The following is a 452,296-nucleotide window of genomic DNA, read 5'->3' as shown; positions in this document are numbered from 1 at the left end:
TTTGCGGCCTTCTTCGGCTTCGAGCCGGCCCAGTACGCCGTGGCGCGCACGCACATGGTGCCGCTCATCGAGGAATTGGCAGCGGTGCTCGAACCCAACGGCCCGGACGCCAGGATCTATGTCACCGGGCATTCTCTCGGCGGCGGGCTGGCTCAGCAGACCGGCTACCTGTCGAAGAGCGTGAAGGAGGTGTTCACCTTCAACACCACGCCGGTGACGAACTGGTCGCAGCTGCGCTTGCTGAAACTGGTGAAGAACGCGTACCCGATCTTCCATCGGGTCTACCACGGCGGCGAGTTCCTGGAGAAGGTCCGCTTTGTCGCCACCACAGCCACTGACGCGCGCTTTGGCCGGCACGATCTCGGTCTGCAACTGAAGACACGCTCGAACTTTGCCGGGCATTCGATTCAGATCATCGCCTGCGGCTTCGCCGAACTGGTCAGTGGTCAAGGCGACCTCGCGGCAGCTGACCATCACTATCCGGTCGAGTACATCCGGAACACGCTGCTCAATGAAAAGCGGACCGACCAGCCTTGCTCCAAGGAGATGGCCGGCGCGTAGCCCGCGCGGAAATGCACGCCGTTCCCGGCCTTGTTGGGCGTTTACCGAAGCTCCCCCCTTCGTAAACTGATAAAACATGCAGTCCGCCGCCCTGAACGCGGCGTTGGGCCGGCGACTCGCCCAAAGTCGGACCGCCGTGCCTGCCTGCGTGCCACGCATTCCAGAACCGTTGACATCTTCAGGGGGCAAGCATGGCGATTTCGAGCGAAGAGCGCGGCCATCTCATCAAGCTGATCGTCGGCATGTTCAATGCCTCGCCGGGTGCCGCCTACCTCGCCGATCTGACCGCCGCCTACGAAGGCAACGGCCGCAGCCTCCAGCAACTGGCCCGCACGCTTGCGGACCATCCGCTCTTCCTGGCGCTTTCGCCGTCCTCGCACACGGCCGGCGAGTTTGCTTCCTTCCTTCTGTCGCCTCTGGGCCTGCAGCGTGACACCGGTGCCCTGGACTTCGTCATCAGCCGGTTCAGTGCCGGCATGAGCAGGGGGCAGATCATTTTCGAAGGTCTGCTGGCGCTCGAGGAAACCACGGGCGCCGAGTATCGGGATGCTCGGGCCGTCCTGAACAACAAGACCGCCGTGGCCTTCTACCACTCGGTGACGAAGGAGCAGAGCGCTGTGAATGTGGCGGAGCTCCAGCGTGTCTTGCTGCTGGTGAGCCAGGATGCCTCCACGATCCCGGCCGCCGAGGCCGCGCTGGATACGCCCGCACCGCCGCCCGCACCCGCACCCGCACCCGCACCCGCACCCGCACCCGCACCCGCACCCGCACCCGCACCCGCACCCGCACCCGCACCCGCGGCGCCCAGCACGCCCGACCTGGCCGCGGCCAGCGACAGCGGCAGCTCCGGCACGGACAACATCACCAGCGTCACGACGGGCACCTTCACCGGCACGGCCGAGGCGGGTTCGACGGTCACGTTGTTCGACACCGACGGCACGACGGTACGGGGCACGGCGACGGCGACCGGGGGCAACTGGTCGATCACCAGCAGTGCGCTCGGCGAAGGCACGCACACGCTGACCGCCAAGGCCACCAGCGCGGCGGGCACGAGCACAGCCTCCGCGGGCCTGAGCGTGACGGTGGATACCACGGCACCGACGACGACGGTTGCGACGCTGGCGTTCTCGGACGACACGGGCGCATCGAGCACGGACTTCAATACGAAGACGGCGTTGCAGACGATCTCCGGCACGACGAGCGCGAACCTGGTTGCCGGCGAGCGCGTTGAAGTGTCGATCGACAACGGCAGCACCTGGACGACGGCGACCACCAGCGTGGGCGCCCACACCTGGTCACTCGCGGGCGTGACGCTGACGGCGAGCGACACGATCAAGGTGCGGGTGACCGACGCGGCGGGCAACAGCGGCACGGTGGCAGCCCAAGCCTATGTGCTGGACCAGGCGGCGCCCGCCGCGCCCCCCACGCCCGACCTGGCCGCGACCAGCGACAACGGCAGTGCCAGCACGGACAACATCACCCGCGTCACCACGGGGACCTACACCGGCACCGCCGAAGCGGGTTCGACGGTCACGCTGCTCGACACCGACGGCACGACGGCGCTGGGCACGGCAGCCGCCACCGGCGGCAACTGGTCGATCACCAGCAGCGCGCTCAGCGAGGGCGCGCACACGCTGACCGCCAAGGCCACCGACCTGGCAGGCAATGTGAGCGGCGCCTCCACGGGCCTGAGCGTGACGGTGGACACCACGGCACCGACGACCAGCATCGCGACGATGGCGTTCTCCGACGACGACGGCTCGTCGAGCACCGACTTCATCACCACGGCGGCGGCGCAGACCCTTTCCGGCACGACCAGCGCGAACATGGGGGTCGGCGACATCGTGGAAGTGTCGATCGACAACGGCAGCAACTGGACGACCGCGACCACCAGCGTCGGCGCCAACACCTGGGCACTCGCGGGCGTGACGCTGACGGGCAGCGACACGCTGAAAGTGCGGGTGACGGACACGGCGGGCAACAGCGGCACGGTGGCGGCCCAAGCCTATGTGCTGGATCCCTCCGTGCCCCAGACCTTCACGCTGACCGCCGGCAACGACACCGTGGCAGGCGGCAGCAAGGACGACACGATCAACGGCACGGTGACGGGCGCCTTTGGCGGGACCGACTCCATCGATGGCGGCGGCGGCAAGGACACGCTCACCGTGACGGACACGGCCAACCTGTCGACCGCGGGCACGACGGTGGTCCACGTCGAGAGCGCTTCGCTGATCTCCTCCGGGACGGTCCATGCCGTCACCACCGGCTGGACCGACCTGTCCACGCTGACCCTGTCCGCGGTGGGCGCGGTCACGGTGGACAGCGGCGCCACCGCCATCAGCATCACCGAAACCGATGCCGGCCAGCTCACCGGCGACATCGTGGCCAATGGCGGCAGCACGGTGAGCGTGGCGTCCATCCACCAGGGTGCCGGCCTCATCAGCATCGGCGGCACGACGGCGCCCACCGGTGCCGTGACCGTGACCTCCAGCGTCGACGCGGGCCAGACCGGCGGCGCCATCACGGTCAGCGGGGGCACCACGGTCTCGGTGACGCAGACCGCCGCGCATGCCACCGGAACCACGGTCACGGGCGAGAGCGCCGTGACGGTCAACGGCTCAGCGGCCACCACGACGGTGACGGTGTCGCAGGCGCCGGTGGTGGCTGCCGCCAACGCGGTGGCTGCCGTCACGGGCGTGAGCGCGATCAACGCGGTGACCGCCGCGCCGGGCACGCAGCCGGTGACGGCGCGCACGGCGGTGACGGCGGTCGCCGCGGTGACCGCTGCCGCGGGCATCGCCGCCAACGGCACGGTGACGATCACCGATGCCCAATACAACACGGCGACCGCCAACACCATCGCCACCGTGAGCCTGTCCAGCTACGGCGCGGGCTCGTCGATCAAGAGCAACGCGCTGACGGCGCTGTCGCTGTCGGGCACGGCCGGCACGCTGGCCATCACCAATGCCACCAACGGCGCGGGGGCGGTGCCGACTGCCAACACGATCCTGGCGCTGAGCGTCAACGGCCTGAGCGGCGTCAGCAACACCCTCACCGACACCAACAACGAGATCACCACGCTGAACGTGACGGCCACCGGCGCCAATTCCACGCTCGCGGCCTTTTCCGACACCGGCCTGACCACGCTGACCGTGGCCGGCGATGCGGTGTTCCGGCTCAACGTGATCAACAGCTCGCTGACCTCGATCACCGTCTCCGGCGCCGCCGGCTTCAACGACGGCGGCACGACGGCCGCCGGCGGCTTTGCCGCCCGCGGCGCGGCCGCGACGCTGACCACGACGTCGAGCGGTCCGATCAACGTATCGATCGATGCCACCATGCAGAGTTTCGTCGGGTCCACCGGCGTCGACACCATCCGCATCTCGTCCCGGGTCGACGCGACCCAGACGGTGACCGGCGGCTCATCCACTGCCGACGAGCTGATCCTGGAAGGCGGCTCCTACGCGCTGACCGCGGCCACCGGCCTGAAAGTCACGGGCTTTGAAACCCTGGGCATATCGGCCAATGTGACCGGCACCATCGACATGTCGAACCTGGCGGCGGGCTTCACCAAGTTCCACATCCTGGGCAACAGCACGGTGGCGTTCACGAAGGTGTCGAACAACGCCAGCCTGCAGATCGACAAGGCCTCGACCCAGGTGACCATCGTGGCGGCCGATACCACCGGTCCGGCCGACACCGTCAACGTGTCGCTGGGCACGGCCACCACCGACAGCGTCAACTTCGGCACGCTGATCTTCAAGGACTCCGCCGCCGTCGGGATCGGCACCGTCAACATCGTGAGCAATGGCGTGGACATCACGCCGGGCGATGCCGTGGCCAATTTCAACACCGTCATCGTCACCGACAACGGCCTGTCCAACCTCAACGTCAGCGGCACGCAGGGCCTGCGCTTCACCACCCTCAACCAGACCACGACGCAGGCCACGACGATTACGCTGACCAACACCAACACCAGCTCGTTCGGCGTGACCATCGGCCAGCTGACCGACACCAAGCTGAACACGCTGAATTTCGCCGGCACGGGCCAGTCGACGATCACCAACCTGACCGCCGCCCTGACCACCTCGCTGGCGATCGACAACGCCGGCTCGCAGATGGCGACGGTCCGCGCCATGACGTCCAGCGCCAACCTCCAGACGCTGACCCTGACCGGCAACGTCCAGATCGGCGACGGCCTGGCGGGCGGCACGGGCATGACGCTCACCAATACAAACGGGTTGACGATCTCCGGCGCCACCGATCCCGCCCACGTCAAGCTCACCCTGGCCGGCGCCGGGTCGACCAAGACGGACAACATCACGCTGGGCGACGGCAACAACGTCGTCACCAACGTGTCCATCGCCGGCACCGTCAACCTGACGCTGGGCACCGGTTCGAACTACGTCACGCTGGGCGGTGCAACCACCAACACCACGGGTCTCTACAACCTCACGCTGGGCGCGGGCTCGGCGCCGGACTACATCACGGTGGGCACGGGCGGCACGGCCTATGCCACGACGCCCAACTACGTGATCACCGGCGCCCAGACCGGCGACCGCATCGTCTTCAACGCCGACATCGCATCGTCGGCCAATGCGCTGACGGCAACGCCTGCGGGCGCCTCGGTGGCGCAGACCATCGCTGCCATCGAAGCGGCGGCGGCCGCACTCGGCGCCCATGGCGTGGCCTATGCGGTCTTCGGCGGCAATACCTACGTGGCCCAGTCGGCGTCGGGCGTCCTGGGGCCGACCGACACCACCATCATCGAACTGATGGGAACGCACGACTTCATCGCTTCGACGGGCTACCTGACGCTGGGATCGTGATCAGTCCGGGCGCCGGCCATTCGGGTCCCACGGACTTCAGCGTCGCAACGCGGCCCCGACAAGCGACCTTCACTCAATGACTTCGTCAGCGCGCACCAGCAGGGCCGCGGGGATGCGCACGCCGAACTCGCGTGCCACCCTCTGGTTGATGACGAAGGGGAAGCGCGACAAGTGCTCGACCGGCAGATCGGCTGGCGTCGCCGTTCCGCGAAGGATGCGCGCCACGTAGTCCGCAGCGCGTATGAAGGCCTCCTTGAAGTCGGTCGTGTAGGTCAGCATCAGTCCCGCGATCGTGTATCCGTGGCCGTTGGCAATGGCCGGGAGCCGGTGCTTGGTCGCCAGTTGCGCGATGAGTGGGTGGTTGACCGCGGTGAACGGCGCGTGCATGACCACCAGGCCCGACGCCTTCTGCTGCACGATGCGCTCGAAGACGGCTGGCAGTTCCTCGCTGCGCTCGACTTCGAAGACCTGCACCCGGGTGCCCGGGAACTCCGGCCACCCTTCCATCGCACGCTGGCGTTGCGCCTCGGTGCGACGCACGTCCAGCACCGCCAGCAGCGTGGGCTTGCCGAGGGCCTCGACCAGGATCTGCGCCCGCTTGGCGTCCAGCGTGGGGAAGGTCGCCGTGCCGGTGAGATTGCCGCCAGGACGCGGCAGGCTGGCCACCAGTCCGGCACGCACCGGGTCGCCCACCGCCTCGAAGACGATCGGGATGGTCCGCGTGGCCCTCTGCGCGGCCCGGGCGCCGACCGTGCCCGCCACCGTGAAGATCACGTCGGGCTTGAGTGCCACGAGCTCTGCGGCCGCCGCGTCGGCCCGCGTGAAGTCGCGTTCGGTATAGCGGCGGTCGATCACCAGGTTTCGTCCTTCGACGAAGCCGTGCCGCTCGAGTTCGTCCTTGAAGAAGCTGGGCATCCCAGGTACCCCCGGGGGAGGGGGGGCACCCCCCAGCAGCATGCCCAGCCGGTACTGGCGCTGCGGCTGGGCAGGAGCGCAGGTTGCGACCAGCAGCCCTGCGCCGAGGCACCAGGCGATGTGGTGACGTCGCTGCATTTCGCTCACCTCCAGCGCCGATGATGCGCCCGTCACCAGAACCTGACCTTCACTCCGGCGAAGAACGAGCGCCCGAACACATCGTAGTAGCCGGGTACCGTGTCCCCCGTGCCGACAGTGCCGGACGCGAACAACGGTGGTGTCCTGTCACCGACGTTGGTGATGCCGAAGAAGACCTCGCCGCCCTTGGCGAACGCGACGCCGGCGCGCACGTTGTGGTAGACCATCGCAGGGATGCGCGGGAACCCTTGCGCCGTCGTGCCGACCGCCATGTCGGCGTCGCCGATGTAGCGGATGTTCCAGTGGGCTCTGAAGTTGCCGACCTTCCAGCCGACGTTGGCCGCTGCGGTCTTCCGGATCCAGCCGTTCGGCGCGCCGCCGGCCGGGCCGAGCAGATCGACCGGCGTGCTGCCCGCGATCGGAACCAGGATCGCCTGGTCGTAGTGCGTGAACAGCACGCCGGCATCGAGTTGGCCGAAGTCGGTCTTCCAGCGAACTCGGATGTCGACATCGACGCCGGCGATGCTCTGCATCGCGATGTTCTCCACGCGCTGGTTGACGCCGACCAGCACGTACGTCGCGCCGGGCACCAGCGGGTGCGATCCGCGCACGATCGACCCGCAGAACTGCCGCTCGGCGGTGTCGTAGCACCTGTCGACGGCGATCTGGCGAGCCAACGGCGCGATGACGCCCTGGACGTCGATCTTGAAACGGTCGACTGCAACGATCAGGCCCTCGATCTGCGCAGGCTGCCAGACCAGGCCCAGCGTCAGCGTGGTCGCGACTTCGGGCGCCAGGTCCGGGTTGGAAGGGAACCGGCCGGTCACGCCCTGCTGGACCCCGGCCGGTGGCGCGTAGTTCGCAGGCACGCCGTCGGCAGCGCAATTCGTGGCGCGGATCGGGCTCGCGTTGCGGCGCGCGGCGGTGCAAGGGTCGTTGATGAGCGCCGCGGGAATCGCGCCGCCGCCGGACAGGTCCCGGGGTTCGGGCGCACGAACAGCGCGTGCGCGCATCGCACGCAAGCGCAGGCCGGGGGCCGGCTCCCAGTCGCCGCCGATCTTCCAGGTGTCGTAGCCCGATCGGTCGGCTTCGGAGCGCCGGAAAGCGGCTTCGAGGTTCAGCGACCGGATGCCGGGCCGGTCGGCGAGCACCGGAACCAGTGCCTCGACGAATGCCTCGCGGGTGGTGATCGTCGACTTGTCGGTGTCGGCGATCGGAGTGCCCGTCGCCAGCGCCTGGTTGCTCACCGACGCGATGTCGAGGAAACCGCTGATCCTGCGCCGCTCCAGGCCGGCCGCAGCACGCAGCGATCCCGCCGGCAGTTCGGCCAGCGTGCCGCTCACGGTCCCGACCGTGTTGCTGAGCCGGCCTGTTCCGGTGGAGATCGCGTCGACGCGCAACGCCTCCTGCATTTCGGCGGTGTAGTCGGCGAACGGGTTGATCGGCACGCAGCCGGCGGCCCGGGCAGCGGCGTCAACGCAGCGCCAGCGGCCAGCCGGGGCGGGGTCCGGCTCGACCCGCAGGCCGTGGTACAGGTTCGAGGTGCTGACCAGGCCATTGGCACGCAGCGTGGTGTCCGTGCGCCCGTCGACGTGGTACAGATCCCAGCGCCACGGCTGGTCGAACAGCGTCGAGTCGCCTTTCACGCCGAGCGCGATGCGCGTGGTCTCGCGCTCGTTGGTCGCGCCGCGCGGGCCGCCGACGGTGTTCAAGCGCTGCCACCAGGTCAGCGCCGCGATTCGCTGCGCCGGCTGCGCGTTGGCGTTGAAGGCGTTCACTGCCGCGAGCAGCGGTGCGGGAATGAACGGGTTGCCGACCGGAATCGTCGCCTGCAGCGTGCCGAACATGCTGCCCTGGGCCTGCGACTGGAACCCGATGCTCTCGAGGTGCGCGGTGGTCTCGGTCTTGCCGTAGTTCAGCTCGCCGTAGGCGCGTATCGACGGCGTGATCACGAACTCTGCGTCGAGCGCGCCCATCGTGCGCCGGGTCGGAATCGCGAGGTCGCGCTCGGGGTTTCGGTTGTAGCCGTCGATCGCCAGCGAGAACGGAATCAACTGGCCGCCGGCGACGAAGCTGTCGTTGCGGCGGGTGTAGCTGTTCGATCCAACGAAGAACCGGCCGCCGACACCGACATCGGAATACGCCGGCGGCCCGCGAAGCGGGTTGGCGGGTGTTCCCCAGAAGAAGTCCTCGGAGCACAGCTCGCGATCGCGGCAGCTCACCTGCCCTTGCCGGTCGAGCTGCAGCGTGGCCAGCACGCGGCCCGAATTGCCGAAGCTGCGCCCCCACATCACATGGCCGGTCGGGTTCCGGTTGTCGCCTCGCTGCGCCTGGCCGTATCCGGCGCCGACTTCGAAGCCGTCGAAGTTCTTCTTCGTGATGATGTTGATCACGCCGGCCACCGCGTCGGAGCCGTACACTGCCGAAGCGCCGCCGGTGATGATGTCGATGCGCTCGATGTTGGAGGTCGGCATCGTGTTGAAGTCGACCGCCGTCGTCGTCGATGTGCCGCCGACCGTGCGGCGCCCATTGATCAACACCAGGGCGCGCGCAAAACCGAGGTTGCGCAGATTCACCAGGTTGAGACCGGAAGACATCGGGCTGGAGGTGGCCGACTGCGTTCGCGATGCACCGAACCCCGCCGCGAACTGCGGCAGTTGCGTCGCCATGTCAGCAAAGTTCTCGAAGCCGAGGTTGCCGAGCGTCTCGAGATCGACCGCGATCGCCGGTGTATTGCCGCTCAGCTCGGGACGAAGGATTCGCGAGCCGGTCACCTCGACGATTTGCGGTGGCTGCGCGAATACGGCGGGCGGGGCACTCGTCAACGCACCGCTCAGCGCGAGCAAGGTGCACGTGCCGATCCGGCGGTCGCAGAAAATGCTCTCGGAGACCGCGCCCATGTTCGCCTCCCGTGGCTCGTAACACCCGCGGGCAGTGTCAGGCTTCGAAGCCAGGCGCGCAACAGCACCTGCACGGCGAAGGCCTTGCCTAAGCGCCGCCACCCCGCGCCATTCGCGCCACCAGCTTCAGCAAGGTCGGGACGCGTCGTTTGCCGTGCATCGCGCGAATTCGCGCCTTGGCCGCCCCGAGGTCAAGACCCACGCAGGTCACGATGACCGGGCGGGCTTCTTCCTCCCGAAATACCTCGAACTGCGCCGGCAGGCCCGGCATTGATTTCGTAGAGACGCCGATGATCGTGGTGCGGCCACCGAGCGCGTCGTACAGCCTTCGGCCCAGCCCCGGCGTGTCTGCAGCGTCCAGATGGACGGCCCCGTCGATCACGATCACGTCGGGTTCGAGCGCATGCTCGCGCAGCAATTGCAAAAGACAGGGCAGGGCGCGCAGATCGAGCTCGCCGCGCGCCGGTTTCTCCACGGTGGCGATGCGCGACAGGTACGTCCGGACCGGTTCCAGCGCATCCCATTCGTCGAACGCCACGGCGGCGGCCCAGGCACCATCGCCGTGGTCGTGAACCCCAACAGCCAGTTTCATCGCGATTCCTGTGCGAGTGGCCCACCGAGCGGGCCGGCGCATTGTCGACCGGAGCCGCGAGACAATGCCCCGCACAACGGCGCGCGACATGGATCCGCGCCGCCAGCCCTTCGATCCCTTGGCCTCCACCCCCTTCTCGCTGCGGCGCATTGCCGTATCCGCGTTCGGCCCCTCGCTGCTGTTCGGCCTCGGCGAAGGCGCCATCCTGCCCGTGATCCCGCTCAGCGCGCGCGAACTCGGGTCATCGGTGCCGGAGGCCGCGTTCATCGTCACCTTGATCGGCGTCGGCTCGCTGGTCAGCAACATTCCGGCCTCGCTGATCACGATGCATCGCGGCGAGCGCTGGGCGATCGTCGCGGCGGCCGTGTGGTGCGCGCTGGCGATGGCGCTCTGCGCGTGGACCGGTCATCTCGGCGTGTTTGCACTCGGCGCCTTCATGATCGGCATGTCGCAGGCCGTCTTCAACCTCGCGCGGCAGAGCTACCTCACCGAAGCCGTGCCGGTGGAATACCGGGCACGCGCGCTGTCGACGCTGGGCGGCGTGATGCGCATCGGCATGTTCATGGGCCCGTTCGTCGCGGCGGCCGCGATCCACTTCCACGGCATTGCGGCGGCCTACGGCGTGGGCATCGCGGCGCTGGCGCTGGCCGCGATCATTGCCGCGCGCATGCCCGATCTCGCGGTAGAGGCCACGATCGGCGATGCCGCGCCTGACGCGCCGCCCGCTGCGGCGCCGACCTGGCGCTCGATCCTCGGCAACCACCGCCATGTCTTCGTCACGCTCGGCATCGGCGTGATGCTGGTCAGCGCGGTGCGTGCGTCGCGCCAGGCCATCATCCCGCTGTGGGCCGACCATCTGATGCTCGGACCGTCGGTCGCGTCGCTGATCTACGGCCTGGCGGGCGGCATCGACATGCTGGTGTTCTACCCCGCCGGCAAGGTCATGGACCAGAAGGGCCGCCGCTGGGTGGCCGTGCCGTCGATGATCATCATGGGCGCGGCCCTGCTGCTCATGCCGCTGACGCAGGGCGCCACCAGCCTGATGCTTGCCGCCGGGGTGGTCGGCTTCGGCAACGGCATCGGCTCGGGCATGGTGATGACGCTCGGCGCCGACCATTCGCCGCGCGCGGGGCGCGCCCACTTTCTCGGCGTGTGGCGGCTGATGGCGGACATCGGGTCTTCGTGCGGGCCGGCGCTGCTGTCGTTCCTGGCCGCCACGCTATCGCTCGGGGCGGGGATTGCGGTCACCGGGGTGCTTGCGTTTGCCGCGGCGGGGCAGCTGGCCTACTGGATTCCGCGCGCGGGTGGCCGGCGGCTCAGCTGAACCGCGGCGCTTCTTCACTCGATCAGCGGTAGACCAGCCCCGACAACTGCCAGGCCAGCCGGCGGCGCACCAGCGGCAGCCGCGCCAGCGTCGACAGCAGCAGGTTGCGGACACCGCGCCAGCGCGGGCGGGCGTTGGCCAGCCGCGTGAGCCGGTCGGCGAGGCTGACCACCTGCCGGGCGATCGGGCGGCGTTCGGCGCCGTAGGCATCGAGGGCCGCCGCGTCGCCGGCCAGCGCCTTTACCAGCGCATCGGCCAGGCTCATCGCGTCGAGGATGCCGGCGTTCATGCCCTGGCCGCCGGCGGGGCTGTGCACGTGCGCGGCATCCCCGGCCAGCAGCACGCGGCCGGCGCGGTAGTTGTCGGCGATGCGGTGGTGCACACGGAAGCGCGAGCCCCACAGCAACTCGTGCACCTGCGCCGGATCGCGCTGTGCGCCGCGCGCATCCAGCAGCGCTTGCACGAACGCGGCGCTCGGGTGCTCGGGCGCCTGGTCGACCGTCGCGACGATGCGGTGCACGCCGCCGGGCAGGGGCGCCACCACCACCATGCCGGCGGGCGAGAAGTACAGGATCACCTCGTCGTGCGGCACGCCGCCGGTCAGGCGCACGTCGGCCAGCACGAACGATTCGCCGTAGCTGCCGCCGGAAAAGCCGATGCCGGCCTGCTCGCGCACGGCGCTGTGCATGCCGTCGGCGCCGACCAGGTAGCGTGCGTGCACGCGGCTGCCGTCGTCCAGCGTCGCGGTCACGCCGGCGTCGTCCTGCACCAGAGCGACCAGCGTGTGCGGCCGCAGCACCTGAGCGCCGAGCTCGCCCAGGCGCGCCAGCAGCACCGCCTCGGTGACCGCCTGCGACACCATCAGCGTGTACGGGTAGCGGCTGGGCAGGTCCGAGAAGCCGATCGGCACCAGCACGCGGTCCCGATCGCGGATCGTGAAGCGCTGCGCCTGCAAGCCGGCCGCCTCCAGACGTTGCGCGACGCCGAGCCGCTCCAGCACCTCCAGCGTGCGGGCATGGACCACCGCGGCACGCGAGGTATTGGCGCCCTCGGCCAGGCGGTCGATCACGGTGGCGCGTACGCCGCGCGCGGCCAGCGCCGTCGCCAGCGTGAGTCCGGTGGGACCGGCGCCGACGATCAGCACGTCGGTGTCGGTTGCGCCGGCGTGGTCGCCGGGGGCAGGGGTCTGCAACATCGTTCGCTCCTTCAAGGTCAACAAGTGTTGGTCAACAATTGTTGACAAATCTAGGCGATGCAACGCAGAAAGTCAACAAGCGTTGGCCTACACTTGTCATATGGCTGAAACTCCCCCGCGACGATCGGATGCGACGAAGGCGGCGATCCTGGCCGCCGCCCGCGAGCAGTTCGCCGCCGCCGGCTACCAGGCGGCGACGATTCGCGCCATCGCCGCGGTCGCCGGCATCGACCCGGCGATGGTGATGCGCTACTTCGGCAGCAAGGAGCTGCTGTTCGCCGCCGCGGCCGAGTTCGACCTGCAGCTGCCGGACCTCACGGCGCTGCCGCGCAGTGCCGTGGGCGCGGCGATGGTGTCGCACTTCCTCGACCGCTGGGAAGGCGACGAGACGCTGATGGCGCTGCTGCGCACCGCCGTGACCAACGACGCGGCGGCCGAGCGCCTGCGCGCGATCTTCGCGACGCAGGTGGCGCCGGTGATCGCGCGGCTCTGCGGCGAGCCGCGCGCCGCGGTGGCCGCGCGCGCCGGGCTGGTCGCCTCGCAGATCCTGGGTTTGGCGCTGTGCCGCTACGTGCTGAAGCTGCCGCCGGTGGTCGGCCTGTCGCGCGCAGAGATCGTGCGCCGCGTCGGACCGACGCTGCAGGCCTACCTGTTCCAGACATGACCTTCCGCTGCTGACCGCCGTGCGCGTCGACGTCTACAACCAGAACAAGGCCTGAAGACACCGCTGGCTCTAGCGCCTCAAAGGCGCGTCAGCGCGCGACGTGCCGCCGCCGCGAAACGGGTATCGCCCGCAGCGCCCGATCCCACGGCGCCTCCCCGCCGCCGAAGCGCTCGGCCAGGAAATCGAGCATCACGCGCAACAAGCGCGGCGGGTGCTGCCGCGACAGGTAGATCGCGTGGATGCCGAGCACCTCGGGCTCCCAGCCCGGCAGCACCGGCACCAGCTCGCCGCGCACGACCAGCGCGCTGACCAGGTAGGTCGGCAGCATCGCGATGCCGGCGCCGGCCAGCACCGCCTGCAGCAGCACGGCGGAGTCGTCGCATTGCAGCGGGCCGGTGATCGGCACGCGTTGCGTCTGGCCGTCGCGCGTCAGGCGGTATTCGGTGCGGCCGACGCGCACGTGCGTCAGGCACGGCCGCTGGCGCAGCTCGTCGGGTGACGCCGGCGCGCCATGCCGCTTCAGCCAGGCCGGCGCGGCGCACAGCAGCGAGCGGCAATCGCCGAGCCGGCGCGAGACGAGGCCGTCGTCCAGGCGCGCGGCGATGCGCACCGCGATGTCGATGCGCTCTTCCACCAGGTTCGCCGCGCGGTCCATCGCGATCAGCTCGATCTGCGTGCGCGGGTGGCGCGCGAGAAAGTCCGCCGCCGCCGCCGCCAGGTGCGCCTGCGCGAACGATGGCGCCGTGGTGATGCGCAGCCGGCCGCTCGGCTCGCTGCCGCGCGTGGCGGCCACGGCCTGCACCTCGCCGGCCAGCTCCAGCGCCTGGCGGCAGCGTTCCAGCGCCTCGGCGCCGGCGTCGGTCAGGCTGACGCGCCGCGTCGTGCGGTGCAGCAGCCGCAGGCCGAGCCACGACTCCAGGCCTTCGAGGTAGCGCGAGACCATCGCGCGCGACATCTCCAACTGCGCCGCGGCGGCGGTCAGGCTGCCGCGGTCGGCGATCTCGACGAAGACCTGCATCGCGGTCAGGCGGTCCATGGGTGTTGCTCTATTCGATCGGAATGGTTGACAAACTGTCGACGAGTCTACGGTTTATCTCTGGATCATGGATCAATACAGTGACGACATTCCACTCACCGAGAACACGCATGCACGCACTGAAGACCCTCGTTCGCCTGATCGCGCCGGCCGCGCTGACGCTGGGCATGATCGCCACCGAGGCCGCGGCGCAGACGGCGCCGCTCAACCTGCAGGTCTACAACGCCGATGCCGGCAGCTTCCACGTCAATGCGGTGCTGGTGTCCGGCAAGACGGATGCGGTGCTGCTCGACACCGGCTTCACCCGTGCCGATGCACTGCGCATCGCGGCGATGGTGCTGGACAGCAAGAAGGTGCTGAAGACGATCTACATCAGCCAGGCCGATCCGGACTTCTACTTCGGCACCGAGCTGCTGAAGCAGGTCTTCCCCGAGGCGCGTGTCGTCGCCACCGCGCCGACGCGCAAGAAGATCGAGGCCACGCTGGCGAACAAGCTGCAGGTCTGGGGCCCGCGGCTGGGCGCCAACGCGCCGAAGGCGGTGCCGCTGCCCGAGGTGCTGAGCGGCAACACGATCGAGCTCGAAGGCCAGGCGCTCGAGATCCGCGGCCTCGACGATGCGCTGCCGCACCGCAGCTACGTGTGGATCCCGTCGATCCGCACGGTCGCCGGCGGCGTCAACGTCTTCGCCGGCCTGCACCTGTGGACCGCTGACACGCAAAGTACGCAGGAACGGGCCGACTGGCGCCGCAAGCTCGATGCCATCGGCGCGCTGCAGCCGGTGCGGGTGGTGCCCGGCCACAGCTTGCCGGCCCAGGCGCAGGATGCGACGACGCTGGCCTGGAGCCAGGCCTACCTGGCGCGCTTCGAGGCCGAGCTGCCGAAGGCCGCCAGCGGCGCCGCGTTGATCGAGACGATGAAGAAGGCCTACCCGGAGGCCGGCCTCGGCATCGCGCTGGACATCGGCGCCAAGGTCAACAAGGGCGAGATGAAGTGGTGAGTGCGATCGGGCTCGACTGAAGCGCGCCTGAAACGAGCCATACGATTCAAACGCGGTTGCGACACGCCTTGGGGCCGGCACGTGATGCTCGGTGCCGCAGCGCTGCGCATCGGGCGACGCATGACCTTCGGTCCGCGGCTGGCGAATGGCAATCACTCGCTGGCGATCGTCGCCGACGACAATTTCCCGACCGCCGATTCGGCGACCGACCGCAACCAGGTGCTGGTGTTCGAGGTCTTGCGCTGAGCCGTTCGCGCCGCGGGCCGGGCGCCGCCCGGCCCGGGGGTGCTCAGTACGGCTCGGGCACCACCATCGACGCCGACACCGGCTGGCGGAAGTAGTCGGCATGGCGTTCGCGGGCCGGCAGCTCGATCGGCGGCCGCTCCAATTCGTGGTAATCGAATTGCCCGAGCAGGTGGCTGATGCAGTTCAGGCGTGCCCGCTTCTTGTCGTCGGCCTGAACCACCCACCACGGCGCTTCGGGCGTGTGCGTGCGCTCGAGCATCGCCTCCTTGGCCTTGGTGTAGGCCTCCCAGCGGCGGCGCGAGACTCCAGGTCCATCGGGCTCAGCTTCCACTGCTTCAGCGGGTCGTGGATGCGGCCGAGAAAGCGCGTGTGCTGTTCGTCGTCGGTGATCGAGAACCAGTACTTGAGCAGCCGCGTGCCTGAGCGGACCAGCATGCGCTCGAACTCCGGCACCGAGCGGAAGAACTCCTCGACCTCGTGCTCGGTGCAGAAGTCCATCACGCGCTCGACGCCGGCGCGGTTGTACCAGCTGCGGTCGAACAGCACGATCTCGCCGGAGGCCGGCAGGTGGGCGATGTAGCGCTGGAAGTACCACTGCGTGCGCTCGCGGTCGTTCGGCGCCGGCAAGGCCACGACACGGCAGACGCGCGGGTTCAGCCGCTGCGTGATGCGCTTGATCACGCCGCCCTTGCCGGCGGCATCGCGGCCCTCGAACAGGATCAGCGGGGCTACCGGGAGAACCCGGGTCGCAGACCGCTCTCGCATGTCACGGCGCAGTCACCTGACTTTGAGCGATCCGCGGCCCGCCCATGCCGCGGCGGCGTTGTTCATTGCGTCGCTGAGGCAACGACGCAACTGGCGCGCAGCGGCAGGACGCTCGTCCGCGGGGAAGGACTCATTCAAACAGAGGATGTCGGTCGCGGTACCCCTCGATACCCTTGCTCCGCGCTCATGACCGGGCGCTTGTGGGGCGGGAGGTTATCGATGGACCGGTTCGAGTCTCGTTGCGCCGCTGTGGCGCGAATCACCTCGGCGCTGCTGCGCCGCCTGCGCGGCGCCTGCATCGCGCTGGTCGGCGGCCTGCTGCTGCTGGGCGCCGCGCCGTCGTTCGGCGCGATCGTGCTGTACGAGCTCACCGCGCTCGGCGGCAACGATTGGCGCTACGACTACACGCTGAAGAACGACGGCACGCCGGCCGCGATCGAGGAGTTCACGATCTACTTCGATCACGCGCTGTATTCGAATCTCGCGCTGGCCGGATCACCGCCCGATTGGGATTCGATCGTCGTGCAGCCCGACCCCGGCATCCCTGCCGACGGCTTCTTCGACAGCCTCGCGCTCGGCGGTGCGCTGCTGCCGGGCGACGGTCCGCTCGGTGGCTTCTCGGTCACCTTCACCTATGCCGGCGCCGGCACGCCCGGCGCTCAGGTGTTCGAGATCGTCGACCCGCTGACCTTCGACGTGATCGCCCGCGGCACCACGAGCCCCGCTCCCACGGGCGTGCCGGAACCGGCGACGTGGGCGCTGCTGCTGCTCGCCGGCATGGCCGGTGGGTTCGCGCGGCACGGCCGGCGGCTGCTCGGCATCGCCGGCATCGGCGCGGCGCTCGCGCTCACCGGCTGCGGCGGCGGCTCGAAGGGCGATGGGCAGCAGCAGGGCGAATCGGCGCGCATGCGCGCGTTGGCGGTCGGCAGCGTCGGTGCCGGCAGTGTCGCGAACGTCGGCGTCGATGCGCTGGTGCTGGTGGCCGAGCGGCGCATCTCGCGCACGGTCTACGAATACGACTACCGGCTGCGCCTGGCCAATGGCGGTGCCGCGCTCGACGGCGTGCTCGTCGAGCTCACCGGTGCCGGCAGCGGCACGCAGATCGTCGACGGCAGCGTGTTCGCCGGCACGCTGGCGGGCAGTGCGCAGACGACACCGGCCGACACGATCACGGTCCGGCACGACCGTCTGCAGTCGTTCCAGCTCGCCGCCTTGCGCTGGAACATCACGCAGGGGCCGCTGCTGCGCGGCACCGCGGCGGTCGGCGCCGCGCTCGCCAACGCGAACGTGACGGTCACCGACGCCGCGAACACGCCGGCGTGCCACGAATCGCCGATCGTCACCAACGGCATCGGCAGCTTCACCTGCACCGTCAAGCCGGGCAAGCTGGCGCCGCTGCTGATCGTCGTCGCCGAGCCCTTCGGCGCCTATCCGCCGATGGTCAGCATCGCCGACACGGTGCCGCCGGCCGGCAGCGCGCTGGTCGCCAACGCGACGCCGCTGACGACGGCGATCGTCGGGCAGCTGGCGCCCAGCGGCAACGCGCTCGCCGTCGTCGCCAATCCGTCGCTGATCGACCTGCAGAAGCTCGCGACGATCAAGGCCAACGTGATGGCGCAGCTGCACGACGTGCTGGCCGCGCTCGGGGCACCGGCGGGCTACGACCCGTTCACGTCGCCGATCGTCGCCGCCACGCCGGCACAGAGCGGCAACACCGCCGACCTCATCATCGAGATGCTGCGCTTCAGCAACGTCAACGGCGTCGCCCGCATCGGCACGATCGACAACCCGGGCGGCGTGCCGCTGGCCGGCGTGGCAGCGGGGCCGATGCTGCCTGCGCCGAGCGGCGGCGCCGTGGCACTCGGCAGCACGATGCAGATGATGGCCAATGCGCTGCGCAACTGCTTCGCGCTGACAGTGGCCCAGCGCGTGCTGGCCACCGACACGACTATTCCCGTGAACCAGGGCGGTCCCGCGGTGACGAGCCTCGGCGCGGGCTGCCAGAACATCTGGCACGCCAACTATCGGCACGCGGGTTACGCCGCCGGCCAGCGCTTCTACGGGCTGCTGCGCGACAACACGATGGTCGGCGCCGCGTTCTCGCTGCCCGAGATCATGCTGTTCCGCGACGACACGAGCGCCGTGGACAACGACGTCGCGGTGCTGAACTTCCGCTATGTCGACGCCAACGGCATCGCCGCCAATACGATCGAGGTCGCGCGCAAGTTTCCCGGCAGTGCCACGGCCGCGCATCCGAGCGACTGGTGGCTGCACGGCAACCAGGCGGTCGTCGATTCGACGATCCGCCCGTTCATCCGGCGCAGCGAGCAGCTGGCGCCGAACCCCGGCACGCCGCCGTTCGCGAGTATCGGCACCAGCCGCTACGACACCGGCCTGGAGCTGTACGTCAACAAGGACGGCCCCGGCAGCGCCGGTCTGCGCGCCGCGCGCGTCCGCGGGCCGGGGCTGCCGCCACCGGGCATCGTGCTGACGCGGCTGAATCCGGCGTTCATCTCCGAGCAGACCTGGATGAACATCCGGCGCAAGGACGGCAACACCGATCCGGCCGCGGCAACGTTCGCGAGCGATCCGAACATCTTCTTCCTGCAGCGCACGGTGGGGCTGGCGGGTGCGGAAGCCACCACCGTGCGGCCGAATCCGAACGCCGGCAATTCGAACAACACCGCGTTCCAGGGCTGGGCCCATCCGCTGGACTACGGCCTGCCGCCCGGCACGCCGAACTTCATCGACTTCACGCAGCTGCGCGCCGGCAACGAATACACCTTCGAGTTCTTCTACGACGGCGAGACCGCGCCGCGCCATGTCGAGACGCGGACCACGCTGGCCCCGGTGACGCCGGCGACCTTCGCGGTGAACCTGCAGTGGATCGACATCACGGCGGCGACGCGGCGCTACCTCGATCCGCTCGACCCGCTGGGGCAGGCGCTGGCGACGATGAACCTGGCCTGGACCGCGAACCCGCTGTCCGAGACGGTCAACTCGGCAGGCGTGTACACGTTCAACGGCAGCACGGTTGTCAACGACGGCATCGTCCCGGTCGCCCGCGGCGCCACCACCGGCACGGCCATCGCGCCGCAGAACGCCAGCTTCCAGGCGCTGACGAATACCGGCACCAGCGGTCGCACGATCCAGCTGCGCTATCGCATGCTGGACGGGAGCTACAAGGACTCGGTCGTGCGGTACAACTGAGCAGTACGCGGGCGCCGGCGCGCTGCGGGGCGCCGGCGCAGCGCAGCGCCACTCACGCTCCCAGCCACCGACCCTCGAGCCATGCACCTTCGTCGATGGCGGTCTTCGCGCACTGAACCAGCAACTCGACGGCACGCCGCACGTGCTGGCCGACGCTGCGATTGGCGGGAAGTGCCAGCACGATCGTCCGCGTGATCTTCGGGTCGCTGAGCGGTGCGGCGGTCAAGCGCTTGCGCTGCAGATCGTCTGCGAAAGCAATCGGCGGCAGGATCGTCAGGCCATGGCCGCCCAGTACCAGGTTCTTCTGGATGCTCATCGCATTGGTCTCGACCGCGATGGTGAGCTCGATGTTCGACACCGCGCACGCGTGGTCGACGAGCGTGCGGATGCCATGCGGCCCGCTCGGCAGGATCATCGGCTGGCCGACCAGGCTGGCCAAGGGCACGGGCTTGTTCCTGCGCAGCGCAGCGGATGCCGGGCCGACGATCCACAGCGGCTCTTCGAGCAGCGGCGTCGCTTGAATGGTCGGCATCCGCTCGACGCCGTACAGCAGCGCCGCATCGATGTCGCCGCTCTCCAGCCACTGCTGCAAGGTGCCGGCGTACCCCATCGCGATCCGCATGTGGATGCCCGGGTAGGTGGCCGCGACTGAGCTCACCAGCGGACTCGAGAGCAGATCGCAGGTGCTGGGCAGCAAGCCCACGGTCACCAGGCCGCCGATGCCGTTGACGGCGCCGCCGATCTCGGCCCGGGCGCGATCGAGCTCCAGCATCACGCGGCGCGCATAAACGAGCAGGGCCTTGCCGGCGTCGGTGAGCGCCATGCCGTGGCGCTCGCGCTCGAAGAGCTCCGTGCCGATGTCCTCTTCCAGCAGCCGAAGCTGCCTCGACACCGCCGGCTGCACGAGATTGAGCAACTCCGCGGCGCGGGTCACGTTGCCCGTGTCCGCGACGGTCAGAAATGCGCGCAGCTGCTTGAAGTCCATGCGAAGCCTTCCGGGATCACAAAAGCTGATGGTGACATCATGAAGTTCTATTTCATTCTGATATCAATCACATTCTATGATTTCTACATCAGAAACTCTTCCGCCACAACGACTGGACTGCGATGGATCACACCCCGACCGCACCTGCCTGGCAGCAGGACATCTTCAAGGTTCTCAAGGAAGGTGACGTGCGCCAGATCGCCTACGTGCCGGACGCGGGTCATTCCCACGTCATCCGCGCCGCGATCGCGGACCCGGAGATCCAGGACGTCGTGCTGACCACCGAGGAAGAAGGGGTCGCGGTCGTCAGCGGCGCCTGGCTCGGCGGCCAGCGGGCCGTGCTGCTGATGCAGAGCAGCGGCGTCGGCAACTGCGTCAACATGTTCTCGCTGCTGGCCAGCGCGAACTTCCCCTTCTTCACGCTGGTGACGATGCGCGGCGAGTACGCCGACTTCAACCCCTGGCAAGGGCCGATGGGCCGCGCGACCCAGGGCGCGCTCGAGCTGATGGGCATCACCGTGCTGCGCGTGTCGGACCCGGATCAGGTCGAGGAGATCGTCCGGGCCGGATTCGATGCCGCCTTCGAAGCCGGCGACCGCGTCGCCGTGCTGCTCGGACAGAACCTGATCGGTCGCAAGAAGTGGGAGCGCAAGTGATGAGCATGCAGAACCTGAAACGCGCCGATCGGCGCGAATTCGTGGCCAAGCTGGTGGGTGCGCTGCCGGATGCGCTGGTGGTCACCGGCCTGGGGTCCGCTTCGTACGACGTCTTCGCCGCCGGTGATCGCGACAAGAACTACTACCTCTGGGGTGCGATGGGCGGCGCGACCTCCGTGGCGTTGGGGCTGGCGCTCGCGCAGCCCGACAAGGCCGTGGTCGTGATCACCGGTGACGGCGAACAGTTGATGGGCATCGGCAGCCTGGCGACCGTCGGCGCCAAGCAGCCGCGCAACCTGACGATCGTCGTGCTCGACAACGGGCATTTCGGCGAGACCGGCATGCAGCGCAGCCACACCAGCCTGGGCACCGACCTGGTGGCGGTGGCCAAGGGCTGCGGCATCGCCGACGCGCGCACCGTCGACAGCATCGAGCTCTGCGCCGACATCGCCCGTCGTGCGGCCAGCCGCGAGGGCACCAGCTTCGTCCGCGTGCTGATCGAGGCGAACGAGCCGCCCCGGGCGCTGCCCCCGCGTGATGGCGTCTACATCAAGAATCGCTTCCGCGCCGCGCTCGGCTTCCAGCCGTTCTGAGCGTCAGGAGACCTTCGATGAAAGCACTCGTCTGGCGGGCCGTGGGCCTGCTCGCGCTCGCCGCCATGCCCGCGCTCGGATCGGCACAGGCCTATCCCGACAAGCCGATCAAGCTGATCGTCACCTGGCCGCCGGGCGGCTCGGCCGATGCCATCGGCCGGCTGGTGGCCGGCGCGCTGACGGCCGGGCTCGGCCAGACGGTCTACGTCGAGAACGCCGCCGGCGCGTCCGGCAACATCGGCACGCAGCAGTTCACGCGCGCCCAGCCCGATGGCCACACGCTGCTGCTGGCGACCAGCACGACGAATGCCGCCAGTCCCGCGCTGTTCACGAAGATCGGCTTTCATCCGGTCGACGACTTCGTGCCGATCTCGCCCGTCGCGCTGGCGCCGAGCATCTTGATCGTCCCCGCGAATTCGGCCTACAAGTCGCCCAAGGACATCGTCGCCGCTGCCAAGGCGCAGCCGGCGAAGCTGACCTACGGCTCCGGCGGCAACGGCAACTCGGGTCACCTGAGCGCCGAGCTGTTCAGGTCGGTGGTGAAGATCGAAGCCCAGCACGTGCCTTACAAGGGCAACTCGCCAGCGATGGTGGACCTGATCGGCGGCCAGATCGATTTCATGTTCGACAACGGCGCGGTGTCGATGATCCTGGGCGGCAAAGTACGCGGCCTGTCGGTGGCCGGCGAGCGGCGCCTGGCGGCCGTGCCGGACATCCCGACCTTCGCCGAGCTGGGCTGGCCGGGCGTGCAGCTGAGCACCTGGTTCGGTCTGGCGGCACCCAAGGGCACGCCCGCCGCGGTCGTCAACAAGCTCAACGCCGCGGTCACCACCGCGCTGCAAAAGCCCGATGTCGCGAAGCGGCTGCAGGACATGGGCGCCGAGGTGAAGACGTCGACACCCGCCGCCTTTGCCACCTTCTGGAAGTCGGAGATCGACCGCTATCGCGAGCTCGTCAAGCTCAGCGGCGCCAAGATCGAGTGAGAGCCAGCATGAAGCGCTATCAACTTCGCATCGACGGCCAGTCGGTCGATCCGGCCGGTGGGCTGTGGTTCGAGACCCAGAACCCGTACACCGGCGAGACCTGGGCTGAAATCCCGCGCTCGGATGCACGTGACGTCGACCGCGCGGTGCAGGCGGCCCACCGCGCGCTGACCGTCGGCGCTTGGGGCCAGATGTCGGCCAGCCAGCGCGGCATGTTGCTGCACAGGCTGGGCGACCTGATTGCGCGCGACGCCGCGAAGCTGGCGGCCACCGAGGTGCGCGACAACGGCAAGCTGCTGGCGGAGATGCAGGGCCAGCTGAACTACATCCCGCAGTGGTACTACTACTACGGCGGTCTGGCCGACAAGATCCAGGGCAGCACCTTGCCGCTGGACAAGAAGGGCTACTTCGCCTTCACGCGCAACGAGCCGCTGGGCGTCGTGGCCGCGATCACGCCGTGGAACTCGCCGCTGATGCTGGCGAGCTGGAAGATCGCGCCGGCGCTGGCGGCCGGCTGCACGATCGTCGTCAAGCCGTCGGAATTCACGTCCGCATCCACGCTCGAGTTCGCCGCACTGTTCGACGAGGCGGGATTCCCGCCGGGCGTCATCAACGTCGTCACCGGCTTCGGCGCGGAAGTGGGCACGCCGCTGGTCGAGCATCCGCTGGTACGCAAGATCAGCTTCACCGGCTCCGACACCACCGGGCGCATCATCAACGAGAAGGCGGCGCGGCACTTCAAGCACACCGCGATGGAGCTGGGCGGCAAGTCGCCGAACATCGTGTTCGCCGATGCCGACCTCGAGCAGGCCGCGTTCGGTGCCGTGTCCGGCATCTTCGCGGCCACCGGGCAGACCTGCATCGCGGGTTCGCGCCTGCTGGTGCAGGACAGCATCTACGAGCGCTTCGTCGAGCAGCTGCTCGCCGTCGCCCGGACGGCGCGCATGGGCGACCCGATGGACGCCGCGACGCAGGTCGGCCCGGTGACGACGCCGCCGCAGTTCAACAAGGTGCTCGAGTACATCGACATTGCCCGCAGCGAAGGCGCAACGCTGCTGCTCGGCGGCCAGCGCGGCCGCGCGCCCGAGTGCGGCAACGGATGGTTCGTCGAGCCGACCATCTTCGGCGACGTGCGCAATGACATGCGCATTGCGCAGGAAGAGGTCTTCGGCCCGGTGCTGTCGATCCTGCGTTTCAAGGACGAGGCAGAAGCCCTAGCCATCGCCAACGACGTGCGCTTCGGCCTGGCGGCCGCCGTCTGGACCAGCGACATCGCGCGTGCCTTGCGCATGTCCGAGCGGCTGCAGGCCGGCACCGTGTGGGTCAACACCTACCGCGCCATCAGCTACCTGGCGCCGTTCGGCGGATACAAGGATTCCGGCCTCGGCCGCGAGAACGGCATCGATGCGATCCGCGAGTACCTGCAGGTCAAGAGCGTGTGGATCAACAGCGGCGCCGTCGCGGGCAATCCCTTCGTGATGCGCTGAAGCGAAAGACGAGTCATGGCATTGGACATCGACCACCTGAAGCAATGGATCGGCCGCACCGAGTCGCGCGATGACATCGCCGCGGCCACGCCCGTGCAGGCCCTGTCCGCCACGCTGGACCGCGACGACCCGGTGCCGCAGCCCGGCGATCCGGTGCCGCCGTGCTGGCACTGGCTGTACTTCCTGCCGCTGCACCGGCAATCGGAGATCGGCGCCGACGGGCACCCGAAGCGCGGCGGCTTTCTGCCCCCCGTGCTCTTGCCGCGCCGCATGTGGGCCGGCAGCCGGATGGCGTTCCACCGTCCGCTGTGCATCGGCAGCCCGATCACGCGGGTCTCGCGCATCGCGGACGTCAGCGGCAAGCAAGGCCGCTCCGGTTCGCTGATATTCGTGCGCGTGCGCCACGAGGTCAGCGACGACGGCGGACTGGTGCTGACCGACGAGCACGACATCGTCTACCGCGACAATCCGAAGCCGGGCGATCCGCTGCCGCCGGCGCAGGCCGCGCCTGCCGAGCACGAGTGGATCCGGACGATCCAGCCCGACGACGTGCTGCTGTTCCGCTACTCGGCGCTGACCTTCAACGGGCACCGCATCCACTACGACCGGCGCTACGTCACCGAGGTCGAAGGCTACCCGGGCCTCGTGGTGCACGGCCCGCTGCTCGCGACCTTGCTGCTCGACCTGCTACGCCGCAACCTGCCCGAGGCCACTGTCGCACGCTTCGCCTTCCGCGCGCTGAAGCCGACCTTCGACACCCAGGCGTTCGACGTCTGCGGCCGCCGCGCCGACGACGGCAAGACCATCCACCTCTGGGCCCGGCACGAAGACGGGGCGCTCGCGATGGACGCGACCGCCCACCTGGCCTGATCAAGGAGACATTCGATGATGAATCAAGCCGACGAGCATCAGGAGATCCGTGATGCCGTGCGCCACCTGTGCAGCCAGTTCCCCGACGAGTACTTCCGCAAGGTCGACGAGCAGCGGGCCTATCCGGAGACATTCGTCGATGCCTTGATGGAGGCGGGCTGGCTGGCCGCGATGATCCCCGAGCAATACGGCGGCACCGGCCTCGGGCTGACGGCGGCCAGCGTGATCATGGAAGAGATCAACCGCTCGGGCGGCAACTCCGGCGCCGTGCACGGCCAGATGTACAACATGAGCACGCTGCTGCGCAACGGCAGCCCGGCGCAGAAGGACAAGTACCTGCCGCGCATCGCCGCGGGCAAGCTGCGCATCCAGTCGATGGCCGTGACCGAGCCGACGACCGGCACCGACACGACGAAGATCAAGACGACGGCGGTGAAGAAGGACGGCCGCTACGTCGTCAACGGCCAGAAGGTCTGGATCTCGCGCGTGCAGCACTCCGACCTGATGATCCTGCTGGCGCGCACCACGCCGCTGGCGGAGGTGAAGAAGAAGTCCGAGGGCATGTCGGTTTTCATCGTGAACCTGCACGATTCGATCGGCAAGGGCCTGACCGTGCGGCCGATCCCGAACCTCGTCAACCACGAGACCAACGAGCTCTTCTTCGACAACCTCGAGATTCCCGAGGAGAACCTGATCGGCGAAGAAGGCAAGGGCTTCAAGTACATCCTCGACGGCCTGAATGCCGAGCGCACGCTGATCGCCGCCGAATGCATCGGCGACGGTTACTGGTTCATCGACCGGGCGACCAAGTACGCCAATGAGCGCATCGTGTTCGACCGGCCGATCGGCAAGAACCAGGGCGTGCAGTTCCCGATCGCGGATGCCTATATCGAGATCGAAGCGGCCAACCTGATGCGCTTCAAGGCTGCCGAGCTGTTCGATGCCAACCAGCCCTGCGGCGCGCAGGCCAACATGGCCAAGTACCTGGCCGCGAAGGCCTCGTGGGAGGCGGCCAACGTGTGCATGCAGACGCACGGCGGCTTCGGCTTCGCCAACGAGTACGACATCGAGCGCAAGTTCCGCGAGACGCGGCTGTACCAGGTGGCGCCGATCTCGACCAACCTGATCTTCTCGTACGTCGCCGAGCACCTGCTCGGCCTGCCGCGCTCGTTCTGAGCCAAAGATTCAAGGAGCGCATCGTGCGTCCTCTCGAAGGCATCACCGTCGTCACGCTGGAACATGCGATCGCGGCGCCGTTCTGCACCCGCCAGCTGGCCGACCTGGGCGCCCGCGTCATCAAGGTCGAGCGGCCCGGCAGCGGCGACTTCGCGCGCGCCTACGACGAGCGCGTCAAAGGCATGGCCTCGCACTTCGTGTGGAGCAACCGCTCGAAGGAAAGCCTGACGCTCGACGTCAAGCATGCCAAAGCGCAGCAGGTGCTGGCCCAGCTGGTCGAGAAGGCCGATGTGCTGGTGCAGAACCTGGCGCCCGGCGCGGCGGCGCGGCTCGGGCTGTCGCACGAGGCGCTGCGCGACACGCATCCGGGCCTGATCGTCTGCGACATCTCCGGCTACGGCGACGATCGCCGGCAGCCGGGGCCCTACCGCGACAAGAAGGCCTACGACCTGCTGATCCAGAGTGAATCGGGCTTCCTGTCGATCACCGGCTCGCCTGACGAGCCGGCCAAGGCCGGCTGCTCGATCGCCGACATCGCCGCCGGCATGTACGCCTACACCAACATCCTGTCGGCGCTGATCCAGCGCGGGCGCACAGGGCAGGGTTGCCGCATCGATGTCTCGATGCTCGAGAGCATGGTCGAGTGGATGAGCTACCCGCTGTATTACGCCTTCGACGGCGCGACGCCGCCGCCGCGCGCCGGCGCCGCGCACGCCACGATCTATCCGTACGGCCCGTTCCCCGCGGGCGATGGCAAGACCGTGATGCTCGGGCTGCAGAACGAGCGTGAATGGGGGGCCTTCTGCGAGCAGGTGCTGCGCCGCCCGGCGCTGGCCACCGACGAGCGCTTCGCATCGAATTCGCGCCGCACGGCCGAGCGGCAGGCGCTGCGCTCGATCATCGTCGAGAGCTTCGCGGCGCTGACGGCCGAGCAGGTGATCGAGCGCCTCGACGCCGCGCAGATCGCCAATGCCCGCATGAACGACATGCACGACGTCTGGCAGCACCCGCAGCTGAAGGCACGGCGCCGCTGGACCGAGGTCGACACGCCGAGCGGGCCGATTCCGGCGCTGCTGCCGCCCGGCGACTGCGATGCTTTCGCGCCGCGCATGGATGCGGTGCCGGCGCTCGGGCAACACACCGAGACCATCCTGGCGGAGCTGGGATGGTCCGCGTCGGACATCGATGCGATGCGCCAGGCCGGCGCCATCTGACCTGAAGGACCCCACCATGAAGACCTCGTTCGCCGCCACGGTGCTGCTCGCTGCGTTCGCCACGCCAGCCGCTCATGCGCAGAGTTATCCCGCCAAGCCGATCACGCTGGTCGTGCCGTTTGCAGCCGGTGGACCGACCGACGTCGTCGCGCGCACGCTGGGCGCGGCGATGGGTCGCACGCTGAATCAGACGGTGGTGATCGAGAACAAGACCGGCGCCGGCGGCACGCTGGCCGCCGCGCACACCGCACGCGCCACGCCGGACGGCTACACCTTCCTGATCCACCACAACGGCATGGCCACGGCCCCGGCGCTGTACCGCAAGCTGCCGTACAACCCGCTCACCGATTTCGAGTACGTCAGCCAGGTGATCGACGTGCCGATGACGCTGCTCGGCCGCAAGGATCTGCCGGCCAAGGACTTCACCGAGCTGCGGGCTTATCTCAAGGCGCAGGGCGACAAGGTCAACCTGGCGCACGCCGGGCTCGGCGCCGTTTCGCACCTGTGCGGCGTGCTGTTCCGCCAGGCGATCGGCGCCGACGTGACGACGGTGCCCTACCAGGGCACCGGGCCGGCGATGAACGCGTTGCTCGCCGGCCAGGTCGACCTGCTGTGCGACCAGACCACCTCGACCACGCAGCACATCAAGGCGGGCTCGGTCAAGCTGTACGGCGTCACGACGGCGGCGCGGCTGAAGACCTTGCCGGCCGCGCCGACCTTGGCGGAGCAGGGGCTCAAGGGCTTCGAGGTGGTCGTCTGGCACGGCATCTACGCGCCCAAGGGCACGCCGAAGGAGGCCATCGACAAGTTCGGCGCCGCACTGAGAGCGGCGCTGAAGGATCCGGTCGTGGCACAGCGGCTGGACGAGCTGGGCGCGGTGGTGGTGCCCGAGGCCAAGCAGACGCCCGAGGGCCTGCGCACTTGGCTGGCCGAGGAAACCGCGCGTTATGCCCCGGTCATCAAGGCGGCCGGCCAGTTCGCCGATTGAAGGGGCGCAGATGCTGGTCGAGGGCCCCGTGGGGGCGATCGAGGTCCGGATCGATGCGCCCGCTGCCGCCCCGTGCGGCATCGCCGTGGTGGCGCATCCGCAGCCGCTGCTCGGCGGCAGTGCGATGCACAAGGTCCCGCATCTGCTGGCGCGTGCGCTGTGCGCTGCCGGCTGGCTCGCGGCGCGTCCCAACTTCCGCGGCGTGGGTGACAGCGAAGGGACGCATGACGCGGGCGTCGGTGAGACGGACGACCTGCTCGCGGTGACAGCGCGCCTGCGGGCAGACCATCCCGCTGCGCCGCTGGCCCTGATCGGTTTCTCGTTCGGTGCCTTCGTGCAGTCGCGCGTGGCACGTGCGCTCGCCGATCGCGGCGAGCCGGCGCACCGCGTCTTCCTGGCCGGACTGCCGGTCGGCGAGGTCGAAGGCCAGCGCACGTACTCCCCGGCCGTGGGGCTGGCCAACACATTGATCGTGCACGGCGAGCACGACGACCGGGTCGCCCTGAGTGCCGTGCTCGCGTGGGCGAGACCGCAGTCGCAGCCGATCGTCGTCATCCCGGGCGCCGATCACTTCTTCACCGGCGGGCTCCCGATCCTGCGGGAGCTGATGTTGTCGCACATTGAATGAAAGCCATGACCATGACCTCCCGTCTTGCTGCCGCGCGCAGCTTGCTGTTCGTGCCGGGCAACCGCCCCGATCGTTTCGAGAAGGCCTTGGCCAGTGGTGCCGATGCCGTGATCCTGGACCTCGAAGACAGCGTCCCGCCGCCGGACAAGGCCGCCGCCAGGCAGGCGATCAGCGCGCAGTGGCCGGCGTTGCTTCCCCTGAACGTGCCGCTGCTCGTGCGCATCAACGCCGCCAGCAGCGCCGCCTGGTCGGACGACCTCGCGGCCATCGCCGGGCTGAGCGGGCTGGCCGGCGTGATGGTGTCGAAGGCCGAATCTCCAGCGACGCTGGGCGAGTTGACGGCGCTGCTCGACGGCGTGCCCTTGCTGCCGCTGGTCGAGACGGTGGCCGGCTTCGATGCCGTCAGGGCCTTGGCGGCTGCGCCGGGGGTGCTTCGGCTGGCGGTCGGCCACATCGACTTCATGGCGGACGCCGGCATGTCGTGCGACGAGCGCGAGTCCGAGCTCGTGCCCTTGCGATTTGCGGTGGCCATGGCGACGCGGGCGAGCAGCCTGGCGCCGGCGATCGACGGTGTCACGGTCCAGACGTCGGACGAGCAGCGATTGCGCGCCGATACGCTGCGCGCCCTGCGCTTCGGCTTCGGCGCCAAGCTCTGCATCCACCCGCGCCAGGTGGCCGGGGTCCACGAGGCCCTGGCCCCGACCGAGCAGGAGCTGGCGTGGGCGCGGCGGGTGATCGCGGCCGATCAAGCATCGGGCGGCGCGGCGGTGCAACTGGACGGCCGCATGGTGGACCTGCCGGTGGTGCTGCAGGCGCGCAACACGCTGGCGCGCGCCGCCGCGCCGGTGCCCAAGTCATGAGTGCCTGCTCCACTCTTCACACTCGACTCTCAAGGAGCGTTCTCGTGCGACTGAAGCTTGCTGTCGAGCGACCGGGCCGTGGCCATGATCCTCGACGACATCCAGCTCGCGAGCCTGATTGCCACGAGCCGCACGCCCGGCGACTACAAGATCCTCGGTGAGCGCCTCCGAACCGCCAGTGCCTGTGGTCGGCTTGATTCAGTCGAGGCTGATGCCGGACTTCTTGACCAGCTTCGCAGAACGCTCCTGCTCGGATTTGAAGAACTGCAGCGCGGCCTCCGGCGTGGAGGGGTGGATGATGTTTTCCTGCTTCGCCATCGTGGCCTTCACCTCGGGGTCGTTGAAGGCGGTGGTGACCGCGTCGTGCAGCCGCTTGACCTGCGCCGCGGGCAGCTTCGCCGGCGCGACGACGGCGAACCAGCCGGCGACATCCACCTCCGGGAAGCCCTGTTCGGCGATCGTCGGCAGGTCCGGCAGCGAGGCCACGCGTTGCCTGCCCATCACGCCGATGGCGCGCAGCGCGCCGCTCTTCAGATGGCCCTGCACGGCCGGCAGGGCGACCGCGCCGAGCTCGACCTGGCCGCCGATCAGGTCTGCCACCATCGGGCCCACGCCCTTGTACGGGATGTGTTTGACGTCGACCCCCGCGGCATCGATGAACATCTCGCCGGCCAGGTGGATGATGGTGCCGTTGCCCGACGACGCGTAGTTGTACCCGCCCGGCCTGGCCTGCAGAAAGGCCTGCAGCTCCTTCGCGTTCTTCGCCGCCACCTTCGACGGGTTGATCACCAGCACGAACGGCGTTTCGCCGATCACGCTGATCTGCCCGCCCAGCGCCTTCGACAGCGCGCTCTGCGCGGCGCGCATGATGGTGTCGACGCCCGAGCCGGCGCCCACCGGCAGGATCACGCGCAGCGGTCCGCTCTGGGCGACGGCCACGGAAGAAGCGCCGGTGGCCAGCGCCGCGGCAGCCGTGGCGACGAGGGCGCGGCGAAGGGTGCTGATGGACATGCTTGTCTCCTGGAGGAATTCGAATCGGAAAGGGCGCTCAGGCCTTGGTGGCCAGCCGGCCGAGGATCTCGTCGGTGTGTTCGCCGATCTTCGGCAAGGCCTGGCGCACGCCCGGGCGGCGGCCGCCCATCAGCAGCGGCAGCAGCACCACCTGCGTCGTGCCGCCGTCCTCGGTGGTCATCGGCACCAGGCCGCCGCTCTGCTTCAGGTGCGGGTCGTCGACCAGCTGGTCCGGTCGCACGATCGGCGCGTAAGGGATGCCCGCCGCTTCGAGCTTCGGCATCAGCTCGGCGGCCTGGTGGTGGTGCAGCGTGTCGCCCAGCCACTTCAGCAGCTCGGGCCGCAGCGCCACGCGCTGGGCGTTGGTCGCCAGCGCTTCGTCCTCCGCCAGGTCCAGGCGATCGATGACGCGGCACAGGGTCTGGAACTGCTTGTCGCTGACAGCGCCGATGAAGAGCTGCTCGTCGCCGGCCAGCGTGAACACGTCGTACACGCTCCAGGCCGACACGCGCGAGGGCATCGGCGGCGCCGCTTCGCCGGTCATCTGGAACTGCTGCATGTGCTGCGCGGCAAGCAGGCAGCAGTTCTCGAACAGCGCGCTCTGCACCTCCTGGCCGCGGCCCGAGCGCTGGCGCTCCTGCAGCGCGGCCAGCACGCCGATCGCGCCGAACATGCCGCCCATGATGTCGTTGACCGACGAGCCGGCGCGCAGCGGCCGGCCCTTCGGACCGGTCATGTAGGTCAGCCCGGCCATGTTCTGCACCACCTCGTCGAGCGCCAGGCGGTTCTCGTACGGGCCGGGCAGGAAGCCCTTGTGCGAGGCATAGATCAGCCGCGGAAACTTCTGCGACAGCGCGGCGTACGACAGCCCCAGCTTGTTCATCAGCCCGGGGCGAAAGTTCTCCAGCAGCACGTCGCACTCGCCGATCAGCTCCAGCGCGGTGGTCATGCCTTCGGCGCTGTGGATGTCGAGCACCACGCTCTTCTTGTTGCGGTTGAACGAGCGGAAGAAGCCGATGCCCAGGCCCGGCAGCGTGCGCGTCTTGTCGCCGCCGGGCGGCTCGATCTTGATGACCTCGGCGCCCAGGTCGGCGAGGATCATTCCGCAGGTCGGGCCCATCACCATGTGGGTGAACTCGATGACGCGGATGCCTTCGAGCGGCAGGCCGGTGGGGGTGTTGTCTGAGGGGGTCATGGGCATTCCGTTGTCGGGAGTCACTGCGCAGCGCTGGCCGCGAACGTCTTGGGCAAGCCGGCGCGCCACAACGCACCATGGGTCTGCTCGCCCTCGAGCCAGCCGGCCACCTGTGCGCGCAGCGCCAGCAGCTTCGGCAGGTGAATGCCGCTGTCGACCTTCATCGACGACAGCATGAAGGCCAGGTCCTCGGTCGAGGTGTTTCCGCTGGCCCCGGGTGCGTGCGGGCAGCCGCCGATGCCGGCCAGCGAGGCGTCGAAGCGGGTCACGCCCAGCTGCAGCGCGGCGAACGAATTGGCGAGTGCCAGGCCGCGGGTGTCGTGGAAATGGCCGCAGCAGAAACGGTCGCCGGCGAGCTTCAGCGCCTGCTCGAAGAGCGTGCTGACGGCGTACGGATCGGCGTAGCCGACGGTATCGGCCAGGCTCACCCGGTCGGCGCCGGCGTCCAGCAGCGCCTGCATCAGGCGCAGCACTTCGGAGGTCTTCACCTCACCCTGGATCGTGCAGCCGAACGCCGTGCCGACGCCGCCTTCGATCAGCGTCTTGCGGCCCGAGGCATCACGCGCCGCGCGGATGCGGCCGAGCTCCGCGACCACCTCGTCGGGCGTCTTGCGCAGGTTCGCGAGGCTGTGCGCGTGGCTGGCCGACAGCGGCAGCAGCATCAGGTCGGCATCGCCTTCGAGCGCGCGCTCGGCGCCCTTCAGGTTCGGCACCAGCACCGAAGCCGACAGGCCCGGCAGCGTCTTCGCATAAGCCAGCAGCTCGGCGGTGTCGGCCAGCTGCGGCATCAGCTTCGGCGGCACGAAGGAGCCGACCTCGATCTCGGTCTGGCCGGCAGCCACGGCATCGCGCAGCCACTGCTTCTTGCGCTCGGTCGGCAGCACCGTGGTGATGCTCTGCAGGCCGTCACGCAGACCGACCTCGCGAATGATCGCGCGCGGGGGAAGGCGGACCGCCATGCTTGTCTCCTGTCGTGGTGGCCGCTACTCTAGGAGTTCTGATCGAGATACCGCAGTGGTATTTCGGACGCCTCGAGATTCCCATCTGGAACCCCTGAAATGCGCGACCTCGATTTGAAGTCGATGCGCCTGCTGGTGGCGGTGTGCGAACACCAGAACATCAAGAAGGCCGCGGCCGAGGAGCACATCGAGCCGTCGGCGATCAGCAAGCGCATCGCGCAGCTCGAGCAAGCCGTCGGCACGCCGCTGCTGCTGCGCGGCCGGCGCGGCGTGCACCCGACGCCGGCAGGGCAGGCGCTGCTGGAGCACGCGCGCACGCTGCTGCACACGGTGCAGCGCATCGAGTCCGACATCGCCGCCTTCCAGGGCGGCATGCGCGGCCATGTGCGCATCGTCGCCAGCATCTCGGCCATTGCCGAATCGCTGCTCGACGACATCGCGCGCTTCATGGGCGAGCCCGCGCACCGCGACATCAAGGTCGACATCGAGGAGCGCATCTCGAGCGAGCTGGTGCGCTCGGTGCGCGACGGCCGCGCGACGCTCGGCGTGTGCTGGGACCACACGCCGATGGAAGGCCTGCAGACGCTGCCCTACCGGCGCGACGAACTGGCGCTGGCCGTGCATGCGGGCCATCCGCTGGCGGACAAGAGCTCGGTGCGCTTTGCGCAGACGCTGGACTACCAGCACGTCGGCCTGCCGCCCAACACCGCCGTGTACGCGATGCTGCAGCGCGCGGCGGCGCGGCTGAACCGCTCGATCGACTACCGCGTGGTCGTCTCCAGTTTCGACGCGGCGTTCCGCGTCGTCGCAGCGCACCTCGGCATCAGCATCGTGCCGCGTCAATTGAGCGCTATCTATGCCTCGGCCGGGCAGGTGCGGATCATCCCGCTGGCCGACAGCTGGGCCGAGCGGCAATTCGCGATCTGCTTTCCGCAGTTGGACAACCTGCCCGCGCCGGCGCGGCGGATGGTGGAGTTCCTGGCGGCGCGGGCTCGGCCGGAGCAGCCCTGAACGACCGCCGGCGTGTCCGTGACGACCGCAGGTACGCGTTTTGCCGCGCTGCAGGCACCGTTGACGGCCCGCGTTGGGCGTGCCGTGCCACGCGGTCGATAGATCCAGGAGCACAGTATGAACAGACGAATCTCCGGCCTGACGGCCAGCGCTTGCGCTTGCGTCCTTTCCCTGGCGATGCTGGGCTGCGCGCAGAAACGCACGCAGACGGCGGACATCTCCAGCACCACGACGACGAGCAGCACCACCACGACGGTGGTGCCGAGCGAGACCACGGTGAGCAGCAGCACCTACGTCGCCCCGGCGACCACCGCAGCGCCGGTGCCGACCGAAAGCGCGACCGCGACGACCAGCGCCAGCACCTACAGCGCCCCGCCGGCCGCCTCACCGACGACGACCTACGACGCATCGATGCCGCCGCCGCGCGCCGACCGCAATTGAGCCCGATGCGCCGTGCCCGGTCCGCATGACGGGGCACGGCGCTTGCCGCGCGGTGGCTTTTGCCGGCCTCGGCCCGGCCGTCTTGCTGAACGGGTGCCCCGTGCACCCGGCCGAAAGGAGCACCCCATGCGCACGCCAGCCAACATTGCGGGCTATCCGATCCATCCGATGCTGGTCGCCATTCCGATCGGCCTGTGGGTCTTTTCCCTCGTCTGCGATTTCATTGCGATGCGCTCGGGCACGCCCGAGCTGTGGACCGGCATCGCGTACTGGACGCTGATCGGCGGCATCGTCGGCGCATTGGCGGCGGCGCTACCGGGGCTGATCGACTTGCTGTCGCTCGAGGACCCGGCGATCAAGAAGACGGCGTTGACCCACATGGGCATCAACCTCGCCGTGGTCGCGCTCTACGTGCTGAACGGCGTGCTGCGCTACCGCGATCCGCAAGGCATCGGCGGGGTGCCGTTCGCGCTGTCGGTGCTGGCGATCCTGATGCTGCTGGTCTCCGGATGGCTGGGCGGCAAGATGGTCTACCTTGCCCGCGTCGGCGTGACCGACGCGCCGGAAAGCACGGTTCGGGCGAAGGCGCCGGAATTCAGGAATCGATAGGCGGCATGCGCGTGCGAAGTCTGGTCCTGGGTGCCCTGATGGCGGCCGGCCTCGCCGGCCTGGCCGGGGCCGCGGATCCGAACCACGAGCGCGAGCAGCAGCGGCGCCGCCATGAGCAGCGCCAGCAGGAATATCAGCGCCAGCAGGAGATCGAGCGCCAGCGCCTGAAGCAGCAGCAGGAACTGCAATATCGGCGCGACCAGGCGGCCAAGGGCGACGTGGAGCAGCGCCAGCGCCAGATGGGCGAGCGTGACCGGGCCATCGCGCAGCGGGCCAGCGCGCGCCAGCGCGCGCAAGCCGATGTCGAGCGCTGGCGCAGCCTGGAGCAACAGGCGCAGGCCTTGGAGCACCAGGCCCGCGACCGGGCCGCCGCGACGGCGGACTCGCAGCGCAAGCAGCTCTATCGCGAGCAGGAGCAGCAGGCCCGCGCGTCGAAGGAATCGCACCGGCAGCGGCGCAGGCAGGCGGAGGCGGAGCTGCGGCGCTGGCAATAGCGGGTCGGTGCGCGAGGACCCCGGCATTCGCTTCAAGAACTGAAGTCGTCTGGTGTCGACGGGCTTGGTCTTCGCCCAGGGAAGTCCGGGATTTCCTTCTCCATGTGATTCATCAAATTAACTATCATGGCGTCACTACAGAAATGCAGGAGACGTCGCAGTGCCCCGGTTTCCCACGACCTCGGTTTGGTCCCTTCTGCTGTTTTTCCTGCTCGCTGCCGGCATGCCGGCCCATGCCGGCGACAAGGGCGTCACGCCCACGGAGATCAAGCTCGGCGCCTCCGCTGTCCTGAGCGGCCCGCTGGGGGCGCAGACCAACGAATACGGTGCCGGTGCACGCCTGTACTTCGACGCGGTCAACGCGGCGGGTGGCGTGCACGGCCGCAAGATCAGCTACGTCACGCTCGACGACGGTTTCGATGTCAAGCGCGCCGTGGCGAACACCCGCAAGCTGATCGACGAGCAGGGCGTGTTCATGATCTTCAACAACACCGGCACCGCGCAGACCGCGGCGATCCTGCCGATCGTCGAAGAGAGCAGGACCATCGTGTTCGGGCCGGTCACCGGTGCCTCGGCGTTCCGCGACAAATACAACCGCTACGTGTTCCACGTGCGCGCCGGCTATGCGGCCGAGGCCCGGCGCATCGTCTCGCAATTGAAGCTGATCGGCATGGCGCGCGTCGCCGTCTTCTACCAGGACGACGGACTCGGCAAGACGCTGCTCGCCGAACTGCGCAAGGCGGCGGCCGCCGAGGGGCTTGCGCTGCTGACGGAGATCAGGCTCGATCCGCAGCAACCGGACTTCGAGGCGGCCGCAGACGCGACGCAGAAGGCGCAACCCCAGGCGGTGATCCTGGCCACCGCGGGCGCCACGTTCACGAACTATGTGGGCGCCGTGCTGAAGACGCCGGCCCGTCCCGGCTTCTACGGCTTCTCGGTCGCCGGCCACGATGTCATCAAGCGCGAGCTCAAGGACAAGGCCCGCGGGACCGTGCTCGCGCAGATCATGCCGTCGCTGCGCAATCCGAGCACCCCCGTGGTGGCGGACTACCTCAATCTGCTGCGCGAGCGCTCGCCCGCTGCCGCCCCGTCGACATCGCAGTTCGAGGGCTTCATCCACGCCAGGCTGCTGGTCGTGGGCCTGCGCCGGGCCGGACGCAACTTGACGACCGACTCGTTCATCACCGCGATGGAAAGCGCCGGCGACATTGCGTTCGGGCGCTTCATCGCGAAGTACACGCCGCAGACCCACATCGGCTCGGCGTATGTCGAGCTGGCGATCATGGACGAAGCGGGAGAGCTGCGGTACTGACGGGGGTCCGCGCCACACCGGGGCAAACCGAAGTCGCCCCTGTCGCCGAGTTGCAGCACGCGATCAGCGTGCTGCTACCGGATGCGGAACTCAGGCGGCCTGGCGGCGCGACCCGCGCAACGCGAGGCCGGCCAGCGCCAACCCAACGAGTGCCAGCGTCGTCGGCTCCGGAACGCCATTCGTCGGCGTCGCGGTGACCGTTCCCGCGCGATCCAGGAACTGGTTCGGGGCGCCACAGCCCCCGTTGCCTTGGTACAGGACCATGTCGTTGCCCGTGCAGCCGTTGGCGCGGATCAGCAGGTAGTCCGTCGGGCTGATCTGACCCACGACGAAGTTGATGCTCGGCCCCTGGTCAATCAGAAGCGTGTCGGTATGGAACGCGAAAACCTGCGCGTCCGCAACGCTGGTGTAGGTCTTCAGCAGTGCACTGGCCGGGTCGAAGAAGTTGATCGTGAAGGCCGTCAAGTCGGCCTGAGTGATCAGGTTGTCGCCGCCGACGCTGGCGGTGTCGTACGTGAAGGAGCCCGTCATCGAGTACCCGCCGGCCCCGACCCAATCGAGGTCATGGCTGACGAGCGCGGCCGAGGCCGCCAGCGACGCACCCGCCAGAGCTAATGCCACGGCGGCGCGTCTCATCATTTCTTTCATGTCGTCTCTCCCAGAGCGGCTTTGACAAAAGTGTCGGCTGGTTACAAGCAGATTCCGGGCCGGGCAGAAATTGTTGTCAGGTGACAATAACTTACGAGTGGAGTGGTGGGTGCCGCTCTCTTAGGCTGTCAGCTTTCCCGACAGCTCGAACATCCCTCGGGCAACCGTCCGCTTCGAGGCCGCTCAACCAGTTGGCGCCTGCACCAGGCCCAGGCCGCGCTGATGCGCCTGCACCTCGGGCGCGAAGACATCGGCACGCGCCGCGGCCTTCATGCGCGCCCACACAGCGTCGGCGCTGACGGCGGCTTGTGCCGGCGCCTGCGTGCGCAGCATCTCCCACCACAGCGCCGCGGTGCCCGCCGCCACCGCGCAGGACACCGACGTGCCGCTCACGTCGCTGAAACCACCACCAACCTTCGCCGCCGGCACCTGGTGCCCCGGCGCCGTGAGGGTGGCGCCGACGTTGGAGTAGTCGGCGACCGCGAGTGTGCCGCCGCGCTCCTCGAGCGCGCCCACCGAGATCACGCCACGTGCCATGGCGGTGGGCGAGTTGACGTGCAGCTCGACGCCACTGCCGCTGTCGTTGCCTGCCGCCGAGAAGATCAGCGCTCCCTTGCCGCTGACGGCGGCGGCGTTGATGATGCCCTCCGTCGTGCGGTAAGTCTGTGCGAAGCGCACCAGCGTGCGGGATGCGGTGGCGCGGCCACCGTCGCCGGCGCGCAGTTCCTGCTGGAGTTCCCGCACCGTCGACTGGCCGAAGCCGAGACACACGATGTCGACGCTGCCGCCTTCGAAGGCCAGCGCCCAATCCAGCGCCACCGGCAGCGTTTCCATGCGCCCGGTGCCCGTATCACTGATGAACTTGATGACGACCAGACGCGAGACGCCCGGCGCCACGCCGACGCGCCTGCCCTGATGCGATCGGCCGCACAGGATGCTGGCCATCATCGTGCCGTGGCCGAACGGATCGTCGCCATTGCCCTCGCCGGTGAAGTCTTTGCGCACGAGCTCGAGGCCCGCAAACGCCGGGTGCCGCGGATCGACCCCGGAACCGATGAACGCCACCGTCACGCCGGCGCCCGTGTGGGGCTGGGCATCGGCGCCCACGCGCTTGACGGCCCAGCTCGCTTGCGCCGCCGCCGCCGGCATCGCGGCTGGGGGCGAGCGCAGCGTCTCGACCGCGGAGCTCGGAACGTCGGCCGAGCGCCACGCCTGTTCATCGCGCGTCAGGTCACGCAGCCTGGCCAGCTCGCGCTGCTTGTCGGCCAGCGCCTGCTGCGCCGACTCCGCTTTCGACCGAGCCGCCAGCGAGCGCCGTTCGGCATGGAATGCCACGTAGCCCGCGCCCCCGGCGCCGAGCGCGAACACCGAGGTGCCTGCAATGCCCAGCAGCGTGCGCCGCGCCACGGTCTTCACCGCCACTTCGCGCTCGTCCAGCGCCTGCGCGCGCGCCACCTGCGCGGTGGCCATGTCGTTCAGGCGCACGCGCTCCTGGTCGGTGCGGCGCCGTTCGGCTTCTTCGCTGGCGAGCATGAACGCCAGGTGCAGCTCGGTCGGCGCCGGCGCCTCCTTGGGCCGCTCGGCCGCCCAGCGGCGCGCGGCCTCGATGTCGGCACCGCGAAGCAGCCGGTTCTCGGTGCGCCCGGCGAGATCCCACTCGGCCGCGCGCGCCGCCAGCCGGGTGTGTTCGCGCAGCCATTCGATGTCGGTATCGAGCGCACGCTCCAGCCCGCGCAGCGCGCTGACGAACGATCGCGGCCGGCCGTCGTCGAGCGGATCGAAGCGCACGTAGTTGAGGGCGGCCAGACGCTCCGGCACTGTCGCCTGCCCAGTGGGCGACATCAGCACCGGAATCAGACGCTTGGACAGGCGCGCCGCTTCTTCCACTTCCCAGCCGCAGATCTCGGAGCGGGCCGAGTGCGTCGACAACAGGAAGACCACCGTGTCCGCATCGGCGATCAAGGCGCCCAGGCGCCGGCGCCAGTCTTCGCCCTCGACGATCGAGGCGCGATCGATGGTCACCCCATAGCCCATCCATTCCAGGGCCTGCACCAGCTCGTCGGCGAATGCGCTGTCGGCGCGCGAGTACGACACGAAAACCTTCAGCTTCTTGTCGGCGGCCATGGCGGGCAAGCTCGGTCGAGCGCAACGGGGAGGCTGCGACTATGCGCTCGCGAGGTGCGGTCGGGAAACGTGGTGCCACCATTGGCCGGTTGGAATGCACCACGACGAGGACGCGAATTTCCTCCGAGGCAGGTTCACGCCACGGCGTGAACCTGGAGCCGGAATCCTTCTGCCTCCTCTGGCGGCTCGAAGAACGACGAGACGTAGGTGAAGTCCGCCTCGGTGAGCTGATACGACCCTTCGGGGCGCTCGCCGTTGCGCTTGGCGATGCGTTGCAGGCAGGTCGGGTCGGGCACGTCGAGGTAATGCAGGACGTGATCGGCGCCCGCGGCCTCGTGCAGCGAGCGAAACCAGGCCCGCGAGACGCGGGTGTTGGCGGGTAGTCCAGCACGACGTTCTGGCCCGCGGCGAGCAGATCGATCACCAGCGGACCGACCACGGTCCGGGCGCGCTGGGAGTAGACGCGGTAGTCGTCGAAGGTCTTGATCTGGTCCCCGAAGAGCCGGGTGAGCCAGATGTCCTCGGAGATGAGGATCGCGCGATGGGTCTGCGCGAGCACCGTGGCGAGCGTGCTCTTGCCGGCGCCGGCCTTGCCGCAGAGCAGGTGGAGGCAGGCGGGAGAGCTGGACATTCGAGGTCGGCGTGGTGGGAGATCAGTGTAGGTGCGGAGCAGCCAATTCGTGGGCCCAGTGCTTGTCGATTCAGTCAACTCGACTCTGCGCGCTCTGGAAAGGACTCGCGATGTCGGCTGCTCTCGCATGGGCAATCCTCAGCGTCGCGAGTGACCCGATAGATGGAGACTCTCTTGGGATCTGCGACGATGGCCCAGTCGCCGGCCACGTCCATGCCGCCCAGGGGGCCAGTGAAGGTGCCGGCCACTCGCACAGCGCCCTCTTCACCAAGATCGAGAACCAGGATCGAGCCGTCCGCCATTGTCGCCAGCGCGATGGGCGCTTCCGCGAAGCCGGGCACGGCCACGAGCGATCTGATTCCGGGGAGATTCCATCTCCGGGCGAGCTCATCCCGCGGCAAGGGCTGAGGATTGAGGGCCACCACCTCGCTCCTCCTCTCAGCTTGCGCCGGGTCGCAGCCGGATTCCTGTGGAGAAGCGGTTTCGCGCTTCAATAACATCGGCGCGCCGAGTGATCCGATTTCGTGTACGTCGACATGATTCCCGAACTCGGTCGTCAACACGGCTGTGCCGTCAATGGCGGCCAAACGGTGTTGCGTTCCCGCCGGGAGGCTCGCCTGGTCCATGAAGATGGCTGTACGCACGGCGAAGTGATCGGCGATATTGCGCCGATTCACGCGGATGAGACTGGCCTGTATCTGGTCGGTGGCGGCCGGCAAGAATACGGGCACCAAAGCTCGACCGTTGCGATCCGCCGTGACATCCACGGAATGGTCGTGCGACCGGAATTGAATCAATTCGCCCGGTTCCAGCGCCGACAGGGTCACGAGTTGAACGTCAATGCCATGATGCCTGCCGATGAATGTTCTCCAGTCGGGGCGTTCCATCGGTGGATTGACGACGGACTGGTCCAGCAGGCCGCCACCCCTGGCCCATCGAATGCCGTGCTCGACGTTGATGGACAAGCAGTTGGGCAGGTGAGTGGTCTGCGCATTGATGACCTCGCCCGCGGCGTTGAGCTGGACGGGCGGGGGTGTGCCCAGATCGACGAGCCGAACGCCGCGGGCGGTCCGGACGAGGAGGCGAACGGGCTCGACAATCCCGAGGGCCACGGCAGAAGGAATCGCGATCATGACCTCGGGGGTGTCGCCCGCCCGGTTGATGTACGGCTCGATCCATTGGCCCGGCGACACAACTTCGATTCCGCAGAATGCGCCGTATCCTTCGAGCCACACGCGGCCGTGGGTCTTTACCTCGCTGAGCAACACCGTCTTGTTCGGGTCGCCGCTACCGCGTCTGGCCAAGCTTCGGCAACTGGTGCGGCGCAAAGGCAACCCGAACTGGGTGACCACGGGTTGCAGCGTGTCCGTGCCGAGATCGAGCGGCAGGCGCACCAGTCCACCAATCGTCATGCCCGCAGGCGAGGCGACAGCGCTGGCGTAGCCGAACCGAGCGCCACCGAAGACGACCTCGGGCAAGGGGCTGTCGATGGCAAAAGCATGGTCGCCAACCGGCGTCCCGCCGAACGTAGCCGGGTCCATGGCATCTGCAATCGCTGCCTGTACGGCGTTGTCGATGAACCCCGGAACAAGGTCGCCGAGGTCGACGTGAAGCGACCAGTGCACCGTGGTGCGCAAAGACTTGGTGATCGTGGGGGTGAGGGATAAATCGCAACCCATCGTTCCATCAAGATCCCCGGCGAATGGATCGGGAACCTGTGCCTTGCCGGCGTAGTCGATATCGACGTGGGGCGCAGTGCCCTCCGGTCGCCAGTGAGCCTGCAGTGTCATCGAGGTGATCCGCGATCCCAGATTGACGGGCACTCGCGACGTGGCGAGGCGCTCGACCGCGGCGCCATCGAGAAACAGCCCCCACTCCTGGCCAGGGAACAAGTGTTCGAAGGCGCTGCCCGTGGGCTCGAACCGGATCGTGACGATGTTGCCAACGAGCTCCACTCGCGAGGAACTGGGCTCAGGCATTCCGAGATCGCCGAGCGCTGTGGCGAGGTTCACTGTCATGGGTGAACCCACAGCCTCGACGATGGCGGCCTTCACCGCCGGCGCGACAGGTTCCAACACTTCCCCAAGTTGGCCAAGGTCGGCGTCGATGCATTTGGCCGATAGAACGGGGCCGCTCGTGGCGATCTCCATGAGCAGGAGAACACGTCCGGCCGGGACTGTGGCTCCGGCTGGAACAGCGTTCGGCGCCGCGAGGATGTCCTCGCGACGCGCGATGAACACGTCGAGCGGGACGCGGAGTTGAACCGCGGTATTCACGGCGATGACCGCGACCGGCGGGGTCGCCACATCGGCGTGATCGACGTAGACCGAGGCGATGGGGGCAAAGCAGGTCGTGCGAAGTCGTGCCTGCACCGCGCGGGCAGTGATCGTTCCGAGTACGGAAGACAGAATCTGCAATTCAATGCTCATGAAGTTCCTTCTGGACAGGGTTCAGGAATCCGGCGGTGCTCCGCGATCGTTCACAACTTGCGCAGGTACGCCAGCAAGGCGGGGATCTCGTCGTCGGTGAACGGTCGGTCGATCACCGGCGGCGTCACGCCCGGCTGGGTGGTGAGCAACGGCGCGCCCGGGTTCTGCACCGCCACGCGCTTGAAGAACTGCTTGTAGTGCTCGAGCACCTCCTCCAGCGTGGCCGCGGTGTTGTTGTGGAAATACGGCGCCGTGCGGGCAATGCCGCGCACGCTCGGTGTGTCGAAGTGCTGGATGTCGCCCGGCCCACCGGGTTGTGGAAAGCCCGTCAGCAGCAGCCGGCCAGGGTCCGATGTCGTCAGCCGCGTCACGCAGGGTGGCTGCGGTGCCGGGCCGCCACACGCAGTGCCGCTGGGCGGCGTGCCGCTGTTCGTGATCTGGTAGGTGCGCACGTTCTTCATCTGGCTCGGCGTGCACGGCGTGAAGCTGAAGCGCGGCGGCGTGACGGTGTCCACCGGCCTCGGGCAGGTGGTCAGGATGTCGTGGTAGCGGACGATGTTGGTCGGCGTGCCAAGCGGCCCCAGCAGCAGCGGGACGCTGCCGCTCGGGTGATTACCCTGGTTGCCGTGGCACTGCCCGCAGGCCCGGTTGAAGACCGCCTTGCCCACGGTTTCCAGACTGTTCAACACGGGGTCTGGATCGGGCAGCGGGAGGACGGTGGCCGCCATCGCGTCGGCCAGCGCCTTCACGCTGGCCGAAGAGAACATCGCGTTCTGAAAGCTCGCCAGGTCGTCCAGAAAGCCCGCCGGCGGTTCGGTGGTGATGCCGGCATGGCTGCGCAGCGCGGCCAGCGCCTGGTTCTGCAGCGTGTCGATGCGGCCGTCGAGCTGGAACCCGCCGCGCAGGTTTGGCCCGCGCGTCCAGGCTGGCGCCTGGCCGTCGGGGCCGGTGATCCTGACGTCCAAAATCGATGGCGTGGCGCGCCAGATGTCGGCTTCGGTTTCGGCGGTCGGCCGTGCCGTTATCGGGCACGGCACGGCGGCCCCGCAGTCGAGCAACTTCACGTTGTCCGGCAGCGGGATCGTCACCCGAACCAGCGCGTTGGTGGTCAGGTTCGTGAAGTCGCGCGCTGCGCTGCCGTTGATCCGGAAGTCGTCGGCGTCGATGGCGCGAAACAGCGGGTCGTCTACGCCCGTGGCGTTCATCGCTGCAAACCGGGCGCGCACCGCTTCTGGCGTGAGCTGAAAGCGCTCGCCGGCCATGTGGCAGTCGACGCAGGCGCGACCATTTCCGCCCAGGCCGCTGAGCTTTCGGTCGTGGAAGTTGGCCTTGCCGCGGCAGAACGCGCTGTCTTGTGACGTCAGCACGACGTTGGTGCGGCAGCCGTCTGCGTCCAGCGCCACCGGCCCCTCGGCTTCGCCGCTGCCGCCGCAGGCAACGATCAGCAGGCCCGCGACCAGCACCAGCGCAGCGGTCAGGAGGCCCTTGCGGGAGTTCGGAGTCATGGCGTTTCCTAGCAGTGACGAGGGGCGGGTCGCGTGCTGCAACCCAGGCAGGCACAATGAAACCGAAGCCCCGCGCTGTCCCTTAGCCGCCCATGAACCTTTTCTGAAAGAAGCCTGAATCGGGACCGTGCCCATGGGTGAACGCTATGAATTCGAAGGCTTCGTGCTCGAGCGTTCGCAACAGCGCGTGCTGCGCGCCGATGGCAGCGAACTGAGCCTGACGCCGCGCCACTTCGCCGCGCTGCTGCTGTTCGTCGAGAACGCCGGCGTGTTGCTCGAGAAGGACACGCTGATGCGCGCGCTGTGGCCGGGACTCGTGGTCGAAGACAACAACCTGAACCAGACCGTTTCGGGCCTGCGCCGCGCGTTGGGCGAGGAGCCGCCCGGCAGCCGCTTCATCCAGACCGTCGCCCGCCGGGGCTTCAGGTTCATAGCCCCGGTGCAGGTGTTCGACGACGCCGAGGCGCCGAGCTTGCGCAGCCTGCCGCCGACCACGGCGTCGCCGACACCGAGCGCGGAGACGACCACGCCCACCCAGCCGCCGGGCGCGCACGACACCGACAGGCGACGCTGGTTGCGCCGCGCCGCCGCCGGCGGCGTGGTGGCGGGGGTCGGTGCGGTCGGTGCACTGGGTTGGGTATGGCAGCGCAGGCCCGTACCCGAGGCCGGCCCGGCCGCTGCGCGCGCCACGTTGGCCGTGCTGCCGTTCAAGCCGCTAACGGCCGATAGCCGCGATGAGTTGCTCGAGATCGGCATGGCCGACAGCCTGATCACGCGCCTGTCGATCGTGCCCGGGCTGGTCGTGCGCTCCGTTGGCTCGGTGCGGCGCTATGCCGGCGCCGAACAGGATCCGGTTCGCGCAGCCCAGGAGCTCGATGTCGACTGGATCGTCGACGGCTCGCTGCAACGGCGTGCCGATCAACTGCGCGTCAGCGCTCGCCTGCTGCGCGCCAGCGATGGCGCGGCCGCCTGGAGCGACCGTTTCGACGAGAAGTTCACCGGTGTATTCGACGTGCAGGACTTGATCTCGGCCCGCGTGATGCAGGCCCTGGCAGCCCGCCTGCAAGCCAGTGCCGGCGTGGCCGCCGGCCTGCCGCAGACCAACCTGGGCGGGACGCGCGACACCGATGCCTACCAGCTGTACCTGGCCGCGTCGTGGCACACCCAGCCGCGGCGCGCCGATGGCCTGCGCAAGAGCATCGCGCTGTTCAAGCAGGCGCTGGTGGTGGACCCTGGTTATGCCCTGGCCCATGTCGGGTTGGCCCAGGCGCACCGGGAAACCCTGCTCGGTGCGGACGCCTCGCCGGCCGGCGTGGTCGGTCCGGTGCGGCAGGCGCTGCAGCGCGCGCTGGCGCTGGCCCCGAACCTGGCCGAAGCCCTGGCCGAACAGGGTTTCAGCCGCTACTACTTCGACTTCGACTGGGCCGGCGCCGAGCGCGAATTCCGCCGTGCGCTGGCTGCCAACCCGAATGTAGCGATGGCGCACTACGGGCTGGCCCAACTGCTGCTCAACCAGGACCGGCCCGACGAGGGCTTCGTGCACCTGCGCCTGGCGCGCGAGCTCGACCCGATGTCGCCCTTTCTCAATACGATCGAAGCCAGTTACCTTTCGGCCAGCGGCCGGCAGGTCGAAGCCCGGGCCCGGCTGCAGCGCGCCTTCGACATCGCGCCGGACTTCTACCTCGCCCACCGCACCCAGGCCGTGCTGCACCGAGTCGATCAACGGCTTGATCTGGCCATCGCGTCGCTGCGCCGCGCCGTCGCCCAGGCCGACGGCAACAGCCGACCGGCCGCGCTACTGGGCATGTTCCTGGCACGCGCCGGCCAGCGCGACGAAGCGCGCGCGATCCTGAACCAGATGCTCGAACGCGATCGCACCGGCTTCGTGCCACCCGTCTCGCTGGCCGTCCTGCACGCCGCGCTGGGTGAAACTGCGCTGGCGCTGGACGCACTCGACAAGGCCCTCGCCATCCGCGACCCGCAACTGGTCTTCCTGAAGGACGACTCGCGCTGGTCGGGCCTGCGACATGAGCCCCGCTTCGCGGCGCTGTTGATGACTCTCCAGCTCGACCGCTTCGGGCCGGGCCTTGCACCGAGCTGAGCGGCCGTGCGATCAGCGCGCCGCGCCCGCTGTAGCCTAACCGAGGAACTGCCATCGTTTGGACACCGGTCTGCCTCTTGAGCGGCGGATGGAGAATCCAATCGAGAGCGGACAACGACGGCGAAAGCCGATTCGTCCCGGTCAGGCGTGCGTCGGCGCGATCAGGATCTTGCCCCGGGCGCTCGCACGACAGGCGGCAGGTTCACGCCGTGGCGTGAACCTGGATCCGGCATCCTTCTGCTGGATCGGGCGCCTCGAAGAAGGACGAGACGTGATTGAAGTCCGCCTCGGTGAGCTGATACGACCCTTCGGGGCGCTCGCCGTTGCGCTTGGCGATGCGTTGCAGGCAGGTCGGGTCGGGCACGTCGAGGTAATGCAGGACGTGATCGGCGCCGGCGGCCTCGTGCAGCGAGCGAAACCAGGCCCGTGAGACGCGGGTGTTGGCGGGGTAGTCCAGCACGACGTTCTGGCCCGCTGCGAGCAGATCGACGACCAGCGGCCCGACCACGGTCCGGGCGCGCTGGGAGTAGACCCGGTAGTCGTCGAAGGTCTTGATCTGGTCCCCGAAGAGACGCGTGAGCCAGATGTCCTCGGAGATGAGGATCGCGCGATGGGTCTGCGCGAGCACTGTGGCGAGCGTGCTCTTGCCGGCGCCGGCCTTGCCGCAGAGCAGGTGGAGGCAGGCGGGAGAGCTGGACATTCGAGGTCGGCGTGGTGGGAGACCAGTGTAGGTGCGGAGCAGGGCGCATCGGCGGTCGCCGCGCAGGCAGGGCGCCGGGCGCCTCGATGGTCAAATCGACTGCCAGGAGGCGCGCGACGCGCACGACAGCCCATGCGACTACATCGCCATGGGCAGCGGCGACGGCTGGTGGCCCGACGAAACCGACCCCGGCGTGCGCGTCATCGACCAGTTCATCGCCGAGCCGGATTTGCTGAACCGCGGGCTCGGCACGGCGCTGGTGAAGGCGCTCTGGCCACGCTGGAATACCCGAACACATGGGTCTCCACGATTCCCAGACGGTTCGTGGCGGAATCGCAGGCACCCCGACCGCCGCATTGAAGAACTGCTGCAGCACCGTTGGCACAAGCCCTACGCCTGATCGCTGGCCGGTCGGCCGGCGCGTCGTCGCCTTGCCAGTCGGCGACACCGACCCGGACATGGTCTGCCAACCCGATGCGTCCACGGTGCGCATCGTTCCCTGGGCCGAGGAACCCGTGGCCGTGGTCATCCATGACTGCGAAGAATGGGACGGCCGGCCGGTACAGCTGTCGCCCCGCGCGGTGCTGCGCCGCGTTCTCGCGCTGTACGAAAGCCGGGGCTGGCGTCCCATCGTGGCTCCCGAGATGGAGTTCTACCTGGTTGCACGGCAGCAGAATCCGCATGAGCCATTGCAGCCGCCGTTGGGGCGAACCGGAAAGCCCGAAGTCGGCAGACAGAGCTATTCGATCGACGCCGTCAACGATTTCGACCCGTTCTTTCAGGAGCTTTCGACCTTCTGCGAGCGCCACGAATTGGGCGTGGAGACGCTGATCCACGAGGCCGGCCCCGGGCAAATGGAAATCAACTTCAGCCATGGCGATCCGCTGAACCTCGCCGATCGGGTCTTTCTCTTCAAGCGCGCGGTGCGCGAGACGGCATTGCGCCACGGTGTCTTCGCCACCTTCATGGCCAAGCCGATGGAAGGTGAGCCAGGTAGTGCGATGCATATCCATCAGAGCATCGTCGAGAGGGACACGGGGCAGAACATCTTCAGCCGCCCGGACGGCCAGTGCTCGGACCTCTTCCATCAGTTCATCGCCGGCCAGCAGGTCTATATCCCGCAGGTGATGCCGGTGTTGGCGCCGTACGTCAATTCCTACCGGCGCTTGTCGCCTTACATGTCGGCGCCGATCAATGTGCGCTGGGGTCATGACAATCGCACGTGCGGCATTCGAGTTCCGAAGTCGGGGCCGGATGCGCGCCGGGTGGAGAACCGCGTGCCCGGGGTCGACACCAATCCCTACCTTGCGATGGCCGCCACGCTGGCCTGCGGTTGGCTCGGCATGCAAAGGCAGCTGCAGCCCAGCGAGCCCACCCTGCAAAGCGCCTGGAGCGTGAGCCGCGAGTTGCCCCTTCACCTGGAGGATGCCCTGGCGTCGATGCGGGCCTGCGACGACCTGCGTGAGGTGCTGGGCGACCTGTTCGTCGACGCCTTCTGTGCCGTCAAGGAGCTGGAGTACGCCGGCTACAACAGAGTGATCAGCAGCTGGGAGCGTGAGCACCTGATGCTGCTCGTCTGAGCAGGTCGCCGCTACATCGTCGCAACCCTGTCACTTTCGCATCCACATCGAATCACCATGAGCGCGAGCCCGCACCAAGACCGTTCGTCCAATGGCATCGCCCCTGCGAAAGTGCGCGCCTTGCTCGAACGAGAACGCGAGCGCTACACGGTCGCTAGCCCGCGCTCGCGGGTGTCGGCATTCAAGGCACGCGAGCACATGATGTTCGGTGTGCCATTGCACTGGATGAGCGACTGGAGCACTCCGTTTGCACTGCAGGTCGCGTGGGCACGCGGTGCGGAGTTGGGCGACGCGGACGGTCACACGCTGGTGGACTTTTGCCTTGGGGACAGCGGGGCCCTGTTCGGTCACTCACCGACTGCAGTGGCCGAAGCACTCCAGGCGCAGGCAGTCAATGGGCTGACCACCATGCTGCCCGGGGAAGACGCCGCTGAGGTGGCCCGGTTGCTGGCCGAGCGCTTCGGTCTTCCGCAGTGGCAGTTCGCGATGACGGCCACCGATGCCAACCGCTTCGTGTTGCGCTGGATGCGCGCGGTCACGGACCGGCGCGTACTGCTGGTCTTCAATGGTTGCTACCACGGCACGGTGGACGACGTGTTCGTCGACCTGGTCGATGGCCGGCCCGTGCAGCGGCCCAGCCTGCTGGGCCAGGTGCATGACCTCACCACCACGACTCGGGTGATCGAGTTCAATGACCTGGCGGCGTTGGAAGCGGCCCTGTCGCCGGGCGACGTGGCGTGCGTGCTGGCCGAGCCGGTGATGACCAATATCGGCATGGTATTGCCCGACCCGGGATTCTGGGAGAAAGCGACCAGCTTGATCCGGCACTACGGCAGCTTGCTGGTGATGGATGAGACCCACACGCTCAGCAGCGGCCCTGGTGGCTATGCGCGGGCGCATGGCATTGCAGCTGATGCAGTGGTGGTGGGCAAGGCACTGGGCGGCGGAATGCCATGCGCCGCCTACGGCTTCAGCGCCGACCTGGCCGCGCGTGCAGAGGCGGCCAAGCGTGCAGCTGCGCCGGGTCATTCCGGCATCGGCACCACGCTCACGGCCAACCTTTTGGCGATGGCAGCCATGCGCGCCACACTCAGTACTTACTTGCGACCGGAGGTGTTTGCGCCTATGCATTTGCGTGCCGAAAGCCTGGCGCTGGGACTGCGCGCACTGATTCACCGCTATCGTCTGCCCTGGTGCATTACCCAGGTGGGTGCGCGCACAGAGTTCCAGTTCTGCGCCCAACCACCGCGCAACGGCACTGAAGCCGCCGCAGCGATGAACACCGAGCTCGAACACGCGTTGCACTTGTATCTGCTGAACCAAGGCGTCTTGATCACACCATTTCACAACATGATGCTCATCTGCCCGGACACCACCGACGCCCATGTTGAATGCTTGCTCAGCGCCATGGATGGCGTGCTGCAGGAGCTCACCGGTGATTGAATGCCGCCTGTTGGTCAACAACGCCGGCATGGAGGCTCGGACTGCACTGCATACGCCGATCGGGCCCGCCGGCACACCGACTGAAACGGCCACCGCCATCGCTTTCCTGGCCATGCCGGGCGCGAGCTATGTCACCGGTCAGCTGGTCGTCGTCGATGGCGGAAACTGCCTGCAGGAGCGCAAGGGATGAGCGCGTCCGATCCGCCAGGAGAAGCCAGCAGCACCCAACAAGACGATGTCTATGTCCGTTTGCGGCAGTGGGTGACCGTTGGACGCTTCCTTCCCGGCCAGCGATTGAAGATCCGCGACGTGGCGGCCGAATTGGGCGTGGGGCACATGCCGGTACGTGCGGCGTTGCAGCGGCTGGCCGCCGAAGGCGCCCTGGTCAACATACCCAATGCTGGTGTGGCCGTACCGCGCATGGCCGCAGCGGAGCTCGAAGACCTGGTGCAGATGCGCATGCTGCTGGAGGGCGAGGCCGCCGAGCGCGGCGCCGCCATGCTCGACGGTCCCCAACGCGCGGCCATGCGACGCCTTTGCAAGCAGATGAGCGCCGCACTGACGGGCGGCGACTTCGTCGCCTACCTGGCGCTCAATGAGGACTTCCATGTCATGCTGTATCGCGCGGCCGGCTCGCCGCTGTTGTACGGTCTGATCGACACACTGTGGCTCAAGGCCGGCCCCGTTTCCAATCAACTGTTCGATGCGCCCGAGGCTGCGGCCGTGCTCAACGATGCTCACGAGGATCTGATCAAGGCCTTGGCACGCGGTGACAGCGCCGGCGTACGGCGGGCAGTTGAAAAAGACATCTTCGTGGCCGGCCAGTTTCTTCGGCGGCAACTGAAGACTGCGGGACGGGCATAGCGTCGAAGTCGGGAACAGAGCGCGGTTGGCATCGGCCCTGATGACGCCAGCGTCGATTGCGGAGGCTTCGCCGGCCAGCATGCCTTCGAGGGCAAGAACCATCGAGGGTAGGACGCCCGGGTTGCGTTCTCTACGCAGCATCAGCGGCGGCTCCGGACACGCTGCGAAGCGGCCGCTCGTTGGCGCGAGTCGTAGGACCGCCATGGTTGGACGACGACGCCGACAACCCGACCGCATGGCGCGGCGTCGGTGAAAGAACTCGCGCGCGCCGTGGCACAGAACACCGCAGGTCGTTGATGCTCCAGCGGTCATTCACTCGCGCGAGCATCGTCCTGCGTCACGCGTGCGTCGGCGCAATCAAGATCTTGCCCTGCCGCTCGCCCGCGGCGGCGGCGGCAATGGCTTCCTTGATCTGCCCCACCTCATACGTCGCTTGAATCGGCGTACTGAGCTTGCCCGCCGCGATCAGCCCGGCCAGCTCGGTCAGCAGCGCCATTTGTTTTGCCTGCGGCGTGATGCCGAACCAGCGCGCCAGCCAGAACCCCTTGAGTGTGACGTCCCGGAACACCAGCTCGCGCGGCGACACGCTGCACGGCTCCCCGCTCAGCGCCCCGTAGTTGACGATGGTCGCGCCTTCGGCCAGGCAGGCCGCGAGCCGCATCGTGGCCGCGCCGCCGACGGCATCGACACCCAGCTTGATCGCCGCGCCGCCGGTCGCGGCCTTCACGCGCTCGGCCAGGTCATCCCCGTCGACCAGCACCACGTCCCCGCCCTGTGCCTGCACACCCGCCACCGCCGATTCGCGGCGCACGATGTTGACGGTCTTCAACCCCCGCAGCTTGGCCAGCTGCACCAGGTAGCTGCCGACACCCGAGTTGGCGCCGTTCTGCATCACCCAGTCGCCCGGCTGCAGGTCCACGAAGTCGCTGAGCAGCAGCGATGCGGTGGGCGGGTTCACCGTCAGCATGGCCAGCTGCTTCGGGTCGGCGTCGTTGGGCAGCGGGACCAGGCGCGCCGCGGGCACGAGCACGTGCGTGGCCCAGGTGCCGGCGCCGACCGGCAACAGCACCGTCTGGCCGACGGCCGGGCCCTTCGTGTCCGGACCCAGCTCGATGACGCGGCCCACGCCTTCGCTGCCACCCACCGCCGGCAGCGGCGGCAGCATGCCGTATTGGCCGGTGAGCATCAGCACGTCGCTGGGGTTGATCGGCGCGGCCAGCACCGCCACCAGGGCCTGGCCCGGCGCCGGCACGGGGCGGTCGAAGGGCAGGGCCTCGATCACGGCTTGCGGCACCGGGCCGCGTTCCGAGTACTGGGCTTTGAGCATCGTGGTCATGGTGGTTTTCCTCTGCGCCGTCGCCGGCTGGTCTTGCGATGGCGGAATGTTAGGGATTCATCGCTCAAGACGGAATCCGTCGTATTCGTCAAAATCTTTTGTCTTGATGGCAACAATCGGCTGGACGGCGGCCCGCGATGGACAAGCTGCGCGCACTGCAATACCTGCTGAAAGTGGCGGACACGCTGAGCTTCTCGCGCGCCGCGAAGGCCTTCGGCGTGCCGGCCTCGTCGATCTCGCGCCGCATTTCGGACCTGGAGCAGTCGCTCGGCGTGGAGCTGCTGCACCGCACGACGCGCACGGTGCGGCTGACCGAGATCGGCGCGCTCTACCTGGAGCAGGTGCGCCCGGGCATGGCCCAGCTGGACGATGCGCAAGAGCTGGTCGGACAGCGCAGCAGCACGCCCAGCGGCACGCTGCGCATCAGCACGATGCCCGGTTATGGCCAGCTGCTGCTGATGCCGGCGCTGCATGACTTCAGCGATCGTTACCCGGACATCGTGCTCGACGTGCACCTGAGCGACGCGCTGGTCGACCTCGGCCGTGACCAGGTCGACATCGCGATCCGCGGCGGTCGCCAGCCGCAGGACCGCGTGGTGGCGCGCAAGCTCGACCCCAATCGCTTCGTGCTCGCCGCGTCGCCGCAGTACCTGGCGGACATGGGCACGCCGCGCACGCTGGACGACCTGGCCAGTCATCGCGCGCTGCTGTACCGAGGCCCGAACACGGTGATCAAGTGGCAGGGGCGGGACGCCGACGGCTGGCGCGAGCTGCCCGTCACGCCGGCCTTCATCAGCAACGACGGCGCCAGCCTGCTCGCGATGGCCTGCAAGCACCGTGGCCTGGTGCTGCTGTCGGAATGGGCCTTGAAGGGCCCGCTGAGCCGCGGCGAGCTGGTGCAGGTCACGCTCGACCAGCCGGTGTCGGTCGGGCGCGGCGGGGAGGCGGGCATCTACCTGCTGTACCTGCAGACGCGCTACCGTATTCCGAAGGTGCGGGTGGCGGTGGAATTCCTGGTGGAGCGGCTCGGGGACGGGGTGCGCGGGGACGATTGAACGCATGAAGTGCTATACGTCGAGGGAATGAAACGCGCCCACGATCGGCTCGAACTGCTGGACACCTTCGTCAAGATCGGCGAGACCGGATCGCTGAGCAAGGCCGCGCGCGTGCTCGAGACGACGCAGCCCACCGTCAGCCGCCGGCTCGTGGATCTGGAGCGCATGCTCGGCTGCCGGCTCGCGACGCGGACCACGACCCGCTTCACGTTGACCGACGAAGGCCGCTCGCTGCTGGCGCAGGCGCGCGAGCTGACGGAGCGCTGGTCCGGGCTGGCCGAGCGCATCACGGGTGCTCAGAGCCGGCCGGAGGGCACCTTGCGCGTGATCGGCCCCTCGGGCTGGGGCGTGTCCTTCCTCACCGACGCGATCACCGACCTGCGTGCGCAATACCCGGCGCTGCGCATCGAGCTCACGCTGACCGACCGCGCCGTCGACCTGCTCGGTTCGGGCGCGGAGTGCTGGCTGTTCGTCGGGCCGGTGCTCGATCCGGGGCTGGTGGTCCGGCGCCTCGGATCGATGGAGCGCATGCTCATTGCCGCGCCCGAGCTGCTCACGCGCATCGGGCCGGTGACGATCTCCACGCTGGCGCGTGCGCCCTTCGTCGGCCTGCTGCCGCACGTGTTGGGCGATATCCGCCTGTTCGACCGGGCAGGGCGGCTGCGCACGGTGAGCGTGGATGCGCCGCTGCAGACCGACAACCTGCTGGCGAGCTACCGCGCCATCCTGAACGGCGCGGGCATCGGCGCTGCATCGCCGTGGCTGTGCCATGCCGACCTGGCCGCGGGGCGGCTGAAGCGCGTGCTGCCGGCGTGGTGGCTGGAATCGATTCCGGTGCAGGTGGCGATGCCGCCGGGCGTCTACCGCCCGGCGCGGGTGAAGGCCTTCGTCGCGGCGCTGCTGCAGCGCTTGAGCGCCATGCCGGGCTTTCAGCCGGCCGACGAGCGCGGCATCGTCTTGCGCACCAGGTAGTTGCGCAACAAGGTGCTCATGTCGTTGCGGTAGCCGTCGTGCGACAGGCTGCCGCAGAACGTGATCGAGCCAACCGTGAACACCGATCCGCCCCAGGCCGTGTCACGGTAGGTGATCTCGGCGCGAATCGACGGTTCGACCGCGCCCCGATCTCGCGTCATCGTGTGCGACAGCACGGCGTCCAGCGCGGGCCCGAAGCCGGGTCCGTGGCCTTCGGACCGCGCCAGCACCTGCGTGCCGGCGGGGGTGCCGTCGGCGGCACTGGTGGCGTCGAGCTCGAAGCCGGCGGCACCACCGCCGGACAAGCCGTAGCCGCCGATCGGCCCGGACGCGACACCTTCGAGCAGCCAGCCGGCGCGGCCGTTTCGTGCCGCGTCATTCACGCGATAGACGGCGCCTTCGAATGGCCCCTGCGACACGAAGCCGACGCCCGTCAGCTGCTGCGGCGTGCGGCCGCTGCTGCGCCACAGCCCACCCAGCTCGCCGTCGAGCGCATGCACGTTCTCGCCGGCGCATGGCGCCCAGGCGCGGGTGCCGCCACCGGCGCGGCGCACTTCCAGCACGCCGGGCACGGTCTGCGACAGCCCCACCCGCCAATAGAACCCGTTGCCGCCGAGGTAGGCCAGGTTGCCGCCGCTGCGCAGGTAGCCCTGCAGCGCATCGAGCGTGCGCGTGCTGTGGTACTCCGGATGCGTGCCGGTCAGCACGACGGCATAGGGCTCGAGCACCGCGCTGCCATGGCGTTCGAGCTCGTCGTCGGTCCAGACGTCGAAGGCCATGCCCTCGTGTTCGAGCCAGTCGAGCAGGTGGCTGTCGGCGGTGTAGTGGCGCACGCCGGAACCGCGCGGATCGTCGAAGGTGAGGAAGCCAGGCCGCATCGTCAGCAGCGGCCGCCAGCGCGACGAGAAGCACACGCCGCTGCCGTCGGGGTGCAGGTTGTAGGTCGAGCGTCCGACCTCCGGATGCTCGTCGGGGTTGTGCGGATAGGCCTGCCAGTCGGCGACCCGGCGCCGCAGCGCGGCGTCGAAGTTGCCGCGCGCATAGTTGGCGTAGGCGACGTAGGTGTAGGTCGGCGCGACGAAGGCGATGCGCGCGCCGCTCGATGTACCCGGCGCCGGCGTGACGTAGAACGGCAGCCAGTCGCGCTGGCCCTCGGCTTCGAGCAGCATCGCGTAGGCGCCGCTCTTCAGCGTTTGCGGCACCGTGAACTGAAACCCGGTCGTCCAGCCGGCGTCGTGCAGGTCGTCGTCGTGGAAGTGGATCGCGGCGTACTGCTCGGGGGCGTGGCGCCAGCAGTGCTCGCGGCCGGTCCAGCGGCTGCCCGCGACGGCCCGCGTCGGCAGGTTGATCAGCCGCCCGTGCCGCTGATGCGGGCCGGTGTCGACGATGTCTGCCGTATCGATGCCACGCGCAAAGTCCCAGGCCGCCATGATCCTCGACGGGTGATGCGCCTGCGCCGCGGCGCTGATCGTGGGCGCTTCGATGCGGCCATTGAAGTGGCAGCGCGGCACACCGTCATCGCCCAGGCAGGCGCCGATCAGCAGGTCGGCATCCGCTGCCAAGTTGGGCTGCGGCGGCACACGCCAGCGCGCCGTGCTCGCCAGGCGAAGCGCGCCTTCGGCCATTGTGTCGACATCGCTAACCTGCAAGGTCAGCGTGCCGACCACCGGATCGGCGCTGAGCTGCAGTTCGAGCCAGCGCGCGGGCAGCGGCAGGTCGCAGCGCAGCTGCACGGGGGCCGGCGCGCCAGCGATCGTGAACAACACACCGGCGCCGTCGATGGCCAGACGCCAGCCGCCCGACGCGGGGTCGCCATGCGACAGCACGCACTGTTCACCCCGCGACGGCGCCGTCGGCATGATGCGCACGCTGACCGACAGGCCGCCGCCCAGGCCCACCAGCGGCATCCGCGCCACGCGGCCGCAGGAGCCGGAACGCAGCGGCTGCGCGACCGAGGGCCGCTCCGTCGCGAAGACCTCGGCCAGGGGCTCGACCTTGAAGCCGGGACCGGCCGGGTTCGGATCCGCGTGGGCGATGCGCACCAGCTTCGCGCGGTAGGGCCGTGACGACAGGCTCGAGACCTTGAAGGCGATGGATTCGCCGGCGCAAGCCGACAGGCGATCGCTGTATCCGGTGATGAAGATCATCGGCCGACGATAGACAGGCAGGAGCCGCGCCGGTAGATCCGCCGAGCGCGGTAGCGATATACGCGCCGCGCATGAACGGCGGCGCGAACGGCCCGCTCATACGGTGCACGCATGGCCGATCATCGGCCGGTGCATCTACCGCGCGCCGGGCCGCGCTTCCACACTGGCCGTTGACGCCGGTCAAGGCGCCGCCCACCGAGGACTCCCGTGATTCATCGTCGCCTGCTGCTCGCTTCCCTCGCCACCTCGACGTTCGTGCTGGCGGCGCCCGCGCTGCAGGCGCAGGGCGCGACACGCCAGGAGCCGCTGAAGCTGATCGTCGGCTATCCGGCCGGCGGGTCGGCCGATGCGGTGGCCCGCATGCTCGCGGACAAACTGAAGGATGAGCTGAACACGACGGTCATCGTCGACAACCGGCCGGGGGCCGGTGGCGCGATCGCCGCGGAGCATGTCAAGAACGCGCCGGCCGACGGCCGCACGCTGCTGATCGCCAACACGCACATGATGGTGATGATTCCGCTGACCTTCAAAGTGGTGCGGTATGACCCGGTGAAGGACTTCCAGCCGGTCGGCCGCGTCAGCAGCTTCTACGAGGCGATCGCCGTGCCGTCGGCGATGCCGGCCACGACCGTCGCGCAATGGATCGACCTGGCGCGTGCGAACCGCAAGGACGGCAGCTTCGGCGTGCCGGCACCCGGCAGCATCTCGCAGTTCATCGGCTATCGACTCGGCAAGGACGCGAATGCCGACATGCTGCCGGTGCCCTACCGCGGCGGCGCGCCGCTGGTGCAGGACCTGCTGGGCGGCCAGATCGCGGCGGGCATCCTGCCGATCGCCGACGTCGCCGCGCACCACCAGGCCGGCAAGTTGCGCGTGCTGGCAGTCAACGGCGCGCGCCGCTCGGAGCTGCTGCCGGGCGTACCGACGCTGGCCGAGATGGGCCTGCGCCAGTTCGACACGCTCGAGTGGGTGGGTCTGTTCGCGCCGCCCGCCACGCCGCGCGCCGCGCTGCAGCCGCTGCAGACAGCCCTCGCCCGCGTGCTGGCGATGAACGACATCAAGGCGGGGCTGGCGAAGATCGGCATGCACAGCGACCCGGCCACGCCGGACGAGCTGGGCAGGCTCATCGCCGACGAGCTGGCCAAGTGGGGCCCGGTGATCAAGGCCTCGGGTTTCCTGGTGGATTGAACGATGAGCCTCGAGACCGAAGCGCCGCTGCTGCGCGAGCTCTCCGACGACGGCGTGCTGACCCTGACGCTGAACCGGCCGCGCAAGCTGAACGCGATCACGGCCACGCTGGCGCAGGACCTGTGGCGCGCGCTCGAGCACGCCGATGCCGATGCTGCCGTCAAGGCCGTGCTGCTGCGGGGCGCGGGCCGCGCCTTCTGCGCCGGTCGCGATGTCAGTGCAGCACCCACCGAGGCGGAGCTCGAGGGTGTGCAACGCGTGGCCGCGGCCATCGTCGGCTGTCGCAAGCCGGTGGTTGCCGCCGTGCACGGCTGGGTGCTCGGGGCGGGGCTCGAATGGATGCTCGACGCCGACATCGTGATCGCCGCGCGCAGCGCTCGCTTGAAGTTGCCCGAAGCCTCGCTCGGTGTCTTCGTCACCGGCGGCCTGGTCGCCACCTTGCCGGCGGCCGCCGGCCTGGCCCGCGCCAAGGCCCTGATGCTGCTCGGCGAGGAGTTCTCTGCGGAGCAGGCGCTGGGTTGGGGCCTGGTGTGGAAGCTGGTCGACGATGACACGCTGGGCACGGCATCGCGAGCCATCGCGCAGCGTCTCGCCGCCCTGGATGCGGACGTGGCCGCGCGCTACAAGCGCGTGCTCAATCAGATCGGGCTGGCGAGCTTCGAGGAAGCGCTGCGGCGCGAGAGCGCCGAACAGCGGGCGCTCACGCAGCGCACAAGCTGATCACGCGTCGGCGCGGCCCGGCGCCTTCTCCAGCCGATACGCCAGCTGCGCCCGCGTCAGCCCGAGCTGCCGCGCCGCGGCCGCCAGGTTGCCGTCGGCCGCGGCCACGGCCTCGCGCAGCAGGCGGGCTTCCAGCTCGCCCAGCGCCAGCGTGTCGGCGCCCAGCGTCTGCTGCAGGTGCTGCAGCAGGTTGGGCACGCGGCCCGGGTCGTGGCTGGGCATCAGCGCGCCGCTGGCGCCGATCGCCAGCAGCGTCTCGTCCGACAGCTGCTCGCGGCGGAACAGGTGGCGCACGTCGATCGGCGCGCCGTCGTCGGCCGAGATCACGCCGCGCTCGATCAGGTTCTGCAGCTCGCGGATGTTGCCGGGGTAGGCGTAGTGCAGCAGCGCGCGCACCGCACGCGGCGTGAAGCCGGTGGGCGAGCGGCCGTGGCGCGCCGACTCGCGGCGCAGGAAATGGTTCATCAGCAGCGGCACGTCGTCGCGCCGCTCGCGCAGCGGCGGCAGGTGCATCGGGTAGACGTTCAGGCGGTAGTAGAGGTCCTCGCGAAAGCGCCCGGCACGCACCTCGGCCTGCAGGTCGACGTTGGTCGCGGCGACGACGCGCACATCCACCGTCAGCGTGCGCGTGCCGCCCACACGCTCGACCTCGCCCTCCTGCAGCACGCGCAGCAGCTTGCCCTGGCCGGGCAGCGACAGCGTGCCGACCTCGTCGAGGAACAGCGTGCCGCCGTCGGCGCGTTCGAAGCGGCCCGGGCGCGAGCTGCTGGCGCCGGTGAAGGCGCCGCGCTCGACGCCGAACAGCTCCGACTCGATCAGCGTCTCCGGAATCGCCGCGCAGTTGACGGCGACGAAGGGTTTGTCGGCGCGCGCGCTGATGCGGTGCAGCCTTCGCGCGAAGGCCTCCTTGCCGACGCCCGACTCGCCGGTGAAGAGCACCGTTGCCTGCGTGCGCGCGACGCGGTCGAGCTGGTGGCAGGCCGAGTTGAAGGCCGACGACGCGCCGACGATCTCGTGCCGCGCGCCGCTCACTTCAGGCGTTGGGTCGAGCACCGGCGTGGCGACCGCCGCGTGCGCCGCCGGCGCCTCGGCAAGGCTGCGGAAGTCGCGCGCCTGCAGGTAGCGCAGGTCCTCGCTGACGTCGCCCCAGGCCGCGGCATGGCGGCCGATCACGCGGCAGACGCTGGCGCCCATCGAGCGGCACTCGACTTCGCGGAAGACGACGAGCTGGCCGAACAGGCTGGTCACGTAGCCGGTGGCGTAGCCCACCTGCGACCAGCACGCGGCTTCGGTGCCGATGCCGTAGGCGGCGATGTGCTCGTCGTCCTCGCTCGAGTGCTCCCACAGGAACTCGCCTTCGTAGGTGCCGCGGTCGATGTCGAAGTCGAAGGCCAGCGGCGTGACCTTGACGACGCCTTCGAGCGCATGCAGCCGCGTGCCGGCCATGAAGACGCTCGCGGCGTCGCCGTCGGGCCAGCGCTCGCGCACCAGTTGCGCGTCGCGCGCGCCGGAGACGTAGCCGGCGCGCGTCAGCAGGCCGCGTGCACGCTCCAGGCCCAGCGTGTCGATCAGCTCGCGCCGCAGGTGACCCATCGCCGAGCAGTGCCACAGCAGCATGCGTTGGTCGTTGAGCCAGATGCGGCCGTCGCCGGGCGAGAAGAACAGCGATTCGGTCAGGTCGGCCAGGCTCGGCGGCAGGCCGTCGCGGTAGTGCGCGCTGTCGCCGCGGCGCAGCATCGCGCCGGTCTGGCGGGCCACCTCGGCGAGCGAGATGCGGGAGTCGGCCTTGGTCATGAGTTTCTGATTTGATGAATCGATCGCCGAGCGGCGGGCGATTTTGTTCTCAGTTGATGAACGCCAAGCCTTCGGGTGAACCCGAAGCTGCAGCGCAGCAATCGACCCCCGGGAAAGTCCGGAGTCGGTGGGTGTCTTTCCCTCGGTGACGGCGCGTGGTGGTTGGCCCTCAACCGCAGCCCGGCACGGCGCCGCGGCACGGGCGTTGCGCAAGGCAGGCCAGACCAACCCCGAGACCGCCGATGAGCACACCTCCGTTTCTCGACCACGCGCTGTGGCGCGACAACCTCTTCAGCAACGGCTGGCGCGCCGCCTCGCAAGCCGCCGATGTGATCGAGCCGGCGACCGGCCAGGTGCTGGCGCGCACCGGCCGTGCGGTGGCGGCCGATGTCGCGACCGCCGCGGCTGCAGCCGCCGCCGCGCAGCCCGCGTGGGCCGCGCTCGGTCCGCGCGAGCGTGCGGCGGTGTTCCAGCGCGCCGCGGCGCTGTTCCAGCAGCACTTCGACGAGCTGGCGCTGTACGTGACGCGCGAAACCGGCGCGATCCTGCCGAAGGGCCAGCACGAGCTGCGCGAGGCCGTGATGTTCTGCCAGCTGGCCGCCGCGATGCCGATGCAGGCGCAGGGCCAGGTGCTGCCCAGCGGGCCGGGCCGGATGTCGATCGCGCGCCGCGTGCCCTTGGGCGTGGTTGGCGTGATCTCGCCGTTCAACTTCCCGCTGATCCTGACCTTGCGCGTCGTCGCGCCGGCGCTGGCCACCGGCAACGCGGTGATCATCAAGCCCGACCCGCGCACGCCGGTGAGCGGCGGCCTGCTGATCGCGCGCATCTTCGAACAGGCCGGGCTGCCGGCTGGTCTGCTGCACGTGCTGCCCGGCGGCGCCGATGTCGGCGAGGCGCTGGTCGGCGATGCGAACGTCGCGATGATCTCCTTCACCGGCTCGGCCGGTGTCGGCCGGCGCATCGGCGAGCTGGCCGGCAGGCACCTGAAGAAGGTCTCGCTCGAGCTCGGCGGCAGCAATGCGCTGATCGTGCTCGACGACATGGCCAGCGACGCCGACCTCGATCTCGCGGCGTCGAACGTCGCCTGGGGCGCCTGGCTGCACCAGGGCCAGATCTGCATGGCGTCGAACCGCGTGCTGGTGCACGAGGCGATCGCGCCGGCGCTGATCCAGCGGCTGGTCGCCAAGGCGGATCGTCTGCCGGTCGGCGATGGCGCCACCGGCCAGGTCGCGCTCGGGCCGCTGATCGATCAACGCCAGCGCGACCGCGTGCATGCCACCGTGATGGCCAGCGTGATGGCCGGCGCCACGCTGCTGGCCGGCGGCAGCTACGAGGGGCTCTTCTACAAGCCCACCGTGCTCACCGGCGTGAAGCCCGGCATGCCGAGCTTCGACGACGAGACCTTCGGCCCGGTGGTCAACCTCGCGACCTTCAGCACCGACGACGAGGCGGTGGCGATCGCCAACCACGGCCATGGCGGCCTGGCCGCGGCGGTGATCTCGAAGTCGGTCGGCCGCGCGCTGGCGATCGGCAACCGGCTCAAGGCCGGCATGGTGCACATCAACGACCAGACGGTGAACGACGACGCCGTCAATCCCTTCGGCGGCCCCGGCATCGCCGGCAACGGCCACTCGCACGGCGGCCCCGGCGACTGGGAGTGCTTCACGGCCTGGCAGTGGCTGACCGTGAAGGACACGCCGCCGCAATTCCCGTTCTGACGGCCACCGCACAGGAGATTCCATGAATCGCCCATTCACCCGCCTGGCCGCCGCGCTGGCCCTCATCGCCGCCGCCGGCGGCGCGCAGGCCGACATCACGATCGGCGTCAACCTGTCGCTGACCGGCCCGCTGTCGTCGCTGGGGCTGCCGCAGAAGGCATCGCTCGCGCTGTGGCCCGAGCGCATCGGCGGCGAGAAGGTCCGGCTGGTCGTGCTCGACGATGCGTCGGACCCGACGGCCGCGACACGCAACGCGCGCCGCTTCGTCACCGAGCATCAGGTCGATGTGCTGCTCGGGCCCTCAGGCGTGCCGCAGGGCCTGGCGGTGGCGCAGGTCGCGACCGAGGCGAAGACGGTGCAGCTCGCGTTCGCGCCGCTGCCGCTGGCCGCGGGCCCGGACAGCTGGACCTTCGCGCTCGCGCAGCCGGTGTCGCTGATGTCCGATGCATTGGCGCGCCGCATGGTCGCCGATAAGGTGCGCAAGGTCGCCTTCCTCGGCTGGAACGAGGGTTACGGCGAGATGTGGCTGCAGGCCTTCGGCGCGTCGGCCAAGGCGGCCGGGCTGACGGTCGTGGCCACCGAGCGTTTCGCGCCGATCGACACCTCGATCACGGCGCAGGCGCTGAAGGTGGTCGCCGCAAAGCCCGACGCGGTGCTGATCGTCGGCGCCGGCTCGGCCGCGGCGATGCCGCAGATCACGCTGCGCGAACGCGGCTGGAGCGGGCCGATCTACCAGACGCACGGCGCAGCGTCGCCGGACCTGGTGCGCGTCGGCGGCCCGCGCATGAACGGCACGGTGCTGCCGGCCGGGCCGATGCTCGTTGCCGAGCAGCTGCCGGCGGCGAGCCCGGTGCGGCCCGTTGCGCTGACTTACGTCAGCGGCTTCGAGAAGCAGCACGGCGCGAACACGCGCACGCAGTTCGGCGCCCACGCCTGGGATGCGCTGCTGCTGCTGCAGCGCGCGCTGCCGCCGGCGCTGAAGGGCTCCGCGCCCGGCACCGCGGCGTTCCGGCGCGCGCTGCGTGATGCGCTGGAGAGCGAGAAGGAGATCGCGCTCGCGCACGGCGTCGTCAATTTCTCGCCCACCGACCACAGCGGCTTCGACGGCCGCGGCGTCGTGATGCTGCGCATCGCCGATGGCCGCTTCGAGCTGCTGCCCTGAATTTTTCAATAACTCCGGAGATCCCCATGAGCCTGCAAGGCAAGACCATCGTCATCACCGGCGTCAGCTCGGGCATCGGCGCCGAGACCGCGCGGCTGCTGCGCTTCCAGGGCGCGCGCGTGATCGGCGTCGACCGCAACGAGCCGATGCTGACGCTCGACGGCTTCGTCAAGGCCGACCTGTCGGAGCAGGCGGCGATCGACGCCGCCGTGCGCCAGCTGCCCGAGCGCATCGATGCGCTGTGCAACATCGCCGGCGTGCCGGGCACCGCGAACGCCGACTCAGTCGCCCGCGTCAACTACCTCGGCCTGCGCCACCTCTGCCAGAAGCTGCTGGAACGGATGCCCGCCGGCGGCAGCATCGTCAACATCGCGTCGATCCTCGGCGCCGAATGGCCGCAGCGCGTCGATACGCACAAGGCGCTCGCCGAGACGCCGCACTTCGAGGCCGGGCTGGCCTGGCTGGCCAAGCACCCGGTGCCGCAGGACACCTGCTACCAGTACTTCAAGGAAGCGCTGATCGTCTGGTCGGTCACGCAGTCGCAGCGCTGGTTCCTGGAGCGTGGCGTGCGCATGAACTGCGTCGCGCCGGGGCCGGTGTTCACGCCGATCCTCGGTGACTTCGTGACGATGCTCGGCGCCGGCCGCGTCGAGCGCGACGCGCACCGCATGAAGCGCCCGGCGCTGGCCGACGAGGTGGCGCCGGTGATCGCCTTCCTCTGCTCCGACGCCGCGCGCTGGGTCAGCGGCGTCAACCTGCCCGTCGACGGCGGGCTGGCGTCGACCTACCTCTGATCCCTTCCGACTCACAACAAACAGGAGACAAACCGATGGACCACCGCCGCAGCCTGCTGGCGGCGGCGGCAGCGCTCGCGCTGCCCGCCGCCCAGGCCTTCGACATCGATTCGGGCAACCCCGATCTGAAAATCCGCGCCGACCTGACGCCGAAATACAGCGCAGCCTATCGCCTGAAGAACGCGTCACCGGCATTGACGCGGCTCGACGTCGCGAACGACCCGGGCATCTCGAACGAGGACGATGGTGACCACAACTTCAACAAGGGCCTGGTCTCGAACCGCTGGGACCTGCTGGGCGAGCTGGACGTGACGACGAAGTCGTTCGGCGGCCGCCTGAGCGGCACCGCCTGGCGCGACAGCGCCTATCTCGGCCGCAGCGACTACGCCGGCACGCCGCTGCTGGCCGGCGGCATGCCGCTGGGGCCGACGGTGTCGACCTCGAACAACTTTCCCGGCCAGGCCTCGAACGAGTTCCTGCCGGCCACGCGACGCCAGCACGGCCGCGGCGGTGAGCTGCTCGATGCCTTCGTGTATCTCAAGGGCGAGCTCGGCGCGATGAAGGGCACGCTGCGCGTGGGCAAGCACACGCTGCAGTGGGGCGAAAGCCTGTTCTTCGGCCAGAACGGCATCGCCCACGCGCAGGGCCCGGTCGACATCGCCAAGATCGTCTCGGTGCCGGGCTGGCAGTTCAAGGAGGTGCTGCTGCCGGTCGAGCAGCTCTCCGGCTCGCTGCAGTTGGCCGAAGGCCTGTCGCTCGGTGCGTACTACCAGCTCAAGTGGCGGCCGAGCAAGATCCCCGGCGTCGGCAGCTACTTCTCGAACCAGGACTACGTGGGCACCGGCACCGTCGGCTTCGGCAATGCGCCGGATGGCACGCCGATCGTGCTGGCCTATGACCAGCGCCACGACCTGCGCCCGAAGGACAGCGGGCAGGGCGGCGTGCAGCTGCGCTGGAGCCCCACCGGCAGCGATTTCGAGTTCGGCGTCTACGCCGCGCAGTACCACGACAAGACGCCGGCGGCGCCGGTGTTCGACTTCGTCGGCGGCAACGTGCACCTGGCCTACGCGAGCAACATCCGCACCGTCGGCGCCAGCGTCACCTCGTCGGTCGGCCAGCTGAACTGGGCCGTCGAAGGCTCGGTGCGCAGCAACGCGCCGCTCAACAGCGACCCCGCGGTGCTCGGCCTCGGCCCGATCCTGTCGTGCGGCGGCTCCAGCGGCGATCCGTGTTATGCCGTCGGCCGCACCGGCCACCTGCAGGTCTCCGGCATCTACGTGCTGCAGCCCGGCCCGCTGTGGGGCGGCGGCGCGCTGCTGGCCGAGCTGGCCTACAACCGGCGGCTCGCGATCACGAAGGACATCTTCGCGATCGGCCCCGGCGGCCGCAGCGCCGGCTTGGGCGGTCTGGATCCGAACACGACCAAGGGCGCCTTCGCGCTGCGGCTGCTGTTCGAGCCGCAGTACTTCCAGGTGCTGCCGGCGCTGGACCTCTCGCTGCCGATCGGCCTGGGCTGGAACTTCGGCGGCCGTTCGTCGGCGATCGGCAACTTCGCCGGCGGTGCCTCGAAGGCCGGCGACTACAGCATCGGCGTGAAGGGCAAGTACCAGAACGCCTGGAACGTCGCACTGACCTTCAACGGCTTCTTCGGCGCCGAGAAGACCTTCACCGAGACGCTGGTGACGGGCGCCGGCTCGCCGCGCCAGCTGAGCTTCGCGCAAACGATGAGGGACCGTGCCCACGTCGCCTTCAACGCATCGCGCACTTTCTGACATTCGGAGACCCCAGATGCTGAACAAGCCCCTGCGGGCCGCGCTGGCCCTGGCCTGCGCCGCCCCGTTCATCGCCCCCTTGAGCACCCACGCGGCCGTCGGCGCCGACGAGGCCGCCAAGCTGAAGACCACGCTGACACCGCTCGGCGCCGAACGCGCCGCCAACAAGGACGGCAGCATTCCGGCGTGGGACGGTGGCCTGACCAGGGCACCCGCCGGCTACAAGAGCGGCGACCCGCGGCCCGACCCGTACGCCGCCGAGAAGCCGCTGTTCTCGATCGACGCGAAGAGCATGGACCAGCACGCCGCGAAGTTGAGCGACGGCGTGAAGGCGCTGATGAAGAAGTACCCCGACTTCCGCATCGACGTCTATCCGACGCACCGCAGCGCCGCGGCGCCGCAGTGGGTCTACGACAACACGCTGCGCAATGCGACGCGCGCCAAGCTCGTCGACGGCGGCCACGGCACCGAGAACGCGTACGGCGGCACGCCGTTCCCGATCCCGAAGGACGGCGGCGAGCTGCTGCAGAACCATCGCCTGGCCTGGACCGGCAGCAACGTGCAGGCGCCGGTGCGGGTGTGGGTCGTCACGGCAGACGGCCGGCGCGCGCTGGCCTCGGGCGGCGTGCAGAGCCTGCGCAAGCCGTACTACGACCCCGACGGCTCGATCGAGAAGTTCGACGGCTACTACCAGCTCGGCAAGTTCGCGGTCACCGAGCCGGGCTCGAAGGCCGGCGAGGCGATCCTCGCGCACGACAACCTGAACGCCAGCCAGCCGCGCGGGCTGTGGCAGTACCTGGTCGGCCAGCGCCGCGTGCGCAAGGCGCCGTCGGTGGCCTATGACACGCCGGACTCGGTGACCTCGGGCATCGGTCTGTTCGACGAAGCGTTCATGCTGTTCGGGCCGATCGACAAGCACCAGCTGAAGCTGGTCGGCAAACGCGAGCTCTACATCCCCTACAACAACAACCGCGCCGCCAGCGCGAAGGTGGCCGACCTGGTGACGCCGAAGACGCTGAACCCGGCGCTGGTGCGCTGGGAGCTGCACCGCGTCTGGGAGGTCGAGGCGACGCTGGCCGACGGCAAGCGCCACGTCGTGCCCAAGCGCAAGTACTACCTCGACGAAGACACCTGGCAGATCGTGATGTTCGACGGCTGGGACGCGAAGGGCGAGCTCTGGCGCACGAACTACACGCTGATGCTGCTGGCACCGGACATCCCGGCCGTCGTCGGCAACATGATGTGGGGCGGCTACGACCTGCACACCGGCGCCTACTACCTGAACATGGCGTCGAACGAGCTGCCGGTGCAGTACAAGCCGGTGGCGCCGATTCCGCGCGCCTTCTTCAGCGCCGAGGAGCTGGCCAACGAGGGCACGAGATAGTGAGGCCCCCACGCTCCCTACCGGTCGCTGCCCCCCGAGGGGGCTTCGGCAGCGGCCCGGCAGAGCCGGATCCGCGCCGAGCCTTGGCCAAGACCGTCTTGCGCACTCTCTTGTTCGCGGCAGCCGCGGCTGCGTGCGGTGTCGCAGCTGCGCCGCCTGAAGTGCTGCAACAGGCTTCGATTCAGACACCGAAAGCCGCGGGTGCCGCGATGCTCACCGTCGCGCGCGCCGGGCGGCGGCTGGTCGCCGCCGGCGAACGTGGCATCGTGCTCTTGTCGGACGACGACGGCCAGCGCTGGCGGCAGGCGGCTGTGCCGGTGCAGGCCACGCTGACCGCGCTGCGCTTCGTCGACGAGCGCACCGGCTGGGCCGTCGGCCACCTCGGCGTGATTCTGAAGACGGAAGACGGCGGCGAACGCTGGGTGCGCCAGCTCGACGGCATCAGCGCGGCCGCGCGCATCGCCGACGCCGCGCGCTCCGGCGACGAGCGCGCGCAGAAGCTGGCCGCGCACTTCGTCGACGAGGGCCCGGACAAGCCGTTCTTCGACGTCGACTTCGCCGATGCGCAGAACGGCGTCGCGGTCGGCGCCTACGGCATCGCCTTCGCCACCAGCGACGGCGGCGCGCACTGGACGCCGCTGGTCGGCCGGCTGCCGAACCCGAAGAGCCTGCACCTGTACGCGGTGCGCTGGGCCGGCGGCCAGTGGGTGATCGCCGGTGAGCAGGGGCTGCTGCTGAAGTCGGCGGACGCCGGCGGGACTTTCAGCGCGCTGGCCTCGCCGTACAAGGGCAGCTGGTTCGGCCTCGTCGCCGCGCGCTCCGGCACGCTGGTCGCGTACGGCCTGCGTGGCCGCGTCTTCCGCTCCGCCGACGGCGGCGCGAGCTGGCAGGCCATCGACAGCGGCGTGCCGGTGTCGATCAGCGCCGGCGTCGAGGTCGCGCCCGGCACGCTGGCGCTGCTCGGCCAGAGCGGCGACCTGCTGATCAGCCGCGACGACGGCCTGCAGTTCCACAAGCAGCCGGCCGCCGCCGCCTTGCCGGCCACCGGCCTCGCCGTCACCGGCGACGGCCACCTCGTGCTCAGCAGCCTGCGCGGCCTGCGCCGCCAGAGCGCGCCCTCAACGCCTCCGAGCGCTCGCTGAACACCCCCGAACGCTCCTCACCACCCGCCACGATGCACGCCTCCTCCACGCTCGACGACCAGCCCGTCGTCGCCCGCCTCGAAGACTTCGATGCCGCCTCGGGCTCGCCCGCCGAGCGGCTGCTGTTCAACCACCGGCCGTGGGTGCTGGCGCTGTGCCTGGTGCTGAGCGCGCTGTTCGGCTGGCAGGCGACGAAGCTGCAGCTCAACGCGAGCTTCGAGAAGACCATTCCCGTCCAGCACGCGTACATCGCGAACTATCTGGCGAACCAGGGGAATCTGGCGGGGCAGGGCAATGCCTTGCGCATCGCCGTCGAGACGACGGGCGAGTCGATCTTCGACAAGGACTACCTGCGCACGCTGCAGCAGCTGAGCGACGAGCTCTACCTGCTGCCGGGCGTCGACCGGCCGTTCATGAAGTCGCTGTGGACCAGCAACACCCGCTGGGTCGCGGTGACCGAGGAAGGGCTCGAGGGCAATACGGTGATGGGCGACAGCTACGACGGATCGGCCCGCGCCCTCACCGAGGTGCGCGCCAACGTCGAGCGCTCGGGTGAGATCGGCCAGCTGATTGCCGGCGACTTCAAGTCGAGCATCGTCTTCGTGCCGCTGCTCGACAAGCACCCGAAGACCGGGGAGGCGCTCGACTATGGCGAGCTCGGCCGCCAGATCGAAGCCCTGCGCGCGAAGTACGAGAGCGACCGCGTGCGCATCCACGTCACCGGCTTTGCGAAGGTGATGGGCGACCTGATCGACGGCATGCGCCAGGTGCTGGCCTTCTTCGCCGCCGCGCTGGTGATCTGCACGGCGGTGCTGTTCGGCTACACGCGCTGCGCGCGCTCGACGCTGCTGGTCGTCGCCTGCTCGCTGGTCGCGGTGGTCTGGCAGTTCGGCCTGCTCGCGCTCAGCGGCTATGCGCTCGACCCGTACTCGGTGCTGGTGCCGTTCCTGGTGTTCGCGATCGGCATGAGCCATGGCGCGCAGAAGATGAACGGCATCATGCAGGACGTCGGCCGCGGCACGCACCGCGTGGTCGCCGCGCGCTACACGTTCCGGCGCCTGTTCGTGGCCGGCCTGACTGCCCTGCTGTGCGATGCGGTCGGCTTCGCGGTGCTGGCGCTGATCCGCATCGAGGCGATCCAGGACCTGGCCGCGGTTGCCAGCATCGGCGTCGCGGTGCTGGTGTTCACGAACCTGGTGCTGCTGCCGGTGCTGCTGTCGTACCTGGGCGTCGGCCGGCGCGCCGCGGAACGCAGCCTGCGCGCCGAAGCGGCCGGCGCGGCGCCGACCGGGCTGTGGCGCCAGCTCGATCGCTTCACGCAGCGCGGGCCGGCGCTCGCCGCGATCGCGGCCGGCGCGCTGCTGGCCGGCGCCGGCTACGTCGCCAGCCTGCAGCTGCAGGTCGGCGACCTCGACCCCGGCGCGCCCGAGCTGCGCGCCGACTCGCGCTACAACCGCGACAACGACTACCTGACGCGCCACTACGCGGCCAGCGCCGACATCCTGGTGGTGATGGTCGCGACGCCCGAGGACCAGTGCACGCGCTACGACACGCTGGCGCAGGTCGACCGGCTGGCCTGGCGGCTCGAGCAGCTGCCGGGGGTCGAGGCGACGCACTCGATGGCCGCGCTGTCGAAGCTGGCGATGGTCGGCTACAACGAGGGCAACCTGAAGTGGTTCGAGCTGATCCCCAATGCGGCGGCGCTCGGCGGCGTGCAGACGCGCGCGCCGCGTGAGCTGTTCAACCAGGGCTGCTCGTTCCTGTCGCTCTACGTCTACCTGAAGGATCACAAGGCCGAGACGCTGGCGCGGGTGGTCGGCGAGGCGGAGGCGTTCATAACGTCTGAAAAACGTGGCGATACGCGCTTCATGCTGGCCGCCGGATCGGCCGGCATCGCCGCGGCGACGAACATCGTCGTGCAGCAGGCGATGCGCGAGATGCTGCTGTGGGTCTACGGGGCCGTCGTCGTGCTGTGCTTCGTGACCTTCCGCTCGTGGCGCGCGGTGGCCTGCGCGGTGCTGCCGCTGGTGCTGACCTCGATCCTGTGCGAGGCGCTGATGGTGGCCTTGAGCATGGGCGTCAAGGTCGCGACGCTGCCGGTGATCGCGCTCGGCGTCGGCATCGGCGTCGACTACGCGCTGTACGTGCTGAGCGTGATGCTGGCGCGGTTGCGCGCCGGCGACTCGCTGTCCGCCGCCTACCTGCACGCGCTGCAGTTCACCGGGCGCGTCGTGCTGCTGACCGGCATCACGCTCGCGCTGGCCGTCGGCACCTGGGCCTTCTCGCCCATCAAGTTCCAGGCCGACATGGGCATCCTGCTCGCCTTCATGTTCGTCTGGAACATGGTCGGCGCGCTGGTGCTGCTGCCGGCGCTGGCGCATTTCCTGTTGCGGCCGATGGCCGAACCCGCCGCGGCGCTGCAGCCCGCCGGCGCCTGAAACTTCCCGAAGGAGATCTCCCATGCTCGACCTGCAACTCGCCGCGATGATGAAGGCGGCCCACGCCGCCGGCATGCCCGACCTGTGCGACCTGCCGCTGCCGGCCAGCCGCGACCTCTATCGCCAGATCTGTGCGGCCGCCGACCGCCCACCGGCCGACGTCGGCGTTGCCGACCATGCGGTGCCGGCGGCCGGCGCGCTGCCGGCGATCCCGCTGCGCGTGTACACGCCCCGCGCTGCCGGCCCGCACGGCATCGTCGTCTACTACCACGGCGGCGGCTACATGCTCGGCGACATCGCGGCCTACGACAACGTATGCCGCCAGCTCTGCGAAGACAGCGGCGCGGTGGTGGTCTCGGTCGAGTACCGGCTGGCGCCCGAGCATGCCTTCCCGGCGGCGGCCGACGACGCCTGGGCCGCGCTCGGCTGGGCGGCCGAACATGCGCGCTCGCTCGGCGCCGACCCGGCGCGGCTGGCGGTGGCCGGCGACAGCGCGGGCGCGGTGCTGGCGAGCACGGTCGCGCTGCTGGCGCGCGATGCGGGGTTTCCGGCGATTCGCTTGCAGGCGCTGCTGTACCCGCCGGCCGCGGGCGGGCACGACGGCGACTACCCGTCGCGCGCGCGGCACGCGGCCGGCCCGACGCTGACCCTGCGCACGATGGCGCACTTCAGCGCCCATGCGTTCGGTGCGAGCGGCCGCGCCGCCGATTTCCGCGGCGCGCCGCTGCTGGCGCGCTCGCTCGCCGGCCTGCCGCCGACGCTGCTGGTGCTGGCCGGGCACGACCCGCTGCGCGACGAAGGCGTGGCATTCGCCGATGCGCTGCTCGCTGCTGGCACTCCTGTGCAACTGGTCGAGTGGCACGGCCTGGCCCATGGCTTCATCGTGATGGCCGGTGGCATCACCGCCGCGCGCCAGGCGCAGCGCCAGTTCGGGCTGGCCGTGCGCGACGCGCTGGCACTGCCAGGCGTCTAACTTGCTATTAGAGCGGCCTCGCCTCAGTTCTTGTCGGACTCGGCCGTCTCGGCATCGGCCGCCGGCTGACCCTGCAGCTGCGCGGCATGGAAGCCGATGAATTCGCTCACCGCCTGCGAGCGGAAATCGAGCGCCAGGCCGCGCAGGTGCTGCGCGAACGCAGCGAAGCGCGGATCGGCCTGCTCGAGGTCCTGCGCTTGTTCGCGGATCTGGCGCATGTCGCCGATGCGCGCCAGCCCTTGCAGGCGCTCCAGCTCTTCGAGCGGCGGCACGGTCCACTGCTGCGCTGCGGACTGTGCCTGCGCCGGCGCCAGCGGCTCGCGCGGCGCTGCGGTCTCGCGCGCCGCTGCGGCAGCCGTCTCCGGCGGATCGCAGCGCATGAGCTCCAGCTCGAACCAGAACCGGCTGCCGACGCCGAGCCGGCTGTCGACCTGGATGTCGCCGCCCATCAGGCGCACCAGCTGCCGGCTGATTGCCAGCCCGAGCCCCGCGCCGCCCTGGCGGCGGCGGTCTTCGGCGACCTGCTCGAAGGGCTGGAACAGCTTGGCCAGCTGCAAGCCCGACATGCCGATGCCGGTGTCCTCGACCTCGAAGCGCAGGCGCGCGCCGTTGCGCGGCTGGCGCGTTCCGGCCAGACCCACGCGCAGCGTGACCTGCCCCGAGTCGCTGAACTTCACCGCGTTGGACAGCAGGTTCAGCAGCACCTGGCGCAGGCGCAGATCGTCCAGTCGCAGCGCCGGCGGCAGGTCCGGCGCCAGCACACGCTCGAGCTGCAGCCCCTTCTGCTCGGCCTTGACGGCGATCATCTCGCTGACTTCGTGCAGGTACTCGGTCAGCCGCACCGGCGTCGGGCTCAGCTCGAGCCGGCCGGCGTCGATGCGCGACATGTCGAGCAGGTCGTTGATCAGGTTCAGCAGGTGCTGACCGCTCTGCTGGATGATGCGAACGCAGCGCTCCTGCCGCTCGGTCAGCACCGACTCGGCGGTCAGCATCTCGGCGAAACCGAGGATGCCCGACAGCGGCGTGCGCAGCTCGTGGCTCATCTGCGCCAGGAAGTCGCTGCGCAGCTGCGCCAGGCGCTCGGCCTCGGCCAGCGCGACCTCGCGCGCCGCTTCGGTCGCCTTGCGCTCACTGATGTCCTGCGCCACGCCGACGGTGCCGAGCAGGCTGCCGTCCTCGTCGTTGACCGGTGCCTTGAAGACCTCCATCCAGCGCGTGCCCTGCGCATCGTCGAAGGCCTGCTCGATCACCGTGCGCTCGCCCGAGGCCATCACCTGCGCATCGTCGAGCAGCGACGCTTCGGCCGCGGCACCGGGCTGCAGCTCGACGTCGGTGCGGCCGACGACGGCGTCGACCTCGAGCCGCTGCGCCTGCGCGTGCGCGCGGTTGGTCACCAGGTAGCGGCTCTTCGTGTCCTTGAACCAGGCCCACATCGGCAGCATGTCGATCAGCGTGCGCAGGTAGCGCGCCTGCTGCCGCAGCGCCGCGGTGCGGTCGCTGACGCGCTGCTCGAGCTCGGCGTTCAGCACGCGCACCGCGTTCTCCGACGACTGCAGCTGCGCGTTCAGGCGCTGCAGCTGGCGATGCGCCTGCCGCGAGCGGTGCACGACCACGGCCGTGCCGACCAGCGCCAGGCCCACGGCGACCAGCAGCGTGCCGAGCCAGCGCTGCTGCAGGTCGTGCTGCAGCAGCTGGGCCTGCTGCTGCTCGGTCTGGCGCGTCAGCCGGTCGATCGCGCGCTGCTTGCTCTCGCTCTCGTAGCGCTGCGTCAGCTGCAGCATGCGCGCGCCGGCCTTGTCGTGCACCGACTTGCGGGTCATCTCGGCGGCCTCGACGGCCAGCTCGTAGGCGCGGCGGTGGTCGCCGCTCGCGGCGGCGATCGACGACAGCCGCGTTGCGCTGCCGCTCAGGTAGATCGGATGGTTCACGCGTTTGGCCTGAGCGTGGGCCTGTTGCGCATCGATGCGGGCGCGGGCCATGTCGCCGAGCTTCTGGTAGACGCTGCTGCGGGCATTCAGCGAGAACCACAGCCCGATCGGGTTCGGATGACGCGCGTAGATGGCGATCGATTCGTCGAGCGGCGGCAGCGCCTGCGCATGCCGGCCGGCGGCGGTCAGCGCGTTGGCCACGCCGTACAGGCCGAAGCTGATCGCGAACGGCGCGCCGACCTCGCGATGCATCGCCAGCGCCTGGCGCGCCAGCTGCTCGGCCCGCGCGTGTTCGCCCTTGTTGGCCAGGTCGCCGCCCATGCCGGCGATGGCGAAGGCCTCGAGCATGCGCGAGGGCACGCGGCGCGCCTGGGCGGCCACCTGCTCCAGATGCTCGAGCGCTTCCGTCTGCCGCCCGCTCTGCCCGAAGGCCAGCGCCAGGCCCTGGTGCGCATAGGCCAGCGCCAGCGGGTGGCCGGAGCGGCGCGCGATCTCCATCGCCTGCACGGCGACCTGCACTGATTCGTCCATCTGCTCGAAGCGGCGGTACATCACCGTCAGCCGCAGCATCGCCTCGGCGAGCAAATCCGGCCGGTCGGTGCCTTCGAGGGTGACGACCGCACGCTGCGTCGCCTTGACCAGCTCGTCGAGCCGGCCCTGGTTGACCGAGTTCAGCACCATGCTCAAGTCCGACTCGGCCTGGCCGATGCGGTCGTCGTGCCGCGAGGCCAGCGCGAAGGCCTCGGCCGCATGCTGCTCGGCCGGTTCGGTCAGGCCCATGTAGGTCTCGGCGCGCGTCAGCACGTTGAGCGCGCGAACGCGATCGGCCGGGGTCGCCGTCGGCGGCAGCGTCGCCTGCAGCCGCCTCGCTTCGTCGAGGGCGCGCGGCACGTCGTTGTCGGCCAGCAGGCGCACGCGGGCGGCCTCGGCGCGCCAGTCCTCGAGCGGCCCGGCCGACGCGCCGGGGCCTGCGGCGGCACCGGCCAGCGCCAGCAGCGCCGGGGCGAATCGACACCACCAGCGTTGCTTCATAACTGCAATGTGACGCGGGCGCCGAGCTGGCGGTCGTTGAGCAGGCTGGCCTGGGGGCGCGTCGGCACGCCGAAATACGCGTCGCGCCGCGTGCGCAGCAGGTTGGTGCCTTCGAGCGCGACGCTCACTTTGTCGGTCAGACGCAGCCCGATCGACGCGTCGAGCCAGCCGTAACCCTGGGTGGTGTTCGCCAGCACGCCGAGGCCGACGACGCTGGTCGTGCCGCTGACGAAGCTGCTGCGCCGGTTCCATGCCAGCCGCGCCGACCAGGGCCCATGCTCGTACAGGCCGATCAGGTTCGCGCTGCGGCGCGACAGGTTCTGCAGCGGCACGCCGGTGCCGAGCAGGCGGTCGTTGGTGCGGCTGTCGATCCACGTGACGTTGGCCTGCACGCCGAGGCCGCGCCAGGCGCCCGGCAGACGATCGAAGAAGTGCTGGCCGCCGAGCTCGAGGCCATCGATGCGGGCGGCGTCGCTGTTGCGCGGGCGGCTGACCTGGTAGGTCTCGCCGTCGTGGGTTTCCGGCGCGCTGTGGGTCGCCGGAAAGCCGTCGACGCGCTTGGCGAACAGCGTCGCGTGCAGCGCGCTCGACGGCCCGGCGTAGTGCTCGATGGCCAGGTCGAGGTTCTTCGAGCGCATCGGCCGCAGCTCGGGGTTGCCGGCCATGCCCTGGTTCAGCGACGGCGTGATCGGATTGCGCAGCAGCGACAGCGAGGGCGACAGCTGGTCGAAGCCCGGTCGCGTCAGCGTGCGCGACGCCGCCAGCCGCAGCAGCAGCTCGGGCCGCCAGGCCCAGCGCAGGTTCAGGCTCGGCAGCAGATCGGTCGTGCGGTGCTCGAGCTGCAGCGGCTCGATGCGGCCGCTGGGCTGCACGGTGCGGCTGCCGGACACGCTGCTGCGCGTGTGCAGCAGGCGCAGCCCGAGCTGGCCGTCGAGCGTGTCGGCGCTGAAGCGGCCCATCACGTAGCCGGCATCGCCGTGCTCGCGGATCTGCCACAGGCTCAGCGCCGCGGCGCTGGTCGGCAGCGGCGTCGTGATGCCGAAGGCCTCGCGCAGCGCCTGCGCATCACGCGCGCCGTCGAGCCGGCCGGTCAGGTAGCGGCCGATGCTGGTCGAGCCGGGCATGAAGTCGTCGTAAGGGTTCGGCTGCACCCGCGCCGGCGTGGCGGCGGCGGCCGGGCCGTTCAGGGGGGCGTCGGCAAAGATCAGCCCGGGCGTGTTGCCGGCTTCGCGGCGCGCGCTGCGCAGGCCGGCACTGAAACGCTGCCACCAGGCGTCGGGACGCTGCCAGGCCAGGTCGACCCGCGCCGCATCGAGCGTGCCCTCGAACACCCGCGTGCGGTAGGCGAGCAGCGTGTAGCGCAGCGCGTTCGGGTCGAGCAGGTCGGTGCCGCTGATGCGGGTCGCCGGCACGCTGCCCGACAGGTCGTGCGTGAAGCGCGCCGCCCGGCCGCCGAAACCGGGGCCGCTGAAGTAGAGGCTGTTGAAGCTGCGCGTGTGGCTGACATCGGCGCTCCAGCTCAAGACGGGGCCGCTGTGCCGCACGCCGATCGCCGCCTGCTGCAGGCGGTCGACCGTGTCGCGCGCGAAGCTGAGGACCGACACCGGCGCGTCGAGCCAGGTGATGCGGCGCACGTCGCTGCTGCCGTCGAACAGCTGCACGCTGCCGGGCTCGACTCCGGTGCCGGCGGCGACGTTGATCTGCTGCGAGTCCTGCCGCGTGTGGAACTCGACCAGGTGGGCCTCGGCCTGCAGCTCCAGGCCCTCGGGCAGCCGCCATTGCGCGATCAGCGTGCCGGCGCCGCGGCGGCGCGTGCCGACGCTGCTGGTCTCGCTGGTCGAGCCCGGCACGGTCACCGCGCGGTCCGGCAGCAGGTCGCGCCGCAGCTGCGGCGCGCCGGTGCCCTTGCTGTCCTCGCGGAACGCGCGCTCCTGCAGCGAGCCGTTGAACAGCAGTCCGAGCTGGTGCCCGCCGCCGAGCGGCCAGCGCCGGCTGACCAGCACCGAGCCTTGGGCCTCGCCACGCTGCACCAGGTCGCCGTGGATGGCGCGCGCCGACAGCACCGTGGCCGCGCCAGGGAAGTCGAACGGCCGCCGCGTGCGCAGGTCGACCAGCCCGCCGATGCCGCCTTCGAGCTGCTCGGCCGAGGCCGACTTGAAGACCGTGGCCGAGGCGATCATCTCGGCCGGCAGGTCGGCGAAGTCGAGCGTGCGGCCGGTGCCGGCGGTGAAGATCTCGCGCCCGTTCAGCGTGGTCTCGACCTGCGTCAGCCCGCGCACCGTCAGACCGAACCCTTCGCCGCGGTCGCGCGTGGCCTGCACGCCGGTGATGCGCTGCAGGGCCTCGGTCAGGTTGAAGTCCGGCAGCTTGCCGATCTCGTCGGCGACGATGGCATCGCTGACCTCGTCGCGCTGGCGCTTGAGCGCCAGGCCCGCGGAGAGGCTCTCGCGCTTGCCGATCACGACGACGCTGGCGGCCGGTTCCTGCGTCTTGCCGTCCGGTGCGACGGCGGCCAGCGCCAGCGCCGGCAGCAGCCGGTAGCGGCGCCGGCGCGGCGACGGCCACCGCCTCATGCCGCCACCGGCGCGAGGTCGACCTCGAAGGCGAAGCGGTTGCCGCCGCCTTCACGCGCAGACGCGCGCAGCTCGCCGCCCATCAGCCGCACCAGCTGGCGCGAGATCACCAGCCCGAGCCCGGTGCCCTGGCAGCGCTGCAGGCGCTCGCCGACCTGTTCGAAGGGCTGGAACAGGCGCGCGCGCTGCTCGTCGGTCAGGCCGGGGCCGGTGTCGTCGACCTCGCAGCACAGGCGACCCGGTGTCGCGGCGCGCAGGCGCAAGGTCACGGCGCCGGCCTCGGTGAACTTGACCGCGTTGTCCAGCAGGTTCAACAGCACCTGGCGCAGCCGTTGGTCGTCGCCGTGCATCTGGCGCGGCAGCTCCGGCGCGAGCTCGACCTGCAGCGCCAGGCCCGGCTTCTGCGCCGCCTTGACGCGCGCGATGCTGGTGACGATCTGCACCAGCGGCTCGAGCTCGAACGGTCGCGGATCGAGCTCCAGCCGGCCGGCCTCGTCCTTGGCCAGGTCGAGGATGTCGTTGATCAGCCGCAGCAAGTGCTCGCCGCTGTTCCTGATCAGCCCGGCGGAGCGGCGATGCCGGTCGCTCAGCGTGTCGTCCAGCTGCATCAGCTGGGCGAAGCCGAGGATGCCGTTCAGCGGTGCGCGCAGCTCGTGGCTGATGCCGGCGAGGAAGCGGCTCTTCGCATGGTCGGCCTGCGCGCGGCCGATCGCGCGGCGGATCGTGCGCGCCAGCGCCGGTGCATCGATCTGGCCCTTGACCAGGTAGTCCTGCGCGCCCGCTTGCAGCGCCTGCAGTGCGAGCTCCTCGTCGCCCTGGCCGCTGAAGATCACCAGCGCGGCGCGGCACGGGCCGTCGGCCAGCAGCCGGTGCAAGGTCGGCAGGCCGTTGCTGCCCGGCAGGCCCAGGTCGAGCAGCACGACGTCGACCTCGTTGGCGTCGAGCCGCTGCCGGCCCGACTCCAGCGTTTCGCTCCAGACCAGCTCGCAATCCAGGCCCTCGGCGCCCATGTCGCCGACCATCTCGGCCAGCAGCCGGGCGTCGGCCGGGTTGTCCTCGATCATCAGCACGCGGATCGGAGCGGACATGGGGCCTCCTTTCAGGGGGACGACGACGGCGGCAATCGCACGACGGTGAACCAGAAGTCCTCGATCGCCTGCACGATGCGGATGAACTGCTCGAGGTCGACCGGCTTGGTGACGTAGCAGTTGGCGTTCAGGTGGTAGGCCCGCAGCACGTCTTCCTCGGCCTGCGAGGTCGTCAGCACGACGACCGGGATGATGCGCAGCGCCTCGTCGGCCTTGATGTGCGCCAGCACCTCGCGCCCGTCCATGCGCGGCAGGTTCAGGTCGAGCAGGATGATGTCCGGGCGCGGCGCGTCGTCGAACGGCGGCCGGCGGTGCAGGAAATCCAGCGCCGCGAGCCCGTCCTCGACGACGTGCAGCCGGTTCCAGACGCGGCCGTCCTTGAACGCCTCGCGCGTCAGGCGCACGTCGCCCGGGTTGTCCTCGACCATCAGAATCTCGATGGCGCGCATGTTCTCGAACCCCGGCATGTGCGTGCTCCCAGGCGCAGGCAGCGCCTCGAAGCAACTATAGGACGGCCCTTGAGCGCACCGGGATAGGGCAACGACCAGCCCCCCGCGTGTCGGTGCCGAGGTTGCGTTGGCCAGAGATCGCCGCTTGTTCGTTGACATGATCAATAGAGCATGTATTTGATCATAATTCTAGTCTTTGATCAGATCTGATTCAATGGATCATTTTGCAGTCGAGCCGGACGTTGTTGTTCGGGCCGGCCTTCCGGTGCGGGTTGCGACCGCCGCCCGGGGGGAATGACTGCGGCCGCACTGAAGGAGATCCCTGATGGTTAGGACGATGACGGTGCGCATGCAGCTCGGGCTGGCGTTCGGCGCGCTGACGGCGCTGATGGTGCTGGTGTCGCTGCTGTGCCTGCGCGCTCTGGGCGAGGCCAACGCCGACTTCAGCCACTTCGTGCACGAGCAGGTGGAACAGGATGGGCTGGCGACCGAGGTGCGCCTGGCGGCGAACCGGCGCGCGATCGCGATCCGCAACGTGCTGCTGGCCGACGAGCCGGCCGAGCGCGCCGCCGACGTCAAGTCGGTCGGCGCAGCCCAGGAGGACCTGCAGAAGGCGCTGAACAAGCTGGGCCAGCGCGTGCGCGCCGGGCAGGACAGCGACTCGCGCCCGCGCGACATGGTGACCGAGATGGAGCGCATCGAAACCGCCTACGCGCCGGTGGCGCGCGCGGTCGTCGAGCAGGCAAGCGCCGGCAACCGCGATGCGGCGTACGCGCAGCTCAAGCGCCAGGGCTTGCCGCTGCTGGAAACCTTGCGCAAGGTGACGAACGACTTCGGCGAGCACATCGAGCAGCAGGCGAAGAAGGAGGTGCAGGGCGCCGAGGCGCACTACGCCGCCAACCGCTGGATGCTGCTGCTGGTCTGCGCGCTCGCCGCCGGCGGCTCGGCGCTGCTGGGCGTGCTGATCACGCGCGGCCTGGCCGGTGCGCTGGGCGCCGAGCCGGCCGAGCTGAGCGCCGCCGCGCAGCAGGTCGCCGCCGGCGACCTGAGCCCGGTGCCGGGGGCCGACCGCGCCCGCGCCGGCTGCGTGCTGGCGTCGATGGGACAGATGCAGCGCAACCTCGTCACGCTGATCGGCCAGGTGCGGCGCAGCGCCGATTGCATCGCCACCGCGTCGGCGCAGATCGCCACTGGCAATGCCGACCTGTCGGGCCGCACCGAGCAGCAGGCCAGCGCGCTGCAGGAGACCGCCGCGTCGATGCAGCAGATGACCGCGACCGTGCGCACCAATGCCGACAGCGCGCGCCAGGCCAACCAGCTGGCCAGCGCGGCGGCCGCGGTGGCCGGCCGCGGCGGCGCGGTGGTCCAGGAAGTGGTGGCGACGATGAAGCAGATCAGCGACGCCAGCACGCAGATCGCCGACATCATCGGCGTGATCGACGGCATCGCGTTCCAGACCAACATCCTGGCCTTGAACGCCGCGGTGGAGGCGGCACGCGCCGGCGAGCAGGGCCGCGGCTTCGCCGTCGTCGCCGGCGAGGTGCGCACGCTGGCGCAGCGCAGCGCACAGGCGGCGCGCGAGATCAAGGTGCTGATCGGCAACTCGGTCGAGAAGGTGCACGGCGGCAGCGCGCTGGTCGACCAGGCCGGCGCGACGATGGCCGAGATCGTGCAGCAGGTCGGCCGCGTCACCGACCTGATCAGCGAGATCGATGCCGCGACCACCGAGCAGAGCACCGGCATCACGCAGGTCAACCAGGCGGTCGTCTCGCTCGACAACGGCACGCAGCAGAACGCCGCGCTGGTCGAGGAGAGCGCCGCGGCCGCCGAGAGCCTGCGCCAGCAGGCCGAGGGGCTGACCCGCGTGATCGGCGCCTTCCGCCTGCAGGAGCCGGTGCATGTGGGCGGCTGACGAGACCGAGGCCCAGGTGATGCGGCGCATCGTGGCGCGGCTGGCGATCGTCGCGGTGCAGGGTGAACAACTGCAGATGATGTGCGACGAGCTCGAGCCGCTGCTGCGCCTGCTGCGCCAGGAGCCGCGCCTGCAGCCGACCGCCGCGCTGCTGGAGGCGACGGTCGAGACGGTGTCCGGCGTCGCGCGAGACATCGCGGTGGTGACCGAGACACTCGGCAGCGGCCTGCAGCCGACGCGGCCGCCACGGCGGCCGGTGTCCGGCGGAGACGCCTCATGAGCGATCTGGTGAACGTCGCCGAGGCGGTGCTGCGCAGCTCGCCGGACTTGATCGTGCGCTTCGACCTGGAGCTGCGGCGCGTCTACGCCAATCCGCGCTTCGAGGAACTGACGGGGCTGAAGCCGGAGCACTACCTGGGCCGGCGCCCGAGCGAAGCCTCGCCGATCGGCGCGCTTGCACTGCCGCTCGAGCAGTGCCTGCGCGCCGCGCTGGCGACCGGCCGGCTGCAGGAGCTCGACATCGAGTGGCGCGCCGCCGACGGCCGCGCGCTGTGGCACGGCGTGCGCGTGGCGGTCGAGCGCGACGCCGCCGGCCTGCCGCGCGGGCTGCTGATGGTGGCCACCGACATCACCGCGCGCAAGCGGGCCGAAAGCGCGCTGGCGGCGCGCGAGCGCGAGTTCCGCTCGCTCGCCGAGTGCTCGCCCGACACGATCGTGCTGTTCGATGCCGACGCCCGGCTGGTCTACGCCAACCCGGTGCTGACGCGGCGGCTGAACGCGCCGGTCGACAAGCTGCTCGGCCGGCTGCCGCAGCAGCTGCTGCCGCCCGGCAACGAGGCGGCGCTGGCGGCCTACGAGTGCGTCGTGCTGCGCGTGCTCGAGCGCGGCAAGCCCGACGAGATGGAGCTGCGGCTGCGCGGCGAATCCGGCCGCTTCGAGGTGCACCAGGCGCGCATCGTGCCGGTGCGCACCGACGACGGCCGCGTCGAAGGCGCGTTATCGATCAGCCGTGACATCACGTTGGGCGTCGAGCAGCGCGAGCGCATTCGCGCGCTGGCGCTGACGGACCCGCTGACGCGGCTGCACAACCGCCAGGCCTTGTACGAATCGGTGCCGGAGATGATCCACCAGGCGCTCGCCGCCGGGCGCGGGCTCGGCGTGCTGATCCTCGACCTCGACCGCTTCAAGGACGTCAACGATTCGCTCGGCCATGCCGCCGGCGACGAGCTGCTGCGCGCGCTGGCGCAGCGCTTCGTGCAGTGCGTGCGCGCGGGCGACCTGCTGGTGCGGCTGGGCGGCGACGAGTTCGCGGTGATCGTCGGCAACGTCGAGCATCCGTCGGCGCTGGCGGCGGTGGCGGGCAAGCTGCTCGAGGCGGTGCGCCAGCCGGTGCCGCTCGGCGGCCGCACGGTGGTGCCCGGCGGCAGCATCGGCATCGCGCTGTGTCCGGCCGACGGCACGACGCTGGACGCGCTGCTGGCGCATGCCGACATCGCGATGTACCAGGCCAAGCGCGGCGGCGGCCTGCGCCATGCGTTCTACCGTGCCGAATTCAGCCTGCGCGCGCACGAGCGCCTCGCGCTGGCGCAGGCGCTGGCCGAGGCGCAGCACGGCGCCGGGCTGGAGCTGATGTACCAGCCGGTGGTCAGCCTGAGCGAAGGCCGGATCGTCGGCGCCGAGGCGCTGCTGCGCTGGCGCCATCCCGAGCTCGGCCTGCTGGCGCCCGAACGCTTCGTGCCGCTGGCCGAGGAGACCGGGCTGATCGTGCCGATCGGCCGCTGGGTGCTGGAGCAGGTGGCCTTGGCCGCGCGGCGCTGGAACGCAGGGCGAGCCGAGCCGCTGCGCGTGACGCTCAACGTCTCGACGCGGCAGTTCCTCGACGACGACCTGCCCTCGCTGGTCGAGTACACGCTGGCGTCCAGCGGCTGCCGCGGCGAGTGGCTGGGCATCGAGGTCACCGAGAGCCTGCTGCTCGAGGACAGCGACCGCGTGCAGCACGCGCTGGCGGCGCTGCGCGCACTCGGCCTGCAGGTGGCGATCGACGACTTCGGCACCGGCTACTCGGCGCTCGGCTACCTGGCGAGCTTCGACGTCGACCGGCTGAAGTTCGACCGCTGCTTCATCAGCCGCATCGATGCCGATCCGCGCCAGGCCGAGCTGGTCAAGGCCTTCGTCGCGGTCGCGCGGGCACTGCGGCTGGAGGTCGTCGCCGAGGGGGTGGAGACCACGGCGCAGGCGCGCCAGCTGCTCGCGCTGGGCTGCACGCTGGCGCAGGGCTTCCTGTTCCAGGCGCCGGTGCCGGCGACGCAGCTCGAGGTCTGGCTGCACGAATGCCACGACGAGGCGGCGCCGAGCTTCGCCTGACGCGTCAAATGGCCGTCAGCGTGCCGCGGAACGCGTAGCCGACGCGCGGCTCGACGTGCAGCGGCACGCTGGCCGGCGTCGCGCGTTCGATGCGGCGGCGCAGGCGATAGATGGCGGCGTGCAGCAGGTTGTCGGCCTCCTGCGCCGCGTCGCGGCCGAGGCGCTCGCACAGCATCGCGTGCGTCACGGTCGCGCCGTTGGCATCGACGAAGCACTCGATCACCGCCAGGTTGTTGTCGCTCAACTCGATGCGCGTGCCCTCGGGCGCGATCAGCTGGCGCGCCTTGCGGTCCAGCCGCCACGCACCGGCCTGCGCGCGACCGCCCTCGATGCGGCGCTGCACCGCCTCGATCGCCAGCGCCACCTGTTCCATGCGCACCGGCTTCATCAGGTGCATGTCGGCGCCGGTGCGCATCACCGATTCGAAGACGTCGGCATCCATGCGGCCCGAGACGACGACGATGCCGGCATTGCCGCGCCGCCGCACCAGGCGGATCAGGTCGACGCCGTCGATGCCCGGCAGCATCAGGTCGATGACGTAGAAATCGAATTCGAACGCGGCCGGCGAGGTCAGGAACTCGTCGCTGTCGTGGAACACGGTGACCGCGACGCCGCGCTGCTCGAGGAACTGCGCCAGGTAGGCCGCGTGGTCGGCGTCGTCGTCGATGATCGCCAGGGTGGCGGGAAGGGCCATCGTGAGGGTCAGATGCCTTGCGGAATGTGCACCCGCACGATCGTACCGTGCGGCACGTTGGCATCGATCGTGATGCTGCCGCGGTGCATCTGCACCACCTGCCGCACGATGTACAGCCCGAGCCCAGCACCGGTGCCGGGGCGCGCGCGCGGCCCGCGCGTGCCGCGCTCGAACACCGTCGGCAGCAGGGCGGCCTCGATGCCGGCGCCTGCGTCGGCGACCTCGAAGCACAGCGCCGGCGGATCGTCGCCGTCGGCGATGCGCAGCTGCACCGGCGCGGCCGGGGGCGAGTACTTCAGCGCGTTGACCAGCAGGTTGCACAGTGCCAGCCGCATCAGCATCGGCTGCAGCTGCGCGGTGCGCAGCTCGCTGTGGTTGGCGACGACGATGCGCGCGCGGTCCTCCGGGCCGATGTCGCCGAGCACCAGCGCGATGAGCGTGTCGAGGTCGGTGTCGGTCGGCTCGCCGTGGCCGCCGCTGGTCAGCAGCAGCGCGGCGGCCAGCGCGTTGTTCAGCGTGCCGATCACGTGCGTCATCACCTGCTGCGCGTGTTCCAGCGGGGCTCGCACGCCCGGCGGCACCGCGGCGCTCGGCCCGGCGAGGGTGTTGAGCGCGCTCTGCAGCGCCGCGGCGGCGTTGTGCAGCGGCTGGCGCACCTCGTGCGCGAGCAGCCGCAGCAGCTGCTCGCGCTCGTCGAGCAGGCGGCGCAGGCTTTCCGATTCACCTTCGGCGCGGCGGCGGATCGCGCGCTCGTCGGCCAGCTCGCGCGAGCGCTCGAGCTCGTTCTTCAGCACTTCCTCGGCCTGGTGGCGGCCGATCGCATAGCGGATCGTGCGCGCCAGCGCGCTCGGCTCGACGCGGCCCTTGACCAGGTAGTCCTGCGCGCCGGCCTGCAGCGCCTGCACGGCGACGTCCTCGTCGTTCAGGCCGCTCAGCACGACCAGCGGCGGCAGCCGCGGCACTGCCGTGCGCAGGCGTTGCACGGTCTCGAGGCCGCTGCTTTCGGGCAGGCCGAGATCGAGCAGCACCAGGTCGACGCCGCCGGCGCGCAGCCGCTCGACGCCGGCGGCCAGCGTCTGAACCGCCTCCAGCGCGGCCACCAGGCCAAACGCCGCCGCGTCCTGCAGCAGCGCGCCGAGCAGGCGTGCGTCGCCGGGGTTGTCCTCGATCAGCAGCAGGTGGGAGCGCAGCGCGGGCATCGAGACCTCAGTACCGCCCGGCCGTCCCGAAGGGACTGAGCGCCCCCTCGGGGGGCAGCGAACGAAGTGAGCGTGGGGGCTTCATCTCAGCGTGCATCGGCGGGCCCGGGCGCGGGCGCGGGGCGCGGCAGCGTGAACTTGAAGACCGCGCCGCCGCCCTCGGCCGGCTCGACCCACAGCCGCCCGCCATGGCGTTCGACGATGCGCTTGCACAGCGCCAGCCCGATGCCGGTGCCCGGGTAGGCGCTGCGCGGATGCAGGCGCTGGAACATCACGAAGATGCGCTCGGCGAATTCCGGCGCGATGCCGATGCCGTTGTCCTGCACCGAGAAGCACCAGGCGTCGGGCTCGCTGCGGCAGGCGATGGTGATGCGCGGCGGCGCGCTGCCGCGGAACTTGATCGCGTTGGACACCAGGTTCTGCAGCAGCTGCACCAGCTGCGCCGCGTCGCCGTGCACCCGTGGCAGCGCGCCGACCGTGATCTCGGCGCCCGCTTCCTCGATCGCCAGCCGCAGGTGCCCGCGGACGATGCGCACGACCTCGGCGGCCTCGACCGGCGCCGGCGCCCGGCCCTTGGTGCCGACCCGCGAATAGGCCAGCATGTCGTTGATCAGCGCCTGCATGCGCTTGGCGCCGTCGACCGCGTAGCCGATGAATTCGCGGCCGTCGTCGTCCAGGTGCTCGCTGTAGCGGCGCTCGACCAGCTGCAGGTAGCTGGCGATCATGCGCAGCGGCTCCTGCATGTCGTGCGACGCGGCATAGGCCAGCTGCTCGAGCTCGGCGTTCGAGCGCTGCAGCGCGGCCTGGACCGCTTCGCGCTGGGCGACCTCGCGCTGCAGCTGCTGGTTCTGCATCGCGAGCTGGCGGCGCAGCGTCGCCATCGCCAGGTGGGTCTCGACGCGCGCCAGCAGCTCGGCGCTGTCGACCGGCTTGGTCACGTAGTCGACCGCGCCGGTCGAGAAGCCGGACAGCTTGTCGCCGATCTCGGCGCGCGCACTCATGAAGACCACCGGGATGTCGCGCAGCTCGTCGTGCGCCTTCATGCGGCGGCAGGTCTCGAAGCCGTCGATGCCCGGCATCATCACGTCGAGCAGGATGAGCGACGGCCGCACCAGCAGCGCACGCTCGACCGCCTCGTCGCCGGCCTGCGCGACGACCACGCGATAGCCCCGCTGCTCCAGGCTGCTCGCCACCAGCTCGAGGTTCGCCGGCAGGTCGTCGACGACGAGGATGGTCGCATCGCTGGAGGGGTCGGTCGCGGTCGGCACGGCACGAAGTGCGGGGGGGCTGCGATGCGGGTCAGTCTAGCCGGTGGCCTGCAGCGACGTGAGCAGCTCGACGATCGCGGCCGACTCGAAGTCGTCGGTCAGCCGGCACAAGCGCGCGGCGAGCGGGCGATACACCGCATCGGCCGTCGCCAGCTGCTCGGCATGGGCGCGGATGCTGCGCATGTTGCCGATGTGGGCCAGGCGCAACAGGGCCTCGAGCGCCTGCGGCGGCGGCGCCACCAGCGGCCCCGCCGCGCCGTTGTCACCGGCCGCTGCTTCGACGACGGCCCGCTGCCACGTCAGGCCGAGCAGGCGTTCGATCTCCGATAGCAGGCGGCCGAAGTCGATCGGCTTGGGCAGGAAGCCGTTGGCCCCGAGGGCCAGGCTTTCCTGCTGGTCGGCCATCGATGCATTGGCCGACACGACCAGGATCGGCAAATCGCGCAAGCCCGGCATGCGGCGCAGCCGGCGGATGGCCTCAGCGCCATCCATCACCGGCATCACCCGGTCCATCAGCACCAGGTCGGGCAGGGCCGCCTGCACGCGGCGCAGGGCGACCTCGCCGTTCTCGGCCTCGAGCGTCTCGAAGCCGAGGCGGCCGAGGAACTGCACGATCGGTGCGCGGTTGGCATCGATGTCGTCGACGATCAGCACCTTGCGCCGCGGTCCTTCGTAGCCCGCGATGCCGGCGAGGGCCGACAGCGGCGGCTGCAGCCGCTGCGTCGCCAGCGGCAGGTCGAGGTCGAACCAGAACCGGCTGCCGCTGCCGACACGGCTTTCGACGTGAATCTCGCTGCCCATCAGCGCCACCAGCTGCCCGCTGATCGCGAGCCCGAGACCGGCGCCGCCGAAGCGCCGCTGCACATCGGCCGCCTGCTCGAACGGGCGAAAGATGCGTTCGAGCTGTTCGGCGTCGATGCCGATGCCGGTGTCCTCGACCGCGAAGCGCAAGCGCACGCGCTGCGCATCGGCGTCGAGCACGGTGACGCGCAGGCCGACGCGGCCGCGCTGGGTGAACTTGACCGCGTTGTTCAGCAGGTTCAGCAGCACCTGGCGCAGGCGCTTCTCGTCGGCGCGCAGCGCGGCCGGCAGCTCGCCGATGACCTCGCGGTCGAGGTGCAGCTCCTTGCGCTGGACCTCGATGCCGGCGATGTCGGTGACCGTGCGCAGCAGGTTGCGCAGATCCATGTCGTCGACGAACAGCTCGACCTTGCCGGCTTCGATGCGCGCCAGGTCGAGCATGTCGTTGATCAGCAGCAGCAGGTGCTCGCCGCTGCGCTGGATCGTGTCGAGCCCGGCGGCATGGCGCTCGTCCAGATCGGCGGTGCTGCGCAGGATCTGCGAGTAACCGAGGATCGCGTTCAGCGGCGTGCGCAGCTCATGGCTCATGTTGGCGAGGAAGCCGCTCTTCGCGCGGCTCGCCGACTCCGCGGCGGTCTTGGCTTGCTGCGCTTCGGCGTAGGCGGACTCCAGGTTTCCGATCGTCTCGGCCAGGCGCGCGGTCATCGTGTTGAAGCTCGCCGAGAGCATGCCGATCTCGTCGTGCGCCTCGGCGCGGGCGCGCGCGGCCAGGTCGCCGCCGGCGATCCGGCCGGCGACGTGGGTCAGGCGCTGCACCGGCCCGACGATGCTGCGCCGGAGCAGGAACGCCATCGCCACGCCGAAGGCGATCGCCACCAGGCCGCCGGCGACCGTCTGCGCGCGCGAGCGGCCCAGGCTGTCGCGGGCGCGTGCCAGGCCGGCCTGCAGATCGAGCTGCTGCTTCGCGGTGATCTGCTGCAGCAGGTCGAGCAGCGCCCGGGCTTGCGGTACGAGCTCGGTGCGGTACAGGTACAGATCTTCGTAGGCCCGCTCGCCGTCGAGGATGGCGCGCACCTGCAGCGCGAGCTCGGTCAGCTCGGCGCGCGCCGCGGCGATGCTGTCCAGCTGCTGGCGCTGCGCTGCGGTGAGCGCGGGCCGCCGCGCACCGAGCGCATTCCAGTCCGAGGCATTGGCCACCAGCTGCGGCGCGTAGTTGAGCTTGAAGTTGCTCTCGCCCGATGCGCCGAACGCCATCACGTTGGTGGCCAGCGCGTCGAAGGAGCTCTGGAACGAGAGCATGGCCGCCAAGGTCTCGCGATTGACCGCATCGCCGGGGCGCGCCTTCTGCAGTTCGATCATCGCCTCGGTTTCGGCCAGCGCACGCACGCGCCGCGCCTGCACGTCGATGCGCGACAGCTTCAGCGCCGGCCGGTTGCGCAGCGTGTCCTCGTGCAGCGCGAACAGCTTCGGCGGCAGCAGCTTCCAGCGCGCATAACCGTCGGTCAGCGCCTGCACGCGGCTGCGTTCATCCTGCTGCCAGCCGTCGGTCAGGCGCTGCAGGGAGGCCAGTGCCTTTTCGAACGCCTGGCGCGCCGCGTCGTACTGCTCGATGTCGCTGGCATCCGAAAGCACCAGGTAGCCGCGCAGGTGAAGCTGCATGCGCAGCAGCGCCTCCTGCGCCTGGGCCGATGCCAGCGAGGCCGGGGCGCGCACCGCCTCGCTCGATTCGATGTCGCGCGTTGCGTCGCGGCCGGCCACGAAGGCGAGCGCCACGACCAGCAGCGTCAGCCCGACCAGGATGCCGAAGCCGATGGTCAGCCTGGTGCCGATGCCCGGCTGCGCAGCTCGAAAGAAGCGGCGCATGAGCCGTCTTCTAAAAGCCCAGCGACGTCCGATAGGCCTCGCGTTGCCGCTCGCGGCCGAGCCGGATCGTGATCTCCTCGAAATCGACCACGGCGGCTTTCAGCGCCGCCGCCGGACTCAACTGCCCGCTGGCCGCCTCGACGAGGTGCAGGTCCAGCGCCAGCCAGTAGCTGTAGGCGCCCGGTATGCGCAGATAGGGGAATTGCTGCTTGTCGCTGAAGGTGCGCTGGAACGCGCCGAGGTAGTCGCGGATGTCGGCGGCGTCCCAGCCGGCGCGCAGGTAGGGCTCGGTGGTGCCGGTGCCTTCGGGCGGCAGGAAGTGAAAGCGCCGTCCCGGGTCGATGCCGTCGGAGCCGCGCGCGGCATACACCTGCGACTTCTCCTTCGCCGCCAGCAGCGACAACAGGAAGTAGGTGGCTTCAGGGGCCTTCGAGTATTTGGAGATCACGCCGGCCCAGGACGCGCCGGTCGTATTGCCGACCCGGTTGATGGCGTCGGTCTTCACCCACTTGCCCTGCACCAGGTCGTAGTACTCGTGGGTGCCGGGGATCTGGGCGGCGCCGGTCTTGCCTTTGACCTTGCTGCCGGTCTGCTGCGCCAGCGCGCCCAGGTCGCCCCAGGTCAGCGCGAAGGCCGCGCGGCCGGCAAGGAAGTGGTCCCAGCCGCGGCCGTGGTCCCAGGTCAGCATCTCGCGCGGCCCGAACTTCACCAGGTCGACGAACACCTCGAGCGCCCGCACGTGGCCGGGGCTCTCGATCAGCGGCTTCATCGTCTGCGGATCAAACCAGTACAGCCGTGCGTTGGTGGGGCCGATGACGAACGAGGCCGACAGCGACATGTAGTTGAACATGCCCTGGCTGCCGGGCTTGAGCGCCAGCACGATGCCGTGGTCCGGCACGCCGTCGCCGTTCAGGTCCTGACCCGTGAAGTACTCGGCCGCATCGCGGAACTGCGCCCAGGTCTGCGGCACGGCCAGCGCGTAGCCGTACTTCTGCCGGAAGGCCGCCTGGTGCCGGGCATCGGCGAGCAGGTCGCGGCGGAAGTACATCACCTGGCCGTCGTGGTCGTAGGCGACCATGTACTTCTTGCCGCCGTAGGACAGCAGGTTGCGCGGGCCGGGCAGCACGTCGTCGACGCTCCACTTCGGGAAGCGCGGGTCGTCGTACCACTGGTCGTAGGACAGCAGGTGCCCGCCGGCGACCATGTCGCCGATCCACCAGCCGCCGGCGATCGACGCGTCGTACTTGCCGATGCGGTTGGTCATGTCGGAGATGATGGTCGGGAAGTGCTCGATACCGGGCATGCGAACGATGTCGAGCTCGGCCCCGGTGGCCGCCTCGAATTCCTCCTCCACCTCGAGCAGTGCGATGCTGATCGCGCTCTTGGTGGCGATCACAGTCACCTTCTGGCCCGCAAACAGGCACTTGCCCGGGGCGCAGGGCGGCAAGACGCGCGGCACCGGCACGTCGCTGGGCTGAACCACGGTGACGGTGGTGCTCTCGGGCCGAGGTGGGGCTTTCGCGTCAGGCGGGTCGGCGGCGAATGCCGGCGGGACGCCGGCGACCATCAGCACCACGCACGTGCGGACGAAGCTGCTGAGCATCATGGCGGCCTCCTTCGTGACCGAGAGGGTCGGGCACCGATTCTGTGCGCTCCGGGTCCGGCGGAGAAGGGCAGGCGGATCGCCTTACCCCTTCGCCGCCGCGCGCGGCAGGGTAAACCTGAACGTCGAGCCGCGTCCCGGTGCCGACTCGACCCAGATGTGCCCGCCGTGGCGCTCGACGATGCGCTTGCACAGCGCCAGGCCGATGCCGGTGCCCGGATACTGGTTGCGCCCGTGCAGGCGCTGGAACAGCACGAAGATGCGCTCGAAGTGCTCGGGCGCGATGCCGATGCCGTTGTCGCTGACCGAGAAGTGCCAGCCTTCTTCGGTGGCCTGAGCACCCACGTGCACCTGCGGCGCCAGCTCGCCGCGGAACTTGATCGCGTTGGCGATCAGGTTCTGGAACAGCTGCAGCAGCTGCGTCGGATCACCCTGCACGATCGGCAGCGTGTCCGTGGTGATCGTGGCGCCGCTTTCCGCGATCGCGACCTGCAGCTGGATCCGGGCGGTCGAGACACACTTCGCGCAGTCGGTCGGCGCGAACGGCCGGGCCTTGGTGCTGACGCGCGACAGCGTCAGCAGGTCGTTGATCATCGCCTGCATCCGCTTGGCGCCGTCGACCGCGTAGCCGATGAACTCATGGCCATCCGCATCGAGCCGGTCGCCATAACGCTGGGCCACCAGCTGCAGGTAGCTGGCGACCATGCGCAGGGGTTCCTGCATGTCGTGCGAGGCCACGTAGGCGAGCTGCTCGAGCTCGGCATTCGATCGGCGTAGCGCCGCGGTGAGCTGCTGCAGCTCGGCGTTCGAGGATTGCAGTTGCTGCCGCAGCGCATCCAGCGTCAGGTGCGTGGCCACGCGGGCCACCACTTCGTCGGCATTCAGCGGCTTGGTCACGTAGTCCACCGCACCGACACGAAAGCCCTCGACCTTGTCGTCGGTGGCGGTGAGCGCCGTCATGAAGATCACCGGGATGTCGCGCGTCACGGCGCGCTGCTTCAGGCGCCGGCAGGTTTCGAAGCCGTCCAGGCCCGGCATCACCACGTCCAGCAGGATCAGGTCGGGATGCGTGAGCTCGGCGCGCTGGATCGCCTCGAGGCCGCTGCGCGCCACCAGCACGACGTAGCCGCGCGCTTCCAGCTGGCGCGTGATGACCTGCAGGTTGGCCGACACGTCGTCGACGATCAGGATGGACTGCGCCGGCCTGTGCTCGGCGCTCTGCGCGTTTGCCGCCATCGACTGCTTCACCGCTCGGGCTGGGTTTGAAAGCAGTCTACGCGTGCCAGGGAGTGCCGGGCACCGGTTCGCGATCGGACCGGGACACGGGTTTGACCTGATGGCGGCTCCGTGGGTAGTTCTTAAAGTATGCACAAAATTCGGTCTGTGCATCACTAGGAGAGCACCCCCATGAGTACCATCAACACGATGAAAGCAGCCCGCCTGCACCGAGTCGGCGAACCGATGCGGATCGAGCAGCTGCCGATTCCCGAGCCCGGGCAGAACGACGTGCTGGTGCGGGTGCGCGCCTGCGGCATCGTGCCCAACCTGGGCAACATCCTGGCCAACTGGACCACCTGGTTCCCGGAGCTGCCGCTGCCGCCGCTGCCGGCGGTGTTCGGCCTCGACCCGGCGGGCGAGATCGTCAAGGTCGGCTCGCACGTGCACTGCTGGTCGCCCGGCGACCGCGTCTACGTGAACCCGGGCCTGTACTGCGGCGGTTGCCGCGCCTGCCGCGCGGGCGACCTGATCAACTGCACGCACTACGCGTTCAGCGGCTACTTCGGCTTCTCGCAGAACTCGCTGAAGCTGTACAAGAACTATCCCGGCGGCGGGCTGGCGGAGTACATGGTGGCACCGCAGTACGCGCTGGTGAAGCTGCCCGATCGCGTCAGCTTCAACCAGGCCGCCCGCTTCGGCTACCTGGGCACGATGTATTCGGCGATGCGCAAGGCGGGCCTCGGGCCGGGCAAGACGATGCTGGTCAACGGCATCAGCGGCACGCTGGGCATCGGGGGCGCGCTGTTCGGCCTGGCGATGGGCGTGCCGAAGATCCTCGGCACCGGGCGCGACAAGAAGCTGCTCGAGCGCGTGAAGGCGCTGGCGCCCGATCGCATCGAGGTCTTCTCGATCACCGACAAGGAGCCGCTGGACGTGTGGGCGAAGCAGCACACCGCGGGCCTCGGCGTCGACGTGTTCATCGACGCGCTGGGCCCCGGCGCGCAGCACGAAACGCTGCAGCAGGGCGTGCGTGCGCTCAAGCGCGGCGGCCGCGCGGTCAACATCGGCGCGATCATGGGCCTGGTCGGCATGGACCTGCACACGATGATGGACGATCAGCAGAGCATCGAAGGCTCGGCCTGGTTCACCGCCGCCGAAGGCCAGACCATGGCCGACATGGCCGAGTCCGGCACGCTGGACCTTTCCGTCTTCGAGCACGTGTGCACGCCGCTGGACCAGGTCAACGAAGCGATCTCGGGCATCGCCCAGCGCAACGGCGGCTTCAGCAACTTCGTCATCAACCCCTGAACGAGAAGGAGCCGGCCATGCAGGTCAGGCGAGTGGTCACCGGCGTCGGCCCCGAAGGGCGCGGCGGCGTGGTTTCCGATGGGCCGGCGCCGCGCAGCGCCGTGTACGACAGCGTGCCCGGCTTCGCGTCGGCATTGATCTGGTCCACCGCGGCGGAGGGCCGCGTCGGCGCGGGCACACCGAAGGACGATACGCCGCAGGTCTCGTTCGTGCCCGGGCCGGGCCAGACGCGGCTGATGTTCGTCACCTTCCCGCCGGATGCGGTGATGATGCGGCCCGAGTTCGACGGCGCCGCCTTCGGCGCCGAGTTCGCGAAGAACGCGCCGGGGCTGGCCGAGACTTTCGAGATGGAGCACCCGGGCATGCACACCACCGACAGCATCGACTACGACGTCGTGCTCGACGGCGAGATCGTGCTCGAGCTCGACGATGGCCGCGAGGTGATCCTGCGGCGCCACGACGTGGTGGTGCAGCACGGCACGCGCCACGCCTGGCGCAACCGCAGCGCCCGGCCGGCGACGATGCTGTTCGTGTTGATGGGGACGCGGCGAGGATGAACGCTGCCGCGGGGTCGGCCGTTGGACATCGCGCCTTCTGTGCATAGAATTGCCGCTACGCAGGAAAGGATTCCATGATGTCCGAGCATGCCCCGCCCCTGGTCGACCAGGCGTTCCAGCGCCTGCGCAAGGACGTGCTGACCGGCGCCTTCGCCGCCGGCGTCAAGCTCAAGGTCGAGGAGCTGCAGTCCGCCTACGGCTTTTCCAGCAGCCCGCTGCGCGAGGCGCTGAGCCGGCTGTCGCAGGAAGGGCTGGTGCGCGCCGACGAGCGCCGCGGCTTCCGCGTCGCGGCGCTGACGCCCGACGACCTGCACGACATCACGCGCATGCGGCTGATGCTCGACGTGCCAGCGCTGCGCGAAGCCATCGAGCACGGCGACGACGCCTGGGAAGCGGCGATCGTCGCCGCCTACTACCGGCTCGAGAAGGTGGAATCGCGCCTGCCCGACGGCCCGGTCATCCTGGACGACGAATGGAGCGGCCTGCACCGCGATTTCCATTCCGCGCTGGTGGCCGCCTGCCCGTCGCAGCGCCAGCTGGCCTGGAGCGCGAGCCTGTTTGACCAGGCCGAGCGCTACCGGCGTTTCTCGGCGCGTTTTCGCAAGGCCGCGCGCCGCAAGTCCACAGAGCACAAGAAGCTGATGGACGCCACGCTGCGCCGCGATGGCGACACCGCCTGCGCGTTGCTCACCGAGCACATCCGCGGCACGCTGCGCAACGTGCAGTCGGCGTTCGACGCCGCGGCCGCCGAGGCGGCCTGACTCCCAACTCAGGAAGTGATCGGGCGCGCGCTTCGCGTGCGCGCGGTCAGCTCGACCAAGGCCCGCATCTGGTCGCCGATGAAGCGGCGTGTCGTCTCGTCGACGAGCCGGCCGTCGGCGTTCACCTTCGTCGCCGCGTGCGCGATGAAGATCTCGGGCTTCTGCAGCACCTCGGCATCCAGGAATTGCAGCACCCGGCGCAGGTCGTACTGCATGCGCGCGGTGCCCACCGGACCGGTGGCGGCGCCCATGATGGCCACCGGCTTGCCCTTGAAGGGCTGCTCCGGCAGGCGCGACAACCAGTCGAGCGCGTTCTTCAGCCCGCCCGGGATGCTGAAGTTGTATTCGGGGCTGGCGATCAGCACCGCGTCGGCGTGGCGCACGGCATCGCCCAGCGCCAGCACGGCCGCCGGCCAGCCGGCGGCCTGGTGGTCGGCGTTGTAGACCGGCACGTCGCTGAAGTCGCCGATGGCGAGGATGGCGCTTTCGGGCATCAGCTCGCCGGCGGCGTCGAGCGCCGCGCGGTTATAGGAGCGCTCGCGCAGGCTGCCGCAGAGGCCGAGCACGCGACGGATGTCGGTCATCAAAAGCCCTCCTGAAAACTCTGCTGCAGCCGCGCGATCAGGGTCAGCGCTTCGTCGAGCGACGCGGCGGTGCCGTAGACGCAGTGGTCGGGACGGACCAGCGCGAAGCGGCGTTCCAGCTTCGCGAGCCACGGCGCCATCACCGGCACGTCTTCGGCCGCGTGGATCACCGGCACGCCATCGGCGGGCACGTCGGCGCTCATTTCATTAGTTAGAACGACCAGCGTGCCGCCCAACGGCGCGAGCGCCTGCCGGGCCGCGCGGACCTCGTCGGGCCGCAGCGCCTCGATCGCCACCAGCCGCACGCCGCGCCCGCTCACGTCGTCCAGGCGCACGAAACGTTCGCCGTCGCGCACCAGCGGCTGCGGCACGATGCTGCCGGCGCCCGGCGTGGCGGTTTCGATCAGGCCGTCGGCGATGCCGGGGATCATGTCCTGCCGGAAGCGCGTGCTGACCTGGCCGCCTTGTTCGGCCAGCAGCCGCGCATCGCGCTCGCGGGCCCGCTCGGGGTCGCGTTCGCAGATCACGCGGCCCAGCTCCATCGCGACGCGGGTGGTCGCGACCACCTGCGGGCGGCGTTCGGCCTGGTAGCTGTCGAGCAGCCGGTGCGAGGCGCGGCCGCGGTGCACGTCGTCGAGCTTCCAGGCCAGGTTCAGCGCATCGCGCATGCCCTGCACCATGCCCTGGGCCATGAAGGGCGGCGTCATGTGCGCCGCATCGCCGGCCAGCAGGATGCGGTCGCGCCGCCACTGGTTGGCGACCAGCCCGTGGAAGCGGTAGGCCGCGGCGCGCCAGATCTGCGCCTCGCCGGGCTTGAGCCAGCGCTCGAGCAGCGGCCACAGCTGCTCGTCCGGAAAGTCCGATGACAGGCTGTCGCCCGGCAGCAGCATGATCTCCCAGCGCCGGTGCCGGCCCACGCCGACCACGTAGGTGCAGGGGCGCTCGGCCTCGCAGTACTGCACCTGCGTCTGCGGCAGCTCGGCGAGCTTGGCCTCGGAGACGATGGCGTCCACCACCAGCCAGGGTTCGTCGAAGCCGAGGTCTTCCAGCGTCAGCCCCAGGCGCTTGCGCACCGGGCTGGAGCCGCCGTCGCAGGCGATGAGCCAGCGCGCGACATGGCGCGTCGGTTCGGCGTCGCCGGGCAACACCACGTCGGCCCACGCGTGCTGGTCGTCCTGGCCCACCTCGCGCACCTCGGCGCTGGTGGCGACGTGCACGTTCGGCAGCTCGGCCAGCCGCGCGCGCAGGATGCGCTCGAACGCCGGCTGCTCGAAGACGTAGTTGGGCGCCCAGCCCAGCCGGTGCGGCGGCGGCGCGGCATCCAGCCGCTTGATCAGCTGGCCCTGCATGCCGCGGTACTCGCTGGGCCGATAAGGCGCGATGTGGGCGGCCAGGCGGTCGGCCACCTGCAGCTCCTGCGCGATGCGCATCACCTCGTGGTCGAGGCCGGCCGCGCGCGGCAGCGGAAACAGGTCGGGCAGGCGGTCGAACACGGTCACGCTCAGGCCGCGCTGGCCGAGCAGGCCGGCCAGCGTGGCGCCGGTGGGGCCGAGGCCCACGATGATGACGTCGGTTTCTTTCATGGGCGTCTCGAATGTCAGGCCGGGCGCGGGCCGAACGTGGCGCGGCGCCACTCGTCGGCCGGGGCGAAGCTCGGATCGGCGCGGCAGGCGCGTTCGGTCTCGGCCCAGATCTCTTCGTCCGGACGGTCCAGGTCCAGCGCATCGCCGTGCGGCTGCGTCACGTACCAGGGCGTGTCGAGGTAGACCTCGACGGTGTTGTCCTCGGGGTCGCTGAAGTAGATCGACAGCGCATTGCCATGGTTCAGCCCGCGCAGCTTCATCGCGCCGTGCGCCAGCGCGCGGCGACGCGCCTCGCGCAGCTGGTCGAGCGTGTCGACCTTGAACGACAGCTGCATGACGGTGCTCGGGCCGTCGGCCGCGCGGCCCGAGGCCAGCGCCAGCTGGTGGTGCTGCTCGGGGCTGCTGCTGAGGAACACCAGGTCCATGCGGAAGGTGATGCCCTGGCCGCGGTCGGTCTCGACCATGCCGAACACCTGGCGGTAGAAGGCCGCCTGCGCGTCGATGTCGCGGCAGAACATGCCGAAGTGGGACAGGCGTGGGGCGAAGGAAGCGGTCATGGGGAATCGCCTAGGGTTGGAGCACGATCTTGCCGAGCGTGCCGCCGCTGTCCAGCAGCTCGTGCACGCGGCGCGCCTCGGCCAGCTTGAAGCGCGTGGCCTTCGGCGCGCGCACGCGGCCGCTGGCGAGCAGCGCGATCGCGCTGTCCATCAGACCGCGGCGTTGCACCGGGTCGGCGTCGATCGCATGGATCGAGAAGGTGCGGATGGCCAGGCTGCGGCCGAGCAGCTGGCGCATCTCGGCGAAGACGTCGCCCTCGGGCGGACCGCCGAGGATGTTGTAGGACACCGCCATGCCGCAGGGCGCCAGCGCGCGCAGGCAGGCGATGAAGAGCGCGCCGCCGACGTGGTCGAACGCCAGGTCGACGCCGCGGCCGCCGGTCAGCCGCATGACCTCTGAAGTGAGCGTGCGCGGGTCGCCGTCGATCACCTCGTGCGCGCCGTTCTCCAGCGCGAAGTTGCGCTTGGCGGCGCTGGATGCCGTGCCGATCACGCGCAGGCCGCGCTCGCGCGCGACCTGGATCAGCGCCGTGGCCACGCCGCCGGCGGCGCCGGGCACCAGGATGGCTTGCGCCGGCAACTGGCCGTTGCTGGCCAGCAGCGCCAGCGCGAGCTGGAAGTTGCCCAGGCTCACCGCATCGTCGAAGCCGATGCTGTCGGGCAGCACGAAGGGCGCGCCCTCGGGCACGCAGATCGCCTCGGCATAGCAGCCGCCGCGCTGCGGCAGCTCGCGCGCGCTGACCAGCACGCGCTGGCCCGGCTGCAGGCGCGTCACGCCGGCGCCGACGGCATCGACGATGCCGGCCATCTCGTTGCCGGGCACCGCGGGCAGCGGCGGCATCCACTTGTAGCTGCCGTTGCGGATCAGCACGTCCGGGCCGCCGGCGCCGATGGCGCGCGCGCTCACCCGCACCTCGCCCGGCCCGGGCTCCGGCAGCGGGCGCTCGACCAGCGTGAGCACCTCGGGGCCGCCGGGCGCGTCGAGTTGGATCTGCTTCATCGTGTTGCTCCGCTTCAGCGCTGGCCGTCATGCACCGAGACCTGGTCCTTCGTCAGGCCGCCCAGGCGCGAATGGATGCGGCCGCCGTCGGCCATCACCAGCGCAAACAGGATCTCGTCGGGCCGCGGCGCATCCTGGATGCCGACCTCGAAGCTGTTGAAGTGGCTGCGCACGTAGGCGGCGTGGATGTAGTGCAGCGGCACCATCAGCCGGTAGCCGGTGTGGGCGACGGCCTTGGCCGCCGGCACGATGGCCTTGGGCTCGCCCAGCACCTGGCGCATGGCCCAGCCGCCGGCTTCATGCCACACGGCGCCGTGCTCGAGCTCGCCGCTGGTGCCGACGATCGCGGCCTTGCTGTAGGCCTGCACGCGGTCGGCGCCGCCGAGCGCGGCCACCACTTCCTCGGCGAGCAAGGTGCCCAGACCCCGCAGCTCGGCCATGAACGGCAGCAGGTCGGGCTCGTAGCGGCCGGCATACGGGTTGCGCACGACGGCGCAGGCGGCGGCCAGGCGCAGCGGCTGCGCCGGCGGCGGGCCGCCCTCGTGGTAGACGGTCTCGATCGTCAGGCTGCGCTTGCGGATCTGGATCAGGCTCATGGCGTTCTCACAACTTGGGGATGCCGGCGTCGCGCGCCAGCTGCGTCCACTTTCGCAGCTCCTGCGCGACGAGTGTGTGCATGTCGTCGGGCGTGCCGGCTTGGGCCTCGCCGCCCATCTGCCGCAGGCGGCCGCGCACATCAGGTGATAGCAGCGCCAGCCGCGTGGCCTCGTTCAGGCGCTGGACCACCGACTTCGGCGCGCCGGCGGGCAGCAGCCAGCCGGCCCAGGAACGGACGTCGTAGCCGGCCACGCCCTGTTGCGCCACGGTCGGCACTTCGGGCATGCCGAGCCAGCGCTGCGCGCCGGTGACGGCCAGCGCGCGCAGCTTGCCGGCGCGCACGTGCGCCTCCACCGCGGTGGCCGGGGCGATGATGAACGGCACCTCGCCGCCGAGCAGCGCGGTGGTGGCCATCGCGTCGCCGCGGTAGGGCACGTGCAGCAGCTTGAGCCCCGCGGACTTCGCCAGCAGCTCGCCGGCCAGGTGGTGCGTGGTGCCGACGCCCGCGCTGCCCCAGGCCACGCCCTCGGCGGCGTGGCGCGCGGCCGGCAGCAGGTCGGCCAGGCTGCGCCACGGCGAGTCGGCCCGCACGACGATCAGGAAGGGGAAGAAGGTGATGGTCGACACCGCCTGGAAGCTGGCCACGGTGTCGTAGGGCAGCTTCGACTGCAGCGCGCCGGCCACCGAGTGGCCGCCGGTGGCCAGCAGCAGCGTGTAGCCATCGGGCGCGGCGCGGGCCACCTCGCCGGCGGCCTTGGTGCCGCCGGCGCCGGCGAGCGATTCGACGACGATCGGCTGGCCGAGCACCTTGCTCATTTCCGCGCCGACCAGCCGGGCGATGGCATCGGCGTTGCCGCCGACCGCGAAACCCTGCAGCGCGCGGATCGGCCGATTCGGATAGACGGCCTGTGCGAAGACAGAGGGCGCGGCCAGTGCCGCGCCGGACGCCAGCGCGCCGGCGAGCAGCGTGCGGCGCTGCAGCGCCGGCGGATGCCCATGAGCACCCCGGGACGCGGCGGCCTTCATCACGCCTGCGCCACGACCGGGTTGCGCAGCACGCCGATGGCCTCGATCTCGACCTCGACCACGTCGCCCGGCTTCATGTACAGCGGCGGCTTGCGGCCGAAGCCGACGCCGGCGGGCGTGCCGGTGACGATGACGTCGCCCGGCGACAGCGTGACCATCGTCGAGGCGTAGTTGATCAGCCGCGGGATCGAGAAGATCAGGTGGCTGGTGTCGCTGGACTGCACCACCTCGCCGTTCAGGCGCGTCTGCAGCTTGAGCGTGCGGCCGGGCGCGATCTCGTCGGCGGTGACCATCCACGGGCCGAACGGGCCGGTGTCCTGGAAGTTCTTGCCGGCGGCGATCTGCTTGGCGTGGAACTGCCACTCGCGCACGCTGACGTCGTTGTAGATGCTGTAGCCGGCAATGTGCTGCCAGGCATCGGCCGCCGCGATGTCGCGCCCGCCGGTGCCGATGATCACGGCCAGCTCGCCTTCCCAGTCCAGCGTCTCGGACACGCGCGGCCGCACGACCGGCTGGTTGTGGCCGACCTGCGTGCGCCAGACGCGAAAGAAGATCGGCGGAAAGTCCGACAGCTCGCGCTGCAGGCCGGAGGCCAGCGCCTCGTTGTGGTGATCGAGGTAGTTGCGCACCGCGCAGACGATCTTCTCGGGCTGCGGGATCACCGGCAGGTACTCGATCTCCGACAGTTTCGCGGCGATCGGCAGGCCTTCGACATGCTGGGCGGCTTCGCGCCAGCCGCCGCAGGCGATGTAGTCGCGCAGCGTGGCTACGCCATCGCGCCAGGGCGAGAGGTCGACCACGCCGTCTCCGACGACGGCTCCGAAGGTTTCGCGGCCGGCATGGCGGTAGGTGAGCAGTTTCATGGGGTGGGCTCCGTGAGGGCAGCAGCCGGCGGCTGCCGGTGCAATGGGTTGAGTGTACGCACTAAAATGATTTTGTGCATAAAAAGACCTAGTCGCCGCCGAGGTAGGCGCGCTGCACGGCGCGGTCTTCGCGCAGGTCCTGGGCCGTGCCCGCGCCGACGATGCGGCCGGTGGCCAGCACGTAGCCGCGGTCGGCGATGGCGAGGCTGGCGTGCGCGTTCTGCTCCGCGAGCAGGATGCCCACGCCCAGCGTCTTGACCTGGCGCACCGCGGCGAAGAGCTCCTGCGCCATCAGCGGGCTCAGGCCCAGCGTCGGTTCGTCGAGCAGCAGCACGCGCGGATCGGACATCAACGCGCGGCCCAGCGCCACCATCTGCTGCTCGCCGCCGCTCATCGTGCCGACGGCCTGCTTCAGCCGTTCGGCCAGGCGCGGGAACAGGCTGAGCAGGCGCTCGAAGTTGCGCCGCTCGCCGGCGCGCGCCCGCGGCGGCAGGGCGCCCAGGCGCAGGTTGTCCTGCACGCTCAGGTCGGGAAAGAGGCCGCGTCCTTCGGGCACCAGCGCAACGCCGGCCTCGACCAGGCGGTGCGGCGGCAGCGCCAGCAGGTCGTGCCCGTCGAGCGTGGCGCGCGCGCCCGGTGCCGGCTTCAACATGCCGCCCAGCGCGCGCAGCAGCGTCGACTTGCCGGCGCCGTTGGCGCCCAGCATCACCACCAGCTCCGCCGGGCGCAGCGCGAGGGCCACCGCATCGAGCGCGCGGTGCTTGCCGTAGTGCACGGTCAGTCCGCTGACGTCAAGCATGAGCGCGCCCCAGGTAGACGTCGACCACCGCCGGGTCGGCCAGCACCTCGGCCGTGCGGCCGACGGCCAGGCGCAGGCCCGCGCTCATCACGACGCAGCGGTCGCACAGCGCGCGCACGGCCTCCATCACGTGCTCGACCAGCACGATGGTCAGGCCGTCGCGGCGCAAGGCCTCGATCAGCCCGATGCCCTGGCGCAGCTCGGTGGGGTTCAGGCCTGCCAGCCACTCGTCCAGCAGCAGCAGGCGCGGCCGCAGCGCCAGTGCGCGGGCCAGCTCCAGGCGCTTCTGGTCGATGTAGGTCAGCTCGCCAGCCGGCAACTGCGCGCGCGGGGCCAGGCCCACGCGCTCGAGCAGCGCCATCGCCTCGTCGCGGGCGGCGGCACCGAATGCCGGCGCCGTGCGGAAGGCCATGCCGACCTGCACGTTGTCCAGCGCCGTCATGCCGGGCAGCACGCGCACCAGCTGGAAGGTGCGCGCGACGCCGGCCCGCGCGATGTGGTGCGGCGCCTGGCCATCGATGCGACGGCCGTCGAAGTGAATGCGCCCGCCGCTGGCGGCCAGTGCGCCGGAGACGAGGTTCAGCGCCGTGGTCTTGCCCGAGCCGTTGGGACCGAGCAGGCCCAGCACCTCGCCACGCTGCACGCTGAAGCTCAAGCCCCCGACGGCGCGCAGGCCGCCGAAGGACTTCTGCAGATCCTCGACCTCGAGCAGGGCGGTCGTCATCATGGACGGGATTCCTTCAGCGACGGGGTGGCCGCGGGCCGGCGCCAGCGTTGCGGCCAGCGCCCCGCCAGCGCCACGATGCCGCCGGGCACCAGGAACACGATGGCCAGGAAGGTGGCCCCCAGCAGCACCGCGAAGTAGTTCGGAAAGTTCACCGACAGCAGCTCGAACAGCAGCACCAGCGGCACCACGCCGGCCAGCGGCCCGAGCCAGTGGCCGGCGCCGCCCAGCAGCGCCATGATCAGCACCTGGAACGAGACGTTGGCGTTGAAGACGATGCCGGGGTCGATGTAGGTCCAGCGCGGCGCGATCACCGCGCCGGTCAGGCTCATGAAGCCCGCGCTCAGCACGAACAGCAGCACCTTGGTGCGCGTGGTGTCGATGCCGAGGTGGCGCGCCGCGGTTTCGTCCTCGCCGATGACGCGCAGCGCCAGCCCCAGCCGCGAGCGGCGGATCAGCCAGCCGGTGGCCAGCGCCAGCGCCAGCAGCGCCAGCAGCTGCCAGTAGATGGCTTGCTGCGGGATGTCCAGGAACACGTAGCGGCCGCTGCTCTTGCTGATGTTGACCTCGAACCAGGTGACGAGCTGCTTGACCAGCTCGGCCAGGCCGAAGGTGAAGATCACGAAGTACACGCCCGACAGCCGCAGCGTGGCCAGCCCGACGCCCAGCGCGATCAGCGAGCCGATGCCCAGCGCCGTGGCCAGCACCAGCGGCCACGGCAGCAACTCGCCGAGCACGGCCACCGTGTAGGCGCCGATGCCGTAGAACGCCGTGGTGGCCAGCGAGATGTAGCGCGTCGGGCCGGAGAACAGCGCCCAGGCGGTGGCCAGCGTGGCGAACTGCAGCAGGTTGATGCCGAAGGACAGCAGGTAGTCGTTGCGCAGCAGCAGCGGCAGCGCCGCCATCACGAGCAGGCCGGCGGCCACCGCCAGCGCGGGTTTGTCGAGGGTGCGGGTCATGTTTTGGCGCTCCCGCCGAAGAGCCCGCGCGGCCGCAGCAGCAGCGCGAGCAGGAAGATCCCGAAGGTGGCTGCCAGCGTCAGCCCGGGGTCGATGAAGCGCGCCACCAGCGTCTCGACGAAGGCCAGCAGCAGCGCCGCGGCCAGGCAGCCCATCACGTTGCCCACGCCGCCGAGGATGACGATGACCAGCGCCTTCATCGTGAACACCACGCCCTGCGAGGCGCTGAAGGGCAGGAACATGCTGACCAGCACGCCCGCGCCGATCACCAGCGCGCCGCCGAGCGCGAAGGCCAGCGCGGCCATCGACTTCGGGTCGATGCCCACCAGGTGCGCGAAGCGCGGCGCATTGGCCATCGCGCGCATCGCCGTGCCCCAGCGCGACCGCGCCAGCGTGGCGTACACGGCCACGCACAGCGCCGCGGCGATGCCGGCCGCCAGCAGCCGGTTGGCCGCCACCGCGGTGCCGCCCAGGCTGACGCCCTGCGCCAGGTAGCCGTAGCTCTGGTAGCCGCCGCCGAACAGCACCAGCAGCACGCCCTCGATCACGAACAGCAGGCCGAAGGTGGCGAGGATGCTGTCGACCTCCAGCGCCGCGGGCGTGGCGGCGCGCCGCACCAGCGGTGCCAGCAGCCCGCGGTACAGCAGCCACTGCAGCGCAAAGCCCACCGGCAGCGCCAGCGCGAAGGCGGCCAGCGGGTTCAGCACGCCGGCGCCGAACAGCGCATAGGTGGCAAAGGACGCGGCCACCATCACCTCGCCGTGGGCCAGGTTCATGATGCGGGCCACGCCGTACTGCAGCGTGAGGCCGAGCGCGATCAGCGCGTAGATGCCGCCCAGCGTCAGCGCGCCGGCGAGAACTTCGACGATCAGCATGGCGTGCTCCAGGGCGCGCGCGGCGCCGTCACTGCCAGGCCGGCTTCGGGATCAGCGGCGGCTTGGCGCCCGGCTTGCTCTCGGGGGCGATGCCCTGGAACACGCCGTTCTGCCACTGGCCGATCATGAAGGTCGCGCCGTTGAGCACCGGGTTGCCGAGCCGGATCGTGCCGAGCACGGTGTCGAAGCTGCCGCTCCTGATGTCCTTCAGCACGGCCTCGCGGTCCAGCGTGCCGACCCGCTCGATCGCCTGCTGCAGCACCTGCAGCGAGGCGTAGGTGACCGGGCTGGCCCAGTTCTCCGCGTCCTTGCCGTTGGCGGCCTTGAAGCGGGCGAGGTAGTCCTTCATGCGCGGGGAATCGCCGTCGATGCCGCCGAAGCCCATCTGCCCTTCGGCGCCGGCACCGTACTTCGCGCGGAAGAACGGGAACTGCGTGCCGATGCCGGTGAAGAAGACCTTCGTGTTCAGGCCGGCGACGCGCGCCTGGTCGCTCAGCAGCACGGTGTCCGGCGGGTAAGAGAAGGCGATGAAGACGTCGGGTGCCTGGGCCTTGATCTCGTTGAGCAGCGGCGACAGGTCCTGCGAGCCGGGCGGGTAGCTCTTGTCGACGACGAGCTTGAAGCCGTGCTCCAGCGCCTGCTTGCGCGCGGCCGAGGCGTTCTCGACACCGAAGGCGTCGGCCACGTGGATCATCGCCACCTTGTCGCCGATGCGGCCGGCCTTGCGCGCGGCCTCCAGCAGGTTCATCAGCGCGTCGGCATAACGCCGGTTGTCGCCGAGCAGGAAGAACAGGTTGGGCCAGCGCTTGGAAAGCTCGGGCGCGCGTTCGGTCTGCACCGTGGTGCCCAGCAGCGGCAGGCCGTGCTTGGCGAAGGTGGGGGCGGCCGCGATGTTGGCCGCGGTGCCGGCGGGCGGCAGCACGAAGTGAACCTTGTCCTGCGTGATCAGCCGCTCCAGCGCGCGCACCGTTTCCTCGGTGTTCGAGCGGTCGTCGTACTCCACCACCTCGATCGGCACGCGCTTGCCGTGGGCCTTGAGCATCAGGCCGCCGGCGGCGTTGACCTCCTTGACCCACATGTCGTAGTTCGGGCGGATCGTGACGTCGGTCAGTGCCGCATTGGGGCCGCTCTTGGCGAGCGACCAGCCGATGCGCACGCTCGTGGGCACTTCCTGCGCCGTCGCCAGCGAGGCGGCGACCGCGGTGGCCAGTGCGGCGAATGCGACAGCGGCCGCATGGGGTAGACGGGGCCAGGGCTTGGTGCTCATGCGTGTCTCCGGTGGTAGGGCGCCGAATCGTTCGGGCGCTCCTTGCAAATGCATGAACAATACTTTATGCACAAACACAGGATAAAGCATAGGTGGAAGCCCGCATGCCAGGTGCGGCCTGCAGACTGGCAGCGGCCTCGCGGCGGTGCCGGCGGCCGGCTACGCGGCCGTGTACGCCGTCTTCACCGTGGTGAAGAACTCCACCGCCTGCCGCCCCTGCTCGCGCGGCCCGTGGCTCGATGCCTTGCGGCCGCCGAAGGGCACGTGGTAGTCCACGCCGGCGGTGGGCACGTTGACCATCACCATGCCCGCCTGCGCGTAACGCTTGAAGTGCGTGGCATGTTTGAGCGACGTGGTGCAGATGCCGGCGGTGAGCCCGAACTCGCTGTCATTGGCCAGCGCCAGTGCATGCGCGTAGTCGTCGGCGGCGATGACGCAGGCCACCGGCCCGAAGATCTCCTCGCGCGCGAGGCGCATGCCAGGGTCGGCCTCGGTGAAGAGCGCCGGCGCCAGGTAGTACCCCTCGCGCTCCCGGCGCAGCCTCTGGCCGCCGCAGACCAGCTTCGCGCCCTCGCTGCGGCCGATGTCGATGTAGGCCAGGTCGGTCTCCAGCTGCGCGGCATCGGCCACCGGGCCGATCTGCGTGCCGGCGCTGCGCGCATCGTCGACCACCAGCGCCTCGATCCGCTCGCGCAGCGCCGCGGTGAAGCGCGGCAGGATGGCCTTGTGCACGATCAGCCGGCTGGTGGCCGTGCAGCGCTGCCCGGTGGAGAAGTACGCGCCCTGCACCGCGCAGTCGAGCGCGGTGGCCAGGTCGGCATCGTCGAGCACCACCAGCGGGTTCTTGCCGCCCATCTCCAGCTGCACCCTGGCGCGGCGGGCGCTGGCGCCGGCGAGCACGCGCGCGCCGGTGGCCGACGAGCCGGTGAAGCTGATCGCATCCACCGCCGGGTGGTCGATGAAGACCTGGCCGACCCGGCTGCCGCGGCCCATCACCAGGTTGAACACGCCCGGCCCGAAGCCGGCGCGGTGGATGACTTCGGCCAGCGCCCAGGCCGAGCCCGGCACGCCGTCGGCGGGCTTGAAGACGACGCAGTTGCCCCAGGCCAGGGCCGGCGCGATCTTCCAGGCGGGAATGGCGATCGGAAAATTCCAGGGCGTGATCAGCGCCACCACGCCGACTGGCTCGCGCGTGACCTCCACATCGACGCCGGGCCGCACCGACGGCAGGCGGTCACCGGCCTGGCGCAGCGCCTCGCCGGCGAAGAAGCGGAAGATCTGGCCGGCGCGCACCACCTCGGCCACGGCCTCCGGCAGCGTCTTGCCTTCCTCCCGCGCGAGCAGGTCGCCCAGCTCGGCGCGGCGCGCCAGCAGCTCGGCGGCCACCTGCTCCAGCGCATCGGCGCGCGCCTGCGGGCCGGACAGCGCCCAGGCCGGGGCCGCCGCGGCCGCGGCCGCAACGGCCGCCGCGGCCTGGGCCTCGTCCGCCTCGGCATAGTGGCCGATGACGTCGCTCAGGTCCGACGGGTTGATGTTCGGGCGGGCGCGCGGGCCGTCCACCCAACGGCCGCCGATGAGGTTCGGGCGCATGCTGTCTCCAGGAAGTGGGATAGCGCCCAAGTTTATGCACAAAAACGGTTTAAGGCATATTATTTGAACCTTGACGTGAAGGAACCCCGTGCTCTTCTACGAGGACATGAATCCGGGCGAAAGCCTCGTCAGCCCGCCGCAGGCGATCGATCGTGACGAGTTGATTCACTTCGCCCGTCGCTGGGATCCGATGCCTTTTCACATCGACGACGAGGCCGGCGTCGAGGCCTTCGGCAGCATCACCGCGCCGGGCCTGTACATGCTGGCGGTCAAGCAGCGGCTGGTGCACGGCCTGCCGCAGCGGCAGGCCGTGATCGCCTCGCTCGGCTACGATGAGGTTCGCTTCCTCGCGCCCCTGCGTCCGGGGGACTCGGTGGTCCTGAAGCTGGAGTGGCTCAGCCGGCGCCTGTCGAGCTCCAAGCCCGACCGCGGCATCGTGACAATCCGCTTTTCGCTCATCAACCAGACCGGCGTCACCGTCATGACCCACCTCGATACCGTGTTGGTCCGGCTGCGCCATCCACTCCAGAACGGAACGCCATGACCGATAACGCTGATCCCGCTTCGCTTCTCCAGGGCTCCTGCCACTGCGGCGCCGTGCGGCTCACGCTGCCCGCTGTGCCCGAGAAGGCGACGAGCTGCAACTGCTCGCTCTGCCGGCGCCTGGGCGGGCTGTGGGTCTACTACGAGTTCGGCACGGTCGAGGTCACGGGGCATCCCGGCGAGACACAGGAGTACATGTGGGGCGACAAGACCCTGCGCACCGTGCGCTGCCGGCACTGCGGCTGCGCGACCCACTGGGAGCCGCTGAACCCGGAACCCGGCGGCAAGCACGGCGTGAACCTGCTGAACTTTCCGCCCGAGCTGCGCAGGTCGGTGACGGTGCGCCATCTCGATGGCGCGGACACCTGGACCTTCCTCGACTGAGCGTCGGAGCGGTTCGCATGCGGATGCTCGGCCCGCTTCCTTGAAGCGACACGGCCTTCCTGCGCTCAAGGCAAGGGCGTGAACTTCAGCTCCGTCAACGGCACGACCTTGTCTTCGCGGACCATCTTGAACTCGGTGTTCGGCCCCAGCCACTTGGCCCAGATCTGATTGATCTCGCCGGCCTTGTCCATCGCCAGCAGGGTCTCGTTGATCTTGGCCAGCAACGCCGGTTCGTCCTTCTTCATGCCCACGCCGATCGGCTGGAAGGCCATCGGTTCGGGAATCATCTTCAGCTCGATGCCGCCCGCCTTGGACTGGTTGACGAGCTTGGTGATCGTCATCGTGTTGGCCACCATGCCCAGCGCCTTGTTCTGCTGCACGGCCATGTACGCGGAGCCGGTGTCCTGGAAGGTCACCGGCTCGGAGCCGTTCATCTTGATCGACAGCTCCGAGGTCGAGCCCTTGGTCGATGCCAGCCGCTTGCCCTTGTAGTCGGCCTTGCTGTTCGACGGGTCGCTGGCCTTGACGGCGAGCATCTCCTTGGCCAGGTAGTACGGATCGCTGAACTGGATCTGCTCGGCCCGCCCGAGGGTGTAGGCGAGGTTGGCGACGGTGATGTCGACGCGGCCCATCTTGACCTCGGGCACGCGCGCTTCGACCGATAGCGGCGTGATCTTCGCGGCGACACCGAGGCGCTTGGCGATCGCCTGGCACATGTCGACGTCGAAGCCGACCATCTCGCGCGTCTTCGGGTCCGGCGCGGCGAAGGGCGGCACGTCGGCAAACGTGCCGCAACGCAGCTCCTTGCGCTGCTGGATGTCCTGCAGCTGGTCGGCGTTGGCCGCGACGCTGGCCAGTCCCATGCACAGCGCGGGAACGGCGATGGAGAAGAGGGAACGTTGGATCGACATCACGGACTCCTTGGGGGCAGGGCGCGTTCAGTGCGAACGCAGATCGGACAGGAAGCGCTGCGCGCGCGGGTGCTGCGGCTTGAGAAAGAAGGTCTCGGGATCGGCCGACTCGAGGATGCAGCCGGCGTCCATGAACCAGACGCGGTCGGCCACCTCGCGCGCGAAGCCCATCTCGTGGGTCACGCACATCATCGTCATGCCGTCGCTGGCCAGGCTGCGCATGACGGCCAGCACCTCGCCGACCATCTCCGGGTCGAGCGCGCTGGTCGGCTCGTCGAACAGCATCGCCGGCGGCTCCATGGCCAGCGCGCGGGCGATTGCCACGCGCTGCTGCTGGCCACCGGACAGTTGCGCGGGGAACGACAGCGCCTTGGCCGCGAGGCCGACACGCTCGAGCAGCTGCATCGCCTTGTCGCGCGCCTCGGCGCGCTTGACGCCGTTGACGTGCATCGGCGAGAGCATCACGTTGTCGAGTGCCGACAGGTGCGGGAACAGATTGAAGCTCTGGAAGACGAAGCCGATGCGGCTGCGCAGGCGATTGAGCTGCGCGCTGCCCATCGGCGCGTGCATGTCCTTGCCGTCGACCGTGATATGACCGGACCGAATCTCCTCGAGCCGGTTCACGGTGCGGATCAGCGTCGACTTGCCGGAGCCCGACGGCCCGCAGACCACCACCACCTGGCCCTTGGCGACCTCGGCATTGATGTCGGTGAGGGCCCGGTAGTCGCCGTACCACTTGTTGACGTTGCTGAAGCTGATCATGGGGTGCCTCGAATGACTTCAGGGTTCGGCGGCCAGCGGCTCGACCGGCACGGGCTTCGCAGCGGTCTTGCGCGTGCCGCCGGCGCCGGCGCGCTTGGCCTCGATGCGGCGCTCCAGCCAGGTGGCGGCCCAGGTCAGGCTCCAGCAGACGACGAAGTAGATGACGGCCAGGATGAAGAACACCTGGAACGGCTTGGTCAGCAGCTGGTTGTTGATCTGGTTCGCGGCGAAGGTCAGCTCGGGCACGTTGATCACATAGCCCAGCGTCGTCTCCTTGATCGTCGAGACGAACTGGCTGAGCATGCTGGGCAGCATGTTGAACAGCGCCTGCGGCAGGATCACCAGCCGCATCGCGCCGAGGTGGCTGTGGCCCAGCGCCCGCGCGGCTTCCATCTGGCCCTTGGGCAGCGCCTCGATGCCGGCGCGCACCACCTCGGCCAGGTAGCAGCCCTCGTAGAGCACCAGCGTCACCAGCATCGTCACGAAGCCGGAGACGTTGTGGCCGATCAGCAGCGGCACCAGGAAGTAGACCCACAGGATGATCATCAGCAGCGGCACGCCGCGCGCCACGTAGATCAGCGCCGTGGCCGGCCAGTTGAGCCAGCGCCAGCGCGAGATGCGCGCCAGCGCCAGCGCGACGCTGAGCGGGAACGCCAGCGCGATGCCGAGCACCGACAGGATCAGCGTGCAGGCGATGCCGCCCAGCGGGCCGTTGGGGTACTGGCCGACCAGCAGCAGCAGCCAGTTGTCGCGCAGGATCTCGAACACGGCGCCCATCGCTCACCTCGCCTGCGCGATGCGCGCGCGGCGCGCCAGCATCGCGCCGGCGACCATGATCAGCAGCGAGAAGCCCAGGTACATCACCGAGGCCAGCAGGTAGGTCTCGAAGGTGCGGAAGCTCTGGTTCTCGATCTCCTTGACCGCATGGGTCAGCTCGGCAACACCGATCGCCATCGCCAGGCTGCTGTTCTTGAACAGCGAGACGCTGTGGTTCACCAGCGCGGGAATGGCGTTGCGCACGGCCTGGGGCATGAGCACGTGGCGCATCGCGCCGATGAAGCTGTGGCCGAGCGCGCGCGCGGCCTCGGCCTGGCCGGGCGGCACCGCGCGCAGGCCGGAGCGCAGGTCTTCGCTGAAGTACGCGGCCTGGCACAGCCCGAGGCCGATGATCGCGAACACCGCTTCGGCGCTGTGCTCGGACAACCAGGCCTGCAGCGGGCCCGGCAGCAGGCTGGCGATGCCGAAGTACCACAGCATCAACTGCACCAGCGTCGGCACGTTGCGGTGGTACGAGACGTAGGCCATCACGCCGCGCTGCGCGATGCGGCTGGGCGCCAGGCGCAGCGCCAGCAGGATCAGCGCCAGCGTCATCGCGAGCAGCCACGACGCCAGCGCGACGACCAGCGTCAACTTCACGCCGTGCAGCAGCATCGCCCCGAACTCGGGGTTCGAGAGGATCGCCCACAGGTCGAAGCCTTTCATGCGACGTGCTCCGTGCCGGCTGCGCCCGGGTGTCTCAGGCCTGCGCCGCAGCCGGGCGCGTGGTCTGCAGTCCGCCGGGCACCTGCAGAGTCGGCGTGATCTCGATGTGGCCGATGTTCACCGCCACCGGGGCCGCGATGGCGAAGGCGATGGCGTTGGCGATGTCGGCGGCCTGCGGCAGCTCGAAGCCCTTGACGAAGCGCTCGTAGGTGTCGGCCGAGTCGCCGTGCACATGCGCGAAGATGTCGGTGGCCACGCGGCCGGGGCAGATCTCGGTCACCCGCACGCGCTTGCCGAAGGCATCGATGCGCAGCTGGCGCGACAGCATGCTGACTGCCGCCTTGGTGGCGTGGTAGGTCGAGTTGCCGCCGAAGTTGTAGGCCCCGGCGATCGAGCTGATGTTCACCACATGACCGCGGTCGCGCGCCACCATGCCCGGCACCACCAGCCGGCACAGGTGCAGCACCGCGCGCAGGTTCACGTCGACCAGCAGGTCGATGTCCTCGGCGTCGGCATGGAGGAACGACTTGGGCCGATCGACACCGGCGTTGTTGACGAGCACGTCGAACGGCACCTGCTGCGTCAGGCGGGTGATGCCGGCCAGGTCGGTCACGTCGAGCGTGTGCGCGATGCAGCCGGTGCGTTCGGACAGCGCCGCCAGCGACTTCGCATTGCGCGCCAGCGCATGCACCTGCAGGCCTTCGCTGCACAGGCGCTCGACGACGGCTGCGCCGATGCCCGACGAGGCGCCGGTGACGAGAGCGGTCTTGTAGTCGGAGAAGGGCATGTGAGTCCTCGGGTTGGATTCAAATCTATCGATCGCGGGCTCGGCGCGCCAAGACGGAATGGGTGTGGTGCGATAGGCAGCACTTATGTCTGGGCGGCCCCTTGTTCGGCCAGCTGCTGCGAGATCGGCACGATGCGTCCGCCGGCCCCTTCGATCTCGCTGCGCAAGCTGCGCGCCAGCGCCAGCGCGCCCGGCGTGTCGCCATGAACCAGGATCGAGCGCGGCCGCATCGCGATCAGCTTGCCGCTCCAGGTGGTGACCGTGCCGTCGGCGAGCAGCTGGCGCACGCGCGCCAGCACCGCGGCTTCGTCGTGGATCACCGAATTCGGCACGCGGCGCGGCACCAGCAGGCCCGCGTCGTCGCAGGCGCGGTCGGCCAAGAAGGCGGTGGCGACACGCAGGCCGTTCTCCGCCGCGGCGCCCTCGATCGCCAAGCTGCTCGACGAGCTGATGATCAGCGCCGGGTCGTAGGCCGCCACCGCGCGCACCAGCACCGCGGCCAAGGCGGCATCGGCCGCGACCAGGTTGCCCAGCGCGCCATGGAAGCTCATGTGCGTCATGCGCTGGCCGGCCGCGCGTGCCATGCCGCCGAGCGCGCCGAGCTGGTAGGTGACCATCGCGGCCAGCTCGCCGGCGTCGATCTGCATCACGCGCCGGCCGAAGCCCTGGCGGTCGGGGAAGCCGACATGCGCGCCGATGTCGACGCCGCGCGCGCCGGCGATGCGGATCGTGCGCTCCATGATCACCGGGTCGCCGGCATGGAAGCCGCAGGCCACGTTGGCCGAGGACACCACGCCGAGCAGCGCCTCGTCGTCGCCCATGCGCCAGGGACCGAAGCCCTCGCCGAGGTCCGCGTTGAGATCGATGTCCATCGTCGGGGTCCTCCAGGGGTCAGGCCGGCGTGTCGAGCTGCAAGACCATCAGCGGCGTGCCGTAGCCCACGACCGCACCGTCGTCGGCCAGCAGTTCGATCACGCATGCGTCGGCAGGTGCCGCCACCGGCAGCAGCAGCGGTCCGATCTGCAGCAGTCCCAGCACCTGGCCGGCCTGCACGGCGCTGCCGGCAGCGGCCAGGGCTTCGGCGCGCAGCGGGTGGCGGTGCAGGAAGACGCCGAGCGAGGGCGCGCTGACCGTCAGCGGGTCCGGCGCCGCAGGCACGTCGATCGGCGCCTCGTCGCCGGGCGTGATGCGCTCGACCGCAGCACCGTCGTGACGCAGCAGCAGCGTGTGGCCGGGGCCGCGCAGCTCGAGCAGCGCGATGTCGGTGGCCGCCAGCCAGCCGGCGATCTGTTGGATCTGGTCGGGGCGCATGCCGCTCACTGCCTCGTGTGCTGCAGGCGCTGCAGCCCGACCAGGCGGCGCGCCTCGTCGAGCCAGCGCCGGGTCTCGGCCAGCGCGGCCAGTGCGCCGTCCCAGTCGCATTCGATGAAGCGCACGCGGCTGCCGACGGGGGCCTGGCCCAGGCGCCACAGGTCGGCCTCGATCACGGTGCCCAGCTTCGGGTAGCCGCCCGACGGCTGCGCGTCGCGCATCTGCACGATCGGCTGGCCGCCCGGCGGCACCTGGATCACGCCCGGCACGATGCCGTGCGAGCGCATCTCGATCGCCGCTACCGCTTCGAGTGGGCGGCCCTCGAGTCGGTAGCCGTAACGATCGCTTTGCGCGGTGATCTTCCAGGGCTCGGCCCAGAACGCGGCGCGCGAGGCCGCGGTGTAGTGGTGGTATTCCGCCGCCGGCAGCACCCGCATCGCGGGCAGGCCGTCGACCTGCAGCGGCAGGCTCAAGGCCGGCGGCAGGAGCCCGAGGCCCTCGACCGGCGGCTCGCCGCTCGCGCGGCCCGCGCGCAGTGTGTCGGCCGCGCGCAGCGCACGCCCGTCGAGGCCGCCGAAGGCCCCGCGCATCTGCGTGCTGCGCGAGCCCAGCACCGGCGGCACGTCGATGCCGCCGGCCAGGCACACGTAGGCGCGGCTCGCGGGCCAGTGGCCGCCGCGGCGTGGCAGCCCGAGCTGCAGCACCTGCCCGGCGCGGGCTCGCACGGCACTCCAGGGCAGCAGCGGCCGGTCGTCCAGGCGCGCATCGACATCGGCGCCGGTGACCGCGAACGCGCCATCGGCGTCGAAGCGCAGCCGCAGCGGAAAGACGGGAACCTCGATGCCGGCCGCGCCGTCGTCGTTGCCGAGCAGGATGTTGCCGGCGGCCAGCGCCAGCGGATCCATCGCCCCCGAGCTGCCGACGCCCCAGCGCAAGGCGCCTTCCCGGCCGAGGTCCTGCACCGTCGCCAGCGCGCCCGTCGACAGGATCTGGATCATCGGATCACCTGCTCGACACGGAAGCGGATGCTGTCACCGGGCTGCAGCAGCGCGGGCGGGTCGCGCGTCGGGTCGAAGAAGGCCATCGACGTGCAGCCGATGGTGTTCCAGCCGCTCGGCCCGTCGGATGCCGAGACGCCGGTCTGCGCGCCGCCGATCGACACCGCGCCGCCGGGAATGCGCAGCACCGGCACCTTGCGGCGCGGTGTCGCCAGGCTCGGGTCCATGCCGCCGAGGTAGCAGTAGCCCGGGTGGCTGCCGAGCGCGTAGACCGGGTAGAGCGGCGCGCTGTGGCGCTCGACGATCTCGTCGATGCCGAGACCGGTGTGCTCGATAACGTCGTTCATGTGCGGCCCACTGTCACCGCCGTATCGCACCGGCAGCTCGACGATGCGCCCGCGCAGCGCCAGCGGCTCGATCGTCTGCCACGCGCTGTGCAGCCGTGCTTCGAGTGCGTGCGGCGTCAGCGGCGGCCGCGCGAAGCTGAGCATCAGGTTGTTCATGCCGGGAATGGCTTCGCGCACCTCGGGCCAGGTCTCGGCCTCGCGGGCGAGCGCCCAGATGCGCTGCTGCGTCGGCAGCGTGGTGTCGCCCGGGGCCTCGAACAGCAGGGCACTCGTGCCCAGCAGGCTGACCGATGCTGCATCGACGCGGCTCATGCGGCACTCCGTTGCAGCCAGCGCTCGAGGTGGTGGATGTCGACGCCACCATCGACGAAGCCGCGCTCGTCGACGATGCGCCGGTGCAAGGGCAGGTTGGTCGCGATGCCGCCGACCTGCATCTCGTCCAGCGCCAGTCGCAGCCGCGACAGCGCGTCCTCGCGCGTGGCGCCGTGCACGATCAGCTTGGCGATCATCGAGTCGTAGTACGGCGGCACGCGGTAGCCGGCCGAGGCATGGCTGTCCACGCGCACGCCGAAGCCGCCGGGCAGCACCCACTCGGTGATGCGCCCGGGCGCTGGCGCGAAGGTCTCGGGATGCTCGGCATTGATGCGGCACTCGAAGGCGTGGCCGTCGCAGCGGATGTCGGCCTGGCTCAGGGCCAGGCGCTCGCCGCGCGCGACGCGGATCTGCTGCTGCACGATGTCGATGCCGGTGATCATCTCGGTCACCGGGTGCTCGACCTGCAGCCGCGTATTCATCTCGATGAAGAAGAACGCGCCGTTCTCGTACAGGAACTCGAAGGTGCCGACGCCGCAGTAGCCGATCTGCCGGCAGGCCTCGGCGCAGCGTTCGCCGACGGCGGCGATCGCGGCCGGGGCGATGCCGGGCGCCGGCGCTTCCTCCAGCACCTTCTGGTGGCGGCGCTGCAGCGAGCAATCGCGGCTGCCGAGCCACAGCGCGTGGCCGTGGCGGTCCGCCAGCACCTGGATCTCGACATGCCGCGGGTGCAGCAGGAACTTCTCGATGTAGACCTCGGGGTTGCCGAAGGCGCGCCGCGCTTCCTCGCGCGTCAGCGCCAGCGCATCGGACAGGGCCGCCTCGTCGTGCACCACGCGCATGCCGCGCCCGCCGCCGCCGCCGGCGGCCTTGACGATCACCGGGTAGCCGATCTCGCGCGCCAGGGCCTGCACCGCCGCCGGGTCGTCGGGCAGGCCGGTGTCGGGGCCCGGCACGCAGGGCACGCCGGCGGCGCGCATCGCGCGTTTGGCGGACACCTTGTCGCCCATCGTGCGGATGCAGGCAGCGCTGGGGCCGATGAAGGTCAGGCCGGCCTGCTCGACGCGGGCGACGAACTCGCCGTTCTCGGACAGGAAGCCGTAGCCCGGATGGATGGCCTGCGCGCCGCTGATCACGGCCGCCGACAGGATCGCGGCCTGGTTCAGATAACTCGCAACCGGCGCGGCCGGTCCGATGCACAAGGCCTGGTCGGCGTGGCGCACATGCGGCGCGTCGCGGTCGGCTTCGGAATGCACCGCCACGGTCCGCAGCCCGAGGCCGCGGCAGGCGCGCTGGATGCGCAAGGCGATTTCGCCGCGGTTGGCGATCAGCACGGTGTCGAACATCGCTGTCCTTCAGCGCAGGCGCAGCAGCGGCTGGCCGGCGTCGACTTCCTGGCCCGAGCGGACCAGCACGGCGTCGACCACGGCGTCGGCCTCGGCGCGCACTTCGTTGAAGACCTTCATCGCCTCGATCACGCACAGCGTCTGGCCCGCCCGCACCGCCTGGCCCGCGGCCACGTAGGGCGGCTCGCCGGGCCCGGCCTGCAGGTGCACGACGCCGAACAGCGGTGCCAGCAGCTCGGGTGCCGACGCCGGCGCGGCGGCGGGTGGAAGCGGCTTGCGCGGGCCGCTCGCGGACCGTGCGGGCGCAGCGGCCGGGGCCGCTGCCACCGGCGTCGCCGCATCGGCAGACCGGCGCACCAGCCGCAGCGTCCAGCCATCCTGGCTGAAGCTCATCTCGGCCAGGTCCGACGACGCCATCGCGTCGATGAAGGCCTTGATCTGCTGCGCTTCCATGGCCGCAAAGGTATCTGCGAACCCTCCCGGCGACCAAGACGGAATGGCTGTGCCCCGATAAGGGCGGCTTATGACACGGACAGGCGGGTGTCGTCTCCGGCGATCAGGCTGCCGGGCAGGGCGGCCACCAGCTCGAGCAGGATCTCCTTGATGGCCTGCGCCGGCTCAGTGAGCGGCAGGTGATCGGACTGGCACAGCGCGAGCGGTGCCTCGATCACCGGCTCGATGATGCGGCACTGCCAGGCCTTGCAGGCACCTACCACGGTGCGGGCCATCGATTCGGGCAGGATCGTCGCCCCCAGCCCGTCGGCGATGACCGCCGTCAGCGTGCTGGCCGATTCGATCTCGGCGACCACGCGCGGCGCGAGGCCGATGCCGGCAAAAGCCTCGTCGACCATCTTGCGCACCACGTTGTAGGGCCGCGCCAGGTACAGGTCCATCTCGCCGAGCAGGCGCAGCGGCACGTGCTCCGGCGGCGCCGGCAGGCTGGCGGGCCCGACGACGAAGAGCTGCTCCTTCAGCAGCGGCAGGAACTGCAGCCCGTGCACGGCGACACGGCCGCCGTACAGCACGGCCAGGTCCATGCGGCCGTTCATCACCAGCTCCGACAGTGTGCTGCCGTAGGTCTCGTTCAGGTACAGCAGCACGCCCGGGTGCCGTGCGCGCACGGTGCGCAGCAGCGGCAGCGCCAGGCCCGCCGCGGCGGTGCCCGGCGCCAGGCCGACGGCCACCGCGCCGGACAGCCCGCGCCCGGCCGCGTCCATGTCGACCCGCGCCTGGTCGCACTGGCGCAGGATCAGCTGCGCATGGCCGTACAGGACCTTGCCGGCCTCGGTGGGGGTGACGCCGCGCTTGGTGCGCACCAGCAGCTGCTGGCGGACCTCGCCCTCCAGCGTGGCCAGCTGCTGGCTCAGCGCCGGCTGGGCGATGTGCAGCACATCGGCAGCCTGGGTCATGCTGCCGATGTCGACGACCTTGACGAAGTACTTCAGGCGCCTGAGGTTCAACCGCGTTCCTCCTGTGCGATCAGTCTACGCCGAGGTCATAAGTGTTGCCTATCAAGGCAGAGCGATCTCGTCTTGGCCTTTGCGCGGCGCCGGCCCTACCGTTACGGCAATCCCGCCGCCAAGGAAGACCGTGACCACCTCCCGCATTGCCGAGCGCGTCAGGCGCATCAAGCCTTCGCCCAGCACCTCGGCCGCCGATCGGGCGAACGAGCTGCGCCGGCAGGGCAAGGCGATCGTCAACCTCGTGGTTGGCGAGCCGGACTTCGACACGCCGGCGCACATCCGCCAGGCCGCCGCGGCGGCGATCGAGAACGGCGCCACCCGCTACACGCTGATGGCCGGCACGGTCGAGCTGCGCCAGGCGATCGCCGCCAAGCTCGAGCGCGAGAACGGCCTGAGCTACGCGCTGAACGAGATCATCGCCACCAGCGGCGCGAAGAGCGCGATCTTCAGCGCGCTGTCGATCACCCTCGAACCCGGCGACGAGGTGATCATTCCCGCGCCCTACTGGGTCTCCTATCCCGACATGGTGCTGGCGAGCGACGGCGTGCCCGTCACCGTGGCCTGCCCCGAGGCCGACGGCTTCAAGCTGACCCCGGCCAAGCTGGAAGCCGCGATCACCGCGCGCACGCGCTGGCTGCTGCTGAACTCGCCGAGCAATCCCACCGGGGCGAGCTACACCGGCGCCGAGTACCGCGCGCTGGCCGACGTGCTGGCGCGGCACCCGCAGGTGCTGGTGATGACCGATGACATCTACGAGCACATCCGCTTCGACGACCAGCGCACGCCGCACCTGCTGAACGTGGCGCCCGAGTTGCGTGATCGCACGCTGGCGATCAACGGCGTGTCGAAGACCTATGCGATGACCGGCTGGCGCATCGGCTGGTTGGCCGGCCCGCGCGACCTGGTGCAGGCGCTCGACACGCTGCTGTCGCAGTCCACCGGCAACTGCTGCTCGGTGAGCCAGGCGGCCGCCGCAGCGGCGCTGAACGGCCCCCAGCATTTCGTCGCCGAAAGCGTGTTGATCTACAAGCAGCGGCGCGACCGCACGCTGCAGCAGATCAATGCGATCCCCGGCCTGTCCTGCCGCGCGCCCGACGGGGCCTTCTATCTCTACGTCAACTGCGCCGGCCTGATCGGCAAGACCACGCCCGACGGCCAGCGGCTCGACGCCGACGGTGACGTCGTGATGTACCTGCTCGACAGCGTGGGCGTCGCCGTCGTCGCCGGCACGGCCTACGGCCTGTCGCCGTACTTCCGGCTCTCGATCGCCACCTCGATCGACAACCTCGACCAGGGCTGCAGCCGCATCGCGCAGGCCGTGGCCGCCCTTCACTGAGGACCCCTCGATGAGCACCTACAAGGCGCTGCGCAAGAACCCGTCGGCCCCGCAGGTCGACGAGACCGTGATCGCCGCGCTGCGCGAGCTGCCGCTCGCCGCGCTGAGCGACAACATGCACCGCAACATCGGCACCGTCGGCCTGCAGCCCTGGCAACGGCCGGGCGAGAAGACGATGTCGGGCACGGCAGTCACCGCCCGTTCACGCGGCGGCGACAACCTGACCTACCTGCGCGCGCTGGAGTTCTGCCGCCCGGGCGACGTGCTGGTCATCGACGCCGGCGGCGACCTGGCCAACGCCGTGGTCGGCGGCATCCTCACGTTCTATGCCGACCGCATCGGCCTGGCCGGCGTGGTCATCGACGGCGCGATCCGCGATGTCGCCGAGATCCGCAGCCGCGACTTCCCGGTCTACGCGCGCGGCGTCACGCACCGCGGGCCGTACAAGGACGGCCCCGGCGAGATCAACGTGCCGATCTCGGTCGGCGGCATGGTCGTCAACCCCGGCGACATCGTGGTCGGCGACCAGGACGGGCTGCTCGCCATCGCGCCGCAGGACGCGCCCGAGCTGATCGTCAAGGCGCGCGGCGTGCTGGAAGCCGAAGCGAAGACGATGCAGGCCATGCGCGAAGGGCGCTGGGATCGTTCGTTCATCGATGCGCTCGAAGCGCGCTGCAACAACTGAGTGCAACGAGAGTCATGTCCACCGCCGTCCTCGCCACCCGCGCCACCTTTGCTGACGTGCTCGACCGACTGCGCGAGCACTTCGTCGTCGAGCACAACCCCACCGATGCCGTCTGGAGCCCCGCCGAGCTGATCCGTCGGCTGCAGGGCAAGCACGGCGTGATGAGCACCGGCAGCGAGCGTTTCGACGCCGCCGTGCTCGACGCCTGCCCGCAGCTGAGGGCCGTCTGCAACGTCGGCGTCGGCTACAACAACATCGATGTCGAGGCTTGCAGCGCGCGCGGCGTGATCGTGACCAACACGCCCGACGTGCTGACCGAGACGACCGCCGACTTCGGCTTCGCGCTGATGATGGCCACCGCCCGCCGTATCACCGAATCGGAGCGTGCGGTGCGCCGCGGCGAGTGGACGCGCACCGGCATCCACGACCACTTTGCCGGCAGCGACGTGCATGGCGCGACGCTGGGCATCCTGGGCATGGGCCGCATCGGCCAGGCGATCGCGCGCCGCGGCTCGGCCGGTTTCGGCATGCGCGTGATCTACCACAACCGGACGCGGCTGGCACCCGCGCTGGAAGCCGCGGCCGGCGCGAGCTACGTCGACAAGGCCACGCTGCTGCGCCAGGCCGACCACCTGGTGCTGGTGCTGCCCTACACCCCGGCCTCGCACCATGCGATCGGCGCCGCCGAGCTGGCGCTGATGAAGCAAAGCGCGACGCTGACCAACATCGCGCGCGGCGGCATCGTCGACGACGCGGCGCTCGCCGCTGCGCTGCGCGCGGGCACCATCGCGGCGGCGGGGCTGGACGTGTTCGAAGGCGAGCCGGCGATCCACCCGGCGCTGCTCGATCTGCCCAACGTCGTGATCACGCCGCACATCGGCAGCGCGACGCTGCGCACGCGGCGCGCGATGGCTGCGCTGGCGGCCGACAACCTGGTGGCCGCGCTCGGCCGCGGGCCGGATGCCGGCCACCCGCCGACGCCGGTGAACCCCGGCGTGGAGCGGCGCTGAGATGTACGCCACCACCAAGGTCCTGGTGATGGGCGTCGCGGGCAGCGGCAAGTCCACGCTCGCCGCCGCGCTGGCGCGCGCGCTGCGCGCCACCCTCATCGAAGGCGACGACCATCACCTGCCGCAAAGCCAGCACAAGATGCGCAGTGGCGTCCCCTTGCAGGACGCCGACCGCGAGCCCTGGCTCGGCCGCCTGGGCGACCTGCTCGCGGCGGAACTGGGCCCGGCGGTGCTGACCTGCTCGGCGCTCAAGCGGCGCTACCGCGAGCGGCTGCGCACGGCCGTGCCGGCGCTGCGCACCGTGTACATCGACATCGCGCCGGACGCGTCGCGCGCTCGCGTCGCGGCGCGGCCGGGGCATGTCTTCCCGGCCGGCCTTGTCACGAGCCAGTTCGACACGCTGGAAGTGCCCACCGACGAGCCGCACGTGCTGCATCTGCCCGCGCAACAAACCCCGTCCGACCAGGTGCAGGCGGTGCTGCAGTGGCTGGCCGCACCCCTGAACCAGCGAGACGCCCCATGACCCCGGCCCTGAAACTCTTCGACCTGTCCGGCCGCACCGCGCTCATCACCGGGTCGGGTTCCGGCATCGGCTACGCGCTGGCCGGCGGACTGGCCGGCGCCGGTGCGCGCGTGGTGCTCAATGGCCGCGACGAATCCAAGTTAGGCACCGCCGCCGAGCGGTTGCGCGCCGATGGCGCCGACGTGCTGACCGCGGCCTTCGACGTGACCGACGCGGCTGCCGTCACCGCGGCCGTGGCGCGTTTCGAGGCCGAGCACGGCCCTATTGACATTCTCGTCAACAACGCGGGCCTGCAGCGCCGTGCGCCGCTCGAGGACTTCGACCATGCCGTGTGGCACGAGCTGATGCGGACCAACGTCGACAGCGTGTTCTACGTCGGGCAGGCGGTCGCGCGCCACATGATCGGGCGCCGCCGCGGCAAGATCATCAACATCTGCTCGGTGCAGAGCGAGCTCGGCCGGCCGAACATCGCGCCCTACACCGCCAGCAAGGGCGCAGTGAAGATGCTGACCAAGGGCATGGCGATCGACTGGGGGCAGCACGGCCTGCAGGTCAACGGCCTGGGGCCCGGCTACTTCAGGACCGAGTTGACGCAGGCCCTGGTGGACAACGCCGAGTTCAGCCAGTGGCTGATCGGCCGCACGCCGTCGCGCCGCTGGGGCGACGTGGCCGATCTGGTCGGCGCGGCGGTGTTCCTCGCCAGCGACGCCTCCAACTTCGTCAATGGCCACATCCTGTACGTCGACGGTGGTGTCACCGCGACGCTGTAAGAACCCACACCACGGACTCGCGATGGACGCTCTCGTCATTCATTCCGCCGGCGACCTGCGCGTCGAAGACGTGCCGACGCCGCCGGTGCTCACCAACCAGCTGCGCGTGCGCGTGCGCTTCGGCGGCATCTGCGGATCGGACCTGCACTACTTTCAGCACGGCGGCTTCGGTACCGTGCGCGTCACCGAGCCGATGGTGCTGGGTCACGAAGTGGCCGGGGTGGTCGAGGAGGTCGGTCCGGGCGCCGCGGGCTTTGCCGTCGGCGACCGCATCGCGATCAGCCCCAGCCGGCCCTGCGGCCTGTGCCGCTTCTGCCAATTGGGGCTGCAGAACCATTGCCTGGACATGCGCTACTACGGCAGCGCCATGCGCACGCCGCACGTGCAGGGCGCGTTCCGGCGCGAGATCGTCGTCGAGACGCACCAGGCCCATCGCCTGGCCGATGGCTTGAGCGACCGCGAAGGCGCGATGGCCGAGCCGCTGTCGGTGGCGCTGCACGCGGTGCAGCGTGCGGGTCCGCTGCTGGGGCGCAAAGTGCTCGTCACCGGTTGCGGGCCGATCGGCGCGCTGGTCGTCATCGCCGCGCGCCGCGCCGGGGCGACGCAGATCGTCGTCACCGATGTCGGCGGATTCGCGCTGCGCACCGCCCTCAAGGTGGGCGCAGACCAGGCGATCAACGTCGCCGAGGCGCCGCAGGCGCTGGCCGCCTTCGCCGCCGACAAGGGCCAGTTCGACGTGCTGTTCGAGGCCAGCGGCAACCCGGCGGCGCTCCGCGGCGCGCTGGACGTGCTGCGGCCGCGCGGTGTGATCGTGCAGGTCGGCCTCGGCGGCGAGACGACGCTGCCGCTGAACACCATCGTCGCCAAGGAGTTCGACCTGCGCGGCGCCTTTCGCTTCCACGAGGAGTTCGGCATCGCCGTCGACCTGCTCAACCAGGGCCTGGTCGACGTCAAGCCGCTGATCTCGGCGACCGTGCCCTACCGCGACGCGGGACGCGCGTTCGCCCTCGCGGCGGACCGCTCGCAAGCGATGAAGGTGCTGCTCGACTTCGAGTGAGTCACCGTCGAGAAGCCGCCCTACTTGCGGAAGACCTCGTAGACCGCGCCGTTGGTCAGCGAGACCACGAACAGGTTGCCGTTGGGCCCCGTGCGCACATCGGCTCCGACGCCGAAGTCGCGGCCGAAGAGCAGGCTCTCGCTTTCGGTGATGTCGTGCTTGTCCAGGTTGTCGGCCACCTTGTCGCGCAGGCGCGGATCGTCGAAGCGCAGCGAACGCCGATCGCGCGACAGCTGCAGGCGGAACAGCTGCCCGCTCACGACCTGGGCGCCCGGCACCGTGGACGGAGGCACGCCCACCCGCGCCGCGCCGAGGAACAGGTTGCCCTCGTACTCGCGTCCCAGGCCACGCCCGCGCAGGAAGCCGATGCCCGCCGGCGGCAGCTCGTACTTCCAGGACAACTCCGGATCGTTGTAGTGCGAGCCCGGCAGCTTGTACAGGCGCTGGCGCGCTTCGGCGGCCGTTTCGGCGATCTGCGTCGGCGGCCAGCGCAGCTGCTGCAGCGCACCGCCGAACTGCGTGGTCTCGATCTCCCTGTACTGCTCGATGCGGCTCAGCGGGCCCATCACCTGGATCCAGCCGCCGTTGTGGCCGGGCTGGACACGGTTGATCTCGGTGAAGGTGTCGTCGCCGTTTTCCTGTGTCCACAGCTCGCCGGTCTCGGGATCGAAGTCCATGCCGAAGCTGTTGCGAAAACCGTAGGCGAAGAGCTTCTGCACGTTGTCGCCGAACTCGCCCGGGATGCGCCGGCCGACGTTGTAGAACGGGTTGTCGCGCGGGGCGCTGCCGTCGTCGTTGAGCCCAGCACGACACCGCTCAGGTGCGCATCGTCGGGCTCCGGTCCGCCGAACTGATCGTCGGGCACGGGCCCCTGGCGGTTGTTCTGCATGAAGCCGCGGCGGCCCAGGTCGCCGACGATCACGAACAGCTTGGCGCCGTCGTCTCCCCGGTGCTTGCCGCGCGGCGAGAACTTGATGACGCCGCCATCGTGGTTGCCGCGCAGCGGCTGCCCGGCGTCGGCCTGGAACGCGCGCAGCCGGATGATGTTGCGGTCGAAGACCAGCGTGTTCCCGGTCCAGGTGAAGCGGTCGACCCGATTGCCCAGCAAGGGCACTTCCGCGAGCTCGGTCGAGTCCTGACCGGTGGAGCTCTCGGACCAGTACAGGTACACCCCGGGATTGCGCGGAAAGTCGGGATGCAAGGCGATGCTGAGCAGGCCGCGTTCGGAGGCTGAGTTCACCGCCAGGTCGAGCACCGTCGAATGCACCGCGCCGGAGACGATCCGTTTCACCTGGCCCGTGGCCTTCTCGAGCACCAGGAAATCGTCGGCCGACAGGAAGGCCATGTGGATCGGCAGCTCCAGTCCCGACACCACCGTGCGCACGCCGAGCGCAGGATCGACGAGGCTGGGCGGCGGGACCTGGGCAGGGGCGAGCGATGCGGCGCCGCACAGGACGAGCGACGCGGCGGTGGCCAGGGAATGGCGCAAGAATGTCTGCATGGCAACTCCTTATCCATTGGTTGTCGGGCCCGAGCGCCGGCAGCGACCACGGCAGTCGCGACGGCCTGACCTGCATACGATCGACCGGGGCGCAGATTCCCCCCGTTCTGTAGCTCCGGGCAGTCCAAGGTTGCGATACGTTGCGCAGCTATTGACGCTGGTCACGCTGTTCGGTGCGCGAGCCGTGATGGCCGCGCCGCCCCATGCCCACCAGCACGGCGCGGTCACGCTCGCCGTGGCGATCGACGGCGAGCAGCTGAGCATCGCGATGGAAGCGCCGCTGGACAGCCTGCTCGGCTTCGAGCGTGCCCCGCGCAGCGAGGCCGAGCGCCGCGCGGCGAGCGAGTTGCTGGCGCGGCTGCGCAATGGCGGCGCCGCGCTGTTCAAGCCCGACGCCGCCGCCCGGTGCACGCTGGTGACAGCGCAAGTGCGGGCCGACGTACTCGAGCCGGCCGCCCAGCCGGCGCCGAAGGACGGCGAGCACGCCGACATCGACGCGGACTATGCGTTCAAGTGCACGTCGCCGAACTTGCTGCGCAGCGTCGACGTGGGCCTGCTCGACGCCTTCAAGCGCATCCGGCGCATCGAGGTCCAGGTGGTGGGCCCGAAGGGGCAGCACAAGGCCACGCTCGAGCGGCCTGCGCGCACCATCCCGATGCAGCGCTAACGTGAATTGCGAGCGGCAGCTGGCGGCTGGTTCAGGTGCTGCGGCGCGCCTCGATCAGCTTCCACCCGTTGCCCGACGGGTCGCGAAAGCCCGCGTCGACGCTGCCGTAGCGGTCCACCGGCTCCTGCGTGAACTCGACCCCGCGTGCGCTCATCCGGTCGTGGGCCGCGCGGCAGTTGTCGACGACCAGCACCAGCGGCGGCATCGCGCCCTTGGCGACGAGCGCGCGCAGCGCCTGCGCCGTCGCCTCGTCGTGCACCGGCGGGCCGGGCAGGAACAGGCCGAGCTGGAACGACGGCTGGTCCGGGTGCTGCACCGTGAGCCAGCGATAACCTCCATTGCCCACGTCCGTGTGCACGCGGAAGCCCAGTTTCTCGACGTAGAACGCGAGCGCTTCATCCTGGTCTCGCACGTACAGACCGACCACTTCGACACCTTGGTTCATGGGATCTCCTTTTCGACGGACGCGTTTATATCGCCCGCCTCCCGGCGCCGCTTCTCCGAAACTGCGATCGTGAGATCGGGCCGGTGGGCGGCGCTCAAGATGCAGGCGGGCACGCGGGCGAGCTCGGGCGCCAGGGCGGCCTCCCTCGCACGTTCGCGGATCGCGCCCGGGCTGTCGCCGGTGATGTCGCGAAACGTGCGTCCGAAGGTGCCCAGGCTGCCCCATCCGGTCTGGAAGGCGATCTCGGTGATGGGCAGGTCGGTGTCGCGCAGCAGCGCGGTGGCGCGCTCGATGCGCCGCGTCAGCAGGTAGCGGTGCGGCGGCAGGCCGAAGGCCTGCTTGAACGATCGCGCGAAGTGGGCCTCGGAGACGCTGCTGACGCTGGCCAGCCGGCGCACCGGCCAGTCCTCGTGCGAGGCGGCGTCCATGCGGTCTTTCGCCCGCAGCAGGCGGCGCAGCAGCTCGGGATCCTGGAGGTCGGGCATGGCAGCGGTGACCTTATCACCCCGCTCCGGCCGGCCATCCCCAAATCGTGGGCCGGGCGCGCCGCGGCCGACGCGACAATCGCTGCCTGATCTCAACAGGGAGGGACCCTATGCAAACAATGAACTGGCGCCGCTGGGCCGCAGTGGTCTTGCTGACCCCGCTGATCGTGTCCTGCAAGGACATCGGCGATGGCGAAGGCGGCCAATGCGAGCCGTGCCGATCGAGCTCGCCGCAATGCGACAGCGGCATGAGCTGTGCGACCTTCGACGGCCCGTTCGGCAAGGATCACCAGCTCTGCGCCAAGCCGGACACCCGGTCCTGCCCGGTGTCCTGACGCGGGGCCCGGTCAGGCGCGCAATGCCGCCGGCAGGTTGTCGCTGCCGAAGCCGACCATGCCGGTCTTGCCCTTGCTCGCCAGCATCTGCTTGAGCTTTTTCTCGTTGACGGCCATCAGGCCGGCGTGGTGCGCGAGCCCGGGGATCCAGAAGCGGTGGGCGGTGATCACGCGCCGCGCCTGCTCGCGCAGCGCACCCAGGTGGCGGCGCACGGCGGTCTCGACCTGGTCCTGCCAGCCCACTTCGCCGAAGCGCTCGTCGAAGATGGCGTTGCACATCACGCTGGTCGGTGCGCAGCAGATCAGGTAGGCGCCGACGACCGGGCAGGTCTCGAAGATCTTGCGGTCCACGCGGGTGCGCATCGCCGTGTTGGCGGCGTTGCGCTCGCGCACGTCACGCTCGATCACGCGCACGATGTTCATCAGGCGGATGACGCTCGCCGCCAAGCCGACGGCGGCGTTGGTCGCGGTGCCGCCATCGGCCAGCACGCCGGCGAGCTTGCCGCCGAATTCGCCGAGGCTCACCGACACCGCGAACACGTCGTTGGTGTGCTCGCGCTGCAGCAGCCGTATCAGTGCCTCGAGCGCCGCCGCGGGATTGCCCTGGGCCAGGCTGCCGTGCACATGGTCCTTGGCCGATTCGACGCGCCACGCTGATCGCAGTGCGTTCTTCGCGGCCCAGGCGGTGCCGCCGGCCGACGTCAACACGCCGAGGAAGGGCACCAGCGACGCCGCGAGCTGCGTCATGAACGCCGGCATCAGGCTGGCGAGCGCGCGCATCACGTCCTGCAGGTTCTCCGGTGACACGACGCTGCGCACCAGGTCTTCGGCGATGGCCATCGCCTGGCCGGTGTTGCCGCCCACCGCGCCGCCGGTGCCGCCGATGCGCACGCCGCTCAGCTCGCGCGTATTGATGAGCACGCTGGCGCTGGCCGATGCGAGGCCGGTCTTCTGCTCGCCGAGCTTGGCCTTGAAGGTATTGCGCCACTCCAGCCGCTGGCCGCGGAACAGCTGCTGCAGGATGGCCTGCGACTCGTCGCGCACATGCGCCAGGCCAACACGTTCTTCGCCGCTCAGATTCGGCCCGCCGAGGCCGGTGACCTGCGCGTAGAGCGTCTCGACGGCGCGGTTCTTGTTGCGCACGCTGGTCTTCCAGGCCGCGCCCTTGGACTGCATCCACTTCAGCAGCGCCGCCGCCAGCCTGTCCTTGCGCGCCTGCACGGGGTTGTCGTGGTAGTACTTCAAGGCCGTATCGATGGCCTTCAGCTCGCTGCTGCGGATCGACGTGAAGCCACCGTCCGTCAGGTTCATCCACTGCGCAAACGACATCACTGCACTCATCCCTGCCTCCGGTAACGATTTGTTGGGGCCGGAGGATAGGGCAGCGCGGCGCGCGCGGCGGCACGTGCGACCACCCGATCGCGGGGACGGGCGCACAAAGCTGATCGTTTCGGCCAATCCGACACGCTTTGCCGGCCATTGCCGCGCCTCGGACCGCGGCATTCAATCGCTGCAGCCACGACAACAACCCCCCGGAGACGACGCCATGAAGACAGCGCAGCACGCCCGTCGCGCCTTGATCGCTTGCGCCGGCGCGCTGATCGCCGCAGCGAGCGCCCCGGCCTTCGCGCAGAACTACCCGAGCCAGCCGATCCGCATCGTCGTGCCGTACCCCGCCGGCGGCGCCACCGACACGCTGGCGCGGCTGATCGCCACGCGGGTGCAGGAGACCTGGGGCCAGACGGTGATCGTCGACAACAAGCCCGGTGCGTCCGGCATGCTGGGCAACGACTTCGTCGCCAAGGCCGCGCCCGACGGCCACACCGTGCTGCTGGCCATCACCGCGATCGTGCAGCTGCCGGCGTTGAAGCCGAAGATGCCCTACGACGTGCTGAAGGACCTGCAGCCGCTGACGATGGTGGCCAGCACGAATTCGATCTTCGCGGTGCCGGCGAGCACGCCGGCGCAGACGCTGAAGGACTTCGTCGCGCTCGCCAAGGCGCAGCCGGGCAAGCTGAACTACGGCTCCTACGGCGTCGGCACCTCGTCGCACATCCAGGGCTCGCTGCTGAACCTGCAGGCGGGGCTCGACCTGACGCACGTGCCCTACAAGGGCGCGGCGCCGCTGCTGCAGGACCTGAAGGGCGGGCAGCTGTCGTCGGCCTTCATCGACATGGCGACGGCGCGGCCGCATCTCGACTCGCTGAAGGTGCTCGCCGCCACCGGCACGCAGCGCAACAAGGTGCTGCCGAACGTGCCGACCTTCGCCGAGCTCGGCTTCCATTCGTTCGAGCCGATCGGCTGGTTCGGACTCTTCATGCCCGCGGGCGTGCCGGCACCGATCGCGAAGAAGTTCGCCGCCGAGGCGCAACGCATCGTGCAGTTGCCCGAGGTCGCGTCGCGCATCGAAGCGCTCGGCATGACGCCGGGCCATCTCAGCACCGAGGAGTTCGCGCGCACCGTGCGTGCGGACGCGCAGGTCTACGCCAGGATCATCAAGGATGCCAACATTCAGATCGACTGAACCCGGGCCGCGCGCAGCACGGCCTCCCGAGCCTCAGGGCGCGCCGCTGGCCGGCGTGCGCATCCTCGACCTGACGCGGCTGCTGCCGGGCCCGGTGTGCACGCAGCACCTGGCCGACCTGGGCGCCGATGTCGTGAAGATCGAGGACCTGGGCGCCGGCGACGCGGTGCCGCCGAAGCTGCGCGCGCTGCTCCACCGCAACAAGCGCGGCATCCGGCTCGACCTGAAGCACGCCGACGGTGCCGCCGCGCTGCTGCAGCTCGCCCGCACGGCCGACGTGCTGATCGAAGGCTTCCGCCCCGGCGTGATGGCCCGCCTCGGGCTGGACCATGCGGCGGTGTCCGCGGTGAACCCGCGCCTCGTCTACTGCAGCATCACCGGCTACGGCCAGCACGGCCCCGACCGCGACCGCCCGGGCCACGACCTGAACTACTGCGCCGAAGCCGGTGTCGCCGACCAGATCGGCACGGTGCACGGGCCGGCGCTGTCGAACGTGCCGATCGCCGACTTGATCGGCGGTGCGCTCGGCGCGGCGATGGGCATCCTCGCGGCGCTGGTCGACGCGCAGCGCAGCGGCCGCGGCCGGCACGTCGACATCGCGATGGCCGACGGTGCACTGGCGCACGCGGTGATGCCGCTCGCGGCACTGGCCACCAGCGGCCGCACGCGCCGCGCCGGCACCGACACGCTGACCGGCGGCCTCGCGTGTTACGCCACCTACCGCACGGCCGACGATCGCTGGCTGGCGGTCGGTGCGCTCGAGCGCAAGTTCTGGGACGCGCTGTGCGATGCGGTGAAGCGGCCGGACTGGAAGCCGCTGCACCGCAGCGGTCGCCGCGAGACCGAGGAGCTGCTGCGCGGCGAGCTGGCCGCGCTGTTCGCCAGCCGGACGCTCGCCGAATGGGACGTGCAGCTGCGCCACGCGGGCTGCTGCGTCTCTCCGCTGCGCACGCTCGAAGAAGCGCTGGCCGATGCGCAGTTCCGCGCGCGCGAGATGGTCTTCGAGAGCGTGCACCCGAGCTATGGGCCGGTCACGCAGGTGGCGCTACCGGTCAGGATGAGCGGCCATCAATTCGCGATCCACCGCCATGCGCCGCGGCCCGGCGAGCACACCGCCGAAGTCTTGCGTGAAGCCGGCTACGACGACGCCGCGATCGATGCGCTGATGACCCGCGGCGCGGCCGCCGCGGCAAGCTGACGCTGCCACCCGCGTAGCATGCCGGCGTGGCCGAGCACACCGTATCGATCCATCACGTCGAGCTGGCTTTGCAGGGCGCGCGGCGCCGCGGCCTGCGCGTGGAGCCGCTGCTCGAACGCGCCGGCATCGCGCCTGCGCTGCTCGACGCGCCGCTCGCGCGCATTTCGCAGGCGCAGTACGGCGCGGTGCTGCGGCTGTTGCGGCGCAGGCTGCGCGACGACCTGTGGGGCCTGCTCGCGCAGCCCGTGCCGCTGGGCACCTTCGAGCAATGCTGCCGGCTGCTGGTGCAGGCGCCGACGCTCGGCGATGCGCTGCGCACGGGGCTGCGCCACTACCACGGCCGCATGCAAGAGTTCACGCCGCGGCTGCAGCGCGCCGACGGCCTGGCCTGCATCGTCATCGTGCCGCGCGCGGATGCGGCGCCGAGCCCGTTCGCGGCCGAATACGCGCAGCGCGCCTTCCTGTTCCTGACCTTCGGCGTCGCCTCGTGGCTGGCGGCGCGGCGCATTCCACTGGTCGCGGTCGACTACCGCGGCCAGGCGCCGGCGTACGGCTCGGAGATCGCGCGGCTGTTCCAGGCCAAGGTACGCTACGGCTGCCCGCAGTACCGGCTGTGGTTCGACGAGCGCTGGCTGCTGCTGCCGCAGGTGCAGAACACGCAGAGCCTGCGCGAATTCCTGCAGCAGGCCCCCGGCAACCTGATCGTCAAGTACCGCGACCGCACGCGCGTCAGCGACCGCATCCGGCGCCTGCTGCGCAGCCGGCTGCGCGACGAGCTGCCCTCGCTCGAGGCGGTGGCGCAGACGCTGGGCATGACGCCGCAGACGCTGGCGCGCCGGCTGCGCGAGGAGGGCCGCGGCTTCCAGGCGCTGAAGGACGACGTGCGCCGCGACACGGCCATCGAGCTGCTGCAGCGGCCGGACCTGACGCTGCTGGACATCGGCGCGCAACTCGGCTTCTCCGAGGCCAGCACCTTTCACCGCGCGTTCAAGAAGTGGACCGGCGTTGCGCCGGGGGAATATCGGCAGCGCGAACGCTGATCCTTTTCGCCAATCCCGATGGCGACCGCGGTCATTGCCGCTGCGCAGCACGAAGCGCATCCTTTGCTCCGAGCCACACATCAGGAGCGAACAGCGTGAACCGTCATGTGCATGTCGTCGGGGTCGGCATGATCCCCTTCACGAAACCCGGGGCGAGCGAGCCGTACACGGTGATGGGCGCGCGCGCCGCGCAGGCCGCATTGCAGGACGCGGGCCTGGACTACCCGTTGGTGCAGCAGGCCTATGTCGGCTACGTCTACGGCGACTCGACCGCCGGCCAGGCGGCGCTGTACGGCGTGGGCCTGTCCGGCATCCCGGTCTTCAACGTCAACAACAACTGCTCGACCGGATCGAGCGCGCTGTTTCTCGCGCGCCAGGCGGTCGAGAGCGGCATGGTCGAATGTGCGCTGGCACTCGGCTTCGAGCAGATGCAGCCGGGGGCGCTGAAGTCCACGTGGACCGACCGGCCGTCGCCGATGGAGCGCTTCGGCGACACGATGATCGCGCTGCAGGGCTGGGACGACGGCGCGCCGCGCGCGGCGCAGCTCTTCGGCGGTGCCGGGCGCGCGTACATGGAACGCCATGGCATCGGCCGCGAAGTCTTCGCGCGCATCTCGGTCAAGGCGCGCCAGCATGCGGCACGCAATCCGCTGGCGGTGTTCCGCAACACGGTGACCTTGGACGAGGTGCTCGCCGCGCCGGTCGTGTTCGATCCGCTGACGCGGCTGCAGTGCTGCCCGCCGACCTGCGGCGCCGCGGCGGCGATCGTCTGCTCGGCCGACTTCGCGCGCCGCCACGGTCTCGACCTGCGGGTGCGCATCGCCGCGCAATCGATGACCACCGACACGCCGAGCAGCTTCGATGCGGGCGACATGCGCCGCGTCGTCGGCTACGACATGAGCCAGGCCGCGGCGCAGCAGGTCTACGCGAGCGCCGGCATCGGCCCCGAGGACCTGGACGTCGTCGAGCTGCACGACTGCTTCACCGCCAACGAGCTGATCACCTACGAAGCGCTCGGCCTGACGCCCGAGGGCACGGCCGAGAAATTCATCGTCGACGGCGACAACACCTATGGCGGCCGGATCGTGACGAACCCGTCCGGCGGCCTGCTGTCGAAGGGGCATCCGCTCGGTGCGACCGGGCTCGCGCAATGCGCCGAGCTGGTCTGGCAGCTGCGCGGCGAGGCCGACCAGCGCCAGGTCGAAGGCGCACGGCTTGCGCTGCAGCACAACCTCGGATTGGGTGGCGCCTGCGTCGTCACGCTGTACGAGAAGGTTGACGCGCAGTGATCGACCGCCGCCACATCGGCCACGCGCTGCCGGTCTTCACGGTGCCGGTCGAAGCCGGCCGGCTGCGCTTCTTCGCCAAGGCCTGCGGCCAGGCCGACCCGGTCTACACCGACGAGGCGGCGGCGCGCGACGCCGGCCATCCGAACCTGCCGGTGCCGCCGACCTTCTTCTTCTGCCTCGAGATGGACGCGCCCGATCCGGCCGCGATGCGCACGCTGCTGGCCATCGACTACCGCCGCATCCTGCATGGCGAGCAGCATTTCCGCTACCACGCGATGGCGCACGCCGGCGACAGGCTGCGCTTCGAGCCGCGCATCGCCGACATCAGCGACAAGAAGGGCGGTGCGCTCGAATTCGTGCGCCGCGAAACACGCGTGAGCAACCAGCACGGCGTGCTGGTCGCCGAGCTGACATGCGTGACGGTGGTGCGCAATGGCTGACGTTCGTTATCACGACATCACGGTGGGCCAGGAGCTGCCGCCGCTCGATGCCGAGCCGATCAGCCGGCTGACGCTGGCGCTGTATTGCGGTGCCTCGGGTGACCACAACCCCATCCACGTCGACATCGACTTCGCACGCTCGGCCGGCATGGAGGACGTGTTCGCGCACGGCATGCTGCCGATGGCCTACCTGGCGCGCCAGCTGACCGGCTGGGTGCCGCAGCGGCGGCTGAAGCGCCTGCAGGCGCGCTTCGTGTCGATCACGCATGTGGGAGACCGCTTAAGCTGCCGCGCGACGGTGGTCGAGAAGCTGGCGGGCAACGAGGTCCGGCTGGCCCTGACGGTCGCCGACCAGAGCGCCATCCCCAAGATCACCGGCGAAGCCGTGGTGGAGCTGGCATGACCGACAGCCGCCCCGCATGGATGAGCGACGACGTCGCGCTGTTCCAGGACCAGGTGCGCCGCATCTTCGAGCGTGAGTTTGCTCCGCACGAAGAACGCTGGCGCCGAGAGCACCTGGCCGATCGCAGCATCTGGCGCCAGGCCGGCGAGATGGGCCTGCTGTGCACCAGCATTCCGGAAGCCTACGGCGGCGCCGGGGGCACGTTCGCGCACGAGGCGGTGATCGCCGCCGAACAGGCGCGCGCGCTCGTCAACAGCTTCAGCATCAACGTGCACAGCGGCATCGTCGCGCACTACCTGCTGGCCTACGGCAGCGAGGAACAGAAGCTGCGCTGGCTGCCGAAGATGGCGCGCGGCGAGCTGGTCAGCGCGATCGCGATGACCGAGCCGGGTGCCGGCACCGACCTGCAGGCGGTGCGCACCAGCGCGCGCCGCGACGGCGACCACTACGTGCTGAACGGCACGAAGACCTTCATCACCAACGGCCACCATGCCGATCTGGTCTGCGTCGTCGTCAAGACCGATGCGGCCCGCGGCGCGAAAGGCGTTTCGCTGCTGATGGTCGAGGTGGCCGACTGCCCGGGCTTTCGCCGCGGCCGGCTGCTCGAGAAGATCGGCCAGCATGGCCAGGACACGGCGGAGCTGTTCTTCGACGAGGTGCGGGTGCCGGTGGAAAACCTGCTCGGCGGCGAAGAGGGGCAGGGCTTTCGGCAACTGATGCAGCAATTGCCGCGTGAACGGCTGCTGATCGCGATCGGTGCGGTCGCGACGATGCAGCGCGCGGTGGCGGAGACACTCGCCTACGTGCGCGAGCGGCGCATCTTCGGCGAGCCCTTGCTGGCGATGCAGAACACGCGCTTCAAGCTCGCCGAGTGCCGCACCGAAGTGGCGTTTTCCGAGGCCTTCGTCGACCAATGCATCCAGCGCCAGCTCGCGGGCACGCTCGACGTGCCGACCGCGGCGATGGCCAAGTGGTCGACGACGCAGCGCCTCGGCCAGGTGATCGACGAATGCCTGCAATTGCACGGCGGCTACGGCTACATGGCCGAGTACCCGATCGCCCGCATGTATGTCGATGCGCGCGTGCTGCGCATCCTGGGCGGGGCGAACGAGGTGATGAAGGAGCTGATTGCGCGCGACATGGAGAAGGCGGCATGAATGGAAATGGACGCGCCTTTTGGCCGGCAGGATTGAGCGAGGCTCCGGCCGCACCAACCCGCAGCCTGTGGCAACTGCTGCTCGCGTCGGCCCAGCAGTCGCCGGCGAAGACCGCGCTGGTCTTCGGCGACCAGTCGCTGAGCTACGCCGAGCTGGTGCGCCGCGCCGAGGGGATTGCCGGCTGGCTGCAGCAGCACGCCGGCCTGCAGCGTGGCGAGCGCGTGCTGTTGTGGTCGCAGAACAGCCTCGAGTTCGTCATCGCCAGCTATGCGGTGCTGCGCGCCGACGCGGTGATCGTGCCGATCAACGCGATGTGGACCGGCGACGAGGTCGCGCTGGTCGCGCAGGACAGCGGCGCGCGGATGGCGATCGTCGCCGACGAGTTCCTGCCGCGCCTGCAGCCGCTGATCGACGACGGCCTGCTGCGCGAGACCGTGTGCATCGGCGCGGCGCTGACGCGTGGCAGTACGGGCCGCGTCGTGCCATGGGCCGCCGTGCTCGACGCCGGCGTGTGGCCACGCCCGCACCGTGCCGGCCCGCAGGACCTGGCGGTGCTGCCGTACACGTCCGGCACCACCGGCCGGCCGAAAGGCTGCGTGCACACGCATGCGACGGTGCAGGCCGCGAACCGTGCCGCCGCCGCGTGGCGATCCCAGGGGTCGGGCGATGTGTTCCTGGCCGTCGCGCCGCTCTTCCACGCGCTCGGCATGCAGAACGGCATGCACCTGCCGCTGATGCTCGGTGCCGGCGTCGTGATGCTGCCGCGCTGGAACCGCGACGCGGCGCTGGCGCTGATCGAGCGCCACCGTGTGACGACCTGGGCCGCGCCGCCGGCGATGCTGCAGGACTTCTTTGCCAACCCCGACGTGACGCCGCAGCGCGTGCGCAGCCTGAAGCTGGTGACCGGCGGCAGCTCGCCGATGCCGCCGGCGCTGGCCGAGCGGATGCGCGCGGAATTCGGCATCGCCTACCAGGAGGGCTACGGCATGACCGAGACCGCGTCGTTCCTGATCGGCAACCCGCCGCAGCGGCCGAAGCTGGGTTCGCTCGGCATGCCCGGGCCCGGCGTCGAGCTGCGCGCCATCGATCCGGACACGCTGCGCGAATTGCCGGCCGGTGAGGTCGGCGAGATCGTCGTCGCCGGCGCGCAGGTCACGCCGGGCTACTGGCAGCAGCCGGAAGCCAGCGCGGCGGCCTTCATTCACATCGATGGCCGGCGCTTCCTGCGCACCGGCGACCTCGGCCATGTCGACGCCGAGGGTTACTGGTTCATGACCGATCGGCTCAAACGCATGATCAGCGTCTCGGGCTACAAGGTCTGGCCGGCCGAGGTCGAGGGCAAGCTGCTGACGCATCCCGCCGTGCGCGAGGCCTGCGTGATCGGCACGCCCGATGCGCGCAGCGGCGAAGCGGTCAAGGCCTTGATCGTGTGCGCGCCCGACGCGCCGATCGACGAGGCGCAGTTGATCGCCTGGTGCCGCAACACGATGGCGGTCTACAAGGCGCCGCGGCTGATCCAGTTCGTGCCCGCGCTGCCGAAGTCGAACACCGGCAAGGTGCTGTGGCGCGAGTTGCAACTGAAGGAGCGGTCATCGTGAACACCCTGGAATTCACCGTTGCCGATGGCGTCGCGACGCTGACGTTCAACCGCCCGGCGCAGCGCAACGCGATCGACCTGGTGATGCGCGGCGAGCTGGCGCAATGTTTCGCCAACGTGCAAAAGGACCGGACGATCCGCGCGCTGGTGCTGACCGGCGCCGGCGGTGCGTTCTGCGCCGGCGGCGACCTGCGCAGCATGCAGTCGTCCGGGAACGACGGCGCCGGCTGGCGTGCGCGCATGCAGGATGCGCATCAGTGGGTGGGCGCGCTGATCGAGCTCGACCGCCCGGTGATTGCGGCGGTCGACGGGCCGGCCTATGGCGCCGGCTTCAGCCTGGTGCTTGCTGCGGACTTCGTGATCGCGACGCCCGCGGCGCGCTTTTGCATGCCCTTCCTGAAGCTCGGGCTGGTGCCGGACTTCGGCGCGCTGCACACGCTGCCGCGGGTGGTCGGCATGCAGCGCGCGAAGGAGCTGATGCTGTCGGCGCGCGAGGTCGCGGCCGACGAGGCGCTGCGACTCGGCATCGTTGGCGAGATCGTTCCGGCCGACCGGCTGCCGGCCCGCGCGCAGGCGCTGGCCGCGAGCTTCACCGGCGCGTCGCCATTGGCGATCAGCCTGATGAAGCGCGCGCTCGCCGCCGAGCCGGCGAACCTGGCGGCGACGCTCGAATTCGAGGCCGATGCCCAGGCCTTGTGCTTCACCAGCGCGCAGCACCGCGAGGCGGTCGCGCGCTTCCTCGACAAACAACCGGCCGCATTCGTCTGGCCGACAGGAGAGCAGTCATGAGCAAGATGATGGAAGGCCGCGTCGCGATCGTCACCGGCGCGGGGGGTGGCATCGGGCGCGACATCGCACTGGCGATGGCACGCGAGGGCGCCAAGGTCGTGGTGAACGACCTGGGCGCATCGATGACCGGCGAGGGCGCCGATGCCGGCCCCGCGCAACAGGTCGTCAACGAGATCCGCGCCTTCGGCGGCGAAGCGGTGGCCAACACCGACAGCGTCGCTGATCCGGCGGCTGCCAACCGCATCGTGATGACGGCACTCGAAAGCTTCGGCCGCCTCGATGCGGTGGTCAACAACGCCGGCATCCTGCGCGACCGCTTCTTCCACAAGATGAGCGTCGAGGAATTCGACGCGGTCATCAAGGTGCACCTGTACGGCAGCTACTTCGTCAGCCGCGCGGCGGCGACGCACTTCAAGGAGCAGAACTCGGGCAGCTTCGTGCACATGACCTCGACCTCCGGGCTGATCGGCAACTACGGCCAGGCCAACTACGCCGCGGCCAAGCTCGGCATCATGGCGCTGTCGAAGTCGATCGCGCTCGACATGCAGAAGTTCGGCGTGCGCTCGAACTGCATCGCCCCGTTCGCGTGGAGCCGGATGATCGGCTCGATCCCGACCGAGACCGAGGCCGAGAAGGCGCGCGTCGATCGCATGAAGCAGATGACGCCGGCCAAGATCGCGCCGCTGGCGGTCGCGCTGGCCAGCGACGCCGGCGCAATGGCCACGGGCCAGGTGTTCGCGGTGCGCAACAACGAGATCTTCCTGATGAGCCAGCCGCGGCCGATCCGCTCGGTGCACCGCGGCGAGGGCTGGACGCCGGAATCGGTGGCCAACCATGCGCTGCCCGCGTTGCAGGGTTCGTTCTACGCGCTCGACCGCTCGTCGGACGTGTTCACCTGGGATCCCGTCTGATGGCCGCTCACATCAGGCGTGCAGCGATCGTCGCGCCGGCGCGCACAGCCGTCGGCAGCTACGGCGGCAGCTTGCGGCCGGTGCCGGTCGAGCAGTTGGCGGCTGCGGTGCTGCAAGCGGTGCTGCAACGCAGCGGTCTGGACGGCGCACGCATCGACGACGTCGTATTCGCGCAGTCGTATGCCAACGGCGAAACCCCCTGCGTCGGTCGTTGGGCTGCCCTGCAGGCCGGCCTGCCAATCACCGTGCCGGGCCTGCAGCTCGACCGCCGCTGCGGCGGCGGCCTGCAGGCCGTCGTGACGGCCGCGATGATGGTCCAGAGCGGCGCCGCCGATGTCGTGGTCGCCGGCGGTGTCGAGAGCATGAGCAACATCGAGTACTACTCGACCGACATGCGCTGGGGCGCGCGCTCCGGCTCGGTGACGCTGCACGACCGGCTCGAACGCGGGCGTGAACGCTCGCAGCCGGTCGAGCGCTTCGGCCGCATCAGCGGAATGATCGAGACGGCCGAGAACCTGGCGCGCGAGTACCGGATCTCGCGCGACGAGGCCGATGCCTACGCGGCGCGCAGCCACCAGCGCGCGGCGGCGGCGTGGGAAGCGGGCCGCTTCAACGACGAGCTGGTGCCGATCAGCGTGCCGCAGCGCAAAGGCGAAGCGCTGGTGTTCCAACGCGACGAAGGCGTGCGACCGGACACGACAGCAGCGTCGCTCGCGAAGCTGAAGCCGCTGCTGAAGGACGGCGTCGTCACCGCCGGCAATGCCAGCCAGCAGAACGATGCGGCCGCCGCCTGCCTGGTCGTCGCCGAGGACAAGCTGAAGGAACTGAAGCTCGAGCCGATGGCCTGGCTGGTCGACTGGACGGCGACCGGCTGCGAGCCGGCGACGATGGGCATCGGCCCGGTGGGGGCGGTGCGCAAGCTCTTCGCGCGCACGGGCCTCGGCTTCGACGACATCGACCTGGTCGAGCTGAACGAGGCCTTCGCAGCCCAGGTGCTTGCCGTCCTCCAGGGCTGGCAGTGGAACGACCCGGAGCGCCTGAACGTCAACGGCTCGGGCATCTCGCTCGGCCATCCGATCGCCGCCACCGGCGTGCGCATCCTGGCATCGATGCTGCACGAATTGCAGCGCCGCCGCGGCCGCTATGGCCTGGAGACGATGTGCGTCGGCGGCGGTCAGGGCATGGCCGCGCTGTTCGAGCGCGCCTGAAGGAATCCCCATGATCCGCGACAACGACGTGATGAACGCCCTGCTCGACAGCGTGCGCCGCTTCGTGCGTGAACGCCTGGTGCCGGCCGAGGACATCGTCGCCGAAACCGATGCCATTCCCGAGGACATCGTGCGCGACATGAAGACGCTGGGCCTCTTCGGCCTGACGGTGCCCGAGTCCTACGGCGGCCTCGGGCTGACGATGGAGGAAGAGGCGCTGGTGATGATCGAGCTGTGCAAGACCGCACCGGCCTTCCGCTCGCTGATCGGCACCACGGTGGGCATCGGCTCGCAGGGCATCCTGATCGACGGCACGCCGGAGCAGAAGGACCGCTGGCTGCCGGCGCTGGCGCGCGGCGAGCTGATTGCCTCGTTTGCGCTGACCGAGCCCGAGTCGGGGTCGGACGCCGCGTCGATCCGAACACGCGCCCGCCGCGACGGCGACCACTACGTCATCGACGGCAGCAAGCGCTTCATCACCAACGCGCCGCAGGCCGGCATCTTCACGCTGATGGCGCGCACCAACCCCGACGACAAGGGTGCCGGCGGCATCAGCGCCTTCATCGTCGACGCGCACTCGCCCGGCATCACGCTCGGCCCCATCGACCGCAAGATGGGGCAGAAGGGCGCGCACACCTGCGACGTGCACTTCGATGGCGTGCGCGTGCCGGCGGCCAACGTGATCGGCGGCGTCGAAGGCCGCGGCTTCAAGACCGCGATGAAGGTGCTCGACAAGGGCCGCATCCACATTGCCGCGGTCTGCGTCGGCGTGGCCGAGCGCCTGCTCGACGACACGTTGCGTTATGCGATGGAGCGCCAGCAGTTCGGCCAGCCGATCTGCGAATTCCAGCTGGTGCAGGCGATGCTGGCCGACAGCCGCACCGAGCTGTATGCCGCGCGCACGATGGTGCTCGATGCGGCGCGGCGGCGCGATGCCGGCGAGGACGTCGCGACCGAGGCGGCCTGCTGCAAGTACTACGCCTCCGAGATGGTCGGCCGCGTCGCCGACCGCGCGGTGCAGATCCACGGCGGCTCCGGCTACGTGGCGGACAACGGGATCGAGCGCTTTTACCGCGACGTGCGGCTGTTCCGCATCTACGAGGGAACGAGCCAGATCCAGCAGATCGTCATTGCGCGCGGCATGGTGCGTGCCGCGCAGGCGATGGCATGACCAGGAGTGCAACGATGAACACCTCCGATCCGTTCGACTTCCGCGACCGCCATGTCTTCGTTTCCGGCGGCTCCAGTGGCATCAACCTCGGCATTGCCGACGCGTTCGCGCGCCGCGGCGCGAAGCTCTCGATCCTGAGCCGCTCGCAGTCGCGCATCGACGGCGCGCTCGAGCAGCTGCGACGCCACGGCGGTGAGGCCGAAGGCCACAGCGCCGACGTGCGCGACACCGGCGCGGTGACCGCGGCGCTCGGCGCGGCGCAGCAGCGGTTCGGTGCGATCGACGTGCTGGTTTCGGGCGCGGCGGGCAACTTCCTCGCGCCGGCGCTCGGCATGTCGAGCAACGGTTTCAAGACGGTGGTCGACATCGATCTGCTCGGCAGCTTCAACGTGCTGCGCGCGGCGCACGAATTCCTGCGCAAGCCGGGCGCCTGCGTGATCAGCATCTCGGCCTCGCAGGCCTTCGTGCCGACGCCGTACCAGGCGCATGTCTGCGCCGCGAAGGCGGGAGTCGACATGCTCACGCGCGTGCTGGCGATGGAGTGGGGGGCCGACGGCATCCGCATCAATTCGATCGTGCCCGGGCCGATCGAGGGCACCGAGGGCGTGCGGCGGCTGGCGCCGAACGAGGCCGAGCAGCAGCGCATCACCGAGCGCGTGCCGCTCGGCCGCTACGGCACGCTGGACGACATCGCCGGCATCGCGATGGTGCTGGCATCGCCGCTGGGCGGCTACATCACCGGTGTCGTGCTGCCGGTCGACGGCGGCATCTCGCTGTCGGGTCCGCGCGACTTCAGCGCCGCGTGGGCGGCGACACGGCGCGACGCCTGAAGGGGACGCGATTCATGTACCTGACCCAAGGACTGCAGCGTGCGCTGCAGCGCCACCCGAGCAAGCTCGCGCTGCGCCACCTCGGCGCCGGCGCGGACCGTGCGCACTCGTTCGCGCAGATGGCCGCGTCGATCGCGCGTCAGGCCGCTGCGCTGGCCGCGCACGGCGTGCGCGCCGGCGACCGCGTGGCGATGCTGTCGCCGAACAACGATGCGCTGATCGTGCAGCTCTTCGCCTGCTGGTGGCTGGGGGCAGTGGCCTGCCCGCTGAACCTGCGCTGGAGCGTGCCCGAGCTGCGCCATGCGCTCGCCGACTGCGGTGCGCGGCTGCTGCTGGCCGATGCGTCGCAGGCCGCCGCGGCGGCCGAGCTGCGCGCGGCCTGCGAGGTCTGGTCGGCCGACGAGCTGGCGGCGCGCGCCGCGGCGCTGGAACCGATCGCCGACACGCGCACCGGCGGCGATGCGCTCGCTTGCATCCTCTACACCGGCGGCACCACCGGCCGCGCCAAGGGCGTGATGCTGACGCACGCCAACTTCTGGTCCGCGTCGATGACGCGCGGCGCCGAGCTGAACAACTCGCCGGAGCACGTGACGCTGCTGGTCGCGCCGCTGTTCCATGTCGCGGGCTTGGGGCGCCTGATCGGCCAGAGCATCGTCGGCGGCAGCTGCCTGACGCTGCCGCAGTTCCGGCCCGAGACGGTGCTCGACGCGATCGAGGCCAACGGCATCAACGACCTGATCGTCGTGCCGAGCATGCTGCAGTCGCTGCTCGAAACGCCGGGGTTCCGGCCCGAGCGCGTGAAGAGCCTGCGCCGCATCGCCTTCGGCGCCGCGCCGATGCCGCCGGACCTGCTGGCGCGCGCGCTCGCCGCCTGCCCGCAGGCCGAGTTCTTCCAGGCCTACGGCCTGACCGAGACCGCCGGCGCGGTGTGCATCAATCTGCCGGAGAACCACCGGCTGCCAGCCCATGCTGCCGGGCGGCTCGCATCGGTCGGCCGCGCCGGGCTCGGCGCCGAGATCCGCATCGTCGACGAGCACGGCGTCGACGTGCCGCGCGGGCAGGTCGGCGAGATCATCGTGCGCGGGCCGATGGTGATGCCGGGCTACTGGAACCAGCCCGCGGCGAGCGCCGAAGCGCTGCGCGACGGCTGGTTCCACACCGGCGACGGCGGGCGCATGGACGCCGAGGGGTACCTCTTCATCGCCGACCGGCTGAAGGACATGATCATCTCGGGCGGCGAGAACGTCTACCCGGCCGAGGTCGAGGCCGCCCTGCGCAGCCACCCGGCCGTGGCCGACGCGGCGGTGATCGGCGTGCCCGACGTGCGCTGGGGCGAGGCGGTGCATGCGGTCATCGTGCTGCGCGGTCCGGCGTCCGATGGCGCTGCACCGGCATTGCACGAGGCCCTGGTCATGCACTGCCGCGAGCGGCTGGCCGGCTACAAGTGCCCGCGCGGCATCAGCGTCGTCGATGCGCTGCCGCTGTCGGCCGCCGGCAAGGTGCTGAAAGCGCAGCTGCGCCAGGCCTTCAACACATGACGCTGCCTTTTTCCGCCGTGCCGTTCACGCGGCTGATCGGCCTCGAGCGCGAGTTCTCCGAGGCTGGCCGCTCACGTTTCGTGCTGGCACCGAAAGCGGAGCTGCAGAACATGGTGCAGACGACGCACGGCGGCGTCGTCGCGACGCTGCTCGACGTGGCGATGGCCAGTGCGGCCGTGTCGCACGTGAATTTCTCGATGACCGCGGTGACCTTGGACATGAACTGCCAGTTCCTGCAGCCGGGCCGCGGCACGCTTCACGTCGACGGCGAGCTGATCGGCGTCGACGAGGGCATCGCGCTGTGCCGTGCCCGTGTGTTCGACGCGCAGGACGCGCTCGTCGCGCAGGCGCACGGCACCTTCAAGTACCTGCCGCATCGCTGATGCGGCGCCCTTCAGGAGACACTCGCATGAAGACGATCAAGCCAAGCTCACCACGTTCGGTCGATGCCGCGCGCCGCCTCGCGCTGCTGGGCTGCGGCGCCGGCCTCGCCGCGCTCGCGCTGCCCCGCCTTGCCCGCGCGCAGGGCTTTCCGAGCAAGCCGATCACGCTGGTGCTGCCGTTCCCGCCCGGCGGCTCGTTCGACCCGATCCTGCGCGCCTTGAGCCATGCCGCCGCGAAGGAGCTCGGCCAGCCGATCGTGCTGCTGCACAAGCCGGGCGGCGGTGGCGTCACCGGCACCGCGAGCATCGCGACCGGCACCGAGGCCGACGGCCACACGATCGCGCTGATGCACAACTCGGTGATCCGCCAGCCGCTGCTGATGAAGACGGCGTGGGATCCAATCGCCGACTTCAGCTACCTGATCGGGCTGGCCGGCCTGACCACCGGCATCGTCGTCGCCGCCGACGCGCCGTGGAAGACGCTGGCCGAGTTGCTGGCCGATGCGAAGGCGCGGCCGGGGCAGATCAGCTGGGGCAACGTCGGCGCGATCAGCGTCAACCGGATCTTCGGCGAGCGGCTGGCGAAATCGGCCGGCGTCGGCTTCAACATGATCCCGTTCAAGGGCGGCAGCGAGGCCTTCCAGGCGCTGCTCGGCCGCCACCTCGACGTCTACGGCGATCCGGGTTTCGGCGCGATGGCCACGTCGGGCAAGGTGCGGCTGCTGGCCAGCTTCACCGAGCAGCGCCTGAAGCGCTGGCCGCAGGTGCCGACGCTGCGCGAGCTGGGCCACGACCTGGTGATCGAGTCGCCGATCGGGCTGGTGGCGCCGAAGGGGCTCGATGCCGCAGTCGCCGCGCGGCTGCACGCGGCCTTCGCGAAGGCCGCCGGTGATGCCGAGTACCAGCGCATGCTCGACGAATTCGACTACGTGTCGAAGCCGATGACCGGCGCCGCCTACCGCGCCTATGCCGTGGCCCAGCAGGCGCGTGAGCGCATCCTGCTGGCCGAGAGCGGGTTCAAGGCCGAATGAGCGCGACGACGACGACGGTGCCGCCGGCCGGCGAGCGCCACGTACCCTTCCTGGTGCTGCTCGGCGCACGCCGGCAGCATGCCGAGGGCGGCGAGGCGGAGGTGGTGATCGAGCTGAAGCCGGAGCTGCTGAACAACCACGGCGGCGGCCACGGCGGCGTCGTGATGACGCTGCTCGACAACGCGATGGCCAATGCGGCGCTGAGCCGCATCGGCTTCACGCGCGAGGTCGTCACGATCGACATGCACGTGGCCTTCATGCGGGCGGCGACCGGGCAGATCAGTGCCCGCGCCCGCACCAGCGGTGGTGGCAAGTCGGTCTGTTTCTGCGAGGCCGAGGCGCGCGACGCGGATGGCGAGCTCGTCGCGCGGGCCATGGGGACGTTTCGCTACCGGAGTCCTTGAGAACTTGCCGGGCGTGGTGCAATGCGGGTCTTGCCCGTGGGCGAACGGCTGCCGTTCAGGGCAGAGTTCGTTTCCACAGGAGGTCTTGCCATGCACGCACGCGGTCTTCAGAGTGCGTCCGCCCTGCCCGAACGCCGCAAACCCTTGAAGCGCCCGGCGCAGGCGCGCGCCAAGTTCACGGTGCAGGCGATCTACGACGCGTTCGTCCGGCTCTGGCAGCGTGACGGCTGGTCCCGCGTGACGACGCGTGCGGTGGCCCTGGAGACCGGCATTTCCGTGGGCACGCTTTACGAGTACTTCCCGAACAAGCACGCGCTGCTCGCGGGTTACGTGCGCCATGCGATCGAGAGCCTGCTCATCGCGTTGAACCAGCGGCCGATGACCGTCGAGCGCGCGGTGCGCCTGCTGTGCGACCCGCGCGCCGAAGGCCTGCCGGGCTTCGACGCCGAGATGATCGACATGGAGCACGAGATCGTGGTGCGCAAGGACCACCGCCGCGTCTACGACGTGATGCTGGCAGCCTGGCGCAACGCGCTCGCCAGCGCCGGCTGCCGGGCCGACGACGCACGCATCGAGACGCTGTTCGTCGCCGCCTGGGGCGGCCGGCGCTATCTCCTGCGCGCGCAGCCGGTGTTCGCGGCCGAGCGCTGGATCGCGCAGATGCAGGCCATCTGCGCGACCGCGCTCACTGAACCGCCGCCGCCCGCGCTGCCGTCTTGACGCTGCGCTTGACGGCAGTGCGCGCCGCGCGGCGGGCTTTCGGCAGCGGCGCCATCGCGACGCTCAGCGCGGCCGCCGCCGAGGCCTGGCTTTCCACCAGCGCCAGCAGCTTGCGCTGCTCGTCGACGATGTAGTCGGCCAGGTCGGCGACATCGGGCATCGCGCGGCGGCAGGCGGTGAGGCCGACCTCGAGCGCGCCGTTGTAGCTCTGCACCGTCATGTTCAGCGCGATGCCGTGCGTCGGGATCGACACGGGATAGTAGGCCGCGACCCGCGCGCCGGCGATGTACAGCGGCACCTGCGGCCCCGGCACGTTGGAGATCGCGACATTGGCCAGCGGCGGCAGGCGGTTCGCCAGGCCCGAGCGGCCGTACAGCAGCGCGAAGCCGCCCATCAGCCACGGCACGCCCGGCGACGGAAAGTCGGTCGGGATCGCGGCACGGATGCGGCCGGTGAACTGCTTGGCCGACTTGGCCGACGCGTTGATGGCCGCCAGGCGGGCGACCGGATCGTCGATGTCGGTGGCCAGGCCGACGCGCATCATCGACACTTGGTTGTTCGGGTCGGTGTTGCCGGCCTCGCGCAGCGACACCGGCACCGCGGCCACCAGCGGCTGCTGCGGCGTGAAGCGGTAGTCGGCGAAATAACGCTTCAAGGCCCCGGCGCCGAGCGCCAGCACGACATCGTTGACGCTGCTGCCGCTGGCTCGGGCGATGCGCTTGATGTCGTCCAGCGGCATCGAGCGCGCGGCGAACGAACGCTGGTTGGTGATCGCCACGTTGAGCGGCGTCCTGCCGATGCGGCGCCAGCCCTTCGGCCACCTGAACAGCCGCTTGCCGCTGTCGTCGGGCTGCGGCAGCAGCAGGCTGCCAAGTGCCTTGGCGCCGGCCGGCAGCGCCTTGAAGAGCTTGCCGTACTGCAGCGCGGTGTTGACCACCGCCGCGGCCGCCAGCTCGGCGATGCCGAGCTGGTACTGGTTGGTGCGCGGCCGCGGGCGCGGCGGCTTGATCGGCGCCGGCACCGCGCTGGTGCCGAGCAGTGCCTTGATCACCGCGACGCCGGCCGCGCCGTCGATCGTCGAGTGGTGCATCTTGTTGTACAGCGCCACCTGGCCGGTGTGCAGGCCCTCGATGACGTAGATCTCCCACAGCGGCCGGCTGCGGTCGAGCAGGCTCGAATGCAGCCGCGCGACGTACTTCTCCAGCTGCTCCCAGGTGCCCGGGCGCGGCAGGATCACGTGGCGCACGTGGTAGTCGAGGTCGACGTCCTCGTCGTCGACCCAGACCGGGTTGGCCAGCTCGAAGGGCATCAGCGCCAGCTTGCGCTGGAACACCTCGGCCAGGTGCATGCGCTCGGCCATGTAGCGCTTGACGTCCTCGTAGTAGTCGCCGTCATGCCCTTCGGGCAGGTCCAGGATCTGCAGGCTGCCGACATGCATCGGCATCTCGGGCGTCTCGAGGTGCAGGAAGGACGCATCCATGCCGCTGAGGTGTTTCATCGCGGTGCTCCTTCAGGCCTTGGCAGCGGCCAGACTCACGGACGGCACGGCCGGGGCGGCCAGCGGCGCCGCGTTGCCGCCGGCACGCGCGGCGTCCCGCACGAAGCTGCGCGCAGCGAACCACAGCGCGATGCCGGTGATGGCGATGGCGATCGGCACCACCACGCTCATCGACGACTGCAGGCCGATCGCACGGAAGGCATCGCTCATCTGCGTGGCGCCGGCGGCGTTCATCGCCTGCTTGCCGTAGAAGTCCGACAGCGCGCCGGTCACCACGGTGCCGAAGCCGGCGCCGAGCACGTACTGGAAGAAGAAGTACACGGCCATCGCGGTGGCACGCAGGCGCGGCTCGACGACGTCCTGCACCGAGGCGTAGACGGTGACGAAGTACATGAAGTACAGCAGCCAGCCCGCCGACAGCAGCACGGTGGTGTTGAGCACGTCGCCGGCCGGGCGCGTCAGGCCCATGAACAGCAGCGGGGCGGCCAGCAGCAGGCACACCGCACCCATCATCAGGCGGCCACGCGGGAACAGGGCGTGGATCTTGTCGGCGAGCCAGCCGCCGACGGTCAGGCCGAGCAGGCCGGTGACGCCGAGCACCACCGCCGCCACCAGGCCGGCCTGCGCCACGTTGACGTGGTGATAACGAATCATCAGCGCGGGCAGGAAGTTGCCCATCGCGTAGGCGGCGAAGTTGACGGCGGCACCCGACAGGATGATCCACCACAGCGTCGGGATCGCCATCACGCGGCGATACGGGCGGTCGATCGGCGTCTGCGTGTCGATGGCATAGCTCTCCTGCGAGCCGCGCACCGGCTCACGCAGCGTCAGCGCCAGCACGGCGATGATCAGGCCGGGCACGGCGGCGACGATGAAGGGCACGCGCCAGCCGTGGTTCTGCGCCAGCCAGCCGACGAGCGCGAAGCAGGCCAGGCTGCCCAGCGGCAGGCCGAGCATGAACAGGCCCAGTGCGCGGGCGCGCTGCTTCGACGGGTACATGTCGCCGATCATCGAGTTGGCGGCCGGCGCGCAGCTCGCCTCGCCGATGCCCACGCCGAGGCGGATCAGGAAGAACGAGACGAAGTTCCAGGCCATGCCCGACGCGGCGGTGAAAACGCTCCAGACGAAGACGCCGGCGCCGAGGATGCGCGTGCGCTTGAACCGATCCGACAGGCGCCCCAGCGGCAGCCCGGCCAGCGCATAGACCAGCGTGAACGCGGTGCCCAGCAGGCCGAGCATCGTGTCGGTCAGGCCGAACTCCAGGCGCAGCGGCTCGAGCACGACCGCAGGAATCGTGCGGTCGAAGAAGTTCAGGAAGTTGATCAGAAACAGCATCAGCAGCGTGTAGCGCACGCCGGTCCGGGTACTTGCGTTCATGGCTTGTCTTGTCTCGGTGACGGGAAGTTGGAGAGCGCAGCGCGAGCTCTTCTTGTCATCGGACGACGAGCATTGCGCAGGAATCTTCTGGTGAAGAAGTGCGCTCAATGTAGGTGGGCTGCCGGTGCAGCGGGTTCGGTTTGCGCGGCAGCGCGTTGCCGTTGCCAGGCCCCGGCGTCAGGGCCAAGCGACGGGCCGCGCACGGGGCAAATGGCGTCGAGCTGTTCGGATATGGCCGGATCTAGGCCATCTGGCCTAAATTTCGAGCGCCGTACCGGTGAACCGGCCTTTCGTCAGCCGGCCTGGTCCAGGCCGGTGCGCCACGATGGCGCCGACGCGGTGCCGATGCCGATCCTGCCCGGACTAGCGACGAACCCGCCCGTCCGCTGTCAGGATGACCAGCTCGACAAACTTCGAACCGGCATGCTTTTGCGGACCAAAGTCGAGAAAGAAGCCGCCCAGGTTGAATTCACGCAGCGATTCCAGGCCGTTGATCAAGCCTTCCGGCGTGGGGGTGTTGCCGGCACGACGCAGGCCCTCGACCACGGCCTTGGCAGCCACGTAACCCTCGATGCTGCTGTAGTTGGGCTGGAACGTGTCGCCTTCCGCGGCCTTGCCCGCGGCCAGGTATTCGTCGGCCAGCGGCGTGGATGCGGTGAAGGCAAACGGCATCACCTGGCTGACCACGACACCCCGCGCATCGGTCCCCAGTTCCTTGGCCAGCGCCAGCGTGCCCACGAACGAGACGTTGTAAAACGTTCCGCCGAAACCCGCCTTGCGGGCCGCTCGGATGAAGGCCGCGCACGACCGGTAGGCGCTGATCTGGACGATGGCGTCGGGCCGGCCGGCGAGGATGGTTTTCACTGCGGCGTCGACGTCCACCGTGTTGCGTTCGACGGTGCCCAGGCCGGCGGGTGCGTGCCCGAGGGGCGCGAGCGCCCGGGTCACGCCTTCCAGCCCGGCTTTGCCGTAGCTGTCGTTCTGGTAGAAGACGCCGATGCGTTTGACACCCACGGAAGTGAGCTGTTTGACGATTTCCGCCGTTTCGTCGAAGTACGAAGCGCGCATGTGCAGCGCATAGCGGTTGAACGGCGAGCGCAGCGCCTCGGCGCCGGTGAACGGCGCGAGGAACGGCACCTTGGCCGCCGTGGCCAGCGGCAGGGCCGCCAGGCTGGTGGGGGTGCCGATATAGCCGAACAGCGCGAAGACGCCGCTGTCGATCAGCTGGCGGGTGTTGGCGGCACAGCGGTCCGGCTCGTAGCCATCGTCGAGGCTCTTCAGCTCGATCGCCCTCCCGCCGACCCCGCCGCGCGCGTTGACCCGGTCGAACAGCAGGTGGGCGCCCTTGCGGAACTGCTCGCCCAGGGCGGTGGCCGGGCCGGAGAAGGCCGCGGATTGGCCGAGCACGATGCGGGGGGCGTTGGCCCAAGCCGGCAGCGCAAATGCTGCGGCAGCGGCACCCACATGCGCAATCGCGTCACGACGTTTCATGGCGAACCTTCAGCTAGTTGCGGCGGACGACCTTTTATCGGTTGTTCGCGCCGCGGCATGAGCCGGGCGACCCGATTCCGCGGCGGGTTTGTCAGGTTCTGCGCAGTCTGCGAAGCGCCGTGTGCGCTAGGCCAATTGGCCTAACTATCGAACGCTTCTAGCTTTTCTTGCCCAGCCAACGCCACCCATGATCGGTCCTGTCCCCTCCAATCCAACCAACCGCTCAGGAGTTTCACCATGACCCCCCAAACCTTCACCACCGTCGCCATCCATGTCGTCGGCCAGTACAACCAGGTCGGCAAGCAGCTGGTGCACGCCTACCGCACGGGCACCGCGCGCGTCGTGGCCGGCGTGAACCAGCGTTTCGCCGACGTGGTCAACGCCCGTTCGCTGCCGCTGTTCAATGGCGCCGCCAAGGCCAGCCTGATCGATGCGCAGCAGCGCCTGACCGGCTTCGTGGCCAACGGCGTCGCGCTCGGCACGACCGGTGCCGACATCGCGATCGACCGCCTCGCGGACGGCGTCAAGGGCGGCATCGAGCGTGTCTCGGGCACCACCGCCGGCATCGAGTCGGCGCTGAACACGTCGGTGCTCGGCACCGTCGGCACGCTGGCGCTGCCGGTGGCCCACGTCTCGCTCGAGATCGCCAACCGCCTGGTGCAGGGCAGCAAGCGCCTGTCGGAAACCGTCGCCGGTGACACCGACGTCGCCGTCGCCGCCCCGGCCAAGACGGCCAAGAAGCGCGTTCAGCGCAGCGCCCGCCGCGCCGCATAATCCGGCGCTCCCTGGCCGGCTCCGCGGCACCGCGGGGCCGGTTCCTCGATGCGGTGTGCGAAAGGTGATCGGCATGGCAAGCAAAGCGAACAAGGCCAAGCCGCCCAGCGCCGGCAAGGAAGAAGCCGTCGGCGGCGCCAAGGGCCTGCTGCGCGCCGGCCTGAAGGCGCTGGGCGACGTGCGCGACGACGTCGTGCTGCGCCAGAGCCGGGTCTTCGAAGCGCTGCTCGGCATCGATGCCTCGCATGCGGTGATCAACGGCGTCGAGAAGCTGAGGCCCGAGAGTCGCGAAGCGCTCGGGCTGCACAAGTTCGAGGCCGTCTTCGACCAGCGTGTCGCACGCTCGCTCGAGCGCCTGGGCGTCCCGTCGCCCGAGGCACTGGCCAACCTGGTGCGGCAGCTGGAAGCGATCAACCAGCACCTGCAGCGCATCGAGGCGCCCGCAGCGGCGACTACGGCGCCGGCCAAGAAGAAACGCGCCCCGCGCCGCAGCACGCCGAAGGCCTGAAATGTCAGCCCCCAGCTCACTTCGTTCGCGGCCCCCGAGGGGCGCTCAGTCGGCTTGGGAACGGCCCGGCGCCGACTGACCGCCGCCAAGCAGCGTGACCGCCCCGAAGACGCGCGACCGCATCCTCGACGCCAGCCTCGACCTCTTCAACCGGGAGGGCCTGGCCAGCGTGTCGACGCACCGCATCGCCGCCGAGCTCGGCATGAGCCCGGGCAACCTGCACTACCACTTCCGCACCAAGCAGCTGATCGTCACGTGGCTGTTCCGCCGCTTCGAGGAACGCTTCGCGCCGTGCATCGATGCCAGTGCCACGGTCACCGCGCTTGACGACCTGTGGCTGTCGCTGCACCTGACCTTCGAGGCGATCGCCGAGTACCGCTTCATCTACCGCGACATCGAGGTGCTGCTGAACGAGTTTCCCGAGCTCGAGACGGCGACGCAGGCCCTGACCGCGCGCAACCTGCTGGCCGCGCGCAGCCTGTGCGCGGGGCTGGCCGAAGCCGGCGTGATCGCGGCGACCGCCGAGGATGTCGAGATGCTCGCGTTGCAGATCGTCTTCTCGACCTCGTGCTGGTTCTCGTTCGCACGCATGACGCCGCGGCAGCCGGCGCAGGCCTACAGCGAATCGGCGCTCGCCGCGTACTACACGCTGACGCTGCTGTCGCCGTACGTCGTCGGCGAGTCCAAGGACTACCTGAACTACCTGCGCGCCAAGTACCTGAAATGAAGTGACACCATGACCGAAGACCCCACCTCGTCCGCTCCGCCGAAGCTGATCTACCTCCTGCTCGAAGCCCGCGCCGGCGCCGAGCTGGCGGCCTCGCTCGCCGCCTGGCCCTGGCTTCAATTCGGGCCGCGCGGCGATGGCCATCCGGTGCTGGTGCTGCCGGGCCTGCTGGCCAGCGATCGTTCATCGCTGCTGCTGCGCCGCTACCTCGCTTCGCGCGGGCACGACGTGCACGGCTGGGGGCTCGGCCGCAACTTCGGCGCCCGCGGGAACGTCCGCAACGCGCTGCTCGAACGGCTCGACGAGCTGCACGCGCGCAGCGGACGCAAGGTGAGCCTGGTGGGCTGGAGCCTGGGCGGCATGTTCGCCCGCTTCCTCGCCAAGGAGCGGCCCGACGCGGTGCGCCAGGTGATCACGCTGGGCAGCCCGATCGCCGGCGACCCGCGCGCCAACCGCGCGTGGCGCGTGTACCAGCTGGTCAGCGGCCGCCGCGCCGACGACAAGCCGCTGCGCGCGCGCATCATCGCCGAGCCGACCGTGCCGACGACCTCGATCTACAGCCGCTCCGACGGCATCGTCGCGTGGCGCTGCAGCGTGCAGCGCGAGAGCGCGATCACCGAGAACATCGAGGTGGTCAGCAGTCACGTCGGCCTGGGCATGCATCCGGTCGTGTTGCACGCCTTGGCCGACCGGCTGGCGCAGCCCGAAGGCGCGTGGCAGCCGTTCGAACGGCGGGGCTTGCGCGCGCTGGTGTATCCGCGCGCGGCCGCTTTTCAGTCGCGGTAGCGGATCACCAGGAACGTGGCCGCATGGCGCGTCAGCGGCACGGCCGGGGCCAGCCCCAGCGCGGGGCCGCGATTTGCCTCGGTGGCCGCGCCGGTGCCGAGCACGTGGTAGCCCGCGAACTGCGACTCGCGGCTCAGCTGCACCAGGGCCGTGCCGCCGACTTCGCGCGCCGCCTTCACCACGCGTTCCTGCCAGCGCAGCATCGGCAGCACGCCGCTCGAGCGCTGGTCGTCGATGCGGCCGACCACCTCGTAGCGCCGCGGCGGCCCGTCGCTGTCCCAGATCTCCATGCCGTCGACGACGACGTGCGTGCCGCCCTTGCCCTGCACGAGCTCGCGGCGACCATCGGCCGGACGGAAATCGGTCGTCGCGCAAGCGGCGCAAAGCGCGGCGAGGGCGAGCAGCAGCGGGCGCGTCGAGCGCCGCAGGGCAGGGGACGAGATCGGCATGGGGCGATCGTACGCGCGCGCCGATCGCGCGGCGCGCGCTGCCGCCCCTCACGCCGCAGGCGGCGCGGCCTTCAGGCGGTGCTCGCGCTCCGCCGCCGGGTCCGCGTCAATGCCGCCGCGGCGAGCGCCAGGCCGAGCAGGGCGTAGACCGGCGGCTCGGGCAGGACGATCCGGCACTGGCCGGTGCCCACCGCCACGCAGGCGGTGCCGATCAGCAGGTCGAGCGTCTGCGCATCCAGGCCCACGAAGTTACGGTCGAAGTCGAGGTCGGGTCCGAGCGTGAAGGTCGTGACCCCGTCGGTCATCCCCTGCAGCGTGAAGCGGAAGAGCAGGAAGCTGTCCGGCTGATTCGCCGCCAGGTCCGCATCCGTGTCGAGCGAATTCAGGAAGAACCCGAGGTCGCCCTGAACGACGTTGTCGAATCCGGAGATCGCCGAGAAATTCACGTTGAACGGTGAAATGAACTGCGTGATCACCTGCCAGTTCAGCAGCGCCGGGTCGTACGTGAAATTCAGGTCGTAGGCCGACAGGATCTCGGCCCCGAGCCCGCTGACGGTGGCGTCGATCGTCACCGAATCGCCGACGTTGATGTGCGTGCTCGAGGGCGTGAAGCTCAGAACCGGCACCGCCCCGGCCGGCGCAGCGCTGAGGAGGGTGCCCAGGACGAACCCACATGACGCGATGAGTTTTTTCATGATGAGCCTTCCGTTACTCAGCCGATGGATTGAGGGTCTTACTGGCCGCAACCGGCACGGGTGCACACCAGCGTACAGGCACGCACGTCGTTGATCGTGATCTTGCCGTCGGCGTTGGCGTCACGCGGGTCGTTTGCCGTGGGCGCCTGGCCGATCGCGGCGCGGATCAGGTTCAGGTCGGCGCTGTCGACATCGGTGTCTCCGTCGACGTCGCACACCGTGACGAGGCTGTTGACCGTCAGGTCGAACAGGATCGGCGAGTCCCGGTTGGTGTTGGCGTTCAGCCGCGTCTGGATCTGGATGAAGCGTCCGCTGGCCGCGAACTGCACGTTCTTGCTGACCGGCTGGTAGGTCATGCCCGACAACGCGGCCTGCGTGTCGGCCGTGCGGGCTTCGACCTGCACCGAGGCACCGGCCGGCACCGCATCGGTCCAGTTGATCTTGCCCCACGGCGTCGCTGCGGCGCCGCCGTCGAACACCACGGTCCAGGTGCCGGTCGGGTTGGTCTGCGTGCGCTGGCTCAGGCCGGTGGCGTCGCTGTAGGTGTAGGGGTGATTGCCGACCGGGAAGACGCCCAGCGGCAGGCCATCGGTGCCGCGGTACTTCATCACCACGTTGCCGGTGCGCGAGACCTGCCAGACGTCGTTGTTCGAATCGACGATCACGCCGCGTGTCTCGGTGCCGCCGATCTGGCTCGGCCGCGTCCAGATCACGTTGCCGTTGAGCGCCGGGTCGGTGCTCCAGCGGAACTTGGTGACGCCGCCGCTGCCGAACGGGCCGCTGACGATGTCGCCGGTCGCATCGACCGATATCCCGGTCGCCGCGAACGACATATCGGCCGGGAAGATGAAGGCATTCGTGGCCGGGTTGAACTCGGTGTAGCTGGCGCCGCTGATCAGGCCCAGGAACACCCGGTCGTGCCCGAGCGCGATGCCGTAGTTCTGGCCGCCGTGGATGAAGGACGACACGACGTGCCCTGCATTCAGGTGCGTATTGGTGATCTTGCCCAGCACGTTGGCGAGCGATGCGCTCCACAAGACGTTGTTGCCGTCGACCAGGCAGCCGTACGGGGTCCAGTTCACGGCGATCGGACCGGCCAGCACGCTGCCGTCGACCGAGCTGATCTTCCAGTACTGCTGCGCGTTGTACAGCCCGACCCACAGGTGGCCGTCAGTGCCGATGCACAGCGACCGGCCGAGACCGTTGTTGGGTCCCACCGACACCGCCCAGGCGATGCGCTCGTCCTGCAGCTCGGCGACGTCGATGCGGTTGTTGGCCGGCGCGTTGTCGGCCATCGGCTTCATTTCGGCAAGGCTGATCTGGCCGTTGTTGTCGGTGTCGGTCGAGGTGTCGACCACGCCGTTGCCGTTGCGGTCGATGCTGCCTTCGGCCAGGATCTTCAGCACCCAGGCCTGGCGGTCGCCCTGGAACCAGCGGTTGGCCACGTAGGCGTTGCCGTCGAGGTCGACCGCCGTGCGCGACGGCGCGGGTCCGGCGAACGGGTTGTTCACGTGGCTGACGAAGCCGGGCTGCCCGGAGGGACCGAACCAGGTCCGGTAGCGACCGATCTCCTTGTTGAGATTGGTGTCGATCTTGCTGAGCGTGTCCTCGCCGCCGTTGGCGATCCACATGACCGGGAAGGTCGTGCCGACCGCGCTGATCTGCAGCTGGTTGTTGTTCGGTGCGTTGTGGTTGACGCCCGACAGCACACCGAGGTCGAAGTCGGCATCGAGGGTATACGTCTTGCCGGCGGCACCGGCCAGGGTCGACGCGATCGCCAGCGCGATGGCGGTGACCGACCAGCGGAAGTTCGTCGGGAAGCGGGCGGCATGGCGATGTGTCATGGCTTGCCTTTCGCCTGGGTTGAAGTGGGTTCGGTCGGGGGCTGCAGCGCGGCCGTCTGCAGGGGCGCGCGGCCGCGCAGGAAATGCGGTTGCGGATCGAGGTCGAAGGCCTTGCCGCGTGACAACAGCTGGCGGTCGCTGCCATCGCTGCGCACCGACAGGATCTGCGAACTGCCCCACGGGACGGCGACATAAAAGAGCCGCCGGCCATCGTCGGACCAGGCCGGGCCCATGTTCTCGATTTCCGGCTCGCCGGCGACGTTGCGGGGCTGGCTGCCGTCGGCGTTCATCACGAAGAGGTTCGCGCGCGTGCCCTCGGGATGGTCGCGCGTGCTGAGGAAGGCGATGCGCCGGCCGTCGGGCGACCAATGCGCCTGCGTGTTCAGGAAGCTCTTCGAATTCGTCAGGTTGACGAGGTCGTCACCATCGGCGGCGACGGTGACGATGTCCGACACCGTGTCGCCCATGAAGCGGGTGAAGACCAGCCGCTTTCCATCCGGCGACCAGCTGACGCCGCTGTTGGACGGCTTCGACGCCGCGGTTAGGTTGATCAGCCGGCTGCCATCGACCTGCACGACCATCACATCGGCCTTGCGATTGCTGACGGCCAGGAATGCGAGCCGCGTACCGTCGGGCGACCACTGCACGCCCGCCTGTTCGCCGGGGGTCGGCGCCAGCGCGCGCGGTTCGCCGCCGTCGGCGTTCATCACCCACACCTGCGGCAGCTTGCTGCGCGTGGAGATGAATGCGATGCGCCGGCCATCGGGCGACCAGGCCGGCCCGGCATCGAGCGCCGGGTGGCGCGTCAGCGGCCGCTGGTTCGACCCATCGGCCTCCATCAGGTAGATCTCGGGATTGCCGTCTCGGTAGGACACGAAGGCCACCTGGCGTGCATCCGGCGACCAGCGCGGATGGTCGTTGCCGCCGGCGGTGCGGGTCAGCTGCAGCGGCTCGCCGCCCTCCGGCCGGCCGAGGAAGATCTGCATGCCGTCGTTGCGGATCGACGTGAACAGGAATGGCGCCGCGTCGGGCGCGGCAGCGCTCAGGCCGTGCGCCAGCAGCAGGGCCGCAGCGACGGCCTCGGCAAATCGCCGCAGCGCCGTGCCGGCGTGCGCGCGAGCGGGACCGAAGGCCCTCACTGCGACCTCACGGCGTCGCGTGCACGTTGACGCTGATCAGGACCTTGCCGGCGCTGTTGAGCACCCGGAGCGTGTGGGCGCCCGGGACCGCGGGATAAAGGGTGTAGCGGACCGTGCCTTGCGCATCGGCGACGGTGCTGTAGTGCGCCTCCGGCGCGCCGGGCGCGATCACGGCAACGGACAAGGCACTGTTCGGGGCGAAGCCGCTGCCGGTGAAGGGTGTCGCCTGCGCCACGCGCGAGGTCGATGGGCCCGACAGGGCGGGCGCCGCCTGGATCGACGAGGCTGCCACCAGGATCAGCGCGGTGAACGCCGCGGACAGGGGCTTGCGGGACGCGGCGGCCGGGGTCGTCGCGGAAGTGGCTGACTTCATTGCCTGACCTCCACACAGGAACCGACCCGCCGCCCGTGCGGCGTGCCGTGTCAGGAATCTTCGACGGAGCGTGAAGATCCGTATCACCTGTGCTACGCAGTGTCCAGCGATTCGCTGGAGCAGACATCCCCCGGTCGCGGGGGAGATGACGCGCGTTACACGCTGGCCGGCGGCCCGTCGGCGACGATGCGGCCCTGCGCCATGCGCACGATGCGATCGGAGACGTTGCGCGCGAAGGCCATCTCGTGCGTCACGAGGATCATCGTGCGGCCTTCCTCGGCCAGCGTGCGCACGACGGCCAGCACCTCGTCGACCAGCGACGGGTCGAGCGCCGAGGTGATCTCGTCGAGCAGCAGCAGCTTGGGCGCCATGGCCACCGCGCGCGCGATGCCGACGCGCTGCTGCTGTCCGCCCGACAGCTGCGACGGCAGGTGCCGCAGCCGGTCGCCCAGGCCCACGCGCTCGAGCCAGCCGGCCGCCAGCGCCTCGGCCTGCGGGCGCGGCATGCGGCGCACCTTGACCAGCCCGAGCATCACGTTCTGCAGAGCGCTCAGGTGCGGGAACAGGTTGAACATCTGGAACACCATGCCGGTCTCGGCGCGGATCGGTGCCAGCTCGCGCTCGCTGCGGCGCACGCGCCGATTGCCTTCGTCGCGGTAGCCGACCTCGACACCGTCGATCGTGATGCTGCCTGCGTCGTAGGTCTCGAGCAGGTTGATGCAGCGCAGCAGCGTGGTCTTGCCCGAGCCCGACGGGCCGATGATCGTGACCACCTGGCCACGCTGCACCGCCAGGCCGACCTCGTGCAGCACCGGCACGTCGCCGAAGGACTTGCACAAGCCGCGGATCGAGACGAGCGGCGGGTCGCCAGCCATCACTCGCGGGCCTGGTAGTACGACAGCCGCCGCTCGCAATGGCGGCTCGCCAGCGACAGGCCGTAGTTGATCGCGAAGTAGATCGCGCCGCCGAGCAGGTACAGCGGCAGCGCCTGGTAGGTGCGGCCGATCACCTGCTGGATCGCCAGCATCAGGTCGACGACGCCGATCAGCGAGACCAGCGCGCTGCCCTTGACGGCATCGGCGACGCTGTTGACCCAGCCGGGCAGGAAGCGGCGCGCGGCCTGCGGCAGGATCACCGCCGTCATGCGCTGGCCGAAGCGCAGGCCGATGGCCTTGGCCGCTTCGTTCTGGCCCGGGTGGATCGACTGCAGCGCACCGCGTGCGAGCTCGGTCACCTGCGCGGTCGAGAAGATCGCCAGCGCCAGCACGCCGGCGCTGAAGCTGCTGAAGTGCAGGCCGGCGGCGGGCAGGCCGTAGAACACGAAGAAGATCAGCACCAGCACCGGAATGCCGCGCACGATGTCGCTGCAGGCCTGGATCGCCGCCTGCAGGGGCGGTGTGCCGTAGACGCGCAAGAGGCCGAGCATGATGCCTGTTAGCAGCGACAGCACGACGACCAGTGCCGACACCGCCAGCGTGACCAGCAGGCCGCGCCACAGAAAGGGCAGCGCCTGCAGCATCGCGTCGAGCGCTGGGCTCATCATCGATCCACCGCGAAGCGCCGCTCGAGCAGCCGCATCAACCGCAGCATCGCGTAGCCGGTGCCGAGGTACATCAGCGTGATGACGAGGAAGACCTCGACGACCCGAAAGCTGTTGAGCTGGATCCATTGCGCGCCGAAGGTCAGCTCGGGCACCGCGATCACCGCCGCCACCGCGGTGTCCTTGAACAGCGAGACGAAGGTATTGCCCAGCGCCGGCAGGCAGATGCGCAACATCGTCGGCAGGCGCACGTGCAGCAGCCGCTGCCACGGCGTCAGGCCGATCGCCTTGCCGGCTTCGATCAGCCCAGCGGGCACGGCGGCCAGGCCGGCGCGGAAGACCTCGACCAGGTAGGCGCCGGCGTAGATCGCCAGCGTCGCGACGAAGGACGCGGTGGCGCCGTAGCGCAGGTCGAGCTGCGTCGGGATGCCGTAGAAAACCAGGTAGACGAGCAGCAGCAGCGGTACGTTGCGCAGGATCTCGACATAGGCCTGGATCGCCGCGCGCGTCGCGCGGCCGCCCGACACGTGCGCCACCGCCAGCGCCAGCCCGATCGTCACGCCGATCGCGATCGCCAGCGCCGCCATGCCGAGGCTCAGCGCGAGCCCGGACAACAGCCGGTCGAAGTGCTGCCAGACGTAGCCGAAATGAAGGTGGTACGGCAAACCGGTTCAACCGCCGCCGAGCCGCCTCAAGGCGGCTGAGCGCCCCCTTGGGGGGCAGGAGCGAAGCGACGTGGGGGCCGACATCAGATCGGCGGGAAGCCGGGTACGCGCGCCGGCAGGTCGACGCCGAAGAATTCCTTGAAGGCCTTGTCGTAGACCGCGGTGTCGTTGCCGTGCATCGCCACGTTGAAGGTGGTGTTCACGAAGTTCAGCCAGTCCGGATCCCCCTGCCGCAAGGCCGCGCTGTAGAGCTGGCTCTGCCAGTGCTTGCCAGCGTCGACGTAGACATCGGGCTTGCTGCGCACCAGCCAGGCCATGTTCGACAGGTCCACCGCGGCCGCGTCGGCGCGCTTGGCATCGAGCGCCTGGATCACGTTGGCCTGGGTGTCGATCTGCAGCACCTGGGCCTGCGGCAGCACCATCTTGATGTTCTTCTCGGCGTCGGCGTTCTGCAGGATCGAGACCTTGGTGTCGGCGCCGGCCTTCAGCATCTGATCGAAGCTCTTGCGCGCGGCGTCCTTGCGCGACAGCAACGCGATGCCCTCGACGTAGTACGGGCGCGAGAACGCGGCCAGCTGCGCGCGCTGCGCGGTGACCGTCATGAACTGGATCGTGATGTCGACCTTGCCGCTGGCGATGTTCGGGATGCGTGCGGCCGCATCCTGCAGCACGAACTCGACCTTGTTCTCGTCGTCGAACAAGCCCTTCGCCAGGATGCGCGCCATCGCGATGTCCATGCCGGTGAGCTTGCCGCTGGCGTCCTCGAAGTGCCAGGGCGCATTGGTGCTGCCGGTGCCGACGAGCAGCTTGCCGCGATCGAGCACGGTGCGCAACTGGCTCTTGGCGGCGGGTGAGGCGGGTGCGGCGGTGGGGGTGCCGCCGCCCTGTGCGCCAACGAGCCGCGTTCCGGCCAGCGCGATGGCCGCGCCGCCGACACTCGCGGCTCCCAGGCGCAGCCAGTCGCGGCGCTGGGCATCGGTTCCGTTTGCCATGCTCTTCCTCCGTTGAATCAATCGGGCCAGCGCAGCCGCTGCGCGATCTGGCGCCGGCGGCGTTCGGCCAGCGGCGTCGCCGGCCGGCGCTCGCTGCGCGCGCGCTCGAGTGCGGTGGTCAGGGCCTGCAGCACCAGGCGCTCCTGGCCCGGATGCAGGTTGCAGGGGTCGAGGTCGAAGTAGCCGAGCTCGGCCTCGTGGTCACGCGCGATCACCGGCGGCTCGCCGGCGGCGAGTGCGTCGACGAAGTCCCATGCGGTGATGTGCGCGCTGCGCGCATCGATGTGGATGCGCAGGCGCTCGAGCGGATTGCCGGTCGGGTCGGGCTCGATCACCGCGCGCACGCCGGGCTGCCCGGCCAGGCCATCGCGCCAGAGATAGAGGCAGGCGCGCTCGGATTCGCGCACGGCGGCGTGGTCGCGCGCGCCCCAGGCCTGCAGCGCGGCGATGCTGCCGTAGATGCCTTCCTTGCCGACCTTCATGCCACGGCCGATGCCGTGGTTCTGCAGATAGGCCGCGCGCACCAGCGCCTTGCGGCCGGCGACGATTCCGGCAGTCGGCCCACCGAGGAACTTGTGCGCCGAGTACAGCGCGATGTCGGCGCCCCGGCTGATGAAGCCGCGCAGGTCGTACTCCGATGCGGCGTCGACGATCACCGGCACGCCGCGCGCATGCGCGACCTCGATCACCGTCACCAGCGGGATCTGCGCGTACGACACCGTGTGGTGCGAGACCACGTGCAATACCGCGGTGGTGGATGGGCCGATGGCGCCTTCGAGCTGGTAGCCGTGCGCCTCGGTCGCCTGGCCCACCGGCACGACGCGGGCGCCCGCGAGTCGCACGGCCTGGTCGATCGGCGCGCCGTAGTTGACGAGGTGGCCGGCCTGCATCACGACCGCATGCTTCAGGCCGCTGCAGTCGGGCAGGCGTTCGATGGCCGCGAGGTCGTCTCCGGTCATCGTGCCGGCCACCGCCAGCGTGATGCCGGCGGCGCACGATGCGGTGATGAAGCCGGCCTCGGACCCGCAGGCGCGGGCGATCGCCGCGCTGGCGCAGCGCTGCAGGTCGGCGATCTCGACGAACTGCGGCAGGATCGCCGCGGCCGCCTCGACGGCCGCCGGCACCGCGATCGACGCGCCCAGCGATGTCATCGTGCCCGACACGTTGATGACGGGGCGCAAACCAAGCTGCGTGCGCAGGTCCATGGCAGGCCGATCGAGGGTGGAGGACGACGAGGTCGGACGCGGAGGCGATTACACAGTTATGGAATAGCTACTTGAATTACGGAATATCTTAGCGTAGGCTCGCGGCAAGTCAAGGCGGCTGAACGGCCGCCGCAGGAGCTGTCCCGAGATGCCCACGAAAGGCGGCCCCGCGCCGCAGCCCCGCAGCCGCGTCAGCGCGCTCGACCGCGCCTTGCAAGTGCTCGACCAGTTGCAGGCGACCGGCGCACCGATGACCGCGTACGACATCGCGCGCACCGCCGGCGCGCCGCTGTCGACCATGTATTCGATCATCGACGACCTGGTCGAGCGCGGCCTGCTGATGCGCGCCGACGACCGGCGCGTCTGGCTCGGCCCGCGGCTCTATGGCTACGGTCTGCTCTACGCCAGCTCGCTCGACCTGCTCGCCGTCGCCGGCGAGGAGATGCAGCGCCTGAGCCGCGAGGTCGAGGAGACGGTGCAGATCTGCGGCCGCGACGAGGGCATGATGGTCGTGCTGCTGATGGCCGAGGGGCCGGGGCACTTTCGCGTCACCTCGCGCGTCGGCTCGCGCGTGCCGTCGAACTGGACCGCGTCGGGCCGGCTGCTGGTCGGCCACCTGCCGCCGGCGAAGCGGGCCGCGTACTTTGCGAAGCATGCCAAGGCCTCGCCCACCGGCCGTGCCGAGACCGATGCGCGCAAGCTGGCGCAGGCCTCGGCGGCGGCGCTGGAGCAGCGGCTGAGCATGCAGGTCGGCGAATCGGATGCGTCGGTGGCCTGCCTGGCCGCGCCGGTGGTCAACGAGCGCGGCGAATGCCAGATCACGATCTCGATCGTGTTGCCCGAAGCCAAGGCCGCGCAGCATGAGCGTTATGCGCGTGCGGTGCAGGCCGCTGCCGAGCGCATCGAGCAGCGCCTGGGCTGGCGCACGGTGGCCGAGCCGCGGGCCGCCTGATGGACCGCTACCAGCGGCTGCACGCACGCGGCCTGGTGCTGCCGGCGGCGCCGCGGCCGGTGGCCAGCTACCGCAGCCACGTGCGCGAAGGTGGCCTGATCTACCTGTCCGGCCAGGGGCCGCTGACGGCCGACGGGCGGTTGTGCACCGGCAAGGTCGGCCGCGACGTCAGCCTCGACGAAGCGTATGCCCACGCGCGGCTCGCCGGCATGAACCTGCTGGCGGTGCTGCACGAGGTGCTGGGCGACCTGGCGCGCGTCAAGCGCATCGTCAAGCTGCTCGGCATGGTCAACGCCGCGCCCGATTTCAACGACCACCCGCTGGTCATCAACGGCTGCTCCGACCTGTTCCTCGATGTCTTCGGCCCGGAGGACGGCAGCCATGCGCGCTCGGCGGTCGGCATGGGCTCGCTGCCGGGCAACATCACGGTGGAGATCGAGGCGATCGTCGCGGCGCACGCGCCCGACGCTTGATCGCGGGGTCCGGCAAGGGATTCTGACGACAGCCAAAAAGGAGATGCGGGTCGCGAACGACCCGCATCGCTTGCGGTAGGTGGCAGCGGCACTGCCGCTGGGGTCACCAACCGCGCCCGTCAGGCAGACCCTCGCCGGGACGCCCTCGGGGCTTGAAGCCCGCCGCACTCGCGTTGATCGGCGACTGCGGCGGGCCGGGGACAGGTGTCAGCCGTACGTCCGGTGCAGCTGTCCGCCGTCGTAGCGCACGCGGTCGCCGACGCGCAGATCGTCGATGCGCTGGAAGTCGAAGTGGCGGCGTTCGCCGTTGTCGAAGCGCACGCTGACGCGATAGACGTCATCGGCATTACGCTTCTGGATCTGGTGGCCGATGATCGCGCCGCCCACCGCGCCGATGCCCGTGGCGGCAGCACGGCCGCTGCCCGAGCCGACCTGGTTGCCGAGCACGCCGCCGATCACGGCGCCGAGCACCGCGCCGGCACCCGGGCCGCGTTGCTCGGAACCGACGACGTCGATGCCTTGCACGGTACCCGTGGACACGCTGTACGACGAGCCGTAGGTGATCGGCGCGTCAGGAACGGAAGAAGTCGAACCGCAACCGCCGAGGACGGCGGCGGAAGCGAGGAACACGGCGGCAGGCCAACGACGATTCATGGTTTTGCTCCAACAGGTGGATGGTGTGCATGAACCTTAGGGCCGCACGGGGCCGACCGATGCCGGTCATCCATCACTTGCAACGTCGGACGCGCCGCGCCGCGGCTGTCGGAGAGTCCCTACGGCGTCAGCCGCGCGGCGTGCGCGCAGGGCGGCGCGCCGGGGGCGGTGCGGCGGGCGCCTCGCCATCGGCGGGCGCCACGGGCTTGCGGATGCGCACCGGCTTGCGCTCGCGCGGGACGTCGGCCGGCGGCGGCGCGTCGGCCTGGGCGATCGCGCCGGCCAGCGCGTCGGCGACGATGTCCGATGCCGGCGCCGCGGCCGGCGCATGCTCCGCGCCCGGCTCGTCGGCCTTGATGACGCGCGTATACGGCGCCAGCAGCGTGACCAGCTGCGCGTAGACCTTCGGATTGCCGGCGACCAGTTCGCGCTGGTACAGGTAGTCGGCCTCGCCGGTGAAGTTGCCGACCAGGCCGCCGGCCTCGGTGATCATCAGCGAGCCGGCCGCCATGTCCCACGGATTGAGCCCGGTCTCGAAGAAGCCGTCGTACCAGCCGGCGGCGACATAACACAGATCCAGAGCGGCCGCGCCGGGCCGGCGCACGCCGGCGCAGGCCTGCATCACGGTCTCGAACATCTTGACGTAGCGCTGGAAGCTGTCGCCCTTGCGGAACGGGAAGCCGGTGCCGATCAAGGAGTCGGAAAGACGGATGCGCTTGCTGACGCGCAGGCGGCGGTCGTTGAGGAAGGCGCCGCGCCCGCGCGAGGCGTAGAAGAGGTCGTTGCGGGTCGGGTCGTAGACGACGGCCTGCTGCACCACGCCGCGGTGCGCGAGCGCGATCGACACCGCGTAGACCGGGAAGCCGTGCAGGAAGTTGGTGGTGCCGTCGAGCGGATCGATGATCCAGACGAATTCGCTGTTCTTCGCACCGTGCTCCCGGCCGGACTCTTCGGCCAGGATGCCGTGGCCGGGATAGGCCGTCAGCAGCGTTTCGATGATCGCGTTCTCGGCCGCCTGGTCGACTTCGCTGACGAAGTCGTTCGGGCCCTTGTGCGTGATCTTCAGGATGTCCAGGTCCTGTGAACCGCGGTTGATGATCGCCCCGGCGGCGCGTGCGGCCTTGATGGCGATGTTGAGCATCGGGTGCAGCTGTTGCTGTTGCGTCATGGGACGTCCTGGATTCCTGGAGAGGGGGGCGGTGCGGCGGCGAAGGGAAAGAGCGCGGGCGAACGACAATGGCCGTCGATGCCGAAGCCCGCGATTTTAGCCGCCGTGACCCCACCGTGACAGAACCCCCGCCGCCGCCCGACCCGACGCGTTTCGTGCTGATGCGCACGAGCCACCGCGGCAACGTCGGCGCGGCAGCGCGCGCGATCAAGGTGATGGGCTTTGCCGAGCTGGTGCTGGTGCAGCCGCGTTTTGCCGACGTGCTGAGCCACGAGGAGACCGTGGCGATGGCCAGCGGCGCGGCCGACGTGCTGACGCGCGCGCGCATCGTCGACACGCTGGCCGAGGCGCTGGAGGGCATCCACATCGCCTGCGCCACGGCGATGACGCCGCGCGATTTCGGGCCGCCGACGTTTGCGCCGCGGGACCACTTCCCGGCGCTGGCCGCCGACGGCCGGCGCATCGCCTTCGTCTTCGGCAGCGAGCGCTTCGGGCTGGCCAACGAGGACGTCTGGCGCTGCCAGGCCTGCCTGAGCATCCCGACGCATCCGGACTACGGCTCGCTGAACCTGGCGCAGGCGGTGCAGCTGATCGCCTACGAGTGGCGCCAGGCGCGCGGCGGCTTCGCGGTGGTGCCGCGCACGCCGCGGGTCGAGCACGCCAGCCTGCCCGAGGTGATCGGCGCGCTCGAGCATTGGCGGGAGACGCTGGAGCAGATCGGCTTTCTCGACCCGGCGGCGCCGAAGCGGCTGCTGCCGCGGCTGCAGCAGCTCTTGAACCGCGCGCAGCTGACGCGCGAGGAGCTGCACATCCTGCGCGGCATCGCCCGCGCGGTGCAGCAGACAAGTCGCCCGCCGGCAGGGAAATAGCGGCCCGCATACACTGGCCGCGCCTTTGACCCGGGACCTCAGAGATGTTCAGCCGCCTGCGTGAAGACATTGCCTGCATCCGTGAGCGCGACCCCGCCGCGCGCTCGACCTGGGAGGTCATCACCTGTTATCCCGGCCTGCACGCGCTGATCTGGCACCGCCTCGCGCACCGCGCCTGGAAAGCCGGCTTCACGGTGACCGGCCGCTTCCTGTCGCACCTGGGCCGCTTCTTCAGCGGCATCGAGATCCACCCGGGCGCGACGATCGGCCGCCGCGTCTTCATCGACCACGGCATGGGCATCGTCATCGGCGAGACCGCCGAGGTCGGCGACGAATGCACGATCTACCAGGGCGTGACCTTGGGCGGCACCTCGCTGACCAAGGGCGCGAAGCGCCATCCGACACTCGGCCGCGGCGTGATCGTCAGCGCCGGCGCGAAGGTGCTCGGCGGCTTCACGGTCGGCGACGGCGCGCGGATCGGCTCCAACGCGGTGCTGCTGCAGCCGGTGCCAGCGGGCGCGACGGCGGTCGGCATCCCGGCGCGCATCGTGCAGAAGTCGGCCGATGCGCAGCGCGAGGAAGCGGCGGCCAAGATGGGCTTCTCGGCCTACGGCGTGACGCTGGGCGACGACCCGGTGGCGCAGGCGATGAAGGGGCTGATCGACAACGCGTCGAGCCACGAGCACCAGATCGCCCTGCTGTGGCAGGCGATCGAGAAGCTCTCGTCGGGCGCGCGCGAGCTGCCGGCGGCCGAATGCGTGCCGCAGGATGCGCACACCACCGAAAACTTCGATGCCGAGGGGCTGAACCGGCTCGTCAAGTAGTCGGCCGGATGGCCGACTTGGGCCGGAACGCCTTGCAGACCGCCTCGTCGGTCTCGAGGTAGGGCCCGCCGATCAGGTCGATGCAGTAGGGCACCGCGGCGAAGATGCCCGGCACGCCCTGCTCGGGCAGGCCTTGCAGCGTTTCGGCGATCGACTTCGGCTGGCCCGGCAGGTTGATGATCAGCGCACGGCCGCGGATCACCGCGACCTGGCGCGACAGGATCGCCGTCGGCACGAAGCGCAGGCTGATCTGCCGCATCTGTTCGCCGAAGCCGGGCATTTCCTTGTCGGCGACCGCCAGCGTCGCCTCGGGCGTCACGTCGCGCGGCGCCGGGCCGGTGCCGCCTGTTGTCAGCACCAGGTCGCAGCGCGCGCCGTCGACCAGCTCGCGCAGCGCCTCGCTGATGGTGTCCAGCTCGTCGGGGATCAGCCGCGTCTGCCACTCGATCGGGTTGCGCAGCGCGCGGGCCAGCCAGTCCTGCAGCGCCGGGATGCCCTTGTCCTCGTAGACGCCGGCCGACGCGCGGTCGCTGACCGAGATCACGCCGATGCGCAGCGGGTCGAAGTCACTCATCGGATTTACTCCCGTCCTCGGCATCGGTGGCCAGCCACGGCTTGATGAACTGGAACAGCTCGCGGTAGCCGCGGCCGCTGCGCTGCTCGGGCTGCGCGGCGGCATCCTTGCGCGCGGTGCGGATCAGGCTGCGCAGGCGCTGCAGGTCGGACTGCGGATAGGTCGCGGCCCAACGCGTCGACGCGTCGTCGCCGGCGATCAGCTCGTCGCGCCAGCGCTCGGCCTCGTGCAGCATCAGCGTGTCCTTCGCCGAGCCGAGCTTGAACGAGGCCACCGCCTCGCGCAGCGGCTCCTCGTCGGCCGCGCGCATCTGCTTGCCGACGTACTGCAGCTGGCGGCGCCGCCCTTCATGCGACTTGGTGCGGCGGTAGGTCAGGATCGCTTCGCGCAGCGCCTCGGGCATCGGCGTCGCGGCGAAGCGGTCGTCGGGCAGCTCGGCCAGCTCGGCACCGAGCGCCTGCAGCGCATGGCTGTGCTGCTTGAGCTGGGTCTTGCTCGGGCGCTCGGCGGCGCTGTCGTCTTGGTCTTCGGGATCGGGGCGCATGGGGCCACAAGGGGCGTGAAGGGCGTGAAGGGCGTGAAGGGCGTGAAGGGGCGTGGCTATGATTGTCGCCCAGCCCAAAACAAGAGAGCGCACCCCATGTCCACCACCTCCCAGGGCTTCGCCTTTCAACGCGAGCAGTTCCAGCAGATCATCGAGGACACGCTGGACATTGCGCGCACGCTCGGCGCCAGCGACGCCGGCGCCGAGGTTTCCGAGGGCGCGGGCCTGTCGGTCTCGGTGCGCAAGGGCGAGCTCGAGAACGTCGAGCGCAACCGTGACAAGTCGCTCGGCGTCACCGTCTACCTCGGCCAGCGGCGCGGCAACGCGAGCACGTCCGACTTCTCGCGCCAGGCGATCGAGCAGACGGTGCGCGCGGCCTATGACATCGCGCGCTTCACCGCCGAGGATCCGGCCGCCGGCCTGCCCGAGGCCGACGACCTGGCCGGCGCCGACGAGGCCGCCCGCGACCTCGACCTGTTCTATCCGTGGGACCTGAATGCCGACACCGCCGCCGAGCTGGCGCGGCGCTGCGAGGACGCCGCTTTCGCCACCGACCGGCGCATCGGCAACAGCGAAGGCGCCGGTACCTCGGCGCAGCAATCGCACTTCTGGGCCGGCAACAGCCGCGGCTTCCGCGGCGGTTACTCGAGCTCGCGCCATTCGATCTCGGTGGCGCCGATCGCGGTGCAGCCGTCGCGCAGCCGCCGCGGCGAGCCCGACATGCAGCGCGATGCCTGGTACAGCTCGATGCGCGATGCGATGGACCTCGCCTCGCCCGAGGCGGTTGGGCGTTATGCCGCCGAACGCGCGCTGTCGCGGCTGGCGGCGCGCAAGATCGCCACCTGCGAGGTGCCGATCCTGTTCGAGTCCTCGCTCGCCGCCGGCATGCTCGGCGCCTACGTGCAGGCCACCAGCGGCGGTGCGCTGTACCGGCGCGCCACGTTCCTGCTCGACTGCATCGGCCAACCGGTGCTCGCCGACCACCTCGACATCGACGAGGACCCGCACCAGCGCAAGGGCAAGGCCAGCGCGCCGTTCGACGACGAAGGCGTGCGCACGCGCAAGCGTCGCGTCGTCGATGCGGGTGTCGTGCAGGGCTATTTCCTGTCGAGCTATTCGGCGCGCAAGCTCGGCCTGAAGACCACCGGGCACGCCGGCGGCTCGCAGAACCTGTCGCTGACCAGCCGCCACACGCAGCCGGGCGACCATCTCGACCAGATGCTGCGCAAGCTGCACCGCGGCTTCTTCGTCACCGAGCTGATGGGGCAGGGCGTCAACTACGTGACCGGCGACTACTCGCGCGGCGCCGCCGGCTACTGGGTCGAGCAGGGCCGCATCGTGCATCCGGTGCACGAGGTGACGATCGCCGGCAACCTGCGCGACATGCTGCGCGGCATCGTCGCGCTGGGCGCCGACCGCTACACGCTCGGCGGCAAGACGGTCGGCTCGATGCTGATGGACCGCATGAAGGTGGCCGGCGCGTGAAGCGGATTCAGCGGGTCAGCGGCAGCGGAAAGCTCGCCAGGCTGGCGTGCCCGTCGCGATCGACGGCCTGCACGCCGAAGATCAGGTTGTCCTTCGACAGGCCGCTCATCACGATCCGCGTGACGTTGCCGACGTCGCGCCGGTGCTGCCAGACGGGCGAGCCGGTCTCGCGCCAGACGATGCGGTAGCCGGCCAGGTCGGGCTCGTTGTTCGCATCCCAGCGCAGCGCGGTGTCGTTGGTCAGCTCCAGCACTTCGACGCGGGCGTTCTTCGGCGGCGCCGGTGCCAGCGCCAGCGTGGCCAGGCCCGCGGTGTTGATGCGCGCGACATCGGCCACGTAGCCGAAGTCGACGAACTCCGGCAGGTCGCCGTAACGCACGCCGTTCTCGGTGCGCACGTTCTGGTGCTGGTGGCGGAAGTTCTCGAACGGCTCGGTGAAGCGCACCGCGGCATACCCGCGCGCCAGGAAGGGCAGGTGGTCGCCGCCGCGCAGGTAGCGGTCGGGGCGCTGGATCAGGTTGACCTGGAAGCCGCTCAGGTGGCGTTCGGCGGCTTCCTTCAGGTGGCGGCCGAGCTGGTGCGTCGGGAAGTCGGCGCTGCCGCCGGCGCGCGCGAAGTCGTCGACCTGCTGCCGCACCGCCGCCTGTGCCGCGGCGTCCTCGGTGCTCTGGTTGGCCGGCGCGCGCAGCGCCAGCCGCAGCAGCGGCGTCAGGCCGTCGGCGAACAGGCGCACCTGGCGCGCATCGCGCTGGCCGAAATCGCCGACCGGGCTGCCGATGATGTCGTTGGTGACCATCGCCTCGACCTGCAGGCCCTGGCGCCGTGCCTGTGCCGCCCAGTTCGTCGCGCCGAGCAGGCCTTGTTCCTCGCCGGCCACCGCCATGAACACCAGCGTGGCGTCGAAGCGCCGGCGGGCCATCACGCAGGCCATCTCCATCACCGCGGCGGTGCCGGAGGCGTCGTCGTTGGCGCCGGGGGCGACCGAGTGCGCGTCCATCACGTCGCTGGCGCGCGAGTCGTAGTGGCCGCTGACGACGAGCAGCCGATCGCGCGACGACGGCTGCGTGCCGGGCAGCGTCGCGACCACGTTGACGATCGGCGTCGCGCTCGGCACGCGCGCGCCGGCGGGTTCGAGGTGCTCGTCGAAGGCGACCTGCAGGCGCCCGCCGGCTTCCCGCGAGCAGGCCTCCAGCTCGGCCTTGATCCAGCGCCGCGCGGCGCCGATGCCGCGGGTCGGCGAATCGGTCTCCGACAAGGTGTGGCGGGTCTCGAAGGCCGCCAGCGTGCGGATGCGCGCTTCGATGCGCTGCGGCGAGATCTCGGCGAGCAGCGCGGCGATCGCCGGATCGCGGTGCGGTTCGGCAGGAGGGGCTGGCGGCGTTGCGCAGGCGCTGAGCAGCACGGCGGCACCGAGGCCGGCAAGACGATGAGGCATCGCCGAAGTGTCGCCCTCCGGATGCGCCGCGGCCTGGGACTTTCCCGAATTTCAGGGAGTTTCAAGCTCGCGGCCCTAGTCTGCGCAGCGGCCGTGCAAAGCATCGAATCCGGCGCCTGCGTTGACCGGGTTTCACCCCGGCCTGCGCGGGGGACCGACTTCTAGAATGCCGCGCACTTCACTGCAAAATTGCTTAGGAGATCTGCATGGAACGTCGTTCCTTCGTTCGTAGCGCCGGCTTGGCCGGCGTTCTGGCTGCGGGCGTCGCCCCGGCGGTGCACGCGCAAGCCGCGATCCGCTGGCGCCTGGCGTCGAGCTTCCCGAAATCGCTCGACACCATCTTCGGCGCGGCCGAGGTCTTCGCGAAGAAGGTCAGCGAGATGTCCGGCGGCAAGTTCACGATCACCACCCATGCGGGCGGCGAGCTGATGCCCCCGTTCGGGGTCGTCGACGGCGTGCAGAACGGCACCGTCGAAGTCGCGCACACCGCGCCCTACTACTTCTTCGGCAAGGACGAGACCTTCGCGCTCGGCTGCGCGATCCCGTTCGGCCTCAATTCGCGCCAGATGACCGCGTGGATGATCGAAGGCAACGGCCTGAAGCTGATGCGCGAGTTCTACAAGCAGTTCAACATCGTCAACTTCCTCGGCGGCAACACCGGCGCGCAGATGGGCGGCTGGTACCGCAAGGAAATCAAGTCGATTGCCGATGTCAAGGGCATGAAGATGCGCATCGGCGGCTTCGCCGGCAAGGTCTTCGAAAAGCTCGGCGGCGTGCCGCAGAACATCCCCGGCGGCGAAATCTACCAGTCGCTCGAGAAGGGCACGATCGACGCCGCCGAATGGGTCGGCCCGTACGACGACCAGAAGCTCGGCTTCAACAAGGTGGCGCCGTTCTACTACTACCCCGGCTGGTGGGAAGGTGGTCCGCAGCTGGACTTCTACATCAACAGCAAGGCCTACGAGGGCTTGTCGGCCGAGAACAAGGCGATCGTCGAATGCGCGGCCGCCGTGGCGCACACCGACATGCAGGCCAAGTACGACGCCAAGAACCCGGGCGCGCTGAAGCAGCTGGTCGCCGGCGGCACCAAGCTGTTCCGCTTCCCGAAGGACGTGCTCGACGCGGCGTTCAAGGAGTCGATGGCGCTGTACAGCGACATTTCGGGCAAGAATCCGAACTGGAAGAAGATCTACGAGGACTACGCCGCCTTCCGCCGCGATCAGAACCTGTGGTTCCGCTTCGCCGAAGCCGGCTTCGACGACTACATGCAGTCGCAGAAGCTGTGATCGGTGGCGGGCGCAACGCCCGCCCCGTCGGATCTTGACCACCGGCCTGCCGCGCCCGACCAGGGCGTCGCAGGCCGCTAACGTTTCAGGGACGCGGCCAAGCGCGCTCGGCGACGCCCGGCACACATATCATGCTGCCGCGACCGGTGACGGCCAGGCCGATGCCCTGTTTCATGCGGTTTCACCGGGAATTGCTTCCAGTCGACAATGTCAGCTTTGCCACCCGGCAGCTGCAGTGAGCCACGAACCGCGCGCGACCCTCCCGCACCGGTGGTCTCCCGTCGCTCGACCGCTCGATTCAACCCTGGAATGACATGAAGCTACGCACGCTATTCACCCTCGCCATCGCTGCCGGCGCCGCCGCCGGTTGCGGCGGGGGATCCGATCACGACCAAGGTCCGCAGCAGGGCCGTCAACGCATCGCGCGCGCCGTCGAGGCCCTGGCCGCACCGGCCGCCACCAGCAGCCAGGCCGCGGCCGCGGTGGACCCGGCGCTCGAGGCGACGCAGCTGTTCAACTTCGCCGAGGCGAACTACCCGCAGCTCTTCCCCTCGCATCGGCCCGACATGGCCACCGAGAATTGGCGTTATCGCTTCTACCCCGAGACCGGCATCTTCCTGGTGGTGTCCGATGGGCGGATCTTCGTGCTCGGCGGGTCTTTCGGTGAGCAGGTGAAGTACATCGGCCTGGCGGCGGACGTGCTGAACCCGCCGCCCAACGTGGTCGCCAAGGTGGTCACCCCTGCGGTCGGCAAGATCGGCTGGAACCTCGCGGTGACGGCGCAGTTCACGCTGACCGACACCTTGGGCATGGCCGTCCCCGGCCCCTACACCTGCAGCAGCGACGCCCCGGTCGCCATCGAGGTCGCGAGCGACTGCACGGCCGTCACCGGCCGCCGGCTGGGCACGCACACCATCAGCGTGGCGAAGGATGGTGTCGTCGGCAAGGCGTCGGTCAAGGTCATCCCGCAGGCGCAGCCCATCGGCACCGGACCCTTCGCGAAGTACAACCTGCTCGCGACGCCGGACGGCCGGGCACTCGTCTGGGGCGCTGCGGATGCGCCACTGGGGCAGGGAACGTGGACGGGATCGTCGATCGGCGCCTTCCTGCCGATGCCGGTGAAGGCCCCCACCGGTGACGGCCTGCTGAGCGGCGTCGTGGCCGTCGCAGCCGGCGAATACCAGGCCTTTGCGCTCACCGAGGATGGCGAGCTCTACTCCTGGGGCCGCAGCACCGCGCTGGGGCGCCCGAACACGAGCGGCGACAGCCGCGCGGGCAAGGTGACCGACCCGGCCGGCGTCCAAGCCCTGAAGGGCATCGTCGCGGTTTCCAGCGGCGGCGCCAATTCGCTCGCCCTCGCCGACGACGGCACGGTCTATGCCTGGGGCGATGCCACCAGCCTGGCCGGCCCCGACCCGAAGAAGCTGCCCGGCGTGGTTCCCGGCGGCAAGGCGGTGGCCATCGCTTCGGGCTTTTCGTGGAACGCGGCGCTGCTGGCGGACGGTCGGGTGGTCACCTGGGGCAAGAACACCGACGGCGCCCTGGGCCAGGGGAGCACGTCGACCAACGAGCTGAAACCGGCGCTGGTGGTCGACGACGGGACAAACGCCCCGATCACCGGCATCGTGGCGATCTCCGCCGGTCATCAGCACGGGTTCGCGTTGACCGCCACGGGTCGGGCGTATGCCTGGGGCAAGAACACGTCGGGCCAACTGGGCCATGGCGACCTGGGCAACCGCTACACCAAGGCGGTGCTGGTGAGCGCGCCGACCGGCACCGGAATCTGGAGCGGCCTGCGCATGGTCGTTGCCGGAGGCAATCACTCGCTGGCCATCGACAACACGGGCAAGGCGTACAGCTGGGGCCTCGGGCTGTCCGGCGAGCTGGGTGACGGAGCGGGCAGTCCGCGTGGCAACGAATCCGCGCTGCCGGCCGAAGTGGTGTCGATAGCCGGTACCGGCCAGTTGGTCGACGTGGTGAGCCTGGGTGCCGGCTACGGCCATTCGCTCGCGCTGGCGTCGGACGGTCGCCTGCTGGTCTGGGGCACCGGCTTCGGCGGCATCCTGGGCCAGGGCGGCAGCAGCACCGCCAGGAGCACTGTCCCGTTGCAGGTCAAGAACGAAGTCGGCACCGCACCGCTGAACCTCGGCCCGGTGTCGTACTGGCCGAACCTCGAGCGCAGGGTGCTGCCCTGACGTGAGCGGGCCGGAAACGGCCCGCAGAACTGACACGAGCGGGCGGAAACGGCCCGCAAAAAGGACAAGGGCCTGCAAGCGTCACCGCTTGCAGGCCCTTGATTTTCTTGGTGCCGGTGAGAAGAGTCGAACTCCCGACCTTCGCATTACGAATGCGCTGCTCTACCAACTGAGCTACACCGGCACGGTGAACCGCGGAGTATAGGCGAAGTTTCTGGTCGTTCCGCCGGGGCTCCGTTCAGAACTCGAAATTCAGTCGGCCGCGAGGTGGTAGTCGGTCACGCGCTGCACCTCGTTCTTCGAGCCCAGCACGACGCTGACGCGCTCGTGCAGCTTCTCGGGCACCAGGTCGAGAATGCGCTGGCGGCCGTTGGTCGCGGCGCCGCCGGCCTGCTCGACGATGAAGGCCATCGGGTTGGCCTCGTACATCAGCCGCAGCTTGCCGGGCTTGTCGGGCTCGCGCTGGTCCCAGGGGTAGAGGAAGACGCCGCCGCGCGTCAGGATGCGGTGCACGTCGGCGACCATGCTCGCAACCCATCGCATGTTGAAGTCCTTGCCCCGCACGCCTTCCTTGCCGGCCAGGCATTCATCGATATAACGCCGAACCGGAGCGGCCCAGTGGCGCATGTTGGACATGTTGATCGCGAACTCTTTCGTGTCGTCCGGGATCGTGACCTCGCTCTGCGTCAAGACCCACGAGCCCGTCTCGCGGTCGAGCGTGAACATCGCGACGCCGGAGCCGACCGTCAGCACCAGCACCGTCTGCGGCCCGTAGACGCAGTAGCCGGCCGCGGCCTGCTGCTTGCCCGGCTGCAGGAAGTCTTCCTCGGCGACGCCGCGCGTGTGGCCGACCTTGCGCAGCACCGAGAAGATGGTGCCGATCGAGACGTTGACGTCGATGTTCGACGAGCCGTCGAGCGGGTCGAACAGCAGCAGGTATTCGCCCTGCGGATAGCGGTTCGGCACGACGTGGATCGAGTCCATCTCCTCGCTGGCCATCGCCGCCAGGTGGCCGCCCCATTCGTTGGCCTCGATCAGCACCTCGTTGGAGATGACGTCGAGCTTCTTCTGCACCTCGCCCTGCACGTTCTGCGTGCCGGCGGTACCCAGCACCTCGCCGAGCGCGCCCTTGTTGACCGAGATCGCGATGCTCTTGCAGGCGCGGGCGACGATCTCGAGCAGCAGCCGCAGCTGGCTCGGGATGTGGCCGTGCTCGCGCTGCTGCTCGACCAGGTACTGCGTCAGGCTGATGCGTTTCATGCGGCGGCGGCGAGCGGGTCGGGGGACGATTCGAGCGCCTTGGTGATGATCTCGCGCACATCCGGGCTCAGCTCGGGCTTGGCCGCGACGCGCTTGATCGCTTCGCGCGCGGCGCTGCGCAGCGGCTCGGCCAGGTGGTTCCAGCGGTCCATCGCCCGGGCGATGCGCGAGGCGATCTGCGGATTGATCGCATCGAGCTCGAGCACGCGGTCGGCCCAGTAGATGTAGCCCGCGGCATCGGCGCGGTGGAAGGCGGCCGGGTTGCCGTGGCAGAAACCGCCGATCAGGCTGCGCGCGCGGTTCGGGTTCTTCAGCGTGAAGTCCGGATGCTGCATCAGCGCCTTGACGCGGCGCAGCACCTGGCCGGCACCTTCGCCGATCGGCTCCGGCGCCATCGCCTGCAGCGAGAACCACTTGTCGATCACCAGCGCATCGTCGGCGAAGAGGGCGTGGAAGTGCGCCAGCGCGGGCTCGGCGAGCTGGGCATGCGCACCGACCAGTGCCTCGAGCGCGCCGAAGCGGTCGGTCATCTGGGCCGCGTCCTTCACGCGTTGGTAGGCGCGGCCCTGCCACACCGGATCGGCCGTCTCGACCGCATGCAGCACCAGGTTGCGCAGCGCCAGGTTGGCCAGCGCGCGGCGGCCCGATTGCTGCGCGTCGGGCCGGTAGCCTTCGCGCACCTGGTGCTGTTCCCAGGCCCAGATCCAGTCCGCGTGCAGCCGCGCGGCGAGCTGCCGGCGCATCAGCTCGCGCACGACGTGGATGCGCTGCGGATCGACGCTCGCGCATTGCTCGGCGACGTAACTTTCGCTCGGCAGCGTCAGCACGAGCTCCTTGAACGCGGCGTCGAGCGTCGGATGGCGCAGCACGGCGCGCATCGCGGCGACGAAGGCCTCGTCGAGCACCGCTTCGGCGGCGCGGTGCTCCACCGCCTGCAGCATGCGGTTCAGCGCCAGGCGCTGGCCGGCTTCCCAGCGGTTGAACGGATCGTGGTCGTGGTTCAGCAACTGCAGCAGCGCCGCGTCGTCGAGGCCGTCGCGCAGGTGCACCGGCGCCGACAGCCCGCGCAGCAGCGAGGGCACCACCTCGGCATCGATGTTGACGAAGCGGAAGGCCTGCACGCCGTCGGTCAGCACCAGCACGCGCTCGGTGCCGGTGGGTGCGTCTTCTTCCTCGAGCTGCAGCGGCAACGCGCGGCCTTCAGCGTCGACCAGGCCCATCGCGACCGGGATCACGTAGGGGTGCTTTTCGGCCTGTCCGGGCGACGGCGCGCAGGTCTGGCGCAGGGTCAGCGTGAAGGTCTGCGTCGGCGCGTCGTAGATGCCCTCGGCGTGCAGCGTCGGCGTGCCGGCCTGGGCATACCAGCGCTTGAATTGCGCCAGGTTGGCGCTGAGCGCGCTGCCTGGGTTGGCATCGGCGATCGCCTGCGCGAAGTCGTCGCAGGTCACGGCCTGGCCGTCGTGGCGCTGGAAGTACAGGTCCATGCCGCGGCGGAAGCCATCGCGGCCGACCAGCGTGGCCATCATCCGCACCACTTCGGCGCCTTTTTCGTAGACGGTGGCGGTGTAGAAGTTGTTGATCTCGACGTAGCTGTCGGGCCGCACCGGGTGGGCCATCGCGCCGGCGTCTTCGGGGAACTGCGCGGCACGCAAGCCGCGCACGTCGTCGATGCGGCGCACCGCGCGCGCCGACGGCGTGCCGGCCATGTCGGCCGAGAACTCCTGGTCGCGGTAGACCGTCAGGCCTTCCTTCAGCGACAGCTGGAACCAGTCGCGGCAGGTGATGCGGTTGCCGGTCCAGTTGTGGAAATACTCGTGGCCGACGACGCTCTCGATGCCGAAGAAATCTTGGTCGGTGGCGGTCGCCGGGCTGGCCAGAACGTACTTCGTGTTGAAGATGTTCAGGCCCTTGTTCTCCATCGCGCCCATGTTGAAGTCGCCGACGGCGACGATCATGAAGCGCTCGAGGTCGAGCGACAGGCCGAAGCGCGCTTCGTCCCAGGCCACCGAGGCCATCAGCGAGTTCATCGCATGCTCGGTCTTGTCCAAGTCGCCGCGGCGCACGTAGACCTGCAGCAGGTGATCCTTGCCGGCGCGCGTGCGGATGCGCTGCTCGCGCGCGACCAGGTCGGCGCCGACCAGCGCGAACAGGTAGCTCGGCTTCGGGAACGGGTCGTGCCACTTGGCGCAGTGGCGGCCGTGGTCGAGCTCGGTCTGCTCGACGAGGTTGCCGTTGCACAGCAGCACCGGGTACTTGTGCTTGTCGGCGCGCAGCGTCACCGTGAAGACCGCCATCACGTCGGGGCGGTCGAGGAAGTAGGTGATGCGGCGGAAGCCCTCGGCCTCGCACTGCGTGAAGAAGCCGCCGCCCGAGGTGTACAGCCCCGACAGCGCGCTGTTCTTCTCGGGCGCTATGGCGTTGCGGATCTCGAGCGTGAAGCTGTCGGGGGCCGGCGGGTTGTCGATCACCAGCTGGCCGGGCTCGTGGCGGAACGAGACGCTGTCGCCGTCGGCCAGCACGCGCAGCAGCGTGAGCTCTTCGCCGTCGAGCTTGAGCGCCTGGCCTTGCGGCGCGTTCGGGTTGCGCTCGATGCGCAGCTTGCTGGTGACGATGGTCTTCGCCGGATCGAGGTCGAACGTCAGGTCGACCGTGCGGATCCAGAACGCCGGGGCCTGGTAGTCCTCGCGGCGGATCACGGTGGCGGGTCCTTCACGCATGGGTTGGTCTCCAGTTTTTTTCTTACAGGCCTTGCTTCAGGCTGGCCTGGATGAAGGGATCGAGATCGCCGTCCAGCACTTTCTGCGTATTCGAGATCTCGACGTTGGTGCGCAGATCCTTGATGCGGCTCTGGTCGAGCACGTAGCTGCGGATCTGGTGGCCCCAGCCGACGTCGGTCTTCGAGTCCTCGAGCTTCTGCTGCTCGGCCATCTGCTTGCGCATCTCGTGCTCATAGAGCCGTGAGCGCAGCATCTGCCAGGCCTCGTCGCGGTTGCGGTGCTGCGAACGGTCGTTCTGGCACTGCACGACGATGCCGGTGGGGATGTGCGTCAGCCGCACCGCCGAATCGGTCTTGTTGATGTGCTGGCCGCCGGCGCCCGAGGCGCGGAAGGTGTCGGTGCGCACGTCGGCCGGGTTGATCTCGATCTCGATCGAGTCGTCGACCTCGGGGTAGACGAACAGGCTGGCGAACGAGGTGTGCCGGCCGCCCGACGAATCGAACGGGCTCTTGCGCACCAGGCGGTGCACGCCGGTCTCGGTGCGCAGGTGGCCGAAGGCGTAGTCGCCCTCGACCTTCAGCGTCGCCGAGCGGATGCCGGCGACGTCGCCCTCGGTCTCTTCCATCACCTCGGCCTTGAAGCCCTTGCGCTCGCAGTACTTCAGGTACTGGCGCAGCAGCATGCTGGCCCAGTCGCAGGCTTCGGTGCCGCCGGCGCCGGCCTGGATGTCGATGAAGCAGTTCGACGGATCGGCCGGGTTGCTGAACATGCGGCGGAACTCGAGCTGCTCGACGGTTTCTCGCAGCTTGTTGGCCTCGTCCTCGATCGCCTTCAGCCCGTCGAAGTCCTCGTCGGCCTTCGACATCTCGTACAGCTCGGTGTTGTCGGACAGGTTGCTGGCCAGGTGGTCGATGGTCTCGACCACGGTCTCCAGCGTCTTCTTCTCGCGGCCCAGTTCCTGGGCCCGCTTGGGTTCGTTCCAGACGCTCGGGTTCTCGAGCGCGGCATTGACTTCGTTCAACCGCAGGGATTTGCGATCGTAGTCAAAGATACCCCCGGAGCTGCTCGGTACGGGCGCTCAGATCGGCGAGCAGCGAGCCGATGGCGTTGACACGTTCGATGTCCATGATGGTCTTGTCGGAGAAAGCGGGCATTTTGGCATGGGGCCCACGCCTGTCCTGCGGGGCCGCCGCGGGCCTCGCTGCGACTCTCGCTGCGGCCTCGCCGCGTTAGGCATCTAGGGTTTGTCCGGGGCGGCTTTGTTGCCCTCGCGGGTCAGGATCGTCAGACCGGTGTAAGCCACCGGCGACGAAAGTTCGACCCTGGACACCGATGGGCAAGACCATACTCATTGCCGACGACGAGCCCAGCATCGTCGTCTCGCTCGAGTACTTGCTCGAACAGGCGGGCTATCAGGTCAGGATTGCGCGGGACGGACAGGAAGCGCTGACGGCGGCGCAAACCCATCGCCCGGACCTCATGCTGCTCGACGTGATGCTGCCGCTGATGAACGGCTTCGACGTGTGCCGCGAGATCCGCGGCACGCCGGCATTGCAGGGCACGCGCATCGTGATGCTGACGGCGAAAGGACGCGACATCGAGATCAACAAAGGCTTGGCGCTCGGCGCCGATGCCTACGTCACCAAGCCGTTCTCGACGCGTGAGCTGATGGCCACGATCGCCAGGCTGCTGGAAGGGTAAGAACGCAGGAGAGTCTCCATCGTCTCGATCGGACCGGCGGCCCGTCGCTCGCCGACAAACCTGAGGAGAGGTTGCATGTCTAACGGAACGGCCAGAACGGCCACCGCGGTGGGCACACCGCAGCAACAGGGCATGACCAAGGACGAGCGACGCGTGATCTTCGCGTCGTCGCTCGGCACCGTCTTCGAGTGGTACGACTTCTACCTGTACGGCTCGCTGGCGCCGATCATCAGCAAGCAGTTCTTCGCCGGCGTCAACGAGACCACCGCGTTCATCTTCGCGCTGCTGGCCTTTGCGGCCGGCTTTGCGGTGCGGCCCTTCGGCGCGATCATCTTCGGCCGCCTCGGCGACATGATCGGCCGCAAGTACACCTTCCTGATCACGATCCTGATCATGGGCGTGTCCACCGCGATCGTCGGCATGCTGCCGGCCTACGCGGCCATCGGCGTCGCCGCGCCGATCATCCTGATCGTGCTGCGGCTGTTGCAGGGCCTGGCGCTCGGCGGCGAGTACGGCGGCGCCGCCACCTACGTGGCCGAGCACGCACCACAGGGCAAGCGGGGCTACTACACCAGCTACATCCAGACCACGGCGACGCTCGGGCTCTTCCTGTCGCTGCTGGTGATCCTGGGCTGTCGCCTCGCGATGGGGCCGGCCTTCGACGACTGGGGCTGGCGCATCCCGTTCCTGCTGTCGATCCTGCTGCTGGCGATCTCGGTCTACATCCGTCTGCAGCTCAACGAGTCGCCGGTGTTCAAGAAAATGAAGGAAGAGGGCAAGGCCTCGCGCGCGCCGCTGACCGAATCGTTCCTGCGCTGGCCGAACCTGAAGATCGTGATCCTGATCCTGCTCGGCGGCACGGCCGGCCAGGCGGTGGTCTGGTACACGGGCCAGTTCTACGCGCTGTTCTTCATGCTGCAGACCCTGAAGGTCGACGGCACGACCGCCAACCTGCTGATCGCCGGCTCGCTGGCCATCGGCACGCCGTTCTTCCTGGTCTTCGGCTGGCTGTCCGACAAGATCGGCCGCAAGCCGATCATCATGCTCGGCTGCCTGATCGCCGCGGCAACCTACTTCCCGATCTTCAAGGCGCTGACGCAGTACGCCAACCCGGCGATCTTCGAGGCGCAGGCGAAGAATCCGGTCACCATCGTCGCCGACCCGGCACAGTGCTCGTTCCAGTTCGACCCGGTCGGCAAGGCCAGATTCACCAGCTCCTGCGACATCGCCAAGAGCGCGATGGCCAAGCGCGCGATCAACTACACCAACGAGGTGGCGCCGGCCGGCACGGCGGCGACGATCAAGATCGGCCCGACGATCATCCCGGCCTTCGAGGGCACCAGCCTGCCGCCGGCCGATTTCAAGACGCAGTTCGCCACCTTCGACAAGACGGTGACCGAGGCCGTCAAGACCGCCGGCTACCCGACCAAGGCCGATCCGGCGAAGATCAACATTCCGATGGTGCTGCTGCTGCTGACGATCCTCGTCATCTACGTGACGATGGTCTACGGCCCGATCGCCGCCTGGCTGGTCGAACTGTTCCCGACGCGCATCCGCTACACCTCGATGTCGCTGCCGTATCACATCGGCAACGGCTGGTTCGGCGGTTTCCTGCCGACGACGGCCTTCGCGATGGTGGCGGCCACCGGCGACATCTACTATGGCCTGTGGTACCCGATCGTGGTGGCGCTGATGACGGCGGTGCTGGGCACCTTCTTCCTGCCCGAGACCAAGGACCGCGACATTCACGCCTGAGCGGCACTGACAGCGCGGCGGGCTGCGCGCATGATGATCCCCTGCGACCTTCGGCCGCAGGGGATCGATGCCTTCATGAAGCTGGCCCTTTTCGCGGACATCCACAGCAACCTCGAGGCGCTCAGCGCCTGCCTGGACCATGCCCGGCAGCAGGGCGCCGATCGGCATGCCTTCCTGGGCGACCTGGTCGGCTACGGCGCGGATCCCGGCGCGGTGCTCGAGCTGGTCGAGCAGCACGTGGCGCAGGGCGCGGTGGCGGTGCTCGGCAACCATGACGCGGCGGTGCTCGGCCGGCCGGTCGAACCGATGACCGCCAGTGCGCAGGCGGCGATCGAATGGACGCGCGCGGTCTTGAGCGCGCGCCAGCGCAGCTTCCTCGACGGCCTGCCGATGATCGTGCGCGAGGACCCGATCACCTTCGTGCATGCCAGCGCCGTCGCGCCCGAGCAGTGGGACTACGTCAGCAGCCCGCTGCAGGCCCAGGCCAGCATGCGTGCGGCCGGCACCACTTACCTCTTCTGCGGCCATGTGCACGAGCCGGTGCTGTACTACATCGGTGCCGGCGGGCGGCCGATGCCGTTCCAGCCGGTGCCCGGCAGCGCCATCCCGATCGGGCCGCATCGCCAGTGGCTGGCGATCGTCGGCTCGGCGGGGCAGCCGCGCGATGGCAACTACGAGGCCTGCTACGCGCTGCTCGACCTGCCGCGCGCCCGGCTGACCTTCTTCCGCGTTCCGTACGACGTCGCTACCGCCGCCGCGAAGGTGCGCGCGGCCGGCCTGCCCGAGCGGCTGGCGCTGCGGCTCGAGAACGGTGGCTAACACCGTGCTGGCGCGGCCCAAGGCCGGCGACGAGATCGACGGCTTCCGCCTCGGCGAGAAGATCCATACCGGCGGCATGGCGGTGATCCACCGGCTGGTCGGCCCCCACGGGCCGCTGCCGCTGGTCATCAAGATCCCGCGGCTGGGCATCGGCGAGTCGGCGACGAACGTCATCAGCTTCGAGGTCGAGCGTCTGGTGCTGGGCGTGCTGTCCGGCCCGCACGTGCCGCGGCTGATCTGCACCGGCGATGTCGAGACCTGCCCGTACCTGGTGATGGAGTACCTGGACGGCCCATCGCTGGAGGACTGGATCGCGCGCACGCCGCTGCCGCCGCAGGAGGTGGCGCGGCTGGGCGCGGCGGTGGCGCTGGCGCTGTACGAGCTGCACCAGCAGGACGTCGTGCACCTGGATCTCAAGCCGGCCAACGTGATGTACCGGGCCGACGGCAGCGCGGTGCTGATCGATCTGGGCCTCGCCCACCACAGCCGCTTCCCCGACCTGCTGGCCGAGGAGTTCCGCTTCCCCGTCGGCAACCGGCCCTACATGTCGCCGGAACAGATCCTCGGCGTGCGCTGCGATCCGCGCAGCGACATCTTCGCGCTCGGCGTGATGCTCTACGAGCTGACGACCGGCCGCCTGCCGTTCGGCATGCCGACGACGACGTCGGCGCTGCGCCAGCGCCTGTACCGCGACCCGACGCCGCCGCGGGCGCTGCTGCGCGAGACGCCGCCGTGGCTGCAGGAGATCGTGCTGCGCTGCCTGGAGGTCGAAGCGGCGCAGCGTTACGCGTCGGCCGCCCAGGTGGCCTTCGACCTGTCGAATCACGACCAGGTGGCGATCACCGAGCGCGGCGAGCGGCTGCAGCGCGCCGGTTGGCGCCGCCGCCTGCGCCGCTGGCTGTGGGCGACGGGCTTCGAGCCCGGGCCGTGCCCGCCGGCATCGGTGCAGGTCAACGTCGCACCGATCGTCGTCGTGGCGATCGCCACCTGGCTGACCAACGAAGCGCTGTTCGAGGCACTGCGCGACGCCGTGCGCCGGCTGATCGCGGCGCAGAACCAGTGCCGCATCGCCTGCGTCACCGTGACGCCGCCGGAACCGGCGCTCGGCGCCGAGCGCCCCGAGAACTCGGCCACCGGCCTGCACATCAAGCACCTGGTGCAGCTGCGCCACTGGGCCAAGCCGCTGCAGCTGCCGGAGGAGCGGGTGACCTTTCACGTCATCGAGTCCGGCAACCCGGCCGCGGCGCTGATCGAGTACGCACGCGCCAACAAGGTCGACCAGATCCTCGTCGGTGCGCCCGCGCGTGGCCTGGTGCGGCTGCGTGGCGGCGTTGCAGCGCAGGTCTTCAGCGAAGCACCGTGCAGTGTCACCGTCGTGCGCGTGCGGCCGGCGGACGAGAGCCCGGTGGAGTGAGCGTGGCGACGGGACAATGACTCAGGGTTAGCCCGGCTGGCCTCGCGCCGGGGCTCGCCCGCAAGCTCGCGCCCACTGGAGACCTTCAAGCCCATGCCCGTCGCCGACAAGCCCCGCACCTACTGGTCCAGGAACCTGCGCATCATCGGCATCCTGCTGGCGATCTGGTTCTTCGTGACCTTCGTGTTCGGCTACTTCGCGGGCGAGCTGAACTTCAGCTTCTTCGGCTGGCCGTTCAGCTTCTGGGTCGCGTCGCAGGGGGCGCTGATCGTCTACTGCCTGATCATCTGGTACTACGCCAGCTACATGAGCAAGCTGGACAAGGAATACGGCGTCGCCGAGGACGACTAGATGAGCACCCACCGGCTGATCAAGGCGCAGCGGCTGGTGGCCTTGTTCGTGTTCGGCTGCCTGATGTTCAGCTACCCGCTGCTGTCGCTGTTCAACGTCGGCGGCACGGTGCTCGGCATCCCGCTGCTGTACGCCTACCTGTTCGCCGTCTGGGCGCTGCTGATCGTCTTGATGATCCTCGCCGTCGAGCGCGGCAGCTGAGCCGGAAACCAGGACATGCTGCTCGGTGGCGTGATCCTGCTGATCTCGTTCGCCTACCTCGGCGTGCTGTTCGCGATCGCCTACTACGGCGACAAGCGCGCCGACTCAGGCCGCTCGATCATCGCCAACCCGACGATCTACGCGCTGTCGATGGCCGTCTACGCCACGTCGTGGACCTTCTACGGCAGCGTCGGGCGGGCCGCGGCCAACGGCGTCGGTTTCCTGCCGATCTACCTCGGGCCGACCTTGATGGCCGCGCTGTTCTGGCTGGTGCTGCGCAAGATGATCCGCATCAGCAAGGTGCACCGCATCACGTCGATCGCCGACTTCATCGCCGCGCGCTACGGCAAGAGCAGCCTGCTCGGCGGGCTGGTCACGGTGATCGCGGTGGTCGGCATCATTCCGTACATCGCGCTGCAGCTGAAGGCGGTGTCGACGAGCTTCCTGATCCTGCTGCAGTACCCGGCGGTGGTGATGCCGGCCAAGGGCCAGGCGGTCGGCATCCTGGCCGACACCGCGCTCTACGTCGCGCTGCTGCTGGGCGCCTTCACGCTGCTGTTCGGCACCCGCCACCTCGACGCCACCGAGCGCCACGAGGGCATGGTCGCGGCGATCGCCTTCGAATCGGTGGTCAAGCTGTGCGCCTTCCTCGCCGTCGGCCTGTTCGTCACCTTCGGCCTCTACGACGGCTTCGCCGACCTGTTCGCGCGCGCGGCGCAATTGCCGCAGGCCGAACAGCTGCTGCGGCTGTCGGGCTCGGCCGGCAGCTACGGCTCGTGGGCCTCGCTGGTCTTCCTGTCGATGTTGTCGATCCTGTTCCTGCCGCGCCAATTCCAGATCAGCGTGGTCGAGAACGTCAACGAGAACCACCTGACGAAGGCGATCTGGCTCTTCCCCGCCTACCTGCTGGCGATCAACATCTTCGTGCTGCCGATCACCTTCGCCGGCCTGATGCACTTTCCGCCCGGCTTAGTCGATGCCGACACCTTCGTGCTGACCCTGCCGATGGCGCACGGCCGCGAGGCCTTGACGCTGCTGGTCTTCATCGGCGGGCTGTCGGCGGCCACCGGCATGGTGATCGTCGAGACGATCGCGCTGTCGACGATGATCTGCAACGACCTGGTGATGCCGGTGCTGCTGCGCTGGAAGGCGCTGGCGCTGTCGAAGCAGCGCGACCTGTCGGGGCTGCTGCTGGCGATCCGCCGCGGCGCGATCGTGCTGCTGATGATGCTCGGCTACGTCTACTACCGCGCCGCCGGCGAAGCCTATGCGCTGGTGTCGATCGGCCTGGTGTCCTTCGCCGCGGTGGCGCAGTTCGCGCCGGCGCTGCTGGGCGGCATGTACTGGAAGCAGGGCACGCATGCCGGTGCGCTGACCGGGCTGACGGCGGGCTTCGCGCTGTGGGCCTACACGCTGCTGCTGCCCTCGTTCGCGAAATCCGACTGGCTGCCGATCTCCTTCATCGAACAAGGCCCGTTCGGCATCGCGCTGCTGAAGCCCACCGCGCTGTTCGGCCTCGCCGGGCTCGACGACATCAGCCACGCGCTGTTCTGGAGCATGCTGGCCAACGTCGGCGGTTATGTCGCGGTGTCGCTGCTCGGCCGCCAGAGCATCCGCGACCATGCGCAGGCGCTGCTGTTCGTCGATGTCTTCAAGGTCGCCGGCCGCGGCTCGAGCCTGTGGCGCGGCAGCGCATCGATCGAGGAGGTCATCACGCTGGTCGGCCGCTTCATCGGCCCCGAGCGCGCCGAGGCCGACTTCGCCGACTACGCGCAGCGGCGCGGCCGCAAGTCTGCGCGCGACCTGGTGCCCGATGCCGACCTGGTGCACTTCGCGCAGAACCTGCTCGCCGGCGCGATCGGCGCCGCGTCGGCGCGCGTGATGCTGGCTTCGGTGGTGCAGGAAGAGCCGCTGTCGATGGACGAGGTGCTCGACATCCTCGACGAGGCCTCGCAGGTGATGGCCTACAGCCGCCAGGTCGAGCAGCAGGCGCGCGAGCTGCAGGCGGCCAGCGCCGAGCTGCGGGCCGCCAACGCGCGGCTGCAGGAGCTCGACCGCATGAAGGACGACTTCATCTCGACCGTCACGCACGAGCTGCGCACGCCGCTGACCTCGATCCGCGCCTTCTCCGAGATCCTGCACAACGACCCGCGGCTGGAGCTCGAGAAGCGGCGCCAGTTCATCGCCATCATCGTGCGCGAAAGCGAGCGCCTGACGCGCATGATCAACCAGGTGCTCGACCTGGCGAAGCTCGAAGCCGGCCAGGCCGAATGGCACCCGGCCGAGGTCGACCTGAAGGAGGTGATCGAGGACGCGGCGTCGACGACCAGCCAGCTGCTCGAGGAGCAGCGCGTCGAGCTGCAGCTCGATCTGCCCGCCGAGGTGCCGCGCGTGCATGCCGACCGCGACCGGCTGCTGCAGGTGATGCTGAACCTGCTGTCCAACGCGGCGAAGTTCTGCGACCGCGCGGCCGGCCGCGTCGCCATCCGGCTGCAGGTGCTGCCGCAGGCGCTGCAGGTCGACGTGGTCGACAACGGCGCCGGCATCGCCGGTGCCGACCAGGACACGATCTTCGAGAAGTTCCGCCAGGTCGGCGACACCTTGACCGGCAAGCCACAAGGCACCGGGCTGGGCCTGCCGATCAGCCGCCAGATCGTCGAGCACTTCGGCGGCCGGCTGTGGGTCGCCAGCACGCCCGGCGCGGGCTCGACGTTCAGCTTCACGGTGCCGCGCGAGCGGCCCGGCGGCGAGGTGGCGGCGGAGGGTGCGGCGTAGGACGGCGGCGCGTCAGGCGCGCCAGAACTTCTCGATCACCGCGGCGAGCGCTTCAGGCTGGTCGTGGTGCAGCATGTGGCCGGCGTCGTCGATCACCGCGCGCTCGAGCGTCGGCACGACAGCCAGGCGGGCATCGAACTCGGCGCGCGGATAGCGGCCGGCCCAGGCACTCGCGATCCGCGTCTCGCGGCCTTCGACCCACAGCACCGGCGCGGCGATGCGCCGCCACATCGCCACGGCTTCGGCCGCGCGGTAGGGCACGGGATTGATGCGCTTGTGCGCCGCGTCGGCGCGCAGCTGCCAGCGGCCATCGGCGGCGGGCGCGGCCCAGTGCGTCGCGAGCCACTCGGCATGTTCGGGTGACAGCCGCGGATTGCTCTTGCGCAGGCGCTCGGCGACCGCCGCGGCGCTGTCGTAGTCGCGCAGCATCGCCGGAGCCTTCAATTCGTCGAGCCAGCGCACGAGCCGCGCCGGTGCGTCGTCGGCCGGCACATCGGGCAGGCCGAAACCTTCGAGGTTGATCAGCCGCCGCACGCGCTGCGGGCGCACGCCGGCATAGGCCATCACGACGTTGCCGCCCATGCTGTGGCCGAGCAGGTCGACCGGCAGCTCGGGCGACACCGCGTCGAGCAGCGCGTCGAGGTCGCCGAGATAGTCGGGAAACCAGTAGGCGTCGGCGGCGGGCGCTGCGGTCTGGCCGAAGCCGCGCCAGTCGGCCGCCAGCACCGGCCGCACCGGATCGAGCCCGTCGACGACGAACTGGAACGAGGCGCCCAGGTCCATCCAGCCGTGCATCAGCACGCGCAGCGGACGATCGGGCGTCACCTGCTGCAGATCGCCCCACAGCAACGCGTGATGGCGCAGGCCGCGCAGAGGAAACCAGAGGCTGCGCGCGGCGCGCTTCGGCAAGTAGGGCGAGGTCATCGGGCGACTCTAGCGAATGTGGCCCCCACGTCGCTGCGCTCCTGCCCCCCGAGGGGGCGCAGCCGCCTTGGGGCGGGCCGGCGGCGGCGCCCGCCGGAACTGCGCTGGCACGGTGCCAGAATGCCCGCATGGCTTCCTTTTCTCTGCGTGCGGCGCTGCCGCAGGACGTGCCGGCGATCGTCGGCCTGATCACCGAGCTCGCCGAATTCGAGCACCTGACGCACCTGCTGCAGGTGACGCCCGAGTCGCTCGAGCCGCACCTGTTCGGCCACAAGCCGGCGGCCGAAGCGTGGGTCGCGACCGTCGGTGACACGGTGATCGGCTTCGCGCTGTGCTTCACCAATTTCTCGACCTTCCTCGCCAAGCCCGGGCTGTACCTCGAGGACTTGTACATTCAACCGGCCTACCGCAACCTCGGGATCGGCCGCGCGCTGCTGTCGATGCTCGCCGCGGTGGCGGTCGGGCGCGGTTATGGCCGCTTCGAGTGGTGCGTGCTCGACTGGAACGAGAACGCGATCCGCTTTTACGAGAAGCTGGGCGCGACGCTGCTGCCCGATTGGCGCCTGTGCCGCGTCACCGGCGACGCGCTGCTGAACTTTGGCGACGCCACGCCACCATGACGGTCGACGATCGCTACGCTGAGCTGCACGCCGGCTTTCGCTGGCAGGTGCCGGCGCAGTTCAACATCGCCGAGGCCTGCTGCACACGCTGGGCGCGTTCGCAGCCCGATGCGATCGCCATCCGCTGGCAGCACGAGGACGGCGCGACTGCCAGCCACAGCTACCGCGCGCTGCACGAGGCCGCCGACCGGCTGGCCGCGGGCTTGCGCCGGCTCGGCGTCGCGCGCGGCGACCGAGTGGCGATCGTGATGCCGCAGCGCTTCGAGACGGCGGCCGCCCACATGGCCGTCTATCGGCTGGGGGCGGTCGCGATGCCGCTGTCGATGCTGTTCGGGCCCGATGCGCTGGCCTACCGGCTGCAGCACAGCGAGGCCAAGGTCGCGCTGGTCGACGAGAGCGGCATCGAATCACTGCTTGCCGCGCGCGAATCGTGCCCGACGCTGCAGCACGTGGTCGCCGCCGGCGCCGCGGCCGGGCGGGGAAACATCGACTGGGCCACGCTGCTCGCCGAGTCCGGCGGCGCGTTCGACGCCGTCACGACCAGCGCCGACGACCCCGCCGTGCTGATCTACACCAGCGGCACCACCGGCCCGCCGAAGGGCGCGCTGATCCCCCACCGCGCGCTGATCGGCAACCTGAGCGGCTTCGTCTGCAGCCACAACTGGTTCCCCTCGGTCGAGCCTCCGGCAAGCGAGGCCGTGTTCTGGAGCCCGGCGGACTGGGCCTGGACCGGCGGCTTGATGGATGCGCTGCTGCCGTCGCTCTACTTCGGCCGCACCATCGTCGCCTACCAGGGCCGCTTCCTGCCCGACACCGCCTACGCGCTGATGGCGCGTTATCACGTCACGCACACCTTCCTGTTCCCGACCGCGCTGAAGGCGATGATGAAGGCGGTGCCGGAACCGCGCGCGCAGTACGCACTGTCGTTGCAGTCGATCATGAGCGCCGGCGAGGCGGTCGGCGACGCGGTGTTCGCCTACTGTCGCGACCAGCTCGGCATCACCGTCAACGAGATGTTCGGCCAGACCGAGATCAACTACGTGGTCGGCAATTGCGGCCGCTCGCTCGATGCCCGCGGCCGCCCCACTGCCGGCTGGCCGGCGCGTCCCGGCAGCATGGGCCGCGCCTATCCCGGCCACCGCATCGCGGTGCTCGACGACGACGGCCAAGAGTGCCCACGCGGCACGCCGGGCGACGTGGCGGTGCATCGGCGCGATAGCCATGGCGACCTCGACCCGGTGTTCTTCCTCGGCTACTGGAAGAATGCCGACGCGACGCGCGCGAAGTTCACCGGCGACCCGGACAACAGCTGGTGCCGCACCGGCGACACCGCGATCATGGACGACGGCGGCTACCTCTGGTACCAGGGCCGCAGCGACGACATCTTCAAGGCCGCCGGCTACCGCATCGGTCCCAGCGAGGTCGAGAACTGCCTCGTCAAGCACCCGGCGGTGGCCAATGCCGCGGTGGTGCCCAAGCCCGATGCCGCGCGCGGCGCGGTGGTCAAGGCCTATGTCGTGCTGGCGCCCGGATTCAGCGGCGATGCCGCGCTGATCGATGCGCTGCAGCAGCACGTCAAGGGCCGGCTCGCGCCCTACGAGTACCCGAAGGACATCGAGTTCATCGAGGCCTTGCCGATGACCACCACCGGCAAGGTGCAGCGGCGCGTGCTGCGGCTGCAGGAAGAGCAGCGCGCGCGTGACGCCGCGCAGATCCCGAACCCCAACTGACTGCCGGAGCCGACCGAATGAGCCCGCTGATCTCCGCCGCCGAACTGAAGGCGCTGCTGGCGACGTCCCCCGACGTGCTGGTCTGCGACTGCAGCTTCGACCTGACCGAGCCGCAAGCCGGCGCGCGCGCCTTCGCGGCGGCCCATGTGCCGGGCGCCGTGTACGTGCACGTCGACAAGGATCTGTCGGCGGCGAAAACGGGTCTCAACGGCCGCCATCCGCTGCCCGAGCGGGCGTGGTTCGCCGCGCGCATGGCCGAGCTCGGCGTCAACCAAAGCACATGGGTGATCGCCTGCGACAACGCGGGCGGCATGTACGCCGCGCGGCTGTGGTGGATGCTGCGCTGGATCGGCCATGCCGGGGTGCGCGTGCTCGATGGCGGCGTGCCCGCCTGGCGCGCGGCCGGCGGCGAGATGGAGAGTGGCGCGGCGGTGGCGCGCCCGGCCGGCGACCTGGCACTGCGGCCCTCGCTGGTCGAGATGGTCGACTTCGCCGAGCTGCGCTCGACGCTCGGCCGCGGCCGGCGGCTGATCGTCGATGCGCGCGCGGCCGATCGTTTCCGCGGCGAGAACGAGACGCTCGACCCGGTTGCCGGTCACATTCCCGGCGCGGCCAACCGCTTCTTCCGCGACAACCTGGGCGCCGACGGCGCCTTCAAGCCGGCCGCGCAGCTGCGCGCGGAATGGCTGGAGGTGATGGCCGGCCGCGCGCCGACCGACCTGGTGCAGCACTGCGGGTCCGGTGTCACCGGCTGCCACAACCTGCTGGCGATGGAGGCGGCGGGCTTGAGTGGCGCGCGGCTCTATCCCGGCTCGTGGAGCGAGTGGTGCGCGCAGCCTGGGGCGCCGGTGGCCATCGGGAGCTGATTCGGCAGCGGGTCGCTCAGCAGCGATCGATCAGGCGCGGCGTGGGCCGCGCACCTTGGCTCATAGGATCCAGTTCGGCATTGCGCGCCGGCCGGGCGATCACGCAATCGCGGCCGCGCCTGAACGTGCGGCTGCCGTCGGGCAGGGCGCTCTCGTGCAGCGTCTGGTCGGTGCCGAGCGCGCGTGCCAAACGCTCATCACTGCTGACCGGGGCGTGGATGCGCGCATCGTCGCGCGCGAGGGCGGCCGGTGTGCGGCTGCTGCCCGGCCGCCAGCGCAGATCCAATGGGGCCGAAGCGGGCGCCGAGGCGGGCTGCGCGGCCGCGACGGTGGGTTCGGCCGGCAGCGTGATCGCCTCCGGCGCGGTGTGCGCCGCTGCCGGAAAGGCCGGGGCTTGCGGCGGACGCCCGGATTCCCGCGCGCGCGCTGTGTTCGGTCGCGTCGGCGCCGGTGGGGGTGCAGGGTCCGGCAGCAGGCGCAGCCACACGGCCGCCGCCGCGATGACGGACGCGCCGCGCTGCTGCGGCTTCGTCGCCTCGAACACGAACCAGCCGAGCGCCAGGTGCAAAGCCAATACCAGACCCATCAGCCGGCGCGCCGGCCGTCGTGACAACGCGGACCTCATACCTCGTCGTCGCCGGGCCGGTATTCGAGCAGGTCACCGGGCTGGCACTGCAGCACCTCGCAGATGCGGGCCAGCGTCTCGAAGCGCACGCCGCGCACCTTGCCGCTCTTCAGCAGCGAGATGTTCTGCTCGGTGATGCCGACGGCTTCGGCCAGCTCACGCGAGCGCATCTTGCGCCGCGCCAGCATCAGGTCGAGGTTGACGATGATCGGCATCTGCGCGGCCCGCTCAGACGAAGCTTTCGTTCTCTTCGGCCAGCCGCACCGCATCGGCCATCACCGCGGCGATCGCCAGCAGCACCGCGCCGCACAGGATCGCGATGTAGTCGTTCCACGACAGCGTCAGCACCAGCATGCGCTGGCCGGGTGGGTTGCCCAACGTCAGCGCGACGCCGACGGCCGCGCGCAGCAAGGGCGCCAGCAGCGCCGAAGCGAGCATCACGGCCGCGAAGCCACGCAGGTGGCGCTGCGCGTCGAGCCCGAACACGCGGCCGGCCTTGTACTCGCCGAACAGCCGCCACAGGTGCCACAGCCCGTACAGGCCGAGCAGCACCGACGGCAGGCTGACCGTGGCGCCGATCAGCAGCGCGCGCTCGTCGATGACCATCGGGTGGTCGCCGATGCCGGACATCACCGGCGCCGCGGCGCGCACCCAGTCCGGCGTCAGCCAGAACATCGCCGGCACCAGCACCAAGGCCACGCCGCCCAGCACCGCGAGCAGGCGCACGAAACCGATCAGGAAACGCAGGCCCCGTGTCGGGAGATGATTGTTTTGCGGCATGAATTTAATGTAAAACAGTAAACATTTGCCGTCAACCGATCAGTCAACCCTCGGCGCCGTTGCATCACACGGCGCTGGCACACTCGCCGCTTCGGCCTTTCATCGACGAGCGGAGGACAGACAGCGTGATCGACAGCATCGAACTGGGTGGCAGCGGTTTGCGGGTGGGCAAGGTCTGCCTGGGCACGATGACCTTCGGCGAGCAGGTCGACGAGCCGACCGCGTTCGCCATCCTCGACCGCGCGCTCGAGCGCGGGGTCGACTTCATCGACACCGCGGAGATGTATTCGGTGCCGGCGCGGCGCGAGACCTTCGGCGCGACCGAGACCATCATCGGCCGCTGGTTCGCGGCGCGCCCGGGTGCACGACAGAAGATCGTGCTGGCGACCAAGATCGCGGGCCCGGCGCGCGGCATGGACTGGATCCGCGGCGGCAGCCCGGACCTGACGCCCGAGCACATCGTGCAGGCCTGCAACGACAGCCTGAAGCGCCTGCAGACGGAAGCCATCGACCTCTACCAGCTCCACTGGCCGGCGCGCAACGTGCCGATGTTCGGCGGGCTGTATTTCGACCCGGCGAACGAGCGCAGCGTCACCGGCATCCTCGAGCAGTTGCAGCCCTTCGATGGCTTGATCCGCGCCGGCAAGGTGCGCGCGATCGGGCTGTCGAACGAGACGCCGTGGGGCGTCACCGAGTTCGTGCGCATCGCCGAGGCCAACGGCCTGCCGCGCATCGCGACGGTGCAGAACCCGTACGCGCTGGTCAACCGCGTCGTCGACAACGGGCTCGACGAGGTGCTGTTCCGCAGCGGCGTCGGCTTGCTCGCCTATTCGCCGCTCGGCTTCGGCAGCCTGACCGGCAAGTACGACGACGGCGGACCCGATCCCGCGCAGCCCGCGCTCGGCCGCCTGGCGCGCTTCGACAGCATGCGGCGCCAGCGCTGGGCGCGGCCGGAGACGTTGAATGCCGCGCGCCGCTACAACGCGCTGGCGCGCGAGCACGGGCTCACGCCGACGCAGCTGGCGCTCGCCTTCTGCTACCGCAGCTGGCGCGTTGCCAGCACGATCCTCGGCGTCACCAGCGTCGCGCAGCTCGACGAGGACCTGGACGCGTGGAGCGTGCAGCTGGCGCCGGAAGTGCTCACCGCGATCGACCGCATCCGCTGGGAGATCCGCGACCCGGCGCAGTGACTTCCTGATGGCCAAGAAAGACAAACACGTCAGCGAAACCCCGGCGACGCAGGCGCTGCGCCGCGCCGGCGTCGAATTCACCGAGCACGTCTACGACTACGTCGAGCACGGCGGCACGGCCGAGTCGGCGCGCCAGCTCGGCGTGCCGGAGAACGAGGTGGTCAAGACGCTGGTGATGCAGAACGAGCGCGCCGAGCCGCTGATCGTGCTGATGCACGGCGACAAGCAGGTCAGCACGAAGAACCTGGCGCGAGCGATCGGCGCGAAGAGCGTGGAGCCGTGCAAGCCCGAGGTCGCGCAGCGCCACAGCGGTTACCTGGTCGGCGGCACCTCGCCGTTCGGCACGCGCAAGGCGATGCCGGTGTATGTCGAGGCCAGCGTGCTCGAGTTGCCGCGCATCCTGATCAACGGCGGCCGGCGCGGATTCCTGATCGGCATCGCGCCACTTGTCTTGACAAGTACCCTCGGCGCGCTATCGGTGCACTGCGCGCTGTGATTCAATCCCCCCAGGGAGACGAGCGCACGCAGCCACAGGAGGTGCGATGTCTGTCCGCGACCGCCACGACGATGCGCTGCACGTGCTGGCGCGCGAGAACCAGACCCTGCTCGACACCGTGCTGGTCGGCATCGTCTTCGTGCGCGAGCGCATCATGCTGCGCTGCAATCGGCGCTTCGAGGAGATCTTCGGCTACGCGCCGAACGAGCTCGACGGCCGCTCGACACGCGTGCTGTATCCCGACGACGAAGGCTTCGACTACGGCGGCTCGCCCTACGGTGCGCTGGCCAAGGGCCTGACGCACCAGCGTGAGCAGATCCTCGCGCGCAAGGACGGCAGTACCTTCTGGTGCCGGCTCTACGGCCGCGCGATGGATGCCGCGCAGCCGCAGCTCGGCTCGGTGTGGCTGTTCGAGGATGTCTCCGAGCGCAAGGCCGAGGAGCTCGCGGTGCGCGGCCTGTTGCTCGAGCAGCAGGCGATCCTCGACAACGCATCGGCCGGCATCGTGTTCCTGAAGGACCGCGTGGTGCAGCGCTGCAACCGGCGCTTCGCCGAGATGCTGGGCTACACGCCCGAGGAGCTGCTGCAGTGCGGCACGCGCTTCATGTACCCGTCGGACGCGGCCTGGCGCGAGGCCGCGCACGTCTACCCGGTGCTGGCGCGCGGCGAATCGCATGCGCGCGAGGAGCCGCTGCTGCACCGCGACGGCACGCAGCTGTGGTGCCGCCTGACCGGCCGCGCCGTCGACCGCGCGCACCCCGAGCTCGAATCGGTGTGGCTGATCGAGGACGTCACCGAGCAGCGTGCCGCGCGCGAGGACCTGGAGCTGCGCGTGCGCGAGCGCACCGCCGAGCTGGCGCACACCAACCAGCGGCTGCTCGCCGAGATGGCCGAGCGCGAACAGGTCGAGAACCGGGTCCGGCATCTCGCGAACCACGATGAGCTGACCGGCCTGCCGAACCGCCGCCTGCTGCTGGACCGGCTGGCGCAGGCGCTGGCACTGGCGCGCCGCGCCAACGAACAGCTGGCGGTGATGTTCCTCGACCTCGACCGCTTCAAGACGATCAACGATTCGCTCGGCCACCCGGTCGGCGATGCGCTGCTGCGCGGCGTCGCGCAGCGCATCGTCGGCATCGTGCGCGAGGGCGACACGGTGTCGCGCATCGGCGGCGACGAGTTCGTGATCCTGCTGCCGCGCATCGAGTCGGAGACGCAGGCGGCCTTCGTCGCCGGCAAGGTGATGGAAACGCTGGCGCAGCCGCTGCGCCTCGAAGGGCACGAGCTGCACGTCACCGCGAGCATCGGCATCGCGCTGTTCCCGAGCGATGGCGAGACGCCCGAGACGCTGCTGCGCAACGCCGACTCGGCGATGTACCACGCCAAGGACGCCGGGCGCGACAACCACCAGTTCTTCGCGGCGCAGATGAACGTCACCGCGCAGCAGCGGCTGGAGCTGGAGAACGACCTGCACCATGCGCTGCAGCGCGCCGAGCTGTTCCTGCACTACCAGCCGCGCATCGACCTCGCCCGCGGCCGCATGGTCGGCGTCGAGGCGCTGCTGCGCTGGCTGCATCCGCGGCGCGGCGTGATCCATCCCGGCGGCTTCATCGCGCTGGCCGAGGAGACCGGCCTGATCGTGCGCCTGGGCGAATGGGTGCTGCGCGAGGTCTGCCGCCAGATCCTGGAATGGCAGCGCCAGGGGCTGCCGGCGTTCCCGGTGGCGGTGAACCTGTCGCCGCGCCAGTTCGGCCAGCGCCACATTGCCGAGCGCATCGGCGAGATCCTGCTCGAGACCGGCGTGTCCTCGTCGCTGATCGAGCTGGAGATCACCGAGACCTCGCTGATGCAGCACACCGAGCAGACGCTGGGCACGCTGTCGCGGCTGCACAAGATGGGCCTGCGGCTGGCGATCGACGACTTCGGCATCGGCTACTCGAGTCTGAGCTACCTGAAGCGCTTTCCGGTCGACCAGCTGAAGATCGACCAGTCCTTCGTGCGCGACATCGGCGTCGACCCGACCAATGCGGCGATCGTCGCGGCGATCGCGACGCTGGCGCACAACCTGAAGCTCGCGGTGGTGGCCGAAGGTGTCGAGACGCACGAGCAGCTCGATGCGGTGCGCACGGCCGGCTGCGGCCAGGCGCAGGGCTTCCTGTTCAGCCGGCCGGTTGGAGCCGAGCACGTGCCGGCGCTCGCGCTGCGGCGCTGGAGCGCCGACGCGCGCTGAAGCAGTCTTCAGTGGCTCCAGTGCCGGCGCAGCCGGTGCACGAACCAGGTCACCGCGGCCACCACCGGCACCACCGACAGGCCGACCACCGCATCGGTCGGCAGGTGCAGCGCCTCGAAGGCCGGCAGCGTCTTCGCACCCTTGGCCAGGTAACCGATCAGCCCGAGCGCGTAGTAGCTGATCGCCACCACCGACAGGCCCTCGACCGTCTGCTGCAGCTGCAGCTGCTGCTTCTGGCGCTGCGCCAGCGCGCGCAGCAGCTCCTGGTTGCCCTCTTCGCGCCGCACCTCGATGCGGATCCGGGCCAGGCTGGTGGCGCGGTTGATGCGCTCGCCCAGGTCGGTGAGCCGGCCGTCGGTGCTCTCGCACAGCGCCATCGCCGGCGCGAAGCGGCGCGACAGGAAGCCCGACAGCGTCTGCACGCCGCTGATGCGCTGCTCGCGCAGGTCGGACAGCCGGCGCTCGACGATCGCGTGGTAGGCGCGCGTGGCCGAGAAGCGGTAGCGCGTGCGCGCGGTGCCGTGCTCGACCTCGGCCGCCAGCTTGGTCAGCGTCTCGAAGGCCTGCGCATCGTCGTGGCTGACGTCGTTGGCCATCGCGTCGACGGTGCCCTGCAGCGTGCGCTCCAGCTCCGCCAGCAGCGCCGACTCGCGCTGCGCGACCGGGAAGCCCTGCATCGCCAGCATCCGGTAGGCCTCGATCTCGCACAGCCGCTGCGCCTCGCGCGCGGCCTGGTCGTGCGGCAGGCCGAAGTCGAGCACGATGAAGCGGGTGAAGCCGTCGCGGCCCAGGCGCAGGTGCGTCAGCAGCGCGCCGCGCCGCGCATCGCCGATGAACGCGCCCATCAGCGGCGCCGCGTCGTCACTGCCGGCGGGGCCGGCCTGCGCGGCCAGCAGCGCCTGGCAGCGCCGCAGCATGTCGTCGCTGTCGTGGGCCTGCAGCATCACGACGTGCGCCGCAGCCAGCATGTGGCCACCGTCTGGCGCGGTGAGCTGCGCGACGAAGGCATCGGGCAGCTCGGTCAGCGCGCTGGCCTCCTGCATCAGCGTGCGCAGCGTCTGGTCGTCGGTGGCCTCGGGCAGGCCGACCAGCGGCCGGTTGACCTGCCAGCTGACGAATTCGCCGTGGCGCTCGAACTTCAGCGTGTAGGGCGGCGCCTGCACCACCTGATGGCGCACGCCCGGTGCCGGTGCGGGCAGCCCGAGGCTCAGGCACAGCGCGCTCAGGGCGCCGTCGGCGCGTTCGGGCGCCATCTCCGTGTGCACCCAGTACGAGACCACGCACGGCGGCCGCGCTGCCAGCGCCGGGCGGGCATGCAGCTCCTGGTGCAGTTCGAGGTCGGTGCGGGCGGGGAAGGGCAGGCCGGTGTGGTGCGTCGGGTCCATCGGGTGGTCTGAATGCGGCAGCGCGGATTGTGCGTTGCTGCAATGACCGGGCCGGGGCGGGCTCAGAACCCGAGTCGGAGCGTCACGCGCAGCGTGCGCGGTTCCGCCGGATGGACGTGCCGGTCGGCGACGGCTTCGGCCTCGCCCGGCAATCGCGACTCATAGAAGTACTGGATGTCGTCGACGCGGCGGTCGGCGAGGTTGAAGACGTCCAGCGTCAGCGCGCTGTCCTTGCCGAGTGATGCGGGCAGTTGATAGGCGATGCGCAGGTTCGTCGTCAGCGACGACAACGAGCGCACGCTGTTGTCCTCGACCAGCGCGCCGGGGCCGAGATAGCGCCACTGCAGGCTGGCCGACCAGGACCCGAGCTCGCGCACGGTCATCGCGATGGATGCCACGCGGTCGACGGCATGCGGAATCCGGTCGCCGTTGGCGAAACGTGCATGGGTCCAGGCGAAATCGGCATCGATCAGGCCGTGGCGGCCGATCGCCCAGCGGTTGTTCCACTCGACGCCGCGGCGCCGGCTCGCGCCGCTGGCCTCGGTGGCGCCGGCATCGCCGACGTAGACGAGCTCGGAGTCGACGTCGAGCTTCCACAGCGCGAGCGAGCTCTGCAGCCCCGGCAGTGCCTCGCTGCGCAGGCCGAGCTCGACGCCGCGCGAGGCCGCCAGCCCCGGCACGCGTTCGACCGGCGCGCCGGACTTCGGATCGAAACGTGCGGTGGTGCCGCGTGCGTCGTTGCTGTGGAAGCCGCGACCGGCGTTGAAGAAGACCTCGGTCTTCGCGAACGGCCCGGCGATCAGCGCGAGCTTCGGCGACAGCTGCCGGTCGCGCGCCGCGCCCGAGTTGTCGGCGAGGATCAGGCTGTCGACCCGCGTGCGCAGCGCATCGGCGCGCAGGCCGAAAACGCCGCGCAGCCACGGCGTGAATTCGAGCGCGCTCTGGCCGTAGGCGCCGGCCAGCGTCTCGCGCAGGTCGTCCTCGCGCGTGACGCCGAAAACTTCGCGCCGCGCGGTGTCGAACAGACCGACGCGCGCCCGGTCGTGGCGCAGCTGCAGGCCGATCTCGCTGCGGGCGGGCAGTGGGCCGAGCTGGTGCGCGAAGGCGTGGCTCGCGCTGAAGCCGGCGACCGTGCGGCGGTCCTGCTGTGAGAACTGGTCGCCGGTGTCGGGGCGTTCGAGCGCATAACTGAAGTTGGAGTACAGCGCCAGCCGATAGCGCATCAGGTACGCGGCCACGCGGGTCAGCCTGCCGTCGCCGTTACGGTGCCATTCGCCCGACAGGCTGCTGCGCGAGGTGCGCCCGCCGGTCGAATCGTCGAGCGAATCGAAGCGGCCGAATCCGCGGCCGTCGATCCTGCCGGCGTCGATCAGCCGCTGCGGCACCTGGTCGGTGCCGGTCCAATGCGCGCTGTAACCCATCGCGCTGGCTGACCAGCCGTTCGCGGCGTCACCGCCGCTCAACGTGAGCACGGCGTTTCGCTTGCGCAGGCCCTCGGGCACGGTCCACGGGCCGTCGTTGCCCATCAGCTCGACCGCGCCGAGCAGCGCCAGCCCGTTGCCGATCATCGTCGAGCCGCCGGCGACGGCGCGGCGGTGCGCGTGCTCGCCGAGCGTGAGCTGCGCGAACGGTGCATCGAAGCGCTGGCGGTAGGCGATGTCCGCGGCGCCGGCCGAGGCGAAGTCGCCGCTCTTCGCGAAATACGGCCCCTTGCGGTACTCGATGCGCTGCACCAGCTCGGGCATCAGGAAGTTCAGGTCGGTGTAGCCCTGGCCGTGGCCGTGGCTCGGCAGGTTGACCGGCATGCCGTTGACCGAGGTCGCGAAGTCGGTGCCGTGGTCGAGGTTGAAGCCGCGCAGGAAATACTGGTTCGCCTTGCCGTCGCCGGAGTGCTGCGTGACGATCAACCCGGGCACGAACTCCAGCACCTCGCCCGGCCGCTGCGCCGGCCGGCTCTTCAGCAGCTCGGCGCGGATCACGCCCTGCGAGGCGGCATCACTGGAGCCGATGGCGTTGTCGTAGTGGCGGCCGGTGACTTCGACGCTTTGCGGCAGGTGCGCGACGATGGTCTGGGCGTGGGCAGTGCCGAAGAGGGTGCTGAGCAACGGTGCGAGCGTACGAAGACAAAAACAGGGCATCGGTTCCTCTGAAGCCACGGGGCCGCTGCGGGCGGCGACTTCGGGAACTACGCGGAAGTGATCACACCGGATGCGGCGGCCAGGCGTGCCAGGCCAAGGCCGGCGACGCCGAAACTCAAGAGCACGACCGCGGCACCCATCAGCTGCGACGCACGCAGCGCGAAGCCGTCTGCGCGCTGCAGCAGCCGGTGCACCCACCAGCCGTTCAACGCGTCGGTGGCCAGCATGCCGGCGGTGAACAGCAGCGCCAGCGCGAGTGCCGCCGCAGGCCCGCCGAGGGCCGGCGAGGCGAGCGCGAACAGGGCCGCCTGGCTCAGCGTGTCGAAGGACAGCGCGAACAGCGCACCGGTGGCCGCTGCCGTCCAAGGTGAGCGGCCAGCGATCCAGCGACCGAGCAGGCGAGCGCGCAGGCCGACCGGCTTCGGTGCTTCACCGGGCCGTGCGCTGAACAGCGCGCGCAGGTTGGCGATGCCGAGCACCAGCAGCACGGCGATCGAGATGCTCGCGCCGGTCGTCTGCAGCCACTCGGGCGGCGCCCAGGGCCGGCTCGCCGCGGCCAGCGCACCGGCCGCGGCGATCACCACCGCGCCATGACCGAGCGAGAACAGCGCCCCGCACCAGCGCGCGACACGCCGGCCTTCGCGCTGCTGCAGCCGCGTCATGCCGTCGATCGTCGCCAGGTGGTCGGCGTCGAGCCCGTGCTTCAGGCCAAAGAGCAGCGCCAGCGCGGCGAGCGCCGCGAAATCGGTGGGCAGGTCGGACATCGGCGCGGCGCCGGCCTGCGGCGCTGTGAGGAAGAAGGTGCCGATCGATCTTACAAGCAGCCGGCCCACGCGGAGCGCTGCGAAGCCGCTTGCCCGTGCTCAGCGCTGCGTCACGATGTCGCGGTGCATCGGCGCCAGCTTCGCGAGCAGGCGGTTCTGCTCGGCAAAGGGCACGCCGCGTGCGTCCATGGCCTGCTGCAGCAGCTCGACCAGCGCGTTGAAGTGGCGGCGGCCGATCTCCAGGTCCTGGTGCGAGCTCTTCATGTCCGCACCCTCGTAGCGGCAGGGGCCGCCGAGCAGCTCGCAGAACTGCTCCACCAGTTGCGCCTTGACGTGGGCCTGGTTCACCGGGCGAAAGAACGGCGCCGTGCGCTCGTCGGCCAGCAGGCGCTGCATGAAGTCGTCCATCAGCGCGACGAGGCCGGGCTTCTCGCCGAAGGCACGGAAGCTCGCGGTGGTTTGGGCGTAAACGGGGGCGGCGACGAGCATCGCTGCCAGCAGCGCGGCGATGAGAGAAGCGCGTGTGTTCATGACCACCTCAATACGCGAGCTGCAGCGACAGGTACGCACCCGTCTGGCGCCGGGCCTGCACCGCGGGCACGATGCGCCCGAGGTCGAGGTAGGCGGCCGTCAACGACACATGCTTGGCCGGCGCCCAGGCGACGAAGACGTCCCACCAGTCGTCCTCCTTCAGCCCGGCGCCGAGCAGCGACGGGTTCAGGTTGTCGGGCTTGCGCCGGTATTCGGCACCGACCGCGAGCCGGCGGTTGATCAGCCAGGCGAGCGACAGCTCGGGCATCAGCTTCACCTGGTCGTGCGCCGTGCCGCCGAAGCCGAGCAGGCCGTTCTGGTTGGCCTGGGTCGCGCGCAGCGTGCCGTTGAGCAGCAGGCCTTGCGCGATCAGCAGCTTGGTCGCGCTGACGTACAGCTCGACGCCGTCACGCCGCGCGCCGAGCGCGTCGAGCGTCGGCGCCAGGCCGCCCGCATTCACCCGCTTGGCCAGCACGCCGAGCGCGATCTGCGGCATCCAGGTGTCGCTGTCGAGGATCGCGTCGCCCGCGACGCGCCATTTCGCGCCGGCGATGTCCTGGCGCAACTTCAGTCCCGGTACGCCGAGGGCAGGGCCGGTGGCGCCGGTGTCGAAGACCTGGCGTGCCAGCGACAGCTCGAAGCGGTCGTCGATGCCGACCGCGACGCCGGCGACGGTGAGCCGGTAGTCGCGTGTCTTCGCGGCGCTGGCAAACGCCGTCGCGCCCCACTGGCCGGCACTGGCGTTGCTGCCGATCACGCCCCAAGGCGTCAGGCCGCCGCCGGCGGCGCCGTCGATGGTGCTGACGCCGCCGGTGAGCAGCAGCTTGTCGGTGGCGGCGGCCGCGGGCAGCGCGAGCAGCAGGGCACAGCAGGCCAGCAGGTGCTTGTGATTCATCGGTGGTGCTACGCGGCCGATCGCATCCTGGATGCAGCCGCGTTGTTGGCTGCTCGATTCTGTCAGGGCGTCCAGGTGCCCTGTGCGAGCGCCTTCACCGGCGCCTTCAGCTCCAGCGTCTCGCGCTTGCCGTCCTTGCCTTCGATCACCAGCGTCAGCGGCACCGTGTCGCCGGCCTTCAGCGGCGCCTTCAGTCCCATCAGCATCAGGTGGTAGCCGCCCGGCTTGAGCTCGACGGTCTTGCCGGCCGGCAGCTCGATCATCGGCACCTGGCGCATGCGCATCGTCGTGCCGTCCATCGCCATCTCGTGGATCTCGGTCTGGCCGGCGGCGGGCGACCGGGCCTCGATCAGCTTGCCGCCGGCGGGCGACTTCAGCTGCACGTAGGCGCCGGTCGATTGCTGCTGCGCGACGGTGCCGCGCACCCAGGGATTGCTGGCGACGGTCTGCGCCGAGGCGCTGGCGACGAGCAGCGAAGCGATCAGCGCCGCGGCGAGGGGGGTGGGCTTCATGGCGGGGTCCTTCGGGAAAGAGTCAGTGATGATGCGCCGCCGGCGCGGGCGCGGGTTGCACCTGCAGCGGCGCCGTCCATTCGTGCTCGCCGCGTTCGCACAGCTGCAGCACCTTGAACGCGAGCGCGCCGGGTGCCGTTGGCAGCGTCGTGCGCAGCACGAACTCGTCGACATGCGCGTCGTCCAGCCAGGCCTCGCGGCTCGTCGCGCGCCAGCTGATCTCGGCCACCTCGTCGCTGATGCGGCGGCCGTGGCTCTCATACGGCTGAGGCAGGGGTTCACGACGGAGGGTGATCGTCCAGCCGGGTTTGGGCATCGGCTTCGTGCCACGCAGGCCGGCCGGCAGCCTGACGCGCAAAGTGTGCGTCGGCGTGCCGTCGCAGCCGTGGCCGACGCGCAGCGCGGCCTTGTAGGCGCTGCCGGCTGCTGCCTGCGGCTGGTCGAGCACGACGTGCGCGTGGGCGGCGCCGGCGAGCAGCGCGGCGGCCAGGGACAGGGTCTTCTTCATCGGGGGCCTCACAAGTCGAACTTCACTTCGGCATTGACGCTGCGCTGCGGATAGGGGTGGAAATTCCAGTAGCGGTCATTGTTCAGGTTGTCGATGCCGACGGCCGCGCTCCAGTGGCGATCGAAGCGCCACAGCAGCCGCAGGTCGGCCGTCAAGTAGCGGCTCGCGCCCGTGTAAGCCTCGCCGTTCGGATCGCCGTTGTCGAGCGCGCTGAACTGCCGGCCGCTGTAGCGCGCGCCGGCGCTCAGGCTCACGCGCTCGTTGGCGCGCCAGGTCGCCTGCAGCGTCGCGCGCCAGCGCGGCACGCGCGGCTGCCACTTGCCGATCGTGTCGCCGGGCTTCAGCAGGTAGCCGGCATTGGCGACGATGCGCGAGTCGGCGTAGGTCAGGCTGCCGCTCCAGTCGAACGCGCCGCGCTGCGCCGACGCCGCGAGCTCGAGGCCGGTGGTGCGCACCTGGTCGACGTTCTGCACCGTGTTGGCATTCGTCGCCGGGTTCAGCTGCGAATACAGCGCATCGCGCGTGTCCTCGTGGAAAAGCGTCGCGCGGGCGCGTGCGGCAGGGGTCGTCCACTCGACGCTGAGCTCGCCGGTCCAGCTGCGCTCAGGTCTAAGGTCCGGGTCGTTGTTGATTGCTTCGCCGCGGGCATTGAAGCCGCCCTGGTAGAGCTCGCTGACCGTGGGGTAGCGGATCGCGCGGCCGCTGCTGGCCTTCAGCGCCCAGGCGTCGCCCAGGTCGAGCAGCAGCGCGAGTTTTGGCGACAGATGCTGCAGCCGGCGCTCGGGATGCACCAGCCGGGCGCTGCCGGCTTCGGTCAGCCCGCGCGAAGCGCTCCACCACTCGGCGCGCAGGCCGAGCACGGTGGTCCAGGCCGGCGCGAAGCGCCAGCTGTCCTGCACGAAGGCGCTGTCGACGTGCGTATCACCCTCGAAGCGCGAGGCCGGCGCGGCACCGCTGGCGCTGACCCAGTCGCTGGTCGTGGAGAGCGTGCTGCGCAGTTGGTGGTGCTGGCGGCCGAGGCCGGCGTCGATCACGTGTGCGCCGCCGTCGCCATCGGGCCGCCAGGTGCCGCGCGCATTCAGCGTGTGCCAGCCGGTGCCTCCCAGGTCGGTCAGGCGGCCGGCCTGCGGCTGTTCGGCGCGGGTCGGCGCGTAGGTGCGCAGGCGGTCCTCGACGTAGTCGACGCGGCTCGCGGCCAGCTCCCAGTCCCATTCACCGCGCGTGCGGGTCTTCAGCGACAGCGCCTGCATCGCGTGCTGCTGCCGTTCGCTGCTGCGGCCGAAGTCGGCGGGCGTCAAGGCGTAGCGGCGGCCGTCGATGTTGACCGTGTGCGTGATGCCGCCGCCGGTCGTGTTGTCGACCGGCCGGCCGGCGGCGTCGCGCAGGTAGCTCACCGGGCGGCCGTCGGAGTGGTTGTCCCACCAGCCGAGCAGCAGGTTCGCGCGCAGCGTCGGCGTCAGGTCCCAGGCCAGCTTGGCCTTCAGGTGATCCTGCGTCGTGTCGTACTCGGTGCCGGTGCCGATCAGCCACCAGGCCTGGTTGCGCGGATTGCGGCCAGCCACGGCGCCCTGCACCGGCGTGCCCTCGGCCGACACCACGCCGGTATTCGTCAGCTTGGTCGCGAAGCTCTGCGGCTGGCCGTGGCTGATCAGCCGGTTCGCGCTGACCCACCACGCAAGATCACCGGCCCGGTCGCCGAGCGAGGCGCTGGCCTGCCGGCCGCCGAAGTGGTCATCGGCGCGGTAGAGCTCGAAGGGCTGGTGGAAGATGCCGAGCCTGGCGTGCGCCTCGAAGCGCTGCGGCAGCCGCGTCACGTAGTCGACCACCGCACCGACCGCATTGCCCGGATACGCGGCGGAGAACGGGCCGTACAGCACGTCGACCCGTTCGATCTCCTCGGGCGTCACCATCGCCCAGCGCGGTGCGAAGGCGGCGGCGTTGCCGAGCAGGTTGGACAGCAGCACGCCGTCGGCATAGACCAGCGAGCGGGCGCTGTTGCCGGTGCCCGAGGCGCGTGTCGACAGCACGGCGTGGTTGTAGTCGCCCGGATAGCGCTTGCGCACCAGCAGGCTCGGCAGGTACTTCAGCGCGTCCTCGCTGTCGGTGGCGTTGATCGTGCGCTCGAGCTGCGCGGCATCGATGCCTTCGATCGTCGTCGGCAGGCGGGTGGGCAGCGAGCTCGGTTGATGGTGGCCGATGATCACGACGCCGGCGACACGCGTCGGCGGCTCGGCGGCCGCATCGGCGCGCACGCCGGGCGGCCAGGCAGCGATCGCCAGCGCGATCGCCGAAAGGCAAGGGGGATTCATCGAAGACTCTGGTCTGAACAGCGCACATGCGCAGGACGGCGCGGTCAAGCGAGACCGCGCCGGCATCGAGCAGGATTCAGACGAGAGCGGGGGGTGCGCGTGCCTGGGCCGGTGCCCAGGCGAACAGCGGCCGAGGCGACTGCAGGTAGAGCCGCGGCAGCGCATGGCCGAGCGAGGATCGCAACGTGGCCACCGCCGCCGCGGGCGGCAGGCCGAGCGCATCAGCCTGCAGCGAGCAGAACGGGCAGTGCTCGAGCACCGGCATCACGTCGCCTTCGGCCGGTGCCGGCTTCGCCGCCGCGGCGCCGATGCGGCTCGCGCTGCACACCTGGCCCCAGGCCGCGGCGGGCCCTTGCGTCGCGGCCAGCGCGCGGGCGATGCCCGGGGCCAGCGTCGCGAGCACCAGCGCCCACAGCGTGAACCACGCGACGCAACGGCGTGGTTTCGGGCGATGGGCGCTCAGGGTAAACACGGGGCGGCAGTCTAGCAGCGCGGTCGCGCGCCACAGCCGCTTCGAGCCGCGCCGCCCGGTGGTCGGCGCGTACACTGCGCAGCCTCTCTCGCACCCGTTGGCGCATGGATTTTCTGTACAGCTTCGTGGCCGTCGTCGCGGCTTATCTGATCGGCTCGCTGTCCTTCGCCGTCATCGTCAGCCGCGCGATGGGCCTGTCCGATCCGCGCAGCTACGGCTCGAAGAATCCCGGCGCGACCAACGTGCTGCGCTCGGGCAATCGCGCGGCGGCGATCCTCACGCTGGCGCTCGATGCGCTGAAGGGTTTCGTTCCGGTGCTGATCGCGCTGATGCTCGCGCCGCGTTTTCAGTTCGGCGAGCTGACGATCGGCCTGGTCGGCCTGGCGGCGTTCGCGGGCCACCTGTGGCCGGTGTTCTTCCACTTCCAGGGCGGCAAGGGCGTCGCCACCGCCGCGGGCGTGCTGATGGCGCTCAACCCCTGGCTCGGTGCGGCAACGCTGCTGACCTGGGTCATCGTCGCCGCGTTCTTCCGCTATTCGTCGCTGGCGTCGCTGGTCTCGGCGGCATTCGCGCCGTTCTACCAGCTGCTGATCTGGGGCCCTTCGCCGCTGGTGCTGGCGATCGCCGTGATGAGCCTGTTGCTGGTGTGGCGCCATAGCGCGAACATCCGCAAGCTGCTCACCGGAACGGAATCGAAGCTCGGGCAGAAATCGGCCCCGGCGGCCGCCGCGCAAACGCATCACCCGCATCCCCATCCCGCTCAGCATTCCCACCGACACCACAAGAAAGGACATTGACGTGATTCAGAGATTCGACGCCGGCCCGCGCCTGTCTGAAATGACCGTGCACAACGGCGTCTGCTACCTCGCCGGCCAGGTGGCCGTCGGGGGCGCCACGGACATCGAGGGCCAGACCCGCGAGGTGCTGGCCGCGATCGATGCGCTGCTGGCACGCGCCGGCAGCGACAAGACCAAGATCCTGCGCGCGCAGATCTTCCTCGCTGACCTGGCCGACTTCGCCGGCATGAACCGCGTCTGGGCCGAGTGGGTCGTGCCGGAGCAGACGCCGGCGCGCGCGACCGTCCAGGCGGCGCTCGCGAAGCCGGAGTGGAAGGTCGAGATCGTCATCACCGCGGCGCTTTGACCAACACGGCCACCAACCCCAGCCCCGGATCGGTCGTGGCCGAATCACGACGACCGCTGCTCCTGCTCGTCGGCGCGATCCTGGTGCTGAGCGCCGGCAGCCAATGGTGGGGCTGGCGCCAGGAGCAGCAGGTCGGCCGCGAGCTCGCCAGCCTCGCCCGCGACGGCGACATCGTGATGCTGTCGACCGACTGCAGCTATTGCGCGCACGCCCGGTCCTACCTGAAGACGCACGCCGTGCGCTACACCGAATGCTCGATCGACCGCGACCCTGCCTGCGCCGCGCAGCATGCCGCGACGAAGATGAAGGGCATGCCGGTGATCCTGGTGCGCGGCGATGCGCAGGAAGGCTTCATGCCGACGAAGGTGTTGGAGCGCTTGCGCCGCGGCTGACGCCGCCGGAGCGCCTGCGCCGCGGCTGAAGCACTACAGACCCAGCCGCTGCAGCGGCCCGCGCCCCTGGCGCAGCAGCACCGGCTCGTCGCCGCTGTAGTCGATCACCGTCGTCGGCTCCATCGGGCAGGCGCCGGCATCGACGACCGCCTGCAGCACGTGCTCGAAGCGGTCGCGGATCTCGTGCGGATCGTTCAGCGGCTCGCTCTCGCCGGGCGGGATCAGCGTCGTCGCGAGCAGCGGCTGCTCGAGCACCGCCAGCAGCTCCTGCGTGACACGGTGGTCCGGCACGCGCAGCCCGGTCGTGCGGCGCGACGGATGCGAGACCCGCCGCGGCACTTCCTTCGTGGCTTCGAGGATGAAGGTGTAAGGCCCCGGCGTGCCGAGCTTCAGCAGCCGGTACTGGCGGTTGTCGACGCGCGCATAGCGGCCGAGCTCGGACAGGTCGCGGCACAGCAGCGTCAGGTGGTGGCGCTCGTCGACCTGGCGGATGCGGCGCAGCGACTCGGCCGCCGCCTTGTCGTCGAGGTGGCAGACCAGCGCGTAACTCGAATCGGTGGGCACCGCGCAGACGCCGCCGCGGTGCAGGATCTGCGCCGCCTGCTTCAGCAGGCGCACTTGCGGGTTGTCGGGGTGGACTTCGAAGTACTGGGACATGCAATATCGCGGGATGCCTGAACCCGAAAGGAAGCGGATTATGAGTACCCGTCGTTGGATCGCCGTCGCCGCCTGTGGCCTGGCCGCCACCACCGCGCTGCAGGCTCAGGAAGGGCTGCCCAAGCGCAAGGCCGGCCTGTGGGAAGTCTCGATGCAGATGCCGGGCACGGGGGCGCCGGCGATGAGCAGCAAGCAGTGCGTCGACGAGAAGTCCGACGAGGCGATGCAGAAGAAGGCGATGGCCGGCAACGACCAGAAGGCGCAGTGCAAGCAGACCTCGCTGAAGCGCATCAGCGGCGGCGTCGAGATCGAGGCCGAGTGCAAGAGCGACGAAGGCGTCACGAAGGTGCACTCGCGCATGACCGGCGACATGCAGTCGACCTACACGGTCGACAACACGATGACCTTCACGCCGCCGCGCCACGGCATGAGCACCGCGAAGATGACGATGCAGGCCCGGCATGGCGGCGCCTGCCCGGCCGACATGAAGCCGGGCGACATCCGCATGGGCGGCATGAACTTCAACCCGGGCGCGGCCGGCGGCATGCCGGCCGGCATCGACATCGAGAAACTCAAGAACATGACGCCGGAAGAGCGCGCCAAGTTCATGGAGCAGATGAAGAAGTCGATGGGGCAGTAGCCCCGCTCAGTCGGCGCCGGGCCGCTCCCAAGGCGACTGAGTGCCCAAGGATCCCGCAGGGGATCCTTCGTATCCCCGGGGCCGCGAACGAAGTGAGCAGGGGGCTGACATGTCTGCCGATGCGGCTCAGGGCCGCTGGATGCGCGCTTCCAGCCGCTGCCAGATCGGCTCGAGCTGCTTCGGCAGCTTCGGCAGCGTGCCGAGGTCGATGCGGCTCTCGTCGGGCGAATGGAAGTCGCTGCCGCGGGACGCGGCGAAGTCGAACTCGATCGCCATCGCGGCGTACTTCGCGGCGTCGGCCGAGCCATGGCTGCCGGTCAGCACCTCGATGCCGGCGCCGCCATGGGCCTTGAACTCGGAGAACAGCGCGTACTCCTCGATCGGCGTGAACTTGTAGCGGCCCGGGTGCGCGATCACCGCGGCGCCGCCGGCGGCAAGGATCCAGCCCACCGCTTCACCCAGGCCGGCCCAGCGGTGCGCCACGTAGCCCGGCTTGCCGCTGACCAGGTAGCGGCGGAAGACCTCGCCGTTGTCGCGGCAGACGCCGGTGTCGACCAGCCAGCGCGCGAAGTGCGTGCGCGACATCAGGTCCGGATTGGTCACATAGGCCAGCGCGCCGTCGTAGGCGCCGGGGATGCCGACCTTGGCCAGGCCGTCGGCGATCTGGCGCGCGCGTTGCAGCCGGCCCTCACGCGTGCGGGCCAGGCCGGCGCCGAGTTCTTCATTGGCCGGATCGATGCCCAGGCCGACGATGTGCACCGTCTCGCCGGCAAAGGTCACCGAGATCTCGACGCCGCCGAGCCAGGCGATGCCCTCGGCGCGCGCAGCGGCCGCCGCACGGGCCTGGCCGGCGAGCTCGTCGTGATCGGTGAGGGCCCAGAGCTCGACGCCTTGCGCCCGCGCCCGCGCGGCGAGCGCTTCGGGCGTCAAGGTGCCGTCGGAGAGGCTGGAATGGCTGTGGAGGTCGGCGTTCAGCTGGTGGGGCACCCCCCAATTCTAGGGAGCCGAGGCCCTTGGCACCGGCGCGCGACGGCCAAGCACCCGGTCCGAGCGCGCCTTTGTGCTCGGGTTCGCGCATTCGCTGACAATGTGAATCTCATTCTGTACATTTACATGAAAACGACCATAATGAGAATCACATGCCTGCCAAGACACCGCCCCTCGAGGGACTGAACGCAGCCAAGCTCAGCGCGCTGGGCGAGGCCATCCGTGCGCATCGCAAGCGTCAGAAGGTGAGCGCCGTGACGGCGGCCGAAGCAGCCGGCGTGTCGCGCGTGACGCTGCATCGGATCGAGCGTGGAGAACCATCGGTGACGATGGGTGCCTACTTGAATGCGCTCACGGCCATCGGGCTGGAGCTCGCGTTGCACGACCCGCTCGCACTGGCGCCGGTGCGAGCCGATGGGGATGACCTGCCGGCGGTGATTCAACTCGATGACTATCCTCAGCTGAAGCAACTGGCCTGGCAGGTGCACGACGCGACGGAGCTGTCGCCTGAAGAGGCGCTGAACCTCTACGAACGCAACTGGCGCCACCTCGACCAGCGCAGCCTCGATCCGAGGGAGCGGGCTCTGCTGCGCGCATTGGTGGTCCGGTTCGGCGGAGGACGGCTGCTTGTTTGAGCGTGAACACCATCGCCGCGTGGCCTCGGTGCTGGAAGCGCTCGATGCCGGTCAGCTGGAAGCCTGCCATTGCCTGTTCGGCGGCGGCACCGCGATGGCACTGCGCTTCGGCGAATACCGGCAGTCAGTCGACATCGATTTCCTGGTCTCCGATCGCGAGGGCTATCGCCGGCTTCGCCAGTTGCTGTCGGCAGCCGATGGCATCGCAGCCATTGCAAGACCCGGCCGTGCCCTGATCCAGGCACGCGAGGTGCGCGCCGACCAGTACGGCATCCGGACGATGCTGCGTGTGGCCGACGCCGACATCAAGTTCGAGATCGTGCTGGAAGGTCGCATCACGCTGGAGCCGCCGGACCCGGACGACCGCTTGTGCGGCGTCGCCACGCTGATACCGCTCGACATGGCCACGCGCAAGTTGCTCGCGAACTCGGACCGATGGCGCGACGATTCGGTGCTCAGCCGTGATTTGATCGACCTGGCGATGATGGCGCCGGGCAAGCCGCTGCTGCGCCAGGCCATCGACAAGGCCAAGGGCGCCTACGGCGAGAGCATCGAGAAGGACCTGGCGAAGGCGATCGCCGACCTGCGTGAACGGCCGCACCGGCTGAACCATTGCATGCGGATGATGCAGATGACCAGCATCTCGAAGGCACTGCTGTGGTCGCGCATCAAGGCGCTCGGGGCCGCCTTGCCGGCCCGGCCCTGACCCTTCAACGGCTCGGCCAGCCGCCGTCGCGGGCCAGCGCCGCACGCAGCGCGTCGCCATGCTCGTCGAGCTGCGGCGGCGGCAGGTCGGCCAGCGCGCGCTGGCCGTCGAAGCGCATCGGCGAGGCGACCATCGGAGTGCCGTTCGCCGCTTCGATCTGCATGCCGCGGTGGACCACTTGCGGGTGCTCGAACACGCCGGGCAATTCAAGGATCGGTGCGCAGGGCACCGCGTTCGGCTCGAACAATGCGGTCCACTCGGCCGTCGTGCGCTCGAGCATCCACGCGGCGATGGCCGGCACCAGCTCGCCGCGGCGCTCGACGCGGCCCTCGTTGGTGGCATAACGCGGGTCCTGCGCCAGGCCGGCGTCGCCGGCCAGCGCGCAGAAGCGCGCGAACTGGCCGTCGTTGCCGACGGCGACGACGAGGTGGCCGTCCTTCGTGGCGAACACCTGGTAGGGCACGATGTTGACGTGCGCATTGCCCATGCGCTTGGGCGTCTTGCCGCCGACAAGGTAGTTGCTGGCCTGGTTGGCGAGCATCGCGACCTGCGTGTCGAGCAGCGCGGCATCGATGTGGCGGCCCTGACCCGTGCGGCCGCGTTCGATCAGCGCGGCGAGGATCGCGCTGGCCGCGTACATGCCGGTGAAGAGGTCCGCCACCGCGACGCCGACCTTCTGCGGCTCGCTGCCCGGCGTGCCGTCCTTCTCGCCGGTCACGCTCATCAGGCCGCCAGTGGCCTGGATCGCGAAGTCGTAGCCGGCGGCGGCGGCGTAGGGGCCGTCCTGGCCGTAGCCGGTGACCGAACAGTAGACGAGCTTCGGGTTCTCTCTCGACAGCGCGGCGTAGTCGAGACCGTACTTCGCGAGCTGGCCCACCTTGTAGTTCTCCAGCAGCACGTCGGCTTCGCGTGCCAGCTGCTTGACCAGCGCAACGCCTTCGGCTGACGCGATGTCGATCGCGATCGAGCGCTTGCCGCGGTTCGCACTGAGGTAGTACGCGGCGACGCGGTCCTCGCCTTCGCCCCACCACGGCGGGCCCCAGCCGCGCGTGTCGTCGCCCGCGCCGGGGCGCTCGACCTTGATCACGTCGGCGCCGTAGTCGGCCAGCACCTGGCCGGCCCACGGGCCGGCGAGCACGCGCGAGAGGTCGAGGACGCGGATGCCCTCGAGCAGCTTCGGGCCCATCAGAACGCCGGGATGCCGGTGATCGCGCGGCCGAGGATCAGCGCGTGCACGTCGTGCGTGCCTTCGTAGGTGTTGACGACTTCCAGGTTCACCAGATGGCGCGCCACGCCGAACTCGTCCGAGATACCGTTGCCGCCGAGCATGTCGCGCGCCGTGCGGGCGATGTCCAGCGCCTTGCCGCAGCTGTTGCGCTTCATGATCGAGGTGATCTCGACGGCGGCGCTGCCTTCGTCCTTCATGCGGCCCAGGCGCAGGCAGCCCTGCAGGCCGAGCGTGATGTCCGTCAGCATGTCGGCCAGCTTCTTCTGCACCAGCTGGTTGGCCGCCAGCGGCTTGCCGAACTGCTTGCGGTCCAGCGTGTACTGGCGCGCGGTGTGGAAACAGGACTCGGCCGCACCGAGCGCGCCCCAGGCGATGCCGTAGCGCGCGCTGTTCAGGCAGGTGAACGGGCCTTTGAGGCCGCGCACCTCGGGGAAGGCGTTCTCCTCGGGGCAGAACACCTCGTCCATCACGATCTCGCCGGTGATCGACGCGCGCAGGCCGACCTTGCCGTGGATCGCCGGGGCCGACAGGCCCTTGGCGCCCTTGTCGAGGATGAAGCCACGGATCTGGCCGCCGTCGTCCTTGGCCCAGACGACGAAGACATCGGCGATCGGGCTGTTGGTGATCCACATCTTCGAGCCGGTCAGCGAGTAACCGCCCGGCACCTTCTTGGCCCGCGTGATCATGCTGCCGGGGTCCGAGCCGTGGTTCGGCTCGGTCAGGCCGAAGCAGCCGATCCATTCGCCGGTGGCCAGCTTCGGCAGGTATTTCTGCTTCTGCGCCTCGGTGCCGAACTCGTTGATCGGCACCATCACCAGCGACGACTGCACGCTCATCATCGAGCGGTAGCCGGAATCGATGCGCTCGACCTCGCGCGCCACCAGGCCGTAGCAGACGTAGTTCAGGCCGGCGCCGCCGTAGGCTTCCGGGATCGTCGGGCCCAGCAGGCCCAGCTCGCCCATTTCGCGAAAGATCGCCGCATCGGTCTTCTCGTGGCGAAAGGCCTCGAGCACGCGCGGGGCCAGGCCGCTGTCGCAGTAGGCGCGGGCGGCGTCGCGCACGGCGCGCTCGTCGGCGCTGAGTTGCGCATCCAGCAGCAGCGGGTCGTCCCAGTGGAAGTTCGGCTTGGCCATGGCGTGTCTCTCGCTCGGTGGTGTCGGGAAGGTGGGGAGGAATGCTAGTCCCGCGCCGGCCCCGGAAGCAAACGATTCTTTGTCACCCAGATATGCGGATGCAGAATGTCTTGTCCGACGGCCCACCGATGGCAGCCGGCGTTTCGGAGTGTTCAAGGAGCATGTCATGCCCCGCAAGATCCCCTCGCTGCAGGCACTGAGCTGCTTCGACGCCGCAGCGCGCCACGAGAGCTACACGCGCGCCGCGCATGAGCTGGCGCTGACGCAGGGCGCGGTGTCGCGCCAGATCGCGGCGCTCGAGGGCACGCTCGGCGTCGCGCTGTTCCGCCGCACGCGCCATGGCGTCGCGCTGACGCCGGCCGGCGCGGCCTACGCGCGGCAGGTTGCTGGTCGGCTCGACGGTCTGGAGCGCGATACGCTGGATGCGATGGCCCAGCACAGTGGCAGCGGCGGCGCGATCCACCTGGCCGCCGTGCCGACCTTCGCCACGCGCTGGCTGCTGCCGCGCCTGCCGGACCTGGCGGCGAAGCATCCCGACATCACCGTGCACGTCGAGGTCGCGACGCGGCCCTTCCTGTTCGCCGACTCGGGCCACGATGTGGCGCTGTACGCCGGCACGCCGCAGCAGGTGGCCAACTGGGCCGGCACGCAGGCCACGCTGCTGCTGCACGAGGAGGTGCTGCCGGTGGCCAGCCCCGCGCTGCTGGCGGGCCGCAAGCGCTGGGCGCCGGCCGAGCTCGCGACCTTGCCGCTGCTGCAGCAGAGCACCCGCCCCGAGGGCTGGCGCGACTGGTTCGCGGCGATGGACGCCGCCGAGATCGCCGCCAGCCCGCGCGCGCTGCAGGGGCCGCGCTACGAGCTGTTCTCGATGCTCGCGGTGGCGGCGGCGCAGGGCTTGGGGCTGGCGCTGGTGCCGCGGCTGCTGGTCGAAGCCGAGCTCGCGCGCGGCGAGCTGCGCATCGCCTGCCCGCGGCCGCTGCGCGGGCAGCGCGGCTACTACGTCGTGATGCCGGAGGACGATGGCGCGCAACGCCCCGCGCTGGCCACGTTCCGTGACTGGTTGCTCGCGCAGGCCGGCGCCGCGCCGACGGGTGTTGCCCCGGCCCCGCAGCAGCGGAGCGGCGTGCGAAGATGAACCCGTGCGAATCCTGATCGCCGACGACAACGCTGCGCTGGCCGAAGGGCTGGCCTACGTGCTGCAGAAATCGGGTCACGTCGTCGAGGCGGTCACCGATGGCCAGGCCACGCTCGATGCGCTGGAGCGCGGCCGCTTCGAGCTGCTGGTGCTCGACTACGGCATGCCGCGGCTCGACGGGGCCCAGGTGCTCGGCCGCGTGCGCGCGCGGGCCGACTACCTGCCGGTGCTGCTGGCCAGCGCGCGCGACGATGCGCCGCGCCGCCTCGCCGAACAGGGCCTGGTGGTCGACGCGGTGCTGTGCAAGCCGTTCAGCATCAATGCCTTCGAGTCGACGATCGAGGAGCTCGAACGTGGCATCTGCCGCAGCGCACCGCGCCATGCGGTGCATTTCGGGCCGCTGGTCTGCGACCCCGCCGACGGCAGCGCCACCCTCGACGGCGTGCGCCTCGAACTGGCCGAGGACGAGCGCCGGCTGCTCGAACGGCTGGCCAGCCACCATGGCGAAGCGGTCGCCGCCGACGAGCTGGCGCAGATCGCCGGCGGCCCGGTCGAGCCGGTCATCGCGCGGCTCGCCGAACGGCTGCACGCGACGGCGCTGCGCATCGTCACCGTGCGCGGCATCGGCTGGTGCCTGGCGACGGCTTGAGTCCCATTTCCCGCGCTGCCGGCTGGATGGCCGGCTGGCTCTCCCTGATGGTCATCATCGCCGTGGCCGGCCGCGAGGCCACGCGTGAGCTGGCTGTTTTCCAGATCATGGAGATGCGCTCGCTGATCGGCCTGGTGATGCTGTGGCCGCTGGTGCACGCCGGCGGCGGCCTGGCGGCGATGAAGAGCCTGCGCTGGCCGCAACACGCGCTGCGCAACGCGGTGCACTACGCGGCGCAGTACGGCTGGTTCGTCGCGCTGACGCTGATCCCGCTGGCGCAGGTGGTGGCGATCGAGTTCACGATGCCGATCTGGACCGCGCTGCTGGCCATCGCCTTCCTCGGCGAGCGCATGAACGCCTGGAAGGCGCTGGCCATTGCGCTGGGCCTGGTCGGCGTGGCCCTGATCGTGCGGCCGGCGGCCAGCGCCATCAGCGCCGGCCAGTTGATCGCGCTGGCGGCGGCGCTGGGCTTCGCGGTGTCGGTGACCCTGACCAAATCGCTGACGCGCACCGAGAGCGCCGTGCGCATCATCTTCTGGATGCTGGTCGTGCAATCGCTGCTCGGGCTGCTGCCGGCACTCGCCGTCTGGCGCTGGCCGTCGCCGCCGGTGTGGGGCTGGGTGGTGGTGATCGCCTTCTGCGGCACCTTCTCGCACTACTGCATGACGCGCGCGATGCGGCATGCCGAGGCCACCGTCGTCGTGCCGATGGACTTTCTGCGCGTGCCCCTGACCGCGCTGGCCGGCTGGCTGGTGTATGCCGAGCGCATCGATGCGCTGACGGTGCTGGGCACGGCCTTGATCCTCGGCGCTAACCTGCTGAACCTGCGGCGCAGCGCGCCGAAGGCCTGACGCCGCCCCATTCTTCGACCCTCCCAATCTCCATGACCCCGACCCTGACCGCCCTGACCGGATTCATCGCCTGGACCCTCGCGCTGCTGGTGCTGATGGAAGCGCTGCGCTCGAAGCTCGTGCTGGCGAAGCAGGTGAAGGCCAACGCCTTCCGGCCTGACAACGCGAACCTGTCGCCGTTCATGCAGCGGCTGGCGCGCGCGCACGCGAACTGCCTCGAAGGGCTGCCGATCTTCGGCGGCTTGATGCTGGTCGCCGCGCTGGCCGGGCGATCGGCGGTGACCGATCCGCTGGCCTACGCGCTGCTCGGCGCGCGCGTCGTGCAGTCGCTGCTGCACCTGAGCTCGCTGTCGGCCACCGCCGTCACGCTGCGCTTCCTCGCCTTCACGGTGCAGATGGCCATCGCGGTCTACTGGGCGGTGCGCCTGCTCGCCGCATAGGCGCCGGCCAGCGCGCCGAGCCGGCGCAGGCCCTGCTGCAGCCGCGCATCCCAGCCGTGGCCGCCGCTCAGGCGCAGGCAATGCGTGTACTTGCCGGCGGCCGAGAAGACGACGCCCGGCGCGAAGCAGATGCCTTCTTCCAGCGCCTGCGCGAACAGCACGCGCGTGTCCACCGCCTTCGGCAGCTCGAGCCACAGCACGAAGCCGCCGGCCGGCTGCGAGATCCGGGTGCCGGCGGGAAAGGCCTCGGCCACCCCCTCCGCCATGCGGCGCAGCGTGTCGGCGAACAGGCGCCGCAACCGGCGCAGGTGGTGGTCGTAGCCGCCGGAGGCGAGGAACTCGGCCAGCGCCAGCTGCGGCAGCACTGGGGCGGCCAGCGTTGCGGCGAACTTGGCTTCGAGCAGCCGCGGCAGGTGGCGCCGGCTCGCGACCCAGCCGATGCGGTAGCCCGGCGCCAGCGTCTTCGAGAACGAGCCGCAGTAGATCGTCTGGCCATCGTCGTCCAGCGCGCTGAAGGGCCGCGGCCGTTCGGCGCCGAAGTGGATGTCGCCGTAGACGTCGTCCTCGATCAGCGGCACGCGGTGCTGCGCAAGCAGCGCCAGCACGGCGCGCTTGTTCGACTCCGGCATCGTGCAGCCCAGGGGATTGTTGAAGCACGACGCCAGCACGCAGGCGGCGATCGGCTGCGCGCGCAGCGCCGCGTCGAGCGCCGCGGGCGCGATGCCGCTGTGTGCATCGGTCGGCAGCTCCAGTGCCTTCAGCCGCAACGCGCGCAGCACCTGCAGCGCACCGAAGTAGGTCGGCGACTCGACGGCCACCGTGTCGCCGGGCTGCGTCACGGCGCTCAAGGCCAGCGCCAGCGCCTCGGTGGCGCCGCAGGTGATGACGATGTCGTCCGGCGCCAGCGCCTGGCCCCAGCGCAGCGCGCGGCGCGCGATCTCGACGCGCAGCGCCGCTTCGCCGCGCGGCGGCGAATAGGTGTTGTGCGCGGCGCCTTTCAGGCGTGCGGCGCGCGCCAGCATGCGGTCGAGCTTGCCGGAATCGAGCAGCGCCGGGCTCGGGATCGCGCAGCCCAGCGGCACATAACGCGGATTCGACGCGTGTTCGAGCATCGCCAGCATCAGCCCCGACAGCGCCACCTCGGTCGGCTGCGGCCGCGGCCGGGTCGGCGCCGGCGCCGGCAGCGCGCTCGCCTGCGCGATGTAGAAGCCCGACTGCGGCCGCGCCTGCAGGATGCCGCGGTCCTCCAGCAGCCGGTAGGCCTGCAGCGCGGTGGTCAGGCTGGTGCGCTGCTGGCGCGCCACGTCGCGCAGCGATGGCGCACGCGCGCCGGGCGCCAGCGTGCCGTCGCGCACCAGAGCGGCGATCAGCTCGGCCAGCGCTTCGTAGCGAAAACGGGTGTCGTGTGGCATGGCGAACTGATCTGGTCGAAATCGCGCTGAATTGTGGCTGTTATCGCCGGCCCGTGCGGCGCACGATCGCTGCGTTCACGTTCACGGAGTCCGACCGGATGAACCGCTTTCCCCCCAACGACATCGTTTCGCTCGTCGGCCGCGCGCCGCGCTTCGACCTCGCCGAAAGCCTCGGCCCGGACCTGCGCTTGGGCGAGCTGTTCGACGCCGACAGCGACCCCGACGCCTTGGCCGCGCTGGCGCAACTGCCGCTCGGCTATGCCACGGCAGCCGGTGATGCCGCGCTGCGCGAGCAGGTCGCCCGCGCGCACGGCGTCGCGGCCGACGACGTGGTGCTGACCGTCGGCGGCATGCACGCGCTGTTCCTGCTCGCCTTCACGCTGTGCGCGCCCGGCGACGAAGCGGTGGTCGCCGCGCCGCTGTTCCCGCTGGCGCGCAATGCCCTGCAGGCCGTCGGCGCCGAGCTGCACACGCTGGCGCTGGACTTCGACCACGGCTGGCAGCCGGATCTCGCCGCCTTTCGCGCGCTGCTGTCGCCGCGCACGCGGCTGGTCAGCCTGGCATCGCCGCAGAACCCGTCCGGCGTGGCGATCGCTCTGCCGGTGCTGCGCGAGATGCTGGCGCTGATGCACACGCATGCGCCGCAGGCCCGGCTGCTGCTCGACGAGACCTATCGCGAGGCGACCTACGGCAGCGATCCGATCGTGCCGAGCGCCTGCACCCTGGATCCGCGCGTCGTCACCGTCGCCTCGCTGTCCAAGTGCCACGGCGCGCCCGGCCTGCGCATCGGCTGGGCCATCAGCCGCGATGCCGCGCTGCGCGAGCAGCTGGTGACGGCGAAGTTCAACACCGTGGTCTCGTGCTCGCCGCTGGACGAGGCGGTGGCGCTGCAGGTGCTGCGCCGGCGCGATGGCATCCTCGTGGAACGCCGCAGGCGCCTGGCCGAGAACCTCGCGCTGACGGCGCAATGGGTGCGCGACCACGCGGCCTTCGTCGACTGGGTGCGGCCCGACGCCGGCGCGCTGTGCTGCGTGCGGCTGAAGCCGGCGGTCTTCGACGACGCGGCGGTCGAGCGCTTCCACGCCGCGCTGCCGGCGCTCGACCTGCGGGTCGGCGACGGCCGCTGGTTCGGCGAGCCGCGGCGGGTGTTCCGGCTCGGCTTCGGGCTGCCGCCGGCGCCGGAGCTGGCGATCGCCTTGCAGCGGCTGTCCGCCGCGCTGCAGCAGCGCTGAACGCGCCAAGCGCGGTTTACGTGCGTCATCCCGTTCACATTCCGTCACCGGCATGCGATTCGTGGGATGGCGGCCCCAGCCGGGCCGCGCATGCTCCGGCGGCGCAGCACTCCGCTGCGTCAGGAGGTCGGCATGCGAAGATTTTTTCCCGTGGCCGCGGCCGCACTGTGCGCTGCCATCGCGTTCACTCCGGCACAGGCGGTCCCCGTCACCTACAACACCTTCTTCTCGGGTGCGGCGGAGGTTCCGCCGAACGCGTCGCCCGGCACCGGCTTCGCGATCGTGATCCTCGACCTCGCGGCGCACACGATGTCGATCCATGCCGAGTTCAGCGGCCTGTTGAGCCCGACGACCGTCGCGCACATCCACTGCTGCACGGCGGTGGCCGGCGCCGGCACCGTCGGCGTCGCGACGACCACGCCGACCTTCCCCGGCTTCCCGGCCGGGGTCACGGAGGGCATCTATTCGCATGTGTTCGACCTGCTCGCCCCCGCCACCTGGAGCGGCGGGTTCCTCGGCGCGAACGGCGGCGACCCGGCGGCGGCCGAAGCCGCGTTCGCGGCCGGCGTTGCGGCGGGCAAGGCCTATTTCAATGTCCACACCAGTCTCTTCCCGGCCGGCGAGATCCGTGGTTTCCTGCAGTTGCCTGAGCCCGGCAGCTTCGCGCTGACGGCACTGGCGCTGGCCGGGCTGGGTTTCGCGGCGCGCAGGCGCCTGCACTGAACCGTCGTCACACCGTCATCGAGGGCGCCTACGGTGCTGCGTCATGCGGCGCGGGCGTCCTTCTGCGCCGCTCAACCTGAAGGGGATTCCCATGCAGACGTCCGAGATTGCCGACCGCCTGGTCGCGTTGTGCCGTGCCGGCGAGTTCGAGCAGGCGCAGACCGAGCTCTACGCCGACGATGCGGTGAGCATCGAGCCCGAAGGCGCGCCGGCCGAAGTGGTCGAGGGCCTGGATGCGATCCGCGAGAAGGGCCGCCAGTTCATGAGCGCGATCGAGACCGTGCACGCCATCACCGTCAGCGACCCGCTGGTCGCCGGCGACTACTTCAGCGTCACGATGACGCTGGACACGACGATGAAGGACCGCGGCCGCAGCGTCATGGAAGAGATCTGCGTCTACGGCGTCGAGGACGGCAAGATCGTCAGCGAGCAGTTCTTCTACTCGATGGGCGAATGACGACCTAGCGCGTCAAGTCAGCGTCAGCCATCGTTGGATCGACCCGGACCGACGCCCGTCGGCTTCCGGGTACGATCGCCGCGGGTGATTCGGCCAGCTTCGAGGCCGTGTGAATGCCTGCGCCAGCGATGACCGATGACGAACGAGAACTGCGATGGGCCGATGCGGGCTGGGGCCGGCAGGCGCCGGCCTTGCCGGCGCTCGATCCGGCGCTGACGCGCCTGCTGCTCGAACACATCGCGACGCGCGTTGCCGTCATCGGCCGCGACGGGCGCTACGCCTACGCCAATCACGGGGCGCTGGAGTTCATGGGCCTGCCGGCCGAGCGGGTGATCGGCCGCCACATGTCCGAGGTGCTCGACGAGGGCGTGTACCGCAGCTTCGCACCGATCTTCGAGCGCCTGTTCGCCGGCGAATCGGTGCATCTGAGCGGCTGGGTGAACTACGAGAAGCAGGGGCGGCGCTACCGCGAGCAGATCCTCGTGCCCTACCAGCCGGGCGGCGGCCCGGTGCAGTCGGTGGTGGTCTTCGGGCTCGACCGCACCGACCAGCGCCTGAGCGAGCAGGAGCTCGCGCTGCGCGACGAGCAGCTGCGGCTCGCCGAGGCCCTGAAATCGGCGATCGTCGATCACGCGCAGGCGGCGCTGATCTCGTCGGACGCCGAAGGCCGGATCGTCGAGTTCAACCCGGCGGCCGAAGCGATGTTCGGGCGGCCGCGGCTCGAGGCGATCGGGCGCTCGATCGGCGAGACGCTGGTCGCGCCGCGGCTGCGCGCCGAGCACGAGGCCGGCCTGTTGCGCATGCGCGCCGGCGGGCCGTCGCACCTGCTCGGCAAGCGCGTCGAGCTGCACGCGATGCGCGCCGACGGCAGCGAGTTTCCGATCGAGATGGTGTTGTGGCGCACCGATGTCGGCGGCACCGTCTTCTACACCGCATCGATCACCGACGTGTCGGAGCGCCAGCGTGCCGCGCAGGAGATCGAGCGCCAGCGCGAGGCGCTGCGCCAGAGCGAACGGCTGACGGCGATGGGCGGCCTGCTGGCGGGCGTGGCGCACGAGCTGAACAATCCGCTGGCCATCGTGATGGGCCGGGCCACGCTGCTCGAGGAGAAATGCGCCGATCGTGCCGATCTGCTGAAGGACGCGCGGCAGATCCGCGAGGCCGCCGACCGCTGCGGCCGCATCGTGCGCACCTTCCTCAACATGGCGCGCAGCCGGCCGTCGGCGCCGACCCGGGTGCTGCTGAACGACGTCGCGCGCGCGGCCGCGGAGCTGCTGGCCTACACCTACCGCAGCCACAGCATCGAGCTGCGCCTGGACCTCGATGCCGCGCTGCCGGCGATCCAGGGCGACGAGGACCAGATCGCGCAGATCGTGCTGAACCTGCTGGTGAACGCCCAGCATGTGCTGGCGCAGCGCGACGGCGAGCGGCGCGTGTTGGTGCGCACCGGCGTCACGCCGGACGATGGCAAGCCCACGCGGGCCTGGTTGCGCGTGGCCGACAGCGGGCCGGGCGTGGCGCCGGACGTGCGCGCGCGGCTGTTCGAACCCTTCTTCACCACCAAGCCGCAAGGCCTCGGCACCGGCCTGGGTCTGTCGGTGTCGCGCACGCTGGCGCGCAAGCACGGCGGCGACCTGGAGCTCGAGCACTCGGACGCCGGCGCCGTATTCCTGCTGAGCCTGCCGCTGGCGGCCAGCGCACCTGCACCGTCCGCCCCGGCTTGAGACTCGTTACGGTGCTGGGCAGGCCGCCGGCTTCAGGAAGGCCAGGCCCGGCTGGTCCCAGATGCGCGGCGCGGTCTTGTCGGTGAAGGTGCAGCCGAAGTTCGGATGGGCCACCGCGGCCGGATCGAGCACGTTGTCACCGGCTGGCTTGCTGCCTTGCTCGACCCACTTGACCAGGTCGGTGAAGGTCTGCACCAGCTCGTTGGGCGTGAAGCTGCAGTGGCCGATGTCACGTGTCGCACGCAGCACCAGGTTCTGCGCATAGCCCTTGGCCGCGACGCGGCGCGCGTACTCCTGCTCCATGTGGAAGGGCACGAACAGGTCGCCCAGCGTGTGCAGCGTCAGCATCGGGATGCGCAGGTCGCCGGGGGTCGGCGTCACGTTGGCCAGGCCGTTGTTGCGCCGGCCCTGCGGGTCGGCCCGCACCCGCTGCACGGCGATGTTGAACGCGTCCTCGGCCGGCGTCAGCGCCGGCAGGCTGTCGAACTGGTAGGTCACATCGGTGTTCTGCACCGCGACGCCGGGCTGGCGCGGCAGCGTGCCGTCGCCGACGCCCAGGCCGAACAGGAAATCGCCGGGTACCAGGCCGTTCCAGTACAGCCAGCCCTGGTCGAACAGCGGCCGCACGCCGCCCGAGCGCAGCTGCACCAGCGCCTTGAAGTTGAGCCCCGCGGCATTCAGCGCGAAGGGGAACGCCGGCCCCAGCGCGGCTTTCGTGGCCGGCACGACGGCCGTCATGTAGTCGGCGCCGAAGGGGTACAGCGCGCCCTGGGCCGACAGCGTCTGGGCAGCGAGGTTGAAGTCCAGGAAGTAGTCGAACAGCTCGTAGTCGCCGAGCACGCCGCAGATCGGCATCGCGCCGTCGTAGCTCTGCGGCCATTGTTCGGCCACCACCGCGGTGATGTGGCCGCCCATCGACGCGCCGGTGATGTAGGTGCGCACCGGCTTGCCGAAGCGGCCGTTGAAGAACTTGGTCAGCGCATGCGTGTCCTTCGCGCCCTGCGACGGGTCGTAGGCATTCCTGCTGTAGCTCGATGCGGCCCAGGCATAGCCGTTGGCGATCAGGAAGGCGCGCAGCGGATGGTTGTCGACGGTCAGCTCCAGCCCGGTGCCGCGGTAACCGTGGGCCCACAGCACGAGCGTACCGTTCCAGTTCTGCGGCACCTCGATGCGGTAGCCGGCGCCGTTGTGCACGCCCCAGGCGCGATCCGTCGGCAGGTTGGCCAGTGCGGCGAACGGCAGCTTCGCCTCGTCGACGAAGTAGGCCGGCGGCGGGGCGGCCGAGGCGGTGAGTGCGCTGAAGGCCAGCGCGATGAAGCTCGAAACCAGCGTCTTCCTCATGGCAGTCTCCTCGTTCGTTGTGACGGGTGCGGGACGGCCATTCGGCACCTTCGGGTCACGCCGCGCAATAGGGGCTGGCGCGACGGACCCTGTCACCTTGGCGACGTCCGACCGACCGACCGCCTGCTCGCCTCAGGCGCGGTAGTCCACCGGATCGCGGTACGCCGCCTCGTCGTGCATCGCCCAGTAGGCATCGATCAGCCGGCTCGTCACCGGCCCGGGAAACTGCGGCAGCGGCACGCCATCGAGCTTCGCGATCGGCAGCACGCCGCCGCCGGTGGAGGTGAGGAAGACCTCGTCGGCGGCCCGCATCGCCTCGACCGGCACCGGCGCGATGCGCAGCGGAAGCCCCAGGCGCTCGCACAGCTCGATCGCCGTGCGCCGCGAGACGCCTTCGAGCACGCCGCTGGCCGCGGTGTGCACGGTGCCGTCCTTGACCATGAAGACATTGAAGCCGGGCCCTTCGGCCACGTGGCCGTCGGCATCGACGACGCAGCTGGTGTCGCGGCCGCGGTCGTAGGCGTCGAACAGCGACTGCACCAGGTCGATCCAGTGGTAGTTCTTGACGGTCGGGTCGACCGAGGCCGGCGCGATGCGCTGGCGCAGGCTGATGTGCAGGTCGATGCCCTCGCGCTGCTTCTCGCGCGAGGCGATCCACACGAAGGGCACGGCGTAGGCATAGAAGCGGTTCTGCGCCAGGCGCGGATCGCGCGCGCCGCGTGGCGGCACGCCGCGCGTGCAGACCATCGCGACGTACGCGTCCTGCAGGCCACCGGCGCGGACGCAGCCATGCAGGATCTCGCGCAACTCGGCGCGTGTGTGCGGGATCTGCAGGCGCATCTTGTCCAGGCTGGCGAAGAAGCGCGTGAGGTGATCGTCGAGGCGGAAGAAGGCGCCTTGCCAGACGCTCACGACATCGTAGGTGGCGTCGGAACGCGTGAAGCCCCAGTCGAAGAGCGAGATCTTGGCTTCCGACAGGGGCACGTAGGCGCCGTCGGCGAAGGCGCAGCCGCCTTCGAACGCGGCGGTGGCGGGGGCGGTGGGCAGTGGCATGGTGATTCGAGGTGTTGTGCGGGGCAGGGCGTTCAGGCCGCGGGCGGCGCGAGGGTGGTGCTGATCTCGGACTTGACCTGGGTCATCAGCTTGTGCAGCGGGCACTTCTCGGCCACGGCGAGCAGCTCGCGCCGCTGCGCATCGGTGAGCGCGCCGCCGAGCTCGAGTGTCACCAGCAGCCGATACGTGCCCTGGCGTTCCTCGCTGTCGTCGCGCTCGACCGAGACACGCACATCCTGCAGCGGGATCTGCTTGCGGCGTGCGTACCAGACCACGGTCATCGCCTTGCACGCGCCGAGCGCCGCGTCGTAGGTGTCATGCGGCGTCAGCCCCAAGTCCTCGCCGCCGTTGGCGGGCGGTTCGTCGACGGCGAACGCGTGCTGGCGCACGTGGACCGTGTGCTTCATCGGATGCGGAAGGTCGCGGGTGACGGTCAAGGGCATGGTGGACTCCGGGAGGCAGCGATGATCGCGATTGGAAACGATCCGCGCAGGCGTGGGGTCGAGCGGAGCTTGCCCGGCCACGGATCGTTCAGCCGATCGACGCGGCCGCGCGCGGCGCACGCCCGCGCCGCGCCTTCAGCGGACAGGCGGCGAAGTCCTTGCCGGTCGGCCCGCACGCTGCGAGCCGTTCCATCTCCGGCGGTACCGCTTTGGCCAGCCAGCCCATCAGCGCGCGCACGCGGGCATTGCCGCGCACGTCCGGGTGGTGCAGCAGCCACAGGCCCATCGCCGGGCCTTCGATCGGCGGCGTGATGCGCACCAGCCGCGGCTCCTGCGATCCGGCGAACATCGGCAGCACCACCGCGCCGGTGCCAGCCGCGGCCGCCTTCAGCATCGCCGGCAGCGAATCGGCGCGCAGGCGCGGCCGCACCTCGGGCAGCGCGGTGCGGAACCACTGCGCGATCTCGGTGTGCGCGAGCCGGCCGTCGAAGCCGACCCACGGCAGCTGCTGCAGCACCGGCGTGCCGCGCCGCGCCGGCACCAGCGTGCGGTGGGCGTAGACGGCATAGCGCATCTCGCCGACGCGCCGCCCGACCATCAGCTCCGGCGGCTGCGGCGTCGCGCGCAGCGCGATGTCGGCCTCGCGGCGCGTCAGGTCGACGGTACGGTTCGAGACATCGGCCTCGATCTGGATGCCCGGGTGCTCGGCCATGAAGCGCGCCAGCAGCGGCGGCAGCAGGTAGCCGGCCAGCAGCTCGCTGGTGGCGATGCGGATCACGCCGGACAGGCGCTCGTCGGCGCCGCTGATCGCGCGCTCGGCCGCCAGCGCGGCGGCCTCCATCTCGGCGGCCGCCTGCGCCACGGCCTCGCCCTGCGCGTTGGTGGTCCAGCCGGTGCGCGAGCGCTCGAAGAGCCGCGCGCCGATGCGCGCCTCGGCGTCCTCGATGCGGCGGAAGACGGTGGAGTGCTGCAGCGCCAGCGCGCGTGCTGCGCCGGCCAGGCTGCCCCCGCGCGCCACCGCCAGCACCAGGCGCAGGTCGTTCCAGTCCAGCGCGCCTGTGCGTTCACGCAAATTCTTCTTGCCCATTTCTGGAATTTCCTTGTGCAGATGCTCAGCCTAAGGTTCGCACATCGCCGCCGTCCGGCGGTCGATCTCCCAAATCCCGAAAGGCATTGCAATGAACCGATTCGAAGGCAAGACCCTGCTGGTCACCGGCGGCACCAGCGGCATCGGCCTGGCCAGCGCCGAGCGGCTGGTGCGCGAAGGCGCACGCGTGGTCGTCACCGGCTCGCGCCCGGCGTCGCTTGAGGCGGCGCGCGGCGTGCTCGGTGACCGCGCGCACTATCTTCTGAATGACGCGGGAGCGGCCGACTCCGCCGACGCGCTGGCCGCCGCGGTGAAGGCCGTCTCGCCGCGCCTGGACGGCGTGTTCTTCAATGCCGGCTTCGGCCGCTTCGCGCCGCTGGAGGCGGTGTCGGCCGAAGACTTCGACGCGCAGTTCGCCGTCAACGTGCGCGGCCCGCTGCTGCAGGCCCAGGCGCTGGCGCCGCTGCTGGCCGACGGCGGCGCGCTGGTCCTGAACACCTCGATCGCGCGCGAGAAGGGCATGGCGACGCTGGCGGTCTACGCGTCGACCAAGGGCGCGGTGCGCACGCTGACCCGCGTGCTGGCGCGGGAATTCGCGCCGCGGCGCATCCGTGTCAACGCCGTCAGCCCGGGGCCGATCGAAACGAATTTCTTCGAGCGCACCGGCCTGCCGCAGAACGTCGTCGCCGAGTTCGGCGCCGCCGTGCTGCAAGCGGTGCCGCTCGGCCGCTTCGGCAAGCCCGCGGAAGTGGCCGCGGTCGCGGCCTTCCTGCTGTCGGACGACGCATCGTTCGTCACCGGGGCGGAGTACGCGGTGGACGGCGGGCTGGCGCAGTTGTAGAACGCCGAGCCGACGGCGCGGGGATCGCGGGCGGGCCAGGGCGCCACCCTGGCCGTCCGAGGGCCGGCAAGCCGGGCGTAGCATGCGGCCATGAAGCGCCTGCACCGCCCCGACCTCTTCGCGTGGTCGACCTTCGACGAAGCCCGCGACGTCGACTTCAACAGCGTGGCGTGGATACGGACCGGCGGCAACGTGCTGATCGACCCGCTGCCGATGAGCGAACACGATCGCGCGCACCTGGAGCGCCTGGGTGGCGCGGCGATCGTCATCATGACGAATTCGGATCACACCCGCGGCGCGCAGGACATCGCCCGGCTGTTCGGCGCGGCGTTGCACGGACCGCGCGCCGAGTCCGAGGGCTTCCCGCTGCGCTGCGACCGCTGGCTGGGCGACGGCGACGAGCCCGCGCCGGGCCTGCGCGTGCTGGAACTGGACGGCGGCAAGACGCCGGGTGAGCTGGCGCTGCTGCTGGAGGGCACGACGCTGATCACCGGCGACCTGGTGCGCGGGCATGCGGCCGGCACACTCAACCTGCTACCCGATGCCAAGCTCGCCGATCGCGCCCGTGCCGTCGACTCGGTCAAGCGCATCGTCGAGGCCCATCCGCACATCGAAGCCGTGCTGGTGGGCGACGGCTGGCCCCTCTTTCACGGCGGCGCGAAGGCGCTGGCCGCGCTGACGGGCTGAGCGCCACCGCGGCTTCGCGGGAGCCTTCGATGAGCCGCCACACGATCAATCTGCTGCGCACGATCTTTCACGATCCGCCGAGCGCCAACGTCCACTGGCGCGACATCGAGTCCTTGCTCAGGCACGTCGGCGCCGAGCTGGAGCCGCTGTCGGGCGCCCGCGTGCGCGTCACGCTCAACCGCATGGAGGGCATCCTGCACCGGCCGCATCACAGCAACGTGATGGACGCGCGGGCGCTGGTGCACCTGCGCGAGTTTCTGGCGCGCGCGGGGGTGACGCCGTCGCAATACGAGGCGAAGGGGTGAGGCGCCGGCTGAGCCGGCCAGGGGTTCGGTGTGAGGCAAGCCAGCGTCGAAGCGGCCACCGCGCGGGACACCGCGGCGGCGCTGATGTGCGACCTGCAATTCGCCGCCGCCGATGAGCTCTTGCGCGGTGCCGCCCAACAGGCGCGCGCGGCGGACGATGCGGCCGGCCTGTACCTGATCCTGCAGGCCCGGGCCGAGATGCTGCGCGGCCAGGAGCAGCGCGTCGAGGCGGTGCCGGTCTTTCTCGAAGCCGTGGCGGCCTGCCGGCGGGCGCAGGGCTCGGCTGACGAGCTGGGCCGGCTGGAGGCCTCGATCGCCTTCACGCTGGTCAACATCGGGCTGCCGGACGAGGCCACCGAACATGCGGCCGCCGCGCTCGAGCTGTCGGAGTCGATGACCCGATTGGACGAGCGCGTGCGGGCGCTGAATGCGGTGGCGCTCACGAATACGCGGCTGGGTCATTTCAGCAGCGCCCGCAGCCTGTACTCGCAGATCGTCCGCGAGGGGCGCGTGGCACGCGGCGGCGGCGGCGCCACGGCCGGCGAGCGCGGTCGGGCGATGATCAACCTGGGCGTCTGCCTGAACGACGAAGCGCGCACGCTCGAGCCCGACGATCCGCGCCGCGGGCGCTTGCTGCGCCGGCAGATCCGCTGCAACCGGGCGGCATTGACAGCCCCGCTGCGGCCGGGCAACGGGCTGGCCGCGCTGCTCAACACCACCGACGCGCTGGTGATGCTCGCGCGCCTGGACGACGCGAGCCAGCAGCTGGCCGCGCTCGAACGCCCACTGCAGGACTGCGCCGACACGGAGCTGCGTGCCTTCGCCACCGGTCTCGCGGCGCGCATCAGCATGGGCCGCGGCGACTGCGACACCGCGGCCACGCTCTTCACGCGGGCCATCGCGCAGTTCGATGCGGTCGATTCGCAGGACGAGGTGCCGATGCTGCTCGAGGCCTTGTCGCAGGCCGAAGAAGCGCGCGGCCACCTGCCGGCCGCGCTGGCGGCCGAGCGGCGCGCGTCGGCGATGCAGCGGGCTCGCGCGAAGGCCTTGGCCGAGACGCGCTTGCGGGTGCTCGAAGCGCGTTATGAACGCGAGCTGGCGCGGCGTTCGGCCGAGGCCCAGCGCACGATGGAGGCGCGCGTCGAGCAGCAGCGCGCCCAGCTGAATGCGCAGACCGAGGCCTTGAGCCACGCGGCGCGCACCGACCCGCTGACCGGCCTGGGCAACCGCCGCGTGCTGGAAGAAGTGGCGACGGTGCTCGGCGCACCGTCGGGCGTGCCGTTCAGCGTGGCGCTGATCGATGTCGACCACTTCAAGCACATCAACGATCGCTTCTCGCACGGGGTCGGCGATCGGGTGCTGCGGGCGATTGCCGACGTGTTGCGCGAGAACTGCCGGCCGACCGACGTGGCGACGCGCTACGGCGGCGAGGAATTCGTCGTGGTGCTGCCGGGCATGGCGCGCGATGTCGCCGAGCGGGTCTGCGAACGGCTGCGCGGGCGCATCGAGGATTTCGACTGGGCGTCGATCGGGGAGGGCATCCGGGCCACCGTCAGCATCGGCTTGAGCGGCGATGTCTGTCCGGCCGACCTGACCGCGGTGCTGGCGCGGGCCGATGGTTGTCTCTACGCGGCGAAGAACGCCGGGCGCAATCGCGTACGCACGGACGAGCGCTGACCCCTCAGATCCTCAGCGCCTGGCGCCGGGGCGCTTCGGCGGCTCGGGTCGGGCGCTGCCGGCCAGCTCCAGCCAAAGCAAGGCATCGACGTAGGGCATGAAGCGGTCGAGGTAGGCGGGCGAGACCTCGCGCATCGCCTGCAGCGCGCGCAGCACGAGGCGATGCGAATTGAGCGGGCCGGCATTCTCGGGAACCTTGGCCAGGGACTGGCGCAGCTGCCGGTGGATGCGCAGACGCGCCCAGGTGCTTCGGAAATACGCCAGGGCTTGCAGCTCGGCGGGGCGGCCGGCACCGGCGAGCTCGGCCAGCGGTCCTCGGTACGACGGGGCTGGTCGCTGCGGGCTGCACGCGGCCGCGGGCGCGGCCGTGTCGTGCTGCTCGACGTACGCCGCCACCAGCGCGGCCAGCCGCTCATCCAGCACGCGCTTCACCGCGCCCTCGTGGGCCGCGGCGCGCCGCGCCAGCGCCTCGATGAATCGGAAGCGCACCGGCTCGAAGCGCTGCGCACCCCGCTCACGCAGCGCGGCGAGGATCAGGCCGGGATCACTGCCTGGGCTGGGCGCTGCCATTGGACGTTCTCGGCACGGGCGCCATCTCGACGCGCCGGTTGCGCGATCGGCCGGCTGCATCGGCGTTGGACGCCACCGGCTGCTCGGGACCGAAGGCGGCCGAAAAGATCGATGACGACGGAATGCCTTCATCGATCAAGGCCCGGGTCACCGTCAACGCGCGCTGCGCCGACAGCTCCCAGTTGTCGGCGAAGTGCCGATTGCTGTCGCGCACCGCCCGGTCGTCGGTGAAGCCGCTGACCATCAGCAGCTCGTCACGGGCGCCGAGGTAGGCCGCCAGCGGTGCGGCCAGGCTCTTCAGCAGCTGCCGGCCCTCGGGCTGCAACTGATCCGAGCTCAAGGCGAACAGCACGCTGCCGCTGATGCCGATGCGGCCGTTGTTCAGCGTCACGCGGCCGCTGGCCAGCGGGCCGGCGAGCGCCGTTTCCAGCGCCTGGCGCCGCTGCTCCTCGAGCTGGCGCTTCTTGACCTCGCTCTCGAGGCTGGTCGCCAGCTCGAGCTGCAGGCCCATCACGCAGACCAGCATCAGCACGAAGGCTCCGAGCAGGCTGGACATCAGGTCGCCGAACACGGCCCAGACCGGCGTGGTCTGCTCGATGCCGATGTCGGCGTCGTCCATCAGGCCACCTCGCTGGCGAGCGCGGCCTGTCGGCCGGCGAGCGTGGCCTGCCCGTCGGCCAGCTGCTGCAGGTCTTCGACGATGTGCTTCTGCGACAGCATGCTGAGGTCGATGATTTCCCGCGCCTGCGCCACGTAGTAGGCCAGCTGCTCGTCACTGCGCGCCACCGACTGGTTCAGCGCGCCTTCGATGCGCGTCAGCGTGGTGATCAGCGCATCGCTCGACGCGCTGAACTGCTGCACGCCGAAGCCGAACGCTTCGCCCAGGCTGGCCACCTCGACGGCACTGCCGGTGACTTGCGCGGCGACGGCCGCCAGCCCGGCCGATTGCGCGCCGATGCTGTCGCTGACCTTGGCGCTGACCTGCTGCAGCACCGCGGCCGACGACGCCACCATCGCGTCGATCGCCGCGCGCTGCTCGCCGGCGGCGTGCCGGATCGCATCGAGCAGCGCGTTCAGCGTCTCCATCAGGTGGCGGCGCTCTTCGAGCACGGCGTTGTCCTGCGCCAGGCTGTCGGAGAGCCGCTGGCGCAGCTGGCCCATCATCTCGGCGGCGGCGCGCGGCGCTTCCGATGCGGTCTGCGCGAGCTGCCCCATCTGGCCGGCGAGCTCCGCCTGCACGGTGGTGACGGTGGTGTCGAAGCGTGCCGAGATCGCGTCGAGCTGCATGCGCACCGTGTCGGCCGTGCGCTCGTGCAGCGACGCCGCACTGCGCGCGATGCCCGCCAGCAGCGCCTCGGCCATCGGCTCGATCGTCGCGCCGGCCGCGCGGGCCGTGTCGGCCAGGCTCGCCTTCAGCGACTGCTCGACCGACGACGCGAGCTCCGCGTGCACCGTCCGGGCATCACGGAAGAACGCCTGCTGGCCGGCGAGCAGCCGATCGTGCTGCGCCTGGCTCTGCTGCTCCAGCTGCGTCATCATCGATTGCAGCGCCAGCTGCAGCTGGCCGACCACTTCGGGGATCACGCGGGCCTGCGACTGCAGGCTGTCGAAGGTTTCCTCGCGCCGCTGCGCCAGCGAGAAGCGGCGCAAGCTGGTCGCGACGCGGGTGTCGAGCAGGCGCGACACCAGCAGCCGCTCGCGCCGGCAGGTGGCCGACATCAGGCCCAGCATCGCCGATGCCGCGACACCGGCGACGGAGGTGCCGAACGCCAGCCCCAGCCCCTTGACGGGTGCACTCAGCGCGGCGCGGATGGTCGGCAGATCGGTCGTGGTCTCCAGCGCCATCACCGCGCCGTCCAGGGTCACCACCATGCCGAGAAAGGTGCCCAGCATGCCCAGCAGCACCAGCAGGCCGACCAGGTACGGCGTCATCATCGGCGCGGGCAGGCCGGCACGCTCGCCTTCGATTCGCAGGCGCACCGCGTTCTGCAGCGCGGCGGGCAACTGGCCGAGCCAGTCGCCGAGATGCTGCAGGTCCGGCGGGATGGACGCGAGCGCTGCGTCCAGTTCCGACGTGGCTCGATGGAAGCGCTGCAGCTCGACGGCGCCCATCAGGTAGAACGCAGCGATCAGCGCCGTCATCGCCAGCGCCAGCGCGTGCGAGCCGCCGAGGTAGCCGAACCCGACCCAACCGATCGCGGCCAGGCCCAGCACGAAGGCCGCCATACCCAGACTCTTGTTCATTGCCCCAGCGCTTCCATCATTCCTTCGATCGGCTGCAGCCGGATGTCGAGCTCGGCGAGCAGCACGCGTTGCATGTCCCGGCCGTAGGTGGCCGCGCCGTCGGGTGCCGAGCGCAGCTGTTCGAAGCGCTGTTCGAGCAGCGCCGGCACCTGCGACAGCAGGTGGCGTTCGCGCGCAGCCAGGGCCTCGTCGAACACCGCATCCAGTGCCGCGAGCCGAGCGAGCGCGGGGGAGCGATTCGACAGCGCCTGGCGCACGTCGGCGCGCAGCACGCCGATGCGCTCCGTCATCGTCCGCTGATGCCCGACGTACCAGCGGCGGCTGGCGGTCAAGTCCGCCGTCGTCTCGGCATCCGCGCCCTCCGCGGTGATCGCGCGGACCAGCTCCGCCCGCACGCGCTTGCACGCCGCGAAGACCGAGGCCGTCTTTGCGCCCTTGCCAGGCCGGTCAGCGGCCGCAACGGGCGTCTCCGCGCCGTTCAGCGCCGCTGACAATGCGATCGCGTCGGTCCAGTCCAGCCAGCCGCTCAGTCGTTCCGCGAAGGTCTGCTTCGAGTCGCCGGTTTCGGCGCACGCCAGGTCGGCCAGCAGGCGAATGAAGGTGGAACCGGTAGGGTGGGTGCGTGACAGTCCTGGCGCCATACCTGTCGTCGGCCGCAGGCGAAAAAAGGGCGGATTCTAGTACGGCCCCCGCGCCGGTCGGCCGCCGGGCATGGGCGGCGCATGATGGGACATCTGAGCACTGATCATCTGAACGAGGAGCCCCCATGAACACCGTCACTCTCGGCATCGTCGGCTACGGCGAGGTCGGCAAGATCTTCGCCAAGGGCCTGCAAGGCCAGGCGGGCATCGCCGGCGTCAGCGCCTGGGACATCAACTTCCGGGACCCCGCGCGTGCGGACACCGAGCGTGCGAAGGCGGACACCGACGGCGTGCGGCCGCTGCAGGGCATGGCCGACCTGTGTGAACAATCCGCGCTGATCATCTCGGCCGTCACGGCATCCAATACGCTGGCGGTGGCCGAGGAGGCTGCGCGTTATCTCCGGCCGGGCACGGTCTTCCTGGACCTGAACTCGGCCTCGCCGGGCACCAAGCAACAGGCTGCCCAGGCGGTCGACGCGGCCGGGGGCCGCTATGTCGAAGCCGGCGTGATGACCTCGGTCCCGCCCCACGGCATTGCCGTGCCGATGCTGCTGGGCGGCGGCCATGCCGAGGCGCTGGCGCAGACGCTCGTCGGCTGGGGCATGAATGCCCGCGCCGTGGCACCCGAGATCGGCGTGGCGTCGGCGATCAAGATGTGCCGCAGCATCATGATCAAGGGCCTGGAGGCACTGGTCATCGAAAGTTATGCGACGGCCCGCCACTATGGCGTCGAAGACCACGTGCTGCCGACGCTGCAGGAAACCTTCCCGCAGATCGACTGGGCCCGCACCGGCGCCTACTTCTTCAGCCGCGTGGCGAAGCACGGCAAGCGCCGTGCGGAAGAAATGCGCGAATCGGCGCGCACCGTGCAGGAGGCCGGCTTCGCGCCGCTGATGGCCTCGGCCATCGCCGAGAAGCATGACTGGGTCGCCGCGCAGGCGCGCGAAGGCATTTTCCGCGACGTGCCGGCCGACGCGGCGTGGCAGGTGTGGGCGGATCGATTGATCCAGGGCAAGCGCTGATCCCTGCGGTCGCTGGCATGGACGATCAGCTGACCCGTCAGGGGCGCTACGGACGGCGACGCACGCAGACGCTCATCGCCACCAGGCCGGCCAACGCCAGCGCCCAGCTGCCGGGCTCGGGCACCGGCGAGACCGGGGCCACCTCGCGCAGCACGTAGGCGCTGAGCGTCGGGCTGTTGGTGTTGTCGTCGAAAAGCAGGCGCTGCGTCGACGCATCGGCGACGAAGGTGCCGACCACGCTGACGAAGCTGTTGGCGGCCATGCCGATCGGCGTCGACCAGTGGCCCTCGCCATCGCCGAAACTGAGCGTGCGCGCATCCAGGTTGGCATGGGAGCGGCCGCTGAACAGCTGCAGCTGGTAGGTCTGGCCCACCGTCAGGCCGCTGAGAAAGCCGGGTGCGTCGACGTCCAGGCCGAGGCTCCACTCGAAGCGCGACACCACGTGCGCCCAGCCGGCGTCGCCGATGTTGTTGGGCGGGTCGATGAAGAACTGGTCGAAGTGGGGCGAGTCGATGCTGGTGAACGTGAGGTTCAGGCCGCCGGGATCGATGACGGTCTGCTGGCCGGCGACGCCCGCCAGGTGGGTCGCCTCGACCAGCGTGCCGTTGGTCAGGATGCCCTGGTGGCCCAGCGGCCCGCCGAAGCTCGGGCCGAGGGTCCAGGTGATGGCCGCGGCGTGCGCGCCACCGGCCAGGCTCAGCGTGGCCGCGGCCAGGCAGGCCGCGGCGGTGTGACGATGGAACATTGCAGACTCCCTTTCGGATCGGTGAAGGTCCGAGGCAGTCTGCAAGGCGCGGGCCGGTGGCGTCCAACCGATCTCCAACCGCAGTGTCCCTAGGCTCAGGGGGGCGTGAGGTGCGTGGTCGGGGCGCGCGCCACGCCGGTCGCCAGGCCGCCCCAACTCGGACGCTCCGGCGCGAACCTGCGCCGCATGTACCCGGCCAGTTCGGTGATCTGCCGCTCGTCCAGCGCCGTGCCGAACGCTGCCATGTAGCCGACATCGCGGTGCACCGGGTCGCGCACGCCTTCGCGAATCAGGCGGATCAGGTTGTCGGGCCGGTCGCTGTGCAGCTTGGTGCTCAGGCTCAGCGGGATGTTGAGGCCGAAGACGGCCGGGCCGTCGCCGTCGTGGTGGCAGGCGCCGCAGGCCTGGTCGAACAGGCGCTGGCCGGCGGAGGGCAGGGGGGCCTGCGTGGCGGCGCGAGCGACGACGCTGGCGGCGGTCGGCGTCGCCGGTCCCGGCGTCGGATTGAAGCTCGCGAGGTAGTGCGCCATGGCGCGGATGTCCTGATCCGGAACCCCGTCCAGCTCGCGGATCACCGGGGCCATCGGGCCGGTTGCCACGCCATGCTCGGCGCTGTGGCCGCGGCGCAGGTAGTCGTAGAGGCTTTGTTCGTGCCACGGCACCGGCGCGCGCGACAGGGCGGTCAACGCGGGTGCTTCCCAACCCTCGACCATCGCGCCGCCCAGGAAGTGGCGCGGGCCGCTCCTTTCGGCGCCCAGCGGATTGCGCTCGGTGTGGCAGGCGCCGCAGTGGCCGAGGCCGTTGACGAGGTAAGCGCCGCGGTTCCACAGCGGCGTCTGCGCCGGGTCGGCCGCGTAGGGCTTCGGGTCATGGAAGAGCGGATTCCACAGCGCCATCAGCGGCCGCAGGTTGAACGGGAAGGCGAGTTCGGCGGTGGGCGTCGGCCGCGGCACCGGCGCCTGGCTCATCAGATAGGCGTACAGCGCCTGCAGGTCGTCGTCACCGGTCTTGGCGAACGCCGTGTACGGAAACGCCGGGTACAGGTGGCGGCCGTCGCGGCTGATGCCTTCGCGCATCGCGCGCTGGAATGCGCTGAACGACCAGCGGCCGATGCCGGTGGCGGGGTCGGGCGTCAGGTTGGTGCTGGCGATGCGGCCGAACGGCGTGTCGAGCCAGCGGCCGCCGGCATTGCTGACGCCGCCCGGTGCGGTGTGGCAGGTCGCGCAGTTGCCTAACGCTGCAAGCACGCGGCCGCGTTCGATGGTCTCGGCGCTGTAGATCGAGCTCGGTGCGCCGGCCGTGACCACCGGCGCGATCGCCGGGCGCCAGCCCAGCAGTGCCGCGCCGGCGGCCAGCAGACCGGCAGCGAACGCGCCGGCGCGGGCGGCCAGCGAGCGGGTGCGGCGGGGTGGCCGTGCGCTCGCGGGCAGCTGGCGTGGCACTGCGGCGGCGCCGGCCGTGGCTGCGGTGGTCTGCTCGGGCGCGGCCGGCGGCGGCAACGGATGCAAGGCGGCGCGCACGACTTCGGGCGTGAACGGCGGCTGGCGGAAGCGCACGCCTGTCGCGTCGAAGATCGCGTTGGCGATCGCCGCGGTACCGGGTACCGACGACGATTCGCCGGCGCCCAGCGGCGGCTCGCCGGGACGCGGCATCAGCACCACGTCGATCACCGGCACGTCGCGGAAGTTCAGGATCGGGTAGCTGCCCCATTCGCGGCTCGCGGGCAGCTGCGTGCGCGGGTCGATGTCGACGCGCTCCTTCAACGCACGGCTGGTCGTCTGCAGCACGTTGCCGTGCACCTGGTGCGTGACGCCGGCGGGGTTGACCATCATGCCGGCGTCGTGGCCGACGACGATGCGCTTGACATTGACTTCGCCGGTGTCGCGGTGCACCTCGACATCGGCCACCCACGCGGCCCAGGCGGCGCCGAAGCCGGGCCACTTGCTGTGCACGTAGCGCGCGTATGCCACCCCCTGGCCTTGCAGCCACGCGCCGCTGGCGCCCTGCTGCTGCGGCGCGGTGTGAGGCTTCCAGCCGGCCTTGTCGGCGGTGGCCTGCAGCAGCTCGCGGGCGCGCTGATCGGCCAAGTATTTCAGGCGATAGGCGACCGGGTCCTGTGCGGCGGCGGTGGCCAGCTCGTCGACGTAGCTCTCGTGCGCGAAACTGTTCGGCAGCGCCGAGACGCCGCGCAGCCACGACGCGCGCAGGATCGGCGCCATGTCGCGCGCGACGATGCGCTGCGCCGGGTAAGCGTAGGGCGGGCGCGCGGTGCGGTCGCCCATCTGGTAGGCATCGGTGCTCGGCGCGATCGTGCGCGTCAGCAGCAGTGCCAGCGTCGGTGCGCCGTTGGACGGGTAGGCGGTGCGGAAGTGGTAGGCCAGCGGCGCGCCCTGGGCATCGAGGCCGCCGTCGATCTGCATCAGCTGGGCGGCGCCCTTGGGCTCCCACAGGTGCTCCTGCTCGCGCGTCAGCTGCACGCGCACCGGCTGGTTCACCGCGCGTGACAGCAGGGCGGCATCGGCCGCGACATCGTCGGCGCCGTTGCGGCCGTAGCAGCCGGCGGCTTCCATGCGGATGACGCTGACCTGTGGGTCGGCGAGGCCCGTCAGCCGCGCCAGGTCGGCGCGCAGCACGTGCGGGTTCTGCGTGCCGGCCCAGACCTCGAGCAGCGGGCTGTCGGTGGCCCCGCTTGCGCCGTCGCCATGCCAGTGCGCCAGCGCGCACGAGGGTCCGATCGACGCGTGCAGCTGGTACGGCCACACGTACTCGCGCTGCAGCCGCGTCGTGGCGCCGGCCAGCGCGGCGTCGAGGTCGCCTTCGTCGACCAGCATCCGCTCGCTGGCCGGGTGCTCGCGCAGTGCGTGGGCCAGGTCGTCGAGCGGCGCGCGCGGCGTGCCGGGCTTCCAGTGCACGAGCAGCGCCTGCTGCGCCGCTTCGGCCTGGTCCTCGCGTTCGGCGACGATGCCGATGAAGTCGCCGAGCACGATCACAGCGACGATGCCGGGCAGGTGGGCGATCGAGGTCTCGTCGACGGACAACAGGCTGCTGCCGACGAAATCGCCGGCGTCCACGCCGGCATACGGCGGTCGCACGACGCGGCCGTGCAGCATGCCGGGCAGGCGCATGTCGTGCACGAAGCTCGGCTCGCCGCGCGCCTTGGCCGGGATGTCCAGGCGCGGTACCGACTGGCCGATCACGCGGTGCTCGGCGGCAGGTTTCAGCGGCGTCGTGAGGTCGAGGGTCAGCTCGACATGGCGGCCGCGCAGCAGCGCGCCGAGGTCGATGGCCTCCGCTGCCTGCCCGCGCTCGGCCGCGGCGGCCAGCAGCCAGGCGCGGGCCTGCGCAGCGGCCTGGCGCAGCGGCGCGGCGTGGATCTGGATCGACGCGCTGGCGATCGTGGGGCCTTGGTTCGGCGTCGTCGCGGTGTGGCCCAACTGCATCGCGACGCATTGCAGCGGCAGATCGAGCTCTTCCGCAACGAGCTGCGCCAGCGCGGTCTGCAGCCCCGTGCCGAGGTCGACGTGACCGGCCAGCGCGGTGACGCTGCCATCGTCCCAGACGGCGACGAGAATCTCGGGGCCTTCAGCCGGATCGCCGGGCACGATCGGCGGCTGTCCCGGCGCCGGCGGCGGCGCAGGCGGCACCGGCCGGCTGACCAGCAGCACGCCGTCAGCCGCATGGAAGTCGGCGCGGCAGCGCGGTGACTCCGCGCGGCGGCTCATGTGGCGAAGTCCGCAGCGCGGCGCACGGCGTTCAGGATCTCGAGGTGCGTGCCGCAGCGGCAGAGGTTGTGCGACAGCGCGGCGCGGATCTGCGTGTCCGTCGGCCGCGCATTCGCTTCGAGCAGGCCGACGGTCGCGACGATCATCCCGTTCAGGCAGTAGCCGCACTGCGCGGCCTGCGCATCGATGAAGGCCTGCTGCACCGGATGCAGCGCACCTTGGGCCAAGCCGGCGCGCGCGGCCAGGCCTTCGAGCGTCGTGACGGTGCGGTCCACGACGCCGCCCACCGGGATCACGCAGCTGCGCGCCGGCGTGCCGTCGATCAGCACCAGGCAGGCGCCGCATTCGCCGAGCCCGCAGCCGTACTTCGGACCGTTGAGCTGCAGGTCGTTGCGCAGCACCTGCAGCAGCGATGCTTCCGCTGGCACGGACAGTGCGTGCGCCTGGCCGTTCACTTCGAGCGTCAGCATCTAGACACTGAGGTAAGCGCGGCGCACGTCCTCGTTGCGCGCCAGCTCGGCCATCGTCGCCTGGTAGCGGATCTGGCCCTTCTCCAGCACGTAGGCGCGGTCGGAGACCAGCTCGGCGAAGTGCATGTTCTGCTCGGACAGCAGGATGCTGACGCCCTGGCTCTTCAGCTCGACGATCATCTGCGCCATCTGCTCGACGATCACCGGCGCGACGCCTTCGGAAGGCTCGTCGAGCAGCACCAGGTAGGGGTTGCCCATCAGCGTGCGCGCGACCGTCAGCATCTGCTGCTCGCCGCCGCTCATGCGGCCGCCGGGGCGGTCGGGCATCTCGCCCAAGTTGGGGAAGAGCTTGAACAGGCGCTCCGGTGTCCAGCACGGCGCGGCGCTGCCGTCGGACCAGTGGCGCGGCGGCTGACGGCCGACCTCGAGGTTTTCAGTGACGGTCAAGTCGCTGAAGATGCGGCGGTCTTCGGGCACGTAGCCCAGCCCCAGACGCGCGATCTGGTGCGGCTCTGCGCCCGTGATGTCGCGCCCCAGGAAATGGATGCTGCCGCGCTGGCGCTCGAGCAGGCCCATCAGCGCTTTCAGCGTCGTCGACTTGCCGGCACCATTGCGGCCCATCAGCGCGACGACCTCGCCGCGGCGCACCTCCAGGTCGACGTCGAACAGGATGTGCGCGGCGCCGTACCAGGCGTTCAGCGCCTTGGCTTGCAGCAGCGGGCCGTTGTTCATCGCACGATCTCCTCGGCCACGGCCTTCTTCTCGAAAGTCTTGCCGGTGCCGAAGTACACCTCCTGGACCTTCGGATGATCGCGGATGAGCAGCGGCGGGCCTTCGGCGATCAGCTTGCCGCGCGCCAGCACGATCAGGCGGTCGGCATACGCGAACACGACGTCCATGCTGTGCTCGGTGAACAGCACGCCGAGGCCACGGTCCTTCACCAACTGTTTGGTCAGCGCCATCAGCTCGTTGCGCTCCTTCGGCGCCATGCCGGCGGTCGGCTCGTCCATCAGCAGCAGTTTCGGCTGGTTCGCCAGCGCGATCGCCAGCTCCACGCGCTTGATGTCGCCATAGGCCAGCACGCTGCACGGCCGATCGGCCTGGGGGACCATGCCGACCTGCGCCAGCAGCGCGAGGGCGTCGTCGCGCCGATGGTCTGCCGCAGACCGCCAGAACGAGAAGACCTTGCGGTCGGCCGACAGCAGCGCGAGCTGCACGTTCTGGATCACTGTCATCGAGCCGAAGGTCTCGGCGATCTGGAAGGTGCGGCCGACGCCCAGGCGCCAGATGCGCCGCGGCGCCAGGCCGGTGAGCTCCTGGCCCTCGAGCCGGATCGAGCCGGCATCGGCACGGAGTTGGCCGTTGACCATGTTGAAGGTCGTCGACTTGCCGGCGCCGTTCGGGCCGATCAGCGCCAGCAGCTCGCCGGCCTTCAATTCGAAGCCGACGTCGTCGACGGCGCGGTTGCCGCCGAAGCTCTTGGTGAGCCCTTGCACTTGCAGCAGCACGCTCATGACGCCCCCTTGGGCCTGCGGCCCGTCCCCCCGAGGGGGAGCGAGCGCCTCCGGAACGGCCGCGCGGCGCTCATCAGGTTTCTTCCGCGCGCTGCAGGCGCTGCTTGACGAAGCCGGCCAGGCCCATCGGGAATACCAGCACCAGCAGCAGCACGATGCCGCCGAGCAGTGCACGCCAGTAGTCGGTGTTGCGCGCGACGGTGTCCTGCAGCCAGGTGAAGGTGACCGCGCCGACCAGCGGGCCGGACAGCGTCTGCAAGCCGCCGAGCAGCACCATCACCAGGCCGTCGACCGAGCGCGCGACGCCCAGGCTGTCCGGCGAGATGCTGCCCTTGGAGAACGCGAACAGCGCGCCGGCCAGGCCGGCGAAGAGGCCGGCGATGACGAAGGCGACCCATTGCACGCGCTTGACGTCGATGCCGATCGCGTCGCTGCGCAGCACCGAGTCGCGCGCGGCACGCATCGCGTAGCCGAAGGGGGCGAACAGCATGCGGCGCAGCAGCAGCACGGCGATAACGACCAAGGCGAGCGTCAGGCCGTAGTACATGCGCTTGTCGGCCAGCCACTCGGCCGGCCAGACGCCGGTCAGGCCGTTGCTGCCGCCGGTGACCTCGTCCCACTGGAAGACGACCGACCAGACGATCTGCGCGAACGCCAAGGTCAGCATCGCGAGGTAGACGCCCGACAGCCGCACGCAGAACCAGCCGAACAGCAGCGCGCCGGCGGCTGCCGCCAGCGGCGCGGCCAGCAGCGCGACTTCCATCGGCAGCGACAGCGAGCGCACCAGCATCGCCGCACCATAAGCGCCGAGGCCGAAATACGCGGCATGGCCGAAGGAATGCATGCCCGCGGGCCCCATGATGAAGTGCAGGCTGGCGGCGAACAGCGCGGCCGTCAGCAGGTCGATCGCCAGCACCGTGAGGTAGGGCGAGCCGCTGGTCACGAGCGGCAGCAGCACCAGCGCGGCCAGCAGCACCGCGCCGGCGATCTTCAGCAGGCCATTGGCCGGCTGCAGCGGCGCTTCGACCGGCCCGGCATGGCGGCTCGGTGCCTGCGGTTTGCCCATCAGACCCCAGGGGCGGACGACGAGCACGACGGCCATCACGAGGAACTCGGCCACCAGCGTGAGTTTCGAGAACGCGAACGGGATGCCGAAGATGTCGACGGTGCCCAAGCCCACGCACATCGCGTTGATCTCGGCGATCAGCAGCGCGGCGACATAGGCGCCGGGGATCGAGCCCATGCCGCCGACGACGACCACGACGAAGGCGTTGCCGATCGTCACCAGGTCCAGCCCGAGGTTTGCGGGCTCGCGCGGCAATTGCAGCGCACCGCCCAAGCCCGCGAGCAGCGCGCCGAGCGTGAAGACGCCCGTGAACAGCCACGCCTGGTTGACGCCGAGCGCGCTGACCATCTCGCGGTCCTGCGTCGCGGCGCGCACCAGCGTGCCGAATCGCGTGCGCGTCAGCAGCAGCCACAGCAGGCCGAGGACGATCGGGCCGACCGCAATCAGCAGCAGGTCGTAGCTCGGGAAGCGGCGCCCGAGGATCTCGACCGAGCCGCTGAAGCCCGGTGCGCGCGGCCCGAGCAGGTCTTCAGGTCCCCACAGCCACAGTGCCGCGTCCTTGATCACCAGCACCAGCGCGAAGGTGGCCAGCAGCTGGAACAGTTCGGGCGCGCGGTAGATGCGGCGCAGCAGCAGCACCTCGACCAGCGCGCCGAGCGCGCCGACTGCCAGCGCCGCCAGCAGCAGCGCCGGCCAGAAGCCCCAGGCGCCAAAGCGCTCGGCCAGCGCGTACGCCACGTAGATGCCGAGCATGTAGAACGAGCCGTGCGCGAAATTGACGATGCGCGTCACGCCGAAGATCAGCGACAAGCCCGCGGCGACGAGGAACAGCGATGAAGCGCCGGCCAGGCCGTTGAGCAGCTGGACGACGAAGCCGGAGAGATCCATCAGCGCAGACCGTCCTCGCCCTTGATCTCCGAGACCTCCAGCCCGCCGATGCGCGCCAGCGGCCGGCCGCTGGCGGTCACCGCGACGGCGACGACGATCTCGTTGGCCCGCGGCGCATCGGCGACCCGCGCTTCGATCGCGTCGAAATGGCTGCGCACGAAGGCCGCATCCTTGTGGCCGAGCGGTACGTCGATCGCGGTGCCGAGCGTGCCGAGCTTCTTCGCCGAGGGCACCAGCGCCGCGCCTTTCTCGACGGCCTTGCGCAGAGGCGCGCCGAGCTTCGGGTGCAGGATCGCGGCGGCGTGCTCGAGCTCGCCGGCCTCGCCGACGATGGCTGCCTTGCCATAACTCTGCGCCTGCGCGGGCGTGATGCCCAGCGCCTGCACGCACTTGTCGCCGAGCAGGCCGCCGAGCTCTTCGCCGATGGCGATCAGCTCGTCGAGGTTCTCGGCATAACGGCCGGCATACGGATTGGCGATCACCGCGATCGCGACGGCACGTCTGGTCGGCGGGTCGATGGGCCGGCCCATCTCGATGCGGGTCTCGTCGACCTGCACGATCAGCTTGCGGATGTTGGCAGTCATTCGGGTGTCCTCGGCGCTCAGCGCAGTCCGTTCCATAACGCGATCTCGCTCGCCTTCAGGCCGCCGACGCGGCTGTGCACGCGCGCGCCGGCGCTCATCACGAGGATGAAGACGATCTCGTCGGCCGCCGGTGCGCCGGGCACGCGGACCTCGATGGCGTCGAAATGGCTGCGCACGTAGCTGGCGTTGATGTGGGTCAGCGGCACGTCGAGCGCGGCGCCCGGTGGGCCGACCTTCTTCGTCGATGGCACGATGGCCAGCGCGTTGGCGGGTTGGCCGGTCTTGCTGTCTGCCTTGCCCTGGGCATAGGCATTGGCGTCGCCCTTCCAGCCCAGCAGCTCGCGCATCGCATAACCGCCCGGCACATGCCACAGCGCACCATGCTCGAGCTCGCCGGCGGCGCCGACGATCGCGCCCTTGCCATAACCCTCGATGTGCTCGGCCGGCACGGCCATCGCGGCGAGCAGGCGCTGGGCCATGTCGATCCCCACCGGCTGCAGGGCCTCCATCATCGGCAGGATCTGCGGCTCGTAGCGGCCAGCGAAGGGGTTCGTGAGCACCGCGGCGATCGCGCCGCGCTTGAGCGGCCGGGTCGCCGGCGGGCCGAACTCGTGGTGGATGTCCTCGACATGCGTCAGGACGCGTCGGATCTGGATCATGGGTGGATCTCGGCCAGGGCCGCTTCGGTTTCGATGGCATCGACGCGCGACAGCCGGCCCTGGCAGACCAGCGCGGCCGACCAGACCAGCCCGCGCGACTGCAGGCAGCGGGCGCGATGGGCGCCGGCGCGCAGCGCTTCGAGCACGCGGGCATGCGGCAGCGGCGGCACGTCGACGGTGACGGGGATGTCGCCCAGGTCGCTGTCGTCTTTCAGCGAGTTGGCGGGGGCGCGCTGAATCAGCGGGTCGTCGACGTTGACCGCATTGGCGATCATCGTTGCCGCGGCATCGGCGTCGGCCGCGCTGCGTGCGAGCACGGTCACGCTGTCGGCGATGCCGAGCGAGAAGCTGCGGCCGCGCCAGCCGCTGGTGGCGATGCCGCGCACCGGCATCGCCGCGCCGATCGTGAAGCGGCCGTCGAGCGCCAGGCCGTGCTGCAACTGGCGGGCATCGAGCCGCGCCAGGTCGGCGAAGAGACCCACGCGCAATGATTCGCCGGGCGCCAGGTGCAGCGCGATGTCGCCGCCGTTGTTGACCCACGCGCGGCGGATGCCGGGCTGGTGGTAGAAGCCGATCAGCTCCTGCGCGACCGCCCCGGCCACCGCCGCCATCGGCGTGATGAATTCGGCGTGGTGCGGCCGGCAGGCCAGCCACATGCGCTGCGCGATGCCGCCGCGCAAGGGGCAGGGGCCGCGCAGCGGCCGGCGCAGCAGCGGCAGCTCGGCGACCAGCTCGCCGAGGATGGTCTCGAAGCGTTGCCAGGCCGCGTCGTGCGCGGCCTGCACCGCGGCGGCGTCGCCGTCGGCGCCGATGATCACGTCGATCGGGCCGTGCTGGAAGTGCTGGCGCTCGTGGGGAAGCGAATGGCGGGTCGCGGCCATCGCCTTAGCCCAGCATCGGCCCGCGGCCGAGTGGCCACGGGTTGTCGGTCGAGCCCAGCGCCCAGCGCCGCGCAGTCGGCGCGCCGTCGTTGTGCCAGGCGCCGTGCTGCAGCACCTCGGCCAGCGGCCGCACGTGGTCGAGGTGGCCGCCGAGCGCGGCGTAGTCGGCCAGGCGCATGCTGAACTCGATCGGCGCGACGATCGCCGGCGTCGGCACGGTGCCGAAGCTGCGCTCGGGCATGCGCATCACGTCGGCCATCACGGTGATGCCGCCGCCCGGCCAGACATAGGCCGGCGCGCCGCCGCAGGTGACGTTGACCAGCGCGTGCTTGATCGAGCGGGTGAGCTTGACCGGGTTGTCGGTGACGCCGGCGCGCAGGCTGCCGCCGGCGCCGCCGAGGAACAGCACCGAGCACAGCGAGGGCTCGCAGTTCTCGCCGATGCGCTCGACGACCGCGCGCACGGCCGCGGGCATCTCTTGTTCGATGGGCTGCAGCGCCTCGTCGAGCACGTACCACGCGGCATGCTCGCCGGTGGTCGAGGTCATCAGCAGGCGCAGCCCCGGCCAGGTGACTTCGGGGTCCCAGCCTTCGATGATCGACAGCGGCTCGGTCAGGTCGGTGCCACCCCAGCCGGTGCCGGGGCTGGCGACCTGGAACCAGCGCCCCGGCGTCGACTTGCGGCCGCGCATCTTGACGCCCGAGCGCCGCATGTCGAGGCAGCGGCCGGCCTGGTGCTCGGTCAGCACGCCGGTGATGTGGTCGTCGACGACGATCACCTCGTCGGCCTGGCCGTAGAGCTGCTTGGCGAAGATGCCGATCGTCGCCGAGCCGCAGCCGACGCGCATGCGCTGCTCCTCGACGCCGTTGACGATCGGCGCGCGGCCGGCCTGCACGATGACCTGCGAGCCGCCGTCGATGTGCAGTTCCACCGGCAGGCGGTTGCCGAGCGCCTCCATCACCTCGACCGTCACGCGGCCTTCCTTCTTGCTGCCGCCGGTCAGGTGGTGCACGCCGCCGAGCGACAGCATCTGCGAGCCGTACTCCATCGTCGTGACATGGCCGACGACCTCGCCGCGGCAGCGCACGTTGGCCTGCTCGGGGCCGAGGAAACGATCGGTGTCGATCTTCAGCTTGAAGCTGCAGTAGCTGAAGATGCCTTCGGTGACGACGGTGATCACGTCGACGCCGTCGACCTGCGAGCCGACGATGAAGGGCGCGGGCTTGTAGTCGGGGTAGGTGGTGGAGCTGCCGACGCCGGTGACGAAGACTTCGTTGGCATGCAGCAGGTCGCCGCTCCAGGCCTTGTCGTTGGCGGCGGCGGGCGCTTCGGCGCTCGGCTGCACGCGGCCTTCGAAGGCCACCAGCGGCCGTTCGCCGGCTTCGATGGTCCGCCGCAGCAGCAGCACCGGGTCGACGCGGATCAGGGTGCCCTGGTGATTGGCATAACGGTCGCAGGCGCCGCTCTTGCCGTCGCTGATCTGGCACAGCACCGGGCAGGCATTGCACTCGATCTTGTCGCCGGCCATGCGCTCGTTGCGCGGGCGCGAGCGTTCGAGCACTTGCGGCGACAGCGGCGCATCGAGCGCCGGCAGGCCATCGGTCTTGCTGTGCTCAGTCATCGGGAGAAGCGCCCTTGTCCGGCTCGATGGGCCAATGTAGCATCCACTACATGAACTGAGAAGTCGGTGCCGACCCGACACCCATTCGAATGGCGCCTGCCAGCAACACCGAAATCATCGAACGCAAGCCCGGCGTGCGCGAGCTCGCCGCGCAGGCCACGCGCGAGAGCATCTTGCGCGCGGCGATCAAGATCTTCGCCAAGCACGGCTTTGCCGGCGGCCGCGTCGAGCAGATCAGCAAGGCCGCGAAGTCCTACGACCGGATGATCTACTACTACTTCGGCAGCAAGGAGGCGCTGTACATCGCCGCGCTGGAGGAGATCTACCGCCGCTTCAACGAAGCCGAATCGGAACTGCAGCTCGATCAAACGCCGCCCGCCGAGGCCTTGCGCGCGGTGGTGCGCTTCATGTGGTCCTATTACCTGAAGCACCCGGAGTTCATCACGCTGCTGAACACCGAGAACCTGCACCGCGGCAAGCACATCGCGAAGTCTGCCAAGGCGCGCGAATACTCGTTGCCGGCCGTCGGCATGCTCGAGCGCGTGTTGCAGCAGGGCGCGGCACAGGGGCTGTTTCGCGCCGACCTGTCGGCACGCGATCTCTACCTGACGATCGCTGCGCTGTGCTACTTCTACCTGTCCAATCGCTTCACGCTGTCGGCCTTCCTCGGCGAAGACCTCGAAGCGCCGGAGGCGCTTTCGCAGTGGGAGGCGCGCGTGATCGAGACCGTCGAGCGCACGGTGGCGCCGTCGGCACCCGCATCCCGGCCCACGAACAGGAACAACCACCATGGCTGAAGCCGCTGCCGGCGCCAAGTCCGGCAAGGTCGTGATCCGCAACATCGGCCTGCTGCTGTCGGGCGACATCGACCGGCCGATCCTCGATGCCGATTGCATCGTGGTCGACGACGGTCTGATCGTCGCGGTCGGCCGCGAGCGTGAGCTCGACACCGCGCAGCCGAAGACGCTGATCGATGCGCGTGGCACTGCGTTGAGCCCCGGCCTGATCGACAGCCACGTGCACCCGGTCTTCGGCGACTGGACGCCGCGCCAGAACCAGCTCGGCTGGATCGATTCGACGATGAACGGCGGCGTCACGACCATGGTCTCGGCCGGCGAGGTGCACCTGCCCGGGCGGCCGAAGGACATCGTCGGGCTGAAGGCGCTGGCGATCACCGCGCAGCGTGCCTTCGACAATTTCCGCCCCGGCGGCGTCAAGGTGCTGGCCGGCGCGCCGGTGATCGAGAAGGGCATGGTCGAGCAGGACTTCGCCGACCTGGCCGCGGCCGGCGTGACGCTGCTCGGCGAAGTGGGCCTGGGCTCGGTGAAGGCCGGCTACGAAGCGCAGCAGATGGTCGCCTGGGCGCGCCAGCACGGCATCCAGAGCACGATCCACACCGGCGGCCCGTCGATCCCCGGCTCGGGCCTGATCGACAAGGACGTGGTGCTCGAAGCCGACGCCGATGTCATCGGCCACATCAACGGCGGCCACACCGCGCTGCCCGAGCGCGATGTCTGCACGCTGTGCGAGAAGAGCGCGCGGGCGATCGAGATCGTGCACAACGGCAACGAGAAGATCGCGATTGCCGCCGCGCAGGCCGCGATGCAGCTGAAGTGCCCGCACCGCGTGATCCTCGGCACCGACGGACCGGCCGGCTCCGGCGTGCAGCCGCTCGGCATCCTGCGTTTGATCTCGCTGCTGGCGAGCCTCGGCAATATCCCGGCTGAATTGGTCTTCTGCTTTGCCACCGGCAACACCGCGCGCATCCGCAAGCTCAACTGCGGCCTGATCGAAGCCGGCCGCGACGCCGATTTCGTGTTCCTCGACCGCGCGCAGCACACCGCCGGCCGGACGCTGCTCGACAGCGTGCAGCTCGGCGACATTCCCGGCGTCGGCATGGTGATGATCGATGGCCTGGTGCGCTGCGGCCGCAGCCGCAATACGCCGCCGGCGACGGAGGTGCCCATGGTGGTTGGCTGACATCGTCGGCTGACGAACTGCCCCCGCAGCGGTCATACATCGCGGAAACGTCGCGCAAGTGCCGGCCTGGCGCTGCGCCCGGTGCGATACCCTACGCCCGTTGTCGGGGCGCAAATGCATGGATCACGGGCCGAATGAAGTAGATGTACGGCCCGCGGGCGACCGGCCACGGCCGAGCGCGGAAGATGTCGTCGGCAGCGTGCTCGAGAATTCACCGGACATCATCGTCCGCTACGACCTCGAGCTGCGGCGCATCTACGCCAATCCCCGCTACGAGGAGCTCAACGGGCTGAAGCCGGAGCAGTACCTCGGCATGCGCTTGAGCGAGGTCTCGCGCATCGGCAGCCTGGCGCAGCGGCTCGAGCAGCGCATGCGGCTGGCGATCGAGACCGGCCAGCTGCAGGAGCTGGACTTCGAGTGGCGCGCGGTCGATGGCCGCATGCTGTGGCACAACGTGCGCATCACCGTCGAGCGCGATGCGCAGGGCCGCCCTGCGAGCCTGCTGACGATCGCCCGCGACATCACCGCGCGCAAGCGCGCCGAGCAGGCGCTGGCGACGCGCGAACGTGAGTTCCGCTCGCTGGCGGAAACCTCGCCCGACTTCATCATGCGTTACGACGCCGAGGCCCGCACGCGCTACGCCAACCCCGCGGTGCTGGCGCGGCTGGGCCGCCCGGCCGAGTGGTTCGTCGGCCGCACGCCCTGCGACAGCGCGCTGCCCGGGCACGAGACGGCGATGGTGGAATACGAGCGCGTGCTGCGCCAGGTGCTGGCCGACGGCGAGCCGGCCGAGATGGAGCTGATGGTGCCCGCGCCCGGCGCCAGCGGCGGCACCGAGACCCATCACGTGCGCATCGTCGCGGTGAAGACCGAGGACGGCTGCATCGACGGTGCGCTGGCGCTGGGCCGCGACATCACGCAGGGCGTCGAGCAGCGTGAACGCATCCGCGCGCTGGCCTTGTCCGATCCGCTGACCCGGCTGCACAACCGGCAGGCGCTGTACGACTACGCGCCGGGGCTGATCGCCGAGGCGCGGCGTCACCACCGGCGGCTGGGCGTGATGATCCTCGACATCGACCGCTTCAAGGACGTCAACGACACGCTCGGACATCCGGCCGGCGACCAGCTGCTGCGTGAGGTGGCTCAGCGGGTCGCCGGATGCACGCGCGGCTACGACCTGCTGGTGCGGCTGGGCGGCGACGAGTTCGCGATCGTCGCGACGAACCTCGAGCACGACATGGACATGGCATCGATCGCCGAGAAGATCGAACGCGCGCTGTTCGCGCCGCTGCAGCTCGGCGGCCGGCAGGTGGTCGTCAGTGCGAGCATCGGCATCGCGCTGTTCCCGGCCGACGGCGAGCAGCTCGAGGACCTGATGGCGCATGCCGACGCGGCGATGTACCACGCCAAGCGCGGCGGCCACAGTGGGTATGCCTTCTACCGCAGCGAATTCAGCGAGCGCGCCCACGAGCGCATGGCGCTGGAGCAGGCGCTGCGCGGCGCGCAGGCGGGCGCGGGGCTGGAGCTGCACTACCAGCCGCTGGTGGCGCTGGACGATGAGCGGCGCATCGTCGGCGCCGAGGCGCTGCTGCGCTGGCGCCATCCCGAGCTCGGCCTGCTGGCGCCGGACCGCTTCATCGCCATCGCCGAAGACACCGGGCTGATCGTGCCGATCGGCCGCTGGGTCATCGACCAGGTGGCGCAGGCCGCGCGGCGCTGGAACGAAGGCCGCGCCGAGCCGCTGCGCATCGCCTTCAATGTGTCGACGCGCCAGTTCCTGCGTGACGACCTCGTTGCCGCGGTGCGCGAGGCGCTGCAGCGCCACGACTGCCGGGCGCAGTGGCTGGCGATGGAGGTCACCGAGGGCCTGCTGCTCGAGGACAGCGACAGCGTGCGCCGCGCGCTGCACGGGCTGAGCGAGCTCGGCCTGGAGATCGCGATCGACGACTTCGGCACCGGCTACTCGGCGCTCGGCTACCTCAGCAAGTTCGACGTGCACTGCCTGAAGATCGACCGCCTCTTCGTGCGCGACATCGAGGCCGAAGCGCGCCAGGCCGAGCTGGTCAAGGCCTTCTTCGCGATCGCCCGGGCGCTCGGCCTGCGCGTCGTCGCCGAAGGCGTCGAGACCGAGGGGCAGGCGGCGTTCCTGCGCGCCCATGGCTGCGGCGTTGCGCAGGGCTTCCTGTTCTGCCGGCCGGTGCCGGTGCCGGTCTTCGAGCAGCTGCTGCGCCGGGGCGCGCCCGAGACCGACCGGCCGCAGCCGGCCGGCCCCTGAACCGCGCCCTGCGTCCCCCGCACGAACGGCAGCGCCGGTCCGACGATCGGCACCCCCGTGGCGGGGGCGCTTGTGCGAGGATGCGCCATCAGACAAGCAGGGTGGCGCATGGACGCTCTCGAGTCGCTGTTGGCCCGCAACGGCTTCCTGCCGCACGGCTACTGCTTCCAGTGGTCCCCGGGACTGCTGTGGACGATGGTCAGCGCCGACACGCTGATTGCGCTGGCGTACTTCTCCATTCCGCTGGCGATCATCAGTTTCGTGCGCAAACGGCCGCAGCAGAACTTCGGCGGTGTGCCCTGGCTGTTCTCGGCCTTCATCTTCAGCTGCGGGCTGACCCACGTGATGGACGTCTGGACGATCTGGCGTCCGGACTACCAGCTGCACGCGCTGGTCAAGGCGATGACCGCCGGCATGTCGGCCTACACCGCGCTGGCCTTGTGGCCATTGATCCCGCGTGCGCTGCGGATCCCGTCCGTCGACGCGCTGCAGTCGGTGATCACCGAGCTGCAGACCGAGGTCCAACGCCGCCGCAGCGTCGAGGACCACCTGCAGGAGGTCGAGCAGCGGCTGGCCGTATCGCTGGCCAGCATCGGTGCGGGCTTCATCGCCACCGATGCGGCAGGCCGGGTCACGCGCATGAACGCGGTCGCCGAGCGCGTCACCGGCTGGGACGAGGCGGCGGCGCAGGGCTGCAGCGTGTGGACGGTGTTCGAGCGCGAAGGCGAGCTGCCCGACGATCGTGATCCGCTGAAGGCCCTGCTGCGCCGGCCCGGCGCGGCGGCGGCGGTGCTGCAGGCGGTGTGCCTGTCGCGCTTCGGGCAGCGCACGCCGGTCGATCTGAACGCCGACCTGACGCGTTCTTCGGACGGTAGCACCATCGGCCTCGCGCTGATCATCCGCGACGTGACGCGGCTGTCGCAGGCCGAGAGCGCGGTGCGGCGGCTGGCCGCGGTGGTCGAATCATCGGCCGACGCCATCATCGCCGGCACGCTCGACGGCCGCATCACCGACTGGAACAACGCGGCCGAACGCATGTTCGGCTACAGCGCGGTGGAAGCGGTCGGCCAGCCGATGCAGGTGCTGGTGCCGCCGGCGCAGCGCGCCGAGCAGGCCGCGCTGATCGCGCAGATCGCCGCCGGTCGCGGCGGCGTGTCGCTGCGCACCGTGCGCAGCGGCAAGGACGGCCGCCAGGTCGAGGTGTCGCTGACGATCTCGCCGATCCGCGATGCGCTCGGCCAGGTCGCCGGCATCGCCAAGACGATGCGCGACCTGACGCACCAGCGGCTGATCGAGGCCGCGCTGCGGCGCACCGAGGCGCGCATCCGCTTCGCGCTCGAATCGGCGCAGATCGGCGACTGGGAGATGGAGCTCGATGGCGGCGAGGTCTGGCGCTCGCCGCGGCACGACCGCTGCTTCGGCCACGCCGAGCCGCTGCTGGCCTGGTCGCGCCGGGCCTTGCTGGACCATGTGTGCGCTGATGATCGGCCGGCGGTCGAGCACAGCCTGCAGTCGGCGATCGACGGCCGCGCGGAGTGGCATGCCGAGTTCCGCGTCACCTGGCCCGACGCCAGCGAACACTGGCTGCGCATGGATGGCCGCGTGCTGCCCGGCGAGCCGGGCGTGTCGGCGCGCATGGTCGGCATCGTCGCCGACGTGACGCCGCTGCGACAGGCCGAACAATCTCGGCTGTTGTCGCAGCGCCTGCAGCAGGAGAATCTGCAGATCCTGGAATCGAGCCGGCTGAAGAGCCAGTTCCTGGCCAACATGTCGCACGAGCTGCGCACGCCGCTGAACGCGATCATCGGATTTGCCGATGTGCTGCGCGAGCGCCGCGTGGCGCCAGATTCGCCGCGCCATCACGAGTTCATCAGCCACATCGCCACCAGCGGCCGCCACCTGCTGCAGGTGATCAACGACATCCTCGACCTGGCCCGCATCGAGGCCGGCAAGCTCGAGCTGCATGCCGCGCCGCTCGACTTGGGCGCGGCGATCGACAAGGTGGTCGGCGCGCTGGCCGAACCGGCAGCCGCGAAGGCGCTTCGCATCACCGCCAGCGTCGACCCGGCGCTGCACGACATCGTGCTCGATCCGGCGCGGCTCGAGCAGGTGATCTTCAACTTCGTCTCGAATGCGGTGAAGTTCACGCCGGCGGGCGGGCGCATCGCCGTGCGCGCGCTGGCTGAGGACGGCGACCATTTCCGCCTCGAGGTCGAGGACAGTGGCGTCGGCATCGCGCCCGACGACCTGCCGCGGCTGTTCGTCAGCTTCCAGCAGCTCGATGGCGGTTATGCCAAGCGCCACCAGGGCACCGGCCTCGGGCTGACGCTGACGCGCCAACTGGTCGAGGCGCAGGGCGGCGAGGTCGGCGCGCACAGCGTGCCGGGGCAGGGCAGCATCTTCCACGCCCGGCTGCCGCGCCGCGTGAAGACGCTGCCGCGCATGCTGCTGGCCGAACAGGCGCAGGCGGTCGGCGACACCGTCGCCCGCGAGCTCGCCGAAGGCGGCATCGCGGTCGATGCGGCCGGCAGCACCGCCGAGGTCATCCGGCTGACGCGCACGCGCCGCTACGACGGCCTGGCCCTCGCGCTGCACCGCGAGGGCGGCGGGCTCGACGCGCTGGCGCAGCTGCGCCGGGGCGACGCCGACGCGCCGCCGGTGCGCGCACTGGCGGCGTCGAGCGCCGATGGCCGGCTGGCGGCCTTTGCGGTCAGCAACGTGATCGCCAAGCCGCTGCGCGCCGACGAAGTCTCCGATGCGATGCGGCCGCTGCAGCCGGCGATCGCCGGCGGCGGTGTCGTGCTGGTGGTCGACGACGACCCGATGGCGCGCGACCTGATGCAGGCGACGCTGGAGAGCTTCGGCATCCCGACCGCCGGCGCCGGCGGCGGTGCCGAGGCCCTGCAACTGCTGCCGGTGGTGAAGCCGGCGGCGATGGTGCTCGACCTGATGATGCCGGAGGTCGACGGCTTCCAGGTGCTGCACCGGCTGCGCGAGGACCCGGCCTGGCGCGACCTGCCGGTGCTGGTGTGGACCTGCATGACGCTGACCGAGGCCGAGTTCGCGGTGCTCGCCGCATCGGCGCAGGCGATCGTCGAGAAGGGCGGCGGCGGCGTCGCCGAAGTGTTGCAGGCGCTCGAGCGCTGGGCGCCGCAACGCAGGGCGCTGCCGGACGCCGCGGGGGACCGATGAATCCTTATGTGCTGGTGGTCGACGACCAGCCGCTGAACCTGGAGCTGGCGCGGCTGGTGCTCGAGGGCGGCGGTTTCGAGGTCGGCACCGCGCCGGACGGCGAAGCGGCGCGACGCTCGATCGCCGAGCGCCGGCCGGACCTGGTGCTGATGGACATCCAGATGCCCGGCATCGACGGCCTGACGCTGACGATCGAGCTGAAGCAGGCGCCGGCCACGCGCGACCTGGTGATCGTCGCCTTCACCGCCTACGCGGTGCCAGGCGACGAGCAGCGTTTCCTGGATGCCGGCTTCGACGGTTACCTCAGCAAGCCGATCGACGTGCCGACCTTCGCTGACGCGGTGCGTGCGCTGCTGCGCGCGACGGCCTGAAAGGCGGCGACGCTCCTCGGACTGCAGTCCGCTCAGCCGCCCAGGGCTGCGCGATGCCGACCGCCCACGTACGGCCATTCCAGCGAATGCTGGCGGTAGAACGCCTCGCAGGCGGCCGGCGTGGGCAGGTGCTGGATGGCGCCCTGGCCGATCGCAGCAAAGTGGTCACCGAGCTTGACGCCCGGGTTCGCGCTCGCAAACCAGTCGTCCTGGCAGCCGTGCTGAAACGGCGATTGCAGCGCCTGGTTCAGCGTTTGCAGCAGTTGCTGGGCCTCGGCGGGCATGGGGCCTCTGGCCGTGCCGTTCGCGGCCGAGACGACGATCTTGGTCCAGCGCGCGCCCTCGCGCCGCCACACGCTCATCAGGTCGTAGTCGGACACCATGATGTGGCCCTTGCCATCGACGGCCAATCCTGACGTGCCGGTTTTCAGTCCGGTCTTGGATGCGGCCGAGGTCTTGGGCTGGAAATCGCCATGGAACGCGCGCGCCGCCACCTTGGGGCAGCGGATCACGAAGAGGTAACCGCGCTGCGCGAAGCCGCGCAGGAAGAGCAGGTCGCGCGCGTCCATGCCGGTCAGGCGCGACAGACGGATGTCCGGATCCGACACGCCTTCACGACGCCACAGTTCCTCGCGCTGGTGCTCGAGCAGTTCCTGGATCGAAGCGGTGAGGGCCATGGCGTGAGGGAGTGAAGCGTCGACCGGTGCCACTGTATCGGCCGCGATGAAGACTGTGCGGGCCGAAAGTCAGTCGGCGTCCCCAGCCTGGCGGAGGTCCCGACATGCCGTTCAGAAGCGGTGCCTGATGCCTGCCTCGTATCCGCGCGACGTCCCTCCCGCGGCCATCCCGGCGGGACCGTCGCTGATCACGTAGCGAGCGAGCCCATCGTTGCCGATCCGCGCCACCGTCGCATACATCGCTGTGCGCTTCGACAGGTTGTACACGTAGCCCAGGCCGCACTGATCGGCCCCGGTGCCGTCGATGGAGACTGTTCCAGCGCGGCCCGACATGTCGGCCTTGACCCATGAAGCCTTCACTTCGTGCTGACCGAAGGTTGCGACCGCGCCAAGCATCAGCAGGCGTTGCGTCGCCTGGCTCTGCCGGAACTCCCGCCAGGCGCCGGAAAGCCTCACGTCGGCGACATCGACATGGCCACCGACGACCTTGTCCTGAAAACTACCCGCCGACGTCAAGCTGTTCTCGGTGCGCGCAGCCGCCGCTGAAACGCTGAACGACTTCGCCGCGTAGCCCACCCGGGCGCCTCGCACTCCCGCGCGTCCGGACGCAGCGTCGCCGCCTTCACGAGCAGCGATCATCAGTCCCGCTTCGAAGCCGGCCAAGCCGGCCGGCGCCAACCATTGGGCGGCGTTGTCGGAGCGAACGGTGGTGTTGGCGTTGGTGCTGAAGGCGGACCGGATCGGTCCGGCCGGCGTCGCCGACACCAGGTTGGCCGAGCGCGCGACGCCGACGTACGAGAACGGGTCATAGCGGCTCCACGCCACGTACGAGGGCACGAAGTCGCGGCCGAGGCGCAGCTCGCCCATCGCAGCGCTGGACAGGCTGACCGTCGAACGGCGGTCCCAGAACTTGTCCGCCGATGCGGGCGTCCCCGCGTCGACGAGGAATCCATGCTCCAGGTGGAAGCCCGCCGCCAGTGCGCCGCCCAGGTCCTCGCGGCCGCTGAAGACCAGCCGGCTGGTCGAGTTGGATCCGCTCACCAGCGAGCGGATCGAGCCGACGCCATCGTTGCTGACATGGCGCGCGGCGGCATCCACGATGCCCGAGACGGAGACCGCGCTCTGGGCTCCCGCAGAAGTGGCCCAGGTGCCTGCTGCACACAGCGCGATCAGGGTGATTCGGTTCATGCCGCTCGTCTCCGGGTTGTCTTGATGGCCCGGATGATTGCGAGCTGAGCTCGATCTGAGAATTGCAGAATCACGATCAATTGATCGCGCCAACGCATCAATCAGGCTTTGGCTTGCGTCGCCGACGCGACTTGACCTCGGAGAACAGGTCGTAGAGCTGCTGCGCCGCGGGCGACAGGGAACGCCCGCGCCGGCGGATCAAGCCGACCTTGCGCGTGATCACCGGGTCGACCAGCGGCACGCTGACCAGCAGGGGGTGATCGGGCCCCGGCATCGCCATCGAGGGAACGGCTGCAATTCCCAGCCCTGCTTCAACCAGGCCCAGCGTGGTGGTGACGTGCTGCGCCTCGTAGATCGCCTGCGGCCGGTCCTTGATGCCGGCAAGCGCCTGGTCCAGCAGGACACGGTTGCCCGAGGTCCGCCCGACCGAGATGTAGTCGTGCTGGCCCAGTTGCGCCCAGCTCACGCGATGCATCTTCGCGACCGGGTGATCGCGCCGGCAGGCGGCGACAAAGCGCTCCTCGACCAGGGGCTCGAAGTCCAGCTCGCCCTCCTGGGCGCCGATGAAGTTGAGACCGAAGTCGGCCTCGCCGCGCGACACCGCTGCCAGCACCTCGTTGGCGCCCGCATCCAGCACCTTGACCCGCACCTTCGGCGCCTGCACGTGGTAGCGGCGGATCACCTCCGACAGGTAGTAGTAGACGGTGGAGGGCACGCAAGCAACGGTCACTTCGCCCATGCGTGTCGCGGCCACACCACGGATACCCAGCAGGGTGTTGTCCAGCTCGTCGAGCAGCTCGCGTACCTTGCGTTCGAAGTCCCGGCCCACCGCGGTGAGTGTCACCCGCCGCGTCGTGCGCTCCAGCAGGCGCACTCCCAAGGCCTGCTCCAGCTTGTCGATGCGCCTGCTGAACGCAGGCTGCGAGAGGTGCACGGATTCGGCCGCCTTGCGGAAGTTGCTGAGCTCGGCCACGGCGCGGAAGGCCAGCAGGTCGTTCAGGTCGAAGTTGATCGCCATCGTCGGTCCTGGTTTGATGTTCAAAGCGGATCAGTTGATCTTAAAGATGCAATTCTCTTTTGCAATCCCGGCGCCGATCATCCCGTCCATGAACCGAGTCATCCCCTGCGTCCTGATGCGAGCCGGCACCTCCCGCGGGCCGTTCTTCCTGCGCGAGTGGCTGCCGGCCGACGACACGGCGCGCGATGAGGCGTTGATCGGCGCGATCGGCGCGTCCGACCTGCTGCAGGTCGACGGCGTGGGCGGCGGCAGCACGCTGACCAGCAAGGTCGCGATCGTCTCGAAGTCGTCCGAGCCGGGCTGCGATGTCGACTACCTGTTCGCGCAGGTCGGCGTCGGCCAGCGCTCGGTCGATACACGACCCAACTGCGGCAACATGCTCTCCGGTGTGGCACCGTTCGCGATCGAGCAGGGGCTCGTCAGCGCGCAGGATGGCGAAACGACGGTGCGCGTCTTCAACGTCAACACCCGTTCACGCATCGACGTCACGGTGCTGACGCCCGAAAGGCGCGTCCGCTACGACGGTGAGACCGGCATCGATGGTGTTGCCGGCACGGCTGCGCCGATCCGGCTGAATTTCCTCGACGCCTGGGGTTCCGTGACCGGCTCGGTCTTCCCGACCGGCCAGCGCATCGACCTCATCGACGGACTCGAAGTCACCTGCATCGACGCCGCGATGCCGCTGGTGATCCTGCGGGCGCGCGACCTCGGCCTGACTGGCCGCGAAGCGCCGGCTGACCTGGACGCCGACCTGGCGCTGCTGTCGCGGATCGAAGCGATCCGTGTCGCCGCAGGCCGGGCGATGGGCCTGGGCGACGTGTCCGGCAGCGTGGTGCCGAAGCCCGTGATCGCCAGCGACGGCGACGACGCGAACAGCATCACCTCGCGCTATTTCACGCCGCGGCGCTGCCATGCATCGCACGCGGTCACCGGCGCCATCGGCGTCGCGACGGCCTTCGCCCTGCCGGGCACCGTGGTCAGCGGCGACGACGGCCGGCCCGGCGCACGCGCCATCTCCGTGCTGCATCCGCAAGGCCGCATCGATGTCGAGGTCTCGATCGACGGCGCCGGGCCCGACGCCCGCATCCAGCGCGCCGCGCTCGTGCGCACCGCCCGAAAGATCTTCCAGGGCGAGCTCCACCTCCCGCCCTATGTGTTCTCGAAACCCCCCGAAGGAGACAAGCCCATGAAGCAATTGATCGCACCGGCCGTCGCGGCCGTGATGGCCATCGCCGCACCGCTGGCCATGGCCTACCCCGACAAGACCATCACCATCGTCGTGCCCACCGCCGCCGGTGGCGGCAACGACGCGATGGCGCGCACCATCGCGCAGAAGCTGGGGCCGATGCTCGGCCAGACCGTCATCATCGACAACCGTGCCGGCGCCAACGGCTCGATCGCGAGCGAGTTCGTCGCCCGCGCCGTGCCCGACGGACACACGCTGATGCTGGGCTACATCGCCACGCATGCCATGAACCCGGCGCTGCAGAAGCTGCGCTACGACCCCGTGGCCGACTTTGCACCGATCGGCCTCGTGGGCTACTCGCCGACCTTGATGATTGCCAGCCCCGCCGTGCAGGTCAAGGACGTCAAGGACCTGGTGACCCAGCTGAAGGCCAAGCCCGACAAGTACGCCTATGCATCGGCCGGCGCCGGCACGGCGCCGCACTACGCGGCCGAACTCTTCAAGCTCGCGACCGGAACGTCGATGACGGGCGTGCCCTTCAAGGGTGCCGCGCCCGCGGTCAGCGACACGATCGGCAACCACACGCAGTTCATGTTCCCCAGCCTGTTCACCGCGCTGCCGCACGTGAAGGCCGGCAAGCTGCGCGCCATGGCGATTGCCGGGCCGAAGCGCTCGCCCTTGCTGCCGGATGTGCCGACCCTGAAGGAAGCCGGCGTGGACGGCGTCGAGGTGCAGCAGTGGTATGGCTTCTTTGCGCCGGCGAAGACCCCCAAGCCCATCATCGACCAGCTCAACAAGGCGCTCAATCAGATCCTGGCCGACAAGGACATCATCAAGCGCATGGAGGACCATGGCGCCGACGTCGAGACGAGCACGCCGGAGCAGTTCGGTTCGCTGGTGAAGAGCGAACTGGTCAAGTGGAAGGGTGTCGTGCAGCGCGCCAAGCTGACGGCCGAATGACGCGTGGGAGGACATGGGCATGGACACGACCCTGAACGACCTGAACGACGTGAATGACCTGAGGGCCTGGATCGGGCGCAGCGAAGTGGTCCGCGACCGCATCGGCGCCACGCCGGTGAAGGCCCTCGACGCGACGCTCGACCACCCGGCGCGCCCGGCGGAAGACGGCACGCCGCTGCCACCGCTGTGGCACTGGCTGTATTTCCTGCCGTTGCACCGCCAGAGCGAGATCGGCCCCGACGGCCACGCGAAACGCGGCGGCTTCCTGCCCCCGGTGCCGCTGCCGCGGCGCATGTGGGCCGGCAGCCAGTTCGAGTTCCGCTCGCCGGTGCGCGTGGGCGACGCGGTCGAGCGCACTTCGACGATCGCCGACGTCACCGTCAAGGAAGGCCGCACCGGCACGCTGGTATTCGTCAAGGTGCGGCACGAGCTGCGCTGCAACGGCTCGTCCGAGCCCGCGATCGTCGAGTTCCACGACATCGTCTACCGTGACGCCAGGCAACCCGGCGATGTCGAACCATCACCGCAAGCCGCGCCCACGGCCGCGGCCTGGCAACGCGAGATCGTGCCGGACGACGTGCTCCTGTTCCGCTACTCCGCGCTGACCTTCAACGGCCACCGCATCCACTACGACCGAAAGTACGTGACCGAGGTCGAGGGCTATCCGGGCCTGATCGTGCACGGCCCGCTGATCGCGACCTTGCTGATGGACCTGGTGCGCCGCAATGCACCGCAGGCCGACATCGCGAGCTTCCGCTTCAAGGCCGTGCGGCCGACCTTCGACTTGAATCCTTTTCGCGTGAACGGTGCGCTTCAGAACGATGGTCAGACCATCAAGCTCTGGGCGCAGGACCACGAGGGCTGGCTGACGATGGATGCGGTCGCGACCGTGCGGGGGGCCTGACATGCAACCGCTCAAGGGACTCACCGTCGTCACGCTGGAACACGCCATCGCAGCGCCCTTCGCCACGCGCCAGCTCGCCGACCTGGGCGCGCGCATCATCAAGATCGAGCGCCCCGGCGTCGGCGACTTCGCCCGCGGCTACGACAGCCGCGTGCGCGGCCTGGCCTCGCATTTCGTGTGGACCAACCGCTCGAAGGAAAGCCTCACGCTCGACGTCAAGCATCCCGAGGCCGCGAAAGTGCTGCAACGCCTGGTGCTGGAGAAGGCGGACGTGGTCGTGCAGAACCTGGCGCCCGGCGCGGCGGCTCGGCTCGGCCTCGGCTACGACGTGCTGGCCGGCAGGAAGCCATCGATCATCGTCTGCGACATCTCGGGCTACGGTGCCGATGGTCCGTACCGCGACAAGAAGGCCTATGACCTGCTGATCCAGAGCGAGGCCGGGTTCGTCTCGGTGACCGGTACGCCCGACGAGCCCTGCAAGGCCGGTCCGTCGATCGCCGACATCGCCGCGGGCATGTACGCCTACACGAACATCCTCGCGGCCTTGCTGCAGCGCGGGCAGACGGGGCGCGGCCAGCACATCGACATCTCGATGCTGGAGTCGCTGGCCGAATGGACCAGCTACCCGCTGTACTACGCCTTCGATGGCGCGCCGCCGCCGCCGCGCACGGGTGCTGCGCACGCCACCATCTACCCCTACGGACCGTTCCCGACCGGCGCCGATGGCGGCAGCGTCATGCTGGGGCTGCAGAACGAGCGCGAGTGGGTGAGCTTCTGCGACAAGGTGCTGCTGCAGCCCGAGTTGGCGCGCGACCCGCGCTTCACCGGCAACGCGAAGCGCGTGGCCGAGCGCACGGCGCTGCGACAACTCATCGTCGAGACCTTTGCGTCGTTGACGGCCGCGCAGGTCGTCGAGCGCCTGGAGACGGCGCAGATCGCCAATGCGCGCGTCAACACGATGCAGGACGTATGGGACCACCCGCAGCTGAAAGCACGCGGCCGCTGGCGCGAGATCGGCTCACCGGCGGGCGCGCTGCCCGCCATGCTGCCGCCGGGCACCTGGAACGATGGCCCGCGCATGGACCCCGTACCCGCGCTGGGCGAGCACACCGATGCCATCCTGCGCGAGCTGGGCCTGGGCGACGCCGACATTCGCGCACTGCGCGCGGCGGAGGCGGTGTGATGGAGCAGCGCACGCTGCAGCACGCCGCCGCCTGAACCTCTCACATCCAAAGGAATCCTCATGCCGTCCACGATCATCGACTCCGCCATCTTCCAGGGCATCTTCTCGAGCGACGAGATGCGCCAGGTCTGGTCCGACGAGAACCGCACGGAAAAATACCTCGACATCGAAGCGGCCCTCGCCAAGGTACAGGGCCGCCTGGGCCTGATTCCGCAGGAAGCGGCCGACGAGATCGTCAGCCACTGCAGCCTGGATCAGATCGACATGCTGAAGCTGCGCCAGCAGACCGAGCGCATCGGCTACCCGATCCTCGGAGTCGTGTCGCAATTGAATGCGCTGTGCCGCGACAAGCTGGGCGAGTACTGCCACTGGGGTGCGACCACGCAGGACATCACGGACACCGCAACCGTGCTCCAGATCCGCGAAGGCCTCGACCTCGTCGACCGCGAACTGACTGCAATTTCCGCCGCGCTGGCCCGCCACGCCAGGACGCACCGCGACACGCCGATGATCGGCCGCAGCAACCTGCAGCAGGCCATTCCGGTGACCTTCGGCTACAAGATGGCGGGGCTGCTGTCCGCAATCGAGCGCCACCGCGAACGCCTGGCGCAACTGAAGGAGCGCGTGCTGGTCGGCGAGTTCGCCGGCGCGGCGGGCACGCTGGCGTCGCTGGAGAACGGCGCCATGGAGACCCAGGCCGGCCTGTGTGCCGAGCTGGGCCTGAAACAGCCCCTGATCGCGTGGCACACGATCCGCGACAACATCGCGGAGGTGGGCACCTTCCTCGGCCTGGTCGGCGGCACGCTGGGCAAGCTCAGCATGGACGTGAAGCTGATGATGCAGACCGAGGTCGGTGAGGTCTACGAGCCCTTCGCGCACGGCCGCGGCTCCAGCAGCACGATGCCGCAGAAGCGCAATCCGATCTCCAGCTGCTACATCCATGCCGCCATCTCGGTGGTGCGCCAGCACGCCGCCGCGCTGATGGACGCCATGGTGGCCGACCATGAGCGCTCCACCGGCCCGTGGGAGATCGAGTGGATCGTGTTGCCCGAAGCCTTCTGCCTGATGGCCGGGGCGCTGAAGCAGTCGCGCTTCGTGCTGGAAGGGCTGGAGGTCGACGTGCAGGCCATGCGCCGCAACATCGACATGACGCACGGCCTCGTGATGAGCGAGGCGGTGATGATGGGGCTGGGACCCTACATCGGTCGCGAATACGCGCACGACCTGGTCTACGACATCTGCCGGAACGCCGTGAAGGAGCAGCGGCCGTTGCTCGATCTGCTGGCCGAGCATCCGGAGATCAACAAGCACCTGGACCGCAAGGCGCTGGCCAAGCTCTGCGATCCGGCGAACTACCTCGGCCAATCCGGAACGATGGTGGATCGGGTCTTGGCCACCTTGAGTTGAGGAGCCAAAGCAAAAACGGGCCGCTAAGGCCCGTTTTTGCTGGTGTGTTGGTGGAGACGAGGAGGATCGAACTCCCGACCTTCGCATTGCGAACGCGACGCTCTCCCAGCTGAGCTACGTCCCCGACAAGCCGCGGATTCTAGCAGCACGCGAATGCGTTCACGCATCCCGCGCTGCACGTTAGAAAGCGGGCCTCGCCGACAAGGCTCAAGACGCTCGGGGTGGTGATGACGACAGCCGTGGTGCAACGCGATGCGGCCTGGTATGAGGCCCAGTACAACAACCGGGCGCGGGTGCCCGAGCACCCGGCGATCCTCGCGCGCTGGGCCGAGGCCTCGGTGCTGGCGCGCGAGGGCTTGAGCCACGCGCTGGACCTGCCGTACGGCGACAGCGAGGCCGAGCGGCTGGACGTCTTCGCAGCCGACCGGCCGAACGCGCCGGTGCTGGTCTTCATCCACGGCGGCTGGTGGCGCGCGCTCGACAAGGCCGAGCATGCCTTCGTCGCGCCGGCGTACGTCAAGGCCGGCGCGATGGTCGTGGTGCCGAACTACGGGCTGTGTCCGTCGGTCGGCATCGAGGACATCGCGCTGCAGACGGCGCGCGCGCTGGCCTGGACCTGGCGCCACGCGGCCGAGCACGGCGGCGACTCTTCCCGCATCGTCGTCGCCGGCCATTCGGCGGGCGGCCATCTGGCGGCGATGCTGCTGGCGTGCCGCTGGAAAACGGTGGGCGAGGACCTGCCGCAGCGGCTCGTCGCCGGCGCGATGTCGATCTCCGGCGTGTTCGACCTCGAGCCGATCCGCCAGGCGCCCTTCCTGCAGCAGGACCTGCAGCTGACACCGGCCAGCGTCAAGCGGCTGAGCCCGGCGTTCTTCCCGCGGCCGAAGGGGCCGCTGTATGCGGTCGTCGGTGGGCAGGAGAGCGACGAGCATCTGCGCCAGAACCGGCTGATCCGCGACCAGTGGGGGCCGAGCACGGTGCCGGTGTGCGAGACGATCGTCGGCAAGAACCACTTCGATGTGCTGCACGACTTCGTCGATCCCGGCGCGCGGCTGCACGCGCTGGGCCTGCGCTTGTTGGGCATCGATTGACAACAACCGTGCTGGCGGCGCACACTGGCCGAGCTATGAATACGTTGTCATTCATAGCGATTGACTATTTAGCGCATTGAAGCTTTGCATTGGCTGCCGCGCAATGCGTTTGGTAGCGTTGATTCGTGCCGCTGAGCACGGCGGCGCCGTTCGATCCACTTTCAAGAGGAGCTTCCCATGAGCCTGAAGGGATCCAAGACCGAGCAGAACCTGAAGGACGCGTTCGCCGGTGAGTCGCAAGCCAACCGTCGCTACCTGTACTTCGCAAACAAGGCCGACATCGAAGGCCAGAACGACGTCGCGGCGCTGTTCCGTTCCACCGCCGAAGGCGAGACCGGCCACGCGCACGGCCACCTCGAGTTCCTGGAGGTGGTGGGCGATCCGGCGACCGGCCTGCCGATCGGCCCGACGCGCGACAACCTGAAGGCCGCCGTCGCCGGCGAGACGCACGAGTACACCGACATGTACCCGGGCATGGCGCGCACCGCACGCGAGGAAGGCCACGACGAGATCGCCGACTGGTTCGAGACGCTGGCCAAGGCCGAGCGCTCGCACGCCAACCGCTACCAGAAGGCCCTGGACCAGCTGGTCGACTGACCGCGCCGCATCGGCAGCACGCAAACACAAGGGGCTTCGACAGCCCCTTGTCTTCTTCAGCACGCCAGCCAAAGGCCAGCCCATGCGCGAAGGCAACCTCGAAGCGCCGACCCGGCATCCGATCGACTGGAAGAACCCGCTCTACTACGACCGCGACGACTGCAACCGCGAGCTGGAGCGGGTGTTCGACATCTGCCATGGCTGCCGTCGCTGCGTCAGCCTGTGCCAGAGCTTCCCGAACCTGTTCGACCTGGTCGACGCCACCGCGGACGGCGAGGTGCACGGCGTCGCGAAGGCCGACTACGCCAAGGTGGTCGACCAGTGCTACCTGTGCGACCTGTGCTACATGACCAAGTGCCCGTACGTGCCGCCGCACCCGTGGAACGTGGACTTTCCGCACCTGATGCTGCGCGCCAAGGCGATCAAGCACAGCCAGGGGCTGGTCGGCCCCGGCGAGAAATTCCTCGCGTCGACCGACGTGCATGGCAGCTTCGCCGGCATCCCGGTGGTCGTGCAGGCGGTCAACGCGGTGAACCGCGCGAAGTTCACGCGCAATACGCTCGACGGCATGCTCGGCGTGCACCCGAACGCCTGGATGCCTGAGCTCGCGACGAAGCGCTTCCGCTGGTCGGCGCCGAAGCAGGGCAGCGCGACCGAGGTCAAGGACGGCGAGCGCACGCCCGGCCGGGTCGCGGTGTTCGCCACCTGCTACGTCAACTACAACGAGCCGGGCATCGGCCATGACCTGCTGAAGGTGCTCGAGCACAACGCGATCCCCTACGTGATCGTCGAGAAGGAGTCCTGCTGCGGCATGCCCAAGCTCGAGCTCGGTGACCTGCCTGCGGTCGAGCGCCACAAGAATGCCAACATCCCCGTGCTCGCCCGCTACGCGAAGGATGGCTTCGCGATCGTCTCGGCGATCCCCAGCTGCACGCTGATGTTCAAGCAGGAGCTGCCGCTGATGTTCCCGGACGAGGCCGACGTGCAGCTCGTCAAGGACGCGTTCTACGACCCGTTCGAATACCTCGTCGCGCGGCAGAAGGATGGCCTGTTGAAGACCGACTTCAAGCGCGACCTGGGCAAGGTGAGTTACCACATCCCGTGCCACGGGCGGGTGCAGAAGATCGGCCGCAAGACCGAGGAGATGTTCAAGCTGATAGGCCGGCAGGTGAGCGTCCAGCTGAACACGGTCGAGCGCTGTTCCGGCCATGCCGGCACTTATGGCGTCAAGACGCCGACGCACCCGGTGGCGATGAAGATCGGCAAGCCGGTGTTCAAGGCGATGGCCAAGGACGAGCCCGATTTCATCGCCAGCGACTGCGCGCTCGCCGGCCACCACATCGCGCAGGGCATGCGCGAGGCGGGCACGCCGCCGAAGGCGCTGCAACACCCCTTGAGCCTGCTGCGCTACGCCTACGGATTGGAGTGAACGACTTATGGCCACCATCACCCCCGACAGCCTGATGACGCTCGAGGCCTACACGAAGTACCGCAAGGCCCACAAGCCGGAGATCATCGCCCACCGCCGCTTGCGCAGCGTCTCGCTCGGCGAGCACGTGACCTTGCAGTTCGAGGACGAGAAGACGATCCGCTACCAGATCCAGGAGATGCTGCGCATCGAGAAGATCTTCGAGGAAGACGCGATCCAGGGCGAGATCGACGCCTATCTGCCGCTGGTGCCCGACGGCAGCAACTGGAAGGCGACGATGCTGATCGAATACCCCGATCCGAACGAGCGCAAGCGCGAGCTGGGGCGGCTGATCGGCATCGAGGACCGCATGTTCGTCGAGGTCGAGGGCCACGCCCGCGTTTACGCGATCGCCGACGAGGATCTCGAGCGCGAGAACGACGAGAAGACCTCGGCGGTGCACTTCGTGCGCTTCGAGCTCACCGATGCGGCGTGTGATGCGGTGAGTGCCGGCGCGGCGGTCAAGCTCGGCTGCGACCACACGAATTACCCGGCGCACGTGCTGATCGCGCCGGAGACGCTGGCCAGCCTGGCCGGCGACCTGCGTCGCTGATCAGGTCGGGGCTGCGGACGCGGCCGAGGCGTCGCGGCGCATGCGCCACAGGCTCTCGCCGCTGTAGACGACCAGCGCCGCCCAGATCAGCGCGAAGCCGACGCCGCGCGCCGGATCGAAAGGCTCGTGGTACACGAACACGCCGAGCAGGAACTGGATCGACGGCCCCAGGTACTGCAGCAGGCCGAGCGTGGCCAGCGTGACGCGGCGCGCGCCGTAGGCGAACAGCAGCAGCGGGATCGCAGTGAACGGGCCGGCCAGCAGCAGCCAGCCGTCGACTGCCCAGTCACCCTGCGCGAAGCGGCCCGGGCCGGCGAGTGCGAACCACAGCAGCAGCGCGATCGTCAGCGGCGCCAGCATCAGCGTCTCCAGCGTCAAGCCTTCGATCGCGCCCAGCGGCGCGGTCTTGCGCAGCAGTCCATAACAGCCGAAAGTCGCGGCCAGCACCAGCGAGATCCACGGCAGCGCGCCGGCGCCGAGCGCCAGCCAGACCACGCCGAGGGCGGCCAGCGCCACGGCCGCCCACTGGCCGGCGCGCGGCCGCTCGTGCAGCACCAGATAACCGAGCATCACGTTGACCAGCGGGTTGATGAAGTAGCCGAGGCTCGCATCGAGCACGCGGTCGTGGTTCACGGCCCAGACGTAGATCAGCCAGTTGCCCGACAGCAGCAGCGCGCTCAAGGTGAAGATGCCCAGCGTGCGCGGCTGGCGCACCACCTCGCGCAGCCAGGCGAAGCGGCGCAGCACCGCCAGCAGCGCGAGCATGAAGACGAGGCACCAGACTGAGCGGTGCGCGACGATCTCCAGAGCCGGCACCTCGGCCACCTGCTTGATGTACAGCGGAAAGATCCCCCACAGGATGTAGGCGAAGGCGGCGGCGAGGACTCCGTTGGACATGCGCGCGGGATGGGGCAAAGGGCGCGCATTGTCTCTGCGCAGGCACCGGTCGTACAGTCAGCCCCCATGCCCCGCGTGCTGTTCACGCCCCAGCTGCGCCGCTTCGTCGACACCCCCGAGGTCGAGACCGGCGCGGCGACGCTGCGCGCCGCACTGGACGCGGTCTTCGCGGGCCATCCGCGCCTGCGCGGCTACGTGCTCGATGACCAGGGGCACCTGCGCGCCAACGTCGTGATCTTCGTCGACGGCCGGCGCATCCTCGACCGCATCACGCTCGACGAGCCGCTGCAGCCGGACAGCATGGTCTACGTGCTGCAGGCCTTGTCGGGCGGTTGACCCACCCTCAGCACAGGAAGGATCACAGCATGTCGCAACGCGCCTGGATCGCCACCCGCAAGGGCCTGCTCGAGCTGCACGACGAGGGCCGGCGCTGGGCCATCGCACGCGAGCACTTCCTCGGCGAGCCGGTGTCGATGGTGCTGCCGCCGCAGGCCGGCGAGCCTTTCGGCGGCCGCATGATGGCGGCGCTGAACCTCGGGCACTTCGGCACCAAGCTGCACGTCTCGGGCGACGGTGGCCGCGAGTGGGCCGAGGTCACCGCGCCGGCCTTCCCGCCGCAGCCCGAGGGCGCGCCGGGGCCGGCCTGGAAGCTGGTGCAGATCTGGTCGCTCGAAACGGTGGGCAAGACGCTGTGGGTCGGCACGCTGCCCGGCGGGCTGTTCCGCTCGACCGATTTCGGCGCCACGTGGCAGCTCGACAAGGGCTTCTGGAACCGGCCCGAACGGCTGGAATGGTTCGGCGGCGGCTACGACGTGCCGGGCATCCATTCGATCTGCCCGCATCCGCAGCGCGCCGACGAGGTGCTGATCGGCATCAGCTGCGGCGGCGCATGGATCACGCGCGACGGCGGCGCGAGCTGGGCCTTGAGCGCGCGCGGCATGCGCGCCGACTTCATGCCGCCGGAGCAGGCCGGCAGCGAGAACATCCAGGACCCGCACCGCATCGTGCGCTGCGCCGCACAGCCGCAGGTGCTCTGGTGCCAGCACCACAACGGCATCTGGCGCTCGATTGATGGCGGCGTGAACTGGGTCGAGATCAAGGACGTGCCGCTGTCGAACTTCGGCTTCGCGGTCGGCGTGCATCCGGCCGATGCCGATACCGCGTGGTTCGTGCCCGGCGTCGCCGACCAGCGGCGCATTCCGGTGAACGGCGCGCTGGCCGTCAACCGCACGCAGGACGGCGGCCAGAGCTTCGAGACGCTGCGCGAGGGCCTGCCGCAGCAGGGCTGCTACGACCTGGTGTATCGGCATGGCCTGGCGGTGTCCGACGATGGCCGGTCGCTGCTGATCGGCAGCACCACCGGCGGGCTGTGGGCGAGCTTCGACGGCGGCGAGCGCTGGCACACCGTCTCGACGACGCTGCCGCCGATCTACGCGGTGCGCTTCGGCTGATCGGCGGCGGGGTCGGCGAGGGCGTCGACGTAGAACCAGCGCCCGTCCTCGCGCACGAAGCGGCTGAGCTCGTGCAGCCGGTGCGCGCGGCCGCCTTGCTTGCTGCGGGCGACGAATTCGACGATCGCGCGCGCATCGCCGTCGGGCCGGTGGCGCTTGACCTCGAGGCCGAGCCAGCGCAGGCCGGGCTCGAGCGCCAGCGTGGATGGGCGGGTCGACGGATGCCAGGTGTCGAGCAGGTAGGCGGCATCGCTGCGCACGAAGGCGCTGTAGCGCGAGCGCATCAGGCTCTCCGCGTCGGGCGCCTGCAGCCGCAGCGCGCCGCCATGCCACCGACCACAGCAGTGCGCGTAATCCGCCGGACGACCGCAGGGGCAGGGCGCCGCGTCGGCGTTCGCATCAGCCAAGCGCGCGCTCCCAGACCTCGGCGACCAGGTCCTGCCCGAAGCTGTGGTGCGGCTCGGTGCCCGTGAGCTGGTAGCCGGCTTTCGCGTAGATCGCACGGGCGGCGAGCAGGTTGCTCTGCGTCCACAGCCGGATACGCTGGTAGCCGGCCTGGCGCGCGAAGCGCTCGCATTCCGCGACCAGCCGCGCGCCGACGCCCATGCCGCGCGCCGACGGCTCGACCAGCAGCAGCCGCAGTTGCGCGACGCCCGGCTCGACCTCGCCGATGTCATCGCGCCGCGCCTGCACGAGGAACACGCAGCCGAGGTTCTCGCCCTGGCCCAGCGCCAGCGGCCGCTCGGCGATCCAGCAGGCCTCGCGCCGGGCGTCGAAGCGCTCGACGAACTGCGCCGCGATGCGCGCCACCAGCGCCTCGAAGCGCAGGTCCCAGTGGTACTCGTCGGCATAGATCGCGCCATGGCGCGCGATCACCCAGCCGATGTCGCCGGGCCGGTGCGCGCGCAGCAGGTAGGGCGGCCGGTCGACCGGCCGCTCGCCGAGCAGCGCTTCGATCGTCTGCATCGACTGCAGCAGGCGGCGCTGCTCGGCCTCGGGCAGCGCAGCGAGCAGCTCGCCCATCTGCGCCTGCGAGCGCGTGTCCAGCGGCGCGAACGCCCGCCGGCCGGCGGCGGTCAGCGACAGCAACTGCTGCCGGGCGTCCGCGTCGGCACCTTGCGTGCGCAGCAGCTTGCGTGACTTCATGCCCTTGAGCAGCCGGCTCAGGTAGCCGGGATCGAGATCGAGCTCGCGCGCCAGCGCCGCGGCGCTGATGCCGGGCGAGCCGGCATCCAGGTGCGCCAGCTCCCACAACACGCGCGACTCGGCCAGGCCGAAGCCGGTGCCGAGCAGCCGCTCATGCAGCACGCCGATGCGACGGGTGTAGAAACGATTGAAGCCGCGCAGCGCGGCGACCCGTTCATCGGCCGGCGGCGGGAGGGTGGCTGCGGTGTCCATCGGCGCATTGTCAACAATATGGTTGCCAAAGGCAAGGATCTCGCCGACTACACTGCGCCGGCAGACGAGGAGGCCCCTGATGCTCGACCCACAAGCCCGTGGACTGCTGGACCTGATCGCCACCCGCGGCGTGCCGCCGACGCACCTGTTGTCACCCGACGAAGCGCGCCGCATCTACCGTGAGCGCCGCTTCTTCACGCAGCCCGATCCGCCGGCCCTGGCGGAAGTGCGCGATCTGAGCGCCGCGACACCGACCGGACCGGTGCCGCTGAGGTTGTATCGCCCGGCCGGGCTGCCGGCGCGGGCCCCGGTGCTCGTCTACTTCCACGGCGGCGGCTGGACCATCGGTGATCTGGACACGCATGACGTGTTGTGCCGCGAGCTGGCCGTGGGTGGCCGCTGCGCGGTCGTCGCGGTCGACTACCGGCGCGCACCCGAGCACCGCTTCCCCGCCGCCGTCGACGATGCGATCGCCGCGACACGCTGGCTGCAGGCCGGGGCCGACACGCTCGGGCTCGACGCCGGCCGGCTGGCCCTCGGCGGCGACAGCGCCGGCGGCAACCTGGCCGCGGTGGTGGCCATCGCGCTGCGCGGCGGCGCCACGCCGGCGCCGCGGCTGCAGCTGCTGGTCTACCCGGCCACCGACCAGCGCGCGATCGCGCCCTCGCACACCAGCAACGGCACCGGCTACCTGCTGACGCGCGAGACGGTCGCCTACTTCCGCGGCCACTACCTCGACGAGCGCGACTGGCCCGACTGGCGTGCCTCGCCGCTGCTGCAGCTGGACCTGTCGCGGCTGCCCCCGGCGCTGGTGCTGACCGCCGGCTTCGATCCGCTGCGCGACGAGGGCCGCCAGTACGCCGATGCCTTGTCGGCCGCCGGCACGCCGACGCAGTACATCTGCTTCGAGCGCCAGATCCATGGCTTCCTGACGATGGGCCGCGTCATCGATGAAGCCCGCACGGCCGTTGATCTGTGCGCGGCCGCCCTGCGGCGGCACCTCGGCTGAACCCGGTCAAGGCACCGAGATCCGCTGCCTACAATGCCCCGCCACGGAACCCCAGGGTCCTCATCGACTCCATCTTCCCCGATGCGCATCCAACGACGACGTTTCAACGCGGCCCTGGCCGCCGGTCTCGGCCTGCCGCTGTCGCCCGCGGCGCTCGCGCAGTTCCGCGTCGAGATCTCCGGCATCGGCGCGACGCAGCTGCCGGTGGCGGTCACCCGCTTCCGCGAAGAGGACCGCAGCGGCCAGCCGATCTCGATGATCGTGCGCGCCGACCTCGAACGCAGCGGCCTGTTCCGCATCGTCGATTCCAGCGGCGTGCTCGACGAGCGCAGCGCGCCGGAATTCGGCGACTGGCGCGGCCGCGCCGCCGATGCGCTGGTCGCCGGCTCGGTCACCCGGCTGCCCGATGGCCGCTTCGACATCCGCTTCAAGCTGTGGGACGTCGTCAAGGGCCAGGAGCTGCTGGGCCAGGCCTACGCCGTCGCCGAAGGCGACCTGCGGCTGGCCGCGCACCGCATCGCCGATGCGATCCACGAGAAGCTGACCGGCGAGCGCGGCGTCAACGCGACCCGCATCGCCTACGTCACGCGGGCCTCGGGCGTCTACCGGCTGCACATCACCGATGCCGACGGCGAGGGCGGCAAGGTGCCGCTGACCAGCCCGCACTCGATCATCTCGCCGGCCTGGTCGCCCGATGGGCGGCAGCTGGCCTACGTCTCGTTCGAGGACCAGAAGGCCGTCGTCATGGTGCACGACGTGCAGTCGGGCGAGCGGCGCCGGCTGGCCAATTTCCGCGGCTCGAACAGCGCGCCGGCCTGGTCGCCGGACGGCAAGCGCCTGGCGGTCACGCTGTCGCGCGATCGCATCTCGCAGCTGTACATGATGGACGCCGGCGGCGGCGAGCCGCGTCGCCTGACGACCACCAGCGCGATCGACACCGAAGCCGTGTTCGCGCCCGACGGCCAGACGCTCTACTTCGTCAGCGATCGCGGCGGCAGCCCGCAGATCTACCGCATGTCGGCCGGCGGCGGCGCTGCCGACCGCGTCACCTTCACCGGCGGCTACAACATCAGCCCGGCGGTCAGCCCCGACGGCCGCACGCTCGCCTACGTGGCGCGCGACAACGGCAACGCCTTCCGCGTCATGGTGCTCGACATGGGCGGCGGCACGCCGGTTGCCGTCAGCGACACCACCGAGGACGAAAGCCCGAGCTTTGCGCCCAATGGCCGCCTGCTGATGTACGCCACCCGGGCGCAAGGCCGCGACGTGTTGATGACGACCACCCTGGATGGCAAGATTCGCACACGCTTGTTATCGACCGGCGTCGACGTGCGCGAGCCGGCCTGGGGGCCTTTCAATCGCTGACTTGCAGCGCAGTTCACCGGGTCACCGACCCACAGCCAAGGAGCAGTCCATGATGCATGCCCTCCGCACCACCACCTTGTGTGCCGCCGTCGCCGCCGTAGCTGCCCTCCTGGCCGGCTGCGGCTCGAGCGTCAAGCTCGACGACCAGGCGCCGGTCGAATCGCGCACCGGCAGCGGCACCACCAGCACGACGCCCCGCGCCGCGGCAACCGGGCCCAGCGGCTCCTCGAGCGTCACGCCGGTCACGATCCCCGGCGGCACCGTGTCCGCGGCCAACCTGGGGCGCCTCGTCTATTTCGATTTCGACAGCTTCACCGTCAAGGAAGACTTCCGCCCGCTGATCGAATCGCATGCCAAGGTGCTGGCGACGAACAAGGGCAAGCGCATGACCATCGAGGGCCACACCGACGAGCGCGGCGGCCGCGAGTACAACCTGGCGCTGGGCCAGAAGCGCGCCGAGGCGGTGGCCAAGTCGCTCGCGCTGCTCGGCGCGACCGACGCGCAGCTCGAGGCAGTGAGCTTCGGCAAGGAGCGCCCGGTCGTCGAGGGGCATGACGAATCGTCCTGGGCCAAGAACCGCCGCGCCGAGCTGAAGGATCGCTGAGGTGTCGTGGTTCGACGCGCAGCGCCGGGCCGGCCGCACCGGCCGGCTGCGGCATGCGCTGCTGCCGGTGCTGCTGGCCGGCGCGTTCGGCGCCGCCGGCCCTGCCCGTGCTGCGCTGTTCGAGGACGACGAGGCGCGCAAGGCGATCCTCGACCTGCGGGCCCGCATCCAGGCCAGCGACGATGCGGCGAAGGCCCGCATGGCCGAGCTGGTGGCCGGGCAGACGCAGGCGCTGGAACAGCTGCGCCGCAGCCTGGTCGAGCTGAACACGCTGATCGAGGCGCAGCGCGGCGAGCTCGCGCGGCTGCGCGGCGTGCAGGAGCAGATGCAACGCGACGTCGCCGAGCTGCAGAAGCGCCAGCGCGAAGGTGTCAACGTGCTCGAGGAGCGCTTGCGCAAGATCGAGCCGCAGCCGGTGTCGGTCGACGGCAAGGACTTCCTCGTCGAGCCCGAGGAGCGCCGCGCCTACGAAGAGGCCGTCGCGGTGCTGCGCACCGGCGACTTCGACAAGTCCGCGGCCACGCTGGCCGCGTTCATCCGGCGTTATCCGACCAGCGGCTACCTTGATTCGGCGCGCTTCTGGCTCGGCAACGCCCTGTACGGCAAGCGCGACTACAAGGAGGCGATTGCCGTTTTCCGTGCGCTCGTCGCCGCCGCGCCCGACCATCCGCGCGCCGCCGAGGCCCTGCTGGCGATTGCCAACTGCCAGGTCGAGATGAAGGACGTCAAGGCCGCCCGCCGCACGCTGGACGATCTTCTGAAGAGTTATCCGAAATCGGAAGCCGCTGCCGCCGGACGTGAGCGCCTCGGGTCCCTGAAGGGGTGATGTTGGCGATGTTGAGCGATGCCGAGCTGCTGTCGCTCGGCACCCAGGTGCTGTGGGCGGCCTTCGGCCTGGGCCTGCTGTTCGGCGCGATCGCCCAGCGCACGCACTTCTGCACGATGGGCGCAGTGGCCGACATCGTCAACATCGGCGACTGGTCGCGCATGCGCATGTGGGTGCTGGCCATCGCCGTCGCGATGCTGGGTTTCAACGCGATGGTCGCGCTCGGCTGGCTGCGTGCGGCCGACAGCCTGTATGCCCCGCCGCTCTGGCTGTGGCTGTCGCAGATCGTCGGCGGGCTGATGTTCGGCTTCGGCATGGTGCTGGCGTCGGGCTGCGGCAGCAAGACGCTGGTGCGCATCGGCGGCGGCAATCTCAAATCGCTGATGGTCTTCATCGTGCTCGCGCTCGCCGCCTTCGCGACGCTCAAGGGCATCACCGCGGTGCTGCGCGTCAACACGGTCGACAGCGTGCGCTGGGCGCTGCCGGCGGCGGGGCAGGACCTGCCGTCGCTGGTGGCGGCGGCGTTCGGCGGCAGCGCCGCGCAGCATGCCGGCTGGCTCGGCCTGCTGTTCGGCGGCGCGCTCGCGGCCTGGGTGCTGATGCGCAGCGAAGGTCGCTCGCCCGACGTGCTGGTCGGTGGCCTCGGCATCGGCGGGGTGATCGTCGCGGCATGGTGGGTGTCGGGGCGGCTGGGCTTCGTGCCAGAGCATCCGCAGACGCTGGAGCCGACCTTCCTGGCGACCAATTCGCAGCGCATGGAGGCCTTCAGCTTCGTCGCGCCGCTCGCCTACAGCGTCGACTGGCTGCTGTTCTTCAGCGACAAGACCAAGCTGCTGACGCAGGGCATCGTGATCGTGGCCGGCGTCGTGCTCGGCAGCGCAGCGGTCGCACTCGTCGGACGCAGCTTTCGGTGGGAAGGTTTTCGCGGCGTCGAGGACACCGCGAACCACGTGGTCGGCGCGCTGCTGATGGGCATCGGCGGCGTCACGGCGCTGGGCTGCACGATCGGGCAGGGCCTGTCGGGCGTCTCGACGCTGTCGATCGGCAGCTTCGTCGCGCTGGCATCGATCATCGCCGGGGCGGTCGGCGCGTTGCGCTGGCAGGTCTGGCGCATCGAGCGGCAGGCATGAGCGTGGTCATCGACGAGGCCGATCTCGAGCGCCGCTTCGGCGGCCTGCGCCGCCTGTATGGCGAGGCCGGTTATGCGCGCGTGCGCGCGGCGCGCATCGCCGTGGTCGGGCTCGGCGGGGTCGGTTCGTGGACGGTCGAGGCGCTCGCGCGCAGCGGGGTCGCCGAGCTCACGCTGATCGACCTCGATCATGTCGCCGAGTCGAACGTCAATCGCCAGGTGCAGGCGCTGGGCAGCACGCTCGGCATGGCCAAGGCCGAGGCGCTGCGGCAACGCATCGCCGACATCCATCCCGCCTGCATCGTCCACGCGGTCGAGGAGTTCGCGACGCCCGCCAACTGGCCGGCGCTGCTGCCCACGCCGGTCGATGCCGTGGTCGACGCCTGCGACCAGAGCTACGCGAAACTCGCGCTCGCCGCGTGGGCGCTCGAGCAGCGCATCGCCTTCGTCAGCGCCGGCGCGGCCGGGGGCAAGCAGGCCGCGCAGCGCGTCGAGGTGGCCGATCTGTCCGACGTTACGCACGACCCGCTGCTGGCATCGCTGCGCCAGCGCCTGCGCAAGCAGGGGGCGCCGCGGCAGGGGCGCATCGGGGTGGCTTGCGTGTTCTCGCGCGAGAACGTGCGCGCGCCGGCCGATGCCGCCTGCGAGCTCGATGCCGGCGACGGCAGCCTGAACTGCCATGGCTATGGTTCGAGCGTGATGGTCACGGCCACCTTCGGCTTCGTCGCGGCCGGCGAAGTGCTGCGCCAATGCATCGAATGATCGCCGCGGCACTTGAGGCTCGAAAAGTGCGTGCTAGAATGTCGTGCTCTACCGCTCGCAAAGCGTAGTTACCGGGTTGTTAGCTCAGTCGGTAGAGCAGCGGACTTTTAATCCGTTGGTCGCAGGTTCGAATCCTGCACAACCCACCACCAACGGTGCCACGGTACAGTTGGAAAGAATCAGGGCTCTTAGCTCAGTTGGTAGAGCAGCGGACTCTTAATCCGTTGGTCGAGTGTTCGAGTCACTCAGGGCCCACCATAGGTAAGCGACAGGGGTTCAGCAGAGATGCTGAACCCCTTTTGCTTTGTGCGTGCAGGTGGAATTGATTGCACTGCCCACTGAACAACGAACAACGCAGTGCGCGGTAGCCAGAACGCGGCAATGAGAATTGCCCGGCGCATTCAGAGCGAGACTGCCGAAGGCGGCGGTGATCACTGCGCAGCTCTCTTTCGCGCTTGCAAGCGAAGCGCCGTCTTGCGCACGATGACGGCGAATGCCTGAACCACGGGCGCCTTGGCCGCCTGCGTGCGCCACAGCAGCCCCGGTGTGCGAATCGGCGTCGGGCTCTCGATCGGCACCGTGCGCAGGCCCGCCAGCTCCGCCGGCACCGCGTTGGCCGAGACGATGGTGCCCACCGGCGCGCGCTGCACGAGGCCGATCATCGGCGCGACCGTCGACATCTCGGCCACCACCGAGGGTTCGGCGCCGCAGGCGGCGAAGCACTCGTCGAGCATTGCGCGGGTGGTGAAGCGCGCGGGCAGCAGCACCAGCGCCTGCTGGTGAAGTTCGACCATGCGGATGCGCCGGCGCCCGGCCATCGGGTGCGTGTCCGCCACCACCAGCACCATTTCCTCGTTGTAGAGCGGCTCGAAGGTCAGATCGGTCGGTCCGTTGGGCCGGTAGGCGATGCCGATGTCGAGATCGCCCGAGTGCAGCTGGGCGCCGATGTCGTCGGCCGGCAGCTCCTCGATGCAGACCTTCACCGTCGGGTGCCGCGCCAGCAGCAGCGCCACGCATTCGGGAATCAGCCCGATGTTGAAGGTGTGCGTGGCCCCCACGCGCACCCGGCCGGTCAGGTCGCCGGCCGCCGGCCGCAGCATCGCGATGCCGGCATCCACCTCTTTCAGCGCCCGGGCAGCGTAGGCCAGGAAGAGCTGGCCGGCCTCGGTCGTGACGACCTTCTTGCCGATGCGCTCGAACAGGGCCTGGCCGATCTGTTCCTCCAGTTGGCGGATCTGGTGCGACAGCGTCGACTGGGTGACGTGCACGCGCGCAGCGGCGCGCGTGAAGCTGAGGCACTCGGCCAGGGCGACAAAGTAGCGAAGATGCCGCAACTCCATGAAAACCCTTTCGAATGATCGACGCCATCGATGATATCGATGGAGATTCGTCACGCATCGAGCAGCCGCACATGCCTATCCTGGGCCCGCACTCGAAACACAGGACGCACAGGAGACAGCGGATGAACACCAGCACGCTCACGCGCCGCGGCGCGATCGGTTTCAGCCTCGGTGCGTTGGCCGGACTGTCCGTGCCGGCGCGTGCCCAGGGCGGCGCGCCGATCCGCATCGGCAGCACGCTGGCGCTGACCGGGCCACTCTCCGCCACCGCGCAGATCCACCGCATCGTCGGCGAGATCTATGTCGAGCAGGTCAACAAGCGCGGCGGCTGGCTCGGCCGGCCGCTCGAATGGGTGCTGAAGGACGACCAGAGCAAGCCGGACCTGGCGCGCACGCTGTACGAGCAGCTGGTCACCGCCGACAAGGTCGATCTGCTGATGGGCCCGTATGCCACCGGCGCGATCCTGTCGGCGATGGGCGTGGCGCAGCGCTACGGCAAGGTGCTGGTGCACCACACGCTGGGCATCCCGTCGCTGGCCAAGTACGACATGCAGTTCCCGGCGTGGTCGCTGGGTTCCGAGCCCGCGACCACGGTGCCGAACACGGTGTTCGATGCGCTGGCCGCCGGCCCCAAACCCCCAAAGACAGTGGCCGTGGTGACGAGCAAGTTCCCGTCGATCCAGTTCATGTCCGCCGGCGCGCGCGAGGTGCTGAAGAAGCGCGGCCTGAACGAAGTGCTGTTCCTCGAATGGGACTTCGGCAACCGCGACTTCGGCCCGATCGCCAACCGGATCAAGGATGCCAAGCCCGACTTCGTGTGGGTGGGTGCCATCGGCCTGGACGGCAACCTGCTGCTCGATGCCATGAAGAAGATCGAGTACGTGCCGCCGCAGCACTTCTACCTGTATCCCGCGCCGGGGCCGCTGGTCACGCTGCCGGAGGCGAAGAACGCGCTGTCGGTGACGATCTTCGAGGAACAGCCGCCGTTCACCAACGCACCCGGCGCGGCAGAGTTCATCACGCTCTACCGCGAGCGCGCCACCAAGGCCAATTTGCCCGACCCGTCCGTGGAGGTGCAGGCCGGCGCTTCGTACACGGCCTGGCAGATCCTCGACGCCGGCGTCGCGGCCACCAAGGGCCTGGACGACAAGGCCATTGCCGCCTGGCTCCGAGCCAATCGCGTCGACACCATCCAGGGCAAGCTGCGCTTCAACGGCCCCAGCAACTACGGCGACGACCTGATGCGCGTGAAGCAGGTGCAGAACGGCCGCTGGGCGGTGGTCTGGCCGAAGGAGTTCACCGCCGGCGGTGCGAAGCTCCAGACCAACTGAACGCGATGTCGGGTTTCACGATCCCGAGCGCCACGCTGCTGGCGCAGAGCGTGCTGTCCGGCGTCTTCGTCGGTGCCCTCTACGGCCTGCTCGGGCTGGGCTTGAGCCTGTCGTGGGGGCTGCTGCGGCTGATCAACCTGGCGCACTTTGCGTTCGCGTTTCTCGCGGCCTACCTGTGCTATCAGATGGCGACGATGGGCATGGACCCGCTGCTGACGCTGCTCGTCATCGTGCCGCTGTTCTTCGCCATCGGCGCTGCGCTGCATGCGGCGATGGCGCGCTTCGCGATCACGCCGTTCAACTCGCTGCTGGTCACCTTCGGCCTCACCGGTATTGTCGAGGCGCTGATCCAGTCGGTCTGGACAGCAGACTTCCGCAAGCTCGAGTCGGCCTATGGGGAGCACCGCTACAAGCTGCTCGGGTTGTACCTGCCGCTGCCCGAGCTGATCACGCTCTTTTTGGCCGTCAGCCTGTCGTTCGGCATCTGGGCGGTGCTGCGCTACACCGACCTGGGCAAGGCCCTGCGCGCATCGGCCGAAGATGCGCCGATCGCCGCGGCGTTCGGCATCCACCAGCGCCGCAACGCCCTGCTGCTGGCGGGCACCTGTTCAGCGCTGGCCTCGGTGGCGGGGGTCTGCCTGGCGCTCGGCTTCACGCTGGCGCCATCGCAGATCTATGCCTGGATCGGCGTGGTCTTCGCCGCGGTGATGCTGGGCGGGCTGGGCCGGGCCTTGGCGCCGCTGGCCGCCGGCATCGTCATCGGCATCAGCGAAGCGGTGACGATGGCCGTGACGGCGCCTTCGTGGGCGCCGCTGGTTTCGTTCACGCTGCTGATCGGCATCCTTCTCTTCCGTCCAGGGCGTACGGCGTGAGCTCCACGATGGCCGTGGCCAATCCCGGCAGCGTCGCGCCGAAGAGCGCGGCGCCCTGGCGCACACCGGTCGCCATCCTGGCCGCCGCCGCTGCGCTGGCCTTCGTGCCGCGGCTCGGCCTGCCGGCCTTCTACGACTCGCTGCTCTACCTTGTCCTGCACTGGATCGTGCTGGCGACCTCGTGGAACATCCTGTCGGGCTACACCGGCTACTTCTCGTTCGGGCACGGTGCGTATTTCGGTGCCGGGATCTACACGACGAGCACGCTGCTGGCACGCTGGGACTGGCCCTTCCTGGGCACGCTGCCGGTCGCGGCGCTGGTGGCCAGCGTGCTCGGCATCGCGATCGGCGCGGTGGTCTTCCGCGTCAAGGGCATTCGCGGCGAGGTCTTCGCGCTGCTGACGCTGGCCGTCACCTTCGTCGTCGGCACGCTGATCGTCAACACGCCGATCGACGGCGGCAACGGCGTCTCGCTGGCGGGGGTGGCGGTGCCGGCCATCGGACCGACGGCCTCATCCACCTTCTACCTGCTGGCGCTGGCCGCGGCGACGCTGACGCTGCTGGTCGCCTGGCACATCACGACGACCCGCTTCGGCGCGGGGCTGTTCGCGATCCACGACGACGAGGACGCGGCCGAGGTGATGGGCGTGCCGACCTATCGCTACAAGCTGGCGGCCATGGGCATCTCCTGCGCGCTGGCCGGCGTGGCCGGTGGCATCCACGCGCTGTTCCTGTCGTATGTGACGGTGGGCGAGGTGTTCACGATCAACGTGCCGCTGACGGTCGTGCTGATGAGCGTGCTCGGCGGCACGCGGCACTGGGCCGGCCCGGCCATCGGCGCCATCGCGATCACCTTGCTGCTGTACAGCTTCACCGCCGCCGACCATGCGGTGGCCGGCAAGGCGATGGTCGGCGCCATCCTGATCGCGGCCATTCTCTTCATGCCCGACGGCATCCTGCCGCGCCTGCTGCGGCTGCTGCCGCGGCGGCAGCCGGATGTGCTGGCGTCGGCTCAAGAAGCTGCCATTGCACCGTGCCAGGCCGGCGAGGTGCTGTTGCGCACGCGGGGCTTGGCGAAGTCCTTCCGCGGCGTGAAGGCCTTGTCGGGCGTCGATGTCGAGGTGCAGCGCGGCGAGATCCTCGGCCTGCTCGGGCCCAATGGTTCGGGCAAGTCGACCTTCATCAACGTCGTCACCGGCCACTACGCGCCCAGCAGCGGCAGCGTCGTCTTCGAAGGGCAGGAGCTCGGCCGCAGCGCCGCGCACCGCATCGCGCGGGCCGGCATCTCGCGCACCTACCAGATCCCGCGGCCGTTCGCGCGCCAGACCGTGCTGGACAACGCCGCGCTGGCGGCGATGTTCGGCGGCGGCATCCGCTCGCCGGCCGCGGCGCGGGGCCAGGCCATGACCTGGCTCGCCTTTGCCGGCCTGCAGGACAAGGCCCATGCCTACCCGGACGAGCTGAACCTGCACCAGCGCAAGTTCCTGGAGCTGGCGCGCGCGCTGGCCTCGCGGCCGCGGCTGGTGCTGCTGGACGAGGTGTTGTGCGGCCTGACACCGAGCGAGATCGACGACGCGGTGGCGCTGGTGCGGCGCATCCGCGACCAGGGCGCGACGGTGATCTTCGTCGAGCACGTGATGCGCGCCGTCATGGCCCTGACCGACCGCGTCGTCGTCTTCGACCATGGGGAGCTGCTGGCCGAAGGCGCGGCGGCCGAGGTCATGCGGCGGCCCGAGGTGATGGCCGCCTACCTGGGTCCGCCGCTGCCCCAGGCGCAAGCCTCCGCGGTCGCAGGAGCCAGCCATGCTTGAAGTGCGCGACCTGCAGGTGGCCTATGGCCCGGCGCCGGCGCTGTGGGGCGTGAGCTTCGAGCTGCGCCCGCGCGAGCTGCTGTGCATCGTCGGCCCCAACGGCGCCGGCAAGACGACGCTGATCAACACGCTCGCCGGCATCCTGCGCGCACGCGGTGGTCGCATAACGTTCGAAGGCCGTGACATCACCGCCTTGCCTGCGCATCGCTTCTGCCAGGCCGGTATCGCCATCGTGCCGGAGGGGCGGCGGCTGTTCGCCGGCATGAGCGTGATCGAGAACCTGGAGGTCGGCAGCCTGCTGCCGGCCGCCAAAGCGAAGCGCGCGGCATCACTCGAAGCGGTGCTGGCGTTGTTTCCGGCGCTTAAAGCCAAGCTCGGCCAGGCGGCCGGGGAGCTGTCCGGCGGCCAGCAGCAGATGCTGGCCATCGGCCGCGCGCTGATGGCCTGTCCAAGCTTGCTCCTCCTCGATGAACCTTCACTCGGCCTGTCGCCGCTGGTCGTGCAGGAGGTGTTCGCGGCGATCCGGCGCGTCAATGCCGAGGGCACCGCGGTGCTGCTGGTCGAGCAAAACGTGGCCATGGCGATGCGCGTGGCCGATCGCGCCTACGTGCTCGAGCAAGGCCGCATGGCCGCCGAGGGTGCGCCCGGCGAATTGATGCAGCGCGAGGAAATCCGCCGGGCCTACCTCGGCGCCTGACTGCAAGGAGGGATTCGAGATGCTGTTCCCCACCACCATCGTCGGCAGTTTCCCGCAGCCGGACTGGTTGATCGACCGCGAGAAACTCGCCGGCCGCTTTCCGCCGCGGGTGCGTGCGCGCGAGCTCTGGCGCATTCCGCCGCAGTACCTCGAGCAGGCGCAGGAAGACGCCACGCTGATCGCCATCCGCGCGCAGGAAACAGCGGGCCTGGACATCGTGAGTGACGGCGAGATCCGGCGCGAGAGTTATTCGAACCGCTTCGCGACCGCGCTCGACGGCATCGACCTCGACAACCCCGGGACCGCGCTGGACCGCTCGGGCCACCCCAATCCGGTGCCGCGCATCGTCGGACCGATCCGCCGCCGCCATGCGGTGGAGGTCGAGGACCTGAAGTTCCTGCGCGCGCACACCCGCCGCCTGGTCAAGATCACCGTGCCGGGCCCGTTCACGATGCTGCAGCAGGCGCAGAACGACTTCTACGACAGCGAGGAAGAGGCCGCGATGGACTACGCGGCGGCCGTCAATGCCGAGATCCGCGACCTCTTCGCCGCCGGGGCCGATGTGGTGCAGATCGACGAGCCCTACATGCAGGCACGGCCCGAGAAGGCGCGGCGCTACGGCCTGGCCGCGCTGAACCGCGCGCTCGAGGGCATCACCGGCACGACGGCCGTGCACATCTGCTTCGGCTACGCGGCCATCATCCACGAGCGCCCCAGCGGTTATTCGTTCCTGTCCGAACTGGCGCTGTGCAGCTGCCGGCAGGTGTCGATCGAGACCGCGCAGTCGCACCTCGACTGCAGTGCGCTGCTGCCGCTGGCCGGCAAGAAGATCATGGTCGGCTGCCTCGACCTGGCGGACCCTGCCGTCGAATCGGTGGACACGATCGTCGCCCGCATCGAGCGCGCGCTGCCCTATGTCGCGGCCGAGAACGTGATCCTCGCGCCAGACTGCGGCATGAAGTACATCCCGCGCGCCACGGCGGCCGGAAAGCTGGCCGCGATGGTGGCGGCCGCGCAGGTGCTGCGCAGCCGCCATGGCGGCTGAAGGCGCGCCGGTCAACCCCAACCACGTGAGACGACGATGCAAGACAAGCAGATCACCGACGTCACCGCCGCCGTGCTGCGCACGCTGGAAGGCTGCACCGACCCGCGCTACAAGCAGGTCATGACGGCAGTGGTGCAACACCTGCACGCGCTGGTGAAGGAGGTTGACCTGCAGCCCGCCGAATGGATGGCGGCGCTGCAGTTCCTGACCCGCACCGGCCAAGCCTGCACCGCGCAGCGGCAGGAGTTCATCCTGCTGTCGGACACGCTGGGCGTCTCGATGGTCGTGGTCGGGCTCGAACAGGCGCGCCGTTCGGCGAAGGCGCTGGCCGATCGCGAGGCCAGCGCGATGCCGACCGAGGCCACCGTGCAGGGGCCGTTCTACTGGGAGGGCTCGCCGGTGCTGCCGCTGGGCGCAGACATCGGCGCCGGCATGCCCGGCGAGCCGGCCTTCTACAGCGGCACCGTGAGCGACACGCGAGGCCGGCCCATCGCGAACTGCTGCCTGGACATCTGGTCCGGTGACGGCGAGGGCGTCTACGACATGCAGATCGAAGGCGAGGCCGGCAAGCGCCTGCGCGCGCGCTTTCATACCGACGCAGCGGGCCGCTACCACTTCTGGTCGATCAAGCCCACCTTCTACCCCGTGCCGCAGGACGGCCCGGTGGGCGACATGCTGCGGCTCATGGGGCGGCACCCGAATCGGCCCGGGCACATCCACGCGATGGTCTACGCCGAGGGGTATGTGCCGGTCACGACGCACCTCTTTCCGACCGACAGCCCGTTCCTCGACTCCGACGTCGTGTTCGGCGTGCGCAACAGCCTGATCGTGCCCTTCGAAAAGCACGCGCCGGGAACGGCACCCGATGGCCGCGCGATGGACCGCCCGTACCACAGCGCGCGCTTCGACTTCCACCTCGCCCCGGCGGCGTGACACGAGGACCCTCCATCATGAAGATCGGCAAGGCCACGATTCCCGAATCGGCCATCTGCACCTCGGACGACGAGACCATCGTCGTGCGCGGCGAGAACCTGTGCCGCGACCTGATCGGCAAGCTCGGCTTCGTCGATTACTTCTTCCTGCTGATCACCGGCCGGCGGCCGGATGCCGCCGCGAGCCGCGTGCTCGACGCCACGCTGGTGGCCATCGCCGAGCATGGGCTTGTCCCCAGCGTGCAGGCCAGCCGCATGACGCTGGCCGCCGCGCCGGATGCGCTGCAGGGCGCCGTGGCGGCCGGCATCCTGGGCTGCGGTTCGGTGATCCTCGGTGCGTCGGAGACGGCAGGGCGGATGTTCGCGCGCATCGACAAGCTGGCAAATGAGCGTGCGCTGGCGCTCGATGCAGCGGCTGAAGTCGTGGTGCGCGAGCTGCGGGCCGCCGGCCAGGCCGTGCCCGGTTATGGCCATCCGCTGCACAAGGCGCGCGATCCGCGTGTCGCGCGTCTGTTCGAAGTGGCCGCCGAAGCCGGCACCGCCGGCCGCTTCCGGGCGATTGCCGAGAGCGTCGAGCAGGTGCTGCCCGCCATCACCGGCCGCGAGCTGCGCCTGAACGTCTCGGCGGCGATCCCGGCGGTGCTGCTCGATGTCGGCTTTCCGCTGGACGCCCTGCGCGGTGTGCCAATCCTCGCGCGCACCGCCGGGCTGATCGGCCATCTCACCGAAGAGCTGGCCCAGCCGATCGGCTTCGCGCTGTCCTACCAGGCCACGCGCGAGCTGCGCTACACCGGTGCGCTGCCCGAGGGCTGGACGCCGAAGACCGAGACCTGACCCGAGACCCGACACCGTGGCCATGATGCATGCCGCCGAGGTGCTGAACCGCTACCCGGGGCCGGTGCTGACCATTCCCCAGCTGCTGCACTCGCGTGCGGCGGTGGTGCCGCAGCAGGCGGCCGTGGAGTTCGAGGCGCGCACGTGGACCTACGCCCAGCTCGCCGCGGGCAGCACGGCGCTGGCGCATCGCCTGGCTGTCATGGGCGTGCGCAGCGGCGACCGCGTCGCGCATGTGGAGACCAACTCCGACATCGCAGTGCTCCTGTTCCTGGCCACGGTGTCGCTCGGCGCGATCTTCGTGCCGATGAATCCGGCGCTGACCGACGATGACCTGGCCTACCAGATCGACCACTGCGGCGCGATGCTGGTGGCCACGTCGGCTGCGGAGGCGCCGCGTTTCGATGCGCTGCTGCTGCGCCTCGGGCCCGTGGCGCAGCGGCTGCTGCTCGAGGATGTCGGGCTCGCCGCGGCCGCTGCCGACGACGTGCTGGCGATGCTTCCCGCGGACTGCGCAACAACGCTGCCCGTGCTGACACCGCAGACACCGGCGCTGGTGATCTACACCTCGGGCACCACGGGTCGGCCCAAGGGCGTGCTGCACAGCCACGGCAACTACGTGCTCAGCGCGGAGGCCTTCGTCGGCCGGCTCGACCTGCAGCCCGATGACCGCCTGCTCACCGTGTTCCCGCTGTTCCACATCAATGCGCTGTTCTATTCGCTGGGCGGTGCGCTCGCCGCCGGCGCGGCGTTCATCACCGCGCGCCGCTTCTCGGCCTCGAGCTTCTGGTCGCTGGCCGCCCGCACCCGCGCGACCGAGCTGAACATTCTGGCCTCGCTGGCCAAGATCCTGGCCGTGCGGCCGCGCTCGGAGTTCGATCCCACGCACCGGATCCGTGTCATCTACGGCGGCCCGATCACGGCGGAGATGTTCGAGGTCTACCGCAATCAGTTCCACGTGCCGCACCTGCTGGAAGGCTACGGCATGTCGGAAATCCCGGCCGCGACCTGCAACCCGCTGCATGGCGAGCAGAAGCTCGGCAGCATCGGCCTGGCCGGCACGCACCCGCTGCGCGACGGCCCGTTCGTGGAGATGCGCATCTGCGACGACCAGGGCCAGCCGGTGCCGGACGGCACCGTGGGCGAGCTGCAGGTGCGCACGCCGACGATGTTCCTGGGCTACCTCAACGATCCCGAGCAGACCAGCGCGTCGTTCCAGGACGGCTGGTTCCGCACCGGCGATCTGGTGCGGCGCGACGCCGACGGCTACCACTACTTCGTCGCGCGGCAGAAGGACATCATCCGCCGCGGCGGCGAAAACATCTCCGGCGCCGAGCTCGACCGCGTCGTCGAGAGCCACCCGCTGGTGGCGCAGGCGGCGGCCATCGCCGTGCCCTCCGAGCTCGGCGAGGACGAGGTGCTGATCGCCGTCGTGGCGGCGCCAGGTGCCCAGTTGTCGCTCGAGGACCTGGCCGCCTGGTGCCGTGCGCGGCTGGCACCGCTGAAGCAACCGCGCTACGTTGTCTTCGTCGACACGCTGCCGCAAACGCCGACGCAGCGCGTGGCCAAGCACCTGTTGCGGCAGGAGTCGAGCGCACTGCTGGCGCGGGCGCGTGACATGCGGTGAGAAGAGGCCGCGTGCGCGGCCGGGATTCACGCGCCGAGTTGCCCCTGGCAGACGTATTTCAGCTGCAGGTAGTCGTCCAGGCCGTGCACCGAGCCTTCAGGCCATGATCCACACCTTGCGCACCGTTTCGATGGTACGCCAGGTGCCGATGTAGCCGGGCTTCATGATGAAGCAGTCGCCGGCCTTGTAGCGCACGGGCTCGCAGCCATCCTCCGTGATCTCGACCAGGCCGGACAGGATCAGGCAGAACTCCCAGGTCTCGCCCTTGATGGAGCGGTTGAGGCCGGGACTCGACTGCCACACGCCTGCGCGAACGGCGCCGTCCTTGGCGCTGTCGACGTCCCAGTTGCGGCACACGATGTCGCCTTCGAGCACGCGGTCCGCCGGCGGCCGGGATTCGCGCCCTTCGCCGAGTTGGTTGAACTTGAACGGGACGAGCAGCTTGTTTGCCATGGAAGGGTCCTTGGGACTGGAATGGGGGCGGCTCATGCTACTTTCCGAACTGCCTCGTCCGCTGCCGAAGGCGGCATTGAAAACGGTGGCAAATGCGCTTTGAGAGCCCGCTCCGGCGTAATCTGCTGTTCTACCGGATCGCGCGCCAGGGGCCCCTGAAAAGTGCTGTCAGGCGCCCCGATCGAAACGGAATCCACCGGCGTCGGGTGTGAATGCGGCATCTCCATTGCCTGCGGATTCATACACTGATTCCACCCCCCAACGCAGCAGTGGATCTCCAATGGCATTCAAACCCAAGTTCATCAGTTTTGATTGTTATGGCACGCTCATCAACTTCGAGATGGGCCCGACCGCGAAAATCCTGTTCAAGGATCGAATTGCGGCCGAGCGGATGCCTGCCTTCCTCGACAGCTTTCGAGCCTATCGCCTCGACGAGGTCCTGGGCGAGTGGAAGCCCTTCTTCGACGTCGTCGAGAACGCGATTCATCGGGCGTGCAAGGCGCATGGCGTGGAATGCCGTCCGGCCGATGCGGTCGCGCTCTACAACGCCATTGCGGGCTGGCAACCGCATCCGAACGTGGTCGAGGTCCTGGAGGCGATCGCGCCGCACGTTCCGCTGGTGATTCTCTCGAATTCGATGGTCGACCTGATCCCGGCCAGCGTCGCCCATCTCAAGGCGAAGTTTCACGCCGTCTACACCGCCGAGGAGGCACGCGCGTACAAGCCACGTTTCCAGACCTTCGAGTACATGTTTGATCAGCTCGGGTGCGCGCCGGACCAGATGGTGCACTGCTCGTCGAGCTTTCGATACGACCTGATGACGGCGTCCGACCTGGGTTTCATGGCCAAGGCGTTCATCGATCGCGGTCATGAACCCACGTTCGACGGTTATGGCGTCTCGCGCTTGACCGATGTGCGGCAGCTCCCCGCTCTGCTCGGCCTGTGATGAGCGACACCCACCTCAACGGCGCGGCGACGGCGGCGCTGAGCACCACCGCGCCCGATCTCGCACCGGCGGAGGTGCGGGCCTTGGTTGACCGTCTCTACGGCGTCGACGGCAGCGTGCAATCGCTGGCCGGTGAGCGTGACCAGAATTGCCTGGTGGAGACGGCGGACGGCAGTCGCTTCGTCCTCAAGATCAGCAATCCATCCGAGCCGGCTGCGGTCGTCGATTTCCAGATCGCCGCGCTCGAGCACATCGCCAGGGTGTCACCGGAACAGCCGGTGCCGCGTGTCGTGCGGACACTGGACGGGCATACGCACGGGGCGATCGAATTGCCTGGAGGGCGTCGCACACGCGTGCGGATGCTGACCTATCTGGACGGCATCCAGATCCGGGAGACGGTGAGAACCGCCGCGCAGCGACGCGCCATGGGGACGGGGCTTGCCGCGTTGAACCGCGCACTGCACGGTTTCACGCACCCGGGTGCGGCGCATGACCTGCTGTGGAACGTGGCCGCTGCACATCGGCTGGCAGCGAAGCTCGATGGCATCGTCGATGCGAAACGCCGTGCACTGGCCGAAGCGTTCATGACGCGGTTCACCGAGCATGTGTTGCCGCGCCTGGCGTCGTTGCGCTCGCAGGTGATCCACAACGACTACCACCTCTACAACGTGCTCGTCGCACCCGACGATCAGGCGCGGATCGTGGGAATCATCGACTTCGGCGACATGCTGCATGCGCCGCTGGTCGGCGAAGTGGCGACGGCCGCCGCCTTCCACATGGCCGGCAACGAGGACCCTTTCGAGGGGCCGGCCCAGTTCGTGGCTGCGTATCACGCGGCTCTGCCGCTGACCGGCGTCGAACAGGACATCGTTGCCGATCTCATGGCCACGCGCCATCTCGTCACGGTGCTGATCTCGGAATGGCGCGCTGCACGCTATCCCGAAAACCGCACGTACATCATGCGTCACAACCCCGCAGCGTGGGAGGCCCTGTTCCACATGGCGGACCTCTCGCGCGACACGGCACGCGACCGGCTGCTGGCCGGCGTACGAACTGGAGCCCAAGCTTGAAAACCACGACCGACCTCAACATGGTCAATGCCTACGTCCCTGGCCGCGCCGACGTGGGCCCGGCCACTGCCGCGATGATCGCGCGACGTGACGCATTGCTCGGCCCGGCCTACCGCCTGATGTATGAACGGCCGCTTCACATCGTTCGAGGCGAAGGCGCCTGGCTGATCGACCCGCAGGGGCGCCGCTATCTCGACGCCTACAACAACGTCACATCGCTCGGGCATTGCCATCCTTCGGTGGCCGAGGCGATCTGCCGGCAGGTGCAGACGCTGGCGACCAATACGCGCTATCTCCATGACACCATCCTCGAGCTGGCGGAACGCCTGCTGGCGAGCGTGCCGGGCACCGGACTCGCGCACCTGATGTTGACCTGCACGGGCAGCGAGGCCAACGACCTCGCGTACCGCATCGCGAAGGTCCGCACCGGCGGCACCGGGGTGATCGTGACCGAGACGGCTTACCACGGCATCACCGACGCGGTCTCGAAGTTCTCGCCGTCGCTGGGTGTCAGCGTCGATCTCGGCGCGCACGTGCGCCTGGTTCCGGCGCCGCGTCTCTACCACGCCGAAGGTTCCGACCTTGCCGAGCGCTTCACCCGCGACGTCGAGGCGGCCATCGCCGACCTGCGGCGGCACGGCATCAAGCCGGCCGCGCTGATCGTCGATTCGCTGTTCACCAGCGATGGCATCCTGCCTGGGCCAGCGGGCTTCCTGAAAGGCGCGGTCGACGCCATCAAGCGGGCAGGCGGCCTCTTCATTGCCGACGAGGTGCAGCCCGGTTTCGGCCGGACCGGCGAACATCTTTGGGGTTTTCAGCGTCATGGCGTTGTGCCCGACATCGTCACGATGGGCAAGCCGATGGGCAACGGCCAACCGATTGCCGGACTGCTGGCGACCGCCGACGCCCTGGCGGAATTCGGGAAGAGCTCGCGCTACTTCAACACCTTTGCGGGCAACACCGTCTCGTGCGCGGCCGCTTTGGCGGTCCTGGACACGATCGAGCGCGACCGGCTGGTGCAGCATGCGGCCAAGGTCGGGAAGATCCTGCGCGACGGCATCGCCGCCCTGGCCGGCCGGCACGAGGCCATCGGCGACGTGCGCGACGCAGGGCTTTTCGTGGGGGTCGAACTGGTCAGAGATCGCGCATCGCGGGCCCCGGATCGCGGGCTCACGAGCCAGGTGGTCAACCGCATGCGCGACAAGGGCGTGTTGATCAGCGCCTGTGCCATGGGACACAACGTGCTGAAGATCCGCCCGCCGTTGGTGCTGTCTGCGGACCAGGCTGGCCAGGTCATCACGGCGCTGGACGAAGCCCTCGGAGAAGCGCAGAGCACAGATTAGCGAGGCGACACAGGGCGCTACGATCCACCCATGTCTTCTGCAGTCTCGCTCGACAAGTTCGACCTCAAGATCTTGGTGCACCTTCAGCGCGAGGGTCGCTGCTCGAATGTCGAGTTGGCCGATGCCGTCGGCCTGAGCCAGAGTCCGTGCCTCGTGCGGACGAAGCGGCTGCAGGAAATGGGGGTCATTCGCGGCTATGGCGCCGACATTGCGCTGGAGAAGCTGGGCTCCTGCGTGACCGTCTTTTCCGAGGTGACCATCAGCAGCCATCGGCGCCCCGACTTTCGCAAGTTCGAAGAGGTGGCCGGTCAGCACCGCGAAATCGTCGAGTGGTACAACGTCAGCGGTGGCTACGACTACCTGCTGCAAATCGTGGTGCCGAGTGTCGTCTCCTTTCAGACGCTGATGGAGCGCCTGCTGCAAAGCGATATCGGCATCGAGAAGTTCACGAGCCGAATCGTATTGCGACAGTCATCCGGCAAGCGCCTCTATCCGCTCGGCCTCATCGCGGCGCCGCGGGGTGACATCGGGTCCGATCCCGTGACTGACGCGCCTTCCCCTTGAACACGCGGTCAAACCGCGTGGAATCAAAGGGCAGCCAGCGCTTCGAGCGTGATCGGCTTGATGGGAGCGCGGATCCGATGGTGGCCGACCTCGGCCGGTGAGACGCCACGCGCCTGCGCGATGACCTCGGTCACCGTGAGGCCGCAAAGGCGGCCCTGGCAGGGCCCCATACCGCAGCGCGAGAAGGCTTTGGTCTGGCTCGGCCCCATGCAGCCGAGCGCGACCATCCGGCGCAGCTCGCCGGCCGAGACTTCCTCGCAGCGGCAGGCGATCACGTCGTCGGCCGGCACGCGATGCTGGACCTTGGGACGGTAGAGCGCATCGAGGAAAGGCCGGATGTGCAGCTGCCGACGCAGCGCCGACCGCAGCGGCTCGGCCTGGCGGTCGCGTTCGAGTTCGGACATGCGGCCGGCGTCGTGCGAAGCGGCCAGGCCGGCGAGCTGCCCTTGCAGGGCCGCCGCGGCGCCCCCCGCGATGCCCCGCCCGTCGCCGGCCGTGAGAAAGCCGTCCAGCGCCAGGTGCCCCCAGGCATCGGCCTGCGGCACCCAGCACAGCTGCTGGTCGTCCCAACGGTGGGGCAGGCGCAGCGACGCCGTGATCTGGTGGTTCGGCACCACGCCCTGGTGCAGCAGCACGAGGTCGGTTTCAACGCGGTGCGACCTGGCGCCAACACGAAAGCGCAGTGCCGTCGCCCGTGCGTCACCTTCGACCGCCAGGTCGGTTGCGGCGCGGTAGAAGGGGATGCCGGCCCGGCGGATGCTGCGGATCAGGCCGAGACCTTTCTTCACCTCGCGCCATCCCGCCACGGCGCCGCCGAGATGGCGCAGGGCCCGCAGGTAGTCGCCGCGCTCCGTGGTGTCGACGATGGCGGCCATGCGCACACCGGCCCGCAAGTACTGCCAGGCCAGCAGGTACAGCAAGGGTCCGCAGCCCGCCAGCACGACCGGCTGCGACGGCACGACACCGGCGCTCTTGAGAAGAATCTGCGCCGCGCCGGCGGTCATCACGCCGGGCAGCGTCCAGCCCGGGATTGGAAACGGCCGCTCCATTGCGCCGGTGCACAGGATGACCTGGCCGGCCGTGATGGACTGGGATCGCCCATCCTTCAGGTAGTGAATGATCCGATCGCGGGTGATGATCCAGACGGCTGCGCCGCCCACATGACGCGCCGTCGATTGAGCGAAGCGCTCGACCAGCGCCCGACCGGCAGCGTAGTCGTTTCCGAGCACCTGCATCCGATCGACGCCGGCGCGCGCGACGTCGCGGTAGATCTGTCCGCCGGGATGGGCCTGCTCGTCGAGCAGCACGACGGACAGCCCCTGTTCGGCCGCGGTGGCGGCCGCTGCGAGACCCGCCGGGCCGGCGCCGATCACGGCGACGTCCACCGCGAAATCCACCGGATCACGCTGCATGGCGGGCGCCTTCCTGCGAGCGGATCTTCATGCCCGCCTCGACCTGCACGAGGCAGGCTTGGGCGTTGGCCACGCCGTCGATTTCAAGCAGGCATTCGAAGCAGACGCCCATCATGCAGTAGGGAGCACGTGGCGCACCGGACACAGGCGTGGAGCGAAAGCGCACCACACCGGCCGCCAGCAAGGCGGCAGCCAGCGAGGCCTGGCCCGGCACCGTCAGGGGACGACCGTTGAACTCGACGTCGACGGATGCATCGGCGGCCGCCGAAATCGGGCGAAAAAGCGGTTCAGTGGGCATGGTGGTGATCCAGGGCCGGTGTCGGGTGGCCGGCGGCGGGAAAGCGCTCGCCCCGAAAGGCGACCAGTTCCTCGGGAACGGCTGCGCCGTTGATCCACGGGGCGATGCGAAAGGCGTGGGCCGCGGCCAAGGTCACGCCGCTGTGGCAGGTGACCACGTAGGCGCCTGGGCAGGTCGTCGATTCCTGGTAGATCGGATAACCGTCGGGCGTCATGACCCGCAATGCGCCCCACACCCGCACCACATTCAGCCGGCCGAGCAGGGGAAAACTGGCAATGGCACGGCGCGCGAGTTCGGCCAATGTGCGCGTCGTTGTGCCGTCGTCGAAACCCGCATCCTCCATTGATTCGCCGATCTGGATGCCGCCCTCGTCGGTCTGCCGGATGTGGCCGGTGGGACAGTCGAGGATCTTTTCAGTGCGCTCGGTGATGAGCAATTGGCCGCGATTGGGCCGCACCGGCGCATGCAGGCCGACATGGCCGGCCAGCCCGGCATTGCCCAGCCCCGCCGCCAGCACGATCTTGGGCGCGCGAAACTGCCGGCCGCCGCTGTGCGCCGTGAACAGGCCGTGCGCATGCGTGATGCGCTGCACGCCGTGGCCCGTCTTGAGCGTCACGCCCCGCTGGGTGCATGCGGTGTGCAGGGCGCGCAGCAGCTTGAGCGGATTGACGTGGCCGTCCATGGGCGAATAGCTGCCGCCGATCACTGTCGGTCCGATATGGGGCAATCGCTGCAGCAGGGCCGCGCGGTCCAGCATTTCGTACGGGTACTCGCCGCCCGCTTCATCGCGCACGGCGGCCAGCCTTTCCCGGCGCGCCTCGAGTTCGGCTTCGGAAAAGCACAGAGTGAAGGCGCCGGGCTGCCTGGCCTGCACATCGATGCCGGTTTCCGCCTGAAGTTGCGCGGCCAGCGTGGGCCACAGCCGGGCGGATTCCCGACTCCAACGCGAATAGGGGGGAACGCCGCGGCCTTTGCCATGGACCCAGATCAGGCCGAAATTTCCCCGTGACGCGCGAAACGCGTCGTCGCCTTCATCCAGTACCGTGACGCGCTTGCCGGGCTGCGCCAATCCATAGGCCACTGCCGTGCCGACCAAACCGCCGCCAATCACGATCACATCGCTAGCAGACATGCAGACCCATCGTTACCACGTTGCGCCGAACACGCTGTGCAGTTCGGCGATCTGCGCCTCGTCGAGTGGTGTCGGCCGCACCTGCAGCCAAAGCCGCGCGGTTTCCTCGAGTTCCTCGAGCACCGCCATCGCGGCGGCCGGCGTGTCGTGCCAGACGTTCGGACCCAGGCGCGCCAGCATCACGGCACGCAGTTGCCGGCCCGCGGCAGCATGGCGGGCAATGGCCTGCGCCACCGCCTCGGCGGCCTCGTCCGCACCGGGGCGTCGGTAGGGAATGTGCGGGACGCGGCCGACCTTCATCACGAAGTACGGCGTGATCGGTGGCAGCAACTCGGCTTCTTCAGCCACGCTCCCGTTCGCTTCGAATGCCTTCAACGAGCACGCGACCAGCGCGGTGCTGTGCGTGTGGATCACCGACCCGGCCGGACGGCCGCTCGCCGCGGTGGCCGCATAGATGCGCCGGTGCAGCGCGATCGCCTTGCTGGCACGGTCGCCAGCGACCTGGCGTCCGTCGGCGTCCAGCCGCGCGAGCCGGTCCGGGTCCAGGAAACCAAGGCACGCGTCCGTCGGCGTGATCAGGAAGCCGTCGGCCAGGCGCACGCTGATGTTGCCCGCCGTCGCGTGCACGTAGCCCCGATCGAACAAGCTGCGGCCGACGCGGCACATCTCCGAACGCGCGGCGGCTTCGTCGAGCAAGGGTGCGCTCATTGCGCCAGCATCCGCAAGGCCCTGCGGAAGAAGTCGGGGGTGCCGAAGTTGCCCGACTTGAGCGTGACATGCAGGCCGTCCGGCGCGAGCGGCGACACTGCATGACACCACGGCACGCCCGGATCGATCTGCGGACCGATCAGCAGGGACGAGATCGCCAAGGCCTGCACGCAGGCACCCGATGTCTCACCGCCGGCCACGACGAGCTGGCGCACGCCCTGTTCCACCAGGCCGCAGGCGATGCTGGCGATCGTGCGCTCGACCATCGCGCCGGCCTCCTCGACGCCCACGCGCGCCTGGATGGCCTGGACCGCTTCCGGCCGGGCGGTGGAATACACCAGCACCGGACCATCGGCGAGCAGCGGCCGGGCCCAGGCGAGCGCCTCGCCGGCGACGTCGTCGCCCGCTGCGATGCGCAGCGGATCCAGCGCCAGTGCGCAGCCGCCGCAGGCCATGAACTCGGCCACCTGCGCGTTGGTCGCGGTCGAACAGCTGCCGGAAACGATCGCCTGCAGCCCGCGCGCAGGCGGCAGCGTGGCCGACCGCGGCGATGGCGCGAGGCCGAAGTTGGCCGGCAGTCCGAGCGCCACGCCCGAGCCCGCCGTGACCAGTGGCAGATTGCTCAGGGCAGGGCCCAGGCGGAGCAGGTCGTCGTTGGACACGGCATCGACGATGGCGATGCCCACGCCCTCGGCTTGCAACTCGGAGATGCGCGCGCGGATCGCAGCTTCACCCGCGGCGACGCTGCGGTGGTCGATCAGGCCGACGCGCTGCTGCGTCTGTGCCTGCAGCACGCGCACGAGGTTGGCGTCGGTCATCGGCGTGAGCGGATGGCGGCGCATGCCGCTTTCACTGAGCAGCACGTCACCGACGAACAGGTAGCCTTTGAAGACGGTGCGCTGGTTGTCCGGGAACGCCGGCGTGGCGATGGTGAACGGCGTGCCGATGGCAGCCATCAGAGCCTGCGTCACCGGGCCGATATTGCCCGCGGGCGTGCTGTCGAAGGTGGAGCAGTACTTGAAGTAGATCTGCCGCGCTCCCTGCGCCTGCAGCCAGCGCAGCGCTTGCAGCGATTGCGCCACCGCCTCGGCCGGCGCGATGGTGCGCGACTTGAGCGCCACCACCACCGCATCGGCTTCGGCGGCCAGCGGCCCTGCGGGCACGCCGATGGCCTGCACCACGCGCATGCCGGCGCGCACCAGGTTGTTCGCGAGGTCGGTGGCGCCGGTGAAGTCGTCGGCGATGCAGCCGAGCAGGATGGTCATGGCTTTTCCATGTCGCGAGCGCCCGAATCCCGAACCCGCGCGACCACGTCCTGCACCATCAGCTCCGGGCTCGCGAGCACAGGCAGCCCCAGTTGCTCGGCGAGCGGTTGGGCCAGGTGCGCCAACGAGGCTTGCGCCAGGACGATGCGATCGATGCGTGGCGCCAACTGCGCCGCAGCCTCGCACACGAGGCGATCGTGCAGGTCACGCCGGCCACTGGCCAGGGCATTGAATGCCGCCGTGCACAGGACGCTCTCGGCCGGAATGTCCCGGCCGGCGCTCTGCGCATGCGCAGCCAGCAGTGCCCGGCTCGGCTCGACCGTCGACGAGGCGGTGCAGATCAGACCGACGCGGCCCGGCGCGCTCACCACGCGGGCGTAGAGCGGATCGTCGATCTTGAGGATCGGCACACGCACCGTCTGGCGCGCGATATCGATGGCCGGCGAGGTCGACGAGCACGTGAAAACGATCAGCTCGGCACCCGCATCGGCCGCCATTTGTGCGAGTGTGACGATGCGGCGCGTGATGCCGATTGAAGGACCTTGCCGGATCAGATCCTGCAGGACACTTTCGTCCAGCATGTGAAAGCAGTCTGCGTCTGGCAGTTCCGACTGGAAGCGCGGACGGAAACGCTCGACCAGCATCGCGACCGTATGGATGAAGGCAATGCGCCGGATCCCTTCGAGCGTGATCGGCTCGGTGGAGCGTGTTTTCATGCGATCGAGATTACGCCGCCTTCGCAGTACATGGTGCCGAACACGCGTGCACGAGCAGCAGCAAACGCCGAATGTGGCGCCAAGCTCGCGCCAAACTGCGGCAACCTCGGCCGTCAGGAAATTGGAGTTCTACAGACGCCAGTGCGGCTTGGGCCGCGCCACGCAGCATTCGCGCCAGACGAAAAAGCCGTGCAATAGCGTGTCGTGCCACAGCCGCCGCATTTTCATTGCGCCGGTTCGCGCCATACAGCATCTCATGCCGAATACGAAACCCTGCCATTTTCTGCGGCACGCCGGGGCTAACATCGCGCCATCGCGAATGGCCCAATGAACTTCGACACCATTTCCAAAGGACAAATCCCATGAACTCCGCCATCGTCGAACGACTGAGGAGCGCCGGCCGATTGGACCGCGTGTTCATTGACGGGGAGTGGGTTCTGTCCAAGGGCCAAGCTCGATCCACTGTCATCGACCCGTCGACCGAGGAGCCAGTCGCCGAGATCGCGCTGGGAACTGCGCAGGATGTTGCTGCGGCGGTGGCTGCGGCGCGGCGTGCCTTCACCACCTGGTCCGTGAGCTCCACCCAGAGCAGGGCATTGCTTCTCGACCGCGTCCACGCCCTGATCCTCGAGCGGGCGGAACTGTTCGCCCAGGCGATCTCACTGGAGATGGGCGCTGCCATCGGCTTTGCGCGCAGCACCCAGGTGCCGGTCGCGGCGGAGCACATCCGCGTGGCCCGGGACAATCTGGCCAGCTACCCGTTTCTCACGCATCGGGGGGACGTCGCCATCATGCGCGAGGCCATCGGCGTGTGCGGCCTCATCACGCCCTGGAACTGGCCGCTCTACCAGATCACAGCCAAGGTCGGCCCCGCCCTGGCGGCAGGATGCACGGTCGTCCTGAAGCCCAGCGAGCTGTCGCCCCTGAGCGCCTTGCTCTTCGCGGAGGTGATGCACGACGCCGGCATCCCGCCGGGCGTGTTCAACCTGGTGAATGGCAATGGGCCGGAGGTCGGTGCCGCGCTGTCGGCGCATCCGGACGTGGACATGATCTCGATCACCGGTTCGACCCGGGCCGGCGTCCTGGTGGCCCAGGCGGCCGCCCCGACGGTGAAGCGCGTGGCGCAGGAGCTCGGCGGGAAGTCACCGAACGTGATCTTGCCGGACGCAGACCTGGCACGTGCAGTTCCGGCTGGCGTCGCGGCCGCCTTCCGCAACGTCGGCCAATCCTGCAGCGCGCCCACTCGCATGCTCGTGCCCCGCGAGCGCCTGCAGGAAGTCGAGCGGATCGCGCTCGAAGCGGCATCCGCCTTCGTCGTGGGCGACCCGCGCTCGCCGCAGACCACGCATGGCCCGGTGGCGAATCGCGCCCAATTCAATCGGGTGCAGGAAATGATCGGCATTGGAATCGCCGAAGGCGCGCGGCTCGTTTGCGGCGGGCCCGGCCGGCCGGAGACCCTGAATCGCGGCTTCTACTGCCGGCCGACCATCTTCTCCGCGGTGCATCCGCAGATGCAGATTGCGCAGGAGGAGATCTTCGGGCCGGTGCTGTCGATCATCGCGTACGACAGCGTGGACGAGGCCGTGGAGATCGCCAACGACACGGTCTACGGCCTGGGCGCCCACGTGCAAGGGAAAGACCTCGTTGCGGCGCGCGCTGTCGCTGCGCGGATCCGGTCCGGACAAGTGCACATCAACCATCCGGCCTGGAGCCCCCATGCCCCATTCGGCGGATACAAGCGGTCAGGCAATGGCCGCGAATACGGAATAGAAGGTCTCGAGGAATACCTGGAAACCAAAGCCATTCTTGGCTTTCATCAGTGAAATCGTCGCGCGACGCGCAGGAGCAATCATGACCGCGGCCCCCGTGCAGGCTTGAACCCAGGAGCGAAACGCATCATGTCCCCGCCGTTGCAGCACATCAACACCTCCCCCAAGCCGCCGGCCTCGGCTGACGTCGTCGTGATCGGCGGCGGCATCATCGGTGTCTTCACCGCCTACTACCTGGCCAAGCGCGGCATGTCGGTCGCCTTGGTCGAGAAGGGGAGGATCGGCGCCGAGCAGTCGAGCCGCAATTGGGGCTGGTGCCGCCAGCAGAACCGCGACGCTCGCGAACTGCCGTTGGCGACCAAGAGCCTCGACCTCTGGGAGCGCTTTGCCGCCGAGAGCGGTGAAGACACGGGATTTCACCGCTGCGGGCTGCTGTATCTCAGCAACGACGAGGCCGAGCTGTCCCGCTGGGCCAGTTGGGGTGATTTTGCGAAGACCGCCGGCGTGACCACCCACACGCTGAGCAGCCGGGAGGCCGCCCAGCGCGGGCAGGCGACCGGCCGCGCCTGGAAAGGTGGGGTCTTCTCGCCCAGCGATGGCACCGCTGATCCTGGCAAGGCAGCGCCTGCCGTGGCTGCGGCGCTCATCAAGCTCGGTGCCAGCGTTCACCAGAACTGCGCGGCCCGCGGCATCGAGACGGAGGGCGGGCGGGTCAGCGGCGTCATCACGGAAGCCGGCGTCATCAAGACCAGGACGGCCGTGCTCGCCGGCGGCGCCTGGGCGTCCTCGTTCTGCCGACAACTGGGCATCCGATTTCCCCAGGCCTCGATCCGTCAATCCATCCTGAGCGTGTCGTCTGTGGAGCAGCGCTTGCCGGATGCCGTGGTGTTTGGCGGAGGCGTGTCCGCCACGCGGCGCAGCGACGGACGCTATGCACTGGCCATCAGCGGCCGCGCGCGCGTGGACGTGACGCCGCAGTTCATGCGCTTCGCCCCGCAATTCGTGCCGATGTTCGCCAAGCGCTGGCGCAGCCTTCTGCCGGGCGGCCTGCAAGGCATGCGCAGTGGCCATGAAACGCTGGCGCGGTGGCGGCTCGATGCGCCGACGCCGATGGAGCGGATGCGCATCCTCGATCCGAAGCCCTGCATGCGCACGATCAGGGAGACCCACCGCCGTGCCGTCGAACTGCTGCCCCAACTTCGCGACGCCAAGATCACGCACGCGTGGGCCGGCTTCGTCGACAGCACGCCGGACGGTGTTCCCGGGATTGGCGAAGTGCCGAGCATGCCGGGATTCATCCTGGCCGCGGGCTTTTCCGGACACGGCTTCGGCATCGGCCCCGGCGCGGGCCACCTGATCGCGGACATTGCCAGCGGTGCTGCCGAACCGATCGTCGATCCCGTGCCGTATCGGCCCAGCCGATTCAGCGACTCCGCATGGGGCAAGGTCGCTGACTTTTAGCCTCTTGGCGGTTTTTCGGCGAATGCATGAATCGGAGAGTGACCCAATGAAAGTCGCGGTTCTCGGTGCCGGCGTGATCGGCGTGTCCGCCGCGTGGCACCTCGCGCGCGCCGGCGCTGATGTCATCGTTCTCGAGCGGCGCGACGGCCCCGCATTGGAGACGAGTTTCGCCAATGCGGGGCAGGTGTCGCCGGGCTACTCGACGCCATGGGCCGCCCCCGGGGTCCCACTGAAAGCCCTGAAGTGGCTGTTCCAGCGCCATGCGCCGCTGGCGATCCGTCCCGATGGCTCGTTAGCTCAGTGGGTGTGGCTCGCGCGCATGCTGGGCCAATGCAATGCGCAGCGCTATGCCACCAACAAGCGCCGCATGATGCGCCTGGCCGAATACAGCCGTGATGTGCTGCGCGAGCTGCGTGCCGCCGCGCAGTTGTCGTACGAGCAGCGCAACCTCGGCACGCTGCAGCTCTTCCGCAGCGCGGCGCAGCTCGACGCGGCGGGTCGCGATGTCGAGGTATTGCGCGGGTTCGGCGTGCCGTTCGAGCTGCTCGGGCGCGACGAGCTCGCGCGGGCGGAGCCGGCGCTCGCCGGCGTGGCGCAGCGCTTGAGTGGCGGGTTGCGGCTGCCCAATGACGAGACCGGCGACTGCCAGCTGTTCACGCGCCAACTCGCCGACCGCGCGGCTGCCCTCGGCGTGCAGTTCCGGTACGGCGCGGTCGTGGGCGGGCTCGAGGTCGAAGGCGGCAGCGTCGTCGCGGTGCGCGTAGGTGCGGAGCGGGTCACCGTCGATGCCTGCGTCGTCGCGCTCGGCAGCCACACGCCCGCGCTGCTCGCGCCGCTCAGGATCGACGTGCCGGTTTATCCCGTGAAGGGCTATTCGCTGACCATTCCGGTGCGCGACGAGGCGGCGGCGCCGGTATCAACGGTGCTCGACGAGACCTACAAGGTGGCGGTCACGCGCTTCGACCGCCGCATCCGCATCGGCGGCATGGCCGAGTTGGCGGGCCATGACCTGACACTGCGGCCACGACGACGCGCGACGCTCGAGAAGGTGGTGCAGGAGCTGTTCCCCGGCGCCGGTGACCTCGCCGCCGGCGAGTTCTGGACCGGCCTGCGCCCGATGACGCCGGACAGCACGCCCATCGTCGGCGCCACGCCGGTGGGCGGCCTGTTCCTCGATACGGGGCACGGCACGCTCGGTTGGACGATGGCGGCCGGCTCCGGCCGCCTGATCGCCGACCTGGTGCTCGGCCGGCAGCCGGAGATCGACCCGGAAGGGCTCGGCATCGAGCGCTATCGCCCGGCCGCGCCGGTGCGGTGGGTGGCGCGTCCCGCGACATGAGGCCCGACCGGGCGCCGAAAGGGGAGAGAGCATGACTGCACTTCGACTCGACACCGAAACCACCGCGCATTCGGCTGCGACGGCCCTGTCGGGCGACGTTGGCCTGCGTCCTTTTCGCGTTAGCGATCTGGAAGCCGCGCAGGCGTTGTCGGTCCAGCAGCAGTGGCCGCATCGCCTGGAGGACTGGCGGTTCGCGCTCGCACACGGCGCCGGTGTCGTCGCCGAGCGTGACGGCGCGGTCGTCGGTACCGCGCTGCGCTGGTTGTGGGGCACTGACCGAGCCTCGCTCGGCCTCGTCATCGTCTCGCCGGCCTTGCAGGGCCAGGGCATCGGCGGGCGCCTGATGAGCGCGCTGCTGCAGGACGCCGGGCGCCGCCATGTCCTGCTGTACGCGACTGCGGAAGGTCGGGCGCTGTACGCGCGGCTGGGTTTTTGCAGCGTCGGCGAGATCCGCCAACACCAGGGCATCGCCCTGAAGACGCCCGGGCCGTTGCTGGCCGAAGGCGAGCGCCTGCGTCCGCCCGACCGGTGCGATGGCGACGTGCTCGCAGCGCTCGACGTGAAGGCGGCCGGCCTGCCGCGTCCGTCGGTGCTGCGCCAGCTGCTGGTCGACGAGCAGGCCGTCGTGTTCGATCGCAAGGGCCAGGCGGTGGGCTTCTCGGTGCTGCGCCGCTTCGGTCGCGGCCACGTGATCGGGCCGGTGGTCGCGCCGGACGTGGCGTCTGCTCGCGCACTGATCCGTCACTGGTGCAACCTGTACGCCGGCCAGTTCCTGCGCATCGACGTCGATGCGGAGAGCGGCTTGCCGGAGTGGCTGGACTGCCTGGGTCTGCGGCGCGTCGGACGGGTCACCGCCATGGTGCGTGGCAAGCTGCCGCCGCGCGGTGCGGCGAGCGGCGGTTGGGCACTGATCTCTCAGTCGATGGGGTGAGCGGCCCCCGGCTCGGCTGTCGTGGGTCAATGCAGCCAGGCGGTCCGCGGTCATGTCGACCATCCCGCCCCAGCAGTAGTCGATGCGCACGCCGCGCAGCTCGGGGAAGAACTCTTCCAGCGAGGCGAGCAGGATGCGCCCGCTCTTTTCGTCGGAGCGCGGATTCGACACTGCAAAACGCGCGCGTCCGCCGAACACCAGGCGGTTGTCAGGCGTGACGCGGAAATAGTTGACGAAGTTCTTCGAGTTGACGTAGTTGCGGCGGTGCGGCAGCAGGCGTTGCACGACCGCGACATCGATGGTCCCGCGCGCACTGGTCACGCGGAAGCTGCCATCGGATTGGCGGTCCATCTGTGTCATCGGCGCCTGTTCGGCAATGCGTGCACCGTGGCGCACCGCAGCGTGCGCGAGCCCGACACCGAACTTGCCCACGTGCATCGCGATGCCGCCGTCCTGGTGGCGGCTTGCCGTCGTGGAAGCTGACGCCCTTGCGCAGCTTGAAGACCCACGTCTTGGCGTCGTTGGTGCTGAACTCCTCCGCCAGCGACGGCTGGGGGACGAGGCTGCCGTCCAGGGTGGTCAGGCCGTTGTAGAACATGAAGCCGCGGATGTAGTCAGTGTGGTTGGACTGCTTGGCCGGATCCAACGTGTCGGTGACCGCGGCGGCAGCCCCTGCCACGCGCAATCGCCCGCCCTTGCGCGGCGTCTGCGCATGCGCGCTCGCGGCCGCGGCGGCGATGCCGCCGGCCAGCGCCGCCTGCATGCCACCGGCCATCAGCATGGCCAGCTCGCTGAGCGCCGCGGCGCGATCGCTGCGGGTGACGCCGTCGGCGCTGTCGACCCGCTTGAAGCACCTGGAGGCCAAGCTGGGCTTCAACCCGGCCGTGCGCAGCTCCCACCGCCTGCGCCTCACGGCCGAAGGCGAGCGTTTCGCCGCCGAAGCGCGCCAGCTGCTCGAGCGGCTCGATGCCATGCCCGGCACCGTCCAGGCCGAGAGGCGCGCGCTGAGCGGCAGTTTGCGGGTCTGCGCGCGCCTTCCCGGTCGTGGCCGCGCGCGCGATGGCATTGGCTGATTGATTGCGCGGCCGGATTCACCGACCCAGTTGCCCCTGGCAGACGTATTTCAGATGCAGGTAGTCGTCCAGGCCGTGCACCGAGCCTTCGCGTCCGTAACCCGATTCCTTGACGCCGCCGAAGGGCGCCGCTTCGGCGGCCAGCGCGCCTTCGTTGACGCCGACGAGCCCGCATTCGAGCGCATCGGTTACGCGCCAGGCGCGGCGCATGTCGTTCGAATAGAAGTAGGCCGCCAGACCATAAGGCGTGGCATTCGCTGCGGCGATGACTTCGGCTTCGCTGTCGAAGCGCGTCACCGGCACCACCGGACCGAAGGTCTCCTCGCACGAGCAGGCCATCGTCGCATCGGCGCCGACCAGCAGGGTCGGCGCGACGTAGTTCGGGCCCAGCGACGCCAGCCGTTCACCGCCGACGACGATGCGTGCACCCCGTTCGACGGCATCGCGCAGGTGGTGCAGGATCTTGTCGACCGCGCGCGCATTGATCATCGGCCCGATCTGCGAATCGGCCGCGCTGGCCGGGCCGACCTTCAGCGCCGCGATGCGGGCCGCGAGCTTGTCGACGAAGCGGTCGTGCACGGCCGATTGCACGAAGACCCGGTTCGGGCAGACGCAGGTCTGGCCGCCGTTGCGGAACTTGGCGACCATCAGGCCCTCGACGGCAGCGTCGAGGTCGGCATCGTCGAAGACGATGAAGGGCGCATTGCCGCCCAGTTCGAGTGACAGCTTCTTCAACGTATCGGCCGAGCGCCGCGCCAGGTGCTTGCCGACCGGCGTCGAGCCGGTGAAGGTGATCTTGCGCACACGCGCATCGTCGAGCCACTGGTCGACGACTTCGGGCGTGCGCTCGCGCGAGGCGGTGACGATGTTCAGCACGCCCGCCGGCACGCCGGCCTCTTCGGCCAGGCGCACCAGCGCCAGCGAGGTCAGCGGCGTGTCTTCCGCGGGCTTGCACACCACCGTGCAGCCGACCGCGAGCGCCGGCGCGATCTTGCGCGCGATCATCGCGGCCGGAAAATTCCACGGCGTGATCGCCGCGACCACGCCGACCGGCTCCTTCAGCGCCAGCATGCGGCGGCCCGCGACCGGCGCGGGAATCACGTCGCCATTGGCGCGCGTGGCTTCCTCGGCGAACCATTCCACATAACTCGCAGCGTACGCGACCTCGCCACGGCCTTCGGCCAGCGGCTTGCCCTGCTCGCGCGAGATCAGCTTGCCGAGGTCGTCCTGGTGCGCGAGCATCAGCGCGTTCCAGCGCTTGAGGATCTGCGCGCGCTGCTTCGCGGGCAGTGCGCGCCAGGCCGGAAATGCCGCGTGCGCCGCATCGACCGCGGCGTGCGCATCGGCGGCGCCGCTGTCGGGCACGCTGGCGAACACGGTGTCGGTGGCCGGGTCGGTCACGTCGAAGCGGCGTCCTTCAGCGGCTTCGCGCCATTCGCCGATCAGGTTGCGCCCGGGCATCAGGTCGTCGCGTTGCAGGGTCAGTGGCATGGCAATGGTCTCGTTCGATCTTGAAAGGGGTTCAGCCGGCGGCAACCAGCGCAGCAATGGCCTGGCCGAGCTCGGTCGTCGACGCCTTGCCGCCCAGGTCCGGCGTGCGCGGGCCTTCGACCAGCACCCGCTCGATCGCCTTGACGATCGCGTCGTGCGCAGCGCGTCCTGCGCCCTGGCCTTGCGTCAGGAAGTCCAGCATCAGCGCGCCCGACCAGATCATCGCGACCGGGTTGGCGATGTTCTTGCCGTAGATGTCCGGTGCCGAGCCGTGCACGGGCTCGAACAACGACGGAAATTTGCGCTCGGGGTTCAGGTTGGCGGAGGGCGCCAGGCCGATCGTGCCGGCAGTGGCCGGACCCAGGTCGGACAGGATGTCGCCGAACAGGTTGCTCGCCACGACGACGTCGAAGCGCGTGGGCTGCAGCACGAAGCGGGCGCTGAGGATGTCGATGTGCTGCTTGTCGACGGTGACGTCGGGATAGTCGCGGCCGACGGCGTCGGCGCGGCCGTCCCACCACGGCATGCTGATGGCGATGCCGTTGCTCTTGGTCGCCACGGTCAGGTGCTTGCGCTGGCGCGCGCGGGCGGCCTCGAAGGCGAACTTCAGCACGCGGTCGGCACCATGGCGCGAGAACACCGACTCCTGGATCACGATCTCGCGCTCGGTGCCTTCGTACATCACGCCGCCCAGCGCGGTGTACTCCCCCTCGGTGTTCTCACGCACCACCAGGTAGTCGATGTCGCCGGGCTTGCGGCCGGCCAGCGGGCAGGGCACGCCTTCGAAGAGGCGCACCGGGCGCAGGTTCACGTACTGGTCGAACTCGCGCCGGAACTTCAGCAGCGAGCCCCACAGCGAGACGTGGTCCGGCACCGTGGCCGGCCAGCCGACGGCGCCGAAGTAGATCGCGTCGAATCCTTCGAGCTGCGCCTTCCAGTCGTCCGGCATCATCTGGCCATGGGCCTGGTAGTAGTCGCAGCTGGCCCATTCGATGTGGCGGACCTCGAGCGTGAAGCCGAAGCGCTTGGCAGCGGCTTCGAGCACGCGCAGGCCTTCAGGCAGCACTTCGCGGCCGATGCCGTCGCCGGCGATCGCGGCGATGCGGTAGGTGGGGGTGGTCATGGACGCTCCAGTTCGGTGTCAGGCGGCATGTACGGCATGCAGCGCGGGGCGCGCGGCGTCGATCTCGTCGAGCCAGCCGCGACGCAGCTCGGGCACCGAACGCGCCAGCAGTTCGTAATAGGGATGCTGCGGCCGGCGGTCGTAGTCGGCACGGGCCACCTGCGCCAGCTTCTTGCCGTGCTGCATCACGACGATCTCGTCGCACACCGCGCGCACGGTGTGCAGGTCGTGGCTGATGAAGAGGATGGACAGGCCCAGCTCGCGCCGCAGCTCGGCGATCAGGTCCAGCACCGCGGCGCCGACCACCGTGTCCAGTGCCGAGGTGACCTCGTCGCACAGGATCAGCTCCGGCTCGGCCGCCAGCGCGCGCGCCAGGTTCACGCGCTGCTTCTGGCCGCCGGACAGACCGCCGGGCAGGCGGTCGGCCACCGTGCGCGGCAGCTTGACCAGGTCCAGCAGTTCGTCGATGCGCGCCTGCAGCGGCGCGCCGCGCAGGCCCTTGTAGAACTGCAGCGGCCGCGCCAGGATGTCGCGAATGGTGTGCGAGGGGTTCAGCGCCGTGTCGGCCATCTGGAACACGATCTGGATGCGGCGCAGCTGCTCCTTCGTGCGCTGCTGCAGCGTGCCGGCCAGCGGTTGCCCCTCGAAGCGCACGCTGCCGTGGCTGGGGGCCAGCAGGCCGGCGATGGCGCGGGCCAGCGTGGTCTTGCCCGAGCCCGATTCGCCGATGACGCCGATGGCCTGGCCACGCCTGAGCACGAGGTCGATGTCCTCGAGGATCAGGGTTTGCGGCCGGCCCTTCGCGTCGACCGGACCGTAGCCCGCGTTGAGGCCGCTCACTTCGAGCAGCAGCGCTTCGTCGGCGGCATCGCGGCCGGAGATGCGCGTCACCGGCCGTGCCGCGGCCAGCAGGCTCTTGGTGTATTCGTGCGAGGGTTGCGCCAGGATGCGGTCGGTGCCGTTCATCTCCTGCATGCGGCCTTCGCGCAGCACCAGGATGTGGTCGGCCATCTGCGCCACCACGGCCAGGTCGTGGCTGACGTACACCGCCGTTACCTGCCGCTCGCGCACCACGCGGCGGAAGGCGCGCAGCACCTCGATCTGCGTGGTCACGTCCAGCGCGGTGGTCGGCTCGTCCAGGATCACCAGCTCGGGATCGGTGATCAGCGCCATCGCAGCCATCAGCCGCTGCAGCTGGCCGCCGGACACCTGGTGCGGGTAACGCTGGCCGATGGTTTCCGGATCGGGCAGAGCCAGTTCCCGGAAGAGCGCGATGGCCTTCAATTCAGCCTGCGCACGCGGCAGCGTGCCGTGCAGCAGCGCAGGCTCCACCACCTGGTCCAGGATCGTGCGCGAGGGGTTGAAGGAAGCCGCCGCGCTCTGCGCGATGTACGACACGGTGCGGCCGCGCAAGGCGCGCAGCTGACCGGGCGCCAGCTGGCGCACGTCCACGTCGCCGATGCGGATCACGCCTTCGGAGATGCGGCAGCCGCGGCGCGCGTGGCCCATCAGCGCCAGCGCGGTGGTGGTCTTGCCGGAGCCCGATTCACCGATCAGCGCCAGGACCTCGCCCGGCTGGATGGTGAAGTTGAGGTTGTCGACCAGCGTGGCCGTGCCTGCGGTGACGCAGAGGCCCTGGACCGTTACGGTGCTGCCCATCAGCGGTTCCCCCGTTCGCGGGCCGCACGGCCCGGCAGGTTGTCGATCACCAGGTTCACCGCGATCGTCAGGCTCGCGATGGCCAGTGCCGGCGCGATGACGGATGCGCCACCCTCGGCCAGTGCGCCGATGTTTTCGCGCACCAGCGAACCCCAGTCCGCCTGCGGCGGCTGCACGCCCAGGCCCAGGAAGCTCAGAGAAGCCAGCAGCAGCACGGCGTAGACGAAGCGCAGCCCCAGGTCGGCCAGCATCGGGCCGGCGATGTTGGGCAGGATCTCCCGCCGCATCACGTACCAGGTGCCCTCGCCGCGCGTGCGGGCCACGGTCACGTAATCCATGGCGTTGATGTTCACCGCCAGGGCGCGGGCCATGCGGTAGGCGCCGGGAACATAGATCACCGCGGCAGTCAGAACGAGCATCGGCACCGACGAGCCGAAGCCCGCCACCATCAGCAGCGCGAACATCTTGCTGGGGATCGCCGTCAGCGTGTCCAGCAGGCGGCTCAGGCCGCCGTCGATCCAGCGATTGCTGGCGGCCGCCAGCAGCGCCAGCGTGATGCCGGTGCCGCTGGCCAGCAGCGTGGCGATGAAGGCGACGCCCACGGTGTAGCGCGCGCCTTCGATCACGCGGGCCAGCATGTCGCGGCCCAGGTAATCGGTGCCCAGCCAGTGCATGGCGCTGATGGGGGCGAAGACATCGCCGCCGCCCTCGGCACCGCCGCGCGCCAGCAGCGCCGGTCCGACGAGTGCCGCCAGCACCCAGAACAGCACCACCGCCAGGCCGAGGAGGCCGGACGGACCAAAGGCAGCCAGGCGCTCGCGCAGTGCGGTCAGCGGGCCGGGCGGAGACAGGGGAATCGGAATCGTGGCCATGGGTTTCATCCGTTAGCGATGGCGCAGCCGCGGGTTGGCGACGATGCCGCACACATCCGCGAACGTGACGAGGATCAGGTAGCCGGCGCAGAACAGCATCGCGCAGCCCTGCACCAGCGGCATGTCGCGCTGCGTGACGCCGTCGACCATCAGCTTGGCGATGCCGGGGTAGTTGAAGATGGTCTCGACGATGATCACGCCGCCCAGCAGGTACGACAGGCTCAGCGCCACCGCGTTGGCGATCGGCCCCACGGCATTCGGCAGCGCGTGCAGCAGCACGGTGCGCAGCGGCGAGGCGCCCTTGAGCTGCACCATCTCGATGTACGGCGCCTCCAGCTGGTCGATCACGGCGGCGCGGGTCATGCGCATCATCTGCGCCACGATCACGCAGCACAGCGTGAGCACCGGCATCGCGAAGGCACGCAGCACCTGGCCCATCGATTCGATGTCGCTGACGTAGGACAGCGCGGGCAGCCAGCGCAGCTGCACCGCGAACACCACCACCATCAGCGTGGCGACCAGGAATTCGGGCACCGAGACCACGGCCACCGCCGCGCTGGAGGCCGCGCGATCGAACCACGATCCGCGCCACACCGCCGCGGCGATGCCGGCCGACAGCGCGATGGGCACCGAGAACAGCGCGGTGATGGCCGCGAGCAGCAGCGAATTGGGCAGCCGGGAGCCGACCAGCTGTGTCACGGGCATCTGGGTGGTGGCCGACTGGCCCATGTCGCCCCGCAACAGGCCGCCCAGCCAGCGCAGGTAGCGTTGCGGTGCGGGCACGTCCAGGCCCATCTGGGCACGCAGCGCGGCCAGCGCTTCAGGCGTCGAGTCCTGCCCCAACTGCTCCTGCGCGGCATCGCCGGGCAGCACCGCGGTGACCGCGAACACGACGACCGAGACCGCGAGCAGCGACAGCAGTGCGATCGCGATTCGCTGGGTCAGCAGTTTCAGGATGATGGTGTTCATGGTGTGGTCCTCGATCTTCAGCGCCGCGTCAGCCGGCGCCCATCCAGCGGGCGCCGCGGAACCGGCTTTGCCGGGCCGCCGGGGCCGCCCCCCTTGGGGGGAGGCGGCCGAAGGCCGCTTCGGGGGGTGGTCAAGTTCTTCAACCTTCCATCCACACGTGCTCGGCGAAGGAATAGCCCATCAGCCCACCCAGAGGAATCGGCGACAGACCCTTCACCTTGGTGCTGTGGCCATCGATGCTCGCCAGGAACAGCGGAATGCCGATCCCGGCTTCCTGATGAATCATCGTCTGCATGTCGGCGTACATCTGCTTGCGCTTGGCCAGATCGGTTTCGGCACGCGCAGCCACCAGCAGCTGGTCGAACTTCGGGTTCTTCCAGCGCGACTCGTTCCACGCCGCATCCGACTTGAAGAACTGCGTGAGGATGGTGTCCGCACTCGGCCGCGGGTTCACGTTGCCGAAGCCGACGGGGCTGTTGAGCCAATGGTTCGACCAGTAGCCGTCGGCCGGCATGCGCTTGACGTCCAGGTCCAGGCCGATGCGCTGCGCGGTCTGCTGCAGCACCAGCGCGATTTCCACCGAATACGTCGCCGCCGGTGAAGCGACCACCGGCACCTTGCCCGTCACGCCCGACTTCTGCAGGTGGAATTTCGCCTTGTCCAGGTCGAAGGCCCGCTGCGGCAGGCCGGCGAAATAGAAGCGATTGGTGGGATCGATCGGCTGGTCGTTGGCCACCACCGCGTGGTCCAGCGCCACGGTCTTCTTCAATTGTTGGCGGTCGAACATGTACTTCATCGCCAGGATGAAATCCTCGTTCTGGCCCGGACCCATGTCCTTGCGCATGACCAGGTCGGAATACTGGCCCGATTGCGTCTCGAAGATGGCATAGCCCGGCGTGGCCTTGATGCGCGCCACCGAGCGCGGGTTCACCACGCCCACGAGGTCCATGCCACCGGACAGCAGCGCGTTGACGCGCGCGCCCTCGTCGCCGATGCCGACGAATTCGATCTCGTCCAGGTACGGCCGGCCGGTCTTCCAATAGCCGTCATTGCGCACGGCCAGCGAGCGCACGCCGGGCTTGAACTCCTTCATCTTGTACGGCCCGGTGCCGATGCCGGCGGAGAAGTCGGTCGTGCCTTCCTTGACGATGTGGAACTGGAAGGTGCCCAGTATCACCGGCAGGTCGGCATTGGGCGAGGTCAGCACCATGGTGACCTCGTTCGGGCCGCTGGCCTTCACGCTCTCGATCTGGTCGGCGAGGGCCTTGGCCTTCGAGGCCGTGGCCGGGTCCTTGTGGCGCATGATCGAAAACACCACGTCGGCTGGCGTCAGCGGCTTGCCGTCGTGGAAGCTGACGCCCTTGCGGAGCGTGAAGACCCAGGTCTTGGCGTCCTTGGTGTCGGACTTCTCGGCCAGCGCAGGCTGCGGCGTCAGCGTTCCGTCCAGCGAGAACAGGCCGTTGTAGACCATCATGCCGCGCGAATAGTCGGTCTGGTTCGAGTACTTGGCGGGGTCCAGCGTGTCGGTGGCCGCCGCGGTGGCGCCGGCCACGCGCAGCTTGCCGCCGCGCTTGGGCGTCTGCGCCTGCACCGACAGCGCCGTCGTCGCCAGCGTGCCGGCCAGGCCGGCCTGCATGCCGCCGGCCATCAGCAGGCCCAGGATGTCGCGCCGCGTGGCCCCGCGTTGCAGGGCCGTCAGCAGGCGCTGGCTTTCCTGGGGACCGACGAGGTTGTCGAGAGGTTGGCGATGGCTGCTCATGGTGCGGACTCCGAGAAGGGTCGAGGACGGACGGGTGGGCATGACGCGCTGGACGCGTCTTTTGTAAGTCAGGACAAGCGGTCTTTCAAGCGGTAGTACAGACCTACCGCGGGCAGGAACCAGGGTGGGCCGACATGGCCCGGAATGGCGGGCCAGGCGCGGTCGCGCCAGGGATTCGCATCGGCATCGCCGGCCATCACCGCGGCCATCTTCTGGCCCATGTGCACCGACATCTGCGTGCCGTGGCCGCTGTAGCCCATGGCGTAGTACAGGCCTTCGCGCTCGCCGGCGTGCGGCAGGCGGTCTTGCGTCATGTCGACCAGGCCGCCCCAGCAGTAGTCGAGGCGCACCTTGCCCAGCTGCGGGAAGGTCTCGGCCAGGCCGGCGCGCAGGATCTCGCCGCTGGCGGCGTCCGACGTCGGGCTGGAGATGGCAAAGCGCGCGCGCCCGCCGAAGACCAGGCGATGGTCGGCCGTGAGCCGGAAGTAGTGGTGGATGTTGGCCACCGTCACGTAGGTGCGCCGGCCGGCCAGCAGCGCATCGGCGCGGCGGCGCCCGAGCGGCTCGGTGACGACGATGAAGCTGCCGATCGGCACGATGCGGCGGCGCAGCCAGCCGAAGCTGCCGTAGCCGCCGTGCCGCGTGGCACCGGTGGCCAGCAGCACCTGCTGTGCGGTGATGGGGCCGTGCGTGGTGTGCAGGCGGTGCGCGTGGCCGGCACCGATGCGCTCGACGCGCTGCACGCAGGTGCCGGTGTGGATCTGAGCGCCGCGCTGCTCGGCCGCTGCGGCCAGGCCCGAGGCAAACCGGCCCATGTGCATCTGGCCGCTGCGCTTGTAGAGCAGGCCGCCGTGGAAGCGGTCGCTCTGCACCTCGGCGCGCACCGCGGCGGCATCGAGGATCTCGGTGTCGGTGTCGACGCCATCGCGCTGCAGCCGCTCGGCGCTGCGGCGCAGCGCGTCCAGGCCGGCCGGCCGTGTCGCGAGCTTGAGCTTGCCGGTGCGGCTGAAGTCGCAGTCGATCTTCTCGTCCCGCACCAGCCGTGCCACGGTGTCGACGGCGTCGTCATACGCGCGGTACCAGGCGGTGGCGCGGTCGGCGCCGTACTTGGCGGCCACCTCGGCATAGTCGACCGCCAGGCCGTTGTTCACGTGGCCGCCGTTGCGGCCCGAGGCTTCGGCGGCCACGCGGTCACCCGCTTCCAGCACCGCCACCGTCGCACCGCGCTGCGCCAGCGCATGCGCGGCCGACAGGCCGGTGAAGCCGCCGCCGACGATGGCCACATCCACCTGGGACGGCAGTTCGCGGCCCTTGGGCCGGAAGGCCGGGGCGCTGTCAGTCCAGTAGGCGTCGAGTTTCATCGCGGGGCGGTCGTGAATGGAAGAGAAAGCGTCAGAGACCCACGACGCCCGGCAGGCCGCCGATGTCGGTGATCTCGGTGTAGCGGTAGGCCGCGTTGCCCGGGCCGTGGCCGCGGTTGACGAAGACCTTGTTGACGATGCCGAGGTCATCCGCCGACATCAGGTCGTAGCGCAGGCTGGACGAGACGTGCAGCACGTCTTCGGGGTTGCAGCCCAGCGAGTCGAACATGTACTCGAAGGCCTGCAGGCGCGGCTTGTAGGCCTGTGCCATCTGCGCGGTATACACCCGATGGAACGGCGCGCCCAGCTTGGCCACGTTGCTGTGGATCTGGTCGTCCGACGCGTTGGACAGGATCACCAGCGGGATCTCGTTGGCGATCTTCGCCAGGCCGGCCGGCACATCGGCATGCGGGCCCCACGTGGGCACGGCGTCGTAGTACTGCTGCGCCTCGGCGTCGATGTACTGCAGCTTCCATTTGCGGCACAGGCGGCGAATGGCGTTCTTCAGCACCACCTCGTACGGCTGCCAGGCGCCCAACACCTCGTCGAAGCGGTAGGCCGAGAAGTCTGCGATGAACTGCTCCATGCGCTCGGCCGGGATGCGGTCGGCGAACATTTCGCGGGCGATGTCGCCCATGCGAAAACGGGTCAGGGTGCCGTAGCAGTCGAAGGTGATGAATTTGGGGCGGAAGGTCATGATGTCTCGCTGGTGTGAGTGGCTCTTCGTGACGGCTTCATTGCAGCATGGGCGGGCCGGGGGCATGTGATGTATTGGCCGTCCCGCCGATGAGAAGCTGTTGTTTGCAGGGGTCTTTGCGGCATGCCATGCGGTGAGCGCGGAAGTGGTGCGGCATGCCTAGGGAAAGTGCGGACGCCCGCTTCTGCAGCTGCCGGCCGGCGATGTCATGAAGGTGCTGCCGCATTTGTGTGCATGGACACGAGCGCCTCGGCAGCGAATGCCGCGCAGCACGGCCTGCGCAGCCGATGCTGCCGTATTGCGTTCCGCGCCGTATTCGTGCTGGCGCGGGCGCGCCGTTCAGACCAAGATAGGCGCCCTCAACCCTGTGGAGACCACGCCCAATGGGTGCACGAATTTCGAAACCGCCGGTGGCCGACGGCGTGCAACTGCGACCGATGACCGACGCCGACCTCGCCGCGGCGCACGCGCTGACCGACGCTCTGCGCTGGCCGCATCGGCCGGCCGACTGGGAGCAGGTCTTTCGGCATGGCGAAGGGCTGGTCGCCGAGCGCGATGGCGAGACACTGGGCACCGGCCTGCGCTTTCGCTGGGGTGCGCGGGACGCGACGATCGGGCTGGTGGTCGTCGCGCCGGCAGCGCAGGGGCGCCGCATCGGCCATCGCCTGATGAGCGCGCTGCTCGACGGCCTGGACGGCTGCAGCGTGCTGCTGCACGCGACGCTCGAAGGCCGCGGCCTGTATGAGCGCCTGGGCTTCCAGCGCATCGGAGAGTTGCGCCAGCACCAGGGCGTTGCGTTGCCGGCGCCGCTGGTCGCGCTGGACAGCGGCTGGCGGCTGCGCCCGGCGGGCGCCGGTGATCTGCCGGCGCTGAAGGCCCTCGATGCGACCGCGCGCGGCATGCCGCGGGATGCCCTGATCGACGAGCTGATCGCCGATGCCGACGCCGCCGTCGTGCTGACCCACGACGACCAGCCCCGCGGCTTCGGCCTGCTGCGCCGCTTCGGCCGCGGCCATGCGATCGGACCGGTCGTCGCGCCGGATGCCGACGGCGCGCGTGCACTGATCGCGCACCTGTCGGGGCTGAATGCCGGCCGCTTCACGCGCATCGATGTCGATGCTGACGCCGGCTTGGCCGAATGGCTGGAAAGCCTCGGCCTGCTGCGCGTCGATGCGCCGGTGACGATGCAGCGCGCGCCACTGTCCGGTGCGGTGCCGGCCGCGCCTGCGTCGGCCGCCAGCGCGCCGCGCCTGTTCGCGATCGTCACGCAGGCGATGGGATAACACTCAACAACGATGGCCACCTTTCTCTACAAGTCCGACCCGGTGCGCGGCCGCCGTTGGGCCGAAGTGTTCAAGCGCCGTGCGCCAGACCTCGATTTCCGGATCTGGCCCGACGTCGGCGACCCGTCCGAGGTCCGCTTCCTCGCCGCGTGGGAGCCGCCGGATCAACTGGGAATGCGCTTCCCGAACCTGCAGTTGCTGTTCTCGTCCGGCGCCGGTGTCGACCAGTTTCACTTCGACGCGCTGCCGCCGGCATTGCCCATCGTGCGCATGGTCGAGCCCGGCATCACCCACGGCATGGTCGAGTACGTCACGCACGCCGTGCTCGACCTGCACCGCGACATGCCGGCCTACCGCCGGCAGCAGCAGCAGGGCCAGTGGCAGCCGCTGCCGGTGAAGCCAGCGAGCGAGCGCCGCATCGGCGTGCTGGGGCTCGGCGCGCTGGGGCAGGCGGTGTTGACAACGCTGGCCGGGTTCGGCTTCGAGTGCGCCGGCTGGAGCCGATCGCGCCACGAAGTCGACGGCGTGCGTTGTTACGCCGGCGCCGCCGAGCTGAACGAATTCCTGGCCCGCTGCGACATCCTGATCTGCCTGCTGCCGCTGACCGATGCCACGCGCGGCCTGCTCGACATCGACCTGTTCAACCAGCTGCCGAAGGGTGCTCAGCTCGTGCACGTCGGCCGCGGCGCGCAACTCGTGACCGCCGACCTGCTCGCCGCCCTCGACACCGGCCAGCTCGCCGAAGCCGTGCTCGACGTCACCGAGCCCGAGCCGCTGCCGGTCGCTCATGCGCTGTGGCAGCACCCGCGCGTGCGCATCACGCCGCACATCGCCAGCATGACGCAGCCGGAGAGCGCGGCCGAGGTGGTGATCGACAACCTGCGCCGTTTCGCCGCCGGCGAGCCGCTGATCGGTCTGGTCGACCGCGCCCGCGGCTACTGAAGCGCGCGGCTCGGCACGATATGCCGAAGCTTGGGGCCGATGCGCAGCAACACGCCGCGCCGGCCCCCCAATGCAGCACCACGCCGGACACGTCGCGACCTAAGCTTTGGCTCACTGAACGACCCACTCGAGCCCCTACGCCATGACCACCACCCGCCGCCCCGACGCTGCTGCCCACGATGCCCTGGTGGCACTGGACCGCGCCCACCTCGTCCACCCGGTCGCGCCATGGCGCCTGCACGAAGAGCGCGGCCCCGCTGTGCTGTCGTCCGGCCGCGGCGTCTGGCTCACCGACGACCGCGGTCACGAGCTGCTGGACGCCTTCGCGGGCCTGTGGTGCGTGAATGTCGGCTACGGGCAGGAGAGTGTGGTGCAGGCCGCCGCCCAGCAGATGCGCCGGCTGCCGTATGCCACCGGCTACTTCCACTTCTCCAGCGAGCCGGCGATCCGCCTGGCGGCGAAACTGGTCGAAATCACACCCGCCTCGCTGACACGCGCCTATCTGACGTTGGGCGGATCCGACTCGGTCGACGCAGCGGTGCGCTTCATCGTCCAGTACTACAACAACACCGGCCGGCCGCAGAAGAAGCACTTCATCTCGCTGCAGCGCGGTTATCACGGTTCGTCGTCCACCGGCGCCGGGCTGACGGCGCTGCCGGTGTTCCACCGCGGCTTCGACCTGCCGCTGCCGACGCAGCACTACATCGAGTCGCCGTATGCGTACCGCCATGCGCAGGGGAATGATCCGCAGGCGTTGATCGCCTCCTCGGTCGCCGCGCTGCGCGCCAAGGTGGCCGAGCTCGGCGCCGATCGTGTCGCGGCCTTCTTCTGCGAGCCGATCCAGGGCTCCGGCGGCGTCATCGTGCCGCCCAAGGGCTGGTTGAAGGCGATGGCCGATGCCGCGCGTGAGCTCGACATCCTGTTCGTCGTCGACGAGGTCATCACCGGCTTCGGCCGCACCGGGCCGATGTTCGCGTGCGACGCCGAAGGCGTCGAGCCCGACCTGATGACCTTGGCCAAGGGCCTGACCGCCGGCTACGTGCCGCTGGGCGCGACGATGCTGTCGGAGAAGGTCTATGCCGGCATCGCCGACGGCGCGCCGGCCGGCACGGCCATCGGCCACGGTGCCACCTACTCGGCGCACCCGGTGGGCGCCGCGGTGGCGCTGGAAGTGTTGCGGCTGTACGAAGAGGGCGGCATCCTCGCGCATGGCGAGCAGGTGGCGCCGCGTTTCGCGCAGGGGCTCGAAGCGCTGCGCGCGCACCCGCTGGTGGGTGATGCCCGCCATCGCGGCCTGCTCGGTGCGCTGGAGCTGGTCAGCGACAAGGCGAGCAAGCGCGGCTTCGATGCCTCGCTCGGCCTGGCCGACCGCATCTTCAACATCGGCTATCGCAACGGCCTGGTGTTCCGCAGCTTCGGCGACCACATCCTCGGCTTCGCGCCGGCCCTGACCATCACCGAGCCCGAGCTCGACCAGGTGTTCCTGCGCCTGCGCAAGACGCTCGACGAGGTGCTCGAGGCGCGCGACGTGCGCGCCGCGCTGGCGGGCTGACGCGGAGCCCGGCGCGCCGGAGAATCGGAGCTTCACGACATCAACGTAACGCCGCCATGACCGAAGCCTTCAAGTTCGACCGTCTCGATCTGCGCATCCTGGCGCAGCTGCAGAAGAACGGTCGCATGACGAACGTCGACCTGGCCGATGCGGTGGGCCTGTCGCCCAGCCCCTGCCTGATCCGGGTCAAACGGCTCGAGCAGGCGGGCTACATCGGCGGCTACGGCGCGCACCTGCGGCTGGAGAAGCTGGGCGACACGCTGACCGTGTTCACCGAGGTCACGCTGTCGGACCACCACCGCGAAGACTTCATCCGCTTCGAGACCGCCATCCGCGGGGTCGACGAGATCCTCGAATGCCACCTCGTCAGCGGCGGCTACGACTACCTGCTGCGCTTCCTGACGCGCGGCGTGAACCACTACCAGCAGGTGATCGAAGGCCTGCTCGAGCGCAACATCGGCATCGAGAAGTACTTCAGCTACATCGTCATCAAGTCGCCGTTCATCAAGACGCACTTCCCGATCGAGCGGCTGTTCCCCGAACCACGTTGACTTAATGCGTTAGCCCCATGCCAGCTGCCGATTCCATGCCGCGCTTCGTGCGCCTGGCCGAGACCGACCGACCCCGCGTCGCGCTGCGCATCGACGGCATCGCCGCCACCGCGCTGGCCGGCGACACGCTGCTCGTCGCGCTGCTGAGCCACGGCCGCCGCGTGCGCGACAGCGAGTTCGGCGACGGCCCGCGCGCCGGCTTCTGCCTGATGGGCGCCTGCCAGGACTGCTGGGTGTGGAACGAGACCGGCGAGCGGCTGCGCGCCTGCTCGACCCCGGTGGAGGCCGGCATGGCGGTGCGCACGCGGCCGCCCGCGACGCAGTGGCCGATGACGCCGGATCTGCGCGAGCGGCTCGAGGTCGCGCCATGACCGCAGTCAGCACGTCGCCCCGGGTCGTGATCGTCGGCGCGGGGCCGGCGGGCGTGCGCGCCGCGCAGGCCGTGGTCCAGGCCGGGCTGCGCCCGATCGTGATCGACGAAGGCCGGCGCGACGGCGGCCAGATCTACCGCCGCCAGCCGGAAGGTTTCAAGCGCCCCTACGCCAAGCTCTACGGCAGTGAGGCCACGAAGGCCGCGGCACTGCATGCCGATTTCGACGCGCTGCGCGCGCAGATCGACTACCGCGCGGACACGCTGGCCTGGAACCTCACGCCCGGCGAGTTGCACACGGTGCGCGGCGACGCACCGCACACCGTGCCCTTCGACGCGCTCATCGTCTGCGCCGGCGCGACCGACCGGCTGCTGCCGGTGCCCGGCTGGCAGCGTGCGGGCTGCTACAGCCTGGGCGCAGCGCAGATCGCGCTGAAGGCGCAGGCCTGCGCGATCGGCCGGCGCGTCGTCTTTCTCGGCAGCGGGCCGCTGCTGTACCTGGTGGCTTCGCAGTACGTGCAGGCCGGCGCCGAGGTGGCGGCTGTGTTCGACACGGCGCCCGCCTCGAAGCCGTGGGCAGCGCTGCGCGGCCTGCTGGCGCGGCCGGCACTGGCCTTGCGCGGCCTGTCGCTGATGCGCAGCCTGCGCCGCGCCGGCGTTACGCTGCGGCAGGGCGTGACGCCGCTGCGCATCGACGGCCGCGAAGGTGTCGGCGTGGAAGCGGTGACCGTGCGCGATGCGGCCGGCCGCGAGCAGCGCGTCGAGTGCGATGCCGTGGGCCTCGGCTGGCACCTGCGCGCCGAATCGCAATTGGCCGACCTGGCCGGCTGCGACTTTCACTTCGAGCCGCTGAGCCGGCAATGGCTGCCGCGCATCGATGCCGATGGGCGCAGCAGCGTGAACGGTGTCTACCTGGCCGGCGACGGCGCGCGCATCCTCGGTGCCGACGGAGCAGAAGCCGCCGGCCGGCTGGCCGCGCTGGCCGCATTGGCGGACCAGGGCCATGCCGCCGGCGAGGCGTTGTACCGCGCTGAAGCCACAGGCTTGGGGCGGTTGCTGGACCGCATGGACCGCTTTCGCGCCGGGCTGGCGCAAGCCTTCCCCTGGCCGCATGCCCAGGCCGCGGCGCTGCCCGACGACACGGTGGTCTGCCGCTGTGAATCCATCAACGCCGGCGAGCTGCGCCGCTGCGTCACCGACCTCGGCTCGCGCGAGCTGAACCGCGCCAAGGCCTTCAGCCGCGTCGGCATGGGCCGCTGCCAGGGCCGCTATTGCGCGCATGCCGGCGCCGAGATCGTCGCCGCCTGCGCGGGTGTGCCGATCGAATCGGTCGGCCGGCTGCGCTCGCAGGCGCCGGTCAAGCCGCTGATGATGAGTACGCGCGAGGTACAGGCATGACGGCCATTCAGCGCAGCGACGTGCTGATCCTCGGCGGCGGCCTGATGGGCACCACCACCGCATTCTTTCTGCGCCGCATGCACGGCCTGTCGGTCACGCTGCTGGAGCGCGAGCTGGTCGGCCGCCAGGCCAGCGGCACCAATTTCGGCAACGTGCGCCGCCAGGGCCGCGAGCTGAGCCAGATGCCGCTGGCCAACCGCGCCCGCGCCGTCTGGGGCCGCGTCAATGAGCTGCTAGGCGAGGACCTGGAGTTCGTGCCCTACGGCCATTTGCGCGTCTGCTACACCGAAGCGCAGGCCGCGAAGCTGGAGCAGCACGTGCGCGACGTGCGTCCGCTCGGCCTCGAGCTCGAGCTCTTCAACGCCGAGCAGCTGCGCCGCCGCTGGGGCATCTTCGCGCCCGGCGTCATCGCCGGTTCGCTGTCGCCACACGACGGCCACGCCAACCCGCGCCTGGCCGGCCCGGCCTTCGCCCGCGCCGCGCAGCGCGCCGGCGCCGACATCGTCGAGCATGCCGAGGTGCTGAAAGTCGAGCGCGACGGCGCCGATTTTCTCGCCCACGCCGCCGACGGCCGCCGCTGGCGCGCCGCGCAATTGCTGGTCGCCTGCGGCGCCTGGTCGAACCGGCTCGCGGCGCAGTTCGGCGAGCCGGTGCCGATGGACGCGCGCGGCCCGCAGATGGGCGTGACCGAACCGCTGCCCTATGCCATCGGCCCGTCGATCGGCATCTCGACACCGATCGAGCACGAGGGCCTGTACTTCCGCCAGATCAAGCGCGGCAACATCGTCTTCGGCGGCGGCCTCAAGGGCCCGGCGTCGACCGAGACCGTGCGCGCCGCCGTGCGCCCTGACAACACGCTGCGCCAGCTGCGCGAGCTGCGCCGCTTCGTGCCGGCCTTCGAGCACGTGCAGCTGATCCGCGTCTGGAGCGGCATCGAGGGCTACACCGGCGACGGCCAGCCGGTGATCGGCCCGAGCGCGAAGACGCCCGGGCTGCACTATGCGTTCGGCTTCAACGGCGAAGGCTTCGCGATCAGCCTGGGCGTGGGCGAAGCGATGGCCGAATCGATCGCCACCGGGCGCAGTGCGACGCCGATCGAATCGTTCTCGATCGAACGCTTTGCGCGGAGTCCGGTGGCGGCCTGAGCCCAGCAAGGCGCGTCGCAATGGCGCGAAGCGTGCTCGAATGCGCGCATCCTGCACCTGACCGCAGCCTTACAAAGGCTAACGCGCGCGCTTCGATCAGGCATCATCCGCGCAGGATCGAGGGCCTCTCCTGCAGGCCGGGTCCGCACGAGCATGACGGATTCAGCAGTAACGACCGATCAGCCGCCGAGCGACCCTGCATCGACCATGCCGGCCGGGCCGGCGATCGCCGTTGCGATCGCGCCCGACGGGCTGAGCGCGCGACTGACTTTCGACGCCGCCGAGTCGGGTCCGCCGGTCACGCGCGCGCAGCTGCTCGATGCGCTGGTCGCTGCCGGCGTCGTGCAGGGCATCCTGACCGGCGAGATCGACGCCGCCGTTGCTGCCGGGCGCGCCGACGCCTTGCTGGTGGCCGCCGGCCGGGCGGCGGTGAACGGGCGCGACGCGTCGTTCCAGCTGCTGATTCCCGACGCCAAGAGTCGCGCGCCGAAGCTCGACGAGCACGGCACCGCCGACTTTCGCGACCTCGGCATCTTCTTCAGCGTGCGTCCCGGAACCGCGTTGATGCGGCGCACCCCGGCGACCGCGGGCGTCGCGGGCATCGACGTGCTCGGCCGTGCGCTGCCGCCGGTGCCGGGCCAGGACACGCCGTTCGCGCCGGTGCTCGCCGGCGCGGCGGTCGATGCGCGCGAGCCCGGGCTGCTGGTGGCCAGCATCACCGGCCAGCCGGTGCTGGTGACGCATGGCGTGGTCGTCGAGCCCACGCTGACGCTGGCGGCGGTCGACATGTCCACCGGCCACATCGAGTTCGAAGGCTCGGTGAACGTGCTCGGCGACGTCAAGGCCGGCATGAAGATCCATGCCGCCGGTGACGTGACCGTCGGCGGCGTGGTCGAAGCGGCCGAGATCCGGGCCGACGGCGACATCACGATCAAGGGCGGCATCATCGGCCACGGCGAGTGGAGCGAAGCGGTGGCGGCGCACGTCGACACGGCGCGCATCGTCAGCGGCGGCAGCGTGCACACCCGGTTCGCCGAGAACGCATCGATCGAGGCGGGAGGCTGCATCTTCGTGCTGGAGGCCAGCCGGCAAAGCCTGCTGAGCGCGATCAACAAGGTGCTGGTCGGTCCCGCCGATGGCAGCAAGGGCCAGATCATCGGCGGCCGCACGCAGGCCACGCTGCTGGTGCAGGCGGCGCTGCTCGGCTCGGCCGCCGGCGTGCGCACGCTGGTCGAGGTCGGCGTCAACCCGGCATTGATGCAGAAGATCGAAGCGGTGCGGGCGCGGCTGCAGCAGTTGGCGAAGGAGCAGGCCGATGTCACACGGCTGCTCGATTACGCACGCGCGCAGCCGCAACGCATCCCGCCGGAGCTGCGGCAGAAGGCCGAGCGCACGGCCGCCAGCCTGGCGCAGGAAACGGCCGAGGCCAACGCCGCGCACGAGGTGTTCAAGACCCAGCTGAAGTTGGCCGACGGCGCGGCCTGCATCGTCGGCCAGAAGGTGTACGGCGGCACCAAGGTGCGCATCGGCGACCAGCTCAGCGAGATCGAGGACGAGCGCGGCGGCGGCGTCTACCGGCTCGCCGAAGGCTAGCCTTGCGCTTCGAGCGCGGCCTCGAGACCGAGGCGCAGCGCTCTTGCCTTCTCGATGTCGTCGAGCACACGCTCGAGTTGACGCATCCGGGCATCGATGCTTGCCCAACGTTCGCGAAAGCCGGGCTTCGGCGCCGCGGGCACGGGCTCGAGACGCGCGGGAACGGGCAGGGGAGCCACGGGCACCAGGACCACCGCGCTCGGCCGCCGCTCGGGACGGGAGCGGCGCGTTCGCACGGGAGCCGGGCGGGGCGTCTCGCGCAGCCCGACGACATCCGTCTCGGCACCGCTGTTGGGAGCGACACCGGCGGCTTCGAGATCAGCTCGCGCAACCCGGTGGACCTTGGTCACGCGCACGCCGTCAGGCGTCGCTGCGTCGGCCTCGGTCGTGGGTCCCTCGCGCTGGGGCTCGGCCTGGCGGCGCTTGCGAATGACGATGACCGGGCCGCCCTGTCCGGCCATCCGATGCGCCGGAGCTTGGGCAGGCGCTGTGAACAGGGCTTCGGCGCGCAGCCATTCAGGACTGGGTGATGCCGGGACGTCCGCTTTGGAGCTCGGCGGTGCGTCCGCCAATTCAGGCAGGGGGGGATTGATGGGCATCCAGCATCGATTCGGGAGAATCGCAGATCGTAGCAGCGCCCACCGCCGGCCGTCCTGCGCGGGCCCGCCCCGCCACGGCGAGCCCCAGCGCTGACAGCCCGGCTGCCACCGCGAAGCCGGCGACGAAAGCGCCGGTCGGCGTTTGCTGCTGCAGCGCCGCCAGCAGCAGGCCCGCCAGCGCCAGCCCGACGGCCGAGACCAGCGAATCGCTGAGCTGCAGCGCAGACGAGGCCGCGCCCTGTTTCGCGCCCGGCGCCAGGCGCAGCATCAATACCGACAGCGTCGGAAAGACCAGCCCCATCCCCAGGCCCGTGATCGCCCAGCCGACGACGGCCACCGCCAGCGGCACCGCCGGCAGCAGCACCAGCGTGACCGCCGCCACGCCCAGCGTGATGGAGCCCAGGCCCATGCGCAGCAGGCGCACGCAGGCCGCATCGCTGCGCGGGCGGGTGCTGCGACCCTGGAGCCAGGAACCGGCGCTCCAGCCGAGCGCGCCGATCGTCAGCACCAGACCGGCCTGCACAGGGGTCAGGCCGCGTTCACGCGTCAGCATCAGCGGAATGAAGACCTCGGCGGTGACGAAGGCGGCCGCGGCCAGCCCGCGCAAGCCGATCACCGCCGGCAGGCCGTGGCGTGCGGTGAAGGTGCCGTGCGGCAACAGGCGCGGTGCGGACAGCGCCAAGCCCACCAGCGCGGCGGCCACCACCGCCGCATGACCCGCCGCTGACTGGCCGCCGGCGTACAGCAGGCCGGCGCTGACGGCGGCCAGCGCCGCGGGCCCCAGGCCGGCGCGAGGTTCCTGCACGTCCTGCGGCCTGGCCGGGGCAGGGCGGGCACCTGCCACCAAGCCGCGCCACACCATCGCGGCCGAGGGCAGCGCCAGCAGCGCGGCCGCCAGGAACACCCAGCGCCAGCCGAAATGCCGCTCCATCAGCCCCGCCAGCGCCGGCCCGACGATCGCCGGCAGCACCCAGGCCGCCGCGAAGGCCGCGAAGATGCGCGCATGCAGCGCGCTGGGGTAGTGCTGGCCCACCACCACGTACAGCGCCACCCCCATCAGCCCGCCGCCCATGCCCTGCAAGGCGCGCCCCAGCACCAGCGCCGGCATCGTCGGCGCCGTGCCTGCCGCGGCCAGACCCAGCACGAAGGCCGCGATGCCGGCCCACAGCGCGGGTGCCGGGCCGGCACGGTCGCTCCAGCGACCGGCCAGCACCATGCCGACGATGCCGGCAGCCAGCGCCACGCCGAACGCTGCTGCATACAGCGACGCATCCCCGAGCGCGGTGGCGACGACCGGCATCACCGTGGCCACCGCCAGCTGTTCGAACGCGAGCAGCGAGATCAGCGCCAGCATGCCGATCGTCATGGCCCGGAAGGGGGGGCTCAGGATGCCGGGGACGGGGCGCGGAAGGACCGGTTCGATGGAGCTCATGCTTGACCTTGGAAAGAACTGCCGCGAAGCTTGCAACCTCAAGTTAAGTTGAGGTCAAGGGGGGCCGGCCGATGGACGTGGCGAAGAGTGGACAGATGCTCAGTGTGGGCGAGATCGCCGAACGCAGCGGCGTGGCGGTATCCACGCTGCATTACTACGAAGCCAAGGGCCTGATCCGCAGCACGCGCAGCGCCGGCAACCAGCGCCGCTACCGGCGCGACGCGCTGCGCCAGCTGGCGGTGATCCGCATCGCGCAGCGCGTGGGCATGCCGCTGGAGACCATCCGCGAGGCCCTGTCGCGCCTGCCCGAGGGCCGGTCACCGACGCTGGCCGACTGGCGCGCCCTGTCCAGCGGCTGGCGCGCCGAGCTCGATCAACGCATCGCCCAGCTGCAGTCGCTGCGCGACCAGCTCACCGATTGCATCGGCTGCGGCTGCCTGTCGCTGCGTCGTTGCGGGCTGCGCAATCCGCATGATGAGCTGGCCGAACACGGCGCCGGCCCGCGGCGCTTGATCGAGGAGCACGACGACGACGCCTGAGCGGCGTCATCGGCGCGTCACTTGCGCGCGGCCTCGATCAGCGCCCGCGCCGATGCCAGCAAGACGGCGACGGCTTCTTCCGGCGCCAGCAGCTCGGCGCTGACGAAGGCACCGTTGACCAGCACGGCCAGCTGCGCGCCCACCGTGTCGGGCCGCGACACGCCGATGCGCTGTGCGATCGACGCCAGCCGCGCACGCAGCTCGTGCATGTGGGCTCGCGCGACCAGCCGCGACGGGTGGTCCGGCTCGGGGAATTCCGCCGCGGCATTGATCTGCGGGCAGCCGCGGTAGTTCGATCGCGCCAGGCGCTCGCCGATCCAGCGCATGTGGGCGTCCAGCTCCTTCGCGGCGTTGGCGGCGTGCTTCGCCGCGACCTCGTCCCACGTCGACCAGAAGTCGGCCTCCTCGCGCTCCAGGAACGCGACGATCAGCTCGTCCTTGGTGCGGAAGTGGCGGTACAGGCTGGTCTTGGCGACGCCGGCGCGGTCGACGACCAGATCGACGCCGACCGCGCGCACGCCCTGGGCGTAGAACAGGTTCGATGCGGTCTCCAGGATGCGCGCGCGCACGTCCTGGGCTTCTGTGGTCGTGCTGGCGGCGGCTTGGCGCGCCGCGGCCTTGGCCGCGGGTCGATGAGATCGGTGATCCATGTTGACACGGTACAGACCGTTCTGTATTCTTGCAAGAACAGACAGGTCTGTATCGTTCAATTGGAGATGAACCAGATGATGAATCGGAATGGATCGATCGCGGTGTACGGTGCCGGCGGGCACACCGGGCGCTTCGTGGTGCAGGAAGCGCGACGCCGCGGCCTGCCGGTGATCGCGGTGGGGCGGGATGCGGCGTCGTTGCCGGTGGAGGTCGAGCGGCGAACGGCCGCGATCGACGATGCGGCGGCCCTGCAGCGCGCATTCGCCGGATGCAGCGTCGTCATCAATTGCGCCGGTCCGTTTCTCGACACGGCCTTGCCCGTCGCCCGGGCCGCAATCCGCGCCGGCTGCGGCTACATCGACGTCACGGCAGAGCAGGCCAGCGCGTTGGCCTGCTTCGATGAGCTGGACGCCGCCGCACGCGCGGCCGGCGTGGCGGTGATCCCTGCGGCCGGCTTCTACGGCGGCCTGGCCGACCTGCTGGCCAGCACGCTGGTGCGTGACGCAGCCGCGGCCGACGTGACGGTGGCCGTCGCGCTCGACCATTGGTGGCCGACCGCCGGAACGCGCAAGACCGGCGAGCGCAATCAGGTGCCCCGGCAGGTGATCGAGGACGGCCGGCTGATCACGATGCCGTTGCCGGCCCGGCGCAGCGAGTGGACCTTCGACGCGCCGCATGGCGTGCAGCAGATGGTCGAACTGCCGTTCAGCGAGGTCATCACGATCGGCCGCCACCTGCGCGTGCGGGCGCTGCGTTCGCTGCTCGCGTCATCGTCGCTCGAAGAGATCCGCGATGTGTCGACACCCGCTCCGCTGGCCAGCGACGAGCAGGGGCGATCGGCGCAGCGCTTCGAGATGGTCGTGCAGGTGCGCGAGGGCGCGCACGTGCGACGCGCCGCAGCGCGCGGGCGGGACATCTATGCCGTGTCGGCTCCGCTGGTCATCGAGGCGGCCGAGCGCATGCGGCAGTCGTCGTTCGACCGCATGGGGGCCATGGCGCTCGGCGAGGCGTTCGATGTGGCAGGCTTTCTGCACGCGCTCGCGCCCGAGCATCTCGAGCTGCAGTTCGTGGAGAACGCTGCCGCCGCCTGATCGTTTCGCGCAACTGGGATACCCGACTCGGTGAACGGGTCGGAATGCCGAGGCTCCTCACCCCATCTAAGCGCGCATAACGGCAAACAGGAGCGCGCGATGACCCGAACCGGATGGGCCGTGATGGGAGCGTTCGCCCTGCTGGGCGGATGCGGCGGCAACGATGACGATGACACCGCGGCGCGCGATGAGCGCCTGGTCGCCGAGGGTAAGCGCATCTTCCGCTTCGAGACTTTCGGCGACGAGGCGAAGTGGACCGACACGCTGCGCATGCACGAGGTCGTCGCCACGGCCGTCGACCCGACAACGGCCTTGTCGGTGGGTCTGAAGGTCGATGCCGACGCGCTGCCGCAATCGGTCAAGGACGGCATCGCTGGCGGCACGGTCGACCTGAAGAGCCCCGCCACGACGCTCGCGTTGCTGAAGCTCGACGCCGTGATCGGGCTCAAGGGCAGCGTCGAGACGGAGAACGGCGTCGACAAGCTCAGGCGGCTGGGCATCACCTGCGCGCTATGCCACTCGACGGTCGACAACTCGTTCGCGCCCGGCATCGGCAAGCGGCTGGACGGATGGCCGAATCGCGACCTGAACGCCGGCGCGATCATTGCGTTGTCACCGGCCTTGAGCGCAGCCCAGAAGGCGGTGTTCAACAGCTGGGGCCGCGGCAAGTACGACCCGCGCCACAACATCGATGGGCTGAACAAGCCGGTGGTGATTCCGCCGGCCTACGGCCTGGCCGGCGTCCACAAGAGCACCTTCACCGGTGACGGCAACGACCTCGCCTACTGGAACCGCTATGTCGCGGTGACGCAGATGGGCGGCCTCGGCAGCTTCGCCGACACGCGCCTGCCGCTCAGCGTCACCAACGGCACGGTCGACCTCGTCAGCGACAAGCTGCCGGCGCTGCAGGCCTATCAGCTCTCGATCGCCGCACCGGCCGCGCCGGCGGGCAGCTTCGACACCGCCGCCGCGCTGCGCGGCAAGCTGGTGTTCGAAGGCAAGGGGCAGTGCGTGAGCTGCCATACCGGCGCACTGTTCACCGATGCGAGCGCGCGGCTGCACACGCTGGGTGACTCGATGGCGGAACCCGAGACGCCGAGTTATGCGGCGCGTTCTGCCAGCAAGATGTACCGGACGTCGCCGCTCAAGGGTGTGTGGCAGCACGCGCCGTATTTCCACGACGGGTCGGCTGCCACGCTGGAAGACGTGGGCGCGGACTACAACAGCAAGCGCGCCCTCGGTCTGACGGCGCAGGAGATCGCAGACCTGGCGCAGTATCTGAAGTCGCTGTGACTCAAGGACAGAGGTGCCGGCGGTGAACGAGGCGCCTTGCGACGGCTGGGCGTTGAAGCCCTCGGCGACGGCGGCGAGTTCAATGGCCCGACATCTCCGCGGTCGGGTGATTTGCCTCGGCGACAGCCGGCATCATGAATTCTAAGGATGCGCCGGCGGGGAAATCCACCAGACTCGGAGAACTCGGCAAACTGCAGAGCAGGGGGTCGCATGAAGATGCGCGCGCAATTGACGCTGTTCCGAGGCCTATTGATAGGCGGTCTTGTGAGCATCGGGAGCTCGGCCGCTGATCCCTATGGCTTGATCTCCGACGAAGACTTCGCAACCCGATTCGGCGAGGTGGAGGCATTCTGGTCGAAGTCCGTGCTTCCTTCGGCCGGCAAGCTCGAAACCGAGGACCAGCCCGCGATCCACTACGTCAAGGCCGTTCAAGGCCGACCGGGGCCCGTTGTGGTCATTTCGAGCGGAAGGACCGAGCACTACGGGAAGTACAAGGAACTCATCCACGATCTCTGGCGGCAAGGCTATTCCGTCTACATTCACGACCATCGGGGCCAAGGCGTCTCGGGGCCGCCCGATCTGCGGCCGCGAGGCCACGTCGAGAATTTCGATCAGTACGTCGACGACCTCAATCGCTTCTTGGAGAAGGTCGTCAAGAAGGAACAGACAGAGCGCACCAAGCTCTTCCTGCTCGGTCATTCGATGGGAGGTGGAATCGGCATTCGTTTTCTCGAGAAGTATCCGGGTACGGTCAATGCCGCAGCCTTCTCGTCTCCGATGCTGGCGCCAAACACCGGGATGCTGCCGGTGGGCTTGATTTGCCCATTCATGAGGGCAACTGCCTGGCTGCGAAGCGAGCAATACGTGCTCGGCGAGGGGCCGCCCTCCAACCCGCCCACCGCGTACGACAGCCCGGAGAACATCTTCACGACGTCGCCGGCGCGGTTCAAGGCACTGCTCGTCGATGGCGTCGGCGAACATCGCTTGGGTGGCCCGACCCGCAAGTGGCTCGCCGAGGCCTGCCGCGCCTCATCGGCGATGTTGGCCGATGCTGGCGCCATCACGGAGCCCGTGATGATCGTGCGATCGCCGACTGACGAGGCCGTGCTGCCGGAAGCGCAAGACAAATTCTGCGAGGTGCTGAAGCAGGCGAGGAACCCTTGTCATGGGGACGACGCCGAACCCCAGAAGCCCATTTCACTGAGAGGCGCCAAGCACGAACTCTTCATCGAGCACGACAAGTACCGGACCGTGGCACTCAAGCACGTGCTCGACTTCTTCGCACGGCAGTGAAGACACGCCGTTCGCCCGTTCTCGCAGTCGCGCGCAAGTTGGAACCGCATCGTCAGGCACACGGTCGGGGTCTCCGCACGTTTCATCCGGTGGGACCCGGTGCGCTTGGACCGTGGCCGCAGCGGCGCCACACCCATCGCCGTTGATGAACCCCGTTTGTTAGACCTGGCGCAGGTCTAACTTTGAGCTTGTCAGGCCTAAGTCGGCCTCCTACCATCCGTCTCCCGCAGCCTTCCGGCCCAAGCAGCGGCTGCAGGCGCAAGGAGACCCATGCCCCGCTGGAACGACCTCTCCGCCAGTGAGATCACCCTGCTCGACCACGTCTTCTGGTCGAGCAGCATCTCGCGGGAAGCCTTGGCGACCGGCTCGTCGTTCTCGAAGAGCCGTGCCAACGCGGCGGTGGCCGGCATGCTGGAGCAGGGGGTCCTCGAACCCACCGGCGAGCAGGTGGCCACCGGCGGCCGCCGCGCCGGCACGCTGCGCCTGAGCCGCGGCCTCGGCGTGCTGCTCGGCGTGGCGCTGGGCGCCACCGGCCTCGAGGTGGGCGTGCTGGCCCCCGACCTCGAGCTGCTGGCCCACCACAGCGAGCCGGCCGACGTGCGCGACGGGCCGGCGATCGTGCTGTCGCGGGTGCGCGCGCTGATGCGCGAGCTGCTGAAGCAGTGCGGCGCGAAGCCGCGTGACGTGATCGCCATCGGCATCGGCGTGCCCGGGCCGGTGGACTTCGAGTCCGGCCAGCTGGTCAACCCGCCGCTGATGCCGGAGTGGGACGCGTACTCGATCCGCGACGATCTGCGCGCCGATTTCAGCGCGCCGGTGTTCGTCGACAACGATGTCAACGTGATGGCGCTCGGCGAGCTGTGGCGCATGCAGCGCGGGCTGCAGAACTTTCTGGTCATCAAGGTCGGCACCGGCATCGGCTGCGGCATCGTCTGCCACGGCCAGGTGTACCGCGGCGCCAACGGCTCGGCCGGTGACGTGGGCCACATCTGCGTCGACCCGGCAGGCCCGCGCTGCCATTGCGGCAACCTGGGCTGCGTCGAGGTGATGGCCGCGGGGCCGGCCATCGCGCGCGAGGCCACTGCCGCCGCGTTGGCCGGCCAGAGCGCGCTGCTCAAGCAGATGCTCACCGAGCGCGGCGTGCTGAAGCTGCAGGACGTGGCGCAGGCCAGCCGGGCCGGCGACGTGGCGGCCAATGCGATCGTCCAGCGCGCGGGCGCGCTGATCGGCCAGATGCTGGCGTCGGTGGTGAACTTCTACAACCCGTCGCACGTGTTCATCGGCGGCGGCATCCAGCGCATCGGGCCATTGTTCCTGGCGGCAGTGCGGCAGAGCGTTTATCACCGCTCGCTGGCGCTGTCGACGCGCCATCTGGAGATCCAGTACACGCCGCTCGGTGAGCGCGCCGGGCTGATCGGCGCTGCGGTGCTGGCGATGCAGGAGAGTTTGAAATTGGTCGAGGGGGCGAAGTGACCATCGCGCTCTCGTTCCACGATGTCGCCAAGGCCTTCGGGCCGGTGCAGGTGCTCCATGGCGTCAGCTTTGCGCTGCAGCCAGGGCGCATTTACGGATTGCTCGGGGAAAACGGCGCGGGAAAGTCCACGCTGATGAAGATCGCCGCCGGCTATGAAATGCCGAGCGGTGGCGAATTGCACATCGATGGCCGCCCCGTCCACTTCAGCGGCTCGCGCGCCGCCGAGGCCGAGGGCATCGTCTTGATCCACCAGGAGTTCAACCTTGCCGAGGACCTGACGGTCGCGCAGAACATCTTTCTCGGCCACGAGAAGAAGAGGGGCTGGCTGCTCGACGATGCGGCGATGCGCGAAGGCGCCGCGGTCGTGCTGCGCCAGGTGGGTCTCGATGTCGACCCGGACACCAAGGTCCGCCAGCTGATCGTCGCCGAGAAGCAGCTGGTCGAGATCGCGAAGGCGCTGGCGCGCAAGGCGCGCCTGCTGATCATGGACGAGCCCACCGCGACGCTGACGCCGGGCGAGACCGAGCGCCTGTTCCAGCTGATGGCGCAGCTGAAAAGCAGCGGCGTGACCATCGTCTACATCTCGCACAAGCTCGACGAGGTGGAGCGCATCACCGACGAGGTGATCGTGATGCGCGACGGGCGTTTCGTGGCGCGGGATGCGACGGCCAAGCTGTCGCGCCAGCAGATGGCGAATCTGATGGTCGGGCGCGAGCTGTCGGACCTGTTTCCGCCGAAGCGGTCGATCGTCTTGGCTGATAGCGCTCCGCTGCTCGAGGTGCAGCACCTGACCGTGCCCGGCTGGGCCGAGGACGTCAGCTTCGAGGTGCGTGCCGGCGAGATCCTCGGCTTCGCCGGCCTGGTCGGTGCCGGCCGCACCGAGCTGTTCGAAGGCCTGCTCGGCCTGCGGCCGCATCGTGCCGAACGTGTGGGGATTGCTGGCCGCGCAGTGCACATCGGCAGCCCGCGTGACGCGGCGCGGCACGGGCTCACCTACCTGAGCGAAGACCGCAAGGGCAAGGGCCTGCACATCGCCTTCGGCATGACCGAGAACCTGACGCTGATGGACCTCGCGCGCTATGCACGGCCCTGGCTGCGGCGCGGTGCCGAGCGCGCGGCGCTGAAGGCGGCGGTGGCGGAGTTCGGCATCCGCACCGGTTCGCTGAGCTTGCGCGCGTCGTCGCTGTCGGGCGGCAACCAGCAGAAGCTTGCGCTGGCCAAGGTGCTGCAGCCGCAGCCGCGCGTGGTGGTGCTCGATGAGCCGACGCGCGGCGTCGATGTCGGCGCCAAGCGCGACATCTACTTCCTGATCCACAAGCTGGCGGCCGATGGCTGCAGCGTGGTCGTCATCTCGTCGGAGCTGATGGAGTTGATCGGCCTGTGCCACCGCGTGGCGGTGATGCGCAACGGCCGACTGCAGACCACGCTGGCGGCCGACCAGCTGACCGAAGAGGCCTTGATCGCTCATGCAACCGGCACGCACTGAATCCGGCGCTGCGGCGGGCACGGCCAGCGGCTGGGCTGGCCGGTCCTGGGAGCGGCTGCACGGCTTCGGACCGGTGCTGGGCCTGGTGCTGCTGTGCATCGCCGGCACGCTGCTCAACAGCGAGTTCGCGTCGCTGGACAACGCGATGAACGTGCTGACCCGCACCGCCTTCATCGGCATCATCGCGGTGGGCATGTGCTTCGTCATCATCTCGGGCGGCATCGATCTGTCGGTGGGCTCGATGGCGGCGCTGATCGCCGGCTGCGTGATCCTGCTGATGAATGCGCTGGCGCCGCGGGGCTGGGCGCCGGTGGCGATCGTCGCGGCCGGCATGGTGTTCGCGCTGCTGCTCGGGGCCGCCTTCGGCCTGGCGCACGGGCTGCTGATCACGCGCGGGCGCATCGAGCCGTTCATCGTCACGCTGGGCACGCTGGGCATCTTTCGCGCGTGCCTGACCTACTTTGCCGACGGCGGCGCGATCACGCTGGACAACGCGCTGGCCGATGTCTACAGCCCCGTCTACTACGCCAGCCTGCTCGGCGTGCCGATTCCGGTGTGGGTGTTCGCGGTGGTGGCCATCGCCGGCGGCGTGATCCTCAACCGCACGGCCTTCGGGCGTTATGTGCAGGCGATCGGATCGAACGAGCAGGTGGCACGCTATGCGGCGGTGAACGTCGACCACGTCAAGGTCTGGACCTACATGCTGCTCGGCATCTGCGTGGGCATGGCCACGCTGCTCTACGTGCCGCGGCTCGGCTCCGCATCACCCACCACCGGGCTGCTGTGGGAGCTGGAGGCCATTGCCGCGGTCATCGTCGGCGGCACGGCCTTGCGCGGCGGCGCGGGCAGCATCGCCGGCACGGTGATCGGCGCGGTGCTGCTCTCGGTCATCAGCAACATCCTGAATCTCACCAACATCATCAGCGTGTACCTCAATGCAGCAGTTCAAGGGCTGGTGATCATCGTCGTCGCGTTCACGCAGCGGCGGCGGCCTTGAACGTTTCTCTCACCCACCACCACAACGGAGGCATCGCCATGAACATCCGCTCCCGCCTGCTGACAGTGGCCGTCGCGGCCGCCGGCACTCTCGCCGCGTTCGGCGTGTTTGCGCAGGCCGACAAGGTCAACCTGGGCGTCGCGATTCCCGCGGCGACCCACAGCTTCACCGCCGGCATCGTGTTCTGGGCCAACCAGGCCAAGAAGGACCTGGAGAAGGCGCATCCGGGCCTGAAGGTGACTGTGAAGACGGCCAGTGGCGCGCCCGAGCAGGCCAACCAATTGCAGGACCTGTTGACGGCCACCAAGATCAATACGCTGGTGATCTTTCCGTTCGAGTCGGCTGCCCTGACCAAGCCGGTGGCGCAGGCCAAGGCCAAGGGCGTCTACGTGACGGTGGTCGACCGCGGCCTCACCGACACCAGTGCGCAGGACGCCTACGTGTCCGGCGACAACACGGCTTTCGGCCGCATCCCCGCCGAGTACCTGGCGAAGGCGATGAACGGCAAGGGCAACATCGTGGCGCTGCGCGGCATTCCGACGACGATCGACAACGAGCGCATGGACGCGTTCAACGCGGTGATGAAGAAGCACCCCGACATCAAGCTGCTCGACGCCAAGCCCGGCAACTGGAACCGCGACGATGCGTTCAAGGTGATGCAGGACTACCTGACGCGCTTCAAGCAGATCGATGCCGTGTGGGCCGCCGACGACGACATGGCGGTCGGCGTGCTGAAGGCGATCGAGCAGGCCAAGCGCAAGGACATCAAGATCGTGTTCGGCGGCGCCGGCATGAAGCAGATGGTCAAGACGCTGATGGACGGCAACAACCCGCTGATCCAGGCCAACGTGTCGTACTCGCCGAAGTTCATGTACGACGCGATCAAGCTCACCGCCGAGGCGCGCATCAAGGGCGAGAAGCTGCCGCCCAACACCATCATTCCGTCGGTGCTGATCACGAAGGAAAACGCCAAGGACTTCTACTTCCCCGATTCGCCGTTCTAGAAAGGAGGCGCTGACATGGCCCGCCCCGTCACCTTGTTCACCGGCCAGTGGGCCGACCTGCCGCTGGAGCAGCTGGCGGCGCTGGCCAAACGCATGGGCTACGACGGCCTGGAGCTGGCCTGCTGGGGCGATCATTTCGACGTGCAGGCAGCCCTCGACTCGCCGCGCTACGTGGCCGACAAGCGCGCGCTGCTGCAGGACGCCGGCCTGCAGTGTTTTGCCATCGCCAACCACCTGGTCGGCCAGGCGGTGTGCGACCCGATCGATGAGCGTCACAAAGCCATCGTGCCCGCCCACGTGTGGGGCGACGGCGACCCCGAAGGCGTGCGCCAGCGCGCCGCGCGCGAGATGCAGGACACCGCGCGCGCGGCCGCTCACTTTGGCGTGAAGACGGTCACCGGCTTCACCGGCTCGCCGATCTGGCATGCGGTGTACGCGTTCCCGCCGACCTCGCAGGACTACATCGACCGCGGTTTCGCCGACTTCGCGAAGCGCTGGCGGCCGATCCTCGACGTTTTCGACGGGCAGGGCATCAACTTCGCGCTCGAGGTGCACCCGACCGAGATCGCCTTCGACATCGCCTCGGCGCAGCGCGCGCTCGATGCGCTGCAGCACCACCCGCGCTTCGGCTTCAACTTCGACCCCAGCCACCTCGCGTACCAGGGCGTCGACTACATCCGCTTCATCCGCAGCTTCGGCGCGCGCATCTTCAATGCGCACATGAAGGACGTGTGGTGGAACAAGGGCGACGGCACGGTGGGCGTGTTCGGCGGCCACACCGCGTTCGGCGATGCGCGGCGGAACTGGGACTTCCGCAGCGTCGGCCGCGGCATGGTCGACTTCGAGTCGCTGATCGTCGCGCTCAACGACGTGGGGTATGCCGGGCCGCTGAGCGTCGAATGGGAAGACAGCCGCATGGACCGCGTGCATGGCGCGACCGAAAGCGCCGCGTTCTGCCGGCGGCTGGACTTTCCGGCCGCGGCGGGTGCGTTCGATGCCGCGTTCGACAAGTCGAAGCAGTCGGGGATGGCCGGATGACGGTGCCGCGCAAGCTGCGCTGTGCGATGGTCGGCGGCGGGCGCGATGCGTTCATCGGCCGCATCCATCGCCACGCGATGGCGCTCGACGGCCGCATCGAGCTGGTGGCCGGTGCGCTGTCGTCGCAGCCGGAGAAGGCGCTGGCGTCGGGCCGCGATCTGGGGCTGCGCGATCAACGCAACCACGGGTCGTGGCAGGCGCTGCTGGCGCATGAGCTGTCGCTATCTGCCGAAGAACGCGTCGATGTCGTCGTCATCGTCACGCCCAACGACGTGCACTACGAGGTGGCCAAGGCCTTCGTCGAGGCCGGCTTCCACGTGGTGTGCGACAAGCCGCTGGTGCACACCAGCGCGCAGGCCGATCAGCTGGTGCGCGCGGTCGCGCAGCGCGGCACGGTGTTCGGCGTCACCTACAACTACAGCGGCTATCCGATGGTGCGCCAGGCGCGCGAGATGGTGAAGGCCGGTGCCATCGGCGAGATCCGCAAGGTGATCGTCGAATACCACCAGGGCTGGCTGGCGACGCGGCTGGAGCAGGGCGCCAACAAGCAGGCCGCGTGGCGCACCGACCCGGCGCGCAGCGGCGTGGCGGGGGCCATCGGCGACATCGGCTCGCATGCCGAGAACCTCGTGGCCACCGTCACCGGGCTGCAGATCGAAAGCCTCTGCGCCGACCTGCATGCCTTCATCCCGGGCCGCCGACTCGACGACGACGCCAGCCTGCTGCTGCGCTTTCGCGGCGGCGCGCGCGGCGTGCTGCTCGCTTCGCAGATCGAGGCCGGCTGCGAGAACGACATCCGGCTGCGGGTCTTCGGCAGTACCGGCATGCTCGACTGGCGGCAGGAGGAACCGAACACGCTGGTGCACGCGCCGATCGATGGCCCGCGGAAGCTCTTCAGCCGCGGCTCGCCGGGCCTGAGCGAAGCGGCCCGCCGCGCCTGCCGGCTGCCGGCCGGTCACCCGGAAGGTTTCATCGAGGCCTTCGCGAACATCTACCTCGGCATCGCAGCCGACATCGACGCGCGGCTGGCCGGCACCGCGTCGGATCCGCTCGTGGCGGACTATCCGCGCATCGAGGATGGCGCGCGCGGCGTGCGCTTCATCGAGCGGACGGTGGCGTCCGCCGCCAGCGAGCGCAAGTGGACGCCGATGGCGTGATCGCGCGGCGCGCCCGGCTCAAGGGCGCCGCTGAGCCTGGCGAAGGCTTCCGATGGCCGCCCTGTCGAGCTGAGGCAGCCCATCTTCGATGAACGACCAGGGCGCCTTGCATTCGACAAAGATGTGCCGCTCGGGCCGGAGACCGGGATCGTCATCGAGGACGCCGGCGGCCACATCGATGGACGACGCGTTCGGATCCGGATCGGGAACCGGCGAACCGCACCGGCTGCAGAAGCACGCCTTGTAGGCGGGCGGACCTTCGAGGATCGGCGCCTCGTAGGTGGTGATGAGATCGAGGCCCTGAACGAACGCGACATGCGCTCGTTGGACCCGCAAACCCGGCAGGAACGCCGACCCGGTGGCCTTGCGGCAACGGCTGCAATGGCACAGCTCGAATGGCCCGCTGGCATCGGCAATTTCGAACCTGACGCCGCCACAAAGGCAACTGCCTCGAATCATGTTCACACCTTCTCATAGAGCCGGGAGTACGCGAACTCGGCGGCGTCTCGCTGTCGCTTGCGTTGAGCGATAGACCACTCCCTCGAAGACCTGTCGATCGCCACCGTCGTCCAACCCTGGCCGTCCTCGTCCGAGATGTGGACGAGTAAGGTGTCGCGGTTGTGCTCGACGCGCACGCGGTGCAAGGGGTTGCCTTCCTCTTCGAGCCCGCGCACCTTGTCGCTTCGGCCCTGGGCCGCAACGAACGACGTCCAGCGAACGCTTCGCCGTGTCGGCCTGGCCACCGGTCTGCTGCGCGCATCTGTCATGGGTGAGCCTCCTCTTGGTGTCACGGCGCAGTGCGGTACACGAACGCGCATTGACCCGTGGCAAAGGCCTTGACCGGTTGAGCCTGCGTTTCGGTACGGCCGCGAACCTCGTAGGTCGCGTTGGGAAGACGACCCAATACGGTCAGCGCATCCGTCGTCGATTGCTCCAGGAACATCGAAGGAACGATCAGGACCTTCTCGCCGGCATTCGACTTCAGCACGATGCCGTCGCCCGAAGCGATCTCGTCGACGATCCTGCCGCTGGCGACGAGCGGTGTGGTGGCCCGATTTCTCGGTGCCGCGACCTGGTCGCTCGCCGGTGGGACGATCCACACGAGCGGTGGCACCTTCGGAAGGTCGACATTGCGCAGGCTCGTCGCGCCGGGCTGGATGGCGTGCAACACGGCAAGGCGATCCAGGTAGGTGCGCTTCAGGCATGCCGTGTCCTTGCACGCATCGCGCACCGTGCGCAGCCACGCTCGCTGGTCACTGACGAGGCACGCTTCGGCGTGCCGAAAGACACCGCGTGCCGCTGCGTAATACCTGCCCAGGTACTCGTCCAGATCCGACGTCTCGGACGAACTGCAGATGGTCTTCTCGATGGCTTGCTTCGCCATGTCGCACGGAAACGAAGCCGCGCCCGCGAGCGGGGCGAGGATGAACCCGGCCGCAGCCATCGCCCAGCGGGTTATCAGCAGGCTAGATCTCCGCATAGATTTCCAGGACGTTGCCATCCGGGTCCCGAAAGAACAGCGTGCGATGGCCCCAGGTCTGGTCCGTCGGGCCGGAAACGATGTTGACGCCGCGTTCTGCCAGGACAGCGGCGCAACTGGCGACCTCGCTCGGCGCAACGCGGAAGGCCAGCTGCAGGGAGAGGGTTCCGACAGGCGGCGCCGGGTCGTCGAAGCGGCCACCCGGTTCGCTCAGCGCCAGCAGGTTGGCGCCGACGCGGAACTCGATCCAGCGCGGGCTCAGCTCCCGGTGCAGAGGGAACCCCAGCGTGGTGCCGTAGAACTCGCGCATCCGGTCCATCTGGCGCGCGAAGATGACTGTGTAGTCGATCCCCCGGATGGGGAGCTTCGGATCCATGAAAAGTCTCCTGTGGCGACCGTGCGGCCGGGCCTCATTGGCCGCTCTGCAACCTGACGCCGATGTCCACGTAGGCGGCCTGGATCAGCGCCTCCAGAGCCGAGGTGTCGATGGCCAGGCCGGGCCTGATCTTCACATGGCGCATGAACTTGCCGGTGCCCTGCAACAGGCCGGCCGGGTCCGGCAGCGTGGCGCCCTGGAAGAAGCCGACATTGACATGGGCACTGAAGGCGTTGACGTACCCGAACGGTGCGTCATTGACGCAGGCAACGGGGCAGCCATCATGAAAGAGCTCTCGAACGTCGGTGCCGCAGCGCCGCATCTTCGCGAACCACGCGCGAGCGATCGAACCCAGCTCGCCCGGCCGCTCGTCGAGCCAGCGTGCGACCGTCGGGTCTTGGTCGACTGCCCCCGTGAAGCGCAGCAGCTTGGTCAACCGGCATCCCTCCTGAATCAGGCATTGGACAGCACGCGCTGCATGAACGGCGCCTTGGCCTGCGTGTAGGCCTCCCGATCATGGGGAAACTGCGCTGCCAGGCGCAGCTTGAGGCGAGCGTATTCGTCGCGCAGTGCCTGATTGGCGCGAAGCGCGTCGCGGAATGCCAGGCACTCGAGCCACTGCTGGCTTCCAACAGGCACGAGGTGGAGATGATGCGTTCTGAAGTGCGGCGACGGCTTGCAGAACCAATGCATGACCTCCGCTCGATAGGGGTGATGCACATAGCCCGCCAAGGCGGCAGCAGCGATGGCTGCCGCCGACTCGGGAAGCGAAGCGACGGGCGCCATGATGTCGATGACCGGCTTCGCCGGAAGGCCGACCACCGCCGTGCTGCCGACGTGCTGAATTTCACCGACGAGCCAGGGCGACAGGGCAGACTGAAGCACTCGCTTCTCGGCCTCGAACCGAGCGGGCCACTCGGGGCAGTAGGGGACGACTTCAACCGGAGCAGTCACGGGCTAAACAAGCTTGCGCCACATGTGAACCTTGGACTTGAACCCGGATGGCGTCAGCATCGCCATGGGTTCTGTACCGAAGGCCTCGAAGCCACAGGAGGCGTACAAGTTGACGGCGGGCTCGTTGCCTTCGGTGACCGTCAGCGTCATGACGGCGACTTCCGGGCGCGACCGGGCGTGTTCGATGGCGGCTTGCACCAGCGCCTTTCCGGCTCCCAGACCACGGACCTCGTCGACCACGAACATGCCGATCAACTGCGCCTTGTGCAGAGTTTTGGGCTTCTTCGAGAACTCGACGGCAACCGTGCCGACGAGTTTGCCTTCGTGAAAGGCCCCGAAGGCGACACCCTTCCCGTCGGGAGCAGCGATGCGATCGGCCCACCACGATTCGGGCTCCGCTGCGCGTTCCTCGGCCGTTGACGTGAACGAATCCGCGGCTTGTTCGTAGGCGTGAAGCATCAGGCGCCGGTATTCCGGGGCATCGGCGGCGGTGAGGCGGGCGACGTGCATCTCTTCACCTGCTTGTGTCAGCTGACCCGGCGGAACAGCTCTGGATAGTCGGTAACGAAGCCCTCTTCATCGACCGGCAGCGTCGCCCTGAAGTGCTCGAGCCCGAGGCCATTTCGGCTCCAGGTCGGAACCCAGCAGACAGTGTGGAGAGCTTTTTGCTGCATGTTGCGGACCCGCTCAGCGAGATCCATCGGGAGTGACGAGGCTGTGGCTCACGGCGACTCGGGCAACGTCTGACTCAACGGGTGTGAAAGTACGCGGCGCTCATGACCTGCTCCGACGCCTGGATCCTGCACCCATGGGCCGACAATGGAATCCCGCCGGCGAAGAGTACTTCCAATGTCTTCGTATTGCCATCCGCCGGTCGCCAGGTGAGTGAAGAGCGGAGCGCTTCGCTGCGTGTGGCGCGAACAACGACGCCGAGCGGGTCGTCACCGACCTTGACCGAGTCGCAGAAGGCGCGGGCATGTTCCTTGGCCTGGTGCTCGGCATACGCCAGGTAGGCCAGGAGAGCCGCCACCAGACCGAACAGCGCGAGCGCAGCGAACAGCACGAAACGCACGAGCTTCCGGAGCATGGGGGGCCTGTGCTCCTGCTCAGAACCCCTGACTTTGAGGCGCATCATCGGCAATCTCGTAGTAGCCGCCCTTGTCGTCGACAAAGGTGTGCTTCGAAATCTTCAAGTTCAGTGGCGTGTCGATGCATCCCATCGCAACGGCAGTCCACTTGTAGTCCTCGATGGTCGGATTCCAGAACAAGGTCGAGCCGCAGATCGAGCAGGAACCGCGCTGAATTTTCTCGGACGATTGGTACCACCGGACTGACTCTGCGCCCCGCACTTGAAGAGCAGTTCGTCGTACGTTGATACCAGTCCAGAAGTTGCCAGTGTGCTTTCTGCACTGCGAACAGTGACAGGCTTCTGGGGAGTGCTCGAGTGGCTCCTGGATCTCGAGCTGCACGGCACCGCAGAGACAGCTTCCGTGTATCACTTTTGGGCTCCTCAGTTCATTCCTATTGAGACTGTGATGATGGGCGGTGATCGAAACTCAGAACCCTGGCAAGCCGCCAGACGCCGTTCTCACGCTTCCAGAGGTGTACGAACTTGGCGACTTCCGAGCCGGTCTCTCCCTTGCGCGCAAAGACGTGCCGGCCGATCTGTATGGCGCCGTAGCCCTGCATCGGGTAGACCTCGAGGCTTGCGGGTACCAAGGTACGAGTAACGCCGTTGTCGCGGGGACATGACTTCATTGTCCGAGCCGCTTCGCCAACGGCTGCGCCGGTGCGGTCGTGATAGAACTCTGCGTCGTCTGTGAAGAGCGCTCGGAACTTGCTGATGTCGCAGGTCACGAAGGCTGCCTCGAACAGTTCCTTGTCCATGCGGGCAAGCTCATCGAAGAGCGGTCCGGATCGGACCGTATCCTGCGCAGAGCAAACCGATGCGCATGCAACCAGGAGCGCAGCAATGGCTCGCAGGCGCCGACGGGAAGCGCCAGTACCCGCGTGTTCAAGCGTGTCGAGATCGCGCATCGTGGTCCTTGGTGACGCCTGGCTTGCGCCACACGCTGGCCAGCCAGGGCTGCTGCTCGATCGGCGCATTCGTCGGGCGATAGAAATGGGTCAGTTCCACGAATCCCGCCGCGCTGAGGTGGCCGTGCCAGGTGGGCCAATCGTGGAAGGCGCCGTAGCGATCTCCGGTCCAGCCTTCTTCACCATTGCCCCGGGGGTTCGACGTGAACAGCACACCACCCGGCTTGAGCGCCTGGTGCAATTCGCCGAGGACCCGCGGCAGTTCCTGGCTGGGTACGTGGAACAACACGGCGTTCGCGAATATTCCGTCGAACTGGCCGGCGGGTAGATCCAACGCGAGAAGGTCTTGCTCGAGCACGGGGCAGCCGCTGTGCGCGCGCGCCATTGCCGCCAATCGGGGCGAGCCCTCGACGCCGATCGCCCGATGGCCGAGCGCCTTGAACGTCATGAGGTCACGTCCGGGGCCGCAACCGAGATCCAGCACGTCGAAGGGCGCCGGCACGCTGATGTGCGACAGCAAGGCGTCGATGTTCTGGCTGACGTCGTGATCGCGCGTGCCTTCCCAGAACGCCTGGGCGTGCTGATCGTAGTGCGCCAGCGTGCGCGCTGCGATTCGATGCAGATCCTCGGGCGTCAGGCTCATGCTGTGCTATTCGAACCAGATTTCGATCGCAGTGTACGGTCGGCTCCGAGCATCCCCCGTTGCCAGTGACGGCGCAGCGGTGTAGCTTGGCCCTCCGCCGCACACCGCTGGAGCTGTCATGAATCGTTCTGCCTGGTTCGCCGCGAGGTTTGTCGCCTTAGGCGTCGCCGGTGCCGCGCTGGCCCTGCCTGTCCTGGCCCAGACCGTGAAGGTGACGCCGCTGGGCGGCATCGACGGCGAGTTCTGTCCGCAGGACCGGGCCCTGGTCTTCGAAGACCCGAACGGCACGCGCGTGCTCTACGATCCGGGGCGCACCGTCGCCGGCCCGGCCGATCCGCGGCTGGGCAAGATCGACATCATCCTGGTCAGCCACATGCACGGCGACCACCTCGGCAACGTGCACAACAAGGCGCCGAACGCGGGCAGTTGCGCACAGCCCGACACCTCGGTGTCGGCGATGCCGAATTCCAGCGCCGTCAACATCGCGCTGGCGAAGAAGTCGAAGATCGTCACCGGCAGCGAGATGCCGGCCTTCTTCGCAGCCAAGCTCAAGGCGAACGGCGGCGATCCCGCCGACTCGGTGCTGGCGCGCTTCGGTGGCAGCGTGACCATCGGCGGCGTGCGCATCGCGACGGTGGCGGCGCTGCACAGCAACGGCCTGGATCCGGACTACATCGGCGGCGAGGTCGGCAAGGCGATGAAGGAGGCGGGCGTCGCCGGCGATGTCGGGCTGGCGACCGGCTATGTGCTGCGCTTCAGCAACGGCCTGGTGGCCTACCTCTCGGGTGATACCGGCATCACGGCCGACCAGGAGCTGGTCGTGCGCAACCACTACCACGCGAAGCTCGCCGTGATGAACATCGGCGACGGGTTCACGACGGGTCCGACCGAGGCCGCCTACGTGATCAACCAGCTCGTGAAGCCGGAGTCGGTGATCGCCTCCCACGCGAACGAGGTCGCCACCGCGGGCGGCAAGGTGCGCCCAGGCAGCAAGACCGAAACCTTCATCAAGGCCACCAAGGCGGCGGTGCACGTGCCGCTGTCGGGCAAGACGATGGAGTTCGACGCCGCGGGCAAGTGCACGGCGGGTTGCTGACGCAAGTGCGCGGCCGGCTGCTGGCGACCTGCAGCCGATTGTTATCGCCGTAACAGAGCGGCCTCGACCGGCGTGCAGGCCTGCCGAACGAGGCCGCGCAGCCAGCGATGCGCCAGGTCGGCATCCAGCCGCGGATGCCAGAGCAGCGACACCGTGACCTCCGGCGTCGCGAAGGGCAGCGCAAAACTGTGCATGCCGGCGCGCCGGTTGCCGGTGTGCCGTTCGGGAACGCTGGCGACCAGGTCGGTGGCCCGGGCCAGCGCCAGCGCGGTTGAAAAGCCATCGACGATCGCGACGATCTTGCGCTCCAGCCCGAGCGGACTCAGCGCCTCGTCGATCGGCCCCTTGTCGAGGCCGCGCCGCGAGACGCCGATGTGCCGGGCCGCGGCATAACGCGCGGGCGTGACCTCGCCCTCGCTCAGCGGATGGCCGATGCGCACGACCGCGATGAAACGGTCGCGGAACAAGGCCTGCGTGCGCACCTCCGGCCCGGTCGTCCTGCCGATGACGCCGGTCTCGAGGTCGACCGTGCCGTCGCGCAGCGCGGCGCTGTCCTTGTCGGTCTTCTGCACGAAGCGCAGCCGCACACCAGGCGCTTCGTGGCCGACGCGCGCAATCAGGTCCGGACCGAAGTTCTCGACGAAGCCTTCGCTGGTGCGCAGCGTGAAGGTGCGCACCAGCTGCTTCAGCTTGAGCTTCCGGGCCGGGCGCAGCACCGCCTCAGCGTCCTGCACGAGCTGGCTCACGCGCTCGCGCAGCTCGAGCGCCCGTGGCGTAGGAACGAGACCGCGCCCGGCGCGCACCAGCAGTGGATCGCCCGTTGTCTCGCGCAGTCGCGCCAATGCGCGGCTCATCGCCGACGGGCTCAGCCGCAGCCGCCGCGCTGCAGCCGCCACGCTGCCTTCGGCGAGCAGCACATCCAGCGTGATCAGCAGGTTGAGATCGGGCGTCGCCATGCGCCGACCGTAGCACCGATTGGGCGTGACATGGCGCCAGGCGCACGAATGAAGTGCAGATGACGCGCCTTCCGCCATGTCAGGCCCGCCGCTACGCTGCCGGTCATGTCGAAATTCCTCATTGCCGAACGCCCTGTTGACCTCCTCGTGGGACGTGCGGGCACCCCGTCCATTCGCTGGGCGCTGGCGAGCCTGTCGCTGACGATGGGCCTGTCCTCGCTCGGCACCAGCATCGCCCATGTCGGCCTGCCGACCCTGGCGCAGGCGTTCGATGCCTCGTTCTCGCAAGTCCAGTCGGTCGTGATCGCCTATCTGCTCGCTGTCACGACGTCGATCGTCGTCGTCGGACGGCTCGGTGACCTGCTCGGCCGGCGCCGGCTGTTGCTCGCCGGCATCGTGCTGTTCACCGCCGCTTCGGTGCTGTGCGGCATCGCACCGACGCTCGGGCTGCTGGTGGCCGCTCGCGCGGCGCAGGGCCTCGGCGCGGCCATCCTGCTGTCCCTCAGCATGGCGCTGGTCGGCGAGACGGTTCCGAAGACGCGCAGCGGTCGTGCGATGGGGCTGCTGGGCACGATGTCTGCGCTCGGCACCGCGCTCGGTCCATCGCTCGGCGGCTTTCTGATCGCCGGATTCGGCTGGCGGGCGCTCTTCCTGGTCAACGTTCCGCTGGGCATCCTGGGCTTTGTGCTCGCGCGTCGCCATCTGCCGGTCGCGCGCGCCGAGGCGAGCGCGGCATCCCCTTCGATCCCATGGGCGATGTTCCGCGATCCGGTGCGCAATGGCGGCCTGGCGATGAGCGCGCTCGTGTCGGCGGTGATGATGGCGACGCTGGTGGTCGGCCCGTTTTATCTGTCGCGGGCACTGGGGCTCGACGCAGCGATGGTCGGGCTGGTCATGTCGATCGGTCCGCTGGTGTCGGCGCTGGCCGGCGTGCCCGCCGGTCGGTGCACGGACCGGTTCGGCACGCCGCGCATGACGTGGGTCGGACTGGTCGCGCTGGCGCTGGGTTGCGTCGCGCTCTCGGCGATGCCGGCGACGCTCGGCATCGCCGGCTACGTCGGCCCGCTGGTCGTGCTGACCGCCGGTTATGCGCTGTTCCAGGCGGCCAACAACACGGCAGTGATGGCGGATGTCGGCCCGGATCAGCGCGGCGTCGTGTCCGGCCTGCTCAACCTGGCGCGCAATCTCGGGCTCCTCGCAGGTGCCTCCGCAATGGGTGCGGTGTTCGCGCTCGCCGCGGCGACGGCCGACGTCACGACGGCGCCGCCCGCGGCGGTGGCCGCCGGCTTGCGGGTCACCTTCGCCGTCGCGGCTGCGCTGGTGGTCGTTGCGCTCGCGATCGCGGTGCGCCAGCATGCGCGGATCTCGGCCAGGGGGGCCCCGTAGCGGGTGGCCTGGAATTCGGGCGGCGGATCGAACCCGGGCGTCATGTCGAGCAGGAAATACACCGCCTTCGGCCGCAGGCTGTTGAGATAGACGTGTTGCTCGCCGCCCACCGCCAGGGCCAGCCTGGCGCCGACGTCGAGCGCCACCCCGGGGTGGATCATGTCCTTGAACACGACCTGCACCCACGCGTGGCGCACGTCTTCGTAGCAATGCACGCTGAGGATGCGCGGCTCGAATCCCTCCAGCCGCTCGCGAATGGCTGCTGCGACATCGTCTGCCGGAACGGAAGGGGGATGGGAAGAAGCCGGTTTCTGCCCGGGATCTGCCGCGATGCGCTTCCTGCCGCCCCAGTCGTCGATCAATTCCATGGCCTCGCCTCCTGAACATGGTGGATGCCTGCGCCAGGCGGCGACCATACACTGGCCGCGCCCGATCGCCATCAACAGGATCCATCAAGCGAAGGAGATGTGAATGGCCGACGCAACGACGAACAACGAGCGCCCGAAGAAGCGCGCCATTGCCCTGGCCGGCGGAGGCCCCGCGGCCGGCTTCCACATCGGCGTGCTGAGCGCGCTGGAAGACTATCGCCTGAGCTTCGACGTGTGGTCCCTGTCGTGCATCGGTGCCTGGGTCGGCGTCTACTACAACCAGTTGACGCAGGACGACAAGGCGGCGCGCACCTACGATTTCTTCAAGACCCACGCCTTTCGCGACACCGATTCCTACTCCGGCTTTCCGGTCAACAAGGCCTTCGCGCCCAATCTGAACGCCCATGCCAGCGCGTGGATGAACCATGCCCTGAGCCCGAAGACCTACTGGGATGTGTTCAATTTCCGCAACGACCTGCCCGATGCGGCGGCCGGTTGGGCGCGCTTCCTGACGACGCCCGAGATGTGGTGGCGCGAGGGCGACGTCAATGCGCACGTGCTCAACAACATCCTGGCGGTGAACCCGATGAGCCGGTTCATGACCTCGCTCGCCTACCTCTCGGGCGTCAACGGCCTCAGCAACATCTACTACAAGGACAGCACCTTCCTCGACGGAATCCGCATCGGCGCGCTCGACCTGATCGACGTCAAGGACCAGGACCGGATGAGCCGCCAGGAACTGGAAGCACTGGCTGGGAACTACCACGGCCCGATCGAGCGCGAGCGCAGAACGATGCCGGAGATCTATCACAACGCGTGGCGGCTCGCCGATACCGATGCGGGCATCACCGGCGAACTGCAGTTGTTCAACAACAAGTGGTTGGACTACCGGGGCGACAAGATTCGCAGGACACCCCGAAACTACCTGCCGATCACGCGCCCGAGCCTGTGTGCCTGCTCGGCGCTGCCCTACGTCGAGCAGACGGTGCAGATTCCCAACGACGACAACCGCCATTACAGCGAAGGTGCGCTCGTCGACACGGTGAGCTTTCGCAATCTCGTCGAGGACCATCCCGACCTCGACGAGATCTGGGTCTGCCGCATCGTCGATTACCGGCAGCTGCGCCTGCAGAAGAACCTGCACGACAGCCTGGGCAACCTGTGCCAGCAGTTCGCCGCCGAGGTCGGCGAGAACGACATCGATCTCTTCAAGAGCCACCTGCGCAAGAGCGTCGGCCGCATTCCCCGCGTTGTCGAGATCCCGCTGGAGCCGGAGACGAAGATCGACTACCGCTGGGATCACGAGAACCTGGAAATCGGCTTTGCTGAAGGCCGCAAGGCGGTGCACAAGCTGCTGGACCGCCAGAGGGAACTTCAGAAGAGCGAGACGTCCTTGCCGAAGTGGGGCGTCTGAAGCAGCGCCGCTGCGCCGTGCTCGCACCGCTGCAGGTCGAATCCGTGGCGGTCGGCCCACGCCTGGGCTTCATTCGCCCAATGCCGCGCGCGTTCCTCGTGGCCAGCCAATTGCAGTGAATGCGCCCACACCAGCGCCGAATACGTGCGCTCGGCGTGGGCGTCACCGCGTTCGTGCCAGCGCATCGCACGGTCGAAGAAAGCCTGCGCCTGGTCCGGATCGCCACCCGAGCGAATGCAGCTGACGGCTTTCGCGCGCCACGCAATGGCTTCGGCGAAATGGCCGCCGATCGGCCCGGCCACGGCAATCGCTTCGTCGGCCGATTGCATTGCCCGCGCATGGTCGCCGCTGAAGCACGCGATCTCGGCCTCGATGGCCGGCAGGTAGTCGAGCAGCGACCACTGGCCGTCCTCCACCTGCGACAGCATCGCGCGCGCCTGCAGCAGCGACTGCGCCGCCGCGTCGAGCTCACCGCTGCGGCACTGGCACAGCGCGAGGAACACCAGACCGTGCCAGCCGAGATAGGGCACCGCGTGGGCCGTGCTCAAGCTGACGCACTGCCGGGCGTCGGACACCGCGTCGTCGAGCCGGCGCGCGGCCATCAGCGCGTGGCTGCGCCAGATGTAGGCGCCGGCGAGGTAGATCTGCGACTGCACCTGTTCCGCCTCGTGCACCGACAGCTGCCCGAAGCGCAGGCCGTCGTCCACCGCGCCGGTCTGGCAGCTCGCGTAGGCGATCCAGCCGAGGCCGGAGATGTAGTCGATGAAGCTGCCGGACTCCTTGTAGTAGCCGATGTTGGTGTGGTTGATGAATTCCAGCGTCTCGTTGAACAGGCCCTGGCAGCACAGGTCCATGCTGAAGGCCGACGCCGGCTTGCGCTCGATCGGCCGGGAGTCGTGGCCGATGCCCAATTGGCGTATTTCCTGGAAGATGCTGCGGGCCTGGGCGTACTGGCTCGAATAGAGCTTTGCGCGCGCGTCCTGGAACAGGATGGCGGCCGTCATCGTCGCGTCGCAGGTCACACCATCCATGCGCGACAGGTTGCGGGCACGCTCGCTCAAGGCCCGCAGGCGGCTGGGCAGGATCGCGAAGCGGCCGACTTCCATCATGCCCAGGATGACGTCGATGTTGCGCCGGGCGTTGCGCGTGCTCGGCTCGAGCCGCGCCAGGGCGGCATCGGCGCGCGAGAAGTACGACAGCGCTTCGGGGATCGCGACGATCCGCGTCGAGGCCAGGCCCGCCGCATACAGGTAGTCGACCTCGCGGTCGGTCATGCCGGCCAGCTCGCAGTGGTGGGCCATCAAGCCCGGCTCGTGGCGCGCGATCTCGGGTTGCTTGGTCTCGATGGCCCGGACGATGCGTGCGTGCAGCGCATGGCGGGCGCTGCGCAGCTGGCTGTCGTAGGCCGCCTGCTGCACCAGCGCGTGCTTGAAGACGTATTCCGCGTCCGGCGGCACGCCGCGCTGGAACAGCAGTTGGGCCTCGACCAGGCGGTCGAGCGCCGCGATCAGCTGGTGCGTGGGCTTCTCGCTGACCTGGGCCAGCAGCGAGAACGTGAACTCGCGCCCCAGTGCGCTGGCGATGCGCGCCACGTCCTTGATGTCGCTCAGGCGGTCGAGCCGCGCCATCAGGCTGTCGCGCAGCGTCGACGGAATGTCCAGCGCCGGCAGCGGGCCGTCCATCACCAGCGCATTGCCTTCCTCGCGCAGCAGCCCGGACTCGACGATCGTGGCGGTCAGCTCCTCGATGAACAAGGGCACGCCGTCGGTCTTGGCGAGGATCTGGTCGACCACTTCGAGCGGCAGCCGGCGGCCGCGGCAGGCGGTCCAGATCAGCTGTTCGGCATCGGCCCGGGGCAGTGGATCGAGCGTCAGCTCGCTGCCCCGCGTGCCATCGACCCAATGGCGCGGATGGCCGGGGCGCGAGGTGACCATCGCCATCAGCGGGCGATCGCGCATGCGGTCGAAGAGGGCCGTGAGGAACTCCCGGGTCGCACCGTCCATCCAGTGCGCGTCCTCGACCATCAGCAGCGCGGGCGCAGCTTCGCAATGGCGTTCGAAGTGGCGCAGCACGATTTCGCGCATCAGCTGGCGCTTGCGATCCGGCGGCAGCGCAGCCGGTGTTACGCCCGCGGGCAGCGGCACCGACAGGAATTCGGCCAGCAGGAACAGGTCCGGCGGCGTGGCGGCGCCGCCCAGCCAGGCCTCGAGCCGGGCGCGGTCTTCCGCTGCGCCGACGGGGGTGACGCCGATGTCGCGGCGCAGCCAGTCGACCAGCGGATGCAGCGGCGTGGTCGCCTGGCTGGGCGCGCACTGCATGACGACGGTCAGGCCCGGCGCGGGCACGAAGCGCTCGCTCGCCGTGCGCAGCAGGCGCGACTTGCCGATGCCGGCCTCGCCCACCAGCGTGACGATGCGGCAACTGCCCTGCTGCGCGCGCGCCCAGGCATCCTGCAGCGTGCCCAGGTGAGCGTCGCGGCCGATGCAGTCGACGTGCGCCGTGTGCTGCGCATCGAAGCGCGCACCCAGGCGCGATTCTCCGACGACGCGCCACACCTGCACCGGCTGGTTGAAGCCCTTGACGGGATGCGAGCCGTGGTCGGCATAGACAAAGAAGCCGCCGGCGAGCCGGCGCGTCTCGTCGGCGATGCCGACCGTGCCGGGTTCGACCAGCGACTGGATGCGCGACGCCAGGTTCGGCGTCTGGCCCATCACCGCATGCAGCTCGGAGAAGCCGATGCCGACCATGTCGCTGATGACCGACACGCCGGTCGCCAGCCCGATGCGCACATCGATGCGGTCGCCCCCGTCGGGGCCCTGGCGATTGACCGACTCGATGATGTGCAGGCCGGCGCGGATCGCGCATTCCGCCGCGTCTTCGCGCGCCGCGGGGTAGCCGAAGTAGGCCAGGATGCCGTCGCCGATGATGCGCGCGATGAAGCCGCCGGATTGCTCGATGATCCGGCAGCACGAGGAGTAGTAGGCGTGGATCAGGCTGCGCAGATCCTCGGGATCGAAGCGCACCGACAGCTCGGAGGAGCCGACCAGGTCGCAGAACATCACCGTGATCTGGCGCCGCTCGCCGTGGCCCGGCACGGCAGGCGCGGCGCGTGTGCGCCCGGCGATGCGCTGCTGCAGCTGCTCGACGGCGCCCTGCAGGATGCGCCGGTGGCCCAGCGACAGGCCGAGCTCCTTCAGGTCGGCGTCGGTGAGCAGGCGCAGCGCATCGAAGCCGACATCGTTGTCGGCGAAGGTGCCGGCGTACTTGCCGAGGCCGAGCGCCTCGAGCCATTGGCGGAAATCGTCGTTCCCGACAGTCACTCGCTGTTTCTCCCCGCGTGGGCCGGCACACACGCGGGGGGTGGGCAGGCCATGTCGCGCGCCGGAGTATCGCGCCTCGATGCCAGCCGGTGAAGGGCGCGGCCGCTCAGGCCGGCCCGACGACCACCGAAGGGGGCGCCAGCGCGCGTTCGGCCACTTCGCAGAACCAGCGCACGCCCAGCGGCAGCGCGTCGTCGTTGAAGTCGTAGCAGGGGTGGTGCAGCGGGCGTTCGCCGTCGGGCCCCGGGTCGGTGCGGCCCTGGCCCAGCCACAAGTAGGCGCCGGGGCGCTCGCGCAGCAGGAAGGAAAAGTCTTCCGACGTGAAGGCGGGGCGCGGTGCGACCGCGGCGTCCAAGCCCACCGCTTGGGCCGCCGCCAGCGCCAGCGCGGCTTCGGGCGCGCTGTTGATCGTCGCCGGGTAATAACGCGTATAGCTCACGTCCGCCGTGGTGCCGCTGGCCAGCGCCACGCCGGCCACGGTGTCGCGCAGCGCGGCTTCGATGCGGTCCTGCACGGCGGGGTCGAAGCTGCGCACGGTGCCGGTGATCGTCACCTCGGCCGGCAGCACGTTGTGGCTGTGGCCGCCTTCGATGCGCGTGACCGACAGCACCGCCGCATCGTTGGGGTCGATGCGGCGCGCGACGATGGTGTTCAGCGCGGTGACCAGCTGGCCCGCGGCGAGGATCGCGTCCGGCGTGTGCTGCGGCTGCGCGGCATGGCCGCCGCGGCCGCGCAGCACGATGTCGAAGCGGTCGGCCGCGGCCATGATCGGCCCGGGCCGCGTCTGCGCCTGGCCCAGCGGCAGGTCGGGCCAGTTGTGCAGCGCGTAGACCGCGTCGCACGCAAAGCGCTCGAACAGGCCCTGCTCGACCATGCGTCGGCCGCCGCCCTGGCCCTCCTCGGCGGGCTGGAAGATGAAGTGCACGGTGCCGTCGAAGCTTCGCGTGCGGGCCAAGTGGCGCGCGGCACCGAGCAGCATCGCCGTGTGGCCGTCGTGGCCGCAGCCGTGGTGCGCGCCGGCATGGCGGCTGGCATGGGCGCTGCGGCCGAGCTCGACCATCGGCAGCGCATCCATGTCCGCGCGCAGGCCGACGCTGCGCGTGCCGTGGCCGATGCGCAGCGTGCCGACCACGCCGGTGTCGGCCAGGCCCTCGTGCACCTCCAGGCCGAGCAGGCGCAGCGCGCCGGCGACGATGCCGGCGGTGCGCCGTTCCTGGAACGCGAGCTCGGGATGGGCGTGCAGGTCACGCCGCAGCGCGACCAGCGCCGGCACGAGGTCGTCGACCTCGCTGGGGGCCGTCGGCATCACCGGCCCGCGTCGACGGCGTCGGCCAGCTGGGCCAGCGTGTGGAAGTGGTAGTCCGGCGTCGTGTGCTCGGACTCGATCGTGCCGCCGGAGTCCTTCAGCCCATGGCGGCGCTCGATCCAGCAGGTGCCGATGCCCAGCCGCTTCGACACGCCGATGTCGTGGTACTGGCTCTGCGCCACGTGCAGGTTGTCGGCCTGCCGGAAGCCCCAGGCGCCTTCGTAGCGGCCGCGCGCATAAGCAAAGTAACGCGGGTCGGGCTTCTCACACAGCGCGTCGTCGCAGCTGAGCTCGAGGTCGAACGGGTCGCCCAGCGTGCGCGAGAAGTGCTTCAGCGCCCACGACTGCGCATTGGTCATCGTCACCAGCTTGAAGCGAGCGCGCAGGCGCTTCAGCGCGGCTGCCGAATCGGGGAACGCCGGCCATTCGGCCACCGAGTCGCGAAAGCCGCGCGCCAGCGCCATGCTGTCGGGCAGGCCGAGCTGCGGCGCGATCAGGTGCCACACCGGCTCCAGGTCGTCGGGGTAGGCGATGGTGTCGCGGCGCTTGCGCGCCTGGCGGTAGGCGGCGAGGAACCTGTCGTCGCTGACGTCGCTGCCCGGCACTGCGCGGCGCAGGTAGTCGAGCATGCCGCGCTCGAAGTCGATCAAGGTGCCGACGACGTCGAAGGTGAGGACCTTGAATTGCTGCAGGGGCATGGCGGGCTCGCGAAGGGGTTCGGAATGCCCGAAAGCTTAGGTGGGTGGCGGCGCGCGCGGGCACCGAATCGGCGTGCCCGCACGGCACGCCATCCTGTTGTGCGCGCTGCGGCGGCACGATATGTCGTGCGCGCCGCTGCGGCTGCGGTGGTGCGAGCTACGCCAGCATCTCGACTCGAAGGCGCACGGCCGCTGCGCGCACGCAGCGCAGCGCCTGCAATGCGGTGATGGCCGCGCACATCGTGGCCTCCTGCGCGTCCTGCGTCACGAACAGCAGCTCGCGGCCGCCGGCGCCGCTGATCGCATCGCGATGCGTATCGATCGTGATGCCGTGGCGCGCCAGCACGTCCAGCACGTCGTCGAGCACGGCATCGCCATCGCACACCGGCACGCGCAAGTAGTGCCGCGTCACCAGCTCGGCCAGCGGCAGCACGGCCCAAGCCGATTGCGCTTCCGGCGGGAACGCCAGTGCCGGCGCGCGCTGCGCGGGCTCGGCATCGGCCAGCCGCGCCACGTCGACCAGGTCGGCGATGACGGCCGACGCGGTCTGCTCCGAGCCCGCGCCGGCGCCGTAGTACATCGTCAGCCCGGCGGCGTCGCCCTTGACCATCACCGCGTTCATCGAGCCGTCGACGCCGGCCATCAACGAGCGGGCGGGCACCAGCGCCGGATGCACGCGCAGCTCGATGCCCGCGGCCTGGCGCCGCGCCACGCCGAGCAGCTTGATGCGGTAGCCCAGCTGCTCGGCATGCCGGAAGTCGGCCGCCTGCAGCGCGCCGATGCCCTCGATGTGCATCGCGTCGAAGCGCAGCGGCATGCCGAAGGCCATGCTCGCCAGCAGCGCGAGCTTGTGGCCGGCGTCGATGCCCTCGACGTCGAAGCGCGGGTCGGCTTCGGCATAGCCCAGCCGTTGCGCTTCGGCCAGCGCGGCCGCGAAGGCCACGCCCTTGTCGCGCATCTCGGTCAGGATGTAGTTGCTGGTGCCGTTGACGATGCCGGCGACCCACTCGATGCGGTTGGCCGTCAGCCCCTCGCGCAGCGCCTTGACGATCGGGATGCTGACCGCCACCGCGCCCTCGAAGGCGACCATCACGCCCTGGGCGCGTGCGGCCGCGAAGATCTCGTCGCCGTGCAGTGCCAGCAGCGCCTTGTTGGCGGTGACCACGTGCTTGCCGTGCGCGATCGCCTGCAGAACCAGCTCACGCGCGACCGTGCAGCCGCCGATCACCTCGACCACGACGTCGATCAACGGATGCCGCACCACGCGCATCGCATCGTCGACGACCTCCACCTCGGGTCCGACCAGCTGCCGCGCGCGCGGCAGGTTGCGCGCGGCCAGCATCGTCAGCGTGATGTCGCGGCCGGCGCGTGCGCGGATCAGCGCGCGGTTGCGTTCGAGCACGCGGCAGGTGCCGGAGCCGACGACGCCGCTGCCGAGCAGGCCGACGCGCATCGGTGGTCGCGCCGGGGACGGCGCGCCGGGAACGTGGGAAGGGGGCATGGGTTTCTCCGTTGTGAGCCGGCGGCGGAACGGAGAAACAACAAGGCCCCGTCCATCGCTGGCGGGGCCTGGGGGTGTAAAGCGTCTGTCTTGCTAGATGCCCACCGCCACGTCCCGCTGCGCGGTCGTGGTGGTAATGGTGATGGCGATCGGTTGCGGACGCATGGGGCGCGAATGATGCCTGCAGTTCAGGCGCGGCGTCAACGCATCCGTGATTCGAAGCGGCTCGAGCTGCAAAAGCGCGCCGCGCGTTCCCGTGCGCGGCGCCAAGCCGACGCGGCCGCCCTGAGCCGCCGCGTCGGGTGATGCTGCCGGCTCGCTCAAGCGGCAGCATCACGTCCGGAAAGTCAGAAGGCGTGGAACATGCCGAGCGCGTAGCCCGTCTTGTTGGTGCCGGCCGGCGCCTTGTTGTCGTTGGCGACCACGGCAAAGACGTTGGTGCGCTTGGACAGGTGGTACTTGTAGCCCAGCGACAGCAGCTGTTCGACGCGCACGCCACCCTGGTCCTGCAGGTCGATCGAGCCGATGATCTGGCTCACGCCGAGCGGGATGGTGAAGCCGGCGATCACGTTCTTGCGCTTGACCTTGGCCGCATCCTGGCCCGTGCCGTAGCCGAGGTAGAGCTTGACCGCCTCCAGGTCATAGGTGGCCGCGAAGGAGCTCCAGCGCGAGTCCTTGTCGCCGTCGTTGGAGACCTCGTGGCCCGCGCCGATGTACACCGGCCCGGCGCCATAACTGACGCCGACGTTGGCCGGGCGCTTCTTGTCGCCCGAGCCCACGGGCTCGACCGACACCTGGCCGCCGAAGCTGAAGCCGCCGAACGAGTTCTCGTAGCTCACCGAGTTGTTGACCCAGAAGGCGCCGAGGCAGCCGCCGCGGAAGGCCGGGCCGCAGCCGACCGTGCCGTAGGTGCCTTCGCCCAGCGTGCCCATGCCGAACGGGTCGGACGCGAACTGCGACTTCAGGAAGGCCTGCGACCACCAGCGGCCGAGCTTGATCGAGCCCATCGCCGGGCCGCTCAGGCCGACCCACGAGCCGCCCTTCCAGAACGTGGCGCCGCCGCCGCTGGTGCCGTCGTCCGGATTCAGCCGGTGCTCCAGATAGAACGAGGCCTTCAGGCCGTCGCCGAGGTCTTCATCGCCTTTGAAGCCGAGGCGGCTGCCGCCCATGTCGAACAGCTTCGTGCCCGGCGCGTCCTGGGTCTGGCGACCCACCTGCGCCTCGATGAAGCCGAAGGCGGTGACCGACGACTGGGCCCAGGCGCCCGCCGAACAAGCCAGCGCGGCCAACCCCGCTACCACATACGTTTTCATAGGAAATGAGTCTCCGATTGATGGAATTACATGTTGCAGTCGCCGACTTCGACGGTCGAACGCAGCTTTCAGGCTCAATGCGTTACAGCGACTGACACATAATAAATCAATCTAAAACGATCAACTAAAGAAAATTCACATCAGACCGATACCGTGGGTGCAAGCCAACAGGAGACAGCTCATGCAGACCCCCTCCATCGACCCTCCGCGCGCCAGCGTCGCGCGTCGCATCACGCTGATCGGCGGGGCCTTCCTGCTGGTCGTGCTGGCCGGCATCTGTGCCGTGATGACGGTGATGCTCAGCAAGCGCGCGCAGGAGCGCACCGTGTCGTGGGTCGATGCGAAGGTGGAGGCCGTCGCCCAGGCGATGGACGCCTACGACCAGACGGCCAAGCTGCTGGTCGAGCGCTTCTTCAAGGTCTTCGGCGACCAGTTCGGCAAGAACTTCACGCTCGACGAGGCCAACGGCCGCCTGACGCAGCTGGGCATCGCGCTGAACGAGTACCACAACCCCTGCGACAAGTTCACCGAGTTCACCGGCGGCGCCGCGGCGGTGCTGATGAAGAAGGGCGCAGGCTTCGTCGCCATCAGCACGTCGTTGAAAAACGACAAGGGCGAGCGCGCGATCGGCATGCCGGTGGATGCGGGCCATCCGGCGCACGCGGCGCTGCTCGGCGGGAAGCATTACGTCGGCCGCGCCAGCCTGTACGGGCGCTCGTTCATCACCCGGCTGCAGCCGGTGCGCGATCTGCAGGGCCAGGTGGTCGGCGCCTTGTTCGTCGCCTTCGACCTGAGCGAGTTCGACCGTTCGCTCGAGCAGATGGTCGCCGGCGCGCGCTTCTTCGACTCGGGCGGCGTCTACGTCCTGGACCCGCGCGGCGGCGATGCGAAGCAGGCGACGCTGATGCTGCCGCCGGCGCTGCGCGGCCGCACACTGGCCGAGGTTTCCGGCGCTGCGCCCGAGCTGCTGGGTGCCTTGCGCGCCGCGAAGGCGGGCAGCGAGCTGAGCGACGTTCGCGCGGTGCTGCGGCCCGGCGCGAGCGACCGTTTCGCCGTCAGCCGGCCGAGCGCGGGTACCGGCTGGCTGGTGGTGGGCGAGGTCTCCAGCCGCGAGGCGATGCAGCAGCAATGGGCCACGCTGGCCCCCTTCCTCGCGATGTTCGCAGTGGCTGCGCTGGCCTTGTGCGCCGGCCAGTTCCTGCTGATCCGGCGCTGGGTCGCCAAGCCGCTGCAGTCGCTGACGCAGTCGCTGCAGCAGGTGGCCGACGGCGACCTGTCGCGCCCGGTCCCCACGGGTCGTGCCGATGAGATCGGCCACATGATGAGCGGCGTCGAGCGCCTGCGGCAGCGCTTCATCGAGATGCTGGGCGCGGTGCGTTCATCGGCGGATGCGATCTCGCTCGCCTCGGCCGAGATCGCCTGCGGCAACCAGGACCTGAGCCGGCGCACCGAGGAGACCGCGGCCCGCCTGCAGCAGACCACCTCGGCGATGGAGCAGGTGCACGGCAACGTGCGCCAGACCGCGGACGCGACGCGTTCGGCCGACGCGCTGGCCTGCAGCGCTTCGGCCGCCGCCGAACGCGGCGGCGCGGCGATGCGCGACGTGGTGCAGAAGATGGCCGGCATCTGCGCCAGCAGCAAGCGCATCGCCGAGATCACCGGGGCCATCGACACGATCGCCTTCCAGACCAACATCCTGGCGTTGAATGCCGCGGTGGAGGCGGCGCGCGCCGGCGACAGCGGCCGCGGCTTCGCGGTGGTGGCGGCCGAAGTGCGCAGCCTCGCTCAGCGCTCGGCGGCGGCGGCCAAGGAGATCAAGCAGCTGATCGGCGGCAGCGTCGAGGAAGTGCAGGGCGGCTCGCGGCTGGCCGATGCGGCCAGCGAGCGCGTGCAGGAGATCCTGGCCGGCGTGCGCCGCGTCAATACGACGTTAGGCGAAATCACCGCCAGCACGCGCGAGCAGTCCGATGGCCTCGGTCACATCAACGATTCGGTGGCCACGCTGGACCGCATGACGCAGCAGAACGCGGCGCTGGTCGAGCAGTCGGCCGCCGCGGCGGAGAGCATGAAGGCGCAGGCGGCGGCGCTGGTGGCATCGATCTCGCAGTTCCGTCTCGAGACGCAGGCGGATGAGTGCGTCACCAGCGCAGAGACGGCGTGAGCACCGGCGCGTCCCACAGCCCGAGCAGCTCGTCGTCGAGCGCGGTCAGGGTCAGCGACGCGCCGGCCATCTCGAGCGAGCTGGTGTGGTTGCCGACCAGCCAACGCCTGATCACCAGGCCGTGCTCGCGCAGCCGCTGGGTGGCTACTTTGTTCAGCAGGTGCAGCTCGATCAGCGGCGTGCCGCCGAAGCCGTTGACGTGCAGCAACACCTCCCGGCCGGTGGCCAGCGCCAGGTCCTTCAGGATCGGCTCGAGCAGCAGCGTGACGATGTCGTCGGCCGGCAGCAGCGAGCGGCGGTAGCGGCCCGGTTCCCCATGGATGCCGACGCCGACCTCGATCTCCGACGGGCCGATCTCGAAGGTCGGTGCGGCGGCCTCGGGCACGATGCAGCTGGTCAGCGCGACGCCCATCGACGCGGTGTTGCTGTTCACGCGCGCGCCGAGCGCCTTGCATTCGTAGAGGTCGGCGCCGGCTTCGGCGGCGGCGCCGAGCATCTTCTCGACCACCAGCGTGCCGGCCACGCCGCGCCGCCCGGGGGTGCGGGTGGAGCTGTCGACGGCCACGTCGTCGTTGACGAGCACGGTGGCGCAGTCGACGTCCAGCATGTCGGTCGCGACCTGGAAGCTCGCGCAGTCGCCCGCGTAGTTCTTGACGATCATCAGCACGCCCTGGCCGGCGTCGACGCGCTTCGCGGCGGCGACGATCTGGTCGGGCGTCGGTGCGGTGAACACCTCGCCGGGGCAGGCCGCATCGAGCATGCCGGGACCGACGTAGCCGGTGTGCAGCGGCTCGTGGCCCGAGCCGCCGCCGGAGATCAGCGCGACGCGCTTCTTCTTGGGCGTGCGGCGGCAGACGAACAGCGGCGATTCGTTCAGCGCCAGCAGCTCTTCGTGCGCCATCACCAGGCCGGCCACGCTGTCGGCCACCAGGTCGTCGGACGAATTGAGGAACTTCTTCATAGCGGCCCTCTTTCGGGGCATTGTGAGCTGCCGCGGCCGTCGCGTCACGCCAAGTTTTCCGCGGTCAGGATCTCCACGCGCGGGTTGTTGATCGCCAGCGCGCCGCGCACGCCATCGCACAGCGCCCGCAGCACGCGGGTAGCGGCCGTCACCGCGTACTGCACGTCCTGGTGCAGCAGGTAGCTCAAAGCCCCCGACAGCAGCATCGAGCGGTGCACTTCGAGCAGGTCGTGCGCGACGAACATCAGGTCGTGGGTGTAGCCGTGCTCGGTGAGCGCGCGTGCGACGCCGAAGCTGCAGGGGCCGACGTTGTACAGCGCGTCGATGCGGCCCTCGGTGGCCTCGGGCGTGAGCACGCTGCGCGCGTACTCATAGGCCTCGTCCTCGGACTCGGGCAGCTCGAACAGGCGCAGCACGCGCGCCTTCGGGAAGCGTTCTTCGAGCACCTGCTGGAAGCCGATGCGGCGGTCGATCTCGGCGGCGTAGCGCGTGGCCGGGGACAGCAACGCGCACAGCGCCGGCTGATTGCGCGGCAGCGAGCGGCCGAGCAGCAGGCCTGCTGTGCGACCTGCAGCGCGGCTGTCGGCGCCGATCGCGGTTTCGCGCAGCGAGCCGGGCACGTCGGAGAACAGCGTCACCACGTGCACGCCGGCACGCACCAGCTCGTTGATCGCCAGCTTCACCGCCGGCACGTCGGGCGCCAGCAGCGCCACGCCGTCCAGGTCCGACAGTTTCGCGAGCTCGGCCGCGAAGACCATGCCGTCGGCCGCCGGCAGCCGGTGCGTGACCTCGGTGATGTGCTGGTGGCGGAACTCGCCCGCCGTCTGCGCGACGACGCGGTCGACCAGGTCGAAGAAGCCCAGACGCGCCGCCGGCAGCACGAAGGCGAAGCGGTAGTTCGACGTCGAGCGCGGGCGCCCTCGGATCGGCGCACCGCCGCCGAGGTTCGCCATGGCCTCGCGCACCTTGCGCACCGTGGTCGGGTTGACGCCGGGGCGGTTGTTCAGCACCCGGTCGACCGTGGCCGTGCTGACGCCGGCCGTCTCGGCGATCTTGGTGATGGTGACTGAGTTCGTCATGTGATGTGGCCACTCAGCAGCCAAGAACTAAATCGATCGCAGTGTCGCCGAATCGCGCAGCAGGGCCAAGCGTTGCTGCCCCTGGCGGCGTGGGGGCCTTCGGCGGCTGGCGGCGCTCGCGCGTGAGGATTTCACATCACGAATGATTGCTTTAGGGTTTTCATTGAGTGATTTATTAATTGATGTTCCTACACTTGGCTACAAGGTCGCTGCCCGGCGTGTGCCGAGCGGGGTCCTTAAGCCCGGGGCCGGCCGCCGGCCGAAGCCCGATGCACCAACCCGCGGCCAATGGCCGCGATGTCATGTCGAACAGGAGACCGAGGATGAGCTTCAACAAGAGCAAGCTGGCCATCGCCGCGAGCGCGTTCGCGACGGCTGCGCTGATGTGTAGCGGCGCGCAGGCACAGCAGAAGCAGTTGACGCTGTGCTGGGCGGCCTGGGACCCGGCCAATGCGCTGGTCGAGTTGTCGAAGGACTTCACGGCCAAGACCGGCATTGCAATGAAGTACGAGTTCGTGCCCTGGCCGAACTTCGCGCAACGCATGCTCAACGAGCTGAACTCCAAGGGCAAGCTGTGCGATCTGCTGATCGGCGACAGCCAGTGGATCGGCTCGGCGGCCACCGAAGGCCACTACGTCAAGCTGAACGAGTTCTTCGACAAGAACGCCATCAAGATGAGCGACTTCGCGCCGGCCACCGTCGAGGGCTACTCGACCTGGCCGAAGGGCACGAAGAACTACTACGCGCTGCCGGCAATGGGCGACGCAGTGGCGTTCACCTACCGCAAGGACTGGTTCGGCCGGCCCGAGCTGAAGGCCGAGTTCAAGCAGAAGTATGGCCGTGACCTGGCCCCGCCGAAGACCTGGGACGAGTTCAAGGAAGTGGGTCAGTTCTTCCAGAACCGCACGATCGACGGCAAGAAGGTCTACGGCGCGGCGCTCTACACCGAGCGCGGCTCTGAAGGCATCACGATGGGCGTGGCGAACACCATGTACGCCTACGGCATGGATTACATGAACCCCAAGAAGGCGTATGACCTGAAGGGCTTCATCAACGGCCCCGGCGCCGTCAAGGGGCTGCAGGTCTACAAGGAACTGTACGACACCGTCACGCCTCCGGGGCACTCGAACGCCTACATGGGCGAGAACCTCGACTCGTACCGGTCGGGTCAGGTCGCGATGCAGATGAACTTCATCGCCTTCTTCCCCGGCATCTCGAAGGACCCGCAAGTCGGCGGCGAGAAGACGGGCTTCTTCGCGATCCCCAAGGGCACCGTGAGCCACGCGCAACTCGGCGGCCAGGGCATCTCGGTCGTCAAGTACTCCGACAAGCAGGAGATGGCGCTCGAGTACATGAAGTGGTTCGCGCAACCGGCCATCCAAGAGGGGTGGTGGAAGGGCGGCGGCTTCACTTGCCTGAACTCGATCCTGAACCAGCCGGGCTTTGCGAAGAGCACTTCGTACGCCCCAGTGTTCCAGGACTCCATGAAGATGGTGAAGGACTTCCCGGCTGATCCGTCGTACGCGCAGCTGCTGCTGGCGATGCAGAACCGTGTGCACGACTACGTCGTCGCCGGCAAGGGCACGCCGCAGGCCGCACTCGACGCGCTCGAGAAGGACTGGGTCCAGATCTTCAAGGAAGACGGCAAGATCAAGTAACAGACCCACCGGGTGGCCGTGCCTGGCGCCAAGCCGGCATGGTCACCCAAGCTTGAAAGCTGTTATGAGTTACGTTCAGACTGGGCCCGCACCCTTGCTCGCCAAGCAATCCCGACTCCTCTCGACGCACGGTCTCTCCGACCGCGCCATGGCTTGGCTTTTCATCGGCCCGACCATCCTGCTGCTGCTGGCCTTCAACATATTCCCGTTGCTGTGGACGATCTACCTCTCGTTCACCGGCTACCGCGCCAACCGGCCCAACGCTGACACTGTGTGGCTGGGCATCGCCAACTACCAGCGCGTCCTCAACGATGAAGCCATCTGGGAGAACATGCGCGCCACGGCGCACTTCCTGGTTTGGTCGATCCTGCTGCAGCTGCTGCTCGGCTTCGCCCTCGCGTTGCTGCTCAACCGCAAGTTCCGTTCGCACAGCTTCTGGAGCACCGCGATCCTGCTGCCGATGATGCTTGCGCCGGCGGTGGTCGGTACCTTCTGGAAGTTCTTCTTCGAGCCGCAGTACGGCATCTTCAACTACATCGTCAACTTCTTCGGCGGGCCCGGCGCCTTCACGATGCTGGGTGACACGCAGCTCTCGCCTTGGGCCATCGTGCTGGTGGACACCTGGATGTGGACGCCCTACGTGATGCTGCTGCTGCTGGCTGGCCTGCGCTCGATCCCGCCGTATCTCTACGAGGCCGCTGAAATCGACCGCGCCTCGGCATGGACAACCTTCTGGCGCATCACGCTGCCGATGGTGATGCCCTTCATCATCCTGGCGCTGCTGTTCCGCGTCATCGAGAACTTCAAGATGTTCGACCTGGTGGACCAGCTGACCAACGGCGGCCCCGGCTCGGTGACCGAGCTGGCCTCGATCAAGCTCAAGCGCGAGGCCTTCGAGAAGTGGCGTACCGGCTACGCCTCGGCGCTCGCCATCATCATGTTCGTGTCGATCTACGGTCTGTCGATGGTCGCGGTGAACTTCCTCAATAAGGTGAAGCAGCGATGAAAGCCGTCCCTCACAGCCCGCTCGAGCCGAGCGCGGGTTCCAAGTGGTTCGCCGGCATCGTCGTGATCACCTACGCGGTCGTCTCGCTGATCCCGCTGGTGTGGATCTTCATGACCGGCTTTCGCACCCCGAATGACGCGATCGCCTACCCGCCGAAGCTCGTCGCCGAGCAGTCGCTGATCGGCTACGTCAACCTGTTCACGACGCGTTCGCGCGTCGGGGCCGAGGAGATGGCGGCACTGCCGCCGCCCGCGACCTGGTACGAGAGCCTGGTGCGCGAGCAGCAGATGATCCTCGCCGGCCCCTCGCGCTTCATCGACCGCTACAGCAACTCGCTGTTGATCGGCTTCGGCTCGACGCTGCTGTCGGTGGTGCTGGGCACGCTCGCGGCCTATGCCTTCTCGCGCTTTCGGGTGCCGGGCAAGGACGACTTGCTGTTCTTCATCCTCTCGACCCGGATGATGCCGCCGATCGCGATCGCCATTCCGGTCTACCTGATGTTCCGCACCATCGGCCTCAGCGACACGCACCTCGGCCTGATCCTGATGTACACGGTGGTGAATCTCTCGCTCTCGGTGTGGCTGCTGCAGGGCTTCATGGACGAGATTCCGCGCGAGTACGAGGAAGCTGCGATGGTCGACGGCTACACGCGCTGGCAGGCCTTCCTGCGGGTCGTGCTGCCGCAGGCGGCCACGGGCATCGCCACCACCGCGATCTTCTGCCTGATCTTCGCCTGGAACGAGTACGCGTTCGCGCTGCTCCTGACCAGCGGCACAGCGCAGACCTCGCCGCCGTTCATCCCCACCATCATCGGCGAGGGTGGCCTGGACTGGCCCGCGATGGCGGCCGGCACCACGCTGTTCCTGCTGCCGGTGCTCTTCTTCACCGTGCTGCTGCGCAAGCACCTGCTGCGTGGCGTGACCTTCGGAGCGATCCGCAAATGAGCAGTACCTCCAAACGCGCCACGCCGCGCTGGCTGCGCCGCGCGCCGTGGGAGCACGGTTCCGGCGGGCTGATCGGCCTGGGCCTGGTGATGCTGATGCAACCCTGGTCGATCGACGTCTACAGCTACGGCTTCACCGTGCTGCTGGCCGGCGTGATCGGCTACACCATCGCCGGCAAGTTGCCACAGACCTGAGCTGACCATGGCTGAAATCCGAATCCAGAACCTGCAGAAGCGCTTCGCCGACTTCACCGCGGTTAAGAACTCCTCGCTGGTGCTCGAAGACGGCAAGTTCGTCGTTCTGCTGGGCCCCTCGGGCTGCGGCAAGACGACGACCTTGCGCATGATCGCCGGGCTCGAGTTCCCGACCGGCGGGACGATCACCTTGGACGGCAGTGACGTCACCTATCGGCGCCCGCGCGAGCGCGACATCGCGATGGTGTTCCAGCTGTTCGCGCTGTACCCGCACATGGGCGTGCGCGACAACCTGGAATTCCCGCTGCGCAACGAAGGCGTGCCGCGCGCCGAGATCGATCGCCGCATCAACGAGGTCGCCGGCATCCTGCGCATCGAGCACCTGCTGGGGTCGCGCGTCGGCGGCCTGGCCGGTGGCGACCGCCAGCGCGTGGCGCTCGGCCGGGCGATCGTGCGCGAGCCCAAGGCCTTCCTGATGGACGAGCCGCTGGGCACGCTGGACGCCGAGTTCCGCGAGCTGATGTGCGTCGAGCTGCGCAAGCTGCACGAGCGCCTGAAGACCACCACCGTCTTCGTCACGCACGACCAGAACGAGGCGATGGCGCTGGCCGACCACATCGTCGTGATGAACAACGGCGAGATCCTGCAGGCCGACGATCCGCACGGCATCTACAACTTCCCGTCGTGCGTCTTCGTCGCCCGCTTCATCGGCCGCCCGCCGATGAACCTGCTGCAGGTGCGCGGCACGGTGGCCGGCGGCGACTCGCAGGTGCAGGTCGACGGCCGCCTGGTCGACGTGCCCGCGCTGCAGGGCGATGCCGATCGCGCGCTGCTCGGCGTGCGGCCCGAGCACGTGCGCCTGGTGCCGAGCGGCGAGGGCCTGGGCGGCCATGTCGAGCGGATCGAGTACTTCGGCTCGCACTGGATCGCCGAGCTGAAGACCGAAGCCGGCACGTTGAAGGCGCTGGTCGACAAGCACACGCGGCCGGTCGAGGGAGAGCGCGTCGGCCTGGCCTTCGACACCTCGCGGCTGGTGCTCTTCGACGCCGTCACCGAGCGCCTGCTGCCCAGTGCCACCACCACCGCCCACCGACCGAGCATGCGCCATGGCTAGCATTTCCCTTCAAGGCATCACCAAGCGCTTCGGCGACATCACCGCCGTCGACGACATGCGCCTGGACATCGCCGACGGCGAGTTCTTCGTGCTGCTGGGCCCCAGCGGCGCCGGCAAGACGACGACGCTGCGGCTGATCGCCGGCCTCGAGACGCCGGATGCCGGCCAGCTGCGCATGAATGGTGCCGACCTGACGGCCGCGCCGCCCGCGCAGCGCGACTGCGCCTTCGTCTTCCAGCAGTACTCGCTGTACCCGCACCTGAGCGTGTACGACAACATGGCCTTCCCGCTGCGCGCGCCGATGCGCCGGATGGACGAGGCGGAGATCCGCCGCCGTGTCGAGCGCGTTGCCGCGGTGCTGCACATCGAGAGCAAGCTGCAGCGCAAGTCGACCGCGCTGTCCGGCGGCGAGATGCAGCGCGTGGCGATCGGCCGCGCGCTGGTGCGCGAGCCACGCGTGTACCTGATGGACGAGCCGCTGTCGTCGCTGGACGCCGGGCTGCGCGAGGAACTGCGCGTCGAGCTCAAGCGCCTGCAGCGCGCGAGCGGCGCGACGGTGGTCTACGTCACGCACGACCAGGTCGAGGCGACGACGCTGGCCGATCGCATCGCGATCCTCGAACATGGCCGCATCGCCCAGGTCGGCACGCCGCTCGAGATCTACGACCAGCCGCAGTCGCTGGAAGTGGCGCAGCGGCTGGGCTCGCCGGCGATCAACGTGCTGCCGGCAGCGTGGTTCGCCGGCAGCGTCGTCCCGCATGCGAAGCACGTTGCGATCCGGCCCGAGGACGTGGAGCTGTCGCCCGACGGCGACGGTTCGCAGGCCTATGCGGTCATCGAATGCTCGCTGGTCAAGCACCTGATCGTCGCCGAGCGCTCCGGCGTCGAGGTGCGTGCCCGCTCGATGCTCGACCAGGCCCTGGTGCCGGGCGCGCGGGTGCAGATGACCTTCCCGCCCGAGCGCTGCATGTTCTTCGACGGAGCGGGGCAGCGCCTCGCTGCGTCGCGCTGAACGCTCGTTTGCCAAGGAGACCGACATGAACGACTCGTACGCGCTGCTCGATGCTCCGCGGCACTTCGAGCTCTGTTTCCGCTCGCTGTTTCAACCCGGGCGCGCCTATGTCTTCCCGTGCGACGCGGCAGGCCGCGTCGACATGGATTCGCTCAGCGAGCGCGCCCGCAACAACTATCTCTACGCCCGCGCCGTCCGCGGACGCGAGTTCACGCTGCCGGACGTGCAGCCGGTCCGCTGCACCGAGCACGCCGCTCACGCATGACTCCCCCCAAGACAAGGAGAAATCTTGAACACCCCGATGATTCTCGATGCGCTCGCCGCCGTGCAGCGCGCCATCCTCGCCAACGAAGCGCAGATCGAATCGCTGGACCGCGCGATCGGCGATGGTGATCACTTCATCAACGTGCGCCGCGGCTGCGAGGTGCTTGTCGTGATGGCACCCGAGCTGAATGGCGTGCCGCCGGGGCTGGCGCTGCACAAGATCGGCATGAAGCTGCTCGGCACGATCGGTGGCGCGTCCGGCCCGCTGATCTCGAGCTTCTTCATGGCGATGGGCAAGACGCTCGAAGGCATCGACGAACCCGACCGGCGCCAGTTCGCGGCCGCCTTCGCCAGCGGCGTCGAGGCCATCAAGACGCGCGGCAAGGCCGACGTCGGCGAGAAGACGATGCTCGACGTGCTGATCCCCGTGTCGCGCCTGCTGCTGAAGCTGGCCGACGAGGACACGCTGCTGCCGGCGCTGTGCGCGCAGCTGACGCAGGAGGCCCACCACAACATGCTGGCCACCAAGGACATGATCGCCAGCAAGGGCCGCGCGTCCTTCCTCGGCGAACGTGCGCTCGGCCACATCGATCCGGGCTGCAAGACCTGCGAGGTGGCGATCGCCGCCGTCTGCGAAACCGTGCTGCGCCAGGTCACGCCGTCGGAGGCCGCATGAAGAAATTCATCAACGACATCGAATCGGTGATGCGCGAGTCGCTCGGCGGCATGGTCGATGCCCATCCCGGCCTGCTGCGGGTCGAGTTCGAGCCGACCTTCGTCGCACGCGCCGAGCGCTCGGTGAACAAGGTCGCGCTGATCTCGGGTGGTGGCTCGGGGCATGAGCCGCTGCATGCCGGCTACGTCGGGCAGGGCATGCTCGACGCGGCCTGCGCCGGCCAGGTGTTCACCTCGCCGACGCCGGACCAGATCCTGGCCGCGGCGTCCTCCGTGCACTCGGGCCGCGGCGTGCTGCTGATCGTCAAGAACTACTCCGGCGATCTGATGAACTTCCAGATCGCCAGCGAGATGATGGACATCGAGAACGCGACGGTGCTGGTCAATGACGACGTCGCGGTCGAGAACTCCACCCACACCACCGGCCGGCGCGGCGTGGCCGGCACGGTGATGGTCGAGAAGATGGTCGGCGCCGCGGCCGAACGCGGCGGCTCGCTGCTCGAGTGCAAGGAGATCGGCGACCGCGTCAATGCGGCGACCGCGTCGATGGGCGTCGCGTTCACCAGCTGCACCGTGCCCGCTGCCGGGCGCACCACCTTCGACATCGGCGCCGACGAGATGGAGATCGGCGTCGGCATCCACGGCGAGCCGGGCCGGCGGCGCGAAAAGGTCAAGCCGGCGAGCCTGATCGTCGACGAGCTGCTGCACTCGATCCTCGCCGACCTGAAGCCCGCGCGCGGCAGCGAGGTGCTGCTGCACGCCAACGGCTTCGGCGGCACGCCGCTGATGGAGCTGTACCTGCTGTACCACTGCGCCGCCGAGAAGCTGCGCGCCGAGGGGCTGAAGCCGGTGCGCTCGCTGGTCGGCAACTACACCACCGCGCTCGAGATGGCCGGTGCGTCGCTGACGGTGACGGTGCTCGACGACGAGCTGAAGTCGCTGTGGGACGCGCCGGTGCACACCGCGGCGCTGCGCTGGTAGGCCCATCATGCGGCGCCGCTCGCTGCTGTTGAGCCTGCCGGTGGCGGCGTTGCTGCCGCACCGGGTGCGGGCCCGCACCAACCCCCTGCCGCCGATCAAGCTCGGCCAGTCGGCGCCGATCTCCGGGCCGCTGGCGCGGGTCGGCACTGCATGCCGCGACGCAGCGCGGGCGGTCTTCGCCGAGGTCAATGCGCAGGGCGGCATCGCCGGGCGCGACATCGAGCTGGTGACGCTCGATGACGAAGATCGCCCGGAGCGCACGGCAGTCAATGTCAAGCTGCTGGCCTCTCAGCACCAGGTGATCGCGCTGTTCGGCTTCGTCGGTGGCGGGGCGCACCGGGCCGGCGCGCGCGGCGCGGCCGAGGAAGCGCTGCCTTACATCGCCGCCTTCAGCGGTTCGCAGGAGCTGCGTTCGGGGCAGCAGCCGTGGATCTACAACCTGCGCGCCGGCCATGTCGACGAGATCGAATACATCGCCCGCCACACGCGGCAGATCGGCATCAACCGCGTCTCGCTGCTGTCCGAATACAACTCCCAGGGCTGGGAGCTGCGCGATGCGCTGATCGCCTCGGTCGAATCGCGCGGCGATACCGTGGCGTCGATCAGCAGCATCGATCACGAGGGCAGCCAGTACAGCCTGCCGGGTGCCGTGGCATCGGTGCTGGCCGGGCAGCCGCAGGCGATCCTGCTCGGCGCCGACTACGTGGCCAGCGCGCGCTTCGTCGATGCGGTGCGGCAGGCCGGCTTCACGGGCCTGTTCTACACGCTGTCGACGGTCGGCGGCACGGCGCTGATGGAGCGGCTGGGGGCCCAGGCGACCGGTCTGTCGGTGACGCAGGTGGTGCCGTTCCCGTGGACTACGTCGTCGCCGCTCGGTCGCAGCTTCCAGGCCTTCTGCACGCGCCACCGGATCGAGGCCTCGTTCGCCAGCATGGAGGCCTACCTGGCCGCCCACCTGCTGGTCGACGCCCTGCGCCGCGCGCGGGAGCCGACGCCGGCCAAGCTGGCCGAGGCGCTCGACGGCCTGCCGCCGCGCGACTTCGGCGGCTTCATCGGCGCGTTCTACGGCAAGGCGCGGCGCACCGGCGCACAGGTGGACTTGACGGTGTATTCACGGTCCGGGAAGTTCGTCAAGTGACCGTGCAAAAGCTCGTCATCGGCAACTGGAAGATGAACGGCTCGATCGCGCAGCTGCGCGCTTTCGCCGACGTGGCGCTGCGCGACGTGCGCGGCTGCGAGGCGGCGCTGTGCGTGCCGCATCCGCTGCTGCACGCGGCGCAGGCGGTGTTCGGCGCCACGCGGCTGCGCTGGGGCGCGCAGGACTGCTCGGCGGAGGAGGAGGGCGCGTTCACCGGCGAGGTGTCGGCGCGCATGATCCGCGAGCTCGGTGCGCGCTACGTCATCGTCGGCCATTCCGAGCGGCGCGCCGGCCACGGCGAAACCGATGGTCAGATTGCTGCCAAGGCGCAGCGCGCGCTGGCAGCAGGGCTGACGCCGATCGTCTGCATCGGCGAGAACGCCGAGGAGCGCGATGGCGAGCAGACCGCGGTCGTGCTGCGGCGCCAGCTGCTGCAGCTGATGCGGGTGCTCGGGCGCACGCTCGCATCGGTGGTGCTGGCCTATGAGCCGCTGTGGGCCATCGGCAGCGGCAACACCGCGGCGCCCGGCCTGATCGACGATACGCACGGCGCCATCGCCGACATGCTGGCCTTCCACGCCGGCCTGTCGGCGCACACCGTGCGCATCCTCTACGGCGGCAGCGTGCATCCGCGCAATGCGGGCGCCATCATGACGAGCAGCCTGGTGTCGGGTGTGCTGGTCGGCGGGGCTTCGCTCGAGCCGACGGACTTCATGGAGATCTGGAAGGCGGCGACGCGTTGCTCGGCCATCGCGCCGCAGCGCCTCGCGCCCATCACGGCAACTTCGAGGGGGTGATCACAGGGCAGCGCATGACCGCTGCCGGGTTCCGGTGAAGGAGACTGAGAATGCGTATCCGGGTCAATGCCCACGAAGCGCCGCGAGCGAACAACGGCTCGCGGATCCTGCAGGATGAAGGCCACGACGCCATGCTGCTGACCCAGCGGCTGGAAGACGTGGCCCGCGCCTCCGGCGACTGGATTTGGGAAACCGACGAGCACCACCGCTACACGTGGGTCCATGACACGGCCCCGTTCGGGCACGCGCAGGACATCCGCCCGCCCCGGGTCGGCGAGCCGATACCCGCCGGCCAGGTCGTCAACTGGCTGGGCGAGCGCGAGTTGCCGACGCGCGACCTGCATGCGGTGTTGCGCCAGGGCGAGCCGATCGTGCGGCTGGTGACGAAGGAGGACCACGGCGGCGGATCACGCTATGTCTCGCGCAGTGCCGTGCCGCTGCGGCATGCCGACGGTTCGCTGCGCGGTTATCGCGGCTCGGCGCGCGACGTGACGCAAAGCCTCGATGCCAAGGCGCAGCTGTGGCGGCGCGACGAGGTGCTGCGGCGGGCCAAGGAACAGGCCGAGGCGGCGAGCCGCGCCAAGTCCGTGCTCGTCTCCCAGCTCGGCCATGAGCTGCGCACGCCGCTGAATGTCATCGTCGGGCTGGCGCAGCTGATCCAGGCGCGCGGCGACGGTGCCGGCGATCCGCGTTGCGGCGGCTGGATCGCGGAGATCGCGCGCACCGGCTGGCACATGGTCGACGTGCTGGACCTGCTGATGGAGCTGGGCCGTGCCGGCACCACGCAGGCCTCGCTGGCCAGCCACCCGGTGGATGCGGTCGAGGTGGTGCGTGACGCGATGGGTTTCGTCGAGCGCGAGGCCGTCGCGCGGTCGATCAGCGTGGCCTTCGATGCCGACGCGCCGGTGTGGGCGGTCGGCGACCGCCGGGCGGTCTGCCAGGTGGTGGTGAACCTGCTGAGCAATGCCATCAAGTACAACCGCGCCGGCGGCTGGGTGCACGTGCGCCTGAGCGTGAACTGCGGCGAATACGCGCAGATCGAGATCCAGGACACCGGGCCGGGCCTGACCGAGGAGCAGATGAGCCGGCTGTACCGTCCGTTCGAGCGGCTGGGGGTCGAGCAGTCGGGGGTCCTGGGCCACGGCCTGGGGCTGTCGATCTGCAAGGAGCTCGTCGGCTCGATGGGCGGCACGCTGCAGGTGCAGAGCACGGTCGGGCGCGGTACGACGTTCCGCGTGACGCTGCCAGTGGCGGGCACCAAAATCATTAATTGAATGAAGTAAAGGCGGCAAGACTCCAGGAGGACTCGGAAGACAAATTCATGGGTATCTCGACATCGTTCTAGGTGTTTTCACTAGGACTTGTAGTTAAGTAAACTAACTACATTGGGGCCATTCGAGAGGCCCTGATGAGTACTTCGTCCTTCACTCCCGTCTCCAGCGGCACGCTCGCCGCGCTGGATCTGCTGCAGGTCAGCGTCGATGGCGCGGTAGCCCACATCCGGCTGAACCGCCCGGCCAAGCGCAATGCGCTCAGCGACCCGCTGATCCAGCAGCTGCACACGGCCTTCGTCAACCTGCCGCAGGCGGTCGGCGCCGTCGTGCTGAGCGGCGAGGGCGAGCACTTCTGCGCCGGGCTCGACCTGTCTGAGCTGGTCGAGCGCGATGTCATCGGTGGCGTGCTGCATTCACGCATGTGGCATGCGGCCTTCGACCAGGTCCAGTTCGGCCGCGTGCCGGTGATCGCCGTGCTGCACGGCGCGGTGGTCGGCGGCGGGCTCGAGCTGGCCGCGGCCTGCCACGTGCGCGTCGCCGAGGCCTCGGCCTATTTCGGACTGCCCGAGGGGCAGCGCGGGCTCTTCGTCGGCGGCGGCGGCTCGGCGCGCATCCCGCGGCTGATCGGCGTCGCGCGCATGAGCGACATGATGCTCACCGGCCGCGTCATCGACGCCGAGCAGGGCGTGCAGGCCGGCCTGGCGCAATACCTGGTGCCCGACGGCGAGGGCTTGGCCCACGGCATCGCGCTGGCGCGCCGCATCGCGACGAATGCGCCGATGTCCAACTTCGCGGTGATGCACGCGCTGCCGCGCATCGCCGACCAGTCGCAGAGCGAGGGCCTGTTCACCGAGTCGTTGATGGCCGCGGTGGCCGAGAGCACGCCCGACGCGCAGGAACGCCTGCGCGCCTTCCTCGACAAGCGCGCCGGCAAGGTGCTGAAAGGCTGATGCGATGGCCACCTACCGCGACGCCCATGTCGGCGGCTGCGTCGAAGCGACGGTCGAGCGCCGCGCCGACGGTTGCACCGTGCTGCGTTCGGCCGAGCCGCTGGGCCGGGTCCACGCCCGGCTGACCGACGCGCTCGAGCACTGGGCGCGCGAGGCGCCACAGCGCACGTTCGCCGCGCGGCGCGACGACGGCGGCGACTGGCGACGCATCTCGTACGCGCAGATGCTGCAGCGCGTGCAGTCGGTCGCGCAGGGACTGCTCGAGCTGGAGCTGTCGGTCGAGCGGCCGCTCGTGATCCTGTCGGGCAACGACCTCGAGCACCTGACGCTCGCTTTGGCCGCCATGTGGGCCGGCATTCCGCACGCCCCGGTCTCGCCCGCCTATTCGCTGGTGGCGCAGGACTTCGGCAAGCTGCGCCACATCCAGCAGACGCTGACGCCCGGCGCGGTCTATGCCAGCAGCCCGGTCTATGCCCGGGCGATCGCCGGAGCCTTCGCGGCCGACGTGCCGGTGATCCTCGGCGAGGGCACGCTGCCCGGCCGCCGCTCAGTGGCCTTCGATGACCTGCTCGCCGCCCAGCCCGGCGACGCGCTGGCCCGTGCGCACGCGGCCGTCGGCCCCGACACGATTGCCAAGTTCCTGTTCACCTCCGGCTCGACCAAGGCGCCGAAGGCCGTGATCAACACCCAGCGCATGCTGTGCGCGAACCAGCAGATGCTGCGCCAGTGCATGGCCTTCCTGGCCGACGCGCCGCCGGTGCTGATCGACTGGCTGCCGTGGAACCACACCTTCGGCGGCAACCACAACGTCGGCATCGTGCTGGTCAACGGCGGCACGCTCTACATCGACGACGGCAAGCCGACGCCGCAGGGCATGGCCGAGACGCTGCGCAACCTGCGCGAGATCGCGCCGACGGTGTACTTCAACGTGCCCAAGGGCTTCGAGGAAATCGCCCGCGCGATGGACAGCGATGCGCTGCTGCGCGAGACGCTGTTTCGCAACGTCAAGGCCTTCATGTTCGCCGGCGCCGGCCTGGCGCAGGCGGTGTGGGACCAGCTCGAGCGCCAAGCCGAGGCGACCATCGGCGAGCGCATCCGCGTGATCACCGGGCTGGGCATGACCGAGACCGCGCCGAGCTGCACCTTCGCCGTCGGCACCGACGTCAAGGCGGGCTGGATCGGGCTGCCGGTGCCGGGGGTCGAGGTGAAGCTGGTGCCGCTCGGGGACAAGACCGAGATCCGCTTCCGCGGCCCCAACGTGATGCCGGGTTATTGGCGCGCACCGGCCGAGACCGCCGAGGCCTTCGACGCCGAGGGCTTCTACTGCACCGGCGATGCCGTGACCTGCGTCGATGCCGCCGACCCGGCGCGCGGCCTCGTCTTCGACGGCCGAATCGCCGAGGACTTCAAGCTCTCCAGCGGCACCTTCGTCAGCGTCGGCCCGCTGCGCGCGAAGGTGCTGGCGCACGGCGCGCCGCTGCTGCAGGACTCGGTGGTCGCCGGCCTCAACCGCGATGACATCGGCCTGCTGGTCTTCCCGCGCATCGACGAATGCCGCCGCCACGCCGGCCTCGGCGCCGACGCGGGCAGCGCCGAGGTGCTCGCCCATCCGGCGGTGCGCGGCTTCTTCCAGGCGCTCACCGATCGGCTGTGGCGCGAGGGCAGCGGCAGTGCCACGCGCGTCGCGCGGCTGCAGCTGCTCGGCGAGCCGCCGTCGCTCGAAGCCGGCGAGCTCACCGACAAGGGCTCGATCAACCAGCGCGCGGTGCTGCAGCGGCGCGCGGCGCTCGTCGACGCGCTGTACGCCGGCACCGATCCCGACACCCTCCGGCCGCACACCGGCCGCGGAGACGCTTCATGAAGATCGAAGGACAAGCGGCCATCGTCACCGGCGGGGGCTCGGGCCTGGGCGCACAGACGGCGCGTGAGCTGGCGCGCCGCGGCGCACGGGTCGCGGTGCTCGACATCAACGGCGACGGCGCCGCCGCGGTCGCCGCCGAATGCGGCGGCATCGGCCTGCGCTGCGACATCACCGACCCGGCCAGCGTCGAAGCCGCGCTGGCCGCGGCGGCCGAGCGCCACGGCCCGGCGCGGCTGCTGCTGAACGTCGCCGGCATCGGCAGCGCCAAGCGCATCGTCGGCAAGGATGGCCGCGCCGCGCCGCTGGAAGACTTTCGCCGCGTGGTCGAGGTCAACCTGATCGGCACCTACAACGTCAGCCGCCTGGCCGCCGCGCAGATGGCCGCGCTCGAGCCGCTGGACGAGGACGGCGCGCGCGGCGTGATCGTGCACACCGCATCGGTCGCCGCCTTCGATGGCCAGGTCGGGCAGGAAGCGTATTCGGCGTCCAAGGGCGGCGTCGTGTCGATGACGCTGCCGATGGCGCGTGACCTGGCGCAGCACGGCATCCGCGTCGTGACGATCGCGCCGGGGCTGTTCCTGACGCCGCTGGTGGCCGAGCTGCCGCAAGCCGTGCAGGCCTCGCTGGCGGCGAGCATCCCGTTCCCGCGCCGCCTCGGCCAGCCCGGCGAATTCGCGCAGCTCGCCGCCGCGATCGTCGAGAACAACGCGCTCAACGGCGAGGTGATCCGGCTCGACGGCGCCTTGCGCATGGCGCCGCGCTAACGTCTGAAAACGGCGGAGACACTCATGGACACCGACCAGCTGATCGCCATCGACACCCACACCCACCTCGAGGTGTCGTGCCGCAACCCGTTCGACAGCTACGGCGAGGAGTACGACCGCGCGGCGGACAAGTACTTCAAGTCGAGCCGCCGGCCGACGATGGACGAGACGATCGCGTTCTACCGCGAGAAGAAGATCGGCTTCGTCAACTTCACCGTCGATGCCGAGACGCAGCTGGGCCGGCGCCGCATCCCGAACGAGGAGATCGCCGAGGCCGCGCTGGCCAACCCGGACATCATGATCGCCTTCGGCAGCATCGATCCGCACAAGGGAAAGATGGGCGCGCGCGAGGCGCGCAAGCTGATCGAGCAATACGGCGTCAAGGGCTTCAAGTTCCACCCGACGGTGCAGGGCTTCGAGCCGGCCGACCGCATGGCCTGGCCGATCTACGAGGTGATCAACGAATACAAGCTGCCGGCGGTCTTCCACAGCGGGCACTCCGGCATCGGCAGCGGCATGCGCTGCGGCGGCGGCTTGAGGCTGCAGAACTCGAACCCGATGCTGCTGGAAGACGTGGCGATCGCCTTCCCCGACATGCAGATCATCATTGCCCACCCGTCGTGGCCGTGGCAGGACGAGGCGATCTCGCTGGCGATGCACAAGCCCAACATCTGGATCGACCTGTCGGGCTGGAGCCCGAAGTACTTTCCGGCGCAGCTGGTGCAGTACGCCAATACGCTGCTCAAGGACCGCATCCTGTTCGGCAGCGACTTCCCGCTGATCTCGCCCGACCGCTGGCTGAAGGAATTCGACCAGGCGGGGTTCAAGGACGAGGTCAAGCCGCTGATCCTCAAGAACAACGCGATGCGGTTGCTGGGCCTGACGCCCGCCGCCTGAACCCCGCGGGCCTGAAGGCCCGCCGCCCGAACCCCGCGGGCTAGTGCCCGACATCCTCGGAGACCTTCATGCAACGCAGAGACTTCCTGCTGGCCGCAGCGGCGGCCGGCGCGCCCCTCCTCGGCCATGCGCAATCGATGCCCGAGACCGCCCGCATCCTCACCGGCTTCCCGGCCGGCGGCACCGTCGACGTGGTGGCGCGGCGCATCGCCGACAAGCTGCGCGGCGGCGTCGCGAAGATGGTGCTGGTCGAGAACAAGCCCGGCGCCGGCGGCCGGCTGGCGGTCGACGAGTTGCGCCGCAGCCCCGCCGACGGCACGAGCCTGCTGATCACGCCGGCGGCGATGATCACGCTGTACCCGCACCTGTACACCAAGCTGCCCTACGGCCTCGACGACGTGACGCCGGTCGGCGCGGCGACGCAGGTCGTCTTCGGCCTCGGCGTCGGGCCGGCCGTGCCGGAAGCGGTGAAGACGCTGAAAGACTTCCTCGCCTGGGCCAAGGCCAACCCGGGTCTGGCGAACTACGGCTCGCCGGGCGCCGGCTCGCCGCCGCACTTCGTCGGCGCGCTGCTGGAGAAGGAATCCGGCGTCGCGCTCAGCCACGTGCCCTACCGCGGCACCGTGCCCGGCATCCAGGACCTGCTGGGCGGGCAGCTGACGAGCTTCAGCGGCCCGATCGGCGACTACCTGCCGCACGTCAAGACCGGCAAGCTGCGCGTGCTGGCGACCTCCGGGCCGAAACGCTCGCGCTTCCTGCCCGAGGTGCCGACCTACACCGAGCAGGGCTTCAAGGCGCTCGAGCAGGTCGAGTGGTACGGCTTCTTCCTGCCGGGCAAGGCGGCGCCGGAGCTGGTCAAACGGCTGTCGGACCAACTTCGCGCCGCGATGACCGGGCCCGAGATGGCGCCGGCGCTGGCGCAGTTCGGCCTCGAGGTGGCGGTCACCGGTCCGGCCGAGCTGCACAAGGCGATCCGCGACGAGCACGCGGCCTGGGGCCCGATCGTCAAGCGCGTCGGCTTCACGCCGGAGTCCTGATCCCGATTCGCGGGGGGTTGGACCGAATCCCGCGGAGAGTGCGCGGCGCGAGGTGATACTTCGCCCGCCTGCGGGGCGCGACGATGCCCCCGGGCCTCACCCGTTCCACCGTTCATCCCCCAGGGAGGCTCACCTTGTTCATGCGATTTCACCTCGCCGCCGCCGGCGTTCTGGCCGTGCTGGCCATGCCCTTTGCCGCTTCCGCGCAACCGACGCCCGAAGGCTATCTGTGCTGCAACCTGCGCACCGACGGCAAATGGATCAGCGACAGCAACTACATGGAGTCCGGCAAGCGCGTGATTCCGCTGGGCACCGCGGCAAAGGTCACCGGCTACGGCCGCTTCCGCGCCTTCGTCGACCTCGGCGACAACAGCAAGCAGGCGCTCGGCAACGACTACAGCCGCGACCTCGAGATGAGCGCGTTCGCCACGCGCTACGTCGTGGCCGAGGACCCGAAGAAGAAGCTGGCCGCGCTGCCGCCGAAACTGCGTGAGGCGATCACCAGCGGCCGCCTGGCGGTCGGCATGAGCCGCGACCAGGTCGTGATGGCCGTCGGCTACCCGATCACCAGCGAGAACCCGCGCCTCGATGCCAAGGTCCTGCGCTTCTGGCTGTCGAGCTTCCAGGAGTTCCAGGTCGTCTTCGACGACAAGGGCAGCGTCAAGGAAATCGTGACCTTCGATCCGGCGACGCGCCACGCCGTCGTGATGGAGTAAGCCGACACCGGCCCATGGCTCCTTGCCGCGCCGGCATGGCCCATCCGGGCGATGCCGGCGCGGCCTGCGCTTTCTACAGTGCGTCGCAACGCAACGACGAACCGGAGAGCAGCGGCCATGAAACGCTGGATCAAGATCACGCTGGGCGCGCTGGCATCCCTGCTTGCCGCCGGTGCCGCCACCGTCGGCTTCGCCCACCACCGCAGCCAGACCCTCCAGGCGCGCATCGTCGACGTGCCGCGTCAGGCTATCGCGCTGGCCGACGATGCCGCGACGCTCAACCGCGGCCGCTACCTCTACCTGTCGCGCGGCTGCGCCGACTGCCACGGCGCGAACGCCGGCGGCCGGGTCTTCGTCGACGATGCCGGCAGCGGCCTGAAGCTGGCCGGTCCGAACATCAGCCCGGGCGCCGACAGCCCCGCTGCACGCTACCGCGGCGAGGACTGGGAACGTGCGCTGCGCCACGGCGTCAAGCCCGACGGCCGGCCGCTGATGGTGATGCCCTCGCAGGACTTCGCGCGCTGGACCGATGCCGATGTCGCCGCGGTGGCCTCCTACCTGCGCTCGGTGCCGGCGGTTCAAGGCGGCGCGGCGCTGCTCCAGCTGCCGCTGCCGGTGCGCGTGCTGTACGGCCTGGGTGTCATCCCGGACGCCGCCGCGCGCATCGATCACCGGCTGCCGCCGGCGCAACCGGTGGCCGAGGGCGTGACGGTCGCGCACGGCCAGTACGTCGCGCAGAGCTGCATCGGCTGCCATGGCCCGGGCCTGTCGGGCGGCAGCATCACCGGCGGCCCGCCCGACTGGCCGGCGGCCGCGAACCTGACGCCGGGCAGCGGCAGCGCGATGCTGCGCTACGCCAGCGCCGAGCAGTTCCGCGCGATGATGCGCAGCGGCAAGCGGCCCGACGGCAGCGCGATCAGCCCGGTGATGCCCTTCGAGGCGCTGGCGCAGATGAGCGACGTCGACCTCGACGCGACCTTCGTCTACCTGAAGTCGGTGCCGGCGCGGGCGGCCGGCGGGCACTGAACAGATTCCCGGGACGTCTTCGGCCGGACGGCCTATTCCGACACGGCCGTGGAACTCGGGTCGCGGCGCGATCATCGGACCTTGCATCCGATGATCCGCCCCGGGAGCCTGCCATGCACCGCCTCGCCATCGTGACGATCGCCACCGCGCTGCTCGCGGCCTGCGCGGTCCCCTTCCGCGCCGGCCAGACCGAAACCGAGCTGCGTGCCGCAGCGGGCGCGCCGACCGGCCGCTACACGATGCCCGGCGGCACGACGCGGCTGGAGTACGCCACCGGACCGATGGGCCGCATGACCTGGATGGTCGATCTCGACGCGCAGGGCCGCGTCGCTCGGTGGGATCAGGTGCTCGACGAAGCGCACTTCGCGGCGATCGTCGACGGCATGCCGCGCGACGAGCTGCTGCGCACGATCGGCCGCCCCGGGCACCGCGCCGGCGAGTGGATGAACCGCGAGACCTGGTCGTGGCGCTACCCGACCAACGACTGCCTGTGGTTCCGCGTCACGCTGACACCGGAGGGGCGCGTGCTGCACGGGGGTGGATTCATGCCCGATCCGATGTGCGACCCCCCTCGGAGCGAACGCGACTGAGGTGAGTCGACCTCCGTCGCGGGCCGCATCCGCGGTCGCCGCGATACTGCGGCATGACATCGACCCTCTACGGCATCCCGAACTGCGACACCGTCAAGCGCGCCCGTGCCTGGCTCGCCGGGCAGGGCGTGGCGATCCACTTCCACGACTACAAGAAGGCGGGCGTGCCGGCCGACCGGCTCGATGCCTGGATCGCCGCGCTCGGCTGGGAACGGCTGCTCAACCGCCAGGGCACAACCTGGCGCAAGCTCGACGAGCCGACCCGCGCCGCGGTGGTCGATGCCGCCAGCGCGCGGGCGCTGATGCTGGCGCAGGCCAGCGTGATCAGGCGCCCGGTGGTCGAGTGGGCCGACGGGGCCTTGAGCGTGGGCTTCGACGAGGCGGAATTCGCGCGGCACGCCCGCTGATCCGCGCGCTCTTGCAGGTTCACCTCCAGATCAAGGAATCGACTCGATGAACGACCGCGTCCGCATCACCCTCACCGAGCCCGGCATCGCCGAGGTCTGCCTGACCCGCGGCGACAAGCTCAACGCGCTCGATTTCGAGATGTTCGACGCGCTCGCCGGCGCGATCGACCGCCTGCGCGACGAGCCGGGCCTGCGCGTGGTGCTGCTGCACGGCGAAGGGCGCGGCTTCTGTGCCGGGCTGGACATGCAGCGCATGAGCCGCATCGGCGCCGGCGAGCCCGGCGGCGTGCGCGACCTGCGCCCGCGCACGCACGGCGCGATGAACTCGGCGCAATACATCGCCGGCGGCTGGCGCACGCTGCCCGTGCCGGTGATCGCCGCGGTGCACGGCATGGCCTTCGGCGGCGGGCTGCAGGTGGCCCTCGGTGCCGACCTGCGGCTGATCGACGCCGAGACGAAGATGTCGGTGATGGAGGTCAAGTGGGGCCTGGTGCCCGACATGGCCGGCATCGTGCTGATGCGCGGCCTGCTGCGCGACGACGTCGCGCGTGAGCTCACCTTCAGCGGCCGCATCGTGCAAGGCGACGAGGCCGTGCGCCTGGGCCTGGCGACCCGCGTCTGCACCGACCCGCTGGCCGAGGCGCGTGCGCTGGCCGCCGAGCTGGCGCAGCGCAGCCCCGATGCCTTGCGCGCCGCCAAGCGCCTGCTGAACCAGGCGGCGCGCGGCGACAGCGACGCGGTGCTGTTCCAGGCCGAATCCGACGAGCAGGTCGCGCTGATGGGCGCGCCGAACCAGACCGAGGCGGTGCGCGCGAACCTCGAGCGCCGGCCGCCCGAATTCAAGGTCTGAGGGAAGCTGATGCGCGCCGATGCGGCACTGCAGGCGCTGCTGCGCGAGCGGCTGGCCGCATGGCCGCGGCAGGCCATCGATGTTGCAGCGCTGCGACATGCCGCGGTCGCGCTGGTGCTGATCGACGAGGGCGACGGCGCGCACCTGCCCGGCGTCGCGGAGCCGCCGGCCTGGAGCGACGAGGCCGCGCTGCTGGTGACGCTGCGCGCCGCAACGCTGCGCCGCCACGGCGGGCAGTTCGCGCTGCCGGGCGGCCGCATCGACGACGGCGAGACACCGGAGCAGGCCGCGCTGCGTGAGCTGGCCGAGGAGGTCGACCTGCGGCTCGATGACGACGCCGTGCTCGGCCGCCTCGACGACTACGCGACCCGCTCGGGCTATGTGATCACGCCGGTCGTGCTGTGGGGCGGCGCGGCGCGCGACCTGCGCGGCAACCCGGACGAGGTGGCCAGCATCCACCGCATTCCTATCGCAGAATTGCAGCGTCCCGACGCGCCGCTGCTGACGCAGGAAGCGCCCGGCGAGTCGCCGGTGCTGCGCATGCCGGTCGGCGATGGCTGGATCGCCGCGCCGACCGCCGCGCTGCTGTACCAGTTCCGCGAGGTCTGCATCGAAGGCCGCCCGACGCGCGTCGCGCATTTCGGGCAGCCGCGGTTCGCCTGGCAGTGACCGTGAACCTTCAGACCTGCACCCGCGTGCCCAGCTCGACCACCGCGTTGTCCGGCAGCCGGAAATAGGCCGCCACGCTGCCGGCGTTGCGGCTCATCGCGGCGAACATCCGTTCGCGCCAGCGCGCCATGCCGCTGCCCGGCGCGGCCACCAGCGTCTCGCGGCTGAGGAAGTAGCTGGTCTCGAAGGGCGGCACGACGAGGCCTCGCGCGGCGCACAGCTTCAGGGCCTGCGGCACGTCGGGCGTGTCCATGAAGCCGTAGTGCAGCGTCACGCGCCAGAAGCCGCGGCCCAGGTCCTGCAGCGCCAGCCGCTCGTCGGTGCCGACCCACGGGCGGTCGTCGAAGCTGACCGTCAGCACCAGGTTCTGCGCATGCAGCACCTGGTTGTGCTTCAGGTTGTGCAGCAGGGCCTGCGGCACGCTGTCGCCCTCGGCCACCGCGTAGACGGCGGTGCGCTCGGCGCGCGGCAGTGACGCGGGGTCGAGGCTGTCGATGAAATCGCGCAAGCCGAGGCCTTCGCTGCGCAGGCTCGCCAGCAGCTGTTCTCGGCCGCGCTGCCAGGTGCTCATCAGCAGGAACAGCGCGGCGCCGAGCGCCAGCGGGAACCAGCCACCGTCGAAGAACTTGACTGCGCAGCCGGCTGCCAGCAGCAGGTCCAGCGCCAGGAAGAAGCCGGTGGCAATAACCACCAAGGGGCGCGGCAGGCCCCAGGCGTTGCGCACGACGAACCAGGTCAGCAGCGTCGTGATGACCATCGTCAAGGTCACCGCGATGCCGTAGGCGCCGGCCAGCGCCGACGAGCTGCCGAAATACAGCACGGCAGCCAGCACGCCGGCCAGCAGCGTCCAGTTGACCGCCGGCATGTAGATCTGCCCCGACTCGCGCGCGGAGGTGTGGCGCAGCGTCATGCGCGGCAGGAAGCCGAGCTGGATCGCCTGCCGCGTCAGCGAGTAGGCGCCGGAGATCACCGCCTGCGAGGCGATGATCGCCGCCAGCGTGGCCAGCCCGACCGCCGGCAGCACCCAGTCGTCCGGGAACAGGCGGTAGAACGGATTGGCCACCGCCGTCGGATCGCGCATCAGCAGCGCGCCCTGGCCGAGGTAGTTCAAGGCCAGCGCCGGCAGCACGAGGCCGGTCCACGCTAGGCGGATCGGGCGGCGGCCGAAGTGGCCCATGTCGGCATACAGCGCCTCGGCGCCGGTCAACGCCAGCACGATCGCGCCGATCGCCGCGAAGACCTGCCAGCCGCGCCCGGCCAGGAAGGCCGCGGCCTCCATCGGGTTCAGCGCCGCGAGGATCGCCGGCTGCTGCGCGATCTGCACCACGCCGGTGGCGCCGAGCACGAGGAACCACAGCAGGATCACCGGTCCGAACAGCCGGCCGACCGCCGCGGTGCCGCTGCGCTGCAGCGCGAACAGCGCCACCAGCACCACCAGCGTGATCGGCACGACGTAGGGCTTCAGCGCCGGCGCGGCGACCTCCAGGCCTTCGACCGCGCCGAGCACCGAGATCGCCGGCGTGATGATGCTGTCGCCATAGAACAGCGTCGCGCCGGCGATGCCCAGCAGCAGCAGCGCGTGGCGCAGCCGCGGCCGGCCGGCCACCGCCTGGCCGGCCAGTGCCGCCAGCGCCAGCACGCCGCCTTCGCCGCGGTTGTCGGCGCGCAGGATCAGGATCACGTACTTCAGCGTGACGACGAGCATCAGCGCCCAGACGATCGTCGACACCGCGCCGATCAGGTGCGGTGCATCGAGCGGCACGCCGGTGGCCGGCAGGAAGATCTCCTTGACGGTGTACAGCGGGCTGGTGCCGATGTCGCCATAGACGACGCCGATCGCGCCCAGCGTCAAGGCGCCGAGCCGGCCCTGGCCTTCGGGGGATGCCGCTGATCCGTCAGCGGCCAACGAGGGAGTGTTCATCCCGCCAGCGTGCCGGCGCGGGCATCAGGAACGCATAAGGGCAGGCCGATCCGGGTTTCCCGGTCGGCCGGCTCCCCCTCGGGGGGGCGACGCCGAAGGCGTCTTGGGGGCGGAGATTCAGTCTTGCGGCTCGGCGAGCCGGTAGCCGATGCCCGGCTCGGTCAGCAGGTGCTGCGGCTCGGCCGGCTCGGCTTCCAGTTTGGCGCGCAGCTGGCCCATGTACAGGCGCAGGTAGTGCGTGTGACCGATGTACTCGGCGCCCCAGACGTCGACCAGCAGCTGCCGGTGCGTGACCACCTGGCCGGCCTGGCGCACCAGGCGCGCGAGCAGCTTGTATTCGGTCGGCGTCAGGTGCACCGGTGCGCCGCGCAGCAGCACGCGGTGGTTCGGCAGGTCGATCTCCAGATCACCGTGCACATAGTTCGTGATCGACGCGGCCATGGCCGTGCCGCGGTGGCGCAGCGCGACGCGCATGCGCGCGAGCAACTCGCCGATGCCGAAGGGCTTGGTCAGGTAGTCGTCGGCGCCGGCGTCGAGCAGCGCGATCTTCAGGCCGTCGGCCTGGCGCGCCGAGATCACCAGCGCCGGCGCATTGCGGCGGCGGCGCAAGGCCGCCAGCAGCGCCGAGCCGTCGCCGTCGGGCAGGCCGAGGTCGAGCAGCAGCAGGTCGGGCTCGGCATGGGCCAGCAGCGCCAGGCCCTCGGAGACGCTGGCGGCCGTCAGCACCTCGTAGCCTTCGAGCGCCAGCGCGTCGCGCAGCGTCGCGCGCAGCGCGGCGTCGTCCTCGGCCAGCAAGACCTTCAGCGTCATTCGGGTGGACTCTCCACCGCCAGGCTCAGCTCGAAGCTGGTGCCGCCGTGGCCGCGCGGGCGCAGCCGCAGCTCGCCGCCGTGGGCGCGGGCGATGGCGCGGCACACCGCGAGGCCGACGCCGGCGCCGGGCTGCGCGGCGGCATCGGCAAGCGCCGCCGATCCGTCGCCGCGCTGGAAGACATCGAAGATGCGCTCGCGCCAGCTCGGCGCGATGCCCGGTCCGCGGTCGCGCACCGCGAGCAGCACCCGCTGCTCGAGCCGGCGCACGAGGATCTCGACCGGCGCGTCGGGCGGGCTGTATTTCAGCGCGTTGTCGACCAGGTTGTCGAGCAGCTGCGTGATCAGCAGCGCGTCGCAGCGCAGCAGCGGCAGGCCCGGCTCGAGCCGCGCATTGAGCCGGCGCGACGGGTCACGTGCCCGGGCGCGGCGCAGCACGTCGCCGACGATCTCCTCGGCCGATTCCCAGTCGCGCTGCAATTCGAGCCCCGGCGCGTCCAGGCGTGCGAGCTGCAGCGTGTTGTCGGCCAGCCGCCGCAGCCGGCCGGCCTCGTCGACGATGCGATCGGCGAGGCGCCGGCGCTGCGCCGCATCGAGCCGCGCATCCTGCTCCTGCAGCGACGATGCGGCGCCGAGGATCGACGCCAGCGGCGTGCGGAAATCGTGCGAGATCGCCGCCAGCAGCGCGTTGCGCACGGCCTGCAGGTGCGCCTGGTCCTGCGCGGCGCGCTCCGCGGCGTGGATCTGCACGCGCTGCAGCGCGAGGCCGAGCTGGTCGCACAGCGCCTGCGCGTGCTGCCGTTGCAGCTCGGCATCCGGCGGCAGGCTGCCGGGCAGGGGCAGCAGCGCGGCGCCGAAGGCGGCGCCGCGTCCACGCAGCGGCAGGTACCAGGCCGGCAGCTCGTGATGGCGCCCGGTGCCGGGCCCCATCGCCTGGCCCTGGCGCAGGCAGTGCCAGAGGCCGGCGCGCTGGTCGGCATCCGGTGCGCCGAGCTGCATCGCCGCGTCGTCGTCGTTGCCGCGCGGCAGCGCCGCCTTCAGCAGCAGCAGCGCGGCGGGCGCGCCGGCCAGTGTCGACAAGGCGGCCTGCAGCCCGGCGCCATGGGCCAGCGGCTCGGCCGCATCGCGCAGCGCGTCACCCCAGTCGCGCAATTGTTCGGCGCGGCGGCGGTGCTGCAGCGCGTCGGCGGCACGGCGGCGCTGCAGGCCGATCAGCGCCGCGACGATGGCGCTGACGCCGAGCATGCCGCCGAGCAGCAGCGCGTGGTGCTGGCCCGCGACGGCGAAGCTGCCGCGCGGCGGCACGAAGACCCAGTTGAAGGCCACCACCGCCAGCGCGCTGCCGGCCAATGCCAGCGGCACCGGCAGCCACAGGCTCGCCAGCGCCGAGGCCAGCACCAGCAGCATCGCCAGGTTCGACAGGTCGACGCGGCCGTCGAGTGCCAGCATGGCGGCCCACGCCAGCGCCCAGACGGCGCCGGCCGCTGCCAGGTCGAGCGCCAGGCTGCGCACCTGCGGGCGCGGCGATTGCCAGGGCGGCGCGGTCGGTTCGCGCAGGCTGTCCGGGTTCATGCCATGGACCTTAGCAGCGCGCGCATCAGGATGGCATCAGGACCGGCTGCACAATGACTCCCCCGATGACCCTGCGCGAATCCGTCCCCTCGCCGTCCTCGTCGCCCTCGGTGTGGCGCACGCTGCACCACCCGGCGTTCCGCGGCTGGTGGTTCGCGAGCGCCGCGTACTTCATCGGCAATGCGATGCAGGGCATGGCGGCGGCCTGGTTCATGGTCGAGCGCACCGATTCGCCCTTTCTCGTCGCCTCGGTGCAGACAGCGGTGTTCCTGCCGATGTTCGTGCTGGCGCTGCCCGCCGGCGTGCTGGCCGACACCACCGATCGGCGCCGGCTGATCCTGTGGACGCTGTACACGCAGACGGGCGCGGTCGCCTTGCTCGCGCTGCTGGCGCTGACCGGCTGGGCCGGGCCGGCGACGATCCTCTTTTTCACCGCGCTCACCGGCTGCTGCACCGCGATGATGTCGCCGGCCTGGAACTCCACCGTCGGCGAGATCCTGCCGCGCGACGAGCTGCCGCAGGCGATCGTCGCGATGAGCATCGCCTACAACGCGGCGCGTGCGCTCGGGCCGGCGCTGGCCGGCGTGGTGTTCGCGCTGGCCGGCGGCGCGTCGGTGTTCGGGCTCGCGCTGCTGGGCATCGGCGTGCTGGCGCTGGCGATCCGGCGCTGGCCGCCGCGCCAGCATCCGCCGAGCCGGCTGCCGGCCGAGCGGCTGTGGGGCGGCACGCTGGCCGGGCTGCGTTATGCGCGCCACTCGCACACCATCCTCGCGCAGCTGGTGCGCACGGCCGCCTTCGGCGGAGCCGGCTCGGCGCTGTGGGCGCTGCTGCCGGTGATCGGCCAGCAGCGGCTCGGCCTCGGCGCCGAGGGGTTCGGCCTGCTGATGGGCTGCCTCGGGGCGGGTGCCGTGGCCGTCGGCCTGGTGATCGGCCCGCTGCGCCAGCGTGTCGGGCTCGAGCGGCTGGTCGCTGCCGGCTGCGTGATCTTCGGCGCGGTGATGCTGATCGCCGCGTTCTCGCGCTGGGCGCTGCCGCTCTACATCGCGCTGGTCGCCAGCGGCGCGGCGTGGATGGCGGTGATGTCGACCTTCAACACCGCGACGCAGACCAGCGCGCCGCCGTGGGTGCGTTCGCGCGCGACGGCGCTGCACGTGCTGAGTGCGCTCGGCTCCTTCGCGATCGGCTCGGCCTTCTGGGGCATCGTCGCCAGCGTCTTCGGCCTGCAGGCGGCGCTGTGCCTGGCTGCGGCGCTGATGTTCGGCGGGCTGCTGCTGGTGCGGCCGTTCCCGCTGCGCATGGGCGCCGAGCTCGAGGTGACGCAGGCCGTGCCGGTGCCGTTCGAGGACCTGCTGGTTGCCGACGAGCCGGACCCCGAGGCCGGGCCGGTGGCGGTCGAGCTCGGCTATCGGATCCGCCCGGTCGACACCGCCGAGTTTCTCGACACCGTGGCGCTGCTGCGCGCGCCGCGCCAGCGCGACGGCGCGACCTTCTGGCGCCTGTACAAGGACCTGGGCGACCCGACGCGCTATGTCGAGCGCTTCATCGTCACCTCGTGGGCCGACTATCTGCACCAGCGCGCCCGCGCGACGCTGGCCGACCAGGCGATCGAAGCGCGCGTGCGCGCCTTCGTCATTGATGGTGAGGCCGTCACCATGCAGCACTACATCGCGGAACGGTAGGGTTCAATTCGACGCCTATCATCGTTCTCCCGAACAACATCTCAGGGAACGAACGATGCACACACTGCAGTCCCCCTACCGGGAGACGCGCCGCCACGAGCTGCGCAAGAGCCGGATGCTGATGGTCGACGGCAACCTGATCGTCAACCAGCGCACGAGCGAAGGCGGCCTGTCGAGCCGCGTCTACGAAGGCGGCTACTGGGGCTTCGCGTCGGCCCCCGGCGGCAGCGCCGACAGCCTCGAGCAGCAGGCGCGCCGCAACGCGCAGGCGATGGCCCGCTTCGGCCGCCGCAGCGCGCACCCGCTGCCCGGCGGCGCCTACCGCGGCGAGCACCGCTATGCCGGCAAGCCGCTGCTGACGCCCGGCGAGTGCATCGATCGGCTCGCCGCGCTGCACGCCCATTGCAAGCGGCAGTTCCCGGGCCTGAAGTCGACGCGCTTCGCGCTGCTCGAAGAAGAGCACAGCAAGCGCCTGAGCACGAGCATCGGCGGCGAATCGCTGGCCAGCATCCAGCGCGCGCTGTGTTACCTGACCCTGATCGGCGAAGACACGCAAGGCACGCCGATCGAAGTCTTCGAGCCACTGTCGAGCAAGGGGAGCCTTGCCGAGATCGATTTCAGCGTCGAGGCGCTGGCGCCGCTGCTCGACCGGATGCACGAGCACCTGCAGGCCAAGCGCCATGCGGTGACCGCCGAGGGCGGGCTGCACACCGTGGTGATGGCGCCCAAGCTCGCCGGCATGCTGGCGCACGAGGCGATGGGCCACCCGTGCGAGGCCGACATCGTGCTCGGCGGCGCCGTCACCGGCGACCTGCTGGGCCAGCGTGTCGCCAGCGACTTGGTCACGATGATCGACTACGCGCACACCTTCGACGGCGCCGAGGCGCGCGTGCCGGTCTATGTCGACGACGAGGGCACGCCGGCGCGCGATGCGGTGCTGATCGAACGCGGCATCCTGCGCGGCTTCATGAGCAGCCGCGAGACGGCTGCGCGCCTCGGCATCGAGCCCAGCGGCAGCGCGCGCGCCTTCGGGCCGAACGACGAGCCGCTGGTGCGCATGCGCAATACCGCGATCCTGCCCGGCACCGACAAGTACCAGGAGATGATCGCCGGCGTCGAGCGCGGCTACCTGCTGATGAGCACGTCCAACGGCCAGGCCGATTCGACGACCGAGTTCATGTTCGGCATCAACCTCGGCTACGAGATCCGCGACGGCAAGCTCGGCCGCGCGATCCGCGACACCACCTTGTCCGGCAGCGCGATCAAGGTGCTGCAAAGCGTCGACGCGGTGTCCGACGACATGGTCTGGGACTGTTCGGGCTATTGCGGCAAGAAGCAGACGATGGTCGTCTCGATGGGTGGCCCGGCGCTGCGCGCGCAGGCGCACCTCGGGGGGGAATGAGCATGGGAATGAGCATGGACCTGCACGACCACGCCGAACACGCGCTGGCGCTGATGCGCACGGCCGGCTTCGAGGCTGCGCGCGCCGAAGCCAGCCGGCTGCACGGCACCGAGGTGAACCTGGCCCACAACGAGCCCAGCCTGCTGCGCAGCACGACGGTGGAGAAGCTCGCGCTCGCCGGCATCGTCGACGGCCGCATGGCCGCCACCGAGCTGAGCGACCTCGGCGATGACGCCGTGCGCGCGGCGATCGGCGCCTTGTTCACCGACGCGCGCTCGTCGCCGCAGGACGGCGCGAATGCGCTGAGCGCCGGCCAGCAGGCCGAGCTGCTGCAGGGGCCGCAAGAGGCCGACGAGGCGCTGCTGGCCGACAAGGTGGCCGAGCTGCTCGAATTCCGCACCCGCGAGACGCCGGCGATGATGCTCGAAGAGGGCTTCGTCGCGCACCAGCGGCTCGAAGCGCGCCTGCTGAGCAGCGGCGGCAGCTCCATCGGCTGCCGCCTCGGCTGGCACCGCTTGAGCCTCGCCGGCACTGCGAAGATCGGCCTGCGCACCAGCTCGTTCAATTTCGTCGACGGCAACAGCAACGACCTCCGCGCGCTGCCCGCGCAGGCGCATGCCGGCATCGAGCCGATGCTGCGCGACACCGTGCGCCAGGTCGATGCGCAGCGCATCGCCGCGAAGTTCGTCGGCGACGTGGTGCTGACGCCGCCCGCCGTCGCCAGCCTGCTCGGCTGGCTGCAGGGGCAACTGGCCGACATGCACCTGATCGCCGGCAGCTCGCTGTACCGCGAGCGCGTGGGCGAGTTGATCGCCGCGCCGCTGCTGTCGCTGAAGAGCCGCTTCGATGCGCCGGGCATTGCGGCGATCTCGGCCGACGGCTTCGTCGCGCCGCCGGTCGAGCTGCTGCGAGCGGGCCGGCTGATCAATCTGACGCCCAGCCTCTACGGCAGCCGCAAGACCGGGTTGAAGCAGGTGCCGATCGCCGCCGGCGGCTGGGAGGTGCCGGCGGGCGACACGCCGCTGGCCGACCTGCTCGGCGGCGTGCGCCACGGCGCGCTGGTCGGGCGGCTGTCGATGGGCAACCCGGCGCCGAACGGCGACTTCTCCGGCGTGATCAAGAACAGCTTCCTGCTCGAAGGCGGCAGCGTCGGCCCGGCACTGCGCGAGGTGATGGTCAGCGGCAACATCGCACGCATGCTGCTCGACGTGCAGGCGGTCAGCCGCGAGCGCATCGACACGGGGGTGTGGAACCTGCCGTGGCTGCGCATCGGCGGGATGCACTTCTCGTGACGCCGCGCCGCGCACTGCTGCTCGCCACCGCCGCTGCGCTCGCACCGGCGCTGGCGCATGCCGCCGACTGGAACTGGACCGGCAAGACGGCGCGCGGCTCGGGCACGCTGACGCGCGAGCTGCGCGTGATCGAGCCCTTCCACACGCTGCGCTTGTCCGGCAGCGTGAAGGTCGAGCTGCGCCAGGCCGATCGTGATGCGGTCGAGGTCGAGACCGACGACAACCTGCAGCCGCTGATCCAGCTGGTGCAGCGCGACGGCGCGCTCGACATCGCCGAGCGCGGCCCGATCAAGCCGACCCAGCTCTCGATCGTCGTCTTCGTGCGCCGGCTCGAATCGATCGCCGTCGGCGGCGCGGCCGGCCTGGTGGCGCCGGGGCCCTGGCTCGGCGAGCGGCTGCGGCTGGATGTCGGCGGCGCGGGCGTCGTCAAGTTTTCCGCGCTGGCGGTCGAGCATGTCGGCGTCGATGCCGGCGGCAGCAGCGTGCTGAACCTGGGCGGCCGCGCCGGCGTGCTGAAGGGCGCGCTCGGCGGCGCGGCGACGCTGAGCGCCAGGCGCCTGCAGGCCCGCGAGGCCGACCTGCGCGTCGGCGGCAGCGCGCAGGCGGTGTTGTGGGTGCGCGAGTCGCTGCAGGGCAGCGTCGGCGGCGCCGGCGGGCTGCGTTACTACGGCAAGCCGCGCACCGATGTGTCGCGCGGCGGCGCCGGCAAGGTCGCCGCACTCGGCGCCGAGCCGCCGCCCTAGAGTTTCAGATCGAAGAAGGCCTCGGCCAGCACCTGGCCGTTGATGCGCAGATCGACCACGTGGCGGCCGGCGTGATAACGCCGCGTCGTCACGGCCTTCAACGAATGGCGGCGTTCGAGCCGGCGCTGCTCGCGCGGCGCCAGGTCGATGACCCAGCCCTTGAACACCTTCGGGCTCAGGCGGCCATCGGCCTTGACGTGGTGCACCGCGTAGTCAATCGCCAGCCGCTGCGGTTTCGCGGCGCGTGAGCGCAGCTCGAGCGTCAGCTGCAGCGCGCCGCCCACCTGGGCGCGCGCCGGCGCCAGCGACAGCGCCAGCTCGCCCCTGAAGCGCTGGCCCAGGCCCCAGGCGCTGAGCACCTGCGCATCGCCATGCTTGATCAGCCCGCGGCTCGCATGCTTGAGCAGCGCGGTGCGTTCAGCCGATGCATCGGGCAGGTGGCGCGCGAGCCAATCGGCCAGCAGCGCGGGATGGTCCTTGGCGATGTCGTTCAGGTGGTTCGCGACGCTGCGGCGCACGTAGCCGCTCGGATCGTCCTGCAGCGCCTCGAGCAAGGGCAGCGTCGGCGATGGGTCCTGCACCAGCGGCTGCAGGCGCAGCCCCCACGGCAGCCGCGGCCGGCTGCCTTCGCTGACCAGGCGTCGCACGTGCGCGCTCGGGTCGTTCAGCCAGCGTTCGAGCGTCGTCCAGCAGACGGCCGGATGGCGCAGGATGAAGGGCCGGATCGCGAACTCCGCCGTCGCCCGCTGCGTCATCGCATGCAGTGCCGTGAGGCCGCGCTCGGGCGCATCGATCGCCAGGCGGCTGACGGCTTCAGTCAGTGGCCAGACGGCCCAGCCGCCGAGGCCCGCGGCGCTGCTGCGCAGCGCCGCGAGGTCGTCGCCAACGCCCGGCGGCCCCAGGCTGCGCTCCATCAGGCCGCAGGCGCGGTCGACGTCCGCCGGCAGTGTCGCGACGAGCGCGCCGGCGACTTGGCGCACACGGTCCTTCAGCTCCAGCGCGTCGAGGCCGGCCAGCGCCGTGGCCTCGAAATCGCGCCGCGCGAAGCGGCGATCGGCGCGCTGCAGGTGCTCGCCGATCGTGCGCACCAGCGTCGCGTCGATCGCGTTCTTGAACGGTTCCATGCGCCGATGGTGCCAGCCTCGGTCGATACTGGCCGCGGGTCTCTCGGGGAGTGCGGCGATGGCGCGGCGGATCGGGTGGACGTGGGTGATGGCCTGGCTCTGCGCGGGCGCGACCGCGGCCGCCAGCGCGAGCGAGCCGCTGTTCCTCGATCTGCAGCAGCAGGGCGCGACCACGTCGCGCACCCTGACTGCTCACCTGCTGCCCGCGCAGGCCGATCTCGGTCGGCCGATCAGCCTGTTCGTTGCGGCGCTGCTGCCGGGCGGCGCCTGGGTTGTGCTGTCGCCCGCCGGCTGGCTGCCGCTGGGGGCCGAGCCGCCGGCCTGGCAACACGCGCAGCCGGCCGCCTTCTCGCACAGCGTTGCGCTGGTCGATGCGGCTGACGTCGGCGGCCTGCTCGGCACGCGTGTCTTCGCCGGCTACGGCCACGCCACCGGCACGGTTGCGGCCGCCTGGGCCGAGATGCTCGCCGCCGGCCGCTACCGCGAGATCGGCACGCTGCGCGCGGCGCCGACGCTCGGGCTGAATGCACCGGCCTCGGCGCCGGCCTGTCCGGCCGATGCCGGCGCGCCGCTGTTCGGCACCGCGCCGATCGACCCGGTGGACTTCATCGCCATGCGGCCGCTCGGCTTCCAGTCGAACCCGATTCATGTCTTCCCGGCCAAGCACGGCGCGTTCTCGATGACGCCGCTCGGCGCCACGCCGCAGGCGCGGCCGGTGCGTGCGCCGGCGCGCGCCAGCGTGCGCGAGATGATCCAGGTGCGCATCGCATCGGGCGGCGGCAACTACCAGGTCTTCATGCACCCGTGCCGCGAGGTGCGGCTGTACTTCGGCCACCTGGCGACCGTGTCGACGCGGCTGCAGGCGGCGTTCGACGCCGGCACGCCGCGCTGCAGCGCGATCTCCGGCGAGCTGACCACCTGCCGTCGCGACGACCTCGACCTGGCGCTCGACGAGGGCGAAGTCTTCGGCCACGGCCCGGACACCGCCGGCGTCGACTTCGGCCTGGTCGATGCGCGACGGCCGGCAGCCGGCTTCATCTACCCGGAGCACTACGACGCCTACTACCCGTTCTGGCAGGCGCCGCTCGACTACTTCAACAGCGCGGTGCGGGCCGCGCTCGCCGCGAAGACGGGCAGCGTGCTCGGCGCGCTGCGCCGCACCGCCGAACCGCTCGGCGGCAGCCATGCGGTGGACCTCGCCGGCACCGCCCAGGGCAACTGGTTCGTGCCCGGGCGCTACTGGATCGACAGCGGCGGCGACAGCGCGGGCCTGCTGGCGCTGGGCAGCGACTACGTCGACCCGGCGCAGCCGCTGCTCGCCCACGGCGGCGCCGTCAGCGGCCTGGCTGCCGGCCTGATGGCCTACACGCCGCGCGACAGCGGGGCGGTGAATCGCCGCTTCGCCGACATCAGCGGCGGCGGCACGTTTTGCCTCGAAGGTTTTCTCGGTGGCCGCAGTCCCGGCGAGATGCCTCTGAGTGCGCCGTCCGGCGCGCTGATGCTGAAGCTGCTCAACCCGGTCGCGCTGCGCGTCGAGTGGGTGCCCGGCAGCGACTGCTCGGTCCTGGCGGGCTGGGCCTTCAGCACCAAGGCCGCTGTTTTCGTCCGTTAGGAGCCGCCCTCGAAACGGCCGTGCCGCCCGGCGCCGGCGGCAAAACGCGCCGCGCCGGCCTGCGCCTCGGCGAAGACCACCGGATAGCCGCCGGCGCCCTCGCGCTGCAGTGCTTCGGTCAGCGGCAGGTCCCACTGCGCGAAGGCGCTGGCGCGATCGGCGCGCAGGCATTGCTGCGGAAAGCCGGCGATCTGCCGCGCCAGCGCCTGCGCCTCGGCGAGCGCCTGGCCGTCGTCGACGACCCGGTTCGCGAGGCCCATCGCCAGCGCCTCGTCGGCAGCGACCGGGCGGCCGGTGAGGATCAGGTCGAGCGCGCGGCCCATGCCGACCAGCCGCGGCAACCGCACCGTGCCGCCATCGATCAGCGGCACGCCGAAGCGGCGGCAGAAGACGCCGAACACGGCGCTCTTCGCGGCCACGCGCAGATCGCACATCAGTGCCAGCTCCAGGCCGCCGGCGACCGCGTAGCCTTCGACCGCGGCGATCACCGGCTTGCTGAAGGCGATGCGGCTCGGCCCCATCGGGCCCGGGCCGCTGCCGTCGGGCGTCAGCACGTTGGCGCGCGCCGGGTCCGCGAGCGACGTCAGGTCGGCGCCGGCGCAGAAGTGCCCGCCGCCGCCGGTGAAGACCGCCACCGCCAGCGCGGCATCGGCCTCGAAGGATTCGAAGGCGTCGCGCAAGGCCGCGGCGGTCGGGCCGTCGACCGCATTGCGGCAGCCGGGCCGGTGCAGGGTGATCGTCGCCACCGGGCCGTCGCGCTCCAGGTGCACGCTGCGGGAGGGATCGTCATCGGACATGGCTTCGGTCTCCTCGGCTAAGCTGCGCACTGTCTCACGAGCTTCCGAATTCCTCATGTTCACAGGCATTGTTCAGGGCGTCGCCACGGTCGCCGCGATCGACGACCGCGCCGGGCTGCGCAGTCTGACGCTGTCCTTTCCCGCGGGTTTCGACGGGGGTCTCGAGATCGGCGCCAGCGTGGCCTGCGACGGCGTCTGCCTGACGGTCACCACGCGCCCCTCACCCGACCGCGCCACCTTCGACGTGATGCAGCAAAGCCTCGGCCTGACGACGCTCGGCACGCTGTCCGTCGGCAGCGCGCTGAACGTCGAGCGCGCGGCGAAGGATGGCGCCGAGATCGGCGGCCATCCGATCTCGGGCCATGTCGATTGCCAGGGCACCGTGCTCGCGATCCGCCAGCCGGAGAACAACCACGTGCTGCGCATCGGCGTGCCGGCCTCGCACATGCGCTACGTCTTCGCCAAGGGCTACATCGCGATCAACGGCGCCAGCCTGACGGTGGCCGAGGCGCATCGGCGCGAAGGCTGGTTCGAGGTCTGGCTGATCCCCGAGACGCTGCGCATGACCAGCTTCGGCGCCAAGCGCGAAGGCGATGCGCTGAACATCGAGATCGAACGCGGCACGCAGGTCGTCGTCGACACGGTGCGCGATGCGCTCGAGGAACGCCTGGGCGCGCTGCTGCCGGCGCTCGAGGCGCTGCTCGCCGAGCGCGGCCACAGCCTCGCCGAGCTGGGCGCACCGGGCGGCAAACCCGGCTCCTGATCCGCGATGGCTGCGCCGCCGAACAGCCCCTCCGCGCCGGTGCCGGCGTACCGGCTGCTGTTCGAGCGCAACCCGCTGCCGATGTTCATCGTCGACCGGCGCACACGCTGCTTCCTCGCGGCCAACCAGGCCGCGGCGCGCGCCTACGGCTACAGCGAGGACGAGTTCCGCGGCATGACGCTGTTCGACATCCGGCCGATCGAGGACCGCGCGCGGCTGGAGGCCTACCTCGCCAGCGTGCCCGCGGCGGTGCCGAGCCCGGAGCCGACGGTCTGGCGCCATCGCCGGCGCAACGGCGAGGTCTTCGAGGTGGAGGTGGTGTCCGACGCGATCGATTTCGACGGCCAGCCGGCGCGGCTGGTGATGGTCAAGGACCTGACGCCGCTGCGGCGGGCCGAGGCCGAGCTGCTGGCCAGCGAGCGGCGCTTTCGCCGCATCGTCGAGACCGCGCGCGAGGGCATCTGGTCGATCGATGCCGAGGCCCGCACGACCTTCGTCAATCCGGCGCTGGCGCGCATGCTCGGCTATGCGCCGGCCGAGATGCTCAATCGCCCGCTGTTTCACTTCATGGACGACGAGGGGCGCATCGATGCCGAGCGCAACTTCGAGCGCCGGCGCGCGGGGCTGGGGGAGCAGCACGACTTCCGCTTCCGCCACAAGGAGGGCCATGCGGTCTGGGCCACGCTGTCGACCAGCCCGATCTTCAATGACGACGGCACCTTCGGCGGTGCGCTGGCGATGGTCACCGACATCACCGAGCGCAAGCTGGCCGCCGCGCAGGCCTTCGCGCGCAGCGAGCTGATGACGATGGTCGCCGGTGGTGCGCCGCTGGGCGACGTGATGGCGGCGCTGGCGCGTCATGTGGAGAGCGAGCTCGCCGGCGCGCGGGTCTGCATCATGGCGCTGGATCACGGCCGGCTGCGGCTGCTGGCCGCGCCGGCGCTGCCGGATTTCTTCCGCGAGGCCGCCGACGGGCTGGTGGTCGGACCGCAGGTGTGCACCTGCGGGGTCGTCGGCTACAGCGGCCGGCGCCAGATCACCGAGGAGATCGCCAGTGATCCGAACTGGACCCTCTATCGTCCATTGGCCGCGGCCGCGGACCTGGTCTCGGTGTGGTCCGAGCCGATCCTCGGCCGCGCCGGCGCGCTGCTCGGCACCTTCGGCATCTACCGCGGCCGCCGCCATGCGCCGGACACGGCCGAGTTCGCGCTGGTGGCCGGCGCGGCGCAGATCGCGGCGATCGTCATCGAGCGCAAGCGCGCCGACGAGGCCTTGCGTGAATCGCAGAAGATGGAGTCGCTCGGCACACTGGCCGGCGGCATCGCGCACGATTTCAACAACATCCTCGGCGCGATCCTCGGCAACCTGAGCCTGCTGCGGCAGCAGCCCGGCATCGCGCCCGGCGCCGACGAGCGGCTGGCGCAGATCGACCGCTCGGCGCAGCGTGCGCGCAACCTGGTGCAGCAGATCCTCGCCTTCAGCCGGCGCCAGCCGCAGGCGCTGCGCGCGCAGCCGCTGCAGCCGCTGGTCGAGGAATCGCTGGCGCTGCTGCGGGCCTCGCTGCCGGCCTCGGTGCGGCTCGATGCCCGGCTTGCGATACGGCCCGGCGAGGCGCCGCTGCACGTGCGCGCCGATGCGACGCAGATCCAGCAGGTGCTGATGAACCTGTGCTCGAACGCCTGGCATGCGCTGCAGGAGGCGGCCGGCCGCGTCGAGGTCGGCCTGGAGGCGGTGACCCTGGACGCCGCCGCGGTGCAGCGGCTGGGCCACCGCCTCACGCCCGGCGCGCACGCCCACCTGTGGGTGCGTGACAGTGGCAGCGGCATGGACGAAGCCACCCGCGCGCGCATCTTCGAACCCTTCTTCACGACCAAGCCGGTCGGCGTCGGCACCGGGCTCGGGCTGGCGGTGGTGCACGGCATCGTCACCGAGCATGGCGGCGCGATCGCCGTCGACAGCGCGCCCGAGTGCGGCTCGACCTTCCACCTGTACTTTCCGGCGGTGGATGCGGCGGACGCGGCGGCGGAGCCGACACTGAGCGCGCCCGCGTCAGCCGCTGCGACGGCCGACCGGCCGCGCCACATCCTGTGCATCGACGACGACGAGGTGATGCGGCTGACCGAGGAGGGGCTGCTGACCAGCCTGGGCTACCTGGTGACCGGCTGCGAGACCGGGCGCGAGGCGATCGAAGCGGTGCGCGCCGCGCCCTTCGCCTTCGACCTGGTCATCGCCGACTACAACATGCCGGACCTGTCGGGCATCGACGTCGCCCGTGCACTGGCGCGCGTGCGGCCGGCGCTGCCGGTGCTGATCAGCTCGGGCTACATCACCGAGGAGATGCGCGCGCAGGCCGCGGCACTGGGCGTGCGCGGCCTGGTGCGCAAGGAGAACACCGTCGACGAGCTCGGGCCGGCGGTGCAGCAGGTGCTCAGCGTCAAAGAGACTGACCGTTCAACTTGACGGACAGCGCTTCCTGCGTCCAGGGCATTGCGGTGCCGCTCAACACGAACTTGACCATGATGCCCTTGCCGTCGATGTACCAACTGGTCGCCGTGTATCCGGACTCGCCCGCAATCGTCGACTCGTACTTGCAGGCGCTGTAGGTCCCGGCGGGTACGGTCACCGACTCGCGGCCGACGAACTTGGTCGTGGTCGTCGTCGTCGTGGTTGCGCTGCTGGTGTTGACCATGGGCGGCACGCCCGGGATCGTGAAGGTCGTCGTCGTCGTCGTCGTCGTCACATCGGTCGCCGTCGTCGTTTGTGAGGCGCCCGCAGCCAGACCGTAGTACGACGTGGTCCAGGGCGGCGTCGCGATGGTCTTGATGTCGGTCGTCGTCGTGCTGACGCCCACCACTGTGTTCGATGTCGACTGCTGGCTGCCGTAGTGCGTCACCTGGGCATCGCCGGTGCGATTCCGGAATTCGTGGATTTCGGTGTTCTGCGCATTGCCGCCCAGCGTGCCGGTGGTCTTGACGACCGTCTCGATGGCCGAATTGCCCTCGAAGGTCTTCGGGCCGACCACCAGGGTGTCGGTAGTCGCGGTGCCGTTCAGGGCGCCGGTGTAGCGGTAGTCGACCAGCGTACGGGTGCCGGTCGTCTCATTCAGCGCAAGGTCGACGCAGCCGTTGTTTGGGCCCGGACTCGGGTTCGGATCGACCGGCGTGATGAAGTCGGTCACCAGGCCGACATAGACCGGGCTGGAACCGAACGGGCCGCCCATCACGTAGACGCCGTTCATCGTGTAGCCCATGCCCAAACTGATGACGACGCCGAGGTAGACGCCGGTTTCGGGGTAGTAACGAAAGCGGAACGGCGCGAACGTGCCCGTGGTCTTGTGGCCGGGGAAGTACGTCGGATAGACGCTTTCGCCGGTGTTGAGCAACTGCTCGGCGGTGGACTCGAGCGAGATGGCCTGTACGCGCACCGCGGCGAGCCGCGTGCGCAGGCCGGCGACGGCAGCGGCCGGCGTCTGCGTGGTCGATTCCGAGGCTTCGTCGCCGCCGCCGCAAGCGGCGAGCAGGGCGGTCGCGGCCAGCGCGAGCAGGTGCTTCTTCATGGAGAACTCCGGGTCATGTCGGGATAAGCGGAATCCTAGGCCGCTGCCCCGACCCGGAATGCTAAATAACTGCTAGTTCAGCGAAGGCGTGACCTTCGGCCAATCGCTCATAGGCGAAGGGCGACAGGTCCAGGCTGCGCCAGCCGCCTTCGAGCAGCCATTCGGCGATGCCGCGGCCGACGGCCGGCGCATGCTGCAGGCCATGGCCGGAGAAGCCGTTGGCGAACAGCAGGTTCGTCAGCTCCGGATGCGGGCCGATGATCGCGTTGTGGTCGAGCGGATGCACCTCGTAGTAGCCGGCCCAGGCGCGCGTCATGCGCAGCGCCTCGAAGGCCGGCACGCGGTGGGCGAGCGCAGGCCAGAGCCGGTCTTCGAACTGCGCGACGTCGGGCTGGTCCAGCGGCAGGTCGTCGGGGTCGTCGTCGTATTCACCCGGCGTCCAGGCGCCGATGAAGCCATGGCCCTCGGAACGGAACCAGCAGCCGCTGGGATCGATGACCAGCGGCGTGCACGGCAGCGCGGTCGGGCAGCTGAACGCAAACACCGTGCGCCGGCGTGCATGCACCGGCAGGTGGATGCCGGCGAGCTGCGCCACGCCGCGCGCCCACGGCCCGGCGGCGTTGACAAAGGCATCGGCTTCGAGCCGCGTGCCGTCGGCCAGCCGCGCGGCGACCAGCCGATCGCCGGCGCGCTCGAGCCCGTCGACACGTGCCTTGTGCCAGCGCGCACCGAGTGAACGCGCCTTGCGCGCCAGCGCGCGGGCGAAGGCATAACCGTCGAACCAGCCTTCGCCGGCTTCACCCAGGCTCGCCAGCTGCACGTCGTCGCTGTTCAGCCAGTGAAAGCGCTGCTGCAGCGCGGCGCGGTCGAGCAGCCGCACCGGCGCACCGAGGTCGCGCTGCACCGCGTGGTTGGCCTCCAGCACGGCCGTCGCGCCGGTGGCGAGGAACAGGTAGCCCGAGGGCACGAAGCCGAGCTCGACCGGCTCGTCATCGACGCCGAGCCAGGCCTGCGCATTGGCGATCACCTCGTGCCCGAATTGCGACATGCGCACGTTGATCGCGTTCGAGAACTGCTGCCGGATCGAGCCCGCCGACAGCGCCGACGAAGCCTGCGCGAGCCCCGGGTCGGGCTCGATCACCGTGACGTCGACGTTCGAACCGCCTTGCAACTTCAGGAACAGCGCGACGGCCGAGCCGACCGCGCCGCCGCCGATGATCAAAACCTTCATGCGGCGAGCAGCTGCCGCAGCACGAACGGCAGGATGCCGCCGTGCTGGTAGTAGTCGACCTCGATCGGCGTGTCGATGCGCAGGATCAGCGTCGCGCGCTTCTCGCTGCCGTCGGCGCGGCGGATCACCAGCGTCGCCTCGCGCTGCGGCGCGAGCTCACCGTCGACCTCGATGTCGATCAGCTCGTCGCCCTTCAGGCCCAGGCTCTGCCACGAGTCACCGGTCTTGAACTGCAGCGGCAGCACGCCCATGCCGACCAGGTTGCTGCGGTGGATGCGCTCGAAGCTCTTCGCGACCACCGCCTTGATGCCCAGCAGCTGCGTGCCCTTGGCCGCCCAGTCGCGGCTCGAGCCGGTGCCGTATTCCTCGCCGGCGAAGATCACCGTCGGCACGCCGGCGGCGATGTACTTCATCGCCGCGTCGTAGATCGGCAGCACGTGGCCGCGGTCGACGCCCTCGGCCTGGTAGGTCGTCAGCCCGCCTTCGACGCGCGAGCCGTCGGCGCGCGCGGGCAGCATCAGGTTCTTGATGCGCACGTTGGCGAAGGTGCCGCGCATCATCACCTCGTGGTTGCCGCGGCGCGCGCCGTAGCTGTTGAAGTCGAGCTTGCCGACGCCCTGCGCCTGCAGGTAGAGCCCCGCCGGCGAGCTGTCCTTGATCGAGCCGGCCGGCGAGATGTGGTCGGTGGTGATCGAGTCGCCGAACAGCGCCATCAGCCGCGCGCCGCGCACGCCGGCGCGCACCTGGTCGACATCGTTGGCCGGCTTGAGCCGGAAATCGGCGAAGAAGGGCGGCTGCGCGATGTAGGTGCTGGCCGGCCAGTTGTAGACCTGGCCCGTCACGCCCTCGATCGCTTCCCACAGCGGCCCGGGCTTCGAGGCCACCTGCGCATAGTTGCGCCGGTAGGCCTCCGGATCGAGCGCGTGGCGCATCAGCGCATGGATCTCGTCGCTCGACGGCCAGATGTCGCCGAGGTAGACCGGCCGCCCGTCGGGATCGTGGCCGACCGGCTCGGTCATCAGGTCGCGCCGCATGCTGCCGGCGATCGCATAGGCCACCACCAGCGGCGGGCTGGCGAGGAAGTTGGCCTTCAGGTTCGGATGGATGCGGGCCTCGAAATTGCGATTGCCCGACAGCACCGCGGCGCAGACCAGGTCGTTGCGCGTGATCGCGTCGTTGATCTCCGGCGTCAGGTCGCCGGCATTGCCGATGCAGGTGGTGCAACCGTAGGCGGCGACGTGGAAGCCGAGCTGCGCCAGCGGCTTCAGCAGTCCCGCCTTTTCGAGGTATTCGGTGACGATGCGCGAGCCCGGCGCGAGCGAGGTCTTGATGTGCGGCGAGACCGTCAGCCCGCGTTGCACGGCCTTGCGGGCGAGCAGGCCGGCGGCCAGCAGCACGCCGGGATTGCTGGTGTTGGTGCAGGAGGTGATCGCCGCGATCAGCACGTCGCCGTTGCGCAGCGTGAGGCCGTTGCCGAGCTCCACGGCATGGTCGATCTTCGCTGCCGGCAGGTTGAAGCCGTTGGCTTCGGGCAGCGCGCCGAGCAGGCCGGTGAAGCGCTGCGCGACCTGGCCGATCTCGATGCGGTCCTGCGGCCGCTTCGGGCCGGCGAGCGACGGCGCGACAGTGCCGAGGTCGAGTTGGATCACCTGCGAGAAATCGATCTCGCCGGGGCGCGGCACGCCGAACAGGCCCTGGGCGCGGAAATAGGCCTCGAAGGCCTGCAGCTCGTCGGGCGTGCGGCCGGTGCCCTTCAGGTACTCCAGCGTGCGCTGGTCGACCGGGAAGAACCCCATCGTCGCGCCGTACTCGGGCGCCATGTTGGCGATCGTCGCGCGGTCGGGCAGCGCCAGCGTCTCGGTGCCCGCGCCGAAGAATTCGACGAACTTGCCGACCACCTTGTGCTTGCGCAGGATCTCGGTGACGGTGAGCACCAGGTCGGTGGCGGTGACGCCCTCGCGCAGCCGGCCCGAGAGCTCGAAGCCGACGACGTCCGGCGTCAGGAAGTACACCGGCTGGCCGAGCATCGCCGCTTCGGCCTCGATGCCGCCGACCCCCCAGCCGACGACGCCGATGCCGTTGATCATCGTCGTGTGGCTGTCGGTGCCGACCAGCGAGTCGGGGTACAGCACGCGGTCGGCGCCGCGGTGCACGCCGCGCGCCAGGTATTCGAGATTCACCTGGTGCACGATGCCGAAGCCCGGTGGCACGACGCCGAAGGTGTCGAAAGCCTGCATGCCCCACTTCATGAACGCGTAGCGCTCGCGGTTGCGGCTGAACTCCAGCTGCATGTTCAGGTCCAGCGACTGCCGCGTGCCGTAGTGGTCGATCATCACCGAGTGGTCGACGACCAGGTCCACCGGCACCAGCGGCTCGATCGTCTTCGGGTTCTTGCCCAGCGACGCGGCGACGTTGCGCATTGCCGCCAGGTCGGCCAGCAGCGGCACGCCGGTGAAGTCCTGCAGCACGACGCGGGCGACGACGAAGGGGATCTCGGCGGTGCGCGGTCCCGTCGGCTTCCATTCGGCGAGCTCGCGCACGTGTTCTTCCTCGACGCGCTTGCCGTCGCAGTTGCGCAGCACGCTCTCGAGCACGATGCGCAGCGAGACCGGCAGGCGGGCGATGTTCGGATAGCGCTCGGTGAGCGCCGGCAGCGAGTGGAAGCGGGCGCCGCGGCCGGCCGCGGGCAGGTCCTTCAGCGTGTCGGCAAACGGGTGGGTCATCGGGGTTCTCCATCGCCTGGTCGGGTGCGGCCCATTCTGGCAGTGCTGCCCTGCTTGCTGAGGGAACACCCCCACGTCGAGCAGCCGGGTGCGGGCCCCCCGATTGCCATAATCCGCCGATGCCCCCCACCCCTGCACCCTTGCGGCCCGAGCCCCACGTGCTCCGGCCGCATACACCGCTGGCGGAGTACTACGCCGACGAGCCCGAACGCCAGCAGTACATCCGCCGCATCTTCGACGACACCGCCCCCGACTACGACCGCATCGAGCGCGTGCTCGCCTTCGGCACCGGGCCCTGGTACCGGCGGCGCGCGCTGCAGCGCGCCGGGTTGGCCGTGGGTGCGAAGGTGCTCGATGTGGGCATCGGCACCGGCCTGGTCGCACGCGAGGCGCTCAAGCTGATCGGCCCGAATGGCCGGCTGGTGGGCGTCGATCCGAGCCCGGGCATGATGAACGAGGTGCTGCTGCCCGGCGTCGAGCTGCTGCAAGGCAAGGCCGAGTCGCTGCCGCGGCCCGATGCGAGCAGCGATTTCGTCAGCATGGGTTACGCATTGCGACACATCAGTGATGTGACCGCGGCCTTCGCCGAGTTCCACCGCGTACTCAAGCCCGGCGGCCGGTTGCTGGTGCTCGAGATCACCAAGCCGACCGGCCGTTTCGCGACGCGGATGCTCAAGGGCTACATGCACGCCGTGGTGCCGCTGATCGCCCGCGTCGTCGCGCGCCGGCGCGACACCGCCGAATTGTGGCGCTATTACTGGGACACCATCGAGGCCTGCATCCCGCCCGAGGCGGTGATCGAGGCGCTGCGCGAGGCCGGCTTCACGAGCGTGCAGCGCTACGTCGAGTTGGGCATCTTTTCCGAATACACCGCAATCAAGAAGGCATGAGCGTTCCGACCCCCCCCGAGACGGCCTCCCCGAAGATCGAATCCTGCGACGTCCTGGTCATCGGCGGCGGCCCCGCCGGATCGACCGCCGCTGCGCTGCTGGCGCGCCAGGGGCGGCGCGTCGTGCTGCTGGAGAAACTGCACCACCCGCGCTTCCACATCGGCGAATCGCTGCTGCCGGCGAACGTCGCGCTGTTCGACAAGCTCGGCGTGCGCGAGCAGGTCGAGCGGATCGGCATGCCGAAGTGGGGCATCGAGTTCGTTTCGCCCGACCACGAGCACCGCAGCTACCTCGAATTCGCCGACGCCTGGGACAAGACCATGCCCTACTCGTGGCAGGTGCGGCGCTCGGAGATGGACGAGCTGCTGTTCCGCCATGCCGCGACCTGCGGCGCACAGACGCTCGAGGGCTGCCGCGTGAAAGACGTGGCCTTCGATGACGATGGCGCGACGGTGCAGGCCGAGCTCGACGACGGCGCGACGCGCGGGCCCGACAATGGCTCTACGCGCCAGTGGCGCGCGCGCTTCGTGCTCGACTGCTCGGGCCGCGACACCTTCCTCGCGCACAAGTTCAAGTGCAAGGAGCGCAACCCCGAGCACAACAGCTCGGCGCTGTTCGGCCACTTCCGCAACGCGCGGCGGCTCGAAGGCAAGAAGGAAGGCAACATCAGCATCTGCTGGTTCGAGCACGGCTGGTTCTGGTTCATTCCGCTGCTCGACGGCACGACCAGCGTCGGCGCGGTGGCGTGGCCGTATTACCTGAAGTCGCGCGACAAGCCGCTGAAGGATTTCTTCCAGGACACCATCGCGCTGTGCCCCGAGCTGGCCGACCGGCTGAAGGACGCCGAGCTGGTCGACGACGCGGTGCACGCGACCGGCAATTTCTCGTACATCGCGAGCCATTGCAGCGGCGAGCGCTACCTGATGCTCGGTGACGCGTTCACCTTCATCGATCCGATGTTCTCGTCGGGCTTCTACCTCGCGATGCACAGCGCCTTCGACGCCACCGACGTCGTCGCCGCCAGCCTCGACGGCACGCCGCGCGCCGCGGCCAAGGCGCGCAAGCGCTACGAGAAGACGATGCGCCTGGGCCCGCGCGAATACTCGTGGTTCATCTTCCGCGTGACAAACCCGACGATCCGCGAGATGTTCATGTACCCGGGCAACCCGCTGCGGGTGAAGGAAGCGCTGCTGTCGCTGCTGGCCGGCGACATCTACGGCAAGACGCCGATCTGGCCGTCGCTGTGGGCGCTGAAGAGCATCTACTACATGATCTTCGTGCGCCACCTGAAGCGCTCGCTCGCCGGCTGGCGGCGGCATGCGGTGAACATCCGCGACTACGGCGCGCTGAAGGGCGAGAACGTCCAGGCACTGAAGTAGCCGCGGCTGCGGCGCTGGGCGGCGAGCGTCAGGTCAGTGCGCTGCCTGCGAGTGCGCGCCGCCCGGCTTGGAGATGCCGGCGATCGTCTCGCCCGCGGTCTCGGCGTCCTCGCATTGCACCAGGTCGCTCACCGACAGGATGCCGACCATGCGCTTGTCGCGGTTGAGCACCGGCAGCCGCCGCACCTGGATGTCGGCCATGTTGTCGGCCACGACCTCGAGATCCTCGTCCTCGAAGCAGTACATCACGTCGCCCGACATCACCTCGCGGATCTTCGCGTCCGGGCCGAGGCCGCGGGCGACCGCGCGCACCGCGATGTCGCGGTCGGTGATCATGCCGATCAGGCGATCACCTTCACCGACCGGCAGCGCGCCGATGTCGTTGTCCGCCATCTGCCGGGCGGCTTCGCGGATGGTCTCGTCGGGACTGGCCAGGCAGACATCGCTGGTCATGATGTCGCAGACTTTCATGGGAGGCTCCTGAGTGGGCGTTCGGACCAGAAAGGCGGGCAGGCGGCGTGCCTGCGTGATCAGCGGCCGCTGAACCGCGGCATCCGCTTCGCGGCGAAGGCCGCCCGGCCTTCGAGCAGGTCCTCGCTCGCGGCGCAGGCCGCTTCGCGTTCGCGCAGCCGTCCCAGCTCGAATTCGCCGCGGGCGATCTCGTCGAGCGAGGTCTTCATGCCGCGCAACGCGAGGGGCGCGCCGGCGCGCAGTGCGTCGACATGGCGCTGCACTTCGGCGTCGAGCGCTTCGGCGGTGACGCAGTGGTCGAGGTAGCCGATGCGCAGCAGCTCGTCGGCCGGCAGCGTCTCGGCGAGCAGGAACAGGCGCTTCGCGGCCGGCAGGCCCAGCCGCGTGACGTAGCGGCGCAGGCCGTTCGGGTAGTAGTGCAGGCCGAGCCGGGCCGCGGGCATGCGCAAGGTCAGCGTGTCGATGCCGATGCGGAAGTCGCAGGCCAGCGCCAGGTCGGTGGCGCCGCCGAAGACGCCCCCATTGAGCCGGCAGATGCTCGGCACCGGCAGCGCCTCGACGGCGTCGACGGTCTGCTCGAACAGCGCCGGGCCGGCACTGGCATCGGCATCGAGCTCACCGAGGTGATAGCCGGCGCAGAAGCTCGCGCCGGCGCCGGTCAGCACGACGACGCGCAGCGAGGGGTCGGCGGCCAGCGTGCGGCAATGCGCCTGCAGCGCCAGCAGGTCTTCGCGGTGGAGCCTGTTGTGGTGCGCGGGGCGGTTCAGCGTGATCGTTGCGCAGCCGTCGGCAATCTGCAGCAGCGGCGGGCCGGGGGTCGATTCGTCCATCCGTGGATCGTCGCACGGTCCGTTGACGGCGCCGCCGCGGCGCCCGTCCGATCGGCCTTGAATCAGGCCGGCACCGCCTGCGTTTCCGCGCGCAGGCCCGTCAGGTAGGCCTGCGTCACCTGACGGCCGATCTTCACCAGGTCGAAGGCGGTCGGGTCGAGCATCCAGTTCTGGATCAGCCCGTCGATCAGCGCATGCAGGCCGAGTGCGGCCGCCCGGGCCGGCAGCCGGTTGCTGAGCAGCCCGAGCTTCATCGCGCGCTTCAGGTCACGCTCGACCTCGGCCAGGCAGTCGTTGCGGCATTGCAGGTGGCGATCGCGCACCGCGAGCAGCTCGTCGACGTACTCGACCTTGTGCGTCGCGATCTCGAAGACGCGGCGCGTCGGCTCGTGCTCGGCGGTGAGCTTCAAGGCACGCAGCAGGCGGTCCTGGATGAAGGTCAGCGGATCGTCGCCGTCGGGGCACGCGCCACAGCCGGCGCCGGCCTCTTCGAAGGGCATGATCGCCCGATCCATCATCGCGTTGAACAGGTCCGCCTTGTCCTTGAAGTGCCAGTAGATCGCGCCGCGCGTGACCTGGGCGGCGGCCGCGATGTCCTGCAGCGACGTGCGGGATACACCTCGTTGCTGGAACAGCAGTTCCGCGGCGTCCAGAATCGCGTGGCGGGTGGCGAGAGCTTCGTCTTTGGTACGGCGGGCCATGACAGCAGGCGTCAGCAGGCCATGATCGTAGACGGGCCGCGCCGCTTCGGTTGCACAGGTTCGGGATAGACCCTACTCCGAAGCATACATTCATGCATGTATGTAAACTGCCGCGCAACCTTTGTCGGGCTTCGCACCGACCGGGGCGTGGATCCCCAGCACACACGACAGACACCGGCCGATCGAGCCGGCGCTCCCATCTCGAAAGGTCGGCTTGTCATGCCCGCAGTTCGCTCCCTCCCTCCCCGTCGCAGCACCTGGCCCGTCGCGGCCGTCACGGTCGCCTCGATGCTCGCCGTCGCGGTGTTGATGGCCGCCTGCGGCAAGTCCGGCGCCGACAACGGAGGCCACGGCGGCCCCGGTGGCGCCATGCCGCCGGCGGCGGTTGCCGTGGTGGCGGCCGCGCCGGTCGACGTGCCGGTGGTCTATGAATATGTCGGCCAGACGGCCGGCTCGCGTGAAGTCGAGGTGCGTGCCCGCGTGCCCGGCATCCTGCTCAAGCGCAACTTCGCCGAAGGCATGGCGGTGCGCCAGGGCCAGTCGCTGTTCACGCTCGACCCGGCGCAGTTCCAGGCCGCGCTGAACCGCGCCGATGCCGACCTGGCGGCGGTCGAGGCCCGCGCCGCGCAGGCCATCCGCACGCACGCCCGGCTGAAGCCGCTGTGGGAAGCCAAGGCGGTGAGCCAGCGTGAATACGACGACGCAGTGTCGGCCGAGCAGATCGCCCGCGCCGACGTCAAGGGCGCGCAGGCCAAGCGCGCCGAGGCCGCGCTGAATGTGGGTTATTCGAAGGTCGAGGCGCCGATCAACGGTGTCGCCGGCCGGTCGCAGGTGTCCGAAGGCACGCTGGTCGCCGGGCCCGAAATGCTGCTGACGACGCTGGTGCAGACCAATCCGATCAAGCTGCGCTTCGGCGTCGCCGACACCGACCAGATGCGCTGGCGCACGGAGTCGGGCGCCGGCACGTTGAAGCTGCCGGCCGGGGGCGCCTTCGAGGTCGAGCTCAAGCTCGCCGACGGCAGCACCTACCCGCGCCGCGGCAAGCTGTCGTTCGCCGATACGCGGGTCTCGGGCAATACCGGCACCGTCGAGGCCGAGGCCGAGGTTCCGAATCCGGACGGCGCGTTGAAGCCGGGGCAGTTCGTGCGCGTGCGGCTGCTCGGCGCACATCGCCCGCAGGCCTTCAAGCTGCCGTCGCGCGCGGTGCTCGAAGGGCCGCAGGGCAAGTACGTCTACGTCGCCGCCGGCGGCAAGGCGCAGCCGAAGCCGGTGACGGTGGGCGATCAGCTGGCCGACGGCTGGATCATCCAGCAGGGCCTGGCGGCCGGCGACCAGGTGATCGTCGACGGCATGGCGCGCATCTTCTTCCCCGGCGCGCCGGTGCAGGTGGCCGGGCCGGCGTCGGCAGCGTCCGCGCCCGCGACCTCGAAGGTCGCTTCGAAGTAAGCGGGAGCCACACCATGTTCTCCCGCTTCTTCATCGACCGGCCGATCTTCGCGGCCGTGCTGTCGATCTTCATCATGATCGCCGGGCTGTCGGCGATGCGCGTGCTGCCGATCGCGCAGTACCCGGAGATCGCGCCGCCGGTGGTCTCGGTGGTTGCCGTCTATCCCGGCGCCAGCGCCGAGGTGATCGAGCAGACCGTCGCCGCGCCGCTGGAAAACGCGATCAACGGCGTCGAGCACATGATCTACATGGGCTCGACGTCGACCTCCAACGGCGTCGTGACGATCCAGGTCACCTTCGACATCGGCACCGACGTCGACCAGGCCGCGCAGCTCGTCAACAACCGCGTCAAGCAGGCCGAGGCCAAGCTGCCGCAGGAAGTGCGCCGACAGGGCGTCGTCGTCGAGAAGGGCTCGTCGGCCTTCCTGCAGGTGCTCGCGTTCTATTCGCCCGACGGCAGCAAGAGCGACCTCGACATCAGCAACTACGTGACGCTGAACGTGCTGGACCAGCTCAAGCGCGTGCCCGGCACCACCAACGTGCAGATCTTCGGCGCCAAGGACTACGCGATGCGGGTCTGGGTCAAGCCCGACCGGCTGGCGCAGCTGAAGCTGACCACCGGCGACATCGCGCGAGCGATCACCGAACAGAACGCGCAGTTCGCTGCCGGCAAGGTCGGCCAGGCGCCGACCGGCGGCGCGCAGGAGATGGTCTACACGATCACGACGCAGGGGCGGCTGTCCGACGTGCGCCAGTTCGAGGAGATCATCGTGCGCTCGGGCGACAACAACGGCCACGGCTCCGGCATCGTGCGGCTGAAGGACGTCGCGCGCATCGAGCTCGGCTCGAAGGACTACGACTTCATCGGCCGCATCAACGGCAAGGCCGCGACGCTGGTCGGCATCTTCCTGCAGCCGGGCGCCAATGCGCTGAACGTCGCCAAGGAAGTCGAAACCACGGTGGCCGATCTGGCCAAGCGTTATCCGCCCGGCCTGACCAACTCGATTCCCTACGACACCACGCGCTTCGTCAAGGTCTCGATCAAGGAGGTCGTGATCACGCTGCTCGAGGCGATGGTGCTGGTGATCGGCGTCGTCTACCTGTTCCTGCAGAACTGGCGCGCGACGCTGATCCCGGTGGTCGCGGTGCCGGTGTCGCTGATCGGCACCTTCGCGGGCCTGCTGCTGCTCGGCTACTCGATCAACACGCTCACCTTGTTCGGCATGGTGCTGGCGATCGGCATCGTCGTCGACGACGCGATCGTCGTGCTCGAGAACATCGAGCGCCACATGCACGAGGAGGGCATGGCGGCGCGCGAAGCGGCGATCAAGGCGATGCGCGAGGTCTCCGGCCCGGTGATCGCGATCGTGCTGGTGCTGTGCGCGGTGTTCGTGCCGATTGCCTTCCTCGGCGGGCTGACCGGCGAGCTGTACCGCCAGTTCGCGGTGACGATCGCGATCGCGGTGGTCATCTCCGGCATCGTCGCCTTGACGCTGACCCCGAGTCTTTGTGTCCTCATCCTGAAGAAGGCGCACCGCGGCCCGGGCCGCTTCTTCACCTGGTTCAACGAGTGGTTCCACCGCATCACCGGTCGCTATGTCGAAGGCGTGGGCTTCATGGTGCGGCGCGCCGGCATCGGCCTGGCGCTGTTCGGCGCCATGGTGCTGCTGACGGCGGGCCTGTGGCGCGTGACGCCGGGCTCGCTGGTGCCCGACGAGGACCAGGGCTTCTACATCTCGGCCGTGATCCTGCCCGACGGCGCCTCGCTCGAGCGCACCGACAAGGTCGTCAACGAAGTCATCGGCATCATCAAGAGCAACCCGAACAACCAGGACGTCATCGCCTTCACCGGTTTCGACTTCCTCGGCGGCGGCTACCGCAACAACGCGGCGACGATCTTCGTCACGCAGACGCCGTGGGACGAGCGCACGGTGGAGGTCAAGGACCTGGTCGGCGAGCTGTTCGGCAAGACCATGCACATCAAGGAAGCGCTGGTGCTGGCCTTCAACCCGCCGCCGATCTTCGGCCTCGGCACCGCGGGCGGCTTCGAGTTCTACATCCAGAACCGCGGCGAGGGCGGCGCCAAGCGCCTGGCCGAGGTGATGCAGCAGTTCCAGGGCGCGGTGTCGAAGAGCCCGCTGCTGGGGCAGGTGCAGTCGCTGTGGCGCGCGCAGTCGCCGCAGCTGTCGGTCGACGTCGACCGCGAGCGTGCGAAGGCGCTCGGCGTGCCGGTCGACGAGGTCTTCAACACCTTGTCGTCGACGCTCGGCAGCTACTACGTCAACGACTTCAACAAGTACGGCCGTGCCTGGCAGGTGCTGATGTCGGCCGAGAGCGGCTACCGCCGCCAGCCCGACGACATCGGCCGCATGTGGGTGCGCTCGTCGACCGGCGAAATGGTGCCGGTGTCGGCGCTGGCGAGCGTGCGCTACTCGGCCGGGCCGGAGACGCTGGATCGCTTCAACAACCTGCCGGCCGTGAAGCTGTTCGGCCAGGGGGCGCCGGGCGTCAGCTCGGGTCAGGCGATCGCCGAGGTCGAGCGCATCGCGCGCGAGGTGCTGCCCGCGGACTTCAGCTTCGACTGGGGCGGCGCGTCCTATCAGGAAAAGAAAGCGTCCGGCACCTCGGGGCTGACGCTGGCGCTCGGCGCGCTGATGGTCTTCCTGATCCTCGCGGCGCAGTACGAGAAATGGTCGCTGCCGCTGTCGGTGCTGCTGGCGGTGCCCTTCGGCACCTTCGGCGCGCTGGCCGCGGTGTGGCTGCGCGGCTTTACCAACGACGTGTACTTCCAGATCGGCCTGGTCACGCTGATCGGCCTGGCGGCGAAGAACGCGATCCTGATCGTCGAGTTCGCATCGCAGAAGGTGCAGGAGGGCCTGAGCCCGTCGGCCGCGGCGCTCGAAGGCGCGCGGCTGCGCTTCCGGCCGATCATCATGACCTCGCTGGCCTTCATCCTCGGCGTGCTGCCGCTGGCGTTTTCCAGCGGGGCCGGCTCGGCCGCGCGGCGCTCGGTGGGCACCGGCGTGATGGGCGGCATGGTGGCCGCCACCTTCCTCGCGATCTTCTTCGTGCCGATGTTCTTCAAGATCGTCACCGCGCGCAAGTTGCGCGAAGCGCGCAGCACGGCCGAGCTGAAGGCCGAGGCGGAACGTGCATTGCAGGCCGGGCATGGCTCGGTGCACCACGCCAGCCACCACCCAAGTCCGCCGGCATCCGGCAGCTTCGGTGCGGCCGGCGGAACCCAAGGAGAGCCGGCATGAAGCGGCTGTTGACGAAGACCCCGACGCTCAGCGCGCTGGCGCTGGCCGCACTGCTCGCCGCCTGCGCCAGTCCCGGCCCGGCAGCGCCACCGATCGCCGCGGACGAGCTGCCGGCCACGCAAGCCATCGCGCCGCTGCCGGCCGACTGGTGGAAGCGCTTCGGCGACCCGCAAATCGACGCGCTGGTCACCGAGGCGCTGGCCAACAACCGCGACCTGGCGCGTGCGCTGGCGCGCATCGACGAATCGCGCGCCGCGTTGCGCGCGGCGGATGCCGACCGCTCGCCGCAGGTCAACGCCGGCGTCAGCGGCGCGCGCCAGCGCGCCAGCGAGAACGGCGTGATCCCGGGCGGCGGCACCGGCAACGTGTTCAGCGCCAGCATCGGCGTGGCCTACGAGCTCGACCTCTGGTCGCGCTACGCCAAGGCCAGCGCGGCCGCGCGCGCCGAGCTGCTGGCAACCGAGTACGCCCGCGAGACGCTGCGCACGGCGCTCGCCGCGCAGGTGGTGCAGTCGTATGCGACGCTGCAGGCGCTGGATGCGCAGATCGGCATCTACCAGCAGGTGCTGGTCGGCCAGCGCGACGGGCTGCGGCTGCAGAAGCTGCGGCTCGACGCCGGCGAGCTCGCCGAGCTCGACTGGCGCCAGCTCGAAGCCGAGCTGCTGAACAGCGAGCTGCAGCTGCCGAAGCTCGACCGCGCGCGCGGCGAGGCCGAGCGCGCGCTCGCGCTGGTGCTCGGCCGCACGCCGAAGGCGCTGATCGAGCAGGGCGTGCAGCGCTCCGTGGCGTTCGTGCCCGCTGCAACGGCGCTGCCCGAGGCGCTGCCGTCCGACCTGCTGCTGCGCCGCCCCGACGTGCAGGCCGCCGAGGCGCGGCTGCGCGCCGCCGGCGCGCGCGTCGATGTCGCACGGGCCGCGTACTTCCCGAGTATTTCGCTGTCCGCCGCCTTCGGCCGCGAGAGCACCGAGCTGTCGAAGCTGCTTGATGGCCCGTCGCTGATCTGGAACGTCGTCGCCTCGCTGACGCAGCCGATCTGGAACGGCGGCCGGCTCGATGCGCAGCGCGATGCCGCGCAGGCGCGCCGGCTGCAGGCCGAGCTCGACTACCGCGACAGCGTGGCGATCGCCTTCAAGGAAGCGCGCGACGCACTGGCCGCGCACGGCGAGGCGCGCTCCAGCGCCGACACCAGCCAGCGCCGCAGCGACGCGCTGCAGCGCGCGGCGCAGCTGACGAAGCTGCGCTTCGAGGGCGGCCAGGTCAGCCGGCTGCTGGTGCTCGACGCCGAGCGCCTGGCGCTGCTGGCGCGGCTGCAGACGCAGGACGAGCGGCGCGCGCTGATCGCGGCGCAGGCCGGCGTGTATCGCGCGCTCGGCGGTGGCTGGCAGCGCCCGGCGGGGACCGCGGGCGAGTGATCGGCGGCCCCGCGGCGGGGCGCTAAAGCGGCGCGGGCGCGCATGCACAATGCGCGTCTTTTCGCCGCTGCGCGTCCCTCCGAATGTCCTCGTCCGTCCTGACGCGATCGCTGTCGTTGCTGTCGCTCGCGCTCGCCGCCGCGGCGGCGCTGGCCCAGGCGCCTGCCGTGCCGCCGGCGCCACCGATCATCGCCGCCCGCTTGGCTGCAGGCGAGCAGCTCCCGCTCGACGGCACGCTGGCCCACCCGGCGTGGCAACGCGCGCCGGTGTTCACGGACTTCGTCGAGAAGTGGCCCGAGACCGGCCGCCAGCCGCTGCACGAAACGCGCGTGCGGGTGCTGTTCGACGAGGCCGCGCTGTACATCGGCGTCGAGGCGCTGGACGAGCGGCCGCAGCAGATCCGCGCGCCGCTGGTGCGGCACGACATGGTCAACCGCACGCAGGATTTCGTCTTCGCGAACATCGATGCGATCGGGGCGCGCCAGGCGGCCCAGTTCTTCCGCGTCAATGCCGCCGGCTCGACCGGCGACGGCATCTACACCGCGGCCGACGACACCGAGGACTTCGCGCCCGACTTCGACTTCGATGCCGTCGCCAAGCGCCACGAGCGCGGCTACACGGTGGTGATGCGCATCCCCTTCGGTTCGCTGCGCTTCGACAGCGAAGGAGATCCGGCGTGGCGCATCATGATCGGTCGCCGGGTGCCGCGCGACCAGGTCTACCTGCACACCTCGGTGCTGATCCCGGTCGACGCGCCGAGCTTCATCGCCACGCTGCAGCCGCTGCAGGGCGTGCAGCTGCCCGCGCACCAGCAGTTCCTGACGCTGCGGCCGAGCCTGACCTGGCGCCAGCAGCGCACGCGCTCGGGTGATGGCCCGACCACGCGTGAGCGCAGCATCGATGCGACGCTGGACCTGAAATGGCGCCCGCTGCCCGAGCTGGTGATCGACGCCACGCTGAACCCCGACTTCTCGCAGGTGGCGCTGGACGTGCCGCAGCTGGCGGGCAATACCCGCTTCGCGCTCTTCGTCGACGAGAAGCGGCCGTTCTTCTTCGAATCGAGCGACCTGCTGCGCAGCCCCACCGACGCGATCTACACCCGCAGCTTCACCGAGCCGAAGGCCGGCCTGCGCGCCACCTGGCGCGGCCGCAGCCTGGCGGCGACGGCCTTCGGCATCGACGACCGCGGCGGCGGCATCGTGCTGCTGCCCGGGCCCTACGCCAGCGGCGAAGCGGAGCAGCCGGCATCGCAGGCGCTGGTCGCGCGCGTGCTGTCGACCCGCGCCGGCCTGCAGTGGGGCGGGCTGGCCGTCGCGCGGCGATATGCCGGCGACCGCGGCGCGAACAACGTGTTCGGCCCCGACGTCTCATGGCAGGTCGACGAGGCCTGGCGCGTGCGCGGCCAGTGGCTGCATTCGGAAACCACCGCGCTGCCCGACGGGCAGGGCAAACTGCGGCGCGGCGTGGCGCAAGCCGCCGACCGCGTGCGGCTGACGGCGACGCGACTGACCGACCAGACCGAGACGTCGCTCACCCTGGACGATATCGGCCAAGGGTTCCGCCACGATTCGGGCTTCGTCGTGCAGAACGGCGCGCGCAACCTGAACGCCTTCCTCGGCAAGGCCTGGCGCAACTGGGGGCCGCTGAACGAGTTCTGGATCAACCTGCGCGTCGACGACAGCCAAGCGAAAAGTGATGGAAAGGGTGGCAGCGGCGAGCGCATCAGCCGCGACGTCCATCCCGGCTTCTGGCTGGTCGGACCGCACAACCTCGAGGCCGAGCTGCACTGGCACGGCCGCGCACAGCTGCGCACGAGGCCGGGCGGCGTGCTGCACGACGAACACTTCTGGCAGGGCGAGCTGATCGTCACGCCGGCGGCGTGGTTCCCGCTGCTGACCGTCGGCGGCCGGGCCGGCCGGGTCGTCGACGTCGAGGCCGATGCGCTGCGCCGCGGCGGCAACGCCCAGCTGATCATGACGATGCGGCCGCACGCGCGCCTGGAGCTCGAGCCGCGCGCGGAGTACGCCTGGACGGAGCGCAACGGCCGGCGCGCCTACCGCGAGAGCAGCGCCCAGCTGCTGGCGGTGTGGCACTTCGATGCCCGGCAGACGCTGCGCGCGATCGTTCAGCGCTACACCTACGACCGGCGCGACGAGCCGGGGCTCACCGGCTACCGGCTCGCCGGCACCGACGGCTCGCTGACCTACGCCTGGCGGCAGTCCTCGGGCAGCGTGTTGTACGTCGGTGCCGGCCGCTCGCGCCAGGGCGTCGACGGGCCCGCGCGCAGCAACGAGCTGTTCGTCAAGCTGCAGGTCGACGTCGACGAGCTGCGCCGGCGCTTCTAGCCGAGCGCGCGCCTATGCGCCGCCGCCCGCTCGTGGCACAGTCTCCCGCCACGACAAGCCGACAACGGCGAGAAGGAGACACACCATGATCAAGTCCGGCATCGACCAGCAGGCGCTGATCGACATGTTCGCCAACGCCAGCGCGAAGCAGACCGAGCAGCTGCGCCAGGCCGTCTACCAGGCCACGCTCGGCGCGCTGCAGGGCCGCGAGCTGAGCCTGAAGAACATCCGCGGCGTGCTCGGCGCCGTCAGCCAGGCCGCCGGCGCCGGGGTGGCGAAGAACCCGCTGGCCGGCGTCGATGCCGATGCGCTGCTCGACAAGGCCGTCACCGGCATGGACGAGGCACTGCTGAAGGCGGTCGAGGCCAACCGCGTCGCGCTGCAGCAATTCGTCGACAAGGGCGCCGACCTGCGCGAGACGCATCTGAAGAAGGCGCTCGACGACCTCGAGAAGTACGAGGACATGCTGCTCGGCGTCGTCAAGAAGAGCGCCGGCGCGGCCGGTGACCCGCTGGCCGGCGCCTGGAGCCAGGTGGCCGAGAAGCTGCAGCTCCAGGGCAGCCTGTCGGGCACGCAGGCGGGCGCGGCGGCCGAGCAGCTGGCCGCGCAGATGCAGACCGCCATGCGCGAGAGCCGCGCCGCCGGCCTGCGCGCGGTGCAGGCGCTGGCCGACAGTTATGGCGCGCTGGTCAGCGGCGTGTTGATCGGCATGTCCGACGCGCTGAACCAGGGCGGGGCCGCACAGGCCAAGCCCGGCCGCAAGCGCTGATACCGACGGGCATCGACGGGCATCAGCGGGCATCGACGGGCGGCACCACGGACCGGCCGGCATGACACCGGCAGCGATCTCGTTCTACGAGGGCCAGGGGCGCCTGCTGGAGATGATCGCCCGCGGCGCGGCGCTGAAGGACACGCTGGACCGGCTGTCGCTGCTGATCGAGGCGCAGTCGGAGGGCCTGTACTGCTCGGTGCTGCTGCTCGATGCCGAGAGCCGGCGCATCCATCCGGTGGCCGGCCCCCGCCTGCCCGCAGCCTACATGCGCGCGCTCGAGGGCGCGGCGATCGGCCCCGACGTCGGCTCCTGCGGCACGGCGATGCATTTCCGGCGCACGGTCATCGTCGCCGACATCCTCGAGGATCCGCTGTGGGCGCCGTACCGCGCGCTCGCCGCGCCGCATGGCCTGCGCGCCTGCTGGTCGGCGCCGATCGTCTCGAAGGACGATGTCGTGCTCGGCAGCTTCGCGATGTACTACAAGGAGGTGCGGCGGCCGAACGACGACGAGACCGGCCTGCTGGCGATGGCCGCCAACATCGCCGGCATTGCCATTGAGCGCCAGCGCCGCGAGGACGAGCTGCAGCGCTACCAGGGCCGGCTGGAGGCACTGGTGGCACAGCGCACCGACGAGCTGCAGCAGGCGATGCTGGAGCAGCGCGCGATCTTCGACAACGCGACGACCGCCATCTTCCTGGTCAAGGACCGCGTGATCCAGCGCTGCAACCGCCGCCTCGAGGAGCTGCTGGGCTACAGCCCCGGCGAGCTCAACGGGCAGCCGACGCGCGTGTACTTCCCGTCCGACGCGGCCTGGGAAGCCTTCGGCGAGGCGGCCTATGCGCGCATCGCCGCCGGCGCCGGCTTCGTCGCCGACACCGAGATCCAGCGCAAGGACGGCAGCTGCATCTGGACCACCGCCTTCGGCACCGCGGTCGACCCGACCGACCTGCGCAAGGGCTCGGTCTGGGTCGGCGTCGACATCAGCGAGCGCAAGCGCACCGAGGAAGCACTGAAGGCCGCGCTGATGGAGCAGCGCGCGATCTTCGACAACGTCAACGCCGGCATCCACGTCGTGCGCGATCGGGTGACGCAGCGCTGCAACCGCGGCTTCGAGGCCATGCTCGGCTACGCGCCGGGCGAGCTCGACGGCCGCTCGACGCGCGTGTACTTTCCGTCCGATGCGGCCTACGACGACTTCGGCCGCCGTGCCTATGCGCCGATCGCCGACGGGCACGCGTACATCGGCGAGATCGAGCTGGTGTGCAAGAACGGCGAGCGGCGCTGGTTCGCATCGCACGGCTCGGTGATCGACCCGCAGCACCCGGCCAGCGGCACGATCTGGATCTCGCACGACGTCACCGAGCGGCGCCGCGCCGAGGCCGCGCTGCAGGAGCTGCTGCTCGAGCAGCAGGCGCTGCTCGACCACTCGGCGATCGGCATCGCCTTCGTCGTCGAGCGTGTGATCGTGCGCGTCAACGGCGAGCTCGAACGCATGCTGGGCTACGACGCCGGCGAGATGAAGGGCCGCTCCACGCGCTGCTGGTACACGAGCGAGGAGGAATACGAGGCCATCGGCGCCGCGCTGGCGCCGGTGGCGCGGGCCGGCGGCGTCTACTCGCGCGACATGGAGCTGGTGCGGCGCGACGGCAGCCGCTTGTGGTGCAGCGTGCATGCCAAGGGCATCCAGGCCGACCGGCCCGAGCTCGGCGGCGTCTGCGTGATGCAGGACATCAGCGGGCGCAAGCAGGCCGAAGCCGCGCTGGTGGCGGCCAACGAGCGGCTCGAGCGCGGCCTGGCCGAGGTCGAGCAGACGCGCGCCGAGATCTCGCAGCTGGCCGAGCTGTCGAGCTTCCTGCAGGCCTGCGCGACCGCCGCCGAGGCCCACGCGGCGATCGCCGACTACGCGCCGCGACTGTTTCCCGGCAGCGGCGGCGCGCTGTACCTGCAGGACGACAGCGGCGTCGAGCTGATGAACGAGGTGCTGCGCTGGGGCGAGCGGCCGCTGGTGGCGCACTTCATGAACGACGAGTGCTGGGCGCTGCGCCGCACGCAGCCGTACCGGCTCGACCAGCCGAGCAGCGCGCGCTGCTGCGCGCACGTCGCGGCCGGCCATCGCAGCGTCGGGCCGTGTGCCTGCCTGCCGCTGCTGGCCCAGGGCAAGATCTTCGGCCTGCTGTACGTCGAGCACGCAGCGGTCGACGGCGGTCGCGCCGACGCGCGGCATCGGCTGGCGGTGGCGCTGGCCGAGCAGTGCGCGCTGGCGCTGGCGAACATCGGCCTGCGCGAGACGCTGCGCCAGCAGTCGATCCGCGACCCCTTGACCGGGCTCTACAACCGCCGCTTCATGGCCGAGACCATCCGCCGCGAGCTGGCCCGCGCAGCGCGCCAGGGCGCCGGGCTGGCGGTGGCGATGGTCGACGTCGACCATTTCAAGCGCTTCAACGACACCTACGGCCACGAGGCCGGCGACCTGGTGCTGCAGGCGATCGCGCAATTGCTCGAGGGCCACGTGCGGCAGAGCGACGTCGCCTGCCGCCATGGCGGCGAGGAATTCGTGCTGCTGCTCCCGGGGCTGTCACAGGCGCGCGCCGAGCAGCGCGCGCTCGAGCTGCTGCGCGAGATCCGCGCGCTGGCGCCGACGCACGGCGGCCGGCCGCTCGGGCCGATCAGCGCCTCGATCGGCCTGGCGCTGTTCCCGCAGCACGGCCGCACGCCGGAAGCGCTGATCGAGGCCGCCGATGCGGCGCTGTTCCGCGCCAAGGCGGCGGGGCGCGACCGGGTGCTGGTGGCATGAGGGTCGAGGTCGCGCTTGCGTCACTTGGCCACATAACCGGGCGCAAACACCTTGATCGCTGGAAGAATCTGAACCCGCGGCTCCCCGCTGATCCCCGCCTGCTGCACCCCCGGCATCAGCCGCTTCTCGACAAACGCCTGGAAGTCCTCCGCCCGTTCCCAGACATCGGTCACCCGCAGGCCCTCGGCGTCGACGGCAGCGACGTGGAACAGCCCGCCGGGCGGGACGTCGCGTTCAAAGTCCACGATCGTGCAGACGCTGTCGTACTGTTCGCGAGTGACCCCGGGCCACTCCATGATCATCATCACTGCCATGGTCGTCTCCAACGTGGGCCGTGAGGTTCACGGCCTCATCGAGGGATACGGCTGAACGGCACCGCTGGATGCAACGCCGACTGTCGTATCGTGTCGCCCATGCCTTCCAGCCCCACCTTCTTCTGGCACGACTACGAGACCTTCGGCCGCGTGCCGCGCCGCGACCGGCCGGCGCAGTTCGCCGGGCTGCGCACCGATGCGCAGCTGAACGAGATCGGCGCGCCGCTGATGCTGTACTGCCAGCCGCCGCGCGACATGCTGCCGGACCCGGAATCGTGCCTGCTGACCGGCATCCTGCCGCAGCACTGCGCCGAGCATGGCGTGGCCGAGCATGCCTTCGCCGCGCGCATCGAGGCCGCGCTGGCCGAGCCGGGCACCATCGGCGTCGGCTACAACACGATCCGCTTCGACGACGAGGTCACGCGGCACCTGTTCTGGCGCAACCTGATCGACCCCTACGCGCGCGAGTGGCAGAACGACTGCGGCCGCTGGGACCTGCTGGACGTCGTGCGCTGCGCCTACGCGCTGCGGCCCGAGGGCATCGAGTGGCCGCGCCACGACGACGGCCGCGTGTCGTTCAAGCTCGAACACCTGAGCCGCGCCAACGGCCTCGCACACGAGGCGGCGCACGACGCGCTGTCCGACGTGCGCGCGACCATCGCGCTGGCGCGGCTGATCCGCGACCGGCAGCCGAAGCTCTTCGATTTCTGCCTGTCGCTGCGCCGCAAGGACGCGGTGTGGCAGCAGATCGGTGCTATCGCACAAAATGCGCGGCCCTTCCTGCACATCTCCGGCATGTACGGCGCCGAGCGCGGCTGCATCGCGCTGGTCTGGCCGCTGGCGCCGCATCCGACCAACAAGAACGAGCTGATCGTCTGGGACCTGGCGCACGACCCGATGCAGCTGGCCGGGCTGGATGCCGACGCGGTGCGGCTGCGAATGTTCAGCCGCAGCGAAGACCTGCCCGAGGGAGTCGAGCGGCTGCCGATCAAGACCATCCACGTCAACAAGTCGCCGGTCGTCATCGGCAACCACAGGACGCTGAGCGAGCCCCAAGCCGCGCGCTGGGGCCTCGACTTCGCGCTCGGGATGCGCCATGCCGAGATCGCGCGGCGCGAGGCGGCCGGCTGGGCGGCACTGTGGCCGGCGGTGTTCCAGCGTCCGGCGGCGACCGGTCCGGTCGACGTCGACGAGGACTTGTACGGTGGTTTCGTCGCGCCGAACGACCGCCGCACGCTCGATCGCCTGCGCACGCTGACACCCGACCAGCTGGCCGCGAAGCGCCCGGCCTTCGAGGACCACCGGCTCGAGGAACTGCTGTTCCGCTACCGCGCGCGCAACCATCCGCCGACGCTGACCGACGACGAGCAGCAACGCTGGAACGAGCACTGCCATGCGCGGCTGCACGAGGGCGCGAACGGCTTCACGACGCTGGCGCAGTACCTCGACCGCATCGACCAGCTCAGCGAAGCGGCCGACGAGCGCGGCCAGGACCTGCTGGGCGCGCTGGCCGACTGGGCCGAGCAGATCGCGCCGGAGACCGCGTAGCGCACGCCCGCAGCCGCCGCACGCCGCGCGGCGTGCCGCATGTCACGCTTGGCGTCGCGTTTGCGTTTCACCGGGGCGCCGCCTCCCGAACTTGACAGTCGCGCGCCCGGCGGAACGGGATCAACATTCCACGCCATGGTCGAGCTCCATCACGAGGTCGCGTCCGCCGGCGAGGTGTGGACGATCTGCCGCTGGCACGAATGTCCGCATGCCGCGCTGGCCGCGCCGGGTCTGCCCTTCGACGCCGCGACGGCGGCGCAATGGCTGCGTGAGTTCCGCAGCCACGACCTGCGCCGGCTGGCCTTCGATGTGCTGGATCCGCAGCAGCTGAGCCGCCCCACCGACGAGCAGGTGGTCGAGCAGCTGGCGGCGATGATCGTCGCCGGCGAATTGCGCGTCATCGCGGGCAGGCTGCACGACCAGGCGAGCCCGCCCGATGTGCAGCAGCCGAGCGCAGCGCAGAAGCTGCTGCGCCGGCTGCGCGTGACCTCGCACCGCTTTCATTTCGAAGCGGCCAGTTTTCGCATCGTCGAGGCGGGCGAATGGGCGCACCTTCGCGGCAGCAGCGACGAGCGCTACCAGGTCGTGCCGCATGACGAGGCGGTGCCGCTGCTGGCGCGCATCGCCGCCTCGGCCGGCCTGTCGCACGACGAAGCGATGGCGCTTCACGAGGCTGTGCCGCTGGTGCCGACGCGCTGGCGGCGGGACCAACCGGCGAATACCGGCATCCTGCTGATCCGCATCGTCGACCGCAGTTTCAACCTCGAAAGCGCCGGCAGCGCCGAGGTGGTGACGCCTTCGCAGATGAGCGGGCCGAAGGATCCGGACCACTGGATCCAGATCACGCTGATCGACGACCAGGACCTGCCGGTGCCGAACCAGGCCTACAAGGTCGAGCTGCCCGGCGGCGAGATCCGCGAGGGCCGGCTCGACGGCACCGGCATGGCCTACATCGGCGGCTTGAAGGCTGGCGGCCCGTGCAAGGTCTGCTTCCCGCAGATCGACACCAAGGAATGGCGCGCGGTCTAGATCCAGACTAGCGGTCTGGCCCCAGCAGCGCGTCGAGCTCGGCGCGCATGCGGCGCCAGTGCGATCCTTCCCAGAACAGCCCGCCGCAGCCATCGCAGGCGGCGAAGCGCTGATGGCGCTGTCGCACGTCGTCCGGCGCGGCCGCGATCTCGCCGGCGCGCGCCGGGCGCAGCAGCCCGTTGCAGCGCAGGCAGCGGGTGAAGGGCTGCGCCGAGCGCGCCAGGTCGAGGCGCTCGAACACGTGCTGCAGCTGCTGGCGCGGCTTCAGCGGCCGCACGTAGCAGCCGTGCGTGATGTTGCGTCGCTTCAGCAGCTCGCGGTCGCGCGTCAGCACGATGCGCTGCTCGTCGCGCGCCAGGCGCTCGACCTCGTCGTCGTGGTAGTGGTTGTCGTAGAGCGTGTCGAAGCCGGTCATCCGCAGGCCGTGCGCCAGGCCGCCGAGGTGCGCATCGGCGACGAAGCGCAGCGTGCGCAGCGGGCGTTCCCTGACCCGCAGCAGCGGCGTGATGTCCAGCGCCTCGAACTTCGGATACACCGCGACGCGGTCGCCCTGCTGCAGCTGGCGATCGAAGCCGACCGATTCGCCGTTGACCAGCAGCAGCTCGACCTCGGTGTGCGGCACGCCGAGCGCCTCGACCATGTGCTTGGTCGTCGCTGCTTGCGCGCAGCGGCACTCGAAGCTGGTGCGCCGACGTTCCGGCGCCAGGAAATCGTTCAGCTCCTCATAGAAGCGGAAGCTGGCAGTGACCCCTGTTGGTGCAGCGATGGGTGCGTCGGCGGCCATGCGCGATGCTGGCGCGCTGATTGCTCTTGCGTCAAATGCCGCACCTTCGCCACCGCAGGGTCATGTCCCGCAGTGCATGATGCGGCGAGCTGTGGGCGGTGCGACTTTCGATTCGAAAGACAGAGGCGCGCGTGGCATTGACTGGGCGTTTGGTGATCGTTGGCAGCCGGATTGCGGCAGCAGGTTTGCTGCTCGCGCTGGTCGTGGCCGAACTGCGCGGCGCGCACATGCAGGCGGCGCTCTTCGGCGGCATCGGCCGCGATGCGCGTTACAACCTGGGCGATGGCCAGAGCGCCGAGATCCGCTTCCCGGCCGGCGGCCCGCACGACCAGCGCCTCGGCTACCGCGACCTGCCGCAATGGATCCATCGGCTGCAGTCCGCCGGCTACGAAGTCCGGTCGCAGGCGCGGCTGTCGCCGACGCTGATCGCGCTGCACGAAGCCGGCTTGCCGCTGCCGTACCACGAGAAGCTGCAGGCCGGCCTGACGCTGCGCGACTGCCGCGGCGAGTCGCTGTCGGAGCGGCGGCTGCCGCAGCGCATCTACGCCGGCTTCGACGACGTGCCGCCGCTGGTGCTGCAGTCGCTGCTGTTCGTCGAGGACCGCCAGCTGCTGGACCCCGAAGCGCCGAACCGCAACCCGGCGCTCGACCCGCCGCGGCTGGGCAAGGCGCTGCTGGAGCAGCTGCAGCGCGTCGCGCTGCCCGATCGTTCGGCCGCCGGCGGCAGCACGCTGGCGACGCAGATCGAGAAGTACCGCCACTCACCGGGCGGCCGCACCGGCTCGGCGAGCGAGAAGCTGCGCCAGATGCTGGCCGCGTCGCTGCGCGGTTACCTCGACGGTCCCGATACGCTGGCGCGGCGGCGCCAGATTGCCCTCGAGTGGATCAACTCGGTGCCGCTCGGCGCGCGCGCCGGCTTCGGCGAGGTGCATGGCATCGGCGACGGCCTGTGGGCCTGGTACGGCCGCGATTCGGCCGAGGTCGACCGCCTGCTGCTCGGCCACCGCCCGAGCGGCATCGATGCCGGCGCCTGGCAGGCCGCGCGTGCGCTGGCCTTCAAGCAGGTGCTGTCGCTGGTGATCGCGCAGCGCCGGCCGATGCACTACCTGCAGGACGAGGGCCAGGTGCTCGAGGGGCAGGCCAACAGCTACGTGCGGCTGATGGCCGAGGCCGGCTATGTGGAGCCGGCGCTGCGCGATGCGGCGCTGCGCCAGCCGCTGCGCCTGCAGCCGCGCGCGCCGGCGCTGCCGCGGCCGGACTTCGCCGAGCGCAAGGCGGCAATGACGCTGCGCACGCAGCTCGCCGGGTTGCTCGGACTGCCCGAGGCCTATGCGCTCGAGCGGCTCGACCTGGACGTCGACTCGACGCTCGACGGCCGCGCGCAGCGGCTGGTCACGCAGGCGCTCGCCGCGCTGAAGGATCCCGCCGCGGCGCGCGCCGCCGGCCTGGTCGGCGAGCACCTGCTCGGCGAGCACGACGATCCGTCGCGGCTGGTCTTCGGCGTCACGCTGATCGAGCGCGCCGACGACGGCAGCCACCACCTGCGCGTGCAGGCCGACAACGTCGACCAGCCCTTCGACGTCAACCAGGGCCTGCGGCTGGACCTCGGCTCGACCGCCAAGCTGCGCACGCTGATCAGCTACCTCGAGGCGATCGCCGGCCTGCATGCGCAATGGGCCTGGCGGCCGGCCGACGAGCTGCAGGCGTGGTCACCGAGCAGCCGCGACCCGCTGGCGCTGTGGACGCGCGAGTACCTGCTGGCGCAGCGCGGCGCGGCGCCGCTGCAGCCGATGCTCGACGCGGCGCTGGAGCGGCACTATTCCGCCAACCCGGGCGAGACCTTCTTCACCGGCGGCGGCGCGCACCGGTTCGAGAACTTCGACGGCGAGAAGCACGACCACCGGGTGATGAGCGTGCGCGAGGCCTTCCACCATTCGGTGAACCTCGTCTTCATCCGCCTGATGCGCGACGTCGTGCGCCACCAGGTGCACCGCGGCGGCAACGAGGTCGACCAGCTCTTCAACGACCCGGCCGATGCGCGCCGGCAAGCCTTGCTGGCACGTTTTGCCGACCATGAAGGATCGGTGTACCTGGCGCGCTTCTACCGTGCGCATCGGGCGCACCGCGGCAGTGCGCAGTCGCCCGCAGACGCCGCGTCGGCGCCCGACGATGCCGCGCCGACCCCGCGCGTGCACCCGCTCAAGGCCTGGCTCGATGACTACCTGCGGCAGCATCCGGACGCCGGCCTGACAGAGGTCCTGGCGGCCAGTGCCGCCGAGCGCCAGCAGGCCTATGCGTGGCTCTTCCGCACGCGCCACTCGCGGGCCCAGGACCAGCGCATCGCGACGATCCTCGAGCGTGATGCGTTCGGGCACATCCTGCGCGACTGGCAGCGCTTGGGTTATCCCTTCGACACGCTGACGCCCTCGTACGCCAGCTCGATCGGCGCCGCCGGCGACCGGCCGGCCGCGCTCGCCCACCTGATGGGCCTGCTGCTCGATGCCGGTGATCACCGGCCGCCGCTGCAGACGCTGCCGGTGCTGCACTTCGGCCGCGGCACGCCGTACGAAACGCGGCTCGAGCGCCATCCGGCGGCTGGGCGCGCGGTGTTGTCGCCGCAGGTCGCCGCGGCCGCACGTAGCGCGCTGCTCGGCGTCGTCGAATCCGGCACCGCGCGGCGGCTGAAGGGTGCGCTGCTCGATGGCACCGGGCAGCCGCTGGTGGTGGCCGGCAAGACCGGCACCGGCGACCACCGCTCGCAGCGCTTCAGCGCCGGTGGCCAGTTGCTCGGCGAGCGCGTGATCGAGCGCTCGGCGACCTTCGCCTTCACGCTCGGCGAGCGCTACCACGGCACGGTGCTGGTGTACGTGCAGGGCCCGGAAGCGGCGCGCTACCGCTTCACCAGCGCGCTGCCGGTGCAGCTGCTGAAGTCGCTGGGCCCGCAGCTGATGCCGCTGCTGCACCAGCAGGCCTGCCCGGCTGAACCACCGCCGCTGCCGGCGCCGGTGCAGGGGCGCGGGCTGGTGATGGCCGGCGCGCCGTCGCAGGGGCTGCGCGCGACGCCGGTGCTGATGCCGCTGGCCGCGCCGCGCGCCGGCCTGAAGCTCGGCGCGCTGCCGATCCCGATTCAGCTCATGAAGCCGACGTCCGCGCTCGAGAAGTAGCCGAGGTTCGGGAACACCTGCGCCATCGCCGCCGGGCCGACGCCGAACCACTTGGCCAGCGTGGCGCCGAACTGGTCGAGCGAGGTGGTCGGGATCAACACGCCGCGGCTGCCGGCATCGTCGGGGCCGCCGAGCGCCGGCATGGGAAAGTTGCCGTACATCTCGCCGCCGCGCACCGCGCCGCCCATAACCAGCAGGTGGTTGCCCCAGCCGTGGTCGGTGCCGCTGCCGCTGGGCTGCAGCGTGCGGCCGAAGTCGCTCTCGGTGAAGGTGGTGACGCCGTTGGCGACGCCCATCTCGACGGTCGCGGCATGGAAGGCGGCCATCGCCTCGCCGACGACGCGCAGCAGGTCCCAGTGCGCCCAGCTCTGCGCCGAATGGGTGTCGAAGCCGCCGAGCGAGCAGAAGAACACCTGCCGATTGATGCCCGTGGTGCCGCGCAGCCGGATGATCCGGGCCACCTGCTGCAGTTGCTGGCCGAGCGAGGTGCCGGGGAAGGGCGTGGCGAACGCCGCGCCGCCGGTGGTGCCGGCGAGCAGCTGATTGAGCGAGATCGCGTCCTGGCGCACCTTGTTCGCCGCCTGCACCAGCGCCAGGCCCGAATCCATCGTCAGGAGCTGGTTCAGCGCGTTGCGCTTGGCGGCGGCGGCGCTGTCGGGCCAGGCGCTCATGCCGTCGGCGCTCAAGTCGAAGCCCGGGATCAGGCTCGCCGATTGCACGACGTTGCCGGCGCAGAACAGCGCCGAGCCGGCCATCGAGATCGACGCCGGAAAGCGCGAGGTGCCGTTCATTGCGTTCATCGCATCGGCGCTGCGGCCGGCCCAGCCGGTGCCGCCGCCGGTGGTGATCGCGGTCTGCATCTGCTGGATCTGGTCGCTGTGCGAGAACAGGTTGCTCGGCAGCGGCACCGAGCCGGCGAGGAACTGCGCGCGCGTCGTCGGCCGCGCCAGCATGCCGACGTTGGCGACCACCGCCAGCTTGCCCTGCGCCCACAGCGGCGCGATCGCATTGAGCCCGCTGTTCAGGCCATAGGGCACGCCGGCCGGCGTGGTGACGGTGGCCAGCTGCGTATTGGCGTCGGGCAGCGCGAGGCCGCCGCGGATCGCGCGGTAGGCGTTGTTGGCGGCGGTCGACAGCGGCACGACCATGTTGTGGCCGTCGTTGCCGCCGAGCATGAAGACGCAGACCAGCGCCTTGTAGCCGGGGCTCTGCGCGTGCGCTGCAGTGCCGAGGCTGGCCGCGCCGAGCAGCGCGCTGGCATCGAGCAGGAAGCGCCGGCGCGAGCGCTGCGGGAAGTGGTGATGGTTCGTCATTGCGGCGCCCTTCAATATTGGATCGCGTGCTGACCGGACAGCAGCGTCAGGTACAGCGCGGTCAGCGCCTTGGTGCGGTTGTCACCCTGCTGCGCCGTGACGGCGGCGCTGATGCTCTGCTTCATCGCCGCCGGCATGCGGCCGTAGAGGAAGGTCTGGTCGCAGGCGTCGATCAGCCCGTTGACGTTGCCGCCGAGGTTGACGAAGCGCTGGATGTCCACGGGGAAGTCGCCGCCCGGATTCGACAGGATCTGCCAGATGAAATTGCCGCGCAGCACCGCCTCGGTGGGCGAGTAGATCTGGAACTCGGGCCCGTACAGCGCGGACTGCGGCACGCGGAACATCGGCGAATAGAAGCCGAAGACCGATGGCGGCGCGAGCGGCGTCTGCCCCGTGCGGCTGAAGGACCAGGCCTGCTGGTTGGTCGCGCTGATCGAGCCACCGAGCGCGCGCGCGATCGACAGGATGTGGAAGATCGGATCCTTCAGCCGGCCGCTGGTCGGCAGCGCGGCGTCGTTGCGCGCCTCGGCATCGAGCAGGATCGCGCGCACGGTGGCGCGCAGGTCGCCGCGCACGCCGCTGCCGTTGTTGTTGAAGACGCCGGTGATGCGCTGCACGTAGGCCGGCGACGGGTTGCTCGTTACCAGGCTGCGGATCAGCCGCGTGGCGATGAACGGGCCGACGTTGGGGTGCGCGAAGATGCAGTCGAGCGCGGCGTGGGTGTCTTGCTGCGTCGTCTGGCCGGCGGCCAGGCCGCAGCCGAGGAAGTTCTTCGCCTGCGTGTCATGGTTGACCTCGCGCGGGATCATCGGCCCGGAGAAGTTCTCCCATTCGTTGTTGACGTAGACCCAGCCGGTCAGCGCCCGCGCGAGCTGCTGGACCTCGTCCTGCGTGTAGGTGGGCAGCGGCATGCCGTTGCCGCCCATCTGCGCCGAGCCATCGGGATTCAGCCGCACGAGGCCGAGCGTGAACAGCTGCAGCAGCTCGCGCGCATAGTTCTCGTTCGCTGCGCCGCCGGCGCTGGGCTTGGTGCTGCGCGCCAGGTCGAGGTACTTGCCCATCTGCGGGCTGACCGTGATCTCGCCGAGCAGCGTGCGGTAGTTGCCGAAGGCATTGCGACTCAGGATCTGCAGGTACGGGACGATCTGGTCCGGGTAGTTGTTCTTGTTGATCGACACCACGATGACCTGCGACAGCGCATAAGCCACGCGCTGGCGCAATTGGTCGGGTGCCGCGGACAGCCGGTTCAGGTAATGCGACTGCGCGGCCCGGTTGTCGCTGGCGGGAACGGGAATCGCCGTCTCGGGCATCGCGAACTGCTCGTTCAGCCAGGCGTCGACGCCGATCTGCTTGACGCGCGCCAGCGCGGCCGGCGACGGGCCGAAGGCGGCCTGCTCCAGCAGCCGCGCGGCAGCGAGGTCTGCCGTGCCGCCGCCGCTGCCGGCGACGACGGTCACGGTGGCCTGGGCAAAGGCGCTGGCGCTGGCGGCCGAGGTGGCTCGCACCGTCACCGCAGCCGGCGACGGCACCACAGCCGGCGCGGTGTAGAGACCGGCCGCGCTGACCGTGCCGAAGGTCGCATTGCCGCCGGCGATGCCGTTGACCGACCAGCTGACGGCGGTGTTGCTGCTGCCGCTCACATTGGCCGTGAAGGTCTGCGTGGCCAGCGGCGCCAGCGTCACGCTGGTCGGTGCGACAGCCACGGTGACCGGCGGCGGTGGCGGCGCGGTGCCGGTGACCGGCACCAGCAGCGTGTCGCTGCTGCGCGCGCCATGGCCGACCTGGGCCACCAGCAGCGGCACCGACCGGCCCACCTGTGCGCTGGTGGCCGTGCCGCTGACCTGCAACGCGGTCGACGAGACGAAGGTCGTCTTGACGAGGAGGTTGTCGAACTTCGCGATCAGGTCGGGCGTGAAGTATTCGCCGCTCAGGTTCAGCGTGAATGCGCCGACCGCAACGTTCGCCGGCATCGTGCTGGTCAAGCGCGGCTTCATGCGCGACACGGTCAGCGTGACTTCGCCGTAGCGCGTCGGATAGGCGGTGCTGGTTGCCCGCACCTTCACCGCGTTGGCACTGGGCACGGCGGCGGGCGCCCGGTACAGGCCGCTCGGACTGACCGTGCCGTAGACCATGTCGCCGCCGACGACGCCGTTGACGCTCCAGGTCACGGTGTTCGGCGTCATCGGCACGTTGGCCGTCAGCTGTCGCGTCGCATTGATCTCGATGTGACCGACACCGTAGACGGTGATCGTTTGTGCCACCGCGCTGCTACAGGCGAGCAACAGCAGTAACAGGCGCAACAAGGGCCTGAAGATGTTCATCGGGGGCTCGGCAGGTGGCCCCCGGAAGCGGTGGCCTGTGCAAAGCAGTCTACGAATACCCCCTAGAACAACGCGTGAAGATTCGTATCGGGATGCTTGTTTCAATCAAGCGCTATTCAGCAATCTTCAGACACGCAAACGCCACGTGCGAAGGCGCTCGTACGCCGGGCGGCAGGCTTCGGCGACCCGCGCGCCGGGGCCACTCAGATGAGGGGTGCGCGGCCGCCACGGCTCGAAACCGGTCGAGCGCCAGACCGCGTCGTACCAGTGCGGCGCCCAGACGCCATCACTGGCGCGCGGGCCGGCCGGCCACGACAGCATGCATTCGCTGAACGAGATGCCCAGTCGCTTGCAAAGGGCGCGCAACTGCGCCTCGGGAGCCTGCAGGAATTCATCGGCGTCGAGCACCGGCGGCGCCCGCCCGAGCCGCTCGGCCACCGCATCGAACAGCTCGACCTGCTGCTGCAAGCCGATGTCTTCGGGCGTTATCGTCGCGCGTGACTTGAGGTAGGAATCGACCACCGCCGCCGGGTCGCGGATCAGGAAGACGTTGGTGAGCGTGTGCACCCAGTCGCGCGCCATGTCCGGCAGCAGGTGGTGCGCCATGTGCTTCTGGTACCACAGCGCGCGGCCATCGGGAATCGGGCCGGCGAGCCGCTCGACGACGCGGCGCCAGTCGGTGTCGCCGGCGGCAATGACCTCGTCGCGCGCCGGATGGTCGAGCCCGGTGGCGGCGAGGTAGGCCGCGTACAGCGGCTCGTCGATCACCACGCAATCGGGCCGGTTCTCGAAGGCCCGCATCATCGCCGTCGAGATGTTGCGCGGGCCGCTCCACATGGCCAGGTGCATGGCCATCAGCTCCCGCCGGCGGCGCGCGCGGCGACGTCGCGGACGATCAGTTCGCGGTACAGCGCCTGCAGCCGCTGCACCATCGGGCCGGGCAGCGTCTCGCCGATCGTGCGGCCGTCGATCGCGCGCACCGGCGCCAGGCCGGCGAAGGTGCCGGTGCAGAAGGCTTCGTCGGCGGAGTAGACCTCGGTCAGGCTGAAGTTCTTCTCGCGCACCGGGATGCCGGCCTCGTGGCACAGCGCCAGCACGTTGGCGCGCGTGATGCCGCCGAGGCAGTAGTCGCCCGACGAGGTCCAGACCTCGCCGCGGCGGACGATGAAGAAGTGCGTCGAATTGCAGGTCGCGACGAAGCCGTGCGGGTCGAGCATCAGCGCCTCGTCGGCGCCGGCCTGCGTGGCCTGGATGCAGGCGGTGATGCAGTTGAGCTTGCTGTGGCTGTTGAGCTTGGGGTCCTGCACGTCGGGGAAGCCGCGCCGCACGTGCACGGTGAACAGGTTCAGCCCGCGCTGCAGCGTCTCGGGCTTGGCCTCCTTCCACTCGGCGATGATGGCGATGGTCGCCGGGCCGACGGTGACGCGCGGATCCTGGTACGGCGTGCGCTTGACGCCGCGCGTGACCATCAGCCGGATATGCACGCCATCGCGCATGGCGTTGGCCGCGAGGGTGTCGTAGAGCGCGCGCTTCAGCGCCGCACGGTCGAGGCCGATGTCGATCATCAGCGCCTTCGCGCCTTCGTCAAGCCGGTCGAGATGCGCGTCGAGGAACACCGGGTGGCCGCCGACGACCCTCAGGCCCTCCCACACGCCGTCGCCGAGCACGAAGCCCGAGTCGAAGACCGAGACCACGGCCTCGGCGCGCGGCTTCAGCTCGCCATTGACCCAGATGCGGATCGACGCATTGCGCGGGTCGTCGTGGAAGTCCTGGATGCTCTGGGACATGGTTGAACGCGGAGGCGGGCTCGGGACGACGAGTGTGCAGCAGCGCGGCGCTGGTGTCGCCGATACTCGTCTGCCATGGATTTGCTGATCATCGGCGGCACGCAGTTCGTCGGCCGCCATCTCGTCGAAGCGGCCTGCCGGCGCGGCGACCGCGTCACGGTTTTCAACCGCGGCCTGACGCCGGATGAACTGCCGCTACAGGTCGCGCGTCTTCGCGGCGACCGGCGCAAGGACCTGTCGGCGTTGGCCGATCGGCGCTGGGACGCAGTGATCGACTGCTGCGGCTACCTGCCCGGCGAGGTGGCGCACCTGGCCCAGCACCTGGCCGATCGCATCGGATGTTATGCATTCATCTCCACCGTCACGGCCTATGCCGACGCGACGCGGCCGAACGACGAGACGTCGCCGCTCGGCCGCATCGACGATGGCGACACCGACGTGGTCGACAGCCGCACCTACGGCCCGCTGAAGGCCTTCTGCGAGGCGGCGCTGGCGCAGCGCATCGAGCCGGCGCGGCGCCTGGTGATCCGGCCCGGCCTGGTCGTCGGCCCGCACGATCCGACGCAGCGCTTCACCTGGTGGCCGGCGCGCTTGGCGCGCGCGGCGCTCGACCGGCAACCGGTGCTGGTGCCCGGCGCACCGCTGCGGCCGCTGCAGTTCATCGATGCGCGCGACCTGGCCGGTTTCGTGCTGCAGGCGCTGGACCGTGAAGTACGCGGTACGTTCAACGTCATCTCGCCGCCGGGCTTCACGACCATGGCCGGGCTGCTCGACGAATGCGCGCGCGCGGCCGGTGCGACCGAGCCGCTGCTGCGCTGGATCGACGAGGCCGCGCTGCTGCGCGCCGGGCTGAAGCCTTGGAACGAGCTGCCGCTGTGGATGCCGGCCAGCGGCGAGTACGCGGCGTTCATGGCGATGGTGACGGCCAAGGGCGAGGCGGCCGGCCTGCGCATCCGGCCGCTGGCGGAGACGGTCGCCGATACGCTGGCCTGGTGGCGCGGCCTGCCGCCGGATCAGCAGGCGTTCACCAAGGCCGGGCTGGCGCCCGAGCGCGAAGCCGCGTTGCTGGCTTCGTTCGAGCGCTGACGAACTGCGCAGCTCAGGGCCGCGCGCGCCCGATCCCCGCATACAGCTCGCCGATCGGCACCACGCGCCCGTGCAGCGGCAGGATGCGCTCGACCTGAAGGCCGAGCCGCTCGATGTTCTGCACCAGGTTCACGTGGTTGGCGTTGGGCACCGGCGGCGGCCCGCTGTTCGGCGCGGCCGGCGTGTAGGCGTCGGCCTCGATCAGCAGCTTCTCCTTCGGCAGGTAGACCATCAGGAAGCCCTGGGCGTGCACGCTGCCCTGGATCTCGTGCACTTCGAAGCGCAGGTCGCCGTCGACGAACTGGCGCCGGGTCGTCACGCCCAGGATCTCGGGGCTGCGGCCGGACTGCGCCAGGCGGTCGGGCCGGATCTGCTGCGGCTTGGCGAAGACCCGCTCGAAGTAGGGCTTGGCCGCCTGGCTGGTCACCAGCGCCGCGCCTTCGGCGGCCGCGGCGCGCAGGCCGCCGGCATGGTCGAAGTGGTGGTGCGAGTTGATCACCGTGCGGATCGGCTTCGTCGGCAGCAGCTTCCTGACCTCGGCGAACACCGCAGCCGTGCGGCCCTCGTACAGCGGCGCCTCGACCAGCACGACGTGGTTGCTCATCTCGATCGCCACGCTGTTGTGCGAGCCGCCGAACAGGAACCAGACGCCCGGCGCCACCTGCTCGGACAGCACGCGCTCGGTGGCGGTGCGCACGTTGTCGGGCAGCGCGATGTCGACCGCCGCATTCGGCTGCACGTCCTGCACCTGCAGGTCGAACACCGGGTGGCCGCCCTGGCTCTGGCGGATGCGCATCGGAAAGCGGATCGCGCCGAAGGCGCGGTAGTCGCTGTACAGCGTCGTGACCTCGGTGTCGCCCATCACCGGATGCGGCTGGCGTGAATCGATGCGCGTGATCTGGCCCTGCGCGTCGACCCAGGCGGTGGCGTCGAGCCGGCCCGGCACGCGGTAGCTGAAGGTCGAATAGGACTGGCCGCCGTCGCTGCGCGTGCCGGTGGTCGCACCATGGCGCTGCGCGGCCTTGATCGCGCCGTGCGGCGTGGTCCACAGGTCGTGGATGCGGGCGTCGACGGTGACCGGCGCCGCGACGGGGCCGGTGGGCGTGGTGTTCCACGCGTGCTCGCCGAGCACGAAGCCGGTCGCGCGCTGCTCGCCCTGGCCCAGCAGCGGGATGCCGCCGCCGCCCTTCTCCTCAGCACGGCTGCGGCCGAACTCTTCGCGCAGCGCGCCCTTGTCGTAGTCGAGCGTGCGCGTCAGCACCGAGTAGTTCAGCTGCGGCCAGCCGATCTCGGGCTGCCAGGCCTGGCCGAAGGTGGCACCGCTGCCGCGGCCGCTGAACTGCAGCGTCTTCAGCTGGCTGGCGCCGAGCGCCTGATCGGCCTGGCGCAGGACGGTCTGCGGATCCGGTGTGGTGCTGGCGCAGCCCGCGAGCAGCAGGCCGATGCCTGTGGCGAGGAGCGGCCATGACGAGCGAGCGGCCATGCGGTTCTCCGATCGGTGAAGGGCGCAGCCTCGCACCACGCGCGCCGCGATGGCAACAGGGAATTGCAAGTGGTCGGCATGTGATGCAGCGCACTGCGGCCCGGGCGCAGACCATGACAATCGCCGCCATTCCAAGTCATATCCAGGGCAGCTCATGAGTCGGAAGGCGACGGCGCGGCTGCGCTTGTTCGTGGCGACGGTCGGGTTCGCCGTGCTGGCGGGATGCGGTGGCGGCGGCAGCGGTGGCGCGGCGCCCACCGTGACGCCTGGGCCAGCACCCGCACCCGCACCCGCACCAGCACCGGCGCCGCCCGCGCCTGCACCGCTGCCTTCGAGCGTGCAGATCAACATGCCGCCGCAGGCCGACGTCGCGCAGCCGGTGAGCTTCGCGTCGAACCTCGCCGACGGCGTCGATGGCCTGAGCACCACCTGGGACTTCGGCGACGAGACCACCAGCACGCTCGCGCGCCCGACCCATGCCTTCGCGCAGCCTGGGGACTACGAGGTGCGGCTGACGGTCGCCAACGGCAGCGGGCAGAGCATCGGCGCGCGCGCCACCGTGCGCATCGGGCGCTATGCGATGGTGCAGGAACGCCTCTGCAGCGGGGCCGGCAGCGGCGGCTGGTGCTGGCAGCGGCCACTGCCCGACGGCAACGTCGTTCGCGACGTGCAGTTCCACGATGCGCTGCTGGGCTGGGCGGTCGGTGATGCGGGCCAGGTACTGCGCACCACCGACGGCGGCGCGCAGTGGCAGCGCATCAACCAGCGCTCGGGCGGTGATGCGACGCTGATGAAGGTGCGCTTTGCCGATGCGCTGCACGGCTATGCGCTGACGGCCGGGGGCAGGCTCGTCCGCAGCGTCGACGGCGGCGCCACCTGGACCGAGACATCGCTGGCGCCGCCGCCGGCAGATTCCCCCTACCAGAGCTGGAACGAACTGGCGGCGCTGGGGCCGCAAACCGTCTTCGTCAGCGCCTCTTCCGTGTCCGGCAGCATCTTCACCTATGCCGCGCGCGTCAGCACCGACGGCGGCCAGAACTGGCGCGATCCGCCGATGCGGCCCAACGCCGCATTGCCGTCCGGCCGCATGTGGACCTTCGAGCCGCTCGAGACCCTGCTGCGTTCCGATGACCTCGGCCTGACGACGGTGCCGGGACTGTCCCATCCGACGCCGGGTCCCGGATTGACGCGCATCCTCGGCGACGACGTGCTGCTGCTGTGGTGGACGGGCAGCCCCGGCACGCCGAATCGCGAACAGACGATGTTCTGGCGCACGACCGACTCCGGCCGCAGCTGGCAATCCGCGGTGCCGCAGGTCGACGGCCGCTCGCGGCCGGACGCGTCGTTCCTGGGTGTGGAGTTCTCGGCGCGTGGCGCTGGCTGGGGCGTGCTGATCGACACCGGGCTGGTGCGCACCGAGGACTGGGGCCGCAGCTGGCGCACGGTGGACCTGGGCAGGCCGTTCGAGCTGGAGGATTTCAGCACCGGCGGCAGTCGGCTGATCGATGCCGACGTGGCTCATCACGTGCACGGCGGCACGAGCCGCCTCACCGTGGACGGTGGCCGCAACTGGCGCGCGCTGGCCCACGCGCTGGAGGGGGCTCGCGCCGACAGCGTCGAACGCGACAACCGGGGCGGCCTGCTGCTGCGCTTCGACAGCCGCCTGTACCGGTCCACCGATGGCGGCGCGACGATGCGGCCGATCGGCGGCGGACGCACGGCCGACGGCGATCAGGCGGCGATCACGGCCCTGTGGTTCTTCGATGCCCGGCGCGGGCTGGCGGTCACCGGCTGCGGTCAGCTGCTGGACACCGACGATGGCGGGCTGAACTGGCGGCCGCGTGCCGCGTCGGTCCCGTGCCGATCCGACGCGGGCGCGCTGACGTCGATGCTGCAGTTCACGCCCAACGGCACGGGCTGGCGCCAGGCAGGCGGCGGGCTGCACAAGTCGACCGACGGGGGCCGCACCTGGCAGGGGGTGACCGGTCTGCCCGAGCTGTTGGACACGACCGATCTGCACTTCATCGACGACCAGCGCGCATGGCTGCGCACCGAGCGATGGACCAGTCCGCCGTTCTCGGGCGGACGCCTGGTCTGCGACCGCTCGGCGCTCTACGCCACCGAGGACGGGGGTGCCACCTGGGCTGCGCAGACGACCCGATTCAGCGGCGACTGTTCGATGCTGCGCCGCCCGGTCGCCGGGCTGGCGCTGGCGCTCGATGGCGCGGGGGCGATCTGGCGCTCGACCGACGACGGCCGGACCTGGACGGCAGCGGCCGCGGATGCGGCCGTGCCCACGGCCTTCGCGACGCAAGGCGGGCCGCTGCACTTCATCAACGCGCAAAGGGGCTGGCTGATTCGCCGCGGCGAGATCCTGCGCACCGTCGATGGCGGGCAGACCTGGGCAACCGGCACGCGGCCCACGCGCGGCAGCCGCGAGTTTCCGCTGGCCATCCGATTTGCCGATGCACAGCATGGCTGGGTGGTCGGCAGCGACGGGCTGGTGCTGGGCACGACCGACGGCGGCGCGACCTGGACCCGCCAGGCCGCCCCGAGCGCCCAGCACCACGGGGCACTCTTCGCCATCGACCGCGGGACCGCCTGGGTGGGCGGCACCAACGGCGCCGTGCTCGCCACCGCGACCGGCGGACGCTGACGTTCAGCGCGGCGCTGCAGGCCGCGTGTCCACGCGCAGGCACAGCGCGGCGGTCAGCAGCGCCAGCGCGACGTGCGCGCCATACAGCCAGCGGAAGTCGGCGAGGCTGGGCGCCGCATGGCCGACCAGCGCTACCGTCGCCGCGACGCCGAGCACGGAGCCGATCTGCCGGATCGCCTGGTTCACCGCGCTGCCGACGCCGAAGCGCTGCGGCGGCAACCCGGCGACCGCCGCGCCGCCCAGCGAGGGCAGCACCATGCCGACGGCACTGCCGGTCATGATCAGTCCCGGCAGCCAGGTGCCGAGGTAGTCCGGCGTGGTGCCGGCGCGCAGGAAGAACCACAGCCCGGCCGCGGCGTACAGCAGGCTGCCGCCGACCAGCAGCGGCCGGTGGCCGATGCGTGCCGCGAAACGGCCGGCGACGATCGCCACCGGCACCACCAGCAGCGGCCCCGGCGTCACCGCCAGGCCGGCCAGCGGCAGCGGGTAGTGCCAGACCTGCATCATGAAGAAGAAGAAGCCGAAGAACATCATCGCGAAGGCGATGCCGAAGCTCAGCGTCGCCAGGTTCACGAAGCGGTAGGTCGGGCTGTGAAAGAGGCTCAGGTCGATCGCCGGATGGCGCGCGCGCCGCGCCCAGGCGACGAAGGCCAGCAGCGCGATCACACCGGCGGCCAGGCTGCCGAGCACCGCGCCGGAACGCCAGCCGAGCGCTTCGGAGCGCACGATGCCCAGCGCCAGCGCGCCGACGCCGATGATCAAGAGGCCGATGCCGGGCAGGTCCAGCGGTGCGGCGTTGTCCGGGTTGCGCGATTCGACGAGCCGCGTGCGGCCGCGCCACAGCGCCCAGGCACCGATCGGCAGGTTCAGGTAGAAGGCCCAGCGCCAGCCGAGCGCATCGACCACGCCGGCGCCGACGCTTGGGCCCAGCGCCGCGGCCAGCCCGCCGACGGCGCCCCACAGGCTGACGGCGATGGCCCGCTTGTGCGCCGGGAAGGCGCCGAGCACCAGCGCGAGCGACGACGGCGTCAACAGCGCCGCGCCGGCCGCCTGCAGCACGCGTGCGGCGATCAGCCATTCGACCGTCGGCGCCCAACCGCAGGCCCACGAGGCCAGCAGGAACAGGCCCAGCCCCCATTGGAAGATGCGCTTGCGCCCATGCTGGTCGGCCAGCCGCCCGGCCGGTACCAGCAGGGCCGCGTACACCACGGTATAGGCATTCAGCACCCACGACAGATCGGCGCTGCTGCTGCCGGGGAAACCGGCGCGCAGCGCGCCGAAGGCCGCGAACAGCACCGTGGTGTCGATCGACACCAGGAACACCGCGACACTGGCGACGCTGAAGACGGCCCACGGCGAGGCGGGCGCCGGGGCCTCGGCCACCAGCGCGACGGATGCTGCGGTCTTCATGACGCGGGCTCCTCGAGCACGGCGGTGATGAACTTGAGCGCCGCGGCGATCACGTTCGCGTCGCCGAGGATGCGGCGGTGGCCCAGGCCCTCGACGCGCAGATGGCGCGCGCCGCGCCAGGCGGCGGCCGAGGCCAGGCTGTCGGCGATGGCGACGATGCGGTCGTCGCTCGAATGGATGAAGAGCGCCGGCAGCGTGAAGTGCACGGCGCGCGCCGGCAGCGAGACCTCGTGGATGTTGACGCCGAGCGGCTCGCGCAGCAGTTCGAGCATGCGCTGCGTGCCTTCCTCGTCCAGCCCCGCGAAGGCGGCGACCTGGCGCGCATAGGCCGCATAGTGAGCGGGTGCGCCGATCATCACGGCGTGGCCGGCGTCCAGGCCGTGGTGCAGCGCTTCGCCGAGCACCGCCGAGCCGACCGAGTGCGCGATCACCGCGTGCAGCGGGCCGAGCACGTCGCCGACCGCCTTCAGCGCGCGCGCCGATTGCGGGATCGAGGTCTGCCGGCCCGACGAGGCGCCGTGCGCCGGCAGGTCCATCGTGATCACCTCGAAGCCGGCGTCGAGCAGCGGCGGCGCGAAGGCGGCCAGATCGGCGGCCTGGCCTTCCCAGCCGTGCAGCAGCAGCACGCGCGGGCCGTGGCCGCTGCGGCGCAGCGCGATGCTGCCGCTCGGCGTGTCGATCGACAGCGCGGTCGGATGCGGCAGGAACTCGGGCGCCGGTGGCGGCAGGCGCGGCGTCAGGAAGAACTGGACCACCTGCTCGGGCGCGGGGCGGTCGAGGTCGGCAGCGGTGGGATCACTCATGGTGGCTCCGTTGGATGATGGTCGTCATATTCCTGCGCGTGCGCGAGCGGTTCCGGTGGCAGGTCGTGAAGGGGAGGGGAGGCGGGCGTGCGCGCTCAGTCGCGCCGCACGCCCAGCTGCGCGAGCGCGGCGTGGCGGATCGCGTCGGAGAGCTTCGGATCGTCGACGGCGCGCGCGATCGTCAACGCGCCGACCATCGTCGCGAGGGTCGCCAGCGCCTGGTCGTGTGCGCCCGGCTGGCCCCAGTCGGGCTGCAGGCGGCCGACCAGGTCGATCAGTTCCTTGATGCGCCGGGTCGCTGCGCGCCGCACCTCGGGCGCCTGGCGCGGCATCTCGGATCCGAGCGCGACGACCGGGCAGCCGGTTTCCGCCTGCTCGACGTGGGCGCGTGACAGGTAGGCGCGCAGCAGCGTGGCGAAGGCCTGCTCGGGCGGCACTTGCGCCGCGAGCCGGCCGAGCGCCTCGACTCCTTCGGCGCCGGCGCGGTCCGCCGCTTCGGCGAGCAGCGCATCGCGCGACTCGAAGTGCGCGTAGAAGCCGCCATGCGTCAGCCCGGCCTCCTTCATGATGTCGGCGACACCGGTGCCGCCGTAGCCGCTGCGCCGGATCGCGCGCGCCGCGGCTTGCACGATGCGCTCGTGCGTGGCTTCCTTGCGGGTCGGGGTGCTGCGGTTCATCGCGGGTCGGCATTGTGTATGACGTTCATCATATTGTGAACGTCATCCCGCGGCAAGTGCAGGGTGAAAGGCGGCCTACGGCACCAGCTCGTACAGCGCGGACCCGTCGCCGTTGTCCTTCACCAGCTTGATCTGCGGATAACGCGCCAGGTGCGCAATGCCGCCGGCGCCCGACGTGAAGCGCAGCTTGATGCCCGGCACCGGCTGGATGCGCCAGTTGTTGTCGGCGCTCGGATCGATGCGGCCGGCGCCTTGCAGGTACTGCACCAGCGCCTCGCGGTTCTCGTCGGGCGCATCGACGACGATGCTCTTGCCGTCGAGGCCGGGAAAATTGCCGCCGCCGGCGGCGCGGTAGTTGTTGGTGACGACGATGAAGCGCGCGTCGTCGTCCACCGGCTGGCCCTGGTGGCGCAGGTCGACGATGCGGCGCGCGGTCGGCGCCACCAGCTTGCCGTCGCGGTCGTAGCGCGCGGCTTGCGTCACGTCGATGCGGTAGCTGACGCCGTCGAGCGTGTCGAAGTTGTAGGTGCGGAAGGCGTCGTCGATCAGGTCCTGCTCCGGTGCGCCGGCCGGGTCGATGCGCTTGAACTGGCCGGCCGACATCTCGAGCCACTCGCGCACGGTCCTGCCGTCGACGCGCACCGCCTTGACGGTGTTCGGATAGATGTAGAGGTCAGCGATGTTGCGCACCGCCAGCGGCCCGGCCGGGATGTCGGTGTAGTAGTTCCAGCCCTGGCGGCCACCAGCCTTGAACGGCGCGGCGGCGGACAGCAGCGGCAGCTTTTCGTACTCGGTGCCCTGCAGCGCACGCTTCGCGTACGCCAGCTGCGCCTGCGAGACGATCTGCACCGAGGGATCGTCGGCGACCTGCGCGAAATAACTGATGATCGGTGCGGCCGTCTGCGCGACCGCGCTGCGCACGTAGGCCAGCGTGCCGGCATGCTCGGCCTCGACCAGCTGCGCCACCTGCGGATCGGCCTCGACCAGCGGCTTGCGCGTCGTGCGGTCCATGATCGGGCGCAGTTCGGCGCGGCTGCCGGTGACCTTCCAGCCGCCCGAGCTGTTGTCCAGCACCAGGTCGATGAGCCCGAGGTGATCGCCCCAGCGGCCGGGCATCACCGCGGGAATGCCGTTGATCGTGCCGCGCGCCAGGTCGACCTTCGGATGGCCGGCGAAGAAGCGGCCCGGGAACTCGCCGTGCGAATGTCCGAACAGGATCGCGTCGACCCCCGGCACCTCGGCCAGCCGGGCCACCGAGTTCTCGGCGAACAGCACCGTCTCGCCCTTCTCGAAACCCGAGTGCGGGATCGCCACCACCAGATCGGCGCCCAAGGCCCTCATCTCCGGCACGAAGCGGCGCGCCGAGTCGACGATGTCGCGCACCGTCACCTTGCCGGCCAGGTTCTTCTGGTCCCAGGTCATGATCTGCGGCGGCACGAAGCCGATGACGCCGATCTTCAGCGGGTGCTGCTTGCCGCTGTCGTCTGTGAAGCGGCGTTCGAGGATCACGTAGGGCGTGAAGGCGTTCTTGTCGTTCGACGGATCGTTGTCGCTGTCGGCGAGGTAGACGTTCGAGTTGACGTAGGGGAACGTGGCGCCGGCGATCGCCTGGCGCAGGAACGGCAGCCCGTAGTTGAACTCGTGGTTGCCGATGTTCGCCGCATCGACGCCGATCGCATTGAGCACCTTGTAGGCCGGGTGCACCTGGCCGGCGGCCAGCGGCTTGACCTTCGCGACGTAATCGCCGAGCGGGCTGCCCTGGATCAGGTCGCCGTTGTCGAACAGCAGCGTGTTCTTCGCCTCGGCGCGCGCTGCCTTGATCAGCGTGACGGTGCGGGCGAGGCCGTAGTCGGTGGTCGGCTTGTCCTGGTAGTAGTCCCAGGCCAGCAGGTTCATGTGCAGGTCGGTGGTCTCGAGGATGCGGACTTTCAGCTCGGCGGCAGAGGCGGCCAGCGGCAGCAGCGCGGCGAGCACGAGAGCGACGGCGGAGCGGTGCGGTGTCGGGAGGGCAGGCATGGAGATTTATACCTTCGGCCGCAGGCTGCCGCGGCCCGTGCCGACCCGTAGGTGCCGGCGCAGCGGGCGCGCTGCCGCTGCGGGCGGCATGGGCGGGGCGCCCAGCGCCTGCACGACATGCTCGACGAAGCGCGCGAGCTTGGGCAGCGGGCGCCGGTCGGACGCGTAGACCAGGTGCACCGGGCGCGGCGGCGGCAGGCAGTCCTGCAGCAGCGGAAGCAGCCGGCCTTCGGCGAGGTCTTCGGCGAGCAGCACTTCCGGCTGCATCACCAGCCCCAGACCGGCCAGCGCGGCATGGCGCAAGCCGTCGCCGTGGTTGCAGACCAGCCGTGCGTTGGCGGGCCACTGCACGCCTTCGCCGCCGTCGTCCAGCGTCCACTCGACGCGCCGTTGCCACACCGAATGGCTCAGGCAGACGTGCTGCGCCAGATCGGCCGGCCGGCGTGGCTTGCCATGCGTGCGCAGGTACGCCGGCGCCGCGGCGATGACCATGCAATAGGGCCGCAGCGGGCGCGCGACCAGGCTCTCGTCGACGACCCGCCCGATGCGGATGGCCGCATCGACGCCTTCGCCGGTCAGGTCGGCGACGCCGTCGGTCAGCTGCAGGTCGACGCGCACCTGCGTGTGCTGCTGCAGGAACTGCGCGACCAGCGGCGCGATCACCTGGTTGCCCAAGGTCACCGGCGCGCTGATGCGCAGCAGCCCTTGCGGCGCGGCTCGGCTGCGTTCGACCGCCGACTCGGCCCAGCGCACCTGCTCGAGCACGCGCCTGCAGTCCTCGTAGAACGCGCTGCCGACCTCGGTCAGGCTCTGGCGCCGCGTGCTGCGCGCGAGCAGCCGCGCGCCCAGGTGCTCCTCGAGCTGGCGGATGTGCTTGCCGACCATCACGCCGGAGATCTCGAGCTGGTCCGCCGCGGCGGCGAAGCTGCCGGCTTCGACCACGGCAACCATCACTTCCATGCTGCGCAGCTTGTCCATCGGCGTGATTCCAAAGCGTTGATTCGGAGTGCAAGAACCAGGTGCTACTTTATGTCATCAGAAGTTTTCAAAACAATGCGGCCATTGCAACCACGCTGCGTTCAAGCAGGAGCCGCCTCATGAAGATCCTTCTCATCGGTGCCAGCGGCACCATCGGCCAGGCCGTCGCCCGCAACCTCGGTGCGCGCCACCAGGTGATCACCGCGGGCCGCTCGAGCGGCGACCACCGCGTCGACCTGACCCAGGACGCGAGCGTCGCCGCGCTGCTGGAGACCGTCGGCCGCGTCGACGCCATCATCAGCACCGCCGGCAACCTGCATTTCGGGCCGATCGGCGAAATGAGCGCGGAGCAGTTCAACCTCGGCCTGCAGGACAAGCTGCTCGGCCAGGTGCGGCTCGCGCTGCTCGGCCAGCGCACCCTGAACGACGGCGGCTCGATCACGCTGACCGCCGGCGTGCTGGCGATCGAGCCGATCCGCAACGGCGCCAACGCCACCGCGGTCAACGCCGCGCTCGAAGCCTTCGCCAGCGCCGCGGCGATCGAGCTGCCGCGCGGCATCCGCATCAACGTCATCAGCCCGACGCTGCTGACCGAATCGCTCGACGCCTACGCGCCGTACTTCCCCGGCTTCGAGACCGTCAGCGCCGAGCGCGCCGCGCTGGCGTATCAGCGCAGCGTCGAAGGCGCGCAGACGGGGCGGACCTACCGAGTGATGTGAGCGGCCTCGCCGGACGATGTCAACGCCGGTCCGTGGGGTCAATGCGCCGCGGTGGCTGGCCGAGCTGAACGGCGGTTTCTGGGCCGAAGTCCGCAGGACCCAGGCCAAGCGAACCGAAGCCGAACAACTGCAGCGCACGCAGCAGGCGGCCGATGTTGTCGGCGGTGGGACGCACCCAGAAGTCGATATCGCCCGTGTAGCGCGGATGCCCGTGGGCGGCCAGCGCGTAGCCGCCGACCACGAGGTATTCAACGCCCTCGGCGTTGAGCAACTCGGCAAACTCTTTGAAGTCGCGGTTCAGCATCGGGGGCGGTCGAGGAGGTCTCCCACTCGCGGCGCAGGATCTCCACTGCCGCGATGCGCTCGGCCATCGGCCGCTGCAGCCAGAACAACAAGTCCGCCGCCTGCTGCGTGCCGCGAAGGGTGCGGTGGATCACTCGTTCCATCGCGCCTTTCTCTTCGCGGCCGTCGTTTCCGCCAAGCCTGTTGGCGCAATACGGACCCGCGCTGCTCAGGAACCGTTGCGTTCGTCCGGCTGCGAGTCGAACAGCGCTTCCACCTGCGGCGGCAGTCTCTGCGCCGACACGAGGATCAGGCGCTGCCCGGCGCGGGTCATGGCCATGTAGAGCCTGCGGGCGTTCTCCTCGCGGCGCTCGGCCCGTTCTTCGTCGCCCAGGCCGGCCACGCGGCCGGAGAAGAACAGGTTCTCCACGCCGATCAGGAAGACGATGCACGCCTCGAGCCCGGTGGCAGTGTCGAGGTAGGCCAGGCGCAGATAGTCTCGGCCGCGGCCGTGCGGAGGCGCCCGTTTCTGCCGCTGTTCGTTGAACCACCACACCTTGCCTGCGCCGACCCGCCTTTCGAGGCAGGCATGCAGGGTGCGCCTGTTCACTTGCTCGCCGTAGATCACGAGGAACGCGCCCAGCGGCAGGCCGCGCGCGTGGGCGCCGGCCAGTTCGTTGCAGAGTCGGTCGATCGCGTCCTGGGGCGTGTCGGCGCAAGCAAGCAAAGGCCTCTTCCCGGGCACCATGCCGGCGTAGTCGGGCTCCACGCTGTCATCGCCATCGGCCGGGCCGAGCACGGCCATGACCGTGGTGGCCGCCTCCAGGATCGCACTCGTCGTGCGGTACGAGCGGCGCAGCTTCTTGGTACGACCGGCCACTTCGATCCCGGCGCTCTTCCAGCTCTGGCGGTTCTTCAGGAACCCCTGCTTCGGATCGGCGCACAAGAAGAGCTGGCCGTGTGCGGCGAGCGACAGCTTCACCACATCGAACCACGAGGGCGCGAAGAACTGGGCTTCGTCCGCCAGGATGTGGTGGTAGCGTTCGAGTGCGTGATGGCGTTCATGCGCCAGGCAGATCGTGCGCGGTAGCGCGCTCCACATGTGCTGACCGGCGCAACGCAGGGTGCTGGTGACGGCCTGGTACAGCGCCCATACCTGGGTGCGCTCCTCGGCTGCCAAGGCGAATCGCCGACCGGTGCGGCTGCTCGCGAGATAGGCCTGTCCGTCGGGAATCAGGGCGTTGTTGATGAAGTCCAGTTCGGCGATGAGTTGCGCGGTCGAAGGCTTCAGCTCGGGCCATCGAAGCCGTTGGTGCTGGACCAGCTCATCCACTGCGCGACGATCGGGCATTTTCGGCAACGCTCCGAACACATGGCGCCATTGCCGGCAGATCCAGGCGAAGACCGTCAGCATCTCGACGTTCCCGGGCAACCCGCCTCGCACCTGGTACAGCCGTTCGTTCAGGTCTGCGACGATGGGGGTGTTGTGGATCAGCACCAGGATGCGCTGGCGCGGGAACAGCTCCGCCAGCAGCAGTGCGCGGTTGATCGCGATCAGCGTCTTGCCACTGCCGGCCACTCCGTTCAACAGCCTGACGGAGAAGTCCGCGGCCGCTGCGTGCTGCTCCTGCGGCAGCTCGAGATCGAGCTTGCTCGCCCACTCCTGTTCATGGTCCAGGAAGCAGCGCGTCAGGCGGGCGCTGTTGTCGCGCTGCAAGAAACGCCGCGTCGTGCATACGGCGGGGATCTCCGCCTCCGGGAACCAGGCGGCGAGCAGGCCGTGTTCGGCATGCTCGGGCAGTGGAGCCAGCAGGTCCTGAACGACCTGTTCTGCGCCGGGCTGCGCGACTTGTTCGCGCGATACCAGGTGCGCACCGTAGCGCCTGAAGTACTCGGGCGCCAGCACGCGCACTTCTTCGGACGAGCACGCCCACATCACGACCAGAACCGCCGAGCCGGCGGCAGCGCCGTCAGGCCGGCTCATCAGTTGCTGCAGCTGTTCGAGGCGCCATTCGAAGCGCGTACGCTCGTCCTGCGCGAAGAGCTGTGCGTGAGCGAGGGTCGAGAACTCCAGCGTCGACACCGCGATCGCCAGCCAGCCCCCCGCAAGGTGCTGCACGAACAGGTCCGCGGGGCAGCCCAGGCGGACCGGCCGCCGGATCACGTGCTGGTCATCCAGCGCGCCGAGCACGCGCTTGAGGTGCACATCGCGGCCTGACAGCTTGCTCCATTCCGGTATGAAGATCGCCATGCCTGCCGTCCCGGCTACAGCGGAATCCGCTGCAGGTGCCTGAGCAGGTCGGCATACGCGCCGACCCACCGCCGGATGTCCTCATGCCCGAGCACGGGTACCTCGTCAATCTCGGGACCGATGACGACGAGTTTGGTCTTCGCGCGAGTGATCGATACGTTCAGCCGCTGCGGCTGGAAGAAGAACTCGGCGACCGCACCGAGGAACACTTCGTCGCCGGTGGCGAGCGTCAGGATGACGAGCTCGCGCTCCTGGCCCTGCATGCGCTCGACGGTGTCGGCCACGACCTCGCGCGCGACGGCGCGCCCGAGGACCTCGTTCAGCCAGCTGCGTACCGCGCGGCCCTGCGCCCGGTACGGCGTGACGATGCCGATCTCCCGGGGCGGCAGCCCGCCGGCGATGGCGGCTTTGCACAACTGCGCCACGAGCTGCGCGTCGCGGTCGTTGCGCGTGCGGGCCGTGCGGTCGCGGGTGGGGATGAATACACCGGGTGCTGCCGGATCGAACACGGCGGCATAGGGCTCGGCAAGGTCTGGCAGTGACATCCTGCGCTCGCGGTTCGCGCCGGCCGCGCTGAGCTCGCCGCGGTAGTACGCCCGGCTTGGCCAGGCGGTGAGCCAGCGATTCATGCGGTAGGTCTCTTGCAGCATCACTGCGTGGTCGGCATGGCGGGCGGTGAGCGCCGCGAACGCCGACATGCCGCTCTCGTCCAGGACCGAACGTGACAGCATCACCGGCGGCAGCTGCTGCTGGTCGCCCACGAAGACGAAGCGCCGGCCCTTGCGCATCGCCATCAGCGCCAGCGGCACGGTGATCTGGCTGGCCTCGTCGAAGAGGATGGTGTCGAACTCGCAGTGCTCCAGGCGTGAGGTGCAGGTGGCGAACGGGGTGGCGCCGATCACGTACCCGCCCGCGCTCGGACGCTCGTGCCAGTCGGCAAACCCGGCGTGGCAAGGCACCTCGTCGCGCAGGCCCTTGCGCTGCGCGTGCAGGCCGACCTTGATCGCCGGCACGCCTTCCTCGCGGATCTTGTTGAGCGCGTTGTTGATGGCCATGTGCGTGTGCGAAGTGACGAGAACGCGCTCTCCGTCCTCGACCATCAGCCGCGCGATGAGTGCCAGCACCGAGCTCTTGCCGGTGCCGGGCGGGCCCTGGATGCACGCGATCTGGTCGGCGCCGAGCGCCAGCCCCACGGCTTGCGCCTGCCGGGTATTGAAGCCGCGGGCGCGGGCGGCATCTTCGCCGCGGGTCATCGCTTCGCCGCTGAACGTGATGTCCAGGCTGCCGCCGAGCAGCGGTAACACGATCTCGCGCCCGATCCACGAGGTGCTGATCTCTTCGATGGCCTGCTCGTGGAACACGGTCAGGTCGATCGCGTCGGGGTCGGCATAACACGGTCCGTCGCTGCAAGCGCGCAGAACCGCGTCGGCCCTGTGGCTGCGCAACAGCCAGCGATCCTCCATGTCGGCCTCCAGCGTCAGACCGCGACCGAGCGCCTGGTCCAACGGATCGCCCGCATGCAGCATGAGCAGGTCGCCCTCGCGAAAGCGGGACTCGCCGCCGTCGATGCGGGCCCACAGGGTCGATGGATCGTCCGTGCGCTCCAGGCGAAGAATGCGCTGCGACCAGCCCCTCTGCAGCTTCCAGGCGATGGGGCGCTCCCAGACCGCGAGCAACTTGCGTTGGCCGGCCAGCTGCTCGTCATGGACGAAGCGCAGCAGGTCGGACAGAAGCTGGTCAGGAGGCGCGCCGGGGCCCATCGTCGGATTCTGCCGCGCCGACTCTCATGGACCGACCGTACGCAAACGAAAGGGCCCGCCGAAGCGGGCCCTTCTTCATCGCGCGCGGAGGATCAGGCCGCCACGCTCTTCGCCGCCTCCGCGTACTCCTCGATCTGGTCGAAGTTCATGTAGCGGTAGACCTTGTCGCCGTCCTTGTTGATGACGCCCATGTCGGCGTGGTACTCCTCGACGGTCGGGATGCGGCCGAGCTTCGACGCGATCGCCGCGAGCTCGGCCGATGCCAGGTAGACGTTGGAGTTCTTGCCGAGCCGGTTCGGGAAGTTGCGGGTGCTGGTCGATACGACCGTCGCACCTTCGCGCACCTGGGCCTGGTTGCCCATGCACAGGCTGCAGCCGGGCATCTCGGTGCGGGCACCAGCAGTGCCGAAGACGCCGTAGTGGCCTTCCTTGGTCAGCTCGCTGGCATCCATCTTCGTCGGCGGCGCGATCCACAGCTTGACGGGGATGTCGCGCTTGCCTTCGAGCAGCTTCGACGCGGCGCGGAAGTGGCCGATGTTGGTCATGCACGAGCCGATGAAGACCTCGTCGATCTTCACGCCCTGCACGGCGGACAGCAGCTTGGCGTCGTCCGGATCGTTGGGGCAGCACAGCACCGGCTCGGTCAGCGTGTCGAGGTCGATCTCGATCACCTCGGCGTACTCGGCGTCGGCATCGGCGTCGAGCAGCTGCGGGTTGGCGATCCAGGCCTCGACGGCCTTGATGCGGCGCTCCAGCGTGCGGCGGTCGGCGTAGCCGTCGACGATCATGTTCTTCATCAGCACGACATTGCTGGTGAGGTACTCGATGATCGGGGCCGGATTCAGCTTGACCGTGCAGCCGGCGGCCGAGCGTTCGGCCGACGCGTCGGAGAGCTCGAAGGCCTGTTCCACCTTCAGGTCCGGCAGGCCCTCGATCTCGAGGATGCGGCCGGAGAAGATGTTCTTCTTGCCCTGCTTGGCAACCGTCAGCAGGCCCTTCTGGATCGCGGCGTACGGAATTGCGTGCACGAGATCGCGCAGCGTGATGCCGGGCTGCATCTTGCCCTTGAAGCGCACCAGCACCGATTCGGGCATGTCCAGCGGCATCACGCCGGTGGCGGCGCCGAAGGCCACCAGGCCCGAGCCGGCCGGGAACGAGATGCCGATCGGGAAGCGGGTGTGCGAATCGCCGCCGGTGCCGACGGTGTCGGGCAGCAGCAGGCGGTTGAGCCACGAGTGGATCACGCCGTCACCCGGGCGCAGCGAGACGCCGCCGCGGCTGGAGATGAAGGCCGGCAGCTCGCGGTGCGTCTTGACGTCGACCGGCTTCGGATAGGCCGCGGTGTGGCAGAAGCTCTGCATCACGAGGTCGGCCGAGAAGCCCAGGCAGGCCAGGTCCTTCAGCTCGTCGCGCGTCATCGGGCCGGTGGTGTCCTGGCTGCCGACGGTGGTCATCTTCGGCTCGCAGTAGGTGCCCGGGCGGATGCCTTGCTGCTGGCCGTTGATGGTGGCCAGGCCGCAGGCGCGGCCGACCATCTTCTGCGCCAGCGTGAAGCCCTTGCCGGAGTCGACCGGCGGCTTCGGCAGACGGAAGGTGGTGGAGGCAGGCAGGCCGAGGAAGTCACGCGCCTTGGCGGTGAGCGAGCGGCCGATGATCAGGTTGATGCGGCCGCCGGCGCGCACTTCATCGAGCAGCACGTCGCTCTTCAGCGCGAATTCGGCGACGGTCTCACCGTTGCGCACCAGCTTGCCGTCGTAGGGCAGCACGTCGACCACGTCGCCCATCTCGAGCTTCGAGACGTCGACCTCGATCGGCAGCGAACCAGAGTCTTCCTGCGTGTTGAAGAAGATCGGCGCGATCTTGCCGCCGAGCGTGACGCCGCCGAAACGCTTGTTCGGCACGAAGGGGATGTCGTCGCCGGTGGCCCAGATCACGCTGTTGGTCGCACTCTTGCGGCTCGAGCCGGTGCCGACGACGTCGCCGACGTAGGCGACGACGTGGCCCTTCTTCTTCAGCTCGTCGATGAACCGCATCGGGCCGCGCTTGCCGTCTTCCTCGGGCTTGAAGGCCGAGCCGTCGCGGGTGTTCTTCAGCATCGCCAGGTAGTGCAGCGGGATGTCCGGGCGGCTCCAGGCGTCGGGCGCGGGCGACAGGTCGTCGGTGTTGGTCTCGCCCGGTACCTTGAAGACGGTGACGGTGATCTTGCGCGCCACTTCGGGGCGCGAGGTGAACCACTCGGCGTCGGCCCAGCTGCCGATCACCTGCTTGGCGTGGGTGTTGCCGGCCTTGGCCTTCTCGGCGACGTCGTGGAAGAAGTCGAACATCAGCAGCGTCTTCTTCAGCGCGGCCGCGGCGACCGGGGCGACCTCGGCGTCGTCGAGCAGGTCGATCAGCGGCTTGACGTTGTAGCCGCCGACCATCGTGCCGAGCAGCTCGGTGGCCTGCGCGCGGGTGAGCAGCCCGACCGCGAAGTCGCCGTGCGCGACGGCCGACAGGAAGCTCGCCTTGACCTTGGCGGCGTCGTCGACGCCCGGCGGCACGCGGTGCGTCAGCAGCTCGACGAGGAACGCGCCTTCACCCGCCGGCGGGGCCTTGATCAGCTCGACCAGCTCGGCGGTCTGTTGCGCCGACAGCGGCAGCGGCGGAATGCCGAGGGCGGCGCGTTCGGCGGCGTGTTGGCGATAGGCGGTCAGCATCTCGAAGGCTCCTGAGGGTGTTTCAGTCAACTATTTTATGTCTTATATAAGACTTGCCAAGCACTTTGTGGGCGTTGGGGCGTGAAAAGCAGGCGGCGATTGTGGCGCGGCGAGCCGTGGCGTGGCTGCCGGCCAGGCATGAAAAAGCCCGCGCGAGGCGGGCTTCATGTCTTGTACCGACTCAGGCGATCAGCCGTTGTCGCGCATCCACTTGGCGGCCCATTCGTCCGAGCGGGCCTGCGCTTGCGCGCCGCTGGTCATGGTCCAGACGAGACAGCCGGTCGCGAAGACGAGCGGGACGAGAGCGAGAACGGTGCTGATCATGTTGAGGGGAGGGGATGGGTGAAGAAGGGGCGCATCGGATGATGCTGCAGCGCAGCATATCGGCTTTCGGGTTTGTACGGATGAATGACCCAGCGCTGCGGCGGAGAACCGGGGTGTCGGGCTTGCGAGGCTCGGAGATCTGCGCTAGGGGTGGCCGCTGCTAGCGAAAAAGCACGGGCTGTTCGACCGGCGAGGTGGCTTCGCTGCCGCTGCGCAGGCGCTGCAGCAGGTCGGTCCACTGCGCCTTGACGCTGGCGGCATTGGCCAGCTTCACGTGGCCGTAGCCGCGGATGCCTTCGGGCAGCCGTGCCAGCTTCAGCGCCAGCGGCAGCTTGGTCGCAGTCAGCCCGCGCAGCAACTCGTCGACCAGCGCCTCGTAGTCGGCGATCAGCTGCCGTTCGAGCCGCCGCTCCGCGGTGTGGCCGAACGGATCGAGCAGCGTGCCACGCAGCCGGCGCAGCACCGCCAGCGGCTTCATCGCCCGCATCAGCCACGGACCGAAGCGCATCTTCTGGATGCGTCCGTCCGGCCCGGCCTTGGCCAGCAGCGGTGGGGCCATGTGGAAATCGATGCGCTCCCAGTGCTCGAACTGTTCTCGCAGCGAAGCCTCGAAGCGGCCGTCGGTGTACAGCCGCGCGACCTCGTACTCGTCCTTGATCGCCAGCAGCTTGGCGTAGCTGCGCGCGACCGCTTCGGTCAGGCGCAGCTCGGCGCTCAGTGGGCGTTCGGCCGCACGCACCCGTTCGACCAGCGCGCGGTAGCGGCGGGCATACGCGGCGTCCTGGTAGGCGGTGAGGAAGGCGGCGCGGCGCTCGATCAGCGCGTCGAGCGCCGTGCCGGCCGCCGGCGGCGGCGCGGCCGCATCGCCGGCCAGGCGCTGCAGCGCTGCGGGCGCGGCCACCGCCAGCCGGCCGAGCGCGAAGGCGGTCTTGTTGTCCTCGACCGCCACCGCATTCAGCTCCAGCGCACGCATCAGCGCCGCTTCGCCGACCGGCACCAGCCCACGCTGCCAGCAGGCGCCCAGCATCACCATGTTCGAGGGCATCGTGTCGCCGAGCAGCTTCAGCGCGATCGCCTGCGCATCGATCGTCGCCACGCGATCGTCGCCGGCGGCGAAGCGCATCTTGTCGAGCAGCGCGCCGGCATGCAGGTCGGCGTTCGGATCGCGCACCGCGGCCGCGGTCGCCAGCTCGTGCGTGTTGGCGAGGATCTCGGTGCGCCCGTGCTTGACAGTGCCCAGCGCATCGGCCGACGCGCCGACGACCAGGTCGCAGGCGAGGATCGCGTCGGCCTGCTGGGTGTCGATGCGCACCTGGTTCAACTGGTCGGCGCTGGGCGCCAGGCGCACGTAGCTGAGCACCGCGCCGCCTTTCTGCGCGAAGCCCATGAAGTCGAGGATCGACGCCTGCTTGCGCTCCAGGTGAGCGGCCATGGTCACCAGCATGCCGATCGTGATCACGCCGGTGCCGCCGACGCCGGTGATCAGCAGGTCGAACGGGCCGGTCCAGGTCCACGGTGCCGGTGGGCGAATGGCCGCCAGCTCGCGCTGCAGCGCGTCGGCATCGACACCGGCACCGACCCGCTTCTTCGGCACCGCGCCGTAGACCGACACGAAGCTCGGGCAGAAGCCGTTGACGCAGGAGTAGTCCTTGTTGCACGAGCTCTGCTCGATCTGGCGCTTGCGGCCCCAGTCGGTCTCGACCGGAATCACCGACAGGCAGTTCGAGGCCTGGCCGCAGTCGCCGCAGCCTTCGCAGACCTGCTCGTTGATGAAGATGCGGCGCGGCGGGTCGGCGAGCTCGCCTTTCTTGCGGCGGCGGCGCTTCTCGGCGGCGCAGGTCTGGTCGTAGATCAGGATGCTGACGCCGCGGATCTCGCGCAATTCACGCTGCACGCTGTCCATCGCCGCGCGGTCGTGGAACGTGGTGTCGCGCGGGAACTCGGCTTCGCGGCCGCGGTACTTGCCGATGTCGTCGGAGACCACCACCACCCGCACCGCGCCTTCGGCCTCGACCTGGCGCGCGATCTCCGGCACGCCGATCTTGCCGTCGACCGGCTGGCCGCCGGTCATCGCGACCGCATCGTTGTAGAGCAGCTTGTAGGTGATCGTCGTGCCGGCGGCGATGGCCTGGCGGATCGCGAGGTAGCCCGAGTGGTAGTAGGTGCCGTCGCCCAGGTTCTGGAACACGTGCGCATCGTTCGTGAAGCGCGAGTGCGCGACCCAGTCGACGCCCTCGGCGCCCATCTGGATCAGCCCCGAGGTGCGGCGCTCCATCCAGCTGGCCATGAAGTGGCAGCCGATGCCGGCCAGCGCATGCGAGCCTTCGGGCACCCGGGTGCTGGTGTTGTGCGGGCAGCCGGAGCAGAAGTAGGGCTGGCGCTTCACCGCATCGGCCGGATTCGACAGCAGCTTCGGCATCGTGAAGTCGATCACCAGGTGGCGGCGGTCGAGCGCGGGGTTCAGCCGCGCCAGCCATTCGGCGACCACCGGCATCACGCGCGAAGGCCGCAGCTCGCCCAGCGCGGACAGCAGCGGCGCGCCGCGTGGATCGGTCTTGCCCGCCACGCGCGGGCGCTGCGCATCGGGCAGCTCGTAGAGCAGCTCCTTGATCTGGCGCTCGACCAGCGGTGCCTTCTCCTCGATGACCAGCAGCTCGTCGAGGCCTTGTGCGAATTCGCGCAGCCGCGTCGGTTCGAGCGGGAACACCAGGCCGACCTTGTAGACCCGCACGCCGGCCGCGGCCAGCGCGTTCGGGTCGAGGTCGAGCCGGCGCAGCACCTCCATGAAATCGAAGTGCGCCTTGCCGACGGTGACGATCCCCAGCGTCGCGCTCGGGCTGGCGACGATGTGCTTGTCGACCGAGTTGAGCTGCGCGAAGGCGCGCACCGCGTCGAGCTTCAATGCCAGCCGCGCCTCGATGTCCAGCGAGGGCAGGTCGACCGCGCGCACGTGCAGCGAAGCGGCGGGCTTGAAGTCCACCGGCAGCTCGAAGTCGAAGGGCACCGCGTCGAGGTCGACCGTCATGCCGGACTCGACGACCTCGCTGATCGCCTTGAAGCCGACCCAGGCGCCCGAAAAGCGCGACAGCGCCCAGCCGTAGAGCCCGAATTCGAGGTACTCGGCGACGTTCGCCGGGTGCAGCACCGGCATGCTCCAGGCCTGCATCGCGAGATCTGACTGGTGCGGCATCGACGACGACACGCAACCGTGGTCGTCACCGGCAATCACCAGCACGCCGCCCTGCGGGCTGGCGCCATACGCGTTGCCGTGCTTCAGCGCGTCGCCGGACCGGTCGACGCCGGGGCCCTTGCCGTACCACAGCGCGGTGACGCCATCGACACGGCGCTGCGGATCGAGCGCGACGCGCTGCGTGCCGAGGCAGGCGGTGGCGGCCAGGTCTTCGTTGATCGCCGGCAGGAAGTCGACGCCCGCGGCATCGAGCAGCGCCTTGGCTTTCCACAGCTGCAGGTCGACCATGCCGAGCGGGCTGCCGCGGTAGCCGGAGACGAAACCGGCGGTGCGCAGGCCCTGCGCGCTGTCGAGCGCGCGCTGCATCAGCAGCAGCTTCACCAGCGCCTGCGTGCCGGTGAGGAAGACCTGGTCCTCGGTGGCGGCGAGGTTGTCGCTGAGCTGGTAGCTGCGCAGCGCGGGAGCGGTGGCTGGCTGCATCGTGTGCGAGCGATGATGGCGCCGGCGGTGACCGGCCGGACCATCCTACGCCGGCTCTCGCCGGCGCACGGGTGCAGCTGCGGGTGGGCGCGTCAGTTGCGGGGTGCCACGCCGGTACTGGCGGCGGCCGGGGAGATGCCGATCGACCCCTCGGCCTGCTGCGACCGGCCGGCAGCGGCGGCGGCCGCGACCGCGGCGCGCTGTTCGGAATGCGTGCAGTCGTCGACCACCCGCTGGCCGATCTTCGCGTTCATCAGCATCGATTTGGCGGGGATCTGGATCCAGATCATCCCGGCCTTCTTGTCCTCGAGCCGCACGGCACCGGTGGTGGTTTCCTGCGGGACCATCCGGTAGCTGACCTTCTTGAAGGTCAGGTTGAAGTGGCCGGCATGGCCTTCGATCGGGGTCACCGAGATCGTCTGCTTGAACTCGCAGTCGGCGTCGCCGGTCAGCACGCGCATCGCGACCGCGAGCTGCGCTTCGGTGGCGGGCTCGTGCTGCTCGGCCTTCGCGGCGGGTTTCTTCGCCGGTGCCTTGGCGGCCGGCGCTTCACCGGCCGCGTGCGCGACGCCGGCCAGCAGGGTGGACAGGACCAGCGCAAGGGCCGGGCGCGGCAGGCGGGGGGCAAGACGGATCATCGGGACAGCGCTCACTCTCGAACGGACAAGTTAAGCCGCGCACGGGCGGGACGAGGGGTTGCCGCATTCTCAGGTGTGCGGGGGTCCCGCCGGTGTCAGTGAAAGCCAGCACTGCAACGGCCAGCAAGGGACCGTGGAAAACCGACTTAGTTCCTTGCCGAGCCGAAGAAGGCCTGTTCTGCTTGCGCCGGCAAGGGCTGCCCGGTGCGGCGCGCGCGCTCGAGCACCTGCCAGAAGTAGCGGTAACTCGCGCGGTCGTGCAAGGTGTCACGGTGGCGGATCGGCGCCCACAACGCGGCTTGCGCGGCGGCGATGATCTCGATCGCTTCGTCGATCTCGGCGACGCTGGGCGCGAAGGCCTCGATGATCGGCTCGATCTGCGCCGGGTGGATGCTCCACATGCGCGTGTAGCCGAACTCGCGCGCCGCGCGCGTGGCCGCGGCGCCCAGCGCCTTCTGATCCTTGAACTCGGTGACGACGCAGTGCGACGGTACCTTCGCCGCGGCGTGGCAGGCGGCGGAGATCTCCAGCTTCGCGCGCACCACCAGCGGATGCTCGAACTGGCCCTTCGCGCCCATCGCCGTCTGCGGTATCGCACCGCGGTGCGCCGAGACGAAGT

At 69.9% G+C, this 452,296-nt stretch carries 411 protein-coding genes, 4 tRNA genes and 7 pseudogenes (2 of these 422 running past the window's edge); 224 read left to right on the top strand and 198 right to left on the bottom strand.

Annotation, left to right across the window (positions count from 1 at the left end; translation table 11 throughout):
* On the top strand, positions 1–561 hold the 3' portion of the coding sequence (locus tag HLB44_RS12455) for a Tle-like phospholipase domain-containing protein (protein ID WP_173122883.1). The gene continues 477 nt to the left of window position 1, outside the view; only the last 561 of its 1,038 coding nucleotides appear in the window; its start codon lies beyond the left edge, outside the window; its stop codon occupies positions 559–561.
* Positions 562–752: 191 nt separating this feature from the next.
* Entirely contained in the window at positions 753–5,390 is a 4,638-nt protein-coding gene (locus HLB44_RS12450; protein ID WP_173122882.1) for a beta strand repeat-containing protein, read from the top strand.
* Positions 5,391–5,459: 69 nt separating this feature from the next.
* Here the strand turns inward: HLB44_RS12450 and HLB44_RS12445 are convergent, their stop codons facing one another.
* The 3 genes from HLB44_RS12445 to HLB44_RS12435 all read right to left on the bottom strand — a co-directional run bounded on the left by HLB44_RS12445 (position 5,460) and on the right by HLB44_RS12435 (position 9,935).
* Entirely contained in the window at positions 5,460–6,305 is an 846-nt protein-coding gene (locus HLB44_RS12445) for an ABC transporter substrate-binding protein (protein WP_173122881.1), read from the bottom strand.
* A gap of 170 nt (positions 6,306–6,475) precedes the next feature.
* Complete coding sequence (locus HLB44_RS37845; RefSeq protein ID WP_173122880.1) at positions 6,476–9,343, bottom strand: TonB-dependent receptor domain-containing protein; 2,868 nt, start codon at positions 9,341–9,343, stop codon at positions 6,476–6,478.
* Between the two features lie 88 nt (positions 9,344–9,431).
* Positions 9,432–9,935: an endonuclease V gene (locus HLB44_RS12435; RefSeq protein WP_173122879.1), complete on the bottom strand. Its 504-nt coding sequence runs from the start codon at positions 9,933–9,935 to the stop codon at positions 9,432–9,434.
* Between the two features lie 88 nt (positions 9,936–10,023).
* Here HLB44_RS12435 and HLB44_RS12430 point away from each other — a divergent pair, with 88 nt between their 5' ends.
* Positions 10,024–11,259, top strand: coding sequence for an MFS transporter (locus HLB44_RS12430; RefSeq protein WP_173122878.1), 1,236 nt, complete (start codon positions 10,024–10,026; stop codon positions 11,257–11,259).
* A 22-nt stretch (positions 11,260–11,281) separates the two neighbouring features.
* Here the strand turns inward: HLB44_RS12430 and HLB44_RS12425 are convergent, their stop codons facing one another.
* Positions 11,282–12,454 (bottom strand): FAD-dependent monooxygenase, encoded by a 1,173-nt coding sequence (locus HLB44_RS12425; protein WP_173122877.1) that lies wholly within the window; start codon positions 12,452–12,454, stop codon positions 11,282–11,284.
* Positions 12,455–12,554: 100 nt separating this feature from the next.
* Here HLB44_RS12425 and HLB44_RS12420 point away from each other — a divergent pair, with 100 nt between their 5' ends.
* Positions 12,555–13,118 (top strand): TetR/AcrR family transcriptional regulator, encoded by a 564-nt coding sequence (locus HLB44_RS12420; protein WP_173122876.1) that lies wholly within the window; start codon positions 12,555–12,557, stop codon positions 13,116–13,118.
* An 88-nt stretch (positions 13,119–13,206) separates the two neighbouring features.
* Here the strand turns inward: HLB44_RS12420 and HLB44_RS12415 are convergent, their stop codons facing one another.
* Entirely contained in the window at positions 13,207–14,154 is a 948-nt protein-coding gene (locus HLB44_RS12415) for a LysR family transcriptional regulator (protein WP_173122875.1), read from the bottom strand.
* A 110-nt stretch (positions 14,155–14,264) separates the two neighbouring features.
* Between HLB44_RS12415 and HLB44_RS12410 the strand changes: the two genes are divergently transcribed.
* Entirely contained in the window at positions 14,265–15,152 is an 888-nt protein-coding gene (locus HLB44_RS12410; RefSeq protein ID WP_173122874.1) for an MBL fold metallo-hydrolase, read from the top strand.
* A gap of 84 nt (positions 15,153–15,236) precedes the next feature.
* Entirely contained in the window at positions 15,237–15,398 is a 162-nt protein-coding gene (locus tag HLB44_RS12405) for a hypothetical protein (RefSeq protein ID WP_173122873.1), read from the top strand.
* A gap of 43 nt (positions 15,399–15,441) precedes the next feature.
* Here HLB44_RS12405 and ppk2 read toward each other — a convergent pair.
* Positions 15,442–16,121: pseudogene (ppk2, locus tag HLB44_RS12400) on the bottom strand (polyphosphate kinase 2); the annotation flags it as partial.
* A gap of 261 nt (positions 16,122–16,382) precedes the next feature.
* Between ppk2 and HLB44_RS12395 the strand changes: the two are divergent.
* The gene (locus HLB44_RS12395) at positions 16,383–19,373 is read left to right on the top strand and encodes a PEP-CTERM sorting domain-containing protein (RefSeq protein WP_173122872.1); all 2,991 of its coding nucleotides are present in this window, start codon (positions 16,383–16,385) and stop codon (positions 19,371–19,373) included.
* 52 nt (positions 19,374–19,425) lie between these two features.
* On the opposite strand, the gene HLB44_RS12390 is transcribed toward HLB44_RS12395, so the two are convergent.
* Positions 19,426–20,358 carry a LysR family transcriptional regulator gene (locus tag HLB44_RS12390; RefSeq protein WP_173122871.1) on the bottom strand — a complete coding sequence of 311 codons (933 nt, stop codon included), beginning with the start codon at positions 20,356–20,358 and terminating at the stop codon, positions 19,426–19,428.
* 122 nt (positions 20,359–20,480) lie between these two features.
* On the opposite strand from HLB44_RS12390, the gene HLB44_RS12385 reads away from it, so the two are divergent.
* The 10 genes from HLB44_RS12385 to HLB44_RS12340 are packed head-to-tail and all read left to right on the top strand — an operon-like array spanning position 20,481 to position 29,813.
* Positions 20,481–21,014 (top strand): thiamine pyrophosphate-binding protein, encoded by a 534-nt coding sequence (locus HLB44_RS12385; protein WP_173122870.1) that lies wholly within the window; start codon positions 20,481–20,483, stop codon positions 21,012–21,014.
* The gene (locus tag HLB44_RS12380) at positions 21,014–21,607 is read left to right on the top strand and encodes a thiamine pyrophosphate-dependent enzyme (RefSeq protein WP_173122869.1); all 594 of its coding nucleotides are present in this window, start codon (positions 21,014–21,016) and stop codon (positions 21,605–21,607) included. The genes HLB44_RS12385 and HLB44_RS12380 overlap by 1 nt, the downstream gene beginning before the upstream one ends.
* A 17-nt stretch (positions 21,608–21,624) precedes the next feature.
* Positions 21,625–22,590 (top strand): Bug family tripartite tricarboxylate transporter substrate binding protein, encoded by a 966-nt coding sequence (locus HLB44_RS12375; protein ID WP_173122868.1) that lies wholly within the window; start codon positions 21,625–21,627, stop codon positions 22,588–22,590.
* 8 nt (positions 22,591–22,598) lie between these two features.
* Positions 22,599–24,077 (top strand): aldehyde dehydrogenase, encoded by a 1,479-nt coding sequence (locus HLB44_RS12370; RefSeq protein ID WP_173122867.1) that lies wholly within the window; start codon positions 22,599–22,601, stop codon positions 24,075–24,077.
* A gap of 15 nt (positions 24,078–24,092) precedes the next feature.
* Positions 24,093–24,947: an HTD2 family dehydratase gene (locus tag HLB44_RS12365; RefSeq protein ID WP_173122866.1), complete on the top strand. Its 855-nt coding sequence runs from the start codon at positions 24,093–24,095 to the stop codon at positions 24,945–24,947.
* Positions 24,948–24,962: 15 nt separating this feature from the next.
* Positions 24,963–26,123, top strand: coding sequence for an acyl-CoA dehydrogenase family protein (locus HLB44_RS12360; RefSeq protein WP_173122865.1), 1,161 nt, complete (start codon positions 24,963–24,965; stop codon positions 26,121–26,123).
* 23 nt (positions 26,124–26,146) lie between these two features.
* Positions 26,147–27,337, top strand: a complete 1,191-nt coding sequence (locus HLB44_RS12355; RefSeq protein WP_173122864.1) for a CoA transferase — start codon at positions 26,147–26,149, stop codon at positions 27,335–27,337.
* 16 nt (positions 27,338–27,353) lie between these two features.
* A complete protein-coding gene (locus tag HLB44_RS12350; protein ID WP_173122863.1) occupies positions 27,354–28,325 on the top strand; it encodes a tripartite tricarboxylate transporter substrate-binding protein in 972 nt (323 codons plus the stop codon).
* A gap of 10 nt (positions 28,326–28,335) precedes the next feature.
* Positions 28,336–28,953 carry an alpha/beta hydrolase gene (locus HLB44_RS12345; RefSeq protein WP_173122862.1) on the top strand — a complete coding sequence of 206 codons (618 nt, stop codon included), beginning with the start codon at positions 28,336–28,338 and terminating at the stop codon, positions 28,951–28,953.
* A 5-nt stretch (positions 28,954–28,958) separates the two neighbouring features.
* The gene (locus HLB44_RS12340) at positions 28,959–29,813 is read left to right on the top strand and encodes an HpcH/HpaI aldolase/citrate lyase family protein (RefSeq protein WP_246312200.1); all 855 of its coding nucleotides are present in this window, start codon (positions 28,959–28,961) and stop codon (positions 29,811–29,813) included.
* Positions 29,814–30,011: 198 nt separating this feature from the next.
* Here the strand turns inward: HLB44_RS12340 and HLB44_RS12335 are convergent, their stop codons facing one another.
* The 3 genes from HLB44_RS12335 to HLB44_RS12325 are packed head-to-tail and all read right to left on the bottom strand — an operon-like array spanning position 30,012 to position 32,978.
* Positions 30,012–30,824 carry a Bug family tripartite tricarboxylate transporter substrate binding protein gene (locus tag HLB44_RS12335; RefSeq protein WP_173122860.1) on the bottom strand — a complete coding sequence of 271 codons (813 nt, stop codon included), beginning with the start codon at positions 30,822–30,824 and terminating at the stop codon, positions 30,012–30,014.
* A gap of 37 nt (positions 30,825–30,861) precedes the next feature.
* Complete coding sequence (locus HLB44_RS12330) at positions 30,862–32,019, bottom strand: CaiB/BaiF CoA transferase family protein (RefSeq protein WP_173122859.1); 1,158 nt, start codon at positions 32,017–32,019, stop codon at positions 30,862–30,864.
* 20 nt (positions 32,020–32,039) lie between these two features.
* Positions 32,040–32,978, bottom strand: a complete 939-nt coding sequence (locus tag HLB44_RS12325) for a hydroxymethylglutaryl-CoA lyase (protein ID WP_173122858.1) — start codon at positions 32,976–32,978, stop codon at positions 32,040–32,042.
* A gap of 99 nt (positions 32,979–33,077) precedes the next feature.
* Between HLB44_RS12325 and HLB44_RS12320 the strand changes: the two genes are divergently transcribed.
* From HLB44_RS12320 to HLB44_RS12300, 5 genes are all read left to right on the top strand, one after another.
* On the top strand, positions 33,078–33,989 hold the full coding sequence (locus HLB44_RS12320; protein ID WP_173122857.1) for a LysR family transcriptional regulator: 912 nt from the start codon (positions 33,078–33,080) through the stop codon (positions 33,987–33,989).
* A 117-nt stretch (positions 33,990–34,106) separates the two neighbouring features.
* Positions 34,107–34,430 (top strand): hypothetical protein, encoded by a 324-nt coding sequence (locus HLB44_RS12315; protein WP_173122856.1) that lies wholly within the window; start codon positions 34,107–34,109, stop codon positions 34,428–34,430.
* A 126-nt stretch (positions 34,431–34,556) separates the two neighbouring features.
* Positions 34,557–35,039: a DUF2231 domain-containing protein gene (locus tag HLB44_RS12310; protein ID WP_173122855.1), complete on the top strand. Its 483-nt coding sequence runs from the start codon at positions 34,557–34,559 to the stop codon at positions 35,037–35,039.
* Between the two features lie 5 nt (positions 35,040–35,044).
* Positions 35,045–35,533 carry a hypothetical protein gene (locus HLB44_RS12305; protein ID WP_173122854.1) on the top strand — a complete coding sequence of 163 codons (489 nt, stop codon included), beginning with the start codon at positions 35,045–35,047 and terminating at the stop codon, positions 35,531–35,533.
* A 160-nt stretch (positions 35,534–35,693) separates the two neighbouring features.
* Entirely contained in the window at positions 35,694–36,845 is a 1,152-nt protein-coding gene (locus tag HLB44_RS12300; RefSeq protein ID WP_343051299.1) for an ABC transporter substrate-binding protein, read from the top strand.
* Between the two features lie 90 nt (positions 36,846–36,935).
* On the opposite strand, the gene HLB44_RS12295 is transcribed toward HLB44_RS12300, so the two are convergent.
* The 6 genes and pseudogenes from HLB44_RS12295 to HLB44_RS12275 form a co-directional block, all read right to left on the bottom strand.
* Entirely contained in the window at positions 36,936–37,493 is a 558-nt protein-coding gene (locus tag HLB44_RS12295; RefSeq protein WP_173122853.1) for a PEP-CTERM sorting domain-containing protein, read from the bottom strand.
* Positions 37,494–37,676: 183 nt separating this feature from the next.
* Positions 37,677–39,617, bottom strand: a complete 1,941-nt coding sequence (locus tag HLB44_RS12290; RefSeq protein ID WP_173122852.1) for a TIR domain-containing protein — start codon at positions 39,615–39,617, stop codon at positions 37,677–37,679.
* Between the two features lie 134 nt (positions 39,618–39,751).
* Positions 39,752–39,928, bottom strand: coding sequence for a P-loop nucleotide/nucleoside kinase family protein (locus tag HLB44_RS37185; RefSeq protein ID WP_425500802.1), 177 nt, complete (start codon positions 39,926–39,928; stop codon positions 39,752–39,754).
* Positions 39,929–40,053: 125 nt separating this feature from the next.
* Positions 40,054–40,248, bottom strand: a pseudogene (locus tag HLB44_RS37180) (P-loop nucleotide/nucleoside kinase family protein); the annotation flags it as partial.
* A gap of 74 nt (positions 40,249–40,322) precedes the next feature.
* Complete coding sequence (locus HLB44_RS12280) at positions 40,323–42,677, bottom strand: hypothetical protein (RefSeq protein ID WP_173122851.1); 2,355 nt, start codon at positions 42,675–42,677, stop codon at positions 40,323–40,325.
* 50 nt (positions 42,678–42,727) lie between these two features.
* On the bottom strand, positions 42,728–44,224 hold the full coding sequence (locus HLB44_RS12275; RefSeq protein ID WP_173122850.1) for a hypothetical protein: 1,497 nt from the start codon (positions 44,222–44,224) through the stop codon (positions 42,728–42,730).
* Between the two features lie 91 nt (positions 44,225–44,315).
* Here HLB44_RS12275 and HLB44_RS12270 point away from each other — a divergent pair, with 91 nt between their 5' ends.
* A complete protein-coding gene (locus tag HLB44_RS12270) occupies positions 44,316–46,283 on the top strand; it encodes a winged helix-turn-helix domain-containing protein (protein WP_173122849.1) in 1,968 nt (655 codons plus the stop codon).
* Between the two features lie 202 nt (positions 46,284–46,485).
* Here HLB44_RS12270 and HLB44_RS12265 read toward each other — a convergent pair whose 3' ends face one another.
* Positions 46,486–46,983, bottom strand: a complete 498-nt coding sequence (locus HLB44_RS12265) for a P-loop nucleotide/nucleoside kinase family protein (RefSeq protein WP_173122848.1) — start codon at positions 46,981–46,983, stop codon at positions 46,486–46,488.
* Positions 46,984–47,122: 139 nt separating this feature from the next.
* Between HLB44_RS12265 and HLB44_RS12260 the strand changes: the two are divergent.
* From HLB44_RS12260 to HLB44_RS12240, 5 genes and pseudogenes are all read left to right on the top strand, one after another.
* A pseudogene (locus HLB44_RS12260) lies at positions 47,123–47,254 on the top strand (GNAT family N-acetyltransferase); the annotation flags it as partial.
* Positions 47,255–47,423: 169 nt separating this feature from the next.
* Positions 47,424–48,563 (top strand): annotated as a pseudogene (locus HLB44_RS12255) (glutamine synthetase family protein); the annotation flags it as partial.
* 57 nt (positions 48,564–48,620) lie between these two features.
* Complete coding sequence (locus HLB44_RS12250; RefSeq protein WP_173122847.1) at positions 48,621–50,006, top strand: aspartate aminotransferase family protein; 1,386 nt, start codon at positions 48,621–48,623, stop codon at positions 50,004–50,006.
* Complete coding sequence (locus HLB44_RS12245; protein WP_343051298.1) at positions 49,999–50,196, top strand: SDR family oxidoreductase; 198 nt, start codon at positions 49,999–50,001, stop codon at positions 50,194–50,196. Before HLB44_RS12250 ends, HLB44_RS12245 begins: the two co-directional genes overlap by 8 nt.
* Positions 50,193–50,870 (top strand): GntR family transcriptional regulator, encoded by a 678-nt coding sequence (locus tag HLB44_RS12240; protein WP_173122845.1) that lies wholly within the window; start codon positions 50,193–50,195, stop codon positions 50,868–50,870. Before HLB44_RS12245 ends, HLB44_RS12240 begins: the two co-directional genes overlap by 4 nt.
* 337 nt (positions 50,871–51,207) lie before the next feature.
* On the opposite strand, the gene HLB44_RS12235 is transcribed toward HLB44_RS12240, so the two are convergent.
* On the bottom strand, positions 51,208–52,206 hold the full coding sequence (locus HLB44_RS12235; RefSeq protein ID WP_217283620.1) for a zinc-dependent alcohol dehydrogenase family protein: 999 nt from the start codon (positions 52,204–52,206) through the stop codon (positions 51,208–51,210).
* 137 nt (positions 52,207–52,343) lie between these two features.
* On the opposite strand from HLB44_RS12235, the gene HLB44_RS12230 reads away from it, so the two are divergent.
* Entirely contained in the window at positions 52,344–53,261 is a 918-nt protein-coding gene (locus tag HLB44_RS12230; RefSeq protein WP_173122844.1) for a LysR family transcriptional regulator, read from the top strand.
* A gap of 27 nt (positions 53,262–53,288) precedes the next feature.
* The gene (locus HLB44_RS12225) at positions 53,289–54,233 is read left to right on the top strand and encodes a LysR family transcriptional regulator (protein ID WP_173122843.1); all 945 of its coding nucleotides are present in this window, start codon (positions 53,289–53,291) and stop codon (positions 54,231–54,233) included.
* Here the strand turns inward: HLB44_RS12225 and HLB44_RS12220 are convergent.
* Positions 54,191–56,380 carry a N,N-dimethylformamidase beta subunit family domain-containing protein gene (locus HLB44_RS12220; protein WP_173122842.1) on the bottom strand — a complete coding sequence of 730 codons (2,190 nt, stop codon included), beginning with the start codon at positions 56,378–56,380 and terminating at the stop codon, positions 54,191–54,193. The two genes, HLB44_RS12225 and HLB44_RS12220, sit on opposite strands and share 43 nt — an antisense overlap.
* A 207-nt stretch (positions 56,381–56,587) precedes the next feature.
* Between HLB44_RS12220 and HLB44_RS12215 the strand changes: the two genes are divergently transcribed.
* Both HLB44_RS12215 and HLB44_RS12210 read left to right on the top strand, forming a co-directional pair.
* On the top strand, positions 56,588–57,568 hold the full coding sequence (locus HLB44_RS12215) for a tripartite tricarboxylate transporter substrate-binding protein (protein WP_173122841.1): 981 nt from the start codon (positions 56,588–56,590) through the stop codon (positions 57,566–57,568).
* Between the two features lie 3 nt (positions 57,569–57,571).
* Entirely contained in the window at positions 57,572–58,288 is a 717-nt protein-coding gene (locus HLB44_RS12210; RefSeq protein WP_173122840.1) for an enoyl-CoA hydratase/isomerase family protein, read from the top strand.
* Here the strand turns inward: HLB44_RS12210 and HLB44_RS12205 are convergent, their stop codons facing one another.
* Complete coding sequence (locus HLB44_RS12205; protein ID WP_173122839.1) at positions 58,289–60,082, bottom strand: sigma-54-dependent Fis family transcriptional regulator; 1,794 nt, start codon at positions 60,080–60,082, stop codon at positions 58,289–58,291.
* Positions 60,083–60,324: 242 nt separating this feature from the next.
* Between HLB44_RS12205 and HLB44_RS12200 the strand changes: the two genes are divergently transcribed.
* The 8 genes from HLB44_RS12200 to HLB44_RS12165 all read left to right on the top strand — a co-directional run bounded on the left by HLB44_RS12200 (position 60,325) and on the right by HLB44_RS12165 (position 71,465).
* Positions 60,325–61,800: a benzaldehyde dehydrogenase gene (locus HLB44_RS12200; RefSeq protein WP_173122838.1), complete on the top strand. Its 1,476-nt coding sequence runs from the start codon at positions 60,325–60,327 to the stop codon at positions 61,798–61,800.
* Between the two features lie 22 nt (positions 61,801–61,822).
* Positions 61,823–62,962: an ABC transporter substrate-binding protein gene (locus HLB44_RS12195; RefSeq protein WP_173122837.1), complete on the top strand. Its 1,140-nt coding sequence runs from the start codon at positions 61,823–61,825 to the stop codon at positions 62,960–62,962.
* Between the two features lie 26 nt (positions 62,963–62,988).
* Complete coding sequence (locus HLB44_RS12190; RefSeq protein ID WP_173122836.1) at positions 62,989–63,756, top strand: coniferyl-alcohol dehydrogenase; 768 nt, start codon at positions 62,989–62,991, stop codon at positions 63,754–63,756.
* Between the two features lie 35 nt (positions 63,757–63,791).
* Positions 63,792–65,528 (top strand): DUF1302 domain-containing protein, encoded by a 1,737-nt coding sequence (locus tag HLB44_RS12185; RefSeq protein WP_173122835.1) that lies wholly within the window; start codon positions 63,792–63,794, stop codon positions 65,526–65,528.
* A 16-nt stretch (positions 65,529–65,544) separates the two neighbouring features.
* Positions 65,545–66,912: a DUF1329 domain-containing protein gene (locus tag HLB44_RS12180; RefSeq protein ID WP_173122834.1), complete on the top strand. Its 1,368-nt coding sequence runs from the start codon at positions 65,545–65,547 to the stop codon at positions 66,910–66,912.
* 209 nt (positions 66,913–67,121) lie between these two features.
* A complete protein-coding gene (locus HLB44_RS12175) occupies positions 67,122–68,054 on the top strand; it encodes a WD40/YVTN/BNR-like repeat-containing protein (protein ID WP_173122833.1) in 933 nt (310 codons plus the stop codon).
* 32 nt (positions 68,055–68,086) lie between these two features.
* On the top strand, positions 68,087–70,492 hold the full coding sequence (locus HLB44_RS12170) for an efflux RND transporter permease subunit (RefSeq protein WP_173122832.1): 2,406 nt from the start codon (positions 68,087–68,089) through the stop codon (positions 70,490–70,492).
* A gap of 22 nt (positions 70,493–70,514) precedes the next feature.
* The gene (locus HLB44_RS12165) at positions 70,515–71,465 is read left to right on the top strand and encodes an alpha/beta hydrolase (protein ID WP_173122831.1); all 951 of its coding nucleotides are present in this window, start codon (positions 70,515–70,517) and stop codon (positions 71,463–71,465) included.
* Between the two features lie 23 nt (positions 71,466–71,488).
* Here the strand turns inward: HLB44_RS12165 and HLB44_RS12160 are convergent, their stop codons facing one another.
* The 4 genes from HLB44_RS12160 to HLB44_RS12145 are packed head-to-tail and all read right to left on the bottom strand — an operon-like array spanning position 71,489 to position 78,553.
* Positions 71,489–74,425, bottom strand: a complete 2,937-nt coding sequence (locus HLB44_RS12160; RefSeq protein WP_173122830.1) for an ATP-binding protein — start codon at positions 74,423–74,425, stop codon at positions 71,489–71,491.
* Entirely contained in the window at positions 74,422–76,998 is a 2,577-nt protein-coding gene (locus HLB44_RS12155) for a TonB-dependent receptor (protein ID WP_173122829.1), read from the bottom strand. The genes HLB44_RS12160 and HLB44_RS12155 overlap by 4 nt, the downstream gene beginning before the upstream one ends.
* The gene (locus HLB44_RS12150) at positions 76,995–78,086 is read right to left on the bottom strand and encodes an ATP-binding response regulator (RefSeq protein WP_173122828.1); all 1,092 of its coding nucleotides are present in this window, start codon (positions 78,084–78,086) and stop codon (positions 76,995–76,997) included. Before HLB44_RS12150 ends, HLB44_RS12155 begins: the two co-directional genes overlap by 4 nt.
* Positions 78,087–78,097: 11 nt before the next feature.
* On the bottom strand, positions 78,098–78,553 hold the full coding sequence (locus HLB44_RS12145) for a response regulator (protein ID WP_173122827.1): 456 nt from the start codon (positions 78,551–78,553) through the stop codon (positions 78,098–78,100).
* Positions 78,554–78,860: 307 nt separating this feature from the next.
* Here HLB44_RS12145 and HLB44_RS37840 point away from each other — a divergent pair, with 307 nt between their 5' ends.
* From HLB44_RS37840 to HLB44_RS12130, 3 genes are read left to right on the top strand one after another with little or no spacing between them, the layout of a single operon-like run.
* Complete coding sequence (locus tag HLB44_RS37840; RefSeq protein ID WP_281375146.1) at positions 78,861–80,447, top strand: methyl-accepting chemotaxis protein; 1,587 nt, start codon at positions 78,861–78,863, stop codon at positions 80,445–80,447.
* Positions 80,434–80,727: a hypothetical protein gene (locus HLB44_RS12135; protein ID WP_173122826.1), complete on the top strand. Its 294-nt coding sequence runs from the start codon at positions 80,434–80,436 to the stop codon at positions 80,725–80,727. The genes HLB44_RS37840 and HLB44_RS12135 overlap by 14 nt, the downstream gene beginning before the upstream one ends.
* Positions 80,724–82,811 carry a putative bifunctional diguanylate cyclase/phosphodiesterase gene (locus tag HLB44_RS12130; RefSeq protein WP_173122825.1) on the top strand — a complete coding sequence of 696 codons (2,088 nt, stop codon included), beginning with the start codon at positions 80,724–80,726 and terminating at the stop codon, positions 82,809–82,811. The genes HLB44_RS12135 and HLB44_RS12130 overlap by 4 nt, the downstream gene beginning before the upstream one ends.
* Positions 82,812–82,815: 4 nt before the next feature.
* Here HLB44_RS12130 and HLB44_RS12125 read toward each other — a convergent pair whose 3' ends face one another.
* From HLB44_RS12125 to HLB44_RS12100, 6 genes are all read right to left on the bottom strand, one after another.
* Complete coding sequence (locus HLB44_RS12125) at positions 82,816–83,505, bottom strand: response regulator transcription factor (protein ID WP_173122824.1); 690 nt, start codon at positions 83,503–83,505, stop codon at positions 82,816–82,818.
* An 8-nt stretch (positions 83,506–83,513) separates the two neighbouring features.
* The gene (locus HLB44_RS12120) at positions 83,514–84,704 is read right to left on the bottom strand and encodes a hybrid sensor histidine kinase/response regulator (RefSeq protein WP_173122823.1); all 1,191 of its coding nucleotides are present in this window, start codon (positions 84,702–84,704) and stop codon (positions 83,514–83,516) included.
* A gap of 86 nt (positions 84,705–84,790) precedes the next feature.
* Positions 84,791–85,972, bottom strand: a complete 1,182-nt coding sequence (locus tag HLB44_RS38170; RefSeq protein WP_173122822.1) for an ATP-binding protein — start codon at positions 85,970–85,972, stop codon at positions 84,791–84,793.
* 36 nt (positions 85,973–86,008) lie between these two features.
* Positions 86,009–88,636, bottom strand: coding sequence for an ATP-binding protein (locus HLB44_RS12110; protein WP_173122821.1), 2,628 nt, complete (start codon positions 88,634–88,636; stop codon positions 86,009–86,011).
* A 10-nt stretch (positions 88,637–88,646) separates the two neighbouring features.
* Positions 88,647–90,242 carry an ABC transporter substrate-binding protein gene (locus HLB44_RS12105; protein WP_217283619.1) on the bottom strand — a complete coding sequence of 532 codons (1,596 nt, stop codon included), beginning with the start codon at positions 90,240–90,242 and terminating at the stop codon, positions 88,647–88,649.
* An 81-nt stretch (positions 90,243–90,323) separates the two neighbouring features.
* Positions 90,324–91,487 (bottom strand): sensor histidine kinase, encoded by a 1,164-nt coding sequence (locus HLB44_RS12100; RefSeq protein ID WP_217283618.1) that lies wholly within the window; start codon positions 91,485–91,487, stop codon positions 90,324–90,326.
* A 159-nt stretch (positions 91,488–91,646) separates the two neighbouring features.
* On the opposite strand from HLB44_RS12100, the gene HLB44_RS12095 reads away from it, so the two are divergent.
* The 3 genes from HLB44_RS12095 to HLB44_RS12085 all read left to right on the top strand — a co-directional run bounded on the left by HLB44_RS12095 (position 91,647) and on the right by HLB44_RS12085 (position 94,083).
* A complete protein-coding gene (locus HLB44_RS12095; protein ID WP_173122820.1) occupies positions 91,647–92,765 on the top strand; it encodes an alcohol dehydrogenase catalytic domain-containing protein in 1,119 nt (372 codons plus the stop codon).
* 17 nt (positions 92,766–92,782) lie between these two features.
* Positions 92,783–93,322: a cupin domain-containing protein gene (locus HLB44_RS12090; protein WP_173122819.1), complete on the top strand. Its 540-nt coding sequence runs from the start codon at positions 92,783–92,785 to the stop codon at positions 93,320–93,322.
* 77 nt (positions 93,323–93,399) lie between these two features.
* A complete protein-coding gene (locus HLB44_RS12085) occupies positions 93,400–94,083 on the top strand; it encodes a GntR family transcriptional regulator (RefSeq protein ID WP_246312198.1) in 684 nt (227 codons plus the stop codon).
* Between the two features lie 8 nt (positions 94,084–94,091).
* Here HLB44_RS12085 and HLB44_RS12080 read toward each other — a convergent pair whose 3' ends face one another.
* The 13 genes from HLB44_RS12080 to HLB44_RS12020 all read right to left on the bottom strand — a co-directional run bounded on the left by HLB44_RS12080 (position 94,092) and on the right by HLB44_RS12020 (position 106,507).
* On the bottom strand, positions 94,092–94,667 hold the full coding sequence (locus HLB44_RS12080; protein WP_173122817.1) for an NADPH-dependent FMN reductase: 576 nt from the start codon (positions 94,665–94,667) through the stop codon (positions 94,092–94,094).
* A complete protein-coding gene (locus tag HLB44_RS12075) occupies positions 94,667–96,250 on the bottom strand; it encodes a bifunctional 3-(3-hydroxy-phenyl)propionate/3-hydroxycinnamic acid hydroxylase (RefSeq protein ID WP_173122816.1) in 1,584 nt (527 codons plus the stop codon). Before HLB44_RS12075 ends, HLB44_RS12080 begins: the two co-directional genes overlap by 1 nt.
* A 14-nt stretch (positions 96,251–96,264) precedes the next feature.
* Positions 96,265–96,807 (bottom strand): VOC family protein, encoded by a 543-nt coding sequence (locus HLB44_RS12070; protein WP_173122815.1) that lies wholly within the window; start codon positions 96,805–96,807, stop codon positions 96,265–96,267.
* A 10-nt stretch (positions 96,808–96,817) separates the two neighbouring features.
* Entirely contained in the window at positions 96,818–97,807 is a 990-nt protein-coding gene (locus HLB44_RS12065; RefSeq protein ID WP_173122814.1) for a zinc-dependent alcohol dehydrogenase family protein, read from the bottom strand.
* Between the two features lie 14 nt (positions 97,808–97,821).
* Positions 97,822–98,403, bottom strand: coding sequence for an amino acid synthesis family protein (locus tag HLB44_RS12060; protein WP_173122813.1), 582 nt, complete (start codon positions 98,401–98,403; stop codon positions 97,822–97,824).
* 7 nt (positions 98,404–98,410) lie between these two features.
* Complete coding sequence (locus tag HLB44_RS12055; RefSeq protein WP_173122812.1) at positions 98,411–99,430, bottom strand: tripartite tricarboxylate transporter substrate-binding protein; 1,020 nt, start codon at positions 99,428–99,430, stop codon at positions 98,411–98,413.
* Positions 99,430–100,293, bottom strand: coding sequence for a fumarylacetoacetate hydrolase family protein (locus HLB44_RS12050; RefSeq protein WP_173122811.1), 864 nt, complete (start codon positions 100,291–100,293; stop codon positions 99,430–99,432). Before HLB44_RS12050 ends, HLB44_RS12055 begins: the two co-directional genes overlap by 1 nt.
* A gap of 88 nt (positions 100,294–100,381) precedes the next feature.
* Positions 100,382–101,092, bottom strand: a complete 711-nt coding sequence (locus tag HLB44_RS12045; RefSeq protein ID WP_173122810.1) for an ABC transporter ATP-binding protein — start codon at positions 101,090–101,092, stop codon at positions 100,382–100,384.
* A complete protein-coding gene (locus HLB44_RS12040) occupies positions 101,085–101,819 on the bottom strand; it encodes an ABC transporter ATP-binding protein (protein ID WP_246312197.1) in 735 nt (244 codons plus the stop codon). The genes HLB44_RS12045 and HLB44_RS12040 overlap by 8 nt, the downstream gene beginning before the upstream one ends.
* The gene (locus HLB44_RS12035) at positions 101,816–102,775 is read right to left on the bottom strand and encodes a branched-chain amino acid ABC transporter permease (RefSeq protein ID WP_173122809.1); all 960 of its coding nucleotides are present in this window, start codon (positions 102,773–102,775) and stop codon (positions 101,816–101,818) included. Before HLB44_RS12035 ends, HLB44_RS12040 begins: the two co-directional genes overlap by 4 nt.
* Positions 102,772–103,650, bottom strand: a complete 879-nt coding sequence (locus tag HLB44_RS12030; RefSeq protein ID WP_173122808.1) for a branched-chain amino acid ABC transporter permease — start codon at positions 103,648–103,650, stop codon at positions 102,772–102,774. Before HLB44_RS12030 ends, HLB44_RS12035 begins: the two co-directional genes overlap by 4 nt.
* A gap of 28 nt (positions 103,651–103,678) precedes the next feature.
* Positions 103,679–104,917, bottom strand: coding sequence for an amino acid ABC transporter substrate-binding protein (locus tag HLB44_RS12025; RefSeq protein ID WP_173122807.1), 1,239 nt, complete (start codon positions 104,915–104,917; stop codon positions 103,679–103,681).
* A gap of 159 nt (positions 104,918–105,076) precedes the next feature.
* Positions 105,077–106,507, bottom strand: a complete 1,431-nt coding sequence (locus HLB44_RS12020; RefSeq protein WP_173122806.1) for an aldehyde dehydrogenase family protein — start codon at positions 106,505–106,507, stop codon at positions 105,077–105,079.
* Between the two features lie 88 nt (positions 106,508–106,595).
* Here HLB44_RS12020 and HLB44_RS12015 point away from each other — a divergent pair, with 88 nt between their 5' ends.
* Positions 106,596–107,051 carry a MaoC/PaaZ C-terminal domain-containing protein gene (locus HLB44_RS12015; protein WP_173122805.1) on the top strand — a complete coding sequence of 152 codons (456 nt, stop codon included), beginning with the start codon at positions 106,596–106,598 and terminating at the stop codon, positions 107,049–107,051.
* Positions 107,048–107,434, top strand: coding sequence for a GFA family protein (locus HLB44_RS12010; protein ID WP_173122804.1), 387 nt, complete (start codon positions 107,048–107,050; stop codon positions 107,432–107,434). Before HLB44_RS12015 ends, HLB44_RS12010 begins: the two co-directional genes overlap by 4 nt.
* A 65-nt stretch (positions 107,435–107,499) precedes the next feature.
* Here HLB44_RS12010 and HLB44_RS12005 read toward each other — a convergent pair whose 3' ends face one another.
* The 12 genes from HLB44_RS12005 to nac all read right to left on the bottom strand — a co-directional run bounded on the left by HLB44_RS12005 (position 107,500) and on the right by nac (position 117,150).
* On the bottom strand, positions 107,500–108,297 hold the full coding sequence (locus HLB44_RS12005) for an ABC transporter substrate-binding protein (RefSeq protein ID WP_425500801.1): 798 nt from the start codon (positions 108,295–108,297) through the stop codon (positions 107,500–107,502).
* Positions 108,298–108,372: 75 nt separating this feature from the next.
* Positions 108,373–109,107: an amino acid ABC transporter ATP-binding protein gene (locus HLB44_RS12000; RefSeq protein ID WP_173122802.1), complete on the bottom strand. Its 735-nt coding sequence runs from the start codon at positions 109,105–109,107 to the stop codon at positions 108,373–108,375.
* An 18-nt stretch (positions 109,108–109,125) separates the two neighbouring features.
* Entirely contained in the window at positions 109,126–109,884 is a 759-nt protein-coding gene (locus HLB44_RS11995; RefSeq protein WP_173122801.1) for an amino acid ABC transporter permease, read from the bottom strand.
* Between the two features lie 3 nt (positions 109,885–109,887).
* Positions 109,888–110,589, bottom strand: a complete 702-nt coding sequence (locus HLB44_RS11990) for an amino acid ABC transporter permease (protein WP_173122800.1) — start codon at positions 110,587–110,589, stop codon at positions 109,888–109,890.
* A gap of 34 nt (positions 110,590–110,623) precedes the next feature.
* A complete protein-coding gene (locus HLB44_RS11985) occupies positions 110,624–111,376 on the bottom strand; it encodes an SDR family oxidoreductase (protein WP_173122799.1) in 753 nt (250 codons plus the stop codon).
* Positions 111,377–111,459: 83 nt separating this feature from the next.
* Entirely contained in the window at positions 111,460–112,248 is a 789-nt protein-coding gene (locus HLB44_RS11980) for a LamB/YcsF family protein (RefSeq protein ID WP_173122798.1), read from the bottom strand.
* Positions 112,249–112,267: 19 nt separating this feature from the next.
* Entirely contained in the window at positions 112,268–112,687 is a 420-nt protein-coding gene (locus tag HLB44_RS11975) for a biotin/lipoyl-containing protein (RefSeq protein ID WP_173122797.1), read from the bottom strand.
* 5 nt (positions 112,688–112,692) lie between these two features.
* Positions 112,693–113,685 carry a 5-oxoprolinase subunit C family protein gene (locus HLB44_RS11970; RefSeq protein WP_173122796.1) on the bottom strand — a complete coding sequence of 331 codons (993 nt, stop codon included), beginning with the start codon at positions 113,683–113,685 and terminating at the stop codon, positions 112,693–112,695.
* Positions 113,682–114,344 carry a 5-oxoprolinase subunit PxpB gene (gene pxpB, locus HLB44_RS11965; protein ID WP_173122795.1) on the bottom strand — a complete coding sequence of 221 codons (663 nt, stop codon included), beginning with the start codon at positions 114,342–114,344 and terminating at the stop codon, positions 113,682–113,684. Before pxpB ends, HLB44_RS11970 begins: the two co-directional genes overlap by 4 nt.
* Positions 114,341–115,690: an acetyl-CoA carboxylase biotin carboxylase subunit gene (gene accC / locus HLB44_RS11960; protein ID WP_173122794.1), complete on the bottom strand. Its 1,350-nt coding sequence runs from the start codon at positions 115,688–115,690 to the stop codon at positions 114,341–114,343. Before accC ends, pxpB begins: the two co-directional genes overlap by 4 nt.
* A 9-nt stretch (positions 115,691–115,699) precedes the next feature.
* Positions 115,700–116,143: an acetyl-CoA carboxylase biotin carboxyl carrier protein gene (locus HLB44_RS11955; RefSeq protein WP_173122793.1), complete on the bottom strand. Its 444-nt coding sequence runs from the start codon at positions 116,141–116,143 to the stop codon at positions 115,700–115,702.
* A gap of 68 nt (positions 116,144–116,211) precedes the next feature.
* Complete coding sequence (gene nac / locus HLB44_RS11950) at positions 116,212–117,150, bottom strand: nitrogen assimilation transcriptional regulator NAC (RefSeq protein WP_173122792.1); 939 nt, start codon at positions 117,148–117,150, stop codon at positions 116,212–116,214.
* 130 nt (positions 117,151–117,280) lie between these two features.
* Between nac and HLB44_RS11945 the strand changes: the two genes are divergently transcribed.
* The 6 genes from HLB44_RS11945 to HLB44_RS11920 are packed head-to-tail and all read left to right on the top strand — an operon-like array spanning position 117,281 to position 122,534.
* Positions 117,281–118,489, top strand: a complete 1,209-nt coding sequence (locus HLB44_RS11945) for an aspartate transaminase (RefSeq protein WP_173122791.1) — start codon at positions 117,281–117,283, stop codon at positions 118,487–118,489.
* A gap of 10 nt (positions 118,490–118,499) precedes the next feature.
* Positions 118,500–119,174, top strand: coding sequence for an RraA family protein (locus HLB44_RS11940; RefSeq protein WP_173122790.1), 675 nt, complete (start codon positions 118,500–118,502; stop codon positions 119,172–119,174).
* Positions 119,175–119,188: 14 nt separating this feature from the next.
* A complete protein-coding gene (locus tag HLB44_RS11935; RefSeq protein WP_173122789.1) occupies positions 119,189–120,184 on the top strand; it encodes a 2-hydroxyacid dehydrogenase in 996 nt (331 codons plus the stop codon).
* A 1-nt stretch (position 120,185) separates the two neighbouring features.
* The gene (locus HLB44_RS11930) at positions 120,186–120,707 is read left to right on the top strand and encodes a gluconokinase (RefSeq protein ID WP_246312196.1); all 522 of its coding nucleotides are present in this window, start codon (positions 120,186–120,188) and stop codon (positions 120,705–120,707) included.
* Positions 120,704–121,477 carry a glucose 1-dehydrogenase gene (locus HLB44_RS11925; RefSeq protein WP_173122788.1) on the top strand — a complete coding sequence of 258 codons (774 nt, stop codon included), beginning with the start codon at positions 120,704–120,706 and terminating at the stop codon, positions 121,475–121,477. The genes HLB44_RS11930 and HLB44_RS11925 overlap by 4 nt, the downstream gene beginning before the upstream one ends.
* Positions 121,478–121,499: 22 nt before the next feature.
* Positions 121,500–122,534: an L-idonate 5-dehydrogenase gene (locus tag HLB44_RS11920; RefSeq protein WP_173122787.1), complete on the top strand. Its 1,035-nt coding sequence runs from the start codon at positions 121,500–121,502 to the stop codon at positions 122,532–122,534.
* A 20-nt stretch (positions 122,535–122,554) separates the two neighbouring features.
* Here the strand turns inward: HLB44_RS11920 and HLB44_RS37825 are convergent, their stop codons facing one another.
* Both HLB44_RS37825 and HLB44_RS37820 read right to left on the bottom strand, forming a co-directional pair.
* Positions 122,555–123,277 carry a PQQ-dependent sugar dehydrogenase gene (locus tag HLB44_RS37825; protein WP_343051307.1) on the bottom strand — a complete coding sequence of 241 codons (723 nt, stop codon included), beginning with the start codon at positions 123,275–123,277 and terminating at the stop codon, positions 122,555–122,557.
* Positions 123,278–123,426: 149 nt separating this feature from the next.
* Positions 123,427–124,035, bottom strand: a pseudogene (locus HLB44_RS37820) (PQQ-dependent sugar dehydrogenase); the annotation flags it as partial.
* 130 nt (positions 124,036–124,165) lie between these two features.
* Between HLB44_RS37820 and HLB44_RS11905 the strand changes: the two are divergent.
* Complete coding sequence (locus HLB44_RS11905; RefSeq protein ID WP_173122785.1) at positions 124,166–124,702, top strand: DUF2796 domain-containing protein; 537 nt, start codon at positions 124,166–124,168, stop codon at positions 124,700–124,702.
* A 31-nt stretch (positions 124,703–124,733) separates the two neighbouring features.
* Here HLB44_RS11905 and HLB44_RS11900 read toward each other — a convergent pair whose 3' ends face one another.
* Both HLB44_RS11900 and HLB44_RS11895 read right to left on the bottom strand, forming a co-directional pair.
* Positions 124,734–125,147: a VOC family protein gene (locus tag HLB44_RS11900; protein WP_173122784.1), complete on the bottom strand. Its 414-nt coding sequence runs from the start codon at positions 125,145–125,147 to the stop codon at positions 124,734–124,736.
* Positions 125,144–125,632: a helix-turn-helix domain-containing protein gene (locus HLB44_RS11895; protein WP_173122783.1), complete on the bottom strand. Its 489-nt coding sequence runs from the start codon at positions 125,630–125,632 to the stop codon at positions 125,144–125,146. The genes HLB44_RS11900 and HLB44_RS11895 overlap by 4 nt, the downstream gene beginning before the upstream one ends.
* 110 nt (positions 125,633–125,742) lie before the next feature.
* Here HLB44_RS11895 and HLB44_RS11890 point away from each other — a divergent pair, with 110 nt between their 5' ends.
* On the top strand, positions 125,743–125,967 hold the full coding sequence (locus HLB44_RS11890; RefSeq protein WP_173122782.1) for a hypothetical protein: 225 nt from the start codon (positions 125,743–125,745) through the stop codon (positions 125,965–125,967).
* A 12-nt stretch (positions 125,968–125,979) separates the two neighbouring features.
* On the opposite strand, the gene HLB44_RS11885 is transcribed toward HLB44_RS11890, so the two are convergent.
* A complete protein-coding gene (locus tag HLB44_RS11885; RefSeq protein ID WP_173122781.1) occupies positions 125,980–127,308 on the bottom strand; it encodes a hypothetical protein in 1,329 nt (442 codons plus the stop codon).
* Positions 127,309–127,513: 205 nt separating this feature from the next.
* On the opposite strand from HLB44_RS11885, the gene HLB44_RS11880 reads away from it, so the two are divergent.
* The 18 genes from HLB44_RS11880 (at position 127,514) to HLB44_RS11795 (ending at position 144,600) form a co-directional block, all read left to right on the top strand.
* Positions 127,514–128,491, top strand: coding sequence for a Bug family tripartite tricarboxylate transporter substrate binding protein (locus HLB44_RS11880; RefSeq protein ID WP_173122780.1), 978 nt, complete (start codon positions 127,514–127,516; stop codon positions 128,489–128,491).
* Complete coding sequence (locus HLB44_RS11875) at positions 128,469–129,689, top strand: CaiB/BaiF CoA transferase family protein (RefSeq protein WP_173122779.1); 1,221 nt, start codon at positions 128,469–128,471, stop codon at positions 129,687–129,689. Before HLB44_RS11880 ends, HLB44_RS11875 begins: the two co-directional genes overlap by 23 nt.
* Before the next feature lie 26 nt (positions 129,690–129,715).
* Entirely contained in the window at positions 129,716–130,729 is a 1,014-nt protein-coding gene (locus HLB44_RS11870; protein WP_173122778.1) for an AraC family transcriptional regulator ligand-binding domain-containing protein, read from the top strand.
* 95 nt (positions 130,730–130,824) lie between these two features.
* Positions 130,825–132,018, top strand: coding sequence for a thiolase C-terminal domain-containing protein (locus tag HLB44_RS11865; protein WP_173122777.1), 1,194 nt, complete (start codon positions 130,825–130,827; stop codon positions 132,016–132,018).
* Positions 132,015–132,458, top strand: coding sequence for an FAS1-like dehydratase domain-containing protein (locus HLB44_RS11860; RefSeq protein ID WP_173122776.1), 444 nt, complete (start codon positions 132,015–132,017; stop codon positions 132,456–132,458). The genes HLB44_RS11865 and HLB44_RS11860 overlap by 4 nt, the downstream gene beginning before the upstream one ends.
* Entirely contained in the window at positions 132,451–132,861 is a 411-nt protein-coding gene (locus HLB44_RS11855; protein ID WP_173122775.1) for a MaoC/PaaZ C-terminal domain-containing protein, read from the top strand. Before HLB44_RS11860 ends, HLB44_RS11855 begins: the two co-directional genes overlap by 8 nt.
* On the top strand, positions 132,858–134,018 hold the full coding sequence (locus tag HLB44_RS11850; protein WP_173122774.1) for an acyl-CoA dehydrogenase family protein: 1,161 nt from the start codon (positions 132,858–132,860) through the stop codon (positions 134,016–134,018). The genes HLB44_RS11855 and HLB44_RS11850 overlap by 4 nt, the downstream gene beginning before the upstream one ends.
* A 32-nt stretch (positions 134,019–134,050) precedes the next feature.
* Positions 134,051–135,616, top strand: coding sequence for an AMP-binding protein (locus HLB44_RS11845; RefSeq protein WP_246312195.1), 1,566 nt, complete (start codon positions 134,051–134,053; stop codon positions 135,614–135,616).
* Entirely contained in the window at positions 135,613–136,404 is a 792-nt protein-coding gene (locus HLB44_RS11840; protein ID WP_343051297.1) for an enoyl-CoA hydratase/isomerase family protein, read from the top strand. Before HLB44_RS11845 ends, HLB44_RS11840 begins: the two co-directional genes overlap by 4 nt.
* Before the next feature lie 5 nt (positions 136,405–136,409).
* Entirely contained in the window at positions 136,410–137,315 is a 906-nt protein-coding gene (locus HLB44_RS11835; protein ID WP_173122962.1) for an SDR family NAD(P)-dependent oxidoreductase, read from the top strand.
* An 11-nt stretch (positions 137,316–137,326) separates the two neighbouring features.
* Positions 137,327–138,523: an acetyl-CoA C-acetyltransferase gene (locus HLB44_RS11830; protein ID WP_173122961.1), complete on the top strand. Its 1,197-nt coding sequence runs from the start codon at positions 137,327–137,329 to the stop codon at positions 138,521–138,523.
* Positions 138,524–138,533: 10 nt separating this feature from the next.
* Positions 138,534–139,694, top strand: a complete 1,161-nt coding sequence (locus tag HLB44_RS11825; protein WP_173122772.1) for an acyl-CoA dehydrogenase family protein — start codon at positions 138,534–138,536, stop codon at positions 139,692–139,694.
* Between the two features lie 14 nt (positions 139,695–139,708).
* On the top strand, positions 139,709–140,524 hold the full coding sequence (locus HLB44_RS11820) for an SDR family oxidoreductase (RefSeq protein ID WP_173122771.1): 816 nt from the start codon (positions 139,709–139,711) through the stop codon (positions 140,522–140,524).
* Positions 140,525–140,538: 14 nt separating this feature from the next.
* Entirely contained in the window at positions 140,539–142,062 is a 1,524-nt protein-coding gene (locus HLB44_RS11815) for an AMP-binding protein (RefSeq protein WP_173122770.1), read from the top strand.
* Positions 142,059–142,445 carry a PaaI family thioesterase gene (locus HLB44_RS11810; RefSeq protein WP_173122769.1) on the top strand — a complete coding sequence of 129 codons (387 nt, stop codon included), beginning with the start codon at positions 142,059–142,061 and terminating at the stop codon, positions 142,443–142,445. Before HLB44_RS11815 ends, HLB44_RS11810 begins: the two co-directional genes overlap by 4 nt.
* Positions 142,446–142,471: 26 nt before the next feature.
* Entirely contained in the window at positions 142,472–143,476 is a 1,005-nt protein-coding gene (locus HLB44_RS11805; RefSeq protein ID WP_173122768.1) for a tripartite tricarboxylate transporter substrate binding protein, read from the top strand.
* Positions 143,473–143,880: a PaaI family thioesterase gene (locus HLB44_RS11800; protein WP_173122767.1), complete on the top strand. Its 408-nt coding sequence runs from the start codon at positions 143,473–143,475 to the stop codon at positions 143,878–143,880. Before HLB44_RS11805 ends, HLB44_RS11800 begins: the two co-directional genes overlap by 4 nt.
* Before the next feature lie 90 nt (positions 143,881–143,970).
* Positions 143,971–144,600, top strand: a complete 630-nt coding sequence (locus HLB44_RS11795; RefSeq protein ID WP_173122766.1) for a TetR/AcrR family transcriptional regulator — start codon at positions 143,971–143,973, stop codon at positions 144,598–144,600.
* On the opposite strand, the gene HLB44_RS11790 is transcribed toward HLB44_RS11795, so the two are convergent.
* The 3 genes from HLB44_RS11790 to HLB44_RS11780 all read right to left on the bottom strand — a co-directional run bounded on the left by HLB44_RS11790 (position 144,566) and on the right by HLB44_RS11780 (position 148,966).
* Entirely contained in the window at positions 144,566–146,098 is a 1,533-nt protein-coding gene (locus HLB44_RS11790) for a WS/DGAT/MGAT family O-acyltransferase (protein WP_173122765.1), read from the bottom strand. The genes HLB44_RS11795 and HLB44_RS11790 overlap by 35 nt on opposite strands.
* Before the next feature lie 12 nt (positions 146,099–146,110).
* Positions 146,111–147,475 carry a spinster family MFS transporter gene (locus HLB44_RS11785; RefSeq protein WP_173122764.1) on the bottom strand — a complete coding sequence of 455 codons (1,365 nt, stop codon included), beginning with the start codon at positions 147,473–147,475 and terminating at the stop codon, positions 146,111–146,113.
* A gap of 363 nt (positions 147,476–147,838) precedes the next feature.
* Entirely contained in the window at positions 147,839–148,966 is a 1,128-nt protein-coding gene (locus HLB44_RS11780; RefSeq protein WP_173122763.1) for an ABC transporter substrate-binding protein, read from the bottom strand.
* Positions 148,967–149,203: 237 nt separating this feature from the next.
* Between HLB44_RS11780 and HLB44_RS11775 the strand changes: the two genes are divergently transcribed.
* The 4 genes from HLB44_RS11775 to HLB44_RS11760 all read left to right on the top strand — a co-directional run bounded on the left by HLB44_RS11775 (position 149,204) and on the right by HLB44_RS11760 (position 151,761).
* Positions 149,204–149,740 (top strand): hypothetical protein, encoded by a 537-nt coding sequence (locus tag HLB44_RS11775; protein WP_173122762.1) that lies wholly within the window; start codon positions 149,204–149,206, stop codon positions 149,738–149,740.
* A 73-nt stretch (positions 149,741–149,813) separates the two neighbouring features.
* Complete coding sequence (locus HLB44_RS11770; RefSeq protein WP_173122761.1) at positions 149,814–150,248, top strand: phasin family protein; 435 nt, start codon at positions 149,814–149,816, stop codon at positions 150,246–150,248.
* Positions 150,249–150,342: 94 nt separating this feature from the next.
* Positions 150,343–150,975: a TetR/AcrR family transcriptional regulator gene (locus tag HLB44_RS11765; protein ID WP_173122760.1), complete on the top strand. Its 633-nt coding sequence runs from the start codon at positions 150,343–150,345 to the stop codon at positions 150,973–150,975.
* A gap of 9 nt (positions 150,976–150,984) precedes the next feature.
* The gene (locus HLB44_RS11760; RefSeq protein WP_173122759.1) at positions 150,985–151,761 is read left to right on the top strand and encodes an alpha/beta fold hydrolase; all 777 of its coding nucleotides are present in this window, start codon (positions 150,985–150,987) and stop codon (positions 151,759–151,761) included.
* Here the strand turns inward: HLB44_RS11760 and HLB44_RS11755 are convergent.
* The 10 genes from HLB44_RS11755 to HLB44_RS11710 form a co-directional block, all read right to left on the bottom strand.
* On the bottom strand, positions 151,749–152,210 hold the full coding sequence (locus HLB44_RS11755; protein ID WP_173122758.1) for a hypothetical protein: 462 nt from the start codon (positions 152,208–152,210) through the stop codon (positions 151,749–151,751). The two genes, HLB44_RS11760 and HLB44_RS11755, sit on opposite strands and share 13 nt — an antisense overlap.
* Positions 152,211–152,281: 71 nt before the next feature.
* On the bottom strand, positions 152,282–152,905 hold the full coding sequence (locus HLB44_RS11750) for a cohesin domain-containing protein (RefSeq protein WP_173122757.1): 624 nt from the start codon (positions 152,903–152,905) through the stop codon (positions 152,282–152,284).
* A 38-nt stretch (positions 152,906–152,943) separates the two neighbouring features.
* On the bottom strand, positions 152,944–154,749 hold the full coding sequence (locus HLB44_RS11745) for a hypothetical protein (protein WP_173122756.1): 1,806 nt from the start codon (positions 154,747–154,749) through the stop codon (positions 152,944–152,946).
* Positions 154,746–155,888, bottom strand: coding sequence for an LpqB family beta-propeller domain-containing protein (locus HLB44_RS11740; protein ID WP_173122755.1), 1,143 nt, complete (start codon positions 155,886–155,888; stop codon positions 154,746–154,748). The genes HLB44_RS11745 and HLB44_RS11740 overlap by 4 nt, the downstream gene beginning before the upstream one ends.
* A gap of 7 nt (positions 155,889–155,895) precedes the next feature.
* Positions 155,896–156,261, bottom strand: coding sequence for a hypothetical protein (locus HLB44_RS11735; RefSeq protein WP_173122754.1), 366 nt, complete (start codon positions 156,259–156,261; stop codon positions 155,896–155,898).
* Between the two features lie 155 nt (positions 156,262–156,416).
* Positions 156,417–157,136, bottom strand: a complete 720-nt coding sequence (locus HLB44_RS11730) for an amino acid ABC transporter ATP-binding protein (protein WP_173122753.1) — start codon at positions 157,134–157,136, stop codon at positions 156,417–156,419.
* On the bottom strand, positions 157,136–157,801 hold the full coding sequence (locus tag HLB44_RS11725; RefSeq protein ID WP_217283616.1) for an amino acid ABC transporter permease: 666 nt from the start codon (positions 157,799–157,801) through the stop codon (positions 157,136–157,138). The genes HLB44_RS11730 and HLB44_RS11725 overlap by 1 nt, the downstream gene beginning before the upstream one ends.
* Positions 157,801–158,466 carry an amino acid ABC transporter permease gene (locus HLB44_RS11720; protein ID WP_173122752.1) on the bottom strand — a complete coding sequence of 222 codons (666 nt, stop codon included), beginning with the start codon at positions 158,464–158,466 and terminating at the stop codon, positions 157,801–157,803. Before HLB44_RS11720 ends, HLB44_RS11725 begins: the two co-directional genes overlap by 1 nt.
* Positions 158,467–158,549: 83 nt before the next feature.
* Positions 158,550–159,458 carry a transporter substrate-binding domain-containing protein gene (locus HLB44_RS11715; protein ID WP_173122751.1) on the bottom strand — a complete coding sequence of 303 codons (909 nt, stop codon included), beginning with the start codon at positions 159,456–159,458 and terminating at the stop codon, positions 158,550–158,552.
* Between the two features lie 17 nt (positions 159,459–159,475).
* Complete coding sequence (locus HLB44_RS11710) at positions 159,476–160,663, bottom strand: aminotransferase class V-fold PLP-dependent enzyme (RefSeq protein WP_173122750.1); 1,188 nt, start codon at positions 160,661–160,663, stop codon at positions 159,476–159,478.
* 148 nt (positions 160,664–160,811) lie between these two features.
* On the opposite strand from HLB44_RS11710, the gene HLB44_RS11705 reads away from it, so the two are divergent.
* On the top strand, positions 160,812–161,615 hold the full coding sequence (locus tag HLB44_RS11705; RefSeq protein ID WP_173122749.1) for an IclR family transcriptional regulator: 804 nt from the start codon (positions 160,812–160,814) through the stop codon (positions 161,613–161,615).
* The gene (locus tag HLB44_RS11700; protein ID WP_173122748.1) at positions 161,615–162,088 is read left to right on the top strand and encodes a RidA family protein; all 474 of its coding nucleotides are present in this window, start codon (positions 161,615–161,617) and stop codon (positions 162,086–162,088) included. The genes HLB44_RS11705 and HLB44_RS11700 overlap by 1 nt, the downstream gene beginning before the upstream one ends.
* A gap of 207 nt (positions 162,089–162,295) precedes the next feature.
* Here the strand turns inward: HLB44_RS11700 and HLB44_RS11695 are convergent, their stop codons facing one another.
* Positions 162,296–162,742, bottom strand: a complete 447-nt coding sequence (locus HLB44_RS11695; RefSeq protein WP_173122747.1) for an outer membrane lipoprotein — start codon at positions 162,740–162,742, stop codon at positions 162,296–162,298.
* A gap of 127 nt (positions 162,743–162,869) precedes the next feature.
* Positions 162,870–163,910 (bottom strand): inositol monophosphatase family protein, encoded by a 1,041-nt coding sequence (locus tag HLB44_RS11690; protein WP_173122746.1) that lies wholly within the window; start codon positions 163,908–163,910, stop codon positions 162,870–162,872.
* Positions 163,911–164,071: 161 nt separating this feature from the next.
* Here HLB44_RS11690 and HLB44_RS11685 point away from each other — a divergent pair, with 161 nt between their 5' ends.
* Positions 164,072–164,779: an RNA methyltransferase gene (locus HLB44_RS11685; protein WP_173122959.1), complete on the top strand. Its 708-nt coding sequence runs from the start codon at positions 164,072–164,074 to the stop codon at positions 164,777–164,779.
* 44 nt (positions 164,780–164,823) lie between these two features.
* Positions 164,824–165,603, top strand: coding sequence for a serine O-acetyltransferase (gene cysE / locus HLB44_RS11680; RefSeq protein ID WP_173122745.1), 780 nt, complete (start codon positions 164,824–164,826; stop codon positions 165,601–165,603).
* On the opposite strand, the gene mog is transcribed toward cysE, so the two are convergent.
* Positions 165,596–166,177 carry a molybdopterin adenylyltransferase gene (mog, locus tag HLB44_RS11675; protein ID WP_173122744.1) on the bottom strand — a complete coding sequence of 194 codons (582 nt, stop codon included), beginning with the start codon at positions 166,175–166,177 and terminating at the stop codon, positions 165,596–165,598. The genes cysE and mog overlap by 8 nt on opposite strands.
* Positions 166,170–166,721, bottom strand: a complete 552-nt coding sequence (yjgA, locus tag HLB44_RS11670) for a ribosome biogenesis factor YjgA (protein WP_173122743.1) — start codon at positions 166,719–166,721, stop codon at positions 166,170–166,172. Before yjgA ends, mog begins: the two co-directional genes overlap by 8 nt.
* A 96-nt stretch (positions 166,722–166,817) precedes the next feature.
* Here yjgA and pmbA point away from each other — a divergent pair, with 96 nt between their 5' ends.
* The gene (gene pmbA / locus HLB44_RS11665) at positions 166,818–168,206 is read left to right on the top strand and encodes a metalloprotease PmbA (protein WP_173122742.1); all 1,389 of its coding nucleotides are present in this window, start codon (positions 166,818–166,820) and stop codon (positions 168,204–168,206) included.
* A 7-nt stretch (positions 168,207–168,213) separates the two neighbouring features.
* On the opposite strand, the gene HLB44_RS11660 is transcribed toward pmbA, so the two are convergent.
* The gene (locus HLB44_RS11660) at positions 168,214–169,641 is read right to left on the bottom strand and encodes a M28 family metallopeptidase (RefSeq protein ID WP_173122741.1); all 1,428 of its coding nucleotides are present in this window, start codon (positions 169,639–169,641) and stop codon (positions 168,214–168,216) included.
* A 206-nt stretch (positions 169,642–169,847) separates the two neighbouring features.
* Between HLB44_RS11660 and HLB44_RS11655 the strand changes: the two genes are divergently transcribed.
* Both HLB44_RS11655 and HLB44_RS11650 read left to right on the top strand, forming a co-directional pair.
* The gene (locus tag HLB44_RS11655) at positions 169,848–170,927 is read left to right on the top strand and encodes a TRAP transporter substrate-binding protein (RefSeq protein WP_173122740.1); all 1,080 of its coding nucleotides are present in this window, start codon (positions 169,848–169,850) and stop codon (positions 170,925–170,927) included.
* Between the two features lie 314 nt (positions 170,928–171,241).
* Positions 171,242–173,122 (top strand): RCC1 domain-containing protein, encoded by a 1,881-nt coding sequence (locus tag HLB44_RS11650; RefSeq protein WP_173122739.1) that lies wholly within the window; start codon positions 171,242–171,244, stop codon positions 173,120–173,122.
* A gap of 108 nt (positions 173,123–173,230) precedes the next feature.
* Here HLB44_RS11650 and HLB44_RS11645 read toward each other — a convergent pair.
* The 4 genes from HLB44_RS11645 to prfB form a co-directional block, all read right to left on the bottom strand.
* Positions 173,231–173,306 (bottom strand) — tRNA-Thr (locus tag HLB44_RS11645).
* 68 nt (positions 173,307–173,374) lie between these two features.
* Positions 173,375–174,382, bottom strand: a complete 1,008-nt coding sequence (locus HLB44_RS11640) for a class 1 fructose-bisphosphatase (RefSeq protein ID WP_173122738.1) — start codon at positions 174,380–174,382, stop codon at positions 173,375–173,377.
* On the bottom strand, positions 174,379–177,099 hold the full coding sequence (pepN, locus tag HLB44_RS11635) for an aminopeptidase N (protein WP_173122737.1): 2,721 nt from the start codon (positions 177,097–177,099) through the stop codon (positions 174,379–174,381). The genes HLB44_RS11640 and pepN overlap by 4 nt, the downstream gene beginning before the upstream one ends.
* 22 nt (positions 177,100–177,121) lie before the next feature.
* Positions 177,122–178,226, bottom strand: a protein-coding gene (prfB, locus tag HLB44_RS11630) for a peptide chain release factor 2 (RefSeq protein ID WP_173122736.1) whose coding sequence is annotated in 2 segments (ribosomal slippage) — positions 177,122–178,144 and positions 178,146–178,226 — 1,104 coding nt in all. Because the reading frame shifts where the segments join, the coding sequence is not laid out codon by codon here.
* A gap of 205 nt (positions 178,227–178,431) precedes the next feature.
* Between prfB and HLB44_RS11625 the strand changes: the two genes are divergently transcribed.
* From HLB44_RS11625 to HLB44_RS11595, 7 genes are all read left to right on the top strand, one after another.
* Entirely contained in the window at positions 178,432–178,800 is a 369-nt protein-coding gene (locus tag HLB44_RS11625; RefSeq protein WP_173122735.1) for a response regulator transcription factor, read from the top strand.
* 132 nt (positions 178,801–178,932) lie between these two features.
* Positions 178,933–180,555, top strand: a complete 1,623-nt coding sequence (locus HLB44_RS11620; RefSeq protein ID WP_217283642.1) for an MFS transporter — start codon at positions 178,933–178,935, stop codon at positions 180,553–180,555.
* Positions 180,556–180,630: 75 nt separating this feature from the next.
* On the top strand, positions 180,631–181,374 hold the full coding sequence (locus tag HLB44_RS11615) for a metallophosphoesterase family protein (RefSeq protein WP_173122733.1): 744 nt from the start codon (positions 180,631–180,633) through the stop codon (positions 181,372–181,374).
* Positions 181,367–182,788: a protein kinase domain-containing protein gene (locus HLB44_RS11610; RefSeq protein ID WP_343051295.1), complete on the top strand. Its 1,422-nt coding sequence runs from the start codon at positions 181,367–181,369 to the stop codon at positions 182,786–182,788. The genes HLB44_RS11615 and HLB44_RS11610 overlap by 8 nt, the downstream gene beginning before the upstream one ends.
* Before the next feature lie 93 nt (positions 182,789–182,881).
* The gene (locus HLB44_RS11605; protein WP_173122732.1) at positions 182,882–183,139 is read left to right on the top strand and encodes a DUF4212 domain-containing protein; all 258 of its coding nucleotides are present in this window, start codon (positions 182,882–182,884) and stop codon (positions 183,137–183,139) included.
* Positions 183,140–183,340, top strand: coding sequence for a hypothetical protein (locus HLB44_RS11600; RefSeq protein ID WP_173122731.1), 201 nt, complete (start codon positions 183,140–183,142; stop codon positions 183,338–183,340).
* A gap of 15 nt (positions 183,341–183,355) precedes the next feature.
* A complete protein-coding gene (locus tag HLB44_RS11595) occupies positions 183,356–186,115 on the top strand; it encodes a sensor histidine kinase (RefSeq protein WP_173122730.1) in 2,760 nt (919 codons plus the stop codon).
* Positions 186,116–186,127: 12 nt separating this feature from the next.
* Here HLB44_RS11595 and HLB44_RS11590 read toward each other — a convergent pair whose 3' ends face one another.
* Positions 186,128–187,039: an alpha/beta fold hydrolase gene (locus HLB44_RS11590; protein ID WP_173122729.1), complete on the bottom strand. Its 912-nt coding sequence runs from the start codon at positions 187,037–187,039 to the stop codon at positions 186,128–186,130.
* A gap of 128 nt (positions 187,040–187,167) precedes the next feature.
* Here HLB44_RS11590 and HLB44_RS11585 point away from each other — a divergent pair, with 128 nt between their 5' ends.
* From HLB44_RS11585 to HLB44_RS11575, 3 genes are read left to right on the top strand one after another with little or no spacing between them, the layout of a single operon-like run.
* On the top strand, positions 187,168–187,659 hold the full coding sequence (locus HLB44_RS11585) for a GNAT family N-acetyltransferase (RefSeq protein ID WP_173122728.1): 492 nt from the start codon (positions 187,168–187,170) through the stop codon (positions 187,657–187,659).
* Positions 187,656–189,389, top strand: a complete 1,734-nt coding sequence (locus tag HLB44_RS11580; protein ID WP_173122727.1) for an acetate--CoA ligase — start codon at positions 187,656–187,658, stop codon at positions 189,387–189,389. The genes HLB44_RS11585 and HLB44_RS11580 overlap by 4 nt, the downstream gene beginning before the upstream one ends.
* 17 nt (positions 189,390–189,406) lie before the next feature.
* Positions 189,407–190,255, top strand: a complete 849-nt coding sequence (locus HLB44_RS11575) for a sulfurtransferase (protein ID WP_173122726.1) — start codon at positions 189,407–189,409, stop codon at positions 190,253–190,255.
* Positions 190,256–190,271: 16 nt separating this feature from the next.
* Here the strand turns inward: HLB44_RS11575 and HLB44_RS11570 are convergent, their stop codons facing one another.
* From HLB44_RS11570 to HLB44_RS11560, 3 genes are read right to left on the bottom strand one after another with little or no spacing between them, the layout of a single operon-like run.
* The gene (locus tag HLB44_RS11570; RefSeq protein ID WP_173122725.1) at positions 190,272–190,868 is read right to left on the bottom strand and encodes a hypothetical protein; all 597 of its coding nucleotides are present in this window, start codon (positions 190,866–190,868) and stop codon (positions 190,272–190,274) included.
* An 8-nt stretch (positions 190,869–190,876) separates the two neighbouring features.
* Entirely contained in the window at positions 190,877–191,095 is a 219-nt protein-coding gene (locus HLB44_RS11565) for a helix-turn-helix domain-containing protein (RefSeq protein WP_173122724.1), read from the bottom strand.
* A gap of 13 nt (positions 191,096–191,108) precedes the next feature.
* Positions 191,109–191,660, bottom strand: coding sequence for a DUF2975 domain-containing protein (locus HLB44_RS11560; RefSeq protein ID WP_173122723.1), 552 nt, complete (start codon positions 191,658–191,660; stop codon positions 191,109–191,111).
* A 188-nt stretch (positions 191,661–191,848) separates the two neighbouring features.
* Between HLB44_RS11560 and HLB44_RS11555 the strand changes: the two genes are divergently transcribed.
* From HLB44_RS11555 to HLB44_RS11545, 3 genes are read left to right on the top strand one after another with little or no spacing between them, the layout of a single operon-like run.
* A complete protein-coding gene (locus HLB44_RS11555; RefSeq protein WP_217283641.1) occupies positions 191,849–192,850 on the top strand; it encodes an aldo/keto reductase in 1,002 nt (333 codons plus the stop codon).
* Positions 192,851–192,857: 7 nt separating this feature from the next.
* Positions 192,858–193,346, top strand: coding sequence for a Cys-tRNA(Pro) deacylase (gene ybaK, locus HLB44_RS11550; protein ID WP_173122722.1), 489 nt, complete (start codon positions 192,858–192,860; stop codon positions 193,344–193,346).
* A gap of 46 nt (positions 193,347–193,392) precedes the next feature.
* Positions 193,393–195,573, top strand: a complete 2,181-nt coding sequence (locus HLB44_RS11545) for a putative bifunctional diguanylate cyclase/phosphodiesterase (RefSeq protein WP_173122721.1) — start codon at positions 193,393–193,395, stop codon at positions 195,571–195,573.
* An 8-nt stretch (positions 195,574–195,581) separates the two neighbouring features.
* Here HLB44_RS11545 and HLB44_RS11540 read toward each other — a convergent pair whose 3' ends face one another.
* The 9 genes from HLB44_RS11540 to HLB44_RS11500 all read right to left on the bottom strand — a co-directional run bounded on the left by HLB44_RS11540 (position 195,582) and on the right by HLB44_RS11500 (position 205,087).
* Positions 195,582–196,958, bottom strand: coding sequence for a DUF3422 domain-containing protein (locus HLB44_RS11540; protein WP_173122720.1), 1,377 nt, complete (start codon positions 196,956–196,958; stop codon positions 195,582–195,584).
* A gap of 62 nt (positions 196,959–197,020) precedes the next feature.
* Positions 197,021–199,063 (bottom strand): TonB-dependent receptor, encoded by a 2,043-nt coding sequence (locus HLB44_RS11535; RefSeq protein WP_246312194.1) that lies wholly within the window; start codon positions 199,061–199,063, stop codon positions 197,021–197,023.
* Between the two features lie 80 nt (positions 199,064–199,143).
* The gene (locus HLB44_RS11530; protein WP_173122718.1) at positions 199,144–199,929 is read right to left on the bottom strand and encodes a HoxN/HupN/NixA family nickel/cobalt transporter; all 786 of its coding nucleotides are present in this window, start codon (positions 199,927–199,929) and stop codon (positions 199,144–199,146) included.
* 30 nt (positions 199,930–199,959) lie between these two features.
* Positions 199,960–200,391, bottom strand: a complete 432-nt coding sequence (locus tag HLB44_RS11525) for a group I truncated hemoglobin (protein ID WP_173122717.1) — start codon at positions 200,389–200,391, stop codon at positions 199,960–199,962.
* A gap of 7 nt (positions 200,392–200,398) precedes the next feature.
* Complete coding sequence (locus HLB44_RS11520) at positions 200,399–201,286, bottom strand: DUF3034 family protein (protein ID WP_173122716.1); 888 nt, start codon at positions 201,284–201,286, stop codon at positions 200,399–200,401.
* Between the two features lie 62 nt (positions 201,287–201,348).
* Entirely contained in the window at positions 201,349–201,798 is a 450-nt protein-coding gene (locus HLB44_RS11515; protein ID WP_173122715.1) for a copper chaperone PCu(A)C, read from the bottom strand.
* 22 nt (positions 201,799–201,820) lie between these two features.
* Entirely contained in the window at positions 201,821–202,306 is a 486-nt protein-coding gene (locus HLB44_RS11510; protein WP_173122714.1) for a YcnI family copper-binding membrane protein, read from the bottom strand.
* A gap of 8 nt (positions 202,307–202,314) precedes the next feature.
* Positions 202,315–204,615 (bottom strand): TonB-dependent receptor, encoded by a 2,301-nt coding sequence (locus tag HLB44_RS11505; protein ID WP_173122713.1) that lies wholly within the window; start codon positions 204,613–204,615, stop codon positions 202,315–202,317.
* Positions 204,616–204,691: 76 nt separating this feature from the next.
* Positions 204,692–205,087, bottom strand: coding sequence for a DUF2946 family protein (locus HLB44_RS11500; protein WP_173122712.1), 396 nt, complete (start codon positions 205,085–205,087; stop codon positions 204,692–204,694).
* A 104-nt stretch (positions 205,088–205,191) separates the two neighbouring features.
* Here HLB44_RS11500 and plsY point away from each other — a divergent pair, with 104 nt between their 5' ends.
* Genes plsY through HLB44_RS38165 form a run of 3 tightly spaced genes read left to right on the top strand, consistent with a single transcriptional unit; the run spans position 205,192 to position 206,622 of the window.
* On the top strand, positions 205,192–205,884 hold the full coding sequence (gene plsY / locus HLB44_RS11495; RefSeq protein ID WP_173122711.1) for a glycerol-3-phosphate 1-O-acyltransferase PlsY: 693 nt from the start codon (positions 205,192–205,194) through the stop codon (positions 205,882–205,884).
* Position 205,885: 1 nt separating this feature from the next.
* On the top strand, positions 205,886–206,230 hold the full coding sequence (locus HLB44_RS11490) for a Rid family hydrolase (protein WP_173122710.1): 345 nt from the start codon (positions 205,886–205,888) through the stop codon (positions 206,228–206,230).
* Between the two features lie 35 nt (positions 206,231–206,265).
* Positions 206,266–206,622: a glutaredoxin domain-containing protein gene (locus HLB44_RS38165; RefSeq protein WP_173122709.1), complete on the top strand. Its 357-nt coding sequence runs from the start codon at positions 206,266–206,268 to the stop codon at positions 206,620–206,622.
* Between the two features lie 33 nt (positions 206,623–206,655).
* Here the strand turns inward: HLB44_RS38165 and HLB44_RS11480 are convergent, their stop codons facing one another.
* Entirely contained in the window at positions 206,656–207,279 is a 624-nt protein-coding gene (locus HLB44_RS11480; RefSeq protein ID WP_173122708.1) for an L-threonylcarbamoyladenylate synthase, read from the bottom strand.
* Between the two features lie 40 nt (positions 207,280–207,319).
* On the opposite strand from HLB44_RS11480, the gene HLB44_RS11475 reads away from it, so the two are divergent.
* Entirely contained in the window at positions 207,320–207,919 is a 600-nt protein-coding gene (locus tag HLB44_RS11475; protein ID WP_173122707.1) for a DUF3617 domain-containing protein, read from the top strand.
* A gap of 126 nt (positions 207,920–208,045) precedes the next feature.
* Here the strand turns inward: HLB44_RS11475 and HLB44_RS11470 are convergent, their stop codons facing one another.
* Complete coding sequence (locus HLB44_RS11470) at positions 208,046–208,906, bottom strand: 3',5'-nucleoside bisphosphate phosphatase (protein WP_173122706.1); 861 nt, start codon at positions 208,904–208,906, stop codon at positions 208,046–208,048.
* 152 nt (positions 208,907–209,058) lie between these two features.
* Here HLB44_RS11470 and HLB44_RS11465 point away from each other — a divergent pair, with 152 nt between their 5' ends.
* Together HLB44_RS11465 and HLB44_RS11460 are read left to right on the top strand one after the other, a co-directional pair.
* A complete protein-coding gene (locus tag HLB44_RS11465) occupies positions 209,059–209,541 on the top strand; it encodes a helix-turn-helix domain-containing protein (RefSeq protein ID WP_173122705.1) in 483 nt (160 codons plus the stop codon).
* Positions 209,534–210,247 carry a nucleotidyl transferase AbiEii/AbiGii toxin family protein gene (locus HLB44_RS11460; protein WP_173122704.1) on the top strand — a complete coding sequence of 238 codons (714 nt, stop codon included), beginning with the start codon at positions 209,534–209,536 and terminating at the stop codon, positions 210,245–210,247. The genes HLB44_RS11465 and HLB44_RS11460 overlap by 8 nt, the downstream gene beginning before the upstream one ends.
* A 4-nt stretch (positions 210,248–210,251) precedes the next feature.
* Here HLB44_RS11460 and HLB44_RS11455 read toward each other — a convergent pair whose 3' ends face one another.
* Both HLB44_RS11455 and HLB44_RS11450 read right to left on the bottom strand, forming a co-directional pair.
* A complete protein-coding gene (locus HLB44_RS11455) occupies positions 210,252–211,433 on the bottom strand; it encodes a CaiB/BaiF CoA transferase family protein (protein WP_173122703.1) in 1,182 nt (393 codons plus the stop codon).
* Positions 211,433–212,608 carry an acyl-CoA dehydrogenase gene (locus tag HLB44_RS11450; RefSeq protein ID WP_173122702.1) on the bottom strand — a complete coding sequence of 392 codons (1,176 nt, stop codon included), beginning with the start codon at positions 212,606–212,608 and terminating at the stop codon, positions 211,433–211,435. Before HLB44_RS11450 ends, HLB44_RS11455 begins: the two co-directional genes overlap by 1 nt.
* 166 nt (positions 212,609–212,774) lie before the next feature.
* Between HLB44_RS11450 and HLB44_RS11445 the strand changes: the two genes are divergently transcribed.
* The 4 genes from HLB44_RS11445 to HLB44_RS11430 are packed head-to-tail and all read left to right on the top strand — an operon-like array spanning position 212,775 to position 215,683.
* Complete coding sequence (locus tag HLB44_RS11445; RefSeq protein WP_173122701.1) at positions 212,775–213,743, top strand: LysR substrate-binding domain-containing protein; 969 nt, start codon at positions 212,775–212,777, stop codon at positions 213,741–213,743.
* 4 nt (positions 213,744–213,747) lie between these two features.
* Entirely contained in the window at positions 213,748–214,392 is a 645-nt protein-coding gene (locus tag HLB44_RS11440) for a response regulator (protein ID WP_173122700.1), read from the top strand.
* On the top strand, positions 214,389–215,243 hold the full coding sequence (locus HLB44_RS11435; RefSeq protein WP_246312193.1) for a DMT family transporter: 855 nt from the start codon (positions 214,389–214,391) through the stop codon (positions 215,241–215,243). Before HLB44_RS11440 ends, HLB44_RS11435 begins: the two co-directional genes overlap by 4 nt.
* Positions 215,244–215,275: 32 nt before the next feature.
* Positions 215,276–215,683: an MAPEG family protein gene (locus HLB44_RS11430; protein WP_173122699.1), complete on the top strand. Its 408-nt coding sequence runs from the start codon at positions 215,276–215,278 to the stop codon at positions 215,681–215,683.
* On the opposite strand, the gene HLB44_RS11425 is transcribed toward HLB44_RS11430, so the two are convergent.
* Positions 215,653–217,095 (bottom strand): aminotransferase-like domain-containing protein, encoded by a 1,443-nt coding sequence (locus HLB44_RS11425; protein ID WP_173122698.1) that lies wholly within the window; start codon positions 217,093–217,095, stop codon positions 215,653–215,655. The genes HLB44_RS11430 and HLB44_RS11425 overlap by 31 nt on opposite strands.
* A gap of 98 nt (positions 217,096–217,193) precedes the next feature.
* Between HLB44_RS11425 and HLB44_RS11420 the strand changes: the two genes are divergently transcribed.
* The 4 genes from HLB44_RS11420 (at position 217,194) to HLB44_RS11405 (ending at position 221,231) form a co-directional block, all read left to right on the top strand.
* Positions 217,194–218,327, top strand: coding sequence for a pyridoxal phosphate-dependent aminotransferase (locus tag HLB44_RS11420; protein ID WP_173122697.1), 1,134 nt, complete (start codon positions 217,194–217,196; stop codon positions 218,325–218,327).
* Between the two features lie 90 nt (positions 218,328–218,417).
* Positions 218,418–219,050 (top strand): CHRD domain-containing protein, encoded by a 633-nt coding sequence (locus HLB44_RS11415; protein WP_246312192.1) that lies wholly within the window; start codon positions 218,418–218,420, stop codon positions 219,048–219,050.
* 91 nt (positions 219,051–219,141) lie between these two features.
* The gene (locus HLB44_RS11410; protein WP_173122696.1) at positions 219,142–219,507 is read left to right on the top strand and encodes a nuclear transport factor 2 family protein; all 366 of its coding nucleotides are present in this window, start codon (positions 219,142–219,144) and stop codon (positions 219,505–219,507) included.
* A gap of 128 nt (positions 219,508–219,635) precedes the next feature.
* The gene (locus tag HLB44_RS11405) at positions 219,636–221,231 is read left to right on the top strand and encodes a PAS domain S-box protein (protein ID WP_173122695.1); all 1,596 of its coding nucleotides are present in this window, start codon (positions 219,636–219,638) and stop codon (positions 221,229–221,231) included.
* Between the two features lie 6 nt (positions 221,232–221,237).
* Here HLB44_RS11405 and HLB44_RS11400 read toward each other — a convergent pair whose 3' ends face one another.
* From HLB44_RS11400 to HLB44_RS11385, 4 genes are all read right to left on the bottom strand, one after another.
* Complete coding sequence (locus HLB44_RS11400) at positions 221,238–222,572, bottom strand: alpha/beta hydrolase family protein (RefSeq protein WP_173122694.1); 1,335 nt, start codon at positions 222,570–222,572, stop codon at positions 221,238–221,240.
* Positions 222,573–222,704: 132 nt separating this feature from the next.
* Positions 222,705–223,625 (bottom strand): aminotransferase class IV, encoded by a 921-nt coding sequence (locus tag HLB44_RS11395; RefSeq protein WP_173122693.1) that lies wholly within the window; start codon positions 223,623–223,625, stop codon positions 222,705–222,707.
* Positions 223,626–223,657: 32 nt separating this feature from the next.
* Positions 223,658–224,068: an OsmC family protein gene (locus HLB44_RS11390; protein WP_173122692.1), complete on the bottom strand. Its 411-nt coding sequence runs from the start codon at positions 224,066–224,068 to the stop codon at positions 223,658–223,660.
* Between the two features lie 88 nt (positions 224,069–224,156).
* A complete protein-coding gene (locus HLB44_RS11385; RefSeq protein ID WP_173122691.1) occupies positions 224,157–225,155 on the bottom strand; it encodes a LysR substrate-binding domain-containing protein in 999 nt (332 codons plus the stop codon).
* Between the two features lie 91 nt (positions 225,156–225,246).
* Between HLB44_RS11385 and HLB44_RS11380 the strand changes: the two genes are divergently transcribed.
* From HLB44_RS11380 to HLB44_RS38160, 4 genes are all read left to right on the top strand, one after another.
* Positions 225,247–225,996 (top strand): SDR family oxidoreductase, encoded by a 750-nt coding sequence (locus HLB44_RS11380; RefSeq protein ID WP_173122690.1) that lies wholly within the window; start codon positions 225,247–225,249, stop codon positions 225,994–225,996.
* 90 nt (positions 225,997–226,086) lie between these two features.
* The gene (locus HLB44_RS11375) at positions 226,087–226,683 is read left to right on the top strand and encodes an MBL fold metallo-hydrolase (protein WP_173122689.1); all 597 of its coding nucleotides are present in this window, start codon (positions 226,087–226,089) and stop codon (positions 226,681–226,683) included.
* A gap of 29 nt (positions 226,684–226,712) precedes the next feature.
* Positions 226,713–226,988 carry a type II toxin-antitoxin system HicA family toxin gene (locus HLB44_RS11370; protein ID WP_173122688.1) on the top strand — a complete coding sequence of 92 codons (276 nt, stop codon included), beginning with the start codon at positions 226,713–226,715 and terminating at the stop codon, positions 226,986–226,988.
* 30 nt (positions 226,989–227,018) lie between these two features.
* Positions 227,019–228,665 carry a diguanylate cyclase gene (locus HLB44_RS38160; protein ID WP_173122687.1) on the top strand — a complete coding sequence of 549 codons (1,647 nt, stop codon included), beginning with the start codon at positions 227,019–227,021 and terminating at the stop codon, positions 228,663–228,665.
* A gap of 12 nt (positions 228,666–228,677) precedes the next feature.
* On the opposite strand, the gene HLB44_RS11360 is transcribed toward HLB44_RS38160, so the two are convergent.
* From HLB44_RS11360 to HLB44_RS11345, 4 genes are read right to left on the bottom strand one after another with little or no spacing between them, the layout of a single operon-like run.
* The gene (locus tag HLB44_RS11360) at positions 228,678–229,235 is read right to left on the bottom strand and encodes a DUF2894 domain-containing protein (RefSeq protein ID WP_173122686.1); all 558 of its coding nucleotides are present in this window, start codon (positions 229,233–229,235) and stop codon (positions 228,678–228,680) included.
* Entirely contained in the window at positions 229,210–229,857 is a 648-nt protein-coding gene (locus tag HLB44_RS11355) for an OmpA family protein (protein ID WP_217283638.1), read from the bottom strand. The genes HLB44_RS11360 and HLB44_RS11355 overlap by 26 nt, the downstream gene beginning before the upstream one ends.
* Positions 229,854–231,479 (bottom strand): hypothetical protein, encoded by a 1,626-nt coding sequence (locus HLB44_RS11350; protein WP_173122684.1) that lies wholly within the window; start codon positions 231,477–231,479, stop codon positions 229,854–229,856. Before HLB44_RS11350 ends, HLB44_RS11355 begins: the two co-directional genes overlap by 4 nt.
* Positions 231,476–232,120 carry a DUF3348 family protein gene (locus HLB44_RS11345; protein ID WP_173122683.1) on the bottom strand — a complete coding sequence of 215 codons (645 nt, stop codon included), beginning with the start codon at positions 232,118–232,120 and terminating at the stop codon, positions 231,476–231,478. Before HLB44_RS11345 ends, HLB44_RS11350 begins: the two co-directional genes overlap by 4 nt.
* Positions 232,121–232,245: 125 nt before the next feature.
* On the opposite strand from HLB44_RS11345, the gene HLB44_RS11340 reads away from it, so the two are divergent.
* Complete coding sequence (locus HLB44_RS11340) at positions 232,246–233,142, top strand: NAD(P)-dependent oxidoreductase (RefSeq protein WP_173122682.1); 897 nt, start codon at positions 232,246–232,248, stop codon at positions 233,140–233,142.
* Between the two features lie 46 nt (positions 233,143–233,188).
* Here the strand turns inward: HLB44_RS11340 and HLB44_RS11335 are convergent, their stop codons facing one another.
* The 10 genes from HLB44_RS11335 to HLB44_RS11290 all read right to left on the bottom strand — a co-directional run bounded on the left by HLB44_RS11335 (position 233,189) and on the right by HLB44_RS11290 (position 245,292).
* Positions 233,189–233,887: a PEP-CTERM sorting domain-containing protein gene (locus HLB44_RS11335; RefSeq protein ID WP_173122681.1), complete on the bottom strand. Its 699-nt coding sequence runs from the start codon at positions 233,885–233,887 to the stop codon at positions 233,189–233,191.
* A gap of 95 nt (positions 233,888–233,982) precedes the next feature.
* Entirely contained in the window at positions 233,983–237,609 is a 3,627-nt protein-coding gene (locus tag HLB44_RS11330) for a molybdopterin cofactor-binding domain-containing protein (RefSeq protein WP_173122680.1), read from the bottom strand.
* Entirely contained in the window at positions 237,606–238,079 is a 474-nt protein-coding gene (locus HLB44_RS11325; protein WP_173122679.1) for a (2Fe-2S)-binding protein, read from the bottom strand. The genes HLB44_RS11330 and HLB44_RS11325 overlap by 4 nt, the downstream gene beginning before the upstream one ends.
* The gene (locus HLB44_RS11320) at positions 238,080–238,811 is read right to left on the bottom strand and encodes an ABC transporter ATP-binding protein (RefSeq protein ID WP_173122678.1); all 732 of its coding nucleotides are present in this window, start codon (positions 238,809–238,811) and stop codon (positions 238,080–238,082) included.
* A complete protein-coding gene (locus tag HLB44_RS11315; RefSeq protein ID WP_173122677.1) occupies positions 238,808–239,593 on the bottom strand; it encodes an ABC transporter ATP-binding protein in 786 nt (261 codons plus the stop codon). Before HLB44_RS11315 ends, HLB44_RS11320 begins: the two co-directional genes overlap by 4 nt.
* Before the next feature lie 73 nt (positions 239,594–239,666).
* Positions 239,667–241,547 (bottom strand): ABC transporter permease, encoded by a 1,881-nt coding sequence (locus tag HLB44_RS11310; RefSeq protein WP_173122676.1) that lies wholly within the window; start codon positions 241,545–241,547, stop codon positions 239,667–239,669.
* Positions 241,547–242,131 (bottom strand): amino acid synthesis family protein, encoded by a 585-nt coding sequence (locus HLB44_RS11305; RefSeq protein ID WP_173122675.1) that lies wholly within the window; start codon positions 242,129–242,131, stop codon positions 241,547–241,549. The genes HLB44_RS11310 and HLB44_RS11305 overlap by 1 nt, the downstream gene beginning before the upstream one ends.
* Before the next feature lie 17 nt (positions 242,132–242,148).
* The gene (locus HLB44_RS11300; RefSeq protein ID WP_173122674.1) at positions 242,149–242,790 is read right to left on the bottom strand and encodes an amino acid synthesis family protein; all 642 of its coding nucleotides are present in this window, start codon (positions 242,788–242,790) and stop codon (positions 242,149–242,151) included.
* Complete coding sequence (locus HLB44_RS11295) at positions 242,787–243,671, bottom strand: UPF0280 family protein (protein WP_173122673.1); 885 nt, start codon at positions 243,669–243,671, stop codon at positions 242,787–242,789. The genes HLB44_RS11300 and HLB44_RS11295 overlap by 4 nt, the downstream gene beginning before the upstream one ends.
* Before the next feature lie 4 nt (positions 243,672–243,675).
* Positions 243,676–245,292 (bottom strand): 6-hydroxynicotinate reductase, encoded by a 1,617-nt coding sequence (locus tag HLB44_RS11290; protein ID WP_173122672.1) that lies wholly within the window; start codon positions 245,290–245,292, stop codon positions 243,676–243,678.
* An 89-nt stretch (positions 245,293–245,381) separates the two neighbouring features.
* On the opposite strand from HLB44_RS11290, the gene HLB44_RS11285 reads away from it, so the two are divergent.
* The 5 genes from HLB44_RS11285 (at position 245,382) to HLB44_RS11265 (ending at position 253,110) form a co-directional block, all read left to right on the top strand.
* Entirely contained in the window at positions 245,382–246,089 is a 708-nt protein-coding gene (locus HLB44_RS11285; protein ID WP_173122671.1) for a TetR/AcrR family transcriptional regulator, read from the top strand.
* Complete coding sequence (locus HLB44_RS11280; RefSeq protein WP_173122670.1) at positions 246,082–247,272, top strand: amidohydrolase family protein; 1,191 nt, start codon at positions 246,082–246,084, stop codon at positions 247,270–247,272. The genes HLB44_RS11285 and HLB44_RS11280 overlap by 8 nt, the downstream gene beginning before the upstream one ends.
* A gap of 199 nt (positions 247,273–247,471) precedes the next feature.
* A complete protein-coding gene (locus HLB44_RS11275; RefSeq protein WP_173122669.1) occupies positions 247,472–249,547 on the top strand; it encodes an EAL domain-containing protein in 2,076 nt (691 codons plus the stop codon).
* 108 nt (positions 249,548–249,655) lie between these two features.
* On the top strand, positions 249,656–252,739 hold the full coding sequence (locus tag HLB44_RS11270) for a PAS domain S-box protein (protein WP_173122668.1): 3,084 nt from the start codon (positions 249,656–249,658) through the stop codon (positions 252,737–252,739).
* A complete protein-coding gene (locus HLB44_RS11265) occupies positions 252,736–253,110 on the top strand; it encodes a response regulator (RefSeq protein WP_173122667.1) in 375 nt (124 codons plus the stop codon). The genes HLB44_RS11270 and HLB44_RS11265 overlap by 4 nt, the downstream gene beginning before the upstream one ends.
* Before the next feature lie 32 nt (positions 253,111–253,142).
* Here the strand turns inward: HLB44_RS11265 and HLB44_RS11260 are convergent, their stop codons facing one another.
* The 3 genes from HLB44_RS11260 to HLB44_RS11250 form a co-directional block, all read right to left on the bottom strand.
* Positions 253,143–253,787 (bottom strand): hypothetical protein, encoded by a 645-nt coding sequence (locus tag HLB44_RS11260; protein ID WP_173122666.1) that lies wholly within the window; start codon positions 253,785–253,787, stop codon positions 253,143–253,145.
* A 111-nt stretch (positions 253,788–253,898) separates the two neighbouring features.
* Positions 253,899–254,975, bottom strand: a complete 1,077-nt coding sequence (locus HLB44_RS11255) for a porin (protein ID WP_173122665.1) — start codon at positions 254,973–254,975, stop codon at positions 253,899–253,901.
* Between the two features lie 97 nt (positions 254,976–255,072).
* Positions 255,073–255,993: a LysR family transcriptional regulator gene (locus HLB44_RS11250; RefSeq protein ID WP_173122664.1), complete on the bottom strand. Its 921-nt coding sequence runs from the start codon at positions 255,991–255,993 to the stop codon at positions 255,073–255,075.
* Here HLB44_RS11250 and HLB44_RS38155 point away from each other — a divergent pair.
* Genes HLB44_RS38155 through pcaB form a run of 4 tightly spaced genes read left to right on the top strand, consistent with a single transcriptional unit; the run spans position 255,983 to position 261,633 of the window.
* Positions 255,983–258,139 (top strand): 4-oxalomesaconate tautomerase, encoded by a 2,157-nt coding sequence (locus HLB44_RS38155; protein WP_343051293.1) that lies wholly within the window; start codon positions 255,983–255,985, stop codon positions 258,137–258,139. The two genes, HLB44_RS11250 and HLB44_RS38155, sit on opposite strands and share 11 nt — an antisense overlap.
* Before the next feature lie 19 nt (positions 258,140–258,158).
* Positions 258,159–259,043 carry an HTD2 family dehydratase gene (locus tag HLB44_RS11240; protein WP_173122663.1) on the top strand — a complete coding sequence of 295 codons (885 nt, stop codon included), beginning with the start codon at positions 258,159–258,161 and terminating at the stop codon, positions 259,041–259,043.
* Between the two features lies 1 nt (position 259,044).
* Positions 259,045–260,226, top strand: coding sequence for a CaiB/BaiF CoA transferase family protein (locus tag HLB44_RS11235; RefSeq protein WP_173122662.1), 1,182 nt, complete (start codon positions 259,045–259,047; stop codon positions 260,224–260,226).
* Positions 260,227–260,286: 60 nt separating this feature from the next.
* Positions 260,287–261,633 (top strand): 3-carboxy-cis,cis-muconate cycloisomerase, encoded by a 1,347-nt coding sequence (gene pcaB / locus HLB44_RS11230; protein ID WP_173122661.1) that lies wholly within the window; start codon positions 260,287–260,289, stop codon positions 261,631–261,633.
* A 48-nt stretch (positions 261,634–261,681) separates the two neighbouring features.
* Here pcaB and HLB44_RS11225 read toward each other — a convergent pair.
* A tRNA-Ala gene (locus HLB44_RS11225) sits at positions 261,682–261,757 on the bottom strand.
* A 103-nt stretch (positions 261,758–261,860) separates the two neighbouring features.
* Between HLB44_RS11225 and HLB44_RS11220 the strand changes: the two genes are divergently transcribed.
* The 4 genes from HLB44_RS11220 to HLB44_RS11205 all read left to right on the top strand — a co-directional run bounded on the left by HLB44_RS11220 (position 261,861) and on the right by HLB44_RS11205 (position 265,342).
* Positions 261,861–262,724: an alpha/beta hydrolase gene (locus HLB44_RS11220; protein ID WP_217283615.1), complete on the top strand. Its 864-nt coding sequence runs from the start codon at positions 261,861–261,863 to the stop codon at positions 262,722–262,724.
* A gap of 177 nt (positions 262,725–262,901) precedes the next feature.
* On the top strand, positions 262,902–263,321 hold the full coding sequence (locus HLB44_RS11215) for a rubrerythrin family protein (protein ID WP_173122660.1): 420 nt from the start codon (positions 262,902–262,904) through the stop codon (positions 263,319–263,321).
* An 82-nt stretch (positions 263,322–263,403) separates the two neighbouring features.
* Entirely contained in the window at positions 263,404–264,750 is a 1,347-nt protein-coding gene (locus tag HLB44_RS11210; protein WP_173122659.1) for a (Fe-S)-binding protein, read from the top strand.
* Between the two features lie 7 nt (positions 264,751–264,757).
* A complete protein-coding gene (locus tag HLB44_RS11205; protein ID WP_173122658.1) occupies positions 264,758–265,342 on the top strand; it encodes a DUF3501 family protein in 585 nt (194 codons plus the stop codon).
* On the opposite strand, the gene rarD is transcribed toward HLB44_RS11205, so the two are convergent.
* Positions 265,343–266,239 (bottom strand): EamA family transporter RarD, encoded by an 897-nt coding sequence (rarD, locus tag HLB44_RS11200; protein WP_173122657.1) that lies wholly within the window; start codon positions 266,237–266,239, stop codon positions 265,343–265,345.
* Between the two features lie 66 nt (positions 266,240–266,305).
* On the opposite strand from rarD, the gene HLB44_RS11195 reads away from it, so the two are divergent.
* On the top strand, positions 266,306–266,575 hold the full coding sequence (locus HLB44_RS11195) for a MoaD/ThiS family protein (protein WP_173122656.1): 270 nt from the start codon (positions 266,306–266,308) through the stop codon (positions 266,573–266,575).
* A 29-nt stretch (positions 266,576–266,604) separates the two neighbouring features.
* Positions 266,605–267,690 carry a WD40/YVTN/BNR-like repeat-containing protein gene (locus HLB44_RS11190; protein ID WP_173122655.1) on the top strand — a complete coding sequence of 362 codons (1,086 nt, stop codon included), beginning with the start codon at positions 266,605–266,607 and terminating at the stop codon, positions 267,688–267,690.
* Here HLB44_RS11190 and HLB44_RS11185 read toward each other — a convergent pair.
* Together HLB44_RS11185 and HLB44_RS11180 are read right to left on the bottom strand one after the other, a co-directional pair.
* A complete protein-coding gene (locus tag HLB44_RS11185; protein ID WP_217283614.1) occupies positions 267,669–268,097 on the bottom strand; it encodes a YchJ family protein in 429 nt (142 codons plus the stop codon). The two genes, HLB44_RS11190 and HLB44_RS11185, sit on opposite strands and share 22 nt — an antisense overlap.
* Positions 268,090–269,088: a bifunctional helix-turn-helix transcriptional regulator/GNAT family N-acetyltransferase gene (locus HLB44_RS11180; protein ID WP_173122653.1), complete on the bottom strand. Its 999-nt coding sequence runs from the start codon at positions 269,086–269,088 to the stop codon at positions 268,090–268,092. Before HLB44_RS11180 ends, HLB44_RS11185 begins: the two co-directional genes overlap by 8 nt.
* Positions 269,089–269,167: 79 nt before the next feature.
* Between HLB44_RS11180 and HLB44_RS11175 the strand changes: the two genes are divergently transcribed.
* The 8 genes from HLB44_RS11175 to HLB44_RS11140 all read left to right on the top strand — a co-directional run bounded on the left by HLB44_RS11175 (position 269,168) and on the right by HLB44_RS11140 (position 275,041).
* Positions 269,168–270,097: an alpha/beta hydrolase gene (locus HLB44_RS11175; protein WP_173122652.1), complete on the top strand. Its 930-nt coding sequence runs from the start codon at positions 269,168–269,170 to the stop codon at positions 270,095–270,097.
* Positions 270,098–270,178: 81 nt separating this feature from the next.
* Positions 270,179–271,462 (top strand): Tol-Pal system beta propeller repeat protein TolB, encoded by a 1,284-nt coding sequence (gene tolB / locus HLB44_RS11170; protein WP_246312190.1) that lies wholly within the window; start codon positions 270,179–270,181, stop codon positions 271,460–271,462.
* Positions 271,463–271,511: 49 nt separating this feature from the next.
* Positions 271,512–272,066: a peptidoglycan-associated lipoprotein Pal gene (gene pal / locus HLB44_RS11165; protein WP_173122650.1), complete on the top strand. Its 555-nt coding sequence runs from the start codon at positions 271,512–271,514 to the stop codon at positions 272,064–272,066.
* Position 272,067: 1 nt separating this feature from the next.
* Entirely contained in the window at positions 272,068–272,892 is an 825-nt protein-coding gene (ybgF, locus tag HLB44_RS11160; RefSeq protein WP_343051292.1) for a tol-pal system protein YbgF, read from the top strand.
* Positions 272,893–272,903: 11 nt separating this feature from the next.
* The gene (locus tag HLB44_RS11155) at positions 272,904–274,022 is read left to right on the top strand and encodes a YeeE/YedE family protein (RefSeq protein ID WP_173122951.1); all 1,119 of its coding nucleotides are present in this window, start codon (positions 272,904–272,906) and stop codon (positions 274,020–274,022) included.
* Positions 274,019–274,783 carry a tRNA threonylcarbamoyladenosine dehydratase gene (locus HLB44_RS11150; protein WP_173122649.1) on the top strand — a complete coding sequence of 255 codons (765 nt, stop codon included), beginning with the start codon at positions 274,019–274,021 and terminating at the stop codon, positions 274,781–274,783. Before HLB44_RS11155 ends, HLB44_RS11150 begins: the two co-directional genes overlap by 4 nt.
* 73 nt (positions 274,784–274,856) lie before the next feature.
* Positions 274,857–274,932: transfer RNA gene (locus HLB44_RS11145), tRNA-Lys, on the top strand.
* Positions 274,933–274,965: 33 nt separating this feature from the next.
* Positions 274,966–275,041 (top strand) — tRNA-Lys (locus HLB44_RS11140).
* Positions 275,042–275,214: 173 nt separating this feature from the next.
* Here the strand turns inward: HLB44_RS11140 and HLB44_RS11135 are convergent.
* On the bottom strand, positions 275,215–276,123 hold the full coding sequence (locus tag HLB44_RS11135) for a LysR substrate-binding domain-containing protein (protein ID WP_173122648.1): 909 nt from the start codon (positions 276,121–276,123) through the stop codon (positions 275,215–275,217).
* A 122-nt stretch (positions 276,124–276,245) separates the two neighbouring features.
* On the opposite strand from HLB44_RS11135, the gene HLB44_RS11130 reads away from it, so the two are divergent.
* From HLB44_RS11130 to HLB44_RS11095, 8 genes are read left to right on the top strand one after another with little or no spacing between them, the layout of a single operon-like run.
* Entirely contained in the window at positions 276,246–277,454 is a 1,209-nt protein-coding gene (locus HLB44_RS11130) for an amino acid ABC transporter substrate-binding protein (protein WP_173122647.1), read from the top strand.
* Between the two features lie 5 nt (positions 277,455–277,459).
* The gene (locus HLB44_RS11125) at positions 277,460–278,326 is read left to right on the top strand and encodes a branched-chain amino acid ABC transporter permease (protein ID WP_173122646.1); all 867 of its coding nucleotides are present in this window, start codon (positions 277,460–277,462) and stop codon (positions 278,324–278,326) included.
* Positions 278,323–280,137, top strand: a complete 1,815-nt coding sequence (locus HLB44_RS11120) for a branched-chain amino acid ABC transporter ATP-binding protein/permease (RefSeq protein WP_343051291.1) — start codon at positions 278,323–278,325, stop codon at positions 280,135–280,137. Before HLB44_RS11125 ends, HLB44_RS11120 begins: the two co-directional genes overlap by 4 nt.
* Positions 280,130–280,834: an ABC transporter ATP-binding protein gene (locus tag HLB44_RS11115; protein ID WP_173122645.1), complete on the top strand. Its 705-nt coding sequence runs from the start codon at positions 280,130–280,132 to the stop codon at positions 280,832–280,834. Before HLB44_RS11120 ends, HLB44_RS11115 begins: the two co-directional genes overlap by 8 nt.
* Before the next feature lie 19 nt (positions 280,835–280,853).
* Positions 280,854–281,879, top strand: coding sequence for a uroporphyrinogen decarboxylase family protein (locus HLB44_RS11110; protein WP_173122644.1), 1,026 nt, complete (start codon positions 280,854–280,856; stop codon positions 281,877–281,879).
* A 36-nt stretch (positions 281,880–281,915) separates the two neighbouring features.
* Entirely contained in the window at positions 281,916–282,812 is an 897-nt protein-coding gene (locus HLB44_RS11105) for a dioxygenase family protein (RefSeq protein WP_173122643.1), read from the top strand.
* 17 nt (positions 282,813–282,829) lie between these two features.
* A complete protein-coding gene (locus HLB44_RS11100; RefSeq protein WP_173122642.1) occupies positions 282,830–283,645 on the top strand; it encodes a citryl-CoA lyase in 816 nt (271 codons plus the stop codon).
* Between the two features lie 22 nt (positions 283,646–283,667).
* Positions 283,668–285,272 (top strand): class I adenylate-forming enzyme family protein, encoded by a 1,605-nt coding sequence (locus HLB44_RS11095; protein ID WP_246312223.1) that lies wholly within the window; start codon positions 283,668–283,670, stop codon positions 285,270–285,272.
* A 96-nt stretch (positions 285,273–285,368) separates the two neighbouring features.
* On the opposite strand, the gene HLB44_RS11090 is transcribed toward HLB44_RS11095, so the two are convergent.
* A complete protein-coding gene (locus tag HLB44_RS11090; RefSeq protein WP_246312189.1) occupies positions 285,369–285,761 on the bottom strand; it encodes a cupin domain-containing protein in 393 nt (130 codons plus the stop codon).
* A gap of 244 nt (positions 285,762–286,005) precedes the next feature.
* On the opposite strand from HLB44_RS11090, the gene HLB44_RS11085 reads away from it, so the two are divergent.
* The 4 genes from HLB44_RS11085 to HLB44_RS11070 are packed head-to-tail and all read left to right on the top strand — an operon-like array spanning position 286,006 to position 289,648.
* The gene (locus tag HLB44_RS11085; protein WP_173122640.1) at positions 286,006–286,671 is read left to right on the top strand and encodes a haloacid dehalogenase type II; all 666 of its coding nucleotides are present in this window, start codon (positions 286,006–286,008) and stop codon (positions 286,669–286,671) included.
* Positions 286,671–287,741, top strand: coding sequence for a phosphotransferase (locus HLB44_RS11080; RefSeq protein WP_173122639.1), 1,071 nt, complete (start codon positions 286,671–286,673; stop codon positions 287,739–287,741). Before HLB44_RS11085 ends, HLB44_RS11080 begins: the two co-directional genes overlap by 1 nt.
* Positions 287,742–287,761: 20 nt before the next feature.
* The gene (locus HLB44_RS11075) at positions 287,762–289,084 is read left to right on the top strand and encodes an aspartate aminotransferase family protein (RefSeq protein WP_217283636.1); all 1,323 of its coding nucleotides are present in this window, start codon (positions 287,762–287,764) and stop codon (positions 289,082–289,084) included.
* Between the two features lie 30 nt (positions 289,085–289,114).
* A complete protein-coding gene (locus HLB44_RS11070; protein ID WP_173122637.1) occupies positions 289,115–289,648 on the top strand; it encodes an Lrp/AsnC family transcriptional regulator in 534 nt (177 codons plus the stop codon).
* Between the two features lie 23 nt (positions 289,649–289,671).
* Here the strand turns inward: HLB44_RS11070 and HLB44_RS11065 are convergent, their stop codons facing one another.
* From HLB44_RS11065 to HLB44_RS11040, 6 genes are read right to left on the bottom strand one after another with little or no spacing between them, the layout of a single operon-like run.
* A complete protein-coding gene (locus tag HLB44_RS11065; RefSeq protein ID WP_173122636.1) occupies positions 289,672–291,060 on the bottom strand; it encodes an FAD-dependent oxidoreductase in 1,389 nt (462 codons plus the stop codon).
* Entirely contained in the window at positions 291,050–291,358 is a 309-nt protein-coding gene (locus HLB44_RS11060) for a (2Fe-2S)-binding protein (protein WP_173122635.1), read from the bottom strand. The genes HLB44_RS11065 and HLB44_RS11060 overlap by 11 nt, the downstream gene beginning before the upstream one ends.
* Entirely contained in the window at positions 291,348–292,490 is a 1,143-nt protein-coding gene (locus HLB44_RS11055) for an NAD(P)/FAD-dependent oxidoreductase (RefSeq protein ID WP_173122634.1), read from the bottom strand. Before HLB44_RS11055 ends, HLB44_RS11060 begins: the two co-directional genes overlap by 11 nt.
* Before the next feature lie 12 nt (positions 292,491–292,502).
* Positions 292,503–293,198, bottom strand: a complete 696-nt coding sequence (locus HLB44_RS11050) for a class II aldolase/adducin family protein (protein WP_173122633.1) — start codon at positions 293,196–293,198, stop codon at positions 292,503–292,505.
* Positions 293,195–294,463, bottom strand: coding sequence for a 3-oxo-tetronate kinase (gene otnK / locus HLB44_RS11045; RefSeq protein WP_173122632.1), 1,269 nt, complete (start codon positions 294,461–294,463; stop codon positions 293,195–293,197). Before otnK ends, HLB44_RS11050 begins: the two co-directional genes overlap by 4 nt.
* The gene (locus HLB44_RS11040) at positions 294,460–295,179 is read right to left on the bottom strand and encodes an aspartate/glutamate racemase family protein (RefSeq protein ID WP_173122631.1); all 720 of its coding nucleotides are present in this window, start codon (positions 295,177–295,179) and stop codon (positions 294,460–294,462) included. The genes otnK and HLB44_RS11040 overlap by 4 nt, the downstream gene beginning before the upstream one ends.
* A 362-nt stretch (positions 295,180–295,541) precedes the next feature.
* Between HLB44_RS11040 and HLB44_RS11035 the strand changes: the two genes are divergently transcribed.
* The 4 genes from HLB44_RS11035 to HLB44_RS11020 all read left to right on the top strand — a co-directional run bounded on the left by HLB44_RS11035 (position 295,542) and on the right by HLB44_RS11020 (position 300,679).
* Positions 295,542–297,002, top strand: a complete 1,461-nt coding sequence (locus HLB44_RS11035) for an aldehyde dehydrogenase family protein (protein ID WP_173122630.1) — start codon at positions 295,542–295,544, stop codon at positions 297,000–297,002.
* A gap of 75 nt (positions 297,003–297,077) precedes the next feature.
* Positions 297,078–298,409 carry an NAD(P)/FAD-dependent oxidoreductase gene (locus HLB44_RS11030; RefSeq protein ID WP_173122629.1) on the top strand — a complete coding sequence of 444 codons (1,332 nt, stop codon included), beginning with the start codon at positions 297,078–297,080 and terminating at the stop codon, positions 298,407–298,409.
* 46 nt (positions 298,410–298,455) lie between these two features.
* A complete protein-coding gene (locus tag HLB44_RS11025; RefSeq protein ID WP_173122628.1) occupies positions 298,456–299,748 on the top strand; it encodes a D-amino acid dehydrogenase in 1,293 nt (430 codons plus the stop codon).
* 31 nt (positions 299,749–299,779) lie between these two features.
* Positions 299,780–300,679: a GNAT family N-acetyltransferase gene (locus HLB44_RS11020; protein WP_173122627.1), complete on the top strand. Its 900-nt coding sequence runs from the start codon at positions 299,780–299,782 to the stop codon at positions 300,677–300,679.
* A gap of 36 nt (positions 300,680–300,715) precedes the next feature.
* Here the strand turns inward: HLB44_RS11020 and HLB44_RS37150 are convergent.
* Both HLB44_RS37150 and HLB44_RS11015 read right to left on the bottom strand, forming a co-directional pair.
* A pseudogene (locus HLB44_RS37150) lies at positions 300,716–301,135 on the bottom strand (NAD(P)/FAD-dependent oxidoreductase); the annotation flags it as partial.
* A gap of 7 nt (positions 301,136–301,142) precedes the next feature.
* Positions 301,143–301,460: pseudogene (locus tag HLB44_RS11015) on the bottom strand (ABC transporter substrate-binding protein); the annotation flags it as partial.
* On the opposite strand from HLB44_RS11015, the gene HLB44_RS11010 reads away from it, so the two are divergent.
* On the top strand, positions 301,459–301,752 hold the full coding sequence (locus HLB44_RS11010; protein WP_173122626.1) for a LysR family transcriptional regulator: 294 nt from the start codon (positions 301,459–301,461) through the stop codon (positions 301,750–301,752). The pseudogene HLB44_RS11015 and the gene HLB44_RS11010 sit on opposite strands and share 2 nt — an antisense overlap.
* 18 nt (positions 301,753–301,770) lie before the next feature.
* On the opposite strand, the gene HLB44_RS11005 is transcribed toward HLB44_RS11010, so the two are convergent.
* The 8 genes from HLB44_RS11005 to HLB44_RS10970 form a co-directional block, all read right to left on the bottom strand.
* Positions 301,771–303,243, bottom strand: coding sequence for an NAD-dependent succinate-semialdehyde dehydrogenase (locus HLB44_RS11005; RefSeq protein WP_173122625.1), 1,473 nt, complete (start codon positions 303,241–303,243; stop codon positions 301,771–301,773).
* Between the two features lie 31 nt (positions 303,244–303,274).
* Positions 303,275–304,366 (bottom strand): tartrate dehydrogenase, encoded by a 1,092-nt coding sequence (locus HLB44_RS11000; RefSeq protein WP_173122624.1) that lies wholly within the window; start codon positions 304,364–304,366, stop codon positions 303,275–303,277.
* Positions 304,367–304,384: 18 nt separating this feature from the next.
* On the bottom strand, positions 304,385–306,025 hold the full coding sequence (locus HLB44_RS10995) for an ABC transporter ATP-binding protein (RefSeq protein ID WP_173122623.1): 1,641 nt from the start codon (positions 306,023–306,025) through the stop codon (positions 304,385–304,387).
* On the bottom strand, positions 306,025–306,897 hold the full coding sequence (locus tag HLB44_RS10990) for an ABC transporter permease (protein ID WP_173122622.1): 873 nt from the start codon (positions 306,895–306,897) through the stop codon (positions 306,025–306,027). Before HLB44_RS10990 ends, HLB44_RS10995 begins: the two co-directional genes overlap by 1 nt.
* A 12-nt stretch (positions 306,898–306,909) precedes the next feature.
* Positions 306,910–307,866 carry an ABC transporter permease gene (locus HLB44_RS10985; RefSeq protein WP_173122621.1) on the bottom strand — a complete coding sequence of 319 codons (957 nt, stop codon included), beginning with the start codon at positions 307,864–307,866 and terminating at the stop codon, positions 306,910–306,912.
* A 139-nt stretch (positions 307,867–308,005) separates the two neighbouring features.
* A complete protein-coding gene (locus tag HLB44_RS10980; protein ID WP_173122620.1) occupies positions 308,006–309,625 on the bottom strand; it encodes an ABC transporter substrate-binding protein in 1,620 nt (539 codons plus the stop codon).
* A gap of 68 nt (positions 309,626–309,693) precedes the next feature.
* Positions 309,694–310,986: an NAD(P)/FAD-dependent oxidoreductase gene (locus HLB44_RS10975; protein WP_173122619.1), complete on the bottom strand. Its 1,293-nt coding sequence runs from the start codon at positions 310,984–310,986 to the stop codon at positions 309,694–309,696.
* Between the two features lie 31 nt (positions 310,987–311,017).
* A complete protein-coding gene (locus tag HLB44_RS10970) occupies positions 311,018–311,683 on the bottom strand; it encodes a haloacid dehalogenase type II (RefSeq protein ID WP_173122618.1) in 666 nt (221 codons plus the stop codon).
* 383 nt (positions 311,684–312,066) lie between these two features.
* Between HLB44_RS10970 and HLB44_RS10965 the strand changes: the two genes are divergently transcribed.
* The 8 genes from HLB44_RS10965 (at position 312,067) to HLB44_RS10930 (ending at position 320,517) form a co-directional block, all read left to right on the top strand.
* Complete coding sequence (locus HLB44_RS10965; protein WP_173122617.1) at positions 312,067–312,966, top strand: GNAT family N-acetyltransferase; 900 nt, start codon at positions 312,067–312,069, stop codon at positions 312,964–312,966.
* 12 nt (positions 312,967–312,978) lie between these two features.
* On the top strand, positions 312,979–313,908 hold the full coding sequence (locus HLB44_RS10960; protein WP_173122616.1) for a 2-hydroxyacid dehydrogenase: 930 nt from the start codon (positions 312,979–312,981) through the stop codon (positions 313,906–313,908).
* A gap of 142 nt (positions 313,909–314,050) precedes the next feature.
* A complete protein-coding gene (locus HLB44_RS10955; RefSeq protein WP_173122615.1) occupies positions 314,051–315,460 on the top strand; it encodes an aspartate aminotransferase family protein in 1,410 nt (469 codons plus the stop codon).
* Between the two features lie 56 nt (positions 315,461–315,516).
* Positions 315,517–316,011, top strand: a complete 495-nt coding sequence (locus tag HLB44_RS10950) for an Lrp/AsnC family transcriptional regulator (protein WP_173122614.1) — start codon at positions 315,517–315,519, stop codon at positions 316,009–316,011.
* Between the two features lie 17 nt (positions 316,012–316,028).
* The gene (locus HLB44_RS10945) at positions 316,029–316,382 is read left to right on the top strand and encodes a (2Fe-2S)-binding protein (RefSeq protein WP_173122613.1); all 354 of its coding nucleotides are present in this window, start codon (positions 316,029–316,031) and stop codon (positions 316,380–316,382) included.
* Positions 316,379–317,779, top strand: coding sequence for an FAD/NAD(P)-dependent oxidoreductase (locus tag HLB44_RS10940; protein WP_173122612.1), 1,401 nt, complete (start codon positions 316,379–316,381; stop codon positions 317,777–317,779). Before HLB44_RS10945 ends, HLB44_RS10940 begins: the two co-directional genes overlap by 4 nt.
* The gene (locus tag HLB44_RS10935; protein ID WP_173122611.1) at positions 317,776–318,924 is read left to right on the top strand and encodes an NAD(P)/FAD-dependent oxidoreductase; all 1,149 of its coding nucleotides are present in this window, start codon (positions 317,776–317,778) and stop codon (positions 318,922–318,924) included. Before HLB44_RS10940 ends, HLB44_RS10935 begins: the two co-directional genes overlap by 4 nt.
* A 207-nt stretch (positions 318,925–319,131) precedes the next feature.
* On the top strand, positions 319,132–320,517 hold the full coding sequence (locus HLB44_RS10930; RefSeq protein WP_173122610.1) for a flagellar assembly protein A: 1,386 nt from the start codon (positions 319,132–319,134) through the stop codon (positions 320,515–320,517).
* Here HLB44_RS10930 and HLB44_RS10925 read toward each other — a convergent pair.
* Both HLB44_RS10925 and HLB44_RS10920 read right to left on the bottom strand, forming a co-directional pair.
* Positions 320,514–321,116 (bottom strand): hypothetical protein, encoded by a 603-nt coding sequence (locus HLB44_RS10925; RefSeq protein ID WP_173122609.1) that lies wholly within the window; start codon positions 321,114–321,116, stop codon positions 320,514–320,516. The genes HLB44_RS10930 and HLB44_RS10925 overlap by 4 nt on opposite strands.
* Positions 321,091–322,548, bottom strand: a complete 1,458-nt coding sequence (locus HLB44_RS10920; protein ID WP_173122608.1) for an MFS transporter — start codon at positions 322,546–322,548, stop codon at positions 321,091–321,093. Before HLB44_RS10920 ends, HLB44_RS10925 begins: the two co-directional genes overlap by 26 nt.
* A gap of 71 nt (positions 322,549–322,619) precedes the next feature.
* Here HLB44_RS10920 and soxR point away from each other — a divergent pair, with 71 nt between their 5' ends.
* Positions 322,620–323,087, top strand: a complete 468-nt coding sequence (gene soxR / locus HLB44_RS10915) for a redox-sensitive transcriptional activator SoxR (RefSeq protein WP_173122607.1) — start codon at positions 322,620–322,622, stop codon at positions 323,085–323,087.
* Positions 323,088–323,104: 17 nt separating this feature from the next.
* Here the strand turns inward: soxR and HLB44_RS10910 are convergent, their stop codons facing one another.
* Complete coding sequence (locus tag HLB44_RS10910; RefSeq protein ID WP_343051288.1) at positions 323,105–323,656, bottom strand: TetR/AcrR family transcriptional regulator; 552 nt, start codon at positions 323,654–323,656, stop codon at positions 323,105–323,107.
* Between the two features lie 33 nt (positions 323,657–323,689).
* Between HLB44_RS10910 and HLB44_RS10905 the strand changes: the two genes are divergently transcribed.
* The 9 genes from HLB44_RS10905 (at position 323,690) to HLB44_RS10865 (ending at position 334,571) form a co-directional block, all read left to right on the top strand.
* Entirely contained in the window at positions 323,690–324,829 is a 1,140-nt protein-coding gene (locus tag HLB44_RS10905) for a saccharopine dehydrogenase NADP-binding domain-containing protein (RefSeq protein WP_217283613.1), read from the top strand.
* 99 nt (positions 324,830–324,928) lie between these two features.
* Positions 324,929–326,122, top strand: coding sequence for a c-type cytochrome (locus HLB44_RS10900; RefSeq protein WP_173122605.1), 1,194 nt, complete (start codon positions 324,929–324,931; stop codon positions 326,120–326,122).
* Positions 326,123–326,332: 210 nt separating this feature from the next.
* Complete coding sequence (locus tag HLB44_RS10895; protein WP_173122604.1) at positions 326,333–327,415, top strand: alpha/beta fold hydrolase; 1,083 nt, start codon at positions 326,333–326,335, stop codon at positions 327,413–327,415.
* 270 nt (positions 327,416–327,685) lie between these two features.
* Positions 327,686–328,888, top strand: a complete 1,203-nt coding sequence (locus HLB44_RS10890) for an ROK family protein (protein WP_173122603.1) — start codon at positions 327,686–327,688, stop codon at positions 328,886–328,888.
* The gene (locus HLB44_RS10885; protein ID WP_173122602.1) at positions 328,885–330,375 is read left to right on the top strand and encodes an ATP-binding cassette domain-containing protein; all 1,491 of its coding nucleotides are present in this window, start codon (positions 328,885–328,887) and stop codon (positions 330,373–330,375) included. The genes HLB44_RS10890 and HLB44_RS10885 overlap by 4 nt, the downstream gene beginning before the upstream one ends.
* A complete protein-coding gene (locus HLB44_RS10880; RefSeq protein ID WP_173122601.1) occupies positions 330,356–331,372 on the top strand; it encodes an ABC transporter permease in 1,017 nt (338 codons plus the stop codon). Before HLB44_RS10885 ends, HLB44_RS10880 begins: the two co-directional genes overlap by 20 nt.
* A gap of 38 nt (positions 331,373–331,410) precedes the next feature.
* Positions 331,411–332,376 (top strand): substrate-binding domain-containing protein, encoded by a 966-nt coding sequence (locus tag HLB44_RS10875; protein ID WP_173122600.1) that lies wholly within the window; start codon positions 331,411–331,413, stop codon positions 332,374–332,376.
* 15 nt (positions 332,377–332,391) lie between these two features.
* Positions 332,392–333,414 (top strand): sugar phosphate isomerase/epimerase family protein, encoded by a 1,023-nt coding sequence (locus HLB44_RS10870; protein ID WP_173122599.1) that lies wholly within the window; start codon positions 332,392–332,394, stop codon positions 333,412–333,414.
* Positions 333,411–334,571 (top strand): Gfo/Idh/MocA family protein, encoded by a 1,161-nt coding sequence (locus HLB44_RS10865; protein ID WP_173122598.1) that lies wholly within the window; start codon positions 333,411–333,413, stop codon positions 334,569–334,571. The genes HLB44_RS10870 and HLB44_RS10865 overlap by 4 nt, the downstream gene beginning before the upstream one ends.
* An 18-nt stretch (positions 334,572–334,589) precedes the next feature.
* Here the strand turns inward: HLB44_RS10865 and HLB44_RS10860 are convergent, their stop codons facing one another.
* The 12 genes from HLB44_RS10860 to HLB44_RS10805 all read right to left on the bottom strand — a co-directional run bounded on the left by HLB44_RS10860 (position 334,590) and on the right by HLB44_RS10805 (position 340,061).
* Positions 334,590–335,030, bottom strand: coding sequence for a GFA family protein (locus tag HLB44_RS10860; RefSeq protein WP_173122597.1), 441 nt, complete (start codon positions 335,028–335,030; stop codon positions 334,590–334,592).
* Between the two features lie 2 nt (positions 335,031–335,032).
* A complete protein-coding gene (locus tag HLB44_RS10855; protein WP_173122596.1) occupies positions 335,033–335,338 on the bottom strand; it encodes a hypothetical protein in 306 nt (101 codons plus the stop codon).
* Between the two features lie 20 nt (positions 335,339–335,358).
* Positions 335,359–336,015 (bottom strand): lysozyme inhibitor LprI family protein, encoded by a 657-nt coding sequence (locus HLB44_RS10850; RefSeq protein WP_173122595.1) that lies wholly within the window; start codon positions 336,013–336,015, stop codon positions 335,359–335,361.
* A 22-nt stretch (positions 336,016–336,037) separates the two neighbouring features.
* A complete protein-coding gene (locus HLB44_RS10845; protein WP_173122594.1) occupies positions 336,038–336,427 on the bottom strand; it encodes a VOC family protein in 390 nt (129 codons plus the stop codon).
* A 34-nt stretch (positions 336,428–336,461) separates the two neighbouring features.
* Complete coding sequence (locus tag HLB44_RS10840) at positions 336,462–336,863, bottom strand: DUF1801 domain-containing protein (protein WP_173122593.1); 402 nt, start codon at positions 336,861–336,863, stop codon at positions 336,462–336,464.
* A gap of 17 nt (positions 336,864–336,880) precedes the next feature.
* Positions 336,881–337,381: a GrpB family protein gene (locus HLB44_RS10835; RefSeq protein WP_173122592.1), complete on the bottom strand. Its 501-nt coding sequence runs from the start codon at positions 337,379–337,381 to the stop codon at positions 336,881–336,883.
* 3 nt (positions 337,382–337,384) lie between these two features.
* A complete protein-coding gene (locus tag HLB44_RS10830; protein WP_173122591.1) occupies positions 337,385–337,891 on the bottom strand; it encodes a GNAT family N-acetyltransferase in 507 nt (168 codons plus the stop codon).
* Between the two features lie 17 nt (positions 337,892–337,908).
* Positions 337,909–338,082, bottom strand: a complete 174-nt coding sequence (locus HLB44_RS10825; protein ID WP_173122590.1) for a putative glycolipid-binding domain-containing protein — start codon at positions 338,080–338,082, stop codon at positions 337,909–337,911.
* A gap of 47 nt (positions 338,083–338,129) precedes the next feature.
* Positions 338,130–338,468: a class I SAM-dependent methyltransferase gene (locus HLB44_RS10820; protein ID WP_173122589.1), complete on the bottom strand. Its 339-nt coding sequence runs from the start codon at positions 338,466–338,468 to the stop codon at positions 338,130–338,132.
* Positions 338,469–338,487: 19 nt separating this feature from the next.
* Entirely contained in the window at positions 338,488–338,880 is a 393-nt protein-coding gene (locus HLB44_RS10815; RefSeq protein ID WP_484573296.1) for a GFA family protein, read from the bottom strand.
* A gap of 22 nt (positions 338,881–338,902) precedes the next feature.
* A complete protein-coding gene (locus HLB44_RS10810; RefSeq protein ID WP_173122588.1) occupies positions 338,903–339,268 on the bottom strand; it encodes a nuclear transport factor 2 family protein in 366 nt (121 codons plus the stop codon).
* Positions 339,269–339,395: 127 nt separating this feature from the next.
* Positions 339,396–340,061 (bottom strand): class I SAM-dependent methyltransferase, encoded by a 666-nt coding sequence (locus HLB44_RS10805; RefSeq protein ID WP_173122587.1) that lies wholly within the window; start codon positions 340,059–340,061, stop codon positions 339,396–339,398.
* A 118-nt stretch (positions 340,062–340,179) separates the two neighbouring features.
* Between HLB44_RS10805 and HLB44_RS10800 the strand changes: the two genes are divergently transcribed.
* The gene (locus tag HLB44_RS10800) at positions 340,180–341,157 is read left to right on the top strand and encodes an MBL fold metallo-hydrolase (protein WP_173122586.1); all 978 of its coding nucleotides are present in this window, start codon (positions 340,180–340,182) and stop codon (positions 341,155–341,157) included.
* A 41-nt stretch (positions 341,158–341,198) separates the two neighbouring features.
* On the opposite strand, the gene HLB44_RS10795 is transcribed toward HLB44_RS10800, so the two are convergent.
* Positions 341,199–342,113 (bottom strand): LysR family transcriptional regulator, encoded by a 915-nt coding sequence (locus HLB44_RS10795; RefSeq protein WP_173122585.1) that lies wholly within the window; start codon positions 342,111–342,113, stop codon positions 341,199–341,201.
* A 105-nt stretch (positions 342,114–342,218) separates the two neighbouring features.
* Here HLB44_RS10795 and HLB44_RS10790 point away from each other — a divergent pair, with 105 nt between their 5' ends.
* The 3 genes from HLB44_RS10790 to HLB44_RS10780 all read left to right on the top strand — a co-directional run bounded on the left by HLB44_RS10790 (position 342,219) and on the right by HLB44_RS10780 (position 345,281).
* A complete protein-coding gene (locus tag HLB44_RS10790) occupies positions 342,219–343,499 on the top strand; it encodes an MFS transporter (protein ID WP_173122584.1) in 1,281 nt (426 codons plus the stop codon).
* A gap of 330 nt (positions 343,500–343,829) precedes the next feature.
* Positions 343,830–343,970, top strand: a complete 141-nt coding sequence (locus tag HLB44_RS10785) for a hypothetical protein (protein WP_173122583.1) — start codon at positions 343,830–343,832, stop codon at positions 343,968–343,970.
* The gene (locus tag HLB44_RS10780) at positions 343,971–345,281 is read left to right on the top strand and encodes a patatin-like phospholipase family protein (protein WP_173122582.1); all 1,311 of its coding nucleotides are present in this window, start codon (positions 343,971–343,973) and stop codon (positions 345,279–345,281) included.
* Here HLB44_RS10780 and HLB44_RS10775 read toward each other — a convergent pair.
* The 6 genes from HLB44_RS10775 to HLB44_RS10750 form a co-directional block, all read right to left on the bottom strand.
* Positions 345,242–348,601, bottom strand: coding sequence for an AAA family ATPase (locus tag HLB44_RS10775; RefSeq protein ID WP_173122581.1), 3,360 nt, complete (start codon positions 348,599–348,601; stop codon positions 345,242–345,244). The two genes, HLB44_RS10780 and HLB44_RS10775, sit on opposite strands and share 40 nt — an antisense overlap.
* A gap of 106 nt (positions 348,602–348,707) precedes the next feature.
* Positions 348,708–349,907 carry a M20 aminoacylase family protein gene (locus tag HLB44_RS10770; RefSeq protein WP_173122580.1) on the bottom strand — a complete coding sequence of 400 codons (1,200 nt, stop codon included), beginning with the start codon at positions 349,905–349,907 and terminating at the stop codon, positions 348,708–348,710.
* Positions 349,907–350,605, bottom strand: a complete 699-nt coding sequence (locus HLB44_RS10765; protein ID WP_173122579.1) for an HAD-IA family hydrolase — start codon at positions 350,603–350,605, stop codon at positions 349,907–349,909. Before HLB44_RS10765 ends, HLB44_RS10770 begins: the two co-directional genes overlap by 1 nt.
* Before the next feature lie 157 nt (positions 350,606–350,762).
* A complete protein-coding gene (locus HLB44_RS10760) occupies positions 350,763–352,106 on the bottom strand; it encodes a homoserine dehydrogenase (RefSeq protein WP_173122578.1) in 1,344 nt (447 codons plus the stop codon).
* A gap of 93 nt (positions 352,107–352,199) precedes the next feature.
* Positions 352,200–352,430 carry a hypothetical protein gene (locus HLB44_RS10755; protein WP_173122577.1) on the bottom strand — a complete coding sequence of 77 codons (231 nt, stop codon included), beginning with the start codon at positions 352,428–352,430 and terminating at the stop codon, positions 352,200–352,202.
* Between the two features lie 23 nt (positions 352,431–352,453).
* Positions 352,454–353,419 carry a porin gene (locus HLB44_RS10750; protein ID WP_173122576.1) on the bottom strand — a complete coding sequence of 322 codons (966 nt, stop codon included), beginning with the start codon at positions 353,417–353,419 and terminating at the stop codon, positions 352,454–352,456.
* A gap of 181 nt (positions 353,420–353,600) precedes the next feature.
* On the opposite strand from HLB44_RS10750, the gene HLB44_RS10745 reads away from it, so the two are divergent.
* A complete protein-coding gene (locus HLB44_RS10745; RefSeq protein WP_173122575.1) occupies positions 353,601–355,580 on the top strand; it encodes a methyl-accepting chemotaxis protein in 1,980 nt (659 codons plus the stop codon).
* On the opposite strand, the gene dhaK (HLB44_RS10740) is transcribed toward HLB44_RS10745, so the two are convergent.
* Complete coding sequence (gene dhaK, locus HLB44_RS10740) at positions 355,558–356,541, bottom strand: dihydroxyacetone kinase subunit DhaK (protein WP_173122574.1); 984 nt, start codon at positions 356,539–356,541, stop codon at positions 355,558–355,560. The two genes, HLB44_RS10745 and dhaK (HLB44_RS10740), sit on opposite strands and share 23 nt — an antisense overlap.
* 44 nt (positions 356,542–356,585) lie before the next feature.
* Positions 356,586–357,620: a LacI family DNA-binding transcriptional regulator gene (locus tag HLB44_RS10735; protein ID WP_173122573.1), complete on the bottom strand. Its 1,035-nt coding sequence runs from the start codon at positions 357,618–357,620 to the stop codon at positions 356,586–356,588.
* Positions 357,621–357,943: 323 nt separating this feature from the next.
* On the opposite strand from HLB44_RS10735, the gene HLB44_RS10730 reads away from it, so the two are divergent.
* The 23 genes from HLB44_RS10730 to HLB44_RS10620 all read left to right on the top strand — a co-directional run bounded on the left by HLB44_RS10730 (position 357,944) and on the right by HLB44_RS10620 (position 378,444).
* Complete coding sequence (locus HLB44_RS10730; RefSeq protein WP_173122572.1) at positions 357,944–359,278, top strand: ABC transporter substrate-binding protein; 1,335 nt, start codon at positions 357,944–357,946, stop codon at positions 359,276–359,278.
* Between the two features lie 148 nt (positions 359,279–359,426).
* Positions 359,427–360,284: a carbohydrate ABC transporter permease gene (locus HLB44_RS10725; RefSeq protein WP_246312188.1), complete on the top strand. Its 858-nt coding sequence runs from the start codon at positions 359,427–359,429 to the stop codon at positions 360,282–360,284.
* Positions 360,281–361,228, top strand: a complete 948-nt coding sequence (locus HLB44_RS10720; protein WP_173122570.1) for a carbohydrate ABC transporter permease — start codon at positions 360,281–360,283, stop codon at positions 361,226–361,228. The genes HLB44_RS10725 and HLB44_RS10720 overlap by 4 nt, the downstream gene beginning before the upstream one ends.
* Entirely contained in the window at positions 361,225–361,422 is a 198-nt protein-coding gene (locus tag HLB44_RS10715) for a hypothetical protein (RefSeq protein WP_173122569.1), read from the top strand. The genes HLB44_RS10720 and HLB44_RS10715 overlap by 4 nt, the downstream gene beginning before the upstream one ends.
* 7 nt (positions 361,423–361,429) lie before the next feature.
* On the top strand, positions 361,430–362,536 hold the full coding sequence (locus HLB44_RS10710) for an ABC transporter ATP-binding protein (RefSeq protein ID WP_173122568.1): 1,107 nt from the start codon (positions 361,430–361,432) through the stop codon (positions 362,534–362,536).
* Complete coding sequence (locus HLB44_RS10705; RefSeq protein WP_173122567.1) at positions 362,529–363,548, top strand: ABC transporter ATP-binding protein; 1,020 nt, start codon at positions 362,529–362,531, stop codon at positions 363,546–363,548. The genes HLB44_RS10710 and HLB44_RS10705 overlap by 8 nt, the downstream gene beginning before the upstream one ends.
* A gap of 25 nt (positions 363,549–363,573) precedes the next feature.
* Positions 363,574–363,813 carry a hypothetical protein gene (locus HLB44_RS10700; protein WP_173122566.1) on the top strand — a complete coding sequence of 80 codons (240 nt, stop codon included), beginning with the start codon at positions 363,574–363,576 and terminating at the stop codon, positions 363,811–363,813.
* Between the two features lie 24 nt (positions 363,814–363,837).
* The gene (dhaL, locus tag HLB44_RS10695) at positions 363,838–364,488 is read left to right on the top strand and encodes a dihydroxyacetone kinase subunit DhaL (RefSeq protein WP_173122565.1); all 651 of its coding nucleotides are present in this window, start codon (positions 363,838–363,840) and stop codon (positions 364,486–364,488) included.
* A complete protein-coding gene (dhaK, locus tag HLB44_RS10690) occupies positions 364,485–365,468 on the top strand; it encodes a dihydroxyacetone kinase subunit DhaK (protein ID WP_173122564.1) in 984 nt (327 codons plus the stop codon). The genes dhaL and dhaK (HLB44_RS10690) overlap by 4 nt, the downstream gene beginning before the upstream one ends.
* Positions 365,469–365,475: 7 nt before the next feature.
* The gene (locus HLB44_RS10685; RefSeq protein WP_173122563.1) at positions 365,476–366,606 is read left to right on the top strand and encodes an ABC transporter substrate-binding protein; all 1,131 of its coding nucleotides are present in this window, start codon (positions 365,476–365,478) and stop codon (positions 366,604–366,606) included.
* Positions 366,603–367,403, top strand: coding sequence for a triose-phosphate isomerase (tpiA, locus tag HLB44_RS10680; protein ID WP_343051285.1), 801 nt, complete (start codon positions 366,603–366,605; stop codon positions 367,401–367,403). The genes HLB44_RS10685 and tpiA overlap by 4 nt, the downstream gene beginning before the upstream one ends.
* Before the next feature lie 50 nt (positions 367,404–367,453).
* Positions 367,454–368,677, top strand: coding sequence for a sensor histidine kinase (locus HLB44_RS10675; RefSeq protein WP_173122562.1), 1,224 nt, complete (start codon positions 367,454–367,456; stop codon positions 368,675–368,677).
* 134 nt (positions 368,678–368,811) lie between these two features.
* On the top strand, positions 368,812–369,627 hold the full coding sequence (locus HLB44_RS10670; RefSeq protein ID WP_173122561.1) for a crotonase/enoyl-CoA hydratase family protein: 816 nt from the start codon (positions 368,812–368,814) through the stop codon (positions 369,625–369,627).
* 4 nt (positions 369,628–369,631) lie between these two features.
* Entirely contained in the window at positions 369,632–371,488 is a 1,857-nt protein-coding gene (locus HLB44_RS10665) for a feruloyl-CoA synthase (RefSeq protein ID WP_173122560.1), read from the top strand.
* Positions 371,485–372,252, top strand: coding sequence for an SDR family NAD(P)-dependent oxidoreductase (locus tag HLB44_RS10660; RefSeq protein WP_173122559.1), 768 nt, complete (start codon positions 371,485–371,487; stop codon positions 372,250–372,252). Before HLB44_RS10665 ends, HLB44_RS10660 begins: the two co-directional genes overlap by 4 nt.
* A 24-nt stretch (positions 372,253–372,276) precedes the next feature.
* Entirely contained in the window at positions 372,277–373,149 is an 873-nt protein-coding gene (locus HLB44_RS10655) for an amidohydrolase family protein (RefSeq protein ID WP_173122558.1), read from the top strand.
* A 68-nt stretch (positions 373,150–373,217) separates the two neighbouring features.
* A complete protein-coding gene (locus HLB44_RS10650; RefSeq protein WP_173122557.1) occupies positions 373,218–374,186 on the top strand; it encodes a Bug family tripartite tricarboxylate transporter substrate binding protein in 969 nt (322 codons plus the stop codon).
* A 140-nt stretch (positions 374,187–374,326) separates the two neighbouring features.
* On the top strand, positions 374,327–374,902 hold the full coding sequence (locus HLB44_RS10645; protein WP_173122945.1) for a hypothetical protein: 576 nt from the start codon (positions 374,327–374,329) through the stop codon (positions 374,900–374,902).
* 117 nt (positions 374,903–375,019) lie between these two features.
* Complete coding sequence (locus HLB44_RS10640; RefSeq protein WP_173122556.1) at positions 375,020–375,928, top strand: cytochrome c; 909 nt, start codon at positions 375,020–375,022, stop codon at positions 375,926–375,928.
* Between the two features lie 113 nt (positions 375,929–376,041).
* Entirely contained in the window at positions 376,042–376,518 is a 477-nt protein-coding gene (locus HLB44_RS10635; RefSeq protein ID WP_173122555.1) for a hypothetical protein, read from the top strand.
* Between the two features lie 53 nt (positions 376,519–376,571).
* Positions 376,572–376,925, top strand: coding sequence for an ArsC family reductase (locus tag HLB44_RS10630; RefSeq protein ID WP_173122554.1), 354 nt, complete (start codon positions 376,572–376,574; stop codon positions 376,923–376,925).
* 46 nt (positions 376,926–376,971) lie between these two features.
* Entirely contained in the window at positions 376,972–377,775 is an 804-nt protein-coding gene (locus HLB44_RS10625) for a crotonase/enoyl-CoA hydratase family protein (RefSeq protein WP_173122553.1), read from the top strand.
* Positions 377,776–377,784: 9 nt separating this feature from the next.
* Positions 377,785–378,444: an NUDIX hydrolase gene (locus HLB44_RS10620; protein ID WP_173122552.1), complete on the top strand. Its 660-nt coding sequence runs from the start codon at positions 377,785–377,787 to the stop codon at positions 378,442–378,444.
* Between the two features lie 10 nt (positions 378,445–378,454).
* Here HLB44_RS10620 and HLB44_RS10615 read toward each other — a convergent pair whose 3' ends face one another.
* From HLB44_RS10615 to HLB44_RS10605, 3 genes are all read right to left on the bottom strand, one after another.
* Complete coding sequence (locus HLB44_RS10615) at positions 378,455–380,365, bottom strand: potassium transporter Kup (RefSeq protein ID WP_173122551.1); 1,911 nt, start codon at positions 380,363–380,365, stop codon at positions 378,455–378,457.
* 117 nt (positions 380,366–380,482) lie between these two features.
* Entirely contained in the window at positions 380,483–381,175 is a 693-nt protein-coding gene (locus tag HLB44_RS10610) for a response regulator (RefSeq protein ID WP_173122550.1), read from the bottom strand.
* Positions 381,172–382,746 carry a sensor histidine kinase gene (locus HLB44_RS10605; protein WP_173122549.1) on the bottom strand — a complete coding sequence of 525 codons (1,575 nt, stop codon included), beginning with the start codon at positions 382,744–382,746 and terminating at the stop codon, positions 381,172–381,174. The genes HLB44_RS10610 and HLB44_RS10605 overlap by 4 nt, the downstream gene beginning before the upstream one ends.
* A gap of 65 nt (positions 382,747–382,811) precedes the next feature.
* On the opposite strand from HLB44_RS10605, the gene HLB44_RS10600 reads away from it, so the two are divergent.
* Genes HLB44_RS10600 through HLB44_RS10585 form a run of 4 tightly spaced genes read left to right on the top strand, consistent with a single transcriptional unit; the run spans position 382,812 to position 387,862 of the window.
* Complete coding sequence (locus tag HLB44_RS10600; RefSeq protein ID WP_173122548.1) at positions 382,812–384,425, top strand: MFS transporter; 1,614 nt, start codon at positions 382,812–382,814, stop codon at positions 384,423–384,425.
* Between the two features lie 55 nt (positions 384,426–384,480).
* Positions 384,481–385,827 carry a TldD/PmbA family protein gene (locus tag HLB44_RS10595; RefSeq protein WP_173122547.1) on the top strand — a complete coding sequence of 449 codons (1,347 nt, stop codon included), beginning with the start codon at positions 384,481–384,483 and terminating at the stop codon, positions 385,825–385,827.
* 8 nt (positions 385,828–385,835) lie between these two features.
* Positions 385,836–387,119: a metallopeptidase TldD-related protein gene (locus tag HLB44_RS10590; protein WP_173122546.1), complete on the top strand. Its 1,284-nt coding sequence runs from the start codon at positions 385,836–385,838 to the stop codon at positions 387,117–387,119.
* A complete protein-coding gene (locus HLB44_RS10585; RefSeq protein ID WP_173122545.1) occupies positions 387,116–387,862 on the top strand; it encodes a GIN domain-containing protein in 747 nt (248 codons plus the stop codon). Before HLB44_RS10590 ends, HLB44_RS10585 begins: the two co-directional genes overlap by 4 nt.
* Here the strand turns inward: HLB44_RS10585 and HLB44_RS10580 are convergent.
* Positions 387,859–388,986 (bottom strand): DNA alkylation repair protein, encoded by a 1,128-nt coding sequence (locus tag HLB44_RS10580; protein WP_173122544.1) that lies wholly within the window; start codon positions 388,984–388,986, stop codon positions 387,859–387,861. The genes HLB44_RS10585 and HLB44_RS10580 overlap by 4 nt on opposite strands.
* Before the next feature lie 58 nt (positions 388,987–389,044).
* Between HLB44_RS10580 and HLB44_RS10575 the strand changes: the two genes are divergently transcribed.
* Positions 389,045–390,598 carry a hypothetical protein gene (locus HLB44_RS10575; protein ID WP_173122543.1) on the top strand — a complete coding sequence of 518 codons (1,554 nt, stop codon included), beginning with the start codon at positions 389,045–389,047 and terminating at the stop codon, positions 390,596–390,598.
* On the opposite strand, the gene HLB44_RS10570 is transcribed toward HLB44_RS10575, so the two are convergent.
* Positions 390,595–391,395 carry a crotonase/enoyl-CoA hydratase family protein gene (locus HLB44_RS10570; protein WP_173122542.1) on the bottom strand — a complete coding sequence of 267 codons (801 nt, stop codon included), beginning with the start codon at positions 391,393–391,395 and terminating at the stop codon, positions 390,595–390,597. The genes HLB44_RS10575 and HLB44_RS10570 overlap by 4 nt on opposite strands.
* 55 nt (positions 391,396–391,450) lie before the next feature.
* On the opposite strand from HLB44_RS10570, the gene HLB44_RS10565 reads away from it, so the two are divergent.
* Both HLB44_RS10565 and HLB44_RS10560 read left to right on the top strand, forming a co-directional pair.
* Entirely contained in the window at positions 391,451–392,158 is a 708-nt protein-coding gene (locus HLB44_RS10565; protein ID WP_173122541.1) for a riboflavin synthase subunit alpha, read from the top strand.
* Positions 392,159–392,164: 6 nt separating this feature from the next.
* The gene (locus HLB44_RS10560) at positions 392,165–394,618 is read left to right on the top strand and encodes a hybrid sensor histidine kinase/response regulator (protein ID WP_173122540.1); all 2,454 of its coding nucleotides are present in this window, start codon (positions 392,165–392,167) and stop codon (positions 394,616–394,618) included.
* Here HLB44_RS10560 and HLB44_RS10555 read toward each other — a convergent pair.
* From HLB44_RS10555 to acnA, 3 genes are all read right to left on the bottom strand, one after another.
* Positions 394,593–395,714, bottom strand: coding sequence for a hypothetical protein (locus tag HLB44_RS10555; RefSeq protein ID WP_173122539.1), 1,122 nt, complete (start codon positions 395,712–395,714; stop codon positions 394,593–394,595). The two genes, HLB44_RS10560 and HLB44_RS10555, sit on opposite strands and share 26 nt — an antisense overlap.
* 61 nt (positions 395,715–395,775) lie before the next feature.
* Positions 395,776–396,945: an NAD(P)/FAD-dependent oxidoreductase gene (locus HLB44_RS10550; protein WP_173122538.1), complete on the bottom strand. Its 1,170-nt coding sequence runs from the start codon at positions 396,943–396,945 to the stop codon at positions 395,776–395,778.
* Positions 396,942–399,668: an aconitate hydratase AcnA gene (gene acnA / locus HLB44_RS10545; protein ID WP_173122537.1), complete on the bottom strand. Its 2,727-nt coding sequence runs from the start codon at positions 399,666–399,668 to the stop codon at positions 396,942–396,944. The genes HLB44_RS10550 and acnA overlap by 4 nt, the downstream gene beginning before the upstream one ends.
* A 119-nt stretch (positions 399,669–399,787) precedes the next feature.
* Here acnA and HLB44_RS10540 point away from each other — a divergent pair, with 119 nt between their 5' ends.
* Positions 399,788–400,558 carry a class I SAM-dependent methyltransferase gene (locus HLB44_RS10540; protein ID WP_173122536.1) on the top strand — a complete coding sequence of 257 codons (771 nt, stop codon included), beginning with the start codon at positions 399,788–399,790 and terminating at the stop codon, positions 400,556–400,558.
* Positions 400,555–401,937, top strand: coding sequence for an NAD(P)/FAD-dependent oxidoreductase (locus HLB44_RS10535; protein WP_173122535.1), 1,383 nt, complete (start codon positions 400,555–400,557; stop codon positions 401,935–401,937). The genes HLB44_RS10540 and HLB44_RS10535 overlap by 4 nt, the downstream gene beginning before the upstream one ends.
* Positions 401,938–401,970: 33 nt before the next feature.
* Here the strand turns inward: HLB44_RS10535 and HLB44_RS10530 are convergent, their stop codons facing one another.
* The 3 genes from HLB44_RS10530 to HLB44_RS10520 all read right to left on the bottom strand — a co-directional run bounded on the left by HLB44_RS10530 (position 401,971) and on the right by HLB44_RS10520 (position 403,939).
* The gene (locus tag HLB44_RS10530; RefSeq protein WP_173122534.1) at positions 401,971–402,408 is read right to left on the bottom strand and encodes a CBS domain-containing protein; all 438 of its coding nucleotides are present in this window, start codon (positions 402,406–402,408) and stop codon (positions 401,971–401,973) included.
* 59 nt (positions 402,409–402,467) lie between these two features.
* Positions 402,468–403,238 carry an enoyl-CoA hydratase/isomerase family protein gene (locus tag HLB44_RS10525; RefSeq protein WP_173122533.1) on the bottom strand — a complete coding sequence of 257 codons (771 nt, stop codon included), beginning with the start codon at positions 403,236–403,238 and terminating at the stop codon, positions 402,468–402,470.
* A 62-nt stretch (positions 403,239–403,300) separates the two neighbouring features.
* Positions 403,301–403,939 carry a TetR family transcriptional regulator gene (locus HLB44_RS10520; RefSeq protein ID WP_173122532.1) on the bottom strand — a complete coding sequence of 213 codons (639 nt, stop codon included), beginning with the start codon at positions 403,937–403,939 and terminating at the stop codon, positions 403,301–403,303.
* Positions 403,940–404,227: 288 nt separating this feature from the next.
* Here HLB44_RS10520 and HLB44_RS10515 point away from each other — a divergent pair, with 288 nt between their 5' ends.
* From HLB44_RS10515 to HLB44_RS10490, 6 genes are all read left to right on the top strand, one after another.
* Positions 404,228–405,385 (top strand): efflux RND transporter periplasmic adaptor subunit, encoded by a 1,158-nt coding sequence (locus HLB44_RS10515; protein ID WP_217283610.1) that lies wholly within the window; start codon positions 404,228–404,230, stop codon positions 405,383–405,385.
* A 14-nt stretch (positions 405,386–405,399) separates the two neighbouring features.
* Positions 405,400–408,645: an efflux RND transporter permease subunit gene (locus tag HLB44_RS10510; RefSeq protein WP_173122531.1), complete on the top strand. Its 3,246-nt coding sequence runs from the start codon at positions 405,400–405,402 to the stop codon at positions 408,643–408,645.
* The gene (locus HLB44_RS10505) at positions 408,642–410,057 is read left to right on the top strand and encodes an efflux transporter outer membrane subunit (protein WP_173122530.1); all 1,416 of its coding nucleotides are present in this window, start codon (positions 408,642–408,644) and stop codon (positions 410,055–410,057) included. The genes HLB44_RS10510 and HLB44_RS10505 overlap by 4 nt, the downstream gene beginning before the upstream one ends.
* 83 nt (positions 410,058–410,140) lie before the next feature.
* Positions 410,141–412,402, top strand: coding sequence for a carbohydrate binding family 9 domain-containing protein (locus HLB44_RS10500; RefSeq protein ID WP_173122529.1), 2,262 nt, complete (start codon positions 410,141–410,143; stop codon positions 412,400–412,402).
* A gap of 85 nt (positions 412,403–412,487) precedes the next feature.
* Positions 412,488–413,171, top strand: a complete 684-nt coding sequence (locus tag HLB44_RS10495) for a DUF6781 family protein (protein WP_173122528.1) — start codon at positions 412,488–412,490, stop codon at positions 413,169–413,171.
* Between the two features lie 61 nt (positions 413,172–413,232).
* Complete coding sequence (locus HLB44_RS10490) at positions 413,233–415,968, top strand: sensor domain-containing diguanylate cyclase (protein WP_173122527.1); 2,736 nt, start codon at positions 413,233–413,235, stop codon at positions 415,966–415,968.
* Between the two features lie 20 nt (positions 415,969–415,988).
* Here the strand turns inward: HLB44_RS10490 and HLB44_RS10485 are convergent, their stop codons facing one another.
* On the bottom strand, positions 415,989–416,282 hold the full coding sequence (locus tag HLB44_RS10485; protein ID WP_173122526.1) for a hypothetical protein: 294 nt from the start codon (positions 416,280–416,282) through the stop codon (positions 415,989–415,991).
* A gap of 99 nt (positions 416,283–416,381) precedes the next feature.
* Between HLB44_RS10485 and sbcB the strand changes: the two genes are divergently transcribed.
* Together sbcB and HLB44_RS10475 are read left to right on the top strand one after the other, a co-directional pair.
* Positions 416,382–417,830, top strand: coding sequence for an exodeoxyribonuclease I (gene sbcB / locus HLB44_RS10480; RefSeq protein WP_173122525.1), 1,449 nt, complete (start codon positions 416,382–416,384; stop codon positions 417,828–417,830).
* Positions 417,831–417,965: 135 nt separating this feature from the next.
* A complete protein-coding gene (locus HLB44_RS10475; RefSeq protein WP_173122524.1) occupies positions 417,966–418,859 on the top strand; it encodes a hypothetical protein in 894 nt (297 codons plus the stop codon).
* Between the two features lie 7 nt (positions 418,860–418,866).
* Here the strand turns inward: HLB44_RS10475 and HLB44_RS10470 are convergent, their stop codons facing one another.
* A complete protein-coding gene (locus HLB44_RS10470) occupies positions 418,867–419,643 on the bottom strand; it encodes a Mut7-C RNAse domain-containing protein (RefSeq protein WP_173122523.1) in 777 nt (258 codons plus the stop codon).
* Between the two features lie 137 nt (positions 419,644–419,780).
* On the opposite strand from HLB44_RS10470, the gene HLB44_RS10465 reads away from it, so the two are divergent.
* A complete protein-coding gene (locus HLB44_RS10465; protein WP_246312187.1) occupies positions 419,781–422,807 on the top strand; it encodes a transglycosylase domain-containing protein in 3,027 nt (1,008 codons plus the stop codon).
* Here the strand turns inward: HLB44_RS10465 and HLB44_RS10460 are convergent.
* The 4 genes from HLB44_RS10460 to HLB44_RS10445 all read right to left on the bottom strand — a co-directional run bounded on the left by HLB44_RS10460 (position 422,771) and on the right by HLB44_RS10445 (position 428,228).
* Positions 422,771–424,120, bottom strand: a complete 1,350-nt coding sequence (locus HLB44_RS10460; RefSeq protein WP_173122522.1) for a DUF1501 domain-containing protein — start codon at positions 424,118–424,120, stop codon at positions 422,771–422,773. The two genes, HLB44_RS10465 and HLB44_RS10460, sit on opposite strands and share 37 nt — an antisense overlap.
* An 11-nt stretch (positions 424,121–424,131) precedes the next feature.
* On the bottom strand, positions 424,132–426,441 hold the full coding sequence (locus tag HLB44_RS10455) for a DUF1800 domain-containing protein (RefSeq protein WP_173122521.1): 2,310 nt from the start codon (positions 426,439–426,441) through the stop codon (positions 424,132–424,134).
* A 126-nt stretch (positions 426,442–426,567) separates the two neighbouring features.
* On the bottom strand, positions 426,568–427,290 hold the full coding sequence (locus HLB44_RS10450; RefSeq protein ID WP_246312186.1) for a sulfotransferase-like domain-containing protein: 723 nt from the start codon (positions 427,288–427,290) through the stop codon (positions 426,568–426,570).
* Positions 427,291–427,295: 5 nt separating this feature from the next.
* Positions 427,296–428,228, bottom strand: coding sequence for an aminotransferase class IV (locus HLB44_RS10445; RefSeq protein WP_173122519.1), 933 nt, complete (start codon positions 428,226–428,228; stop codon positions 427,296–427,298).
* Between the two features lie 75 nt (positions 428,229–428,303).
* Here HLB44_RS10445 and HLB44_RS10440 point away from each other — a divergent pair, with 75 nt between their 5' ends.
* Positions 428,304–429,314 carry an NAD-dependent epimerase/dehydratase family protein gene (locus tag HLB44_RS10440; protein ID WP_173122518.1) on the top strand — a complete coding sequence of 337 codons (1,011 nt, stop codon included), beginning with the start codon at positions 428,304–428,306 and terminating at the stop codon, positions 429,312–429,314.
* Positions 429,315–429,327: 13 nt separating this feature from the next.
* On the opposite strand, the gene HLB44_RS10435 is transcribed toward HLB44_RS10440, so the two are convergent.
* The gene (locus tag HLB44_RS10435) at positions 429,328–430,797 is read right to left on the bottom strand and encodes an MBL fold metallo-hydrolase (RefSeq protein WP_173122517.1); all 1,470 of its coding nucleotides are present in this window, start codon (positions 430,795–430,797) and stop codon (positions 429,328–429,330) included.
* A 154-nt stretch (positions 430,798–430,951) separates the two neighbouring features.
* Between HLB44_RS10435 and HLB44_RS10430 the strand changes: the two genes are divergently transcribed.
* The gene (locus HLB44_RS10430; protein WP_173122516.1) at positions 430,952–433,453 is read left to right on the top strand and encodes a YCF48-related protein; all 2,502 of its coding nucleotides are present in this window, start codon (positions 430,952–430,954) and stop codon (positions 433,451–433,453) included.
* A 3-nt stretch (positions 433,454–433,456) separates the two neighbouring features.
* Here HLB44_RS10430 and HLB44_RS10425 read toward each other — a convergent pair whose 3' ends face one another.
* The 5 genes from HLB44_RS10425 to HLB44_RS10405 all read right to left on the bottom strand — a co-directional run bounded on the left by HLB44_RS10425 (position 433,457) and on the right by HLB44_RS10405 (position 439,337).
* Complete coding sequence (locus HLB44_RS10425; RefSeq protein WP_173122515.1) at positions 433,457–434,863, bottom strand: MFS transporter; 1,407 nt, start codon at positions 434,861–434,863, stop codon at positions 433,457–433,459.
* Entirely contained in the window at positions 434,860–435,666 is an 807-nt protein-coding gene (locus HLB44_RS10420) for an alpha/beta fold hydrolase (protein ID WP_173122514.1), read from the bottom strand. The genes HLB44_RS10425 and HLB44_RS10420 overlap by 4 nt, the downstream gene beginning before the upstream one ends.
* 95 nt (positions 435,667–435,761) lie before the next feature.
* Positions 435,762–436,343 carry a TetR/AcrR family transcriptional regulator gene (locus HLB44_RS10415; protein ID WP_173122513.1) on the bottom strand — a complete coding sequence of 194 codons (582 nt, stop codon included), beginning with the start codon at positions 436,341–436,343 and terminating at the stop codon, positions 435,762–435,764.
* A 75-nt stretch (positions 436,344–436,418) separates the two neighbouring features.
* Entirely contained in the window at positions 436,419–438,359 is a 1,941-nt protein-coding gene (locus HLB44_RS10410) for a bifunctional 2',3'-cyclic-nucleotide 2'-phosphodiesterase/3'-nucleotidase (protein WP_173122512.1), read from the bottom strand.
* A gap of 6 nt (positions 438,360–438,365) precedes the next feature.
* Complete coding sequence (locus HLB44_RS10405) at positions 438,366–439,337, bottom strand: LysR family transcriptional regulator (protein WP_173122511.1); 972 nt, start codon at positions 439,335–439,337, stop codon at positions 438,366–438,368.
* Positions 439,338–439,456: 119 nt separating this feature from the next.
* On the opposite strand from HLB44_RS10405, the gene HLB44_RS10400 reads away from it, so the two are divergent.
* On the top strand, positions 439,457–440,056 hold the full coding sequence (locus HLB44_RS10400) for a short chain dehydrogenase (protein ID WP_173122510.1): 600 nt from the start codon (positions 439,457–439,459) through the stop codon (positions 440,054–440,056).
* Positions 440,057–440,075: 19 nt separating this feature from the next.
* On the opposite strand, the gene HLB44_RS10395 is transcribed toward HLB44_RS10400, so the two are convergent.
* The 8 genes from HLB44_RS10395 to HLB44_RS10365 all read right to left on the bottom strand — a co-directional run.
* Entirely contained in the window at positions 440,076–440,360 is a 285-nt protein-coding gene (locus HLB44_RS10395) for a nucleotidyltransferase family protein (RefSeq protein ID WP_173122509.1), read from the bottom strand.
* A gap of 207 nt (positions 440,361–440,567) precedes the next feature.
* Positions 440,568–442,589, bottom strand: a complete 2,022-nt coding sequence (locus HLB44_RS10390) for a DEAD/DEAH box helicase (RefSeq protein ID WP_173122508.1) — start codon at positions 442,587–442,589, stop codon at positions 440,568–440,570.
* A 14-nt stretch (positions 442,590–442,603) separates the two neighbouring features.
* On the bottom strand, positions 442,604–444,349 hold the full coding sequence (locus tag HLB44_RS10385) for a DEAD/DEAH box helicase (protein ID WP_173122507.1): 1,746 nt from the start codon (positions 444,347–444,349) through the stop codon (positions 442,604–442,606).
* A gap of 92 nt (positions 444,350–444,441) precedes the next feature.
* On the bottom strand, positions 444,442–447,045 hold the full coding sequence (acnB, locus tag HLB44_RS10380) for a bifunctional aconitate hydratase 2/2-methylisocitrate dehydratase (protein WP_173122506.1): 2,604 nt from the start codon (positions 447,043–447,045) through the stop codon (positions 444,442–444,444).
* A 189-nt stretch (positions 447,046–447,234) separates the two neighbouring features.
* Positions 447,235–447,369 carry a hypothetical protein gene (locus tag HLB44_RS37800; protein ID WP_281375142.1) on the bottom strand — a complete coding sequence of 45 codons (135 nt, stop codon included), beginning with the start codon at positions 447,367–447,369 and terminating at the stop codon, positions 447,235–447,237.
* A gap of 160 nt (positions 447,370–447,529) precedes the next feature.
* The gene (locus HLB44_RS10375; RefSeq protein ID WP_173122505.1) at positions 447,530–451,039 is read right to left on the bottom strand and encodes an indolepyruvate ferredoxin oxidoreductase family protein; all 3,510 of its coding nucleotides are present in this window, start codon (positions 451,037–451,039) and stop codon (positions 447,530–447,532) included.
* 92 nt (positions 451,040–451,131) lie between these two features.
* Complete coding sequence (locus HLB44_RS10370) at positions 451,132–451,677, bottom strand: hypothetical protein (protein ID WP_173122504.1); 546 nt, start codon at positions 451,675–451,677, stop codon at positions 451,132–451,134.
* A 146-nt stretch (positions 451,678–451,823) separates the two neighbouring features.
* On the bottom strand, positions 451,824–452,296 hold the 3' portion of the coding sequence (locus HLB44_RS10365; RefSeq protein ID WP_173122503.1) for an HpcH/HpaI aldolase/citrate lyase family protein. The gene runs 532 nt beyond the window's last position; only the last 473 of its 1,005 coding nucleotides appear in the window; its start codon lies beyond the right edge, outside the window; it ends in the stop codon at positions 451,824–451,826.

This window comes from Pseudaquabacterium terrae, assembly GCF_013266755.1.
Classification (GTDB): Bacteria; Pseudomonadota; Gammaproteobacteria; order Burkholderiales; family Burkholderiaceae_C; genus Pseudaquabacterium; species Pseudaquabacterium terrae.
This window is presented reverse-complemented; position numbering and strand designations above follow the sequence as displayed.

Bases quoted from the DNA above. Each gene is read 5' to 3' on its own strand.
- HLB44_RS10720 (WP_173122570.1), top strand. From the start codon at position 360,281: ATGAAAGCCGTCCCTCACAGCCCGCTCGAGCCGAGCGCGGGTTCCAAG.
- HLB44_RS10900 (WP_173122605.1), top strand. From the start codon at position 324,929: ATGACCCGAACCGGATGGGCCGTGATGGGAGCGTTCGCCCTGCTGGGC.
- HLB44_RS11295 (WP_173122673.1), bottom strand. From the start codon at position 243,671: ATGGCCGCGACCCGCCATTCGCTTCCCCACGAGCGCCAGCACTTCCAG.
- HLB44_RS12325 (WP_173122858.1), bottom strand. From the start codon at position 32,978: ATGGCGGTCCGCCTTCCCCCGCGCGCGATCATTCGCGAGGTCGGTCTG.
- HLB44_RS10600 (WP_173122548.1), top strand. From the start codon at position 382,812: ATGACCCTGCGCGAATCCGTCCCCTCGCCGTCCTCGTCGCCCTCGGTG.
- HLB44_RS10620 (WP_173122552.1), top strand. From the start codon at position 377,785: ATGCGCGCCGATGCGGCACTGCAGGCGCTGCTGCGCGAGCGGCTGGCC.
- HLB44_RS12070 (WP_173122815.1), bottom strand. From the start codon at position 96,807: ATGACCGCTTCCTTCGCCCCACGCCTGTCCCACTTCGGCATGTTCTGC.
- HLB44_RS10455 (WP_173122521.1), bottom strand. From the start codon at position 426,441: ATGAACATCTTCAGGCCCTTGTTGCGCCTGTTACTGCTGTTGCTCGCC.
- HLB44_RS10495 (WP_173122528.1), top strand. From the start codon at position 412,488: ATGATCAAGTCCGGCATCGACCAGCAGGCGCTGATCGACATGTTCGCC.
- HLB44_RS10655 (WP_173122558.1), top strand. From the start codon at position 372,277: ATGGACACCGACCAGCTGATCGCCATCGACACCCACACCCACCTCGAG.
- HLB44_RS10770 (WP_173122580.1), bottom strand. From the start codon at position 349,907: ATGCCGACGGCCCCCAGCGAGGTCGACGACCTCGTGCCGGCGCTGGTC.
- HLB44_RS12390 (WP_173122871.1), bottom strand. From the start codon at position 20,358: ATGGACTTCAAGCAGCTGCGCGCATTTCTGACCGTCGCGGACACGGGC.
- HLB44_RS11315 (WP_173122677.1), bottom strand. From the start codon at position 239,593: ATGAGCGTGCTGCTGCAAGTGCAAGGGCTCACCAAGAGCTTCGGCGGC.
- HLB44_RS11360 (WP_173122686.1), bottom strand. From the start codon at position 229,235: ATGGCAGCGCCCAGCCCAGGCAGTGATCCCGGCCTGATCCTCGCCGCG.
- mog (WP_173122744.1), bottom strand. From the start codon at position 166,177: ATGAGTGACTTCGACCCGCTGCGCATCGGCGTGATCTCGGTCAGCGAC.
- ybaK (WP_173122722.1), top strand. From the start codon at position 192,858: ATGGCCAAGAAAGACAAACACGTCAGCGAAACCCCGGCGACGCAGGCG.
- HLB44_RS11760 (WP_173122759.1), top strand. From the start codon at position 150,985: ATGACCGAAGACCCCACCTCGTCCGCTCCGCCGAAGCTGATCTACCTC.
- HLB44_RS10405 (WP_173122511.1), bottom strand. From the start codon at position 439,337: ATGGACAAGCTGCGCAGCATGGAAGTGATGGTTGCCGTGGTCGAAGCC.
- HLB44_RS12130 (WP_173122825.1), top strand. From the start codon at position 80,724: ATGAGCGATCTGGTGAACGTCGCCGAGGCGGTGCTGCGCAGCTCGCCG.
- HLB44_RS10870 (WP_173122599.1), top strand. From the start codon at position 332,392: ATGGCCCGCCCCGTCACCTTGTTCACCGGCCAGTGGGCCGACCTGCCG.
- HLB44_RS12060 (WP_173122813.1), bottom strand. From the start codon at position 98,403: ATGAGCCTGATCCAGATCCGCAAGCGCAGCCTGACGATCGAGACCGTC.
- HLB44_RS11480 (WP_173122708.1), bottom strand. From the start codon at position 207,279: ATGTCCCAGTACTTCGAAGTCCACCCCGACAACCCGCAAGTGCGCCTG.
- HLB44_RS12450 (WP_173122882.1), top strand. From the start codon at position 753: ATGGCGATTTCGAGCGAAGAGCGCGGCCATCTCATCAAGCTGATCGTC.
- HLB44_RS10820 (WP_173122589.1), bottom strand. From the start codon at position 338,468: ATGCTCCGGAAGCTCGTGCGTTTCGTGCTGTTCGCTGCGCTCGCGCTG.
- HLB44_RS11420 (WP_173122697.1), top strand. From the start codon at position 217,194: ATGAACCGCTTTCCCCCCAACGACATCGTTTCGCTCGTCGGCCGCGCG.
- HLB44_RS11050 (WP_173122633.1), bottom strand. From the start codon at position 293,198: ATGAGCGCACCCTTGCTCGACGAAGCCGCCGCGCGTTCGGAGATGTGC.
- HLB44_RS11855 (WP_173122775.1), top strand. From the start codon at position 132,451: ATGGCTGACGTTCGTTATCACGACATCACGGTGGGCCAGGAGCTGCCG.
- plsY (WP_173122711.1), top strand. From the start codon at position 205,192: ATGGATTTTCTGTACAGCTTCGTGGCCGTCGTCGCGGCTTATCTGATC.
- HLB44_RS12320 (WP_173122857.1), top strand. From the start codon at position 33,078: ATGCGCGACCTCGATTTGAAGTCGATGCGCCTGCTGGTGGCGGTGTGC.
- HLB44_RS11565 (WP_173122724.1), bottom strand. From the start codon at position 191,095: ATGCCGATCATCGTCAACCTCGACCTGATGCTGGCGCGGCGCAAGATG.
- HLB44_RS12360 (WP_173122865.1), top strand. From the start codon at position 24,963: ATGATGAATCAAGCCGACGAGCATCAGGAGATCCGTGATGCCGTGCGC.
- HLB44_RS10660 (WP_173122559.1), top strand. From the start codon at position 371,485: ATGAAGATCGAAGGACAAGCGGCCATCGTCACCGGCGGGGGCTCGGGC.
- HLB44_RS10640 (WP_173122556.1), top strand. From the start codon at position 375,020: ATGAAACGCTGGATCAAGATCACGCTGGGCGCGCTGGCATCCCTGCTT.
- HLB44_RS12230 (WP_173122844.1), top strand. From the start codon at position 52,344: ATGGACAAGCTGCGCGCACTGCAATACCTGCTGAAAGTGGCGGACACG.
- HLB44_RS12040 (WP_246312197.1), bottom strand. From the start codon at position 101,819: ATGATGACGACCGCCCTGCTCGAGGTCGAGGATCTGCAGAAGTCCTTC.
- HLB44_RS10970 (WP_173122618.1), bottom strand. From the start codon at position 311,683: ATGACCTTCCGCCCCAAATTCATCACCTTCGACTGCTACGGCACCCTG.
- HLB44_RS11000 (WP_173122624.1), bottom strand. From the start codon at position 304,366: ATGACCACCCCCACCTACCGCATCGCCGCGATCGCCGGCGACGGCATC.
- HLB44_RS11405 (WP_173122695.1), top strand. From the start codon at position 219,636: ATGACCGATGACGAACGAGAACTGCGATGGGCCGATGCGGGCTGGGGC.
- HLB44_RS11695 (WP_173122747.1), bottom strand. From the start codon at position 162,742: ATGAATCGTCGTTGGCCTGCCGCCGTGTTCCTCGCTTCCGCCGCCGTC.
- HLB44_RS10435 (WP_173122517.1), bottom strand. From the start codon at position 430,797: ATGGCCGCTCGCTCGTCATGGCCGCTCCTCGCCACAGGCATCGGCCTG.
- HLB44_RS11475 (WP_173122707.1), top strand. From the start codon at position 207,320: ATGAGTACCCGTCGTTGGATCGCCGTCGCCGCCTGTGGCCTGGCCGCC.
- HLB44_RS10935 (WP_173122611.1), top strand. From the start codon at position 317,776: ATGACGGCCATTCAGCGCAGCGACGTGCTGATCCTCGGCGGCGGCCTG.
- HLB44_RS12050 (WP_173122811.1), bottom strand. From the start codon at position 100,293: ATGAAACTGCTCACCTACCGCCATGCCGGCCGCGAAACCTTCGGAGCC.
- HLB44_RS10425 (WP_173122515.1), bottom strand. From the start codon at position 434,863: ATGAAGACCGCAGCATCCGTCGCGCTGGTGGCCGAGGCCCCGGCGCCC.
- HLB44_RS11370 (WP_173122688.1), top strand. From the start codon at position 226,713: ATGAGCCGCCACACGATCAATCTGCTGCGCACGATCTTTCACGATCCG.
- HLB44_RS11575 (WP_173122726.1), top strand. From the start codon at position 189,407: ATGAGCCCGCTGATCTCCGCCGCCGAACTGAAGGCGCTGCTGGCGACG.
- HLB44_RS11825 (WP_173122772.1), top strand. From the start codon at position 138,534: ATGATCCGCGACAACGACGTGATGAACGCCCTGCTCGACAGCGTGCGC.
- HLB44_RS11385 (WP_173122691.1), bottom strand. From the start codon at position 225,155: ATGGGCAAGAAGAATTTGCGTGAACGCACAGGCGCGCTGGACTGGAAC.
- HLB44_RS12420 (WP_173122876.1), top strand. From the start codon at position 12,555: ATGGCTGAAACTCCCCCGCGACGATCGGATGCGACGAAGGCGGCGATC.
- HLB44_RS12370 (WP_173122867.1), top strand. From the start codon at position 22,599: ATGAAGCGCTATCAACTTCGCATCGACGGCCAGTCGGTCGATCCGGCC.
- HLB44_RS12090 (WP_173122819.1), top strand. From the start codon at position 92,783: ATGCAGGTCAGGCGAGTGGTCACCGGCGTCGGCCCCGAAGGGCGCGGC.
- HLB44_RS11780 (WP_173122763.1), bottom strand. From the start codon at position 148,966: ATGAAACGTCGTGACGCGATTGCGCATGTGGGTGCCGCTGCCGCAGCA.
- HLB44_RS11345 (WP_173122683.1), bottom strand. From the start codon at position 232,120: ATGGCGCCAGGACTGTCACGCACCCACCCTACCGGTTCCACCTTCATT.
- HLB44_RS11790 (WP_173122765.1), bottom strand. From the start codon at position 146,098: ATGAAACACCTCAGCGGCATGGATGCGTCCTTCCTGCACCTCGAGACG.
- HLB44_RS11560 (WP_173122723.1), bottom strand. From the start codon at position 191,660: ATGCCGCAAAACAATCATCTCCCGACACGGGGCCTGCGTTTCCTGATC.
- HLB44_RS11890 (WP_173122782.1), top strand. From the start codon at position 125,743: ATGCAAACAATGAACTGGCGCCGCTGGGCCGCAGTGGTCTTGCTGACC.
- HLB44_RS10670 (WP_173122561.1), top strand. From the start codon at position 368,812: ATGAGTACTTCGTCCTTCACTCCCGTCTCCAGCGGCACGCTCGCCGCG.
- HLB44_RS11025 (WP_173122628.1), top strand. From the start codon at position 298,456: ATGAAAGTCGCGGTTCTCGGTGCCGGCGTGATCGGCGTGTCCGCCGCG.
- HLB44_RS37840 (WP_281375146.1), top strand. From the start codon at position 78,861: ATGGTTAGGACGATGACGGTGCGCATGCAGCTCGGGCTGGCGTTCGGC.
- HLB44_RS11375 (WP_173122689.1), top strand. From the start codon at position 226,087: ATGAAGCGCCTGCACCGCCCCGACCTCTTCGCGTGGTCGACCTTCGAC.
- HLB44_RS11290 (WP_173122672.1), bottom strand. From the start codon at position 245,292: ATGACTGAGCACAGCAAGACCGATGGCCTGCCGGCGCTCGATGCGCCG.
- HLB44_RS11990 (WP_173122800.1), bottom strand. From the start codon at position 110,589: ATGAAAGGCTTCGACCTGTGGGCGATCCTCTCGAACCCCGAGTTCGGG.
- HLB44_RS11035 (WP_173122630.1), top strand. From the start codon at position 295,542: ATGAACTCCGCCATCGTCGAACGACTGAGGAGCGCCGGCCGATTGGAC.
- HLB44_RS12250 (WP_173122847.1), top strand. From the start codon at position 48,621: ATGAGCGCGAGCCCGCACCAAGACCGTTCGTCCAATGGCATCGCCCCT.
- HLB44_RS11285 (WP_173122671.1), top strand. From the start codon at position 245,382: ATGGCGCCTGCCAGCAACACCGAAATCATCGAACGCAAGCCCGGCGTG.
- pxpB (WP_173122795.1), bottom strand. From the start codon at position 114,344: ATGAGCCGCGTCGATGCAGCATCGGTCAGCCTGCTGGGCACGAGTGCC.
- HLB44_RS12290 (WP_173122852.1), bottom strand. From the start codon at position 39,617: ATGGCCGCCGACAAGAAGCTGAAGGTTTTCGTGTCGTACTCGCGCGCC.
- HLB44_RS10420 (WP_173122514.1), bottom strand. From the start codon at position 435,666: ATGAGTGATCCCACCGCTGCCGACCTCGACCGCCCCGCGCCCGAGCAG.
- HLB44_RS10475 (WP_173122524.1), top strand. From the start codon at position 417,966: ATGGTCGAGCTCCATCACGAGGTCGCGTCCGCCGGCGAGGTGTGGACG.
- HLB44_RS10590 (WP_173122546.1), top strand. From the start codon at position 385,836: ATGAGCATGGACCTGCACGACCACGCCGAACACGCGCTGGCGCTGATG.
- HLB44_RS11620 (WP_217283642.1), top strand. From the start codon at position 178,933: ATGACCAAGGACGAGCGACGCGTGATCTTCGCGTCGTCGCTCGGCACC.
- HLB44_RS12345 (WP_173122862.1), top strand. From the start codon at position 28,336: ATGCTGGTCGAGGGCCCCGTGGGGGCGATCGAGGTCCGGATCGATGCG.
- HLB44_RS12025 (WP_173122807.1), bottom strand. From the start codon at position 104,917: ATGAGCACCAAGCCCTGGCCCCGTCTACCCCATGCGGCCGCTGTCGCA.
- HLB44_RS10960 (WP_173122616.1), top strand. From the start codon at position 312,979: ATGGCCACCTTTCTCTACAAGTCCGACCCGGTGCGCGGCCGCCGTTGG.
- HLB44_RS12305 (WP_173122854.1), top strand. From the start codon at position 35,045: ATGCGCGTGCGAAGTCTGGTCCTGGGTGCCCTGATGGCGGCCGGCCTC.
- HLB44_RS11130 (WP_173122647.1), top strand. From the start codon at position 276,246: ATGAACACCAGCACGCTCACGCGCCGCGGCGCGATCGGTTTCAGCCTC.
- HLB44_RS11710 (WP_173122750.1), bottom strand. From the start codon at position 160,663: ATGGACCTGCGCACGCAGCTTGGTTTGCGCCCCGTCATCAACGTGTCG.
- HLB44_RS11600 (WP_173122731.1), top strand. From the start codon at position 183,140: ATGAGCACCCACCGGCTGATCAAGGCGCAGCGGCTGGTGGCCTTGTTC.
- HLB44_RS10895 (WP_173122604.1), top strand. From the start codon at position 326,333: ATGAAGATGCGCGCGCAATTGACGCTGTTCCGAGGCCTATTGATAGGC.
- HLB44_RS10610 (WP_173122550.1), bottom strand. From the start codon at position 381,175: ATGACGCTGAAGGTCTTGCTGGCCGAGGACGACGCCGCGCTGCGCGCG.
- HLB44_RS11925 (WP_173122788.1), top strand. From the start codon at position 120,704: ATGACCCCGGCCCTGAAACTCTTCGACCTGTCCGGCCGCACCGCGCTC.
- pcaB (WP_173122661.1), top strand. From the start codon at position 260,287: ATGCCGTCCACGATCATCGACTCCGCCATCTTCCAGGGCATCTTCTCG.
- HLB44_RS11785 (WP_173122764.1), bottom strand. From the start codon at position 147,475: ATGAACGCAAGTACCCGGACCGGCGTGCGCTACACGCTGCTGATGCTG.
- HLB44_RS11615 (WP_173122733.1), top strand. From the start codon at position 180,631: ATGAAGCTGGCCCTTTTCGCGGACATCCACAGCAACCTCGAGGCGCTC.
- HLB44_RS10930 (WP_173122610.1), top strand. From the start codon at position 319,132: ATGCCGGCCGGGCCGGCGATCGCCGTTGCGATCGCGCCCGACGGGCTG.
- HLB44_RS11605 (WP_173122732.1), top strand. From the start codon at position 182,882: ATGCCCGTCGCCGACAAGCCCCGCACCTACTGGTCCAGGAACCTGCGC.
- HLB44_RS10510 (WP_173122531.1), top strand. From the start codon at position 405,400: ATGTTCTCCCGCTTCTTCATCGACCGGCCGATCTTCGCGGCCGTGCTG.
- HLB44_RS11235 (WP_173122662.1), top strand. From the start codon at position 259,045: ATGCAACCGCTCAAGGGACTCACCGTCGTCACGCTGGAACACGCCATC.
- HLB44_RS12120 (WP_173122823.1), bottom strand. From the start codon at position 84,704: ATGCCCGCGCTGCGCTCCCACCTGCTGCTGATCGAGGACAACCCCGGC.
- HLB44_RS10955 (WP_173122615.1), top strand. From the start codon at position 314,051: ATGACCACCACCCGCCGCCCCGACGCTGCTGCCCACGATGCCCTGGTG.
- HLB44_RS11410 (WP_173122696.1), top strand. From the start codon at position 219,142: ATGCAGACGTCCGAGATTGCCGACCGCCTGGTCGCGTTGTGCCGTGCC.
- HLB44_RS11515 (WP_173122715.1), bottom strand. From the start codon at position 201,798: ATGAAGCCCACCCCCCTCGCCGCGGCGCTGATCGCTTCGCTGCTCGTC.
- HLB44_RS11205 (WP_173122658.1), top strand. From the start codon at position 264,758: ATGGCCACCATCACCCCCGACAGCCTGATGACGCTCGAGGCCTACACG.
- HLB44_RS12195 (WP_173122837.1), top strand. From the start codon at position 61,823: ATGAATCGCCCATTCACCCGCCTGGCCGCCGCGCTGGCCCTCATCGCC.
- HLB44_RS11745 (WP_173122756.1), bottom strand. From the start codon at position 154,749: ATGACACATCGCCATGCCGCCCGCTTCCCGACGAACTTCCGCTGGTCG.
- HLB44_RS11540 (WP_173122720.1), bottom strand. From the start codon at position 196,958: ATGGACCCGACGCACCACACCGGCCTGCCCTTCCCCGCCCGCACCGAC.
- HLB44_RS10415 (WP_173122513.1), bottom strand. From the start codon at position 436,343: ATGAACCGCAGCACCCCGACCCGCAAGGAAGCCACGCACGAGCGCATC.
- HLB44_RS11980 (WP_173122798.1), bottom strand. From the start codon at position 112,248: ATGGACATCGATCTCAACGCGGACCTCGGCGAGGGCTTCGGTCCCTGG.
- HLB44_RS10875 (WP_173122600.1), top strand. From the start codon at position 331,411: ATGAACATCCGCTCCCGCCTGCTGACAGTGGCCGTCGCGGCCGCCGGC.
- HLB44_RS10635 (WP_173122555.1), top strand. From the start codon at position 376,042: ATGCACCGCCTCGCCATCGTGACGATCGCCACCGCGCTGCTCGCGGCC.
- HLB44_RS11150 (WP_173122649.1), top strand. From the start codon at position 274,019: ATGAGCGTGGTCATCGACGAGGCCGATCTCGAGCGCCGCTTCGGCGGC.
- cysE (WP_173122745.1), top strand. From the start codon at position 164,824: ATGTTCAGCCGCCTGCGTGAAGACATTGCCTGCATCCGTGAGCGCGAC.
- HLB44_RS10550 (WP_173122538.1), bottom strand. From the start codon at position 396,945: ATGAAGGTTTTGATCATCGGCGGCGGCGCGGTCGGCTCGGCCGTCGCG.
- HLB44_RS12295 (WP_173122853.1), bottom strand. From the start codon at position 37,493: ATGAAAGAAATGATGAGACGCGCCGCCGTGGCATTAGCTCTGGCGGGT.
- HLB44_RS11400 (WP_173122694.1), bottom strand. From the start codon at position 222,572: ATGAGGAAGACGCTGGTTTCGAGCTTCATCGCGCTGGCCTTCAGCGCA.
- HLB44_RS12135 (WP_173122826.1), top strand. From the start codon at position 80,434: ATGTGGGCGGCTGACGAGACCGAGGCCCAGGTGATGCGGCGCATCGTG.
- HLB44_RS12005 (WP_425500801.1), bottom strand. From the start codon at position 108,297: ATGGGACTGGCCAGCGTCGCGGCCAACGCCGACCAGCTGCAGGACATC.
- HLB44_RS10560 (WP_173122540.1), top strand. From the start codon at position 392,165: ATGGCTGCGCCGCCGAACAGCCCCTCCGCGCCGGTGCCGGCGTACCGG.
- HLB44_RS11265 (WP_173122667.1), top strand. From the start codon at position 252,736: ATGAATCCTTATGTGCTGGTGGTCGACGACCAGCCGCTGAACCTGGAG.
- HLB44_RS11380 (WP_173122690.1), top strand. From the start codon at position 225,247: ATGAACCGATTCGAAGGCAAGACCCTGCTGGTCACCGGCGGCACCAGC.
- rarD (WP_173122657.1), bottom strand. From the start codon at position 266,239: ATGTCCAACGGAGTCCTCGCCGCCGCCTTCGCCTACATCCTGTGGGGG.
- HLB44_RS10630 (WP_173122554.1), top strand. From the start codon at position 376,572: ATGACATCGACCCTCTACGGCATCCCGAACTGCGACACCGTCAAGCGC.
- HLB44_RS10805 (WP_173122587.1), bottom strand. From the start codon at position 340,061: ATGAGCCTGACGCCCGAGGATCTGCATCGAATCGCAGCGCGCACGCTG.
- HLB44_RS11085 (WP_173122640.1), top strand. From the start codon at position 286,006: ATGGCATTCAAACCCAAGTTCATCAGTTTTGATTGTTATGGCACGCTC.
- HLB44_RS10990 (WP_173122622.1), bottom strand. From the start codon at position 306,897: ATGGCCACGATTCCGATTCCCCTGTCTCCGCCCGGCCCGCTGACCGCA.
- HLB44_RS37845 (WP_173122880.1), bottom strand. From the start codon at position 9,343: ATGGGCGCGGTCTCCGAGAGCATTTTCTGCGACCGCCGGATCGGCACG.
- HLB44_RS10880 (WP_173122601.1), top strand. From the start codon at position 330,356: ATGCAACCGGCACGCACTGAATCCGGCGCTGCGGCGGGCACGGCCAGC.
- HLB44_RS11795 (WP_173122766.1), top strand. From the start codon at position 143,971: ATGCACGCACGCGGTCTTCAGAGTGCGTCCGCCCTGCCCGAACGCCGC.
- HLB44_RS11510 (WP_173122714.1), bottom strand. From the start codon at position 202,306: ATGAAGAAGACCCTGTCCCTGGCCGCCGCGCTGCTCGCCGGCGCCGCC.
- HLB44_RS11920 (WP_173122787.1), top strand. From the start codon at position 121,500: ATGGACGCTCTCGTCATTCATTCCGCCGGCGACCTGCGCGTCGAAGAC.
- HLB44_RS11775 (WP_173122762.1), top strand. From the start codon at position 149,204: ATGACCCCCCAAACCTTCACCACCGTCGCCATCCATGTCGTCGGCCAG.
- HLB44_RS11735 (WP_173122754.1), bottom strand. From the start codon at position 156,261: ATGAAGTCAGCCACTTCCGCGACGACCCCGGCCGCCGCGTCCCGCAAG.
- HLB44_RS10710 (WP_173122568.1), top strand. From the start codon at position 361,430: ATGGCTGAAATCCGAATCCAGAACCTGCAGAAGCGCTTCGCCGACTTC.
- HLB44_RS10575 (WP_173122543.1), top strand. From the start codon at position 389,045: ATGGCGCGGCGGATCGGGTGGACGTGGGTGATGGCCTGGCTCTGCGCG.
- HLB44_RS12335 (WP_173122860.1), bottom strand. From the start codon at position 30,824: ATGTCCATCAGCACCCTTCGCCGCGCCCTCGTCGCCACGGCTGCCGCG.
- HLB44_RS12170 (WP_173122832.1), top strand. From the start codon at position 68,087: ATGCACGCCTCCTCCACGCTCGACGACCAGCCCGTCGTCGCCCGCCTC.
- HLB44_RS10925 (WP_173122609.1), bottom strand. From the start codon at position 321,116: ATGCCCATCAATCCCCCCCTGCCTGAATTGGCGGACGCACCGCCGAGC.
- HLB44_RS11070 (WP_173122637.1), top strand. From the start codon at position 289,115: ATGTCTTCTGCAGTCTCGCTCGACAAGTTCGACCTCAAGATCTTGGTG.
- HLB44_RS11270 (WP_173122668.1), top strand. From the start codon at position 249,656: ATGGACGCTCTCGAGTCGCTGTTGGCCCGCAACGGCTTCCTGCCGCAC.
- HLB44_RS11585 (WP_173122728.1), top strand. From the start codon at position 187,168: ATGGCTTCCTTTTCTCTGCGTGCGGCGCTGCCGCAGGACGTGCCGGCG.
- HLB44_RS11455 (WP_173122703.1), bottom strand. From the start codon at position 211,433: ATGGGCCCGAAGCTGCTCGAGGGCATCCGCGTCCTCGACCTCTCGCGC.
- HLB44_RS10395 (WP_173122509.1), bottom strand. From the start codon at position 440,360: ATGCTGAACCGCGACTTCAAAGAGTTTGCCGAGTTGCTCAACGCCGAG.
- HLB44_RS11935 (WP_173122789.1), top strand. From the start codon at position 119,189: ATGTCCACCGCCGTCCTCGCCACCCGCGCCACCTTTGCTGACGTGCTC.
- HLB44_RS12205 (WP_173122839.1), bottom strand. From the start codon at position 60,082: ATGACCAAGGCCGACTCCCGCATCTCGCTCGCCGAGGTGGCCCGCCAG.
- HLB44_RS12375 (WP_173122868.1), top strand. From the start codon at position 21,625: ATGAAAGCACTCGTCTGGCGGGCCGTGGGCCTGCTCGCGCTCGCCGCC.
- HLB44_RS11640 (WP_173122738.1), bottom strand. From the start codon at position 174,382: ATGAAACGCATCAGCCTGACGCAGTACCTGGTCGAGCAGCAGCGCGAG.
- HLB44_RS12175 (WP_173122833.1), top strand. From the start codon at position 67,122: ATGCTCACCGTCGCGCGCGCCGGGCGGCGGCTGGTCGCCGCCGGCGAA.
- HLB44_RS11850 (WP_173122774.1), top strand. From the start codon at position 132,858: ATGACCGACAGCCGCCCCGCATGGATGAGCGACGACGTCGCGCTGTTC.
- HLB44_RS11930 (WP_246312196.1), top strand. From the start codon at position 120,186: ATGTACGCCACCACCAAGGTCCTGGTGATGGGCGTCGCGGGCAGCGGC.
- HLB44_RS10520 (WP_173122532.1), bottom strand. From the start codon at position 403,939: ATGGCCCGCCGTACCAAAGACGAAGCTCTCGCCACCCGCCACGCGATT.
- HLB44_RS11320 (WP_173122678.1), bottom strand. From the start codon at position 238,811: ATGAACAACGGCCCGCTGCTGCAAGCCAAGGCGCTGAACGCCTGGTAC.
- HLB44_RS11020 (WP_173122627.1), top strand. From the start codon at position 299,780: ATGACTGCACTTCGACTCGACACCGAAACCACCGCGCATTCGGCTGCG.
- HLB44_RS10595 (WP_173122547.1), top strand. From the start codon at position 384,481: ATGCACACACTGCAGTCCCCCTACCGGGAGACGCGCCGCCACGAGCTG.
- HLB44_RS11040 (WP_173122631.1), bottom strand. From the start codon at position 295,179: ATGAAAACACGCTCCACCGAGCCGATCACGCTCGAAGGGATCCGGCGC.
- HLB44_RS10665 (WP_173122560.1), top strand. From the start codon at position 369,632: ATGGCCACCTACCGCGACGCCCATGTCGGCGGCTGCGTCGAAGCGACG.
- HLB44_RS12315 (WP_173122856.1), top strand. From the start codon at position 34,107: ATGAACAGACGAATCTCCGGCCTGACGGCCAGCGCTTGCGCTTGCGTC.
- HLB44_RS12435 (WP_173122879.1), bottom strand. From the start codon at position 9,935: ATGAAACTGGCTGTTGGGGTTCACGACCACGGCGATGGTGCCTGGGCC.
- HLB44_RS12350 (WP_173122863.1), top strand. From the start codon at position 27,354: ATGAAGACCTCGTTCGCCGCCACGGTGCTGCTCGCTGCGTTCGCCACG.
- HLB44_RS10750 (WP_173122576.1), bottom strand. From the start codon at position 353,419: ATGAAAACGTATGTGGTAGCGGGGTTGGCCGCGCTGGCTTGTTCGGCG.
- HLB44_RS11335 (WP_173122681.1), bottom strand. From the start codon at position 233,887: ATGTTCCATCGTCACACCGCCGCGGCCTGCCTGGCCGCGGCCACGCTG.
- HLB44_RS12340 (WP_246312200.1), top strand. From the start codon at position 28,959: ATGACCATGACCTCCCGTCTTGCTGCCGCGCGCAGCTTGCTGTTCGTG.
- HLB44_RS10530 (WP_173122534.1), bottom strand. From the start codon at position 402,408: ATGAAAGTCTGCGACATCATGACCAGCGATGTCTGCCTGGCCAGTCCC.
- HLB44_RS11010 (WP_173122626.1), top strand. From the start codon at position 301,459: ATGGCCAGCTCGCTGAGCGCCGCGGCGCGATCGCTGCGGGTGACGCCG.
- HLB44_RS11110 (WP_173122644.1), top strand. From the start codon at position 280,854: ATGCTGTTCCCCACCACCATCGTCGGCAGTTTCCCGCAGCCGGACTGG.
- HLB44_RS12185 (WP_173122835.1), top strand. From the start codon at position 63,792: ATGGACCACCGCCGCAGCCTGCTGGCGGCGGCGGCAGCGCTCGCGCTG.
- HLB44_RS11690 (WP_173122746.1), bottom strand. From the start codon at position 163,910: ATGACGCAACAGCAACAGCTGCACCCGATGCTCAACATCGCCATCAAG.
- HLB44_RS11835 (WP_173122962.1), top strand. From the start codon at position 136,410: ATGATGGAAGGCCGCGTCGCGATCGTCACCGGCGCGGGGGGTGGCATC.
- HLB44_RS12240 (WP_173122845.1), top strand. From the start codon at position 50,193: ATGAGCGCGTCCGATCCGCCAGGAGAAGCCAGCAGCACCCAACAAGAC.
- HLB44_RS11310 (WP_173122676.1), bottom strand. From the start codon at position 241,547: ATGGATCTCTCCGGCTTCGTCGTCCAGCTGCTCAACGGCCTGGCCGGC.
- HLB44_RS11505 (WP_173122713.1), bottom strand. From the start codon at position 204,615: ATGAATCCCCCTTGCCTTTCGGCGATCGCGCTGGCGATCGCTGCCTGG.
- HLB44_RS10810 (WP_173122588.1), bottom strand. From the start codon at position 339,268: ATGGACAAGGAACTGTTCGAGGCAGCCTTCGTGACCTGCGACATCAGC.
- HLB44_RS10980 (WP_173122620.1), bottom strand. From the start codon at position 309,625: ATGAGCAGCCATCGCCAACCTCTCGACAACCTCGTCGGTCCCCAGGAA.
- HLB44_RS11755 (WP_173122758.1), bottom strand. From the start codon at position 152,210: ATGCCGATCTCGTCCCCTGCCCTGCGGCGCTCGACGCGCCCGCTGCTG.
- HLB44_RS10615 (WP_173122551.1), bottom strand. From the start codon at position 380,365: ATGAACACTCCCTCGTTGGCCGCTGACGGATCAGCGGCATCCCCCGAA.
- HLB44_RS10675 (WP_173122562.1), top strand. From the start codon at position 367,454: ATGCGTATCCGGGTCAATGCCCACGAAGCGCCGCGAGCGAACAACGGC.
- HLB44_RS11730 (WP_173122753.1), bottom strand. From the start codon at position 157,136: ATGGCTGGCGACCCGCCGCTCGTCTCGATCCGCGGCTTGTGCAAGTCC.
- HLB44_RS11895 (WP_173122783.1), bottom strand. From the start codon at position 125,632: ATGCCCGACCTCCAGGATCCCGAGCTGCTGCGCCGCCTGCTGCGGGCG.
- otnK (WP_173122632.1), bottom strand. From the start codon at position 294,463: ATGACCATCCTGCTCGGCTGCATCGCCGACGACTTCACCGGCGCCACC.
- HLB44_RS10945 (WP_173122613.1), top strand. From the start codon at position 316,029: ATGCCAGCTGCCGATTCCATGCCGCGCTTCGTGCGCCTGGCCGAGACC.
- HLB44_RS11300 (WP_173122674.1), bottom strand. From the start codon at position 242,790: ATGATCCAGATCCGACGCGTCCTGACGCATGTCGAGGACATCCACCAC.
- pepN (WP_173122737.1), bottom strand. From the start codon at position 177,099: ATGCGTGAAGGACCCGCCACCGTGATCCGCCGCGAGGACTACCAGGCC.
- HLB44_RS11975 (WP_173122797.1), bottom strand. From the start codon at position 112,687: ATGCGCCCCGACCAGATCCAACAGATCGCCGGCTGGCTGGCGGCCACC.
- HLB44_RS11250 (WP_173122664.1), bottom strand. From the start codon at position 255,993: ATGGCGATCAACTTCGACCTGAACGACCTGCTGGCCTTCCGCGCCGTG.
- HLB44_RS12165 (WP_173122831.1), top strand. From the start codon at position 70,515: ATGCTCGACCTGCAACTCGCCGCGATGATGAAGGCGGCCCACGCCGCC.
- HLB44_RS12105 (WP_217283619.1), bottom strand. From the start codon at position 90,242: ATGATGCTCAGCAGCTTCGTCCGCACGTGCGTGGTGCTGATGGTCGCC.
- tolB (WP_246312190.1), top strand. From the start codon at position 270,179: ATGCGCATCCAACGACGACGTTTCAACGCGGCCCTGGCCGCCGGTCTC.
- HLB44_RS11090 (WP_246312189.1), bottom strand. From the start codon at position 285,761: ATGAGCCGCCCCCATTCCAGTCCCAAGGACCCTTCCATGGCAAACAAG.
- HLB44_RS11995 (WP_173122801.1), bottom strand. From the start codon at position 109,884: ATGGGCGCCGTGTTCGAGATCCTGCGCGACAACTGGCTGCTGCTGCTG.
- dhaK (WP_173122574.1), bottom strand. From the start codon at position 356,541: ATGAAGAAGTTCCTCAATTCGTCCGACGACCTGGTGGCCGACAGCGTG.
- HLB44_RS12270 (WP_173122849.1), top strand. From the start codon at position 44,316: ATGGGTGAACGCTATGAATTCGAAGGCTTCGTGCTCGAGCGTTCGCAA.
- HLB44_RS12080 (WP_173122817.1), bottom strand. From the start codon at position 94,667: ATGACCGACATCCGTCGCGTGCTCGGCCTCTGCGGCAGCCTGCGCGAG.
- HLB44_RS10995 (WP_173122623.1), bottom strand. From the start codon at position 306,025: ATGGGCAGCACCGTAACGGTCCAGGGCCTCTGCGTCACCGCAGGCACG.
- HLB44_RS12365 (WP_173122866.1), top strand. From the start codon at position 24,093: ATGGCATTGGACATCGACCACCTGAAGCAATGGATCGGCCGCACCGAG.
- HLB44_RS12075 (WP_173122816.1), bottom strand. From the start codon at position 96,250: ATGAAAGAAACCGACGTCATCATCGTGGGCCTCGGCCCCACCGGCGCC.
- HLB44_RS12085 (WP_246312198.1), top strand. From the start codon at position 93,400: ATGTCCGAGCATGCCCCGCCCCTGGTCGACCAGGCGTTCCAGCGCCTG.
- HLB44_RS10715 (WP_173122569.1), top strand. From the start codon at position 361,225: ATGAGCAGTACCTCCAAACGCGCCACGCCGCGCTGGCTGCGCCGCGCG.
- HLB44_RS11125 (WP_173122646.1), top strand. From the start codon at position 277,460: ATGTCGGGTTTCACGATCCCGAGCGCCACGCTGCTGGCGCAGAGCGTG.
- pal (WP_173122650.1), top strand. From the start codon at position 271,512: ATGATGCATGCCCTCCGCACCACCACCTTGTGTGCCGCCGTCGCCGCC.
- HLB44_RS11450 (WP_173122702.1), bottom strand. From the start codon at position 212,608: ATGGCCAAGCCGAACTTCCACTGGGACGACCCGCTGCTGCTGGATGCG.
- HLB44_RS10730 (WP_173122572.1), top strand. From the start codon at position 357,944: ATGAGCTTCAACAAGAGCAAGCTGGCCATCGCCGCGAGCGCGTTCGCG.
- HLB44_RS11555 (WP_217283641.1), top strand. From the start codon at position 191,849: ATGACCTTCGGCGAGCAGGTCGACGAGCCGACCGCGTTCGCCATCCTC.
- HLB44_RS12095 (WP_173122820.1), top strand. From the start codon at position 91,647: ATGAGTACCATCAACACGATGAAAGCAGCCCGCCTGCACCGAGTCGGC.
- HLB44_RS11280 (WP_173122670.1), top strand. From the start codon at position 246,082: ATGGCTGAAGCCGCTGCCGGCGCCAAGTCCGGCAAGGTCGTGATCCGC.
- HLB44_RS10390 (WP_173122508.1), bottom strand. From the start codon at position 442,589: ATGGCGATCTTCATACCGGAATGGAGCAAGCTGTCAGGCCGCGATGTG.
- HLB44_RS10860 (WP_173122597.1), bottom strand. From the start codon at position 335,030: ATGATTCGAGGCAGTTGCCTTTGTGGCGGCGTCAGGTTCGAAATTGCC.
- HLB44_RS10700 (WP_173122566.1), top strand. From the start codon at position 363,574: ATGAACGACTCGTACGCGCTGCTCGATGCTCCGCGGCACTTCGAGCTC.
- HLB44_RS12430 (WP_173122878.1), top strand. From the start codon at position 10,024: ATGGATCCGCGCCGCCAGCCCTTCGATCCCTTGGCCTCCACCCCCTTC.
- HLB44_RS11650 (WP_173122739.1), top strand. From the start codon at position 171,242: ATGAAGCTACGCACGCTATTCACCCTCGCCATCGCTGCCGGCGCCGCC.
- HLB44_RS10735 (WP_173122573.1), bottom strand. From the start codon at position 357,620: ATGACGAACTCAGTCACCATCACCAAGATCGCCGAGACGGCCGGCGTC.
- acnA (WP_173122537.1), bottom strand. From the start codon at position 399,668: ATGACCCACCCGTTTGCCGACACGCTGAAGGACCTGCCCGCGGCCGGC.
- HLB44_RS10445 (WP_173122519.1), bottom strand. From the start codon at position 428,228: ATGTCCCAGAGCATCCAGGACTTCCACGACGACCCGCGCAATGCGTCG.
- HLB44_RS11595 (WP_173122730.1), top strand. From the start codon at position 183,356: ATGCTGCTCGGTGGCGTGATCCTGCTGATCTCGTTCGCCTACCTCGGC.
- HLB44_RS12010 (WP_173122804.1), top strand. From the start codon at position 107,048: ATGACCGATAACGCTGATCCCGCTTCGCTTCTCCAGGGCTCCTGCCAC.
- HLB44_RS10540 (WP_173122536.1), top strand. From the start codon at position 399,788: ATGCCCCCCACCCCTGCACCCTTGCGGCCCGAGCCCCACGTGCTCCGG.
- HLB44_RS11075 (WP_217283636.1), top strand. From the start codon at position 287,762: ATGGTCAATGCCTACGTCCCTGGCCGCGCCGACGTGGGCCCGGCCACT.
- HLB44_RS12265 (WP_173122848.1), bottom strand. From the start codon at position 46,983: ATGTCCAGCTCTCCCGCCTGCCTCCACCTGCTCTGCGGCAAGGCCGGC.
- HLB44_RS11970 (WP_173122796.1), bottom strand. From the start codon at position 113,685: ATGATCCAGATCCTGTCGACGGGCGCGCTGGCGACGGTGCAGGACCTC.
- HLB44_RS11815 (WP_173122770.1), top strand. From the start codon at position 140,539: ATGTACCTGACCCAAGGACTGCAGCGTGCGCTGCAGCGCCACCCGAGC.
- HLB44_RS11465 (WP_173122705.1), top strand. From the start codon at position 209,059: ATGCCTGCCAAGACACCGCCCCTCGAGGGACTGAACGCAGCCAAGCTC.
- HLB44_RS11725 (WP_217283616.1), bottom strand. From the start codon at position 157,801: ATGAGCCCAGCGCTCGACGCGATGCTGCAGGCGCTGCCCTTTCTGTGG.
- HLB44_RS12045 (WP_173122810.1), bottom strand. From the start codon at position 101,092: ATGCTTGACGTCAGCGGACTGACCGTGCACTACGGCAAGCACCGCGCG.
- HLB44_RS11800 (WP_173122767.1), top strand. From the start codon at position 143,473: ATGAGCGCGACGACGACGACGGTGCCGCCGGCCGGCGAGCGCCACGTA.
- HLB44_RS12395 (WP_173122872.1), top strand. From the start codon at position 16,383: ATGGACCGGTTCGAGTCTCGTTGCGCCGCTGTGGCGCGAATCACCTCG.
- HLB44_RS10400 (WP_173122510.1), top strand. From the start codon at position 439,457: ATGAAGATCCTTCTCATCGGTGCCAGCGGCACCATCGGCCAGGCCGTC.
- pmbA (WP_173122742.1), top strand. From the start codon at position 166,818: ATGTCCACCACCTCCCAGGGCTTCGCCTTTCAACGCGAGCAGTTCCAG.
- HLB44_RS11810 (WP_173122769.1), top strand. From the start codon at position 142,059: ATGACGCTGCCTTTTTCCGCCGTGCCGTTCACGCGGCTGATCGGCCTC.
- HLB44_RS12235 (WP_217283620.1), bottom strand. From the start codon at position 52,206: ATGACCACGATGCTCAAAGCCCAGTACTCGGAACGCGGCCCGGTGCCG.
- HLB44_RS10865 (WP_173122598.1), top strand. From the start codon at position 333,411: ATGACGGTGCCGCGCAAGCTGCGCTGTGCGATGGTCGGCGGCGGGCGC.
- HLB44_RS11520 (WP_173122716.1), bottom strand. From the start codon at position 201,286: ATGAATCACAAGCACCTGCTGGCCTGCTGTGCCCTGCTGCTCGCGCTG.
- HLB44_RS10490 (WP_173122527.1), top strand. From the start codon at position 413,233: ATGACACCGGCAGCGATCTCGTTCTACGAGGGCCAGGGGCGCCTGCTG.
- HLB44_RS12160 (WP_173122830.1), bottom strand. From the start codon at position 74,425: ATGAAGCAACGCTGGTGGTGTCGATTCGCCCCGGCGCTGCTGGCGCTG.
- HLB44_RS10625 (WP_173122553.1), top strand. From the start codon at position 376,972: ATGAACGACCGCGTCCGCATCACCCTCACCGAGCCCGGCATCGCCGAG.
- HLB44_RS11060 (WP_173122635.1), bottom strand. From the start codon at position 291,358: ATGCCCACTGAACCGCTTTTTCGCCCGATTTCGGCGGCCGCCGATGCA.
- HLB44_RS11820 (WP_173122771.1), top strand. From the start codon at position 139,709: ATGAACACCTCCGATCCGTTCGACTTCCGCGACCGCCATGTCTTCGTT.
- HLB44_RS10790 (WP_173122584.1), top strand. From the start codon at position 342,219: ATGTCGAAATTCCTCATTGCCGAACGCCCTGTTGACCTCCTCGTGGGA.
- HLB44_RS10850 (WP_173122595.1), bottom strand. From the start codon at position 336,015: ATGGCTGCGGCCGGGTTCATCCTCGCCCCGCTCGCGGGCGCGGCTTCG.
- HLB44_RS10430 (WP_173122516.1), top strand. From the start codon at position 430,952: ATGAGTCGGAAGGCGACGGCGCGGCTGCGCTTGTTCGTGGCGACGGTC.
- HLB44_RS10760 (WP_173122578.1), bottom strand. From the start codon at position 352,106: ATGCCCCCTTCCCACGTTCCCGGCGCGCCGTCCCCGGCGCGACCACCG.
- HLB44_RS10375 (WP_173122505.1), bottom strand. From the start codon at position 451,039: ATGCAGCCAGCCACCGCTCCCGCGCTGCGCAGCTACCAGCTCAGCGAC.
- HLB44_RS11445 (WP_173122701.1), top strand. From the start codon at position 212,775: ATGCCCCGCAAGATCCCCTCGCTGCAGGCACTGAGCTGCTTCGACGCC.
- acnB (WP_173122506.1), bottom strand. From the start codon at position 447,045: ATGCTGACCGCCTATCGCCAACACGCCGCCGAACGCGCCGCCCTCGGC.
- HLB44_RS11180 (WP_173122653.1), bottom strand. From the start codon at position 269,088: ATGGACACCGCAGCCACCCTCCCGCCGCCGGCCGATGAACGGGTCGCC.
- HLB44_RS11390 (WP_173122692.1), bottom strand. From the start codon at position 224,068: ATGCCCTTGACCGTCACCCGCGACCTTCCGCATCCGATGAAGCACACG.
- HLB44_RS11985 (WP_173122799.1), bottom strand. From the start codon at position 111,376: ATGCCCTTCTCCGACTACAAGACCGCTCTCGTCACCGGCGCCTCGTCG.
- HLB44_RS10845 (WP_173122594.1), bottom strand. From the start codon at position 336,427: ATGGATCCGAAGCTCCCCATCCGGGGGATCGACTACACAGTCATCTTC.
- HLB44_RS10795 (WP_173122585.1), bottom strand. From the start codon at position 342,113: ATGGCGACGCCCGATCTCAACCTGCTGATCACGCTGGATGTGCTGCTC.
- HLB44_RS12110 (WP_173122821.1), bottom strand. From the start codon at position 88,636: ATGCGCCGCTTCTTTCGAGCTGCGCAGCCGGGCATCGGCACCAGGCTG.
- HLB44_RS12385 (WP_173122870.1), top strand. From the start codon at position 20,481: ATGGATCACACCCCGACCGCACCTGCCTGGCAGCAGGACATCTTCAAG.
- HLB44_RS11770 (WP_173122761.1), top strand. From the start codon at position 149,814: ATGGCAAGCAAAGCGAACAAGGCCAAGCCGCCCAGCGCCGGCAAGGAA.
- HLB44_RS10650 (WP_173122557.1), top strand. From the start codon at position 373,218: ATGCAACGCAGAGACTTCCTGCTGGCCGCAGCGGCGGCCGGCGCGCCC.
- HLB44_RS10450 (WP_246312186.1), bottom strand. From the start codon at position 427,290: ATGCACCTGGCCATGTGGAGCGGCCCGCGCAACATCTCGACGGCGATG.
- sbcB (WP_173122525.1), top strand. From the start codon at position 416,382: ATGCCTTCCAGCCCCACCTTCTTCTGGCACGACTACGAGACCTTCGGC.
- HLB44_RS11940 (WP_173122790.1), top strand. From the start codon at position 118,500: ATGAGCACCTACAAGGCGCTGCGCAAGAACCCGTCGGCCCCGCAGGTC.
- HLB44_RS10485 (WP_173122526.1), bottom strand. From the start codon at position 416,282: ATGGCAGTGATGATGATCATGGAGTGGCCCGGGGTCACTCGCGAACAG.
- HLB44_RS11395 (WP_173122693.1), bottom strand. From the start codon at position 223,625: ATGCCACTGCCCACCGCCCCCGCCACCGCCGCGTTCGAAGGCGGCTGC.
- HLB44_RS37800 (WP_281375142.1), bottom strand. From the start codon at position 447,369: ATGATCAGCACCGTTCTCGCTCTCGTCCCGCTCGTCTTCGCGACCGGC.
- HLB44_RS11700 (WP_173122748.1), top strand. From the start codon at position 161,615: ATGGACCGCTACCAGCGGCTGCACGCACGCGGCCTGGTGCTGCCGGCG.
- HLB44_RS12055 (WP_173122812.1), bottom strand. From the start codon at position 99,430: ATGAAGGCCGCCGCGTCCCGGGGTGCTCATGGGCATCCGCCGGCGCTG.
- HLB44_RS11175 (WP_173122652.1), top strand. From the start codon at position 269,168: ATGCTCGACCCACAAGCCCGTGGACTGCTGGACCTGATCGCCACCCGC.
- HLB44_RS12020 (WP_173122806.1), bottom strand. From the start codon at position 106,507: ATGCGCCCGAACCTCATCGGCGGCCGTTGGGTGGACGGCCCGCGCGCC.
- HLB44_RS11900 (WP_173122784.1), bottom strand. From the start codon at position 125,147: ATGAACCAAGGTGTCGAAGTGGTCGGTCTGTACGTGCGAGACCAGGAT.
- HLB44_RS11885 (WP_173122781.1), bottom strand. From the start codon at position 127,308: ATGAGTGCAGTGATGTCGTTTGCGCAGTGGATGAACCTGACGGACGGT.
- HLB44_RS11425 (WP_173122698.1), bottom strand. From the start codon at position 217,095: ATGCCACACGACACCCGTTTTCGCTACGAAGCGCTGGCCGAGCTGATC.
- HLB44_RS12190 (WP_173122836.1), top strand. From the start codon at position 62,989: ATGAGCCTGCAAGGCAAGACCATCGTCATCACCGGCGTCAGCTCGGGC.
- HLB44_RS10985 (WP_173122621.1), bottom strand. From the start codon at position 307,866: ATGAACACCATCATCCTGAAACTGCTGACCCAGCGAATCGCGATCGCA.
- HLB44_RS12145 (WP_173122827.1), bottom strand. From the start codon at position 78,553: ATGCCGGGGTTCGAGAACATGCGCGCCATCGAGATTCTGATGGTCGAG.
- HLB44_RS11655 (WP_173122740.1), top strand. From the start codon at position 169,848: ATGGAACGTCGTTCCTTCGTTCGTAGCGCCGGCTTGGCCGGCGTTCTG.
- HLB44_RS11100 (WP_173122642.1), top strand. From the start codon at position 282,830: ATGAAGATCGGCAAGGCCACGATTCCCGAATCGGCCATCTGCACCTCG.
- HLB44_RS11715 (WP_173122751.1), bottom strand. From the start codon at position 159,458: ATGGCAAACGGAACCGATGCCCAGCGCCGCGACTGGCTGCGCCTGGGA.
- HLB44_RS11255 (WP_173122665.1), bottom strand. From the start codon at position 254,975: ATGAACCGAATCACCCTGATCGCGCTGTGTGCAGCAGGCACCTGGGCC.
- HLB44_RS11590 (WP_173122729.1), bottom strand. From the start codon at position 187,039: ATGACCTCGCCCTACTTGCCGAAGCGCGCCGCGCGCAGCCTCTGGTTT.
- HLB44_RS11005 (WP_173122625.1), bottom strand. From the start codon at position 303,243: ATGCCACTGACCCTGCAACGCGACGACCTGATGCCCGGGCGCAACCTG.
- HLB44_RS11880 (WP_173122780.1), top strand. From the start codon at position 127,514: ATGAAGACAGCGCAGCACGCCCGTCGCGCCTTGATCGCTTGCGCCGGC.
- HLB44_RS11955 (WP_173122793.1), bottom strand. From the start codon at position 116,143: ATGGAAGCGCAGCAGATCAAGGCCTTCATCGACGCGATGGCGTCGTCG.
- HLB44_RS12310 (WP_173122855.1), top strand. From the start codon at position 34,557: ATGCGCACGCCAGCCAACATTGCGGGCTATCCGATCCATCCGATGCTG.
- HLB44_RS11210 (WP_173122659.1), top strand. From the start codon at position 263,404: ATGCGCGAAGGCAACCTCGAAGCGCCGACCCGGCATCCGATCGACTGG.
- HLB44_RS12280 (WP_173122851.1), bottom strand. From the start codon at position 42,677: ATGAGCATTGAATTGCAGATTCTGTCTTCCGTACTCGGAACGATCACT.
- yjgA (WP_173122743.1), bottom strand. From the start codon at position 166,721: ATGCGCCCCGATCCCGAAGACCAAGACGACAGCGCCGCCGAGCGCCCG.
- HLB44_RS10725 (WP_246312188.1), top strand. From the start codon at position 359,427: ATGGCTTGGCTTTTCATCGGCCCGACCATCCTGCTGCTGCTGGCCTTC.
- HLB44_RS10370 (WP_173122504.1), bottom strand. From the start codon at position 451,677: ATGATCCGTCTTGCCCCCCGCCTGCCGCGCCCGGCCCTTGCGCTGGTC.
- HLB44_RS10920 (WP_173122608.1), bottom strand. From the start codon at position 322,548: ATGAGCTCCATCGAACCGGTCCTTCCGCGCCCCGTCCCCGGCATCCTG.
- HLB44_RS10470 (WP_173122523.1), bottom strand. From the start codon at position 419,643: ATGGCCGCCGACGCACCCATCGCTGCACCAACAGGGGTCACTGCCAGC.
- HLB44_RS11095 (WP_246312223.1), top strand. From the start codon at position 283,668: ATGATGCATGCCGCCGAGGTGCTGAACCGCTACCCGGGGCCGGTGCTG.
- HLB44_RS11190 (WP_173122655.1), top strand. From the start codon at position 266,605: ATGTCGCAACGCGCCTGGATCGCCACCCGCAAGGGCCTGCTCGAGCTG.
- accC (WP_173122794.1), bottom strand. From the start codon at position 115,690: ATGTTCGACACCGTGCTGATCGCCAACCGCGGCGAAATCGCCTTGCGC.
- HLB44_RS11525 (WP_173122717.1), bottom strand. From the start codon at position 200,391: ATGAACACACGCGCTTCTCTCATCGCCGCGCTGCTGGCAGCGATGCTC.
- HLB44_RS11055 (WP_173122634.1), bottom strand. From the start codon at position 292,490: ATGTCTGCTAGCGATGTGATCGTGATTGGCGGCGGTTTGGTCGGCACG.
- HLB44_RS12065 (WP_173122814.1), bottom strand. From the start codon at position 97,807: ATGAAGCAGATCCAACTCGACGCGCCCGGCGGCCCCGAGGTGCTCACG.
- HLB44_RS10785 (WP_173122583.1), top strand. From the start codon at position 343,830: ATGCGCTTCCTGCCGCCCCAGTCGTCGATCAATTCCATGGCCTCGCCT.
- HLB44_RS10800 (WP_173122586.1), top strand. From the start codon at position 340,180: ATGAATCGTTCTGCCTGGTTCGCCGCGAGGTTTGTCGCCTTAGGCGTC.
- HLB44_RS10965 (WP_173122617.1), top strand. From the start codon at position 312,067: ATGGGTGCACGAATTTCGAAACCGCCGGTGGCCGACGGCGTGCAACTG.
- HLB44_RS10515 (WP_217283610.1), top strand. From the start codon at position 404,228: ATGCTCGCCGTCGCGGTGTTGATGGCCGCCTGCGGCAAGTCCGGCGCC.
- HLB44_RS10580 (WP_173122544.1), bottom strand. From the start codon at position 388,986: ATGGAACCGTTCAAGAACGCGATCGACGCGACGCTGGTGCGCACGATC.
- soxR (WP_173122607.1), top strand. From the start codon at position 322,620: ATGGACGTGGCGAAGAGTGGACAGATGCTCAGTGTGGGCGAGATCGCC.
- HLB44_RS10460 (WP_173122522.1), bottom strand. From the start codon at position 424,120: ATGACGAACCATCACCACTTCCCGCAGCGCTCGCGCCGGCGCTTCCTG.
- HLB44_RS12150 (WP_173122828.1), bottom strand. From the start codon at position 78,086: ATGTCCGCTCCGATCCGCGTGCTGATGATCGAGGACAACCCGGCCGAC.
- HLB44_RS10535 (WP_173122535.1), top strand. From the start codon at position 400,555: ATGAGCGTTCCGACCCCCCCCGAGACGGCCTCCCCGAAGATCGAATCC.
- HLB44_RS10525 (WP_173122533.1), bottom strand. From the start codon at position 403,238: ATGGACGAATCGACCCCCGGCCCGCCGCTGCTGCAGATTGCCGACGGC.
- HLB44_RS10825 (WP_173122590.1), bottom strand. From the start codon at position 338,082: ATGGATCTCGCTGAGCGGGTCCGCAACATGCAGCAAAAAGCTCTCCAC.
- HLB44_RS11330 (WP_173122680.1), bottom strand. From the start codon at position 237,609: ATGAGCCGCCGCGCGGAGTCACCGCGCTGCCGCGCCGACTTCCATGCG.
- HLB44_RS11750 (WP_173122757.1), bottom strand. From the start codon at position 152,905: ATGAAAAAACTCATCGCGTCATGTGGGTTCGTCCTGGGCACCCTCCTC.
- HLB44_RS11030 (WP_173122629.1), top strand. From the start codon at position 297,078: ATGTCCCCGCCGTTGCAGCACATCAACACCTCCCCCAAGCCGCCGGCC.
- HLB44_RS12200 (WP_173122838.1), top strand. From the start codon at position 60,325: ATGAGCACACCTCCGTTTCTCGACCACGCGCTGTGGCGCGACAACCTC.
- HLB44_RS12155 (WP_173122829.1), bottom strand. From the start codon at position 76,998: ATGAGGCGGTGGCCGTCGCCGCGCCGGCGCCGCTACCGGCTGCTGCCG.
- HLB44_RS11340 (WP_173122682.1), top strand. From the start codon at position 232,246: ATGAACACCGTCACTCTCGGCATCGTCGGCTACGGCGAGGTCGGCAAG.
- HLB44_RS12030 (WP_173122808.1), bottom strand. From the start codon at position 103,650: ATGCTGATCGTCGAAGTTCTCGCCGGCGCGCTGACGCTGGGCGGCATC.
- HLB44_RS10605 (WP_173122549.1), bottom strand. From the start codon at position 382,746: ATGAACCCGGACAGCCTGCGCGAACCGACCGCGCCGCCCTGGCAATCG.
- HLB44_RS11195 (WP_173122656.1), top strand. From the start codon at position 266,306: ATGCCCCGCGTGCTGTTCACGCCCCAGCTGCGCCGCTTCGTCGACACC.
- HLB44_RS11260 (WP_173122666.1), bottom strand. From the start codon at position 253,787: ATGGCCCTCACCGCTTCGATCCAGGAACTGCTCGAGCACCAGCGCGAG.
- HLB44_RS12220 (WP_173122842.1), bottom strand. From the start codon at position 56,380: ATGATCTTCATCACCGGATACAGCGATCGCCTGTCGGCTTGCGCCGGC.
- HLB44_RS12405 (WP_173122873.1), top strand. From the start codon at position 15,237: ATGCTCGGTGCCGCAGCGCTGCGCATCGGGCGACGCATGACCTTCGGT.
- HLB44_RS10705 (WP_173122567.1), top strand. From the start codon at position 362,529: ATGGCTAGCATTTCCCTTCAAGGCATCACCAAGCGCTTCGGCGACATC.
- HLB44_RS12445 (WP_173122881.1), bottom strand. From the start codon at position 6,305: ATGCCCAGCTTCTTCAAGGACGAACTCGAGCGGCACGGCTTCGTCGAA.
- HLB44_RS10765 (WP_173122579.1), bottom strand. From the start codon at position 350,605: ATGCCCCTGCAGCAATTCAAGGTCCTCACCTTCGACGTCGTCGGCACC.
- HLB44_RS10830 (WP_173122591.1), bottom strand. From the start codon at position 337,891: ATGCACGTCGCCCGCCTCACCGCCGCCGATGCCCCGGAATACCGGCGC.
- HLB44_RS10570 (WP_173122542.1), bottom strand. From the start codon at position 391,395: ATGTCCGATGACGATCCCTCCCGCAGCGTGCACCTGGAGCGCGACGGC.
- HLB44_RS10745 (WP_173122575.1), top strand. From the start codon at position 353,601: ATGCAGACCCCCTCCATCGACCCTCCGCGCGCCAGCGTCGCGCGTCGC.
- dhaK (WP_173122564.1), top strand. From the start codon at position 364,485: ATGAAGAAATTCATCAACGACATCGAATCGGTGATGCGCGAGTCGCTC.
- HLB44_RS10410 (WP_173122512.1), bottom strand. From the start codon at position 438,359: ATGCCTGCCCTCCCGACACCGCACCGCTCCGCCGTCGCTCTCGTGCTC.
- HLB44_RS11580 (WP_173122727.1), top strand. From the start codon at position 187,656: ATGACGGTCGACGATCGCTACGCTGAGCTGCACGCCGGCTTTCGCTGG.
- HLB44_RS10500 (WP_173122529.1), top strand. From the start codon at position 410,141: ATGTCCTCGTCCGTCCTGACGCGATCGCTGTCGTTGCTGTCGCTCGCG.
- HLB44_RS11105 (WP_173122643.1), top strand. From the start codon at position 281,916: ATGCAAGACAAGCAGATCACCGACGTCACCGCCGCCGTGCTGCGCACG.
- HLB44_RS10950 (WP_173122614.1), top strand. From the start codon at position 315,517: ATGACCGAAGCCTTCAAGTTCGACCGTCTCGATCTGCGCATCCTGGCG.
- HLB44_RS11875 (WP_173122779.1), top strand. From the start codon at position 128,469: ATGCCAACATTCAGATCGACTGAACCCGGGCCGCGCGCAGCACGGCCT.
- HLB44_RS10940 (WP_173122612.1), top strand. From the start codon at position 316,379: ATGACCGCAGTCAGCACGTCGCCCCGGGTCGTGATCGTCGGCGCGGGG.
- HLB44_RS11660 (WP_173122741.1), bottom strand. From the start codon at position 169,641: ATGCCTCATCGTCTTGCCGGCCTCGGTGCCGCCGTGCTGCTCAGCGCC.
- HLB44_RS11115 (WP_173122645.1), top strand. From the start codon at position 280,130: ATGCTTGAAGTGCGCGACCTGCAGGTGGCCTATGGCCCGGCGCCGGCG.
- HLB44_RS11430 (WP_173122699.1), top strand. From the start codon at position 215,276: ATGACCCCGACCCTGACCGCCCTGACCGGATTCATCGCCTGGACCCTC.
- HLB44_RS11415 (WP_246312192.1), top strand. From the start codon at position 218,418: ATGCTCCGGCGGCGCAGCACTCCGCTGCGTCAGGAGGTCGGCATGCGA.
- HLB44_RS11805 (WP_173122768.1), top strand. From the start codon at position 142,472: ATGAAGACGATCAAGCCAAGCTCACCACGTTCGGTCGATGCCGCGCGC.
- HLB44_RS10440 (WP_173122518.1), top strand. From the start codon at position 428,304: ATGGATTTGCTGATCATCGGCGGCACGCAGTTCGTCGGCCGCCATCTC.
- HLB44_RS11625 (WP_173122735.1), top strand. From the start codon at position 178,432: ATGGGCAAGACCATACTCATTGCCGACGACGAGCCCAGCATCGTCGTC.
- HLB44_RS12425 (WP_173122877.1), bottom strand. From the start codon at position 12,454: ATGTTGCAGACCCCTGCCCCCGGCGACCACGCCGGCGCAACCGACACC.
- HLB44_RS11240 (WP_173122663.1), top strand. From the start codon at position 258,159: ATGGACACGACCCTGAACGACCTGAACGACGTGAATGACCTGAGGGCC.
- HLB44_RS10855 (WP_173122596.1), bottom strand. From the start codon at position 335,338: ATGACAGATGCGCGCAGCAGACCGGTGGCCAGGCCGACACGGCGAAGC.
- HLB44_RS11065 (WP_173122636.1), bottom strand. From the start codon at position 291,060: ATGCAGCGTGATCCGGTGGATTTCGCGGTGGACGTCGCCGTGATCGGC.
- HLB44_RS12410 (WP_173122874.1), top strand. From the start codon at position 14,265: ATGCACGCACTGAAGACCCTCGTTCGCCTGATCGCGCCGGCCGCGCTG.
- HLB44_RS11705 (WP_173122749.1), top strand. From the start codon at position 160,812: ATGCCCACGAAAGGCGGCCCCGCGCCGCAGCCCCGCAGCCGCGTCAGC.
- HLB44_RS10505 (WP_173122530.1), top strand. From the start codon at position 408,642: ATGAAGCGGCTGTTGACGAAGACCCCGACGCTCAGCGCGCTGGCGCTG.
- HLB44_RS12000 (WP_173122802.1), bottom strand. From the start codon at position 109,107: ATGATCAGCTTCAGCAACGTCAACAAGTGGTACGGCGACTACCGGGCC.
- HLB44_RS11220 (WP_217283615.1), top strand. From the start codon at position 261,861: ATGACGACAGCCGTGGTGCAACGCGATGCGGCCTGGTATGAGGCCCAG.
- HLB44_RS12380 (WP_173122869.1), top strand. From the start codon at position 21,014: ATGAGCATGCAGAACCTGAAACGCGCCGATCGGCGCGAATTCGTGGCC.
- HLB44_RS10685 (WP_173122563.1), top strand. From the start codon at position 365,476: ATGCGGCGCCGCTCGCTGCTGTTGAGCCTGCCGGTGGCGGCGTTGCTG.
- HLB44_RS10975 (WP_173122619.1), bottom strand. From the start codon at position 310,986: ATGAAACTCGACGCCTACTGGACTGACAGCGCCCCGGCCTTCCGGCCC.
- HLB44_RS11685 (WP_173122959.1), top strand. From the start codon at position 164,072: ATGCGCACGAGCCACCGCGGCAACGTCGGCGCGGCAGCGCGCGCGATC.
- HLB44_RS10780 (WP_173122582.1), top strand. From the start codon at position 343,971: ATGGCCGACGCAACGACGAACAACGAGCGCCCGAAGAAGCGCGCCATT.
- HLB44_RS10890 (WP_173122603.1), top strand. From the start codon at position 327,686: ATGCCCCGCTGGAACGACCTCTCCGCCAGTGAGATCACCCTGCTCGAC.
- HLB44_RS12125 (WP_173122824.1), bottom strand. From the start codon at position 83,505: ATGGCCCTTCCCGCCACCCTGGCGATCATCGACGACGACGCCGACCAC.
- HLB44_RS11135 (WP_173122648.1), bottom strand. From the start codon at position 276,123: ATGGAGTTGCGGCATCTTCGCTACTTTGTCGCCCTGGCCGAGTGCCTC.
- HLB44_RS12225 (WP_173122843.1), top strand. From the start codon at position 53,289: ATGAAACGCGCCCACGATCGGCTCGAACTGCTGGACACCTTCGTCAAG.
- HLB44_RS10385 (WP_173122507.1), bottom strand. From the start codon at position 444,349: ATGGGCCCCGGCGCGCCTCCTGACCAGCTTCTGTCCGACCTGCTGCGC.
- HLB44_RS11080 (WP_173122639.1), top strand. From the start codon at position 286,671: ATGAGCGACACCCACCTCAACGGCGCGGCGACGGCGGCGCTGAGCACC.
- HLB44_RS11325 (WP_173122679.1), bottom strand. From the start codon at position 238,079: ATGCTGACGCTCGAAGTGAACGGCCAGGCGCACGCACTGTCCGTGCCA.
- HLB44_RS12035 (WP_173122809.1), bottom strand. From the start codon at position 102,775: ATGACCCGCACCCTCGACAAACCCGCGCTGGCGGTGGCCGCCGGCCTG.
- HLB44_RS10555 (WP_173122539.1), bottom strand. From the start codon at position 395,714: ATGAAGAAGCACCTGCTCGCGCTGGCCGCGACCGCCCTGCTCGCCGCT.
- HLB44_RS11305 (WP_173122675.1), bottom strand. From the start codon at position 242,131: ATGACTGCCAACATCCGCAAGCTGATCGTGCAGGTCGACGAGACCCGC.
- HLB44_RS10645 (WP_173122945.1), top strand. From the start codon at position 374,327: ATGCGATTTCACCTCGCCGCCGCCGGCGTTCTGGCCGTGCTGGCCATG.
- HLB44_RS11215 (WP_173122660.1), top strand. From the start codon at position 262,902: ATGAGCCTGAAGGGATCCAAGACCGAGCAGAACCTGAAGGACGCGTTC.
- HLB44_RS12330 (WP_173122859.1), bottom strand. From the start codon at position 32,019: ATGACCCCCTCAGACAACACCCCCACCGGCCTGCCGCTCGAAGGCATC.
- HLB44_RS11545 (WP_173122721.1), top strand. From the start codon at position 193,393: ATGTCTGTCCGCGACCGCCACGACGATGCGCTGCACGTGCTGGCGCGC.
- HLB44_RS10565 (WP_173122541.1), top strand. From the start codon at position 391,451: ATGTTCACAGGCATTGTTCAGGGCGTCGCCACGGTCGCCGCGATCGAC.
- HLB44_RS12415 (WP_173122875.1), bottom strand. From the start codon at position 14,154: ATGGACCGCCTGACCGCGATGCAGGTCTTCGTCGAGATCGCCGACCGC.
- HLB44_RS11350 (WP_173122684.1), bottom strand. From the start codon at position 231,479: ATGAACAAGAGTCTGGGTATGGCGGCCTTCGTGCTGGGCCTGGCCGCG.
- HLB44_RS12180 (WP_173122834.1), top strand. From the start codon at position 65,545: ATGCTGAACAAGCCCCTGCGGGCCGCGCTGGCCCTGGCCTGCGCCGCC.
- HLB44_RS12210 (WP_173122840.1), top strand. From the start codon at position 57,572: ATGAGCCTCGAGACCGAAGCGCCGCTGCTGCGCGAGCTCTCCGACGAC.